Source organism: Azoarcus sp. DD4 (genome assembly GCF_006496635.1).
Lineage (GTDB): Bacteria > Pseudomonadota > Gammaproteobacteria > Burkholderiales > Rhodocyclaceae > Azoarcus.
Genome location: NZ_CP022958.1, coordinates 3,411,094 through 3,857,574, shown reverse-complemented (window position 1 = coordinate 3,857,574; position 446,481 = coordinate 3,411,094). Strand labels below are relative to the sequence as shown.

Annotated in this window: 428 protein-coding genes, 1 tRNA gene and 2 pseudogenes (2 of these 431 cut by a window edge); 228 read left to right on the top strand and 203 right to left on the bottom strand. The window is 67.2% G+C overall.

Going from position 1 to position 446,481, the window contains the following annotated elements:
* Both fba and pyk read right to left on the bottom strand, forming a co-directional pair.
* On the bottom strand, positions 1-162 hold the 5' end (the start) of the coding sequence (fba, locus tag CJ010_RS17870; protein WP_141019302.1) for a class II fructose-bisphosphate aldolase. 903 nt of this gene lie to the left of the window's left edge; only the first 162 of its 1,065 coding nucleotides appear in the window; its start codon is at positions 160-162; the stop codon falls past the left edge of the window.
* Between the two features lie 136 nt (positions 163-298).
* Positions 299-1,744, bottom strand: coding sequence for a pyruvate kinase (gene pyk, locus CJ010_RS17865; protein ID WP_141019301.1), 1,446 nt, complete (start codon positions 1,742-1,744; stop codon positions 299-301).
* Between the two features lie 177 nt (positions 1,745-1,921).
* On the opposite strand from pyk, the gene CJ010_RS17860 reads away from it, so the two are divergent.
* The gene (locus CJ010_RS17860) at positions 1,922-2,320 is read left to right on the top strand and encodes a hypothetical protein (protein WP_141019300.1); all 399 of its coding nucleotides are present in this window, start codon (positions 1,922-1,924) and stop codon (positions 2,318-2,320) included.
* Between the two features lie 26 nt (positions 2,321-2,346).
* Here CJ010_RS17860 and CJ010_RS17855 read toward each other — a convergent pair whose 3' ends face one another.
* The 8 genes from CJ010_RS17855 to CJ010_RS17820 form a co-directional block, all read right to left on the bottom strand.
* Entirely contained in the window at positions 2,347-3,000 is a 654-nt protein-coding gene (locus CJ010_RS17855; RefSeq protein WP_141019299.1) for a thiopurine S-methyltransferase, read from the bottom strand.
* Positions 3,001-3,136: 136 nt separating this feature from the next.
* Positions 3,137-4,321, bottom strand: a complete 1,185-nt coding sequence (locus CJ010_RS17850; RefSeq protein ID WP_141019298.1) for a phosphoglycerate kinase — start codon at positions 4,319-4,321, stop codon at positions 3,137-3,139.
* A 73-nt stretch (positions 4,322-4,394) separates the two neighbouring features.
* Positions 4,395-4,862, bottom strand: coding sequence for a hypothetical protein (locus CJ010_RS25190; protein WP_168224979.1), 468 nt, complete (start codon positions 4,860-4,862; stop codon positions 4,395-4,397).
* A 21-nt stretch (positions 4,863-4,883) separates the two neighbouring features.
* The gene (gap, locus tag CJ010_RS17840; RefSeq protein ID WP_141019297.1) at positions 4,884-5,900 is read right to left on the bottom strand and encodes a type I glyceraldehyde-3-phosphate dehydrogenase; all 1,017 of its coding nucleotides are present in this window, start codon (positions 5,898-5,900) and stop codon (positions 4,884-4,886) included.
* A gap of 97 nt (positions 5,901-5,997) precedes the next feature.
* Complete coding sequence (gene tkt, locus CJ010_RS17835) at positions 5,998-8,016, bottom strand: transketolase (protein WP_141019296.1); 2,019 nt, start codon at positions 8,014-8,016, stop codon at positions 5,998-6,000.
* Positions 8,017-8,187: 171 nt separating this feature from the next.
* Positions 8,188-9,063, bottom strand: coding sequence for a phosphoribulokinase (locus tag CJ010_RS17830; protein ID WP_141019295.1), 876 nt, complete (start codon positions 9,061-9,063; stop codon positions 8,188-8,190).
* 49 nt (positions 9,064-9,112) lie between these two features.
* Positions 9,113-9,385, bottom strand: coding sequence for a hypothetical protein (locus tag CJ010_RS17825; protein ID WP_141019294.1), 273 nt, complete (start codon positions 9,383-9,385; stop codon positions 9,113-9,115).
* Positions 9,386-9,455: 70 nt separating this feature from the next.
* Positions 9,456-10,265 carry an inositol monophosphatase gene (locus tag CJ010_RS17820; RefSeq protein ID WP_141019293.1) on the bottom strand — a complete coding sequence of 270 codons (810 nt, stop codon included), beginning with the start codon at positions 10,263-10,265 and terminating at the stop codon, positions 9,456-9,458.
* Between the two features lie 51 nt (positions 10,266-10,316).
* Here CJ010_RS17820 and CJ010_RS17815 point away from each other — a divergent pair, with 51 nt between their 5' ends.
* The 5 genes from CJ010_RS17815 to CJ010_RS17795 all read left to right on the top strand — a co-directional run bounded on the left by CJ010_RS17815 (position 10,317) and on the right by CJ010_RS17795 (position 16,149).
* Positions 10,317-11,048 (top strand): 16S rRNA (uracil(1498)-N(3))-methyltransferase, encoded by a 732-nt coding sequence (locus CJ010_RS17815; protein ID WP_141020759.1) that lies wholly within the window; start codon positions 10,317-10,319, stop codon positions 11,046-11,048.
* Between the two features lie 81 nt (positions 11,049-11,129).
* The gene (pap, locus tag CJ010_RS17810; protein ID WP_141019292.1) at positions 11,130-12,614 is read left to right on the top strand and encodes a polyphosphate:AMP phosphotransferase; all 1,485 of its coding nucleotides are present in this window, start codon (positions 11,130-11,132) and stop codon (positions 12,612-12,614) included.
* A 173-nt stretch (positions 12,615-12,787) separates the two neighbouring features.
* Positions 12,788-14,146, top strand: coding sequence for an amino-acid N-acetyltransferase (gene argA, locus CJ010_RS17805; RefSeq protein WP_205754811.1), 1,359 nt, complete (start codon positions 12,788-12,790; stop codon positions 14,144-14,146).
* Positions 14,143-15,873: a diguanylate cyclase domain-containing protein gene (locus tag CJ010_RS17800; RefSeq protein WP_240794399.1), complete on the top strand. Its 1,731-nt coding sequence runs from the start codon at positions 14,143-14,145 to the stop codon at positions 15,871-15,873. Before argA ends, CJ010_RS17800 begins: the two co-directional genes overlap by 4 nt.
* Positions 15,874-15,876: 3 nt before the next feature.
* Positions 15,877-16,149 (top strand): oxidative damage protection protein, encoded by a 273-nt coding sequence (locus tag CJ010_RS17795; protein ID WP_141019291.1) that lies wholly within the window; start codon positions 15,877-15,879, stop codon positions 16,147-16,149.
* A gap of 90 nt (positions 16,150-16,239) precedes the next feature.
* On the opposite strand, the gene phoU is transcribed toward CJ010_RS17795, so the two are convergent.
* The 3 genes from phoU to glp are packed head-to-tail and all read right to left on the bottom strand — an operon-like array spanning position 16,240 to position 18,944.
* Entirely contained in the window at positions 16,240-16,944 is a 705-nt protein-coding gene (phoU, locus tag CJ010_RS17790; RefSeq protein ID WP_141019290.1) for a phosphate signaling complex protein PhoU, read from the bottom strand.
* A gap of 60 nt (positions 16,945-17,004) precedes the next feature.
* A complete protein-coding gene (gene rpiA, locus CJ010_RS17785) occupies positions 17,005-17,667 on the bottom strand; it encodes a ribose-5-phosphate isomerase RpiA (RefSeq protein ID WP_141019289.1) in 663 nt (220 codons plus the stop codon).
* A 29-nt stretch (positions 17,668-17,696) separates the two neighbouring features.
* Positions 17,697-18,944: a gephyrin-like molybdotransferase Glp gene (gene glp, locus CJ010_RS17780; protein WP_141019288.1), complete on the bottom strand. Its 1,248-nt coding sequence runs from the start codon at positions 18,942-18,944 to the stop codon at positions 17,697-17,699.
* A gap of 101 nt (positions 18,945-19,045) precedes the next feature.
* On the opposite strand from glp, the gene CJ010_RS17775 reads away from it, so the two are divergent.
* Positions 19,046-19,888: a ferritin-like domain-containing protein gene (locus CJ010_RS17775; RefSeq protein ID WP_240794398.1), complete on the top strand. Its 843-nt coding sequence runs from the start codon at positions 19,046-19,048 to the stop codon at positions 19,886-19,888.
* 100 nt (positions 19,889-19,988) lie between these two features.
* Here CJ010_RS17775 and CJ010_RS17770 read toward each other — a convergent pair whose 3' ends face one another.
* Positions 19,989-20,615 (bottom strand): cytochrome c, encoded by a 627-nt coding sequence (locus CJ010_RS17770; RefSeq protein ID WP_141019287.1) that lies wholly within the window; start codon positions 20,613-20,615, stop codon positions 19,989-19,991.
* 121 nt (positions 20,616-20,736) lie between these two features.
* On the opposite strand from CJ010_RS17770, the gene yihA reads away from it, so the two are divergent.
* The 3 genes from yihA (at position 20,737) to CJ010_RS17755 (ending at position 23,193) form a co-directional block, all read left to right on the top strand.
* Positions 20,737-21,375 (top strand): ribosome biogenesis GTP-binding protein YihA/YsxC, encoded by a 639-nt coding sequence (gene yihA, locus CJ010_RS17765; protein ID WP_141020755.1) that lies wholly within the window; start codon positions 20,737-20,739, stop codon positions 21,373-21,375.
* Between the two features lie 238 nt (positions 21,376-21,613).
* The gene (gene hemB / locus CJ010_RS17760; protein ID WP_141019286.1) at positions 21,614-22,618 is read left to right on the top strand and encodes a porphobilinogen synthase; all 1,005 of its coding nucleotides are present in this window, start codon (positions 21,614-21,616) and stop codon (positions 22,616-22,618) included.
* Positions 22,619-22,701: 83 nt separating this feature from the next.
* Positions 22,702-23,193: a GNAT family N-acetyltransferase gene (locus tag CJ010_RS17755; RefSeq protein WP_240794397.1), complete on the top strand. Its 492-nt coding sequence runs from the start codon at positions 22,702-22,704 to the stop codon at positions 23,191-23,193.
* On the opposite strand, the gene CJ010_RS17750 is transcribed toward CJ010_RS17755, so the two are convergent.
* The 3 genes from CJ010_RS17750 to bioB are packed head-to-tail and all read right to left on the bottom strand — an operon-like array spanning position 23,185 to position 25,759.
* Complete coding sequence (locus CJ010_RS17750) at positions 23,185-23,832, bottom strand: pyrimidine 5'-nucleotidase (protein WP_141019285.1); 648 nt, start codon at positions 23,830-23,832, stop codon at positions 23,185-23,187. The two genes, CJ010_RS17755 and CJ010_RS17750, sit on opposite strands and share 9 nt — an antisense overlap.
* A gap of 8 nt (positions 23,833-23,840) precedes the next feature.
* Positions 23,841-24,758, bottom strand: a complete 918-nt coding sequence (locus tag CJ010_RS17745) for a methyltransferase domain-containing protein (RefSeq protein WP_371415670.1) — start codon at positions 24,756-24,758, stop codon at positions 23,841-23,843.
* 8 nt (positions 24,759-24,766) lie between these two features.
* Entirely contained in the window at positions 24,767-25,759 is a 993-nt protein-coding gene (gene bioB / locus CJ010_RS17740) for a biotin synthase BioB (protein WP_141019284.1), read from the bottom strand.
* On the opposite strand from bioB, the gene CJ010_RS17735 reads away from it, so the two are divergent.
* Both CJ010_RS17735 and CJ010_RS17730 read left to right on the top strand, forming a co-directional pair.
* Positions 25,758-26,531: a ComF family protein gene (locus CJ010_RS17735; RefSeq protein WP_141019283.1), complete on the top strand. Its 774-nt coding sequence runs from the start codon at positions 25,758-25,760 to the stop codon at positions 26,529-26,531. The genes bioB and CJ010_RS17735 overlap by 2 nt on opposite strands.
* A gap of 50 nt (positions 26,532-26,581) precedes the next feature.
* A complete protein-coding gene (locus CJ010_RS17730) occupies positions 26,582-27,076 on the top strand; it encodes a tRNA (cytidine(34)-2'-O)-methyltransferase (RefSeq protein ID WP_141019282.1) in 495 nt (164 codons plus the stop codon).
* Between the two features lie 12 nt (positions 27,077-27,088).
* Here the strand turns inward: CJ010_RS17730 and CJ010_RS17725 are convergent, their stop codons facing one another.
* From CJ010_RS17725 to CJ010_RS17700, 6 genes are all read right to left on the bottom strand, one after another.
* The gene (locus CJ010_RS17725) at positions 27,089-28,081 is read right to left on the bottom strand and encodes an NAD(P)H-dependent glycerol-3-phosphate dehydrogenase (RefSeq protein ID WP_141019281.1); all 993 of its coding nucleotides are present in this window, start codon (positions 28,079-28,081) and stop codon (positions 27,089-27,091) included.
* Positions 28,078-28,524 carry an SH3 domain-containing protein gene (locus CJ010_RS17720; RefSeq protein ID WP_141019280.1) on the bottom strand — a complete coding sequence of 149 codons (447 nt, stop codon included), beginning with the start codon at positions 28,522-28,524 and terminating at the stop codon, positions 28,078-28,080. Before CJ010_RS17720 ends, CJ010_RS17725 begins: the two co-directional genes overlap by 4 nt.
* Before the next feature lie 4 nt (positions 28,525-28,528).
* Positions 28,529-28,984 carry a protein-export chaperone SecB gene (gene secB, locus CJ010_RS17715; protein WP_141019279.1) on the bottom strand — a complete coding sequence of 152 codons (456 nt, stop codon included), beginning with the start codon at positions 28,982-28,984 and terminating at the stop codon, positions 28,529-28,531.
* 93 nt (positions 28,985-29,077) lie between these two features.
* Positions 29,078-29,353, bottom strand: coding sequence for a glutaredoxin 3 (grxC, locus tag CJ010_RS17710; protein ID WP_205754810.1), 276 nt, complete (start codon positions 29,351-29,353; stop codon positions 29,078-29,080).
* The gene (locus CJ010_RS17705; protein WP_141019278.1) at positions 29,350-29,766 is read right to left on the bottom strand and encodes a rhodanese-like domain-containing protein; all 417 of its coding nucleotides are present in this window, start codon (positions 29,764-29,766) and stop codon (positions 29,350-29,352) included. Before CJ010_RS17705 ends, grxC begins: the two co-directional genes overlap by 4 nt.
* 48 nt (positions 29,767-29,814) lie before the next feature.
* Positions 29,815-30,144 (bottom strand): helix-turn-helix transcriptional regulator, encoded by a 330-nt coding sequence (locus tag CJ010_RS17700; RefSeq protein ID WP_141019277.1) that lies wholly within the window; start codon positions 30,142-30,144, stop codon positions 29,815-29,817.
* A gap of 151 nt (positions 30,145-30,295) precedes the next feature.
* Here CJ010_RS17700 and gpmA point away from each other — a divergent pair, with 151 nt between their 5' ends.
* The 5 genes from gpmA to CJ010_RS17675 all read left to right on the top strand — a co-directional run bounded on the left by gpmA (position 30,296) and on the right by CJ010_RS17675 (position 35,136).
* On the top strand, positions 30,296-31,045 hold the full coding sequence (gene gpmA, locus CJ010_RS17695) for a 2,3-diphosphoglycerate-dependent phosphoglycerate mutase (RefSeq protein ID WP_141019276.1): 750 nt from the start codon (positions 30,296-30,298) through the stop codon (positions 31,043-31,045).
* A 28-nt stretch (positions 31,046-31,073) separates the two neighbouring features.
* Positions 31,074-32,393 (top strand): murein hydrolase activator EnvC, encoded by a 1,320-nt coding sequence (locus CJ010_RS17690; protein WP_141019275.1) that lies wholly within the window; start codon positions 31,074-31,076, stop codon positions 32,391-32,393.
* A 66-nt stretch (positions 32,394-32,459) separates the two neighbouring features.
* A complete protein-coding gene (locus CJ010_RS17685) occupies positions 32,460-33,839 on the top strand; it encodes a S41 family peptidase (protein ID WP_141019274.1) in 1,380 nt (459 codons plus the stop codon).
* A 21-nt stretch (positions 33,840-33,860) separates the two neighbouring features.
* On the top strand, positions 33,861-34,310 hold the full coding sequence (locus CJ010_RS17680) for a hypothetical protein (protein WP_141019273.1): 450 nt from the start codon (positions 33,861-33,863) through the stop codon (positions 34,308-34,310).
* Positions 34,311-34,386: 76 nt separating this feature from the next.
* Positions 34,387-35,136: a molybdopterin-synthase adenylyltransferase MoeB gene (locus CJ010_RS17675; RefSeq protein WP_141019272.1), complete on the top strand. Its 750-nt coding sequence runs from the start codon at positions 34,387-34,389 to the stop codon at positions 35,134-35,136.
* A gap of 7 nt (positions 35,137-35,143) precedes the next feature.
* On the opposite strand, the gene ribD is transcribed toward CJ010_RS17675, so the two are convergent.
* The 6 genes from ribD to CJ010_RS17645 all read right to left on the bottom strand — a co-directional run bounded on the left by ribD (position 35,144) and on the right by CJ010_RS17645 (position 41,020).
* Positions 35,144-36,235: a bifunctional diaminohydroxyphosphoribosylaminopyrimidine deaminase/5-amino-6-(5-phosphoribosylamino)uracil reductase RibD gene (gene ribD, locus CJ010_RS17670; RefSeq protein ID WP_141019271.1), complete on the bottom strand. Its 1,092-nt coding sequence runs from the start codon at positions 36,233-36,235 to the stop codon at positions 35,144-35,146.
* The gene (nrdR, locus tag CJ010_RS17665; RefSeq protein WP_141019270.1) at positions 36,216-36,731 is read right to left on the bottom strand and encodes a transcriptional regulator NrdR; all 516 of its coding nucleotides are present in this window, start codon (positions 36,729-36,731) and stop codon (positions 36,216-36,218) included. Before nrdR ends, ribD begins: the two co-directional genes overlap by 20 nt.
* A 43-nt stretch (positions 36,732-36,774) precedes the next feature.
* Positions 36,775-38,025 carry a serine hydroxymethyltransferase gene (gene glyA / locus CJ010_RS17660; protein ID WP_141019269.1) on the bottom strand — a complete coding sequence of 417 codons (1,251 nt, stop codon included), beginning with the start codon at positions 38,023-38,025 and terminating at the stop codon, positions 36,775-36,777.
* 96 nt (positions 38,026-38,121) lie between these two features.
* Positions 38,122-38,802, bottom strand: coding sequence for a response regulator (locus CJ010_RS17655; RefSeq protein ID WP_141019268.1), 681 nt, complete (start codon positions 38,800-38,802; stop codon positions 38,122-38,124).
* A 7-nt stretch (positions 38,803-38,809) separates the two neighbouring features.
* A complete protein-coding gene (locus tag CJ010_RS17650; protein ID WP_141019267.1) occupies positions 38,810-40,276 on the bottom strand; it encodes an ATP-binding protein in 1,467 nt (488 codons plus the stop codon).
* A gap of 75 nt (positions 40,277-40,351) precedes the next feature.
* Positions 40,352-41,020: a histidine phosphatase family protein gene (locus CJ010_RS17645; protein WP_141019266.1), complete on the bottom strand. Its 669-nt coding sequence runs from the start codon at positions 41,018-41,020 to the stop codon at positions 40,352-40,354.
* A gap of 128 nt (positions 41,021-41,148) precedes the next feature.
* Between CJ010_RS17645 and CJ010_RS17640 the strand changes: the two genes are divergently transcribed.
* Positions 41,149-41,742: a TRAP transporter small permease subunit gene (locus CJ010_RS17640; RefSeq protein WP_141019265.1), complete on the top strand. Its 594-nt coding sequence runs from the start codon at positions 41,149-41,151 to the stop codon at positions 41,740-41,742.
* Positions 41,739-43,394 (top strand): TRAP transporter large permease subunit, encoded by a 1,656-nt coding sequence (locus tag CJ010_RS17635; RefSeq protein ID WP_141019264.1) that lies wholly within the window; start codon positions 41,739-41,741, stop codon positions 43,392-43,394. Before CJ010_RS17640 ends, CJ010_RS17635 begins: the two co-directional genes overlap by 4 nt.
* 318 nt (positions 43,395-43,712) lie before the next feature.
* Here CJ010_RS17635 and CJ010_RS17630 read toward each other — a convergent pair whose 3' ends face one another.
* Together CJ010_RS17630 and pmbA are read right to left on the bottom strand one after the other, a co-directional pair.
* Entirely contained in the window at positions 43,713-44,864 is a 1,152-nt protein-coding gene (locus CJ010_RS17630) for a TRAP transporter substrate-binding protein (RefSeq protein WP_141019263.1), read from the bottom strand.
* A gap of 190 nt (positions 44,865-45,054) precedes the next feature.
* On the bottom strand, positions 45,055-46,395 hold the full coding sequence (gene pmbA, locus CJ010_RS17625) for a metalloprotease PmbA (protein WP_141019262.1): 1,341 nt from the start codon (positions 46,393-46,395) through the stop codon (positions 45,055-45,057).
* A gap of 65 nt (positions 46,396-46,460) precedes the next feature.
* Here pmbA and yjgA point away from each other — a divergent pair, with 65 nt between their 5' ends.
* Both yjgA and mog read left to right on the top strand, forming a co-directional pair.
* The gene (yjgA, locus tag CJ010_RS17620) at positions 46,461-47,033 is read left to right on the top strand and encodes a ribosome biogenesis factor YjgA (protein ID WP_141019261.1); all 573 of its coding nucleotides are present in this window, start codon (positions 46,461-46,463) and stop codon (positions 47,031-47,033) included.
* On the top strand, positions 47,030-47,626 hold the full coding sequence (gene mog, locus CJ010_RS17615; protein ID WP_141019260.1) for a molybdopterin adenylyltransferase: 597 nt from the start codon (positions 47,030-47,032) through the stop codon (positions 47,624-47,626). The genes yjgA and mog overlap by 4 nt, the downstream gene beginning before the upstream one ends.
* A 51-nt stretch (positions 47,627-47,677) precedes the next feature.
* Here mog and CJ010_RS17610 read toward each other — a convergent pair whose 3' ends face one another.
* From CJ010_RS17610 to CJ010_RS17600, 3 genes are all read right to left on the bottom strand, one after another.
* The gene (locus tag CJ010_RS17610) at positions 47,678-48,367 is read right to left on the bottom strand and encodes a sulfite oxidase heme-binding subunit YedZ (RefSeq protein ID WP_141020751.1); all 690 of its coding nucleotides are present in this window, start codon (positions 48,365-48,367) and stop codon (positions 47,678-47,680) included.
* Positions 48,368-48,387: 20 nt separating this feature from the next.
* Positions 48,388-49,338, bottom strand: coding sequence for a protein-methionine-sulfoxide reductase catalytic subunit MsrP (gene msrP / locus CJ010_RS17605; RefSeq protein ID WP_141019259.1), 951 nt, complete (start codon positions 49,336-49,338; stop codon positions 48,388-48,390).
* A gap of 74 nt (positions 49,339-49,412) precedes the next feature.
* Positions 49,413-50,666: a cation:proton antiporter gene (locus CJ010_RS17600; protein WP_141019258.1), complete on the bottom strand. Its 1,254-nt coding sequence runs from the start codon at positions 50,664-50,666 to the stop codon at positions 49,413-49,415.
* Positions 50,667-50,803: 137 nt separating this feature from the next.
* Between CJ010_RS17600 and aroG the strand changes: the two genes are divergently transcribed.
* From aroG to CJ010_RS17580, 4 genes are all read left to right on the top strand, one after another.
* Entirely contained in the window at positions 50,804-51,889 is a 1,086-nt protein-coding gene (gene aroG / locus CJ010_RS17595; RefSeq protein ID WP_141019257.1) for a 3-deoxy-7-phosphoheptulonate synthase AroG, read from the top strand.
* Positions 51,890-52,008: 119 nt separating this feature from the next.
* Positions 52,009-53,409, top strand: coding sequence for a DNA recombination protein RmuC (rmuC, locus tag CJ010_RS17590; protein ID WP_205754809.1), 1,401 nt, complete (start codon positions 52,009-52,011; stop codon positions 53,407-53,409).
* Positions 53,410-53,432: 23 nt separating this feature from the next.
* Positions 53,433-54,557 (top strand): DNA polymerase IV, encoded by a 1,125-nt coding sequence (gene dinB / locus CJ010_RS17585; RefSeq protein WP_240794396.1) that lies wholly within the window; start codon positions 53,433-53,435, stop codon positions 54,555-54,557.
* A complete protein-coding gene (locus tag CJ010_RS17580; RefSeq protein ID WP_141019256.1) occupies positions 54,554-56,413 on the top strand; it encodes an ABC transporter ATP-binding protein in 1,860 nt (619 codons plus the stop codon). Before dinB ends, CJ010_RS17580 begins: the two co-directional genes overlap by 4 nt.
* A gap of 31 nt (positions 56,414-56,444) precedes the next feature.
* On the opposite strand, the gene CJ010_RS17575 is transcribed toward CJ010_RS17580, so the two are convergent.
* Together CJ010_RS17575 and CJ010_RS17570 are read right to left on the bottom strand one after the other, a co-directional pair.
* Positions 56,445-57,536: an FAD-dependent oxidoreductase gene (locus tag CJ010_RS17575; protein WP_141019255.1), complete on the bottom strand. Its 1,092-nt coding sequence runs from the start codon at positions 57,534-57,536 to the stop codon at positions 56,445-56,447.
* A gap of 165 nt (positions 57,537-57,701) precedes the next feature.
* Positions 57,702-58,301, bottom strand: coding sequence for an alpha-ketoglutarate-dependent dioxygenase AlkB (locus CJ010_RS17570; protein WP_240794395.1), 600 nt, complete (start codon positions 58,299-58,301; stop codon positions 57,702-57,704).
* 98 nt (positions 58,302-58,399) lie between these two features.
* Here CJ010_RS17570 and CJ010_RS17565 point away from each other — a divergent pair, with 98 nt between their 5' ends.
* On the top strand, positions 58,400-58,777 hold the full coding sequence (locus CJ010_RS17565) for a NifB/NifX family molybdenum-iron cluster-binding protein (protein ID WP_205754808.1): 378 nt from the start codon (positions 58,400-58,402) through the stop codon (positions 58,775-58,777).
* 30 nt (positions 58,778-58,807) lie between these two features.
* Here the strand turns inward: CJ010_RS17565 and CJ010_RS17560 are convergent, their stop codons facing one another.
* Positions 58,808-59,359, bottom strand: coding sequence for a cob(I)yrinic acid a,c-diamide adenosyltransferase (locus CJ010_RS17560; protein WP_141019253.1), 552 nt, complete (start codon positions 59,357-59,359; stop codon positions 58,808-58,810).
* Positions 59,360-59,508: 149 nt separating this feature from the next.
* On the opposite strand from CJ010_RS17560, the gene alaS reads away from it, so the two are divergent.
* A complete protein-coding gene (gene alaS / locus CJ010_RS17555) occupies positions 59,509-62,130 on the top strand; it encodes an alanine--tRNA ligase (RefSeq protein WP_141019252.1) in 2,622 nt (873 codons plus the stop codon).
* A 72-nt stretch (positions 62,131-62,202) separates the two neighbouring features.
* Here alaS and CJ010_RS17550 read toward each other — a convergent pair whose 3' ends face one another.
* From CJ010_RS17550 to CJ010_RS17525, 6 genes are all read right to left on the bottom strand, one after another.
* Positions 62,203-63,063, bottom strand: a complete 861-nt coding sequence (locus CJ010_RS17550) for an HDOD domain-containing protein (protein ID WP_141019251.1) — start codon at positions 63,061-63,063, stop codon at positions 62,203-62,205.
* Positions 63,064-63,167: 104 nt separating this feature from the next.
* The gene (locus CJ010_RS17545) at positions 63,168-64,559 is read right to left on the bottom strand and encodes a phosphomannomutase/phosphoglucomutase (RefSeq protein WP_141019250.1); all 1,392 of its coding nucleotides are present in this window, start codon (positions 64,557-64,559) and stop codon (positions 63,168-63,170) included.
* Positions 64,560-64,617: 58 nt separating this feature from the next.
* On the bottom strand, positions 64,618-65,628 hold the full coding sequence (locus CJ010_RS17540; protein ID WP_240794394.1) for a hydrolase: 1,011 nt from the start codon (positions 65,626-65,628) through the stop codon (positions 64,618-64,620).
* Positions 65,629-65,644: 16 nt separating this feature from the next.
* Positions 65,645-66,076 (bottom strand): nuclear transport factor 2 family protein, encoded by a 432-nt coding sequence (locus tag CJ010_RS17535; protein WP_141019248.1) that lies wholly within the window; start codon positions 66,074-66,076, stop codon positions 65,645-65,647.
* Positions 66,077-66,149: 73 nt separating this feature from the next.
* Positions 66,150-66,350, bottom strand: coding sequence for a zinc-finger domain-containing protein (locus tag CJ010_RS17530; protein ID WP_141019247.1), 201 nt, complete (start codon positions 66,348-66,350; stop codon positions 66,150-66,152).
* A 12-nt stretch (positions 66,351-66,362) separates the two neighbouring features.
* Positions 66,363-67,283 (bottom strand): branched-chain amino acid transaminase, encoded by a 921-nt coding sequence (locus CJ010_RS17525; RefSeq protein WP_141019246.1) that lies wholly within the window; start codon positions 67,281-67,283, stop codon positions 66,363-66,365.
* Positions 67,284-67,437: 154 nt separating this feature from the next.
* On the opposite strand from CJ010_RS17525, the gene CJ010_RS17520 reads away from it, so the two are divergent.
* Genes CJ010_RS17520 through mnmA form a run of 3 tightly spaced genes read left to right on the top strand, consistent with a single transcriptional unit; the run spans position 67,438 to position 69,687 of the window.
* Entirely contained in the window at positions 67,438-67,890 is a 453-nt protein-coding gene (locus tag CJ010_RS17520; protein ID WP_141019245.1) for an NUDIX hydrolase, read from the top strand.
* Positions 67,890-68,573: a hypothetical protein gene (locus CJ010_RS17515; protein ID WP_141019244.1), complete on the top strand. Its 684-nt coding sequence runs from the start codon at positions 67,890-67,892 to the stop codon at positions 68,571-68,573. The genes CJ010_RS17520 and CJ010_RS17515 overlap by 1 nt, the downstream gene beginning before the upstream one ends.
* A gap of 16 nt (positions 68,574-68,589) precedes the next feature.
* Positions 68,590-69,687, top strand: coding sequence for a tRNA 2-thiouridine(34) synthase MnmA (gene mnmA / locus CJ010_RS17510; protein WP_141020748.1), 1,098 nt, complete (start codon positions 68,590-68,592; stop codon positions 69,685-69,687).
* Between the two features lie 14 nt (positions 69,688-69,701).
* On the opposite strand, the gene CJ010_RS17505 is transcribed toward mnmA, so the two are convergent.
* From CJ010_RS17505 to CJ010_RS17490, 4 genes are read right to left on the bottom strand one after another with little or no spacing between them, the layout of a single operon-like run.
* Positions 69,702-70,808 (bottom strand): PA0069 family radical SAM protein, encoded by a 1,107-nt coding sequence (locus CJ010_RS17505; RefSeq protein WP_141019243.1) that lies wholly within the window; start codon positions 70,806-70,808, stop codon positions 69,702-69,704.
* 31 nt (positions 70,809-70,839) lie between these two features.
* Positions 70,840-72,279 (bottom strand): sigma 54-interacting transcriptional regulator, encoded by a 1,440-nt coding sequence (locus tag CJ010_RS17500; RefSeq protein ID WP_141019242.1) that lies wholly within the window; start codon positions 72,277-72,279, stop codon positions 70,840-70,842.
* Positions 72,279-72,872, bottom strand: a complete 594-nt coding sequence (locus CJ010_RS25490; protein ID WP_141019241.1) for a hypothetical protein — start codon at positions 72,870-72,872, stop codon at positions 72,279-72,281. Before CJ010_RS25490 ends, CJ010_RS17500 begins: the two co-directional genes overlap by 1 nt.
* On the bottom strand, positions 72,865-74,352 hold the full coding sequence (locus tag CJ010_RS17490; protein ID WP_371415669.1) for an ATP-binding protein: 1,488 nt from the start codon (positions 74,350-74,352) through the stop codon (positions 72,865-72,867). The genes CJ010_RS25490 and CJ010_RS17490 overlap by 8 nt, the downstream gene beginning before the upstream one ends.
* Before the next feature lie 252 nt (positions 74,353-74,604).
* Here CJ010_RS17490 and CJ010_RS17485 point away from each other — a divergent pair, with 252 nt between their 5' ends.
* Positions 74,605-75,210, top strand: coding sequence for a polymer-forming cytoskeletal protein (locus CJ010_RS17485; protein ID WP_141019240.1), 606 nt, complete (start codon positions 74,605-74,607; stop codon positions 75,208-75,210).
* A 7-nt stretch (positions 75,211-75,217) separates the two neighbouring features.
* Here the strand turns inward: CJ010_RS17485 and CJ010_RS17480 are convergent, their stop codons facing one another.
* Together CJ010_RS17480 and CJ010_RS17475 are read right to left on the bottom strand one after the other, a co-directional pair.
* Positions 75,218-75,865 (bottom strand): lytic transglycosylase domain-containing protein, encoded by a 648-nt coding sequence (locus CJ010_RS17480; RefSeq protein WP_141019239.1) that lies wholly within the window; start codon positions 75,863-75,865, stop codon positions 75,218-75,220.
* A 38-nt stretch (positions 75,866-75,903) separates the two neighbouring features.
* Positions 75,904-77,649, bottom strand: a complete 1,746-nt coding sequence (locus CJ010_RS17475) for a proline--tRNA ligase (protein ID WP_141019238.1) — start codon at positions 77,647-77,649, stop codon at positions 75,904-75,906.
* Between the two features lie 161 nt (positions 77,650-77,810).
* Here CJ010_RS17475 and CJ010_RS17470 point away from each other — a divergent pair, with 161 nt between their 5' ends.
* The 7 genes from CJ010_RS17470 to coq7 all read left to right on the top strand — a co-directional run bounded on the left by CJ010_RS17470 (position 77,811) and on the right by coq7 (position 82,875).
* Positions 77,811-78,338, top strand: coding sequence for an RNA pyrophosphohydrolase (locus tag CJ010_RS17470; RefSeq protein WP_141019237.1), 528 nt, complete (start codon positions 77,811-77,813; stop codon positions 78,336-78,338).
* A gap of 176 nt (positions 78,339-78,514) precedes the next feature.
* A complete protein-coding gene (locus CJ010_RS17465) occupies positions 78,515-79,111 on the top strand; it encodes a CBS domain-containing protein (RefSeq protein ID WP_141019236.1) in 597 nt (198 codons plus the stop codon).
* Positions 79,112-79,275: 164 nt separating this feature from the next.
* Complete coding sequence (locus CJ010_RS17460; protein ID WP_141019235.1) at positions 79,276-79,695, top strand: rubrerythrin family protein; 420 nt, start codon at positions 79,276-79,278, stop codon at positions 79,693-79,695.
* 84 nt (positions 79,696-79,779) lie between these two features.
* Positions 79,780-81,132: a (Fe-S)-binding protein gene (locus tag CJ010_RS17455; RefSeq protein ID WP_141019234.1), complete on the top strand. Its 1,353-nt coding sequence runs from the start codon at positions 79,780-79,782 to the stop codon at positions 81,130-81,132.
* Positions 81,132-81,719, top strand: coding sequence for a DUF3501 family protein (locus CJ010_RS17450; protein WP_141019233.1), 588 nt, complete (start codon positions 81,132-81,134; stop codon positions 81,717-81,719). The genes CJ010_RS17455 and CJ010_RS17450 overlap by 1 nt, the downstream gene beginning before the upstream one ends.
* A gap of 20 nt (positions 81,720-81,739) precedes the next feature.
* Entirely contained in the window at positions 81,740-82,252 is a 513-nt protein-coding gene (locus tag CJ010_RS17445; RefSeq protein WP_141019232.1) for a CNP1-like family protein, read from the top strand.
* A 2-nt stretch (positions 82,253-82,254) separates the two neighbouring features.
* Positions 82,255-82,875 (top strand): 2-polyprenyl-3-methyl-6-methoxy-1,4-benzoquinone monooxygenase, encoded by a 621-nt coding sequence (gene coq7, locus CJ010_RS17440; protein WP_141019231.1) that lies wholly within the window; start codon positions 82,255-82,257, stop codon positions 82,873-82,875.
* Between the two features lie 27 nt (positions 82,876-82,902).
* Here the strand turns inward: coq7 and CJ010_RS17435 are convergent, their stop codons facing one another.
* Complete coding sequence (locus CJ010_RS17435) at positions 82,903-83,322, bottom strand: OsmC family protein (RefSeq protein ID WP_141019230.1); 420 nt, start codon at positions 83,320-83,322, stop codon at positions 82,903-82,905.
* A 538-nt stretch (positions 83,323-83,860) separates the two neighbouring features.
* Here CJ010_RS17435 and rplM point away from each other — a divergent pair.
* From rplM to erpA, 5 genes and pseudogenes are all read left to right on the top strand, one after another.
* The gene (gene rplM / locus CJ010_RS17430) at positions 83,861-84,289 is read left to right on the top strand and encodes a 50S ribosomal protein L13 (protein ID WP_141019229.1); all 429 of its coding nucleotides are present in this window, start codon (positions 83,861-83,863) and stop codon (positions 84,287-84,289) included.
* Between the two features lie 14 nt (positions 84,290-84,303).
* Entirely contained in the window at positions 84,304-84,696 is a 393-nt protein-coding gene (gene rpsI / locus CJ010_RS17425) for a 30S ribosomal protein S9 (protein WP_141019228.1), read from the top strand.
* Positions 84,697-84,839: 143 nt separating this feature from the next.
* Positions 84,840-85,025 carry a hypothetical protein gene (locus CJ010_RS25485; protein WP_240794393.1) on the top strand — a complete coding sequence of 62 codons (186 nt, stop codon included), beginning with the start codon at positions 84,840-84,842 and terminating at the stop codon, positions 85,023-85,025.
* Positions 84,998-85,356, top strand: a pseudogene (locus tag CJ010_RS25725) (Asd/ArgC dimerization domain-containing protein); the annotation flags it as partial. The gene CJ010_RS25485 and the pseudogene CJ010_RS25725, both read left to right, overlap by 28 nt.
* Positions 85,357-85,487: 131 nt before the next feature.
* Positions 85,488-85,838: an iron-sulfur cluster insertion protein ErpA gene (gene erpA / locus CJ010_RS17415; RefSeq protein ID WP_141019227.1), complete on the top strand. Its 351-nt coding sequence runs from the start codon at positions 85,488-85,490 to the stop codon at positions 85,836-85,838.
* Positions 85,839-85,900: 62 nt separating this feature from the next.
* Here the strand turns inward: erpA and CJ010_RS17410 are convergent, their stop codons facing one another.
* Positions 85,901-87,229, bottom strand: coding sequence for a M23 family metallopeptidase (locus tag CJ010_RS17410; protein WP_141019226.1), 1,329 nt, complete (start codon positions 87,227-87,229; stop codon positions 85,901-85,903).
* Between the two features lie 79 nt (positions 87,230-87,308).
* Here CJ010_RS17410 and tyrS point away from each other — a divergent pair, with 79 nt between their 5' ends.
* Positions 87,309-88,508 (top strand): tyrosine--tRNA ligase, encoded by a 1,200-nt coding sequence (gene tyrS, locus CJ010_RS17405; RefSeq protein ID WP_141019225.1) that lies wholly within the window; start codon positions 87,309-87,311, stop codon positions 88,506-88,508.
* 25 nt (positions 88,509-88,533) lie between these two features.
* Positions 88,534-89,355 carry a glutamate racemase gene (gene murI / locus CJ010_RS17400; RefSeq protein WP_141020746.1) on the top strand — a complete coding sequence of 274 codons (822 nt, stop codon included), beginning with the start codon at positions 88,534-88,536 and terminating at the stop codon, positions 89,353-89,355.
* Between the two features lie 22 nt (positions 89,356-89,377).
* Here murI and CJ010_RS17395 read toward each other — a convergent pair whose 3' ends face one another.
* From CJ010_RS17395 to CJ010_RS17385, 3 genes are all read right to left on the bottom strand, one after another.
* On the bottom strand, positions 89,378-90,232 hold the full coding sequence (locus CJ010_RS17395; protein WP_141019224.1) for a sulfurtransferase: 855 nt from the start codon (positions 90,230-90,232) through the stop codon (positions 89,378-89,380).
* Complete coding sequence (locus CJ010_RS17390) at positions 90,229-90,591, bottom strand: STAS/SEC14 domain-containing protein (protein WP_141019223.1); 363 nt, start codon at positions 90,589-90,591, stop codon at positions 90,229-90,231. Before CJ010_RS17390 ends, CJ010_RS17395 begins: the two co-directional genes overlap by 4 nt.
* Positions 90,592-90,688: 97 nt before the next feature.
* A complete protein-coding gene (locus CJ010_RS17385) occupies positions 90,689-91,534 on the bottom strand; it encodes a DMT family transporter (protein ID WP_141019222.1) in 846 nt (281 codons plus the stop codon).
* Between the two features lie 151 nt (positions 91,535-91,685).
* Between CJ010_RS17385 and glpK the strand changes: the two genes are divergently transcribed.
* Positions 91,686-93,176, top strand: a complete 1,491-nt coding sequence (glpK, locus tag CJ010_RS17380; protein ID WP_141019221.1) for a glycerol kinase GlpK — start codon at positions 91,686-91,688, stop codon at positions 93,174-93,176.
* On the top strand, positions 93,173-94,732 hold the full coding sequence (locus CJ010_RS17375) for a glycerol-3-phosphate dehydrogenase/oxidase (RefSeq protein WP_141019220.1): 1,560 nt from the start codon (positions 93,173-93,175) through the stop codon (positions 94,730-94,732). The genes glpK and CJ010_RS17375 overlap by 4 nt, the downstream gene beginning before the upstream one ends.
* Before the next feature lie 10 nt (positions 94,733-94,742).
* On the opposite strand, the gene CJ010_RS17370 is transcribed toward CJ010_RS17375, so the two are convergent.
* The gene (locus CJ010_RS17370) at positions 94,743-95,372 is read right to left on the bottom strand and encodes a response regulator transcription factor (RefSeq protein WP_141019219.1); all 630 of its coding nucleotides are present in this window, start codon (positions 95,370-95,372) and stop codon (positions 94,743-94,745) included.
* On the bottom strand, positions 95,366-97,453 hold the full coding sequence (locus CJ010_RS17365; RefSeq protein WP_141019218.1) for a PAS domain S-box protein: 2,088 nt from the start codon (positions 97,451-97,453) through the stop codon (positions 95,366-95,368). The genes CJ010_RS17370 and CJ010_RS17365 overlap by 7 nt, the downstream gene beginning before the upstream one ends.
* A 534-nt stretch (positions 97,454-97,987) precedes the next feature.
* Between CJ010_RS17365 and phaP the strand changes: the two genes are divergently transcribed.
* Positions 97,988-98,524, top strand: coding sequence for a TIGR01841 family phasin (gene phaP, locus CJ010_RS17360; protein WP_141019217.1), 537 nt, complete (start codon positions 97,988-97,990; stop codon positions 98,522-98,524).
* 73 nt (positions 98,525-98,597) lie between these two features.
* On the opposite strand, the gene CJ010_RS17355 is transcribed toward phaP, so the two are convergent.
* Entirely contained in the window at positions 98,598-99,911 is a 1,314-nt protein-coding gene (locus CJ010_RS17355) for an ATP-binding protein (RefSeq protein WP_141019216.1), read from the bottom strand.
* Complete coding sequence (locus CJ010_RS17350) at positions 99,908-100,669, bottom strand: response regulator (protein WP_141019215.1); 762 nt, start codon at positions 100,667-100,669, stop codon at positions 99,908-99,910. Before CJ010_RS17350 ends, CJ010_RS17355 begins: the two co-directional genes overlap by 4 nt.
* Positions 100,670-100,856: 187 nt before the next feature.
* Between CJ010_RS17350 and CJ010_RS17345 the strand changes: the two genes are divergently transcribed.
* Entirely contained in the window at positions 100,857-101,423 is a 567-nt protein-coding gene (locus CJ010_RS17345; protein WP_141019214.1) for a Spy/CpxP family protein refolding chaperone, read from the top strand.
* A gap of 70 nt (positions 101,424-101,493) precedes the next feature.
* On the opposite strand, the gene CJ010_RS17340 is transcribed toward CJ010_RS17345, so the two are convergent.
* The 3 genes from CJ010_RS17340 to flgA form a co-directional block, all read right to left on the bottom strand.
* On the bottom strand, positions 101,494-101,973 hold the full coding sequence (locus CJ010_RS17340) for a flagella synthesis protein FlgN (protein WP_141019213.1): 480 nt from the start codon (positions 101,971-101,973) through the stop codon (positions 101,494-101,496).
* A 19-nt stretch (positions 101,974-101,992) separates the two neighbouring features.
* On the bottom strand, positions 101,993-102,289 hold the full coding sequence (gene flgM, locus CJ010_RS17335; protein WP_141019212.1) for a flagellar biosynthesis anti-sigma factor FlgM: 297 nt from the start codon (positions 102,287-102,289) through the stop codon (positions 101,993-101,995).
* 93 nt (positions 102,290-102,382) lie between these two features.
* A complete protein-coding gene (gene flgA, locus CJ010_RS17330) occupies positions 102,383-103,153 on the bottom strand; it encodes a flagellar basal body P-ring formation chaperone FlgA (RefSeq protein WP_141019211.1) in 771 nt (256 codons plus the stop codon).
* A gap of 279 nt (positions 103,154-103,432) precedes the next feature.
* Between flgA and flgB the strand changes: the two genes are divergently transcribed.
* From flgB to CJ010_RS17270, 12 genes are all read left to right on the top strand, one after another.
* Positions 103,433-103,834 (top strand): flagellar basal body rod protein FlgB, encoded by a 402-nt coding sequence (gene flgB / locus CJ010_RS17325; RefSeq protein ID WP_141019210.1) that lies wholly within the window; start codon positions 103,433-103,435, stop codon positions 103,832-103,834.
* 21 nt (positions 103,835-103,855) lie between these two features.
* Positions 103,856-104,296, top strand: a complete 441-nt coding sequence (flgC, locus tag CJ010_RS17320; protein WP_141019209.1) for a flagellar basal body rod protein FlgC — start codon at positions 103,856-103,858, stop codon at positions 104,294-104,296.
* Positions 104,297-104,337: 41 nt separating this feature from the next.
* Positions 104,338-105,012, top strand: coding sequence for a flagellar hook assembly protein FlgD (locus CJ010_RS17315; RefSeq protein ID WP_141019208.1), 675 nt, complete (start codon positions 104,338-104,340; stop codon positions 105,010-105,012).
* A gap of 15 nt (positions 105,013-105,027) precedes the next feature.
* Positions 105,028-106,365 carry a flagellar hook protein FlgE gene (gene flgE / locus CJ010_RS17310; RefSeq protein ID WP_141019207.1) on the top strand — a complete coding sequence of 446 codons (1,338 nt, stop codon included), beginning with the start codon at positions 105,028-105,030 and terminating at the stop codon, positions 106,363-106,365.
* Between the two features lie 25 nt (positions 106,366-106,390).
* Positions 106,391-107,131 (top strand): flagellar basal-body rod protein FlgF, encoded by a 741-nt coding sequence (gene flgF / locus CJ010_RS17305; protein WP_141019206.1) that lies wholly within the window; start codon positions 106,391-106,393, stop codon positions 107,129-107,131.
* 138 nt (positions 107,132-107,269) lie between these two features.
* The gene (flgG, locus tag CJ010_RS17300; protein WP_141019205.1) at positions 107,270-108,052 is read left to right on the top strand and encodes a flagellar basal-body rod protein FlgG; all 783 of its coding nucleotides are present in this window, start codon (positions 107,270-107,272) and stop codon (positions 108,050-108,052) included.
* Between the two features lie 37 nt (positions 108,053-108,089).
* Positions 108,090-108,767 carry a flagellar basal body L-ring protein FlgH gene (locus CJ010_RS17295; protein WP_141019204.1) on the top strand — a complete coding sequence of 226 codons (678 nt, stop codon included), beginning with the start codon at positions 108,090-108,092 and terminating at the stop codon, positions 108,765-108,767.
* 80 nt (positions 108,768-108,847) lie between these two features.
* The gene (locus tag CJ010_RS17290; protein WP_240794632.1) at positions 108,848-109,900 is read left to right on the top strand and encodes a flagellar basal body P-ring protein FlgI; all 1,053 of its coding nucleotides are present in this window, start codon (positions 108,848-108,850) and stop codon (positions 109,898-109,900) included.
* A 1-nt stretch (position 109,901) separates the two neighbouring features.
* Positions 109,902-110,972, top strand: coding sequence for a flagellar assembly peptidoglycan hydrolase FlgJ (gene flgJ, locus CJ010_RS17285; protein ID WP_141019202.1), 1,071 nt, complete (start codon positions 109,902-109,904; stop codon positions 110,970-110,972).
* 104 nt (positions 110,973-111,076) lie between these two features.
* Positions 111,077-113,071, top strand: coding sequence for a flagellar hook-associated protein FlgK (gene flgK / locus CJ010_RS17280; RefSeq protein WP_141019201.1), 1,995 nt, complete (start codon positions 111,077-111,079; stop codon positions 113,069-113,071).
* Positions 113,072-113,083: 12 nt separating this feature from the next.
* On the top strand, positions 113,084-114,346 hold the full coding sequence (gene flgL, locus CJ010_RS17275) for a flagellar hook-associated protein FlgL (protein ID WP_141019200.1): 1,263 nt from the start codon (positions 113,084-113,086) through the stop codon (positions 114,344-114,346).
* A gap of 11 nt (positions 114,347-114,357) precedes the next feature.
* Positions 114,358-114,837 (top strand): hypothetical protein, encoded by a 480-nt coding sequence (locus CJ010_RS17270; RefSeq protein ID WP_141019199.1) that lies wholly within the window; start codon positions 114,358-114,360, stop codon positions 114,835-114,837.
* A 6-nt stretch (positions 114,838-114,843) separates the two neighbouring features.
* Here the strand turns inward: CJ010_RS17270 and fliR are convergent, their stop codons facing one another.
* From fliR to CJ010_RS17220, 10 genes are all read right to left on the bottom strand, one after another.
* Positions 114,844-115,656 carry a flagellar biosynthetic protein FliR gene (gene fliR, locus CJ010_RS17265; RefSeq protein ID WP_141019198.1) on the bottom strand — a complete coding sequence of 271 codons (813 nt, stop codon included), beginning with the start codon at positions 115,654-115,656 and terminating at the stop codon, positions 114,844-114,846.
* Between the two features lie 9 nt (positions 115,657-115,665).
* Complete coding sequence (gene fliQ, locus CJ010_RS17260) at positions 115,666-115,935, bottom strand: flagellar biosynthesis protein FliQ (protein ID WP_141019197.1); 270 nt, start codon at positions 115,933-115,935, stop codon at positions 115,666-115,668.
* Between the two features lie 13 nt (positions 115,936-115,948).
* A complete protein-coding gene (gene fliP / locus CJ010_RS17255; RefSeq protein ID WP_141019196.1) occupies positions 115,949-116,725 on the bottom strand; it encodes a flagellar type III secretion system pore protein FliP in 777 nt (258 codons plus the stop codon).
* Positions 116,715-117,143: a flagellar biosynthetic protein FliO gene (gene fliO, locus CJ010_RS17250; RefSeq protein WP_240794391.1), complete on the bottom strand. Its 429-nt coding sequence runs from the start codon at positions 117,141-117,143 to the stop codon at positions 116,715-116,717. Before fliO ends, fliP begins: the two co-directional genes overlap by 11 nt.
* 31 nt (positions 117,144-117,174) lie before the next feature.
* Complete coding sequence (gene fliN / locus CJ010_RS17245) at positions 117,175-117,651, bottom strand: flagellar motor switch protein FliN (protein ID WP_141019195.1); 477 nt, start codon at positions 117,649-117,651, stop codon at positions 117,175-117,177.
* Positions 117,644-118,654: a flagellar motor switch protein FliM gene (gene fliM / locus CJ010_RS17240; protein ID WP_141019194.1), complete on the bottom strand. Its 1,011-nt coding sequence runs from the start codon at positions 118,652-118,654 to the stop codon at positions 117,644-117,646. The genes fliN and fliM overlap by 8 nt, the downstream gene beginning before the upstream one ends.
* Before the next feature lie 14 nt (positions 118,655-118,668).
* Positions 118,669-119,244 (bottom strand): flagellar basal body-associated FliL family protein, encoded by a 576-nt coding sequence (locus CJ010_RS17235; RefSeq protein WP_141019193.1) that lies wholly within the window; start codon positions 119,242-119,244, stop codon positions 118,669-118,671.
* 91 nt (positions 119,245-119,335) lie between these two features.
* The gene (locus CJ010_RS17230) at positions 119,336-120,565 is read right to left on the bottom strand and encodes a flagellar hook-length control protein FliK (protein ID WP_141019192.1); all 1,230 of its coding nucleotides are present in this window, start codon (positions 120,563-120,565) and stop codon (positions 119,336-119,338) included.
* A 90-nt stretch (positions 120,566-120,655) separates the two neighbouring features.
* Positions 120,656-121,768 carry an alkene reductase gene (locus tag CJ010_RS17225; RefSeq protein WP_141019191.1) on the bottom strand — a complete coding sequence of 371 codons (1,113 nt, stop codon included), beginning with the start codon at positions 121,766-121,768 and terminating at the stop codon, positions 120,656-120,658.
* 31 nt (positions 121,769-121,799) lie between these two features.
* On the bottom strand, positions 121,800-122,093 hold the full coding sequence (locus CJ010_RS17220; RefSeq protein ID WP_141019190.1) for a helix-turn-helix transcriptional regulator: 294 nt from the start codon (positions 122,091-122,093) through the stop codon (positions 121,800-121,802).
* A 165-nt stretch (positions 122,094-122,258) separates the two neighbouring features.
* On the opposite strand from CJ010_RS17220, the gene CJ010_RS17215 reads away from it, so the two are divergent.
* Both CJ010_RS17215 and ypfH read left to right on the top strand, forming a co-directional pair.
* Complete coding sequence (locus CJ010_RS17215; protein ID WP_168224978.1) at positions 122,259-123,470, top strand: MFS transporter; 1,212 nt, start codon at positions 122,259-122,261, stop codon at positions 123,468-123,470.
* A gap of 120 nt (positions 123,471-123,590) precedes the next feature.
* Entirely contained in the window at positions 123,591-124,223 is a 633-nt protein-coding gene (ypfH, locus tag CJ010_RS17210) for an esterase (RefSeq protein ID WP_141019188.1), read from the top strand.
* 124 nt (positions 124,224-124,347) lie between these two features.
* On the opposite strand, the gene CJ010_RS17205 is transcribed toward ypfH, so the two are convergent.
* From CJ010_RS17205 to CJ010_RS17185, 5 genes are all read right to left on the bottom strand, one after another.
* Complete coding sequence (locus CJ010_RS17205; RefSeq protein ID WP_141019187.1) at positions 124,348-125,157, bottom strand: MetQ/NlpA family ABC transporter substrate-binding protein; 810 nt, start codon at positions 125,155-125,157, stop codon at positions 124,348-124,350.
* Between the two features lie 82 nt (positions 125,158-125,239).
* Entirely contained in the window at positions 125,240-125,905 is a 666-nt protein-coding gene (locus CJ010_RS17200; RefSeq protein WP_141019186.1) for a methionine ABC transporter permease, read from the bottom strand.
* Complete coding sequence (locus CJ010_RS17195) at positions 125,898-126,740, bottom strand: methionine ABC transporter ATP-binding protein (RefSeq protein WP_141019185.1); 843 nt, start codon at positions 126,738-126,740, stop codon at positions 125,898-125,900. Before CJ010_RS17195 ends, CJ010_RS17200 begins: the two co-directional genes overlap by 8 nt.
* 73 nt (positions 126,741-126,813) lie before the next feature.
* Positions 126,814-127,614: a class II glutamine amidotransferase gene (locus tag CJ010_RS17190; RefSeq protein WP_141019184.1), complete on the bottom strand. Its 801-nt coding sequence runs from the start codon at positions 127,612-127,614 to the stop codon at positions 126,814-126,816.
* 368 nt (positions 127,615-127,982) lie between these two features.
* The gene (locus CJ010_RS17185; protein ID WP_141019183.1) at positions 127,983-128,342 is read right to left on the bottom strand and encodes a hypothetical protein; all 360 of its coding nucleotides are present in this window, start codon (positions 128,340-128,342) and stop codon (positions 127,983-127,985) included.
* Positions 128,343-128,601: 259 nt separating this feature from the next.
* Here CJ010_RS17185 and CJ010_RS17180 point away from each other — a divergent pair, with 259 nt between their 5' ends.
* From CJ010_RS17180 to CJ010_RS17170, 3 genes are read left to right on the top strand one after another with little or no spacing between them, the layout of a single operon-like run.
* A complete protein-coding gene (locus CJ010_RS17180) occupies positions 128,602-129,156 on the top strand; it encodes a cytochrome b (protein WP_141019182.1) in 555 nt (184 codons plus the stop codon).
* Positions 129,153-129,734: a YceI family protein gene (locus CJ010_RS17175; protein ID WP_141019181.1), complete on the top strand. Its 582-nt coding sequence runs from the start codon at positions 129,153-129,155 to the stop codon at positions 129,732-129,734. The genes CJ010_RS17180 and CJ010_RS17175 overlap by 4 nt, the downstream gene beginning before the upstream one ends.
* A gap of 1 nt (position 129,735) precedes the next feature.
* Positions 129,736-130,446 (top strand): YceI family protein, encoded by a 711-nt coding sequence (locus tag CJ010_RS17170; protein WP_205754807.1) that lies wholly within the window; start codon positions 129,736-129,738, stop codon positions 130,444-130,446.
* 7 nt (positions 130,447-130,453) lie between these two features.
* On the opposite strand, the gene CJ010_RS17165 is transcribed toward CJ010_RS17170, so the two are convergent.
* A complete protein-coding gene (locus CJ010_RS17165) occupies positions 130,454-130,723 on the bottom strand; it encodes a hypothetical protein (protein ID WP_141019180.1) in 270 nt (89 codons plus the stop codon).
* Between the two features lie 277 nt (positions 130,724-131,000).
* Here CJ010_RS17165 and CJ010_RS17160 point away from each other — a divergent pair, with 277 nt between their 5' ends.
* Positions 131,001-131,660, top strand: a complete 660-nt coding sequence (locus CJ010_RS17160) for a peroxiredoxin (RefSeq protein ID WP_141019179.1) — start codon at positions 131,001-131,003, stop codon at positions 131,658-131,660.
* A 91-nt stretch (positions 131,661-131,751) separates the two neighbouring features.
* On the opposite strand, the gene CJ010_RS17155 is transcribed toward CJ010_RS17160, so the two are convergent.
* Both CJ010_RS17155 and CJ010_RS17150 read right to left on the bottom strand, forming a co-directional pair.
* Positions 131,752-133,197, bottom strand: a complete 1,446-nt coding sequence (locus tag CJ010_RS17155) for an NYN domain-containing protein (protein ID WP_141019178.1) — start codon at positions 133,195-133,197, stop codon at positions 131,752-131,754.
* Positions 133,198-133,283: 86 nt separating this feature from the next.
* Entirely contained in the window at positions 133,284-134,222 is a 939-nt protein-coding gene (locus CJ010_RS17150) for a LysR family transcriptional regulator (protein ID WP_141019177.1), read from the bottom strand.
* A 175-nt stretch (positions 134,223-134,397) separates the two neighbouring features.
* Between CJ010_RS17150 and CJ010_RS17145 the strand changes: the two genes are divergently transcribed.
* The 5 genes from CJ010_RS17145 to CJ010_RS17125 all read left to right on the top strand — a co-directional run bounded on the left by CJ010_RS17145 (position 134,398) and on the right by CJ010_RS17125 (position 139,851).
* Complete coding sequence (locus CJ010_RS17145; protein WP_141019176.1) at positions 134,398-135,261, top strand: MaoC family dehydratase N-terminal domain-containing protein; 864 nt, start codon at positions 134,398-134,400, stop codon at positions 135,259-135,261.
* A gap of 120 nt (positions 135,262-135,381) precedes the next feature.
* Positions 135,382-136,548, top strand: a complete 1,167-nt coding sequence (locus CJ010_RS17140) for an acyl-CoA dehydrogenase family protein (protein WP_141019175.1) — start codon at positions 135,382-135,384, stop codon at positions 136,546-136,548.
* A 12-nt stretch (positions 136,549-136,560) separates the two neighbouring features.
* Positions 136,561-137,754 (top strand): CaiB/BaiF CoA-transferase family protein, encoded by a 1,194-nt coding sequence (locus tag CJ010_RS17135; protein ID WP_141019174.1) that lies wholly within the window; start codon positions 136,561-136,563, stop codon positions 137,752-137,754.
* A complete protein-coding gene (locus CJ010_RS17130; RefSeq protein ID WP_141019173.1) occupies positions 137,754-138,602 on the top strand; it encodes a CoA ester lyase in 849 nt (282 codons plus the stop codon). The genes CJ010_RS17135 and CJ010_RS17130 overlap by 1 nt, the downstream gene beginning before the upstream one ends.
* Positions 138,603-138,813: 211 nt before the next feature.
* A complete protein-coding gene (locus tag CJ010_RS17125; protein ID WP_141019172.1) occupies positions 138,814-139,851 on the top strand; it encodes a TRAP transporter substrate-binding protein in 1,038 nt (345 codons plus the stop codon).
* A 152-nt stretch (positions 139,852-140,003) separates the two neighbouring features.
* Here CJ010_RS17125 and CJ010_RS17120 read toward each other — a convergent pair whose 3' ends face one another.
* From CJ010_RS17120 to CJ010_RS17090, 7 genes are all read right to left on the bottom strand, one after another.
* Entirely contained in the window at positions 140,004-140,543 is a 540-nt protein-coding gene (locus CJ010_RS17120; RefSeq protein ID WP_141019171.1) for a DnaJ domain-containing protein, read from the bottom strand.
* Between the two features lie 184 nt (positions 140,544-140,727).
* Positions 140,728-141,204: a YbhB/YbcL family Raf kinase inhibitor-like protein gene (locus tag CJ010_RS17115; protein WP_141019170.1), complete on the bottom strand. Its 477-nt coding sequence runs from the start codon at positions 141,202-141,204 to the stop codon at positions 140,728-140,730.
* A 16-nt stretch (positions 141,205-141,220) separates the two neighbouring features.
* Positions 141,221-141,691, bottom strand: coding sequence for a DM13 domain-containing protein (locus tag CJ010_RS17110; RefSeq protein WP_141019169.1), 471 nt, complete (start codon positions 141,689-141,691; stop codon positions 141,221-141,223).
* A 132-nt stretch (positions 141,692-141,823) separates the two neighbouring features.
* Positions 141,824-142,159, bottom strand: a complete 336-nt coding sequence (locus CJ010_RS17105; RefSeq protein ID WP_240794390.1) for a thioredoxin family protein — start codon at positions 142,157-142,159, stop codon at positions 141,824-141,826.
* A 28-nt stretch (positions 142,160-142,187) separates the two neighbouring features.
* Positions 142,188-142,964: a ferredoxin--NADP reductase gene (locus CJ010_RS17100; RefSeq protein ID WP_141019168.1), complete on the bottom strand. Its 777-nt coding sequence runs from the start codon at positions 142,962-142,964 to the stop codon at positions 142,188-142,190.
* Between the two features lie 90 nt (positions 142,965-143,054).
* Positions 143,055-143,387 (bottom strand): YnfA family protein, encoded by a 333-nt coding sequence (locus CJ010_RS17095; protein WP_141019167.1) that lies wholly within the window; start codon positions 143,385-143,387, stop codon positions 143,055-143,057.
* A 10-nt stretch (positions 143,388-143,397) separates the two neighbouring features.
* The gene (locus CJ010_RS17090; RefSeq protein ID WP_141019166.1) at positions 143,398-144,759 is read right to left on the bottom strand and encodes a fused MFS/spermidine synthase; all 1,362 of its coding nucleotides are present in this window, start codon (positions 144,757-144,759) and stop codon (positions 143,398-143,400) included.
* Positions 144,760-144,956: 197 nt separating this feature from the next.
* Between CJ010_RS17090 and CJ010_RS17085 the strand changes: the two genes are divergently transcribed.
* The gene (locus CJ010_RS17085) at positions 144,957-145,427 is read left to right on the top strand and encodes a VOC family protein (protein ID WP_141019165.1); all 471 of its coding nucleotides are present in this window, start codon (positions 144,957-144,959) and stop codon (positions 145,425-145,427) included.
* A 16-nt stretch (positions 145,428-145,443) separates the two neighbouring features.
* Here CJ010_RS17085 and CJ010_RS17080 read toward each other — a convergent pair whose 3' ends face one another.
* On the bottom strand, positions 145,444-146,331 hold the full coding sequence (locus CJ010_RS17080; protein WP_240794389.1) for a LysR family transcriptional regulator: 888 nt from the start codon (positions 146,329-146,331) through the stop codon (positions 145,444-145,446).
* A 199-nt stretch (positions 146,332-146,530) separates the two neighbouring features.
* On the opposite strand from CJ010_RS17080, the gene CJ010_RS17075 reads away from it, so the two are divergent.
* Positions 146,531-147,766, top strand: a complete 1,236-nt coding sequence (locus tag CJ010_RS17075) for an MFS transporter (RefSeq protein WP_141019163.1) — start codon at positions 146,531-146,533, stop codon at positions 147,764-147,766.
* Positions 147,767-147,790: 24 nt separating this feature from the next.
* On the opposite strand, the gene CJ010_RS17070 is transcribed toward CJ010_RS17075, so the two are convergent.
* From CJ010_RS17070 to CJ010_RS17020, 11 genes are all read right to left on the bottom strand, one after another.
* On the bottom strand, positions 147,791-148,483 hold the full coding sequence (locus CJ010_RS17070; RefSeq protein WP_141019162.1) for a sulfotransferase family 2 domain-containing protein: 693 nt from the start codon (positions 148,481-148,483) through the stop codon (positions 147,791-147,793).
* A 211-nt stretch (positions 148,484-148,694) separates the two neighbouring features.
* Positions 148,695-149,321, bottom strand: coding sequence for an ACP phosphodiesterase (locus CJ010_RS17065; protein WP_141019161.1), 627 nt, complete (start codon positions 149,319-149,321; stop codon positions 148,695-148,697).
* Between the two features lie 28 nt (positions 149,322-149,349).
* Positions 149,350-149,859 carry a YkgJ family cysteine cluster protein gene (locus CJ010_RS17060; protein ID WP_141019160.1) on the bottom strand — a complete coding sequence of 170 codons (510 nt, stop codon included), beginning with the start codon at positions 149,857-149,859 and terminating at the stop codon, positions 149,350-149,352.
* A gap of 109 nt (positions 149,860-149,968) precedes the next feature.
* Positions 149,969-150,553, bottom strand: a complete 585-nt coding sequence (gene sufT, locus CJ010_RS17055) for a putative Fe-S cluster assembly protein SufT (protein WP_141019159.1) — start codon at positions 150,551-150,553, stop codon at positions 149,969-149,971.
* A 25-nt stretch (positions 150,554-150,578) separates the two neighbouring features.
* The gene (sufU, locus tag CJ010_RS17050) at positions 150,579-151,046 is read right to left on the bottom strand and encodes a Fe-S cluster assembly sulfur transfer protein SufU (protein WP_141019158.1); all 468 of its coding nucleotides are present in this window, start codon (positions 151,044-151,046) and stop codon (positions 150,579-150,581) included.
* Positions 151,043-152,299 carry a cysteine desulfurase gene (locus CJ010_RS17045; protein WP_141019157.1) on the bottom strand — a complete coding sequence of 419 codons (1,257 nt, stop codon included), beginning with the start codon at positions 152,297-152,299 and terminating at the stop codon, positions 151,043-151,045. The genes sufU and CJ010_RS17045 overlap by 4 nt, the downstream gene beginning before the upstream one ends.
* Positions 152,296-153,636 (bottom strand): Fe-S cluster assembly protein SufD, encoded by a 1,341-nt coding sequence (gene sufD, locus CJ010_RS17040; RefSeq protein ID WP_141019156.1) that lies wholly within the window; start codon positions 153,634-153,636, stop codon positions 152,296-152,298. The genes CJ010_RS17045 and sufD overlap by 4 nt, the downstream gene beginning before the upstream one ends.
* On the bottom strand, positions 153,633-154,418 hold the full coding sequence (sufC, locus tag CJ010_RS17035; RefSeq protein WP_141019155.1) for a Fe-S cluster assembly ATPase SufC: 786 nt from the start codon (positions 154,416-154,418) through the stop codon (positions 153,633-153,635). The genes sufD and sufC overlap by 4 nt, the downstream gene beginning before the upstream one ends.
* A 21-nt stretch (positions 154,419-154,439) precedes the next feature.
* Positions 154,440-155,906: a Fe-S cluster assembly protein SufB gene (sufB, locus tag CJ010_RS17030; RefSeq protein WP_141019154.1), complete on the bottom strand. Its 1,467-nt coding sequence runs from the start codon at positions 155,904-155,906 to the stop codon at positions 154,440-154,442.
* On the bottom strand, positions 155,903-156,397 hold the full coding sequence (locus CJ010_RS17025; protein WP_141019153.1) for an SUF system Fe-S cluster assembly regulator: 495 nt from the start codon (positions 156,395-156,397) through the stop codon (positions 155,903-155,905). The genes sufB and CJ010_RS17025 overlap by 4 nt, the downstream gene beginning before the upstream one ends.
* 150 nt (positions 156,398-156,547) lie before the next feature.
* Entirely contained in the window at positions 156,548-157,252 is a 705-nt protein-coding gene (locus tag CJ010_RS17020; protein ID WP_141019152.1) for a VIT family protein, read from the bottom strand.
* Between the two features lie 290 nt (positions 157,253-157,542).
* On the opposite strand from CJ010_RS17020, the gene CJ010_RS17015 reads away from it, so the two are divergent.
* The 7 genes from CJ010_RS17015 to CJ010_RS16985 all read left to right on the top strand — a co-directional run bounded on the left by CJ010_RS17015 (position 157,543) and on the right by CJ010_RS16985 (position 163,318).
* A complete protein-coding gene (locus CJ010_RS17015; protein ID WP_141019151.1) occupies positions 157,543-157,863 on the top strand; it encodes a DUF2249 domain-containing protein in 321 nt (106 codons plus the stop codon).
* A gap of 170 nt (positions 157,864-158,033) precedes the next feature.
* Positions 158,034-158,312: a type II toxin-antitoxin system HicA family toxin gene (locus CJ010_RS17010; RefSeq protein WP_141019150.1), complete on the top strand. Its 279-nt coding sequence runs from the start codon at positions 158,034-158,036 to the stop codon at positions 158,310-158,312.
* A gap of 146 nt (positions 158,313-158,458) precedes the next feature.
* Positions 158,459-158,716 (top strand): hypothetical protein, encoded by a 258-nt coding sequence (locus tag CJ010_RS17005; RefSeq protein ID WP_141019149.1) that lies wholly within the window; start codon positions 158,459-158,461, stop codon positions 158,714-158,716.
* A 172-nt stretch (positions 158,717-158,888) separates the two neighbouring features.
* Positions 158,889-159,938 carry a c-type cytochrome gene (locus CJ010_RS17000; protein ID WP_141019148.1) on the top strand — a complete coding sequence of 350 codons (1,050 nt, stop codon included), beginning with the start codon at positions 158,889-158,891 and terminating at the stop codon, positions 159,936-159,938.
* Positions 159,939-160,059: 121 nt separating this feature from the next.
* Positions 160,060-160,326, top strand: coding sequence for a cupin domain-containing protein (locus CJ010_RS16995; RefSeq protein WP_141019147.1), 267 nt, complete (start codon positions 160,060-160,062; stop codon positions 160,324-160,326).
* Positions 160,327-160,384: 58 nt separating this feature from the next.
* Complete coding sequence (locus tag CJ010_RS16990; protein WP_141019146.1) at positions 160,385-161,425, top strand: DMT family transporter; 1,041 nt, start codon at positions 160,385-160,387, stop codon at positions 161,423-161,425.
* Positions 161,426-161,566: 141 nt separating this feature from the next.
* Positions 161,567-163,318: an arylsulfatase gene (locus tag CJ010_RS16985; protein WP_141019145.1), complete on the top strand. Its 1,752-nt coding sequence runs from the start codon at positions 161,567-161,569 to the stop codon at positions 163,316-163,318.
* 33 nt (positions 163,319-163,351) lie between these two features.
* On the opposite strand, the gene CJ010_RS16980 is transcribed toward CJ010_RS16985, so the two are convergent.
* Together CJ010_RS16980 and CJ010_RS16975 are read right to left on the bottom strand one after the other, a co-directional pair.
* Complete coding sequence (locus CJ010_RS16980; protein ID WP_141019144.1) at positions 163,352-164,146, bottom strand: helix-turn-helix domain-containing protein; 795 nt, start codon at positions 164,144-164,146, stop codon at positions 163,352-163,354.
* A gap of 137 nt (positions 164,147-164,283) precedes the next feature.
* Complete coding sequence (locus CJ010_RS16975; protein ID WP_141019143.1) at positions 164,284-164,790, bottom strand: isochorismatase family protein; 507 nt, start codon at positions 164,788-164,790, stop codon at positions 164,284-164,286.
* 126 nt (positions 164,791-164,916) lie between these two features.
* Here CJ010_RS16975 and CJ010_RS16970 point away from each other — a divergent pair, with 126 nt between their 5' ends.
* On the top strand, positions 164,917-165,867 hold the full coding sequence (locus CJ010_RS16970; protein ID WP_141019142.1) for a helix-turn-helix domain-containing protein: 951 nt from the start codon (positions 164,917-164,919) through the stop codon (positions 165,865-165,867).
* A gap of 14 nt (positions 165,868-165,881) precedes the next feature.
* On the opposite strand, the gene CJ010_RS16965 is transcribed toward CJ010_RS16970, so the two are convergent.
* Positions 165,882-167,996 carry a carboxy terminal-processing peptidase gene (locus CJ010_RS16965; RefSeq protein ID WP_141019141.1) on the bottom strand — a complete coding sequence of 705 codons (2,115 nt, stop codon included), beginning with the start codon at positions 167,994-167,996 and terminating at the stop codon, positions 165,882-165,884.
* Positions 167,997-168,325: 329 nt separating this feature from the next.
* Here CJ010_RS16965 and CJ010_RS16960 point away from each other — a divergent pair, with 329 nt between their 5' ends.
* The 5 genes from CJ010_RS16960 to CJ010_RS16940 all read left to right on the top strand — a co-directional run bounded on the left by CJ010_RS16960 (position 168,326) and on the right by CJ010_RS16940 (position 172,506).
* Entirely contained in the window at positions 168,326-169,663 is a 1,338-nt protein-coding gene (locus CJ010_RS16960) for an MFS transporter (RefSeq protein WP_141019140.1), read from the top strand.
* Positions 169,660-170,484, top strand: a complete 825-nt coding sequence (locus CJ010_RS16955) for a dienelactone hydrolase family protein (RefSeq protein WP_141019139.1) — start codon at positions 169,660-169,662, stop codon at positions 170,482-170,484. Before CJ010_RS16960 ends, CJ010_RS16955 begins: the two co-directional genes overlap by 4 nt.
* Positions 170,485-170,578: 94 nt before the next feature.
* The gene (locus CJ010_RS16950) at positions 170,579-171,259 is read left to right on the top strand and encodes an HAD family phosphatase (RefSeq protein WP_141019138.1); all 681 of its coding nucleotides are present in this window, start codon (positions 170,579-170,581) and stop codon (positions 171,257-171,259) included.
* A 156-nt stretch (positions 171,260-171,415) separates the two neighbouring features.
* Positions 171,416-172,042 carry a hypothetical protein gene (locus CJ010_RS16945; RefSeq protein WP_141019137.1) on the top strand — a complete coding sequence of 209 codons (627 nt, stop codon included), beginning with the start codon at positions 171,416-171,418 and terminating at the stop codon, positions 172,040-172,042.
* 89 nt (positions 172,043-172,131) lie between these two features.
* Positions 172,132-172,506 carry a hypothetical protein gene (locus CJ010_RS16940; protein WP_141019136.1) on the top strand — a complete coding sequence of 125 codons (375 nt, stop codon included), beginning with the start codon at positions 172,132-172,134 and terminating at the stop codon, positions 172,504-172,506.
* Between the two features lie 80 nt (positions 172,507-172,586).
* On the opposite strand, the gene tam is transcribed toward CJ010_RS16940, so the two are convergent.
* A complete protein-coding gene (gene tam, locus CJ010_RS16935) occupies positions 172,587-173,348 on the bottom strand; it encodes a trans-aconitate 2-methyltransferase (protein WP_141019135.1) in 762 nt (253 codons plus the stop codon).
* 146 nt (positions 173,349-173,494) lie between these two features.
* Between tam and CJ010_RS16930 the strand changes: the two genes are divergently transcribed.
* The 6 genes from CJ010_RS16930 to CJ010_RS16905 all read left to right on the top strand — a co-directional run bounded on the left by CJ010_RS16930 (position 173,495) and on the right by CJ010_RS16905 (position 180,937).
* Positions 173,495-173,956, top strand: coding sequence for a hypothetical protein (locus CJ010_RS16930; RefSeq protein ID WP_141019134.1), 462 nt, complete (start codon positions 173,495-173,497; stop codon positions 173,954-173,956).
* Between the two features lie 10 nt (positions 173,957-173,966).
* Positions 173,967-174,323: a DUF2149 domain-containing protein gene (locus tag CJ010_RS16925; RefSeq protein WP_141019133.1), complete on the top strand. Its 357-nt coding sequence runs from the start codon at positions 173,967-173,969 to the stop codon at positions 174,321-174,323.
* Entirely contained in the window at positions 174,320-178,339 is a 4,020-nt protein-coding gene (cobN, locus tag CJ010_RS16920) for a cobaltochelatase subunit CobN (protein ID WP_141019132.1), read from the top strand. The genes CJ010_RS16925 and cobN overlap by 4 nt, the downstream gene beginning before the upstream one ends.
* Before the next feature lie 436 nt (positions 178,340-178,775).
* Positions 178,776-179,363, top strand: a complete 588-nt coding sequence (locus CJ010_RS16915; protein WP_141019131.1) for a lasso peptide biosynthesis protein — start codon at positions 178,776-178,778, stop codon at positions 179,361-179,363.
* A 102-nt stretch (positions 179,364-179,465) separates the two neighbouring features.
* The gene (locus CJ010_RS16910; protein ID WP_141019130.1) at positions 179,466-180,407 is read left to right on the top strand and encodes a hypothetical protein; all 942 of its coding nucleotides are present in this window, start codon (positions 179,466-179,468) and stop codon (positions 180,405-180,407) included.
* Positions 180,407-180,937 carry a restriction endonuclease gene (locus CJ010_RS16905; RefSeq protein ID WP_141019129.1) on the top strand — a complete coding sequence of 177 codons (531 nt, stop codon included), beginning with the start codon at positions 180,407-180,409 and terminating at the stop codon, positions 180,935-180,937. The genes CJ010_RS16910 and CJ010_RS16905 overlap by 1 nt, the downstream gene beginning before the upstream one ends.
* Before the next feature lie 401 nt (positions 180,938-181,338).
* Here the strand turns inward: CJ010_RS16905 and CJ010_RS16900 are convergent, their stop codons facing one another.
* Positions 181,339-182,355: an IS110 family transposase gene (locus CJ010_RS16900; RefSeq protein ID WP_141020742.1), complete on the bottom strand. Its 1,017-nt coding sequence runs from the start codon at positions 182,353-182,355 to the stop codon at positions 181,339-181,341.
* Positions 182,356-182,488: 133 nt separating this feature from the next.
* Between CJ010_RS16900 and CJ010_RS16895 the strand changes: the two genes are divergently transcribed.
* The 6 genes from CJ010_RS16895 (at position 182,489) to CJ010_RS16870 (ending at position 186,945) form a co-directional block, all read left to right on the top strand.
* Positions 182,489-183,493: a DUF4917 family protein gene (locus tag CJ010_RS16895; protein WP_141019128.1), complete on the top strand. Its 1,005-nt coding sequence runs from the start codon at positions 182,489-182,491 to the stop codon at positions 183,491-183,493.
* A gap of 75 nt (positions 183,494-183,568) precedes the next feature.
* On the top strand, positions 183,569-183,925 hold the full coding sequence (locus tag CJ010_RS16890; protein ID WP_141018295.1) for a transposase: 357 nt from the start codon (positions 183,569-183,571) through the stop codon (positions 183,923-183,925).
* Between the two features lie 5 nt (positions 183,926-183,930).
* Positions 183,931-184,314, top strand: coding sequence for an IS3 family transposase (locus CJ010_RS16885; RefSeq protein ID WP_141019127.1), 384 nt, complete (start codon positions 183,931-183,933; stop codon positions 184,312-184,314).
* A 40-nt stretch (positions 184,315-184,354) separates the two neighbouring features.
* On the top strand, positions 184,355-185,389 hold the full coding sequence (locus CJ010_RS16880; protein ID WP_141017523.1) for an IS630 family transposase: 1,035 nt from the start codon (positions 184,355-184,357) through the stop codon (positions 185,387-185,389).
* A 36-nt stretch (positions 185,390-185,425) separates the two neighbouring features.
* Positions 185,426-185,833: an integrase core domain-containing protein gene (locus CJ010_RS16875; RefSeq protein WP_141019126.1), complete on the top strand. Its 408-nt coding sequence runs from the start codon at positions 185,426-185,428 to the stop codon at positions 185,831-185,833.
* Between the two features lie 116 nt (positions 185,834-185,949).
* On the top strand, positions 185,950-186,945 hold the full coding sequence (locus CJ010_RS16870; RefSeq protein WP_141019125.1) for a hypothetical protein: 996 nt from the start codon (positions 185,950-185,952) through the stop codon (positions 186,943-186,945).
* Here the strand turns inward: CJ010_RS16870 and CJ010_RS16865 are convergent.
* The 3 genes and pseudogenes from CJ010_RS16865 to CJ010_RS16855 all read right to left on the bottom strand — a co-directional run.
* On the bottom strand, positions 186,938-188,302 hold the full coding sequence (locus CJ010_RS16865; RefSeq protein WP_240794388.1) for an IS110 family transposase: 1,365 nt from the start codon (positions 188,300-188,302) through the stop codon (positions 186,938-186,940). The two genes, CJ010_RS16870 and CJ010_RS16865, sit on opposite strands and share 8 nt — an antisense overlap.
* A 487-nt stretch (positions 188,303-188,789) precedes the next feature.
* Positions 188,790-189,806: an IS110 family transposase gene (locus CJ010_RS16860; RefSeq protein WP_141020742.1), complete on the bottom strand. Its 1,017-nt coding sequence runs from the start codon at positions 189,804-189,806 to the stop codon at positions 188,790-188,792.
* Between the two features lie 1,087 nt (positions 189,807-190,893).
* A pseudogene (locus CJ010_RS16855) lies at positions 190,894-191,085 on the bottom strand (IS110 family transposase); the annotation flags it as partial.
* A 101-nt stretch (positions 191,086-191,186) separates the two neighbouring features.
* Here CJ010_RS16855 and CJ010_RS16850 point away from each other — a divergent pair.
* The 4 genes from CJ010_RS16850 (at position 191,187) to CJ010_RS16835 (ending at position 193,686) form a co-directional block, all read left to right on the top strand.
* Positions 191,187-191,477 carry a hypothetical protein gene (locus CJ010_RS16850; RefSeq protein ID WP_141019124.1) on the top strand — a complete coding sequence of 97 codons (291 nt, stop codon included), beginning with the start codon at positions 191,187-191,189 and terminating at the stop codon, positions 191,475-191,477.
* Positions 191,478-191,725: 248 nt separating this feature from the next.
* Positions 191,726-192,067, top strand: a complete 342-nt coding sequence (locus tag CJ010_RS16845) for a hypothetical protein (RefSeq protein ID WP_141019123.1) — start codon at positions 191,726-191,728, stop codon at positions 192,065-192,067.
* 521 nt (positions 192,068-192,588) lie between these two features.
* Entirely contained in the window at positions 192,589-193,125 is a 537-nt protein-coding gene (locus tag CJ010_RS16840; protein WP_141019122.1) for a DUF924 family protein, read from the top strand.
* A 192-nt stretch (positions 193,126-193,317) separates the two neighbouring features.
* Positions 193,318-193,686 carry a hypothetical protein gene (locus CJ010_RS16835; RefSeq protein ID WP_240794387.1) on the top strand — a complete coding sequence of 123 codons (369 nt, stop codon included), beginning with the start codon at positions 193,318-193,320 and terminating at the stop codon, positions 193,684-193,686.
* A 60-nt stretch (positions 193,687-193,746) separates the two neighbouring features.
* Here the strand turns inward: CJ010_RS16835 and CJ010_RS16830 are convergent, their stop codons facing one another.
* Positions 193,747-194,607 (bottom strand): class I SAM-dependent methyltransferase, encoded by an 861-nt coding sequence (locus tag CJ010_RS16830; protein ID WP_141019120.1) that lies wholly within the window; start codon positions 194,605-194,607, stop codon positions 193,747-193,749.
* A 71-nt stretch (positions 194,608-194,678) separates the two neighbouring features.
* Between CJ010_RS16830 and CJ010_RS16825 the strand changes: the two genes are divergently transcribed.
* The 4 genes from CJ010_RS16825 to CJ010_RS16810 are packed head-to-tail and all read left to right on the top strand — an operon-like array spanning position 194,679 to position 198,009.
* A complete protein-coding gene (locus CJ010_RS16825) occupies positions 194,679-195,128 on the top strand; it encodes a helix-turn-helix domain-containing protein (RefSeq protein ID WP_141019119.1) in 450 nt (149 codons plus the stop codon).
* Positions 195,023-196,948 (top strand): diguanylate cyclase, encoded by a 1,926-nt coding sequence (locus CJ010_RS16820; protein WP_168224977.1) that lies wholly within the window; start codon positions 195,023-195,025, stop codon positions 196,946-196,948. The genes CJ010_RS16825 and CJ010_RS16820 overlap by 106 nt, the downstream gene beginning before the upstream one ends.
* Positions 196,945-197,568 (top strand): HAD hydrolase-like protein, encoded by a 624-nt coding sequence (locus CJ010_RS16815; RefSeq protein WP_141019117.1) that lies wholly within the window; start codon positions 196,945-196,947, stop codon positions 197,566-197,568. The genes CJ010_RS16820 and CJ010_RS16815 overlap by 4 nt, the downstream gene beginning before the upstream one ends.
* A gap of 15 nt (positions 197,569-197,583) precedes the next feature.
* Positions 197,584-198,009: a VOC family protein gene (locus tag CJ010_RS16810; RefSeq protein WP_141019116.1), complete on the top strand. Its 426-nt coding sequence runs from the start codon at positions 197,584-197,586 to the stop codon at positions 198,007-198,009.
* 63 nt (positions 198,010-198,072) lie between these two features.
* On the opposite strand, the gene CJ010_RS16805 is transcribed toward CJ010_RS16810, so the two are convergent.
* The 6 genes from CJ010_RS16805 to CJ010_RS16780 all read right to left on the bottom strand — a co-directional run bounded on the left by CJ010_RS16805 (position 198,073) and on the right by CJ010_RS16780 (position 204,248).
* Positions 198,073-198,471, bottom strand: a complete 399-nt coding sequence (locus CJ010_RS16805; protein WP_141019115.1) for a response regulator transcription factor — start codon at positions 198,469-198,471, stop codon at positions 198,073-198,075.
* Positions 198,472-198,568: 97 nt separating this feature from the next.
* Positions 198,569-198,847, bottom strand: coding sequence for a XapX domain-containing protein (locus tag CJ010_RS16800; protein ID WP_141019114.1), 279 nt, complete (start codon positions 198,845-198,847; stop codon positions 198,569-198,571).
* 37 nt (positions 198,848-198,884) lie between these two features.
* Positions 198,885-200,504 (bottom strand): MFS transporter, encoded by a 1,620-nt coding sequence (locus CJ010_RS16795; protein WP_141019113.1) that lies wholly within the window; start codon positions 200,502-200,504, stop codon positions 198,885-198,887.
* 4 nt (positions 200,505-200,508) lie between these two features.
* Positions 200,509-202,395 (bottom strand): amidohydrolase, encoded by a 1,887-nt coding sequence (locus tag CJ010_RS16790; protein ID WP_141019112.1) that lies wholly within the window; start codon positions 202,393-202,395, stop codon positions 200,509-200,511.
* A 96-nt stretch (positions 202,396-202,491) separates the two neighbouring features.
* A complete protein-coding gene (locus tag CJ010_RS16785; protein ID WP_141019111.1) occupies positions 202,492-203,472 on the bottom strand; it encodes an alpha/beta fold hydrolase in 981 nt (326 codons plus the stop codon).
* Positions 203,473-203,561: 89 nt separating this feature from the next.
* Entirely contained in the window at positions 203,562-204,248 is a 687-nt protein-coding gene (locus CJ010_RS16780) for a hydrolase (protein ID WP_141019110.1), read from the bottom strand.
* 489 nt (positions 204,249-204,737) lie between these two features.
* Here CJ010_RS16780 and CJ010_RS16775 point away from each other — a divergent pair, with 489 nt between their 5' ends.
* The 9 genes from CJ010_RS16775 (at position 204,738) to CJ010_RS16735 (ending at position 218,165) form a co-directional block, all read left to right on the top strand.
* Positions 204,738-205,403, top strand: a complete 666-nt coding sequence (locus CJ010_RS16775; protein ID WP_141019109.1) for a response regulator transcription factor — start codon at positions 204,738-204,740, stop codon at positions 205,401-205,403.
* Positions 205,400-210,544 carry an ATP-binding protein gene (locus tag CJ010_RS16770; protein ID WP_141019108.1) on the top strand — a complete coding sequence of 1,715 codons (5,145 nt, stop codon included), beginning with the start codon at positions 205,400-205,402 and terminating at the stop codon, positions 210,542-210,544. Before CJ010_RS16775 ends, CJ010_RS16770 begins: the two co-directional genes overlap by 4 nt.
* Before the next feature lie 239 nt (positions 210,545-210,783).
* Positions 210,784-211,170, top strand: coding sequence for a hypothetical protein (locus CJ010_RS16765; RefSeq protein ID WP_141019107.1), 387 nt, complete (start codon positions 210,784-210,786; stop codon positions 211,168-211,170).
* A gap of 33 nt (positions 211,171-211,203) precedes the next feature.
* Complete coding sequence (locus tag CJ010_RS16760; RefSeq protein WP_141019106.1) at positions 211,204-211,710, top strand: GNAT family N-acetyltransferase; 507 nt, start codon at positions 211,204-211,206, stop codon at positions 211,708-211,710.
* Positions 211,711-211,892: 182 nt separating this feature from the next.
* Positions 211,893-212,921, top strand: a complete 1,029-nt coding sequence (locus tag CJ010_RS16755) for an acyltransferase (protein ID WP_168224976.1) — start codon at positions 211,893-211,895, stop codon at positions 212,919-212,921.
* 121 nt (positions 212,922-213,042) lie between these two features.
* The gene (locus CJ010_RS16750) at positions 213,043-213,972 is read left to right on the top strand and encodes a sensor domain-containing diguanylate cyclase (RefSeq protein WP_141019104.1); all 930 of its coding nucleotides are present in this window, start codon (positions 213,043-213,045) and stop codon (positions 213,970-213,972) included.
* 252 nt (positions 213,973-214,224) lie between these two features.
* A complete protein-coding gene (locus CJ010_RS16745) occupies positions 214,225-214,863 on the top strand; it encodes a PepSY-associated TM helix domain-containing protein (protein ID WP_141019103.1) in 639 nt (212 codons plus the stop codon).
* Positions 214,864-214,975: 112 nt separating this feature from the next.
* Positions 214,976-217,108 carry a TonB-dependent siderophore receptor gene (locus CJ010_RS16740; RefSeq protein WP_141019102.1) on the top strand — a complete coding sequence of 711 codons (2,133 nt, stop codon included), beginning with the start codon at positions 214,976-214,978 and terminating at the stop codon, positions 217,106-217,108.
* An 82-nt stretch (positions 217,109-217,190) separates the two neighbouring features.
* Positions 217,191-218,165, top strand: coding sequence for an endonuclease/exonuclease/phosphatase family protein (locus CJ010_RS16735; protein ID WP_141019101.1), 975 nt, complete (start codon positions 217,191-217,193; stop codon positions 218,163-218,165).
* Positions 218,166-218,205: 40 nt separating this feature from the next.
* Here CJ010_RS16735 and hpaR read toward each other — a convergent pair whose 3' ends face one another.
* The gene (gene hpaR, locus CJ010_RS16730) at positions 218,206-218,712 is read right to left on the bottom strand and encodes a homoprotocatechuate degradation operon regulator HpaR (protein ID WP_141019100.1); all 507 of its coding nucleotides are present in this window, start codon (positions 218,710-218,712) and stop codon (positions 218,206-218,208) included.
* 162 nt (positions 218,713-218,874) lie between these two features.
* On the opposite strand from hpaR, the gene CJ010_RS16725 reads away from it, so the two are divergent.
* From CJ010_RS16725 to CJ010_RS16675, 11 genes are all read left to right on the top strand, one after another.
* Positions 218,875-219,906, top strand: a complete 1,032-nt coding sequence (locus CJ010_RS16725) for a TRAP transporter substrate-binding protein (protein ID WP_141019099.1) — start codon at positions 218,875-218,877, stop codon at positions 219,904-219,906.
* Positions 219,907-219,916: 10 nt separating this feature from the next.
* Complete coding sequence (locus CJ010_RS16720) at positions 219,917-220,480, top strand: TRAP transporter small permease (RefSeq protein WP_141019098.1); 564 nt, start codon at positions 219,917-219,919, stop codon at positions 220,478-220,480.
* Complete coding sequence (locus tag CJ010_RS16715) at positions 220,477-221,805, top strand: TRAP transporter large permease (RefSeq protein ID WP_141019097.1); 1,329 nt, start codon at positions 220,477-220,479, stop codon at positions 221,803-221,805. Before CJ010_RS16720 ends, CJ010_RS16715 begins: the two co-directional genes overlap by 4 nt.
* Before the next feature lie 10 nt (positions 221,806-221,815).
* Positions 221,816-222,478 (top strand): fumarylacetoacetate hydrolase family protein, encoded by a 663-nt coding sequence (locus CJ010_RS16710; protein WP_141019096.1) that lies wholly within the window; start codon positions 221,816-221,818, stop codon positions 222,476-222,478.
* Positions 222,475-223,260, top strand: a complete 786-nt coding sequence (locus CJ010_RS16705) for a fumarylacetoacetate hydrolase family protein (protein ID WP_141019095.1) — start codon at positions 222,475-222,477, stop codon at positions 223,258-223,260. Before CJ010_RS16710 ends, CJ010_RS16705 begins: the two co-directional genes overlap by 4 nt.
* Positions 223,257-224,717 carry a 5-carboxymethyl-2-hydroxymuconate semialdehyde dehydrogenase gene (gene hpaE, locus CJ010_RS16700; protein WP_141019094.1) on the top strand — a complete coding sequence of 487 codons (1,461 nt, stop codon included), beginning with the start codon at positions 223,257-223,259 and terminating at the stop codon, positions 224,715-224,717. The genes CJ010_RS16705 and hpaE overlap by 4 nt, the downstream gene beginning before the upstream one ends.
* 103 nt (positions 224,718-224,820) lie before the next feature.
* Positions 224,821-225,669 carry a 3,4-dihydroxyphenylacetate 2,3-dioxygenase gene (gene hpaD, locus CJ010_RS16695; RefSeq protein ID WP_141019093.1) on the top strand — a complete coding sequence of 283 codons (849 nt, stop codon included), beginning with the start codon at positions 224,821-224,823 and terminating at the stop codon, positions 225,667-225,669.
* Positions 225,670-225,717: 48 nt separating this feature from the next.
* The gene (locus CJ010_RS16690; protein ID WP_141019092.1) at positions 225,718-226,104 is read left to right on the top strand and encodes a 5-carboxymethyl-2-hydroxymuconate Delta-isomerase; all 387 of its coding nucleotides are present in this window, start codon (positions 225,718-225,720) and stop codon (positions 226,102-226,104) included.
* Positions 226,105-226,126: 22 nt separating this feature from the next.
* Positions 226,127-226,930, top strand: coding sequence for a 2-oxo-hept-4-ene-1,7-dioate hydratase (hpaH, locus tag CJ010_RS16685; RefSeq protein WP_141019091.1), 804 nt, complete (start codon positions 226,127-226,129; stop codon positions 226,928-226,930).
* A 10-nt stretch (positions 226,931-226,940) separates the two neighbouring features.
* Positions 226,941-227,735: a 4-hydroxy-2-oxoheptanedioate aldolase gene (gene hpaI / locus CJ010_RS16680; protein ID WP_141019090.1), complete on the top strand. Its 795-nt coding sequence runs from the start codon at positions 226,941-226,943 to the stop codon at positions 227,733-227,735.
* Between the two features lie 165 nt (positions 227,736-227,900).
* A complete protein-coding gene (locus CJ010_RS16675; protein ID WP_141019089.1) occupies positions 227,901-229,355 on the top strand; it encodes an NAD-dependent succinate-semialdehyde dehydrogenase in 1,455 nt (484 codons plus the stop codon).
* A 29-nt stretch (positions 229,356-229,384) separates the two neighbouring features.
* Here CJ010_RS16675 and CJ010_RS16670 read toward each other — a convergent pair whose 3' ends face one another.
* Positions 229,385-230,074 (bottom strand): DsbA family protein, encoded by a 690-nt coding sequence (locus CJ010_RS16670; RefSeq protein ID WP_141019088.1) that lies wholly within the window; start codon positions 230,072-230,074, stop codon positions 229,385-229,387.
* A gap of 422 nt (positions 230,075-230,496) precedes the next feature.
* Between CJ010_RS16670 and CJ010_RS16665 the strand changes: the two genes are divergently transcribed.
* On the top strand, positions 230,497-231,534 hold the full coding sequence (locus CJ010_RS16665) for an AraC family transcriptional regulator (protein WP_141019087.1): 1,038 nt from the start codon (positions 230,497-230,499) through the stop codon (positions 231,532-231,534).
* On the opposite strand, the gene CJ010_RS16660 is transcribed toward CJ010_RS16665, so the two are convergent.
* Positions 231,531-232,151, bottom strand: a complete 621-nt coding sequence (locus CJ010_RS16660) for a hypothetical protein (protein WP_141019086.1) — start codon at positions 232,149-232,151, stop codon at positions 231,531-231,533. The genes CJ010_RS16665 and CJ010_RS16660 overlap by 4 nt on opposite strands.
* 207 nt (positions 232,152-232,358) lie before the next feature.
* Here CJ010_RS16660 and CJ010_RS16655 point away from each other — a divergent pair, with 207 nt between their 5' ends.
* Genes CJ010_RS16655 through CJ010_RS16645 form a run of 3 tightly spaced genes read left to right on the top strand, consistent with a single transcriptional unit; the run spans position 232,359 to position 235,225 of the window.
* Complete coding sequence (locus tag CJ010_RS16655; protein ID WP_141019085.1) at positions 232,359-233,408, top strand: TRAP transporter substrate-binding protein; 1,050 nt, start codon at positions 232,359-232,361, stop codon at positions 233,406-233,408.
* Between the two features lie 19 nt (positions 233,409-233,427).
* Positions 233,428-234,198: a class II aldolase/adducin family protein gene (locus CJ010_RS16650; protein WP_141019084.1), complete on the top strand. Its 771-nt coding sequence runs from the start codon at positions 233,428-233,430 to the stop codon at positions 234,196-234,198.
* A gap of 49 nt (positions 234,199-234,247) precedes the next feature.
* Positions 234,248-235,225, top strand: a complete 978-nt coding sequence (locus CJ010_RS16645) for a 2-dehydropantoate 2-reductase (protein WP_141019083.1) — start codon at positions 234,248-234,250, stop codon at positions 235,223-235,225.
* 7 nt (positions 235,226-235,232) lie between these two features.
* On the opposite strand, the gene CJ010_RS16640 is transcribed toward CJ010_RS16645, so the two are convergent.
* The 6 genes from CJ010_RS16640 to CJ010_RS16615 all read right to left on the bottom strand — a co-directional run bounded on the left by CJ010_RS16640 (position 235,233) and on the right by CJ010_RS16615 (position 240,150).
* Positions 235,233-235,670, bottom strand: a complete 438-nt coding sequence (locus tag CJ010_RS16640) for a DUF2721 domain-containing protein (protein WP_141019082.1) — start codon at positions 235,668-235,670, stop codon at positions 235,233-235,235.
* Positions 235,671-235,719: 49 nt separating this feature from the next.
* On the bottom strand, positions 235,720-236,673 hold the full coding sequence (locus tag CJ010_RS16635) for an alpha/beta fold hydrolase (RefSeq protein WP_141019081.1): 954 nt from the start codon (positions 236,671-236,673) through the stop codon (positions 235,720-235,722).
* 201 nt (positions 236,674-236,874) lie between these two features.
* Positions 236,875-237,714 carry a DMT family transporter gene (locus CJ010_RS16630; RefSeq protein WP_141019080.1) on the bottom strand — a complete coding sequence of 280 codons (840 nt, stop codon included), beginning with the start codon at positions 237,712-237,714 and terminating at the stop codon, positions 236,875-236,877.
* Positions 237,711-238,796, bottom strand: a complete 1,086-nt coding sequence (locus CJ010_RS16625) for a LysR substrate-binding domain-containing protein (protein ID WP_141019079.1) — start codon at positions 238,794-238,796, stop codon at positions 237,711-237,713. The genes CJ010_RS16630 and CJ010_RS16625 overlap by 4 nt, the downstream gene beginning before the upstream one ends.
* Positions 238,797-238,803: 7 nt before the next feature.
* Positions 238,804-239,256 carry an OsmC family protein gene (locus CJ010_RS16620; protein ID WP_141019078.1) on the bottom strand — a complete coding sequence of 151 codons (453 nt, stop codon included), beginning with the start codon at positions 239,254-239,256 and terminating at the stop codon, positions 238,804-238,806.
* Between the two features lie 150 nt (positions 239,257-239,406).
* Positions 239,407-240,150 (bottom strand): IclR family transcriptional regulator, encoded by a 744-nt coding sequence (locus tag CJ010_RS16615; RefSeq protein ID WP_141019077.1) that lies wholly within the window; start codon positions 240,148-240,150, stop codon positions 239,407-239,409.
* 595 nt (positions 240,151-240,745) lie between these two features.
* On the opposite strand from CJ010_RS16615, the gene CJ010_RS16610 reads away from it, so the two are divergent.
* The 13 genes from CJ010_RS16610 (at position 240,746) to CJ010_RS16550 (ending at position 254,397) form a co-directional block, all read left to right on the top strand.
* Positions 240,746-242,299 (top strand): acetolactate synthase large subunit, encoded by a 1,554-nt coding sequence (locus CJ010_RS16610; RefSeq protein ID WP_141019076.1) that lies wholly within the window; start codon positions 240,746-240,748, stop codon positions 242,297-242,299.
* A 65-nt stretch (positions 242,300-242,364) separates the two neighbouring features.
* A complete protein-coding gene (locus CJ010_RS16605) occupies positions 242,365-243,159 on the top strand; it encodes an SDR family NAD(P)-dependent oxidoreductase (protein WP_141019075.1) in 795 nt (264 codons plus the stop codon).
* 15 nt (positions 243,160-243,174) lie between these two features.
* Entirely contained in the window at positions 243,175-244,212 is a 1,038-nt protein-coding gene (locus CJ010_RS16600; protein ID WP_141019074.1) for a glycosyl hydrolase, read from the top strand.
* 14 nt (positions 244,213-244,226) lie between these two features.
* Positions 244,227-244,703, top strand: coding sequence for a VOC family protein (locus CJ010_RS16595; RefSeq protein WP_205754805.1), 477 nt, complete (start codon positions 244,227-244,229; stop codon positions 244,701-244,703).
* Positions 244,704-244,733: 30 nt separating this feature from the next.
* Positions 244,734-245,336, top strand: coding sequence for an amino acid synthesis family protein (locus tag CJ010_RS16590; protein WP_141019073.1), 603 nt, complete (start codon positions 244,734-244,736; stop codon positions 245,334-245,336).
* 7 nt (positions 245,337-245,343) lie between these two features.
* Positions 245,344-246,240, top strand: coding sequence for an alpha/beta fold hydrolase (locus CJ010_RS16585; protein WP_141019072.1), 897 nt, complete (start codon positions 245,344-245,346; stop codon positions 246,238-246,240).
* Entirely contained in the window at positions 246,237-246,533 is a 297-nt protein-coding gene (locus CJ010_RS16580) for an NIPSNAP family protein (RefSeq protein WP_141019071.1), read from the top strand. The genes CJ010_RS16585 and CJ010_RS16580 overlap by 4 nt, the downstream gene beginning before the upstream one ends.
* A 29-nt stretch (positions 246,534-246,562) precedes the next feature.
* Positions 246,563-248,245 (top strand): bifunctional 3-(3-hydroxy-phenyl)propionate/3-hydroxycinnamic acid hydroxylase, encoded by a 1,683-nt coding sequence (locus CJ010_RS16575; RefSeq protein WP_205754804.1) that lies wholly within the window; start codon positions 246,563-246,565, stop codon positions 248,243-248,245.
* A 65-nt stretch (positions 248,246-248,310) separates the two neighbouring features.
* Positions 248,311-249,285: a tripartite tricarboxylate transporter substrate binding protein gene (locus CJ010_RS16570; RefSeq protein ID WP_141019069.1), complete on the top strand. Its 975-nt coding sequence runs from the start codon at positions 248,311-248,313 to the stop codon at positions 249,283-249,285.
* A gap of 63 nt (positions 249,286-249,348) precedes the next feature.
* Positions 249,349-250,776: an NAD-dependent succinate-semialdehyde dehydrogenase gene (locus tag CJ010_RS16565; RefSeq protein ID WP_141019068.1), complete on the top strand. Its 1,428-nt coding sequence runs from the start codon at positions 249,349-249,351 to the stop codon at positions 250,774-250,776.
* A 54-nt stretch (positions 250,777-250,830) separates the two neighbouring features.
* The gene (gene gabD, locus CJ010_RS16560) at positions 250,831-252,279 is read left to right on the top strand and encodes an NADP-dependent succinate-semialdehyde dehydrogenase (RefSeq protein ID WP_141019067.1); all 1,449 of its coding nucleotides are present in this window, start codon (positions 250,831-250,833) and stop codon (positions 252,277-252,279) included.
* Between the two features lie 101 nt (positions 252,280-252,380).
* Positions 252,381-252,869: a tripartite tricarboxylate transporter TctB family protein gene (locus CJ010_RS16555; protein WP_141019066.1), complete on the top strand. Its 489-nt coding sequence runs from the start codon at positions 252,381-252,383 to the stop codon at positions 252,867-252,869.
* Positions 252,870-252,882: 13 nt separating this feature from the next.
* On the top strand, positions 252,883-254,397 hold the full coding sequence (locus tag CJ010_RS16550) for a tripartite tricarboxylate transporter permease (protein WP_141019065.1): 1,515 nt from the start codon (positions 252,883-252,885) through the stop codon (positions 254,395-254,397).
* A gap of 175 nt (positions 254,398-254,572) precedes the next feature.
* On the opposite strand, the gene CJ010_RS16545 is transcribed toward CJ010_RS16550, so the two are convergent.
* From CJ010_RS16545 to CJ010_RS16475, 15 genes are all read right to left on the bottom strand, one after another.
* On the bottom strand, positions 254,573-255,889 hold the full coding sequence (locus tag CJ010_RS16545; protein ID WP_141019064.1) for an OprD family outer membrane porin: 1,317 nt from the start codon (positions 255,887-255,889) through the stop codon (positions 254,573-254,575).
* A 227-nt stretch (positions 255,890-256,116) separates the two neighbouring features.
* Entirely contained in the window at positions 256,117-257,214 is a 1,098-nt protein-coding gene (locus tag CJ010_RS16540) for a 4-oxalomesaconate tautomerase (protein ID WP_141019063.1), read from the bottom strand.
* 108 nt (positions 257,215-257,322) lie between these two features.
* Positions 257,323-258,303: a D-2-hydroxyacid dehydrogenase family protein gene (locus CJ010_RS16535; protein WP_141019062.1), complete on the bottom strand. Its 981-nt coding sequence runs from the start codon at positions 258,301-258,303 to the stop codon at positions 257,323-257,325.
* Positions 258,300-259,664, bottom strand: coding sequence for an MFS transporter (locus tag CJ010_RS16530; RefSeq protein WP_141019061.1), 1,365 nt, complete (start codon positions 259,662-259,664; stop codon positions 258,300-258,302). The genes CJ010_RS16535 and CJ010_RS16530 overlap by 4 nt, the downstream gene beginning before the upstream one ends.
* Positions 259,661-260,821 carry a tricarballylate utilization 4Fe-4S protein TcuB gene (gene tcuB / locus CJ010_RS16525; RefSeq protein ID WP_141019060.1) on the bottom strand — a complete coding sequence of 387 codons (1,161 nt, stop codon included), beginning with the start codon at positions 260,819-260,821 and terminating at the stop codon, positions 259,661-259,663. Before tcuB ends, CJ010_RS16530 begins: the two co-directional genes overlap by 4 nt.
* The gene (gene tcuA, locus CJ010_RS16520; protein WP_141019059.1) at positions 260,808-262,235 is read right to left on the bottom strand and encodes an FAD-dependent tricarballylate dehydrogenase TcuA; all 1,428 of its coding nucleotides are present in this window, start codon (positions 262,233-262,235) and stop codon (positions 260,808-260,810) included. The genes tcuB and tcuA overlap by 14 nt, the downstream gene beginning before the upstream one ends.
* Before the next feature lie 105 nt (positions 262,236-262,340).
* The gene (locus CJ010_RS16515) at positions 262,341-263,297 is read right to left on the bottom strand and encodes a LysR family transcriptional regulator (protein ID WP_141019058.1); all 957 of its coding nucleotides are present in this window, start codon (positions 263,295-263,297) and stop codon (positions 262,341-262,343) included.
* 210 nt (positions 263,298-263,507) lie between these two features.
* Positions 263,508-264,866: an adenylosuccinate lyase family protein gene (locus CJ010_RS16510; RefSeq protein ID WP_141019057.1), complete on the bottom strand. Its 1,359-nt coding sequence runs from the start codon at positions 264,864-264,866 to the stop codon at positions 263,508-263,510.
* 54 nt (positions 264,867-264,920) lie between these two features.
* On the bottom strand, positions 264,921-265,742 hold the full coding sequence (locus CJ010_RS16505; protein ID WP_141019056.1) for a CoA ester lyase: 822 nt from the start codon (positions 265,740-265,742) through the stop codon (positions 264,921-264,923).
* 18 nt (positions 265,743-265,760) lie between these two features.
* A complete protein-coding gene (locus CJ010_RS16500) occupies positions 265,761-266,942 on the bottom strand; it encodes a CaiB/BaiF CoA-transferase family protein (RefSeq protein ID WP_141019055.1) in 1,182 nt (393 codons plus the stop codon).
* A gap of 10 nt (positions 266,943-266,952) precedes the next feature.
* Complete coding sequence (locus CJ010_RS16495) at positions 266,953-267,798, bottom strand: MaoC family dehydratase N-terminal domain-containing protein (RefSeq protein WP_141019054.1); 846 nt, start codon at positions 267,796-267,798, stop codon at positions 266,953-266,955.
* 73 nt (positions 267,799-267,871) lie between these two features.
* Positions 267,872-269,155 (bottom strand): TRAP transporter large permease, encoded by a 1,284-nt coding sequence (locus CJ010_RS16490; RefSeq protein WP_141019053.1) that lies wholly within the window; start codon positions 269,153-269,155, stop codon positions 267,872-267,874.
* Complete coding sequence (locus CJ010_RS16485; protein ID WP_141019052.1) at positions 269,152-269,832, bottom strand: TRAP transporter small permease; 681 nt, start codon at positions 269,830-269,832, stop codon at positions 269,152-269,154. Before CJ010_RS16485 ends, CJ010_RS16490 begins: the two co-directional genes overlap by 4 nt.
* Before the next feature lie 71 nt (positions 269,833-269,903).
* Positions 269,904-270,905, bottom strand: coding sequence for a DctP family TRAP transporter solute-binding subunit (locus CJ010_RS16480; RefSeq protein ID WP_141019051.1), 1,002 nt, complete (start codon positions 270,903-270,905; stop codon positions 269,904-269,906).
* Between the two features lie 51 nt (positions 270,906-270,956).
* Complete coding sequence (locus CJ010_RS16475; protein ID WP_141019050.1) at positions 270,957-272,036, bottom strand: 4-oxalomesaconate tautomerase; 1,080 nt, start codon at positions 272,034-272,036, stop codon at positions 270,957-270,959.
* A gap of 147 nt (positions 272,037-272,183) precedes the next feature.
* Here CJ010_RS16475 and CJ010_RS16470 point away from each other — a divergent pair, with 147 nt between their 5' ends.
* Both CJ010_RS16470 and CJ010_RS16465 read left to right on the top strand, forming a co-directional pair.
* Positions 272,184-273,068 carry a LysR family transcriptional regulator gene (locus CJ010_RS16470; RefSeq protein WP_141019049.1) on the top strand — a complete coding sequence of 295 codons (885 nt, stop codon included), beginning with the start codon at positions 272,184-272,186 and terminating at the stop codon, positions 273,066-273,068.
* A 239-nt stretch (positions 273,069-273,307) separates the two neighbouring features.
* Positions 273,308-273,616: a Rieske 2Fe-2S domain-containing protein gene (locus tag CJ010_RS16465; RefSeq protein WP_141019048.1), complete on the top strand. Its 309-nt coding sequence runs from the start codon at positions 273,308-273,310 to the stop codon at positions 273,614-273,616.
* A gap of 93 nt (positions 273,617-273,709) precedes the next feature.
* Here the strand turns inward: CJ010_RS16465 and CJ010_RS16460 are convergent, their stop codons facing one another.
* From CJ010_RS16460 to CJ010_RS16425, 8 genes are all read right to left on the bottom strand, one after another.
* Complete coding sequence (locus CJ010_RS16460; protein ID WP_141019047.1) at positions 273,710-275,518, bottom strand: hypothetical protein; 1,809 nt, start codon at positions 275,516-275,518, stop codon at positions 273,710-273,712.
* 100 nt (positions 275,519-275,618) lie between these two features.
* Positions 275,619-277,184, bottom strand: a complete 1,566-nt coding sequence (locus CJ010_RS16455; RefSeq protein WP_141019046.1) for a toll/interleukin-1 receptor domain-containing protein — start codon at positions 277,182-277,184, stop codon at positions 275,619-275,621.
* A 16-nt stretch (positions 277,185-277,200) separates the two neighbouring features.
* The gene (locus tag CJ010_RS16450; RefSeq protein ID WP_141019045.1) at positions 277,201-278,217 is read right to left on the bottom strand and encodes a hypothetical protein; all 1,017 of its coding nucleotides are present in this window, start codon (positions 278,215-278,217) and stop codon (positions 277,201-277,203) included.
* Between the two features lie 49 nt (positions 278,218-278,266).
* Complete coding sequence (locus CJ010_RS16445; RefSeq protein WP_141019044.1) at positions 278,267-279,733, bottom strand: hypothetical protein; 1,467 nt, start codon at positions 279,731-279,733, stop codon at positions 278,267-278,269.
* An 18-nt stretch (positions 279,734-279,751) separates the two neighbouring features.
* Complete coding sequence (locus CJ010_RS16440) at positions 279,752-281,263, bottom strand: c-type cytochrome (RefSeq protein ID WP_141019043.1); 1,512 nt, start codon at positions 281,261-281,263, stop codon at positions 279,752-279,754.
* 10 nt (positions 281,264-281,273) lie between these two features.
* Positions 281,274-283,277, bottom strand: coding sequence for a hypothetical protein (locus tag CJ010_RS16435; protein WP_141019042.1), 2,004 nt, complete (start codon positions 283,275-283,277; stop codon positions 281,274-281,276).
* Between the two features lie 306 nt (positions 283,278-283,583).
* Entirely contained in the window at positions 283,584-284,501 is a 918-nt protein-coding gene (locus CJ010_RS16430) for a hypothetical protein (protein ID WP_141019041.1), read from the bottom strand.
* A 161-nt stretch (positions 284,502-284,662) separates the two neighbouring features.
* Positions 284,663-287,254 (bottom strand): cytochrome c, encoded by a 2,592-nt coding sequence (locus tag CJ010_RS16425; RefSeq protein ID WP_141019040.1) that lies wholly within the window; start codon positions 287,252-287,254, stop codon positions 284,663-284,665.
* Between the two features lie 358 nt (positions 287,255-287,612).
* Between CJ010_RS16425 and CJ010_RS16420 the strand changes: the two genes are divergently transcribed.
* On the top strand, positions 287,613-288,830 hold the full coding sequence (locus CJ010_RS16420; RefSeq protein WP_240794386.1) for a polysaccharide pyruvyl transferase family protein: 1,218 nt from the start codon (positions 287,613-287,615) through the stop codon (positions 288,828-288,830).
* On the opposite strand, the gene hutC is transcribed toward CJ010_RS16420, so the two are convergent.
* The 5 genes from hutC to hutI are packed head-to-tail and all read right to left on the bottom strand — an operon-like array spanning position 288,827 to position 294,989.
* Positions 288,827-289,540, bottom strand: a complete 714-nt coding sequence (hutC, locus tag CJ010_RS16415; RefSeq protein WP_141019038.1) for a histidine utilization repressor — start codon at positions 289,538-289,540, stop codon at positions 288,827-288,829. The two genes, CJ010_RS16420 and hutC, sit on opposite strands and share 4 nt — an antisense overlap.
* Positions 289,541-289,567: 27 nt before the next feature.
* A complete protein-coding gene (gene hutH, locus CJ010_RS16410; RefSeq protein ID WP_141019037.1) occupies positions 289,568-291,118 on the bottom strand; it encodes a histidine ammonia-lyase in 1,551 nt (516 codons plus the stop codon).
* A gap of 1 nt (position 291,119) precedes the next feature.
* A complete protein-coding gene (hutU, locus tag CJ010_RS16405) occupies positions 291,120-292,796 on the bottom strand; it encodes a urocanate hydratase (RefSeq protein ID WP_141019036.1) in 1,677 nt (558 codons plus the stop codon).
* Between the two features lie 40 nt (positions 292,797-292,836).
* Positions 292,837-293,784, bottom strand: a complete 948-nt coding sequence (gene hutG, locus CJ010_RS16400; RefSeq protein WP_141019035.1) for a formimidoylglutamase — start codon at positions 293,782-293,784, stop codon at positions 292,837-292,839.
* On the bottom strand, positions 293,781-294,989 hold the full coding sequence (gene hutI, locus CJ010_RS16395) for an imidazolonepropionase (protein WP_141019034.1): 1,209 nt from the start codon (positions 294,987-294,989) through the stop codon (positions 293,781-293,783). The genes hutG and hutI overlap by 4 nt, the downstream gene beginning before the upstream one ends.
* 200 nt (positions 294,990-295,189) lie before the next feature.
* Between hutI and CJ010_RS16390 the strand changes: the two genes are divergently transcribed.
* The gene (locus CJ010_RS16390) at positions 295,190-298,267 is read left to right on the top strand and encodes an EAL domain-containing protein (protein WP_168224975.1); all 3,078 of its coding nucleotides are present in this window, start codon (positions 295,190-295,192) and stop codon (positions 298,265-298,267) included.
* Positions 298,268-298,269: 2 nt separating this feature from the next.
* Here the strand turns inward: CJ010_RS16390 and CJ010_RS16385 are convergent, their stop codons facing one another.
* The 5 genes from CJ010_RS16385 to CJ010_RS16365 form a co-directional block, all read right to left on the bottom strand.
* Complete coding sequence (locus tag CJ010_RS16385) at positions 298,270-300,066, bottom strand: ABC transporter transmembrane domain-containing protein (protein WP_141019032.1); 1,797 nt, start codon at positions 300,064-300,066, stop codon at positions 298,270-298,272.
* A gap of 166 nt (positions 300,067-300,232) precedes the next feature.
* A tRNA-Met gene (locus CJ010_RS16380) sits at positions 300,233-300,309 on the bottom strand.
* 111 nt (positions 300,310-300,420) lie between these two features.
* Positions 300,421-301,122: a bifunctional 2-polyprenyl-6-hydroxyphenol methylase/3-demethylubiquinol 3-O-methyltransferase UbiG gene (gene ubiG, locus CJ010_RS16375; protein ID WP_141019031.1), complete on the bottom strand. Its 702-nt coding sequence runs from the start codon at positions 301,120-301,122 to the stop codon at positions 300,421-300,423.
* 113 nt (positions 301,123-301,235) lie between these two features.
* Positions 301,236-301,949, bottom strand: a complete 714-nt coding sequence (locus tag CJ010_RS16370) for an OmpA family protein (RefSeq protein ID WP_141019030.1) — start codon at positions 301,947-301,949, stop codon at positions 301,236-301,238.
* Between the two features lie 102 nt (positions 301,950-302,051).
* Positions 302,052-303,371 (bottom strand): TRZ/ATZ family hydrolase, encoded by a 1,320-nt coding sequence (locus tag CJ010_RS16365; protein WP_141019029.1) that lies wholly within the window; start codon positions 303,369-303,371, stop codon positions 302,052-302,054.
* A gap of 187 nt (positions 303,372-303,558) precedes the next feature.
* Here CJ010_RS16365 and CJ010_RS16360 point away from each other — a divergent pair, with 187 nt between their 5' ends.
* Positions 303,559-304,923 (top strand): serine/threonine-protein kinase, encoded by a 1,365-nt coding sequence (locus tag CJ010_RS16360; protein ID WP_141019028.1) that lies wholly within the window; start codon positions 303,559-303,561, stop codon positions 304,921-304,923.
* A gap of 23 nt (positions 304,924-304,946) precedes the next feature.
* Here the strand turns inward: CJ010_RS16360 and CJ010_RS16355 are convergent, their stop codons facing one another.
* The 4 genes from CJ010_RS16355 to hrcA all read right to left on the bottom strand — a co-directional run bounded on the left by CJ010_RS16355 (position 304,947) and on the right by hrcA (position 308,605).
* A complete protein-coding gene (locus CJ010_RS16355) occupies positions 304,947-305,981 on the bottom strand; it encodes a hypothetical protein (RefSeq protein WP_141019027.1) in 1,035 nt (344 codons plus the stop codon).
* 83 nt (positions 305,982-306,064) lie between these two features.
* The gene (locus tag CJ010_RS16350) at positions 306,065-306,442 is read right to left on the bottom strand and encodes a phage holin family protein (RefSeq protein WP_141019026.1); all 378 of its coding nucleotides are present in this window, start codon (positions 306,440-306,442) and stop codon (positions 306,065-306,067) included.
* Complete coding sequence (gene hemH / locus CJ010_RS16345) at positions 306,442-307,527, bottom strand: ferrochelatase (protein WP_141019025.1); 1,086 nt, start codon at positions 307,525-307,527, stop codon at positions 306,442-306,444. Before hemH ends, CJ010_RS16350 begins: the two co-directional genes overlap by 1 nt.
* Before the next feature lie 49 nt (positions 307,528-307,576).
* Positions 307,577-308,605 carry a heat-inducible transcriptional repressor HrcA gene (gene hrcA, locus CJ010_RS16340; protein ID WP_141019024.1) on the bottom strand — a complete coding sequence of 343 codons (1,029 nt, stop codon included), beginning with the start codon at positions 308,603-308,605 and terminating at the stop codon, positions 307,577-307,579.
* Between the two features lie 102 nt (positions 308,606-308,707).
* Here hrcA and CJ010_RS16335 point away from each other — a divergent pair, with 102 nt between their 5' ends.
* Together CJ010_RS16335 and recN are read left to right on the top strand one after the other, a co-directional pair.
* Positions 308,708-309,592, top strand: a complete 885-nt coding sequence (locus tag CJ010_RS16335) for an NAD kinase (RefSeq protein WP_141019023.1) — start codon at positions 308,708-308,710, stop codon at positions 309,590-309,592.
* Between the two features lie 45 nt (positions 309,593-309,637).
* Positions 309,638-311,305, top strand: coding sequence for a DNA repair protein RecN (recN, locus tag CJ010_RS16330; RefSeq protein WP_141019022.1), 1,668 nt, complete (start codon positions 309,638-309,640; stop codon positions 311,303-311,305).
* A gap of 87 nt (positions 311,306-311,392) precedes the next feature.
* Here the strand turns inward: recN and fur are convergent, their stop codons facing one another.
* Positions 311,393-311,830 (bottom strand): ferric iron uptake transcriptional regulator, encoded by a 438-nt coding sequence (gene fur, locus CJ010_RS16325; RefSeq protein ID WP_141019021.1) that lies wholly within the window; start codon positions 311,828-311,830, stop codon positions 311,393-311,395.
* A gap of 119 nt (positions 311,831-311,949) precedes the next feature.
* Between fur and CJ010_RS16320 the strand changes: the two genes are divergently transcribed.
* From CJ010_RS16320 to CJ010_RS16305, 4 genes are read left to right on the top strand one after another with little or no spacing between them, the layout of a single operon-like run.
* Entirely contained in the window at positions 311,950-312,363 is a 414-nt protein-coding gene (locus CJ010_RS16320; protein WP_141019020.1) for an outer membrane protein assembly factor BamE, read from the top strand.
* A gap of 42 nt (positions 312,364-312,405) precedes the next feature.
* Positions 312,406-313,215, top strand: coding sequence for a 4-hydroxy-tetrahydrodipicolinate reductase (dapB, locus tag CJ010_RS16315; RefSeq protein WP_141019019.1), 810 nt, complete (start codon positions 312,406-312,408; stop codon positions 313,213-313,215).
* A gap of 8 nt (positions 313,216-313,223) precedes the next feature.
* Positions 313,224-315,740 carry a PAS domain-containing hybrid sensor histidine kinase/response regulator gene (locus CJ010_RS16310; RefSeq protein ID WP_141019018.1) on the top strand — a complete coding sequence of 839 codons (2,517 nt, stop codon included), beginning with the start codon at positions 313,224-313,226 and terminating at the stop codon, positions 315,738-315,740.
* 22 nt (positions 315,741-315,762) lie between these two features.
* Entirely contained in the window at positions 315,763-318,669 is a 2,907-nt protein-coding gene (locus tag CJ010_RS16305) for an EAL domain-containing protein (RefSeq protein ID WP_141019017.1), read from the top strand.
* Here the strand turns inward: CJ010_RS16305 and CJ010_RS16300 are convergent.
* Complete coding sequence (locus CJ010_RS16300) at positions 318,666-319,451, bottom strand: helix-turn-helix domain-containing protein (protein ID WP_141019016.1); 786 nt, start codon at positions 319,449-319,451, stop codon at positions 318,666-318,668. The two genes, CJ010_RS16305 and CJ010_RS16300, sit on opposite strands and share 4 nt — an antisense overlap.
* 91 nt (positions 319,452-319,542) lie before the next feature.
* Here CJ010_RS16300 and CJ010_RS16295 point away from each other — a divergent pair, with 91 nt between their 5' ends.
* Entirely contained in the window at positions 319,543-320,778 is a 1,236-nt protein-coding gene (locus tag CJ010_RS16295; RefSeq protein ID WP_141019015.1) for an MFS transporter, read from the top strand.
* A gap of 175 nt (positions 320,779-320,953) precedes the next feature.
* Positions 320,954-321,481, top strand: coding sequence for a DUF2867 domain-containing protein (locus CJ010_RS16290; protein WP_141019014.1), 528 nt, complete (start codon positions 320,954-320,956; stop codon positions 321,479-321,481).
* 42 nt (positions 321,482-321,523) lie between these two features.
* Here CJ010_RS16290 and CJ010_RS16285 read toward each other — a convergent pair whose 3' ends face one another.
* From CJ010_RS16285 to CJ010_RS16275, 3 genes are read right to left on the bottom strand one after another with little or no spacing between them, the layout of a single operon-like run.
* Positions 321,524-323,044 (bottom strand): efflux transporter outer membrane subunit, encoded by a 1,521-nt coding sequence (locus CJ010_RS16285; RefSeq protein ID WP_141019013.1) that lies wholly within the window; start codon positions 323,042-323,044, stop codon positions 321,524-321,526.
* Between the two features lie 16 nt (positions 323,045-323,060).
* Positions 323,061-326,252, bottom strand: a complete 3,192-nt coding sequence (locus CJ010_RS16280) for an efflux RND transporter permease subunit (RefSeq protein WP_141019012.1) — start codon at positions 326,250-326,252, stop codon at positions 323,061-323,063.
* A gap of 10 nt (positions 326,253-326,262) precedes the next feature.
* Positions 326,263-327,456 carry an efflux RND transporter periplasmic adaptor subunit gene (locus CJ010_RS16275; RefSeq protein WP_141019011.1) on the bottom strand — a complete coding sequence of 398 codons (1,194 nt, stop codon included), beginning with the start codon at positions 327,454-327,456 and terminating at the stop codon, positions 326,263-326,265.
* Positions 327,457-327,721: 265 nt separating this feature from the next.
* On the opposite strand from CJ010_RS16275, the gene CJ010_RS16270 reads away from it, so the two are divergent.
* Positions 327,722-328,729, top strand: a complete 1,008-nt coding sequence (locus tag CJ010_RS16270) for a LysR family transcriptional regulator (RefSeq protein ID WP_141019010.1) — start codon at positions 327,722-327,724, stop codon at positions 328,727-328,729.
* A gap of 48 nt (positions 328,730-328,777) precedes the next feature.
* On the opposite strand, the gene CJ010_RS16265 is transcribed toward CJ010_RS16270, so the two are convergent.
* From CJ010_RS16265 to CJ010_RS16250, 4 genes are all read right to left on the bottom strand, one after another.
* Entirely contained in the window at positions 328,778-329,596 is an 819-nt protein-coding gene (locus CJ010_RS16265; RefSeq protein WP_141019009.1) for an anti-sigma factor, read from the bottom strand.
* A complete protein-coding gene (locus tag CJ010_RS16260) occupies positions 329,593-330,093 on the bottom strand; it encodes an RNA polymerase sigma factor (RefSeq protein ID WP_141019008.1) in 501 nt (166 codons plus the stop codon). The genes CJ010_RS16265 and CJ010_RS16260 overlap by 4 nt, the downstream gene beginning before the upstream one ends.
* Positions 330,094-330,099: 6 nt before the next feature.
* Entirely contained in the window at positions 330,100-330,489 is a 390-nt protein-coding gene (locus CJ010_RS16255) for a hypothetical protein (protein ID WP_141019007.1), read from the bottom strand.
* 191 nt (positions 330,490-330,680) lie between these two features.
* Positions 330,681-331,541, bottom strand: coding sequence for a class I SAM-dependent methyltransferase (locus tag CJ010_RS16250; RefSeq protein WP_141019006.1), 861 nt, complete (start codon positions 331,539-331,541; stop codon positions 330,681-330,683).
* Positions 331,542-331,749: 208 nt separating this feature from the next.
* Here CJ010_RS16250 and CJ010_RS16245 point away from each other — a divergent pair, with 208 nt between their 5' ends.
* Positions 331,750-332,751: an AraC family transcriptional regulator gene (locus CJ010_RS16245; RefSeq protein ID WP_141019005.1), complete on the top strand. Its 1,002-nt coding sequence runs from the start codon at positions 331,750-331,752 to the stop codon at positions 332,749-332,751.
* Between the two features lie 25 nt (positions 332,752-332,776).
* On the opposite strand, the gene CJ010_RS16240 is transcribed toward CJ010_RS16245, so the two are convergent.
* Positions 332,777-333,343 carry a DUF99 family protein gene (locus CJ010_RS16240; protein WP_141019004.1) on the bottom strand — a complete coding sequence of 189 codons (567 nt, stop codon included), beginning with the start codon at positions 333,341-333,343 and terminating at the stop codon, positions 332,777-332,779.
* 37 nt (positions 333,344-333,380) lie between these two features.
* Between CJ010_RS16240 and CJ010_RS16235 the strand changes: the two genes are divergently transcribed.
* The 6 genes from CJ010_RS16235 (at position 333,381) to CJ010_RS16210 (ending at position 341,944) form a co-directional block, all read left to right on the top strand.
* Positions 333,381-333,635 carry a DUF504 domain-containing protein gene (locus CJ010_RS16235; protein ID WP_141019003.1) on the top strand — a complete coding sequence of 85 codons (255 nt, stop codon included), beginning with the start codon at positions 333,381-333,383 and terminating at the stop codon, positions 333,633-333,635.
* A 374-nt stretch (positions 333,636-334,009) separates the two neighbouring features.
* Positions 334,010-334,822, top strand: coding sequence for a sulfotransferase (locus CJ010_RS16230; RefSeq protein ID WP_141019002.1), 813 nt, complete (start codon positions 334,010-334,012; stop codon positions 334,820-334,822).
* 19 nt (positions 334,823-334,841) lie between these two features.
* Positions 334,842-335,921: a radical SAM protein gene (locus tag CJ010_RS16225; protein ID WP_141019001.1), complete on the top strand. Its 1,080-nt coding sequence runs from the start codon at positions 334,842-334,844 to the stop codon at positions 335,919-335,921.
* Between the two features lie 17 nt (positions 335,922-335,938).
* A complete protein-coding gene (locus CJ010_RS16220) occupies positions 335,939-336,454 on the top strand; it encodes a hypothetical protein (protein ID WP_141019000.1) in 516 nt (171 codons plus the stop codon).
* A 76-nt stretch (positions 336,455-336,530) separates the two neighbouring features.
* Complete coding sequence (locus tag CJ010_RS16215; protein ID WP_205754803.1) at positions 336,531-341,036, top strand: autotransporter domain-containing protein; 4,506 nt, start codon at positions 336,531-336,533, stop codon at positions 341,034-341,036.
* 71 nt (positions 341,037-341,107) lie between these two features.
* On the top strand, positions 341,108-341,944 hold the full coding sequence (locus tag CJ010_RS16210; RefSeq protein ID WP_141018998.1) for an alpha/beta fold hydrolase: 837 nt from the start codon (positions 341,108-341,110) through the stop codon (positions 341,942-341,944).
* Between the two features lie 18 nt (positions 341,945-341,962).
* Here the strand turns inward: CJ010_RS16210 and CJ010_RS16205 are convergent, their stop codons facing one another.
* Positions 341,963-342,856: a DMT family transporter gene (locus CJ010_RS16205; protein WP_141018997.1), complete on the bottom strand. Its 894-nt coding sequence runs from the start codon at positions 342,854-342,856 to the stop codon at positions 341,963-341,965.
* 463 nt (positions 342,857-343,319) lie between these two features.
* Between CJ010_RS16205 and CJ010_RS16200 the strand changes: the two genes are divergently transcribed.
* Positions 343,320-344,522: a hypothetical protein gene (locus CJ010_RS16200; RefSeq protein ID WP_141018996.1), complete on the top strand. Its 1,203-nt coding sequence runs from the start codon at positions 343,320-343,322 to the stop codon at positions 344,520-344,522.
* Positions 344,519-344,653, top strand: coding sequence for a hypothetical protein (locus tag CJ010_RS25580; RefSeq protein WP_256378929.1), 135 nt, complete (start codon positions 344,519-344,521; stop codon positions 344,651-344,653). Before CJ010_RS16200 ends, CJ010_RS25580 begins: the two co-directional genes overlap by 4 nt.
* A 9-nt stretch (positions 344,654-344,662) precedes the next feature.
* Here CJ010_RS25580 and CJ010_RS16195 read toward each other — a convergent pair whose 3' ends face one another.
* Together CJ010_RS16195 and CJ010_RS16190 are read right to left on the bottom strand one after the other, a co-directional pair.
* Positions 344,663-345,601, bottom strand: coding sequence for a carbon-nitrogen hydrolase family protein (locus CJ010_RS16195; RefSeq protein ID WP_205754802.1), 939 nt, complete (start codon positions 345,599-345,601; stop codon positions 344,663-344,665).
* Positions 345,602-345,668: 67 nt separating this feature from the next.
* A complete protein-coding gene (locus CJ010_RS16190; RefSeq protein WP_141018994.1) occupies positions 345,669-346,619 on the bottom strand; it encodes an AEC family transporter in 951 nt (316 codons plus the stop codon).
* Positions 346,620-346,777: 158 nt separating this feature from the next.
* On the opposite strand from CJ010_RS16190, the gene CJ010_RS16185 reads away from it, so the two are divergent.
* Complete coding sequence (locus CJ010_RS16185) at positions 346,778-347,683, top strand: tRNA nucleotidyltransferase (protein WP_141018993.1); 906 nt, start codon at positions 346,778-346,780, stop codon at positions 347,681-347,683.
* Between the two features lie 90 nt (positions 347,684-347,773).
* The gene (locus CJ010_RS16180) at positions 347,774-348,664 is read left to right on the top strand and encodes a Dyp-type peroxidase (RefSeq protein WP_141018992.1); all 891 of its coding nucleotides are present in this window, start codon (positions 347,774-347,776) and stop codon (positions 348,662-348,664) included.
* Positions 348,665-348,740: 76 nt separating this feature from the next.
* On the opposite strand, the gene CJ010_RS16175 is transcribed toward CJ010_RS16180, so the two are convergent.
* Complete coding sequence (locus CJ010_RS16175; RefSeq protein ID WP_141018991.1) at positions 348,741-350,393, bottom strand: methyl-accepting chemotaxis protein; 1,653 nt, start codon at positions 350,391-350,393, stop codon at positions 348,741-348,743.
* A 510-nt stretch (positions 350,394-350,903) separates the two neighbouring features.
* On the opposite strand from CJ010_RS16175, the gene CJ010_RS16170 reads away from it, so the two are divergent.
* Complete coding sequence (locus CJ010_RS16170; protein ID WP_168224974.1) at positions 350,904-352,607, top strand: arylsulfatase; 1,704 nt, start codon at positions 350,904-350,906, stop codon at positions 352,605-352,607.
* A gap of 35 nt (positions 352,608-352,642) precedes the next feature.
* Here the strand turns inward: CJ010_RS16170 and CJ010_RS16165 are convergent, their stop codons facing one another.
* Positions 352,643-353,539: a LysR substrate-binding domain-containing protein gene (locus tag CJ010_RS16165; protein ID WP_141018989.1), complete on the bottom strand. Its 897-nt coding sequence runs from the start codon at positions 353,537-353,539 to the stop codon at positions 352,643-352,645.
* A gap of 164 nt (positions 353,540-353,703) precedes the next feature.
* Here CJ010_RS16165 and CJ010_RS16160 point away from each other — a divergent pair, with 164 nt between their 5' ends.
* The 11 genes from CJ010_RS16160 to CJ010_RS16110 all read left to right on the top strand — a co-directional run bounded on the left by CJ010_RS16160 (position 353,704) and on the right by CJ010_RS16110 (position 364,783).
* Positions 353,704-354,936, top strand: coding sequence for a Bcr/CflA family efflux MFS transporter (locus tag CJ010_RS16160; protein WP_141018988.1), 1,233 nt, complete (start codon positions 353,704-353,706; stop codon positions 354,934-354,936).
* A gap of 121 nt (positions 354,937-355,057) precedes the next feature.
* Complete coding sequence (locus tag CJ010_RS16155) at positions 355,058-356,158, top strand: 4-oxalomesaconate tautomerase (RefSeq protein WP_141018987.1); 1,101 nt, start codon at positions 355,058-355,060, stop codon at positions 356,156-356,158.
* Between the two features lie 112 nt (positions 356,159-356,270).
* The gene (locus CJ010_RS16150) at positions 356,271-357,296 is read left to right on the top strand and encodes an amidohydrolase family protein (protein WP_141018986.1); all 1,026 of its coding nucleotides are present in this window, start codon (positions 356,271-356,273) and stop codon (positions 357,294-357,296) included.
* A 21-nt stretch (positions 357,297-357,317) separates the two neighbouring features.
* Positions 357,318-358,007, top strand: a complete 690-nt coding sequence (gene ligK / locus CJ010_RS16145) for a 4-carboxy-4-hydroxy-2-oxoadipate aldolase/oxaloacetate decarboxylase (protein ID WP_065340789.1) — start codon at positions 357,318-357,320, stop codon at positions 358,005-358,007.
* Between the two features lie 2 nt (positions 358,008-358,009).
* Positions 358,010-358,945 carry a DUF1932 domain-containing protein gene (locus CJ010_RS16140; RefSeq protein ID WP_141018985.1) on the top strand — a complete coding sequence of 312 codons (936 nt, stop codon included), beginning with the start codon at positions 358,010-358,012 and terminating at the stop codon, positions 358,943-358,945.
* 37 nt (positions 358,946-358,982) lie between these two features.
* Complete coding sequence (locus CJ010_RS16135) at positions 358,983-359,897, top strand: amidohydrolase family protein (protein WP_141018984.1); 915 nt, start codon at positions 358,983-358,985, stop codon at positions 359,895-359,897.
* Positions 359,898-360,380: 483 nt separating this feature from the next.
* On the top strand, positions 360,381-360,821 hold the full coding sequence (gene ligA / locus CJ010_RS16130; RefSeq protein ID WP_141018983.1) for a protocatechuate 4,5-dioxygenase subunit alpha: 441 nt from the start codon (positions 360,381-360,383) through the stop codon (positions 360,819-360,821).
* A 2-nt stretch (positions 360,822-360,823) separates the two neighbouring features.
* Positions 360,824-361,678, top strand: coding sequence for a class III extradiol dioxygenase subunit beta (locus CJ010_RS16125; RefSeq protein ID WP_141018982.1), 855 nt, complete (start codon positions 360,824-360,826; stop codon positions 361,676-361,678).
* A 1-nt stretch (position 361,679) separates the two neighbouring features.
* Positions 361,680-362,639: a Gfo/Idh/MocA family oxidoreductase gene (locus CJ010_RS16120; protein ID WP_141018981.1), complete on the top strand. Its 960-nt coding sequence runs from the start codon at positions 361,680-361,682 to the stop codon at positions 362,637-362,639.
* Between the two features lie 91 nt (positions 362,640-362,730).
* Positions 362,731-363,726 carry an aldo/keto reductase gene (locus tag CJ010_RS16115; RefSeq protein WP_141018980.1) on the top strand — a complete coding sequence of 332 codons (996 nt, stop codon included), beginning with the start codon at positions 362,731-362,733 and terminating at the stop codon, positions 363,724-363,726.
* Between the two features lie 100 nt (positions 363,727-363,826).
* Entirely contained in the window at positions 363,827-364,783 is a 957-nt protein-coding gene (locus CJ010_RS16110) for an AEC family transporter (protein ID WP_141018979.1), read from the top strand.
* A 112-nt stretch (positions 364,784-364,895) separates the two neighbouring features.
* Here CJ010_RS16110 and CJ010_RS16105 read toward each other — a convergent pair whose 3' ends face one another.
* Complete coding sequence (locus CJ010_RS16105) at positions 364,896-365,318, bottom strand: hypothetical protein (protein ID WP_141018978.1); 423 nt, start codon at positions 365,316-365,318, stop codon at positions 364,896-364,898.
* A 168-nt stretch (positions 365,319-365,486) separates the two neighbouring features.
* Here CJ010_RS16105 and CJ010_RS16100 point away from each other — a divergent pair, with 168 nt between their 5' ends.
* The gene (locus tag CJ010_RS16100; protein ID WP_141018977.1) at positions 365,487-366,191 is read left to right on the top strand and encodes a glutamine amidotransferase; all 705 of its coding nucleotides are present in this window, start codon (positions 365,487-365,489) and stop codon (positions 366,189-366,191) included.
* Positions 366,192-366,214: 23 nt separating this feature from the next.
* Here CJ010_RS16100 and CJ010_RS16095 read toward each other — a convergent pair whose 3' ends face one another.
* From CJ010_RS16095 to cydP, 6 genes are all read right to left on the bottom strand, one after another.
* Positions 366,215-367,075, bottom strand: a complete 861-nt coding sequence (locus CJ010_RS16095; RefSeq protein ID WP_141018976.1) for an MBL fold metallo-hydrolase — start codon at positions 367,073-367,075, stop codon at positions 366,215-366,217.
* 79 nt (positions 367,076-367,154) lie between these two features.
* A complete protein-coding gene (locus CJ010_RS16090) occupies positions 367,155-367,427 on the bottom strand; it encodes a cyd operon YbgE family protein (protein ID WP_205754801.1) in 273 nt (90 codons plus the stop codon).
* The gene (gene cydX, locus CJ010_RS16085) at positions 367,417-367,554 is read right to left on the bottom strand and encodes a cytochrome bd-I oxidase subunit CydX (protein ID WP_141018974.1); all 138 of its coding nucleotides are present in this window, start codon (positions 367,552-367,554) and stop codon (positions 367,417-367,419) included. Before cydX ends, CJ010_RS16090 begins: the two co-directional genes overlap by 11 nt.
* 14 nt (positions 367,555-367,568) lie before the next feature.
* Entirely contained in the window at positions 367,569-368,711 is a 1,143-nt protein-coding gene (cydB, locus tag CJ010_RS16080; RefSeq protein WP_141018973.1) for a cytochrome d ubiquinol oxidase subunit II, read from the bottom strand.
* Positions 368,712-368,725: 14 nt separating this feature from the next.
* Positions 368,726-370,294 (bottom strand): cytochrome ubiquinol oxidase subunit I, encoded by a 1,569-nt coding sequence (locus CJ010_RS16075; protein ID WP_141018972.1) that lies wholly within the window; start codon positions 370,292-370,294, stop codon positions 368,726-368,728.
* The gene (gene cydP, locus CJ010_RS16070) at positions 370,284-370,517 is read right to left on the bottom strand and encodes a cytochrome oxidase putative small subunit CydP (protein WP_141018971.1); all 234 of its coding nucleotides are present in this window, start codon (positions 370,515-370,517) and stop codon (positions 370,284-370,286) included. The genes CJ010_RS16075 and cydP overlap by 11 nt, the downstream gene beginning before the upstream one ends.
* A gap of 386 nt (positions 370,518-370,903) precedes the next feature.
* Between cydP and CJ010_RS16065 the strand changes: the two genes are divergently transcribed.
* On the top strand, positions 370,904-371,350 hold the full coding sequence (locus tag CJ010_RS16065; RefSeq protein WP_141018970.1) for a hypothetical protein: 447 nt from the start codon (positions 370,904-370,906) through the stop codon (positions 371,348-371,350).
* Complete coding sequence (locus CJ010_RS16060) at positions 371,347-371,898, top strand: hypothetical protein (protein ID WP_205754800.1); 552 nt, start codon at positions 371,347-371,349, stop codon at positions 371,896-371,898. The genes CJ010_RS16065 and CJ010_RS16060 overlap by 4 nt, the downstream gene beginning before the upstream one ends.
* Before the next feature lie 44 nt (positions 371,899-371,942).
* On the opposite strand, the gene CJ010_RS16055 is transcribed toward CJ010_RS16060, so the two are convergent.
* From CJ010_RS16055 to CJ010_RS16045, 3 genes are all read right to left on the bottom strand, one after another.
* Positions 371,943-373,217: an NAD(P)/FAD-dependent oxidoreductase gene (locus CJ010_RS16055; protein WP_240794385.1), complete on the bottom strand. Its 1,275-nt coding sequence runs from the start codon at positions 373,215-373,217 to the stop codon at positions 371,943-371,945.
* 3 nt (positions 373,218-373,220) lie between these two features.
* The gene (locus CJ010_RS16050) at positions 373,221-373,544 is read right to left on the bottom strand and encodes a 2Fe-2S iron-sulfur cluster-binding protein (RefSeq protein ID WP_141018969.1); all 324 of its coding nucleotides are present in this window, start codon (positions 373,542-373,544) and stop codon (positions 373,221-373,223) included.
* 82 nt (positions 373,545-373,626) lie between these two features.
* Positions 373,627-374,790 (bottom strand): cytochrome P450, encoded by a 1,164-nt coding sequence (locus CJ010_RS16045; protein WP_141018968.1) that lies wholly within the window; start codon positions 374,788-374,790, stop codon positions 373,627-373,629.
* 166 nt (positions 374,791-374,956) lie between these two features.
* Between CJ010_RS16045 and CJ010_RS16040 the strand changes: the two genes are divergently transcribed.
* The gene (locus CJ010_RS16040) at positions 374,957-375,895 is read left to right on the top strand and encodes a helix-turn-helix domain-containing protein (protein WP_141018967.1); all 939 of its coding nucleotides are present in this window, start codon (positions 374,957-374,959) and stop codon (positions 375,893-375,895) included.
* Positions 375,896-375,931: 36 nt separating this feature from the next.
* Here CJ010_RS16040 and CJ010_RS16035 read toward each other — a convergent pair whose 3' ends face one another.
* The 5 genes from CJ010_RS16035 to CJ010_RS16015 form a co-directional block, all read right to left on the bottom strand.
* Positions 375,932-376,954 carry a porin gene (locus tag CJ010_RS16035; RefSeq protein ID WP_141018966.1) on the bottom strand — a complete coding sequence of 341 codons (1,023 nt, stop codon included), beginning with the start codon at positions 376,952-376,954 and terminating at the stop codon, positions 375,932-375,934.
* A gap of 187 nt (positions 376,955-377,141) precedes the next feature.
* Positions 377,142-377,942 carry a glucose 1-dehydrogenase gene (locus tag CJ010_RS16030; RefSeq protein WP_141018965.1) on the bottom strand — a complete coding sequence of 267 codons (801 nt, stop codon included), beginning with the start codon at positions 377,940-377,942 and terminating at the stop codon, positions 377,142-377,144.
* Positions 377,939-378,277: an NIPSNAP family protein gene (locus tag CJ010_RS16025; protein WP_141018964.1), complete on the bottom strand. Its 339-nt coding sequence runs from the start codon at positions 378,275-378,277 to the stop codon at positions 377,939-377,941. Before CJ010_RS16025 ends, CJ010_RS16030 begins: the two co-directional genes overlap by 4 nt.
* On the bottom strand, positions 378,267-380,045 hold the full coding sequence (locus CJ010_RS16020; RefSeq protein ID WP_141018963.1) for an FAD-dependent oxidoreductase: 1,779 nt from the start codon (positions 380,043-380,045) through the stop codon (positions 378,267-378,269). The genes CJ010_RS16025 and CJ010_RS16020 overlap by 11 nt, the downstream gene beginning before the upstream one ends.
* Before the next feature lie 64 nt (positions 380,046-380,109).
* Positions 380,110-380,946 (bottom strand): glucose 1-dehydrogenase, encoded by an 837-nt coding sequence (locus CJ010_RS16015; protein WP_240794384.1) that lies wholly within the window; start codon positions 380,944-380,946, stop codon positions 380,110-380,112.
* 117 nt (positions 380,947-381,063) lie between these two features.
* Here CJ010_RS16015 and CJ010_RS16010 point away from each other — a divergent pair, with 117 nt between their 5' ends.
* Positions 381,064-381,969, top strand: a complete 906-nt coding sequence (locus tag CJ010_RS16010) for a helix-turn-helix domain-containing protein (RefSeq protein ID WP_141018961.1) — start codon at positions 381,064-381,066, stop codon at positions 381,967-381,969.
* Positions 381,970-382,079: 110 nt separating this feature from the next.
* Here the strand turns inward: CJ010_RS16010 and CJ010_RS16005 are convergent, their stop codons facing one another.
* From CJ010_RS16005 to CJ010_RS15995, 3 genes are all read right to left on the bottom strand, one after another.
* Positions 382,080-383,117 carry a TRAP transporter substrate-binding protein gene (locus tag CJ010_RS16005; protein WP_240794383.1) on the bottom strand — a complete coding sequence of 346 codons (1,038 nt, stop codon included), beginning with the start codon at positions 383,115-383,117 and terminating at the stop codon, positions 382,080-382,082.
* Between the two features lie 105 nt (positions 383,118-383,222).
* Positions 383,223-384,248, bottom strand: coding sequence for a TRAP transporter substrate-binding protein (locus tag CJ010_RS16000; protein ID WP_141018960.1), 1,026 nt, complete (start codon positions 384,246-384,248; stop codon positions 383,223-383,225).
* Between the two features lie 281 nt (positions 384,249-384,529).
* Positions 384,530-385,486 (bottom strand): LysR family transcriptional regulator, encoded by a 957-nt coding sequence (locus tag CJ010_RS15995; protein ID WP_141018959.1) that lies wholly within the window; start codon positions 385,484-385,486, stop codon positions 384,530-384,532.
* 87 nt (positions 385,487-385,573) lie between these two features.
* On the opposite strand from CJ010_RS15995, the gene CJ010_RS15990 reads away from it, so the two are divergent.
* From CJ010_RS15990 to CJ010_RS15970, 5 genes are all read left to right on the top strand, one after another.
* Complete coding sequence (locus CJ010_RS15990; protein WP_141018958.1) at positions 385,574-385,927, top strand: protocatechuate 4,5-dioxygenase subunit alpha; 354 nt, start codon at positions 385,574-385,576, stop codon at positions 385,925-385,927.
* Between the two features lie 3 nt (positions 385,928-385,930).
* Positions 385,931-386,773: a class III extradiol dioxygenase family protein gene (locus CJ010_RS15985; protein ID WP_141018957.1), complete on the top strand. Its 843-nt coding sequence runs from the start codon at positions 385,931-385,933 to the stop codon at positions 386,771-386,773.
* A 295-nt stretch (positions 386,774-387,068) separates the two neighbouring features.
* Positions 387,069-388,094 (top strand): TRAP transporter substrate-binding protein, encoded by a 1,026-nt coding sequence (locus CJ010_RS15980; RefSeq protein ID WP_141018956.1) that lies wholly within the window; start codon positions 387,069-387,071, stop codon positions 388,092-388,094.
* Between the two features lie 86 nt (positions 388,095-388,180).
* Positions 388,181-388,705: a TRAP transporter small permease gene (locus CJ010_RS15975; RefSeq protein WP_141018955.1), complete on the top strand. Its 525-nt coding sequence runs from the start codon at positions 388,181-388,183 to the stop codon at positions 388,703-388,705.
* Positions 388,702-390,027 carry a TRAP transporter large permease gene (locus tag CJ010_RS15970; protein ID WP_141018954.1) on the top strand — a complete coding sequence of 442 codons (1,326 nt, stop codon included), beginning with the start codon at positions 388,702-388,704 and terminating at the stop codon, positions 390,025-390,027. The genes CJ010_RS15975 and CJ010_RS15970 overlap by 4 nt, the downstream gene beginning before the upstream one ends.
* A gap of 65 nt (positions 390,028-390,092) precedes the next feature.
* On the opposite strand, the gene CJ010_RS15965 is transcribed toward CJ010_RS15970, so the two are convergent.
* Positions 390,093-391,034, bottom strand: coding sequence for a LysR family transcriptional regulator (locus CJ010_RS15965; protein ID WP_141018953.1), 942 nt, complete (start codon positions 391,032-391,034; stop codon positions 390,093-390,095).
* 112 nt (positions 391,035-391,146) lie between these two features.
* Here CJ010_RS15965 and CJ010_RS15960 point away from each other — a divergent pair, with 112 nt between their 5' ends.
* The 5 genes from CJ010_RS15960 to CJ010_RS15940 all read left to right on the top strand — a co-directional run bounded on the left by CJ010_RS15960 (position 391,147) and on the right by CJ010_RS15940 (position 396,897).
* A complete protein-coding gene (locus tag CJ010_RS15960) occupies positions 391,147-392,133 on the top strand; it encodes a 2Fe-2S iron-sulfur cluster-binding protein (protein ID WP_141018952.1) in 987 nt (328 codons plus the stop codon).
* 49 nt (positions 392,134-392,182) lie between these two features.
* Positions 392,183-393,511 (top strand): aromatic ring-hydroxylating dioxygenase subunit alpha, encoded by a 1,329-nt coding sequence (locus CJ010_RS15955; protein ID WP_141018951.1) that lies wholly within the window; start codon positions 392,183-392,185, stop codon positions 393,509-393,511.
* A complete protein-coding gene (locus CJ010_RS15950; RefSeq protein WP_141018950.1) occupies positions 393,508-394,011 on the top strand; it encodes an aromatic-ring-hydroxylating dioxygenase subunit beta in 504 nt (167 codons plus the stop codon). The genes CJ010_RS15955 and CJ010_RS15950 overlap by 4 nt, the downstream gene beginning before the upstream one ends.
* Positions 394,012-394,063: 52 nt before the next feature.
* Positions 394,064-394,381, top strand: coding sequence for a non-heme iron oxygenase ferredoxin subunit (locus CJ010_RS15945; RefSeq protein ID WP_141018949.1), 318 nt, complete (start codon positions 394,064-394,066; stop codon positions 394,379-394,381).
* Between the two features lie 308 nt (positions 394,382-394,689).
* The gene (locus tag CJ010_RS15940) at positions 394,690-396,897 is read left to right on the top strand and encodes a tetratricopeptide repeat protein (protein WP_168224973.1); all 2,208 of its coding nucleotides are present in this window, start codon (positions 394,690-394,692) and stop codon (positions 396,895-396,897) included.
* Positions 396,898-396,922: 25 nt separating this feature from the next.
* On the opposite strand, the gene CJ010_RS15935 is transcribed toward CJ010_RS15940, so the two are convergent.
* A complete protein-coding gene (locus tag CJ010_RS15935; RefSeq protein WP_141018947.1) occupies positions 396,923-398,545 on the bottom strand; it encodes a methyl-accepting chemotaxis protein in 1,623 nt (540 codons plus the stop codon).
* A 233-nt stretch (positions 398,546-398,778) separates the two neighbouring features.
* Here CJ010_RS15935 and CJ010_RS15930 point away from each other — a divergent pair, with 233 nt between their 5' ends.
* Complete coding sequence (locus tag CJ010_RS15930) at positions 398,779-400,689, top strand: radical SAM protein (protein WP_141018946.1); 1,911 nt, start codon at positions 398,779-398,781, stop codon at positions 400,687-400,689.
* 15 nt (positions 400,690-400,704) lie between these two features.
* Here CJ010_RS15930 and CJ010_RS15925 read toward each other — a convergent pair whose 3' ends face one another.
* The 5 genes from CJ010_RS15925 to CJ010_RS15905 all read right to left on the bottom strand — a co-directional run bounded on the left by CJ010_RS15925 (position 400,705) and on the right by CJ010_RS15905 (position 406,805).
* Positions 400,705-401,001, bottom strand: a complete 297-nt coding sequence (locus CJ010_RS15925; RefSeq protein WP_141018945.1) for a hypothetical protein — start codon at positions 400,999-401,001, stop codon at positions 400,705-400,707.
* A gap of 292 nt (positions 401,002-401,293) precedes the next feature.
* A complete protein-coding gene (locus CJ010_RS15920) occupies positions 401,294-401,536 on the bottom strand; it encodes a thioredoxin family protein (protein WP_141018944.1) in 243 nt (80 codons plus the stop codon).
* Positions 401,537-401,538: 2 nt separating this feature from the next.
* Positions 401,539-403,005, bottom strand: a complete 1,467-nt coding sequence (locus tag CJ010_RS15915; protein WP_141018943.1) for a permease — start codon at positions 403,003-403,005, stop codon at positions 401,539-401,541.
* A 122-nt stretch (positions 403,006-403,127) separates the two neighbouring features.
* A complete protein-coding gene (locus CJ010_RS15910) occupies positions 403,128-405,950 on the bottom strand; it encodes a cation-translocating P-type ATPase (RefSeq protein WP_141018942.1) in 2,823 nt (940 codons plus the stop codon).
* Positions 405,951-406,064: 114 nt separating this feature from the next.
* Entirely contained in the window at positions 406,065-406,805 is a 741-nt protein-coding gene (locus tag CJ010_RS15905; RefSeq protein ID WP_205754799.1) for a siderophore-interacting protein, read from the bottom strand.
* 64 nt (positions 406,806-406,869) lie between these two features.
* On the opposite strand from CJ010_RS15905, the gene CJ010_RS15900 reads away from it, so the two are divergent.
* The 8 genes from CJ010_RS15900 (at position 406,870) to CJ010_RS15865 (ending at position 412,796) form a co-directional block, all read left to right on the top strand.
* Positions 406,870-407,310: a MarR family winged helix-turn-helix transcriptional regulator gene (locus CJ010_RS15900; protein WP_141018941.1), complete on the top strand. Its 441-nt coding sequence runs from the start codon at positions 406,870-406,872 to the stop codon at positions 407,308-407,310.
* 88 nt (positions 407,311-407,398) lie between these two features.
* Complete coding sequence (locus tag CJ010_RS15895) at positions 407,399-407,743, top strand: helix-turn-helix transcriptional regulator (RefSeq protein ID WP_141018940.1); 345 nt, start codon at positions 407,399-407,401, stop codon at positions 407,741-407,743.
* Between the two features lie 25 nt (positions 407,744-407,768).
* Entirely contained in the window at positions 407,769-408,191 is a 423-nt protein-coding gene (locus CJ010_RS15890) for a DUF2703 domain-containing protein (RefSeq protein ID WP_141018939.1), read from the top strand.
* A gap of 49 nt (positions 408,192-408,240) precedes the next feature.
* On the top strand, positions 408,241-408,720 hold the full coding sequence (locus CJ010_RS15885; protein WP_141018938.1) for an arsenate reductase ArsC: 480 nt from the start codon (positions 408,241-408,243) through the stop codon (positions 408,718-408,720).
* Between the two features lie 59 nt (positions 408,721-408,779).
* A complete protein-coding gene (locus tag CJ010_RS15880; protein ID WP_141018937.1) occupies positions 408,780-409,289 on the top strand; it encodes an arsenate reductase ArsC in 510 nt (169 codons plus the stop codon).
* Positions 409,290-409,292: 3 nt separating this feature from the next.
* Complete coding sequence (arsB, locus tag CJ010_RS15875) at positions 409,293-410,378, top strand: ACR3 family arsenite efflux transporter (protein WP_141018936.1); 1,086 nt, start codon at positions 409,293-409,295, stop codon at positions 410,376-410,378.
* A complete protein-coding gene (arsH, locus tag CJ010_RS15870; RefSeq protein ID WP_141018935.1) occupies positions 410,375-411,097 on the top strand; it encodes an arsenical resistance protein ArsH in 723 nt (240 codons plus the stop codon). The genes arsB and arsH overlap by 4 nt, the downstream gene beginning before the upstream one ends.
* Positions 411,098-411,320: 223 nt before the next feature.
* On the top strand, positions 411,321-412,796 hold the full coding sequence (locus tag CJ010_RS15865) for an inorganic phosphate transporter (RefSeq protein ID WP_141018934.1): 1,476 nt from the start codon (positions 411,321-411,323) through the stop codon (positions 412,794-412,796).
* On the opposite strand, the gene CJ010_RS15860 is transcribed toward CJ010_RS15865, so the two are convergent.
* A complete protein-coding gene (locus CJ010_RS15860; protein ID WP_141018933.1) occupies positions 412,763-412,975 on the bottom strand; it encodes a hypothetical protein in 213 nt (70 codons plus the stop codon). The two genes, CJ010_RS15865 and CJ010_RS15860, sit on opposite strands and share 34 nt — an antisense overlap.
* A 227-nt stretch (positions 412,976-413,202) precedes the next feature.
* Between CJ010_RS15860 and CJ010_RS15855 the strand changes: the two genes are divergently transcribed.
* From CJ010_RS15855 to CJ010_RS15820, 8 genes are all read left to right on the top strand, one after another.
* On the top strand, positions 413,203-414,201 hold the full coding sequence (locus CJ010_RS15855) for a helix-turn-helix domain-containing protein (RefSeq protein WP_141018932.1): 999 nt from the start codon (positions 413,203-413,205) through the stop codon (positions 414,199-414,201).
* Positions 414,202-414,414: 213 nt separating this feature from the next.
* Positions 414,415-415,908: an NAD(P)/FAD-dependent oxidoreductase gene (locus CJ010_RS15850; protein WP_141018931.1), complete on the top strand. Its 1,494-nt coding sequence runs from the start codon at positions 414,415-414,417 to the stop codon at positions 415,906-415,908.
* A 12-nt stretch (positions 415,909-415,920) separates the two neighbouring features.
* Entirely contained in the window at positions 415,921-416,292 is a 372-nt protein-coding gene (locus tag CJ010_RS15845; protein WP_141018930.1) for a cytochrome c family protein, read from the top strand.
* 53 nt (positions 416,293-416,345) lie between these two features.
* Positions 416,346-416,798 carry a nuclear transport factor 2 family protein gene (locus tag CJ010_RS15840; RefSeq protein ID WP_240794382.1) on the top strand — a complete coding sequence of 151 codons (453 nt, stop codon included), beginning with the start codon at positions 416,346-416,348 and terminating at the stop codon, positions 416,796-416,798.
* Between the two features lie 45 nt (positions 416,799-416,843).
* Positions 416,844-418,217, top strand: coding sequence for a DUF1329 domain-containing protein (locus tag CJ010_RS15835; RefSeq protein ID WP_141018929.1), 1,374 nt, complete (start codon positions 416,844-416,846; stop codon positions 418,215-418,217).
* Positions 418,218-418,308: 91 nt separating this feature from the next.
* Positions 418,309-420,063 carry a DUF1302 domain-containing protein gene (locus CJ010_RS15830; RefSeq protein WP_141018928.1) on the top strand — a complete coding sequence of 585 codons (1,755 nt, stop codon included), beginning with the start codon at positions 418,309-418,311 and terminating at the stop codon, positions 420,061-420,063.
* Positions 420,064-420,116: 53 nt separating this feature from the next.
* Entirely contained in the window at positions 420,117-422,510 is a 2,394-nt protein-coding gene (locus CJ010_RS15825) for an RND family transporter (protein ID WP_141018927.1), read from the top strand.
* 15 nt (positions 422,511-422,525) lie between these two features.
* Positions 422,526-423,515 (top strand): YCF48-related protein, encoded by a 990-nt coding sequence (locus CJ010_RS15820; protein ID WP_205754798.1) that lies wholly within the window; start codon positions 422,526-422,528, stop codon positions 423,513-423,515.
* Positions 423,516-423,779: 264 nt separating this feature from the next.
* Here the strand turns inward: CJ010_RS15820 and CJ010_RS15815 are convergent, their stop codons facing one another.
* A complete protein-coding gene (locus tag CJ010_RS15815) occupies positions 423,780-424,703 on the bottom strand; it encodes a TetR/AcrR family transcriptional regulator (protein ID WP_141018926.1) in 924 nt (307 codons plus the stop codon).
* A gap of 472 nt (positions 424,704-425,175) precedes the next feature.
* Between CJ010_RS15815 and CJ010_RS15810 the strand changes: the two genes are divergently transcribed.
* The 15 genes from CJ010_RS15810 to CJ010_RS15740 all read left to right on the top strand — a co-directional run bounded on the left by CJ010_RS15810 (position 425,176) and on the right by CJ010_RS15740 (position 444,715).
* Positions 425,176-426,213, top strand: a complete 1,038-nt coding sequence (locus tag CJ010_RS15810; protein ID WP_141016480.1) for a branched-chain amino acid ABC transporter permease — start codon at positions 425,176-425,178, stop codon at positions 426,211-426,213.
* A 104-nt stretch (positions 426,214-426,317) separates the two neighbouring features.
* Positions 426,318-428,123, top strand: coding sequence for an ATP-binding cassette domain-containing protein (locus tag CJ010_RS15805; RefSeq protein ID WP_141020734.1), 1,806 nt, complete (start codon positions 426,318-426,320; stop codon positions 428,121-428,123).
* A 3-nt stretch (positions 428,124-428,126) separates the two neighbouring features.
* Entirely contained in the window at positions 428,127-428,888 is a 762-nt protein-coding gene (locus CJ010_RS15800) for an ABC transporter ATP-binding protein (RefSeq protein ID WP_141018925.1), read from the top strand.
* A 151-nt stretch (positions 428,889-429,039) separates the two neighbouring features.
* On the top strand, positions 429,040-430,185 hold the full coding sequence (locus CJ010_RS15795; protein ID WP_141018924.1) for an ABC transporter substrate-binding protein: 1,146 nt from the start codon (positions 429,040-429,042) through the stop codon (positions 430,183-430,185).
* Positions 430,186-430,213: 28 nt separating this feature from the next.
* The gene (locus CJ010_RS15790; protein WP_141018923.1) at positions 430,214-432,871 is read left to right on the top strand and encodes a crotonase/enoyl-CoA hydratase family protein; all 2,658 of its coding nucleotides are present in this window, start codon (positions 430,214-430,216) and stop codon (positions 432,869-432,871) included.
* Positions 432,868-434,127: a thiolase family protein gene (locus CJ010_RS15785; RefSeq protein WP_141018922.1), complete on the top strand. Its 1,260-nt coding sequence runs from the start codon at positions 432,868-432,870 to the stop codon at positions 434,125-434,127. Before CJ010_RS15790 ends, CJ010_RS15785 begins: the two co-directional genes overlap by 4 nt.
* A 169-nt stretch (positions 434,128-434,296) precedes the next feature.
* Entirely contained in the window at positions 434,297-435,064 is a 768-nt protein-coding gene (locus tag CJ010_RS15780) for a 3-hydroxyacyl-CoA dehydrogenase (RefSeq protein WP_141018921.1), read from the top strand.
* Between the two features lie 18 nt (positions 435,065-435,082).
* Positions 435,083-435,502 (top strand): thioesterase family protein, encoded by a 420-nt coding sequence (locus CJ010_RS15775; RefSeq protein ID WP_141018920.1) that lies wholly within the window; start codon positions 435,083-435,085, stop codon positions 435,500-435,502.
* Positions 435,503-435,836: 334 nt separating this feature from the next.
* The gene (locus CJ010_RS15770; protein ID WP_141018919.1) at positions 435,837-437,624 is read left to right on the top strand and encodes an acyl-CoA dehydrogenase; all 1,788 of its coding nucleotides are present in this window, start codon (positions 435,837-435,839) and stop codon (positions 437,622-437,624) included.
* The gene (locus CJ010_RS15765) at positions 437,624-438,118 is read left to right on the top strand and encodes a MaoC family dehydratase (protein WP_141018918.1); all 495 of its coding nucleotides are present in this window, start codon (positions 437,624-437,626) and stop codon (positions 438,116-438,118) included. The genes CJ010_RS15770 and CJ010_RS15765 overlap by 1 nt, the downstream gene beginning before the upstream one ends.
* Positions 438,119-438,133: 15 nt before the next feature.
* Positions 438,134-438,883 (top strand): electron transfer flavoprotein subunit beta/FixA family protein, encoded by a 750-nt coding sequence (locus CJ010_RS15760; protein ID WP_141018229.1) that lies wholly within the window; start codon positions 438,134-438,136, stop codon positions 438,881-438,883.
* Entirely contained in the window at positions 438,883-439,827 is a 945-nt protein-coding gene (locus tag CJ010_RS15755; RefSeq protein WP_141018917.1) for an electron transfer flavoprotein subunit alpha/FixB family protein, read from the top strand. Before CJ010_RS15760 ends, CJ010_RS15755 begins: the two co-directional genes overlap by 1 nt.
* A 218-nt stretch (positions 439,828-440,045) precedes the next feature.
* Positions 440,046-440,438 carry a thioredoxin family protein gene (locus tag CJ010_RS15750; protein ID WP_141018916.1) on the top strand — a complete coding sequence of 131 codons (393 nt, stop codon included), beginning with the start codon at positions 440,046-440,048 and terminating at the stop codon, positions 440,436-440,438.
* A 147-nt stretch (positions 440,439-440,585) separates the two neighbouring features.
* Positions 440,586-442,418 (top strand): SLC13 family permease, encoded by a 1,833-nt coding sequence (locus CJ010_RS15745; protein ID WP_141018915.1) that lies wholly within the window; start codon positions 440,586-440,588, stop codon positions 442,416-442,418.
* 140 nt (positions 442,419-442,558) lie between these two features.
* Positions 442,559-444,715, top strand: coding sequence for a TonB-dependent siderophore receptor (locus CJ010_RS15740; protein WP_240794381.1), 2,157 nt, complete (start codon positions 442,559-442,561; stop codon positions 444,713-444,715).
* Between the two features lie 23 nt (positions 444,716-444,738).
* On the opposite strand, the gene CJ010_RS15735 is transcribed toward CJ010_RS15740, so the two are convergent.
* Together CJ010_RS15735 and CJ010_RS15730 are read right to left on the bottom strand one after the other, a co-directional pair.
* On the bottom strand, positions 444,739-445,704 hold the full coding sequence (locus CJ010_RS15735; protein WP_141018914.1) for a PDR/VanB family oxidoreductase: 966 nt from the start codon (positions 445,702-445,704) through the stop codon (positions 444,739-444,741).
* Between the two features lie 61 nt (positions 445,705-445,765).
* Positions 445,766-446,481: the 3' portion of an aromatic ring-hydroxylating dioxygenase subunit alpha gene (locus CJ010_RS15730; RefSeq protein WP_141018913.1), read on the bottom strand. It continues 337 nt past the right edge of the window; only the last 716 of its 1,053 coding nucleotides appear in the window; its start codon lies beyond the right edge, outside the window — the gene reads right to left on this strand; its stop codon occupies positions 445,766-445,768.

The following is a 446,481-nucleotide window of genomic DNA, read 5'->3' as shown; positions in this document are numbered from 1 at the left end:
GCGGGCACCGGCGGAGGCCTGCATGATCACCGGGCTGTCGGTCTCGGCGGCCGCTTCCATGATGGCCTGAACCTGTTCCAGGTTGTTCACGTTGAACGCCGGCAGGCCGTAGCTGTATTCAGCCGCGTGGTCGAGCAGCTGGCGCATGGAAACGAGGGGCATGAGGATTCTCCGAGGTGCCGGCGCGGCCGGCTACCGATGTGGTGTTGATGAATTCGAGGCCGGCATTTTATCGCGCCCGGGGCAAAGCCCGGAACAGCAAATCACGCTTTGAGACAAACGCCACGCGCGCGTCGGCTCATTCGACGCCGGGCGCCTTGTGCTCGCCGACGCGCACGATCTTCAGCGTGTTGGTGCCGCCCGAGGCGCCGATCGGTTCGCCGATGGTAAGCACGATGAGATCGCCATACTCCACCACGCCCTGGTCCAGCAGCACCTGTTCGGCTTCCCACAGCAGCACGTCGCGGTCGAAATGGGTCTGGCTCATCAGCAGCGGATAGACCTCGCGGTAGAGCGTCATCTGGTTGCGCGCGCCGGCTTCCGGGGTGAGCGCGTAGATCGGCACGCCGCTGTTGAGCCGGCTCATCCACAGCGCGGTCGAGCCGGTCTGGGTGAGCGAGGCGATGGCCTTGACCTTGAGATGCCAGGCGGTCCAGATCGCCGCCATCGCGATCGACTGGTCGATGCGGGTGAACACGCGGTCGAGCACCTCGCGGTCGAGGCTCACTTCGGCGGACTTCTCCGCTTCGAGGCAGACCCGGCTCATGGCTTCGACGACTTCCACCGGGAACTTGCCCGAGGCGGTCTCGGCCGACAGCATCACGGCGTCGGTGCCGTCCAGCACCGCGTTGGCGACGTCGGAGACTTCAGCACGCGTCGGCACCGGACTGGTGATCATCGATTCCATCATCTGGGTGGCGGTGATGGTGAGTTTGTTGCGGTCGCGCGCGGCGCGGATCATCTTCTTCTGCAGCGCCGGCACCGCGGCGTCGCCTACTTCGACCGCGAGGTCGCCGCGCGCGACCATGATGCCGTCGGATGCGTCGAGGATCTCCTCGAGGTTGGCGACCGCCTCGGTGCGCTCGATCTTGGCGATCAGCAGCGCATCGCCACCACCCGCGGCGCGCATCAGCTGGCGGGCCATGTACATGTCGGCCGCGCTCTTGGGGAAGGAGACGGCGACGAAGTCGACGCCGATCTGCGCCGCGGTCTTGATGTCGTCCATGTCCTTGGCGGTGAGCGCGGGCGCGGTCAGGCCGCCGCCCTGGCGGTTGATGCCCTTGTTGTTGGAGAGCTCGCCGCCGACCCGCACCCGGGTGTAGATCTCGTGGCCGAGCACGCGCTCGACCTGCAGCTTGAGGCGGCCGTCGTCGAGCAGCAGCACGTCGCCGGGTTTGACGTCCTTGGGCAGATCCTTGTAGTCCAGCCCGACGCGCTGGCCGTTACCCAGCTCGCAGCGTGCATCGAGGATGAATTCGGCATCGCGGCCGAGCGCGACCTTGCCGTTCTCGAACTTGCCGACGCGGATTTTGGGGCCCTGCAGGTCGGCGAGGATGCCCACCGGCCGGCCGGCGCGTGCCGAAGCCTCGCGGATGGCGCCGGCGCGCGCGACGTGATCTTCCGCCTTGCCGTGGGAAAAGTTCATGCGCACCACGTCGATGCCGGCATGGACCATGCGTTCGAGCACTTGAGGATCGGTGGAGGCGGGGCCGAGGGTGGCAACGATCTTGGTGTGGCGGGGCATGCTGTCTCCTTTCTTGTTCCCCGGTACGGGCGGAGGCGGGGCCTCGACGCCGCGCCACGTGCGGAATTGCACGAGCAGGCCGCGATTCTAGCGCGAGCGCCCGACACAGCGGGATCGCGGCGACGAACAGGCCCCGGTGATCTATGCTGAAAGGGAAGCTGCTCGGGGAGTACGGACATGGAAGAGACCGCATTTTTCGGCCTGCTCGCCGCGAGCGTGCTGATGGGGGCACTGGTGCTGCATCGCCGCAAGGAGACGCGCGAAGAAGCACGTTTGCGGCGCGAGAAACTGGTGTTCCACGCCGTGTCCATCAAGTCGGGGAACGAGGCCTGCCAGGCTGCGCAATATCTGAAGGGCGTGCGCTTCCTCGCCCAGGAGGCCCCCGGCCTGCCCCTGCCGGGCTGTCATGCGGCCGAATGCACCTGCGTATATGTCCATTACGACGACAGGCGCTTTCACAATCGGCGCGATGTCTACATGAACAAGGTCTATCTGGCCGCCGAAGTCGAGGTCGAGCGGCGGCACGAAGCTGGGCGGCGCAAGACCGACAGGCCGTCGCTGCAGGCTGCCCATTGAGCGAGCTTGCGATCCCGGGGGAGTGGTCACGTCACCCGGCGCTTGGGCGTGAGGAAATAGACTTTTTCGTCCATCGGCACCAGATTGCCGACTTCACCCGGGATGTCCTCGGCGAGGATGCGTTCGACATGGGTCAGGGTGATGTCGAAGCCAGCCTCGTACAGCCTCGTGACCTCTTCCGCGATGGCCGGTAGCGCATCCGGCTCGTCTTCGGTGGTGAGCAGCATCATGCGGCTGGCAATCGGGAGCATGCGCCGCAGGTGGCTTGCGTAGAGTACGCGGACATCCTCGGGGAGCGCGGTCAGCGAGGCGCGGTCATAGACACAGGCGACATCTTCGAGGTCGGCCGCAGTGAGGTCGAAGAAGTCGCCGCACAGGATGTCGAGCTTGCCGCCCCGCCAGCGCGTGAACGCGCCGTGTTTCTCGCGTGTCGGCCGGATGCGGTTTTCGCGGAAGAAGGCGCGTACCGCTACCGGGCTGAGTTCGACGCCGAGTACCGAGTGGCCCTGTTCCAGCAACCAGACGATATCCAGGCTCTTGCCGCACATCGGCACGAAGATGCGGTCGTCGTGGGCGAGATGGAGATCCGCCCAGAAGTGTTGCAGATGGCGGTTGACGCTGACCTGGTGGAAGGGGATTTCGTCATCGCGCCAGCACTTGGCCCACAGCTCGTTGTCCATGATGTTCCGGGCCGCAGCGGTGGTTAATGTCGCTTAACCATACGCGCAAAGTGGGAATACGGATAGCACTATCTGCTGCGCTGCAAAAAAAGATGGCGACCCGCAGGTCGCCACCGTGCATTGCCGTGGAGCGCGCTCAGGCGGTGTAGCGTTCTTCCAGCGCCGCGATTGCCGGCAGCTTCTTGCCTTCGAGGAATTCCAGGAAGGCACCGCCGCCGGTGGAGATGTAGCCGACGTCGCGGGCGATGTCGAACTTGGCGATGGCGGCCAGGGTGTCGCCGCCGCCGGCGATCGAGAAGGCTTCGGAGTGGGCGATGGCCGAAGCCATCATCTTGGTGCCGCCAGCGAACTGGGCGTGCTCGAACACGCCCACCGGGCCATTCCAGACGATGGTGCCGGCGTGGGCGATGATGTCGGCGAGCTTGGCGGAACTCTTCGGGCCGAAGTCGAGGATGCGGTCGTGCGGGCCGACTTCGTCGACCGAGATGCGGTTGGCGCGGGCCAGCGCCGACACTTCGTCGGCCACCACCACGTCGGTCGGCAGCGGTACTTCGGCACCGCGCGCCTTCATGATGTCCATGACCTGCTGGGCTTCGCGCACCATCTCCGGTTCGGCCAGCGATTCGCCGATGCGCTTGCCGGCGGCGAGCAGGAAGGTGTTGGCGATGCCGCCGCCGACGATGAGCTGGTCGACCTTCTCGGCCAGGGTCTTGAGGATGGTCAGCTTGGTCGACACCTTGGCGCCGCCGACGATGGCTACCAGCGGGCGGGCCGGCTGGTGCAGCGCCTTGGAGAGCGCGTCGATCTCGGCGCCCATCAGCATGCCGGCGCAGGCGACCGGCGCAAAGCGGGCGATGCCGTGGGTGGTGGCTTCGGCGCGGTGGGCGGTGCCGAAGGCGTCGTTGACGTAGACGTCGCAGAGCGCGGCCATCTTCTTCGCCAGTTCTTCGTTGTCCTTCTTCTCGCCCTTGTTGCAACGGCAGTTTTCCAGCAGGACGACTTCGCCCGGCTTGACTTCGAAGCCGCCATCTACCCAGTTGGCGATGAGGCGCACCGGTTTGTGCAGCAGCTGACCGAGGCGCACAGCAACCGGCGCCAGGGTGTCGTCGGGGCCGACTTCGCCTTCGGTGGGGCGGCCGAGGTGGGAGGTGACCATCACCGCCCCGCCGTTGTCCAGGCAGTACTGGATGGACGGAATGGAGGCGCGGATGCGGGTGTCTTCGGTGATGTTGCCCGCTTCGTCCTGCGGCACGTTGAGATCGGCGCGGATGAACACCTTCTTGCCGCGAACGTCGAGGTCGGTGAGTTTCTTGACTTGCATGGGCGTAATCGGATTCCGGATGGAAAAAGGCCGGGCTGCTTGTTGAATTGCGGCCCGGCCCGATGCAGATGAATTACTGGTAGCCGTCTTCGGTGGCGTCGTGGTTGATGCCGACCAGCACGCCACGGCCGCCGGCGATGCCGCCGCCGGTATAGATCAGCGTGCCCTGGCCCTTGTAGAAGGTTTCGAAGCGGTGGCCGTCGGTACCGAAGTAGAACGGAATCCACGCCTTGCCGGTCATGTAGGCCTTCATGTCGGAAGGCCGACCGATCTTGTCTTCGACTTCCGCCTGGGACATGCCGATCTGCAGGTTGGCGAATTTGCTGTTCTTGACCGGAGTGCCCCAGATTTCCCCGTCGAAGCTGCCGTCGCGCGACTTCACGTAACGGTGGGGACGGCCATCCGCGGTGGTGGTCGTCTTGCCGGCGGTGGTCGCGGTGTCGGTGCTGCTGCTCTGGGCGGTCGGCTTGCTCTGGTTGGAGACGCAGCCGGTGGCCAGCAGTGCGCTGGCGGAGAGCAGGGCGATCAGGAGACGGTTCATCGTGGGGTCCTCGCGGTAAGTTTATTTGGCCTGGGCCAGTGCCTTGGCCGCATCCAGCATGCGGCAGGAATAACCCCACTCATTGTCATACCAGGCGAGTACTTTGACCAGATTGCCGTCCATGACGCGGGTCTGGGTAGCATCGAACACCGAGGAATGCGGGTCGTGGTTGAAGTCCATCGACACCAGCGGCGCCTCGTTCACCGCGAGCACGCCCTTGAGCGCGCCGGCCGCGGCTTCCTTCATCAGGCCGTTGATCTCTTCCTTGGAGGTGGCGCGGCTGGCGGTGAAGGTGAGGTCGACCAGCGACACGTTCATGGTCGGCACGCGCAGCGCGAAGCCGTCGAACTTGCCCTTGAGCGCCGGCAGCACCAGGCCGACGGCCTTGGCGGCGCCGGTCTTGGTCGGGATGATGTTCTGCGCGGCGGCGCGGGCGCGGCGCAGGTCCTTGTGGCGCACATCCACCAGCACCTGGTCGTTGGTGTAGGCGTGGATGGTGGTCATCAGGCCCTTCTCGATGCCGATGTTGTCCTGCAGCACCTTGGCCACCGGAGCCAGGCAGTTGGTGGTGCACGAGGCGTTGGAAACCACGGTCATCGCGGCGGTCAGCACGTCGTGGTTCACGCCATAGACGATGGTGGCATCGACGTCGTCGCCGCCCGGGGCGGAGATCAGGATCTTCTTGGCGCCCTGCTTGAGGTGCACTTCGGCCTTGGCCTTGGCGGTGTAGGCGCCGGTGCATTCGAGCAGCACGTCCACGCCGAGGTCGCCCCAGTTGATCGCCAGCGGGTCCTTGGTGGAGAAGAAGGGGATGCGGTCGCCATTGACGATCATCACGTTCTCGCCCTCGGTCTCGACCGGGAAGGCGAAGCGGCCGTGGGTGGTGTCGTACTTGGTCAGGTGGGCGTTGGTGGCCAGGTCGCCGGAGGCGTTGATCGCCACGACTTCGAACTGGTCGCGCAGGCCGAGTTCGTAGAGGGCGCGCAGCGTGCAGCGACCGATGCGGCCGTAGCCGTTGATGGCGATTTTGATGGTCATCGAGGATTCTCCCGGAGCGTGGACAACACAGGCATCAGAACAGGGCAGCGAAGCGGCGGCGGAAGGTCTGATCGGCTCCCGCCGCCACCGTTAGGGCTTACTTGACGAGCTTCTTGACCGCTTCGACCACCGCCTCGGCGGTGATGCCGAAATACTTGAAGAGCTCGCCGGCAGGTGCGGATTCACCGAAGCGGTCGAGGCCGATCACCTCGCCTTCGAGACCGACGTACTTGCGCCAGCCGTCGGTGACGCCGGCTTCGACCGCGATGCGCGGCAGGCCGGCGGGCAGGACGGCGGCCTTGTAGGCGGCGTCCTGACGGTCGAATACGTTGGTGCTGGGCATGGAGACCACGCGCACCGCGATGCCGGCCTCGGCCAGCGTCTTCTGTGCGGCCATCGCCAGCGCGACTTCGGAGCCGGTGGCGAGGATCACCGCCTGCGGCTGGCCGGCGGCTTCCGACAGCACGTAGCCGCCGCGGCGGACGGCGTCGATCTGTTCGGCGCTGCGGGCCTGGAAGGGCAGGTTCTGGCGCGAGAACAGCAGGCAGGACGGGCCGTCCTGGCGTTCGATCGCGTGCGCCCAGGCCACCGCCGATTCCAGCGTGTCGCAGGGGCGCCAGACGTCCATGTTGGGGATCAGGCGCAGGGTGGCGGTCTGCTCCACCGGCTGGTGGGTAGGGCCGTCCTCGCCGAGGCCGATGGAGTCGTGGGTGAACACGAAAAGCTGGCGCAGCTTCATCAGCGCCGCCATGCGCAGGGCATTGCGGGCGTATTCGCTGAACATGAGGAAGGTGGCGGTGTAGGGGATCAGGCCGCCGTGCAGCGCGACGCCGTTGGCGATGGCCGCCATGCCGAACTCGCGCACGCCGTAATAGACGTAGTTGCCGCCGGTTTCGCGGCTGACGCCCTTGGCGCCCGACCACAGCGTGAGGTTGGAGCCGGCAAGGTCGGCCGAGCCGCCGAGCAGTTCGGGCAGCTTGGGCGCGAAGGCTTCGATGCTGTTCTGGCTGGCCTTGCGGGTGGCGATGGTCTCGGCCTTCGCATTGACCTTGTCGAGCACCGCGGCGACGTGGGCGGACCAGTCGGCCGGCAGGGCCTGGTCCTGCACGCGGCGCTTGAACTCGGCGGCGAGCTCGGGGAAGGCGGCGGCGTAGGCGGCGAACTTGTCGTTCCAGGCCGCTTCGGCGGCGGCGCCGGCCGGGCGCGCATCCCAGGCGGCGTACACGTCGGCCGGGATTTCGAACGGCGGGTGCTTCCAGCCGATGTGGGCGCGCGCGGCTTCGATCTCGGCGGCGCCCAGCGGGGCGCCGTGCACATCGTGGCCGCCCTGCTTGTTGGGGGCGCCGGCGCCGATCACCGTCTTGCAGCAGATCAGCGTGGGCTGGCTGGTGTTGGCCCGGGCCTGCTGGATGGCGGCTTCGATTTCGGCGGCGTCGTGGCCCTGGACATCGCGGATCACCTGCCAGCCGTAGGCTTCGAAACGCTTCGGGGTGTCGTCGGTGAACCAGCCATCGACATGGCCGTCGATGGAGATGTTGTTGTCATCGTAAAAGGCGACGAGCTTGCCCAGGCCCCAGGTGCCGGCGAGCGAGCAGGCCTCGTGGCTGATGCCTTCCATCAGGCAGCCGTCGCCGAGGAACACGTAGGTGCGGTGATCGACGATCTCGTGGCCCGGGCGGTTGAATTCGGCTGCCAGCACCTTTTCAGCCAGCGCCATGCCGACCGCATTTGTGATGCCCTGGCCGAGCGGGCCGGTAGTGGTTTCCACGCCCGGGGTGTAGCCGTATTCAGGGTGGCCCGGCGTCTTGCTGTGCAGCTGGCGGAAGCGCTTGAGCTCCGCGATCGGCAGGTCGTAGCCGCTGAGGTGGAGCAGCGCGTAGATCAGCATCGAGCCATGGCCGTTGCTGAGCACGAAACGGTCGCGGTCGGCCCATTTCGGGTTGGCCGGGTTGTGCTTCAGGTGGTGCCGCCACAGCACCTCGGCGATTTCGGCCATGCCCATGGGTGCGCCCGGGTGGCCTGAGTTGGCCTGCTGCACCGCATCCATCGCGAGTGCGCGGATGGCGCCGGTGACGGGGTTGAAGACCGGGGGCTTGACGTTTCTGGACAGCGACATGGTTTCCTCGAAGCCGAGAGGCAGCCTGGAAGGCGGCCTGAAAAAACCGGCATTATCGCTGAAAACGCCCGGCTTTTGGTAGCGCCGCTTCGTTGCAGGATGTGGTAAGTGGTTGGCGTATCTTGTGAATTTTCTACCGCCGGACGCATGCCGCCGCTTGGCGGCCCTTGTTCATACCCACTGCCGGCGTCGTTCCATCAGCTTCCAGATCAGTGGGGTCAGGATCAGCTGCATGGCGAGGTCGAGCTTGCCGCCGGGGATCACGATGGTGTTCGCCCGGCTCATGAAGGCGTCATGAATCATGCGCAGCAGGTAGGGGAAGTCGACGCCACGCGGATCCTTGAAACGGATCACCACCATGGATTCGTCCAGCGTCGGCACGTCGCGTGCGATGAAGGGGTTAGAGGTATCGACCACCGGGATGCGTTGGAAGTTGATGTGGGTGCGCGAGAACTGCGGCACGATGTAATGCACGTAGTCGTGCATGCGGCGCAGGATGGTGTCCTGCACGGCGTCGGCCGAATAGCCGCGTACGCGAGTGTCGCGGTGCAGCTTCTGTATCCATTCGAGGTTGATGGTCGGCACTACGCCGATCAGCAGGTCCACGTGGCGGGCGACGTCGATGCGGTCGCACACCACGGCACCGTGCAGGCCTTCGTAGAACAGGCAGTCGGTGCCCACCGGCAGGTCTTCCCATTCGGTGAAGCTGCCCATCGGCAGGTTCCAGCGCATGGATTGCGCCTCGTTGTGGATGTAGTAGCGCCGCCGCCCGGTGGCCGATTCGCCGTAGGCGCGGAACAGGTTTTCCAGATCCTCGAACAGGTTGGCTTCCGGCCCGAAATGGCTGATGCCGCGCTGGCCGGCCTGCTCCGCTTCCTCGATCAGCGACTTCATCTCGTCGCGGGTGTAGCGGTGGAAGCTGTCGCCCTCGACGATGGCGGCATTGACATGTTCGCGGTGGAAAATCGCCTCGAAGGTGTGCTTGACCGTGGTGGTGCCGGCGCCTGAAGAGCCGGTGACGGCGATGATCGGGTGCTTCATGGACATGACGGACTCCGCGCGGGGCGTGTTCGGTGGCTGTCGTGGGCGGGGCGGTTCAGTCTGCGCCGGGGATACTGCCCGGTTCGGTGCAGACGCGCTTGGTCGCAACCACCAGCACGTGCACTTCCTCGAAGCTGAGCTCGGGATAGTGATCGCGCACCACGCGGTAGGCGAGGTGATCCAGCGTGACGTTGGCCCACTGGTTTTCAGGTGCGAAGAAAGGCGCGATCAGGGCGTGGGCCTCTTCGAAGATCTCGCGGACGTGGTGGAAGCGCCGCCGTTCGGCTTCGTCCTGGCTTTCAGAGGCGGTGGAGCTGGGTTGAACCATCGGTGATTCCTGGTTTGCAGTCTGGATTTCATCATAGCGCGCGCTTGTGCGCCGCAGCGAACCGCCTGGCTCAGGAGTGCGCGGACACCCAGGACCGCCATTCGGTGAAGAGCGAGGGGCTGGCCGCTGCAATCACGCCGCGCTTGACGGCCGGGCCGGCCATCAGCGAGCCGCCATCGAGCGCGGCCGCTTCGCCGCCCGCTTCGGCCAGGATCAGGCGACCTGCCGCGTAGTCCCACAGCATCTGACCGCCGTGCAGATAGACATCCAGGCGGCCGGCGGCGACGAAACACCATTCCAGTGCGCTCGAACCGAAATTGCGCTGTGAGTAGAAGGGTGGCCGCACCGCCAGTTCGTCGCCGAGGTGATGGCTGATGCGCTTGAAGTCCACGCCGGCCACTGCATCGCCCAGGTGCGCCGCAGCGGGGCGCAATGGCAGTTCGGTGCCGTTGAGGAAGGCACCGGCACCCTTGGCTGCGTAGAAGGATTCGTCGGTGATCGGATTGTAGACCACGCCGAAACGTGGCTCGTGATCGACCAGATAGGCGATGGAGACGGCAAAGAAAGGGATGCCGTTGGCAAAGTTGGTGGTGCCGTCTATCGGGTCGATGCACCACAGGCCGCTGCGGCCACCTGCCCACAGGCGGCCCTGCTCTTCGGCGCTCATCTCTTCGCCCAGCACGGCGCCGGGCAGGAGTTCGGGCAGCGCGGCGGAGAAGCGGCGCTGCGATTCGATGTCGGCCTCGGTGAACAGCGTCCCGTCGGCCTTGCGGCTGCGCGCGGACTTCAGGTAGCGCGGCAGGATTTCCTCGCGCGCGATGTCGCGAACGAGGGATTCGAGTGCCCGGACACGGGCGAGTCTTTGGGCTGCGGTCGGCATGGGCTGGTCCGCCAAGTGATCGAACAACGGGGCTATGCCTATAATCTTACGATGATTTCACGATTCCATTTTCCGGGCGTGCTGCCCGAGCGCGGCGAGGTGGCCTTGCCCGAGGCTGCGGCGCACCATGCTGCACGCGTACTTCGCCTGCGTGATGGTGATGCGATTGTGCTTTTTGATGGCGTGGGTGCGGAAGCCCGCGCGACGCTGTCATTGCGCGGTAAGGCAGCGTTGGCTGCGATCGAGGCGCGCAGCGAGGTCGATCGCGAGTCACCCCTGCAACTGGTGCTGGTACAGGCACTCGCCACCGGCGACAAGATGGACTGGATCGTGCAGAAGGCGGTGGAACTGGGCGCCTGCGCGCTGGTGCCGGTGCAGGCCGAGCGCTCGGTCCTGCGCCTGTCGGGCGAACGCGCGGCCAAGCGGCGCGAGCATTGGCAGCAGGTTGCGATCGGCGCATGTGAACAGAGCGGGCGCAACCGTGTGCCGGCAATCGGCGAGATCCAGTCCTTGGCGGCCTATCTGGCGCAGGCGCGGGAGGATTCCGCGGTGAGCCGCTGGGTGCTGGATCCGGCCGCAGGGGCGGGGCTGGCGGCACAGGCAAAGCCTGGCGGGCCGTTGCACCTCTTGATCGGGCCGGAAGGTGGCTGGAGCGAAGACGAACTCGCGGCCTGCCGGTCGGCGGCGTGCATTCCGGTCGGCCTGGGGCCGAGGGTGCTCCGGACCGAAACCGCCGGCCTGGCGATGCTGGCGGCGCTGCAGGCGCGCTGGGGCGATTTCTAGGTCGCCGGCACGAACAACAGGCGCTGCCATCCGTGTGGCAGCCGACAACAGGATCAACCGCAAGCGGGAGCCTCGTTTCTCATGTTCGAATCCGCCGAGCTCGGTCACAAGACCGACAAGGATGAATACGATGCCATCGAGCCGGTATTGCGCGCCGACCTGCTCGACGCCCAGTACGATCTGCTCGACCTCAAGCAGTTCGCGGTGGTGGTCTTGATCAACGGCATAGACGGTGCCGGCAAGGGCGAGACGGTCAATCTGCTCAATGAGTGGATGGACCCGCGGCACATCCAGGCCTGGGCTTTCGACGAACCGACCTCGGAAGAGGCCGAGCGGCCCTTCATGTGGCGCTTTTGGCGCGCCCTGCCGCCAAAGGGCAAGATCGGCGTGCTGTTCAATAACTGGTATGCCGGGCCGATCCGCGAGCGGGTCGAGCGCGTCTCCAAGCGCGCCGCTTTTGACCAGCGCCTCGAGGAAATCCGCCGTTTCGAGGCGATGCTGGTGCGCGAAGGCGTGCTGCTGATCAAATTCTGGTTCCATCTCTCCAAAGCCGGCCAGAAGAAGCGTCTGAAGGATCTGGAGAAGGACGAGCGCACCCGCTGGCGTGTCACCGAGCGCGACTGGCGCTTCTACGAGAGCTACGACCGCTACCACGACGTTGCCGGCCATGCGTTGCGCCAGACCAGTTCCGGCGAGGCACCGTGGATGATCGTCGATGGCAGCGATCCCCGCTTTCGCGCCGTCTTCGTCGGGAGGGCGCTGCTGACGGCCTTGCGCAAGCGGCTCGACGTGGTGCAGCGCGGCTGGGCGCCGCGCCAGACCGCCGCGCCGCTGCCGCCGGCGGTCGACCGGCTCAATCTCCTCAATACGCTGGTGCTGCGCCAGGAGATGGAGCGCAAGGCCTACGAGGATCAGCTCGAACGCTACCAAGGCAAGCTGGCGCTGCTGACGCGCGAGCCGGCGTTTCACAAGCGCTCGCTGGTACTGGTTTTCGAGGGCGCGGATGCGGCGGGCAAGGGCGGTGCGATCCGCCGTGTCAGTGCGGCGCTCGATGCGCGGCAGTATCGTATCGTGCCGATTGCGGCACCGTCGGAGGAGGAGCAGGCGCAGCCCTATCTCTGGCGCTTCTGGCGCCATCTGCCGCGCCAGGGCAAGGTGCTGGTGTTCGACCGTTCCTGGTATGGCCGTGTCCTGGTCGAGCGCGTCGAGGGATACTGTTCCGAGGCCGACTGGATGCGGGCCTACGCCGAGATCAACGATTTCGAGGATCAGCTCGTCGTCGCCGGCGCGGTGGTGGTGAAGTTCTGGCTGGCGATCAGCCAGGATGAACAGCTCGCGCGCTTCAAGGAACGCGAGGCCGAGCCGCACAAGCGCTTCAAGATCACCGAGGAAGACTGGCGCAACCGCGACAAGTGGGATGCCTATGCCCAGGCGGTATGCGACATGGTGGATCGGACCAGCACCGAGATCGCGCCGTGGACCCTGGTCGAGGCGGACAACAAGTACTACGCACGGATCAAGGTGCTGCGCACGATCTGCGAGCAGCTGACCCGCGCCCTGGCCTGATTGCGCCGCTGCGCCCGGTAATGCCGGGGGCTTACGCCGGAATCATTTGTTTCATCCCGTTGCGCTGGGCCGAGGCAACAAGCGTCGGGGCTTCGGCTAGAATCGGAGTACGACAACAGTCCGGCGCGCCCGCGGAATGGCTGCGGGTGCCGGCAACACCGACCGGTGCACGATTGAACGCCGAATCTCCCCCCGCTCAGGCCGCGCTGCCTGTTGCTGCCGACTCGACGGCGCAGTTCGTTTCCTGGGTGCGCGGCGCCGCGCCCTACATACACGCTTTCCGCGGCAAGACCTTCGTCGTCGCCTTCGGTGGCGAGGTCGCCGCCGGCGAGCGTGCGCAGAGCCTCGCCTACGACTGCAACCTGCTGGCCGCACTCGGTATTCGCCTGGTGTTGGTGCATGGTGCGCGTCCGCAGATCGATGCCGAGGTGGCGCGTCGCGGGCTGGAGGCGCGTTTCCACAACGGACTGCGCGTTACCGATGCAGCGGCGCTTGAGTGCGTGAAGTCGGCGATGGCGGTGACCCGCTTCGAGGTCGAGGCGCTGTTGTCCCAAGGATTGCCCAATACGCCCATGGCTGGCAGCTACATGCGGGTGACCGGCGGCAATTTCATCACTGCCCGGCCTTTCGGCGTGGTCGACGGGATCGACTTCCAGTTCACCGGCGCGGTGCGCCGCATCATCGCCGAGGAAATCAAGGCGGATCTCGACCAGCAGAACGTGGTGCTGATCACGCCGCTCGGCGTGTCGCCGGCGGGGGAAATCTTCAATCTGTGCATGGAGGAGGTCGCCGAGGCCGTGGCGGTGGCACTGAAGGCGGAGAAGCTGATCTATCTATGCGATGCGCCGGGCCTGCTCGATGCCGACGGCAAGCTGATCGAATCGGTCACCGCCGACGAGGCGGCGCGCAAGCTCGAGGCCCGCGAGGGCCTGACCGAAGACCTGCATCTCTACCTGCCGTGTGCGATCCGGGCGGTGCGCAAGGGGGTGGCACGCTGCCACCTGATCGACCGCGACAAGGACGGCGGCCTGCTGCTGGAGTTCTTTACTCACGCCGGGGTCGGCACCGTGGTGTCGCGCGACCCGCTGTTCCGTCTGCGCGAGGCCACGATCGACGACGTTGGCGCGCTGGTCTCCCTGATCTCGCCGATGGAGGCGGACGGCACGCTGGTGCGGCGTGGTCGTGAGCTGCTCGAACAGGAGGTCGACCGGTTTACCGTGGTCGAACACGACGGGGTGCTGGTTGGCTGTGCGGCGCTCTATCCGTTCAGCGAAGAGAATGCAGCCGAGCTGGCCTGCCTCGCGGTGATGCCCGAGTACCGTCGTGCAGGGCTGGGCGACCAGTTGCTGCGCCGGATCGAACGGCGCGCGCGGGTGCAGCGGCTGGAGCGTCTGTTCGTGCTCACCACGCGCACAGCGCACTGGTTCCGCGAACGCGGATTCAGTGAGATCGGCCCCGAGGCGTTGCCGCGCCAGAAGCGTGAGCTCTACAACTTCCAGCGTCGCTCAAAGGTATTCGTCAAGGCGCTATGAACGAACGCACCTCCTGCATGGTGGTGTCATTGCGTCCGGTCTGGCTGGCGGGGCTGGCCGGTGCGCTCGCCGTGGCGGTGATCATTGGCCTCGGCCGCTTGCTCGAGGCCGAATACGGCTGGTTCGCCTGGCTGCCCGGCATCGCGATCATCGCCGCCCTGGCGGGCGGCGCGGTGTATTGCCAGCAGCGCAAGCTCGCGAGCATCCGGCACAGCGAATCGTCGGCCATCCATTCGCGCATCGATGCATGGCATGAGGCGGGCACGCTGGTGGGCGAAACGGCGGCGTGCCCGCTCGAACGCATCGACCAGGCCGTCGGCCAGACCTTGTTCTTGCGCCAGATCGCCGAGGGTGTGCACGGTCTGGAGGCCTTGTTCGACGCCAACCGGCGACTGTTATGGGTCAGTCCCTCGGTGGAGCGCCTGACCGGATGGACTACCGCTGCCTGCATGGAGGCCTCGGATGCCATCGAGATGCTGGCGCATGAATCGGATCGGCGTTACTGCGTGCGGATGGCGATGCAGGTGCTGGCCGACGGCGTCCAGCAGGATTTCGAGATGCGGCTCGCGCACCGCGATGGCCGCTACGGCTGGGTGGCCTGCCGCTGGCGCGTGATGCTGGACGGCGAGGGTCGCCGGGTGGGCTTGCGTATGTCGGCCGAGGACATCCAGGCGCGCAAGGAGACGGAGTACAAGCTGCTCGAAACGGTGGCGGAGTTGCGGCGGGCGCAGGCGCTGCGCGAGCACTATCTGTCGCGCAGCAACGACGAGCGTCAGCGCCTGGCTGCACTGCTGAACGTCATCGGCCTCGGCATTATCTTCATCGATCACGATCACCGCGTGCTGTATTTCAATCGCACGATGCTGAAGATATGGGGATTCCAGCCGGAGGAGAATCTCATCGGTACGCGCGACGTCGTCCTGCAGCGGACCGTCGCGCCCTTGCTGGCTGATCCGGAGGCCTATTTCGCCCATATCGAGGCGGTGGTCGGCGAGCGTCAGGCGGTGAGCGAGCAGTTCGAAGTCCGGATGAAGGATGGCCGCATCGTCACCGATCTGTCTGCCGTGATCGAAAGCGGCAAGGGCGCGCGCGGCATCGGGCGGGTGTGGATTTACGAGGACGTCACCGAGCAGCGCCGCATCGCCAACCAGCTGGTCGCACTGGCGGAGCGCGATCCGCTGACCAACCTGTACAACCGTCGCCGCTTCCACGAGGAGCTCGACCGCCTGCTGGCCGAGGCGCAGCGACGGGGGCTCGAGGTCGGCCTGGTCGCGATCGACCTCGATGGCTTCAAGCCGATCAACGACCGCTATGGCCATCAGGCTGGCGACGAGGTGCTGGTAGGTATCGCCGAGGGGGTGGGGCGCATCATCCGGCGCAACGAAATGCTGTTCCGGTTGGGCGGCGACGAGTTCGCGATGCTGGTGCCGGACACGACGGAGGCGGAGTTGTCGGAACTGGCCGCGCGTCTGGTCGAGGGCGTCGACGGCTTGAGCTTCAGTTTTGGTGGTCAGTCGGTCGGTGTGACCGCCAGTATCGGGATCGCACTATTTCCGCGTCATGGTGCAGACGGCGAGGCGCTGATGGCGGCGGCCGACCAGGCGATGTACCAGTCCAAGAGCCACGGCCGCAATCGCTGGATGGTGTCGGGTGATGGCGGCAGCGAATCCGATAGAATGTCGGCCACCAATCGGAATCTTGATGAACCTCCCTTTGCAAAGGATTGAACGATGGCTCGTATGGTGAATTGCATCAAACTCGGCCGTGAGGCTGAAGGCTTGGATCTGCCGCCGGTGCCCGGCGAGCTCGGCAAGCGGATCTTCGAAAGCGTGTCCAAGGAAGCCTGGCAGCAATGGGTCAAGTACCAGACCATGCTGATCAATGAGAACCGGCTCAACCTGATGGATGCGCGGGCGCGCAAGTATCTGGCCGAGCAGATGGAGAAGCACTTTTTCGAAGGTGGCGCCGACCAGATCGGCGGCTACGTTCCGCCGGCGCAGTGAGCGCCGCGGCTGCAAGCCGGCCGCCGGACAACAAAAAAGGGATGGCTTCGGCCATCCCTTTTTTGTTGTGGGGAGCCGTTCTGCTGCGGGTCAGTTGCCTTTGGCGGCTTCCGATGCAGCGGCGGCCGATTTCGTGTAGCGCACGTCGCGGCCCTGTACCAGGAAGACGACATACTCCGACACGTTCTTGGCGTGGTCACCGATGCGCTCGATCGACTTGGCGATGAACAGCACTTCCAGACTGCTGGTGATGGTGCGGGGATCTTCCATCATGAAAGTGATCAGTTGGCGCATGATGCCCTTGAAGGAGGCGTCCACCTCGGCATCCTGGTTCTTGATGGTGTTTACCTCCGAGACGTCGGCACGCGCGAAGCTGTCGAGCGCACTGCGCAACATGTCGAGCGCCAGCCCCGCCGCATAACCGAGTTCCACCCGCGGCACGAAGGGTGCATCGCCCGAATGCAGGCGCTTGGCTGCCTTGGCGATTTTCTTGGCCTCGTCGCCGATGCGCTCCAGGTCGGCGATGGACTTGATCACCGTCATGATGAGGCGCAGGTCGACTGCCGTCGGTTGACGCTTTGCGATGATCTGGGTGCAGTCGTCGGCCAGCTCCACCTCGAGCAGGTTGATCCTGTGGTCGCCTTCGATGACTCGGTCGATGAGGCCGATATTGCCGGTCTTCAGGCCTTCGAGCGCGTTCGCCACCTGGGTCTCTACCAGCCCGCCCATCTGCAGGACGCCGGTACGGAGCGCCTCGAGTTCTGCGTCGAACTGCTTGTACGTATGTTCGGTCATTTTCGCCATTGCACTATCCAGAGGTTGGGCAGGCTAGCACGCCAAAGTTAAGTGAATGTGTCAGCTGCGTTCCAGGCGCTCGACGCCGCTGGCGCCCGCCAGCAGCAGCACGTCGGCGCCGCGCGCAGCGAAGAGCCCGTTGGTGACGACGCCGACGATGCCATTGATGCGTTGCTCCATCGCGACCGGATCGGTGATGGCCAGACGGTGCACGTCGACGATGAGGTTGCCGTTGTCGGTCACGAAGTCTTCCCGCAGCCGCGGTTCGCCTCCGAGCCTGGCCAGTTCGCGCATCACCTGGGCGCGTGCCATCGGGATCACCTCGACCGGCAGCGGAAAGCGGCCGAGGATTTCGACGCGCTTGCTCTTGTCGCAGATGCAGATGAAACGGCTGGCCACCGCAGCAACGATCTTCTCGCGGGTGAGGGCGCCGCCGCCGCCCTTGATCATGCTGAAGCCGCCGTCGATCTCGTCGGCGCCGTCGACGTAGACCGGGAGCGTATCCACGTCGTTCAGGTCGAGCAGCGGGATGCCGTAAGCGGTCAGTCGTGCCGAACTCGCTTCCGAACTCGACACGGCACCGCGGATGCGCGACTTGATGCCGGCCAGGCCGTCGATGAAGTGATTCACTGTCGAGCCGGTGCCGACGCCGACGATGATGCCGTCCTCGATGTAGTCAAGTGCGGCGAGTGCGGCGGCTTTCTTGAGTTCGTCCTGGGTCATGCTGTTTTCGTATTCCTTGTGAGTGAGGGTTAGACCAGGCCGTCGAAGGGCTGGACCAGCACCATGTCGCCTGTCTGTACGCCGGCGTTGTCCTCGGGGAGGACGATGAAACAGTTGGCTTCCGACATCGAACGCAGGACGCCCGAGCCCTGCGCGCCGGCAAGGCCTACGACAAGCCTGCCGTCGCGCTCGGCGAGTCGGCCGCGCATGAACTCGCGCCGTCCCGCCTGCTTGCGGATACTGTCGGCGCAGGGCACTTCGAAGAGCTGGACCGACGGCAGCGGCGACACGCCCATCATGCCCAGCAGGGCGTCGCGCACGAACTGGTAGTAGGTCACCAGTACTGCCACGGGATTGCCGGGAAGCCCGAAGAGAAAAGCGTTTCCGACACGGCCGAAGGCCATCGGCCGGCCGGGCTTGATCGCGAGTTTCCAGAATGCGACCTCGCCCATGCGTGTCATCATCTCGCGGATGAAGTCGGCTTCGCCGACCGACACGCCGCCACTGGTGATGATGACGTCGGCTGCCTGCGAGGCGTCGCGAAAGGCGGCTTCGAGTGCAGCGGGCTGGTCGGCGATTACGCCCATGTCCAGCACTTCGCAGCCGAGTCGGCTGAGCGCGCCGAAGAGGGTGTAGCGGTTGCTGTCGTACACTTCGCCCGGCGCAAGCGGTCGGCCGATCGAGGCGATCTCGTCGCCGGTGGAAAAGAAGGCGACACGCAGGCGCCGGCGTACGGCGACTTCGGCAATCCCGAGCGAGGCGATCAGGCCGAGTTCTGCAGGACCGCAGAGCGTGCCGGCGGCGAGCGCCACCCCACCGAGCGCGAGGTCCTCGCCTGCCCGGCGCAGGTTCTGTCCCTTGCGCTGCCCGGGAGGGATGAAGACCCGCTGTTCTTCGCGGTGGGTGACTTCCTGCACCACGATGGTGTCGGCATCCCTCGGGATTGCCGCTCCCGTCATGATGCGCACTGCCTGACCGACACCGACGACGCCCGAGAAGGGATGGCCGGCGTAGGCGGTGCCGACCACGGTGAGTGCGGTTTCGCCGTCTGCCGCGAGATCGGCCGCACGGACTGCGTAGCCGTCCATCGCCGAGTTGTCATGCGCCGGAACGTTGCAGGGGGCCACCACGTCCTCGGCCAGGACACGACCGAGCGCGCTGCGCACGGCAACGCGCTCCCAGCCTGCGACGGGGGCGATACGTTCGAAAATGGCCGCTCTGGCTTCGGCGACGGTAAGGTGGTTGCGGCGCTCGGCGCCGCCTGTTTCTATGCTCATCGGCAAAATCCGGGGCAGCCTCCGACAGGCTGCAATGGCGGCCATTATTACCCAATGTGCCGGCGGTTGCAGCGCCGATGAAGGACCATGTGTCATGGCGAATGCCGGTGCGCGGTTTTGCTAAACTGCACCCCATGATGTCTTCCGTCCACGAGGCCGCGCTGGCGGCGCTGATGCTTGACGAGCCCGGTGCCAAGTGCGCTGTAACGACCGCCTTGCTGGCGGATTGGGAGGCCGGACGCATGCTGGCCCGGCCTGCCGCCGACGATGTCTGCCCGATAGCAGTGCCCGGCAGGCCGCCACGCCCGCAACTGGTCGCGCCGCAGCTGCTCCACACCCGCAAGGTGGGTTCCCGTGCAGGCCACGCCGCCTTGCTGCACGCGATCGCGCATATCGAGTTCAATGCCATCAATCTCGCGCTGGACTGCGTGCACCGCTTCCGGAGCATGCCGCCCGACTTCCATGCCGACTGGCTGCGCGTGGCGGCGGAGGAGGCTTATCACTTTGGCCTGGTATGTGACCGCCTGGCAGCGCTCGGTCATGCCTACGGGGACTTCCCTGCGCACGACGGGCTGTGGGACATGGCCTGCAAGACGGCCGGCGACGTGTTGACGCGGATGGCGCTGGTGCCGCGCGTGCTTGAGGCGCGCGGACTGGATGCCACGCCCCCCATCATGGCCAAGCTGACGGCGATAGGCGATCGTGAAAGCGTCGGGGTGTTGGAGATCATCCTGCGCGACGAGATCGGCCACGTTGCCATTGGCGATCGCTGGTTCCGTGCGCAGTGCGCGGAACGCGGGCTGGCGCCGGAAGCAACCTACCTCGCGCTGATCGACCAATTCGATGCGCCGCGGCCGCTGCCGCCGCTGCACCGGGAAGCGCGGCTGGCGGCAGGCTTTTCGGCCGAAGAGATGGAGGCGCTGGTGGGAGCGCGCAGGCGCTGAGGCAAGGCGCTGTGCAGGCCGTCGTGGTGCGCAACCAAGGTGCGGAAATGAAAAAGGGGTGGTCAGGCCACCCCTCGATACATGACGATCCGTCGTTTGCTCAGCGCAGGCCGGCTGCGTAGTCGGCCACCGCCTTGATTTCCGGATCGGTCATCTTGATGGCGATCATGCGCATCATGCGGTTCGGGTCGTTGGCACGCACGCCGTCGCGGAAGCCCTTCAGCTGAGCTTCGGTGTATTCGGCGAACTGGCCCGACAGGCGGGGGTACTGGGCGGGCAGGCCGGCGCCGGCGGGGCCGTGACAGGCGGCACATGCGGGAACGCCCTTGGCGGGGATGCCGGCGCGCCAGATCTTCTGGCCAAGGTCGATGGTGGCGAGGTTCTTGGCCGGCTCCGACTGCTGGGTCTGCGAGCCGAAGTGCTGGGCCAGCGCCTTCATGTCGGCTTCTTCCAGACTGGCGACCATGGCGCCCATCACGGCATTGTCGCGAGCCGGCTTGTTGCCGTTCCAGCCCTTGAAGTCGTGCAGCTGCTTGTAGAGGTAATCGGGATGTTGCCCTGCGAGTTTCGGATTTGCGGGAAGCTGGCTGTTGCCGTCGGCCATGTGACAGCCAGCACAAATCGTTTCGGCGGTCTGTTTCGCCTTGGCGAGGTCCGGAGTCTGAACCTGGGCCTGGAGGCTGCCTGCGACCAGCAGCAGCGAAAGCAGCAGGGAACGCTTGATCATGATTTCCTCGGAAAGCCGTGAATGAAAGTCTCAAAACGCGCTATTCTATAACACTAACCAGGATTTGCGCGACGCGATCAGGGTTTTTCCCCGCCCATATGGGCCTCTCCCGCCTTTCTTCATGCCGCTTTTCCGCAACGCACAATTCGAGATTTCCATCGCCAAGCCCTCCGGCTTGCCGCCGCCCAATGGGGCGGAAATCGCTTTTGCCGGGCGATCCAATGCCGGAAAATCGAGCGCGATCAATACACTGGCGGGCCACGTCCGGCTTGCCTATGTGTCCAAGACGCCCGGCCGCACGCAACTGCTCAACTTCTTCCGCCTGAACTGCGGTGCGCTGCTGGTCGATCTGCCCGGCTATGGCTACGCCGCCGTGCCGGAGAAGATCCGCCGTCAGTGGGCGGGGTTGATCGAGAGCTACCTGAAGCAGCGCGAAAGCCTGATCGGCCTGGTGCTGATCATGGACACGCGCCATCCGCTGACCGAGCTTGACCGTCAGATGATCGACTGGTTCGCGCCGTCCGGAAAGCCCATCCACGTGCTGCTGACCAAGTCCGACAAGCTCACCCGCGGTCCGGCAAATGCCACGCTGCTGGCCGTGCGCAAGGAACTGAGCAGCCGCTATGGCGATCAGGTGAGCGTACAGCTGTTCTCCAGCCTGAAGAAACAGGGTGTGGAGGAAGTCGAGCGGGTGGTCGCAGGCTGGCTTGGGGCAACCGGCGCTGACGCAGCCCAGACGCGGGAGTCGTCCGCGACTTGAAAATAAAAACCCCCGGCCAAAGGGGATAAAGCCGGGGGTGAAAATGCCTTGACAGGGGGTCAAGGCACCCGCTCAGGGAGGTGAAGCGGGAGACGGCTCAGCACCATCTGCCTACTAAGAGGGGCTGGTGTTTTTGGAAGTTCCCCGCGGGCTTCGTTACCGGATGTGTCGCACCGGTGGGTGCAATGCAGGGCGGGCGAGGACCGTCGTTCAACGTCTGATCGATTCTGGAAGGCTTATGCGACCCACTGGACCTTTTCCCAATGTCCGCATGCGCAGAATGCGCCGCGACGAGTTCTCGCGCCGGCTGATGCGCGAGAACGTGTTGACGACCAATGACCTGATCTACCCGGTGTTCGTACACGAACGGGAGGGGCGCGAACCGGTGGCTTCGATGCCGGGGGTCGAGCGCCTTTCCATCGAGGAACTATTGCGGGTGGCTGAGCAGGCGCTTGAGTTGGGCGTGCCGGCACTGGATCTCTTCGGGGTACCGGATGCCGATGCCAAGACCGCCGACGGGGCGATCGCGTGGCGCGAGGACGGCATCATCCAGCGTGCGATCCGCGCCCTGAAGGCGCGCTTTCCTGAGTTGGGCGTCATCACCGATGTCGCGCTCGATCCCTACACCACGCATGGACAGGACGGCCTGATCGACGACACCGGCTACATCCTCAACGACGAGACCGTCGAGGCGCTGGTCAAGCAATCGCTTTCGCATGCGGCCGCCGGTGCCGACATCGTTTCTCCGAGCGACATGATGGACGGCCGCATCGGCACCATCCGCACTGCGCTGGAGGAGGCGGGCTTCATCAACACCCGCATTCTCGCCTACAGCGCCAAGTATGCCAGCAGCTTCTACGGCCCTTTCCGCAGCGCGGTCGGTTCGGCCGCCAATCTCGGCAAGGGCAACAAGTACGCCTACCAGATGGATCCCGCCAATTCCGACGAAGCCATCCGCGAGGTCGAACTCGACATCGAGGAAGGCGCGGACATGTTCATGGTGAAGCCGGGCATGCCCTACCTCGACATCGTGAGGCGGGTGAAGCACGAGTTGCAGGTACCGACCTATGTCTATCAGGTCAGTGGCGAGTACGCGATGATCAAGGCGGCCGTGAACAACGGCTGGCTGGTCGAAGAGGCGTGCGCGTTGGAGGCGCTGCTGGCCTTCAAGCGTGCCGGTGCGGACGGCATCCTGACCTACTATGCGCTCGATGCAGCGCGCTGGCTGAAGTCTGCGCGTTGATCCGGTCGCTTTCCGCCGCACCTGGCGGTACACCGTGCCGCATACGGCCGATTGCGACCGACGACCTGCCGGGGGTGCTCGCGGTGCAGCGGTCCGCCTATGGTGACGCGTACCAGGAGTCGGCCGCGGTACTCGGTGCCAAGTTGTCGCTCGCAGCAGGCGCCAGCTGGCTGGCAGAGGCGGGCGATGGCGTGCTGGGCTACGTGTTCGCCCACGGCTGGGTGGCGACTCCGCCGCCGCTGCATGTCGCACTCGACGCAGTCCCGGCCGGTGAGCGGGTTGGTTTCCTTCATGACCTTGCCGTCCTGCCTCAAGGGCGTGGCGGCGGCGTGGCTGCTCGTCTGTTCGAGCGGGTTGTCGCCTGGGCGCAGGCGGAGGGGCTGACGCGCCTGACGCTGGTGGCGCTTGCCGACGCGCAGGCCTACTGGCGTCGCAAGGGGTTTGTGCCGCTGGCGCCTGCGGACGGTGCCGTCCTGCCGGCAGCTTACGGCAAGGGTGCGATCTTCATGGCGTTCGACCTCGCCGCGGTCGACTCGCCGCTCGCCGCCTGCGTGTCGAACGCTGATCTAGCGTAGCAAGGGGCCTGCCGCGCGGCGCAGGTCGAGGATGCTGGCGATCTTCACGTCCACGTATGCCGGCTTCTTCAGGCCGCGATTCACCCACACGGTGCGCATGCCCAGGCGGCGGGCGGTACGCAGATTCTCTGCAGTGTCCTCGACCATCACGCAGCGTCGGGGGTTGAGCCGATAGAGGTCGATCAGGGTGCGGTAGGCCGAAATCCCCGGCTTGGGTTGAAGGCGCAGCTGCTCAATGCCCGCGACAGCGTCGAAATGCCGGCGAATGCCCATCAGCTCCAGTACGGCTTCGGCGTACGCACGCGGGGCGTTGGAAAAAACGATTTTCCGCCCCGGCAACCGCCTGAGCAGACCGCTCAGCGCATGGTCGAACACCACCATCTCGTGCAGGCGTTCGAAGCGGTGGGTTTCGCGCAGGAAATGATGCGGATCGGTGTCGTGGTGCCGCATCAGCCCGAGCAGGGTCGCGCCATAGCGTTGCCAGTAGCGCGTGCGCAGCGCGTTGGCCTCGTCGGGCGTAAGCGCGAGATGCTGCGCCAGATAGTCCGTCATGCTGCGGTTGATATGCGGAAAGATGTGCGGACTGGCGTTGTGCAGCGTGTTGTCGAGATCGAACAGCCAGGTGCTTGGTGCAGTCATGAGCGTGCTCAGCCAGGCGTATGTTGCGGCCGGGGCTGGAAGCGGACGATGCTGCGGCCATCCTCGGTGGTCCTGGGCGCAGCTTTCCAGGCATGGCCCTGGATGACCTCGAAGCTTGCCGGCAGACGGCCGTCGCTGCGCAGTCGTTCATAGGAGGCGCGTGCCGCCGCCCATCCGTGCCGGCCGGAGAGACCACGTGGGCGGGCCGTGCTGGCGTTGTTGCTGCCACTGGCGCGAAGGTCGGCGAAGAGTTCGTCCAGCCCCGTGTAGGAGAGGGTGAGCATCTCCATGTCCATGACCGGATCGGAGAACCCGGCCTTCACCAGGGCGTCGCCGATGTCGTGCATGTCGATGAAGCGGTGCACCCGCTCACCGCTGCGGCCGGACAGAGCCGCGCGCAGCTCCTTGAGCGTATCCGGCCCCAAGGTGGAGAACATCAGCATGCCGCCCACTTCGAGGACGCGGTGGGCTTCGGTGAGGGCGGGCAGCGGGTCGTCGAGGCCGGGCAGCATCAGATTGGACCACAGCATCGACACGCTGCCGCGTGCGAGCGGCAAGGCGGTGGCATCGGCGGCGATCACCGGCAAGCGGCGGCCGCCGCCGATGAGCTTGCGCAGCAGTCCGACAGGCTTGCCGGTGCGTCCGCGGGCGCGCGCGACCATGGGTTCGGCGAAGTCGATGCCGATCAGTTCGGCGTCGGGGTAGCGTTCGGCCAGGCGCGGCAGGTCGGCGCCGGTGCCGCAGCCGAGGTCGACGATGCGCGTCGGCGCGTGGCGGATGTAATCGAGGCGTTCGTCCATCCGGCGTGCAATCTCGCGTGCGAGGACGTCGGCGCCGTCGCACGTTGCCGCCGCAGCGGCGCAGCGGCGGCGCAGCAGGCGGCGATCGAGATGGAAGTCGGAGGCGGATTCGCTGGTGGCTGCCACGTGCAGCGTCACACCGACCGCAGGCCGAGTCGGGCGAACAGCACGTCGTCGCGGTCGGATTCCGGGTTGTCGGTGGTGAGCAGACGTTCGCCGTAGAAGATGGAGTTTGCGCCGGCCATGAAGCACAGGGCCTGCATCTCGTCGCTCATCTGCTGACGGCCGGCCGACAGGCGCACGTAGCTGGCCGGCATGGTGATGCGGGCGGCTGCGATGGTGCGGATGAAGTCGAGCGGGTCCAGCTTGGTGCCGTCGGCCAGCGGCGTGCCCGGGATGGCGACCAGGTTGTTGATCGGCACCGACTCCGGCGCCGGCTGCATGTTGGCCAGCTGGGCGATCAGGCCGGCGCGGCTGGTCTGGCTTTCACCCATGCCGATGATGCCGCCACAGCAGACGTTGATGCCGGCATCGCGCACCTTGTCCAGCGTGTCGAGACGATCCTGCTGGGTGTGGGTGGTGATCACCTGGCCGTAGAACTCCGGCGCTGTGTCGATGTTGTGGTTGTAGTAGTCGAGTCCGGCATCAGCCAATTGCTCGGCCTGGCCGTCCTTGAGCATGCCCAGGGTGACACAAGTTTCGAGGCCGAGCTTCTTGACCTCGCGCACCATCTCCAGCACCGGCTCCATGTCCTTGTCCTTGGGGCCGCGCCAGGCTGCACCCATGCAGAAACGCGAGGACCCCTTGGCCTTGGCCGCGCGCGCGTGGTCGAGCACTTCCTCAAGCGGCAGCAGGCGTTCGCGTTCGAGACCGGTGTCGTAGCGGGCCGATTGCGAGCAGTAGCCGCAATCCTCGGAGCAGCCGCCGGTCTTGATCGACAGCAGGGTGGAACGCTGGACTTCGTTGGCGTCGAAATTGGCGCGGTGCACCTGCTGCGCTTGGAAAAGCAGGTCGAAGAAAGGCAGGTCGAACAGGCCTTGCACCTCGGCGACCGTCCATTTTTTGCGGGCTGCTTCCGGGCTGGTGCGGGCGGTTGCGGTGGCGGGGGTGGTCAAGGTCGTTGTCATGAAACGGATTCCGGGCTGTAATGCGGTAGTCCGACATGTTCATTCATCGCTGGAAAACTTGTCAAATACCCTTAAGACCCTGCGCCGGGCGCTGGATTTCGTGATCGATGTGCTGGTCCCGCAGGATTGCTTCCTGTGCGGCGCGCCGTCGGGCGGCAGCGCAATCTGCCCGGCATGCGAAGCGCAATTGCCGGTGCAGCCCGCAGCGGTGTGCCCGGTGTGTGCGCTACCGGCATCCGGCGGCGGTGTCTGCGGCCAGTGTCAGCGCCACCCTCCGGCCTTCGACGCTACCCGGGCAGTGTTCGAGTTTGCCTTTCCGGTCGATGCGATGGTGCAGGCATTGAAATACCGCCACCGCTTGGCGCTGGCGAACTATTTCTCGGCGGCGATGAGCCAGCGTGGCCTTCCGCGAGACGTGGATCTGGTCCTGCCCATGCCCTTGCACGTGGTTCGACTGGCCGAGCGCGGCTTCAACCAAGCGGTGGAAATCGCCCGCCCGCTTGCCCGCGAGCTGGGTGTCGGGCTCGATCTCGCCGGGGTGAAGCGCCTGCGTAACACGCCAGCGCAGGCTGGTTTGACGCGCGCCGAGCGTTTGCGCAATCTGCGCGGTGCTTTCGCCAGCGAGGCGCGTTTCGATGGCTTGCGGGTGCTGGTGGTGGATGATGTGATGACGACCGGGGCGAGCCTGAACGAGTTGGCGCGTGTGCTGAAGCGGCAGGGCGCCGTTCGCGTCGAGAACCTGCTGGTCGCCCGCACGCCGGCACCGGCCTGAGCTAAAGTGCGCGCTCGCCGCCATTCGGGCGGTAAACGCCGCTGCCTGCCATGTTCCACATTGTCCTGTTCGAACCCGAAATCCCGCCTAACACCGGCAACATCATCCGTCTGGCCGCCAATACCGGCTCGCATCTGCATCTCGTGGAGCCGCTCGGTTTCGTGCTGACCGACAAGGCGCTGGCGCGAGCCGGGCTGGATTACCACGACCTTGCCCGGGTCACGGTGCATCGCGACTGGCAGGCGTGCCAGGCGTTTCTGGGCGAGCGGCGTATCTTTGCGCTTACGACTCACGCCCGGCGCCGTCATGACGACGTTGCTTTCCGTCCGGGGGATGCGCTGCTGTTCGGTCCCGAGAGCCGGGGGCTGCCGCCTGCGCTGCGCGATACCATGCCGGAGGATCAGCGCCTGCGTATTCCGATGGTGGCGAGCAATCGCAGCATGAACCTGTCGAATGCGGTTGCCGTGGTGGTGTTCGAGGCCTGGCGGCAACACGGTTTCGCCGGGGCCGGTAGCGGCCCCCAGAACCTGCCTATAGAGGTCTGAGGGACGCGCCGATCATTCGTCCTTGGGGTCGCGCGCCAGCAGGCGTTCGACTACGTCGCGTGCCGCGAGATCGTCGTGGAGGAGCGCGTTGACCGCTTCGCAGATCGGCATTTCCACCTGGTGGCGGCCGGCCAGGCGCACGACCTCCCGCGCGGTGGAGACGCCTTCGGCGACGTGGCCGAGTTCACGCAGGATGTCGGCCAGGCGTTTGCCCGAGGCGAGCGCGAGGCCGACGCGGCGGTTGCGGGAGAGGTCGCCGGTGCAGGTGAGGATCAGGTCGCCCATGCCGGCCAGCCCCATCAGTGTTTCTGGCTGGCCGCCCATTGCCTGGGCAAGGCGGGCGATCTCGGCGAGGCCGCGGGTGATGAGCGCTGCACGCGCATTAAGGCCGAAACCCATGCCGTCCGACACGCCGGCAGCAATGGCCATCACGTTCTTGATTGCACCGCCGATCTCGCAGCCGACCAGATCGGTGTTGGCGTAAAGGCGCAGGCGCGGTTGATGAAGGGCATGCACCCAATGCCGGGCGAAGTCGGCGTCCGCGGCGGCAAGGGTGATCGCTGCAGGTAGGCCCCGTGCGACTTCGGCGGCAAAGCTCGGCCCTGTCAGTACGCCGCAGGGGGCGCTGCTGCCGAGCTCTTCCCCGACGATTTCGTGTGGCAGGCGGCCAGACTGGGCTTCCAACCCTTTGCAGGCCCAGATCAACGGGGTGCCGGGCTGAAGATGGCGCAGGCTGCGGACGGTGTCGCGCAGACCGGCCAGGGGCGTCACGACCAGATGGAGATCGGCGCCAGCCGCAGCCTGGTGGATGTCGGACGTGAGTTCGAGGGCGTCATGCAGGCGAATCCCGGGGAGATAGCGGGCGTTCTCGCCGGTGGCGCGGGTGGCCTCGATGTGGTCGGCGTCCCGACCCCACAGCACCACGCCGTGACTGTCGGCGAAAGCCTGGGCCAGTGCCGTGCCCCAGGCGCCGGCCCCGAGAACGGCGATGCGCAGGCGACTCAAAGCCCCCACACCTCGGTCACACGCGCGAAGCCCGAGGCGCCATCCGCGTGCCTGACCTTGACCCAGCCGTCGGCAGGCGTTCCGGTGCTTTCGAGGATCACGTCCTTGGCGGCTTCGAACACGACTGCGGCATCCGCAGCCGGCTGCTGACGTACGGCGGCACGCGCGGCGGTCACGATAAGGGTGCGCTTGTCGGCCAGGGACTTGCGTTCTATCCAGGTGAGCGCGCCGCCCGGGTCGCGCACCTTGACCCACTTGTCGAGCGAAACTACCACCTCAACGGGGGTGCCGGCACCGATGATGTAGAGCTTGTTGCCCTTGTCGGACGGCGTGTCGTAAAGGATGGCGGGCTCAGCGACCGAGCGGTACTCGATCGCCTGCGCCAGCCCGCACAGGCTGGCGAGGGCGAGGGACAGCCCGGCGCGAATGAGAGGGGCGCGCATCCGCTTACTGGACGGCGATCTCGCCCGTGCCCTGGGCGGTCGCCTGCTGCTGATAGAGCGCCTCGAAGTTCACCGGGGCGAGCACCACGGGCTGGAAACCGGCGCGGGTGATGGCGTCGGAGACCGCTTCGCGGGCGTAGGGGAAGAGAATGTTCGGGCAGCCGATCATCATCACCGGTTCGAGATCGCTCTGGGGTACGTTGCGGATCTGGAACACGCCTGCTTGCGCAACTTCGACGAGGAAGACGGAGCGGTCTTCGCCCAGCGTGGCGGACACGGTGACCGTCAGGGTGACTTCGAACAGGCCTTCGTCGATGCCGTTACCTTCGGTGCGGAGCTGGACGTTGATCTGCGGCGTCTCGCGTTCGAGGTAGATCTTCGGCGCATTGGGGACTTCAAGCGAGAGATCCTTGACGTAGATTTTCTCGATCGAGAATACGGGTTGGGCGTTTTCGGTCATTGGAGGGCCTGATTCAAGCGATTGGGTCGAAAGGGAAGGAACGGAAACCGAACCGGCCGGCTTGCGTACGGCATGCCGGCCAGCAGGTGGGTCTCAGACGGGGCTTGCGCCGAGCAAGGGGTCCAGGCCGCCGCTGCGGTCGAGTTCGTAGAGGTCGTCGCAGCCGCCGACATGGTAGTCGCCAATGAAGATTTGCGGAACCGTGCGGCGCCCGGTGAGGTTCATCATCTCGTCGCGACGGGCCGGGTCGAGGTCGATGCGGATCTTCTCGATTTCGGCGACGCCCTTGCGGCGCAGCAGTTGTTCGGCGCGCACGCAGTACGGGCAGACCGCGGTGGCGTACATGCGGATGGGTGAATTCGTGCTCATTTCTTCTTCCGGCTGACGGGTTGGCCGGCCTTCTCCCAGTCCATGAGGCCGCCGCGCAGATTGTGCAGCTTCTCGAAGCCGGCCTTCTTGAGTTGCGCGAGCGCCGCGGCGGAACGATTGCCGCTGGCGCAGCACAGGATGATGGGGCGGTTCTTGAATTTATCAAGCTCGCCGCTGCGCCGTGCCAGATCCGACAGGGGCAGGTGACGGGCGTTGGGGATGTGGCCGCGGACGAACTCGGTTTCGTCGCGCACATCGACGACGACGGCGTCTTCGCGGTTGATCAGCATGGTGGCTTCGACCGGGGAGATCAAGGTCTTGTCCCCCTTGCTGCGGACGAAGTCGAAGAGCAGCCAGGCGCCGCTTGCGACTGCGAGGGCGGCCCAGTGCCAGTTCAGTTTCAGGAATTCCACGAGGAAGAAGCTCCGGGTTGGGGTGGGTAGAAAGGAGGGGGGCAGCAGTCAGCCGCGGGTGGGCGGAACGCCGCAGAAGACTTCGCGCATCAGTACGATGAGCTGGAGGGTGCGCTGGTCGCCGACACGGTAGTAGACGCGGTTGGCGTCCTTGCGTGTCTGCAGCACGCCCTTGTCGCGCAGGATGGCAAGATGTTGCGAGATGTTGCTCTGCGAGGTGCCGACGGCTTCGACGATATCCTGCACGCAGACCTCGCCTTCGCCGAGGACGCAGAGAATCTTCAGGCGCAGCGGATGGGCGATCGCCTTGAGGGCGCGAGCGGCGGTTTCAATGTGCTCGTGCTTGTCGATCAGCTCGAAGATGTCGTCTTTGTTCACGGTGGGTCGGGAGAGGGAAAGTCGTTAGTATAAAATATCGGGCCAGACTCATGCGCGGGCGAGGTCCTGCGGCAAGGGTTGCAGCGGATGTGCGTTTCGTGCCTCCGCGATCGGCTGTTCGTTCAAACCATCAAGACGGATTCGATGCCTCATGTACAAGATCGTTCTGCTTCGCCACGGTGAGTCCACCTGGAACAATGAAAACCGTTTCACCGGCTGGACCGACGTCGACCTCACCGAGCAGGGCGTTGCCGAGGCCCGTGCGGCGGGTCAGTTGCTCAAGCGCGAAGGTTACGCCTTCGATCTGGCCTACACCTCGGTGCTCAAGCGTGCCAACAAGACCCTCAACATGGTGCTGGAGGAACTCGAGTCCCTGTGGCTGCCGGTGGAGCATTCCTGGCGTCTCAACGAGCGTCACTACGGCGCGCTGCAAGGCCTGAACAAAGCGGAGACCGCGGCCAAGTACGGCGACGACCAGGTACTGGTGTGGCGGCGTTCCTACGATACCCCGCCGCCGCCGCTGGAAGAGGGCGACGAGCGTCTCAATTGCGACGATCCGCGCTACGCGTCCTTGCCGCGCGCAAAATTCCCCCGGACCGAATGCCTGGCCGATACCGTGGCCCGCGTCGTGCCCTACTGGGAGACCGTGATCGTGCCGCAGATCCTGTCCGGTCGCCGCATCCTGATCGCCGCTCACGGTAACAGCCTGCGCGCGCTCATCAAGTATCTCGACGGGATCTCGGACGCGGACATCGTCGGTCTCAACATTCCGACCGCGCAGCCGTTGGTATACGAACTGGATGTGAACCTCAAGCCGGTAAAGAGCTACTACCTTGCCGACGAAGATACCATTCGCGCGGCGCAGGCTGCGGTCGCCGGCCAGGGCAAGGCGAAGGGCTGAACGGGAAGGAGTCCCGGGTATCCGCTCCATGATCTGCGTGCGCGGCGCGATGGCGCTGAGCCTAATGTTGCTTGCTGCGGCAGGTGGGCTGCCGGCCGCGGCGCACGCCAACGAGCCGATACCCGATATCGCAGAGAAGCGCTCCGACCTCGACGACCTCAAGCGCCGGATCCGCGATCTGCAGAAGGAAATGAACGAGACGGAGGCCTCGCGTTCGGCGTCCGCCAGCGCGCTGGCCGAGGCCGAACGCGAGGTCTCGAGGGTGCAGCGCAGCCTGCGTCAGCTTGCCGGCAGCAAGCTCGATGCCGAACGCAAGCTTGCCCTGCTCGAAGCGGAACAGCGCGAGGTCGAAGGGCGGATTGCCTCCCGCCAGGGAGAACTCGCCGAGTGGTTGCGTCGGCACTACATGTACGGTAGTGCGGACGGTGTCGCGCCGCTGCTGTCTACGCGCGACCCCAACCAGTTCGCCCGCGATGCGCATTACCTGGAGCATCTGGGCAAGGCCCGGCTGGGACTGATCGAAACGCTGCGGCTCGACCTGCGCGAGAAGACCCAGCGTGCCGAGGAAATCGGCATGCGGCGTGCGAGGTTGCTCGAGCTCGAACGCGGCGAGCAGGCGCGGCACGCGGAACTTGCCTCGGTCGAGGAAGTGCGTCGTCAGGCCTTGGTCGCGGTCTCGGACCAGTTGAAGAATCAGCAGCGCGAAGTGAGCGCGCTGAGGCAGGACGAGCAGCGGCTTGCGCGCCTGATCGACACTCTGGTGCAGCGCGCGCGCGAGCAGGCGGCGCGGCAGGCTGCGGCGCGTCTCGCCGCCGAACGCCAGGCTGCAGCCCGGGCGGAAGCACAGGCGCGTGCGGCCGCCGCGGCGAACGGCGGAACACGAAGTCGCCGTTCCGAACCGGTGGTCGGCGAGGTCAGGCAGAGCGCTGGTCCTACGCCGACAGGGGTGCGATTCGCGCAATTGCGCGGCCAGCTGCGCTTCCCTGTTCGGGGCGAACTCATCGGCCGGTTCGGCGCTCCAAGGGCGGAAGGCGGAACAACCTGGAAAGGTGTGTTCATCCGCGCGGCCAGCGGCGCGGAAGTACGTGCAGTGGCGGCCGGCGAGGTGGTTTTTTCCGATTGGCTTCGCGGTTATGGCAATCTGCTTATACTCGATCACGGCGGTGATTACCTCTCCGTGTATGGCAATAACGATGCGCTGCTGAAGGAAGTCGGGGATGCCGTTTCCGGCGGCGACGCGCTCGCCAGCGTCGGATCGAGCGGTGGCGGGCCGGAAGCAGGGCTTTACTTCGAAATCCGCCACCAGGGGCGCCCGGTCGATCCACTGCAGTGGGTGCGTCTCAACTAGTGCTGGACAGCGTGGACAGTGAGCGGCGTGACATGCCGCGAGGCTAATTTCTCCGATGGAGTTTTCATGGGCAGCAAGCTGAAACAGTTCGGCCTCGTCATGACCGGTGTGGTGGCCGGCGTGATGATCAGTCTCAATTTCTCGGCCAATGCCGACAAGGCGGCGCTGGCGCCGCTGCCGGTCGAGGAATTGCGGGCCTTTGCCGACGTGTTCAATGCCATCAAGCAGGGCTATGTCGAGCCGGTGGAAGACAAGAAGCTCGTCACGCATGCGATCAGCGGCATGCTGAGCGGCCTTGATCCGCATTCGGCCTATCTAGATGCCGAGGCGTTCAAGGATCTGCAGGTCGGCACCCAGGGCGAATTCGGCGGGCTCGGGATCGAGGTCGGCATGGAGGACGGCTTCGTCAAGGTGGTGTCACCGATCGAGGATACGCCGGCTTTCCGCGCCGGCGTCAAGGCAGGCGACCTCATCGTCAAGCTCGACGATACGCCGGTGAAGGGCATGAATCTCAACGATGCGGTCAAGCGCATGCGTGGCAAGCCCAAGACCGACATCACGCTGACCATCATGCGCAAGGGCGAGGTGCGTCCCATCGTGCTGACCTTGACCCGAGAAGTGATCAAGGTGCAGAGCGTCAAGTCCAAGATGGTGGAGCCGGGCTATGCTTACGTGCGTGTCGTGCAGTTCCAGGAGAATACCGCCGCATCCCTGGTACAGCATCTGGACAAGCTGGCCAAGGAAGGTCAGATGAAGGGGCTGGTGCTGGACCTGCGCAATGACCCCGGTGGTCTGCTCAATGGTGCGGTCGGGGTGGCGGCAGCTTTCCTTCCGGCCGATACGCTGGTGGTATCGACGGACGGGCGTACCGACGATGCCAAGCGCCAGTACCATGCGACTCCCGAAGATTACCTGCGCGGTTCGCGCGACGATTACCTGCGTGGCTTGCCCAAGGGGATCAAGGACGTGCCGATGGTGGTTCTCGTGAACGGCGGTTCGGCGTCGGCGTCCGAGATCGTCGCCGGCGCACTGCAGGATCATAAGCGCGCGGTGGTCATGGGTACGCAGACCTTCGGCAAGGGCTCGGTACAGACCATCCTCCCGCTCAACAGCAATACCGCGATCAAGCTCACCACCGCGCGCTATTACACGCCTGGCGGACGTTCCATCCAGGCCAAGGGCATCGAGCCTGACATCGTGGTGGAAGAGGGTGCGAATGGTTCTGCGCGGCGTGTGCGCGAGGCAGACCTGCAGGGCCACCTTGGCAACGATCGTGATCCTGATGCCGAACGCAGACTGCAGAGTACCAAGCCCGGCGAGCAGAAGCCGGCAGAGGACGAGGAGGCCGCGCAGCCGAGGTTCGAAGTCGCCGGCAAGGACGACAATCAGCTGATGCAAGCCGTCAATCTCCTCAAGGGCCTGCAGATCGTCCAGAATAAGAAATGATCAATCCGGGGAGGGGGCACCATGCGCCGGGAGACTGCGTACAGGCTTGCGGGTCGGCAGCACCACCATCCGGTGGCCGGTGCCGGCATCCTCAAGACGCGGGAGATCCGCTTCAAGGCGCTGCCGCCCGGCCAGGTCGAGCATGCCTGGCGAGCCCTCGGCGACATCGAGGGTGTGCGCGTGGAGCGGACCTCGGCCGTATTGATCCTGAAGGTGCATTACTCGGTGCTGGAGCACAGCCTCGAAAGGCTGGAAACCGCGCTGCGTGATGCCGGTTTCGCGCTGGACAACGGGCTCTACGCAAAGCTGCTGCGTGCGCTGGTCTATTTCTGCGAAGAAACCCAACGCCATAACCTGTTGTCGCCGGAACGCCTGCTCAAGCAGTCGAACGAGGTGTACATCCAGGCTTGGTCTCACCACCCCCATGGCGACCACGACGATACGCCGCCGGACCTGCGGGAGTACCGCTGACCGTCGGCGGGTGCCGCACAGGGCTTGCTGGAATGTCGGGCCGCATACCGCGGCTTTTTTTGTTGGCGAGAACTTGATGAACGACGATCAACTGCTGCGTTACAGCCGTCACATCCTGCTGCCGGAAATCGGTGTAGAAGGCCAGGAAGCCATCCTGGCTGCGCGAGTGTTGGTGGTCGGCGCTGGTGGCCTGGGGTCGCCAGCGGCGATGTATCTGGCTGCCGCAGGGGTCGGCACGCTGGTGCTCGCCGACGGCGATACGGTGGACTTGACCAATCTGCAACGCCAGATCCTTCATAGTCAAGACGCGGTCGGACGACCCAAGGTGGAGTCGGGCCGCGACACGCTTGCCCGATTGAATCCGTTGGCTCGGGTGGAAGCACTGGTCGAGCGACTGGAGGGCGCTGCGCTGGACGAGCAGATCGCAGCGGCCGACGTCGTGCTCGACTGCTCGGACAACTTCGCGACCCGCCATGCCATCAACCGTGCCTGCGTCCGCCACCGCAAACCGCTGGTGTCCGGAGCGGCAATCCGCTTCGACGGTCAGGTGTCGGTGTTCGATTTGCGCAAGCCGGACAGCCCCTGCTACCACTGCCTGTTTCCCGAAGGCGACGAGGTCGAGGAGGTGCGCTGCGCGGTGATGGGCGTATTTGCCCCGCTCACCGGCATCATAGGCACGACCCAGGCAGCGGAGGCGCTGAAGCTGATCGTCGGCTGCGGCACCACGCTGGATGGCCGTCTGCTGTTGCTCGACGGATTGGCGATGGAGTGGCGCAGCGTGTCCTTGGGCCGCGATCCTGGTTGCGCGGTGTGCGCGCAAGCCTGAGCAGGGGTCAGCGGCGTGGGCGGGCGAGAATGCGGAAGTCGTCGCCGATGCGGCGCAGGTCGCGGATATCGAGCCGTATCGCTTGATCGAGGGCCGTCAGCGCGGCGAGGTTGAAGAGCCCCTGTGCTGCATCGCCGACCAGCATGGGCGCCAGATAGAGCAGCAACTCGTCGACGCAGCCTTCGCGCAGCAGCGAACCGTTGAGCTTGAAGCCGGCTTCGGCATGTACTTCGTTGATTCCGCGTTCGCCGAGTGCGTGCAGCAGCGCGGGCAAATCGACCTTGCCGGCCGGATTGGGCAGTACGACCACGTCATGGCCGTCCGCCCGCAGCGCCTCAGCACGTCCGGCATCCTCGCTGGCTGTGGCGATGAGCGCTGGAGCGTCCCGCAGGATGCGTGCGGCGAGCGGCACTTCGAGGCGCGCATCGACCACGATCCGCAGTGGCTGGCGTTCGCAGGGCACGGCGCGGACGTTCAGTTGGGGATCGTCTTCCCTGACGGTGCCGATGCCGGTGAGGACAGCGCAGGCGCGTGCACGCCAGCGATGGCCGTCGTCGCGGGCGGCGCTGCCGGTGATCCACTGGCTGACACCGTTGTCGAGGGCGGTCTTGCCATCCAGCGTACTAGCCGCCTTCAGCCGCAGCCAGGGACGCCCACGGGTCATGCGCGAGACGAAGCCGATGTTGAGTTCGCGCGCTTCATCCTCCAGCAGCCCATGGGCGGTGACGATGCCGGCCGCACGCAGGCGCGCCAGACCACTGCCGGCGACCAGCGGATTGGGGTCTTCCATTGCCGCGACCACGCGGGCTACGCCGGCCTGGATCAGTGCATCGCAGCATGGCGGCGTGCGGCCGAAGTGCGAGCAGGGTTCGAGGGTGACGTAGGCGGTGGCGCCGGCGGCCAACGATCCGGCAACCTGCAAGGCGTGCACTTCGGCATGGGCTTCGCCGGCGCGACGATGCCAGCCTTCGCCGACGATCTGGCCGTCGCGCATCAGCACGCATCCGACCCGCGGATTTGGGGTGGTAGTGTTCAGCCCTTGCGCTGCGAGTGCCAGCGCGCGGGCCATGGCGGCGTGGTCAGCTGCCGAAAAGATCATGCTCGGGATCGGGCGAGGGCGGGTTGGCAGGACGGCCGCGCTTGGGGCGCGTCTGTACTTCGCGGATGATCTCGGAGAACTCGTCGACATCGGCAAAGTTGCGATACACCGAGGCGAAGCGGATGTAGGCAACCTTGTCGAGCTTCTTGAGCTCCTTCATTACCAGTTCGCCGACCTTTTCACTGGGGACTTCGTTCTCGCCCAGCGACAGCAGCTTGGCTTCGATGCGGTCGACCGCGGCTTCGAGCGCCTCGGTGGTGACCGGTCGCTTGCGCAGTGCGAGCGACATGCTGCTTGTGAGCTTGGCGTGGTCGAATTCGCTTCGATTGCCGTTGCGCTTGACGATGTGCGGCATCTTGAGATCGATGCGCTCATAGGTGGTGAAGCGCTTGTCACACTTCAGGCACCGACGACGGCGACGAACGACGTCACCGTCCTCGTTTTCACGGGTGTCGGTGACCTGGGTGTTCGGATCGTCGCAGAAGGGGCACTTCATCGAAATGGTGTGCGGGGCCGGCTGCGGCCGGCCCGCGCCGGACTTACTTGCCGTAGACCGGATACTTCGCGCACAGCTCGGCGACCTTGCCGCGCACGCGCTCGATTACTGCTGCATCGTGCGGGGCATCCAGCACGTCGGCGATCAGGTGGGCGATCTGCTCGGCCTCGATCTCGGTGAAGCCACGGGTGGTCATCGCCGGCGAGCCGATGCGGATGCCGGAGGTGACGAAGGGCTTCTCCGGGTCCTTCGGGATCGCGTTCTTGTTCACCGTGATGTGGGCGCTGCCGAGCACCGCTTCGGCTTCCTTGCCGGTGATGTTCTTCGAGCGCAGGTCGACCAGGAAGACGTGGGATTCGGTGCGGCCGGAGACGATGCGCAGGCCGCGCTCTTCGCCGAGCACGCGCGCCATCACGCGGGCGTTGGCGATGACCTGCTCCTGGTAGTCGCGGAAAGCCGGGGTGGCGGCTTCCTTGAAGGCGACTGCCTTGGCGGCGATCACGTGCTCGAGCGGGCCGCCCTGCAGGCCGGGGAAGATCGCGGAGTTGATCGCCTTCTCGTGCTCGGCCTTCATCAGGATGATGCCGCCGCGCGGGCCGCGCAGGGTCTTGTGGGTGGTGGAGGTGACGACGTCGGCGTGCGGCACCGGGTTGGGGTAGTAGCCGGCGGCGACGAGGCCGGCATAGTGGGCCATGTCCACCCAGAAGATGGCGCCAACTTCCTTGGCGATCTTGGCGAAGCGCTCGAAGTCGATGCGCAGCGAGTAGGCCGAGGCGCCGGCGATGATGATCTTGGGCTTGTGCTCGCGGGCGAGCGCTTCCATCGCCGCGTAGTCGATCTCTTCCTTGGCGTCGAGGCCGTAGGCGACGACGTTGAACCACTTGCCCGACATGTTGAGCGGCATGCCGTGGGTGAGGTGGCCGCCTTCGGCCAGGCTCATGCCCATGATGGTGTCGCCCGGCTTGGCGAAGGCCATCAGCACGGCCTGATTGGCCTGCGAACCGGAGTTCGGCTGCACGTTGGCGGCATCGGCGCCGAACAGCTTCTTCAGCCGGTCGATGGCGAGCTGCTCGACCACGTCCACATGTTCGCAACCGCCGTAGTAACGCTTGCCCGGGTAGCCTTCGGCGTACTTGTTGGTGAGCTGGGAGCCCTGGGCTTCCATCACCGCGTGGGAGACGTAGTTTTCGGAGGCGATCAGCTCGATGTGATCTTCCTGGCGGCGGTTCTCCGCCTGGATGGCGGACCAGAGTTCGGGATCGACCTTGGCGAGAGTATCTTGCGAGGAGAACATGGGACGCGGGCTCGGTAACGAGTGGTTTTTAAAAGCGGATGTTACCACGCAGTCCGCTGGAAGAACGCGCCCGGGCCTGCCGGTCGATGCATGGATTCAGGGCTCGAAACGGTAGCCGACTCCCGTTTCGGTGAGGAAATGTACCGGCTGGGCAGGGTCGCCCTCCAGCTTCTGGCGCAGGCGGCCGACGTAGATGCGCAGATAGTGATTGCTGTCCACATAGGCCGGCCCCCATACCTCGCGCATCAAGTGGTTGTGGGTCAGGACCTTGCCGGCGTTGGCGGCGAGGACAGTGAGCAGGCGGTACTCGATCTTGGTCAGATGCACGGTTTCGCCGTTGCGGCTGACGGTGCGGCGCACGAAATCGGCTTCGACCTCGCCGAAGGCGAGGCGGCCGGAGCTGTCCTCGTGCTTGACGTGGCGGCGCACCAGCGCGCGCACGCGGGCGAGCAGCTCGCCCATGCCGAAGGGTTTGGCGAGGTAGTCGTCGGCGCCTTCGTCGAGCGCGCGGATCTTGTCGTCCTCCTCGCCACGGGCGGACAGGATCAGCACCGGCACATGGCTCCAGGCGCGAATGCCGCGCAGCACTTCCATGCCGTCGATGTCGGGCAGGCCGAGGTCAAGCACGATGAGGTCGGCCTTGCGGATCCCGGCTTCGATCAGGCTGCGCTTGCCGCTGTCGACCGTGAACACGCGGTAGTTCTCGCCTTCGAGCGCGTTGCGCACCAGGCGGCGGATCTGGGGTTCGTCCTCGACGACCAGTACGGTGATGTCCATGGTCTGCCTATTCTTCGTTGATGACCGGTGGGGTGCCGAGCGGCAGCCGCAACTGCACGCAGGCGCCGATGTCGCGGTTGTGCACCGCGATGTTGCCGCCGTGCGCGGCCATGATGCGGTGGCAGATGCTGAGGCCCAGGCCCATGCCCGGGACCGCGGATTCGGCATTGCCGCGTTCGAACAGCTCGAACAGACGGTCGATGTTGCCCGGTGGGAAGCCTTCACCCTGGTCGCAGACCTCGATGCAGGCTTCGTTGGCCTGGAGGTCGGCAAAAGCGGTGATCTCGATCGGCGAACCGGCGGGTGAATACTTGGCGGCATTGTCGATCAGGTTGCAGACCACGCGTTCGAGCAGGGTGGCGTCGAATTCGACCAGCGGCAGGTCGGGCTCCAGCCGGACCCGGATGGGATGGTCCGACAGTTGGGGTTTGAGCAGGCGCAGGCTGGCGGCGATGACATCGTCGAGCAGGTGCCATTCGCGCCGCGGGCGGATGTTGCCGCTATGCAGCCGCGCCATGTCGAGCACGTTGTTGAGGATGCCGCCGAGCGCGCGTGATTGCCGCAGCAGCGTAAGCGCGGTTTCCTGAGCGGGGGGCGGCAGCGGTTCGCGCGACATCACCAGGCTGTCGGCGAGGCCGATCAGCACTGTCATCGGCGTGCGCAGGTCGTGCGAAAGCGCCGCCAGTACCGAGGTGCGCAGACGCTCCGAGGAAATGGCGATGGCGTTGCTTTCGGCGAGTTCGACGTAATGGACCCGCTCGATCGCGGTGGTGAGCAGCGAGGCGATGGTGCGATAGCGCTCGCTTTCGTGGGCCGGCAACCCGGTCTCGTGCCCGTACACCTGCACGAAGAGCTGGCCGCGCGCCGATTCCGAGCTTCGCAGCGGAAACACCGTTGCGCCGTCCGCAGCCGGTGGCGGTTCGCCGCCGGACAACTCGAGGTGAACATGCCTTTCCTGGTGGACGAGATACCCGTCGAGCGCCAGTCGAATCTGTCCCAGGGTGATGCAGCCGGCCAGTTCGTGGGCAAGCTCGTACAGCGCATAAGTATCGCGTTCATGCAGCGCACTCAGCCGGGCTTGCTGGCCGAGGCCGGTGCTGAGTTGCGCGGTGACGAGGCCGACCGTGAGCATGACGACCAATGTCACCAAGTACTGCAGGTCGGTCGGAATGAAGGCGAAGTGCGGCGGGACGACGACGAAATCGAGCAGGGCAGTGTTGGTGACGGCAGCGACTATCGCCGGTCCGCGCCCCAGCCGTAGCGCGATCAGGAAACCCACCAGCAGGAACAGCATGGCGATGTTGGCCGGGTCGAGCACATGGCGCAGCGGTGCCGCGCACAGACTGACCAGCAGGCTGGCCGCCACCGCCAGCAGATAGGGGCGGGCACGTTGCAGGGCGGTCTGGTCCAGTCTGGCGGAAATCACTTCAGGCGGCGAGGTGAGCGAGGGTAGGGCGAACAATAGCCGAGCCATTCGCGGACGCCGTAAAAAAGCTGTTAATTCCCGGGCGGTGCGCGCCCGGTCGAGCACGGGGCGCACCGTCTTGCCTCAGGCGTTGGGCAGTTCGTCGCGGGCGCTTTCGAGATGATGCTGTTCGGCCCAGGCGAGCAGATGCCAATCCTCGCCATCGTAGTCGAGCCAGTTGAGCGCGGCATTCAGGATGGGGAAGTCGCGCGGCGCTTCCAGCGGCAGCCTGCTGGCCAGCCGGTGGGCGATGTCCAGCACACCGCCGTGGGTGACCACCAGGATCTGCTCGCCGCGATGCCGGCCGGCGAGATCGGTGAGGACACTGCCGATGCGGGCGGCGAACACCAGCAGGCTTTCACCGCCCCCGGGGAAGGAGAATTCCGGCTCGCGCGCCTTGAAGCGGTGGTAGGCGTCGGGGTAGCGATCGGCTGCTTCGGCATAGGTCAGCCCCTGGAAGGCACCGTAGTGGCGTTCGCGCAGCGCCGGGGTGGGCCTTGCTTCCAGCCGGCAGGCGCGGGCGGTCGGCGCCGCCGTCTGCAGCGCGCGGGTGAGGTCGCTGGCGTAGATCGCGGCGAAGCGGTGTTCGGCCAGGCTACGTGCAGTGGCCTCGGCCTGCACAAGGCCGACTTCGTTGAGCGGGACGTCCAGGTGTCCCTGCAGGCGGCGTTCCGCGTTCCACAGCGTTTCGCCGTGGCGGACCAGACAAATCCTGCAGTGGTGCGGGTTTTGAGCTTGTTTGCGTGTGTCCATCGATACGTGAATACCCTAGCTTTAAGGCCTAGGCCTCTCAGTGGAATAATCCGGCCACCGCAAAGGCAGGTGTGCGCACAAGCCTGCCAGGCGTCCGGGTATGTTGTCCCCTCCAAAGGAGTAATGAAGTGTCCTTCCTGCTCAACCTGTCGAAGTTGATCGATTGGATCAACGAACGGGTCGGGCGCAGCGTGATGTGGCTGGTACTGATCGCAGTCGTGATCAGTGCAGGCAACGCGCTCGTCCGCAAACTGTTTAACACAAGTTCCAACGCGCTCCTGGAAATTCAATGGTATCTGTTTGCTGCGATTTTCCTGCTTGCGGCCGGCTATACCTTCCTGCGTAACGAGCATGTCCGCATCGACGTGATCACCGGCCGCCTCTCGCCCAAGGGGCAGAACGTGGTCGACATCATCGGCATCCTGTTCTTCATGCTACCTATGGCGGCGATGATCGTCTGGATGTCCTGGCCCATCGTCATGCTCTCGCTTCATTCAGGCGAGATGTCCGCCAATCCGGGCGGCCTGATCCGCTGGCCGGTGAAGATCCTGCTGCCGCTGGGCTTCGCCCTGCTGATCCTGCAGGCGGTGTCCGAATTGATCAAGCGCGTCGCGTTCATCACGGGGCAGGGCCCCAATCCGCTGGAAAAACAGGGCGCTCCGTCGGCCGAAGAAGAACTTGCCGCCGCCATCAAGCAACAGTCTGCGGGAGGCGCGCAATGACCCAGTTCCTGATCGACAACATGGCACCGCTGATGTTTGCGGCGCTGGTGTTCTTCCTGCTGTTCGGCTTCCCCGTCGCCTTCGCGCTGGCGGCCAACGGCATTTTCTTCGGCCTCGTCGGCATCGAACTCGGTCTGCTCAGCCCGGCTCTGTTCCAGGCGCTGCCCGAGCGCATCTTCGGCATCATGGCCAACGACACGCTGCTGGCCATTCCCTTCTTCACCTTCATGGGTCTGATTCTCGAGCGTTCCGGCATGGCCGAGGATCTGCTCGACACCATCGGCCAGCTGTTCGGTCCGATCCGCGGCGGCCTGGCCTATGCAGTGATCTTCGTCGGCGCGCTGCTGGCGGCGACTACCGGCGTGGTGGCGGCTTCGGTGATCTCGATGGGTCTGATCTCGCTGCCCATCATGATGCGCTATGGCTACGACCACCGTCTGGCCGCCGGCGTGATCGCTGCGTCCGGTACGCTGGCGCAGATCATCCCGCCCTCGTTGGTGCTGATCATCATGGCCGACCAGCTCGGCCGTTCGGTGGGCGACATGTACCAGGGCGCGCTGCTGCCTGGCCTGGTGCTGACCGCACTCTACGTCGGCTACGTGTTCCTGGTTACCGTGTTCAGGCCGAAGTTCGCACCGGCCATGCCGGTCGAGGCACGTACCATTCGCGAGGCGGACGGCACTTCCGGCCTGCGTTCGCTGGGCCTGCTGTTCGTGCTGTCGGTGGGGGCTGCCTATGCCTTCGCCCAGTACTACGGCGAAGGCAAGCCGCGCGACGAAGTCATCGTGGTGTCCTCGCTCGTCGCGATCGGCTTCGCCTTCGCGGCTTCGGTGGTCAACAAGCTGCTCAAGCTCGGCCTGCTGTCGAAGATGGCGGAACGTGTGACCTTCGTGCTGATCCCGCCGCTCGGTCTGATCTTCCTGGTCCTCGGCACCATCTTCATCGGCGTTGCGACGCCGACCGAAGGCGGTGCGATGGGTGCGGTCGGCGCGATCGTGATGGCAATGTCGCGCGGACGCCTGTCGCTGAAGCTCACCAAGCAGGCGATGGACGTGACCACCAAGCTGTCCTGCTTCGTGGTCTTCATCCTGATCGGCTCCACCGTGTTCGGCCTGACCTTCCGCGGCGTCAATGGCGACCTGTGGGTGGAGCACCTGCTGACCTCGCTGCCCGGCGGCCAGACCGGCTTCCTGATCGCGGTGAACATCCTGGTCTTCCTGCTGGCCTTCTTCCTCGATTTCTTCGAGCTCGCCTTCATCATCGTGCCGCTGCTGGCACCGGTGGCCGACAAGCTCGGGATCGACCTGATCTGGTTCGGTGTGCTGCTGGCGGTGAACATGCAGACTTCCTTCATGCACCCGCCCTTCGGTTTCGCGCTGTTCTACCTGCGTTCGGTGGCGCCGCCGAAGATCAAGACCTCGGAAATATACTGGGGGTCGGTGCCCTTCGTCTGCATCCAGATCATCATGGTGGCGCTGATCATCATCTTCCCCAACCTCGTTTCTTACGATCACGGCAAGGCGCAGACGGCACCGACCGAACTGCAACTGCAGCTGCCCGGGGCCGAGGGCTCTGGCGGGAGCGGCAGCAGCGAATCCGGTGCTCCTCAACTCGACTTGCTGCAGCAGCTGCAGCAGGGCGGAAACCGCTGATCGCTTTCGGCCGCCAAATAGAAAGGGCCCTTAGGGGCCCTTTCTATTTGGCGGCGCGCAGGCCGTTGCGGTGCTGTCCTGGAACGGGCGGTGGTGGTGCGCGGAACTGTCACCATGGGTCGCCCTGTCATGGGCCGTCATGGCGTTCGGCACAAGATCTCCGGTCGTCGACGTACAGAGTGAGGCGCAAGCCCTGCCAGCGTGTCCAACGGCGTTCGCGGGCAGGCCCTGAAACAGGCAGACGGCAGTCGCGACGGCGGTAGGCGTAAAAAAGCCCGCAGCGCGCTGCGGGCTTGATCCTGGGGTAGGGCTGCGGGTTTAGCGCGCCGATTGCAGGAAGCGGTCGATGGTCGCTTCGGCGACGCTGAACCAGGCGTTCTGCGACTTACGGTACTTATCCCATTCGGTGAAGATCTTCTTCCAGGCGGGATTCTTGCCGGCTTCTTCGTTGTACAGCTCGAAGGCAGCCTTGTATGCACCCTTCATGATCTCGTCCGAATAGGCTTCCAGCTTGACGCCGTTCGACAGCAGGCGGGCTAGCGCTTGCGGGTTCTTGTCGTCGTAGGAGGCCATCATCGTGACGTTGGCTTCGTGGGCGGCGGCGCGGAAGGCGTCCTGATAGAACTTTGGCAGCTTCGCCCACGCGTCCTTGTTGATGAAGAAGTGGACCACCGGACCCGGCTCCCACCAGCCCGGATAGTAGTAGTGCGGGGCAACCTTGTAGAAGCCCAGCTTTTCGTCGTCGTAGGGACCGACCCACTCGGCCGCGTCGATGGTGCCCTTTTCCAGCGACGGGTAGATGTCGCCGCCGGCGATCTGCTGGGGGATGGCGCCGAGACGCGAGAACACTTCGCCGCCCAGGCCCGCGATACGGATCTTCAGGCCCTGCACGTCGGCCAGGGTCTTGACCTGTTTGCGATACCAGCCGCCCATCTGCGTGCCGGTGTTGCCGCCGGCGAAGGACAGGACGTTGTAATTGGCGTAGAACTCGTCGAGCAGCTGCTGGCCGCCGCCGAACATGATCCAGGCGTTCATCTGGCGGGCGTTCATGCCGAACGGGACCGAAGTGCCGAAGCCGAAGGTCTTGTCCTTGCCGACGTAGTAGTACGAGCAGGTGTGGCAGATTTCGACGGTACCTTGCTGCACGGCGTCCAGCGCCTGCAGGCCGGGGACGATTTCACCGCCCGGGAAGACGCGGATGTCGAACTTGCCGTCGGTCATCGCGCGCAGGCGGTTGGCCATGACTTCCGCGCCGCCGTAGATGGTGTCCAGGCTCTTGGGGAAGCTGGAGGTCAGACGCCACTTGATTTCGGGCAGGCCCGTCTGGACGGCCGGTGCGCCGGCCGGCGCGCCCGCAGGAGCAGCGGCCGGTGCGGCTGCTTCTTCCTTCTTGCCGCAGGCCGCGAGGCCGACGGCGGCACCGGCAACCAGGCCGGCACCCGCTTTCTGCAGGAATGAACGACGTTCCACGATCTCTCCTCTTTGTCTGTGAACGAATATTTTTGCGACGCCGCCGATTATAGGCGTTGGCTGTTTGGCCAAAACGGCGGAAAACCCTAATCGGCGTGGCTTTGCGGCCGATTCGAGTGGGTCGCGGATGGCGCTGGCGATGCCCCTGCGGCGGTATGCGCCATTCCGTCGGCAAAGAGAAGAAGCGGGGTCAGCGGCCGGCGATCTTCATGCATTCGATCAGCACCGAGCCGCAGTGCTTGGCGCCGCGCGGCAGGGCGTCGTTGCCGATGGCGACAATGTTGCGGAACATGTCGCGCAGGTTGCCGGCGATGGTGACTTCCTCCACCGCGTGCTTGATCTTGCCTTTTTCCACCCAGAAGCCGGCGGCGCCGCGCGAGTAGTCGCCGGTGACGTAGTTGACGCCGTGGCCGAGGAGTTCGGTGACCACCAGGCCTTTGTCCATCTGGCGGATGAGGCCGGCCAGATCCTCGCTGCCCGGCTTGACGGCGAGGTTGTGCGAGCCGCCGGCGTTGCCGGTGGTCTGCATGCCGAGCTTGCGCGCGGAATAGGTGGACAGGAAATAGCCCTGCAGCACGCCGTCGATGACCACCTCGCGATCCCGGGTGGCGACGCCGTCGCTGTCGAACCAGCTCGAGCCGAAGGCCTTCTTCAGGTGGGGACGTTCGGCGATGCTCACCACCGGCGAGAACACCTGCTGGCCGAGGCTGTCGAGCAGGAAGCTGGACTTGCGGTAGAGCGAACCGCCGCTCACCGCCTGTACGAAGTTGCCGAGCAGGGTGACGGCCAGCGGGGCTTCGAAGATCACCGGCATTTCGCAGGTGCGGATCTTCTTGGCGCCCAGTCGAGCAATGGCCCGCTCGCCGGCTAGGCGGCCGACGTCTTCCGCAGCGATCAGGTCGGCGGCATCGCGCCGCGAGTCGTACCAGTACTCGCGTTGCATGCCGTCGCCTTCGCCGGCGATCACCGAGCACGACAGGCCGTGGCGGGTGGTGGCGTAGCCGCCGATGAAGCCGAGGCTGTTGGCGGAGACGAACTGCGACTGCTGGATGGAGACGTTGGCGCCTTCGGAATTGGTGATCTTCGGGCCGACGGCGAAGGCTGCATCCTCGCAACGGCGCGCCAGCTCGATGGCTTCATCCACCGAGATGTCCCACGGGTGGAAGAGGTCGAGGTCGGGCATGTCCTTGGCCATCAGCGCGGCGTCGGCCAGCCCGGCGCAGGGGTCGGGCGCGGTGAAGCCGGCGATCGAAACCGCCGCATCCACCGTGGCCTTGAGCGCGGCCTTGGAGAAATCCGAGGTGCTGGCGTAGCCGCGCTGCTGGCCGAGATAGACGGTGACGCCGATGCCCTTGTCGCGGTTGTACTCGATGGTATCGACCTCGCCCTTGCGCACCGCCACCGACTGGCCGAAGCCTTCGGAGACGTCGGTTTCGCAGGCCGAGGCACCGCGCTTCTTCGCGTACTTCAGGATGTCGGTGGCGATTTCGCGCAGATGGGCCTGGGAGAAGGAGAAGCCTTGAGCGGACATGGGCGGAAGACCAGTGGGCAAAGGCTATAATCTTAACCCGATCCCCGCCCGACGCTTGAGCCACGATGGTTTCCCGTTCAGATTTCCACGACTATTCCGATGACGACATGCTCGAGCCGCCGAGCAAGAGCAGCCGCAAGCGGGCGATGCACGCGCTACAGGATCTCGGCCAGCAACTGGTCGAATTGTCGGTCGAGCGCCTGCGCAAGGTGCCGATGCCCGAAGAGCTGTTCGACGCGGTACGCGACGCGCAGCGTTTCACTTCGCACGAGGCCCGTCGTCGCCAGATGCAGTACATCGGCAAATTGATGCGCAACATCGACCCCGAGCCCATCCAGGCCCAGCTAGACGTATTCAATGGTGTTTCGGCCGCCGAGGTGGCGAAGCAGCACAGGCTGGAGAAGCTGCGTGTCGATTTCATCGACGACGAAAAGGTGCTGGAGAAGATCGCCTCCACCTGGCCGCATGCCGACCTGCAGCACCTGCGCACGCTGCGGCGCAATGCGATCAAGGAACGCGAGCACAACAAGCCGCCGAAGTCCTTCCGCGAGATCTTCCGGGTCCTGCGCGAACTGGAAGAGGGCACTGTCGCGGCCGAGGACGAATCCACCGATTACGACAATCCGGAGCAAGCATGAGCGACAGCATCACCATCGGCCTGGTCTCGATCAGCGACCGTGCCTCGGACGGCACCTACGAAGACCAGGGCATCCCTTCGCTGAAGGACTGGCTCGGCAAGGCGCTGACCTCGCCGTGGACGGCGGTCACGCGGCTCATCCCCGACGAGCAGCCGGTGATCGAGCGCACGCTGATCGAGCTGGCCGACACCGTTGGCTGCTCGCTGATCCTCACCACCGGCGGCACCGGCCCGGCACCGCGCGACGTCACCCCGGAGGCGACGCTGGCGGTGGGCGACAAGGTGATGCCGGGTTTCGGCGAGGAGATGCGCCGCATCAGCCTCAACTTCGTGCCGACCGCCATCCTGTCGCGCCAGGTCGCGGTGATCCGTGGCCAGAGCCTGATCGTGAACCTGCCGGGCCAGCCGAAGTCCATCCGCGAAACCCTGGAAGGGCTGCGCGCTGCCGACGGCAGCGTCGACCACGTCGGCATCTTCGCGGCAATACCCTACTGCATCGACCTCATCGGCGGCCCTTATGTGGAAACCGACGAGGCGGTGATCAAGGCCTGGCGGCCCAAGCACGCCATCCGCCAGAAGCCGGCAGCGGTCTGAAGCCACAACGCCCCGGCCCTGCATCTGTCGGGCGGGGCTCTCCGTGCCAGGTCACTTCGGGACGATGGGTATCACCTTCCCCTTGAAGGCCGGCGCGGGCGGCATCCGTGGTGCGCTTGCCAACTGGCGGCGACGTTCCTGTTCGCGCCACCAGGCGCGCAGGCCGAGCAGGGCCGCGAGCAGCAGCGCATAGATCGCCGGCTCCAGCACGTCGGCCTTCACCAGCCACCAGTAGTGCAGCACGCCGAGGATGGCGATGGCGTACACCGCCCGGTGCAGGGCCTGCCACTTGCGGCCCCCCATGCGGCGGATGGCGAAGGCGTTGGAGGTGGCGGCCAGCGGTGTCATCAGCACCAGCGCGGCGAAGCCGACGGTGATGAAGGGGCGCTTGAGGATGTCGTGCGCGATTGCCGTCCAGTCGAAGAACTGGTCCAGCCACAGGTAGGTGAGAAAGTGGGCGACGCCGTAGGCAAAGGCGAACAGCCCGAGCATGCGGCGCAGGCGCAGCAGCCAGTGCAGGCCGGTCAAGCGGCGCAACGGCGTCACCGCCAGCGTGATCAGCAGGAAGCGCAGCGTCCATTCGCCGCTGGCGTGGGTGATGGCTTCGATCGGGTTGGCACCTAGCGTGTCGGCCTGCACGCCGAGCGCCAGTTGCAGCGCCGGCACCAGGCAGAGCAGGAAGAGCGCAGTCTTGATGGCGCCGATCTGCAGCGGCGAGGGGACGAAAATCCTGTTCTTCATCGCGATGGGCAAGCTGTTTCCTAGTAATTGCGCTGCAGGTCTATGCCCTGGTAAAGGCTGGCGACCTGATCGGCGTAGCCGTTGAACATCAGCGTCGGCCGCTTGCGGAATTCGCCGATGCGGCGCTCGGTGGCCTGGCTCCAGCGCGGATGCGACACCTCGGGATTCACGTTGGAGTAGAAGCCGTATTCCTGCGGCGCCGAGCGGTTCCAGGCAGTGGCGGGCTGTTTTTCGACCAGGCGGATGGTGACGATGGATTTTGCGCTCTTGAAGCCGTACTTCCACGGTACGACCAGGCGCACCGGTGCGCCGTTCTGGTTGGGCAGCACTTCGCCGTAGAGGCCGACCGCCAGGATGGTGAGTGGATGCATGGCTTCGTCCAGGCGCAGGCCTTCGGCATAGGGCCAGTCCAGCACCGGTCGGCGCATCATGATCTTTTCGTCATAGTGGCTGACGAACTCCACGTACTTCGCACTGCCCAGCGGTTCGACCTGCTTGAGCAGCGCGGCCAGCGGGAAGCCGACCCAGGGGATGACCATGGACCAGGCCTCGACGCAGCGCAGGCGGTAGATGCGTTCTTCCAGCGGGGCGATGCGCAGCAGCTCGTCGATGTCGAAGCTGCGCGGCTTGCCGGCCAAGCCTTCGACGCGCACGGTCCATGGCCGTACGGCCATCTTGCCGGCGTTCTCGGCCGGGTCGCCCTTGTCGGTACCGAACTCGTAGAAGTTGTTGTAGGTGGTGACGGACTTGTAGGCCGTCTTCTCTTCCGACGTGCTCAAGGGCGAGCTGGCGAGCGGGGCGAGTCTGGCGCCTGTTGCCGCGGCCGCAAGGACTTTGCCCGGCCAGGCCTGACCGAACGCGGCAGCGGTCAGCGTGGCGCCGGCGGCGAGGATGAAACGGCGACGGTCCTCGAACAGCGCGCGCGGCGTGATCTCGGATGGTGCGATGTCGCTCGGGGTCTTGATCAACATGTCGTGCTCCTGCGGGGGGACACCGTATTAGTCGTGCACCGCAGAGACAACTTACACCCCGTGCCGTTCGACTTTCATTGGCTGCTGCGACTGTAGCCGGGCGAGAGCACCTCGACCTGCCGTCGCCGCAGGCACAGCCGGAACAGCGGGCCGGTGATCGTGGTGGACAACACCGCCAGCGTGACCAGGGCCGCGTAGGCGTGCTCGGAGAGCAAACCCTGGTCGCGCAGGATGGTGGCGGCGACGATCTCCATCAGGCCCTTGCACTGCAGCAGCGCGCCGACAGCCAGTGCTTCACGGCGCGACAGCGTGGACGAGGGCGGGTAGGCAAGCACGGCCGCCAGCTTGGACAGCACCGACAGGGTCAGCAGGGCCAGTGAGGCCGCGAGCGAGGTCCAGGTCAGCGCGTCGCCGTCGATGCGCAGGCCGCTGTGGCCGAAGAACAGCGGCGCGAGGCCGAACAGCGCGATCAGGCCGATGCGCTCGACCGGCAGGCGGGCCGCCCAGTTGGGCGCCATCACCGCACCGGCGAAATAAGCACCGAGCAACGCGTGGAGGCCGAGCTTCGAACTCGCCCAGGCACCGGCGGCAAGATAGGCAGCGCCAACCAGCCAGATCGCCGCCTGCGAAGGCAACTGCTTGCGCCGCGTCGCCGAGGCGCCGAGCACGGCGAGCAGGGCCAGCACGCCGACAGCGATGATTTCGGTGCCGTCCCAGCCATCGAGGCCATTGCCCCCGTTGGCCGCGAGCAGCAGCAGGGCGAGCCCGATCCACAGCACGGCATCGTCGATCACCGCGACGCCGAGCGCGATCTGGCCGAGTGGTCGTTGATGCGGGCGCAGCTCGCGGACGAGGCCGATCAGCACCGGCAGCGCGCTTACCGCCACGCACAGGCCGACCGCCAGCGCACCCAGCCAGCCGTTGCCGCGCGGTGCGCTCCAGCCCGGCAGGTCGAGGAAGTGGTAGCGCGCAGCGAGCGTGCCGACGATGAAGGGCAGGGCAAGCGCGGCCGCCGCGCTGGTGGCGAGGCGGGAGACCGACAGCCGCTGCTGCGGCAGGGCGTGGACGGTTTCGGATGCATCCGGCGTCTGGCGCATCTCCAGCCCGGCGGTAAAGGCCAGCACCAGAACACCGATCAGGCCGATCTTGTCACCGTAGGACGAGGGGACGCCGAGTTCGGCGAAGGGGAGGCCGGATGCGGCAAGGCCGAGACCGACCAGGATGGGCAGCACGGCGAGCGGAATCGAGCGTCCGAGCGCCCGCCACACCAGCCAGGGCAGCAGGATGAAGGCCAGCGCATCAGCACCGACGGCAAGCAAAGGGGGCATGACCTACTCCCCGGTTCCGTTGGATGGAAGGCCACCTTACCGCCAACTTTTTTGCGACGCAACAAGCGGTGCTGCTTCGGTCGCCGCGAAAGTTCGCTAGAATCGAACGCTTTCCCGCGTGTTCGCTAGGTTTCGTCATGTCCGCCTCAATCAAGATCCATATCGACGACGTCCGCATCAAGGAGATCAAGGAGCTGGTGCCGCCCGCGCACGTGCTGCGCGAGTTCCCGGCCACCGCCAGGGCGGCCGAGACGGCGTACGAGGCGCGCCAGGCGATCCACCGCATCCTTTACGGCGCCGACGACCGCCTGCTGGTGGTGATCGGGCCGTGTTCCATCCACGATGCCGCTGCGGCGCTGGAATACGCCCGTCGCCTCAAGGTCGAGGCGGACAGGCTCAAGGACGATCTGCTGGTGGTGATGCGTGTGTATTTCGAGAAGCCGCGTACCACGGTGGGCTGGAAGGGACTGATCAACGATCCGCACCTCGACAACAGCTTCGCCATCAACGAAGGCGTGCGCCTGGCGCGCAAGCTGTTGTGGGAAATCAACGAACTCGGCCTGCCCGCCGGCACCGAGTTTCTCGACATGATTACCCCGCAGTACATCGCCGACCTCATCAGCTGGGGCGCGATCGGCGCCCGCACGACCGAGAGCCAGGTGCACCGTGAGCTTGCCTCCGGCCTGTCCTGCCCGGTGGGTTTCAAGAACGGCACGGACGGCAACGTGCGCATCGCGGTTGATGCGATCAAGGCGGCGCAGTCGCCGCACCATTTCCTCAGCGTCACCAAGGCCGGGCACTCGGCCATCGTGTCGACCCGCGGCAACGAGGACTGCCACGCCATCCTGCGCGGCGGCAAGAGCACCAACTACGACGCCGCCAGCGTCGACGCGGCCTGCAAGGAACTGGCTGCGTCGGGCGTGCCGGGCAAGGTCATGGTCGATTTCTCGCACGCCAACAGCCGCAAGCAGCATCGCCTGCAGATCGAGGTGGCGCACGACGTCGGCGCCCAGCTGGCCCGCGGCGAGGACCGCATCATCGGCGTGATGATCGAATCCCACCTCAAGGAAGGCCGGCAGGATCTCAAGCCGGGCTGCGAGCTGGAGTACGGCAAGAGCATCACCGATGCCTGCATCGGCTGGGAAGACAGCGTGAGCGTGCTCGAAACCCTGGCCGCCGCGGTGCGTGAGCGCCGCGTGGAGCGTGCCTCCGAGACGGAGTAAGTCCTCGTCTTGCCCCGATTCGCATCCGTGCGTGAAGACGCCCGCCGACAGCGATGCCGGCGGGCGTCGTCGTTTCCGCCGTGGCCCAGCGCACTGCCTCATGGAGTATCGATAGCACCATGGACATTTCCGTCCAGATGATCGCCGCCGCCGCTGCGGGCCTTGTGGTCGGTGGCGTGCTGGCTGCCGCGCTGCTGCGCGGGCGGATCGCGCTTGCGGCCGAGCGGGCCAGGATGGAGGCCGAGGCGGGGCTGGCCCCGCTGACCGAGCGCGCCCGTCTGCTGGAGGAGGAACGCCAGTCCTTGCGCGCGGCCAACGTCGAACTCGCTGCGCGTGCGGAAGGCTGGCGCGAGGCGCTGGAGAAGACGCGCGCGGAGCGCTCGGTGCTGGTCGAGCGCCTCGGTGCCGAGCGCAGACAGGCGCAGGACAAGATCGACCTGCTGCAGCAGGCGCGCGAGGCCCTGTCCGACCAGTTCAAGTCGCTTGCCGCCGAGATCCTCGAGGACAAGTCGAAGCGCTTCACCGAGCAGAACCAGGCCAACATCGGTGCGCTGCTCGATCCGTTGCGCCTGCGCCTGCAGGAATTCCAGGGCAAGGTCGAGGAAGTCTATGTGCAGGAGGGCAAGGACCGCAGCGCGCTGGCCGAGCAGGTGCGCCAGCTGATGGAGCTCAACCGTGCGCTCGGCCAGGACGCGAAGAACCTGACCCGCGCGCTGAAAGGTTCGGTCAAGGCGCAGGGCAACTGGGGCGAACTGGTGCTGGAGCGCGTGCTGGAGGCCTCCGGCCTGCGCCGGGGCATGGAATACGACACCCAGGAAAGCCACACCCGCGAGGATGGCAGTCGTGCCCAGCCCGACGTGGTGATCCACCTGCCGGAAGACCGCCACCTGGTGGTGGACGCCAAGGTCTCGCTCACCGCTTACGAGGGCTATGTGATCGCCGAAGACGATGCCGGGCGTCAGCTCGCCGTCCGCCGCCATCTCGATTCGGTGCGCGCCCACATCAAGGGGCTGGCCGAGCGTAACTACCAGGCGCTGTACGGCCTGGGATCGCTCGATTTCGTGCTGATGTTCGTGCCTATCGAGCCCGCCTTCATGCTGGCGGTGACGCACGACGACACGCTCTTCATGGATGCCTGGCAGAAGAACGTGCTGCTGGTGAGTCCCTCGACCCTGCTCTTCGTGGTGCGCACCGTCGCCCACCTGTGGCGCCAGGAGGCGCAGAACCGCAATGCGCAGGACATCGCGCGCCGCGGCGCCGAGCTATACGACAAGCTGGCCGGCTTCGTGGACGATCTCGACACGCTCGGCAACCGGCTCGGTCAGGCGCAGAAGTCCTTCGACGCCGCCTATGGCAAGTTCACCCGCGGCCGCGGCAATCTCATCCGCCAGGCGGAAATGCTGCGCGAACTCGGCGTGAAACCGACCAAGTCGCTTGCAGCCGGGCTGGTGGAGCAGGCTGCCGAGGACGACGAGCCAACCGCGCCGGCGCTTCGGCCCGCCGGCAGCGACGCGGCCTGAGCGGGCGGGCAAGGAGCGCTGCGGTGCGCAAGATCATCCACTGCGATTGCGACTGCTTCTACGCGTCGGTGGAGGTGCGCGACAACCCGGCGCTCGCCGGCAAGCCGCTGGCGGTCGGCGGGCGCGCCGAGACGCGCGGCGTGATCGCCACCTGCAGCTACGAGGCGCGCGCCTTCGGCGTGCATTCGGCGATGTCCACTGCGCGTGCGCTGCAGCTGTGCCCGCAGCTCATCCTGCTGCCGCCGGATTTCGAGCGCTACCGTGCGGCGTCGCGCCAGATCCTCGACATCTATCGCGACTACACGCCGCTGGTCGAGCCCTTGTCGCTCGACGAGGCCTATCTGGACGTCAGCGGCGTGGACCGCTGCCAGGGTTCGGCAACGTTGATGGCGCAGGAAATCCGCGCCCGCATCCGCGCGGAAGTGGGCATCACCGCCTCGGCCGGCATCGCGCCCAACAAGTTCCTCGCCAAGGTGGCCAGCGACTGGAACAAGCCCGATGGCCAGTTCGTCGTGCGGCCGCAGGATATCGACGCTTTCGTCGCCGCGTTGCCGGTGAAGAAGATCTTCGGTGTCGGCAAGGTCACCGCAGCGAAGCTCAACCGGCTCGGGGTTCAGACCTGCGTCGACCTGCGCAGCTGGAGCCTGGCCGATCTCACCCGCGAGTTCGGCAGCTTCGGCGCCGGCTTGTACCGGCTGTGCCGCGGTATCGACCACCGCGAGGTCAAGCCCGACCGCATCCGCAAGTCGCTGTCGGTGGAGACCACCTACGTGACCGATCTGCCGGACCTGGCCGCCTGCCAGGCGGCGCTGCCGGCGCTGATCGAGGAGTTCCAGCGTCGTTTCGCCCGCGCGCGCGAGGCCAGGCCGGTACACAAGGCGGTGGTCAAGATCAAGTTCGCCGACTTCTCGCAGACCACTGTCGAATGTGTCGCGAGCGCTCCGACGGCCGCGATCTGGCAGGGGCTGCTGACCGAGGGCCACGCGCGCCGCGGCTTGCCGGTGCGCCTGCTGGGCGTCGGCGTGCGCTTTGCCGAGCAGGGCGAACCTGCCTCAGATGACGCCCAGATAGATCTCTTTGACGACGGGGGCGCGGCCTCCGGTCCTCAGCTGCCATCCCGTCCCGATTTGCGAGACACCCCGACATGAGCGATCCGCAGTCCGTCGCACTCGAATCACCCGAACCTACAGTGACGGACGCGCACGACCGTCCGGTCAGTCTGCCGGCGCTCTACCGCGCGCTCTGGCGCCACGCCGCCGGGGTGCGCCACCTCATCCTTTGGGGCTTCGCGCTGCTGCTCGCCTCGCAACTCTTCAAGCTCGCGGTGCCCTGGCTGGCGGGGAATGCGATCAATGCAATCCAGCACGGCGGGCTGGATTCGCTGCCGGCGGCGGGGCGCTGGCTGGCTCTGGTGTTCGCGGCGATTGCGGCGAGCTGGCTGCTGCACGGACCCGGCCGCATCCTCGAGCGCAACGTCGCGCTCAAAGTGCGCGAGCGGCTCTCCGCCTTGCTGGTCGGCCGATTGGTGGCAGCGCCGCTCGCCTGGCATGAGCGCCATCACTCGGGCGAGACCACGCACCGGGTGCAGCAGAGCACGCACGCGCTCTACGACTTTGCCCAGAGCCAGTTCATCTACCTGCAGAACACGGTGCGGCTGGTGGGGCCTATCGTCGCCCTGTGGCTGATCTCGCCACTGGTGGGCACGGTGGCGGTGGTCGGCTACGGTCTCATCGGCCTGCTCATCACCCGCTTCGACCGCTACATGATGCAGCTGGCGGTGGAAGAGAATCGCGCCGAGCGACGCTATACCGCGACGCTGGTCGATGTGCTCGGCAACGTGTTCTCGGTGCTGGCGTTGCGCCGCGGCGAGGGCGTGGCGCGCTTGATTGCCGACCGTCTGGCGGACGCCTTCGGGCCGCTCAGGCGCAGCATCGTGCTCAACGAGGCCAAGTGGTGCTCGGTCGATCTGCTCGCCAGTATGCTGTGGTGCGTGCTGGTGGCGGTGTATGCGGCCGAAGCGGGCGGACTGTTCGGTGGCGCGGTGGGCGCTGCCGCGGGCGGCGTCGCGCTCGGCAAGGTGTTCATGGTCTACGAGTACGCCCAGCAGGCCGGCGGCGTGATCACCGCCATTGCCGCGCATTTCCAGTCGCTGTCGCGCCAGCGCGCCGACTACGCGGCGGCCCGGCCCTTGATCGAGGCACCGCAGACCGCCATGCCGACGGCGCCGGGGGACGGCGACTGGCACAGGCTGACGCTGGCCGAACTGCGGTTTGCCCATGCCGCGGCCCGTGGCGGCGCTGCACTGGCGATCGACCGGCTGGAACTGGTGCGTGGCCGTCGCTACGCCCTGATCGGACCGAGCGGTGCAGGCAAGACCACGCTGCTGCGTCTGCTCGCCGGGCTGGACCAGCCCGAGGCTGCGCGTCTTACGCTCGACGACGACGAGGTGTGCGATCCGGCCGAGCGCCTGCGCACGCTGGCGACGCTGATCCCGCAGCAGGCGGAAATGTTCGACGGCAGTCTGGCGGAAAACCTCGCGCTGGGAGCGGATTCCGGCGTGCGGCGGATCGATGCGGCGCTGCATGCGGCCGGAGCGGATGCGCTGGTCGCTGGCTTGCCCGAGGGGCTCGCGAGCCGTGTGTCCGAAGGGGGCGCCAACTGGTCGGGCGGGCAGCGCCAGCGCCTTGCCCTCGCCCGTGGCGTGCTGGCGGCGGAAGGCAGCGGGCTGGTGCTGCTGGACGAACCCACCAGCAGCCTCGATCCGGAGTCGGAATCCCGCGTCTATCAGCGCCTCTTCGAGCACTTCGCCGACGCGGCGCTGGTGTCCTCGGTGCATAGGCTGCACCTGCTGGACCGTTTCGACGAAGTGATCCTGATGTGTGCCGGTCGCATCGAGGCGGCCGGCAGCGCTTGGACGCTGGCGCAGTCATCGACCCTGTTCCGCGAGCTGCTGGCGGCGCAGGGAAAGGATGCGGCGGAGCGGGCGGCGCCGCTGTCGCGCTGACGCGCGCGGCCCGCTCCGGCCGGATGCCGGCTCAGGCGGCCTGCACCCACTCCATCGCCAGATCGCGATGGATGCGGCCGGCGGCTTCCAGCGCGCCCTCCATGTAGCCTGCGCCGTAGGCAGCGGTTTCGGTGCCGCCGAAGTAGAGCTTGTCCTGCCAGTGCGCCAGGCGCAGGTCGCGGTTGGCGTAGTCGGGGTGGAACAGCGGCGGTGTGCGGTCCAGCGTGCTGCAGGTGTGCAGTTCCTGCGCCCAGTCCTGGTACAGGCTGTCGCCACCTTGGGCGGCCATGCCGAAGAGCTGGCCGAGGTGGCTGGCGGTCAGCATGGGCAGGCCACCGGCAAAGGACTCGCGCAGCGGCGCGGGCAGGGCGACAAAGGCGCCGATGACGGCCGCGGTCTCGTCGTTGCCGGCGTCCCAGGTTTCCGCCAGTACCGCGCCGTGGTAGCGGGTGAAGGCGGTGCCCGACAATCCCTGTTCGCGCCAGAAGGCCTTGGCGTAGCGGGTGACGAGCTTGGCCTGCGCCGCCATCCAGGTCGGCGCGTCGCGCATGGCTTGCCTTACGCGCGGCGCCAGCGGCGGATCGAAGGTGACATGTTCTTCGAGCAGGCGGGGCGGCAGCGCAAGCACCACCTGGCGCGCCGACACGAAGCGCTCGCCGTCCGGTTCGCTGAAGTGCAGCTCGACGTGCGAGCCGCGGTTGCGCACCGCGGTCAGGGCGTGGCTGAGGTGGATGCGGTCGCGCGGCAGGCGTTCGCCGAGCGCGGCGATCAGGCTGCCCATGCCGCCGGCGAGACGACGGGCGCCGCCATGCACGTCGGTCTGGTCGAGCGGACTGGGCTTGCCGCCGGCTTCGTCCTGCAGCAGGTGGGTGCCGTCTTCCCGCTGCGGAATGCTGGCCAGGCCGAGATCGGCGGCAAGCCGGGAGATGCGCGGCTGGGTGTCGGGCCAGAACCAGGTCGGCCCGAGATCGACCGCGTTGCCGGCGGTGTCCGTCCGGCTGAGGATGCGGCCGCCGAGGCGGTCGCGTGCCTCGAATACCGCGAACGAGCGGTTCGCGCGCTGCAGGGTGTTGGCGAGTGCGAGTCCGCACAGGCCGCCGCCGACGATTGCAGTTTCCAGCATGGTGTCACCTCGCATTGAATACGACCGGAATGCGGGGTGTGCTGCAAGCTTCGTTCCAGCCGCCGGGTGCCGGCCGCGACGGCTTGCGGCAAGGGGGCGGAGGCTACCGATCGGTCGCCGGCGCGTCGTGTTGCCCTCAGTCGGACGCCCGATGTGCGCTTTGCTTCAGGCGCGTGCCTGGCCTTGGGGGCGGACCAGCCGGAAGGTGAGGTTGAGCCGTGCGCCGGTGATCTCCGGCTCGGCGAGCACGGCGTGTTCCCAGGCTTGCTGGAAGGGGGCGCGCATCAGCAGCAGGGTGCCGGCCGGCAAGGGCAGCGAATCTGCCGTGCCGCCGGTTCCGGCCTTGGGCCGCCAGTGGAAGCGCCGCGTTGCCCCCAGGCTGAGAGACGCGATGTGCGGGGCCGGGCCGAGGTCGTCCTCGTCGTCGGCATGCCAGCCGACGGCGTCGTCGCCGTCGCGGTAGAGGTTGGCGAGTACCGCGTTGAAACGCTCGCCGGTGTGCGCTTCGACGGTATCGCGCAGCGCGGCGAGTTCGGGCGTCCAGGGGTGCGAGTTGAGCAGGTTCTGGGCGTAGCGGTACTCGATGCCGGGATCGGAGAACCAGCATTGCAGGCGAGGCAGACGAAAGCGCCGGCCGGCGGCGCTGAAGCCGCCGTCGTTCCAGGGGATGTCGGCACACAGGCGCTCGAACAGGCGCTGCGCTTCCGCCGGCGTCTGCAATGTGCAGCAGGCAAGCAGGGGCTGGCTGGGGTGGGGCGTCATCATCGGTGCATGCTCGGCGATTCGTGTCGGCAGGGCGGTTCCCGCGGGTGCGCGTCTTGCTTCGGTCGATGGCTCAAGCATACAGAGTCGCGGAGGGCATCGTGCAGAAGTCAGCGAGAGTGGCGGTGGCCACCAAGGACGGCCTTGCGGTCAGCGAACACTTCGGCCACGCCAAGCTGTTCCATGTGTACGACGTGGATGCGGACGGCCACCGTCTGGTCGAAAAACGCGAGGTGGCGCACTACTGCCTCGGTGGCAGTTCCGACCAGGGGGCCTTGGCCGGCATCCTCGCCGCAGTGGCCGATTGCGAGGCGGTGCTGGTGGCCAAGATCGGCGACGGGCCGACAGAGAAACTGAAGGTGAAGGGCATCGTTGGTCTGGGCGATTACGCCTGGGAAGCGATAGGCGAGGCGCTGGCTCACTATCACGCCGGGCGCGACGCACACCTCGCCGCGCTCGCCGAGGATCCGGCGGCATGATGCCGGCCCGAGCTCGGGCCGGCACAGGGCTCAGGCGTTCTTGCGCTTCTGCCACAGCACGTCGCCGCGGCCGCCGGCGCGGTTGAGCACGCGGCCGAGCACGAAGAGCAGATCCGACAGGCGGTTGAGATACTGCCGTGGGCCGTCGTTCACCGCTTCTTCCAGCGCCAGCGCCACCAGGGAGCGCTCGGCACGCCGGCACACCGTGCGGGCCTGGTGAGCCAGCGCCGCGGCGCGGGTGCCGCCGGGGAGGATGAAATCCTTGAGTGGTTCCAGCGGCTCGTTGAGGCGGTCGAGTTCGGCTTCGAGATGATCCACCTGCTTGCCGGTGATCATGCTCATGCCGGGAATGCAGACCTCGCCGCCGAGATCGAAGAGGTCGTGCTGCACGTTGGTGAGCAGGGCACGCACGTCTTCCGGCAACTCTTCGCACAGCAGCACGCCGATGATGGCATTGACCTCGTCGACCTCGCCGAGGCTGTGGATGCGCAGGCTGTTCTTGGACACCCGCTTGCCGTCGCCGAGGCCGGTAGTGCCGGCGTCGCCGGTGCGGGTGTAGATCTTGGAAAGGCGGTGTCCCATGCGTGTCTCTCGTGTTGTGTTGACGTGCACGTCAATTATACGGGCGGGAGAGGTGCTGCCGCGTGCGTCCGGAAGCGCTTGATGCTCATGATAAACTCGCGCATTCGCCCGCAGCCCGGGCTCCACGTCCTGTTCGAACGCAAACATCCATGAAATCTGCCGAAATTCGCGACAAGTTTCTCAAGTTCTTCGAGTCCAAGGGCCACCAGATCGTCGCCTCCAGTTCGCTGGTGCCGCACGAAGATCCGACGCTGCTGTTCACCAATGCCGGCATGAACCAGTTCAAGGACGTGTTTCTCGGCTTCGACAAGCGCGCTTACAGCCGCGCCACCACCTCGCAGAAATGCGTGCGCGCCGGCGGCAAGCACAACGACCTCGAAAACGTCGGCTACACCGCGCGCCATCACACCTTCTTCGAGATGCTGGGCAATTTCAGCTTCGGCGATTACTTCAAGCGCGATGCCATCACCTACGCCTGGGAACTGCTGACCGACGTCTTCAAGCTGCCCAAGGACAAGCTCTGGGTCACCGTGTATGCGGAAGACGACGAAGCCTACGACATCTGGACCAAGGAAGTCGGCGTGCCGTCTGATCGCGTCATCCGCATCGGCGACAACAAGGGCGCGCGCTACGCCTCCGACAACTTCTGGATGATGGGCGATACAGGCCCCTGCGGCCCCTGCACCGAGATCTTCTACGATCACGGTCCGCACATCTGGGGTGGCCCCCCGGGATCGCCGGAGGAAGACGGCGACCGCTACATCGAGATCTGGAACAACGTCTTCATGCAGTTCAACCGCGACGAGCAGGGCGTGATGCATCCGCTGCCCAAGCCCAGCGTGGACACCGGCATGGGCCTGGAGCGGGTTTCGGCGGTGCTGCAGGGCGTGCACGCCAACTACGAAATCGACCTGTTCCAGCGCCTCATCCAGGCGGCGGCGCGCGAGACTTCCGGTGCCGACATGGAGTCGCCCTCGCTGAAGGTGCTGGCCGACCACATCCGCGCCTGTTCCTTCCTGATCGCCGACGGTGTGATCCCGGGCAACGAAGGCCGCGGCTACGTGCTTCGCCGCATCATCCGCCGCGCCATCCGTCACGGCTACAAGCTCGGTGCGCGCGCCGCCTTCTTCCACAAGATGGTGCCCGACCTCGTTGCCGAGATGGGTGAGGCCTATCCGGAACTCAAGACCGGCGAGCGCCGCGTGATGGACGTGCTGCGCCAGGAGGAAGAGCGCTTCTTCGCCACCATCGAGAACGGCATGGCGATTGTTGAGGCCGAACTTGCGGCGATGGCGGCGGCCGGCAATACCGTGTTCAATGGCGATACCGCTTTCAAGCTGCACGACACCTACGGCTTCCCGCTCGACCTCACCGCCGACATCTGCCGCGAACGCGAAGTGACGGTGGATGCCGCGGCCTTCGACGCCGCGATGGCGCGCCAGAAGGAGCAGGCGCGCGCCGCCGGCAAGTTCAAGATGGCGGCCAACCTCGACTACGACGGCCCGGCCACTACCTTCCACGGCTACGAGCAACTCGAAGCCAAGGGCAACATCCTGGCGCTGTACAAGGACGGCGTGGCGGTCAATGAGCTGGTCGAGGGCGACCTTGGCGTGGTGGTGCTGGATCACACGCCCTTCTACGCCGAATCCGGCGGCCAGGTCGGCGACCGCGGCGAACTCAAGGGCTCGGCCGGCATCTTCGGCGTCGAGGACACGCTCAAGATCCAGGCTGCCGTGTTCGGCCACCACGGCGTCGTCAAGACCGGCAAGCTCGCGGTCGGCCAAGGCGTCGCGGCGCGGGTCGATACCGCGGCGCGTGCCGCCACCGCGCGCAACCACTCGGTCACCCACTTGATGCACAAGGCCCTGCGCGAGGTGCTCGGACCGCACGTGCAGCAGAAGGGCTCGCTGGTTGATCCGGACAAGACCCGCTTCGACTTCGCCCATACTGCACCGATGACGCCGGAGGAGGTGCGTGAGGTCGAGGAGATCGTGAACCGCGAGATCCTTGCCAATGCAGCGACCGAAGCTGCGGTGATGGCGATCGACGACGCACAGAAGTCGGGAGCCTTGATGCTGTTCGGCGAGAAGTACGGCGACGAGGTGCGGGTCTTGAGCATCGGTTCGTCCAAGGAGCTGTGCGGCGGCACCCACGTGGCCCGCACGGGCGATATCGGTCTGTTCAAGATCGTGGTCGAAGGTGGCGTGGCGGCCGGCGTGCGCCGCGTCGAGGCGGTGACCGGCGAGAACGCGCTGCGCTATGCGCAGGAGCAGGAACGCCGGGTGCAGGGCGTTTCCGCGCTGCTCAAGGTGCAGCCGGACGAAGTGGCCGAACGCGTTGCCGGCATGCTGGACAACGTACGCGCGCTCGAAAAGGAGCTGGCACGGCTGAAGTCCAGACTGGCGGCCAGCCAGGGCGACGACCTGGTAGCGCAGGCGGTGGATGTCGACGGCATCAAGGTGCTGGCCGCCACGCTGGACGGCGCCGACGTGCCGACGCTGCGCGAGACCATGGACAAGCTCAAGGACAAGCTCAAGTCGGCGGCGATCGTGCTGGCGTCGGTGGCCGACGGCAGGGTGAGCCTGATTGCCGGCGTCACCGCCGACCTGACCGCCAAAGTGAAGGCCGGCGAGCTGGTGAATTTCGTCGCCCAGCAGGTTGGCGGCAAGGGCGGTGGCCGGCCGGACATGGCCCAGGCCGGTGGTACCGAGCCGGACAAGCTGCCCGCGGCGCTGGCTGGCGTGAAGGCCTGGGTGGAAAGCAAGCGCTGAGCTCCACGTCTGCGCCAAAAAATGAACGGCCCGCATGATGCGGGCCGTTCTCTTTTGTGCCTATGGCTGGCGTCAGTGGTCGCGATTGCGGCGGCTGTCGAGTTGGTAGAGCATGTCCTCCGCCAGGTCGTCGAGGTCGGCCACCGACATGCCGAAGTAGGCCGCAACCCGTGCCGAGGCCTTGACCCATTCCATGTCCTCGCGCACGCGTAACAGATGGCTGACGATGCGTTCGGCCAGTACGTTGATGGCGATCAGGGTACGTGATTCGATGCTGAGCCCGGCCGGGTCTTCCAGCAGGTCGTACTCGTGGTGGCAGAGGATGCCCTGTGCCACGGTGTCGGTCAGGCCCCACGAGCGGGAGAGGAAGTAGCCGACGACGGCATGGTTGGTCGACAGCGCCTCGTCTTCGATGGCGGTGAAGACCCTGTCATTGCTTTCGTTGGCGCGGCCGAGCACCTTCTTGTAGTCGGGGAAGCGTTGCACCAGCAGCGGGATGCCGCAATCCCGGAACAGACCGAAGGTGTAGGCCGTCTCGCGCGAGCTGCCGCCAAGCCGGGCGGCGAGTTCGGCGCTGACCGCGGCGGTGTGCACCGAACTGTCCCAGAAGCGCTCGAGCGAGGCGTCCTGGGTGCCGATGGCGCTACGCAGCAGTCCTTCGCAGACGAGATTGGACACACTGGCGAAGCCGAGCAGCTTGATCGCGTCCGCCACCGAGCCGATTTGCCGGCTGTTGCCGAACAAGGGCGAATTGGCGGACTTGACCACCATCGCGGCCAGGCCGACATCCTGGCTGATGAGTTGCGCGACACGTTTGCCGTTGGCCTGGGGTTTGCGCAGCTCTCCGAGCAGTTCGGTGAGTACCGCCGGACAGGAGGGAATGCTGACTCCCTTGAGGGCTTCTTCTAGTTTGGATTCGTCGATCTTCCGCATGCGTCCGGCGAGAGTGAGTGATTAAGAAATGAAAAGGGGATCCGTGCGAGGCTAGCACGAATCCCCCCATCTCGGCGTCGCCTCGCGGCGACGTTTGACTATCGTCAGAAAGGCAGGGTGACGCCTGGCCACACCGCGCTGATCTCGTTGCGGAAGGCGGCCTGGATGCGGGCGAGGGCCGCGGCGTCGTTGGCCTCGAAGCGCAGCACCACCACCGGTGTGGTGTTGGACGGCCGCGCCAGACCGAAGCCGTCGGCGTATTCCACGCGCACGCCGTCGAGGGTGATGCGTTCGACGGCACCTTCGAAGCTGGCCTGCTCCTTGAGGCGCTTGACCAGCTCGAAGGGCTCGCCCTCATTCATCTTGATGTTGAGTTCCGGCGTGCTCACCGCGTCGGGCAGGCCCTTCAGCACCGCGTTGGCGTCGGCCGAGCGCGACAGAATCTCGAGCAGGCGGGCGCCGGCGTAGAGACCGTCGTCGAAGCCGTACCAGCGCTCCTTGAAGAACATGTGGCCGCTCATCTCGCCGGCCAGCGGAGCACCGGTTTCTTTCAGCTTGGCCTTGACCAGCGCGTGGCCGGTGTTCCACATGGTCGCCTTGCCGCCGCGGTCCTTGATCCAGCCGGCGAGGTTACGGGTGCATTTGACGTCGTAGATGATCTCGCCGCCGGGCACGCGCGACAGCACGTCTTCGGCGAACAGCATCAGCTGGCGGTCGGGGAAGATGATCTCGCCGTCCTTGGTGACCACGCCGAGGCGGTCGCCGTCGCCGTCGAAGGCCAGCCCGAGTTCGGCGTCGGTTTCCTTCAGCGCGCGTACCACGTCTTCCAGGTTTTCCGGCTTGGACGGATCCGGGTGGTGGTTGGGGAAGTTGCCGTCGACTTCGCAGAAGAGCTCGACCAGCTCGCAACCCAGCTTCCGGAACAGCGCAGGCGCAATCGCACCGGCGACGCCGTTGCCGCAGTCCATGACGATCTTCATCGGGCGGGCGAGCTTGACGTCGGAAGTCACCCGGTCGAGGTAGGCGGCGTTTACGTCGGCTGTACGCAGTTCGCCGGCGCCTTCGGCCAGGTCGCCCTCGATCAGGCGGCGGCGCAGGTCGAGGATCTGCTCGCCGTACAGGGTCTGGCCGCCGAGGACCATCTTGAGACCGTTGTAGTCGGGCGGATTGTGGCTGCCGGTGACCGAGACGCAGGAGTCGGTGCCGAGGTGATAGGCGGCGAAGTAGGTCAGCGGAGTCGGCACGCAACCGATATCGACGACATCGACGCCGGCGGCGCGGATGCCGTCGGCCAGCGCACCGGCGAGTGCCGGGCCGGACAGGCGGCCGTCGCGGCCGACGGCGATGGCCTTCTGGCCACGGGTGCGGGCCTCGGAGCCGAGCGCCTGGCCGATGGCGCGCACGGCTTCGACGGTCAGGGTTTTGTCGACGATGCCGCGGATGTCATAGGCCTTGAAGATTTCGGGGGCGGGAACGAAGGTCTTGGGCTGGGTCATGGAGGCTTCCGGTGCGGACGGGATGAATTGCGCTAAAGAATAGTATGTCAGAGGCGTGCTAGATGTTTGCGAATGCAAGCCGGCGCGCTGGCGTGGTGTCGCGGAAGTACATCAGCAGGCGCTGCGGCAACCAGCCGAGTTCGCCGGGCCAGGGTGTGGCGACAAAGCCGACATGACCGCCGCTGGCCGGGCATTCGAACCGCACGGCGGGCGACAGGTCCGTCGCTGCGGGCAGGGCAGCATCGGGCACGAAGGGGTCGTTGGCGGCGCACAGCAGCAGGGTCGGTCGGCGGATGTGGCGCAGCCACGGCTTGCTCGAGGCCCGCCGCCAGTAGTCGGCCGCGCCGTCGAAACCGTGGGCCGGTCCGGTATAGGCATCGTCGAACTCGTAAAGGTTGCGTGCCGAGCGTATGCGCTGCGGGTCGCACAGACCGGGGTGGCGCCTTTGCTTTTCCAGCGCCTTGCACTTGAGCGTGGCGAGGAAGTGCAGGGTATAGACGCGGTTGAAGCCGTTGGCGAGGGCGTGACCGGACAGTGCGAGATCGAGCGGCGGACAGATGGCCGCGGCGGCGTCGACCACCGACGCGCTGCCGTCGCCGTGCTCGCCCAGCCATTTCAGCAGCGCGTTGCCGCCGAGCGACACCCCCGCAGCGAACAGCGGGCGAGGTCCGAGTTGCCGGCGCAGGCGCAACAGGATCCAGTCGATCTCCTCGCTGTCGCCGGAGTGATAGGCGCGCGCGAGGCGGTTCGGCTCGCCCGAGCAGCCCCGAAAATGAGGGACCACGCCCAGCCAGCCGACGGCGCTTACCGCGCGCATCAGCGCTCGGGCGTAGTGCGACTGGCTGGAGCCTTCGAGACCGTGGAAAAGAACGACCAGTGGTGCGATCTCGTCGGCGGTTTCCGGCGGGCGGGTCCAGTCGAGGTCGATGAAGTCGCCGTCCGGGGTCTCCCAGCGTACACGGTGATAGCGCTGCGCCGGGCCCTTGCGGGTCAGTGGCCAGATGGTCTGCAGATGGGCACCGGGCAGCCACCACGGGGCGCGATAGTTGCACGCTGCGGAAGAACTCACCGGGGCTTGGGCGAAATCAGTGAACGACGCGTGGCGTGCCGTGGCTGGCGAGTTCGGCCATGTCGGGCGTCGGCGAGGCGTGGTGCATGACCATCCGCCAACCTGTGGCGCCGCGCGCATAGACATTGGTGGCGACGATGGGCGGGCCGAGCTGGTCGTCGTCTTCCGCCGCGATGTGCTCGAACACGTTGTGCACCGTCTGCATCATGTTGGCGCAGACCACCTGCTGGGTGATACGTATCACCAGACGGGCGCCGCCGGCGAACATCTGCCGCCAGGTTTCGCGCACGCCGGCGAGTCCCACGATGCGCGGCCCGCCCGGATGAATGCAGACGACATCCTCGTCTTCCGACCAGACGGTCATCATCGCTTCGAGGTCGGAGCGGGCGAGGGCGTCGTAGAACGCCGCTTCGGCTTCGGCTGCAGAGGTGTAGATCGGTTTGCTCACGACGGCTGGATGCGCAGTGTGTGTCGTCCGTGCTGCGCGTGCACCACGGACGACGAGGTGCCTGGTCCGGGGGTCAGTGGTGACCCTTGGGCGCTTCACCGGTGAATTCGTACTGCGCGCTGCAGTACGGACAGACAGCCTTGCCTTCGGTCAGGACATCGAGGAAGACGCGCGGATGGCGCGCCCACAAGGGCGCATCCGGCTGCGGGCAATACAGCGGCAGATCCTTCGCAGTGACGGCGATGGCTTGCGACTTGTCTTTGTTTTCGGACATCTCGACAGCTCCTCAGACCAGGGTCAGCCAGTTTTCGTACTCGGGCGCGCGGCCGTTGACGATGTCGAAGAAGCGCGCCTGCACCTTGGCGGTGATGGGGCCGCGGCGGCCTTCGCCGATGGTACGGTTGTCGAGTTCGCGGATAGGCGTGACTTCGGCCGCGGTGCCGGTGAAGAAGGCTTCGTCGGCGATGTAGATGTCGTCGCGGGTCATGCGGCGCGACTGCACTTCGTAGCCGAGTTCGCGGGCGACGCGGATCACCGAGTCGCGGGTGATGCCTGTCAGCGCCGAGGCGATCTCGGGTTCGTAGATCACGCCGTCCTTGATCACGAAGAGGTTCTCGCCCGAGCCTTCGGCGACGAAGCCCTGGGTGTCGAGCAGCAGCGCCTCGTCGTAGCCGTCCTGGGTGGCTTCGAGGTTGGCCAGGATGGAGTTGGTGTAGGCGCCGGCCAGCTTGGCACGCGGCATCGTCACATTGACGTGGTGGCGGGCGAAGGACGAAGTCTTGACGCGGATGCCTTTCTCGAGACCGTCCTCACCGAGGTAGGCACCCCAAGGCCAGGCGGCGACGGCAACGTGCACCGTCGCGCCACGGGTGGAGATGCCCATCTTTTCCGAACCGTAGAAGGCGATCGGGCGCAGGTAGCAGGATTCGAGCTTGTTGGCGCGTACGACTTCCCGGTGCGCCTCCATCAGGACTTCCTTGGAATAGGGGATGTCCATCATGTAGATCTTGCCGGAGTTGAGCAGACGCTGGGTGTGCTCGGCGAGGCGGAAGATCGCGGTGCCCTTGGCGGTACGGTAGGCGCGCACACCTTCGAAAACCGACAGCCCGTAGTGCAGGGAGTGGGTCAGGACGTGGGTGGTTGCGTCGCGCCACGGTACGAGTTTGCCGTCGTACCAGATGAAACCGTCGCGGTCAGCCATGGACATGGTAGGGATCTCCAGCGGAAAGAAGTTTGGACCTGCCCGTTGCGCCGGGCTTAACTGGCGAATTCTAGCGCAAAGGCGGCGTGCGGCGCTCGGGGTGCCGAACGATTCCCGGTGTCCGGGGTAAAATGGCGGACTTTTGCATGCCGGATCGAACATGGAGCTGCGCTGGAAACCGAATGTCACCGTCGCTGCGGTGATCGAGCGCGACGGGCGCTTTCTTCTCGTCGAAGAGGAAACACCCGAGGGGCTGCGCTTCAACCAGCCGGCGGGCCACCTCGATGAGGGTGAATCCCTGCTCGCAGCGGCGGTGCGCGAGACGCTGGAGGAAACCGCCCACCGTTTCACCCCGGAATTTCTCGTCGGCATTTACCAGTGGCCGCGGCCGCAGGGCGACATCACCTATCTGCGCTTCGCCTTCGGTGGCAGCGTGGCGGCCGGGATCGAGGACCGGGCGCTCGACAGCGGCATCGTCCGGGCGGTCTGGATGACGCCGGCAGAGCTGCAGGCCACGCGTGACAGGCATCGCAGCCCCCTCATCCTCCAATGCGTGGAAGACTGGCTTGCCGGCCGACGCTTCGGGCTCGACCTGATCCGGCATTACGATTGATGCGGCGCCTGCTTGTCCCGCTGATGCTCGTCGGCACGCTGGGCCTCCCGGCGGCCGAAGCCAGGTCGCAGGATGCCTGGGTGAACATCTGTCACGGTTATGGCTGCGCGGTCGAATCGCCGGTGCACTACGAGGCGGGCAGCCTGGATGCGCTGCGGGCGCGGCTGTTGGTCGCCGCAGATGCCGAGGCCGAACGTGCCGTGCTCGCCAGCGTGGTCGGTGCGATGTACCGCGTCGCCGGCGCGCAGTCCCTGGTCGCCGCCGATCGTGGTGGCAACCTCGCCGACGAGGAGGCGGATGGACGCATGGATTGCATCGACCACTCCACGTCGACCACGCGCCTGCTACGCTTGCTCGAATCGCGCGGCGCGCTGCGCTTTCATCGCGTGAGCGAGCCGGAGCGTCGTGTGCGGGTGCTGTTCCAGCACTATTCGGCCGTGATCGAGGAGGTCGGCTTCCAGCCGCCATTCGCAGCGCCCGAGGTGCCGGATTACCTGCCGGTGATGCTGGCCCGGTGCGATTGCGCCGAAGTGCTCGAGGATATTCCGCCCCCGCCTGCGGCCGCGGCTGCCGCGCCGGGGGCACGCTACGTGGTCGACAGCTGGTTTGTCGACAATGGCGAGCCGGCAGTGGTGCTGCCGCTCGCGGACTGGCTCGATGGAGAAGGACCGAATGTCCAGTAAGCAAGACCCGCAAGGGATGAAGGTCGTCGTCGGCATGTCGGGCGGCGTGGATTCGTCGGTGACCGCGCTGCTGTTGAAGCAGCAGGGTTATGAAGTGACCGGCCTGTTCATGAAAAACTGGGAGGACGACGACGACGACGAGTACTGCTCGACGCGGCAGGATCTGGTCGACGTTGCCTCGGTGTGCGACGTGATCGGCATCGACCTCGAAGTGGTGAACTTCAGCGCCGAGTACAAGGACCGCGTGTTCGCCGACTTCCTGCGCGAATACGAGGCCGGCCGCACACCCAATCCGGACATCCTGTGTAACTCCGAGATCAAGTTCCGCTGCTTCCTCGACCACGCCATGCATCTCGGCGCCGAGCGCATCGCCACCGGCCACTACGCCCAGGTGCGCGAATGGGTCAATGACGGCCGCAGCGAATTCCAGTTGCTCAAGGCCGAGGACGGTACCAAGGACCAGAGCTATTTCCTCTACCGCCTCAACCAGGCCCAACTGGCGAAAACCTTGTTCCCGCTCGGAGGCCTGTACAAGCGCGAAGTCCGCAAGATCGCCGAGGCCGCCGGTCTGCACGTCGCCGCCAAGAAGGATTCCACCGGCATCTGCTTCATCGGCGAGCGTCCCTTCCGCGAATTCCTGATGCGCTACCTGCCTACCAAACCGGGCGAAATCCGCTGCCTGGACGACGACCGTGTGCTCGGTGAGCACCAGGGGCTGATGTACCACACCATAGGCCAGCGCAAAGGCTTGCACATCGGCGGCATCAAGGGCAACCAGGACGAGGCCGGTGAGCACGAGGCCTGGTACGTGGCGAAGAAGGACGTCCACGCCAACGTGCTCTACGTGGTGCAGGGGCACGATCATCCGGCGCTGTTGAAGGAGCGCCTGGTGGCTGCTGACCTCAACTGGATCGCCGGCCACGATCCGCGCACCCACTGGGTGTACACCGCCAAGCCGCGTTATCGCACGCCCGACATGCCCTGTGAAATCGACACCATTGCCGATGGCCGGGCCGAGATCGCATTCGCCCAGCCGCAGTGGGCATTGACGCCGGGTCAGAGCGTGGTCGTCTATGAGTCCAAGGTTTGTCTCGGCGGCGGCGTGATCGTCTGACCGGAGCGGCCGGGTCAGAAAAGCACTAGCTGACCGGCCTGTGCCGAAGGCGGGCGGAAGGCGTCGCAGTTGAGCTTCCGCCGCTCGGACGTCATTCCCAGCCTGGCACGCAGACGACGCAGGCGCTGGCTGTAGAGGTCGGCCAGCACGCCGGTGCCGCGCATGCGGTGGCCGAAGCGGCTGTCGTTGGCGTTGCCGCCACGCAGTTGCGCGATGAGACTCATGATGTGGCTGGCGCGCCCCGGCTGATGGCGCGCCAGCCAGTCGGTGAACAACCCCTCGAGTTCCCGCGCCAGGCGCAGCACCACGTAGCCCGCGGTATCGGCGCCGGCCGCATGGGCCGCGGTGATGACGGCTTCCAGTTCGTGGTCGTTCAGGGCCGGTATCAATGGTGCGCACAGCACGCCCACCGGCACGCCCGCTTCATGCAGGCGGGCGATGGTTTCCAGCCGCCGCCCAGGGCGGGCCGCACGCGGCTCCATCGTTCGGGCCAGCTCGTCGTCCAGGGTCGTGACCGAAACCATGGTGTCGACAAGATTGTCGCGGGCCAGTGCGGCGAGCAGGTCGATGTCGCGTTCGATCAGCGCCGACTTGGTGATCAGGCTTACCGGGTGACGTGCCTCCAGCAGCACTTCGAGGATCTGGCGGGTGATGCCGGTGTGACGTTCCACCGGTTGCCAGGCATCGGTATTGACGCCCAGGCCGATAGGGGCGCAGCGGTAGCCGGGACGGCCAAGTTCGCGCCGCAGCAGCTGTGCGGCATAGGGTTTCCAGAACAGCTTGGTCTCGAAATCCAGGCCGGGCGAGAGATCCAGCCAGGCGTGGCTGGGCCGGGCATAGCAATAGACGCAGCCGTGTTCGCAGCCGCGGTAGGGGTTGACCGAACGATCGAAAGGGATATCCGGCGACTGGTTGTAAGTGATCACCGTCCTGGCGGTATCGATGCGCAATTCGGTGCGCAGCGGCGCCTCGTCCGCGCAAGCGTCTGCTGCCCAGCCATCGTCGTAGGCTTCGCGTTGCCAATCCAGGAAGCGGCCGTCCGGACGCGTGGCGCTGCCGCGACCACGGGGGGCAGGGTAGGCCAGCGGTGTTGGTGAGAAGCTGTTTCTATATACAGTCATGCAGTCAGTTTCGACCGCAGGATTGCTTGCGTCAAGGGTGATCGTCGTCTTGCGGCGGCGAGGCATCAGGGGCCGTGGTGGTGGGCGGGTGGCTGCGAAACAGCACCGGGTCCAGGCCGTGCCGCTGCAGCAGGCGGTAGAACTCGGTGCGGTTACGCTCGGCCAGGCGGGCCGCATCTGCCACCCGGCCTTCGGTGAGCTTGAGTAGCTGGACGAGGTAGTTGCGCTCGAAGCGCAGCTTGGCTTCGGCGTATCCGAGTGCCGCTGGCGGCGTGGCGCGCAGGGCGCGTTCGACCAGTGTGAGCGGGATCAGCGGCGTGGTGGTCAGCGCGCAGGTCTGCTCTACCACGTTCTGCAGTTGCCGCAGATTGCCGGGCCAGGCTGCGGTAGCGAGCGCTTCCAGCGCCGCAGGCGCGAAACCGCGCAGGGGCTTGTCGTAGCGTTCGGCCTGCTGCCGCAGGAAATGCTCGGCCAGCAGCGGGATGTCCTCGCGCCGTTCGGCCAGTGTCGGCAGGCTGAGGGTGACGACATTGATCCGGTAATAGAGATCCTCGCGGAAGCGGCCGGCGGCGAGTTCGGCATCGAGATCGCGATGGGTCGCGGACAGGATGCGGACGTCGATCGGCTGGCTGCGGGTGGCGCCGACCGGACGCACGGCGCGTTCCTGCAGCACACGCAACAGCTTCACCTGCAGTGGCAGCGGCATGTCGCCGATCTCGTCGAGGAAGAGCGTGCCGCCGTTGGCTGCCTGGAACAGGCCGCTGCGATTGGCGATCGCACCGGTGAAGGCGCCGCGGACGTGGCCGAAGAGTTCGGATTCGAGCAGGTTTTCCGGGATCGCGCCGCAATTGACCGCGATGAAGGGCGCCGCCGCGCGGGCGCTGCTGCGGTGGATGGCTCGCGCCAGCAATTCCTTGCCGGTACCGCTTTCACCACGGATCAGGACGCTGGCGTCCGAAGCCGCAACCAGCCTGGTCTCGTCGAACAGTGCATGCATCCGGCTGCTGCGGCTCAGCATGCCTTCGAAGGCATAGGGTTCGGTACCACCGCTGACGGCAGGAGCGTTGTCTGTGGCTCGCGTTTGCGGCGCCGCGAGTTGCAGCGCGCGCTTGACGCGATCGAGCAGGTCGTGGCTGTCGAAGGGCTTGGTGAGATAGCCTGCGACACCGCGCGAGGTGGCATCGACCGCATCGGGAATGGTGCCATGCGCGGTGAGCAGGATGACCGGCAGCGCCGGATAGTGGCGGCGGATGTCTTCGAACAGGGCAAGGCCGTCGCGATCGGGCAGGCGTACATCGCTCAGCACCAGGTCGACGCGCTCGACCGCGAGGCGCGCCAGGGCCGCTTCGGCTGAAGCGGCAGTGCTGACGCGGTAGCCGTTGGCCTGGAGCCTCATCGACAGCAGGCGCAACAGGTCGGCGTCATCGTCGACGACGAGCAGGTGGCGGGCGGAGAAGAGGGCGGCTGGCATCAAGGAGCACTCCGTTCGACTGCCGGGGCGGGCTGCGTGCTCGTTGCAGGACGCGCGGGCAGGCTGCGTTCGATCTCGGCGAGAGCGTCGAGCTTGCCCTGCAGTTCGACGTTCAGCTGCTGCGCGTCCTTCAGCTGCTGGCTGCCACGCTCCAGTTGCTGGCCCAGACGCTGGGCGGCGGCATCGAGCCGCTGGCGTTCGCCGATCTGCTCCAGCAGCAGCTGGGCAAACGGGTGCAGTGCGCGCGCCTCCGCACCTTGATTGGCGAGCAGGTTCTCCAGCAGGGAGCGGGCCCGCGGCAGATTGTTGGCCTGGGGGTGAGCGGCGAGCAGTGCCTGGCGCAGCTGCACTTCGGCACTGCTGGCCTTGTCGGCATATTGTCTGCGGACCTTGGCGAGTTCTGTGGCGTCGAGCTCGCGCATGCCCTGGTACCAGTCGAGCACGCGCATCGCTCCGGCACGTTCGTCGGAACTCGGTGGCGGGCGTTGTGGCTCCGGCGGCGTCTCGCCGGACGTGGCGCAGCCGTGCAGCGCGAGCGCCAGCAGCATCGCCGATGGCAGGCGCCGGCGCAGACCGAACATCGCCTCAGCCATGGGGCAACTCGATGCGGAAGTGGGCGCCGTGCGAAGCGGGCAGTACCGCGACGCGTCCGCCATGGGCGCGCACGAATTCGCGCACGATGGCCAGGCCCAGCCCGCTGCCCTTGCCATGGCGCTCGGCCGCCGGGCCACGTACGAAAGGCTCGAAGATGCGTTCGGCATCGTCCGGCGCTACTCCCGGGCCCTGGTCCATGCAGTCTATGGTGCTGATCCCGGCGCCGGCGGTGAGGACGAGGCGTATCTCGCCACCGGGCGGGCTGTAGGCAATCGCGTTGTTCACCAGGTTGGACAGCACGATGCGCATCTTTTCGGCGTCGAGCGCGAATGTCGTCGCATCGCCTTCGAGTCGCAGATGCACGTCCTTGCCCTGCGCGGGCAGGCGCAGTTCGGTGAGCACTCCGGCGGCGAGTTCGTGCAGTGCGGTGGGCTGCAACGCAAGCTTGGCGGCGTCGAACTGGCTGGCGTTGTAGTCGAGCAGTTGTTCGATCCGTTCCTGCAGGGTGCGTGTGTTACCGGCAAGGATGTCGGTGACTTCCCGCTGCGCCGGTTTGAGCGGGCCCGGGACCTGGTCGGCGAGCAGGGCCACGCCTTCGCGCAAGGAGGCCAGCGGCGTTTTCAGCTCGTGCGATACGTGACGCAGGACGCGGTTGCGGTTGGCTTCGAGATCCGCCAGCCGCAGACGCAGCCAGTCCAGGCGCTCGCCCAACTGACGCAGGTCGGCGGGGCCGTGTACGGCGATCGGCTGCTGCAGACGATTTTCCCCGAGTGCGGTGATCGCCCCGGCGAGCTGGCGCAAGGGGCGCAGGATCCACCAGGCGATCAGCAGGCCGAGTGCGCTGGTCAGCGCAACACCGCTCAGCAGTAGGGCCGCCAGCTGTTCGCGCTTGTGGTCGAGCGCGTCGAGCTGGCTGGCGTTGGCACGATCCAGGGATGCCGCGACCCGGCGGGTCAGTGTCTCGTTCAGTTCGGTGAGACGCCGTAGCTTGTCGGCCACCAGCGCGGGCGCAGGCTGGGCATCTTCCGGCACGATGCCGAGGCTGGACAGGTCGCGCCATTCGGCAATCAGCGGCGCGCTGCCGGGCAACAGGTGCTCGATGCGGGTGAGGGCCTCGATAGCGCTATGGCGGGCATCGACAAAGCGCCTCTGCAATGCCGCGTCGCGCAGTACCAGGAACTGGCGGGCGCTTCGTTCCATGTCGACAGTGCGTTCCCCGAGTTGCTGGAGCGCCGTGGTGAGGCCGATGGCGTCGTGAGCGATGCGTCGGCCACGGTTGGCGAAATCCGCGAGGCTCATCCATCCGCTCGCCGCCACGGCGCCCAGCAGGCCGGCAACGAGCAGAAAGCTGGCGAGCAGGATGAAGCGGAAGGACGGGCTCGGCATCGCGCGTGTTTCGGTAGGTAGCAGGGCCATGCGGCCGGAGAGCGATCCCGCAGTGTAGGTGTGCGTGGCGTTGGCCAAGGTAAGCAAGTGCAAGCCTGGTTTGCTTCGTCGCCTTTCGGCGACATGAAAAAACAAAATGAAAACAGATGCTTGATGTTCGTGTTCGAGCTACTTGTCGGGCAGCGGCGACAGATCGTGGGCAGCGGTGGCTCAAATTCAAGCCATTTTCTGCAAAATGTTCTTTAGGTGATTGAATAAAAAATGAAAAGTCATGGTTGGCACGGTGCTTGCCATCGACTCACGCGGGCCAGATCCAGCGGCCCGGCTCACATTCAAGGAGAAGATATGTTCAACAAGCCCGCCCTGTTCCCCAAGAACGCCGATACCCTGCAGTCCCGCACCGTTCGCCCGGTTGGGTCGGGTGTGACCGCCAACGGCAACGGTAGCCCGCAAACGCCCACCACGCCTGCGCTGTCGCCGCAGAAGGACAGTCCCCCGGTCACGGCGCCCCTCGCCCAGGCGGAGGCCGCCACGCCGCTGCAGGAAGAGGCGAGCAGCCGCGGCAGCAGCCTGATCGTCGGGCCGGACGTCAAGCTCAAGGGGGCGGAGATTCTCGACTGCGATACGCTGGTGGTCGAAGGTCGCGTCGAGGCCACGATGGACAGCCGTGTCATCAAAATCGCCGAGAACGGGGCATTTTCCGGCACGGTATGTATCGACGTTGCCGAGATCCACGGCAATTTCGACGGCGAGCTGACCGCGCGCGAGCAGCTCATCATTCACGCCACCGGGCGGGTGAGCGGCAAGATCCGCTACGGCAAGATCCTGATCGAAGCCGGCGGCGAGGTTTCCGGCGACGTGCAGTCGTTCTCGGCGAAGAAGGGCGGTCTGGTGCGTGAGGAAAAGCCGGCGCTCGGCGAACCCAAGCCGCTGGCTGCGGTTGCCGGCTGAATACCGGCTAGTTTGCTGCGTTGCGGACCGGTGCGGCAGCCAGCCGCTCCGGCTTCCACGACCAGTCGCGCTCCCAGGCGGTGCGTACCAGGTTGGGGTATTCCGGTTTGCCCAGGCTGCCGTTGTAGCGTCCAAGCGCGCGGAAGAGGTCGCCGCGCTCGATGTCGAGATAGTGGCGCAGGATGGTGCAGCCGTAGCGCAGGTTGGTACGCAGGTGGAAGAGGTTGTCGTCTTCGCGGCCGATCACCTTTATCCAGAACGGCATCACCTGCATGAAGCCGCGGGCCCCGGCACTGGAAATCGCGTACTTGCGGAAGTTGCTTTCTACCTGAACGAGCCCGAGTACCAGTTGCGGATCCAGCCCGGCGCGGGTGGCTTCGTAATGGATGCTGGTGAGCAGTTCGATGCGGTAGTGCTCGTCCGGAATGCGTCGCTGCAGGCGGCGCGACATTTCAGCCAGCCAGCGGACGCGTTCGCCCGCGTCGGTAATCGGCAGGTCGGGTGCGCGTGCGTCGCTGACCGCCGCATGCAGCGCTGCGCGGACGCTGGCCGCCAGCGGTTCGTATTGCTGGGCGCCGCTCCATGCGACGCCGCTCGCCAGCGCGAACAGGCTGGCGAGCGCGAGACGACAGTACGTCGCACGGGAGCGGGGCATGGTCTGCAGGCGCATGCCCGGTTTATACCCGATCCGGATCAGCCGCGCAGGCGCGAAATTACATGCTGTGCGGTTTCTGCCACAGCCAGGCGGATTGCTTCGGCGTCGCGCCGGCCCTGGTACTCGATCACGCCTTCCTTCAGGCCACGGTCGCCGATGGTGACGCGGTGCGGCACGCCGATCAGCTCCCAGTCGGCGAACATCACGCCCGGGCGCTCGTCACGGTCGTCGAGGATGGCATCGATACCGGCTGCGATCAGGGTGTCGTAAAGCTTTTGCGCTTCGTCGCGCACCGCGTCCGACTTGCCCCAGCCCACCGGGCAGATCACCACTTCGAACGGGGCGATCGAGGCCGGCCAGAGGATGCCGCGCTCGTCGTGGTTCTGTTCGATGGCAGCGCCGAGGATGCGGGTGACGCCGATGCCGTAGCAGCCCATCTCGAAGTGCTTGGGCTTGCCGTCGACGTCCAGGAAGGTCGCGTTCATTGCCTTGGAGTACTTGGTGCCGAGGTAGAACACGTGGCCGACCTCGATGCCGCGCTGGATGGCGAGCGTGCCCTTGCCGTCGGGGCTGGGGTCGCCCTCGACCACGTTGCGGATGTCGGCAACGAGATCGGGTTCGGGCAGGTCGCGGCCCCAGTTCGCGCCGGTGTAATGGAAGTCCTCGGCATTTGCGCCGCAGATGAAGTCGGCTATGTTGGCAACGGTGCGGTCGGCGATGACCTTGACCGGCTGCTTGAGGCCGATCGGGCCGAGGTAACCAGGCTTGCAGCCGAAGTGGGCGACGATCTCGTCTTCGGTGGCGAAGCGGAAGCCGGCTTTGAGCCCCTCGATCTTGCCGGCCTTGACCTCGTTGAGCTCGTGGTCGCCACGTACCAGCAGCAGCCAGATGCTGCTCTTCACCACCTTGCCGGCTTCGTCGACGTCGTCGGTGGCCAGCACCAGCGATTTCACCGTGGTGGCGAGCGGCACGCCGAGCAGGGCGGCGACGTCCTCGCAGGTGGACTTGCCCGGGGTCGGCGTCTTCACTAGAGGGGCACTGGCGGCGGCACGGTCGCTCAACAGCGACAGCGCTTCGGCCAGTTCGATGTTGGCGGCGTAGCTGGAGCCGGGGCAGTAGACGATGGCGTCCTCGCCGGTGTCGGCGATGACCTGGAATTCGTGCGAGCGGTCGCCGCCGATGGCGCCGGTGTCGGCCGCCACCGCGCGGTAGGTGAGGCCGAGGCGGTCGAAGATGCGGCTGTAGGCGGCATACATCGCGTCATAGCTCTCACCGGCGGCTTCGGGGCTGCGGTCGAAGGAGTAGGCGTCCTTCATGGTGAATTCGCGGCCGCGCATCACACCGAAGCGCGGGCGGCGCTCGTCGCGGAACTTGGTCTGGATCTGGTAGAAGTTCTTCGGCAGCTGACGGTAGCTCTTCAGTTCCTGGCGGGCGATGTCGGTGACGACCTCTTCGGAGGTCGGCTGCAGCGCGAAGTCGCGTTCGTGGCGATCCTTGAAGCGCAGCATCTCGGGACCCATCTTGTCCCAGCGGCCGGTTTCCTGCCACAGCTCGGATGGCTGCACCAGCGGCATGATCAGTTCGAGCGCACCGGCGCGGTTCATCTCTTCGCGGATGATGTTCTCCACCTTGCGGATGCTGCGCAGGCCCATCGGCAGGTAGTTGTAGATGCCGGCGGCGACCTTGCGGATCATGCCTGCACGCAGCATCAGCTTCTGGCTGATGACTTCCGCATCGGAGGGAGCTTCCTTGAGAGTGGAAATGAAGAACTGGCGGGCGCGCATGCTGGTCTGGACCGTCGGGGAAAAGAGAGAACGCGCGATTCTAGCGCACCGCACCGGCCTCATGCGGCGAGCGAAGCGAGGAACCGGCGGAGGGGCAAGCTTTCCAACCACCGGCAAGTGTGAAAAAATCCGACACAGTTAAAGAAATTTGAAGGTTCATCATGCTCGACCGTGAAGGCTATCGCCCGAACGTCGGCATCATCCTGGTGAACGCGCGCAATGAGGTGTTCTGGGGCAAACGGATCCGCGAACATTCCTGGCAGTTTCCGCAAGGCGGCATCAAGCACGGCGAGTCGCCGGAGCAGGCCATGTATCGGGAACTGTACGAAGAGGTCGGATTACGCCCGGAGCACGTGAAGATCCTCGGTCGCACGCGTGGCTGGTTGAGGTACGACGTTCCCAAGCACTGGATCAGGCGGGAATGGCGCAACACCTATCGCGGGCAGAAGCAGATCTGGTATCTGCTCCGCCTGGTTGGTCGCGATACGGATGTGTGCCTGCGTGCGAGCAATCACCCGGAATTCGATGCCTGGCGCTGGAGTGAGTACTGGGTGCCGCTCGAAGCGGTGATCGAGTTCAAGCGCCAGGTGTATCAACAAGCGCTGACCGAGTTGTCCCGCGTGCTGTTCCGCGCGAAGCCCTGCGAGTTGCCGGAAGGCTATCGGCAGGGCGCACCGTCGCAAGCCTGATTCCGGCGTTCCGTCGATTTTCGCCCCCGTAGCCGCCGGTTACCGGGGCGAACTCCTTTCTGGCTTCCTTGTCTTTCGTCTCGAGCCGGGTGTGTCGGCTTTGTGCCCTTGCATGCGGCTGCGGCTGTCCGGCGATGACCGGACGGTCTTCTCATACAGCAGACGGGAGACTCATCATGCTCAGGGAACGTTTTGCGCCGCTGCCCCAGGTCGATCTGGCCGGGTTTCATTGCGAGCTTGCCGAGGTGGCGCATGAACGGCGCGTGCGCATCGATTCGGCGGCCATGGATGTGATGACGGACCTGAGTCTTATCCCGGCGGCGAGCATCGATGTCGCCACCGCGGCCGACGAGGCGCACCGGGCGATGCAGCTTCGCGGCGTGCGCTTGCTGCTGGTGACTGATTCTTTGCGCGGCGTGGTCGGCGTGGTCACGGCTGCTGACTTTCTCGGCGAGCGCCCGCTGCGGGTGGCGAATGGACGCGGCATCCGGTTCGCCGAGATCAGCGTCGGACAGGTGATGACGGCAATGGACGAAATGGAAGCGATGCGACTGGACGACGTGTTGCGCGCCGAGGTCGGCCACGTGGTTGCGACCTTGCGGCGCTCGGGGCGGCAACATGCGCTGGTGGTCGAGCCGATGGCGGGCGGCCGGCTGCGCATCCGCGGCATCTTTTCCCTGACCCAGATCAGTCGTCAGCTTGGCGAGCCGGTGCCGGCAAGCACCGAGGTCGCGCGCAACTTTGCCGAAATCGAAGCGGCGATCGCGGTCTGACGGGCAGATAGCGCTGGCCCATCGGACGCATAGCCGATCTCAATTTTGGCTAATCCCGGCCGGTTGACTACGCTCAGGACGTGACCACCGCCAACGGTGGCGCGTGTGTCTGGCAGCGGGTTCTTGCTCGCTGGGCCGACCCATAGGACAACAAGGAGAGAGACATGCAACTCAAGGGATCCAAGACCGAGGACAACCTCAAGGCCGCATTTGCCGGCGAGTCCCAGGCCAACCGACGCTATCTCTACTTCGCCGCCAAGGCCGACGTCGAAGGTCAGAACGATGTGGCAGCGGTGTTCCGCTCCACCGCGGAAGGCGAAACCGGTCACGCCCACGGTCACCTCGAATACCTCGAAGCCTGTGGCGATCCGGCCACCGGTCTGCCCATCGGTGCGACGCGGCTGAACCTCGGGGCTGCCATCGCGGGTGAGACCCACGAATACACCGATATGTACCCCGGCATGGCCAAGGTGGCCCGCGACGAAGGCTTCGAGGAGATCTCGGATTGGTTCGAAACGCTGGCCAAGGCCGAGCGCTCCCACGCCAACCGCTTCCAGAAGGCGCTGGACGCCCTGGTCGACTGAAGCCTGGCGACACGGGCGGCAAAGCCGCCCGTCTTCCGTCCGTTGAAGGGGCCGTATCGCGGTCGCGGCAAGGGAGGGCGTGGCATGAACAAGCGTGAAGGCAGTCTGGAGGCGCCGACGCGCCATCCGGTGCGTTGGCAGGACGAGGCCTACTATGATGAAGGCGCCGTCTTCGGCGAACTGGAGCGGGTGTTCGACATCTGCCACGGTTGTCGGCGCTGCGTGAATCTGTGCAACGCCTTCCCGACCCTGTTCGATCTGGTCGATGAGAGTGCCTCGGGCGAGGTGGATGGCGTCGCCAAGCGGGATTACTGGAAGGTGGTGGACCAGTGCTACCTGTGCGATGTCTGCTTCATGACCAAGTGTCCCTACGTGCCGCCGCACGAATGGAACGTCGACTTCCCGCATCTGATGTTGCGGGCCAAGGCCGTCAAGTTCCGCAAGGGCGAGGTCCGGCTGCGCGACCGCATCCTTACCAGTACCGATGCGCTCGGCAAGCTGGCGGCGATTCCGGTGGTAGCCCAGACCGTCAATGCCGCCAACCGCAACGGCACCGCGCGCGGCGTGCTGCAATCGGTGCTGGGGGTGGACAGGCGCCGTGAGCTGCCACCCTACTCGCCGGTCCGCTTTCGTTCCCGGGCGAAGGTCGGCGGCGAATGGCCGGTACGCGATGGCGAGCGCACGCCCGGCAAGGTCGCGATCTTCTCGACCTGCTACGTCAATTTCAACGAGCCGGGCATCGGCCACGACCTTGCCGCGGTGCTGGCGCACAACGAGATCCCGACCGTGCTTGCCGCGCAGGAGTCCTGTTGCGGCATGCCCAAGCTCGAACTGGGCGATCTGGAAGGGGTCGATCGCCTGAAGCGACGCAATATCCCGCAACTCCTCGAGTTGGCGCGCAAAGGGTACGCGATACTCGCGCCGGTGCCGTCCTGCGCGCTGATGTTCAAGCAGGAGTTGCCGCTGATGTATCCCGACGATGCCGATGTGGCCGCCGTGGCTGAGGCGATGTTCGATCCCTTCGAGTACTTCATGCTGCGTCACCGCGATGGCCTGCTCAAGACCGATTTCAAGCGTTCGCTGGGCAAGGTCGCGTATCACATACCTTGCCATGGCCGTGTTCAGAACATCGGACAGAAGACGCGAGAGACCTTGCAGATGGTGCCGGGCACCCAGGTCGCCACGATAGAGCGTTGCGCGGGACACGACGGAACCTGGGGGGTGAAGAAGGAGTATTTCGAGCAGTCGATGAGGATAGGCAAGCCGGTTTTCCGGCAGGCGGTGCAGGCCGAACCGGACTTCATCAGCTCCGACTGCCCGATCGCGGGGCGCCACATCGTGCAAGGCATCCGCGATGGCGGAATGCAGGTGAGCGCGGAGAAGGCGCATCCGCTAACCTTGCTGCGCCTGGCCTACGGACTGGAGGAGCAAGGGTGATGGCGGCGATTACGCGTGAGAGCCTGATGAGCCTGGAAGTCTACGCACGCGAGCGACCGGCCTTTCGCCAGCGGGTGATTGCCCACAAGAAGGCCCGCACCGTGCATCTGGGCGATCACATCACCTTGCTGTTCGAAGACGAACTGACGGTACGCTACCAGATCCAGGAAATGCTGCGCATCGAGCGCACGTTCGAGGAAGAGGGCATTCTCGACGAACTGCATGCCTACAATCCGCTGGTGCCGGACGGACTCAATCTCAAGGCGACCATGCTGATCGAGTTTCCCGACGAGCTCGAGCGGCGCCAGTGGCTGGCGCGTCTGATCGGCGTCGAAGATGCAGTATGGCTGCGCGTCGCCGGCTTCGAGCCGGTGTTCGCCATTGCGGACGAGGACATGCCGCGGGAGAATGCGGAAAAGACGTCTTCGGTCCATTTCCTGCGTTTCGAGCTCGGCGCCGAGCGGGGTCGCGCGCTGATGGGTGGTGCCATGCTCGCGGTCGGCGTATCGCATGATGCCTGCACGGCAGCGCTGGATCCGGTTCCGGAGGCGATACGTTCATCGCTTTGCGGAGATTTGCGCGTTTGAATCAATCATTGCGTTCGCTCATGTCCGGGGGCCTGTTGGCCCTCGTCTGTTTTTCTGCACCCGCTTTCGCGGAGGGCCTGCTGCTCGATGCCGACCCGGAGTGGAAGGAGGGCGAGTACGCGCTGCCGGCGCCGCCGCGCGAGGCTGCGCTCAAGTCCTTTTTTGTCAGCAGCACTTCGCCCAACCGTTTCATGATCGACATCGACACCCTCACCGTCGGCGCAGATGGCGTCATCCGCTACGTGTTGGTGGTGCGGACGCCGGGCGGTGCCGAGAACGTCACCTTCGAGGGCATCCGCTGCACGACCCAGGAGCGGCGCATCTATGCCAGCGCACGCAAGGGCGGTGAGTGGTCGCCGATGAAGCGCAGCGAGTGGGAGCCCATCGTGGACAACACCTACAATCGCCCCCGTGCGGCACTGGCCAAGGAGTACTTCTGCGACGGTCCGGCGCCTGCGCGTGATCGTGCCGAAGTGCTGCGCCGCCTGGAAGGGCAGCTGGATTACACCGATCCGCAGAAGCGAGGAGTCTGATCATGTTGGACAAAGCCATCATCGAGTTCGACAAGGCCCTGCGAACGGTTTTCGCGACCGCGCGCAGTGTACGTCCGGTGCCGGGCGACGAATTGCCCGATGCTCCGCTCGACGACGCGGAGAAGCGCCATGCCGCGGCACTGATGCGGGTCAACCACGTAGGTGAAATCTGCGCCCAGGCCTTGTATCAGGGGCAGGCGATGATGTCGCGCGACCACGGGATCCGTCAGGCGCTACAGCAGGCGTCGCACGAGGAAACCGAGCACCTGGCCTGGACCGAACAACGGATTTCGGAGCTTGGCGGGCGCAAGAGTCTGCTCAATCCGCTGTGGTATGGCGGTGCGCTCGCCATAGGCCTGGTGGCAGGCCGGTTCGGCGATCGCTGGAATCTCGGCTTCCTGGCCGAGACCGAGCGTCAGGTCGAAGCCCACCTCAAGAGTCACCTCGATCGCTTGCCGACGGAAGACCGGAAGTCGCGCGCCATCGTCGATCAGATGAAGGCCGACGAGATCGAGCATGCCGAGACGGCGGTGCGGCTGGGGGGGCGCGAACTCCCCGCGCCGGTGCGGGGCATGATGAAGCTGGCTTCCCGGGTCATGACGACGACCGCCTACCGGATCTGAACGCCGCGCAGGGTACGCCCGGGGGGGTCATTCGGCCTCGACGATCTCCCATTCGTGGGTGATTTCGGCCGTCTTGCCCAGCATGATGGATGCCGAGCAATACTTTTCGGCGGAGAGGTGGATTGCCCGCTCGACTGTTTCAGGCTTCAGGTTCTTGCCGGTGACGGTGTAGTGGAAGCGGATGCGTGTGAACACCTTGGGGTCGGTTTCGGCGCGCTCGGCGTCGAGCCGGACCGTGCAATCCCGCACATCCTGACGGCTGCGCTTGAGGATCAGCACGGTGTCGAACGCGGTGCAGCCGCCCGTGCCGGCAAGCAGCAGTTCCATCGGACGAGGTGCGAGGTTGCGCCCGCCGGCTTCAGGGGCGCCATCCATCGTGAGCAGATGACCGGTGCCGGTTTCGGCCATGAAGGTCATGCCGTCGACCCACTTGACAGTACATTCCATGAACAATTTTCTCCTGATAGGCCGGTCCGTGCTTGGGCGGCGATAAGCGGCGGGATTCTACCGGAGCGCTGCCGCAGGTGGCAGTTGGTGCTGGCTTCGGTTGAATCGAAGTTGGACGCAGCGCAAAACGATGGTGTCGCACGCATGTGTATTTGGCATGTACCATGATGGCCATAGGGATGAGATGTACATGGATATTTAAATAAAAACAACAGCTTAGTAATTGATAAGTCAATTTTATTGGTTCATCAAAACATTTATAGTGCAACGCACAAAAAATCCTTGCCCGGCTCTATCGCTTTCGAGATAATTGTTCTCAGTCGGATCGCAAACGCGCCGCGAAAGCGGCGGATGGTCCAAACGGTGTCTCCTCCACCCTCCTCCTTTGGTGTGGATTTAACGCAGTCCTCAACGGACTGCGTTTTTTTTTCTGAAGTACGTTACTCGCGAGAATTGACACGCGAGTAGTCTCCCATTACTATTTCCAGCTTTCCGTTTGGTGGCCGGCTAGCCAGGCCTGACAAAGATCGAGGTTCGAATGAAGACGTTTTCTGCCAAGCCGCATGAAGTTCAGCGCGACTGGTTCGTTGTCGACGGCACGGACAAAGTGCTTGGCCGGCTTGCCGCCGAAGTTGCCCGCCGTCTGCGTGGCAAGCACAAAGCTATCTACACGCCGCACGTCGACACCGGTGACTACATCGTGGTCGTCAACGTCGAGAAGCTGCGTGTGACCGGTAACAAGGCGCTGGACAAGAAGTACTACCGTCACTCCGGTTACCCGGGCGGTATCTACGAGACCAACTTCACCAAGCTGCAGCAACGCTTCCCCGAGCGGGTGCTCGAGAAAGCCGTGAAGGGCATGCTGCCGAAGGGTCCGCTGGGTTACGCCATGCTGAAGAAGCTGAAGTGCTATGCGGGTGCCGAACATCCGCACGCCGCCCAGCAGCCGAAAGTTCTCGAGATCTGACAGGAGCCGATCAAATGGCTGTGACTTACAACTACGGTACTGGCCGCCGCAAGACTGCGGTTGCCCGTGTGTTCATCAAGCCGGGCTCCGGCAACATCGTCGTCAATGGCAAGCCCGTCGATGAGTTCTTCTCCCGTGAAACCGGCCGCATGATCGTGCGTCAGCCGCTGGTCCTCACTGGCAACGAAGGTCGCTTCGACATCATGGTAAACGTCGTTGGCGGCGGCGAATCCGGCCAGGCGGGTGCCGTGCGTCACGGTATCACCCGTGCCCTGATCGATTACAACGCGGAACTCAAGCCTGATCTGCGTGCCGCCGGTTTCGTGACGCGCGATGCGCGTGAAGTCGAGCGTAAGAAGGTCGGTCTGCGCAAGGCACGTCGCGCCAAGCAGTTCTCGAAGCGCTGATCGCTCTCAAGCTGTATCGAAAGCCGCCCTTCGGGGCGGCTTTTTGCATTGTTGCGGGGCGATTGTCGTAGAGCCGATGTCTGCTGAGCGCGGCACGCCGCGGGGTGACATAATTCGTCGGCCTCGTGGCTCAAGGGGAGGAAATGATCACGGTAGGAGTTGTCGGTGGGACTGGATACACTGGCGTCGAGCTGCTGCGGCCGCTGTCGCGCCATCCGGAAGTCCAGCTGACCGCCATCACCTCGCGTGGCGAGGCTGGTTCGCCAGTTGCCGACATGTATCCCAGTCTCCGTGGGCGTGTGTCGGCCTCACCTTCGTGCCTCACTTGACGCCGATGATCCGGGGTATTCATGCGGTGCTGTATGGCTGCCTAGCCAAGGATGTCGATCTGCAGGCGCTGTACGAGGCCCGCTTTGCCGGCGAACCCTTCGTCGATGTGATGCCGGCCGGCAGTCATCCCGAAACGCGTTCCGTGCGAGCGTCCAATATGTCCCGGATTGCCGTGCGCCGTCAGCAGGGCGGCGGCGTGGTAGGGTAGTAGTGCTGTCGGTTATCGACAACTTGGTGAAGGGTTCGGCCGGTCAGGCCGTCCATAACCTCAACATTATGTTCGGTTTCGAGGAAACGCTGGGTCTGGACATCGTTCCGGTCAGCCCTTGAACTGCTGCTTTCCTTTCTGGCGGGTAATTGGTGCACGCCAAGGGAACTTGCAGCCAGTGGAATGATCCGATTTTGACGTGGCAAGGTGGTTGGCGCATCATCCGCTCATGCCCCCTGACAGAGGAGAGAATATGAACGCAGCAGTTGAAACCCCTGACATCCTGGTCTTTACCGACAACGCGGCCAACAAAGTCCGCGAACTGATCGACGAGGAAGGCAATCCCGCGCTGAAGCTTCGCGTATTCGTTACGGGCGGCGGTTGCTCGGGTTTCCAGTACGGCTTCACGTTTGACGAGGAGGTGAGCGAGGACGACACTGCCTTCGAGAAGAATGGCGTGACCTTGTTGATCGATCCGATGAGCTACCAGTATCTGCTGGGAGCGGAAATCGATTACACCGAAGGGCTGGAAGGCTCGCAGTTCGTCATCCGCAATCCGAATGCGACCAGCACCTGCGGGTGCGGTTCGTCGTTCTCGGTCTGAGAGCGGGAAGTCAAAACGACAAGGGGCGCCTCGGCGCCCCTTGTCGTTTCTGCTGTCTGCCGTCAGCGTGATGCGATGGCGACGGCGGAGTTGTTGAGCAAGGCGAGTCGCTGAAGCAGCGGCTGGGTTGTCGTCTTGAATCTGGCGATTTCCTGCGGGCCGAGCGGATCGGCGGTAGGCAGCGCGATCTTCATCGGGTCTTGCGGAACGTCGTTGACCCGGACCTCGTAATGAAGGTGAGGACCGGTTGCCCAGCCGGTCGAGCCTACGTAGCCGATGATGTCGCCCTGGTCGACCGACATGCCTTTGCGTAGCTTGCCGGCGAAACCATTCAGGTGGGCGTACGCGGTGGCGTACTTGCCACGGTGTCGGAGGACGACGACGTTGCCGTAGCCGCGCTGGGTGCCGACGAAATCGATGACGCCGTCTGAGGTGGCTTTGACCGGTGTGCCGGTCGGAGCGCCGAAATCCACGCCATTATGGCTGCGCCAGCTCTTATGGATGGGATGCAGGCGTTTGCCGAAGTTGGAGGTGACCCGGGAGAATTCCAGCGGCGAGCGCAGGAAGGCCTGCCGCAGGCTGCGGCCGTCCGCCGTGTAGTACTGTTCCTTGCCGTTTGCGCCGGGATAGAGCACCACGACATGGCGTTTCCCTTGGTTGATGAATTCGGCTGCGAGCACTCGACCGGTACGCACCGGGGCGCCTTGGTCGTAGACCATCTCGTACACGACGCTGAACTGGTCGCCCTTGCGTAGATCGGTGTGGAAGTCGATCTCGGTGCCGAAGAGGTCCGCAAGCTTGGTGGCAATGCTGTCCGGCAGGCCGATGGCGTCGGTGGTGCCGAACAGCGAGTGGCGTATGGTGCCCGACCGCATTTCGACGATGGTGGCGAGTGCTTCCGTTTGCTCGGCGCGTACCCGGATGCCCTCGTCGGCGCGTTCAATGGTGAGCCGTTCATTGCCCTGCGCAACAGGCAGGCTGAGCGAGGCGAGCCTGCCGTCCGTGCCTACCAGCGCAGTAACGGAGCGGCCTGCGCGGAGCTGGCGCAAGGCGTTCTTGCCTTCGCTGGATTCGAGCAGGAAGGCGAGGGCTTCGTCGTCACGGATGCCGAGACGGCGAAAGATCGAATGCACCGTATCGCCCGGCTGGATCCGGTCATCATGAACGAAGGGGAGCTCCGCCGCAGTGGCGACGCTGACGTCCGGCGCAGGCAGGTTCTCGATCACCGACCGTGTCGGCACCGGGCCAGCCTCGTAATCAGGCACGACGGCAGTTGCCGCGACCACGCCGAGTAGGGAAGAACCGAGGACGCCGGCAAGCAGCCAGGGCCGCTTGCGGGAGAGGAGCTGGGCCGGTAGATCGGCTAGAATCCTGCTTTTGCTGACCTGCATTGGCTTATTCGGACAAAAAACTTCCGCGAGTCTAACAAAAATTCCCGGGAGCTTCGCGAGTGATTTTGGAGAGATTTTGATGACTGATGTTCAGGCCGCGATCGAGCTGATCAAGCGCGGTGCCGACGAGCTTTTGATCGAATCCGAGCTGGTCGAAAAGCTCAAGTCGGGGCGGCCGCTCAAGGTCAAGGCGGGTTTTGATCCGACCGCGCCCGACCTGCATCTCGGGCACACGGTGCTCATCAACAAGCTGCGGCATTTCCAGGAACTCGGTCACCAGGTGATGTTCCTGATCGGCGATTTCACCGGCATGATCGGTGATCCCAGCGGCAAGAATGCCACCCGTCCGCCGCTGTCGCGGGAGCAGATCATGGAGAACGCCAAGACATACCAGGATCAGGTGTTCAAGATCCTCGACCCGGCCAGGACGGAGATCTGCTTCAACTCCGCCTGGATGGAAGGGATCGGTTCGGCGGGCATGATCCGTCTCGCCGCCCAGCAGACGGTCGCGCGCATGCTGGAGCGTGACGATTTCTCCAAGCGCTACGCCAACAACCAATCCATCGCGATCCACGAATTCCTCTATCCGCTGTGTCAGGGTTACGACTCGGTGGCGATGAAGGCCGACGTCGAGCTGGGCGGCACTGACCAGCGCTTCAACCTGCTGATGGGCCGCGAGCTGCAGAAGCATTACGGCCAGACGCCGCAGTGCGTCCTGATGATGCCGCTGCTCGAAGGGCTGGACGGTGTCAACAAGATGTCCAAGTCCCTCGGCAACTACATCGGCATCGCCGAGCCGGCGAAGGAAATCTTCGGCAAGACGATGTCGGTGTCCGACGATCTGATGTGGCGCTACTACGAGCTGCTGTCCTTCCGCTCGAGCAGCGAGATCGCCCAGCTCCGGCAGGATGTCGAGGGCGGGCGCAATCCGCGCGACGTCAAGGTGATGCTTGCGCTCGAACTCGTTGCCCGTTTCCACGGCCAGACCGCTGCCGATGAGGCGCTGGCCGATTTCGAGGCGCGTTTCCAGCGCAACGCCATCCCGGACGACATGCCGGAGGTACGCGTGAGCGTTGGCGCCGAGGGTCTGCCGGTGTTCCAGGTCGTCAAGCAGGCGGGGCTTACCGGCACCACGTCCGAGGCGATCCGGATGATCGACCAGGGCGCTGTCAGGCTCAACGGCGATCGTGTCGAGGATAAGGGACTGGTGCTTGCCGCCGGCGAGAAGGTGGTGCTGCAGGTCGGCAAGCGAAAGTTTGCTGCGGTCGTGCTGGAATGAGCCCTTGTCTGCCAGTCGGTCGTCGATGAACGTGCAAGCCGGGACTGACGTCTCCCGCCCCATCGGGGTGTTCGATTCGGGCGTGGGCGGCCTGACCGTCGTGAGGGCCCTGATGGAGCGCTTGCCGTTCGAGAACATCGTGTATTTCGGCGACACCGCTCGCGTGCCCTATGGCGTGAAGTCGGTTGCGACCATCGAGCACTTCACCGCGCAGATCACCGATTTCCTGCTGCAGCAGGACGTGAAGATGCTCATCATTGCCTGCAACACCATGGCAGCGGTGGCAGCGCACGTGGTGGCGGCGCGGGCGCGGGGGCTGCCGGTGCTCGATGTGATCGAGGCTGGTGCGCAGGCCGCGGTGGAGGCGTCGCCGGGCGGGCGGATCGGCGTGATCGGTACGCCGACCACCATCAACAGCAATGCTTACGCCCGGCGCATGCATGAACTCGACTCGGGCGTGCGAGTGTACTCGCAGGCCTGTCCGCTCTTCGTGCCCCTGGTCGAGGAGGGCTGGCTGGATCATCCGGTAACGCGGATGACGGCGCAGGAGTACCTGCGCCCGGTGCTGGCGGAGGAGGTCGGCAGCCTGGTGCTGGGATGCACCCACTACCCCCTGCTGAAACCGCTGCTACGCGATGTTGCCGGCCCAGGTGTGAGGTTGATCGATTCGGCCGTCACCACGGCCGAGCTGGCAGCGGAGCGCCTGCGCGAAAGCGGACTGGCCCATGGCGGCAGCCAGCCGGCGAGCTATCGCTATTTCGTTACCGACGTGCCACTGCGCTTCCAGACCATAGGCGAACGTTTTCTGGGCCGTTCGCTCGGTCGGGTGGAGAGAGTCGACTGGTGATGATGCTGCCCTGACGCCGGCTTCAGCCGGCACCGGTGGCTATGGGGCGCGACGGATCGGAACACCATTCGCTCCACGATCCGGCATAAAGCTGGGCTCCCGGCAGTCCGGCAGCCTCCATCGCCAGCAGGTTGTGGCAGGCGGTGACGCCGGAACCGCACTGCAGGACAACCTTATGCGGATCATGCCCCTTGAGCAGGGTTCCGTACTCCTCCCGCAACACCGATGCCTGCTTGAAGCAGCCGTCCGGCCCGAGGTTGTCGCGAAAGAATCGGTTGATGGCGCCCGGTATGTGGCCGCCGACCGGGTCCAGTGTTTCGTTCTCGCCGCGAAAGCGATCGGGGCTGCGCGCATCGATCAGCATCATGTCCGGCTTGCCGAGATGCGCACGGACGTAGTCGGCATCCACGCGGCAGGGGCGTAGTGCCAACATGTAGGTTGCCGCATGGCTCTCCGGGACTTCGGTGGTCAGCGCCTGGGCAGCCCGGCACCAGGCCTGCATACCGCCGTCGAGGACAGCGACGCGGTGGTGACCCAACCAGCGCAACAGCCACCATAGACGGGCGGCGAACATACCGCCGGCGTCGTCGTAGGCGACTACCTGGGTGTGGTTGCCGACGCCACAGGCAGCCAGACGGGCTGCGAGCCGCGCCGGGTCGGGTAGGGGATGGCGGCCGTTGGTCCCGGTTTTCGGCCCAGAAAGGTCTTCGTCCAGATCCAGATAGAAGGCCTTGGGCAGGTGCTCACGGCTATAGGCCTCGAAGCCGAAATCCGGATTGGCCAGGTCGAAGCGGCAGTCGAAGATCACCCAGTCGGGGTCGTGCAGATGTTGAGCGAGCTCCAGGGCGCCGATCAGCGTGGCGTAGGAGGCATTCACTGCGTCGCCTCCGCAACACCGGCCAGCCAACTGCGCGCGTCGTCCTCACCGGAAAACACCTGCACTTCCGCATCGACGAAGAGTTGCGAGATCCACGCGCTCCAGGTCAGCCACTGGTCGTCGGTCAGCACGGCGATGCGGCGGAAGTCGTGCGCGTGCTGGCGCGAGAACTTGATCTCTTCCCACGCCACATCGAGCGTGAAACCGACCATTTCACGCAGATCGAAGAGTAGATCCACCTGCCCCTGGAACTGGACCTTGTAATTGACCAGCTCCTCGAACTCCTTGTAGTCGGCCAGCGTGAACTCGCCGAAAACGGTGACGGCGACGAGCTTGTCGCTGTGGTCGGTACTGATCATGATGGCCTCCACACGCGGATGGGTTGTGGCATCTACTATAGCCCTCGCCACGATACGGCTCAATTGCCCCGGCCGGCGTGGGGATAATGACGTGGGTTTAGGATGAGCGCCGCGCAGTGGCCAGCGAAACGAGGATGCCGCTGGCGACGATCAGCGCGATCGCTCCCCAGGCGGCGAGCGGCAGCACTTCGCCCCACAGGGCGACCCCGAACAGGCTGGAGAAGACCACTGTCGAATAGCTCAGGTTGGCCGACACCACCGTTCGTCCGTAGCGGTAGGAGCGCGTCATGGCCAGCTGGGCGGCTCCGCCGAAGACGCCGACCCCGAGCAGGATGAGCGTGTCGTGCAGGTCGATGGCGTGAAGGCCGGCAATCAATGCCCAGGGCAGTGCCAGCGTGGCGGTGATGGTCGAGAACCAGAACACGGTGCGCACCTCGGGTTCGCCGGCGCGGCCGAGTTCGCGCACGCTCACGTAGGCCAGGCTGGCCAGCAGCCCGCCACCCAGCCCGGCAAGCGCGCCAGGCCACTGGTCCGGCTGCAGGGTCGGGCGCAGCAGCAGCGCGATGCCGACCAGGCCGATCAGGACGCAGGCGAAGACACGGCGGCGGACGCGTTCGCCGAACCAGAACACCAGCAACAGGGCGACGAAGATCGGCGAGGTGTAGCTGAGGGTGACGGCGGTCGCGAGCGGCAGGATGCCGAGGGCGAAGAAGTAGCACATCAACGCGAACGAGCCGGAAAGGCCGCGCGACAACTGCAGGCGCCAGTGCGGGGTGGCGAGGGTGGTGCCGCGCAGGCGCGCGACCGCGGCCATCATCACCACGCCGATCAGGCCGCGGTAGAGCACCAGTTCGCCGGTGGAGAAGGTGTCGGCGCCCAGCTTCACGCATACGCCCATGCAGGCGAACAGGAGGCTGGCGACGATCATCCAGAGCGAAGGCATGGCGGCGGTGCGGACGGAACGGGAAGGCGGCATTGAACCACAAGGCATGACCGGCGGTGTAATGGCCATGCCGCTCAGATGTCGCAGCTGTGCTGGTCAGACGATGCCGGTGGCGGTAGGCTTCGCTCCACCGCCGGTTTGGGAGCCGTGCATGTCCTACCTTCTGGCCCTGGATCAGGGCACGACCAGTTCGCGGGCGATGGTGTTCGATGCCGATGGCCGGGTGCGCAGCGTTGCCCGCCGCGATTTCGCCCAGCACTTCCCGCAGCCGGGCTGGGTGGAGCATGACCCGGCGGAGATCCTGCGCAGCCAGTTCTCCTGCGCCCGCGCGGCACTGGCCGACGCCGGGCTGCGCGCCGGCGAGCTGGCCGCCATCGGTCTCACCAACCAGCGCGAAACGACCGTGCTGTGGGACCGTGCGACCGGTCGTGCGCTGGCACCCGCCATCGTCTGGCAGGACCGCCGCACAGCGGGCGCCTGCGAAGCGCTGCGCGCCGAAGGCTGGGCCGACATGCTGCGCGCGCGCACCGGCCTCGAACTCGATCCGTATTTCTCCGCGACCAAGCTGGCCTGGCTGCTGGATCATCTGCCGGGCGCGCGGGCTCGCGCGGAGGCGGGCGAGCTCGCTTTCGGCACCATCGACAGCTGGCTGGTGTGGCACCTCACCGGCGGTCGTCTGCATGTCACCGACCACAGCAATGCCGCGCGCACGCTGCTGCTCGACATCCGTCGCCGCGACTGGGATTCCGATCTGCTCGAGCGTTTCCGCATTCCGCCGGCGGTGCTGCCGCGCCTGGTCGACAGCATCGGCGTGTGTGGCGAGACCGAGCCGGCGGTGCTGGGCGCCGCGGTGCCGATCGCTGGCATCGCCGGCGACCAGCAGGCGGCTACCTTCGGCCAGGTCTGCCTCGCGCCGGGCATGGCCAAGAACACGTACGGCACTGGCTGCTTTCTGTTGATGAACACCGGCGCCACGCCGGTCGCCTCGGCGCAGCGCCTGCTCACCACCATAGGCTGGACGCGTGCCGGGCAGGTCACCTATGCGCTGGAGGGGAGCGTCTTCATGGGTGGGGCGGTGGTGCAGTGGCTGCGCGACGCGCTTGGCCTGATCCGCAGCGCTGCCGAGGTCGAAGCGCTGGCGGCCAGCGTTGCCGACAGCGAAGGTGTGGTGCTGGTGCCCGCCTTCACCGGGCTGGGCGCGCCACATTGGGATCCGCACGCGCGCGGCACGCTGCTGGGGCTGACCCGTGGCACTGGCGCCGGCCATATCGCGCGCGCTGCGCTCGATGCGATCGCATTGCAGACCGCCGACCTGGTCGAGGCGATGAAGCGTGATGGTGCCGGGCCGCTCACCGAACTCCGGGTGGACGGCGGCGCTGCGGCCAACGACCTGCTGATGCAGTTGCAGGCCGACGTGCTCGGTGTGCCGGTCCTGAGGCCGCGCATGCTGGAAACCACCGCGCTGGGGGCGGCCTATCTCGCCGGCCTGGGCGCGGGCGTGTGGCCGGATACCGGGGCCTTGTCGGCACACTGGCAGATGGATCGCGTGTTCGAGCCGGGGTGGTCCGCCGACCGCCGCGAGGCGGTGCTGGCGCGCTGGAAACGTGCCGTGGAGCGCGCCAAGGCGTGGTCGGAAGCGTGAACGGACGAGGCGCAAGGGCGCCGACGCGCGCTGCGGTGCTGGAGCGTATCCGCGGCACCGCGAGCTGGGATGTCGTCGTGATCGGCGGCGGCGCTACCGGCCTCGGTTGTGCGGTCGATGCGGCGGCGCGTGGCCATTCGGTGCTGTTGGTGGAAGCACAGGATTTCGCCAAGGGCACCAGCTCGCGCGCAACCAAGCTGATCCACGGCGGCGTGCGCTATCTCGCCCAGGGCAATCTGGCCTTGGTGCGCGAGTCCCTGGGCGAGCGCACCCGCCTGCTCGCCAATGCACCGCATCTGGTGCGTCCGCTGCGCTTCGTCGTGCCCGCCTACCGCTGGCAGGACAAGCCGATGCTGGGCGCCGGCCTTCGCCTCTACGATCTGCTGGCCGGCAGCCACGGCATCGGCCGCAGCCGTGGGCTCGATCCCGCGCATGCGCTGGCTGCGCTACCGACGCTGCGCTCCACCGGCTTGCGCGGCGGCATCGCCTACTGGGATGCGCAGTTCGACGACGCACGGCTGGCACTGTCGCTGGCGCGCACGGTGTTCGATCTCGGTGGCGTTGCCCTCAATTACTGCGCGGCCGAAGGGCTGGCGCTCGATGCGCAAGGCAGGCGGCTGACGGGTGTGGTGCTGCACGATGCGGAAAGCGGCGAACGCCTGCAGGTGGCGGCCCGGGTGGTGATCAACGCGGCGGGGGTCTGGAGCGACGCTGTGCGCCGGCTTGCACGCCCGGGCGCCGCGGCGCTGTTGCGGCCCAGCCAGGGCGTGCATCTGGTTGTGGCGCGCGACTTCCTGCCGGGCGACGACGCCTTGCTGGTGCCGCGCACCGACGATGGCCGGGTGTTGTTCATGATTCCCTGGCAGGGCAGCGTGCTGATCGGCACCACCGACACGCCGCGGCCCGACCTGCCGCTCGAGCCGGCGCCGCTGCCGGGCGAGGTCGATTTCATCCTGGCCACGGCGGCCTGCTACCTGACGCGGGCGCCGACCCGGGCCGACGTGCGCAGTGTCTTCGTCGGCCTGCGGCCGCTGCTCGGAGCCGGCGACGCCGCGCTCACCCGCCAGCTGTCGCGCGAGCATCTGGTCGAAGTGTCGCCCGAGGGACTGGTGAGCGTGCTGGGTGGCAAGTGGACCACGTATCGCCTGATGGCGGCCGATGCGGTGGATGCTGCCGAATCGGTCGGCAGGTTGCCGCGGCACGCGTCGCCCACCGCGAACCTGCCGCTGCACGGCGCGGCACCGGGCGTGGTCACGGATGGCTACGGCAGCGACCGCGCCGAACTCGACAGCTTGCCGGGAGCCGGCCGCCCTCTGGTCGATGGCCTCGATCTCACCGAGGCGCAGGTCCGCTACGCAGCGCGCGCCGAATTCGCCCGCCATGTCGAGGATGTGCTCGCCCGGCGTCATCGCGCACTGTTTGTCGACGCCGCGCTGGCCGCGGCGGCCGCGCCGGCGGTGGCCGGCATCCTGGCGCAGGAGCTTGGCCGCGATGCCGCCTGGGAGGCGGCGGAGATCGCGTCCTTCGCCGCGCTGGCACGGGCCTACCGGGTCTGATCCCGCCGCTTCAGCCCAGCTTGTGCTGCAGCACGTAGCGGGTGATTTCGGCGTTGGAGTGCATGTCCAGTTTTTCCAGGATGCGGGCGCGGTAGGTGCTGATGGTCTTCACACTGAGGTGCAGCTGGTCGGCGATCTGGGTCAGCGGCACGCCCTTGCTCAATAGCAGCAGGACGGCCATTTCGCGCTGCGAGAGTGCCTCGTGTGGCAGGCGCTTGCCGGCGTTGACGGTGCCGGCGAGCAGGCGTTCGGCCAGCGTCGGGCTGACGTAGCGTGCGCCGCCGATCACGGTGCGCAGCGCAGCCAGGATCTGATTGGGCGGGCTGTCCTTGTTGAGGTAGCCGGAGGCGCCGGCGTTGAGCGCAGGCAGCGCGAATTCGTCTTCCGAGAACATGCTGAAGATCAGCACCGGCAGCGTCGGCTTGACTTGCTTGATCCGCTTCAGCACCTCGAGCCCGTTGAGGTCGGGCAGGGTGATGTCGAGCAGCACCACCTCGCAGCCGCTCGAACGAACCATGTCGAGCGCCTCCTGGCCGGTCGCCGCCTCGGCGACGATGTCGAAGTCCTCGGTGGACGCGAGGAATTGCCGCAGGCCGCCGCGTACGACGGCATGGTCGTCGGCGATGAGTATCTTCACCATGTGGCCGATCCTCCGGTCGATGGCGGCGCGTCGCTGTCGAGCGGGATGCGCAGGATGAGCTGGGTGCCGGCGTCCGGCGCCGTGTTCAGGCGCAGGCGGCCGCCGAGGTGCTGGGCGCGTTCGTGCATGCCGATGATGCCGTAGGAGTCGTGCTTGCGCAGGCTGCCTTCGCTCAGGCCGCTGCCGTCGTCGATCAGGCGGACGACGAGTTCGTCGCGCTGCTTGCGCAGGGTGAGCGACACCCGGGTGGCGTTGGCGTGCTTGGCGACGTTGGTGAGGCCTTCCTGGATGATGCGGAATACCGCGGTATTGGCCGCCGCGGAGAGCCGCACGTATTCGGGCATCTGCAGGTCGACATCGATGCCGGTCATGCTGGAGAACTGGCGGGTGTACCAGTCTATGGTGGCGATGAGGCCGAGGGTGTCCAGCATCGCGGGTCGCAGGCTGGCGGAAATGCGTTTCACCGTCTGCAGCGCGCTGTCGACCTGGCCGAGCATGTTGCGGAAGTGCTGTTGCAGCACCGGCGGCGTGGACGGCGCGTCGGCGGTGGTGGCCAGGCCGAGCTTGAGCATGGTCAGGGTGCCGCCGAGTTCGTCGTGCACTTCGCGGGCGATCTTGGTGTTCTGCTCTTCGCGCACCGATTCAAGGTGGGCCGCCAGGCGCTTCAGGCGGGCCGCGTTGTCGCGCTGTTCTTCGAGCAGCAGCTTGCGCTCGGTGATGTCGTCGTGCTTGACCAGCAGGCGTATCTGGCCGTCACCGGGGAAGAGGCTGATGCTCACCGCGAACCAGCGCTGCCGGACCGGGGAGTGGATTTCGTACTCCAGGCCGAAGCGCTGACGCTCTCCGGCAAGGATGGCTCGGATGGCGTTGCCCACCTCGGCCGCGTCGGCGGCTGAGATCTGGGTGGCGGCTTCGCAGATCGCCAGGTAGCTGGCGCCTTCGCCCATGTCGGGCGGATGGCCGCCGTTGGTGGCGGCAAAGTCCCGCCAGCGCTGGTTCACCGCCACGATGCGTCCGCTGCCGTCGAGCACGCAGAGCGCGGAGGGCAGGGCGTCGACGATGGTGCGCGAGAAGCGCTCGGATTCGGCCAGCGCCCGGGCGCGTGCTTCCGCCTCGGCGGTGCGGGCCGCGACCTGTTCCTCCAGTGTGTTCTTGAGTCGCAGCAGGGCTGCTTCGGCGTCCTTGCGATGAGTGATGTCGCGCGAGAAACCGACGGTGCCGAGCAGGCCGCCGTGTTCGTCGAATACCGGCGCCTTGTAGGTCTCGAACCAGCGTTGCACGCCCTGGTAGACGATGTGCTCTTCGATGTTGAGCTGGCGGCGCGAGGTCAGCACTTCGATGTCGCCGGCGCGATAGCCCTCGGCCAGTGCGGTGGCGGTGATGTCGAAATCGGTCTTGCCGACCAGTGCGTCGGTGTCGGTATAGCCGAAAGCCTGTGCCAGTGTGGCATTTACTGCAAGGAAGCAGCCGCGGGTGTCCTTCAGCCAGACGAGGAAGGGGAAGTTGTCGAGCAGGGCACGCTGGTAGCGCTCCCGCTGCGTCAGCGCATCCTCGGCCTGGCGGCGCGCAGTGATATCCACGCAGTAGCCGATGTAGCCGAGAAAGGCCCCCCGGCTGTCGTAGCGCGGTCCGGCGGTGTCGAGCAGCCAGCGATAGACGCCGTCGCGACGGCGCAGGCGGTATTCGACCCAGAAGGGCTCGCGTGCGGCGAAGGCGCGATCGTGCGCACTGGTGCAGCGCGCCAAGTCGTCCGGGTGCACGCTCACCGTCCAGCCGTCGTCACGCTCTTCGTCCAGTGTCCGGCCGGTGAACTGCTGCCATGCCTTGTTGATGAAGGCGCATTGGCCGTCGGCCTCCGTCATCCACAGCATCAGGGGTGCTGCGTCGGCCATGGCGCGAAAGCGCTCCTCGCTTTCGGCGCATGCGCTCAGGGCCAGGCGCAGCGCTTCGTCGCGCTCGGCGAGTTGGGCCCTGCACTGGTCGAGTTGACGTTGCAGGTCCGCGAGAGCGTCCGCGTCGTCCGCAGAGCGGCTCGAGGACGGAACGGCGGCCGGGATGCCGTGGTCGCGGTGCTTGCGCAAGGCGGCTCCTTTTGTGCAATTGGCATGCGGCAGCGCACAGTGCACCGCCGGATCGCACCATATTTACATCACTTGCGGCCTTGTGGATGTAGGAAAAATCCTACTTTATGTGGCCTGAATTCCTACTGACTCATGGTGTGAGACCGACAGACCGGGCCTGACACAGGCCACACAATACCAACAGGGAGAAGGAGGGCCGACGAGGAGACCGTCGGAGGAGACACAGTCGCCACGTGAGCGACCGACGTCCGGACGGCGCTGTTCCGATTCTTGCACTGCAACAGCGGGCAGAGAGGTGGAGGCGGAAGGCGGCATGCCGCAATCCGTTTCAGGCGCCGTCGGGCGGACGTACGACGAAGAGGCGATCCATTCGTCCACAGTCGCATCACCAGAACAATAAGCAATAACGCGGGAAGCACTGGGTCGAGGGCTGTCGCCCGGCGTCACGTCGGCAGTGCGCTCGGCCGCTTCCCGGCCAAGGGTGTTTTTGTCGGTTGCAGCAATTCAATCACGTTCCAAGGAGGATAGCCCAAGATGACTTCATTCAATGCGCTGGACAAGATCACGGAAGTCGCCACTGCCAATGGCAATGCGCTCAAGTCTGCCGTCGAGATCGGCCTGAATGCCACCGAACAGCTCTTCGCGTTGCAGCTGAACACCTTCCGTTCCCTGTCGGCCGGTAGCGCACCGGCGACCGGCGGCAATCCCTTCGAGCAGATGGCGGCCCAGTTCAAGGTGCCGACCCAGGCACTGGAGCAGACGACCGACTACTTCCGTGGCGTCAGCGAGATCCTGGTGCGGACCCAGGCCGAGTTCGCCCGCCTGCATGGCGAGCGCTTCAACGAGACGATCGAGTCCTTCAAGCAGATGCTCGACGGCATCGCCAAGTCCGGTCCGAGCGGCAGCGCCGAAATCGTCAGCCAGATGAAGACGGCGCTCAGCAGCGTGACCGAGGCCTACGAGAACATCATCCGCACGACGCAGGAAGCGACCGAGACCCAACTCGCCGCGGCGAGCAGCGCGCTGCAGCCCATCGGTGCGCGCAGCAAGGTGACGAAGAAAGCCGCCTGACCCACGTCATCGCTCGCGCGCTGATGCAGGCCCCCGCTTCGCCGGGGGCCTTTTGTTGTGTGGCGTCCGCGGCCTAGGGTTTGGGCAGCGTGACCAGCGCTTCCAGGCCACCGTCGGTACGGTTGCTCAGGCGGATTTCGCCGCGCTGCGCGCGCAGCAGGTTGCGCGCGATCGCCAGGCCGAGTCCGGTGCCGCCCGTTTCGCGATTGCGCGAGGCTTCGGTACGGTAGAAGGGTTCGAAGACCTTCTCCAGTTCCTCCGCCGGCAGGCCGGGGCCGTGATCGTGGATGCGGATCTCGTGGCGGTCGGCATGCTCGGCCAGGTTCAGCTCCACCCGCTCGCCAAATTTCACGCCGTTCTCGATCAGGTTCCACAGCGCGCGGCGCAGGGCGGTCGGCCGGCCGATGGAGGGCGTGCCGGCATGGCCGCTCAGGCTGACCGACCAGCCGAGGTCGGCGGCGTCGTCGCGCAGGGCTTCGGCGAGACCGTTGAGGTCTATCGGCTGCGGCGGGACCGAGGCGTCCATGCTGCGTGCGTAGGCGAGGCCTTCCTTCACCAGTGCCTGCATGGCGTCGAGATCGGACTGGATGCGGCTGCGCAGGTTCTCGTCGTCGACCAGCTCGGCGCGCAGCCGCAGCCGGGTCACCGGCGTCTGCAGATCGTGCGAGATGGCCGCCAGGATGCGGGTGCGCTCGGTCACGTGTTCGCGGATGCGCTGCTGCATCTGGTTGAAGGCTGCTGCTGCCTGGGCCACCTCGGTGGGGCCGCGGGTGTCCATCGGCGGCCGTTCCGGATCCTCGCCGAGGGCGCGCGCGGCCGAGGCCATGCGCGACAGTGGCCGGGTGGCCAGCCGGACGGCGATCCAGGTGAGCAGTGTGATACCGATGACCAGCGCGCTCAGCGCCGCCAGCAGGCGACCAAGTGGCGGTGGTGGCAGCTGCGGAGCGGGAGGCAGGCCGGGCAGGCGCACCGTCAGCGGCGTGTTGTCGGCCAGTTGGACGACGGTGAGCAGAACCGCATGCGGGCCGTCGCGGCGATTGTGCAGGTAAAGCGCGATCCCGCGTTCCGGCATTGCCTTCCGCAGTGCCGCCAGCAAGGGATGGTCCTGCGGCAGTTGGCGGACGTTCTCCGGCAGCGGCCGGAAGCTCGGACGCAGGCGGCGCCGGCCGAACTGGTCTACCCAGCGTTCGCGTTCGTCGGCCGAGAGGTGGTCGAGCACATCCACCGCAGCGGCGATTTCCTGCGCGACGCCCTCGAACAGCGCATCGCGGCCAAGGCGCTCGCGTTCGCCGACGAAGAGCATGAAGCTGACCGCCAGCACGGCGGCGATGCCGACCAGCCAGATCAGCATCAGGCGGGCGAACAGGCTCCGCGGCAGCAGCTTCATCGTGCGCCGCCCTGGGGGTCGCCGGGCGTGACTTCGGCACTCAGCACGTAGCCCTCGTTGCGTACCGTCTTGATGATGGCCGGTTCGCGCGCGTTGTCGCCCAGGCGCTGGCGCAGGCGGCTCACCAGCAGGTCTATCGAACGGTCGAAGACATCGGCTTCGCGCCCCTGGGTCAGCTCCATCAGCTGGTCGCGCGACAGCACCCGCTGCGGATGGGCGAGGAACACGCCAAGCATGCGGTATTCGGCGCCGGACAGCGGGACCACGGTGCCGGCGGGGTCGATCAGGTGGCGATTGACGGTGTCCAGCCGCCAGTGGGCGAAGCGCAGTTCGCGCGCCTGGGCCAGCGGCTGCGCATCCAGATTCGGCGGCAGCGCGCGGGCGCGGCGCAGGATGGCGCGGATGCGGGCGTAGAGTTCGCGCGGGACGAAGGGTTTGGGCAGGTAGTCGTCGGCGCCCATCTCCAGGCCGATGATGCGGTCCATGTCCTCGCCGCGGGCGGTGAGCATCAGGATCGGGGTGTTGGCATGGGTACCGCTCGCGCGCAGGTTGCGGCATAGCGTGAGGCCGTCCTCGCCGGGCAGCATCAGGTCGAGCACGATCAGGTCGACACGGTGGCGTTCGAGGGCGGCTTTCATTTCGCGACCATCGGCGGCGGCGGTGCAGCGCAAGCCCTGTTTTTCCAGGTAGTCGGCAAGCAGGTTGCGGATGTCGCGATCGTCATCGACGATGAGGATGTGGTCTTGCTGGGTGCTCATGTTCCGTTCTCCGTTGGCTGCATCTTAAGGGCAGCATGTGGCGCGGATGTATCGCAGCGTATCAAACGGCTGCGGGGCGACATGGCCATGCAATTCGGCCTTTCCCCGACAAATCAGGCTTACATCCGGCTGTTCAAATGGCTCCGTCGCCCGAACCGACGGGCACATGACCACAAGGAGCAGGAACATGAAAACCTCGATCAAGACAGCCGTCGCCGCCACCGTCATTGCGTTGGGCGCGCTCGGTTCGGGTTATGCACTGGCCCGCGGCGGGGACCATTGCGAAGGCGGCATGCGCGGCGATCGCGCCGGCTGGCACCAGATGTCGCCGGAGCGGATCAAGGACAAGGCCGACCTCGGCCTTGCCCGCCTGGAACTGGCGCTGGCGATCAAGCCGGAGCAGAAGGGCGCCTGGGACCAGTTCAAGGCGGCGATGCTCGAGCGCGCTGGCAAGCATGCGGCGCTGTTCGAAGCGCGTGCCAAGGACGCGCCGCCCAAGACCGCGCTGGAACGCATGGATCGCATGGAAACCTTCAGCAAGGAGCGACTGGCCGAACTTGCCGATACCCGGCGCGACGTCGAGGCCCTGTACGGCAAGCTGAGCGATGCGCAGAAGAAAGTGTTCGACGCGGAGTTCCGCGAGGGCGGCTTCGGTGGGCACGGTCACCGGGGCATGAAGGGCGTTCGCCACGGTGCCGGCCTCGACCAGGGGCCGCGCATGCCGCAAGGCCAGGGGCCTGTCGGCCGCGGCTGATCGCCAGTCGGTAGCATCAACAGAACGGGCCCGGCGCGCAAACGCCGGGCCCGTTCTGTTTCTGGTGTTCTCAGGCGCTGCCGAGGATGCGGCCGCCCCCGGTGGGGCGGGTCTGGCCGGCGGCATCGTAGAGCTGCGGATGGTTGGCGGCCGACAGCAGGATGGAGAGCGCCGCCTGGTTGTGCTGCATGCGCTCGGTGATCAGCTTGCCATTGAGCGCATTGCGCTCCTTGGCGTTGCGGGCCAGTTCCAGCACTTCGTCCCAGCGTGCGAGTACCCGTGGCAGGCCGGCGCACAGTTCGCGGATGGCGGCGTCGGCATTGTTGCGGCCGAGGCGGCCGAGCAGCAGCGCCTTGTCGTCGTGCAGGCGCTGGAGCTGCCGATAGCGATCGGTCTTGTCCTGGGTCAGCGTCAGCAGGCCGTCGGTGTCTCCGGCCACGAGCAAGGCCTCCTCGCGTTCGAGCAAGGCGACGAACTCGCGCAGCTGGATGGCCTCCGCTTCGATCAGCAGGGCAAGGCGTTGCAGGTCGGCGGGACTGGGGGCGCGCATCGGGTTCCGTCGTCAGTGGTCAGCTCTGGTCGCCCAGCATCTGCCGCACGCTGTTGATCAGGCCGTCGGCGATCTTGCTGGAGTCGACCTTGAAGCGGCCTTCGGCGATGGCCTGGCGGATCTCGGCGACGCGCGCGGAATCGACCGTCGGCGTGTTCTCGATGGCCGCTTCGGCCTTTTGCAGCGTGGAAGACAGCGACGACAGTTCGACCTTGTCGCCGCCGGTGGGGGTCTCGGCCTTGGGCGTATTGACGCGGCTGCGGTTTTCACCGACAGACACGCCGCCGAGGGGCTTGCCCGGGCTTTCGATCTTCATGGCAGTGCTCCCAATAAAGCTTCTCTAGCCGGTATTTCGGCACGGCCGCGAAAAACTTTAGCGATTAAATCATATCGGTCGCCGGCCAGCACGTCAGGGCGCAATTTCGACTACACCGCCGGGCCGCGCGGTGCCGGCGACGACCTGGCCGCCACCCATCCGTACCCGCACCGCTTCCCCCGGTGCCGCATTGTTGAGCGCCACCCCCTCGCTGGCGACGCGAAAGCCGGCGCCCACCGTCACGACCTGGACGGCCTGGCCCTGTTTGACCGCCGGCGGGATGCGCAGCATATCGGCGCGTAGCGGGCTGCCTTGAGCGATGGCGAAGCGGGTGTGCTGGCCGCTGGCCTGGGCGACGTCGGTGAGCGTGCTGTCGGGCAGGGCGGCGAGGTCGCCTTCGCGGCGCACGATGTCGGCCGGACCGAGGATCTGGCCGGCACGCAGCGGCTGGGCGGCGACCAGGTAATCACCGATCACCGCCACCCGCGCCTGCAGATAGGCCGTCCATTCCACCGGGGAGTCGCAGCGCACGCCGACGCTGATCTGCCCCCACGCGCGAGTTCCGGCCGGCAGGAAGGGGGCGAGGCTGACGCAGGCGGGGAGCTGGTTGCGGGCGTCCAGCGGCGATACGGTGATCTGGACACGGCCCGGCAGGCCGCGGGTTTCGTTCTCGAGGAAGCGGCTGACGGCAGCCTGTACCGGTGCCGGGGCCTGCTGTGCGAGCGCCGTGGCGGCGAGACCGCAGCCGAGCACGCAGAGCAGGGTCGCCCCGCGTGCGCGCGTGGCGGCGGTGCGGAGTCGGCACACCAGGGCAGGGTGGGTGGCGCGCTGGTCGTGCGCGGAGGCTTGGGATGAGCGATTCATGGCCGGATTGCATCATGCCGGCCGGTCGCAGGCAACCGCTGCCGCTGCCGGCAAGGGCTGCAGACAGCGGCAATTCTTGCCTCCGGGCGGCAATCGTATCGCATGCGTCGGGGTGTCCCTTGGGTCGAAGCGGCGAAATTGACCGGGCTTTACCGGTCTTATCGCGCCTCGGCCGGATCGGGGCGATGGCTAAGATGCGTGGCATGAAAGCTGCGATGGATCCCGTACCCGCTGTACCGCCCCGGTAACACAGCAGGCCGGAGAACCCGAGGTGACGCCATGAAGACCCTGCTCGACCAACAACTGCAGTTCCACCAGACGGCGCTGAATGTCCAGGCGCACCGGCAGCAACTGCTGGCGTCCAATATCGCCAACGCCGATACGCCGCACTACAAGGCGCGCGACATCGATTTCCGCGAGGCGCTGCAGGGGGCGCTCGGCAACCGCAGCGAGCTGGGCCTCAACACCACACAGAGCCGCCACATCGACGGGGCCGGCAGCAATCTGCTCGACGCCGCCACCAAGTACCGCACCGAGCTGCAGTCGGCGGTGGACGGCAACACGGTGAACATGGACGTGGAGCGCGCGGCCTTCGCCGAGAACGCCATCCACTACGAAGCCAGCATTACCTTCATCAACGGCCTGCTGCGCGGCATGCAGACCGCGATCACCGGTCAGTAATACATCCGGGAGTAGGCGGCCATGAGCATGCTCAACGTTTTCCAGATCGCCGGTTCGGCGCTCAACGCGCAGTCGCTGCGGCTCAACACCACTGCGTCCAACCTCGCCAATGCGGACAGCGTCATCGCCGAGGACGGCCAGCCTTACCGCGCCAAGCAGGTAGTGTTCGCCGCCAAGGCGGTCGGGGCGACGCCTCCGGTCGGCGGCGTGCGCGGCAATGGCGAGTCGGCCTCGGTCGGCGTGCAGGTGACCCAGGTGGTCGAAAGCGCTGCGCCGATGCGGTTGGTCTACGAGCCGAACAACCCGGCAGCCAATGCCGACGGTTATGTCGAGATGCCCAACGTGAATGTCGTGGAAGAGATGGTGAACATGATTTCGGCATCGCGCTCCTACCAGAACAACGCCGAAGTGATGAACACGGCACAGACCTTGCTGCAGCGGACCTTGCAGATCGGTCAATAAGCACGACCGGCAACCGTTGCCGCCGCCGGCAGGAGAAAAAAATGAGCACCGTCACATCCGCAACGCAGACCGCGCAGGACATCCTCGCCAGTCTGGCGCGCAAGGACACCACCACCACCAGTACCACACAGCAGAGCAAGAACCAGTTCCTGACCCTGCTCACGACCCAGCTGCGGAACCAGGACCCGATGAATCCGATGGAGAACGCCGAGCTGACCTCCCAGCTTGCTCAGCTCTCCACCGTCGAGGGCATCGAGAAGCTCAATTCGATGATGAGCCAGTTGCTCGACTCCCAGGCCTCGGCAGAAGGACTGCAGGCCGCGGCGCTGGTGGGGCGTGGCGTGCTGGTCGAAGGCAAGGGTCTCACGCTGACCGATGCCGGCGCCATCGGCGGTTTCGAACTCGACGGCCCGGCGGACGAGGTGGTGTTGTCGATCAAGGACGCGTCGGGCATCGAAGTGGCATCGATGAAGCTGTCCGACGTCGAGGCCGGCAGCCAGAACTACATGTGGGACGGCACCACCACGGACGGCAGCAAGGCTGCCAACGGCAGCTATAGCGTGTCGGTGACCGCAACCCAGGGCGACAAGACCGTGGTGTCGCGGCCGCTGCAGTTCGCCGCCGTCACCAGCGTGATCCGTGGCGCCAGCAGCACCGACCTGCAGGTCGGCGATCTGGGCATCTTCAAAATGAGCGACATCAAGCAGATTCTCTGATCCGGAGCAGCGATCATGGCTTTCCAGCAAGGTTTGAGCGGGCTGAATTCCTCGTCGAAGGCACTCGACGTCATTTCCAACAACGTCGCCAATGCCAGTACGGTCGGCTTCAAGTCCAGCAACACTATCTTTGCCGACATGTATGCCTCGGCCATGGCGGGCGGGACGTCCTCGCTGCAGGTCGGCATCGGCGCCAAGGTCGCGGCGGTGGCACAGTCCTTCACCCAGGGAAACCTCACCGCCACCAACAATCCGCTCGACCTGGCGATCAACGGCAACGGCTTCTTCCGCGTGCAGCGCAGCGACGGCACCGTCGCCTACTCGCGCAACGGCCAGTTCGACATCGACCGCAACGGCAACATCGTCAATGCCGGCGGCGATAAACTCACCGGCTTCCAGGCGGTGGACAACTCGGTGACGCCGACGGTGTTCTCGGGCGAAGCCTCAGCGCTCTATATCGACACCACCAACATCAACCCGCGCGAGACCGGCGAGGCCTCGCTGGGCGTGAACCTCGATTCGAGCGTGAAGAACCCGCTCGACCAGGACCCGGTGGGCAGCGACATCAACAATTTCCTGAACAACACTTCGATCCCGGTCGAGAGCTACAACTACACCACCTCGATGACGGTGTACGACAGCTTGGGCAACGCCTCGCTGATGAACCTCTACTTGGTCCGCGACCCGGACGTCGCCGGCGTGTCGCCCAACACCTGGTCGGTGTACGGACGGCTCTCCAACGACGTGGTGCCGGATCCGACCGATCCCTCGATCTCCACCGGCGTACCGCTGGAGAATCTTGGCACCATCAGCTTTACTTCGTTCGGCGTGCCCGACACCAGCATCGCCAATAACGGCATCTTTTCGGTGACGCGCACCGCCGCCGAGCTCGGTACCGGTGCCGACGACCTCACCTTTTCGCTGGACCTTACCAAGTCCACCCAGTGGAACACCGATTCCGGCGTGACCACCTCGCCGCGCCAGGACGGCTACACCACCGGTCGGCTCACCGGCGTATCGGTCAGCTCCACCGGCGTGGTGCAGGGCACCTTCTCCAATGGCCAGGTCAAGGACATCGGGCTGCTGGCGCTGGCCAACTTCTCCAGCCCGCAGGGGCTGACCTCGCTCGGCGACAACCTGTGGGCGGAATCCTTCGAATCCGGCCAGCCGACCGTCGGCGCGCCCGGCACTGGCGTGCTCGGTACCGTGACCGCCGGCCAGATCGAGGAATCCAACGTCGATCTCACCCAGGAACTGGTGGCGATGATCGTGCAGCAGCGTAACTACCAGGCCAATGCGCAGTCGATCCGCACGCAGGACCAGATCCTGCAGACGCTGGTGAACCTGCGCTAAGCGCTGAAACCGGAAGGAGAGCGACATGGATCGCCTGATCTACACCGCGATGACCGGGGCCAAGGGCACGCTGGACCAGCAGGCCGCCGTATCCCACAACCTCGCCAACGCCACCTCCACCGGCTTTCGCACCGAAATGCACAAGCTACGCGCGGTCGAGGTCCAGACCCAGGCGCTGCACACCCGCGCGTTCACGGTGGATGCCAGCGTCGCCACCGACTACAGCGCCGGCCCGCTGCAATTCACCGGCCGTCAGTACGACGTCGCGGTGGAGGGCAAGGGCTGGCTGACGGTGCAGATGCCCGACGGCACCGAGGCCTATACCCGCGACGGCAGCCTGGAGGTGAGCGCCAACGGCGTGCTGCAGACCCGCAGCGGCCTGCCGGTGCTCGGTGCCAGCGGCGGCCCGGTGACGCTGCCGCCGGATACCGAGATCGTGGTCGGCGCCGACGGCACCATCTCGTCGCTGCAGGCGGGCCAGCAGAACGTGGTGAACGTGGTCGACCGGCTCAAGCTCGTCAATCCGCCGGAAGCCTCGCTGGTGCGCGGCGAGGACGGCCTGTTCCGCAGCACGGACGGCGCGGCACAGCCTGCCGACGAGGCGGTAAAAGTTGCCGGCGGCTACCTCGAGGGCAGCAATGTGAACGTGGTCGACCAGATGGTCACCATGATCTCGCTCGCGCGCCAGTTCGAGATGCAAACCCGCATGCTGCAGACCGCCGAGCAGAACGACCGCGCCGCCGCCCAGGTGCTGTCGCTGAGCTGATCCCCGCCGCGGATTAGCATGGTTTTTGCCTAGTTAATCGCAGGATGGCCGGCAGCCTTGCCGGCCTAGACTGGCAACCAGGCTACCCGACCACCGCGCGACGATCTCCGCCGCCGGCCAAGCAAAGAAGGAATCATCATGATCCGCTCCCTGTGGACCGCCCGTACCGGGCTGGATGCCCAGCAAACATCGCTGGACGTGATCTCCAACAACCTCGCCAACGTCTCGACCAACGGCTTCAAGCGTCAGCGTGCGGTGTTCGAGGATCTGCTCTACCAGACCATGCGGCAGCCGGGTGCGCAGTCCACCCAGCAGACCCAGGTCGGCTCCGGCCTGCAGATCGGTACCGGCGTGCGGCCGGTCGCCACCGAGCGCATCTTCACCCAGGGCAACCTGCAGCAGACCGGCGGCTCGCTCGACATCGCCATCCAGGGCAACGGCTTCTTCCAGATCGCGTTGCCCGACGGCACCACCGCCTACACCCGTGACGGCGCTTTCCAGCTCGACAACCAGGGCAACGTGGTCACCGCCAGCGGCTACCCGCTGGCCGACAACCTCAATGTCCCGGCCGACACGCTCACCGTCACCATCGCCAAGGACGGCACCGTCAGCGTGCTGCAGGCGGGGCAGACTACGCCGACCCAGATCGGCGCGATCCAGCTCGCCACCTTCGTCAATCCGGGCGGCCTGCAGAGCGCCGGCGAAAACCTGTTCCTGGAAAGCGCCTCCAGCGGCGTCGCCACGCCCAACCAGCCGGGTACCAACGGCACCGGCGTGCTCAACCAGGGCTATGTCGAAACTTCCAACGTGAACGTCGCGGAGGAACTGGTGAACATGATCGTCACCCAGCGCGCCTACGAGATGAATTCGCGCGCCATCCAGACCTCCGACTCGATGCTCGGCCGTCTGACGCAACTGTAAGCAGTCCGCCGTGATGGTCCGTACCGAGAGGCCCGCCATGAAAGCCATCGCCATCCTCGCCGCAGTGGTGCTGAGCGGCTGCGCGTCGGTGTATTCGACGCCGCCCACCGCCATCCACCAGCCCTCCAGCATGCGGCCGGAAATGCGGCCGCAGGCGGTCCCGGCGACCGGCAGCATCTATCAGCAGGCGCAGGTACGGCCGCTGTTCGAGGATCGTCGCGCGCGCAACGTCGGCGACATCATCACCATCAACCTGGTCGAACGGAATACCGCGCAGAAGAGCGCCAACGCCTCGGCCACGCGCGGTTCCAACGTCAGCGGCGGCATCAGCCTGACCGCGCCCAACATCGCCTCGATCGCCAACGCCAAGCTCAACGGCCTGCAGGCCGACGTCGGCATGGATTCCGATTTCGCCGGCGAGGGCGCCGCGGCGGCCAACAACGTCTTCAACGGCACGATCTCGGTGACGGTGATCGACGTCTATCCCAACGGCAACCTGCTGGTGTCGGGCGAGAAGATGGTGGCGATCAACCAGGGCAACGAATTCATCCGCTTTTCCGGCGTGATCAATCCGACCACGGTGACCGCCGCCAACACGGTGCAATCCACCCAGGTGGCCGACGCCCGCATCGAATACCGCGGCAGCGGCTTCATCGACGAATCCAACACCATGGGCTGGCTGCAGCGCTTCTTCGTCGCCATCGCGCCGTTCTGAACCGCAACACGGAGTCCCGCATGAAACGCCCGGCCCACTTCCTCTTCGCCCTGCTCGCTGCCGCCGGTGTGGCGCTGGCGATGCCCGCGAGCGCCGAGCGCATCAAGGATCTCGCCTCGGTCGCCGGCGTGCGCGACAACCAGCTCGTCGGTTACGGCCTGGTGGTCGGCCTGGACGGCAGCGGCGACCAGACCACGCAGACGCCCTTCACCGTGCAGAGCGTCATCAACATGCTCGGCAACATGGGCGTGACCCTGCCGCCCGGCACCAACCTGCAGCTGAAGAACGTCGCCGCGGTGATGGTGACCGCCACCTTGCCGCCCTTTGCGCGGCCGGGGCAGGGGCTGGACGTCACCGTGTCGTCGATGGGCAATGCCAAGAGCCTGCGCGGCGGCACCCTGGTGATGACGCCGCTGAAAGGCGCCGACGGCCAGATCTACGCCATCGCCCAGGGCAACATGGTGGTGGGCGGCGCCGGTGCGTCGGGCGGCGGCGCCTCGCAGACCATCAACCACCTGTCGGCCGGCCGCATTCCCGGCGGCGCCACCGTGGAACGCGCGGTGCCGACCATGCTGGGGCAGGGCGATCACGTGCTGTTCGAGCTCAACGACACCGACTTCGGCACCGCCCGCCGGGTGGTCGATGCGATCAACCAGTCGGCCGGCTACGGCACGGCGGAAGCGCTCGACGGCCGCAGCATCAAGGTGAGGGCGCCGGCGGATTCCTCCGCCCGCGTCGCCTTCCTCGGCCAGCTCGAAAATCTCGAAGTGACGCCGGTGCAGCAGGCAGCCAAGGTCATCGTCAATTCGCGAACCGGCTCGGTGGTGATGAACCAGCGCGTCACCGTGCAGAACTGCGCGGTCGCCCACGGCAACCTCACGGTGACGGTCAATACCGATACCCGCGTCAGCCAGCCGGCGCCCTTGTCCGGCGGGCAGACGGTGGTGACGCAGAGCGGCCAGGTGAACATCGACCAGGGCGCCGGCACGCTGTTCAACGTCAAGGCCGGCGCCAATCTCGCCGACGTGGTGAAGGCGCTCAACACACTCGGCGCCAAGCCCATGGATCTCGTCAGCATCCTGCAGGCGATGAAGGCCGCCGGCGCGCTGCGCGCGGAGCTGGAGGTGATCTGAAATGGCCGCAGCGAACACCGGCTTCCAGCTCAACGCGCTCGATCCGAATTCGCTCGGCGATCTCAAGCGGCTTGCGCGCAACAGCCCGGATTCACCGGAAACCCTGCGCGCCGCTTCCAAGCAGTTCGAGGCGCTGTTCCTGCAGATGGCGCTCAAGGCGATGCGCCAGGCGACGCCAGGCTCCAGCCTTTTCGACAACGAGCAGACCAAGAGCTACCAGTCGCTGCTCGACCAGCAGCTCGCGCTCAACATGGCGCACAGCCGCAATAACGGCATGAGCGAGGCACTGTTCCGCCAGTTGGGCGGCATCAACGGCAAGGGCGCCGAGCCGTCCGCGACGGGCGAGGCGTTCGCGCTGGCGAACGGCGGCGAAGCCAAGGGCTTCGACATTTCCAACGTCGTCCGCCAGGCGGCAAATCCTGCCGCGCTGATGCGCCAGGCGCAGGCCATCGCTGCCGCTGCCGGCACGGCCGAGGATGGCGGCGACAGCATCGGCGCGCTCATCACCCGGCTGGAAAGCGCGGTGCGTGCGGCACGCAACACCAGTACGGCGGCGACGGCGGCCGAAGCCGGTGCGGCGGCGGCAGACGGCAAGGTGGCCGACGATGTGCGCGAGTTCGTCAACGCGGTGTGGCCGCATGCGCAGGCCGCCAGCCGCCAGACCGGCATTCCGGCCCAGTTCATGGTGGCGCAGGCGGCGCTCGAAACCGGCTGGGGCGACAAGGTGCTGCGCCATGCCGACGGCCGTTCGAGCTACAACCTCTTCAACATCAAGGCCGGCTCCAGCTGGAGCGGCGACACGGTGACGCGCAAGGTCACGGAGTACAGCGGCGGCAACGCCTACACCGAGCAGGCGCGCTTCCGCAGCTACGGCTCCTATGCCGAGGCCTTCCAAGACTACGCCCGGCTGCTGTCGACCAGCGCGCGCTATTCCGACGTGATGGGCCAGACCAGCGCCACCGGCTTCGCCCGCGGCCTGCAGCAGGCTGGCTACGCCACCGATCCGATGTACGCCGACAAGCTCACCCGCATCATCGCCGGCAATACCCTGCGCAGCGCGCTGTCGGGCTGAGGCCGCTCCGCGCGGGCTGCCGGCAGGCGGCCGATTTTGCCGGTTTTGACCTGGCAAGCATCTTGCAGTGTCAGGTTGGAACGTAGCGAATCAGGGGATACATCATGGCGGGCTTGCTGAACATCGGACTCACCGGTCTGAATGCCGCCCAGGCACAACTGCTCACCACCGGCCACAACATCACCAACGCCGGGGTCGAGGGCTATCACCGCCAGACGGTCATCCAGAGCAGCAACACGCCGCAATTCACCGGCGTCGGCTTCTTCGGCCAGGGCACACAGGTTGCCTCGGTCACCCGTTCGTACAGCCAGTACCTCGAAAACCAGGTGCTCACCAGCAGCGCCCGGCTGTCCGAATTCACCGCCTACAACGACCAGATCAGCCAGATCAACAACCTGCTGGCCGATTCCACCTCCGGCCTTTCGCCGGTGCTGGAAGACTTCTTTGCCGGCGTGCAGGAGATGGCCTCCAATCCGACCAGCGTGGCGGCGCGCCAGGCGCTGATCTCGTCGGCCGAAGCGATGGTGTCCCGCTTCCAGACCATGGACGCCCGGCTGTCGGAGATCCGCGAAGGCACGGAAGGCGAGATCGTCTCCACCGTGTCGCAGATCAACATGTACGCCAGCGCGATCGCCGAGATGAACCAGCGCATCGCCCAGGCGCAGGTGGCCGGCCCCAGCGTTGCCGCCAACGACCTGCTCGACCAGCGCGAGCAACTCGTCGCCGAGCTCAACAAGCTGGTCAAGGTCAGCACGGTGACCGAGACCGACGGTTCGATGAGCGTCTTCGTCGGCTCCGGCCAGGGGCTGGTGGTGGGCGGCACGGTGAACCAGCTGGCTGCGGTGCAGGACGCCAACGACCCGCAGCGCCACGCCATCGCCATCATCTCCGAGAGCGGTGTGGCCAGCGTGCTGCCGGAAAGCCTGGTGAGCGGCGGCACGCTCGGCGGCCTGCTCGCCTTCCGCAGCGAATCGCTGGACGTGGCGCAGAACACGCTCGGCCTGATCGCCGTCGGCATCGCCGAGGCCTTCAACGCCCAGCACAATCTCGGTGTCGATCTCGACGGCGTGCTCGGCGGCGACTTCTTCAGCATTCCCGACCCCGCGCTGAAGCCGGCGATCAGCTCGGCCACCGCCACCATCGAGGACTTCTCCCAGCTCACTTCCAGCGACTACCTGCTGGAATGGGACGGCGCCGCCTACACCATGAAGGCGGTCGGCGGCAGCGCCATCCCGCTGACGCAGCAGCTCGACGGCAGCTATTCCGGCGGCGGCATCAACATCGACATCCCGACTCCGCCGCCGGCGGATTTTCCGACCACCGGCCTGCTGATCCAGCCGACCCGCTACGCTGCCAACAGCATCGACGTCGCCATCTCAGACCCGCGCAAGATCGCCGCGGGCGACCCGGTGAGCGTTGCACCGGGCGTCTATACCGGCGTGGTGACCGACCGCATCCAGGACGTCAAGACGATGTCCATCGGCGGCATCGACGCCAATGCCGACGGCTCCGCCGACTTCTCGCCGATCACGCTGAGCTTCGCCGGCAACACCTTCACCGCTTCGTCCGGCACCATCGAGCGCTACGACGCGGCCACCGGCACCTGGGTCGCAGGCGGCAGCTACGATCCGGCGAGCGACAGCACCGGGGTGCGCTTCCGCATCACCAACGGTGTCGCCCCCAACGACTATTCCTTCGAGTTCAAGGCGGTCGGCGCCTGGGAGGATGGCGAGTCGATGAGCTTTTCCCCGACCGCCGCCGGCGTGGCCGACAACCGCAACGCGGTGGCGCTCGGTGCGCTGCAGACGTCCAAGCAGATGCTGGCCGGCAGCAGCGGCACCGCGACCGCCACCTTCCAGTCGGTCTACGCGCAGATGGTCACCCAGGTCGGCAACAAGACCCGCGAAGTCCAGGTGAACCAGACCGCGCAGGAATCGCTCCTCACTCAGGCCACCGATGCGCGCGATGCGCTGTCGGGCGTGAATCTGGACGAAGAGGCCGCCAACCTGGTGCGTTACCAGATGGCCTACCAGAGCGCTGCCAAGGTCATGAACGTCGCCCAGACCCTGTTCAACGAAGTGCTGTCGATCGGCCGTTAAGGAGTAAGGATCATGCGTATCTCGACCAACATGATCTACGACAAGGGTGTCGGTTCCATGCAGAAGCAATGGACCAGCCTGCTGCACACCCAGCAACAGCTGTCCACCGGCCGCCGCGTGCTGACCCCGGCGGACGATCCGATCGCTTCGGCGCGGGCGCTGGAAATCGGCCAGTCCAAGGGTGTGAACAGCCAGTTCATGACCAATACCGGCTACGCCGAGGACCGCCTCAACCTGCTCGAAAACAAGCTCACCGGCGTCGGCGACACCCTGCAATACATCCGCGAGAAGACGGTGTCGGCCGGCAACGCCGGCTACAGCGAGGAAGACCTCGGCTATCTCGCCACCGACCTGCGTGCCCAGTTCGAAGGCTTGCTGGCGCTGTCCAACAGTCAGGACGGCAGCGGCGATTACCTCTTCTCCGGCTATCGCGCCAACGAGCAGCCCTTCAGCGGCGGCCTGGCCGGGGTGGATTACCAGGGCGATTACGGCACCCAGACCATCCAGGTGTCGGCCTCGCGCTACATGCCGGTCAGCCTGCCGGGTACGGACGTTTTTGCCGCCACCCGGCAGATCGACGATAGCCTGGTGCAGGCCTCCACCGGCAGCCATGTGGACGGCTCGGCCAACACCGGCGGTACCACGCTGTCCGGCACGCTGGCGCCGCTCGCCAGCGGCGCGGTGGACATGGACACGCTCGGCCGCCGTTACGAGATCACCTACAACGCCGCCACCGGCTACGACGTCTACGAGTACGTGCCGGGCAACCCGACCAAGGTGGCCATCGCCACCGGCCTGGCCGACCTCAGCAGCCTGGGCGATCCGGCTTCGGCCAACTATATCGGCGTCGATCTGCAAATGAACGACGCCAGCGGCAACCCGGCCACGCCGGCCGACGGCGACCGCTTCGAGCTGTTCATGGCTTCGAACAACATGTTCGACAACCTCGGCGTGCTGATCGACGCGATGGAGCGGCCGGGCCCGTCCGGCATGGCCGGCGGCGCGGTGGCTTTCGGCCTCACCAACCTCGATGGCGCCATCGAGAACGTGCTCAAGGTGCGTTCCCAGATCGGCTCGCAGCTCACCGAGACCGAAAGCCTCAAGAGCATCGGCAGCGATCTCGACGTGCAGTACGCCGAGACCGTTTCCAACCTGATGGACGTCGATTACGTCGAGGCCATCTCCAATCTCACCCAGCAGCAGACCTACCTGCAGGCGGCGCAGCAGTCCTTCATGAAGGTCACCGGCCTGTCGCTGTTCAACTTCCTGAACTGACGGGGCGACCCATGCGCAAGACCCTGCTCGCGATGCTCACCCTGCTGGCAGCGGGGTGTTCGACCATGGACGAGTACCGGCCGCAGGTGGTGGCCCATGGCGGCACCGCCGCCGGCCTGGCCGGCAGTGCGCTGCTCACCATGAAGACGATGAAGGAGATCGGCATCTCCAACCCGGTCTTCCTCAGTGGCGCGCTGGTGGCCTACGGCATCTACGATCCGTTGGCGCCCACCTGGGAATTGGATGCCAGTCTCGCCGGCGAGGAAGTGTGGCGGCTGGACCTGCGGATGAAGCGCTTCGTCACAGGTGGCGAAGGCGAGGCGCGCCAGATCTTCATGCGCAACGCCCGTCGCGTGGCGGAAGAGGGCGGCTATGCCGGCTTCGACGTGCTGCGCTACGAGGAAGGCATCAACAGCGAACGGCCGTTCGCGCGGCGGACGGCCAGCGGCGAGATCCGCCTGGTGAAGTCGCGCCAGTTCCCCGCGCTGTAGCGCAGGCTAGCGCGGCGGCGCGGCGGCGGGCGCCTGCGGCGCCAGCGCTTCGAGCATCATGGTGGTGGCTTCGAATCCGTGTTCGAACAGGCTCTGCACCACCGGGCCGAAGTTGGTCATGATCAGCACCAGCGCGATGAAGCCCATCGCCAGCGTGACCGGGAAGCCAATCGCGAAAAGGTTCAGCTGCGGCGCGGCGCGGGTGAGGATGCCGAGCGCGATGTTGGCGACCAGCAGCACCGCCACCACCGGCAGTGACAGCAGCAGGCCGGTGGCGAAGACGGTGCCGCCGGCGCGTGCGATCTGTGCCCAGCCGCTGGCGCTGACCACGTTCACCCCGACCGGCAGCCATTCGAAACTGCGGATCAGCACCTCGATCAGCATCAGGTGGCCGTTGATGGCGAGAAAGAGCAGGGTGGCGACGAGGCCGAGGAAGTCGGACAATACCGCGGTCTGGCCGCCGGCGTCCGGATCGAAGAATACCGCGAAGGACAGGCCCATCTGCATGCCGATCAGCGAACCGGCCATGTCGATGGCGGCGAACACCAGCCGCATCATGAAACCGATGGCGATGCCGATGAACATCTGCTGCACCATGATCAACAGGCCGATGCCGCCGCCGGGCGGAATGGGCGGCATGGGCGGCAGCGTCGGCAGCAGCGCCATGGCGATGCCCAGGCCGATCGCCAGCCGCACCCGTACCGGCACCGCGCGGTTGGAGAAGATGGGTGCGCTGGCGAACAGCCCGAGCAGGCGGGCCACCGGGAACATGAAGGCGGCCAGCCAGGCGTCGAGCTGGGCCGAGGTGACGCTGATCATGCGGCCGCGCTAGCCGATCATGGTCGGGATGGATTCGAACAGGCGGCGCATGAAATCGGTGAGCGTGGTGATCATCCACGGCCCGGCCAGCACCAGGGTGACGAACATCACCACGATCTTGGGCACGAAGGAGAGCGTCATCTCGTTGATCTGGGTGGCGGCCTGGAAGATGCTGATGATGAGGCCGGTGACCAGCGCGGCGAGGAACAGCGGCGCCGACACCAGCAGCGTGACTTCGATGGCCTGACGGCCGAGATCGACGACGGCGGTGGGGGTCATGGCGGTGGGTCTCCTAGACGGCGAAGCTCTGCACCAGCGAGCCGATGAGCAGCGTCCAGCCATCGACCAGCACGAACAGCATGATCTTGAAGGGCAGCGCGACGATGACCGGCGACATCATCATCATCCCCATCGACATCAGCACCGAGGCCACCACCATGTCGATGATGATGAAGGGGATGAAGACGATGAAGCCGATCTGGAAGGCCGTCTTCAGTTCGGAGGTGACGAAGGCCGGCACCACCACCCGCATCGGCAGGTCTTCGGCCTTGTCCACCGGCGGCACCTTGGCCAGCCCGGCGAACAGGGTGAGGTCGGGTTCGCGTACCTGTTTCAGCATGAAGGCCTTGACCGGGACGGAGGCGCGCTCCAGCGCCTGGTCCAGGCCGATCCTGCCTTCGGACATCGGCACGTAGGCATCGACATACACCTTGTCGGCTACCGGCGCCATGATGAAAAAGGTAAGAAACAGCGCCAGCCCGAGCAGCACCTGGTTGGGCGGCGAGGTCTGGGTGCCGATGGCCTGCCGCAGCAGCGAGAACACGATGATGATGCGGGTGAAGCTGGTCATCATCAGCACCATCGCCGGGATGAAGCTGAGCAGCGTCAGCAGCGCCAGCGTCTGCACGGTGAGGCTGTAGGTGGTGCTGCCGCCCGGCCCCGGCGTGCTGCTGAGCGCGGGCAGGGCCTGGGCCGCCGCCGTCAGCGGCAGCGCGGTCAGGACGGCGGGCAGCAGCAGGCGGGCGGCCGTGGCGGCGATGGCGCGGACGCTGCGGGAATTACGGTGCATCCTTGCGACGCTCCAGGGAGTGCTTGAGCCAGGCGGAGAAATCCTTGCCGGCGAGGATGGACGGGGCGCCGCCGGCGGCGGCATCGGCCGGCAGGCTGGCGGCGGGGATGATGTGCAGGGTGCGGACGTTGCCGGGGGCGACGCCCAGCACCAGCACCTCGCTGCCGACTTCGACCAGCACCACCCGTTCGCGCGGGCCGACCGGCGCGGCGCCAAGTACCTTCAAGGCCGAGGCCGCACCGCGCGGCGCGGCCAGCCGCTTGAGCAGCCACAGGCAGCCGAGCAGCAGCGCGATCACTACCGCCAGGCCGAACAGCATCTGGCCGACGTTGCCGGCAAGGTCGGGGGCGGGCTCCGCCGCCCGGGCGGCGGGGGCGAGCGCGCAGAGTGCGAGGGCGGTGAGGGCGATCAGGCGCACGCGGATTCCGGTGGCGAAGGCTGGCGCGGGCTCAGTGACGGATCTTCCGCATGCGCTCGGCCGGGGTGATGATGTCGGTGAGGCGGATGCCGAACTTGTCGTTCACCACCACCACCTCGCCCTGCGCGATCAGGGTGCCGTTTACCAGCACATCCATCGGTTCGCCGGCGAGGCCGTCGAGTTCCACCACCGAGCCGTGGGCGAGCTGCAGCAGGTTGCGGATCGACAGCTTGGTGCGGCCGAGTTCGACGGTAAGCTGGACGGGGATGTCCAGGATCATGTCGAAGTCGTTGAGCGCACCCGGCTTGGTGCCGGTCGAACCGAAATCCTCGAACAGCTGGCTGGCCGGCTTGGCCTGGTAGGGCGATTCGTCGAAGGCCGCGGCCGCGGCAAGGTCGGCGGCCACGCGGGCGGCTTCGGCATCCATGCCGGCCTCGGTGCTGGCCTGTTCCTGCATGGCCGCAGCCCAGTCGTCTTCGGTGATCTGGTTGTCGTCGTTGTCAGCCATTTGTGGCTCCAGGAATCTTGGGGGCGTCGGACTCGTCGGGTCCGAAGAAGCGCTCCACCTTGAAAGCATACTGGCCGTTCTGGGTGCCGTAGCGGCCTTCCAGTACCGGCACGCCGTCTACCGCGGCCTGCAGCAGTTCGGGGATCTGCAGCGGGATCACGTCGCCGACCCGCATGTTCACGATGTCGCGCAGGGTCACGCGGGTGGTGCCGAGATTGCAGGTCAGCTCCACTTCGGCGGTCTGCAGCTGGCGCGACAGCAGGGTGATCCAGCGACGGTCCTGGGTCAGGTGGTCGCTCTGCATCGTCGAGTAGAGCAGGTCGCGGATCGGCTCCACCATCGAGTAGGGGAAGCAGATGTGCATTTCCGCCTGGGCGCCGCCCAGTTCCAGCGAAAAGCTGGTCGACACCACGATTTCCGACGGGGTGGCGATGTTGGCGAACTGCGAGTTCATTTCCGAGCGGACGTATTCGAGCTCGAGCTTGAACACCGGCGCCCAGGCCTTGGCGTACTCGGTGAACACCACGTTGAGCATGCCCTGGATGATGCGCTGCTCGGTCGGCGTGAAGTCGCGCCCTTCCACCCGGGTGTGGAAGCGGCCGTCGCCGCCGAACATGTTGTCCACCACCAGGAACACCAGGTTGGGGTCGAACACCACCAGGCCGGTGCCGCGCAGCGGCTTGCCGAGCACCAGGTTGAGGTTGGTGGGCACAACAAGGTTGCGCACGAATTCCGCGTACTTCTGCACCTTGATCGGCCCCACCGAGACTTCGGCGTTGCGGTGCATGTAGTTGAACAGGCCGATGCGCAGGTAGCGGGCGAAGCGCTCGTTGATCAGCTCCATCGTGGGCATGCGCCCACGGACGATGCGTTCCTGGGTGGCGAGGTTGTAGGGGCGCACGCCGCCCTGTTCGGCCTCGTCGCCGCCGCCGTCGTCGGCCTCCCCGTTGACGCCGCGCAGCAGGGCGTCAACTTCTTCCTGGGAGAGAAAATCCGAAGACATGGCGGGATGTCCGATTACTGGATGATGAAGGAGTTGAACAGCACCGCCTGGATCGGCCCGGTGGGCGCGGCGCGGCGGCTGGCTTCGCGCGGCGGCGGGAAGCCGAGCGCGTCGTTGGACTGGTCCACGATCTCGATCGCCAGCGTTTCGCGGCCGTCGATGGAGGAGAGTTCGGAGGGCAGCTTGCTCGACAGCAACAGGTTCACGCGGTGGCGGATCTCCGGCATGAAACCCTTGAGGCTTTCGGCGGTCTTGGCGTCGGCCACGCGCAGCACGATGACTGCCTGCAGGTAGTGGTCGCCCTCGTCGCGCTGCAGGTTGACCGTGAAGGGCTCCAGCGTCACGAAGGACGGCGGCTTGGACAGATCGACCGCGGCCGGAGGCGGCGGGGGAGCGGGCGCATGGGCGGCCTCGCTGCCGTGGGCGTCGTTGCCGCCCTTGCTCTTCATCATGACCACGACGCCGACGGCCGCGGCGACGACGATCAGGACCAGCACCAGCAGGATGAGGATGATGAGCAACAGCTTGCCGCTCTTTCTCGGGGCGGCGGGTTCAGCGGCGGCTTCCGGTTTGGCTGGCGCCTTGGCCATGCGATTCTCCTTGGTTCACGATGCCATTATCAGGGATCGTCGCACGCAGCCAAGCGCGGAAAAGTGGGGCAGAGCCGCCCCAATTCCGCTTTCAGGCGAAGGTGTCGACCATCCCTTCGGATTGTCTGATCCATCTCGAGGCTCCCACGCCGTCGGCACCGTCCACGCCACTGCTGCCGTTCGTGCCGTGGCCACGCCGGCCGCCTTCATCCTGCGCGGCCTGCTGGTCGCCCGAGGTGCCGACGCTGGTCTGGCCCAGGCTGATGCCCGACTGCTGCAGGATTTCCCGCAGGCGCGGCATCGCCTGCTCCAGCGCGTCGCGCGCCGCCTGCGAGGAGGCGACGAACTGGGCGGTGGTCTGGTCGCCGCTGAGGTTGATCGACACCTCGACCTTGCCCAGCGTCGGCGGCGTCAGGACCAGTTCGGCCTTGCTTTCGGCACGGCCCAGCATCCACATCACGCGGTCGCCGACATCGTCGGCGAAGGCGCTCTGGCCGGCCGGCGTATTGACCGGCAGTTGCGGTACGGCCGGCTGGCTGGCGGTCTGGTGACGCGCGCCGGCAATGGCCGCCGCGGCCACCTGCAGGCCGCCCGGCACTTCTCCGCCGCGGGCCGCCTGGCCGATCGCATTGGCATCCGCGCCTTCGACGGCGGCTTCCGGTTTGGCTTGCAGTTGTGCCGCGAGTTGTGCTGCCCGGCCCGCGGCGCCGTTCTCGGTTGCGAAACGGGTGAGATCCCCGGCCGGATTCTGCAGCGATTCCGCGAGCGTGTCACCCGCGCCGTCGCTCGGCAGCAGCCCGCTGCCAGCCGTTGCGGCAGCGTCGCCGGCGGGCGAGGTGCCGGCAAGGAGGGCGGCAATCGCTGCCGGCAGGCCGGCAAGCGCCGCCGTTTCTGCCGGCGTGGGCGTTGCCGGCTGGGGCGCTTGCTGGGCGGGCTCGACGGCCGTGGCAGCGTTCTGCTGTGCATTGGCGTCGGCGGGAGGCTGGGTGCTGTCGGCGCTTGCGTCCTGGGGCCGGCAGCCGTCCGTGCCACGTTCGGCATCGTTGGCGGCGGTCCTGTCGGTTGCCTGGCTGCGTTCCGGTGTGCGTGCGGTGTCGCGCTGCGGCTCGCGCACGCGCTGGCGTTCGGTGCTGCGCGCTGCGGTCTCGCTGTCGCGGGCGTAATCGGTGCGGTGGGCCTGCTGGTTGGCGCGGGCGCTCATCTGGCCCTGCAACATCTGGGCGAAACCCTGGCCGCTACTGCTGCGGCTGCCGTCGGCGGCAGTCGCGGAGGCGGGGAGAAAGGAGAACAGCGAGTTGGGCTGATTGACGGAGGCGGGCATGATCGCTGACCTTTTTGCTGAGTGTCTCGCAGCCCTATCAGCAAACCGCGTGCCACCGCGAAGGCGGCACGCGGGCAGGTCCTGCGGGGTTCAGCCCAGGGTGGGATAGTCGAGGTAGCCCTTCTCGCTGCCGCCGTAGAAGCTGGAGGTATCCCAGGCATTGAGCGGCGCCTTTTCGCGCAGGCGCAGCACCAGGTCGGGGTTGGCGATGAAGGCCTTGCCGAAGGCGACGATGTCGGCACGGCCTTCGGCGACAGCGGCTTCGGCAAGTTCGCGGTCGTAGCCGTTGTTCACCATCCACGCGGCCTTGCCGCCGGCCCTGGCGTAGGCGGCGCGCAGCGCGGCATAGTCGAAGGGCGCGTCGCCCTGCTGGAAGTCGCGCGCGCCACCGGTGGCGCCCTCCACCACGTGCACATAGGCGAGCGGCCAGCGCGCCAGCTGCTCGACCACGTAGGTGAAGAGCGGCTGCGGATTCGGGTCGGATGCGTCGTTGGCCGGGGTGACCGGCGAGATGCGGATGGCAGTGCGGCCGGCGCCGATCTCGGCGGTGATTGCTTCCATGACTTCCACCAGCAGGCGGGCGCGGTTTTCGATGCTGCCGCCGTAGGCGTCGTTGCGATGGTTGCTGCCGGCACGCAGGAACTGGTCGATCAGGTAGCCGTTGGCGGCGTGCACCTCGATGCCGTCGAAGCCGGCTTCGATCGCGGCACGGGCGGCACGGCGATAGTCCTCGACGATGCCGGGCAGTTCTGCGATGTCGAGCGCGCGCGGCGCCGAGGTCGGCACGAATTCACCGCTGCCGTCGGCGTGGATCAGGTAGGTCTTGGTCCTGGCGGTGATCGCCGATGGCGCCACCGGTGCGCCGCCGTCCGGCTGCAGCGAATTGTGCGAGACGCGGCCGACGTGCCACAGCTGGGTGACGATCTTGCCGCCGGCGGCGTGCACCGCCTCGGTGACGCGCTTCCAGCCTTCGATCTGCTCCGGCGCATAGAGGCCGGGCACGTTGGCGTAGCCCTGGCCCTGGTGGCTGATGGCGGTGGCCTCGGTGATCAGCAGGCCGGCCGTGGCGCGCTGGGCGTAATAGGTGGCGGTCATCGGTGCCGGTACCGCGTCCGGTGCGCGGTTGCGGGTGAGCGGCGCCATGGCGATGCGGTTGGCAAGGCGGATGTCGCCGGCGGTGATCGGGTCGAACAAGGTGGTCATGCGAGGGCTCCGTATCGGTGGAGGAGGGAGGTCAGAGTTCCTGGCCCATCTGGCGCAGGAATTCGGCGATGGCTTCGTCGTTGCGTTTGTAGAACACCCACTGGCCGATGCGGCGGGTGGTCACCAGCCCGGCGCGCTGCAGGATGGCCAGGTGGGTGGAGACCGTCGATTGCGACAGGCCGCAGCGCTCGAACTTGCCGGCACAGACACCGACTTCGAGCGGGTGCTCCTGGTCGGCGAAGTGCTTTTCCGGCTCTTTCAGCCACTGCAGGATTTCGCGGCGCACCGGGTGGGCGAGGGCTTTGATGACTTCGTCGAGGTCCATGGCGGTCGGTTTTCGGCAGGGTACGTATCGGAACGGATCGAATTAAGAATCGGGTTTTATCGAATTATGTATCGATTTTTTTAGAAGTATATATCGTAGTTTTACGAATTATGAATCGAAAAAAATAGATATACAATGCGGACTACCCTCGCCCGGAGTTGCCCTGTGTCCTCAGCCGAACCACCCGATTCCTGGTCTCCCTTCGCCTGGGCTGCCGCTGCGCTGTGCGCCGGGACCATGGGCACCGCGCTGGCCAGTCCCCTGTATCCGCTCTACCAGGCGGCCTGGGGCTTTCCGGCGAGCACGATCACGCTGATCTACGTCACCTACATGTTCGGCGTGCTGGCGACGCTGCTATTCCTCGGACGCCTGCCCGACCATCTCGGACCCATGCGGGTGCTCAAGGTGGGGCTCGTCGGCATCGCGGTCGGGCTGGGCATCTCGGCCTTCGCGCCCGACGTGGGCTGGCTGCTGGTCGGGCGGGCGGTCATCGGCGTGGCTTCGGGGCTGACCACCACGGCGGGCACCGCCGCGCTGGTCGAACTCGAACCGGCCGGCCCCAGGCGCCGCGCCATGATGATCGCCTCGACCATCTGCGCGGTGGGCTTCGGACTCGGACCGCTCGCTGCCGGCGTCATTGCGCAGTTGTTCCCGGCGCCGCTGATCACGTGCTACCTGGTGGTGATCGCGCTGGTGGCGGTGGTGCTCGTCGCGCTCGGCAGGGGTGGGCAGCGGAGCGTGGCGGCCGCGGCCCAGGCGCCACAGGGGCGGTTGACGCTGCACCCGGATTTCGTGCTGCCCGAGCGGGCGGCGTGGCCCGCCTTTGCCGTCGCCGGGGCGGCCGCCTTCCTCGCCTTCGCCCTCTACAGCCTCTATGCGTCGCTGGCGCCGTCCTTCATCGGCGACATGCTCCCCTGGCACGGCACCGCGGTGAGCGGGTTCGCGATCGCGCTGGTGCTGTGCATTTCGGCCGCGACGCAGGTCGTCCTGCGCGGCATGCCGGAGCGGCGCGGCATGCTGCTCGGGCTCGGCATCCTGATCGCGAGCGTGGGGTTGCTGGCGGTGGCGCTGCGCGGACGCTCGGCGTTGCTGTTCGGGGTCAGCGACCTGATCGCAGGCATCGGTCACGGCATCGCCTTCATGAGCGCGATGGGCATCGTCAACCGCGTCACGCCCGTGGGCAAGCGCGCGGGCCTGCTGTCGTCCTTCTTCACCGTCGGCTATCTCGGCACCATCGTTCCGGTGCTGGGCGTCGGCGTGCTGGCGGACCACATCGGCATTCCACTTGCAGTGACGGCCTTCTGCGCCGTGTTCGGCGTGGCCGCGCTGGGCCTGCTGCTCGCCAGCCGGCGGGTCTTGCGTCCGGCGGCCGTCTGAGCATCACGCGGCGATTGTTGTGGAAACGGCAACAGTGGTTTCCGGCCAGGCCTGTTTATCCCGTCGCCCTCGCCTTCTAGACTAGGGCTTTCCTTACCGACAGACTCAGCGGGAGACTCAATGAACAAGGCCGCCATCGTCATCCAGCAAGCCGGTGTCGCCACCGACGGTCTGGTGTTGCTGTTCCACGGCGTGGGTGCGCTGCCGGCGAGCATGGTTCCGGTCGGTCAGCGCCTGGCGCAGGCCATGCCCAGGGCCCTGGTGGTGGCGGTGCCGTCGCCCTTTGCTTCGGACATCTCGGCCGGACTGCAGTGGTTTTCGGTGCGTGGCGTCACCGAGGATAACCGACCGGCGCGTGTCGATGCGGTGATGCCGCTGTTTTGCGACACGGTGCGTCACTGGCAGGCCGAGGCTGCCGTCGACGAGGAGGCGACCACGCTGGTCGGCTTTTCGCAGGGCGGCATCATGGCGCTGGAGTCCACCCGCCTGGCGCGGCCGCCGGCGGCCACCGTCGTCTCCTTTGCCGGTCGGTTTGCAGTGCCGCCGGACAAGGCCTCCGCGGCCCGCATCCATCTGCTCCACGGCGAGCAGGATGGCGTGATGCCGGTAGAGCTTGCGCGCGCCGCTGCCGAACGCCTGGGCCAGCTCGGGACGAGCGTGAGCCTGGACACGCTGCCGGGCATCGGCCACGAGCCGCATCCCGCGCTGGTCGACCGTGCCATCGCCCGCTTGCGCGAGGACGCCACGGTCTGAGCGGACGCCGTCCTTGCGCCGGCGCGGGTCGCGAGGCGGCGTTCAAGGAAAAAGCCCAGAGCCTTGCGGCACGGGGCTTTTTCGTCTGGTGGCGGCCGACAGCGGGGACGGCGCGCCGTGCAGTTCAGCGCAGGTAGTCAGGCAGGGCGTATCCCTTGTAGTGCTCGCGGATCACCGCCTTGTATTCGGGCGACTGGAAGGCGGCGACCAGATCGCGGGTGAGCTGGCTGTCCTTGTCCGCCCCGCGCACCGCCAGCACCAGCAGGTAGTGGTCCGGCGTCTTCTCGAGGGCGATCGCTTCGGTCAGCTTGAGGCCGGAGGCGATCGCGAAGTTGCCGTTCACCACCGCGAAGGCGGCGTCGTCCAGCGTGCGCGGCAGTTGCGCCGCTTCGATCGGGACGAGCTTGAGCTTGCGCGGATTCTCGGCGACGTCCTTCTCGGTGACCTTGAGCGGATCGATGCCCGGCTTGACCTTGATGAGGCCGTTGGCTTCGAGCATCAGCAGCGCGCGGGCGAGGTTGCTCGGGTCGTTGGCCAGCGTGATGCGGTCGCCTTCGCGCACTTCGGCGAGGCTCTTGCGGCTCTTGGAGTAGAGGCCGAGCGGCGCGATCGGCGCCTTGATCGCCTCGACCAGGTCGAGACCCTTGTCGGCGGCGAACTTGCGCAGGTAAGCCTGGTGCTGGAACAGGTTGGCGTCGAGCGAGCCCTGCGCCAGCGCGAGGTTGGGCTGGACGTAATCGTTGAATTCGACCAGCTTCACCGTGTAGCCCTTCTTTTCCAGCACCGGCTTGATGCCGAGCTTGAGCTGGTCGAAGTTGGGGCCGGCGGTGGCGCCGAGCGTGGCGGTCTTCTTGTCCTGGGCGATGGCGCCGGGCTGGACGGCAGCCAGGCCGAGCGCGAGGCCGGCGGCGAAGAGGGTGCGCAGCAGTTTCATGAGGAAATCCTTGTGCGGATAAGGAGCGGGAGCGTAAGCGCCGGCGGCGCGCGCCGGCTACAAGAAAATCAGCAAAGCTTATTCAGCGCTTGTCCATGCGGCGGGCGAGCCACTGGCCGAAGAACTGGATGAGCTGCACCATCACCACCAGCAGCACGATGGTGGTCACCATGATGTCGGTCTGGAAGCGGTAGTAGCCGTAGCGGATGGCGAGGTCGCCGATACCGCCGCCGCCGACCACCCCGGCCACCGCCGAGTAGGACAGGAAGCTCACCGCCAGCACCGTCAGCGCCAGGATGAGGCCCGACCGCGCTTCCACCAGCAGCACCTGGCGCACGATCTGCATCGGCGTGGCGCCCATCGCTTCGGCGGCCTCGATGACGCCGCGCGGCACGTCACGCAGGGTCTGCTCGATCAGACGGGCGAAATAGAAGATCGCCGCCAGCGACAACGGCACGCTCGCCGCCAGCGGGCCGATCGAGGTGCCGACGATATGGCGGGTGAAGGGCGACACCGCCACCAGCAGGATGATGAAGGGGAAGGAGCGCACCACGTTGATGACGCCGTTGGCTACCAGATTGGTGCGGCGGTAGCGTCCCAGCACCTGGCCCTTGCTGCTGAGGAAGACGAAGATGCCGAGCGCGCCGCCGATGATGACCGCGGTGGTGAGGCAGATCGCCATCATCAACAGGGTTTCGCCGATGGCCTTGAGGATGTCGGGCAGCAGTTCGATGATGCCGTCAAACATGGCTGGACTCCCGTTGCAGCGCGTCGTGGGCGGTGGGGTCGGGCGTGCCGTTGCCGGCGCCGCCTTCCATGTCGCCGAATTCGGCCAGCCACTGCGCCAGCCGCGAGCCGGCGGGGATGTGGCCCTTGTCGATGGCGACGCGCTCGATCACGCGGCCGCGTTCCATCACCGAGACGCGATGGCACAGGCGCCGGATCACGCTCATCTCGTGGCTCACCATCAGGATGGTGACGCCGAAGCGGCGGTTGACGTCGGCCAGCACGTCGAGCAGTTGCAGGGTGGTGCGCGGGTCGAGCGCCGAGGTCGGCTCGTCGGCGAGGAGCACGTGCGGTTCGGGCGCCAGCGCGCGGGCGATGGCGACGCGCTGTTTCTGGCCGCCGGACAGCTGCGCCGGGTAGGCACCGGCCTTGTCCGAGAGGCCGACGAAGGCGAGGCAGGCTTCCACCCGTTCGCGGATGCGCGCCGGCGATTCGCCGGCGATGCGCAGCGGAAAGGCGACGTTGTCCGCCACCGTGCGGTTATGCAGCAGGTTGAAGTGCTGGAAGATCATGCCGATGCGGCGACGGGCGGTGCGCAGGCCGTCGGGCGACAGCGTGGTGAGATCCTCGCCATGCACGATCACCTGGCCGGCGTCGGGGCGTTCGAGCAGGTTCACCAGGCGCAGCAGGGTGGATTTGCCGGCGCCGGAGAAGCCGATGATGCCGTGGATTTCACCGGGTGCGACGTCGAGGTCGGTCGCTTCGACGCCGACTTCGTTACCGTCGGCGTCGCGAAAGCGGCGGGTCACGCCGCGCAACTGGATCGCGGCGCTGGAGGAAGACGCTGGGGCCGTCATGGCTGGTCTTTCAGGGATGCAGAGCCGCGGAATTATACAGATGCCGGTGCGGCGGCCCTATCCGTATCCTCACTCACACGGCGAGCTGCAAGGATTCGGTCGCGTCTTGCTGTCCGCTGACGCGGCCGTCGACGAACAGCGTGAGCGACCCCGCGGCGAGCCGCTGCCAGGGTTCGTCGGCGGTCAGCGGCCGGGTGGTGATGACCGCCATGCGGTCGTCGAGATGATTGTGGCGGGCGAAGTCGATCGCGCGGTCGCAATCGAGCAGCCGCGCCGAACGGAAGGGGTAGGCGCGCACCACGTAGTGGAGTTCGGTGCTGCAGTGGGCGAACAGCCCGTCACCGCAGGACAGCAGGTAATTGAAGGTGCCGTGGCGGGCGATCCAGGCGGACAGTTCCTGCAGTTCTTCGAGCAGGTTGGCAGTGGCGGGCGGCGTGTCGCCGAAGCGCTGCACCAGCCGGGTCAGCATGAAGTGGAAGGCGCGTTCGCTGTCGGTGCCGCCGACGGGTTGCCGCGTCCGGCACAGCTCGGGATGGAAATCCTCGAGATTGCCGTTGTGGGCGAACAGCCAGTCGCGCCCCCACAGGCGGGCGTGAAAGGGGTGGCAGTTCTCCAGCCGGATCTCGCCCTGGGTGGCTTTGCGGATGTGGGCAATGATGTTGCGCGAGCGGAAGGCCTGGCCGCAATGCCGGCAGGCGGGGGAGGTGGCAGCCGGGCTGGCGTCGCGCACTACGCGCGCGCCGTCGCCGTCGAAATAGCCGATGCCCCAGCCGTCGCGGTGCTCGTCCGTCGCTCCGCCGCGCTGCACAAAACCCTCCAGCGAGAACTGGAGGGTGGCGGGCTTGTTGCAGTTCATTCCGAGCAGCTGGCACATGGCTCTATCGTCTGGTGCACTGCACACATCATGCGCAAGCTTAACCGCTGTGCCAACGAGGAATTTGTGAATTACTTCAAAGATGTGACGAAAGTGTTGCGGGCAAGCCACGCCGCGGCGGTGGTCTGCCGCTGAGGTGCCCGGTGGGGTGACGTCGTTCCGCCTGTGGCCCACCGCCGGGCAAACCGCGACCGGGGGCTGTCGGCGGACCGTCCCGCAGTCGACTGGACGGAGCTGCCCGTCGCTGTGGCGGCGTCGGGCAGCTCCGCGCCATGTCCGCAGGCTCGCTACGCCGCGTGCCCTGCGGCTACGCAGCGGTCGGTGGCCCGGTCGTGAATCCGCTGTGGTGACAGAAAGTCGCAATGGCTTCAGTAACCCGGCCGGGAATCGGGGCGGGCACCCGGCCCCATGCCGCCACCGTAACCCCTGCCGCCGCCCGGGCCCATCATGGCTCCGCCGCGTGCCGGCGGTTCGTCCGGCAGCGTGACGCCGCGTTCCTTGGCACGTTCCACCATCCGCTTGTGATGCTCGCTGCGGACCTGCTCGCGCTCTTCGAGGGTCTTGGCGGCGCGCATCTTGTCGCGATGCTCGATGCGCTCCTGCTGCGTCATCATCTGCGAACCGAAGATTGGTTCCTCGGCGGCCGCCGGCGGTGTTCCGCCTTGTGCCAGCACGCCGCCGGACAGCATGGCGGCAAAGAGCGTGGCGATGAGGGTGTGCTTTCTCATGATCGTCTCCTGATTGAAACAAGCTTGTCTGGATATGCCCGTCTGATTTGTTTATAGACCCGGCGGGCTGGAAGGAACGCCGTCATATCCACAATTTTGTAGTGGGTATGTAACGAAGTTGGCGGCCCGGTATGGCTGCGTTCGAGGCGGCTGGGCCAATGCAGGCCTGCCGGGTTCGGCAACGGAAGAGGCGGGTTAAGATGAGCGCCGGCTGCCGCCCATCGGGGGGCAAGGGTCTTTCGATGCAGGAAAGGGCGGGATGCTCCGCAATACGGTTGATTCCTGGGGAACGCTGGCGAAGCTGCTGCACTGGCTGATTGCGCTGCTGGTGTTCGGCCAGCTCGCGCTCGGCTGGGCGGCCGTATTGTGGCGGCTGTCGCCGCTCAAGCTCGACCTCTTCGTGCTGCACAAATCCTTCGGTCTGGTGGTGCTGGTGTTGATGCTGCCGCGGCTGCTGTGGCGCCTGCTCAATCCCACGCCGGTGCTGCCGGCAGCCATGCCGCGCTGGCAGCGGCAGGCGGCCCGTGCCAGCCACGGACTGCTCTACCTGTTGCTGCTGTTGTTGCCCTTGAGCGGCTGGGTGCTGAGTTCGGCGGCGGATATCCCGTTCCGGATGTTCTGGCTGTGGCCCCTGCCGGCGCTGGTGGCGCCCGACGAGGCGGTTGAGGATGCCGCGGCCACGCTGCACCTTGTGTTGGTCGTGCTGCTGGGGCTGGTGCTGAGTGCCCACGTCGGCGCGGCCTTGTGGCATCACTACCGTCTGCGCGACGAGGTGCTCGTGCGCATGTTGCCCGGGAGAACGCGAAAACGATGAATGTCAGGCTCCTGCTCGCCGCACTGTGCTGCGCTGGCGCAAGCCCGCTTGCCGCCGCGGCCGATTGGCGCATGGACGCGGCTGCGAGCAAGCTGGAGTTCGTCGCCAGCTTCGAGCGCGCGCCGGCGCCCGGCGTGTTCCGCGAGTTCCAGGCGCAGGTGCGGCTGGATCCGGCCGACCTTGCGGCCAGCCGCATCGAGGTCGATATCGCGGTGACGAGCGCCGACATGGGCCATGCCGACGTCAACCGGGCGATCCGCGGGCCGGAGTGGTTCGATTTCGCCCGTTTCCCGCAGGCAGCCTTTCGTTCGGCCGAACTGCGCCCGGTGCCGATGACGGCAGCCGACGGCGGTGCCAGCCGCTATCTGGCGCGCGGCACGCTGGATCTCAAGGGGGTGCAGCAGGCGGTGGAGGTGCCTTTCACCTGGCGCGAGACCGCCGACGCGGCCACCATGGAGGGCGAGCTGACCCTGCAGCGCGGCAGCTTCGGCATCGGCCTGGGCGAATGGGCGGCAACGCGGGTGATCGGCCCTGAGGTGCGGGTGAAGTTCAAGCTGCGGCTGAACAAGGCGTCCTGATATGCATGTGCGTCGCTTCCTGGCCGCGGTGGCCACCGGTTTGTTCGCCGTGCTCATGCAGGCATGTGCGCCGCTGGCGCCGCCGCCCGGGGTCGTCGCCCCGGCGCCACCCGGTTTTCCGGACGAGGATTACCGTCGTGCCGCGGCGGCCGGCGAGGCGGTTTTCCACATCGATGCGGCGCGTTCGCTGGCATTGGTCGAGGTGCGGCGGGGCGGATCGCTGGCCTTTCTCGGCCACGACCACGTGGTCGCCAGCCACGGCCTGCAGGGCTATGTGCTGCCGGCCGCCGGACGGGCCGATCTCTATCTGCGGCTGGACGAACTGGCGGTGGACGAGGCCGAGCTGCGCGCCGCGGCCGGTTTCGACACCAGCCCCACGGCCGAGGACATTGCCGCGACCCGCAGCAACATGCTCGACAAGGTGCTGCATGCCGGAACCCATCCGCATCTGTGGCTCAGGGTCGAGCGTGTTCGCGCCGTGGCGGAGGGCGTGGTGCTCGATACCATCATCACGCTCAACGGCGTCACCAGGCGGTTGGAGGTGCCTGCCCGCCTGGACGGCACGGCCGATGTCATCCGCATCAGCGGTCGTTTCACGCTGTCTCAGCGCGACTTCGGCATCGAACCCTTTTCCGTGTTCGGCGGTGCGCTGCAGGTCCAGGACGCGCTGGCGCTGCAGTTCCGTATCGAGGCGCGACAGCTGGCACCCTAGCAGCGCTTCAGGGCTTGTCGAGGCGACGGGCGATGCGGCCTATGCGCTCCAGATGGCGGCGTGCGACCTTGCCCGCGCGATCGGCACGGGCGTCCAGCGCCTTCTGCACCAGTGCGCTGAAGGCGACGGGATCCTGCCGCGGATAGGCTTCGAGCACGCCGCAGTCGGCGAAATAGGCGGTGATCCAGCGCGCGTCGAGATCGACGCGCCCGGTATCGCGCAGGTATTCCGCGGCCGCGAGTTCGACGAAATCGCTCAGCTTGGGCGAAGCGGGCATGGGCCTGTCCCCGGATGTTGAACGCAGGTTGGAGCGTTGGCCGGCGCGCTGGTTCGATAACGGGTGCGCGGCTTGGCAAGGCCGACGGGGACGCCTATACACAAAGCGGGAAGCGTCGCCCGGCAGCGCGGCGACACTTCGCTCCCCAACCCGCCGCAAGCGACGCGGTGGCGAGTCTCGCGGAGGTATCGGCACGATTCCGGCGGCAGCGATTGCTGCGCCGGAAGATGGTTGTCTTTCGCATCGCCTGCACGCCGCCATTCGAGGAGATCCGATCATGTCTCTGCGCATCAACGATATTGCTCCCGATTTCACCGCCGAAACCACCCAGGGCACGATCCGCTTCCACGACTGGATAGGCGACAGCTGGGCGATCCTGTTCTCGCATCCGAAGGACTTCACGCCGGTGTGCACCACCGAGCTCGGCTACATGGCCAAGATCGAGCCGGAATTCGCCCGTCGCAACTGCAAGATCATCGGCCTGAGCGTCGATCCGGTCGGTAGTCACGCCGCGTGGGCGAAGGACATCGAGGAAACCCAGGGCTATCTGCCCGCTTACCCGATGATAGGCGACCCCGAGCTGCTGGTGGCCAAGCTCTACAACATGCTGCCGGCCGACGAACCGGGCACTTCGGAGGGGCGCACCCCGGCGAACAACGCCACGGTGCGGTCGGTGTTCGTGATCGGCCCGGACAAACGCATCAAGCTGATGCTGACCTATCCGATGACTACCGGCCGCAACTTCGACGAGATCCTGCGGGCGCTCGATTCGATGCAGCTCACTGCTGCGCACAAGGTGGCGACGCCGGTGAACTGGAAGCGCGGCGAGGATGTCATCATCGCCGGCTCGGTATCGGACGAGGACGCCAAGACGCTCTTCCCGCAGGGCTGGAAGGCGCCCAAGCCTTATCTGCGCATCGTCAAGCACCCGGCCTGAGCCGCCGGTCGTAAAACGCGATCGCCCGCGCCGGGGAGACGAAGGTGTCTCCCCGGCGCGGGCGATCTCTTGCGGCTCCGGTTACGCGCTGTCAGGCGGCGTCGGGCGGGGTTTCCTGCTTGCGCGGACGGCGGCTGCGCGGCGCGGACTTGCGGGCCGGCGTGGCTACGGCTTCTTCGGCGGCGGGGGCGGGTGCCGCCTCCGCCGCAGCGGCAACGGCCACCGGGGCGGCTACCGGAGCGTCCTGGCGTGCCGCCGGCTTGCGCTGGCTGCTACCACGACGACGGCTGCCGCTGCGGGCTTCGGCCGGTTCGGCAGGCGGGGCTTCGACTGTCGCTGCCGGGGCCGGCGCCACGGCGGCCTCCACCGTCGCGGGGGCGCTTGCAGCGCGCTGGGCGGACTGGCGGGCGTTTTTCTGGCGGCGGCCCGGCTGTGCCGGGCTTTCCTTGGCGGGTTCCTGCGCGACTTCCTGGGTCGCTTCCCTGGCCGTTTCGGTCTCGGGTCGGGTGGGTAGCTGCGCGGCTTCGGTCTGCTTGGCGGACTTCTTCGCAGCGCGTGCATCGCCCTGGCGCGGTCGCCTGCCGGCGGGGCGCTCCGCGGCCGGTGCTGGCGCGGCCGCTTCGTCCGCCGCATGCGTTGCGCCAGCAGGCATGGCGGCAAGCTTCACCCCATCCGCGGGGTGCTCGGCGGCGGGGTGAACGGCCGGCGTTGGGCCTGCATTACTGCGATACACATAGGCACCGGACTTTTCGTCGCGGCCGAATTCCAGCAGGCCGCGCGCCTGCGCTTCTTCCAGCAGGTTGCCGAAGGCGCGGAAGCCGTAGTAGGTCTCGTTGAAGCCGGGCTTGCGGCGCTTGATCGCCTCTTTCAGCATCGACGCCCAGATCTTGCCGCTGTCGCCGCGTTCGGCCAGCAAGGCTTCGAAGGTCTCAACCGCGAACTCGATGGCCTGGCTCTTACGGGCAGCGAGTTCTTCCTTGCGGCGTTTCTCCTCTTCCGGCGAGCGGCGTGCAGCCGGCTGGGTTTCGTTGGCCTCGCGCTTGGCGGCGGCCTGCGGCGCTTCGCGCACCAGGTCGTCGTAGAAGATGAATTCGTCGCAGTTGGCGATCAGCAGGTCGGAGGTCGATTGCTTGACGCCGACGCCGATCACCTGCTTGGCGTTCTCGCGCAGCTTGGACACCAGCGGCGAGAAGTCGGAATCGCCCGAGATGATGACGAAGGTATTGACGTGGGCCTTGGTGTAGCAGAGGTCGAGCGCGTCGACCACCAGACGGATGTCGGCGGAATTCTTGCCGGACTGGCGCACGTGGGGGATTTCGATCAGCTCGAAGTTGGCCTCGTGCATTGCCGCCTTGAAGCCCTTGTAGCGCTCCCAGTCGCAATACGCCTTCTTGACCACGATGCTGCCCTTGAGCAGCAGGCGTTCGAGCACGCGCTTGATGTCGAACTTGTCGTACTTCGCATCCCGCACGCCCAGCGCGACGTTCTCGAAGTCGCAGAACAGCGCCATGCTGATGTTATCCGGGGATGAAGCCATGTTGTTCTCCGTTGTTCAGGCCACCCGCAATGCCTGCGGGGGCAGGGGCGTCATGATAGCCGGTTCGGCCGGCGCAGCCCGCGTCCTCATTTGCTGCGGACTGCCTTGCGGGCCGGCTGGGCACGGTTCGCGGCATGGCCCGGGTGCGCCATGATGCAGGCGATCAGCGCCTGGGTGTAGCCCGGCAGCGAATCGCCGCGCCGGGTGAGGATGTAGCGCTTGCGTTCGGCCCAGTCCTCGTCGAGCTGCTTGACCGCGATCTTCATCGTCTTGCGGTGGCGTTCGGCGGCCGATTCCGGCACCACGCCGATGCCCACGCCGGCCTCCACCATGCGGCACACCGATTCGAAGTTGCTCACCTGCACGCGGATATGCAGGCGGTGGCGGGCGTTCTGCAGCAGGGTGTTGATGAAGCTCTGCAGCGTGCTGCCCTCGTGCAGGCCGATGTAGTCGTAGCCCATGACGTCGGCGAAGCGCACCGCGCCGCCGGCCGCCAGCGGATGGTCGGGGCGCACCACCAGGATCAGGCGGTCGGTGCTGAAGTGGTGCTTCTCCAGCCCGTCGGCCTCGATCGGCCCCGAGGTGATGCCGAGGTCGGTGGTGCCGTCGAGCACGCCGCGGATGATTTCGCCGGTGAGGCGTTCCTGCAGGTCCACGTCCACCTGCGGATGGTCGGCGAGGAAGGTGGCCAGCACCTCGGGCATGAACTCGGTGACCGCGGTGGTGTTGGCGAACACGCGGATGTGGCCCTGCACGCCTTCGCCGAAGCGCTGCAGGTCGCTCTTCATGTGCTCGATCTGGCCGAGGATGATGCGCGCATGCTGGAGCAGGCTCTGGCCGGCGGGCGTCAGCGCCACCCCGCGCGGCGCGCGGTAGAGCAGCCGCACGCCGGCCTGGGCTTCGAGTTCCTTCATCCGTGCGCTCACTGCCGGCAGCGACAGGTGGCTGCGCTCGGCGCCGCGGGTGAGGCTCTTGCTTTCGGCGACGTGGATGAAGAGGCGCAGGTCGCGCAGGTCGATATGCATCTGGTCTCCGCTGTGTTCTTGTCGTGTCGGCGCAAGTGTGGCTGTCCGATGGTGCACCGCGATTCGGCGGTGCTGAAGCCAGGCTACCGAAATGCTGAATTGTCGCTGCCGCGTGTGCTCTCCATTATCGCCCCACACAAGCCGCGTCGCCATGCGGCAAGCTGGAGGAGACACCATGAACGATCGCAGCGAAGGCGTCGCACCCGGGCTTTCGGCCTGGATAGGCCGCGAGGAAACGCGCACCGACCGCATCGACACCCGCACCGCCCATGCACTGGCCGCCACACTGGATTACGACGCCGACGCGGTGTTCGCCGCCGGCGAGCTGCCCCCGCTGTGGCACTGGGTGTATTTCACGCCGAATGCCCGCCGCTCCGAACTCGGCCGTGATGGCCACCCGAAGCGCGGTGGTTTCCTGCCGCCGGTGGAACTGCCCAACCGGATGTGGGCGGGCGGGCGCTTCGTGTTCGAGCGGCCGCTGCGCATCGGCGAGGACGTCACCCGGCGCTCGCGCATCGTCCGCTGCGAGCAGAAGAGCGGACGCAGTGGCGATCTCGTCTTCGTCACCGTGCAGCACACGATTTCCGGCGCGGCCGGCGTCGCGCTCACCGAGGAGCACGACATCGTCTATCGCGAGCCGGCGCCGCGCGGCGGCCCGCTTGCCGGCGAGCCGGTCAGTGCCACCGCCGATTACCGCCAGACGGTGCATCCCGACGCGGTGCTGCTGTTCCGCTACTCGGCGCTCACCTTCAACGGCCACCGCATCCACTACGACCATCCCTACGTCACCGGTGAGGAAGGCTATCCCGGGCTGGTGGTGCATGGGCCGCTGACCGCGACGCTGCTGCTCGACACGTTCCGCAACGCGCACCCGGACAAGCGCATCGAGCGCTTCGACTTCCGCGCGGTCGGCCCGCTCTATGACAACGCCGATTTCGACGTCTGCGGCCGCATCACCGGCCCCGGCACGGCCGAGTTGTGGACCGACTGCGCCGGCCGGCTGACGATGAAGGCCACGGTCGGCTTCAGCCCGGCCTGATCCCGCGCGCCGCGGCGCGCATTCCCCCGCTTCCCCCAGCCCGACCGGCCCGCGCCGGGCGGTCGGGCACGGCCGCCCCGAGAGCGGCCCGGACAACACGAGCACGAACAGGAGACAACGATGAGCATCCTTGCCGCCCCCGACGAACACCAGGAAATCCGCGACGCTGTCCGCGCGCTGTTCGCCGACTTCCCCGACGAGTATTTCCGCCGCATCGACGAACAGCGCGCCTACCCGGAAGCCTTCGTCGATGCGCTGATCGGCGCCGGCTGGCTGTCGGCGATGATCCCGGAGGAATACGGCGGTTCCGGCCTCGGCCTGACCGCCGCCTCGGTGATCATGGAAGAGATCAACCGCAACGGCGGCAACGCCGGCGCGGTGCACGGCCAGATGTACAACATGGGCACGCTGCTGCGTAACGGCAGCGCGGCGCAGAAGGAGAAGTACCTGCCCGGCATCGCCGCGGGCAAGCTGCGCATCCAGTCGATGGCGGTGACCGAGCCGACCACCGGCACCGACACCACCAAAATCAAGACGGTGGCGGTGAAGAAGGACGGCCGTTACGAGGTCAGCGGCCAGAAGGTGTGGATCTCGCGGGTGCAGCACTCCGACCTGATGATCCTGCTCGCCCGCACCACGCCGCTCGCCGAGGTGAAGAAGAAGTCCGAAGGCATGTCGGTCTTCATCGTCGAATTGAAGGACGCGATCGGCAAGGGGCTGGACGTGCGGCCGATCGCCAACATGGTCAATCACGAGACCAACGAACTCTTCTTCGACAAGCTGGAGATCCCGGAAGAGAACCTGATCGGCGAGGAGGGCAAGGGCTTCCGCTACATCCTCGACGGGCTCAATGCCGAGCGCACGCTGATCGCCGCCGAGTGCATCGGCGACGGCTACTGGTTCATCGACCGCGCGGTGAAATACGCCAAGGACCGCGTGGTGTTCGACCGCCCCATCGGCCAGAACCAGGGCGTGCAGTTCCCCATCGCCGACGCCTACATCGAGATCGAGGCCGCCAACCTGATGCGCTTCAAGGCCTGCGCGCTGTTCGACGCCCATCAGCCCTGCGGCGCCCAGGCCAACATGGCCAAGTACCTGGCCGCCAAGGCCTCGTGGGAGGCGGCCAACGTCTGCCTGCAGACCCACGGCGGTTTCGGCTTCGCCAACGAATACGACGTCGAGCGCAAGTTCCGCGAAACGCGCCTGTACCAGGTGGCGCCGATCTCCACCAACCTCATCTATTCGTATGTGGCCGAGCATCTGCTCGGGCTGCCGCGGTCGTTCTGAGGGCTTGTCACCATGACCACTTTCCCCAACGTACTGCCCCTCGAAGGCGTGACCGTGGTGTCGCTGGAGCACGCGATCGCCGCGCCGCTCGCCACCCGCCACCTCGCCGACCTCGGCGCCCGCGTCATCAAGATCGAGCGCCCCGGCGTCGGCGACTTCGCCCGCGCCTACGACCACCGCGTCGATGGTCTGGCCTCCCATTTCGTCTGGGTGAACCGCTCCAAGGAAAGCCTCTGCCTCGACCTCAAGCAGCCGGCGGCGCAGGAAGTGCTGCTCGCGCTGCTGGAGAAGGCCGACGTGCTGGTGCAGAACCTCGCGCCGGGCGCGGCGGACCGCCTCGGCCTCGGCTTCGAGGCGCTATCGGCGAAGAACCCGCGGCTGATCGTGTGCGACATCTCCGGCTACGGCGAGGGCGGCCCCTACACCGAGAAGAAGGCCTACGACCTGCTGATCCAGAGCGAATCCGGCTTCCTGTCGGTGACCGGCACGCCGGACGAGGCGGTGAAGTCGGGCATCTCGATCGCCGACATCGCCGCCGGCATGTACGCCTACAGCGGCATCCTCGGCGCGCTGATCGAGCGCGGCCGCAGCGGCCGCGGCCGCCGCGTCGAGATCGCGATGATCGACGCGATGGTGGAATGGATGGGCTTTCCGCTTTACTACGCCTATCAGGGCCAGGAGCCGCCGCGGCGCAGCGGTGCCTCGCACGCCACCATCTACCCCTACGGCGCCTTCCGCGCCGGCGACGGCCGCACGGTGATGCTGGGTCTGCAGAACGAGCGCGAGTGGGCCACCTTCTGCGCCAGGGTGCTGGACCAGCCGGCACTTGCCGGCGACGCGCGCTTCGCCAGCAACGCCCAGCGCCACACCAACCGCGAGGCACTGAAGGCGCTGATCGAGGAGACCTTCGCCGGCCTCAGCGCCGAACAGGTCATCGAGCGGCTGGATGCCGCGGACATCGCCAACGCCCACGTCAGCACCATGGCCGACATCTGGACCCATCCGCAGCTGCAGGCGCGGCGGCGGTGGACCACGGTGGATTCGCCCGCCGGCCTGCTGCCCGCCTTGCAGCCGCCGGGCATGGGGCCGGAGCGGCCGGCGCGGATGGACCCGATTCCGGCGCTCGGTGCGCACACCGAGGCCATCCTCGCAGAACTCGGCTTCGGCGAGCGCAGCGCCGCGCTGCGCGCGCAAGGGGCGATCTGATGAACGCCGCCCAGCTCCATCTCGGCCGCGCCCGCAGCTTCCTGTTCGTGCCCGCCACCCGGCCGGAGCGCATCGCCAAGGCGGTGGCCAGCGGCACCGACGTGGTCATCGTCGACCTGGAAGACGCGGTCGGCCCGGCCGACAAGCCGGCGGCGCGCAGCGCGCTGCTCGCCTGGCTGGACGATAACCCCGGCCAGCCGGTGGTAGTGCGCATCAATGCCGCAGGCACCGAATGGCACGAGGTCGACCTCGCGGCCTGCCGCCATCCCGGCGTCGCTGGCGTGATGCTGCCCAAGGCCGAGACCGCCGCCGCGATGGCGCACGCCCATGCCGCCAGCACCAGGCCGCTGCTGCCCATCGTCGAAACTGCCGCCGGGCTGGCCGCGCTGCCGCGGATCGCCACCGCGCTTGGCTGCTGCCGGCTGGTGTTCGGCAAGCTCGACCTCGCTGTCGAACTCGACCTGATGCCGGACGAGGCCGACGCGGAGGAGCTGGTGTTCCTGCCCTACCGCGCCCAGCTGGTGATCGCGAGCCGGCTGGCCGACCTGCCGCCACCGGTCGATGGCGTGTTCACCGCCATCGGTGCCGCCGAGGCACTGGCCGCCTACGCCCGCCGCGCGCGCCGCCATGGTTTCGGCGGCCAGTTGCTGATCCACCCCAGTCAGGTCGAGGCGGTGACCGCCGCCTTCACCCCGGCCGCGGCCGAAGTCGACTGGGCGCGCGCCGTGCTGGCGGCCACCGATGCCGCCGGTGGCTGGGTGGTGGTGGTCGAGGGCCGCATGGTCGACGCTCCGGTCATCGCCCGCGCCCGCCGCGTGCTGGCCGCCGCCGCGCTCGCCGCCGACTGATTCCGCTTTCTTGCCGCCGGGCCGCCCCAAGGCAAGAAGCGCCCCCTTGGGGGGCAGCGACCCGCAGCGCGGGGAGCGTAGGGGCATTTTGCCGCCGGCTCGCCCCAAGGCAAGACGTGCCCCCTTGGGGGGCAGCGACCCGCTGCGCGGGGAGCGTGGGGGCATTTTTTTGCACGACCCGCAGCACCCACATAAAACTGGAGGAGACACCATGAAGACCCAATCCGGCACCAGCCGCATCCGCCGCCTCGTGCTCGGCAGCGCCATCGCTGCCGCCCTGCTTCCGCTCGCCGGCGGCAGCTTCGCCGCCGAGCTCATCGTCATCAAGTTCAGCCACGTGGTGGCGGCCGACACGCCCAAGGGCAAGGGCGCGGAAAAATTCCGCGAGCTGGCGGAGAAGTACAGCGCCGGCGCGGTGAAGGTGGAGGTGTATCCGAACAGCACGCTGTACAAGGACAAGGAGGAGATGGAGGCGCTGCAGCTCGGCTCGGTCCAGATGCTGGCGCCCTCGCTGTCGAAATTCGGCCCGCTCGGCGTGCGCGAGTTCGAACTGTTCGACCTGCCCTACATCGTCGACAGCTACGACGATCTGCACAAGCTCACCAGCGGCCCGGTCGGCCAGCAGCTGCTGGCCAGGCTGGAGCCGCGCGGCATCAAGGGCCTGGCTTACTGGGACAACGGCTTCAAGGTGATGTCGGCCAACGCGCCCATCCGCACGCCGGAAGACCTCAAGGGCAAGAAGATGCGCATCCAGTCCTCCAAGGTGCTGGAAGAGCAGTTCCGCGAGGTCAAGGCGCTGCCGCAGGTGCTGGCCTTCTCCGAGGTGTACCAGGCGCTGCAGACCGGCGTGGTGGACGGCACCGAGAACACCATTTCCAACTACTACACCCAGAAGGTGCACGAGGTGCAGAAGCACATCACGGTGTCCGACCACGGCTACATCGGCTATGCGCTGATCACCAACCGGAAGTTCTGGGACGGCCTGCCCGCCAATGTGCGCAGCCAGCTCGAGCGCGCGGTGAAGGAATCCAGCGAGTACGCCAACCGCATCGCCAAGGAAGAAAACGATGCCGCGCTCGAAGCGGTGAGAAAGAGCGGCAAGTCGGAGATCTACATGCCGACCGAAGCCGAACGCCTGGCCTTCAAGAAGGCCTTCGTGCCCATGCACCGGAAGATGGAGGCGCGCATCGGGGCCGAGACCATACAGGCGGTGTACCGGGAAACCGGCTTCGATCCGGACAGGATGTAAGCCGGCCACATCCGGTGGCCCCGGACCAGGCCCGCGCCTCCGGCCCGGAGCGCGGGCCTGGTCGTGCCCGGCGCGGCGGGTTTCAGCGACCGCTACGCAACGGGGTAACAGGGGGCAGACCGCGGGGGGCAGGCCGGCCGCTCGCCCTTTGGTCACGAAATGGTTTCGAGCAAGACTTCGCGGGCTTTCGTGATGCGTACGAACTGTTCGTGACTGCCCCCGACGTCGGGATGCGCTTTCTGGGCGAGCCGCCGGAATGCGGCATTGACCTGGCGTCGCTCGAGCTTTCCGTTGGCCGGCAGGCCCAGTACTTCGCGATGTTGTCGTTCGTCCACGGCTCGGCGCGTGTCGTCGTGTCTGCCTTGCCGGCCCGAGAAGCGCGCAAATTCCTCGTTCATGCGCTGCTGGGCGGCGCGGCGCAGGTGCAGCGACTCGCGCCGCAATGCCACCTGGTCGTCCTGCCAACGCTGGCGTGACATGACGATACAGGCGGCAAAGGCGATGCGGCCGTGGGTCTCGAGTTCGTCAAGGCTGAACGGACCCACCATGTCGAAGGGCTCCTCCAGCCATGCGTGTCGCCCACCGGGGCCGACCTCGACGTGGCCTAGCGTTGCCGTGGTCACCAGACCATGATCACCATTCCAGATGACCCATTCTTCCTCGCTGGCAGCGGCGTAGCTTTTGTCATGCATGCCCTGCCTCCGGGGCGGGGCATGCACGCTTTGTGGGATGGATTGAAGGAAACACGACAAGAATCGCCCATCTGAACGCTGGTTCCCATGGGGTTGCAAATTGCGCACCAGGCATCGCCTGCGCCGACAGCAGTTGCCGGGAGCGCATGCGAAGCGCCTTCCGAGTCGCCCTGGGCGGTGGGCTTCAGCGCTGCCGCTGGTAGTGGCCGACGAGTTCGGCCTTTTCCAGCACGTGACCGTCCATCGCCTTCTCCAGCGCGGCCTTGGTCGGCTGGTGGAGGTCGCCCAGCTTGACGTCCAGTGCGTACAGCTTGTGGAAGTAGCGGTGTTTGCCGACGGGCGGGCAGGGGCCGCCGTAACGGCAGTGCTTCCAGTCGTTGACGCCGGCCTGGGTGCCCTGCGGCAGGTCGTCTTCGATCACCCCGGCGGGCAAGTTGCCGGCGGTGGGCGGCAGGTCGTAGAGCAGCCAGTGCACCCAGGTCGTCTTCGGTGCCGCCGGATCGGGCGCGTCGGGGTCGTCCACGATCAGCACCAGGCTGTGGGTGCCGTCGGGCGGATCGGTCCAGGCGAGCGGCGGCGACAGGTCGCTGCCGTCACAGGTGTAGAGGGCCGGAATGTCTGCGTTGTGGGCGAAGGCGGGCGAACCCAGGGTCATCGGCATGGTGCTCTCCTCTTGGCTAGCGGTAGCGGGCCGCGGTGATGAACTGGCTGAAGGATTCGCACCACACGATGACCGTGGTGTAGCGCGCAACGTCCACGGTGGCGGGCACCGGGACGATGAAGTTGTCGAAGGTCCTGACCTCGCCCACCCGCTGCATCTGCGGCTTGAGACGCATGAAGTCGGCCTCGGTTTCGACGAACTCGGGCGACAGGTAGAGCTTGTAGTCCGGCCCGGGCGCGATCCTGCCGGTGAGCACGATGTTGTGCGCGCTGACTGCGATGCGGCCTTCGCCCCAGTGCAGCGGGTCGCTGTCCTTGAGGTCGCGGCGGAACTCGCCGCTGTAGGTGGCCTGCCCGGCGAGCGTGGCGAGCTCCACCTGGCTGGGTGCGGGCGGCGCGGTGAGGATGGGCAGCAGATAGACGCCGAGCCCGAAACCGGCGAGCGCGGCGAAAACGTGGCTGGCAGTCAGGAACAGGCGCTTGGGCATCGGGGCGCATCCGTCGAGGCGCATCCATTGGGGCCGGGCGGCCGGGGATGGCGCCCGGTGCGTCACGCTCTGTTCATAGTCCAGCCCGCCGGCCTTTGCCAGCGTGGGGGGCGCGGGTGGCCTGCCGGCTCGTCAGGGCTGGGGGTCGATCTGCGCGAAGGCGGCGGCGATCTCGGCGGCGTCGGACGGCCGCACCAGGCGGGCGAGTTCCTGGCCGTCGCGCATGAAGATCAGCGTCGGCCACAGCTTGACGCCGAAGCTGCGTCCCAGCCGGCGGCCCGGCCCGTCCTCGATCTTGAAGTGGCGTACTTTCGGATGACCGGCATAGGCTTCGGCGAGCGGCGCCTGCGCGGCGCGGCAGTAGCCGCACCAGTTGGTGCCGAACTCGATCAGCGCCGGCCCGGCGACATGGTCGATCGTTGCGCGGGTGGGCGCGTCCGCCGAATAGGTGGTGAGCATCATCTTCATCGGCTGCCTCCCGTCGCCCCGGCCCGGATCACTTCTCGACGAAGGCGTGCTCGATCACGTAATCGCCCGGATCGCCGATGCGCTTGGACATGCGGAAGCCGCGGCGGTCGAGCAGTTCGCGCGAGCTCTTCAGCATCGCCGCGCTGCCGCAGATCATGACGCGGTCGACCGCCGGGTCCAGCGGCGGCAGGCCGATGTCCTCGAACAGCTTGCCGCTTTCGATCAGGTCGGTGAAGCGGCCCTGATTGCGGAAGGGTTCGCGGGTGACGGTGGGGTAGTAGATCAGCTTCTCGCTCACCATCTCGCCGAGGAATTCGTGGTGCGGCAGCTCGTGGGTGATGTAGTGCTCGTAGGCCACTTCGCTGACGGTGCGCACGCCGTGGATCAGCACGATCTTCTCGAAGCGGTCGTAGACGTCGAGGTCGCGGATCACGCTCATGAAGGGTGCCAGGCCGGTGCCGGTGGAGAACAGGTAAAGGTGCTTGCCCGGCAGCAGATCGGACAGCACCAGGGTGCCGGTGGGCTTGCGCGAGACCAGCAGTTCGTCGCCGGGCTGCAGGTGCTGCAGGCGGGAAGTGAGCGGGCCGTCGGGCACCTTGATGCTGAAGAACTCCAGGTGCTCTTCGTAGTTGGGGCTGGCGATGCTGTAGGCGCGGGTCAGCGGGCGGCCGTTGACCTCCAGACCTATCATCACGAACTGGCCGTTCTCGAAACGCAGCGCGCGGTCGCGCGAGGTGGTGAACGAGAACAGCGTGTCGTTCCAGTGATGCACGCTGAGGACTTTCTCGGTGATGTAGGCTGCCATGGCTGCGTCTTGCCTGTGTGCTCGGATTGGGGGAGCGACATTCTACTGCTGCGCTGCCGCACCAGAAATGAGATCGATCAAGTCGAAGGTTCAGCCGTTGCGCGGCGCGAACATGATTACCGCCATGCCGCCGAGCGCGATCAGCGAGCCGGCGATGTCCCAGGTGGTCGGCCGGACGCCGTCCACTGCCCACAGCCACAGCACCGCGACGAACACGTACACCCCGCCGTAAGCCGCGTAGATGCGACCGGAGGCGGCCGGATGCAGGGTCAGCAGCCAGGCGAACAGCGCCAGGCTGGCCGCGGCCGGCAGCAGCAGCCAGGCGCTGCCGTCCTCGCGCAGCCAGCGGTAGGGCAGGTAGCAGCCCACGATCTCGGCGACAGCGGTGGCGAGGAAGAGCAGCAGGGTCTTGAGTTCGGTCATGGCGGGCGGTTCAGCGCGACTGCAGCAGGTCGAGGTCGGCACGGTTGCGTTCGTCGGTGTAGGGCACGGCGGCCGGCGCGGGGCCGGCGAAGCACTGTACCAGCACGTTGCCCTGCGGCCGGTCGCGGAACAGGATTTCCACCGCGCAGGCGCCATACACCGACTGTATGGTGGCGAGCAGGTTGCGCGCGTAGGGCGTGGCGAGGCGATCGTCGAGGATGAGGTTGGCGAACAGCACGCCGTCGGGGGCCAGCACCCGGCGGGTGTCCTGCCAGAATTCGCGGGTGACGAGGTGGGCCGGCACGCTGGTGAGCGCACTGTAGGCGTCGACCACCACCGCATCGAAGCGCTCCCCGGTGTCGGCGACGAAGCGGCGCGCGTCGCCGGCGACGAAACGGCCGACGATGGGCCCGCCGAGGAATTCGCGCTCGGCGAGTTCGCGCACCGCCGGATCGATGTCCACGTACAGGTAGTGGTTGTGCGGCTCGCGGTGCGACAGGGTGAAGCCGCCGGCACCCAGCACCAGGATGCGCTTGTCGCGCAGCCGCATCTCGTCGAGCAGGATGCTGCGCAGGCGGGTGATGTAGCGCGCGTAGCGCGGCGGTTCGCTGCCGTCGATCAGCGAGGCGGCGGAGTTGTTGATCCAGAACACGCGCGGGTCCTGCATGCCGGCGAGCTGCACTGCTTCCACCCGGTAGCTGGCGTAGGCCGTCTCGATCTGCTGCGGCAGCCACAGGTTGCAGGCCACGGCGGCAGCGGCCACCGCGAGCGGGGCCGCCTGCCGGCGCACCTTGCCCGACAGCAGCGACACCGGCACCAGCAGCAGGAGCGCGCTGGCGAATACTGCGGCGGATACCCCCAGCCACTGCATCACCAGCAGCGAAAGCGACAGCGAACCGAGGAAGGAGCCGAGCGTGGACCAGTACAGCGCTGCGCCGCTGCGCGCGCCGGCGCGCTCGTGCCGCAGCAGGTTGGTGAGCACCGGCACGGTCTGGCCGAGCAGCCAGGCGACGGGGCACAGCACCACGCCGACGAAGAGCAGGTAGGCGAGCGGCGCCGGGCGCACGTGGGCGAACAGCGCATCCACCACCGGGCCGGCCAGGCCGATCGCGATCAGCGTCGCGGCGACGAGGAAGTTGCGCCGTACGCGGATGAGAAAGTCGCGCTCCACGCGGCCGCCCGCCTGGTAGCCGAGCGCGAGCGCGAGCAGGAAGAAGCCGATGGTAGGGGCCGTCACCGTGATCGCGCTGCCCAGGTGCGGCACCAGCCGGCGCAATGCGACGATCTCGGCGCCGAGCGAGGAAAAGCCTTCGACGAAAACCATGCCGTAGAGCAGGGCGGCGGCGGGGAGGGCGGTGGGGCGGGTCGTCATGCGGCGCGGCGGTGTCCTGGCTGGCGGGGCGCCTGCGCCGGTGGTCCGGTGCAAGGCCGCGCGGGGGCGGAAGGCCGGATTATCGCGGCCCCGGCTGCAGCCCGCCAGCTTGGTCGGACTGTCGCCGGAGCCGGCGCTGGACTATCACATAGTGGGGCCACCCGGATGGTGTCGGCCCGCGCGCAAGGAGCACGGCCATGGCAGTCCAACCTGTACCCGAAGCTTATCGCCGCGTCACGCCCTATCTCTGCGTCGACGGCGCCGCTGCCGCGATCGATTTCTACAAGCGTGCGTTCGCTGCGGAAGAACTGTTCCGCCTGGCCATGCCCGACGGCCGGGTGGGGCATGCCGAGCTGCGCATCGGCGACACCCCGGTGATGCTGGCCGACGCCTGCGAGGAAGGCCCGTCGCGCAACCCGCGCGCGCTGGGCGGCACGAGCGTCGGCCTGCATCTGTACGTGGAGGATGTGGATGCCGTGTTCCAGCGTACGGTCGAGGCCGGGGCCAGGGTGATCCGCCCGCTGCAGGACCAGTTCTACGGCGACCGTACCGGCACGGTGGAAGACCCCTACGGCCATGTGTGGTTTCTAGCCAGCCACCGCGAAGACCTGCTCCCCGCCGAGATCGAAAAGCGGGCCGCGGCGCTCATGAGCGGCGGCAAGGCCTGATGCCGGCTCCGCCCGGTCAGCCGGCGATCACGCCCGCCATGGATGCCTTCATGACATCGATGAAGCAGCGCAGCCGCGCCGGGTAGAAGGCGGCGTACGGATACACCAGGTTCACCGGCAGCGGTGCCGCCTGCCACTGCGGAGCGAGGTGCAGCAGGCGGCCGGCGGCAAGGTCGTCCGCCAGCAGCCAGGCCGAGCCGATGCAGGCGCCCAGACCCTGCAGCGCAGCGCTCCGGAGTGCATAGAGGCTGTCGGTGCTGACGCGCGGCGCGATGGCGATGCGGCGCACTTCGCCGCTCTCGACATGGGTGAGCGTGATCTCGTTGCGGTAGTAGGTGCGCAGCGCCAGCCAGGGCAGCGCTGCCAGCTCGACCGCCTGTTGCGGAACCTGCCGGTCCGTCAGGATGGACGGCGCCGCCACCGCGATGCGCGGCACTTCGGCGAGTTTGATGGCCACCAGCGCCGAGTCCGTCACCTCGCCGACCTGGATCGCGCAGTCGATACCGGCGGCGATGAAGTCCTGCACCGCGCTGTCGTCGTGCAACAGCCACTCGACCCGCATCTGCGGATAGCGCCAGAGGTAGTCCGCCAGCGGCCCGACCAGCCGCTCCTGGCCGAAGGCGTGCGGTGCCACCACGCGCAGCACGCCTTCCGGCGCTTCGTCCGCCCCGCGCAGTTCGGATTCGAATGCGGCCCAGCTCGCAAGCAGTGCCTTGGCCCGTTCGTAGCAGCGTTCGCCGTCCATGGTCAGCCGCATGCTGTGGGTGGAACGCTGCAGCAGGCGCACGCCCAGGGTGCGTTCCAGCGTCTGCAGGCGGCGGCTGGTCGTCGGCTGGGTCGTGCCCAGCTGCGCGGCCGCCGCGGAAAGGCTGCCCGCCTCGACGATGCGGACGAAGGTCTGCATCAGCTCGAGGCGATCGCCTACCCCTGGCGACGCCGGCGGCGGGGTCTTGTCCGCGGGCGCCTTCGCAGGCCTGGCAGGCGGTCTGATGACGGGTTGTTTCATACGTTGAATGTATAGCAAATCTGCGCGCCGGGTGGCTACCCATATGCAGTTCATGCTCGCAAACTGCGCTCCGTCTGGAATTCTTGAGGAGTACAACATGTCGTCCATCGACGAAACGTATGACCAGCGCGGCGTAGTCCAGCCAGCGATACCGCATGCCGCCACCCACCAGCCGGCGCCGGCCCTGGTGATGCTGCTGGCCGCCGGCGCCGGGCTTGCCGCCGCCTCGCTCTACTACAGCCAGCCCATGCTCGGCATGCTCGCCGGCGAGATCGGCGCCAGCGAGCGTGCCGTCGGTTTCGTGCCCACCCTGACGCAGCTCGGCTACGCCCTCGGCATCCTCCTGCTCGCTCCGCTGGGGGACCGCCACGACCGTCGCCGCATCATCCTCGTCAAGGCGGCGCTGTTGGTTCTGGCCCTGCTGGCCGGCGGATTCGCGCCGTCGCTGGGCGTGCTGCTGGCCGCCAGCCTGGCCATCGGGCTCACCGCCACGCTGGCCCAGGACATCGTGCCCGCGGCCGCCACGCTGGCGCACGAATCGCGGCGCGGCAAGGTGGTCGGCACGGTGATGACGGGCTTGCTGCTGGGCATCCTGCTGTCGCGCGTGATCAGCGGCCTGGTGGCGGAGCATTTCGGCTGGCGGACGATGTTCGTGGCGGCGGCGGTGAGCGTGGCCTTGGTCGGGTTCGCCGCCTGGCGCGGCCTGCCACGCTTCACGCCGACCACCGCGCTGCCGTATCGCGCGCTGCTGGGAACGCTGCTGACGCTGACGCGGCAGCATGCCGCCCTGCGCAATGCGACGCTCGCCCAGGGCCTGCTGTCGGTGGGCTTCAGCGCCTTCTGGTCGACGCTTGCAGTGATGCTGCACGGTGCGCCTTTCCACCTGGGCAGCGCGGCGGCTGGCGCCTTTGGCCTGGCCGGTGCGGTCGGGGCGCTGGCCGCGCCGCTGGCTGGCCATCTCGCCGACCGTTACGGGCCGGCGCGGGTCACCCGCCTTGGCGCCGGGCTGACCGCGCTGTCGTTCGCGGCGATGAGCTTCGGTTCCTGGCTGCCGCCCACCGCCCAGCTGTGCCTGCTCGCAGTCGGTGCGGTCCTGTTCGACCTCGGCGTGCAGGCAGCGCTGATCGCCCATCAGACCATCGTCTACGGTATCGACCCGGGCGCGCGCAGCCGGCTCAACGCGGTACTGATCGTCGGCATGTTCATCGGCATGGCGGCAGGCTCGGCGCTCGGCAGCGTGCTGCTGGCGCAGTGGGGATGGGGCGCGGTGACGGGCATGGCCACGCTGGCCTCGCTGGCCGCGCTCGCCATCCGCTTCCGGCGGAACGCCTGAAAGGGGCGCCGCCGGCGGGGCCGGTCAGCAGTAGCCGAACAGATCGAGATCCCGCTCGTAGATGCGTTCGAGCCGGCGCCGGCTGTCCGGCGACAGATCGTGCCCGTCCTGCTGCGCCGACGCGTTGCGGTGCGCCAGCGTCGCATCCAGGGCCAGACGGTCGCAGACCAGGGAGAAATCCCTTTCCAGGTTCTCGTAGCGCCCGACAAAATCCATCCGCAGATCGCCGTACTTGTCGCACAGGAAGGACCACTGCGGGCAGAAATGGATCTGGAGCCAGATGTTCTCGGAACACAGCCAGTTCCTGACGAAGGCGTCGAAGGACGGGTAGCGGTTCAGCACCGCTGCAAAGCGGGAATCGCGCGAGTGCGCCGCCGTCTTGCGCAGATATCGGTAGGCCGAGCAGGCGCGGTCGATCGGGTTGCGGACAAAGCTGAACTTGAACGCGCCGTCCACGAAGGCTTCCGACGCGTGCTCGTAGTGCCAGAGCGGCAGGTGTCCGGTAACGCGCCCGCCGAAGAGGGCATGCTGCAGGCTGCTGCCGGCGGCTTTCGGAATGTGGATGAAGAGGCTGTTGGTCTTCAGGAATTCAGGCGGGATACCGCTCTTGCCCGACAGGATCTTGTCGATCGACTGCCGGTCCGAGATCCTGAGGCGATTGATGATCGCCTCGCGCGTTTGCCGGGAAAGCATTTTCCACATCAGTCGATCGAGCATGATCCTTGTTCCTTTGAAGCCGGCCGGGAGGACCGGAACAGGGCGCCTCCCGGTGCAGATGCCGAAGTATCGGGCGGGCCCTGTCGGGCAGTGGATTTATACCCAATCGCCGGCCGCGCGGGATCGTCCTTAACAGGAATTTGCACGGCTTAACGCCTGTTAATGCTTGACTTTTTTGCGTGGCGCCACGACTCGGGGCGGCCCGCCGGGGTCACGCTGCCGGTGTGCTGCGCAGTCGCCGGACCGACTCGGCGAAGCTCAGCGCGTCGGGCAGGAAGGCGAAGAAGTCGGCTTCGAAGCCGGCGTAATCGTCCAGCAATTCCTGGCCCGAGCCGGCCAGCGGATTGGGACGGCGCAGGCGGAACTCGGCCATGCGGTCCAGCGCCAGTGCGACCGTGGCGGCATCGCGGTAGCTCGCCAGCCAGTCGTGCGTAGCCATCCGCTCGAATACCGCGAGGAAGGCCGGCGGCAGGGCGTCGGGATGGCTCCCGATCAGCCGGTAGGTGTGGGTGGTGAAGGCCGCAAGCGAGCTTTCGACCGCAAGCGGCGCGCTGACGCGTTCCCAGTGCAGGGCGAGGAAATGGTCGTAGAACAGGTCGACCATGATGCCGCTCACTCGTCGCCGCTCCGCGCTGACCCGGGCCCGGCTGCGACGGAAGGCGGGGTGCGTTTCGGCAAAGCTGTCGATGCGCCGGTGCAGCATCACGCCGGCGGCAAGGTCGGCGCTCATGCCCGGCGGCAGCGGGTCGAGCGGCCCCTTGACGAAGTCGCCGATCACGCCGCCGACGCGGTCGGCGGCGAGCGGTCCGGCCAGCAGGGCGTGGGCGAGGTAGTTCATGTCGGCTGGTGCCTGTTCCGGGGCGGCGCTAACCCGCGGCGGGGGCGTACCACTGCGCGAACCACGCGGTCAGGGGGCGGCTTTCGCCCAGCCCGCCGAGCTGCCGGTCGATGACGTCGTGGTTGCCCCAGACCACGTCCGCCAGTTCGCCCTCCGCTACGCGTGCTTCGATGTCGCCGCAGTACAGGCCCAGCTCGCGCTGCACGTAGAAGCCGTAGCTGCGGCAGGCCACCGGACGCTGTGCATAGACCAGGCAGGCGCTGCTGGCCTGGTCCAGCATGGGGCAGACCACCGGGCGGGAAGCCCGCGCGGCCAATGCGGCGATGTCGCCGGCGATGCGGGTGAGTTGCTCCGGCGGCAGCGCGGTCAGCCCGGTGCGCAGCAGCGCCCATTCGGCCGCGGTGAGGCGGGGGATGTCGGCGAGCTGGCGGCAGCAGCTCGCACAGCCCTTGCAGCAAAGCCAGTCGGGGTGGCCGTCGCGGATGGCCTTTACACGGTTGTCGATGTCGTCGTGCAGTCGGGTGAGCGGGTGGTTCATCGGCAGGCGCTTGCGGTTTCGATGGGCGGGTGGGGTGCGGGCTGCATCGCCGTGTCGGGTGGCGTGCGGCGTCATTGTACGGCGCGCCGCATCCGCGTCCGGCAGCCGCCTAGAGTAGTCCGGTTTCCAGGCGCGCGGCCTCGCTCATCATCTCGCGGTTCCAGCGCGGCTCCCATACCAGTTCCACTTCGGCCTCGTCCACGCCGGGTATGGCCAGCAGCTTGTCGTTGACCTCGTTGGCGAGCACGTCGCCCATGCCGCAGCCGGGGGCGGTGAGCGTCATGCGCACGGCGACGCGGTAGTGGCCGTTGTCCAGTGGCGTGGCAGTGCAGGCGTAGACCAGGCCGAGTTCGACGATGTCGATCGGGATCTCGGGGTCGTAGCAGCTGCCCATCTGCGCCCAGGCGGCGGCTTCGACCGCCTCGGCGCTGTAGTTGCCGTTTTCCGCGGCGGGAGGGACGGCGGCCTGGCTGCGGGGGTCGAGGCCGAGCGCATCCGCGTCCGCTTCGGCGATGCGATAGAGATTGCCGTCGCAGAGCACGGTGATGGCCCCGCCCAGGCGCTGGGTGACGGTGGCGAGGCTGCCGGCGGCCAGCGTCTCGGCCCGGCCCCAGGGCACGCTGAGGGCGGCGCAGTCGCGGCCGAGCAGACGCACTTCGCCTTTCGTTCCGGTGTTGTCGTGCGCTGCGCCCATGGCTTTCGTGCTCCCCGTATCGGCTCTATTCGGTGCAGGCCGCTTCGCCGGCGTCGACCAGCGCGTTGTGCAGGGTGTGCCAGGCGAGCGTGGCGCATTTCACCCGCAGCGGAAACTCGCGCACGCCGGCCAGGGCCTCGAGCTTGCCGAAATCGCGGCGCGCGCGGGCGGGTGCGGGGTCGGCCGCGGTCAGCAGGGTCTGGAAGTCGCGGAACAGTGCATCGGCCTCGGCTACCGCTCGCCCCTTAACCGCCTCGGTCATCAGCGAGGCCGATGCGGTGGAGATGGCACAGCCGTGGCCGACGAAGCTGGCGTCTTCGACGATGCCGTCCCTGACCCGCAGGTAGACCTTGAGCTGGTCGCCGCACAGCGGGTTGTCGCCCTCGGCGACGTGGTCGGCGTCGGCCATGGCGTGGAAATTACGCGGCTGGCGGTTGTGATCGAAGATCACCTCTTGGTAGAGCTCGCGCAGATTGGCCTGCATGTCGTTCATCGCGTCCTCCTGCTGCCGAACATGTCCTGGGCTTTCTCGATGGCGGCGGCGAGCGCGGCGATGTCGGCGTCGATGTTGTAGAGGCCGAACGAGGCGCGCGCGGTGCCGGGGATGCCGAAGCGCGTCATCAAGGGCATGGCGCAGTGGTGGCCGGCGCGTATGGCCACGCCCTCGGTGTCGAGGATGGTGCCGAGATCGTGCGGGTGGATGCCGTCGACCACGAAGGACAGGATGCCCGCCTTGTGCGCCGCGGTGCCTATCGGCCGCAGGCCGGGAATGGCGGCGAGCGTGGCGGTGCCGCGCGCGAGCAGGGCGTGCTCGTGCTCGGCGATGCGGTCTAGGCCGACGGCAGTCAGGTAGTCGATGGCCGCGCCCAGCACCACCGCGCCGGCGATGTTGGGCGTGCCCGCCTCGAAGCGCTCCGGCGGCGGTGCGAAGCTGCTGCGCTCGAAGCTCACCGTGCGGATCATGCCGCCGCCGGTCTGCCACGGCGGCATCGCTGCCAGCAGCTCGGCGCGGCCGTAGAGCGCGCCGATGCCGGTGGGGCCGTAGAGCTTGTGGCCGGAGAAGACGTAGAAGTCGCAGCCCAGCGCCTGCACATCTACCCGCTGATGGGCCACCGCCTGCGCGCCGTCGACCAGCACCAGCGCGCCGGCGGCGTGGGCGCGTTCGACGAGTTGCGGCAGCGGATTCACCGTGCCGAGCGCGTTCGACACATGGGCCACGGCGAAGAGCCGGGTGCGCGCGCCCAGCAGGGCCTCGAAGGCCTCGAGTTCCAGTTCGCCGGCGTCGTTCACCGGCACCACCTTCAGCACCGCGCCGCTGCGCTCGCACAACTGCTGCCAGGGCAGGATGTTGGAGTGGTGCTCCATCGTGGTGAGCAATATCTCGTCACCGGCGCGGATGTTGGCGGCGCCCCAGCACTGCGCGACCAGGTTGATCGCCTCGGTGGTGCCGCGGGTGAACACGATTTCCGCCGGCTCGCGGGCATTGAGCAGGGCCTGGACCTTGCGGCGCGCGCCCTCGTAGGCGTCGGTGGCCTGTTGCGACAGCCAATGCACGCCGCGGTGGATGTTGGCGTTGGTCTCGCGGTAGAAGCGCGCCTCCGCCTCGATCACCGCGGCCGGTTTCTGGGTGGTGGCGGCGTTGTCGAGATAGACGAGACGATGGCCGTGAACCGGCCGCGCCAGGATGGGAAAGTCGCCGGCGAGATCGAGCCGGAGGCCGACGGAAGGGGCGCTGGGCGCATTCATGGCGTGGCTCCCACAGGCGTGTCGAGCAGTTCGCCCAGCGTGTCGGCGCCGGGCAGGCGGGCGAGCAGGGCGGCGGTGGCGAGCCGCTGCAAGGCCGGCCGCGCGATGCGGGCGATGGCTTCGGCGGCGAAGGCGTAGGTCAGCAGGCGGCGCGCGTGGGCTTCGTCCAGCCCGCGGGTGCGCAGGTAGAACAGGCTGGCCTCGTCGATCTGGCCGACGGTGGCGCCGTGCGCGCACTTGACGTCGTCGGCGTAGATCTCCAGTTCCGGGCGGGCATCGGCCTCGGCCTGGCGCGACAGCAGCAGGTTGTCGCAGCGCTGCATCGCGTCGCTCTTCTGGGCGTCGGCAGCGACCACGATGCGGCCGCAGAACACGCCGCGCGCGCTGCCGTCGAGCAGGCCGCGGTAGTACTCGCGGCTGGTGCCGCGCGGGCAGGCGTGGTCGATGCGGGTGTGATGATCGACGTGGCGGCGGCCGTCTGCGTGGTAGAGGCCGTTCAGCAGGGTTTCGCAGCCTTCACCGTCGAAGCGGGTGTGGATGTCGTTGCGCGCCAGGCGCGCGCCGAAGGACAGCGAATGCGAGGCGAACACCGAACCGCGCGCCTGCTCGACGGCAATGCCGGCGAGGTGGATGGCCTGGCCGTTCTCCTGCTGCAGCTTCAGATGGGTGATGCGGGCGTCCGCACCGGCCTGGATGCGGGTGAGCACGGTGGTGAGCGTGGCGGCGTCGCCGCCGTCCGGGTAGTGCTCGATGAGGGTGGCTTCGGCACCGGCCTCGGCGATCACCAGGTTGCGCAGGTGGCGCTGGCCGCCGTCGCCGCCGCCGAGAAAGACGAGGTGGATCGCGCCTTCCACCGCGACGCCGCGGCCGAGGCGGATGAAGGCGCCGTCGCTCGCCAACGCGGTGTTGAGCGCGGTCGGGCTGTCACCTTCGGCGGCACGGCCGAAAACGTTTTCGACGGTCTCGGCGTGGGTGGCAAAGGCCTCGGTGAGGGGGACGATCTCGGCGCCCGTCGGCAGTGCGCCGATGGCGGACAAGCCCGGCGCGTAACGGCCACCGACGAAGACCAGCCAGTGCCCCGGCTCAGCGGCCGCGGCACGCAGGCGGGCGAGCGTGTGCGCCGGCTCCGCCGCTGCGGCCGGCGCGGCGAATTCCTGCTGTTCCAGGAAGGCGAGCGAGGTGTGGCGCCAGTCTTCCAGGCGCGTGGTGGGCCAGCCCTCGTCGGCGAAGCGTTCGATCGCACGCCGGCGCAGGCCGGCGAGCCAGGGCAGTTCGACGCCGGGCAGGTGGTCGACGCGGGCGTGGAAGTCCGTCAGCCAGGTGTCGATGCCGCTCATGAGCCGTCTCCTGCTGCCGGCGGCGCCTTGGGCACCTCGCCGGCGTCGCCTATCCAGCCGTAGCCGTGCGCTTCCAGTTCGAGTGCGAGTTCGCGCCCGCCGGAACGCACGATGCGGCCCTTGGACAGCACATGCACGCGGTCGGGCACGATGTAGTCGAGCAGGCGCTGGTAGTGGGTGATGACGATGAGCGTGCGGTCCGGTGCGCGCAGGCGGTTGATGCCGTCGGCCACCACCTTGAGCGCGTCGATGTCCAGCCCGGAATCGGTCTCGTCGAGGATGGCCAGGCGCGGTTCGAGCAGCGCCATCTGCAGCACTTCGTTGCGCTTCTTCTCGCCGCCCGAAAAGCCCTCGTTCACCGAGCGGTAGAGGAATTCTTCGCTCATGCCCACGGCCTTCATCTCGGCCTTGATCCGGGCGAGGAAGTCCATCGCATCCAGTTCCGGCAGGTCGCGGTGGCGGCGCACCGCGTTGACCGCCGCCTTGAGGAAGTAGGCGTTGGACACGCCGGGAATTTCCACCGGGTACTGGAAGGCGAGGAAAAGCCCGGCGCGGGCGCGCTCCTCGGCTGGCATGGCGAGCAGGTCGCGGCCGTCCCACAGCGCGCTGCCGGCGGTCACCTCGAAGCTGTCGCGCCCGGCCAGCACCTGGGCGAGCGTGCTCTTGCCCGAACCGTTGGGGCCCATGATGGCGTGCACCTCGCCGTCAGGCACGGTGAGATCCACCCCGCGCAGGATGGGTTTGCCTTCGACGGCCGCTTGCAGGTTGCGGATTTCAAGCATGGCTCGGCTCCTTCGTGGGAATTACCCCACACTCCCCTCCAGACTCACCCCCAACAGCTTCTGCGCTTCCACCGCGAACTCCATCGGCAGCTCCTTGAACACCTCGCGGCAGAAGCCATTGACGATCATCGACACCGCATCCTCGGCGGTCAGGCCGCGCTGCATCGCGTAGAACAGCTGATCCTCGCCGATGCGCGAGGTAGTCGCCTCGTGTTCGACGCGTGCCGACGGATGCCGCACCTCGATGGTCGGGAAGGTGTGCGCGGCGCAGCGGTCGCCGATCAGCAGCGAATCGCACTGGGTGTAGTTGCGCGCGTTTTCCGCCCGCGGCGTGACCCGCACCAGGCCGCGGAAGGTGTTGCTGCCGCGGCCGGCGGAGATGCCTTTGGAGAGCACGGTGCTGCGGGTGTTGCGGCCCATGTGGATCATCTTGGTGCCGGTGTCGGCCTGCTGGCGGTGGTTGGTGAGCGCCACCGAATGGAAGTCGCCCACCGAATCGTCGCCGCGCAGGATCACGCTCGGGTATTTCCAGGTGATCGCCGAGCCGGTCTCCACCTGGGTCCACGAAATGTGCGAACGCGCGCCGCGGCAGTCGCCGCGCTTGGTGACGAAGTTGTAGATGCCGCCCTTGCCGTCCTTGTCGCCGGGGTACCAGTTCTGCACCGTCGAGTACTTGATGCTGGCGTCGTCGAGGGCGATCAGCTCCACCACCGCCGCGTGCAGCTGGTTCTCGTCGCGCATCGGCGCGGTGCAGCCTTCGAGGTAGCTCACCGAGGCACCTTCCTCGGCGATGATGAGCGTGCGCTCGAACTGGCCGGTGTCGCGCGCGTTGATGCGGAAATAGGTCGACAGCTCCATCGGGCAGCGCACGCCCTTGGGCACGAAGACGAAGGAGCCGTCGGAGAACACCGCCGAATTGAGGGCAGCGTAGAAGTTGTCGCCCGGCGGCACCACGGTGCCGAGGTACTGGCGCACCAGCTCGGGGTGGTTCTTGACCGCCTCGGAGAAGGAGCAGAACACGATTCCGAGCTGGCCGAGTTCCTTCTGGAAGGTGGTGGCCACCGACACCGAGTCGAACACCGCATCCACCGCCACCCCGGCCAGCCGCGCGCGCTCGTGCAGCGGCACGCCGAGCTTCTCGAAGGTGCGCAGCAGTTCGGGATCGACCTCGTCCAGGCTCTGCGGGCCGTCGCCCTCATTGGCCCCCACTCGGCGCGGCGCCGAGTAATAAATGATGTCCTGGAAGTCGATGGCCGGAAAGCTCACCTGCGCCCAGCGCGGCGGCGTCATCGTCAGCCAGTGGCGATAGGCCGCCAGCCGCCATTCGAGCATGAAGTCCGGCTCGCCCTTGCGCGCCGAGATCGTGCGGATGATGTCTTCCGACAGGCCCTTGGGCACTGCGTCGGCGTCCAGCGTGGTGACGAAGCCGGCGGGGTAGTCCTTGTCGAGGAAGGCGCCGAGGGCGTCCTGTTTGGTCGGGGCGTTCATCTGTCTGTCTCCTGCGCATGCGGTGCGCCGGCCGGCATGCGGACCAGCGGCACCGCTGCGGGATGGCGGGGCGTGTCGGCAGCGGACAGCGGCGGTGCCATGCTGGTCAGGCGCACGTCTTCCAGCGCATGCCGCACGACCGCGTTGATGCGCAGCCAGTTCGCCCGCACCCGGCAATCGGCCTCGATGCCGCACAGCCCGGCGACCGCGCTGCATTCGGTGAGGCCGAAGGGCTGTTCTTCCAGCGCGTCGATGATGCTGGCGAGCGCGATGTCGGCCGGCGGCCGGGCCAGCGCATAACCGCCGCGGGCGCCGCGCACGCTCTTCACCAGCGCATGGCGGGCGAGCGACTTGAGCACCTTGCTGACCGTGGGCGGGGCGAGTCCGAGCGTGTCGGCAAGGCCGGCGGCGCTGAACACATGGTCCGGCGCACTCGCCATCTGGGCCATGACCAGGGTGCCGTAATCGGTGAGCTTGCTGATGCGCAGCATGATCCGCTCCTGCCCACCGGTGCGGCGGTGCCGACGATAGCCGGTGGCGAGACCGCTGCAGGCCAGCGGCTACTCGTTAGTCTTTATAGGACTGTTTTGGTTCTGATTCAAACCGCGCATGCCGGCGGCGCATCGGCCGCTGCGCCGCCCTCAGACAATGGTGCCGAAGAGCTTGCCGACCGCGGCGGTCAGACCCATCGCCAGCGCGCCCCAGAACGCCACCCGCGCCGAAGCCTTGAGCACCGGCGCCTGGCCGGCGCGGGCCGACAGGGCGCCGAGCGCGGTCAGGCAGATCAGCGAGCTGATCGCCACCACCGGCGCAACGTGGGAATTCGGCGTCACCACGGCGGCCAACAGCGGCAGCGCGGCGCCGGCCGAGAAGGTGGCGGCCGAGGTCAGCGCGGCCTGTACCGGCCGTGCGGCCAGTTCCGCCGAAATGCCCAGTTCGTCGCGCGCATGGGCGCCGAGCGCATCGTGCGCCATCAACTGGCGTGCGACTTCCCTGGCGAGCTCCGGCGTCAGCCCGCGGTTCACATAGATCGCCGCCAGCTCGCGGTGTTCGGCTTCGGACTGGGTGGCCAGCTCCGCGCGTTCGCGGGCGAGGTCGGCCTGCTCGGTGTCGGATTGCGAGCTGACCGACACGTATTCACCGGCCGCCATCGACATCGCCCCCGCCACCAGCGCGGCGACGCCGGCCGTCAGCAACTGGGCGCGGTCGGCGCTGGCCGCGGCCACGCCGACCATCAGGCTGGCGGTCGACACGATGCCGTCGTTGGCGCCCAGGACCGCGGCGCGCAGCCAGCCGATGCGTTCGGTGCGGTGCAGTTCGGGGTGTCGGTGGTGGTGGCGGGACATTGCCGGAATCTCCAGAAAGAGGGCGTTGGCGGGCGTATGCGTGGTTTGGCCCCGATGCTACCGCGGCGCGGCGGCGACGGTGAGCATGCCGGAGGGATGGCTGCATGAAAATTGCGCGGATTGCGGCGTGGCCGGATGGCGTCCGCGGCGGCAGTTCGCCCGCCGACAGCCCGCGATTCTTGTTCTGCCTCAAGGAAGTGGCCGCCGCAGCTGCCTACGATGCCGACGCTGCGAACCCGGCCGCAGCGCAAAGCCGGGACTGTTTCCGACCCATTCCAGGAGAGCCCACGATGTTCGACAACTCGGTTTACCCCTTCGATGCGCGCGGCGTCGCCAAGCGCTTTCGCCATGCCGCCATTTTCGGCGCGCTCGAATCGCTGGATGACGGCGAGACCATGCGCTTCGTGAACGACCACGATCCGCTGCCGCTGCTCGGCCAGATCCAGCAGCGCTACGGCAGCCAGGTGGGCATCGCCTACGTGGCGCGCGAGCCAGGCAACATCGTCATCGACTTCACCGTGCAGCTCGGCGCCCAGCAGGAGGCCGGCGGTGGCACGGCGGCGACGGGCAGTTGCGGCGGCGGCAACGGTTGCGGCTGCTCGGGCGGTTGAGGGCCAGGCGGACCCTGCGTCGGCGACACCACAGCGGCATCTGCTTTTCCAGTCCGCCGGGCGCCGTGCCGCGCGGCGACGGCGGTGCGCGGCATCCTTCCGGGCATATGACAATCCCGGCGCTGCGCACTACGCTGTAAGGAACCCGGTTGCCGATACGAGGCCACGCCATGAGCCACAAGCATCGCAGCGTCCTGCAGGCCATCTTCCACGATCCGGTCAGCAGCAACATCCAGTGGCGCGAAGTCGAGTCGCTGCTCAACCACCTCGGCGCGTCCATCGAGCCCAGCCACGGTGCGCGCTTCCGGGTGCTGCTGAACCGGCACGAGTTCTTCGTTCATCATCCGCATCACGGCAACGAGATTCCGAAGGCGGAGATCAAGCACCTGCGCGAATGCCTGGCCAGCGCAGGGGTGACGCCTTCGCTCTACGACGAGCAGGGCGGCTGAACCTGCCACCTGCCGGCTCGCACCGCGGGCTGTCATGCCGCGCCTGTGGCGACTAAGCTGCGTCCATATGCAGGACGAGGTAGCCGGCCCGGGCGCGCCGGCGCCTTGCCTTCGGCCCTGGCGTCCGCAAGCGTATGGAGGAAGGCATGAACATGAAGATCGTACGTCTCTCGGCGGTGGCCCTGATTGCCGGCCTGGTCCTCGCGGTGTCGGTGGCGCCGGCGGCGCGATCGCAGGTGGACGTGTCGCCCAGTTATCTGCCGATCGGCGTGGCGGCCAGTGGCAACACCAGCACGGTGTGGTTTCACGAACCTTCCTCGCGCCAGACATTGGCTTGCCAGACGGTGGTGACGGCAGGCAAGGGCCTGACCGGCATCCAGTGCGTCGCCGCCAAGCTCCCCTGAGCGCAAGTCCTCCCGCGCAACGCCGATGCGGGCTGCCGGTGGCGCATCGCCGCGAGCCCGCCAGGGGATCGGTGTGTTCGCGTTCAAATAATAAGAAGTTGGTGATATTCTAAAAATGGATGTCATCAGATGAAAGGCCCGGAGCCACCGGGCGATGCGTGGGAGCGATGCAATGAAACATACCAAGCCAACTTCAGTGCTGGCGCTGGCGATGATGCTGGCGCTGGGTTCGAATGCCTACGGCCAGGCGGCCGCCGAGGCGCCGGCTGCGATCGTGGCGGGCAAGGTCAGCCTGTTCGACCGGCCCCAGCCCGATGTCGCCAGCCTGCCCGGTGACGAATACGGCAAGCTCGCACGTTACGGCCACGAACTGGCGACCCGTACCTTCGCCCATATCGGCCCCGAGGTGAAGAACAGGAAGATGCGCTATACCGGCAACAACCTCGCCTGTACCTCCTGTCACCAGGAGTCGGCGACCAAGCCGTACGCGATTCCCTGGGTCGGCGTCACCTCCACCTTTCCGCAGTACCGCGGCCGTGAGGATGCGCTCAGCACGGTCGAGGAGCGGGTCAATGGCTGCATGGAGCGCAGCATGAACGGCAAGCCGCTGCCGCTGGACTCGCTGGAGATGAAGGCCTTCACCACCTACATCCACTTCCTGTCGCGCGGCATTCCGGTCGGCGCCGAGGTCGAGGGCGCCGCCACCAAGGCTTCGAAGGCGCCCAACCGCCGCGCCGACCTCGTCGCCGGCGAGGCGGTGTTCAAGGCGCAGTGCCAGGTCTGCCACGGCGAGAACGGCGAGGGCCGGCGCAACGGCGTGGCGGGCGATGCCCAGGGTTACCTGTTCCCGCCGCTGTGGGGCAAGGACACCTTCAACAACGGCGCCGGCATGAACCGCATCCTCACGGCGATGCGCTTCATCAAGCACAACATGCCGCAGGGCGTGAATCACCAGACCGCGGTGCTTTCCGACGAGGAGGCCTTCGACGTCGCCGGCTACATCCTGTCCAAGCCGCGGCCGGTCAAGGCCAATCTGGAGAAAGACTTCCCGGCGCGCTGGAACAAGCCGATCGACGCGGCCTTTCCGCCCTACGTGGATGGCGCGCCGGCCGACCAGCACAAATACGGCCCCTTCCCGCCGCTGGCCGAAAAGGCACGCGAGATGGCGGCGAAGCATGCCGAGGAAGTGAAGGCGCAGCAGGCCGCAGCGGCCGGCAAGTAAGTCCGGCGCGCGTTCGCAGGGGCCGTCCGCCAGTGCGGGCGGCCTTTTCATGTGAGCCTTGTCGCCGCTGCGGGCAGCGGCGCTTGCTATCCTCACGGAGGATGGATAGCGGGGAAGGCAGATGAAAGAGGACGATTTCGCGGCCGCGCTGAGGCAGGACGGTTTCACCGAGTTCGTGACGGTGGAGCGTCCGGCCGGCGAAGCGCTCGGCGAACACACCCATCCCTTTGAAGCGCGTGCGCTCATCCTGGCGGGGGACATCACCGTCGTCGCCGCGGACGGCGCGCGGCGCTACGGCGTCGGCGAGGTGTTCCACCTGCGTGCCGATCAGCCGCATTCGGAAAGCTACGGACCGGCCGGGGTGAAATACCTGGTCGGACGAAAGTGACACCGCGCCGGACGCTGCTTGCGAATCGGCACGGCCACCGGGGCCGGGAGCCGAACCCGTGAACGCCGGCGTGCTCCACGCCCTGGCTGCCGCAGCGCTGTTCGGCGCCAGCACGCCCTTCGCCAAGTTGCTGATCGGCGGGATTTCGCCTGTGCTGCTTGCCGGCCTGCTCTACCTCGGCAGCGGCCTCGGCCTGGTGTGCGCACGCCTGCTGCGCGACCGTGGCTGGCGCGCTTCCGGACTGTCGGCCAGCGAGTGGCCGTGGCTGATGGGCAGCATTGCCGCCGGTGGCGTCGCGGCGCCGGTCGCGCTGATGGCCGGGCTTGCGCGCACGGACGCCGCGTCGGCCTCCTTGCTGCTCAACCTGGAAGCGGTGCTGACCGCGCTGATCGCGTGGCTGGTGTTCCGCGAAAATGCCGACCGCCGCATCGTCGCCGGCATGCTCGCCATCGTTGCGGGTGGCGCGGTGCTATCGTGGCCGGCGGCAGGTGCGACGGCGCAGGCGAGCGCCGGGCCGCTGCTGGTTGCGGCGGCCTGCCTGGGCTGGGCGGTGGACAACAACCTCACCCGCAAGGTGTCGGCGGCCGATGCGCTTTTCATCGCCGGCAGCAAGGGCCTGATCGCCGGCATGATGAATACGGTGCTCGCGCTGTCGCTGGGCGCGACGCTGCCGGCCGCCGCCACCCTGGCGGCGGCGATGGCGGTGGGCGTGCTCGGTTACGGTGTCAGCCTGGTGCTCTTCGTGCTGGCATTGCGCGATCTCGGTACCGCGCGCACCGGCGCGTATTTTTCCACGGCGCCCTTCATGGGGGCGGCCCTGGCCATCGTCCTTTTCGGCGAGGCGATCGGGCCGGCGTTCTGGCTGGCGGCCATCCTGATGGCCGTCGGCGTCTGGCTGCACCTCACCGAGCGCCATGAACACCGCCACGCGCATGCCGCCATGGCGCATCGCCATCCGCATGTGCACGACGAACATCATCAGCACGTCCACGACTTTCCCTGGGATGGCAGCGAGCCTCACGATCATCGCCATGAGCATGCTCCGCTGGTGCATGCACATCCCCACTTCCCGGACATTCACCACCGCCATCCGCATTAGCCGGACGCAGCATCCGGTAGCAGGATGGCCGTGTTCCACCAGGCGGAACAGCATCAGCGCAATGCCAAAGTCTCGAGATTGAGTGGAAAAATCGGCACTCCCGCTGCGACGGGACAAACGACAAGACCGAGGAGACAGAACATGAAACGCATATCGCGCAGGTGGGCGGCACTGTGCATGACCGGACTGGCGCTGGCCGGCTGGCAGGCGGGGGCGGTGGCCGCCGATGCTGCCCGCCGCCCCAACATCCTGCTGATCGTCGCCGACGATCTCGGCTACACCGACATCGGTGCCTTCGGCGCCGAGATTGCCACGCCGACCCTGGACAAGCTGGCCGAGACCGGGGTGAAAATGACCGATTTCCACGTCTCGCCCTTCTGTTCGCCGACACGGGCGATGCTGATGTCCGGTAGCGACAACCACCTGGTCGGTTTCGGCGACATGGCCGAGCTCATGACCCCGGAGCAGCGCGGCAAGCCGGGCTACGAGGGCTATCTCAACGAGCGCGTGGTGCCGATGGCGCAGGTGCTCAGGGATGCCGGTTACCGCACCGCGATGGCGGGCAAGTGGCATCTGGGGGTGACCGAGGAGAGCGGCCCGGCGAGGCGCGGCTTCGAGCACAGCTACGCGATGGTGATGGGCGGCGCCAGCCACTGGGGCGATCAGTCCGGCATCGTCGCGACGGACCCGAACAAGGCACCGAAGGCGATCTACCGCGAGAACGGCCGGTCGATCGACATCCCGCGCGACGGCTTCTACTCGTCCGAAGCCTTCGCCGACAAGCTGATCGATTACCTCAAGCGCGACGAAGCCAGCGGCAAACCCTTTTTCGGCTACCTCGCCTTCACCGCGCCGCACTGGCCGCTGCATGCGCCGGAGGCCGACATCCGCAAGTACGAGGGGCGGTACAAGGCCGGCTACGACGCCCTGCGCAAGGAGCGGGTGGTGCGCATGAAGCAGCTCGGCATCATCCCGGCCGACACGCCGGTGTATGAAGGCCACGCCTATTGGCCGAAGTGGGAAAGCCTGTCGAAGGCCGAGCAGGAGGCCGAAGCGCGCCGCATGACGGTGTATGCCGCCATGGTGGAGAACATGGACCGCCAGATCGGCCGGGTGCTCGACTACCTCAAGGCGCGCGGCGAACTCGACAACACCTTCGTGTTCTTCATGTCGGACAACGGCGCCGACGGCAATTCGGTGTACGACGTGGGCCGCACCCGCGAGTGGATCCAGAAGGACATGGACAACAGCACCGCCAATACCGGCAAGCCGGGTTCCTTCATCGAATACGGGCCAGGCTGGGCGCAGGTGGGGATGGCGCCGTTCAAGCTCTACAAGTCCTTCATGTACGAGGGCGGCATCTCGGCGCCGGCGATTGCCTGGGGACCGGGCGTGGGTGGCGGCATCAAGCGTGCCTTCGCCCATGTGACCGACGTCGCACCGACCATCTATGAACTGGCCGGCACCCGCCATCCGGGCACCGAATACCAGGGCCGCAGCGTGTTGCCGCTGCGTGGCAAATCCATGCTCGCCTATCTCCGGGGCAAGGCCGACAAGGTGCGCGGCGATCGGGACGTGGTCGGCTGGGAACTGGGCGGGCGCAAGGCGCTGCGCAAGGGCGACTGGAAGATCGTCTATGCCAACCAGCCCTGGGGCAGTGGCGAATGGGAGCTCTACAACATCGCCCGCGACCGTACGGAAAGCGAGGATCTCGCCAAGCGCGATCCGGCCCGGCTGCAGGAATTGCTCGCCGACTGGAAGCAGTACGTGGCCGAGACCGGCACGCTGGAGATCGAAGGCTTGGCCAGCCGGCCGGGCTACAGCAACGCCGGCAAGTACTACCAGGATCTGGCCCACGAGGCGGCGCTGCCGCCGCGCGCCACCGGCCATTGAGCGGCTGATGGGGCGGCGCGCCGCCGCGGGCGCTCAGCCGGGGATGCTCTCGGCGATCGCGCGCGCGGTGGCGCGCATGTCTTCGAGGTGGGCTTCCACCACCTTGGCGCGCAGGCCGTAGCGGCGCGGCCACACCAGGTTGATGCAGCCCGGCACCCGGGCGCCGGCGAGGATGGGGACGGCAATCGCGTCGAAGCCGTCGTCGAACACCGCGATGTCGTCCTCCGAGCCGCCGAAGCGGGCGTCGCGTACCGCGTAGCCCCGGGTGCGCGTTTCCGTCAGGATGAGGTCGATCTCGTGCGCCAGCACCGCGCGGCCGCGTGCATTGGCCGGCGGGTGGGCGTGGTAATGGCGCAGCGCATCGGCACGCTCTTCCTCGGCGCAGAAGGCCAGCCAGGCGCGGCCGGGGGCGGACAGCAGCAGGTCCACCCGGTAGCCTAGGCTGTAGCGCGGGTTCATCGACAGGCCGGAGAGGCGCCGTGTGCTCTCCGCCAGCTCCATCCGGTAGTCGTTGTAGATCAGCAGGTCGGACGGCCACAGCGCCTTGCGCTGCAGGGCGGCGAGATGGGGCGCGGCGAGTTCGGCCAGGCGCAGGAAGCGCTCCGGCGGGCGCACGCCCAGCGTCAGCATCACGCTGCAGCGCCACTGGCCGTCGTAGATTGCGCGCCAGGCCAGGCCGCCGGCTTCCAGCGTGTGCAGGATGCGCAGCAGGGTCGGCTTGGGCAGCGCAGACGCTTCATGCAGCTGCTGCAAGGAGCGGCCCTCGTGCTGGCGCAGCAGATGCAGCACTTCGAGCCCGCGTTCGAGGGCGCGTATCGGTTTGGTCATGTGTGCTCCGTGCGCGCCGGCCCTGCGGCCGGTCGCGGCGGATCTCCTCCGGGCACATCATCTTAGCAGGCGCCCCGACGGCCCTTGCACGGCCGCTCAGGGAAACGCTGGGCCGGACACAGCCCGGCCCTGGGGGCTCAGAACGCGGTTTCCCAGCTCACTACCGGCGTGCGCGGCGCGATTGCGCTGAGCGCGAACTTATGCAGGATTTCACTCACGGTGGTGCAGCAGTCGCCGAGCAGCTTTACCGCGTACTTGTCGGCCGTGCGCGACAGCGCGGTGTGGGTGACGCAGTTCTGGGTCATCATCCCGCACAGCAGGATCTCCTCGATGCCCAGTTGCGCCAGCGTCGCTTCCAGCGTGGTGCCGAGGAAGCTGTCGGCGTGCGATTTCACCACTACCGGCGCGTCGGGCGCCGCGGCGCGGATGCGCGGATGCAGTTCTGCGCCGTGGCTGTCCTTGACGAAGAGCGGCGAAGGGCCGGCGGCGATGTGCTGGACGAGGATCACCGGGATGCCGGCGGCCCGGGCGCGGCCGATGGCCGCCACCGTCCGCTCCAGCACCGCATCGGCGTTCCACAGCGGGAAGGCGCCGTCGGCGAAGTAGTCGTTCTGCAGGTCGATCACGATCAGGGCGCGTTTCATTTTCGGGGCTCCTTGTTGGCTTGGGTGGAGCGATTATTGGCCTGCCGCGCCGGCGCCACGAGTGGCCCGAAAGACAAAAACCGATAACATCGGGCCAAGTCCATTTCTGCCTTCAGGTGTGCGCCCATGGCCAAACCGGTGATCGCGGTGGTCGCCTTCGACCGCATCAGCCCCTTCCACCTGTCCGTGCCCTGCGTGGTGTTCGGCGATCCGCATCCCGGCACGCCGTCATTCGAGCTGCGGGTGTGCGCGGCCGAAGCCGGGCCGCTGGCCACCACCGCCGGCTTTGCCGTGAGCACGGCCCACGGGCTGGATGCATTGGGCGATGCCGATACCGTCATCGTGCCCAGCTGGCGCGATCCGGCCGAACGGCCGCCGCAGGCGCTGCTCGACCGACTGCGTGCCGCCCACGAGCGCGGGGCGCAGGTCGTGGGCCTGTGCCTGGGTGCCTACGTGCTGGCCGAGAGCGGCCTGCTCGACGGCCGTCGCGCCACCACCCACTGGGCCTATGCGGAGGATTTTGCGCAGCGCTACCCCGCTGTCCGGCTCGATGCCGACGTGCTCTACGTCGACGACGGCAACATCACCACGTCGGCCGGTACCGCGGCCGGCATCGACTGCTGCCTGCACATGCTGCGCGGCCGCTACGGGGTGGAGTCGGCCAACCGGGTGGCGCGGCGCCTGGTGATGCCGCCGCACCGGCAGGGCGGGCAGGCGCAATTCATCGAGCAGCCGCTGCCGGGCAGCGCGCGCGATTCCCGCCTCGGCGAACTGATCGACTGGGTGCGGGCCAACCTGGCGCTGCCGCACGATCTCGATAGCCTGGCGGCGCGGGCGCTGATGAGCCGGCGCAGCTTCACCCGCCATTTCCGCCAGCTGACCGGCGGCGCCGTCGGCGAATGGCTGCTGCGCGAACGGCTCGCCTTCAGCCAGCGCCTGCTGGAGAGCACCGACCAGCCGGTCGAGCGCATCGCGCTGCTCGCCGGCTTCGGCTCGGTGGTGTCGCTGCGGCATCATTTCCGTGCCGCCTTCGGCGTGTCGCCGCTGGCCTGGCGGCAGGCCTTCCGCGGCGACTGATAGCGCGTGGCGGCCTAGTTGAGCTTGCCGGCCGCCGGGCGGCGTTCACGGGCGGCGATGCCGCTATCCGACTGCTGCAGCACCGCGAGGTCGCCGACGATGGCGGCGGCCTCGCCCAGCAGCACGTCGGGCGCCTTCTTGCGCGACTGCTCGGCGGCCAGTTCGGCCCCCAGGCTGCGTTCGTCGGCCTGCAGGCCATCGTCGCGCGCTTCGCTGTCGGCCTGGGCCTGCGCGCGGCTTTGCAGCTTGCGCTCCTGCGCTTCGCGCTCACGGCGCCGCTCGGATTCGTTGAGCGAGATGTCCAGCTTCTTGCGCAGGGCGGCAAGTTCCTGCACGTCGGCCTGCAGTTCGCGGAACTCGGCGCTGCCGGCGATGCGGGCGTCGTGGCGTTGCTTCAGCGCCGGCACCAGCTCGGCGAGGCGGCCGGCCGGCATGTAAGGGGCCGGCGCGATCCGTGTCCAGGGCAGGGCGTTGTCGAAGCCGGATTCGCCGAAGCGTTCCGCATCCAGCAAGGAGGGCAGCCGGATGTCGGGGGTGACGCCGTGCAGCTGGGTGCTGTCGCCGGTGACGCGGTAGAACTGGGCGATGGTCATCTTCAGCTCGCCGTAGATGGGCTTCTGGCTGCGGGCCATCTCGTCGAGGTCGAGCATGGTCTGCACCGTGCCCTTGCCGAAGCTCTGTTCGCCGATCACCACGCCGCGGCCGTAGTCCTGGATCGCACCGGCGAAGATTTCCGAGGCCGAGGCCGAGGCGCGGTTGATCAGCACGCCGAGCGGGCCGTCCCAGGCCTGGCCGGCCACGGTGTCGCGCTCGACGCGGATCTGGCCCTGGGCGCTGCGCTGCTGCACCACCGGGCCGCTGTCGATGAACAGGCCGGTGAGCTTGATCGCCTCGTCGAGCGAGCCGCCGCCGTTGTTGCGCAGGTCGATCAGCAGGGCGTCGACCTTGTCGGTCTTCAGTTCGGCGATCAGCCTGGCGACGTCGCGGGTGGCGCTGCGGAATTCGCCGCCGCTGCTGCGGGCGGCCACGTCCTGGTAGAACGCCGGCAGGGTGATGACGCCGACCCGCCGCGGCGCGCCGTTGCCGGCGGTCTCGATCACCGATTTCGATGCGGCCTGCTTGTCGAGGTTGATGGTGTCGCGCACCAGCCGCACGCGCTTGTGGGCGCCGTCGGGGCCGGCGTCGGCGGGCAGGATGTCCAGCACCACCGGGGTGTCCTTGGTGCCGCGGATGAGGGTGACGACGTCGTCCACCCGCCAGCCGAGCACGTCGGCCGGCGCTGCGTCGCCCTGGGCGACGCCGACGATGCGGTCGCCGATCGCCAGCTGCTGCGAGCGTGCCGCCGGGCCGCCGGGCACCAGTTCGCGGATCACGATGTAGTCGTCGCGTTCCTGCAGCACCGCGCCTATGCCCACCAGCGACAGCCGCATCGAGATCTCGAAGTCTTCCGAGGCGCGCGGGCCGAGGTAGTTGGTGTGCGGTTCGATGGAGGTGGCGTAGGCGTTCATGAAGAGCTGGAACACGTCCTCGCTCTTGGTGCGGGCGGCGCGGGTCAGCGCGCTGTCGTAGCGCTTGGTCAGCGTCTCGCGGATGGCCTTGTCGTCCTTGCCGGCGAGCTTGAGCCGCAGCCAGTCGTTCTTGACGCGCTTGCGCCAGAGTTCGCGCATCTCGTCCTCGGACGCCGGCCAGGGCTCGTCGGTACGCACGAAGCGGTAGCTTTCGACGCGGTCGAAATCGAAGCCGCGGGCAAGCAGTTCGCGCGTGCCGGCCAGGCGTTCGCGCACGCGGTCCTGGTACTGGGCGAAGATCGCGAAGGGGACGCTCAGATCCTGCTTCTGGATGGCGTCGTCGAGCGCGTTGCGGTAGGCGGCGAAGCGGTCGATGTCGGCCTGCACGAAGTAAAGCCGCTCCGGGTCCAGCGCCTTCAGATAGCGGTCGAGGATCTTCGCCGACAAGGCGTCGTCCAGCGCGGTGGCCTGGTAATGGAAGCGCGACAACAGTTTGGCGCTGATGGCCGCGGTTTCCGCCTGCGTCGGTACCGGCTGCAGCGGTGCACGCGCCGCGCCCGGGTCGGCCGCCTGCAGCGAGGCGGCGAACAGCAGCAGGATCCAGGGCAGTCTTCGATTCATCGGTAAGGCTCCGGCGCATTGGGGCGAGAGGGTGGTCGGCGGCAGCGTAAACCGTTGCCGGCACTGGCGCCAGCATCTGCCGGCCCGATCCGCTTCGGACCTGCTCAGCCGCTGAATGGTTCGATGTTGCCCTTGGACAGGCGACGCTTCCGCCGGATCGGCAAGCGCCGCTCGCCGCGTGGGCAGCGCCGATGGCATCATGCCGGCCTCGCCGATCACGAGTCGGCGTGCATCCGGTCGCTGCCGGCTATCCGGCGGGCGACGAACGTTTTCCTGGAGACATGCATGGAGTCTGGCCTGCTGGCCGGTGGCCGCGACGGGGCGTCGACATGAGCGGCGCATCGCGTCTGGAAGTACTGAAGGAGCGGGATTTCCTGCTCTTCCTGTCGGCCAAGCTGCTGGCCACGCTGGCCGGGCAGATGGTGGGCGTGGCGGTGGGCTGGCAGGTGTATGCGCTCACCGGCGACGTGCTGGCGCTCGGCCTGGTGGGGCTGGCGCAGTTCGCGCCCTTCATCGTGCTCATCCTGCCGGCGGGGCAGGTCGCCGACCGCAGCCAGCGCAGCCGCATCATCGGCTGGTGCTACACGGTACAGGCGGTGGCGGCGTCGCTGCTGCTGGCGATCACGCTGGCGGAGCTGCGCACGGTGGGGCTGATCTACGCGGTGCTGGTGCTGCTCGGTTGCGCCCGCGCCTTCATGATGCCGGCCAGCCAGGCGGTGCTGATCAACCTCGTGTCCCGGCCGCGTTTCGCGCAGGCGGTGGCGCTGCATTCGTCTTCCTTCCACGTCGCGGTGATTGTCGGGCCGCTGCTTGGCGGCGTGGTTTACCTGGCCGGTGCGCACGCCGTGTATCTCTCGGCCGCCTTGCTGTTCGGCTGTGCCATGGTGCTGATGCGCATGGTGCGCGGCGGCCGCAGCGCGCCACCCGCGGCCACGGCGGCCGGCAGCGGCGCGCTGTTCGAAGGGCTGCGTTTCGTGTTTTCGCGCCCGGTGGTACTGGGCGCGATCTCGCTCGACCTGTTCGCGGTGCTGTTCGGCGGCGCCGTGGCCCTGCTGCCGGCGATCGCGCGCGACGTGCTGCATGTGGATACGGTGGGCATGGGCGTGCTGCGCGCGGCGCCCGCCATCGGCGCGGCGCTGGCTTCCGCCTTCCTCGTGTGGCGGCCGCTGCGCCGCCATGTGGGGCTGTGGATGTTCGGCGGCGTGGCGGTGTTCGGTCTGGCCACCGTGGTGTTCGGGCTGTCGACCAGCCTGCCGCTTTCGGTGGCGGCGCTGGCGCTGACCGGTGCCGGCGACATGGTCAGCGTGTATGTGCGCCATATCCTGGTCCAACACGAGACGCCGGACGAGATCCGCGGCCGCGTCAGCGCGGTGAACTCGGTGTTCATCGGCGCTTCCAACGAACTGGGCGAGTTCGAATCCGGCGTGACCGCGCGCTGGTTCGGGCTGGTGCCGGCGGTGGTGGTCGGCGGCATGGCCACGCTCGCGGTGACGGCCGGCTGGATGCGGCTGTTTCCCACACTAACCCGCATGGACGCCTTTCCCCACCAGGCCGCGGAGGCCGGCGCAGCGAATCACGCGCGCCGGCAGCCCGCGGCCGATTCATCGACAACGCGAGCCCAGCGGCCTGCGGCCGGGGTCGCCACCTGCGAGGACGAAACGACATGACCCAGCACCCGACCGAGGCCAGCGCCTTTGCCACCGCGGTCCAACCCATCGTCGCCGACACCCTGATCGTGACCGACGACGCCGGCCTGGTGGCCGGCGAGGTCGCCGTGCCGGTGCCCGGCGGCAGCCTGCCGGCCTACCGCGCCGCCCCGGCGGGCGAGGGCCCGCATCCGGTGATCCTGGTGGTGCAGGAGATCTTCGGCGTGCACGAGCATATCCGCGACATCGCCCGCCGCCTGGCCAAGCTCGGTTACCTGGCGGTGGCGCCCGAGCTCTATTTCCGCCTCGGCGACCCGTCCAAGGCCGAGAGCATCGATGCCCTGCGTGCGAATTTCGTTTCGAAGGCGGACGACGCCCAGGTGGCAGCGGACCTCGACGCCTGCGTGGCCTGGGCCGCGGCCAACGGCGGCGACCTCGACCGGCTCGGCATCACCGGCTTCTGCTGGGGCGGCCGCACGACCTGGCTGTACGCCGCCCACCAGCCGCGGCTGAAGGCCGGCGTGGCCTGGTACGGCCGGCTGACTGGCGCGCGCACCGCCTTGTCGCCGGCCAACCCGGTGGATCTGGCGGACAGTCTCAAGGCGCCGGTGCTCGGCCTCTACGGCGGGCAGGACCAGGGCATTCCGCTGGAGGCGGTGGACGAGTTGCGCGCCGCGCTCGAAAGCGCGCTTGACGGCGCCGGCCGCGAGTCGCTGATCCATGTCTATCCGGATGCACCGCACGCCTTCTACGCCGACTACCGGCCGAGCTATCGCGCGCTCGAAGCGGCCGACGGCTGGCAGCGCATGCTCGACTGGTTCGCGCGCCACGGCGTCGCCTGAGCGAACCTCGACCGACCGCCGGTTGGTGAGGCCGGTGGCGTCGTGTATGTTGCAGTGCACATGGCCGCGCCGGTGGCCGACGGAGTAGGGAAGAATGTTCCAAGCGGTGATTTTCGACATGGACGGGCTGCTGCTCGATTCCGAGCGGCCGATACGCGATGCCTGGATCGAGGTCGGTCGCGAGATCGGCGTGATGCTGGATGCGCCCACCTACCAGCGCGTGATCGGGCGCAACATGACCGACGTGCACGCCATCCTCGGCGAGGTGTTCGGCGTGGAGGTCTATCAGCGCGCCTCGGCGCGTGTCGCCGACCTGCTGGAGGAACGCCACGCCCTGCAGGGCTACGCGGCCAAGGCCGGAGCCGGCGAACTGCTCGCCTGGCTGGGCGAGCGCGGCGTGAACTGCGGCCTGGCGTCGTCCAGCTACCGCGCCAAGATCCTGCGCCGCCTGGGGCAGGCTGCGCTGCTCGACCACTTCGCGGCCATCGCCGGCGGCGACGAGGTGGCGCGCGGCAAACCCTCGCCCGACGTCTATCTGCTGGCGGCCGAGCGCCTGGGTGTCGACCCCGCCGCCTGCCTTGCCTTCGAGGACAGCGACAACGGCGCCCGCGCCGCGCTGCAGGCCGGCATGAAGGTGGTGATCGTGCCCGACCTGATCCAGCCGCATCCCGAGGTGGCCGCTCAATGCACGCTGCTGGCGTCGTTGGAGGCGGCACGGGCGCTGTGCGAAGCCTGGTTCGGCGCCGCGCCGGCTGTGCCTTCGCGCCCGCGCTGAAATCCCCGGAAATCCGCATGGATTATGTTTTAGGTATCTTTTAGTTTGACGATGGCATCGCGCTGACGTAATTTCGCGGGCTCGCGCTCTCCGGTCGGGCCCTTTCGTGCGGCCGGGACGCGAATCTGTCCAACCCGCTGGAATTCCATCGTCGTCATGCCTTCAACCTCAATTGTCTTCGCCGGCGACCAGGTCGCGCTCATCGTGCGCGGCAAGAACTCCCACCGCCACGACCCCGGAGTACTCGAACAGCATGCCGACTGCGTGCTTTCCAACGGCGCGCCCGTCGGCTTCTTCGGCAAGGGCAACGCCGGCAGCAGCGGCAATGCCTCGTCCGGCATCGGCGGCTCCAGCCGCTGGAGCGCCGGTTCGTCCAACTCGTCCGGCGTCGGCATGACCGGCGTGGTCTACGACTTCGCCGGCCTGTCGCGCGCCCGCGGCAACTATGTGGATGCCCGCATCGCGCGCGGTACCGGCACCGTCTCCACGGTGCTGCTGGTGCAGGTGTCGGCGGCCGAGGCGGCCGCCTTCGACAAGGCCTGGGCCGACATGATGGCCGACCCCGGCATGTTCAACATCGTCGGCTGGAACTGCGCCACCCACGCGTCGCAGGCCTTCCGCAAGGCGGGTATCCTGTCGGCGGGCATTCCCGGCCTGGATACGCCGGACAATCTCTACAAGCAGATCTGCATCGAAAAGGCCGGCAAGGTGTCGGCCGCCTACGGCTACGTCGGCTTCTCGGCTTTCGGTGCCGGTTACATGATGACGGTGGAGGACGTGTGAGCCTGCGCAAGAAGTCGGTCGTGGCACTGTGTGCCGCCCTGTCCCTGCTCGCCGTTCCGCCTGCTGCAATCTCCGGAGGTTTCTTACCGATGTCTGCTCAAACCGTCGAATTCAAGTGGGAATGGCCGGCCGGCCGTCCGGTCGGTACCCGCATCCTGGTCAAGGTAGGCAAGGTGGCCAAGGCGTCCAAGGGCTTCTTCGGCATCGGCGCCTCGCCGTCGCTGGCCGACGCGCTGCCCGACGCGACCGACGTTACCGCCACGGTGCTCGCCGGCCCGGCGGCGCTGGTCGGCAAGTCGGTGTTGCTGCGCCTGCCCGGCATGGAGGCGGCCAAACTCAAGGCCGGCGAGCTGGCCGGCTTCGGCCTGATCGAGGACGGCGGGCTGTGCATCTGCGTGGCCGCCGCGCCCAGCCAGGATGCGGCTGCCGCGGGCAACTGGCTGGCCGGCTGGACCTGCCAGTAGCTTTGCTGATCCCATTGCAAGGCCCGCGCGCCAGCCAGGTGCGCGGGCCTTTGTCTTTCTGCCGTCGGGCGTGACGCCGCTCAGCGGGTGACGATCATGAACAGCCGCGGAAACGGGAACAGCCGCCGGCCGTCGCTGCGCACCGGATAGGCGTCGTCAATGGCGGCAAGGTAAGCGGCGAGATAGGCGTCCCGCTCGTCCTCGTGCAGGGCCTCGAGGTAGGGCCGCAGGCCGGTGCCGCGCACCCACTCGACGATGGCTTGCGCGTCGGCGAGCACGTGCTGGTAGGTGGTCTGCCACAGGTCGATGCGGCCGGCGTGCGGCGCCAGCAGGTCGTAGTACCAGGCGGGGCCGGCCACCGGCGCGATCGCGCGCGCCCCGGCGACGCGTTCCGCCCACGGCCCCGGTGTTTCGCGCATCAGGCGATGGCTGGGTTCGTCGAAGTTGCACGGCATCTGGATCGCCAGCACGCCACCGTGACGGACCTGCTGCAGCAAGGCCGGCAGCAGGCGGGCGTGGTCCGGCAGCCACTGCATCACCGCGTTGGCGAACAGCAGATCCACCGGCGCTTGCGGCCGCCAGGTTCGCAAGTCGGCTTCCACCCATTCCAGCTGCGGCAGGTCGCGGCGGGCGGTGCGCAGCATCTCGGCCGAGCTGTCCACCCCGACGATGCGCGCCTGCGGCCAGCGCTCCGCCAGCAGCGCGGTGGAATTGCCCGGCCCGCAGCCGAGGTCGACGATGTGCTGCGCCGCGTCCAGCGGCACGCGGGCAAGCAGGTCGCGCGCGGCGCGGGTGCGTTCGTCGGCAAACTTGAGGTACTGCTGGTCGTCCCAGGTGGGCATGGCGATCCCCGGTCTATGGCGTGCAGGGGAATCTTAGCCGCAGCGGCGCCGGCAGCGACATTCCCATGACGCGCTTCGGGTTTCCGCATCGGGCGGCGGCGGGTATCCTCTGCGCCGCTTTGAACGGTGTGGAAAGGACTTCCCCGATGTGGCTCGAGAGTGGTTTCGCGCAGATTGCGCAATTGTTGCTGTGGCCGGTGCTGCTGCTGGTGGGCGCCGGCTTCGTCTATTCGCTATGGCTGCTCGGCGGGCTGGGCATGGAGGCCCTCCAGCGCAGCCGCGGCTTCGTGCAGCTGCATAACGACGTCAAGTTCAGCATGGACGAGATCGAGCTGCAGGTGATGCGCCGGCTGGAGCCGACCCGGCTGCTGTCGCGCATCAGCCCGCTGCTTGGCCTGATCGCCACCATGGTGCCGCTCGGCCCCGCGCTGCAGAGCGTGGCCGCGGGCGAGGGCCAGCAGGCGCTGGCGGTGTTCAGCGGCGCCTTTGCCGGCGTGGTGCTGGCGCTAGCCGCGGCAGCGATCGGCCTGGTGGTGTATTCGGTGCGCCGGCGCTGGCTGCTGACCGAACTCGTCGCCCTGCGCCGCGCACGCGGGCTGCTGTCGTGAAGGTGCTCAGATGACGCACAAGCACCTCTCCATCCTCGGCGAGGACGACGACGACCCGATGCTGTCGGCGGTGAATCTGGTCGACGTCTTCCTGGTGCTGGTGGTGGCGCTGCTTACCGCGGTGGCGCTGCAGAAGCAGAAGGAGGCCGACGAGGACGTCACCATCATCCGCAACGCCGGCAAGCCGGACATGGAGATCGTGGTGCGCAAGGACGGCCACGAGGTCAAATACCGCGGCAACGGCGGCAGCAGCGACGGGCAGGGCGTGCGCGCCGGCGTCGCCTACAAGATGAAGGACGGCAGCATCATCTACGTGCCGGAGGCCGAAGCCTCCGCCGCCACCGCCCCGGCGGAAGCCGACCAATGACGCGCCTCGCCCGCCTGTGGCGCGCCGCGCTGGCGTGCGCGCTGCTGTGCCTGTGCGGCCTTGCCCAGGCGCGGCCGACGCTGCTGTGGATCAACGCCGACATCACCCCGGCGGCGCGGGTGGCGCTGGTCGCGCGCGAAGCCGGGGCGGCGGACTTCAACTTCCGCAAGCTGGAGTACCGGCTGCAGGGCGGGCCGCTGTCGGCCGCGCAGCAGGCCGAACTGGAACAGGCGCTGGCCGGCGCGCAGCGGGTGTGGATCGACGCGCCGCACGCCACCGCCGAAGCGCGCCTGCGCCCTCTGCTGGCCGAACCGCTCGGCCGCCATGCCGCGCGGCTGGGCGAAGCCGGCGTGCTGTGGATCACCGCCGGCGAGCCCGCCGCGGGGGACAGCAGCCTGCGCGCCTACCTCCAGGCCGGCGGCCCGGCCAATACCCGCAACGCCTTCGCGCTGGCGCGCGCGCAACTGGCCGGCACCGCCGCGCCCGCGGTGCCGCCGCCGGCACTGGTGCCGCAGGGCGGCATCCATCACCCGGATGCGCCGGCGCTGTTCGCCAACGCCCAGGCCTTCGCCGGCTGGGCAGCCGCCAGCAAACCGGCGCGGCCGGCGGTGGCGCTGTTGCTGCATCGCTATCACTTCGTCCAGGGTAACACCGCCTGGCTGGACGACTGGCTGCGCCGCTTCGAGCGCCAGGGCATCACCGCCTACGCGGTGTTCAGTTCCCACCTCAGCGACAAGCCGCTCGCCGACCTGCTCGAAGTGCCCGGCGCCGACGGCGCGCGCACGCTGCATCCGCGCCTCATCGTCACCCACACCCTGCTGCCGCAGGGCGCCACGCTGCAGCCGGTGTTCGAGCGCTGGGGCGTGCCGGTGCTCGCCACCCAGCCCTACCGCCAGGGCGACACCGCCGCCTGGGAGGCCAGCCCCACCGGCCTCGGCCAGGGCGACGTCGCCTACTACTTCGCCCAGCCGGAAGCGGCCGGCACCATCGACCCGGTGCTGGTCGTGGCTCATCCGCCGGGCGGCGCCGAGCCGCAGCTGATCGCCCGCCAGGCCGATGCGGTGGTGGCGAAGGCGGCGCGGCTGATCCGCCTGCGAACCACGCCCGCCGCCGCCAAGCGACTGGTGGCGATGGTCTACAACTACCCGCCGGGCGGCGGCAACTTCGGCGCCTCCTTCCTCAACGTGCCGCGCAGCCTCGAAAACGTCAGCGGCGAACTGCAACGCGCCGGTTACGCGGTCACGCCGCTGCCCGAGGCCGACTGGATCCGCCGCCTGCAGCCGCTGATCGGCGCCTACTACCCCAACGCCGACCTGCGCGCGCTGCTCGCCAGCGACCAGGCCGCCGCGCTGCCGCTGGCCGACTACCAGGCTTGGTTCGACCGGCTGCCGCAGGACCTGCGCCGGATGATTTCCGCGCGCTGGGGCGAACCCGCCGAAAGCCGCTACCTCGTCGAATGGCAGGGCCGGCGGGTGTTCGTGATTCCGCGGGTGCGGGCCGGCGCGCTCGACGTGCTGCCGCAGCCGCCGCGCGAAGAGACCCTGCGCCAGGGGCAGGACCCCTTCATGCACAAGAGCAAGACGCCGATCTCGCACCACTACCTCGCCACCTACCTGTGGGCGCAGCAAGCCGACGCGCTGATCCACTTCGGCACCCACGGCACCCAGGAATGGGCGCCGGGCAAGCTGCGCGGGCTGGATGTGCACGACCAGGCTTGGCTACCGCTGGGCGACCTGCCGGTGATCTACCCCTACATCGTCGACAACCTCGGCGAAGCCACCACCGCCAAGCGCCGCGGGCGCGCGCTGATGATCAGCCACCGCACGCCGGGCTTCTCGCCGGCCGGCTTCAACAAACGCATGGGCCACATGCACGAGCTGATGCACGAATGGGAAACCGCCGACGTCGGCCCCACTCGCAGCGCGCTCGAACAGCAGCTGATCGCGGTCTTCGTCGAGCAGCAACTGCACCGGGACCTCGGCTGGACGGCCGAACGCATCGCCGCCGACTTCGCCGGCTTCCTCGAACTGCTGCACCCCTACCTCGACCGCCTCGCGCAAAGCTCGCAGCCCAAGGGCCTAGCGGTGTTCGGCCGCGTGCCGGATGCCGCCGACCGCCACCAGACCATCCTGCAGATGCTGCGCGAACCGCTGATCGAAGCGCTCGGCGAGGACATCGACGAAGCCTTCCTGATCGACCACGAAGGCGTCGCCCGCTCGCGCCCCTCGCGCTGGCTGGAGGTGGCGCTGCAGGATACAGATGCCGCCAGCCGGCTAGACCTGCGCCCGCCCGAGCCCGAAGGCCCGGTGCCCAACCGCGCCGCGCGCAAGGCCATCGACAGCGATGCCCTGCGCGGACTCGCGCTGCGCGCGCAGGAGATGGAGCGCCGGCTCGCCATCGAAGGCGAAATCCCCGGCCTGCTCGCCGCGCTCGATGGCCGCTTCGTGCCCGCGGCCTACGGCGGCGATCCGCTGCGCAACCCGGACAGCGTGCCCACCGGCCGCAATCTCACCGGCCTGGACCCGAGCCGCCTGCCGACGCGGCAGGCCTACGACGTCGCCCGCAAGCTGTTTGCCGCCTGGTACGCCGAACAGGCCGCCGCCGGCCGCGCGCCGCAGCGCTTTGCCTTGTCGCTGTGGGCGGGCGAAACCCTGCGCCACCAGGGCGTGATGGAAGCGCAGGCGCTGGTGGCGCTCGGCGTCGAGCCGGTGTGGGACGCCAACGGCCGCCCCAACGGCGTGCGCGTGCTGCCGCAAGCCGAACTCGGCCGCCCGCGTGTCGACGTGCTGCTGAGCATCACCGGCTCCTACCGCGACCAGTTCCCGGCGCTGATGAACCTGATCGACCAGGGTGTTGCCGCCGCGGCCAGCGCCGAGCCGGACAACGCCGTCGCCCGTAACACCCGCACGGTGCAGGCGGAACTGCGCAAGGCCGGTATCGGCGATGCCGACGCCGCCGCGCTGGCGCAGGCCCGCGTCTTCGGCAATGCCGCCGGCGACTACGGCACCGGCGTGGCCGACGCGGTGCAGAGCAACGGCCTCAAGGCCGGCGACGAGCGCCTCGGCGAACTCTTCCTGCAGCGCATGAGCCAGCCCTATGTGAATGGCGAACCGATGGCGCTGTCCCGCCCGGACGCCGCGGCCGAGGCGCTCGGCGCCCACCTGCGCCACACCGACGCCGCGCTGATGTCGCGCACCTCGCACCTCTACGCGATGGTCAGCTCCGACGACCCCTTCCAGTACCTCGGCGGCCTCGCTGCCGCCGCCCGCAGCGCCGGCAAGCGCGAGGCGCTGGAACTGCACGTCAGCCAACTGCAGGACGGCGCCCAGGCCTTCACCGAAACCGCCTCGCGCAGCATCGCGCTGGAAATGCAGAGCCGCTACCTCCACCCCGGCTGGCTGAAAGCCCAGCGGGAGGAAGGCTGGGCCGGCACGCTGCAGGTGCTGAAGGCGGTGCAATACAGCTTCGGCTGGCAGAACACCGCGCCCGACACTGTGCGGCCGGATCACTGGCAGAGCTTCCACGACGTACTGGTGCGCGACCGCCACCAACTCGGCCTGCCCGAATGGCTGCGCCAGAACCCGCAGGCCTACGCCCAGGCGCTGGAACGCCTGATCCAGGCCGACCGCCTCGGCTACTGGAAGCCGGACGCGGAAACGCGCAAGGAACTCGCCGGGCTTTACCGCGAATTGAGCCGCGAAGCGCCGCTAGGCAATGAACTGGCGGCGGTGCGGCAATGGGCGGCGGATCAATTGCCGCAGCCGGTGGTGCAGCAGGCGAGGGCAGCGCAATCGCAACCGGCACCGCCGGTGCAGTCCGAGCAGAAACCGGCGGCGGTTGAGCCGGCGCCGATGCAGCGCGGGGTGAAGCTGGAGGCGGTGCCGGAGGCACCGAAGCCGGTGAAGGCGGCGCCGTCGAATCCGCTCGGCATGACGCTGGCGGTACTGGCGATGACACTTGTGCTCGCGGCGGGTGCCGTCTCGCAGGGCAGGGCGGGGCGGACTGCCGCGACCTGATCGAAGCATTTCCTCGGGGGCGGCGTCGCCGCCCCATCCATCATCAGTCCGGGGCTGCTGTGGGCAGCCTCCGGCCTTGAATCTGGCTGGTGAGCCTCCCCTCTACGCCTCACTGGGCCCCGCGTGCAGTCATCCTCCCTGCATACGGAAACATCCTGAAATACATATTGCCGTTCGGCCATCAAGCTGTAATGCTTATGCCGATGCAGTTTTTCGTGCTGCTCGCTCGGCCTGTGGATCGAAGGAGGCTGCGATGGCGGAGATGCGGGTGCGCTCGGTGCGGGGTTTGTCGGGTCGTTTATACGGGTTCATGAGCCGGTGACTTGATGAAAGATCAGATAAGTCAATTGCTTAATGCTGCGGGGTTCGGCCGGATATACCGCAGCCTTCAGAACGAGTCCGCAGAATTGCGGGCTAAAACACGTTAGAGAACAACATGCTCCTCCGTTCATGGCTATCGAAAGCTCAGCAATTAACGCCCAACTCTCAAAGTGGAAAGGCCGTTACGAATGTATTCAGCGCAGCGTTGAAATGGATTTACACGAACGAATACAGAGGTGGGTGTCACGATACTTCTGCGGCAATCTATATTTTGCTATCTGAGTGTGGCCTAGCTCCCGTACTGTGCATCGGCGAAGTCAAATATGCCCCGTACTATTTCGATCACTCCTGGATTGAGGTAGGCAATAAGATTTACGACGCCGCAGTTTGTATGCCAAATACGTCCGGGGTTCCAAGTGCCCCTGTGTTTGCATCAATTGATCTGGAAACCGGCGACAGAACCGAACTCATTTACGGCTTAGCATCACCGAACGGATATGACGAAGAAGCCAAAATGGTCTCATTAATGACTCTCGGTGAGTATTCCCTCTTCCATTCTGACGATCCCAATAAGGTTTGGAATCTCACAAAAATTCTAGGTAAAGAGGCAGGGATGAAAGTCAATGTGGCAAAGATTCGGGAAAAATACTCCCACGTTCGTAGGCTTGAACGGCATGACGCAGGTCACGACGCTGTTCTCTAACCCTGCGTTCGAGGCGACCTGCGCGAAAAGCCGCGCAGGCGCCTCAACTCCACGTTATGCCTTTCGCCCACTCCCTCCCGCACACGTTCTGGAATCTAGCAAATGAAGAGAATTGGTCTGCTTACTGATCACTGGGGATCGAGCTCGGTTCGGGGAGCTCTGGAAAGCATTGGACGGATGGATGGATACCGTCTTGAAACCATCGAGGACTTCCGTAGCGTCGAATCCATTGCCCAAGCAGTTTGGGGATTACTGAACTTAGTGGATGTGGTCGTTGCATACATCACAAAGGATTCGCGGAATATCTACTACGAGATTGGGTTGGCACATGGTCTAGGAAAGCCAGTAATCGTCTTGGTTGAAGGCGCCACATCGTTGTCCGGAGACTTAATCGGTCAGCGGGTAATTTCCGTCGACTCGAATAAGTACTCTTCCGAAAACCTTGCCTTCCGGATCAAAGAGGCCATAGACGAAACTGAGCGTAGAGGTCGCGCATTCACGGGGTATCGGGGGCCACGCGAGGATACAGGGCACTACCCCCCATCTGGATTTGATGCATCTTCTATAGCCGATTTCAGGTCACTTTTTTCGTTCGAGGGGGCTGCGAGAGGTGTTCGCTTTGAACGATGGCTCTCAGATGTTGCACGCGCTGTGCCGGGATGGGAAGTAATCGAATCTGAGAGATCGCGCGGGCGCGACCAAGGATTCGACTTGGTGATCTGGAATTCTCGTGATGACTTCGAGCTAAATGCATTGGGCAACCCCATCGCAATCGAATTGAAGTCAATTCGGGCGATGAGTGCGTCAATGCTCGGCGATTTTCTTAATCGTGCTCGGAAGAGCGGGTTGAAAGCCGTAGTACTTGCTACCACTGGAATCAATGACGCGCGAACACAAAAGATGCTCAGCCGCCTCCGCAAGGAAGAGGGCATCAATGCAATCGCCTTGGATCGCGACGACCTAATTCAGGTGAGTCGTCCAGAAGATCTCCTGATGCTATTTAAGCAGAAGGTGCGTGAACTCCTCTACGAAGGGGAGTTCTGATGTTCGATCCTGTACAGCTCGCCGCGCATATTGCTAGCGTAGATGCGGCCACAACAAATCAAGCAAAAGGTGCAAGCTTCGAAACTCTAGCGATGTACCTATTTGAACATCTCGATGGAGTCGAGGTTACTGAGCACGATATCCGTATGCCTTCGGAAGAGATCGATATCGTGCTGTGGAACGCACAAAGGGAGGAAGTTCTCCGTCCTTGGGAAGCTGTGATACTCGTTGAGTGTAAGAACTGGAGTGCAAACGTCGGAGCGCCACAGCTTGATAGTTTCATTGGCAAACTCAGAAGGCGAAGTCTAAAAACCGGAATATTTGTTGCGGCCATGGGGGTTGCCGGAGGATTTGTCCAAGGCGATGCTAACGAACCGGGAGCGGCAGGGATAATACGTAGCGCTCTTCAAGAGGGTATCCGCGTAATCGTAATCACACTGGCGGATATCCGCACGCTCACGTCTCTTGACGACATCCGCGATCTGATTAAGAAGCGATACTGCGGCTTATATGTCCACAAGGTGCTATAGGCATAACCTGGCAGTCGAGCGGACCTGCGCAAAAAGCCGCGCAGGCCGCTCACTTCTACTACAAGGGCTTCCCCATTAGTCAAGCAATAGCGCCCCCCTGCCCACGTAGCGGGCATTGATCCTCGTCTTTCGATACGACAGCACCGGGCAAGCAGCAAAGTGCGCAGAAACAACAAGGTGCGGACTGGCTAAACTACAAACGGTCATCGTTGCAGCCGTCGTTTGGCTGCGGACCCTGATGAAGGACGCACGCGGGGGACCCATTCGTTAGCCGGCACTCGTATGGCTGCCCTTGAATTAATCGGTCACTCCCCGCGCAGGTCCAGACCTGTTGTCATCAACGCTTGCCGTCACGCGGCGGTCAAATCGGTTCGTTCTGGTCGATGGGCTGCCGGGAGGGTTCAAGTCGGCAGTGCAAAGGCTTCGCCTCGTCGCAATACCGCCCACGCCATGCGCGCGTTCTTCGCGGCAATGGCGACCACCGCTTTCCAGTAGCCGCGTCGCTGCTCTACGGCCAGGGCCCAGCGGCTCAAGCCGTCCGTCTTGTTGCGGGCTGCGGCCAGCACGGCTCGGGCGCCCATGACGAGCAGGCTGCGCAGGTAGGCGTCGCCCGCCTTGGTGATGCGCCCGAGGCGGGCCTTGCCGCCAGAGCTGTACTGACCGGGGACCAGGCCGAGCCAAGCGGCGAACTGGCGGCCGCACTCGAAGTCGTGACCGTTGCCGATCAAGGCGACCAGGCAGGTGGCGGTGGTCTCGCCCACGCCGCTCAGCCGGGTCAGGCGCTGCGCCCGGATGTCCTGGCGGGCGATCTGGCGGATATGGCGGTCGTACTGCGCGATACGTTCATCGAGCCGATCGACTTCACCGAGTAGATCCCCGATGACCATGTTGGCCCAGCCGGGCAGATCTTCCAGGCACTGGCCGGCACGTCGACGGACGGTGGCCGCCTTGAGCGGCAGCACGATACCCAACTCGGCCAGCAGGCCGCGGATGCGGTTTATGGTGGCCGTGCGCTGCTCGACGAACCCCTGGCGGGCACGGTGCACCATCAGCTGAGATTGCTGGTCGAGCGTTTTGATTGGCACAAAGCGCATGTGCGGTCGTTGCACGGCCTCGCAGATCGCTGCGGCATCGGCCGCGTCGTTCTTGCTGCGCCGCCCGCTCATCCGGTAAGGCGTGACGAACTTCGGTGCGATCAGGCGCACCGTATGCCCTGCTGCCTGAAATAGCCGGGCCCAATGATGCGCGCCCGAGCATGCTTCCATGCCGATCACGCATGGCGGCAGCGTTGCGATGAGTTCATGCAGCTTCTCGCGCGGCACCGCCGGGCGCACCAATTCGGCGCGGCCAGCCTCATCCACGCCATGCACAGCGAATACACTCTTGGCGAGATCGATCCCAACGGTCAGAATGCTCATGGACTTTCCCCTCTCGGACAGATTGATGAGATTTCGCACTTCCCATCGTGGCACTCGCGTGCCAAGGGCCGCAATGCGGCAAGACCGGGACGGGGAAGTCCCTTTCATTCGTTAGGCCTCAGAGGAATACATAGTGCCTGATCACCAACTTGATCCCCATTTGTTGCCGTGGGAAGAGATTCACGGCGAAGCATGGAAATCTCTTCTGTTAGGTAATGGGTTCAGTATCAATATCTGGCAGAAGTTTGGGTACACAAGCTTGTTTGATGTAGCCAAGAGTGCGGACATTGAGCCGTCGCTTGATGCAAAAAGCATTGCCCTTTTTACAAAGCTCGGCTCTAGCAACTTCGAGGACGTGCTGCGAGTGCTTTATCATGCACGCCTCGTGGATGAGCAGCTGGGGTCACCGCAACAGGCTTCCATTGAGGCCCTCTACAACAACACGAAGAATGCGCTTGCCGCTGCAGTCAATTTCTCGCATGTTCCTCATGGATTTGGTGGATTGCCCGCGATAAATTCTGCACTGCGTGGTTTTGGTAATGTATTTACCACAAACTATGACTTGATTCCCTACTGGGCAATCATGCAAGAAGAAGTTTGGCGATTCAAAGACTTATTTTGGGGTGCCGAAAATACATTTGATCCCGGCAATACGGCGGTCAACGCGGATCGATGCGTGATATCCTATTTGCACGGCGCAATTCATTTGGTTGAGTTGCCCAACGGGAAAACGAAAAAATTGGTCGCAAATGCCGCCAATTCTCTTTCTGAGCTTTTCGATTTGGCGCATCCAGAATATTTTCCGCTATTTATATCTGAAGGCTCATCCGAGAGGAAGTTAAGCCGAATTAAGCGGAATGACTATTTAAGGTTCGCCTTCGAAAAATTCCAGTCGATGGATGGCAACCTTGTTGTACTGGGGCATTCACTGCACAAGGACTACGACCAACATTTGATAGACGCGCTACGCGATGGCGATCTGAATTCAATTGCCATTGGGGTTTGGCCACATCAGAGCCCGGAGCAAATTCTTCTTTTCAAATCTCGCATCCTCGCGGACATAATGGATAAGAAGGTCTACTTCTTTGACAGCACGACCCATCCACTAGGCAGCGTGGAGTTGCGGCATGAGGCCTAACCGGTCGCTCGACCCGACGTGATAGTTCCTACGGTTTTGTGGACACTCTGAACCAACCATTCAGGAGTGTTTGCGATGGGAAAGCCAGGTCCGAGAACGGTCTATCGATATAGTGCGAATTTCAAGGCAACCGCTGTGCGGCTAAGTCGGTTGCCTGGGGTGATGGTGAGTGACGTTGCTGCGTCGTTGTGCATTCATCCGTTTATGCTGTCGAAGTGGCGTAAGCAAGCGCGCGAGGGGCTTATCCTGACCAAGGAGATCGACATCGATAAGGATGTGGCGGCCGAGCTCAAGGAATTGCGTAAGCTCAAGAAGGATTTCGAGCGTCTGAAGCTGGAGCATGAACTTTTAAAAAAAGCCATCGCGTTCACTTCCGCTCGAAAGGGGACGTCTTCGCCTTCATCGAGCACTGCCAGGAAACGTTCCCGGTGAGAATCATGTGCCGCATCCTGAACGTCAGCCCATCTGGCTACTACGCATGGCGTCAGCGCCCGCTCAGTGCCCGAGCGGCAGAGGACGCTCGCCTGCTTGAACAGATCGAATCGGCCCATCGGGCGAGTCGGGAAACCTATGGCAGCCCGCGGGTGCATGCCGCCTTGAAAGCTCAAGGTGAAGCAGTCGGCAAGCGACGCGTCGAGCGCTTGATGCGTGAGCACGGTGTGCGGGCTTGTTCTGCCAAGCTCTATCGACGTATGCCTGGTCTTACCCAGTTCTTCGATAGCGTCGAGAGCAAAGCACATCAGGTCAAGGAGGAACGTCCAGATCAGGTCTGGGTCGGCGATGTGACTTACCTGAAGGTCAAGGATCAGTGGCGTTACTAACATTCTCGTAAGTATTGTCACAGCATGAGACAATACGCGCATGAAATGCAAACGGAACTCGGACGGTCGGGCCATCGACCATCACTCGCTTCAGGTCATGCGCCAACAGGCCATCAAGGCGGTTCGCGAAGGGCAGACAGCACAAAGCGTAGCGGCCGCCTTCGGCGTGAACGTGCGCAGTGTCTTTCGGTGGCTGGCCGACTTTGCGAGCGGCGGACAGAACGCGCTGCTTGCCAAGCCGATTCCGGGGCGCCCCTCGAAGGTGAGCGCCGAGGAGATGCGCTGGCTCGCTCAGGCAGTGCGGGAGAACACGCCGCTGCAGTACAAGTTCGAGTTCGGGCTGTGGACGCTGTCGCTGATTCGCGCGCTGATCAAGCGGCAGTTCGGCAAGGAGCTGTCGATCGCCACGGTCAGCCGGCTCATGAAGATGCTCGGATTCAGCGCCCAGAAGCCGCTCTACCAAGCATGGCAGCAGGATGCCGCGCTGGTGCGCCAATGGGAGTCGGAAACCTATCCGGCGATTCGTGCCAAAGCGCGTGCGGCGGGCGCGACGATCTACTTTGCCGACGAATCGGGGATTCGCTCCGACTACCACACCGGCACCACGTGGGCCCCGCGTGGGCAGACGCCGGTCGTCGAGGTCACCGGCCGGCGCTTCTCGCTGAACATGATTTCGGCGGTGAGCCCGCAAGGCGAGTTTCGCTTCATGCTTCACGAAGGCTCGGTCACCGCTACGGTATTCCGGGAGTTCCTCAAGCGACTGATGATCGGCGCCACCAAGCCCGTCTTCGTCATTGTCGATGGACACCCCATTCACAAGGCGAAGCTGGTTCGCGCCTACGTCGAGAGCCTGAAGGGGCAGCTCGAGCTCTTCTACCTGCCGCCGTACTCGCCCCAACTGAACCCCGACGAACAGGTCTGGGCGCACGTGAAGCGCCAGGTCTCGAAGCGCCTGGTGCAGGACAAGGACGAAATGAAGCGGCTGGCGCTGGGCGCGCTGCGCCGGATTCAACGCCTGCCGAACCTGGTCAAATCGTTCTTCCGCCAGCCGGAGTGTCAATATGCCCTTGCCTGACATTACTTTTTAGAAAGTTAGTATCTGGCCACCGTGATGGATCGCCATTCCCGCCGCCTGATCGGCTGGTCACTCGGTTCAGAGAAGACTGCAGCGCTGACCCGGAGAGCACTGGCGTCCGCGGTGCGGACGCGCAGGCCGCAACCGGGCGTTCTTTTCCATAGCGATCGCGGTGTCGAATTTCTGGCAGCCGATTTCAAGCGCTGTCTGCAGCGTGCGGGTATCGATCAATCCGTTAATCGGCCCCGGCGCATGACGGACAATGCGCACATGGAGTCTTGGAACAAGACCATGAAATCCGATATGTATCACCGCTACCGTTTCAATTCCGACTACGAACTGCAGCGCGCCATTCGCGATTACGTGGATTTCTACAATCATCGGCGACTACACTCAGCACTCGGCTATCGGTCGCCTGCAGATTTCGAGCGTCAATTCACATGACTAGCGGGTGTCCACTTTTTCGCAGGAACTCTCCGTCTCTCGGCAAGCCTCGGTCCGCGGGCCAGCTTCAACGTTAGCGCTACCAAGCCCCTGCCATTCACCAAAGGAGAGTTCATATGCCAGCGAAGATTCCCCCGAAACAGGTCATCGATATGCTCGCCTCTCGCAGGCATCGTTTGCGTCATTTTCTGTGGCATGCCATTAGGGGCGCTTGGAACGATCCTGAATTAACAGCCGAAACAAAGGCGTTGATTCGCGCCAAGGGGTGGGCACCACCGAATGACCGCGCTCCATTCGATACAAACGGGAAGCTGATACTCGACAACTATTCTGGCGAGGACTTCCTGTATATGCACAGGCAAATGATTTCGGAGGTTAACGATCTGCTCGCAAGAATTGCGGACCCGAATTACCAAAGAATCACTCCATGGGCATCAATTCCTGATGTTTCAGATTCGGGCTTCCCTGTGCCGCCAGCCTGGGAATACCTGGATCCAACCATGCCTCCGGATCAACAGCAAGGAATGACAGCAAGGCTCCAAATGCTGAAAGGAGATCAATTCCTTAAAGGCACTATGAAGACATGGGAAGCTTTCTACACGGATCGGATAAATCTGCGACGGCTATCTCTTGGAGCACTAGGCAATATGCTTGAGATGACCATTCACAACAACCTTCACATGCGTTGGGCAGCAGAGCCGGTTGGCTACATGCCCAGCCCAAACCTTGACGATACCCGCGACATCGATCCGAAGTGGGACGACCCGAGCTATGACTATCTGGGTGACACATACTCTAGCCATGTGAACCCACATTTTTGGTATTTACACGGTTGGGTTGATGCCTGCATTGATCGTTGGCAAGAAGCCAATAACCTACCAAGTATTCAGTGGACGGGAACTTGGGCGGGCAAGCTAGAGGATGGGTGGGACGGGAAGCCCGCATTTCTGGGCTTAAAGAAGACGTTCGAAACAACAATGCAACCTATGCATGGTCATGGGCATGATCACGGGCACGGCGACGCTGACATTAAAGACATGGAGGAAATTGTTCGCGCTCTTGGCTCATGCAAAGTTATTCGCAATTTCTATGACGTACTCCGGTTCAAGTAGCGCTAACAATTCGTCTATGGACTCCCCCGTAAATCAAGATAGACCGTGTTTCTGACTTTCCGGGTTGAATCACTTGCAGTCGTATATCCGGCATCTGTGGTGGGCTCTGAATGACCGGTGCCGACATGGAATCTGCCCGCGAAGCGCCAATCGGTACAAGCGGCTGCTGGAGAGCCGGAAGTGTTATCGGCGTTCTGTCGCGTGGGTGTGACCCGGTTTGCCATGATGAGCGATCAGTCTCGGCGCAAGGGTGAGGAGAAGGGATGAATCGATCAGGCGGCGATGGCGAAGGCGGTGCGTTCGAGCTTCTTGTCCGGACGAGGCTGCGGATTGCCGTAGGCAGCGTGGTCGCGCAGGACCGCGTAGCAGATGCGGGCAACTTGTTGGCCAGCGCGCAGGCGGCCTTGTTGTGATTGGTGCGGCGCTGCACCTCGGTCGCCCAGGTGCGCAGGCCGTCCAGCGGGCGGCTCGCGTCGCGGGCCAGGGCCGCGGCCCGCAGCACCGCGCGGGCGCCATGGGTGAGCAGCATCCTCAAATAGCGATCTCCCCGCTTCGAGATGCGGCCGAGCTTGCGGGTGCTGCCCGAGGAATATTCCTTCGGCGTCAGCCCGAACCAGCTCGCGAAATGGCGGGCATCCCTGAAGTGCGTCACGTCGCCGCCGGTGGCGGCCACCATCGCGGTTGCGGTCAAGAGGCCAATGCCCGGCACCGACATCAACTGGGTGCAAGCGGCACTGTGTCGCGCCAGCGCGGTGAATTCCCGTTCCAGTTGCGCGACACGTTGTTCGAGCAGGCGGATCTCCTCGATCAGCAATCGCATGGTTTCGCGAATGAGCGCTGGAACCGGCGAGCGCGGATCCGCCAACACCCGGCTGATCGCCTCCACGCCGGTGCGCGCACCCTGCGGAATGCTCAGGCCAAACTCCCGGCAGAAGCCGCGCAGCGCATTGATGCGCGAAGTGCGGGTACTCATCCACAGCGAGCGAATCCGGTGCAGGCCCTGCAGCGCTTGCTGTTCGACCGACTTCACGCGCACCGGGTCGATGTCGGCCGCGCGGGCCGCGTCGAGCAAGGCGCGGGCGTCGGCGGCATCGGTCTTGTTACGCCGGACATAGGCGCGGATATAGGCCGCCGGGAGCAGCCGCACCTCGATGCCAAACGAATTGAGCCAGCGCGCCCAGTGATGCGCCGAACCGCAGGCCTCCATGATGACGAGCGAGACAGTGCGATTGGCGAACCAGCGCTCGAACTGGATTCGGGTGAGTCGGTGATTCTCGATCACGCGCCAGGACGAATCGGCGACGGCGAGTTGAAAGACGCTCTTGGCCAGGTCGACGGCAACGGTAGTAGCATCCATGACGGACTCCTCCTTCTGAAGACCGATCCCCATCCCCATGAGCACCGGTGGCGCCAATTGGGCGCCGAAAAGGAGGGGGAGTCCATCCCATCAGTCAAGCGGACCGTCAGCCAGCTGCGCTGGCTGCCGTCCGCTTACCTCGCACTACAAGGGCTTCCCCATTAGTCAAGCAATAGCGCCCCCCTGCCCACGTAGCGGGCATTGATCCTCGTCTTTCGATACGACAGCACCGGGCAAGCAGCAAAGTGCGCAGAAACAACAAGGTGCGGACTGGCTAAACTACAAACGGTCATCGTTGCAGCCGTCGTTTGGCTGCGGACCCTGATGAAGGACGCACGCGGGGGACCCATTCGTTAGCCGGCACTCGTATGGCTGCCCTTGAATTAATCGGTCACTCCCCGCGCAGGTCCAGACCTGTTGTCATCAACGCTTGCCGTCACGCGGCGGTCAAATCGGTTCGTTCTGGTCGATGGGCTGCCGGGAGGGTTCAAGTCGGCAGTGCAAAGGCTTCGCCTCGTCGCAATACCGCCCACGCCATGCGCGCGTTCTTCGCGGCAATGGCGACCACCGCTTTCCAGTAGCCGCGTCGCTGCTCTACGGCCAGGGCCCAGCGGCTCAAGCCGTCCGTCTTGTTGCGGGCTGCGGCCAGCACGGCTCGGGCGCCCATGACGAGCAGGCTGCGCAGGTAGGCGTCGCCCGCCTTGGTGATGCGCCCGAGGCGGGCCTTGCCGCCAGAGCTGTACTGACCGGGGACCAGGCCGAGCCAAGCGGCGAACTGGCGGCCGCACTCGAAGTCGTGACCGTTGCCGATCAAGGCGACCAGGCAGGTGGCGGTGGTCTCGCCCACGCCGCTCAGCCGGGTCAGGCGCTGCGCCCGGATGTCCTGGCGGGCGATCTGGCGGATATGGCGGTCGTACTGCGCGATACGTTCATCGAGCCGATCGACTTCACCGAGTAGATCCCCGATGACCATGTTGGCCCAGCCGGGCAGATCTTCCAGGCACTGGCCGGCACGTCGACGGACGGTGGCCGCCTTGAGCGGCAGCACGATACCCAACTCGGCCAGCAGGCCGCGGATGCGGTTTATGGTGGCCGTGCGCTGCTCGACGAACCCCTGGCGGGCACGGTGCACCATCAGCTGAGATTGCTGGTCGAGCGTTTTGATTGGCACAAAGCGCATGTGCGGTCGTTGCACGGCCTCGCAGATCGCTGCGGCATCGGCCGCGTCGTTCTTGCTGCGCCGCCCGCTCATCCGGTAAGGCGTGACGAACTTCGGTGCGATCAGGCGCACCGTATGCCCTGCTGCCTGAAATAGCCGGGCCCAATGATGCGCGCCCGAGCATGCTTCCATGCCGATCACGCATGGCGGCAGCGTTGCGATGAGTTCATGCAGCTTCTCGCGCGGCACCGCCGGGCGCACCAATTCGGCGCGGCCAGCCTCATCCACGCCATGCACAGCGAATACACTCTTGGCGAGATCGATCCCAACGGTCAGAATGCTCATGGACTTTCCCCTCTCGGACAGATTGATGAGATTTCGCACTTCCCATCGTGGCACTCGCGTGCCAAGGGCCGCAATGCGGCAAGACCGGGACGGGGAAGTCCCTTTCATTCGTTAGGCATATGCTCACCCTGGTATTTCGCCAAATGCTGATCGCATCGATTGCGGTAGTCACACTCAGCGCGGCGACTTATGGAGCCGACGGAAGAGTATGCAATTTCTCGCAACCTAGCTCTTTATATGAGCAGAACCCTGACTTCGTACGGGTGCTTAATCAATTCGCTAATGTCTTAGATCTTGTAGGAAAAGAAGTCGAAGACTTGAGCAAGAGCCTTGTGCACGTAACGGATGTCCCGGCCCCATATCTTTACTACGATCCCTATATTTCACGACGGTATCACTCCGGGTACATCTGTGAACGTCAAGGCCTATCCTCGCTTACTTATGAACCAGGTGATCGATATCCTTCAGATTATTCCTTTTGCTTTATTACAAAAGATGGCACCTTGGACGAAGGCGAGATTTATGTGGAGACGAACCTATTCTTACCACGAAAGAAATGGGTTAATTACTTGGACTTCCCCAATCGGGATGGATCATATGGAACGTTCCTAAGAACAACACGCCTTGGCGCACGGATACGTTTCACAGGAGTCTCAGGTCACTATTACCTGAAGAATGGGGACCGGTACTTTAGTGTGCGCCTTTCTATCGTTGCCAAAAACGATAAGACAACCGTACGTGTTGGTGTATCTGATTCCACTAAATTTGTCAGAAAACAAATTGATTGTGAAAACAAGTAGCAAATTCGTGCAAGGGCCTAACACTGCGTATATGGACTCCCCCGTAAATCAAGGCTGATCGTGTTTCTGACTTTCCGGGATGAATCACCTGCAGTCGTATATCCGGCATCTGTGGTGGGCTCTGAATGGCCCGTGCCGACATGGAATCTGCCCGCGAAGCGCCAATCGTTACAAGCGGCTGCTGGAGAGCCGGCAGTGTTATCGGCGTTCTGTCGCGTGGGAGTGACCCGGTTTGCCATGATGAGCGATCAGTCTCGGCGCAAGGGTGAGGGAAAAGGGTGAATCGATCAGGCGGCGATGGCGAAGGCGGTGCGTTGGAGCTTCTTGTCCGGGCGCGGCTGCGGATTGCCGTAGGCAGCGTGGTCGCGCAGGACCGCGTAGCAGATGCGGGCAAGCTTGTTGGCCAGCGCGCAGGCGGCCTTGTTGTGGTAGGTGCGCTGCTGCACCGCGGTGGCCCAGGCGCGCAGGCCGTCCAGGGGCTTGATGAGATTTCGCAATTCCCATCGTTACACTCGCGTGCCAAGGGCCGCAATGCGGCAAGACCGGGACGGGGAAGTCCTTTTCATTCGTTAGGCACCTCATGAATCTCATCGTCGCGTTCCTCTGCATTTTTGCGCTCTCCTACGCGAATGGTGCATGGATGCTGCGTCATCTAAAAACGGTACATCCCGAGATTTGGTCACAGCTTGGACGCCCTTCGCTCACGCAGAGCAATCTCGGCACGTCTAGGCTGTCGCTGATGAAATTTATTTGGTCGCTGAAGTTCCGGTCGCTTAACGACACTGCGCTTTCAAGCTCATGCTCGGCTGCTATCGCCTTTGAATGCGCTCTGGCAATCATCTTCGTTGCATTCGTCGTAGGGGCAGCATGAGCACAGTGCCTAACATCACATATATGGACTCCCCCGTAAATCAAGGCTGATCGTGTTTCTGACTTTCCGGGATGAATCACCTGCAGTCGTATATCCGGCATCTGTGGTGGGCTCTGAATGGCCCGTGCCGACATGGAATCTGCCCGCGAAGCGACAATCGTTACAAGCGGCTGCTGGAGAGCCGGAAGTGTTATCGGCGTCGTGTCGCGTGGGTGTGACCCGGTTTGCCATGATGGGGTTCATCCGCTATGTCTGATTCGAAGTTAAAGAAGTTGGTCAAGCTTGGCTCCTTGTGCCTGCTCGGTGTTGTAGCCATGGAGGCACTTATTGGATTCATCGCCAAGCAAGACAGCGTCTTGCCTGGAGTAGAAGAATTCGTGCGGTCTGCTCCCGAGGTGTATGCCGCAGTTGGCGATATCAAGAGCGTCTCGTTGGAAAAAAGTGTGTATTACGCTGGTGTCCCGGGAAAAGAGAATCCATATCGTAAGTACTCCTTCTCCGTGAGTGGAACAAGATCTCAGGCTCTTGTTATTATTCAGGCGGAGAAACAGGGCGAAGAGTACGAAAATCGTATCGTGCTGATTGAGTAGTATGGTACTTGGATGTTGTGATTCTCCCGGTTTTTCCGGCTTCTCTCAGTGGTACGGCCCGACGTTAGAGGCATGCTTTTAGATGTGAAAAACAGAGGGGCGGCCTAATGTCGCGCTGCAACTATTCGGTCCAGGATTGTACGATCTGAAGCCTGCGGGGAATCGATATGGAGTGGGTCAATTGGATCTAGAGCAGACCGTCGGGCCCGCAGCAAAGCCCCTTAAACTCGGCGTGGCTGCGTTTGTCATTGGCTGTTGTGGCGTGCTGATTGGCTTTGTAATTGATTATGGGCCGCACAATCCGGTTTCCTTCATTGCGTTCTGTGTGGTTGCCTTATCAGTTTTAACGGGCTTCTTCGCATTGGCTTGGACTTGGCTAGTCCTAGCCCGGTCCGCCAAGAACAGGCGATCTAAGGAGGGCGGGCACGACTATGCCGACGGTGGATGAATCTGTTTCGTACGGGACAAGGCTTATAGTGCAGCTCATATCTCTGCCACCCTAACGACAGAACGGAGTTCGAATGCCCACCGAAATCCTCACCTTCTGGTTCTCCGAAATCACGCCCAAGGCCTGGTGGTCCGCCGACCCCGCCTTTGACGCGCTGCTCCGCCAGCGCTTCGGCCCGTTGCTCGACAGTGCCGCACACGGCGAACTCTTCTCGTGGCGCGCGGATGCCAAAGGCCGTCTCGCCGAAATCATCGTCCTCGACCAGTTCTCTCGGAACATCCATCGCGACACACCGCGCGCCTTCGCGCAGGACGCTGCGGCGCTGGTGCTCGCGCAGGAGGCTGTCGCGGCGGGGGCGCTGACGGCCTTGGAGCCGGTGGAGCGCGCTTTCCTGTTGATGCCCTACATGCACAGCGAGTCGCGCCTGATCCATGTGCAGGCAGAGGCGCTGTTTCGGGAGTTTGCGCCGGCGGACAACTACGACTTCGAGTTGCGGCACAAGGCCATCGTCGACCGCTTCGGGCGCTATCCGCACCGCAATGCGATTCTCGGCCGCGAGAGCACCGCGGAAGAGCTTGAGTTTCTGAAGCAGCCGGGATCGCGCTTCTGATCTGGTGATCCGCACGTGCCGGGCAGGGCGGGGCGCGAGGCCCGCAACGCTCCGCCCGTCGCGCTTTTCCGGCCGGCCGGCGTGTCGCGGGTTGGCTTGCCGACGGCATGGCCGCTAGGATCGCGGCCTGAACGCGGAGCCGGCAGCCAGCCGGTTCTTCACTGTCGTGTGCGGAGTCCCATGAGTAGTCAAATGCAAGCGCGCCTCGCGGCGCTGGTCGCGGTCGTCTATGTCCTGCTGGTGCTCGGCGGTTCGCTGGTGCGGATCGCGCTGACCGGCGATTTCTTCAGCCTCCGCCTGAACTTCGTGCAGCCGGTGACCTGGCTGGTGTGCATCCTCGGGCTGCTGATCGCCTGGGGGATCTGGCGCTGCTATGCGTGGGCGTGGTGGCTCGGCCTCGGAGCGGTGTGCTTCCAGTTGTACCGATTCGGCAGCTGGGTGGTGGCCAACTACAGCCTGTCGCACCTGCCGGGCCCGAACGTGCTGTTGGCCTTGTTCCTGCTGCTGACCTTTCTGCTCCTGCTGCTGTTGCCGGGCACGCGGGCGGCTTGCAGCCGGTAGTCCGCCAGCCGGCGTCGTTTCCGTCGCCGGCCGGTAGCACTTTCTCTCCCGGTGGTGGGTTCAGCCCGGAACGGCGTGCGCGCTCACGTCCCAGCACGCGGCGGTGAAGCGGACTTCGTCGCCGTGGAGGAAGGGCGCGAAGGCCGGTTGCAGCGCGGCGATCACCTTGTTTCGCGTGGCGGCGTCCGCGCCTTCCAGTGCTCGGCCCACCGGGCCCATCCGGCTCAGGTAGGTGGGCAGTTCGGTCGCCGGAAATGTGCATTCGATGTCGGCCGCGCGTAACGTCACGTCCTTCCAGCCGGCGGCGGCGAGGATGTCCGCCACCCGCCCGCGGTCGGCGAAGCCGAACTGGCCGGGTTCGTCGGGCCGGCGTTGGGGAAGCTGCGGCAGCAGGGGCCTTGCCGCGCGTTCGGCGGCGGTCTGGAAGGCGTTGTCGGCCTGGCTGCGCCAGGCGATGAAGCGCAGCCGGCCGTGGTCGCGGGTGGCGTGGCGCAGGCGGGCGAAGGCGGCCACCGGATCGTCGAAGAACATCACGCCGAAGCGCGACAGCACGAGGTCGAAACGCGCGGGGCCGAAGTCGTGGCGCTGCGCGTCGGCGCAGACGAATTCCGCCGCGGGCGCTTCGCGGGCGGCGCGTTCGCGGGCCGCGGCGATCATCGGCGCGGAGATGTCGATGCCGGTGCAGCGGCCCTGCGCGCCCAGCCGGCCCGCGATGGCGACCGTGGTGGCGCCGGCGCCGCAGCCGACGTCCAGCACCGCGGCGTTTGGCACATGGGCGAGGGATTCGAGCAGCAGGTCTTTGATCGGCCGGAACATGGTGTCCATCAGCGCCTGGCTGTCGACCCAGGCGCGTCCGGCGCTGCCGTTCCAGAGCGCGGCCTGGGTTTTGTCATCGTTCTGGTCGTCGTATGCGTCGTTCATGATGCAGTTCCTGTCGTCGGAAGGGGGGTGCTGCTATCTTGCTAGTTCAAGTCGACTTGAGGTCAAGCGCCATGTCGCTCGATATTGCGGAGGTCGCCCGGCAGTCCGGCGTGCCCGCCTCCACGCTGCGTTACTACGAGGAAAAGGGCCTGATCGCCGCGCTCGGCCGGCAGGGCTTGCGCCGGGTGTTCGACGAGCGCGTGCTGGAGCGTCTGGCACTGATCGCGCTGGGCCGTGCGTCCGGCTTTTCGCTCGACGAGATCGCGGCGATGTTCGCTGCCGACGGTGGCTTGCAGATCGACCGCGATCTGCTGCGCGCGCGGGCCGATGAACTCGACCGCAAGATCCGCCAGCTGACGGCGATGCGCGACGGCCTGCGCCACGCGGCGGAATGCTCCGCCCCCAGCCATCTCGAATGCCCCACCTTCCGCCGCATTTTGCGCGCGGCGGCGAGCGGCGCGATCGGGCCGCGGCCGAAGGCGGCGCCGCGGCGCAGGCAGGTTCGGGCGGCTGCGGATTGAACGCCGGCGTGGTGGGCAGGGTGAGCGATGGCCTGCAGCCGCGAGTCTGCGGCGCCGCTGCTGCGCGCGGGTGGGGGCAATGGGCGGTGCTGCACCTGGTGCTGCTGGGCGCGCTGCTCTGCGGCCTGGTGCGGCCGGTCGGTGCCGAAGGTTTCGACGTGGCGCGCAGCGCGCTCGACGGCGACTATCTCGCCAGTCGCACGGCGATGCTGGCCGATCCGCGTGGCGAGTTCGACCTGGCCGCGGTGAGCGCGCCGGCGATGGCGGGCCGTTACACGCCAGTGGCGAGCGAGTCGCAGGCGCTCGGCTGGCCGAAGGGGGCGATCTGGCTGCGGCTGCCGGTATCGAACAGCGGCGGGAACGACATCGACTGGGTGCTGGAGCTGGCCGACGCCTATGCCGGCCGGGTGCAGCTCTATCTGGCGGATGCCGGCGGCGGCCGGCTGCTGCAGGAGGCCGGCGCCGCGCTGCCCTACGCGGCGCGCACGGTGGATTTCCAGCACCCCGCCTTCGTGCTGCGCGAGGCCGCGGGCGGGCGGCAGACCTACTACCTGCGCGTGAGTTCGGAAAACCGGCTGATCCTGCCGCTGCGCGCCTGGCAGCCGTCGCGCTTTACCGGCAACGTCGCCACCAACAACCTGCTGATCGGCCTGCACTTCGGCATTCTGCTGGGGCTGCTGGCCTATAACCTCTTCCTGTACTTCAGCACGCGCGAACGCAGTTTTCTGTACTACGTGCTCTACCTGTCCGCCTACCTGGGCGCGCAGATCACCCTGTTCGGCATCGGCCAGCGTTACCTGTGGCCGGACTGGCCGTGGCTGAACACCCATGTGCTGCACCTCTTCGCCGACCTCGGCCTGATCGGCGGCCTGTCCTTCAGCCGTCACTTCCTCGACACCCGCGCCACGCTGCCGCGCATCGACGTGGTGCTGCGGCTGCTGATCGCGCTGTGCGTGCTCAAGCTGCTCGCCACGCCGTGGCTGCCGCTGGACGTGGTCGGGCGGGCCACCAATCTGCTGTTCGCCACCACGCCGGTGCTGGTGGTGGCCGGTGCGCTGCGCTGGCACGCGGGTTTCCGGCCGGCGCGCTACTTCACGCTGGCCTGGCTGTTCCTGGTCGGCGGGCTACTGGTGCATAGCCTCACCAGCGCCGGGGTGCTCACGCCCAGCCACTTCACCCACTGGGCGACCTCGGTGGGCGCCAGCGTCGAGGCCATCCTGCTGTCGCTCGCGCTCGGCTACCGCATCCAGGTGCTGGAAGAGGAAAAGCGGCAGGCCGAGCGGCTGGCGCATACCGACCCGCTGTCCGGGCTGTACAACCGGCGCGGGCTGGCGGAACGCGCGGTGCTGGAGCTGCAGCACAGCCGCCGCAGCGGCGAGCCGCTGGCGCTGATGATGTGCGACCTCGACCACTTCAAGCGCATCAACGACACCCACGGCCACGACGCCGGCGACGCCGCCATCGCGCACATGGCCCGCGTGCTGCGCGACCGCGTGCGCGAGTGCGACACCATCGCCCGCATCGGCGGCGAGGAGTTCGTGGTGCTGATGCCGTCGGCCGCCCGCGCGGGCGCTGCGGCGCTGGCCGAGCGGGTGCGCGAGCACCTGCAGGCGCGGCCGCTGGCGTGGCAGGGGCAGGAGATTGCGATGAGCGTCAGCATCGGCGTCGCGCAGTTCGCGGTCGAGGCCGGGGAAACGCTGGACATGGCGCTGTCGCGCGCGGACGCGGCGCTGTACCGCGCCAAGGCCGAGGGCCGCAACCGCGTGGTTGCCGTCGGGGCGGAGGGCGACATGCTCGGCAGCCGATCGGGAGCGTCATGAGATACCGCCTGGCGATCTTCGATTTCGACGGCACGCTGGCGGATTCCTTTCCGTTCTTCCTGCGGGTGTTCAACCAGGTTGCCGAACAGCACCGCTTCCGCACCATCCAGCCGGAGGAAGTGCCCGCGCTGCGCCATCTCGGCGCGCGCGAGATGATGAGCCACGTCGGCCTGCCGGCGTGGAAGCTGCCGGCGGTGGCGCGCAGCTTTACCCGGCTGATGCAGGCCAACGCGGAGGAGATCGCGCTGTTCGACGGTGTCGGCGAAGTGCTGCGCCGGCTGGACGAGGCGGGCGTTGCGCTCGCGGTGGTGTCGTCCAACGCGGCGGACAACGTGCGGCGCATCCTCGGCGCCGGGAATGTCGCCCGCATCGGCCAGTTCGAATGCGGGATGTCGATCTTCGGCAAGGCCGAGCGCATCCGCAAGGTGGTGCGGCGTGCCGGGCTGGGCGCGGGCGATGCGATCTACATCGGCGACCAGGTCACCGACCTGGAAGCGGCGCGCAAGGAGCGTGTGGCCTTCGGCGCGGTCGCCTGGGGCTATGGCACGCTGGCCTCGCTCGCCGCACATCGGCCGGAACAGATGTTCGAGCGCGTCGAGGACATCGCGCGCATCGCTTGACTATGGAGGGCGAGCATGGAGCTGCTGATCAACATCGACGTCGACGATCTTGCCCTCGCCACCGATTTCTACCAGCGCGCTTTCGGCCTGCGCCGCGGGCGCCGGCTGGGCGACGGGGTGCAGGAGCTGGTGGGGGCGTCCTCGCCGATCTACCTGCTGCAGAAGGCTGCCGGCACCGCTGCGGCAGCGGGGGCGAACGCGCTCGCCACCCGCGACTACCGTCGCCACTGGACGCCGGTGCACATCGATCTCGTCGTGGCCGATGTCGAGCTGGCGGCGGAGCGCGCGCTGGCCGCCGGCGCCCAGGCGGAGGGCGGGGTGGAGGATTTCGCCTGGGGCCGGCTGGCGCGTTTCGCCGATCCCTTCGGGCACGGCTTCTGTCTCGTCCAGTTCATCCGCCACGGTTATGACGAGATCGCCGACGGCCGGCCGGACGCTTGAGGGCGACTGCCCGATGCGGTTCCAGCGTCTGGCCGGCCTTCATTCCCCCGGCCGGCGCCCACGCTAGCCGGGTGTCCGGCGGACGTTTTGCGCGGGCGGCGACAGGGCGCATTCGATGCAGTGGATGAGTTCGTGATCCTGGAAGGGCTTGCTGAGGAAGGCGGTTGCGCCGATGGCGCGGGCGCGCTGCTGGTCGCCTTCCTGCGAGAAGGCCGTCATGAAGATGACGGGCGTGGCCAGCTCGCGTGCGCGCAGCGCTTCGCACAGATCGAAGCCGTTCATGCCGGGCATCTGCACGTCGGTGATGACGCAGGCCAGCCCCTCCAGCGAGGGGGCCTGCAGGAGCTCGGCCCCGCTGCCGAACAGTGCCACGGCGAAATCGAAAGACCGCAGGAGCTGCCCCATGGCCTGCCTGACCGAAGCGTCATCGTCGACGATGGCAATCACGGGCGCGGTATTCACGCGGGCTCCTTGATCGGTGGCAGGCGACGAGACGAGGCTTGTCCGGGCAAGCCGCTATCGCGTCATCCGGGTATGGGTGAGGCTGAGGGTGCTTCCATCATGCGGAGGTCTGGTCCTGGGCGCGGCGGGGGGCGGCGTCGGCCATGGGCGGCGTCGCGCCGGTGATCTTCGGCAGGCATTCGCTGTGGAACCAGGCCGCCGTCACCGGCTCGCCGGCCAGCATGCGCTTGACCGGCGGCACCACCTGTTCGCCGATCAGCATGCCCAGCAGGCCGATCAGGGCGACGACGGGCGGCGCCGGCGAGCGCACCTGCAGCAGCGCGTAGATGATGCCGACCAGGATGCCGACGGCGAGGGAGACGAGATAGAGCTTCATGGGAGACCTCGGGGCAGGGAGGGAAGGCGGTGCGGCGCTAGGCCGGCGGCAGGCCGACGCCGAGCAGGTGGCGCACCTGGGGAGCTTCGGCGCCGGTGTGGAAGCGCGCGAGTTCGCGCTGCAGGTCGGCATCGGCGTTCGGCACCCGTTGGTGCTGGCGCAGGTGCTCGGCCCAGGATTCCACCAGGAACCATTCGGTCAGCCGCAGCGGGTCGGCGGCGTCTTCCATCACGCCCCAGCTGAAGGCGCCATCGCGCAGGCGTTCTTCCGACAGCGCGTGGACCGTGCGCAGGAAGGCGTCGCGGTCGGCGGGCTGGATGCGGTATTCGATCAGGATCATCACCGGGCCGCGGTCATGCTCGATCGCGCCCGCCAGCTGGGGTTCCGGCCAGTGGCGCGCGGGCCCGAGATCCTCCTCGCCGCGCGGCAGGCGCAGGCGGTGCAGGGCGAGTGCGGCCAGCACCAGGCCGCCGGCTGCGATCAGCAGGGTGTGCGGGGTGCCGACTGCCTGGGCGACGAAGCCCCACAGCAGGCTGCCGCCCGCCAGCGCACCGTTGAACACCATCTGGTACACCGCCAGCGCGCGGCCGCGCACCCAGTTGGGCAGGATGGCCTGGGCGGTGCCGCTCATCGTGGTCAGCGCCAGGATCCAGGCCGCACCCAGCAGCAACAGCAGCGGCAGCGCCAGCCACACCGGCGGCGCCGCGGACAGCGCCGCCATCACCAGCGCCGTCGCCAGCGCAGAAGCCAGCACCAGCCCGTCGGCGTCGAGCCGGCGCTGCAGCCGCGGCATCGCCAGCGCGCCGAGGATGGCGCCGGCGCCGACCGCACCGAGCAGCACGCCGTAGAGCCCGGCGCCGCCCTGCAGCAGCTGCTTGGCGACCAGCGGCAACAGCGCCCAGATGCTGCTGCCGAAGGCGAAGTGCACCGCCGCGCGGATCAGCACCACATGCAGCTTGCTGTGCGCGCGGGTGAAGCGCAGCCCGGCGCGCAGCGCACCGAAGAAGTGTTCGCGCAGCGGGTTGTCCGCTTGCGCGGGGCGTTGCCACCACAGCAGCGCGCCGATCACGAACAGGTAGCTGACGAGGTCGGCGCCGTAGGTGACGGCCGCGCCGAAGGCCGCCAGCAGCAGGCCGCCGCCTGCGGGGCCGATGGCGCGGGCGATGTTCACGCCGAGCGAGTTGAGCGCCACCGCGCGGCGCAGCATGTCCTGCGACACCAGCTCCGGCACGATGGATTGCCAGCTCGGCCCCATCATGGCCGCGCCGACGCCGCCGAGGAAGGTCATCGCGATCAGGATCTCGATGCTCAGGGCCTGGCGCCAGGCCAGCAGCGCCAGCGTGCCGCTGACCAGTGCCAGCCCGACCTGGACGGCGATCAGGAAGCGACGCCGGTCGAGGATGTCGGACAGCACGCCGGCGGGGATGGCGAGCAGGAAAACCGGCAGGGTCGCGGCGGCCTGGATCATCGCCACCGCGGCCGGCGAGGACGACAGGTCGGTCGCCAGCCAGGCGCTGGCCACGTCGCGCATGAAGCTGCCGATGTTGCCCAGCACGGTGGCCACCCACAGCACCGCGAAGGTGGGGCGGGCGAGCGGGGCGAAGGCGCCGCCTGTGGCTGGCGCGGCCGGGGCACCGGCAGTGGGCGTGGCGGCCATGGCGTCAGAACGCCCAGCAGGCGCAGCCGAGCGCGCCCCAGAAGCTGCGCGCGTCGCCGGCCGGCACCTGCGTTGCCCAGGCCTGGGCATGGGCGTGGCCGTGCACGCCGCAGGCACTGGCGCAGCCGCAGGCGGCATCCGGCTGCAGGCGGGCCTTGTTGTAACCCTGGGCGCTCTGGATGGCGCGCGGGCGGTAGCCGCCGTCGTTGCGCACCGGCGACCAGTCCGGCATCGGCGGCGGCAGTTGCGGCGCCAGCGGGCCGAATTCCTGGTCGCCGTGCACGACTTCGCCGCCCAGCAGGGTCAGCACCGAGGTGATGTCCTGGATCTCGTCGCCGGGCACGCTGAAGTAGTCGGCCGACAGCACCGCCAGGTCGGCGAGCTGGCCGGCCTTGATCTGCCCCTTCTTGCCCACTTCGGAGGAGAACCAGGTGTTGGCCTCGGTCCACAGCCGTAGCGCGGTGTCGCGGTCGAGCAGGTTGGCCTGGGGATAGAGGCCGAGGCCGCCCACCGTCTTGCCGGTGGTGAGCCAGGACAGCGATACCCAGGGGTTGTAGGAGGCGACCCGGGTGGCGTCGGTGCCGGCGCCCACCTTCACGCCGCGCTCCAGCATCTTCTTCACCGGCGGCGTGGCTTCGGCGGCGCGGGCGCCGTAGCGCTCGACGAAGTACTCGCCCTGGTAGGCCATGCGGTGCTGCACGGCGATGCCGCCGCCGAGTGCGGCGATGCGGTCGATGTTGCGCTCCGAGATGGTCTCGGCGTGGTCGAAGAACCAGTTGAGGCCGTCGAAGGGCACGTCGCGGGCGACTTTCTCGTACACGTCCAGCGCGCGCGAGATGGTTTCGTCGTAGGTGGCGTGCAGCCGCCACGGCCAGCGCTTTTCGGCGAGCAGGCGGATCACCGGTTCCAGGTCGGCTTCCATCGACGGCGGCATGTCCGGGCGTTCGACGCGGAAATCCTCGAAGTCGGCGGCGGTATAGACCAGCATCTCGCCGGCGCCGTTGTGGCGGTAGAGGTCGTCGCCCTGGCCGGGCTGCACCTGGGCGCTCCAGCTCTTGAAGTCGGCCAGTTCCTCCTTCGGTTTCTGGGTGAACAGGTTGTAGGCCAGGCGCACGGTGAGCTGGCCCTCGCGGTGCAGCTCCTCGATGATCCGGTAGTCGTCCGGGTAGTTCTGGAAGCCGCCGCCGGCATCGATGACGCCGGTGACGCCGAGGCGGTTCACCTCGCGCATGAAGTGGCGGGTGGAGTTCTTCTGGTACTCCGGCGGCAGCTTGGGGCCCTTGGCCAGGGTGGCGTAGAGGATGGTGGCGTTGGGCTGGGCCAGCAGCAGGCCGGTGGGGTTGCCGTGGGCGTCGCGCACGATTTCGCCGCCGGGCGGGTTGGGCGTGTCCCTGGTGTAGCCGACCGCACGCAGGGCGGCGCCGTTGAGCAGGGCGCGGTCGTAGAGGTGGAGGATGAACACCGGCGTGTCCGGCGCGGCGGCGTTGAGTTCTTCCAGCGTGGGCAGGCGTTTTTCGGCGAACTGGTGTTCGGTGAAGCCGCCCACCACCCGGACCCACTGTGGTGCCGGCGTGCGCGCGGCTTGTTCCTTCAGCATGCGCATGGCTTCGGCCAGCGAACGCACGCCGTCCCAGCGCAGCTCCATGTTGTAGTTGAGGCCGCCGCGGATGATGTGCATGTGGCTGTCGATCAGGCCGGGGATGGCGCGCCGGCCGTTGAGGTCGACGAGCTTCGTCTGCGGCCCGGCCAGCTTCATGACGTCCTGGCGGCTGCCGACGGCGAGGAAGCGGCCGTCGTGGATGGCGACGGCATCAGCTTGCGGGTTGGCCTTGTCGAGGGTGGCGAACCGGCCGTTGACGAGGATGAGGTCGGGGGTGGGAGTGGGTGACATGGCTGGCCCTCGGTCGGTGCCGCCGTCGCGGGGGGCGGCGGTCTGGTGTCGGGAAGATCCGGCCGCCGCTGCCGCGGGGCACGGGGCGCGGAGGAATCAGGCGGTCAGGAAGGCCAGCAGGTCGGCGTTGACCTTGTCGGCATCGACCACGCACATGCCGTGCGAGGCGCCCGGATAGACCTTGAGGGTGGCATTCTTCACCAGCTTGGCGGCCAGCTTCGCCGAGTTGTCGATAGGCACGATCTGGTCGTCGTCGCCGTGCAGGAAGAGCGTGGGTACGTCGATCTTTTTCAGGTCGGCGGTGTAATCCACCTCGGAGAATTCCTTGATGCAGGCGTACTGGCCGAGGATGCCGCCGGTCATGCCCTGCGCCCAGAAGGCGTCGATGGTGCCCTGCGCGACCTTGGCGCCGGGGCGGTTGAAGCCGAAGAAGGGGACCGCGAGATCCCTGTAGAACTGGGAGCGGTTCTCCGCCACACCCTTGCGGATGCCGTCGAACACGTCCATGGCCAGGCCGCCGGGGTAGGCCGCGGTTTTCAGCATGATGGGCGGCACCGCGCCGATCAGTACCGCGCGGGCGACGCGCTTGCTGCCGTGGCGACCGAGGTAGTGGGCCACCTCGCCACCGCCGGTGGAGTGGCCGACCAGGGTCGCGTCCTTGAGGTCGAGCGCGTCGAGCACGGCGGCGAGGTCGTCGGCATAGGTGTCCATGTCGTTGCCCTGCGCTGGCTGGTCGGAACGACCGTGGCCGCGGCGGTCGTGGGCGATGACGCGGAAGCCCTTCTGTGCCAGGAACAGCATCTGTGCATCCCAGGCATCCGAGTTGAGCGGCCAGCCGTGGGAGAACACCACCGGGCGGCCGCTGCCCCAGTCCTTGTAGAAGATGCGTGTGCCGTCCCGGGTTCCGACGTAGTGGCCGCGCCCGGCCGCCGCCTTTGGCTGGCTGGCCGCAGTGGCGTTGGTGGCGGTGAGTGCGGTGGCCGAGGTCACCGAAGCGGCGGCCGCGGCGGTGGCGCTGCCGATCAGCAGCTTGCGGCGGGAGGCGTCGGGCGTCTGGCTGGCTTGTCGTGTGCTCATGATCGGATCTGTCCGTTGGGGAGGGGGAGAGGAATTTGTCGTTTTGGGCCCCGCGGTACGCCGCCGCGGCGCGGCGGCGGGCGATGCGTTCAGCGCGCCGGTACGGCGGGAATCGCCTTGTGCGGCGTGGTGGTGCGCTGCTCCGCCTTGTGCACCATGGTGTAGGCGTAGTCCACGCCCATGCCGTAGGCGCCGGAGTGTTCCTTCACCAGCTTCATCACCGCGTCGTAGCTGTCGCGGTGCGCCCAGTCGCGCTGCCATTCGAGCAGCACCTGCTGCCAGGTCATCGGCACCACGCCGGCCTGCACCATGCGCTGCATCGCGTAGTCGTGGGCATCCTTGCTGGTGCCGCCGGAGGCGTCGGCCACCATGTAGATCTCGTAGCCGCCTTCCAGCATCGCGCACAGGGCGAAGGTGGTGTTGCAGACCTCGGTCCACAGGCCGGACACGATCACCTTCTTGCGGCCGTTCGCGGCCAGCGCGTCGCGCACCTTCTGGTCGTCCCAGGAGTTCATCGAGCTGCGTTCGAGCAGCGGGTGGTCGGGGAAGACGTCGAGCAGCTCGGGGTAGGTGTAGCCGGAGAAGGCTTCGGTTTCCACCGTGGTGATGGTGGTCGGGATGTTGAAGATCTTCGCCGCCTTGGCCAGGCCGACGACGTTGTTCTTCAGCGTCTGGCGGTCGATGGACTGCACGCCGAAGGCCATCTGCGGCTGGTGGTCGATGAAGATGAGCTGGCTGTTCTGCGGGGTCAGGACTTCGAGCTTGGGGTTGGACATCGTCTGCTCCTGATTCGAAGGCGTTACGGCCGCGGCATGTGCCTGTCGCGTCCGCAGCGCCCGGGGTGGGGTTGGATTCGGCCGCGACCGGCGCCTGCGACCTGTACCCAGCGTAGAACCCGGCGCGGCCGTCGGCCATCGTCCTTTCGTATGGGTCGGCCTGTGCCCGGGGCCGGGGGCAGCCGAAGCAGGCGGCCGGCGGCGGCGCGTGGCGGAGGCCAGACCGGCCTGCGGCGCGGCTTGCAGCGCGGCAGCCGCAGCACGCCGCGAGCTTGGCCCGCGCCGCCGACGCGGGGCGGCGGGGCCAACACCAAGGTATGGGTTCTCAGGCGCGCTGCGCTGTGCTGAAATCGGCCCCAAAGCCGGCGGCCCGGGATGGGTGGCGCATGTCCGCGGGGACGACCGGCACCGGACGGGGCGTACTCGCGCGCCGTCCGGGAGCGGGCCGGCGAAGCCTGCTTGAGGACGTACCCCGACGGAGAAGCGACAGTGACATCCAGCAGTCCGCAGCCCGCGGGCGTCGACCCTGACGCCGGCGAAGAAGCCCTGGTCCTGATCGTCGATGACGATGCGTCGTTGCGCGGCGCCTTGGGCAGCCTGTTCCGCTCGGTCGGCCTGAAGGTGGCGCTCTTTGCCTCGGCGGCGGAAGTGCTGGAGTTCGCGCTGCCGGACCTGCCCTGCTGCATGGTGCTGGACGTGCGGCTGCGCGGCGCGAGCGGGCTGGACCTGCAGTCCCGGCTGGGGCGGATGGGCGTGCAGATTCCCATCATCTTCATGACCGGCCACGGCGACATCCCGATGACGGTGGCGGCGATGAAGGCCGGGGCGGAGGATTTCATGGCCAAGCCCTTGCGCGACCAGGATCTGCTCGACGCGGTGACGGCCGCGCTGGAAAAGGACAGGTTGCGCCGCGAGGGCGTGCGCCAGGCCGACGAGATCCGCGCCAACTTTCAGAACCTGACGCCGCGCGAGGCCGAGGTCATGCGGCTGGCCGTCGCCGGCCTGCTCAACAAGCAGATCGCCGGGGACATCGGCATCAGCGAGGTGACGGTGAAGATGCATCGCGGCCAGGCGATGCGCAAGATGAAGGCGCGCAGCTTTGCCGACCTGGTGCTGATGGCGCAGCAGCTCGGCATCCGCAAGGCGCTGCCATGACGCTCCCTCGGTCCGCGCCGGTGTTCGACTACGCGTGGCTGGCGCGGGCAGAGCAGGTCGAGCTCTACACGATGGACGGGGTGAGCTGCCATCGGCTGTTCGACCCGCTCACGCGGACGTGGTGGTTTGCCCGCAGCGCCTGCCTGGTGGATTCGGCAGGTTGCGAGCAGCTGCAGCACGAGGCCCGGCTCGCACCGCGCCTGCAGGTGGCCTGGGCGGCGGTGCCGGTGGCGACGATCTGGACACCGGATCGCATGGTGATGGTGCTGCCTGCCGACGCAACCACGCAGATCGGCTGCGACCTGCTGGGCCAGGCCGTGCCCATCGGAGAATTCCTCGAACTGGCTATCGGTGCGGCGCAAGCGCTGGCCGAATTGCATGCGCAGGGCCTGCTGCATGGCGATGTCCGGCCGCACAACCTGCTGATCGACGCCGACCACGCGGTGCGCCTGACCGGCTTCGGCTATGCCGTGCCGCTTGAACCGGAGCCGCGCCTGTTGCGCCCGGGCGCCGCGGCATTGCCCTATCTCGCGCCCGAGCTCGGCCGCGATGAGGCGCTGGGGGCCGACACCCGGACGGATCTCTATGCGCTGGGGATTTCACTCTATGCGTTCCTGACCGGCAGCCTGCCCTACGGCGCCGAATCGCCGGCTGCCTGGCTGCATGCCCATGTCGCGGTCGAGCCGCCGGCACCACGGCAGCGGCGACCGGAGGTGCCGGCCATCCTTGGCGAACTCGTGCTGAAGCTGATGGCCAAGGATCCGGGGGCGCGCTACGTCTCGGCCGGTTCGGCGCTGGCCGACCTCGGCCGCTGCCTGACCGAGTGGACGGAGCAGGGCCGCATTGCGCCTTTCCTGCTCGATGCGGCTGGTGCCGCCAGTGCGCTCGCCATGCCGGGGCAGCTTTTTGGCCGCGTCAGGGAGATGACGGTGCTGAACGACGCGCTGGCGCGCGTGCGCAAGCACGGCAGGTCCGAGCTGGTGCTGCTCGCCGGTGCGGCCGGCATGGGAAAGTCGGCCCTGGTGGAATGGCTGGAGCGCGAAGCCGAACGGCAGGGGGCGCGGGTGGCGGTGGGCAAGAGCGACCAGTTGCAGCCCGATATGCCCTATGCGCCGGTGGCGCAGGCCATCCGCATGCTGACGATGGGACTGCTGGGCGAGGACGAGGCCACGCTCGCCGACCTGCGGCAACGCTGGCTGGATGGGCTGGCCGGCCAGGGCAGGGCCGTGGTCGAACTCGTACCGGAGGTCGAGCATGTGTTCGGCCGCACCGTGCCGCTGTCCAACGTGCCGGCCCCGCAGGCGCAGGCGCGGCTGGAAAACGCCGTCCTGCAGACGCTGGCCGCCTTTACCGCAGGCGGTCGGCCGCTGCTGCTGTTCTTCGATGACCTGCAATGGGGGGATGCTTCCACCATCGCCCTGCTGGAAGCCTTCGTCGGGCAGCCGCCGGCCGGCGTGCTCCTGATTTGTGCCTACCGCGACAAGGACGCCGCCCTGGCGCGGCAGCTGGCCTGGCTGTTGCACGCCGGCCGTGTCCATGCGATCCCGGTAACCCGCCTCGCACTCAAGCCGCTCGGCCCGCAGGATCTGACCGGATTGATCGCGGCCACGCTGGACCAAACGCCGGTGCAGGTCGAGGCGCTCGCGCATGCCGTGCATCGCCGGACCGGCGGCAATCCCTTCTTTGCCACCCAGTTGCTGCGCGCGCTGGTGGACGAGGGCGTGCTGGCCCGCAGCAGAGAGGGGGGCAACTGGCACTGGGACGGGGCCGAGCTCGCCCGGCGCCGCTATGCCGACGACGTGATCGACCTGATGATCCGGCGCTTCTCCCGGCTGCCGCGGGCCGCGCTGGCGCTGCTGCAGCAACTCGCCTGCGTCGGCATCCGCTGCGACGAGGACCTGCTTGCCCGCATCGCCGGCATCAGCCCGCTGCAACTGCGCCAGCGGCTGCGGCCCTGCGTCGACGCCAGGCTGCTGATCCGTGATGCTGCCGGCTACGCATTCCAGCACGACCGCGTGCTGGAATCCGCCTACTCGCAGATTCCGGTGGAGGCGCGTGTGTGCACGCACGCCCGCATCGCCGGGATCATGATCGCCTACTGGGGCGAGCAACTCGCCGAGCATGCTTTCGAGATCGGCAACCAGATCGAGCGCGCGGTGGCGCACGACCTGTCGGCGGCCGAGCGCGTCGCCTTCGTGCAGGCGCTGATCGTGGCCGGGCGCTGCGCCAAGCGCAGCGCGGCCATCGGCCAGGCCACCCGCTACGTCGAGGTGGCGCTGAGCCTGATGGCGCCCTCGTGGTGGACCTCGCACTACGCGCTTGCCTACGGTGTCGATCTGCTCAAGTGCGAATGCCTGCTGGCCGAGGCCAACCTGGCGCAGGCATCGGACGAGATCGACCGGCTGCTGACGCGGGATCTCGGCGCGCTCGACCGCGCCGCGGTGCACCGCCTCAAGGCCAGCCTGCAGACCGTGCGCTCCGACTACGAGGGCGCGATCAACGCGGCGTTGTCCGGTCTGGCGCTGCTCGGCGTCCATCTGCGGCGCGGGCCGGGCAAGGACGAAATGCGGGCGAGCTACGAGGCGGTGAAGGCAGCGCTGGGCAGCCGTCCGATCGCCAGCCTCGGCAGTCTGCCGGCGACGGCGGACCCGCGCATCCAGACCGTCATGGGGCTGCTGTCGACGCTGATCTCCTCGCTTTTCGTCACCGACGGCATCAGCTTCCTGCATGTCGCCAAGATGGTGGAGCTGACATTGGCTCACGGCGCCACGCCCGAATCGCCCTACGGTCTGTCCTGGTTCGGCGTGTTCATCGCCAGCCTCTACGACGAATACGAGGATGGGCTGGCCTACGGCCTGGCGGCGATGGCGCTGATCGATCGCCACGGCTACGAAGCCGAGCGCATTGCCACCCTGGTCGCGGTCGACCAGGTCAGCCCCTGGACCCGTCCGCTCGCCTACGCGCTCGGCCACGCGCAGCGGGCCGTCACGCAGGGCCAGGCTTCGGGCGACATCGGCATGGCCTGCTATGCGCGCAACCACATCGCCTCCGACCTGCTGGCGATGGGCGAACACCTGCGGCTGGTGGAAGAGGAAATCGAGCGCGGCCTTGCGCTCACCCGCCTGATCCGCTACCGCGACATCGAGCTCATCCTCAATGCGCAGAAGGATTTCGTGCTGCGACTGGGAGGCGGTGCGGCGCTCGATGCGAGCGCGCAGGGCGAGGTGGACGTCGCGCGCGTGGCGGCGCGGCTGGCGGAAAGCAATTCGCAGCCGACGCGGTTCTGGATCTGGCTATACGATGGCATGGCCAGTGCCTTTCGCGGCGACTGGGCACAGGCGCTGCACAGCCTGACGCAGGCGCGGGCCCTGACCTGGTCGGCGCCGGCCCACATCAACGTGGCCGACTGCCATCTCTTCCTTGCGCTCGCCACCGCGCATGCCGACCCGGTGCCGACCGGCGCCGCGGCGCTCGCCGAGCACCATGAGCGCTTCGTGCGCTGGGCAGTGCTCAACCCGGCGACCTTCCAGAGCAAACGCCTGCTGGTCGAGGCGGAGTGCGCACGGTTGCGCGGCGACGCGCTGCAGGCGCTGGTCTGCTACGAACAGTCGGCGCATGCGGCGGCCGCGGCCGGCTTCGTGCACGAACAGGCGCTGGCCCACGAGCTGGCCGGACTGCTGTGCGAGGCGCAAGGCCTGCACACCGCTGGCCGCCAGCATCTGAGCCAGGCGCATGCCGGCTACCGGCGCTGGGGGGCTGACCACAAGGCGGCGCGCCTGGCGGCGGCCCTGCCGCACCTGGCGCTGGATGCCGGCGAGGGGGCTGCCGCCGCGGTGGCAGTCCAGGGCCGGCCGGACTGGGCGCTGGGCATCCGTGCGGCGCAGGCGATGTCCGGCGAGCTGGTCATGGACAGGCTGGTCGAGACCCTGATGACCGACATCGTCGTCCATGCCGGCGCGCAGTACGGCTTGTTGCTGCTGATGCGTGACTGCAAGCCGGTGATCGAGGCTTCCGGCCGGGTGGTCGGCGGCCGGGTGGTCGTCACCCTCGGCGCCGTGGCGCCGACCGACGAGGCGCTGCCCCTGGCGGTGCTGAACAGCGTGCTACGGACGCGCGAGCCGCTCGTGCTGGCGGATGCGGCGGTCGATGCGCCCTCGATCCGCCAGCGCACGGCGGGCGGTGCCCGGCTGCGCTCGGTGCTGTGCCTGCCGCTGCTCAGGGGCGGGGTGCTGATCGGCATCGTCTACCTCGAGAACAACCTGGCGCCCGGGGTGTTCGATTCCGGGCGCATCGCACAGCTCGCGGTGCTGGCGCCGCAGGTCGCGATCTCGCTGGAAACGGCACGCCTCTACGAGCAGTTCATCGACGAGAGCAACCGGCGCCTGAGCGCCGAGCTGAGCTTGCAGACGGCCCGCGCCGAGCTTGCCCGCACTTCGCACCTGACCGTGATGGGCAGCCTGGCCGCGTCGATCGCGCATGAGGTGAACCAACCGTTAACGGCCATCGTGGCGTCCGCGGACGCGAGCCTGCGCTGGCTGAAGCGGGCGACGCCCGATATCGTCGAAGCGCTGGACGGCCTGGCCCACATCAAGCAGGACAGCCTGCGCGCGGCCGACATCATCCGCGCGCTGCGGTCGCTCGCCAAGCAGGCGCCCGCGGTGCTGGTGCCGCTGGCACCCGACGATGTGCTGCGCGACGTGCTCGGCATGCTGCGCATCGAGATCGACCAGCGGAACGTGAAGGTGCTCACCCGGCTGGAGGCCGGCACTGCCGCGGTCGAGGCCGACCGGGTCCAGCTCCAGCAGGTGGTGCTGAACCTCGTCACCAATGCGCTCGACGCGATGGCGCAGACGCCGGACGAGGCGAGGGAACTTGCCATCAGCTCGTCGCGCGAGCGGGAACACGTCGTCGTCAGCATCGAAGACAACGGTGCCGGCATTCCGGACGAGGCCGTGGCCCGCATCTTCGATCCCTTCTTCACCACCAAGGCGGGCGGCATGGGCATGGGGCTGGCGATCTGTCGCTCCATCATCGAAGCGCATGGCGGCTCGCTGGCAGCCCGCCCGCGCGACGGCGGTGGAAGCGTGTTCGTGTTCCGTCTGCCGCTTCCACAAGGGGGGCCGGCTTTCGTTCCGCCTTAGCGGGGCCGGGATCGTCTTCGGGACGGCCGCCGGGCGACCGGACTGTCCATGCACATGGTCGTGATCCCGCCGGGCGCGCAATGACCGGCCATGCCATGGCGTCCGGTACGATGACGTTTGATTTGTTCCGGACGCTGGTGAGAAGATTGCGGCCTTCCTGAAACAGGGCCCGCACGCCGCGCCGGTGGTGGCGGGATTGCTGTGGATCGACCGACTCTTTTCTGCATCCCGATGACGACATGAGCACCGAACACCGCTTCGCCAGACGCGTATTCACCCTTGCGGGCATCTACGGCCTGCTGGTCCTGCTGCCGCAGTACTTCATGGAAGAACGGCTGGGCATCGATTACCCGCCGCCGGTCACGCACCCGGAGCATTTTTACGGCTTCATCGGCGTGGCGCTGGCGTGGCAGTTCGCGTTTCTGCTGATCGCCCGCGATCCGCAGCGCTATCGCCTGTTCATGCTGCCGGCGGTGCTGGAAAAGCTGTCGTTTGCGGTGCCGGTGTTCGTGCTGTTCGCACAGGAGCGGGTGACGGGGCCGCTGGTGGGTTTCGCCGCGCTGGATGTCGTGCTGGGGGCGCTCTTCCTGCTGGCCTTTCGCCAGTGTCGGCCGTCCGCCGCGTAATGCGGCGTGGCGGAAGCTCGCGAGGACATGCACATGACCCTGCTGATACGCCCGGAAACGCCGGAAGACGTTGCCGCGATCGATGCGCTTACCGTCGCCGCATTCCGTTTGGCGCCGCATACCAGCCACACCGAGCAGTTCATCGTCCGGGCCCTGCGCGCTGCCGGCGCGCTGACGATGTCGCTGGTGGCCGAACTGGACGGCGCGGTGATCGGTCACGTGGCGGTGTCGCCGGTCGCGATTCCGGAGGGCACGCCGGGCTGGTTCGGCCTGGGGCCACTCTCGGTTGATCCGGATCACCAGCGGCAGGGTGTGGGGACACGCTTGATGCGCGCAGCGCTCCGCCAACTGGAGACCACCGGCGCCGCAGGTTGCGTGGTGCTCGGCGAGCCGGCTTACTACGGCCGCTTCGGCTTCAAGGCGGACTCGGGCCTGGTGTTGCCGGAAGTGCCGACCGCGTATTTCCAGGCGCTCGCGTTCGGCGATGACGTACCGCGCGGGGTGGTTGCCTACCACGACGCCTTCAACGCGCAGGCTTGAAGGGCGCCACTGCGGCACCGCTTTCCGGGGTCGGGCAGCGCCCGGAAAATGTCAGGTGACAATTCCGTTTTCATGAATCGTGCCGATTGCGGCTATAACTGAACAGCATGGGTGGGGCGGATGCGGGCAGTGCGCCCACCGCTACCGGACGTTCAGGCGGGCGCGATCATGGAGGCGCGGGAATGAAATCGAGATTGCTGGAGCTCGACGCAATACGCGGGCTGGCCGCGGTGGTCGTGGTGCTCTACCACTACTTCTACCGGTACCACGAAATCTACGGCCATGCCGGTCTGCCCTACCAGTGGGCACAGGCCGGGCAGTACGGGGTGCAGCTCTTCTTCATGGTCAGCGGCTTCGTCATCTTCTGGACGCTGGCGCGCATCGAAAAGCCGGCCGATTTCATCGTCTCGCGCTTCTCGCGCCTCTATCCCGCCTACTGGGCTTCGGTCACGCTCACCTTCTTCGCGGTCGGCTACGTGGGCCTGCCGGGGCGGGAGGTGCACTGGCTGCAGGCGGTAGGCAACGGCCTGATGTTCCACGAATACCTGCGCATCCCGCATGTCGATGGCGTGTACTGGACGCTGACGGTCGAGCTGACCTTCTACTTCTGGATCTTCCTGCTCTACCTGCTCGGCTTGCTCAAGCGTGTGGAGTATTGCCTGTTGCCGGTCGTGGCGCTGACCGCGCTACAGGGGCTGGGCCTGGTGAGTCTGCCGTCGGCGATCAACAAACTGTTGCTGGTGCAGCAGCTGCCCTTCTTCCTTGCCGGCATCGGCTTCTACAAGCTGGTGCATGGCGAACGCAGCGCTGTCGTGCTGTTTGCCATCGGGTTCTCGTGGCTGGCGGCGCTTGCCGATTTTTCCGTCCAGCGGCTGGCAGCGTATTCGCTTTGCTACCTGCTCTTCTATCTCGCAGTGTCGGGCCGGCTGGCACTGCTGGCGACACGGCCGCTGATCTTTCTCGGCGGTATTTCGTACGCGCTTTACCTGCTGCACCAGAATATCGGCTACCTGGTCATCCAGGCCTTCTACGCCGGCGGATTGCCGCCGCTGGCCGGCATCGGGCTCGCGCTGGCGATCTCGCTGCTGCTGGCGACGCTGCTGACCCACTGCGTGGAGCGGCCGGCGATCCGCTGGATACGCGAGCTTTACGCCAACAGCGCAGCGCTGCAGCGGCTGGCCGGCCGCCTGCGGCCCGCCGGCGGCGCCTGACCGGCGGCCGGCGTCGGCGCTGCCACGGTTTCGGCTAGACTCCTCGCCCCGTGCGCACTTGATGCGCTTCCCGGCGGAACATGCGGGGCGACGGAACAGGACAGCTTCTCGAGGGCGTTCGATGATCGATATCTCAGACAACGATTTCCGGCAGGCGAGCAGCGCGGTGATCGCCTACCTGCACAAGCGTTTCGGCTTCCAGCTGTGGATGGTCACGCGCACCGAGGGCGAAGACTGGATCGTGCTGCAGGTCGAGGACGGCGGCTACGGGGTGTCGCCCGGCACGGTGCTGCGCTGGGCCGATCCCTTCTGCGCCGAGATGGTGAAGGGCAACGGCCCGCGGATTGCGCCTGATTCGGACGCGGTGCCGGCCTATGCGGCCGCACCCATCGGGCAGCAACTGCCGATCAAGGCCTACATCGGCGTGCCGCTGACGCATGCCGACGGCAGCCTGTTCGGTACCCTGTGCGCCATCGACCCGGCCCGTCAGCCCGATGTGATCGCCCAGGATCTCGATCTGGTGGAACTGCTGGCGCGCTTGCTGAGCCTGATCCTGCAGGCCGAGCTGAAGGCAGCGGCCGAGGTGCGCCGCAGCGAGCGGCTGCAGATGGAGGCCCAGACCGATCCCATGACCGGCCTCGCCAACCGCCGCGCCTGGGATCGGCTGCTGGCAAAGGAAGAAGAACGCTGCCAACGCTACGGTCATCCGGCGGCCGTGCTGGTGGTGGATCTCGACCGTCTCAAGGCGGTGAACGACAGCGCCGGCCATGCCGCGGGCGATGCCCTGATCGGCCGCGCGGCCAGCGCGCTGCGGCAGTCTGCGCGCGAGGCCGACGTGGTGGCCCGGCTGGGGGGCGACGAGTTCGGCATTCTGGCGGTGGAATGCGACGAAGCCGGTGCCGAGGCGCTGGTGGCGCGCGCCCGTTCCGCGCTCGCGGCGGGCGGCATCGCGGCCTCGATCGGCGTGGCGATGCGCCGTCCGCAGCAGGGGCTGACAGGCGCCTGGGGCAGTGCGGACCGTTCGATGTACCTGCAGAAGCGGAGCCGCTGAGGCGGGTCGGCACGGCCGCTCCCGCCATGTCGGGAGCTGTGCGGCTGTTCTTTATCGAGATTGATTCGCATTTGTACATTGGAATACAATCCGCCCACGCCAGCCCGCCGCATGCCGGTCAGCCAGCCAACCAGCCGACCCGAATTGCCCGAACATGCGCGCCGCCCACCCGATTTACATCCGCTGTCCCGCTGATCCAATAAGGTTTTCTACCGCCCGTCACGGCTGTTCCGGCCTGGGGGAGAAGCGTCGATGAGGTTTCCTGCGCCGACCGCGGGCGGACGGATCAACCCGCAGAAGTGGCTGCGCAAGCTGCACGCCTGGACGGGGCTGGCCCTGGCCACGGTGGTGTTGTTGTTCGCCGTCACCGGCTTCCTGCTGAATCACCGGGATGTGATGAAGATCCCGGCGCTGCAGCGCCAGGAAGTGCGCGAACTGGTGAGCCTGGCGGACATGCCGGCCACGCCGCAGGCCCTGCTGGTGCAACTGGCGCTGCCGCTCGATCCGGAACTCGGCAAGCTGCGCACTACCGTGGAAGCCGCCCGCGAAATGGAGTGGGAGGGGCGGCGCGTGCGCCAGCCGGAACGCTGGCGCATCAGCCACGACACGCCGTCGCTGTCCACCCGCGTCGAGTACTGGGTCGGCAGCAGCCAGGCCGAGGTCGTGCGCACCAAGCCCAATCTTTGGCTGCATCTGGCCCGCCTGCACATGGCGATTGGCACCGGTCCCGGCTGGATCCTGCTGGCCGATGCGGTGGCGATTGCGCTGGCCGCGCTCAGCCTGTCCGGCTTCTGGCTGTGGGGGCGGCTGCACGGCTCGGCCCTGCGGCTGGGCGTGCTCGCCTTGGGCGGCGGTGCACTGGTGGTGACGCTGGCCTTGCTCGCCGGCTGACCGGCTCCGCGCCGGCGGCGCCGGCGCCTCGAATTCGGCTTTTCCTTTTCAGCCAGCCCGCCGCGCAGCCTTGCCGGCCAGCCAGCCAGCAACCCCCTCCGGGCATCGATTCATGCAATTCAAAACAATACTGAGCCTTTCCATTGCGGCGGCCTTTCCCCTGCTGTCCCACGCCGCCGATTCCGTCCTGCCGGCGGTGACGGTGAGTGCCGATGCGGCCGCCAACGAGACCAGCTACAACCCGCTGGTGTCGTCGTCCGCCACCAAGGGCACCGCCGCGCTGCGTGACATCCCGCAGACGGTAAACGTGGTCGGCCCCGAGCTGATCGAAGACCAGGGCGCGCGCTCGCTGACCGATGCGCTGCGCAACGTGCCGGGCGTGACGCTCAACATGGGCGACGGCCAGCGCGACCAGGTGGCGATCCGCGGCTTCACCGCGATCGGCGACACCTTCCTCGACGGCGTGCGCGACGATGCGCTCTATTACCGCGACCTCTCCAACACCGAACGCATCGAGGTCATCAAGGGCCCGGCGGCGGTGCTTTACGGCCGCGGCTCGTCGGGCGGCATCATCAACCGCGTCAGCAAGCTGCCGACGACGCAGACGTTGCGCGAGATCACCCTGCAGCTCGATAGCGAAGGCGAGCGCCGCACCAGCGTGGACTTCGCCGGCGCGCTGGGCGACGGTGGCCACAGCTACCGCCTGACCGGTGCCTTCGAGGATTCCGAGGGCTTCCGCGACGAGTCCTACCTCAAGCGCGAGGCGATCGCGCCCTCGGTGGATTTCAGGCTCGGCGAGGACACCCGGCTGCTGCTGCAGCTCACCCACAACCGCGACCGCCGCCCCACCGACTTCGGCATCCCGGACAACAACGGCCATCCGCTCGATGTCGATCACGACACCTATTACGGTTCCGGCGACGCCGAAGACGACGACATGACGGCGGCGACGATGAACACCGCCACCGCCACGCTCACCCACCGCATCAACGAGCAGTGGTCGCTGCGCAACGTGCTGCGCTACTACGACTTCAAGCTCGACCGCGAGAACACCCTGTACCGCTCCGGCAGCGCCTACACCCGGGTCGGCGGCCAACTGCGCATGCAGCGCACCCACGGCCATGTGCAGCGCGACGAGGAGGGCTGGTTCAACCAGTTGGAACTCACCCAGCAACTCGCGCTCGGCGGCGTCAAGCACACGCTGCTCTACGGCATCGAGGCCGGCAGCCAGCGCAAGCGCCTGGACATCGACAACTGGATCGGCATCGACACCGTGCCGCTCTACAACCCGGGCGGCGCGATTCCGCCCTATGCCGGCGTCGTGCCGACTTCGCGCACCATCGACAGCGTCACCACCCAGGACAGCCTGGCCTTCTACCTGCAGGACCAGATCGCGTTGGGCGAGCACTGGAAGGCGCTGCTCGGCGTGCGCTACGACGACTTCCGCCAGAAGACCACCGAGTTCAACAAGGCCGACCTCGACCGCAGCGACCGCGAGTGGAGCCCGCGCGCCGGCCTCGTCTGGCAGCCGGACGCGGTGCAGTCCTACTACCTGTCGGTGTCGCGCTCCTTCCAGCCCTCGGCCGAGCAGTTCCAGCTGTCCACCTCCAACGTCGATGCCGATCCGGAGATCTCCACCAACTACGAGCTCGGCGCCAAGTGGGACTTCTTCGGCGGCGCGCTGTCGGCCGGCGCCTCGGTCTTCCACCTGGTGCGCACCGACATGAAGATCACCGACCCGATCACGCGCGCCACCATCAACGCCGGCGAGCAGCGCACCGACGGGCTGGAGCTGTCGCTGTCGGGCCGTCCGGCGCCGGGCTGGCAGGTGTATGCCGGCTACGCCTTCCTCGACACCGAGATCGTGAAGTCCACCGCCACCGGCACCGCCAACTGGGGCACCACCGTGGTCCGCGCCGCCTACGAAGGCAACAGCGCCGCGCTCACCCCGCGCCACAGCGCCACCCTGTGGGTGACGCGCGAGCTGGGGCAGGGCTGGAGCCTGGGCGGCGGCGTGCAGGCGCAGGCTGCGCAGTACGCCGCGCCGGACAACCTGGTGAAGCTGCCGGGCTATGCGGTGTTCGACGCCGCGCTGCTCTACCGCAGCAAGGCCTACGACCTCTCCTTCAACCTCAAGAACGTGTTCGACCGCGAGTACTGGGCCTCCGCCCACGGCAGCGTGAACGGGCTCAACCAGCCGGGCGCACCGCGCACCCTGCAGGCCACCGCCAGCTACCGCTTCTGAGCGTCGCCATCCGCCTCGCCTTGCCGCTGCCGCATCGCTGGTCTGTAATGACAGCGGAAAGCAGCGCAAGGGGAGGCCGGACATGCAGCATGGCGATGTCGCACCCGCGCTGGCGCGCGGCCTGCTGAAGCTCAAGGACCGCATCGACGCGGCCGGCATTCCCTCGTCGCGCATCGACGAAACCATCAACATCGCCACCTGGAACATCCGCGAATTCGGCAGGAAGCGGCGGTCCGAGGCGGCGATCCACTATCTTGCCGAAATCCTCGGCCAGTTCGATCTGGTCTCCATCGTCGAGCTGCGCGAGAACGTCAGCGACCTCAAACGGGTGCTGGCCATCCTCGGCCCCGAGTGGCGCGCGGTGTATTCCGGCGCGGTGCCGGACGACGGCGGCAACGGCGAGCGCATCGGCTTCATCTTCGACCGCCGCGCAATCGGCTTCGAAGGCATGGCGGCGGTGGCGGTGCCGCCGCGGGTGAAGGTGGACGGCGAATACCTGATCCAGGACCGCTTCTGGTGGCGGCTGCCCTACATGGCCTCGTTTCGCGCCGGCAGCTTCGAATTCATCCTGATCGCCGCGCACATCCGCTGGGGCAGCGGCGAGACCGACCGCCTTGCCGAGATCGAGCTGCTGGCGCAGTGGATAGACGCTTTCCGCAAGTCGGAGCAGGCCACCACGCGCGACCTCATCGTGGTCGGCGACTTCAACATCCCGAGCCGGCGCAGCGCGCTGTTCAAGGCCATCACCCGCTACGGCCTGCACGTACCCAAGGCGCTGCTGGCCGACAGCTTCGGCAGCAACCTGGCGCGCAACAAGCGCTACGACCAGATCCTGCAATACCCGTCGGAAGCGTATCCCGACAGCTTCGCCGACAAGGGCGGGGTGCTGGATTTCCATGTTTCCGACGCGCACATGGCCGAGCTCTTTCCGCCGGAGCAGTTTCCGGCGATGACGATGGAGAAATACACCTACCAGCTCTCCGACCACCTGCCGCTGTGGATACAGGTGAGGACGGATGACGCAAGGGCGAAGCTGGAGGCGATGGCGGCGGGGTAAGGGGTGGGGATGGGGCAAACGGGCCCGGTCAGCAAGAAACCTATTCCGTCGTCACCGCCGCCGGCTCGTACGGCGGCAGCGCTATCGTCGGGATCGCCTCGATGTCCTGGCTCAACAGCCTGTCCATCAGCGTGTAGATCTCGCCTATCAGCTCCGGCCCGAGGTGCGCTTCCACCACCTTGTACTGCGCCTCGATCAAGGGTGCGATCCGCAGCGCGATGTCCTCGCTCTTCGGCGTCAGCCGCACCAATACCCGGCGCTGGTCGTCGGCCATGCGCTCGCGCTTCACCAGTCCCAGTTCCTCCATGCGCGCCAGCACCCCGGTGAGGCTGGGGCTGAGGATCTGGCAGGCCTCGCAGATCAGCCGCGGCTCCATCTCCTTGTGTTCCGAAAGCGCCCGTATCACCCGCCATTGCTGCTCGGTCAGGCCGAAGTGGGAAATGATGGGGCGAAAGCGCGCCAGCAGCGCCTCGCGCGCCTTCAGCAGCAAGAGCGGCAGGTTGCGGTGGGCGATGCGGGAGGCGGTGGCGGTATCGGTGGCGGGCATGAGGTTCTCCGGTTGAAGGAATTCTAACGCTTGACTCACTACGATGTTAGTAGTTTAATCGCTAACATATTAATCAATAACATCGTCGTGAATAAGCCGGGCACCGGCTCACAGGCGAATCCGCCGCGTCGCGAGGCCGGCCTATCGAGGAGGAGAAACCCGATGAAGATGTCCCGCATCCTGTCCGTGCCCGCCCTGGCCGTCGCGCTGGGCGGTGCCGCACTGCCTGCCGCAGCGCAGGAATTCACGCTCAAGATCGCCCACTTCCTGCCCTCGGTGGCGCCGGCGCAGCAGAAGGTGATGCAGCCCTGGTGCGACGCGCTGGCCAGGGATTCCGGTGGCCGCATCGCCTGCCAGTTCTTCCCGGCCATGCAGCTGGGCGGCACCCCGGCCCAGCTCGCCGACCAGGTCAGGAACGGCGTCGCCGACGTGGTGTGGACCGCGCCGGGTTACTCCGCCGGCCGCTTTCCGCTGATCGAGGCGATGGAGCTGCCCTTCGTGGTGTCCGACGCCACTTCCGGCAGCCGTGCCGCCTGGGCCTATTACGAGCAGTACGCCAAGGGCGAATTCGACGCCTACAAGGTGCTCGCCATCCACGTCGATGGCGGCGTCGCGCTGCACACCGCCAAGCGGCCGATCAACGGCGGCGCCGACATCGCCGGCCTCAAGCTGCGCGCCCCCACCCGCATGGCCTCGAAGACGCTGGCTGCGCTCGGCGGCCAGCCGGTGGCGATGCCGCCGGCGCAGGTCACCGAGGCCATCGCCAAGGGCGTGGTCGACGGCGCGATGGGCGCCTGGGAAGTGGTGCTGCCGACCAAGCTCGACGAGGTCGCCAAATTCCACGCCGAACCCGCGGCCGGCCGCCCGTATCCCTCGACCACCGTGCTGGCGATGCTGATGAACAAGCAGAAGTACGAGGCGCTGCCGGCCGACCTCAAGGCCGTCATCGACAAGCACAGCGGCGCGCCGCTGGTGGCGAACTTCGGCAAGGTGTGGGACGAAGTCGCCGCTTCCACCCGGCAGAAGGTGCAGGCCGCCGGCAACAAGGTGGTGCAACTGTCGGACGCCGAGCTCGCGGCGATGAAGAAGACCGCCCAGCCGGTGGAAGACGAATGGCTGAAGCAGGTGGCGGAAAAGGGCGTCGATGGCCGCAAGCTGGCCGACGCCGCGCGCAGCCTGGCTGCCCAGCACTGAGGACGCCGCCATGCACGATCCCATGGGTCTGCCGCACGAACTGCGGCGGCACGATGCGGCCGAGGCGGTGCTGATCGCCGTCGCGCGCGCGCTGGCGATGGCCGGCGGCGCGCTCTTTCTCGGCCTCATCGGCATGTCGCTGGTGTCCATCGTCGGCCGCAAGCTCGGCTTCGGCTCGGTCAATGGCGACATCGAACTGATGCAGGCTGGCACCGCGGTCGCCGCGGCGGCCTTCCTGCCGTATTGCACGCTGCTCGGCGAACACCTCAAGGTGGATTTCTTCACCGAGAACATGCGCGCAGGGCTCAAGCGCAAGGTGGATGGCGTGGCCGACCTGCTGATCGCGCTGGTCGCCGGGCTGCTGGCGTGGCGCACCGGGCTGTCGGCGATCTCCATCCATGAAGCCGGCGAAGTCACCGCGCTGGTGTCGCTGCCGGTGTGGATTCCGGTGGCCGCGCTGGTGCCCAGCCTCGCGCTGATGTCGCTGTGCGCGGCCTACCGCGCGGTGGTCGCCTTCGCCTCCGGCGGAGCGCGTGCGGATGCCACGGTGGCGGACCTGGAGGTGGCCAAATGAGCGGCACCGCGGTCGGCCTCCTCGGCTTCGGCGCGCTGCTGGCGATGCTGTCGCTGCGGGTGCATATCACCATCGCGATGTTCGTCGCCGGCGCCGGCATCTACCTGGTGATCAACAGCGGCATGGCCGACGGCCTGCTGTACACGCTCAACAACCTGGTCTATGCGCGCCTTTCCAACTACGACCTGGCGGTGATCCCGCTGTTCATCCTGATGGGCCAGTTCGCCACCCACGGCGGCCTGTCCAAGGCGCTGTTCCGTGCCGCCGGCACGCTGATCGGCCACTGGAAGGGCGGCATGGCGATGGCTTCCACCGCCGCCTGCGCCGCCTTCGGTGCCATCTGCGGCTCGTCGCTGGCCACCGCCGCCACCATGGGCCAGGTGGCGCTGCCGGAGCTGCGCGAGCGCGGCTACTCCGGCAAGCTCGCCACCGCCACGCTGGCCGCCAGCGGCACGCTGGGCATCCTGATTCCGCCCTCGGTGCCGCTGGTGATCTACGCGGTGCTGACGCAGGAATCCATCGGCAAGCTCTTCGTTGCCGCGGTCATCCCCGGCATCATCGCCGCGCTGGGCTACATCCTCGTCATCCGCATCATCGTCAGCCGCAACCCGGAAGCCGGTCCGGCCGGGGAGAAGGCCAGCGTCGCCGAGATGATCAAGGCGCAGGTCGGCATCATCCCGGTGCTGCTGGTGTTCCTGGTCGTCATCGTCGGCATCTACGGCGGCTGGGCCAACCCCACCGAGGCAGCCTCGATCGGCGCGGCGGCCTGCGGCGTGCTCGCGGTCGCCACCGGCGGCATGCGCTGGAAGGGGCTGTCGGACAGCATTCTCGGCACCGCCCACGCCACCGCGATGATCTTCATGGTGCTGATCGGCGCCGACCTGCTGAACTCCGCGCTGGCGCTGTCGCAGATGCCCACCGAGCTCGCCGCCTGGGCGCGCGATTCCGGCATGCCGCCGCTGATGATCCTGTTCGCGGTGCTGGCGATCTACGTGCTGCTCGGCTGCGTGATGGATTCGCTGGCGATGATCCTGCTGACCATCCCCATCTTCTACCCGATGATCATGGGCCTGGATTTCTTCGGCATGAGCGAGGCGGACAAGTCCATCTGGTTCGGCATCCTGGCGCTGATGGTGGTGGAGATCGGCCTGGTGCATCCGCCGGTGGGGATGAACCTGTACGTCATCAACAAGCTGGCGCGCGACGTGCCGATGAAGGACACCGCCTGGGGGGTGATGCCCTTCCTCGCATCGGACTTCCTGCGCATCATCGTGCTGGTGTTCGTGCCCGGCATCACGCTGTGGCTGGTGCACACGCTGGGGTAAGGAGACAAGAATGACTGTTGCAAGCCTGCCGGTCGCCGGCACGGTATACGGCGTGGTGATGAACGACCGCGTGTCGGTGGAACGCCTCGGCGCGGCCGCGGCCGAAGCGCCCTACAAGGGCGCGCCCAAGGCGCCGGTGCTCTACATCAAGCCGGCCAACACGCTGGTGGGCGAGGGCGCCGCGGTGCGCCTGCCCGCCGGAGAAGCGCGGGTGGAAGTGGCGGCCACTGTGGGCATTGTCATCGGTGCGCCAGCGGCGCGCCGCACGCCGGCCGATGCGCTGGAGACGGTGGCCGGCTACCTGCTGGTGGCCGATCTCAGCCTGCCGCACGCCAGCTACTACCGCCCGGCGATCCGCGAAAAGTGCTTCGACAGCGCCTGCCCGGTCGCCGCCCGGGTGGTGCCGGCGGCCGAAGCCGGCAGCCTCGCCCGGCTCACGCTGCGCACCGCCTTCGACGGCCTGCCGGTGGCCGAGCGCACGTTGGCCGACCTGCTGCGCGATGTGCCGCAGCTGATCGCCGATGTCAGCGAATTCATGACGCTGCAAACCGGCGACGTGCTGCTGGTCGGCGTGGAGTACCAGTCGCCGCAGGCCGCCCCCGGCACGCAGGTGCACATAGCCGGCGGCGCGCTGGGCGCGCTGACATTCAGCATTGCGGAGGAAACCCGATGAAGCGCGCACGCATCGCCTGGCAGGGCGGCATCCACGAGGCGCGGCCTCACGGCGCGGACCAGCTGCGGTTGGCCGACGGCCGCATCGTCAGTCAGGCGGAAGTTTCCTGGCTGCCGCCGGTGCAGCCGCGCACCGTGTTCGCCCTCGGCCTCAACTACGCGGACCACGCCAAGGAGCTGGCCTTCAAAGCGCCGGAAGCGCCGCTGGTCTTCCTCAAGGGGCCGAACGCCTTCACCGGCCACCGCAGCCTCAGCCGCCGCCCGGCGGACGCCACCTACATGCACTACGAGTGCGAGCTGGCGGTGGTCGTCGGCAAGGCCGGCTACCGGATTTCCAAGGCGGACGCCTACGAGCACGTTGCCGGCTACACCGTCGCCAACGACTACGCCATCCGCGACTACCTGGAGAACTGGTACCGCCCCAACCTGCGGGTGAAGAACCGCGACGCCTGCACGCCGCTCGGCCCCTGGCTGGTGGACCGCGCCGACGTGCCGGACCCGATGGCGCTGCGCCTCACCACCCGGGTGAACGGCGTCACCACCCAGGAAGGCAGCACCGCCGACATGATCTTCGACGTGCCGACGCTGATCGAATACCTGTCCTCCTTCATGACGCTCTCGCCCGGCGACCTCATCCTCACTGGCACGCCGGAGGGGCTGGCCGACGTCAAGGCCGGCGACGTGGTCGATACCGAGATCGAGGGCATAGGCTGCCTCACCAACACCATCGTGGACGACGCCGGCTGGTTCGGCGCCGCCGGCCAGGGAGTACACACGCAATGACGACCATCCAACACCTCATCGGCGGCCGCGAAGTCGGCAGCGCCGAGACCTTCGACACCCTCAACCCCGCCACCGGCGAAGTGCTCGCCCGCGTCGCCAGCGGCGGCCAGGACGAAGTGAACGCCGCGGTGGCCGCCGCCAAGGCCGCCTTCCCCGGCTGGGCCGCCACCCCGGTGAAGGAGCGCGCCCGCCTGCTGCGCCGCCTGGGCGACCTCATCGCCGCCCATGTGCCGGAGCTGGCCGAGCTGGAGACGCGCGACTGCGGCCAGGTCATCGGCCAGACCAAGAAGGCGCTGATCCCGCGCGCGGCGGACAACTTCTACTACTTCGCCGAACTCATCCAGCACCAGCACGGCGAAACCTACGATTCCGACACCGGCCACCTCAACTACACCCTGTGGCAGCCGGTGGGCGTGGTGGCGCTGATCTCGCCGTGGAACGTGCCCTTCATGACGGCCACCTGGAAGACCGCGCCCTGCCTGGCCTTCGGCAACACCGCGGTGATGAAGATGTCCGAACTCTCGCCGCTCACCGCCACGCGCCTCGCGCAACTGGTGCTGGAGGCCGGCATTCCGCCGGGCGTGTTCAACCTAGTGCACGGCTACGGCCACACCGCCGGCGAGGCGCTGGTCAGCCACCCGGACGTGCGCGCCATCTCCTTCACCGGCTCCACCGTCACCGGCAACCGCATCGTCAAGTCCGCCGGGCTGAAGAAGTTCTCGATGGAGCTGGGCGGCAAGTCGCCCTTCGTCATCTTCGACGATGCCGACTACGAGCGCGCGCTGGACGCCGCGCTGTTCATGATCTTCTCCAACAACGGCGAGCGCTGCACCGCCGGCAGCCGCATCATCGTCCAGCACAGCATCTACGAGCGCTTCGTCGCCGACTTCGTCGCCCGCGCCGGCCGGCTGACGGTGGGCGACCCGCTGGACCCGGACACCATCATCGGCCCGATGATCAGCCGCGGCCATTGGGAGAAGGTGACGCGCTACATCGAGATCGGCCAGGAAGAGGGCGCCCGCCTGGTGCTGGGCGGCGGCAAGCCGGAAGTGCCGGCGCATCTGGCCGGCGGCAACTGGGTGCAGCCCACCGTGTTCGCCGATGTGGACAACCGCATGAAGATCGCCCAGGACGAGATCTTCGGCCCGGTGCCCTGCCTGATCCCGTTCAAGACCGAGGAAGACGCGGTGCGCATCGCCAACGACACCCCCTACGGCCTCTCCTCCTATCTGTGGACGGAGAACACCGGCCGCGTGCTGCGCATGGCCAAGGCCATCGAGGCCGGCATGACCTTCGTCAACAGCCAGAACGTGCGCGACCTGCGCCAGCCCTTCGGCGGCACCAAGGCTTCCGGCACCGGGCGCGAGGGCAACCACTACAGCTACGAAGTGTTCTGCGAAGCCAAGAACGTGGCGATCTCGTATGGCAATCACCCGATCCCGAAGTGGGGCGTGTGAGCAAGCACCGATGGCGGCAGGGCCCGCGCAGAACGCGGTCCGCCGCCTGCTCCGGCAGAGAGAAATCCGGAGTCATGAACAGGAAGAGAAAGAGGAGAACACCATGGGCAAACTCGCCCTCGCCGCCAAGATCACCCATGTGCCGTCGATGTATCTGTCCGAACTCGACGGGCCGCACAAGGGCTGCCGCCAGCCCGCCATCGACGGCCACATCGAGATCGGCCGCCGCTGCCGCGAACTCGGCGTGGACACCATCGTCGTCTTCGACACCCACTGGCTGGTGAACAGCGGCTACCACGTGAACTGCGCGCCGCATTTCGAAGGCGTCTATACCAGCAACGAGCTGCCGCACTTCATCAAGAACATGCCTTACGCCTACCCGGGCAACCCGGCGCTGGGCAAGCTGCTGGCCGAGGTATGCACCGCCGGTGGCGTGCACACCCGCGCCCACGATGCCACCACGCTGGCGCTGGAGTACGGCACCCTGGTGCCGATGCGCTACATGAACGCCGACCAGCATTTCAAGGTGGTGTCGGTATCGGCGCTGTGCACCGTGCATAACCTGGCAGACTCGGTACGCCTGGGCGCGGCCATGCGCAAGGCGGTGGAAGCCCACTACGACGGCAAGGTCGCCTTCTTCGCCAGCGGCTCGCTGTCGCACCGCTTCGCCCAGAACGGCGTGGCCGAGGAGTTCATGCACAAGATGTGGAGCCCCTTCCTGGAAACCATGGACCACGCGGTGGTGGAAATGTGGCAGCGCGGCGACTGGAAAACCTTCTGCGCGATGCTTCCCGAATACGCCGACAAGTGCCACGGCGAGGGCTTCATGCACGACACCGCGATGCTGCTCGGCGCGCTCGGCTGGGATGAATACCGCGGCAAGGTCGAGGTGGTCACCCCCTTCTTCGGCAGCTCCGGCACCGGCCAGATCAACGCCGTCTTCCCGGTCTGATCCTGACCACTGCCCCGACAGAGACCCAATAACAAGGAGCCCGCCGCGATGGCGCACCTCATCTTCGAATACACCGCCAACCTGCGCGCCGAAGGCGACATCCCCGGCCTGGTCCGGAAAGCCAACCAGGTGATGATCGCCCAGGAAGTCTTTCCGGTCGGCGGCATCCGCTCGCGCGCGATCGAACTCGCCGACTACTGCGTCGCCGACGGCAGCGCGGACGACGCCTTCGTGCACGCCACCGTCAAGATCGGCGCTGGCCGCAGCCCGGAGGCGCGCCAGAAAACCGGCGACGAGCTGTTCGAGATGATGAAGGCCCACTTCGCCGCGCTCTACGACAAGCGCTACCTGGCGCTGTCGCTGGAGCTGGTCGAGTTCTCCGAGGCCGGCACCTGGAAGCACAACAACATCCACGCCCGTTACCGCAAGGGCTGAACCCAGCTCAGGACACCTCGCCATGCTTTCCCCCGACACCATCGCCGCCATCGCGCTGCGCCTGCACCAAGCGGAAAAGACCCGCGAACAGGTGCGCGCGCCCTCGCTCGACCACCCGGAAATCACCATCGCCGACGCCTACGCGGTGCAGCGCGAAGGCATCCGACTCAAGCTCGCCGAGGGCCGCAGCATCAAGGGCCACAAGATCGGCCTGACCTCGCGGGCGATGCAGATGTCCTCGCAGATCGACGAGCCCGACTACGGCACGCTGCTCGACGACATGTTCTACAACGAAGGTGCGGACATCCCGCTGTCGCGCTTCATCCTGCCGATGGTGGAGGTGGAACTGGCCTTCATCCTCAAGGACAGGCTGGAAGGACCGGACGTCAGCGTGTTCGACGTGCTGTCGGCCACCGACTACGTGATCCCGGCGATCGAGATCATCGACGCGCGCTGCCATCGCGTCGATCCGGAAACCAAGCGGCCGCGCCGCGTCATGGACACCATCTCCGACAACGCCGCCAACGCCGGGCTGGTGATGGGCGGGCGCGCGGTGAAGCCGATGGATGTGGATCTGCGCTGGGTGGCGGCGCTGCTCTACCGCAATGGGGTGATCGAGGAAACCGGCGTCGCCGCCGGCGTGCTCAACCACCCGGCCAACGGCATCGCCTGGCTGGCGAAGAAGTTCGCGCCGCACGGCGTGGCGCTGGAGCCGGGGCAGGTCATCCTCGCCGGCTCCTTCACCCGGCCGGTGGCGGCGAGGGCGGGCGATACCTTCCATGTGGATTACGGTCCGCTCGGCTGCATCGCCTGCCGATTCAACTAAGGAGTCCACAATGAAAACCCCGCACAACGCCTTCAAGCGCGCGCTCGCCGCCGGCGAGACGCAGATCGGCCTCTTCCTCGGCCTGTGCGACCCTTACTGCGCCGAAGTGGTCGCCGGCGCCGGCTTCGACTGGCTGATGATAGACGCCGAACACGGCCCCAACGACCTGCGCACGGTGCTGGCCCAGCTGCAGGCGCTCGCCGCGTATCCGGTCAAGCCGGTGGTGCGCGCGGTCGACCACGATCCGGCGCGCATCAAGCAGTGGCTGGACATCGGCGTGCAGACCCTGCTGGTGCCGATGGTGGAATCCGGCGCCGAGGCGCGCGCGCTGGTGCGCGCCACCCGCTACCCGCCGGCCGGCATCCGCGGTGTCGGCACAGCGCTGGCGCGCGCCGCGCGCTGGAACGGCGTGGACGACTACTTCGAGCGCGCCGACGCCGAGATGTGCCTGATCCTGCAGGTGGAGTCGCTGGCCGGGCTGGCCGCGCTCGACGACATCCTGGCGGTGGAGGGCGTGGACGCGGTCTTCATCGGCCCCTCCGACCTCGCCGCCTCGATGGGCTACCTCGGCAAGCCCGGCCACCCGGAAGTCAAGACTGCGGTGGAAGGCGCCATCGCCCGCATCGTCGCCAGCGGCAAGGCCGCCGGCGTGTTCGCCTCCGATCCGGCAATGGCCCAGGCCTACCGCGAATTCGGGGCGAGCTTTGTCGCCGTCGGCGTGGATGCGCTGCTGCTGCGCAATGCGGCGGTGGCGCTGGCGGGGCGGTTCAAGGGTGAGGTTGGCAAGGCGGGGGCGGGGTACTGATTGTTTTCTCCCTCCCCTTCAAGGGGAGGGCTGGGGTGGGGATGGGGTTAAACGCGCGCGGAAAACCCCATCCCCCTCCTAACCTCCCCCTTGAAGGGGGAGGGACAAAGTCCACGAGGTCACCATGCGACGTTGCGCGTCCGTCGCCCCCTTTCAGGAAAAGACATGCTCCATCTCAACAACCCGTCCCTCCTCAAAACCACCTGCTACATCGCCGGCGTCTGGACCCCCGCCGACAACGGCGAAACCTTCCCCATCACCGACCCCGCCACCGGCGAAGTCATCGCCACCGTCCCCCGCTGCGGCGCGGCCGAAACCCGCCGCGCCATCGACGCCGCGGAGCGCGCCTTCCAGGCCTGGCGCCGCAGCACCGCGGCCGAGCGCGCCAGGGTCGTGCGCCGCTGGTTCGAGCTGATGATGGCCAACCAGGACGACCTCGCCCGCATCATGACCGCCGAGCAGGGCAAGCCGCTGGCCGAGGCGCGCGGCGAGATCGCCTATGCCGCCGCCTACCTCGAATGGTTCGCCGAGGAGGCCCGGCGCGCCTATGGCGACGTGGTGCCGTCGCCCTTCGCCGACCGCCGCCTCGTGGTGACGAAGGAGCCGGTGGGCGTGTGCGCGGCGATCACGCCGTGGAACTTCCCCTCGGCGATGATCACCCGCAAGGCCGGGCCGGCGCTCGCCGCCGGCTGCGCGATGGTGCTGAAGCCGGCCGAGCAGACGCCGCTGTCGGCGCTGGCGCTGGCCGCGCTGGCTGAAGAGGCCGGCGTGCCGCCGGGCCTCTTCAGCGTGGTCACCGGCAAGGCGAGCGCGATCGGCGGCGAACTCACCGCCAACCCCATCGTGCGCAAGCTCACCTTCACCGGCTCCACCGGCGTCGGCCGGCTGCTGATGCAGCAATGCGCGCCGACCATCAAGAAGCTGTCGCTGGAACTCGGCGGCAACGCGCCCTTCATCGTGTTCGACGATGCCGACCTCGACGCCGCGGTGGCGGGCGCCATCGCCTCCAAGTACCGCAACGCCGGCCAGACCTGCGTGTGCAGCAACCGCTTCCTGGTGCAGGACGGTGTCTATGAGGCCTTCGCCGAAAAGCTCACCGCCGCGGTGGCGGCGCTGAAGGTGGGCAAGGGCACCGACGAAGGCGTCACCCAGGGCCCGCTTATCGACGAGCCCGCCGCCGCCAAGGTCGAATCGCTGGTGGCCGACGCGGTGGGCAAGGGCGCCCGGGTGCTGGCCGGCGGCAAACGCCACGCGCTCGGCGGCACCTGGTTCGAGCCGACGGTGCTGGCCGACGTGACGCCGGCGATGGCGGTGGCGAAGGAAGAGATCTTCGGCCCGGTGGCACCGCTGTTCCGCTTCTCGACCGAGGACGAGGCGGTGGCGATGGCCAACGACACCGAGTTCGGGCTGGCGGCCTACTTCTACGCCCGCGATCTCGGCCGCGTGTGGCGGGTGTCGGAGCGGCTGGAGTACGGCATGGTCGGCATCAACACCGGGCTGATCTCCACCGAGGTCGCGCCCTTCGGCGGCATCAAGCAGTCCGGGCTGGGCCGCGAGGGCGGCCGGCACGGGCTGGACGAGTATCTGGAGACCAAGTATCTGGCGATGGGCGGGTTGTAAGCCGGAGCGTCTGGCGCCGGCCCGCGCCCTCAGGGCGTGCAGCCGTCCGGCGTGCAGAAGGGCGCGTCGCCGCCGTTGGCTGCGGCCGGCGCCAGCCCGGCGAGATGCGCCCGCCAGGCCTCCGGTTTGCCCAGCCAGGGGCCGATGTCGAGCACCTGCAGCGCACCGTCGCGCTCCAGCACGAAGGTGGGAAAACCCTGACCGCCGACGCGGGCGAGCAGGCGGCGCGAATCCGAGATATGCGCCTCGGTCGCGGCGCCTTCGAGGCGGGCGTAAGCGCTGTCGAAGGCCGCGGCGTCCAGCCCGAGTTCGACGGCGATGCGCTGCAGCACCGCGGCGTCGGCGATGCGCAGGCCATCGACGTAATGCGCGGTCTGCAGCCGGTGCAGCATGTCGAGTCCGCGTCCGGCGACCGCTTCGGCGGCGAGGATGGCGGTGGTCGGCGGCGCGGAGTCCATCATCGCACCGGTATCGCGCAGCAGGCCGTCGAAGTAGGCGTCGCCGAAGGGCTGGCCGGTGAGCTGGGCGATGCGGCGGTCGTGCGGCAGCACGTAGTCGCGCCATTCCGGGGTGATCGGGCGGCGATAGCGGCCGGTCATCATGCCGCCGCCATGGAAGGCGACGGTCAGGCCGGGCAGCTCGCGCGCGGCCCGGACCAGCGGTGCGGCGGCGTAGCACCAGCCGCAGAGCGGATCGAAGAGGTAGTGCAGGGTGGTCATGGTGTGGCTACCGGTGTGGCGGAATGGCGGGAATGTTAGGGGTTGCCGGGGCGGGGAAAAAGGCGGGGGCGGACAACAGCGTGTTTCGGGGAATGGGCGAATCGCGGACGCCCCCTTACCTATAGGCTCTTTGAGTGGCCTGATTTGCTCCCTACCCTTCAAGGGGAGGGGAAAGACACCTCAGCCGGCCCTGCTGTTACGGACCTCACGCGGCAAGCAGGCGTTCCAAGCTCACAGTCGGGGCCCATCGAAGGAAGGAGGAAATCCACCCGCCCGAACTCCGCAGCCGTCACCGCTTCGTAAGCAGCTTTTCCATGGGGCACCGACAACCTCACCCGGCCCGCAGGTTCTTGCTACCCTTCGTCACCCAAGGCCGACGACCGCGCTGACATGGCGCACCATCGCCCCTGCAGGAGTGCCCCATGCCGCAGTCCCCAGCCAGTTCCACCACCGACACCGCCGTCCTCGCCCGCGCGGCGAAAGCCCTCTTCGCCGCCGGCGAACCGGTGCGCCAGCGCGCGATCCACAGCCGCGATCCAGAGGAGGCCTCGGCCTGCCTGCGCGACGTCTACAGCCGCCATAGCCTGCACCTGCATGGCCGCCGCGAGGCCTTCGACATGCGGCTGCGGATCGCCGCGGTCGGGCAGCTGGAGATGGCGCGGCTGGGTTTCGGCGCCGAGGTCGAGCTCGACCAGCAGGCGCCGCAGCGCTTCACGCTGGTGACCACCCAGCTGCGTGGACAGTCGGAGATAGTCTCCGGCGGCAATACGCATCGTGGCGGCGCGGGTATGGTGGTGCTCGACTCGGCTGGCACGCCGGTGGTGAAGCGCTTCTCGCGCGACAGTTGCCGGCTCAACCTGCGCATCGACCAGGCACTGCTGGAATCGCGCTGCCAGGCGCTGCTCGGCCGCGAGGTAAAGGCGCCGCTGGTGTTCCAGCCTGCGCTGGCGGCGGGTTCGCCGGTACAGGCGCGCTGGCTGGCGCTGCTGCGGATGATGCTGGCCTGCACCGGCGAGCACGGCCTGCCGGCCAGCCCGCTGCTGCTGCGCCAGCTGGAGGAAACCGCAGCGCTGTTCCTGCTCACCGAGGTGCCGCACAGCCGCAGCGCATTGCTGCAGGGCGAAGCGCCGGCGATCGCGCCGCGCCATGTGCGGCGCGCCGAGGACTACATCCGCGCCCATGTCGCCGAGCCGCTGACCCTGACCGACATCGCCGCCGCGGCTGGCGTCAGCGTGCGCGCGCTCAACGAGGGTTTCCGCAAGGTCCGCCAGACCACGCCGATGGCCTGTCTGCGCGAGCAACGCCTGATCGCGGTGCGCGAGGCGCTGCTGCGCGCCGGGCCGCAGGACACCGTGGCGGCAATCGCCAGCGACTGGGGCTTCGGCAACCTCGGCCGCTTCGCCGGCGACTACCGCCGCCGCTTCGGCGAAACACCGTCGCAGACCTTGCGCCGCGGCTAGGCCAACGGCCGCAGCACGAACACCACCTCGCCCGTCACCCCGCCGTCAGCGCGGCGGAAATCCAGCCAGCGGCAGTCCTCCGGGTTGCGGTCCACCGGATCGCTGCGTTCCATGCTTCCGCCGCGCTCGTCCAGCCAGTAGGTCTGCGTCACCAGCGCGCGGTGGCCGTCGGCGACCAGCCGCCAGTGCAGGTGGCGGCGACGGTTGCCGTAGTGGCCGGGCACGATGCTGGTGAAGGCGAAGCGGCCCTCCGCATCGGCCACCACCTGGCCGCGCAGGTTGATCTCGTCCGGCCGGTAGGCGGAGATGTCGCCATTGTCCTCCGGGTGGTAGCGGCCCTCGGCGTCGGCGTGCCAGAGCTCGATGCGGGCGCCGGCGAGCGCGCTGTCGCCGTTGCGCCCGCCGAGCACGCGGCCGGATACCCGTAGCGGCGTGCCTGCCGCGCGCAGCAGGTTGATCTCCATCGTCGAGGGCGAGTTGGCCACATAGAAGGGGCCGGCGGTGGCGCTGCCGGTGGGGCCGCAGTTCAGCGCTGCGCTGCGGGCCAGCGCCCGGGCGGGAAGGCCGCCGAGCAAGAGGCCGGCGCCGGCGGCGAGCAAGGTGCGTCTGTCGGTCATGGCGGGGCTCCTGCGTGGAAGGGGGTGATGTCGTCTTGGGTTGTCCGATCCGCCACAGGTTCCGGTTGGTGATCCGGTTTCGGCGCGATTTCCGCCAGCCGTGTACAGCCGGCGCCGGATGCGGATAGGCGGGAGCGGGGCGCCTGCCTAGCATCTTCTGCCAGCCGCGCATCCGTTCGCGGCCCGCAACGACAACGAGGAGACAACATGAGGTTTCGCCGCTCCCGGACGCTGCCGGTGTCCGCGCTGACCGCCATCGTCCTGGTCCTGTCCGCCGCGCCCGCCGCCGCGCAGGAAGTGACGCTGAAGATCGCCCACTTCCTGCCCGGCGTCGCGCTCGCCCAGCGCGCGGTGCTGGAGCCCTGGTGCGAGGACCTCGGCCGTCAGTCGGCCGGCCGCATCAAGTGCCAGTTCTTCCCCGCAATGCAGTTGGGCGGCACGCCGGCCCAGCTCTCCGACCAGGCGAAGAACGGCGTGGCCGACATCGTGTGGACCGCGCCCGGTTATTCCACCGGCCGCTTTCCGCGCACCGAGGCGCTGGAGCTGGGCGGGGTGATGCCGCTCGGTGGGCTGGCCCAGGGCCGCGTCGCGTGGACCTTCTACGAACGCCACCTGCAGCAGGAGTACGCCGGCTACAAGGTGCTCGCCCTGCATGGCGACGGCGGCATGAACATCCATACCGCCAGGAAGGCGGTGAAATCGATCGACGACCTGCAGGGCCTCAAGCTGCGCGCGCCCAACCGCATGATCGCCAAGACCCTGACTGCCTTCGGCGCGATGCCGGTGGCGATGCCGCCGGCGCAGATGACCGAGGCGATTGCCAAGGGCGTGGTCGACGGCGCCTCGGCGGTGTGGGAGGTGATCGTGCCGACCAAGCTCGACGAGGTGACCCGCTTCCACATGGAAACGCCGGCCGACCAGGCCGCACTGGGCGCGACCGTGCTCGCCGTGCTAATGAACAAGGAGAAGTACGCCGCGCTGCCCGCCGACCTGCGCGAGATCCTCGACCGCAACAGCGGCGCCGCCCTGGTCGAACGCTTCGGCCGCGCCTGGGACGGCGCCATCGCCGCCGCAAGGGACAAGGTGAAGGCAGCGGGCCACGTCGTTACGCTGGTGTCCGGTCCGGACTACGAGACGATGCGGCAGCGCAGCGCGGCGGTAGAGCAGGAGCGGATCGCGGATGCCCGCGGCAAGGGTTTCGACGGTGCGGCGCTGGTTGCCGCAGCCCGCGAAATCACCCGTCAGGCCCAGCCCTGACCATCTGGAGGAGACCGACATGAGCCATACCAACCGCTACTACGAACACCCCGCCCGCTATACCGAGGCCGAATGGCAGGCGCGCGTGCAGCTCGCCGCGATGTATCGCATCTTCGCCTACCTGAAGTGGGACGAAGCGATCTACAACCACATCTCGCTGCGGGTGCCGGGCGATCCCGGCCACTACCTGATGAACCCCTTCGGCCTGCATTACTCCGAGGTGTGCGCGTCCAATCTGGTGAAGGTGAATCTGGACGGCCGCATCGTCGATCACTCCGACTGGCCGATCAACCCGGCCGGCGTCACCTTCCACGGTGCCATCCACGGTCATGTGCCGCAGGGCCACTGCGTGATGCACGTACACACCACCGCGACCCAGGCGGTGTGCTGCCTCAAGGACGGCCTGTCGTTCAGCAATTTCTATGCGGCCCAGCTCTACGGCAAGATCGCCTACCACGACTTCGAGGGCATCACCGTGCATGCCGATGAGGGTGAGCGCATCCTCGCCAGCGCCGGCGACAAACCGGTGCTGCTGTTGCGCAACCACGGCCCGGTGGTGATCGGCGCCACGCTGGCGCAGGCCTTTTCGCTGATGTGGCTGGTCAATCGTGCCTGCGAGATACAGCTCGCCTCGCAATCGATGGGCCCGGTGATCGAGCTGCCGGCCGCGGTGCTGGAAAGGTGCGTGACGGATTCGCTCAGCCTCGACCCGAAGTACGGCGCCGGCGAGGACGTGTTCGCCGCCTTCACCCGGCTGGTCGACAAGGTCGATCCGGGTTACCGTCACTGAGCATGCCGCTGGCGTGAAGCCGGCGGCAAACCGAGTGGAGGAATTGCGAGTGAAGATCTGCCTTTACGGCGTCGGCGCGGTGGGCGGCCTGATCGGTGCCCGCCTGGCCGCGGCCGGCCACGCCCTCAACGCGGTGGCGCGCGGTGCCACGCTGGAAGCGCTGCAGCGCGACGGCCTCGGCCTGGAGACGGCGGAAGGCCGCCGCCATTTTCCGATCAGCGCGGTGGCCGACCCGGCCGTGCTCGGCGAGCAGGATCTCGTCATCGTCGCGGTCAAGCAGCCGGCGCTGGCCGCGGTGGCGGCGGCCATCGGCCCGCTGATCGGCCCGCACACGCGGGTGCTGGTGGCGATGAACGGGGTACCGTGGTGGTTCTTCGACGGCCTGCCCGGGCCGCTCGCCGGCGCCACGCTGCACAGCGTCGATCCGGCCGGCGACCTGCGCAGCCGCATTCCCACCGCCCAGGTCATCGGCTGCGTGGTGCACATCGCCTGCAACACGCCGGCGCCGGGCGTGTGCCGGCTCGGCTTCGGCAACGGCCTCATCCTTGGCGACGCGCTCGGCGGCCCGCCCAGCGCGGCCACCCGCGCGGCGGCGGAACTGCTCGCCGGCGCCGGGCTGGACGTCAGGCTGTCGGACGGCATCCAGCGCGACATCTGGTACAAGCTGTGGGGCAACATGACCATGAACCCGGTGTCGGCGATCACCGGCGCCACCTCCGACCGCATCCTCGACGACCCGCTGGTCAACGCCTTCTGCGTGGCGGTGATGGAAGAGGCCGCCGCGGTCGGCGAGCGCATCGGCTGCCCGGTGGCTCAGACCCCGCAGGCGCGCAACGCGGTCACCCGCGAACTCGGCGCGATGCGCACCTCCATGCTGCAGGACGTCGAAGCCGGCCGCGCGCTGGAAATCGACGCGCTGCTCGGCGTGGTGGTGGAGATCGCCGGCAAGGCCGGCGTGGCGGTGCCGAACGCCTCGGCGCTGCTGGGGCTGGTGAGGCTGTTCGGGCGGGTGCGGGGTCTGTACTGAGCGGCCCTTACCGCCAGCGCTGGCTTCGCGCTTTCACCACCAGGAAGACCTCGCGCAGGAAGAGCGCCAGCGACACGATCATCGACAGCATGGCGAAGATGAACAGCGCGGCCACGCTCTTTGCCACCGAAAAGGCCACCATCGCGCCGAGGAAGGCGACCGCCACCACGATGCACACCAGCAGCGCGGCCAGCACGGCGAAGAACATCGCGTGGTAGATCAGCCGGCCGCGGCTGTCGATCAGGGCCAGTTCTTCAAGGTCGTCGGCAACCGGCTCGGTCGGGGAGCCGGCGGCGAGCCGGCCGTTGAGCACCCGGCGGCGGTCCACGATGCGCGACAGCCGGCCGCTCAGCACGTTGATCAGCGTGGCGATGGCGGTCAGCAGGAAGACCGGGGCGACCGCCAGCTGGATGGCATGAGTGATGTCGGAAATCTGGGTCGGCATGGCGCATGCGTCCGGTAGTGGGGCGTGGGCCGGACTCTACCCCATCCTCTCAGCGGCTGCGACCGGGCGGCAGCACCTCGCCGGGCGCGTCCGGCGGCAGGCGCCCGTGGCGCAGCCACTCCAGCGGGATCTTCCACAGGCTGTGCTCGAAGCGGCTGTGGAAGAAGGCAAAGTGGCCGACCGCCGCCTGGCCCACGTCCGCCGGCCGGATGTGCAGGTGGGTGGTGGCGCTGTTGCGGTAGTAACGCAACAGGCGCTGGATGGCGGGGACCGTGCCGAACTCGTCGTCGGCCAGACTCACCGCCAGCGTGGCGCCGCGCAGCGCGGCGAAGCGCGCCACCAACTCGGTGCGTTCGGCGTCCGACAGGCGCAGCGGGCCGCGCTTCCAGTTGTCTTCGAAGCGAGGATGCGGCGCGATCCAGTCGCGCACCACGCCGCGCGGGGTGTCTTCCAGCCAGCCCAGCCGGCCGCCGGGAAAGTAGCCGAACAGGCGGGTCAGCGCCGGCATCGCCACATGCCACTTCAGCAACAGGCCCAGCCGGCGGTCGCGCGCGTAGTCCTTCCAGTAGGCGTACTGCGCGCCCATGGTGAACACGCGGCTGATGCGGTGGCTGGATGCCGCCAGCCCGATCAGGAAGCCGCCCACGCTGTGCGCCACCACCTGCACCGGCTGGCCGGGGAATTCGGCGGCGACGTATTGCAGCGCAGCCTCGAAATCCAGCCGGCCCCAGTCTATCCAGCCCGCCTCGAAGCCCTTCAGCGAAGGCGGGCGCGACGCGCCGATGCCGCGGTAGTCGTAGCTCAGCACGTCGAAGCCGTGGCCGTTGAGCCAGGCGGCGAAGCGCGCGTAGTAGCCGGCGCGCACCGAGGTCGCCGGGTTGATGATCACCACCGGGCGCGGCGGCGTGGCGGCCTGCGGATGGCGCCAGACCGTGCCCGTGAGCACATAGCCGTCGGCTGCGGCAAAGCGCACCGGCGCCGGCAGCTTGAGCGCGGCGTTCATGCGGCCTCCGTGCGGCGTTGCCGCCGGGTGGCCGTAGCCGTAGCTGCGTGCTTGCGTGTGGCGTGCGTCGTGCGCATCTGCATGTCGTCCCCTCCTTTTGCTGCTGCCTACTTTACGAAGCGTGCGCTTTGCCCACAAACGAGATTTGCGCGTCGGATGCATGCGCGTGGAGCATGCATCCGGCGGTGCTGCGCTGCCGCGTCAGCGGCCGCGTCCGGCAATGACGAGCGCGATACCGCCCAGCACCGCGACCGATGCCAGCAGCAGGCGCAGGGTGATGGCTTCGCCAAGGAAGAGCGCCGCGCCCAGTGCGGCGATCACCGGCACGCTCAGCTGCACGGTGGCGGCGTTGGTGGCGCGCAGGCCGGGCAGGGCGGTGTACCAGATCGCATAGCCCAGGCCGGAGGCGAGCGCGCCCGAAGCCACCGCGTAGCCGGCGCCGGCCGCGTCCACGCTGGTGCGCGCGGCCATCACCAGGCTGAGTGCGGCGGCAAAGGGCAGCGCACGCACGAAGTTGCCGGCGGTGCTCGCGGTCGGATTGCCGCCGCCGCGACCGCGCAGCGAGTACACGCCCCAGGCGACGCCGGCGGCGATCATCAGCAGCGAGCCTGCCAGCGGCGGCGCCGACAGGCCGGGCAGCATCAGGCCGACGAAACCGCCCAGTGCGAGCAGCAGCCCCACCGTCTGCCGGCCGTGGAAGCGTTCGCCGTGGGCGAGGCCGTAGCCGATCATCGTCGCCTGCACCGCGCCGAACAGCAGCAGCGCGCCCACCGCCGCCGGCAGCGTGAGGTAGGCATAGGAGAAGGCGGCGGCGTAGGCGAAGAGTGCGAAGGCGGACAGCCAGCTGCCGTTGCCGGCGATGCCGCCGCCGCGCAGCCGGACGATGGCCCACAGCACCAGTGCGCCCGAGGCGAGGCGGATGCCGGTGAAGCTCGCCGCGTCGATGGCGGTTTCGCGCAGCGCGAGGCGGCACAGCAGGGAATTGGCGGCGAAGGCGACCATCGCCAGGGCGGTGAGCAGCAGCACGCGGGCCCTGCTCATCGGGCGGTCTCCGCCGGAGGGCGTGTGCTTGCATCGGCGGTCGCGGCCTTGGCCGGGGCGATCTGCTCGCGACCGATTTCTTCCTGCAGCCAGTCGCAAAAGGCCGCGACGATGGGGCGCTCGAGCGCAGCCGGCGGGCAGACCAGGTGGTAGGCGAGCGGGGCCCGCAGCATCCGGTCGAACACCGCGATCAGCTTGCCGGCGTCCAGTTCGGCCCGTACCAGCACCGGGCTGGCGAGCAGCACGCCCTGGCCGGCCAGCGCGGCTTCCAGGGCCAGCAGGCCGTTGCCGAAGCATAGCTCGCGCGGTGGGGAGGTCGTCCGGACGCCGGCCAGGCGCAGCCATTCCATCCAGCCGAAGCGCTCCGCCGTGCGCTGGTGGGTGGCGTCGCTCAGCAGCGGCAGTCGCAGGATGTCCCGTGGCGCGTGTAGCGCTTGCGCGAGTGCCGGCGCACATAGCGGCTGCAGGGCGAGTTCGAACAGGGCGATGGTGTGGAGGTCGGCATGATTGCCGTAGCCGAGCCGGACCGAGAGGTCGATGCCGGCGCGCCGGAAGCTCGCTGCGGAAACCGGGCCGCCGTGCGCGCTATCGACCGAACTGAGGCTGGCTTGCAGCCGCAGCTCGGCCTGCGGGCAGCGGGCATAGAAGCGGTGCAGGCGCGGCACCAGCCACTTGGTGGCGAACAGCGGTTCGGCGCAGACGGTGACCACCCACTGATCTTCGCCCTGGGCGCGCAACTGGTCCACCGCCTCGGCGAGCGCGGCAAAGCCTTCCTGCAGGCGCGGCAGCGCGGCCTCGGCGGCGCGGGTCAGCACCACCTTGCGGTGATGGCGCACGAAGAGCGTCACGCCGAGGTGTTCCTCCAGCGCCTTCACCTGGTGGCTGACCGCCGCCGGCGACACATGCAGCAGCCGCGCCGCGGTGGCGAAGCTGCCGCTGCGGGCGGCCGCCTCGAAGTAGGACAGCGCGATCAGCGGCGGCATGCGGCGGGCGACGGCGGCGGATTGCCGTTCGTCGATCCGGCCGCCTTCCGCCGCGTCGTCGGCGCAGCGCGCGCCGCGGGTGTCGTCCGCCGGGGGCATGGCAGGCTCAGGCCGAGGGCTGCACCGTCACCGCGGCGCTGATGGTATTGGCGATGAAGCAGTTGCGATGCGCACTGGCGTGCAGCTTGGCGAGCGCCGCCTCGTCCGGCTGCTTGTCGCCGGAAAAGCGCACCGCCGGCGACAGCTCGATGCGGGTGATCGCCATGCGGCCCTGGGCGTTCTTCTCCAGATGGCCGACCGGGGTGTCGCGGTAGTGTTCCACCGTGTAGCCCTGGATCTCGGCAATGGCCAGGAAGGTGAACATGTGGCAGCTGCCAAGCGCGCTCAGCAGCAACTGTTCCGGGTCGGCGCAGTCGGCATCGCCCTTGAAATCGACACCGGCGGACACCTTCACCGTCTGGCCGCCGTTGAGCAGGGCGTGGTGATTGCGGGAATAGGTCTGCGCGTCGGCGGCGTTGGGTGCACGCTGCCATTCGATGGCGGCTTGATGTACGGACATGAGGGCTCCTGGCAGTGGCTGGGTCTGGGAGCGGCCGGCAGGGCCGCATGCAGCCTAATGCTAGAGCCGGGGTGGGGCGAGGTAAAGCGAGGTTTTCGAGCGGCCAGGCTTAGAAAAATTGATGCAAGCCGGCACGCCTGAATGGCGCGCTCACTTCGGCTGCGAGATGCGTTCGGTGATCTCCGCCGCAGCGCCGGTGATGAGATTGGCGAGGTAGCTCTCGTTGAAAGCCTCGAAGCGCTCGGTGCTCCCCACCAGCGTGATGCTGCCGAGCACGCGCTTCTTCTCGTCGAAGATCGGCGCCGCCAGACCGGTTTTGTCGGGGTCCAGCTCGCCCTTGCTGATGCAGTAACCCTGCTTGCGCACCTGCAACATCGATTTGGAGAAGGTTTTCCAGTCCGGCCCCAGCCGCTTCAGGTCGGACTCGTCGGCATGCTCTTCGTACAGGCGCTTGAGCTGGCGCGGCAGCAGGTAGGCCAGGATCACCCGCGAGGTTGCACTGCGGAACAGCGCCATCGGTCGCCCGCGGCCGAAGTTCAACGGCGTGGACTCCCGGCCCGGCGTCTGGTGCACGCTGATGACGGTCGAGCCGTAGAGCTCGCTGAGCAGCACGTTCAAGCCGGTCTTTTCGGCGAGGTCGGCGATCAGCTCGCGGCTTTCCACCAGGACGGGGTTGTGCTCGGTCATCTGGCGGTCCAGCTCGATGATGCGCGGGCCCAGCGTATAGCCGCGGGGGATGCGGACCAGCAGGCCCACGTCGCTCAGTTCGCGGACGTAGCGGTAGGCACTGGCGGGTGCGTAGTTGAGCTTTTCGCAGATGTATTCGACATCGATGGCGGGCTGTTCGGGTGTGAACAGATCGAGGATGTCGAGCATGCGTCGCAGGCTATTCATGTGGCAGGTTCTGATTGGTTTTTGTGGCTGAACCGGTCGGCGCGGGCGGCCGGCGGGCAGGGCCGGCATATTCTGACATGCCATCCTGCTTCCGCGGCCACCGCTGCCGAGGCCGGGGGCAGGTGGGGCAACGCGCATTCCTGACGCCTTTCTCGCCGCAGCTCGCCTCCGCTGCTGCTGCGCAGCATGCGGCGCAGCAGCCGTCCGTGCGCCGCGGGCACTTCGCTGTGCTCGCCCAGGTGCTCCCGCCGCAGTTTTCGATGCCGGTCCGCCTCTGTCCTGCCGGCACTGCCGGTGCATCCCGGCGCACGCCGCTTTCGCTCCATCCCCGCCCCAATCCTGTGCCTGCCTGCCGCCGTTCCCATGCCGAAGGGATGCTCCGAGCTGCCCGGATGTCGGCGTGGCGGGGGCTCTGCAGCGCCGTGCGAGCCTGCACCGTTTGTGGGATCGGATGCCCTGTTGCGGTGCATTAAAAGTTGCGAAAATTTCTAATGGAGAAAAATACGCAATAAAGAATTTGATAAAAATCAAAAAAACTTGCAAAAATTCAGCTAAACGATAATCTTGCAAAAAACATCACAACAGAGAGAACGCCATGACGGGTGCTGAAGTCATGCTCGCAACCCTGCGAGCAAACGGTGTGTCGGTTTGCTTTGCGAACCCCGGTACCACCGAGCTGGACGTAGTGAGGGCTTTCGATGCCGCCGGGGATCTGCGCTGCGTCGTCGGTCTGCAGGAGAACGTGTGCACCGGTGCGGCCGACGGCTACGGCCGGATGACGGGCCGGCCGGCGGCGACGCTGCTGCACCTCGGCCCCGGCTTTGCCAACGGCATCGCCAACCTGCACAACGCGCGGCGTGCCCGCACGCCCATCGTCAACATCATTGGCGACCATACGAGCTGGCATCTGCCCTACGACGCGCCGCTCGCGTCCGATATCGAATCGCTGGCGCGGCCGGTGTCGGGCTGGGTGCATCGCATCGCCAGCGTGGAGACGGTGGCGGCGGCCACCGCCGAGGCGGTGGTGCAGGCCGGTCGCAAGGGCGGTCAGGGCGCGACCCTGATCTTTCCGGCGGATTTCCAGGCGGCCGACTGCGAGGCGGCCGCTGCAAGGCCGGTGGCGGCAGCCCCGGATGCGACGGCTTCGTCCTTCGATCTGCAGCAGTGCGTGCAGCGCCTGTTGCGCAGCCGGCGCACCGTCTTCCTGCTTGGCGGCGGTGGCGAGCTCAGCGGCCTGGGCGAACGCGCCCAGCGTGCGGTGGCGCGTATCTGCGCCGTGCTCGGCAGTGCCGCGAGCGCCTATGCCGAAACCTTCCCGGCACGTTCCGAACGCGGGAAGGGGTTGCCGGCCTTCGACCGCTTGCCCTACTTCCCGGAGCCGGCGCGCGAGGTGCTCGACCCGGCCGAACTGGTGGTGCTGGCCGGTGCGTTGCCGCCGGTGACCTACTTCGGCTATGCCGGCCATCCCAGCCTGCTGGTGCGGGCCGAGCGCCTGCTGACCTTGTCGCTCCCCGGCGAGGCGGCCGCCGACAGGCTGGAAGCGCTGGCCGATGCGCTGCAGGCGCCGCAGTACCACGCACCGGCCGCCGAACTGCCGACGCTGGCCGAAGGCGAGCTGACGCCGGCCAAGGTCGCCAGCGTGCTGGCCCGCAGCCTGCCGGCCGGCGCCATCGTGTCGGTCGAAGGCGGCACCTGCGGCTATCCCTTCTACGCCGCGTCGGCCGCGGCCCAGCCGCATACCACGCTGACCAATACCGGCGGCGCCATCGGCCAGGGCCTGCCGGTGGCCATGGGTGCCGCGATTGCCTGCCCCGACCGCAAGGTCGTCGCCCTGCTGTCGGACGGCAGCACCCAATACACCATCCAGACCCTGTGGTCGCTGGCGCATGAAGGCCTGGACGTGGTGGTGCTGATCGCCGCCAACCACCAGTACGCGATTCTGCGCAACGAGTTGCGGCGCGGCGGTGCGGCGCTGAGCGAACGCGCCGCGGCCATGACCAGCCTGGATCAGCCGCGCATCGACTGGGTGGGTCTGGCGCAGAGCTACGGCGTGCGCGCGGTGCGTGCCGCCACCGCCGAGCAGCTTGCCGCCCAGCTCGACAGCGCCTTCGCCCGCAAGGGCCCGATGTTGATCGAGATGGCGCTGTAAGCGCGCCTTCGACCCCATGCCGACCGCGGCTACGCGGGGCACTCATCTCTATTGAAGGAGCAAACGTGGATCTGAAACTGAAGGGCAAGGTCGCCGTGGTCACCGGCGGCAGTCTGGGCATAGGCCGTGCGGTCACCGAGGCGCTGGCTGCCGAGGGCGTGCGCGTCGCCATCGTCGCCCGCAACAAGGCCGCGCTGGAGGATGCGGCGCGCGAAATCAGCGCGAAGACCGGTGTCGAGATCCTGGCCGCGCCGGCCGACGTCAGCAGCACCGAACAGGTGGAGGCGATGATGGACAAGGTGGCGAATCACTTCGGCCGCATCGACATCCTGGTGAACGGCGCCGCGCATCCGGGCGGCCTGGTCCGTACCGAGATCGAACACGCCAATCCCGAAGGCCTGCTCGAAGACATCAACATCAAGGTGGTGGGCTACATGCGCTGCGCCAAGGCGGCCTCCGCCTACATGAGGAAGAACGGCTATGGCCGCATCGTCAACATCGGCGGCCTCACCGGGCGCGGCAGCAAGCAGCTCTCCGGCATGCGCAACGTTGCCATCTGCCACTTCACCAAGACCTTGTCCGACCAGCTCGGCCCGCACGGCATCACGGTGAACGTGATCCATCCCGGCGTGGTCGAGACGCCCCACATCCACGAGCTGTACGCCAAGGAAGCCCAGCTGCAGGGCCTGACGCCCGAGCAGGTGGAGGCCAACTACGCCAAGGTCACGCCCATCCGCCGCGTGCTGCAGCCCGAGGAAATCGCCGACACCGTGGTGTTCCTGGCCTCCGAGCGGGCAGGGGCGATCACCGGCGAATCGATCGCGGTCGATGGCGGCATCACCCGCGGCATCTTCATCTGAACCGGGAGTACTGACATGAAAGGAACCATACTGGTCGGCACCGCCGGCCAGGGCATCCTGCGCAGCGTGGACGACGGCGCGACCTGGCACCGCCTGGGGCTGAAGGAGGCGATCGAATTCGACGGCGTGGTGCGCGCCATCGCGGTCGATCCTTCCGATCCGGCCCGCATCCTCGCCGGCGCCGATGCCGGCATGTGCCTCAGCACCGACGGCGGCGCCCACTTCAGCCGCGTCGACTCGCCGATGAACGGCCTCACCGTGTGGGCCATCGCCTTCGATCCCGCCAATCCGAAGAACGTGTATGCCGGCACCGGCGCACCGTCGCGGGCGAGGATGTTCCGCTCCACCGACGGCGGCCTGTCGTGGCAGACGCTGAACGTGGAGCTGCCGGAATTCTGCAAGGGCGTGAACCGCCCCCGCATCCTCAGCGTCTGCGTCAGCCCGGTCGATGGCCGCGAAGTCTGGTTCGGTGTGGAAGAGGGCGGTGCCTGGCGCAGCCTGGACGGCGGCGACAGCTGGGAGCGCATGGATACACCGGAGAGCGGCATCAGCAATTCCGACATCCATGCCATCGCCGTGCTGCCGCCCCACGACGGCGCGCCGGTCAAGCGCGTGGTGCTGACGGTGAACTCGGTGTACGAGAGCAGCGACGACTGCGCGACCTGGTCGGGCAAGGCCTCGAAGGAACGCTTCGACGCCATGTACTACACCCGCACCGTCCAGGTGGCGGACGCCGCCGGCACCCGGCTGCTGCTCGCCATCGGCGACGGCACCCCCGGCACGCGCACCGCCATCTACCGCTCGGACGACCGCGGCGCCAGCTGGGAGCGCGCATTGCTGCATACCGCGCCCAACTCCACGGTGTGGGCCTTCGGCGCGCACCCGTCCGATCCGTCGTTGCTGTTCGCCGGCACCAAGTACGGCCACCTGCTGCGCTCGATGGACGGCGGCCGCAGCTGGTTCAAGGAGTGGCGCGATTTCAGCGAGATCACCTCGGTGGCGTGGACGCCCTTCGTCGCGCCGGTGACGGCCCACCCGCAATCCATCAACTGAGCAGGGACTCCATCATGGAAACGAGCGACATCAAGCCGCGCGTGCGCCGCACCCACCTCGCGCTGTTCGTGAAGAACCCGTTCGAAAGTGCCGGCTGGTACGAAGACGTGCTGGGCATGAAGGTGACCGGCCGCGGCGAGCAGTGGGTCTTTCTCTCCTTCGGCAAGAAGCATCACGACATCGCACTGATCCAGGCCGACGCGCCGGCCGGCGGCGAGCCCGGCCGCGGCGAAATCAACATGCAGCACTACGGCCTCGAGATCGAAGGCGGCATGGACGAGCTGCGCCGGCTGTACGGAATGCTGCTGAAGAAGGGCGTGCCCATCGTCAAGACCACCGACCACGCGGTCGGCATCGGCCTCTATTTCACCGACCCGGACGGGCACCGTTTCGAGTTCTTCCATGAGGTCATCGAGGACGACGCGGAAGCCTTCCGCATCTTCGAAGAGCTGGGCGCCCCCAGCAAGCCCATCGACCTCCAGCCCCTCTGATACCCACGACCAAGAGAGATGAGTACCGCCATGAAAGCCCCCAATTTCGGCATCTTCCACATCCGCAAGTGGTTCCTCCAGGTCGAGGACACGCTCGCCGGCGAAACCGGTGCCCCGGCCGACGGCGCGCCGCTACGCCGGATCGTGATCGCCGCCTGCATCCACAACCCCTACGCCGGCCGCTACGTCGAAGACCTCGGTGCCTGGATCGAAGCCTCGCCCGAACTCGGCCGCGAGTTCGGCCGCCGCATCCAGGAAGCCGCCGGTGGTGCGGCGATCGAAAGCTACGGCAAGGCCATCCTGGTCGGCCTCGACGGCGAGTACGAGCACGGCAATGCGCTGCTCACCAACCCGGCGGCCAACCCGATCCGGGATGCGCTCGGCGGCGGCAAGTCCTGGGTGCCTTCGAGCGGCAAGCGCGGCGTGCCCGGCACCATCCTCGACATTCCGCTCGCCCACAAGGACGCGCTCTACGTGCGCTCGCACTACGACACGGTGAGCGCCGCCTTCAACGACGCGCCCAACCGCGACGAAGTGCTGGTGTGCTGGGCCTTCGCCACCCGCGGCCGGCTGAACGCACGCCTCGGCGGCCTGAAGGCGTCCGAGATCAAGGGCCTGGACGGACTGAACTGAGGCTGGCATGGAACGCCGCGATTACACCCTTCCGCACGCCGGCCTCAACCTCCACGTCACCGAGTGGGGGCCGGCCGACGGCCGCCCGGTCGTGATGCTGCACGGCATCCGCGGCTACGGCGAGACCTTTGCCGGCGTCGCTGCGGCCTTGCAGCCGGCGTTCCGTGTCATCGCCTTCGACCAGCGCGGGCGCGGCCGGAGCGATTGGGACCCGCACCGCAACTACTACACCGACACCTATGTCGGCGACCTGCTGGCGGTGGCCGATACGCTGGACCTGGCGCGTTTCGACCTGCTCGGGCACTCGATGGGCGGCATCAACGCCATCGTATTCGCATCGCAATACCCGGAGCGGGTCGGCCGGCTGGTGATCGAGGACGCCGGCCCCGGCGCCTTCGATACCAGCCCCGGCGCCACCCGCATCCGCGGCGAACTGGTCAGTACGCCGGCGCATTTCGACAGCTGGGAGGCGGCCGGCGACTTCATGCGCGGCCTGCGGCCCAGCGTCACCGAAGCGGCGCGCCAGCAACGCCTGGCCAGCATGCTCAAGCCGGCAGACGGCGGCGGCTACACCTGGCGCTACGACCACGCCGGCATCGCCGCGACCCGGCTCAACCCGGAACTGTCGCGCCTGGTGGATCTGCGTCCGCATGTGGCCGCGCTGCAGTGCGACACCCTGGTGCTGCGCGGCAGCCGCACCGACTACCTGCAGCCGGCGATGCTGGCCGAGATGCAGCGGCTCAACCCGCGCATCGCCGATATCGAGATCGCCGGCGCCGGCCACTACATCCACGACGACCAGCCGGAGGCCTTCAACCGCGCGGTGCGCGCCTTCCTGCTGCCGTCCGCGCCGGCTGCCGCCGCGCGCATCCCCGACCCCGACGAGAGAACGACAAGACCATGATCTGCGAACTCAGGACCTACACCCTGGTGCCGGGCGGCGTCCGCGACTACCTGCGCATCTACAACGAGATCGGACGCGAGGTGCAGGTCGGCATCCTCGGCGACCTCGTCGCCTTTCTCCAGCCCGAGAGCGGCGACCTCAACCAGCTCGTCTTCCTGTGGCGTTTCGACAGCTTCGAAGAACGCCGCACGCGTCGACGGCAACTGCTCGAGGACGCCCGCTTCACCGAATTCCGCAAGGCGGTGCGCCATCTCCTGGTCCGTCAGGAAAGCCAGCTGTTGTCCGCCGTTTGACCATCGTTTCCCCCTGCAGAGGGATGAACATGAATCCACAGACTTCCGTCCCCGTTCTCGTCGTCGGCGCCGGCCCGGTCGGCGTCTCGATTGCAAACCTCCTCGGCGCCTACGGCATCGAGACCGTGGTGATCGAACGCAGCCCCGAGATCCTCAACTTTCCGCGTGCCGTCGGCCTGGACGACGAGGCGCTGCGCACCTTCCAGTCCTTCGGGCTGGCCGAGGCCATGCTGCGCGACATGATCCAGAACGTGCCGATGCGGATGTACACCGCCGGCAAGCGCTGCTTCGCCGAAATATTGCCGAGCACCCGCGAATACGGCTGGTTCCGCCGCAACCTGTTCTCGCAGCCGCTGGGCGAGGAGACTCTGCGCAAGGGGCTGGAACGCTATCCCCATGTGCAGTTGCGGCTGGGTCACGAATTGCTGGCGATCGCCCAGGACGCGGAAGGTGTCACCGCCACCGTGCGCGACGCCGAAGGTGCGGAGCACGCCATCCGCGCCCAGTACCTGGTCGGTGCCGACGGCGCCCGCAGCACCGTGCGCGAACTGCTCCGGGTGCCCTACGAAGGGCTGACCCACCCGCACAAATGGGCGGTGATCGAATGCGAGGGCGATCCGCTCGACGCGCCCTACACCGCGCTGCACTGCGAACCCTCCCGCCCCTATGTCTGCCTGCGCCTGCCCTACGGCCTGCGCCGCTGGGAGTTCATGATGTTCCCGGGCGAGGACGACGACCAGATGCTGGCGCCCGCCAAGGTGCGCGAGCTGCTCAGCACGCACGTGTCGAATCCGGAAGCCCTGAACGTGATCCGGGCGCGGGTCTACACCCACAACTCGCGCGTGGCGGCTTCCTTCGTTGCCGGCCGCGTCTGCCTGGCCGGCGACACTGCGCACATCACCCCGCCATGGATAGGCCAGGGCCTGAATGCCGGCCTGCGCGACGCCTTCAACCTGGCCTGGAAGCTCGCCTGGATCGTCCAGGGGCGGATGAAGCCCGAACTGCTGCAGAGCTACCACGACGAGCGCCATGCCCATGCCAAGGCCATGATCGATCTCGCCGACCTGTTCGGCGCGGTGCTGTCGATGCGCAACCCGCTGGTGGCCTGGCTGCGCGACCGCTTCTTCCTTTCCATCCAGAGCATTCCCCGCATCCGCGACTATGTGCTGCAGATGAAATTCAAGCCGATGCCGCGCTTCTCCACCGGCGTGGTGCTCAACAGCGGCGTGGCCGCGCGCGACGAACTGGTCGGACGCATGTTCATCCAGCCCACGGTCGAGGTCGAGCAGGGCCGGCCGCAAAAGCTGGACGACATCGTTGGTGGCCGTTTCGCGCTGGTGAGCTGGCGTTGCGATCCGCTGGCCAAGGCAGCGCCGGCCTTGCTCGACAAGCTCGCGCGCCTCGGTTGCGACCGCTACGTTGGCGTGCGCGCCCGCACCAGCGGCGCCGAACCGGGCGCACCCGGGACGGACTGTGCCGCCACGGTGATCGAGGACGTCGAGAACGCGCTGCATTTCTGGTTCCAGGGCAAGGGCGTCGACTGGGTGCTGATCCGGCCCGACCGCTTCGTTGCCGCCGCCGGTGGCAGCGCCGAAGCGGCGGCGCAGCTCGGTCGCTTCTGCGACACGGTGTTGCCGCCGCCGACCACCGCCGCCACGCCGACGGTCACCCAAGCCCTTGCCCGGCCACAAGCCTTGTCCCCGGCGCACTGAGCGCGCCGGCAATTCCGCTTTCACCCCCGCCCACCCCGCATCACCTCAACAGAGAGGACAACGACATGATCTCCTTCAAATCGAAGTGCCTTGCAGCCTGCGTCGTACTTTTGGCCAGTTGGGGCGCGCATGCCCAGAGTTGGCCGCCGGCCACGGTACGCATCGTCGTGCCTTATCCGCCGGGCACCGAGCCCGACGTGCTGGCGCGCGACCTCGGCGTCGAGCTGGGCAAGCTGACCGGCAAATCCTTCGTGGTCGAGAACAAGCCGGGTGCCAACTCCATCGTCGGTACCGGCGCGGTGGTCAAGGGCGAGGCGGACGGCAGCACGCTGCTGATGGTGGACCGGCTGGCGGTCGTCACCAACCCGATGCTGTATGACAACGTGCCCTACAAATGGGAGAAGGATCTCAAGCCGGTGTCCGACCTGGCAGGGGTCAATCTCTTCATCGGCGTGCGCTCGGCGCTGCCCTTCAAGACCTTCGCCGAGTTCGAGGCCTATGCCAGGGCCAACCCGAAGAAGCTCAATGTCGGCACCGGCGGCATCGGCCATGTGAGTCACATCGGCATGGAGATGCTGTCGCAGGCGGACGGCCTCTCCTTCACCTATGCGCCGTACAAGGGCTTGGCGCCGGCCATCATGGGTCTGCTGACCGACGAGGTGGATGTGGTGATGGCAGGTGGCCTGCCGCTGGTACCGCACGTGCAGACCGGCAAGGTCCGCGTGCTGACCGTCGGCGCCGACAAGCGCGCGAGCTTCCTGCCCGACGTGCCGACGCTGGTCGAGGCCGGTGGCAAGCCGGGCTCCATCCCGGCAACGGTGTTCGCCCTGTTCGCGCCGGGCAGCGTGCCCGACACCGTGGTGGCGCAGATCAACACGGCGGTGGTGAAGGCGATGGACAACCCGCAGATCAAGGAGAGCTACGCCAAGCGCGGGCTCGAAGTGGGTACCGCCAGGCCCGACGCCATGCTGGCGACGATGAAGGCCGACACCGTCAAGTACGACAGGATCATCAAGGAAGCGGGCATCAAGGCCCACTAATCCCGCCGGCCCCCCGGCCGTACCCGGGGCCGCGCGCGGCCCCGCCCTGCAGAGGACCAATCGATGTATCCGCAACTCTTCAACTATATCGACGGCCGGTTCATCGGCGGCGAGGGCGGGGCCGGCCAGGCGATCCACGACCCGGCCACCGGCGAGCGTATCGGCTGGCTGCCGTGGGCCGATGGCGCACAGCTCGACGCCGCGCTGGCGGCGGCCGACCGCGCCTTCCAGCACTGGCGCATCAGTTCGCCGCTGGACCGTTCGGCGGTGCTGCGCAAGGTCGCCGAGCTGGCGCGCGAACGCGCCGCGGCGATCGGCCGCGCGATCACGCTGGACAACGGCAAGCCGGTGGCCGAGGCGATTGCCGAGGTGCTCAACAGTGCCGAGCACGCCGAATGGAATGCCGAGGAATGCCGCCGCATCTACGGCCGCGTGGTGCCGCCGCGCAATCCGGCGGTGCGCCAGCTGGTGGTGCGCGAACCGGTGGGCGTGTGCGCAGCCTTCAGCCCGTGGAACTTCCCCTTCAGCCAGGCGATGAAGAAGGTCGCCGCCGCCGTCGGTGCGGGCTGCACCGTGGTGCTCAAGGGGCCGGAGGAATCGCCCAGCGCCATCGTCGAGATCGCGCGGCTGTTCCACGACGCCGGACTGCCGCCGGGCGTGCTCAACATCGTCTGGGGCGTGCCGGCCGAGGTGTCGCGCCACCTGATCGAATCGCCCATCGTGCGCAAGCTGTCCTTCACCGGCTCGGTGCCGGTCGGCAAGCGGCTCGCTGCGCTCGCCGGCGCCCACATGAAGCGCATCAGCATGGAACTGGGCGGCCATTCGCCGGTGATCGTGTTCGACGACGCCGATGTCGATGAGGCCGCCACCGCGCTGGCGCGCTACAAGATGCGCAATGCCGGCCAGGTCTGCGTATCGCCGACCCGCTTCTACGTGCAGCGCGGCATCTACGAGCGCTTCGTCGCCCGTTTCGCCCAGGTGGTGAGCGAGATCAGGATCGGCCACGGCCTGGAGGACGGCACCCAGATGGGCCCGCTGATCCACGGCCGCCGGCTGGCGGCGGTGCACGAGCTGGTGAGCGACGCGGCGGAGCAGGGCGGCGAGATCGTCACCGGCGGCGCCCGCATCGGCGAGCGCGGCCATTTCTATGCGCCCACGGTGATTGCCGGGGTGCCCGACCACGCCCGGGTGATGCGCGAGGAACCCTTCGGCCCGGTTGCGTCCATCACCCGCTTCGACGATGTCGAGGACGTCATCCGCCGCGCCAACAGCCTGCCGTTTGGGCTGGCCTCCTTCGTGTTCACCCATTCGATCAAGACCTCGACCCGCGTTGCCAATGCGTTGGAGGTCGGCATGGTGAACATCAACCACTTCGGCATGGCGCCGGCCGAGCTGCCTTTCGGCGGCGTCAAGGACAGCGGCGTCGGCTGCGAGGGCGGCAGCGAGACCTTCGACGGCTACCTCGTAACCAAGATGATCACGCAGATCTGAGCGCCGGCCGCGGCCGAGCCTTCGACTCCCACGACAACGATATCCCTTCCCGACATGACACCCCTCAACGACCCCACATTGCTGCGACAGCAGTGTCTGATCGACGGCTGCTGGATTTCCGGCGACCGTCGCATCGAAGTGCTCAATCCGGCCACCGGCGCGCTGGTGGCCAGCGTGCCGCGCCTGGGCGAGGCCGAGACGCGTGCGGCGATCGCCGCCGCCGAAGCCGCCTTGCCGGCCTGGCGCGCGCGTACCGCCAAGGAGCGCGCGGCGGTGCTGCGGCGCTGGTTCGAACTCATCCTGATCAACCAGGACGACCTCGCCCGCATCATGACCGCGGAGCAGGGCAAGCCGCTGGCCGAGGCGCGCGGCGAGATCACCTATGCGGCGTCCTTCGTCGAGTGGTTCGCCGAAGAAGCCAAGCGCATCTACGGCGACATCATTCCGGCGCCGGTGGCGGGCCAGCGCATTGTCGTCACCAGGGAGCCGATCGGCGTCTGTGCGGCGATCACGCCGTGGAACTTCCCGGCGGCGATGATCACCCGCAAGGCCGGCCCGGCGCTGGCGGCCGGCTGCACCATGGTGCTCAAGCCCGCCTCGCAGACGCCGCTGACCGCACTGGCGCTGGCGGCGCTGGCCGAGCGTGCCGGCGTGCCGGCGGGCGTGCTGTCGGTGGTGACCGGCGCGGCCGGTGAAATCGGCACCGTGCTGGCGACCGATCCGCGGGTGCGCAAGCTCAGCTTCACCGGTTCCACCGAGGTCGGCCGCCTGCTGATGGCGCAGAGCGCGGCCACGGTGAAGAAGGTGTCGATGGAGCTGGGCGGCAACGCGCCCTTCATCGTTTTCGACGACGCCGACCTGGATGCGGCGGTCGAGGGCGCGATGCTCTCCAAGTACCGCAACGCCGGGCAGACCTGCGTCTGCGCCAACCGGCTGTTCGTGCACGACAAGGTGTACGACGCCTTCGCCGCGAAGCTGGTACGCGCGGTCGAGGCGCTGCAGGTGGGCGATGGCGCGGCGGCCGGCGTGCATGTCGGCCCGCTGATCGACGGCAAGGCGGTGGCCAAGGTGGAGGAACACATTGCCGACGCGGTGGGCAAGGGTGCCCGGGTGCTGACCGGGGGCCGGCGCCACGCGCTGGGCCAGTCCTTCTTCGAACCGACCGTGCTGGCCGATGTCACCCCGGCGATGGCGGTGGCGCGCGAGGAAACCTTCGGTCCGCTGGCGCCGCTGTTCCGCTTCCACACCGAGGACGAGGTGGTGGCGATGGCCAACGACACCGAATTCGGCCTCGCCAGCTACTTCTATGCGCGCGACCTCGGTCGCGTCTGGCGTGTCGCCGAGCGGCTCGAATACGGCATGGTCGGCGTCAATACCGGCCTCATCTCCAACGAGGTCGCACCCTTCGGCGGGGTCAAGCAGTCCGGCGTCGGCCGCGAGGGTTCGCGCTACGGCATCGAGGACTACCTCGTGGTCAAGTACATCAACATGGCGGGGGTGTGACATGGCATGCGTTTCTGTGTGCCGTCACGGCATCCGCTCCCCCCGGGTCGGCCACGCAGGGCCGGCGCGATCCGTCCGTTCCGCCGCCTGAGGAGGCCGCCATGTTGTGGATCAATCATCAGAAGGACTTCGCCTCGGGCCTGCTGCTCGCGGTGCTGGGCGCCGGCTTCGCCCTGGGCGCGGCGGATTATCCGATGGGCACGACGGCCTCGATGGGGCCGGGTTTCTTCCCGCGGGCGCTCGGCATCCTGCTGGCGGGCCTGGGCGTGCTGCTGGCGATCAAGTCGGTTGGCGGCCGTCAGCACCGGCACGGCGACATCGGCCGCTGGGATCTGCGTCCGCTGTTCTTCGTCATCGGCGCCAACTTCGTGTTCGGGGTCCTGCTGACCGGCTTGCCGTTCGTCGGCCTGCCGCCGATGGGCCTGCTGGTATCGGTCTTCGTGCTGGTGCTGCTGGCCTCGGCCGGCGGGCTGGAATTCACGCTGCGCGGGGCGCTGGTGCTGGCGGTCGTCCTGTCGGCCTTCGCCTGCGTCCTGCTGACCGTGGTGCTCGGCCTGCCGCTGCGGGTGCTGCCGGCTTTCCTGGGTTGAGGAGCAGAGCAACATGGAAGATCTGATCCAGCATCTGGCGCTCGGCTTCGGTGTCGCCTTTTCCCTGCAGAACCTCGCCTATGCCTTCTTCGGCTGCCTGCTGGGCACGATGATAGGCGTGCTGCCCGGCCTCGGCCCGCTGACCGCGATCGCGATGCTGCTGCCGGCCACCTACGCGCTGCCGCCGGTGGCGGCGCTGATCATGCTCGCGGGCATCTACTACGGCGCCCAGTACGGCGGTTCCACCACCGCCATCCTGGTGAACCTGCCCGGCGAGGTGTCCTCCATCGTCACCGCGCTCGACGGCTACCAGATCGCGCGCAAGGGGCGGGCGGGGCATGCGCTGGCGGCGGCCGCCATCGGCTCCTTCTTCGCCGGCTGTATCGGCACCCTGGTGCTGGCGGCCTTCGCCGCGCCGCTGACCAAGCTCGCTTTCCTGTTCGGCCCGTCGGAGTACTTCGCGCTGATGGTGTTCGGCCTCATCGGCGCGGTGGTGCTGGCTTCCGGCTCGCTGCTGAAGGCGATCGCGATGATCGTGCTCGGCCTGCTGATCGGCATCGTCGGCACCGACGCGATTTCCGGCTCCACGCGCTATACCTTCGATCTGCCCGAACTGGCCGACGGCATCAGCTTCATCGCCATCGCCATGGGCTTCTTCGGCTACGGCGAGATCATCCAGAACCTGTCGCGCCACGAGGAAAAGCGCGAGTTGCTGACGAGGAAGGTCAGCGGGCTCTTCCCCGGCTGGGGCGAGATCAAGCGCATGTTCCCGGCGGTCTGCCGCGGCACCACGCTGGGCTCCATTCTCGGCATCCTGCCGGGCGGCGGCGCGGTGCTGTCGTCCTTCGCCTCCTACTCGATCGAGAAGAAGATCAAGCTGCGGCCGGACGAGGTGCCACTGGGGCAGGGCAACATCCGCGGCGTGGCGGCGCCGGAATCGGCCAACAACGCCGGCTCGCAGTCGTCCTTCATCCCGATGCTGACTCTGGGCATCCCGGCCAATCCGGTGATGGCGCTGATGGTGGGCGCGATGATGATCCACAACATCCAGCCCGGCCCGCAGGTGATGACCGGCAACCCCGAACTGTTCTGGGGCCTGATCGCCTCGATGTGGATAGGCAACGCGATGCTGCTGGTGCTCAACCTGCCGCTGGTGGGGGTGTGGGTGAAACTGCTCACCGTGCCCTACCGCTGGCTGTTCCCGGCCATCGTGCTGTTCTGCGCCATCGGCGTGTATGCCACCTCCAACAGCGTGTGGGACGTGTGGATGATCGGGCTGTTCGGCATCCTCGGCTACGTCTTCATCAAGCTCGGGGCAGAGACCGCGCCGCTTATGCTGGGCCTCATCCTCGGCCCGATGATGGAAGAGAACCTGCGCCGCGCGCTGCTGCTGTCGCGCGGCGACTGGGGCATCTTCGCGCAAAGGCCGATCTCCGCCGGCCTGCTGATCGCCGCCGCGCTGCTGCTGGTGATCGTGCTGGCGCCGGGTTTCCGCAAGCGCCGCGAAGAGGCTTTCGCCGAAGACTGACCTCCCGGCGCGGCGGCTGTGTCCGCCGCGCCGCCGTCCGGGTGCAGTAGCTGCTCGCCCGCCTCGGTGGGGGGACGCTGCGTACGGTGCGCGTCAGCCGGCGCAAGCGTGATCGGTATTTGTGCGCGACTTGCGGCGCCGCGCACAAGCACGGGTTACACGTGGAAGAGCACCTTCAGAAGAATTTATAGGTGTAATCGAGATAGACGCGATGGTCGGTGTTGTCCTGCAGGACACCGTCCACCCGACCGGTTTTGTCGGAATTGTATTCAAGGTACCGGTAACGCAGGTTCAGGCCCTTGACTATCGGGATCTGGTAGCGCACGTCAACTTCGAGTTCGCTTTCGTCGGCCTCGCCCCGCCAGGACACGTGGCTGTTCTTTGCCCCTGTGCCCTGCTTGTACTTCACCGTCGTCTTGAGGCCCTTGACGTAATCCTTCCAGTCGTAGCCGGCGCGCACCATCCAGACGGTCTCGTCGTTGTTCGTCATGTCAGCCAGCACGCCGCCGGTAGGGAAGGGGTTGGTTCCGTGGTCGCCGGTGAAATTGTCCTCGATCCACGCGCCATCAAACCTGGCGACTGCGGCCCCGAGCGACACATTGCCGATCGACCAGTCCACGTCGATATACATGCCCTTGCCATCATTGTCGCTTCGAGTAACTCCGGCGACGGAACCCGGAACGTCCTCATCATCGAGCTCCGACCCCTCCGCTCCGGTAACGAACAGGTGGCCGGCATCTCGTGAAGTGTGAAGGCCTGCGGTGAGCTTGACCTTGTTTGCCTTGGCCAGATCGAAGGTGTACGAACCCACCAATCCCAACTTGGACAAGAAGTCCTTCGAGTTGAGATACTCCAGTTGAACGCTTGCCGGGCCTTGCGTGTAGTTCAGGCCCAGGACCGCAACGAAATCGATATCGCCTTCGTCGGAACGATCGGTGGCGAATTTTTCGAAACCGTCATCGGCGCGGCGCGACCACGCGTCGTAGTACGCCCCGTAGATAGCGAGTCCCTTTGCCGGCCTGAATTCACCGCTAGCGCCGGAATAGGTGTTGGGCACGGCGCGGCTCGTCGAGCTGCCCAGCAGCAGGCTGTCATGCAGTTGGCGACCCAACTTCATGTCCGCGGCCTCGCCGAATTTCAACTTGACGAACGCTTGCGCGATCTTGCCGAACGAGTCGTGAAAGTCTCCGTTGTTGTCAGCCTTCAGAACGTCGGAACGTACCGCTCCGCTGGCGTCCAGCTTCGTCACGCTGTAGCCCGACAACCCGATCCCGATCATGTCGGCGAAGAATGGGGATTCGTAGTTGAGCTGCAGGCCGAGTGCAGATTGTGAGCGATCATCTGCCGAGTTTTCGAACTCGCGGTCGAAGTAGATTCCACGTGCTTTCAACTCGAGCTTGTGCCCTTGCGCGCTGTCCGCCGCCGACACGCACGGCACGAAGGCGGCGGCGCACAAGCCCGACAGGACGCCGATTGTCAGTCTCTTCTTCATTGTTTCCTCCTTGGTTGGTTCGCTTTCGCCCTCGCAGAGCAATGCGGATTGACGTTGCGACGAGACCCCTTCTTCCTGGGGGTGAGCTTCGGTAGTCGTCGAACGCAGGCGAAGTATGGGATTCCCGTTTAATTGCGGGAAATGCAGAACTGAACGAGATAATTGCTGTTCAGGCATGAATAGGGGCGAGTCCCGCCGCGCCGTCCATGTGACGTTGGGGAACGCCTTTACGCGGCCTGTCCGGGCTCGCCTAACGGAACGTGAACCTTCCCCCTGAACAACGGACGCGCGGTGCGAATCAGGCCCGCGGAGACGATGTCGGGAATCGTGTCCCCCGGATCCCCGGAAACTTGCAGACGTATTTCGAGCGTTCCGGCGGGCTGCTCAATGCAGACAAGCAACGGATCGTGGGGCTTTGGGCGGGCCAACTTCTGCACCACGGTGCCCGGGATGATGGTCGTTGCAGCAAGGCACAGCGCCCCCGTTACGGCATACGCGGAATGGCAGTTCCAAGGGGTGAAGTAGCGGGATGCGATCACCCCTCGACCTTGCGGGGACGCTACCAGGGCGATTTTCGGCAGCACCTTGTCGCGTACGTCGCCGAGCCCGGCCAGCAGGGCGATCTGGCGCCGTATCGACTCCAGGCGGTTCTTCAGCTTGCTGTCGGCATCGAGCTCGGCCTTCGTCTCATGACCGGTCTTGCCCATCGCCAGGGCAGGGACGAAAACCAGTGGCGTCGAGAAATCGATGCAGGACACCTCTACGCCATCGATGACATCGACGAGCCTTCCCGTCGGCAGCAGCCTGCCTGTCTTGGCGCCGGCTGCGTCGCGGAAATTGAGCTGGATCGGCGCTCCACTGCCAGGGACTCCGTCGATCCGCGCGAGACCGTCATAGGTCACCGTCCCGCCGGGTGTCTGGATGACGGCCTCGACAACCTTGCCGGTATTGACGTTGAAGATGTTCAGGGTTGTGACGGGGGCCGTCGCAGCAACCAGTCCGTTCTCAATTGCGAACGGCCCGACGCCGGCGAGCATGTTGCCGCAGTTGGGCGTCGTATCCACGGTCTCCGTTTCCACCGACACCTGGGCGAAAAGGTACTCGATGTCGATGCCGGGGCGGCTAGACGGACTGACGATCACGACCTTGCTTGTCAGCGTGTCGCCGCCGCCGATGCCGTCGATCTGGCGTGCGTGGGGCGACCCCATTGCCGCAAGCAGTACCCGGTCACGCTCGGCCGGATCGGAGGGAAGATCCGCGGCATGGAAATATGGCCCCTTCGACGTACCTCCGCGCATGAGCGTGCAGGGAATACTCAACAGCATGGCGATGCTCCTCCGTCTCAACGATGGGACCATTGTGGGGTTGGGACGGTGAGCCGTGAAATGCAATAATCGAGTCAATTAGTGCCAGAATGGCATTATTAAGACGGATCAGGTCGCGGTTCGGCCCCCTGGCTGCAAGCTTTCGGCGAACCGCCGTACGTGAGTGAACGCCTCGCCGAAGTAGGCCTCATAGGTGTCCTGTTCGACGAAGCCGAGATGCGGCGTGCAAAGGATGGCCGGGTGGTTGAGGTAAGGCGAAGCGCCATCCGGTTCCTCTTCGAAGACGTCAAGTGCTGCCGCGCCCGGGCGCCCCCGGGCAAGTGCTTCGAGCAAGGCGCCGGGGGCCAGAAGCTCTGCGCGGCTGGTGTTAACGAGCAATGCATCGGGCCGCATCGTCATCAGGTCCGCGACGCCGATCATGTGTTTCGTCTCGGGGCCAAGCCTCAGGTGCAGGGTCAGAACGTCGAGTTGGGTGAGGAACTGACGGCGGTCGGCAATGAACTCGTAGCCCGCTTCGAGCGCCGCCGCGCGCGACGAGGCCCGGCCGTGCACGACGACGCGCATCCCGAAAGCGCGCCCGATGGCGGCAACGCGGTTGCCTATCTTGCCGAGGGACCAGATGCCCAGCGTCCGGCCATGCAAGGTCCTTCCGAGTCCCTCGTCCTCGAGTTGCGAGCGCGTCCGCTGCCAGATTCCTTGGGCAAGGTGTTCGGCGTAAGGTACCAGTCGGCGCGACGCGCCAAGGATCAGGGCCCATGCAAGTTCGGCAGGTGCGACGGGATTTCCTGTGCCATCCCGCACTTCGATGTTCCTCCGCCTGCATGCGTCGAGATCGATGCAACCCGAAAGGCGTCCCGTCTGGACGATCAGCCTCAGCCGCGGCAAGGCTTCGACGATGCGCGCCGTGATCTGCGTCCGCTCCCGGATCAGGACCAGGCAATCGGTTTCCCGCAGGGCCTCGATCAGGGCGTCTTCGTCCGCGATCCGCTCCGTCAGCGTGTGCAGGATCACCGAAATGCCATCGAGTTCCTTCGTCGCTTCTAGGCGCGGGACGACGCCTTGGTAATCGTCGAGCACGGTCACCCTCATGGTGGCTCTCCTGTCAATGTCGTATTGCGGTTATCGGCGGACGAGCGCCCAATCGTCCCGACGGCGTGCCGAATGCCGAGTGACGCGTAGATCGGGCGCAGATGCATGCGCAGGAATTCGAGTTTCATCCGGAAATGAAGGCCCACGATCAGCAGCGCGAACCCCGCCGCGAGCTCGGCGAATTCGGGGGCGAGAGACTCGGCCCACCACCCGGCGACCAGGCTTCCCACTGCGGCGGCGCCAAGGTTGGCTGCTGTATAAAGCGCAAGAACGCGGCCGCGCAGGGCGACGGGGAGGATAGTCTGCAGCACGGTATTGGTCGATGCGTTGCCACTGATCAGCCCGAAACCGACAAGGAAGAGCATCGCCGCCCCGAGCCAGAGCGTTTCACTCAGCGCGAAGCCGATCAGTGCGAGCGCGGCGAGCAGGTTGGCGGACGCTATGACGCCGGTCAGTCCGCGTACCGACGGTCGCATGACAAGGTACACAGATGCTCCCAGCGCTCCTGCGCCCGCGCTGCCCAGGAGGATTCCAAGCGTGTGCGGGCCACCGTCGAACACATCACGCGCGAAAACGGGCATCAGCGGAACGTAGCTCGCGGCGAAAAAGTTGAGAAGAGCCACCTGCTTGAGCAATTTGCCTGTGGGAAAGCTGCGTCGCACGAACTGCCGCCCCTCCAGCATCGCAGCGAGGAATGGCGTCGCGGCGGTCGGGTGATGCGGAATGCGGATCCTTAGCAGCGCGACGACAACCGCGAGAAACGACAAGGCGTTCAATGCGAAGCAAGCCGCCTCCGAAGTCATCACGAGCACGATGCCGGCCACCGGAGGACCGACGAAACGGGCGACGTTGAAGATCAGCGAGTTCAGGGCGATAGCGTTTGGGAGATCGTCCTTGTCGGGGACCAGGGGGGCTGCCAGTGCGTGCCGTAGGGGGGCGTCCAGACTATTGAGCAGGCCGAGAAAGGCTGACGCAATCACGATCTGGAGCGGCGAGATCCATTCGCCGACGGTCGCAAGCGCGAGAAAGCTCGCCTGCGCCAGCATGAGCAGTTGCACCGCCAGCATCAGCCGCCTGGGGTCCGAGCGGTCGATGAGGATGCCGGCGAACGGCGCGGCGATGAGCTGCGGGGCCTGCGCAAGAAACGCGATGACCCCGAGCAAGGCCGCGGAACCGCTGAGACGGTAGGCGAGCCAGCCGAGCGCCACCTGCTGAATCCAGCTACCCAGCAGCGATACGGACTGGCCGCAGAAAAAGAGGCGATAGCTGCGGTGGCGAAGCGCGCGCCAGGGCCGGACGGACATCCGCGAGCTAATCGCCGCGGTGCCTTCAGCACTCCGGAGCGGCTCCTCCAGACTCATTCGCTGCCAACGCCTACCGGGTTCGGCATCCGCTTTTCTATCGCCCACTTCAGCAGTGCGGCGGTGCGATAGATGCCGTGGGCGAACTTGCCGTAGGGCATGGTCAGGAACAGCGCCATCACTGCGCCAAGATGCGCGGCAAGGAGCAGTGCCATCGCCGAAGTATCGCGTCCGGCAAGCAGCGCCAGGCCTGTCGCGCTGGTCAGCAGAAGCAGTGCGATGAATCCTCTGTCCATCGGCTTCTGTGCGGCGTCCCCATGCTGCGAATTGCGCCGCACATTCAACCAAAGCAGTCCTGCCGGGCCGATGAGCAGGCCGATACCGCCCACGGTGCCGAGCAACACGGGCAGGCTCGTAAGCGCATACGGCGCCTCCCACCCAAAGACGTAATGGTAGATGGTCGCCACCCCCGTCGCAGCGAAGCACAGCATGAAGCCGTAGAAGGTCAGGTGGTGGAAGCGCCGCCGCGCAAGGGTGCTTGCATCGTCTTCATTCGGGCAACCCTGGCCGTGGCCACCATCGAGATACTTGAGCTTGAGCACGTCATGCGCCGTCTCCGCGATCGCCACGGCGCTGGGCTCTCCTGCCGAGATCCCGCGCCAGAACTTCGCCACGCCCAAACCCAGCGCGACCGCGACAAACAGGAACACCGGCCCGAACATCGACACCAGCAGGTTGTGTGGGAAGATCGCGTAGAAGTTGCCGGCGAGCGGGGCATGGAACAGCGTGCCATTTTCCGCCAGGGCCATCGCCAGGAAGAGCGCGAGGCCGACTGCAAGCGCCAGCGCGACCGTTAGACCGTTGTTGCGGTAGAGCGTCCCGAGACTGCTCGGCCACGCGAAATCCGAGTAAGTCTGCCCGCGGACCCTGGCCATCGCCTGCGGGATGTTGACCGCGAACTCATGTGGTGGTGCGTATTGGCACGCGTGCAGACAGGCGCCGCAGTTGTGACAGAGATTCGCGAGGTAATGGACGTCGGCCTGATTGAATTCGAGTCGGCGCGTCATCGCCGGGAAAACCGCGCAGAAACCTTCGCAGTAGCGGCACGCATTGCATATCTTCATCACGCGTTCGACTTCGGCTTCGGCGGCGCTGGGCACGACGATGCCCGCGGCGAGATCGCTCGCTTCGCGGAGCAGGGCTTCAAGCTGCTGCATGTTCGACTCCTTCGTTCCTGGCTGCCGCCGCCGCAGAAGCGCCGGCGATACGTCCGAATACCGTGCCGATCGTCATGCCGACGCCGGCCGTGTAACCCTGTCCGAGCACATTGCCTGCCATCATTTCGCCGGCAACAAACAGATTGCGGCTGGGCTCACCCGTGAAGTGCGCGGCGGCCCGTTCATCGACCTTCAGGCCGAGGTAGGTAAAGGTGATGCCGGGCTTGAGCGCATAGCCGTAGAAGGGGGCGGTATCGAGCGGCAGCGCCCAGTGGGTCTTCGCCGGCGTCACGCCCTTCGTATGGCAGTCGTCGAGCACCGTGTGGTCAAAGGTGCCGACGCGACACGCAGCGTTGTAGTCGCGCACCGTGCGTACGAAGGCCTGTTCGTCGAGGCCGAGCTGATGGGCGAGTCCTTCGAGGGTGTCGGCCTTCGCGCCGGGGAACACAGGGGGCATGAAGCGACCAACGGCTTTCGAATCGATGACCGAGAATCCGATCTGGCCGGGTTGCTGGGCGACGAGCCGTCCCCAGATTGCATAGCGCTTGGGCCAGAAGTCCTCGCCCTCGTCGTAGAAGCGCTGCGCGTGCTGGTTGACGACGATGCCGAGGGAGACGCAGTCGATGCGCGTGCAGATCCCGCCGTCGTAGAGCGGCGCACGGGCGTCGACCGCGACGCAGTGCGATTGCGAGGGGTCGCCGATCGTGTCGGCGCCCGAATCCATCATCGCTTTCAGCAGCACCCCGCGATTGAAACGCGTGCCGCGGATCGCAAAGTTGTCCGCCGGCCACTCGCCGTCGGCGTTCTGGCCCCAGGCTTCGCGCAGCCATTCCCGATTGGATTCGAAGCCGCCGGAGGCGAGCACGCAGGCACGCGCCGCGATGCGTTCCTCACCGACCCACGCGGCGCGGAACTCGCCGTCGACCACTTCGAGGCGATCGACCGGCGCCTCGTAGCGGATGCGCACGCCGAGCGCTTCGGCGCTGCGGTAATAGGCGTTCACAAGCGCCTTTCCGCCCCCCATGAAGAAGGCGTTGGTGCGCGACAGATGCAGCGTGCCCGATAGCGAGGGCTGGAAATGCACGCCGTGTTTGCGCATCCAGTCGCGGCAGCGCGAGGACTCGCGGATCGCCAGCCGCGCGAGCCGCTCGTTGGTCCGGCCGCCAGTCACCTTTTTGAGATCCTGCCAGAACTCTTCTTCAGGGTAGGCCTCGGTGAGGACGTCCTGCGGGGCGTCGTGCATGCAACGCAGGTTGCGCGTGTGGCTCGAGTTGCCGCCGCGCCATTCGCGCGGCGCGGCTTCCAGCAGCAGCACGGAAGCGCCCGCCTCGCGGGCGGTCAGCGCCGCGCACAATGCCGCATTGCCGCCGCCGATGACGAGCACGTCGGGGGTGCTCGAGGTATCTTGTTTCATGTCCTGAACTCCATTCGGGGCTGGTTCCTCGTCGTGCGCTCACCGCAGTCTGCAGTTCCCCCGCACGTCGACGGCTTCACTATTGCGCCTGGCGCACTGCTTGCCCTAAGCCGCTCCGATATCGCCCCATCTCGAATCGAGATGGCCGGTCGCGACGCCGCGCCAGCGACCCTCGTCGATGAGCTGACGCACGACATGGGTCACCATGCCTCGCGTCGCCAGCGCGGCCGGCGACAGCTCGTCGTCGGAGAGACTGCACAAGAGATTCCGGCGGGAAGTCCCGTCGTCCGTGATCTCGCTCCAACTCAGCCGTGACACCGCATCGGACTGGCGCGCGAGTGCTGCCCAGGGTTGCAGCGTTGCCGCCATGCCGCGCGCCACCATGTCCATCAGCACGTAGAGCGAATCGACTTCGGCGATGACCGAGGGACGCACACCGAGCGCACTGAACCCGGCGTCGATGACCCGCCGCAGGCCGTGACGTGGTGTCGGCAGCACAAGCGGTATATCGACGATGTTTGCGAGGCGGTTCGGCAAGGCGGAAGGGCGTGCGTCGATACCGCAGATGAAGAACAGACGCTCTTCCAGCAGGGACTGAACGCTGCACCGGCTCGCCGGCCCGGTGTCGAACAGGACGGCGAGATCGAGCTCGCGGCCGTTCAACATCTGGCCAAGGTGGCCGGACATGCCCTCGACGAGGTGGATGCGGATGTCCGGGTAGTGCTCACGCATCGCCTCGATCAGAGGCAAGCCCAGCACGCCGGAGGTCGATGGCGCAAGGCCGATGCTGACGATGCCCGACAGGCGCGATTGCTGCGCGGCCGTCGCGGCCTCCCTGGCATGGCGCAGGGCAAGCTGCGCGTGGGCGAGGAAGGCGATGCCGGCATCAGTCGGCATCACCCCGGTCGCCGTCCGCTGCAGCAGTCGGGTTGCGAGCTCGCCTTCAAGGCGCTGGATCTGCAGGCTCACGGCGGATTGTGCGATTCCGAGGTCAAGCGCGGCCTGGCTGATGCTGCCGAGCTCGATCGTGCGCACCAGATAGCGCAGCTGTCTGAGTTCCATGCCGTAACCCTCCTTTCGCGACTTCTCTCCCGACGCTGGTCGCCGCCTGCTAGTTCGTACTCAACACCGCTACCGCTGCGAGTTCGTCGGTGATCTCGCAGCGGTCCGGAGCGAGTGGGCCTGCCGGGGGCGGCTGGTGGGCGGGTGGGGGCCTACCGCGAAGCGGTTCCGCCTTCTGTTCGGGCATCCCCGTCGTCCGCGTTGCGTCGCTCATCGCACCGCTCCCGCCGCCCGCTGCAGCACCTTGTCCACCATTACTCCGGCCTGCCCGAGGTAGTTCGCCGGGTCGCAGAGGCGCGCGAGGGCGTCACGGTCGAGGTGGACGTTGATCTCGGGATGCGCGGCAAGGATGTCGAGCAGTGGCCGGTTGGTGCGGATCGCCTCGCGGCACAGGTCATAGACCAGGTCGTGCGCGTATTCGCGGCCGATGTAAGGCCCGAGGCCCATCATCACCGCCTCGGACATCACGAGTCCGTTGGTGATGTCGATGTTCGAGCGCATCCTGGCTGCGTCGACCTCGAGGCCCTCGAGCACGAAGCGTGTCTGCTTGAGCGCACCGGCAAGGAGGCAGAAAGCCTCAGGCAACGCGATCCACTCGATTTCCCACGGTCCGGTCGAGCGCTCGTGGTCGGCGATCATCGCGTCCATCAGCGCAGCAGCGTGCTGGCGTACAACCGACACCGCTGCATGGATGTAGCAGCTCGAGATGGGGTTGCGCTTCTGCGGCATCGTGCTGCTTGATCCGCGGCCAGGGTGGAAAGGCTCATACACCTCGGCCACCTCGTGCTGCATCATCAGCTTGACGTCCATCGCGATCTTGCCGAGCGAACCGCCGACAAGGCCGAGGAAGGCGCCCACCTCGGCAATCGTGTCGCGCACCGTGTGCCACGCAATGTCAGGCTGCGCCAAGCCAAGCTCGGCCATCAGTCCCGCCTGGGTCTCCATCGCACCGTGCTCGATCGACGCGAGCGTGCCGCAGGCGCCGCCGAACTCGCCCATCAGCACCCGCGGCTTGAGCTGCGCGAGGCGCTCGCGGTGGCGTTCGATGCCTGCCAGGATCGCGGCAGTCTTGAAGCCGAAGGTCACGGGAATCGCCTGCTGCAGGTTGCTGCGGCCGATCACCGGCGTGTCGCGATGGCGGCGGGAGATTTCCACGAGGGCCGCCGAGATGCCCTGCAGGTCGGCGTCAACAAGTTCCAGAGCCTCGCGAATCTGCAGCACGGTCGCCGTATCGGTGATGTCCTGCGTCGTCGCGCCCCAGTGGCAATATTCGCCGAGCTTGTCGCGGCACAGCGCGTTGAGCTGCGAGACGACGCCGAGCACCGGATAGCCGATGCGCTCGGTCTGAGCACGCAGCTTGTCCATGTCGATCTTGTCTATGTCGCAGTTCTCTACGATCTCGTCGGCGGCTTCCTGCGGAATGATGCCGAGCCGCCCCTGCACGACGGCGAGGGCGCGCTCGATCTCGAGGTATTTGGCGGTACGGTTACGGTCGGACCAGACCTGACGCATCGCGTCGGTGCTGAAGATATTGCCGAAGATGCTTGAATCGATGATGGTCGCGCCCATGGGACGTTCTCCTGAAATGCGTGAAAGTTGAAAAATGGGGATCTGGTCGGCGTGCTAGGCGTGGCTGGAGAGACTGCGGGAAACGATCGCCTGGGCCTTGAGCACCACCGGACGGTCGATCATCCGGCCGTCGAGCTGCACGGCGCCCTCGGAGGTTTGCGCTGCCACAAGCACGCGTTCGGCCCACGCCAACTCCTCGGCGGACGGGCGGCACGCTTCGTGGATGACAGCGACCTGCCTGGGGTGAATGCACAGCTTCGCGCCGAAACCGAAGGCACGCGCGGAGGCGAAGTCCGCGCGGATACGCGGCTCGTCGTCGATCGCGGGCGTCACGCCTGCGACCGGGGAGGCGAGTTCGGCGCAGCGCGAAGCGATCGCGATCCGGGCCGACGCGTAGGCGAGGCCGGCCTCGTCGCCCGACAGATCGAGGTCGACCGCATAGTCCAACGTACCGAACGCGAGCCGCAGCACGCCCTCGGTCGCCGCGATATCGTCCACGTTGCGCACGCCGCGCGCCGTCTCGATCAGCGGCAACACCGCGACCGTCGGCGACACGGCGTCGACGACCTGGCGAACCTGCTCGCGCCATTCGGTCTTCGGCAGCATGATCTGGCGGACTCCGATGGCTTTGAGCAGCGCGAGGTCGTCCGCGAAGCAGGGTGACTGCGCGTCGTTGATGCGCACGACGATGCGTGAGGCATCGTCCGCGCGCCCCGGGAACCAGTCCGCGATCGCATCGCGTGCAAGGGATTTCTCGGTGGCGGCGACGGCATCTTCCAGGTCCAGGACGATTGCCCCGGCTCCGGCAGCCAGCGCCTTGTCGAAACGCTCCGGCCGGTTGCCCGGCACGAAGAGATAGGTGATCGGCATCTGCATGGTCTGAACTCCCGCCGCTCAGATCACGCCGTCACGGCGCAGGGCCGCGATTCGGTCGGCCTCGTAGCCCAGTCCCGCCAGGATCGCCTCGCTGTGCTCGCCGAGAGCAGGCACGGGGTCCATGCGCGGCTCGCCTTCCTCCCAGGAGCCCGGCGGCAGCAAGGCCGGCACGACGCCGGCCGCAGTGCCGACCTCGCGCCAGCGCCCGCGCGCCTTGAGCTGCGGGTGCGCCCACACCGCGTGCATGTCGTTCACGTGGGCATTGGCGATCTGGGCGTCTTCCAGGCGGGCAATCACCTGCTCGGCGGTCAGTGCGGCAAACGCGTCGAGGATGATCGCGCGCAACTCATCACGTGCGGCGCTGCGCCGCGAGTTGGAGGAAAAACGTTCCTCCCGCGCGAGGCCTGGCTGCAGCAGCACCTTCTCGCAGAATGCGCCCCATTCGCGCTCGTTCTGCAGTCCGAGCATGACGACCTTGCCATCGCCGGCCGGAAACGGGCCATAGGGATAGATCGTCGCGTGCGAGGCGCCGGTGCGGCGCGGCGGCGAGGCGCCGTCGAACGCGTAGTAGAGCGGATAGTTCATCCACTCGACGAGGCTCTCCAGCATCGAAATGTCGAGGTGCTGGCCGCGGCCGGTCTTCTGCCGCTGCAGCAACGCGGCGAGGATGTTGCTGTAGGCGTACATGCCGGCCGAGATGTCGGCGATCGACGGCCCCGCCTTCGACGGCTCGGCTTCCGTGCCGGTCACCGAGAGGAAACCCGACTCGCTCTGGATCAGCAGGTCGTAGGCCTTCTTGTCGCGATACGGACCGTCGCTGCCGTAACCCGAGATATCGCACACGATGATCTCCGGCTTGAGCGCGGAAAGCGCCGCATACGACAGCCCCAGGCGCGCGGCGGCACCGGGCGCGAGGTTCTGCACGACGATGTCGGCCTCCTCGACGATCAGGCGCTTGAGGATTGCCTGCGCCTCGGGATGCTTGACGTCGAGCGTCAGGCTCTCCTTCGAGCGGTTGGTCCATACAAAATGCGACGCCAGGCCGCGCACGCGCTCGTCGTAGCCGCGGGCAAAGTCGCCGACGCCGGGGCGTTCGACCTTGATGACCCGCGCGCCGAGGTCGGCGAGCTGGCGTGTCGCGAAGGGCGCGGCGATCGCGTGTTCAAGGGTGATGACGGTAATGCCTTCCAGGGGTCTCATTGCAGCTTCCTCACTTGATCACCGCGGTGGCTTCCATCGTCAGCCAGCCTTCGTGGTCCTTCGCCCACAGGCGGATCGTCTTGCCGTCCGCCTGCGGTTCGCCGCAGACAAAGAAGTGGTTGATGTCGAACACGGGGCGGATCGCGCGGAACTCGTAACGCAGGACCTCGGCGTCGGGCATCTGGTGACGCAGCAGGTCCAGCAACAGCGTCGCGATCATCGGGCCATGGACGATCAGGCCCGGATAGCCCTCGACCTCGGTCACATACTTGCGGTCGTAGTGGATGCGATGACCGTTGAAGGTCAGTGCCGAGTAGCGGAACAGCAGCACGTCGTCCGGTACCCACTTCTTCTCCCAGGCCGAGCTCGCGGGGGCGGCCTTCGGCGGCGGGGCCACATCGTCGGGTTTCGGCGCCTCGCGATAGACGATGTCGTGGAACTCGGTGAGCGCGACGTCCGATTCGCCGCCACGGCGGATCTCGTGGCGCACCTTCACGAACACCAGCGGGCCGGTACGTCCGCTCTTCTCGGTGACGTCGTGGATGGTCGAGGTGCGCGTCATCGCATCCCCGATGCGCAGCGGCTTGTGGAACTCGAACTGACTGCCGGCCCACATGCGACGCGGCAGCGGCACGGGCGGCAGGAAGCCACCGCGCTTGGCGTGGCCGTCGGGGCCGATTTCCGATTGCTTGTGCAGCGGCAGGAAGTACAGCCAGTGCCACAGCGCGGGCAGGGCGGTGCCCACCGGGGGCCGCACCGCTTCGCGGTCGAAGGTCGCCGACAATGCGGCATAGGGGGCGGCCGTCGCGATGTCGGAGACTTCCTCCGCGCGGCCGATCCATTCTTTGAGGTTCATGTTGGGTACTCCGTGGGGTATGACGAGGATCGCTCATTCCCCCGACGGCCCGGCCGGGGCCGTCGGGCCTGCATCACATCATTCCGAGGGTCTTGGGCAGCCACAGCGTGAGCGGCGGCCAGTAGGTGACGATCGCAAGGAACACCAGCATCGTCAGCAGCCAGGGACCGACGGCCTTGCTCATGTCCGTCAGGCCGAGCTTGCTGATGCCGCTCGCGACGTAGAGGTTCAGGCCGACCGGGGGCGTGATCATCCCGATCTCCATGTTCACCGTGATCATGATTCCGAAATGCACCGGATCGATGCCGAGGCTCATCGCGATCGGGAACAGGATCGGCGCGAAGATCAGGATGATCGACGCCGGTTCCATGAAATTGCCCGCGATCAGCAGGATGATGTTCGCCATCAGCAGGAAGCCGATCACCCCCAGCCCGCTCGCGACGATCCACTCGGACATCGCCTGAGGGATCTGCTCATTGGTAAGCAGGAAGGAGAACATCACGGCATTGGTGATGATGTAGAGCAGCATTGCCGAGAGGTTCGCCGACGAGATCAGCACTTTCTTCAGGTCGGACAGGCGCAGATCCTTGTAGACGAAGGTGGCGATCACGAACGCATAGACTGCACTCATCGCCGCCGCCTCGGTCGCGGTGAAGATGCCGGTGTAGATCCCGCCCATGACGACGACGATCAGCAGCAAACCCCAGATCGACTCGCGGAACGCCCTGGCGCGCTCTGTCCATGTGGCGCGGGCGGCGCGGGGGTAGTTGTTCTTGCGCGCGATCCACCACGTCGTGAACATCAGCATTCCGGCGAGCACGAGGCCCGGGATGACGCCCGCCATGAACAGTGCGCCGATCGAACTGTTGGTGGACACCGCGTACATCACCATCGCGATCGAGGGCGGAATCAGGATCCCCAGCCCGCCGGCGGAGGCAACGACACCTGCGCCGAACTTGTTCGGATAGCCCGCCTTGACCATTGCCGGCAGCAGGATCGAACCGATCGCGACGACCGTTGCCGGACTCGAACCGGACACCGCGGCAAACAGCGAGCACGCAACCACCGCACTCAACCCGAGACCGCCGGGCATGTGTCCGACCATGGACGTCGCAAATGCGATCATCCGTTTCGCCACCCCGCCATGCGTCAGGAAGTTGCCCGCCAGGATGAAGAACGGCACCGCCATGATTTCGAACTTCTCGATACCGGTGAACAGCTTCAGTGCAACGCTCTCGATTGGCACCTGGGTCATGAAGAACAGGAAGCTCAGAACCGTCAGGCCCAGCGAGATTGAAATCGGCATGCCGGTGATCATCAGACCCAGCAGGAGTACGAAAATGACAGCGGCGCTCATCGCACACCTCCGTTCTTGTTCTGGTTGTCCTTGGGGAGTTCGCGCGGATAGACGTCACTCGGGTCGGGCATGTCGCTGCCTATGTCGACCTGCTCGTCCATCCCGTCCACATGTCCGTGGTCGTGGTGAGGCAGTTCGCCAGTACGGAGGAACGATGCGCACACCTGCAGGAAACGGAAACACATGAGGGCGCTGCCCAGCGGGATTGCCGAATAGACAATCCACGTCGGCCATTCGAGATCAACCGTGGTGGGCCCCTCCAGTGCGTCCCCGATGTCGAGCCCAAGGGTGCTGAAGATGGCGTAGTGGGCACCGTTCTCCCACACGAAATGTCCGCCCAGCGCGGCGATGATGCCGGTGAAGAGTGCACCCGCGAGCAGACCGAAAACGATGAATTTGGCGCGCGTGCGATCGGGCAGCCGGTTGATCAGCACGTCGACACCGACGTGGATGCCGGTGCGCACGCCGTAGGCGGCGCCAAACTTGGCCATCCACACGAACATGATGATCGTGAGCTCCTGCGCCCAACTCATGTTGATCGAGATGAGCCAGTTCTGCACGACGGGAATTGGCAGGCCAGCGCCGTAGCGATGGACCACTGCCGCGAAGGTGATGAGCGTCGCCGCGCCGATCAGGAACGTGACGAGCCATTCCTCCAGAGCATCGAGGAATTTCATGGGGGGCTCCTTGCGGAGTTAGGGGGAGCGGCAGACGGACGATTTCATCCCGGCTGCCGCGGGAGAGAGGTTTACCGCTGGGTGACGGCCGCGGTTTCCTTGCGGATCGCGTCGATCAGGTCGCGTCCGACACGCGAGGCCATCTCTTCCTGAACCGGCATCATGGCCTTCATCCAGGCGTCCTTCTCGTCCGCAGTCGGCTCATGCACCTCGGTTTTGCCGGAAGCCTTGATCGCAGCGAGCGATTTTGCGTCGTCCTCGAGGGCAACCTTGCGGTTGAACTCAGTCGCCTCCTTCACCGCGCCCTCCAACTCCGCGCGGACATCGGCCGGTAGCCGGTCCCAGAAGGGCTTGTTGGCGACGACGACATAGCCGCTATATGTATGGTTGGTCAGGGTGAGGTGCTTCTGAACTTCGTATTGCTTCTGCGTGTACAGGTTGGAGAGGTTGCCATCCGCACCATCCACCACGCCGGTCTGCAGCGCCTGATAGACCTCGGAGAACGCCATCGTCTGCGGCAGCGCACCTATCGACCGCATGATCGACTGATTCACCTTCGACGAATTGATGCGGATCTTCTGTCCCTTGGCCTGGTCAGGCGTGCGGATTGGCTTGTTCGAACTCAGAACGCGGAAACCTGCATCCCAGTACGAGAGGCCGATGAAGCCGCGCGGCTCGAGTTTCTTCAGCAGTGAAGCGCCGATCGGCCCCTGGGTAACGCGGTGCAGCGCAGCGTCATTCGGGAAGATGTACGGGAGGTCGAAGACCTCGAATTCCTTCACGCCTGCAGGCCCGAACTTGCCCGCAACGGGTGCCAGCATATGCACCGACCCCATCTGAAGCGCTTCGAGCTCCTCCTTGTCCTTGTACAAGGTGCTGTTCGCGTAGATCTCCACCTTTACACGGCCCTTCGTGCGCTCTTCGGCTACTTTCTTGAAGTACTCGGCAGCGCGCCCCTTGGGGGTGTCAGCGGCGGCCACGTGTGCGAACTTGATGACGATCGGGTCCTGTGCCAACGCGCCGCCGGCAAAGGCGATACCGATGGCGGCGGTCAGGGCATATATGTTTTTCATGATTTGTCTCCTTGGTGTGAGCGTGAAACTTTTGTCGTTACGGGTGATGAATCAGGCCGCCGTCCGCACGTAGACCTCGCCACTGAGCAGCGGCCTGGCCGACGTCACGATCGAGGCGGAGTCGATGACCGGCACGGTGTGCATCGTTTGTGGCGCAATGTGCAGGTCACAGGCCATCTGGCCGCTCGGGTGCTCGATGACGATGCGGTACGGTGCGTTTTCGTCGATCTCGGCGAGTTCTTCAGCGACGGTATCTGGCGTGTGACATGCCGCAGCCAGCGCCAACGCGCCCGTGGCGGCATGTACCGGGTGGCAGCTTGAGGGAACGAAATAGCGCGATGCGACACTGCCGCCGTGACGCGGAGGAGCGATCATTGCGATCTTCGGCACCCCGCGGTCGGGTGAGACCTCCAGTCCCATGAGTGCTGCAGCAGCGACGCGAATCGACTCCAGGCGCTGCAGAAAGTCGTCATCGCCGTCCAGTTCTGCCTTCGACTCGTGCCCCGTCTTGCCGAGAGAGGAGGCTTTCACGAAAACGATGGGAATCGCGAAATCCATGCAGGTAACGGAAAGCCCGTCGATCACATCCTGGGCGTTGCCGGTCGGGAGCAGGCGCCCGGTTCGGGTTCCCGCCGGGTCCAGAAAATTGAGCGTGACGGGGGCACTCGTGCCCGGCACGCCGTCGAGATGAAAGCTGCCGCTGTAGGTCACTGTTCCGCCCGGCGTCTGTACGATCGCCTCGACCTGTTTGCCGCTATTGATGTTCAGAATGCGAACACGCGTGACCGGACTGGAGGCCCTGACCAGGCCGCGTTCGAGTGCAAACGGCCCCACCGCCGCGAGCATGTTGCCGCTGTTGGGCAACACATCGACCAGATCCCGGGCCACCGAAACCTGGGCAAAGAGATATTCCACATCGAGATCGGGCCGGTGCGATGGCGCCACGATCACGACCTTGCTGCTTAGATCGTTGCCACCACCCATACCATCGATCTGCCGAAGATCGGGTGATCCCATCGCCGCGAGCAGGAGGCGGTCGCGGGCGGCCGTGTCGTCAGGCAGATTCTCCGCAAGGAAGAACAACCCCTTCGACGATCCGCCCCGCATCAGCACACACGGAATGTGATCCACTTGCCTGTCTCCTTATTGCACGTTCTGCTGTTTTGTGAGGCAATGTTAGTCACAAGGTGGTAATTACTTAAATGCAACGAATGTCGTTTTTATTGCGATTTCAGCATAGCCCATGCGAGCTGCCCGCCTTGGTTGCGAGGAGACGAGATGAAGATCGATTTCGACGGCATTCAGGCGTTCGTGGTAATCGCCGAGCTGGGCGGATTCAGCAAGGCAGCGGAGCACCTCCACGTCACGCAGACGGCGCTCACACGCCGTGTGCAGAAACTCGAGGGCTACTTGGGATTGCGGCTCCTTGACCGCACAACGCGCTATGTCGAGCTGACGGCTGTCGGGCGCGAGTTCCTGCCCCAGGCCAAAGCCATCGTCGGGGAAATGACGCTTGCGGTTGGTCGACTGAAGGACATGTCGAAGAATGCCCGCGGGAGTTTCACCCTCGCCTGCGTGCCGACCATGGCATCACACGTCCTGCCCGCGGCGATCCGGCGCTACAGACAATCCCATCCCGGCAATCGGGTGCGCTTGATCGACACGACCGCTTTCGAGGTTCGTGACGCCGTGCTCCACGGCCAAGCCGAGCTCGGTATCGGAATTCCAACCGAGCGCCACCCTGAGATTCTTGAAACGCCTCTCCTGGAAGATCCGCTGATGTTCTTCTGCCGTGAGGAGCATCCCCTCAGCAAGCGAGAGTCCGTTACCTGGTCAGACATGCGCGAGACCGAGCTTGTCGTCGTCAGTAGCATGACGGCCACGCGGGTCTTCATGGACTACCAACTGGCGAAGCGCGGAATAAGCCTCAGTGGGGCCTATGAAGTTCAACACCACGCCACAGCCATCAGTCTCGTCGCCGCCGGCGTCGGGACTGCCATTCTCCCTGCATCAACGCTCGAAGACGGTGCCAGGCCGGGCGTGTGCCGGATTCCATTGGTCAGCCCGGTCGTAAAGAGAAAGATCACCCTGCTTCGCCGCAAGAACAGCACCCTGTCGCCTGCAGCGAACGCGTTCTTCGAGTTGCTGAAGAGCGGCACCTAGCGAGTGTGGGCTTGACTTTCACTCGATGCCTGCCGTCCGTGTGAGCGGCCCCGATGCTTCGGACCACGAATTACTTGAGAACAACGACATAGTGAACAAAGCGGGCCTCGCTTTTGCTTGATCGTCGGGTACCAGCGCGTGTTTATCCGCCTCGCCGCAGCGCGGGCCGGCAAACACGCGCAGAGCCGGGTCTTCGATGTCCGGTGTCAGCTGTCCCAACCCCGACGGAGCTTCGAAAAATGGCCTACATCCCCCTCTGCAAACTCAGAAACCTCATGGAAGGCGAAGCCGCGCCTTTCAATGTCGATGGCCGCGAGATCATGGTCCTGTGGCCGGAAGGCGGCGAGTTGAAGGCCTACGACGGCTTGTGTCCGCACCAGAAGATTCCCTTCTCGCGCGGCGTGTTCAACGGCCGCTACCTCACCTGTACGGCACACGACTGGGTGTTCGACGGGCGCAACGGCGAATGCCGCCAGGGGCAGGACTGTACGCTCACAACCTATCCATTGCGGGTGGTGGAGGGCATGGTCGAGATCGAGCTGGCCTGAGGGTGATGCGCCCTGTCCGATGCCGAGAGCAGGGCCGCGGCACTTTCGCTGTCAGCGGGCAACAGCAGAACGGTCTACCGCGGCCAGCCTGCCCTACAGCCGTTCCAGCGCAGGCCCCGTCTTCGGCCCGAACCACGCCTTCGCGAACGCTTTTTCCGTTGCCGCCTGCGAGTCCTTGCGGCCCTGCTGGCGATAGACCTCCGCCAGTCCGGCCAGCGCCCAGCCGTTGTTCCTGACCCGTCCGAGCGAATCGCGGAAGGCCTTTTCCGCCTCGTCCAGCTTGCCCTGGCGCAGCTTCAGCGCGCCGAGCGACTGGCGCACCGGGTAGTACCAGTAGGGCGGTTCCATGTAGGAGAGGGCGTCTTCGATGGCGATGGCAGCCTCGAAGGCCCGCGCCGCCGCGTCGAGGTCGCCGCGCGCTTCGGCCAGGCGGGCGCTGGCGACCTGGCGCGCGGTCTGTACGATCTCTTTGGCCGGTACCTGCCACGCCGCATAGGGCTTGAAGTCGGCGCCGGCTTCGATCTTCGCCAGCGCGTCGATCTCCTGCTGCGCGCCGGCGGTGTCCTTGTTCGCGGCGAAGGCGATGGCGCGGGCGTAGTGGTGCATCGCGCCCACCAGCGTCAGGCCGTCGGCCGGCGCGGGCAGCGCGAGGATGGTGTCCGGCGGGCTGAACATCGCATGGGTGCTGTAGAGCGCGCCCTTGATCGGCTCCAGCGAGGGGAACTGCTTGACCGCCTCGTTCGGCATCACCGCATCCAGCTTGGCCGCGGCTTCCAGCGCGGTGGCGCCGTCGCCGCCCATCTGCGCCGATACCAGCACGAAGTGGATGTTGTGCGGGTAGTAGCCCATCTTGTACATCGGGTCGGACGGCGAGGTGGTGAAGTAGCGTTCGTCGATCGCGATCGCCTGTTTGTTGGCGGCGAGCGATTCGCGGAACATGCCGACGCGGTAGTAGATGTGGGCCGGCATATGCACGATGTGGCCGGCGCCGGGCATCAGCGCCGCCAGCCGCCGGGCGAAGGGGAGCGCGCGCTCAGGCCGGTCCGAGGCTTCCACCGCGTGGATGTAGAGGTGGATGGCGCCGGGGTGGGCGGGATTGCGCTTGAGCACGGCCTCCAGCGCGGGGACGAAATCCGCGGCGCGGGCCTTCGGCCGGGTGCCGCCGGCTTCCCAGTAGTCCCACGGTTGGGTGTCCATTGCGGCTTCGGCGTAGAGCGCCTGGAGGGTGTCGTCCTTGGGGAAGCGCCGCGCCACCTGTCGCATGGCGTCGGCATAGGCGGCGTCGAGCGTGGCGCGTTCGGCCTTGGGGTCGTCCGAATAGCGTCTGGCCAGCGCCTCGATCAGGGCGCGTTCCTTCGGCGCGGCGCGATCGGACAGCGCCTTGGCCTTCGCCAGCGCAGCCAGCGCCGGCGGGTTGGCCTCGGGCGGCATCGGTGCGTTGATGTTGGGGCCGAGCACCAGGGCTTCGCCCCAGTAGCACATCGCGCACTCGGGATCGAGCTGTTGCGCCGCCTGGAAGGCGCGCTGCGCCTCGGCGTGGTTGAAGCCGAAGGCCAGCCGCAGGCCCTGGTCGAAATAGGCCTGGGCGCGGGCGTTGCGCGTGCCGACCTTGAAGCCGAGCTGGCCGAGATCCTTGTAGAGCGGCACCTCGCCGCCGGTCGCTGCCTGCATCGTGGCGGTCTGGAAGGGCGCGTTCTCGGACTTGGCGGCAACCTGCACCAGGGTGCGCAGCATCGCACCCTTGGCGAAGGGACTGCCGCAGACGCTGCCGGGATCGGCGAACAGCGGATCGAAGCCGGGCTGCGCGGCGCGCGAATCGGCGGTGCCGCCGGGCAGCAGCAGGGCGGCGGTGAAGAGGGCGAGGGCGGTGGGCAGCAGACGCCGGCGGGGGAAGGGCGACATGGTGCTTCTCCATATCTGGTGGCGCTACCTTGTTATAGACGTCGTCCGCGGGGGCGGTGGGTCGGAAGGCTCGTTCCTTTCGAGGGGACGGCGCTGATCGTCAGACCTCGTCGCCTTCTGCGCCGTCCACCGTCGGCCGCAGCGCGGCCGCCAGCCGGGCGACGTCTTCCTGCAGCCGCGTCATCGAAATCTGCAGCGCGCTGTGTTCCAGCAGTCCGGCGATGTCCGCCGGCAGCGCGTCGGCGCGCGGCAGCGGCGCGTCGCGCACCAGCACCGGCACGATCTCCAGCCGATGGGTGATGGCCTGCACGATCTCGTGGCGTACCACGTCCTTGGGGTCGTCAAGGCGGCGCTGGTTGTCGCGGCGGGCATCGAGCCAGCCTGGGCCGATCACGACCACCATCGCACGGCAGCCGGCGATGATGTCGGTGATGCGCTGCAGGAAGCGGTCGCCGGGGCGGATGTCCTCCAGGTCGATGAAGACGCGGTCGCGGCCGAGCTGTTCGGCCAGGCCTTTGGCGATGAGGGTGGCGTCGGCAATGCTGTCGTCGCGCCGGTAGCTGATGAAGATTTCGGCCTTGCGCGCAGCCTGGCGGCGGCGCAGCGCGCGGTAGAGCGGCAGGCCGGCGCCGAGCGCCAGCACTAGGTCGGCGCCCGCCACCGCGGCCACCAGCGGGGCCTCGTTGCGCAGGCGTGTGCCCAGCGGCGGGTTGATCGCAGTCTGGTCGCGCACCACCCAGGCGCGGCCGGCCAGCGCGGTGGCCAGACCGTCCGGCGTGACCGCCAGCCGGGTGAGCGAGAGTGCCGGCGTGGCCGGGCCGCGGTCGCAGTCGCCGGCGGTCATGGTTGCGGCACCACGCCAGTAGGGGCCGCGCGGCGGGGCCGAACAGGCGAGCAGGCGCAGGCTGCCGTCGGCGGCGATCACGCCGGCGCCGCGCACCATCAGCGCCTCGCGGCCTTCGCCGGCGCCGAAGCCGAAGCCGAAGCGGCCCGCCGGCTCGTCCTCGCCGCTGGCGGCGGCGATCGCCACCTGCATGCGCAGGCTGTGGCCGTCGGCCACCTGGATGTCGAGCGGCAAGGCCGCCGGCAGCGTCCAGCTCTGGCCGGCGGCAGTCAGCCGGCGGGTGCTGGCTTGCGCCGCGAACGGATCGGCGTCGGCGGCAGCCATGGCGAGCTGCAGTGCGGTGCCGCGGGCACGCAGTTCGAAATAGGGCAGGCGGCGATCCGCCTCGGGTAGCTGGAAGAGTTCGATACGGGCAAGGCCGGCGCCCGGCGCCAGGGTGCTGACCGACAGAAAGGTACGGGCGCCGTCGCCGGCATCGCCCAGCCATTCCAGCGGTGTGTCCTCGCTTGGCGGGTCCAGCCCGGCGCTGCGCAGCAGGGCGAGCGTGGCGAGCGACAGGCGGGCGCGTTCGAAGCGCACGTTCACGGTGGCGCCGGCTTCGCCGCGGTAGCGGATCAGCGGCTCGGCGGGGCCGGGCAGGAGCAGCAGCAGGCGTTCGCCGGGGGCGGCCTGCAGTGGCGGCGCAGTGGTCGCATCGAGCGGAAAGGGCAACCGCGCCAGCCACACATGCCCGATCAGTGCGCCGACGACGAGCACGCCCCACACCGCCCGCACAAGGTAGCGCCCGGCCCAGGGCGAGGGAGCGGCGGCGTCCTGCGCCATGGTCCGCGGCCCCGCTTCAGGGCCGCACCTCGACCGCGCGCGGCGACCAGGCGATCACCCAGTCGCCGGGTTCGGGCGCCCAGGCGCGCACGTAGAGCAGGTGGCTGCCGCGCGAGCCAGCGCCGCGCTCGTCCTGGCCGTTCCAGTAGAGCGGCGGTTCGCGGCCCACCCAGCTGTCGCGCGCCACCGACTGCTGCACGGTTTCGCTGCGCACACGCTGCAGTCGGGCGTTGCCGGCCTTGCCTTCGATGCGGGCGATGTCGACGCCGGCGCGGTTGAAATCCGACTTGGAGTGAAAGCCGTAGTAGGCGCGCTCGCCGCCGGTCAGCCGCAGGGTGGGCGGTTCGAACACCACCTCGTCGATGGCCACCGAGCCTATCGCCAGCGGGCCGGCGCCCAGGCCGTAGATGCGCAGCACCGGCGCGCTGCCGTCGCCCAGGCTGCTTACATGCACGCTGACGTGGCCGAGCTTGAGGCTGTCGCCCAGGCTTTCCGGCAGGGTCATGGTGACGAGCACGCGGCCGCGGAAGGGGCCGAAGGCGGGCGGCGCCGGCAGGCGGTAACGCTGCGGCGGGGCGTCGGGCACGGCGAATTCGAGCTCCACCACCGCATCCGGCGCAATGTCGTAGGCCATCACCGCCGGCCACTTGCCGCGCAGCACCGCCGGGAAGCTGAGGGTGGCGAAGCTGTAGGCCTCGGGCAGGCGCGGGCCGCCGCGCGCGAGTTCGGCGACGTCGGGCGGCGTGCGCTGGGTGAGCGCACGGAAGATCTGGCCGAGGTCGAGCTGGATGCCGACACCGCCGCCACCGCCCCCGCCACCGCCGGTGTCGGGCCGCGTGGGCGACTGGCCGTCCGGCTGCGGCGGGCCGTCGCGGGTGCCGGGGCTGAGGATGCGGGCACCTTCGCGCGGCGCGATCTGGGTGTCGGACGGCGGTGCGATCACCGCGCTGTCCGGCATGCGGCTCTGCGCGGCGCACAGCGGGGCCGCCGCCAGCAGCAGGGCGGCGAGCCCGGTACGCAGACCTGTGTTCATGGCGCCTCCCCGTGTCGCTGTCCGGCCGCCTTGTGCGAGCGAGCGCCGCTCAGAGCGTCTTCAGGTACTCCAGCAGCGCCGCCTTGTCGGCGTCCGGCAGGCCGGTGCCGAAATCGTGGCCCTGGTTGCCGCCGCCCTTGAGCGTGGTGTCGTGGCGGGTGCCGATGCGCTCGGCCTCCGGCCCGGCGGTGACGAAGCCCACCCTGATCGGATCGTAGACGTCGTAACCGCGCCAGAACACCGTCGGCCGCTGCGCCGGCGGCGTGAGCAGGTCGGCGAGCGTCGGCACCGAGCCGTTGTGCAGGTAGGGCGCGCGCAGCCAGATGCCGTCGAGGAAGGCGGCGATGTAGCCGGTGAGTGGCGCTTCGACCAGGCCGGGGCGTTCGATGCCCATGTCGCGCACCACCTTGTTGGATTCGACCGCCGCCTTCTCGCTCCAGCTGTCGATGCGGTCGCGGCTGGTGCCGATCTCGGCCAGCGGCACCACCGTGCCGGTGCGCGGCGAGGCGTGGCAGGCGGCGCAGGTGGCGTCGAATACCGCCTTGCCCTGCGCGGCGAGCGCCGCGTCGATGGGGAAGGGCCAGGCCGGCGCGCGCTTGGCGCCGAGGTAGTCCTGCAGCCAGCGCACGTGGCCGAGGAATTCCTCGTTGCTCTTGGGCGCGGCACCGAGCACGCCGAGCGCCGAGTCGATGATGACCGAGTAGGGGTCGTGGCTGTCGCCGGCGAAGTTGAGCCGCATGCCCTGTTCCGGCTTGTACTTGTTGATGTTCCACAGCGAGGGCATGTCGGTGGGCCCCAGGCTGTCGTCCATCGGCCAGCGGATCAGGAAGTACTTGGTGAGGTTCATCGAGTCGTCGCGGCCGCGCCCCCAGGGCGGGAAGTCCGGCCGGTAAAGCCAGGCGAACTGCGCCTCGCGCTCCATCAGCGTCTTCTTCGTGATCGGGATGACGAGGTAGCGGTAGATCAGCCGGTCGATCAGCGGCATGTCGGTGACCAGCCGGATCTCGGCCATCAGGTTGTCGGCGTTGAAGCGCGGGTCCTTGGCGCAATCGACCAGGAAGCGGAAGAAGGCCCACAGGTTGAGGGTGTGGTTGGGCGCGGTCGGCACGATCACCGGGGCGGAATCGGCTCGGGTCCGGTAGCTGCCGGTATGGCAGGCGGCGCAGGTGTTGGCCACGCGCGGAAAGCCGACCACCTTCTTCGAGAAGCCCACCGGCAGTTCCTGGCCTTCCTCCCACACCACGCCGAGCGAGGCGTAGCCGCCGGGGCCGGGCAGCTTGTCGGGGAAGATGCGCGGCAGCACGTAGAAGATCCAGTAGGGGATGCCGGCGCTGCGCTCGCCGCCGATCGAGCCATACTTGAAGCGCATGTCGGGATCTGCGGTGATCCACTCCGGCTGGGGCTCCTCGCGGAAGAACTTGTACCAGCCGAAGGCGGCGCCGGCCGCGCCCAGCACCAGCAGGATGACGAGCACGAGCACCAGGCTGCGGCCGTGCTTGCGGCGGTGGATGGACATGGTGCTCTCCTCGCGGCGTCAGAAGGTTTTCAGGTACTCGACCAGCGCGTCCTTGTCGGCGGCCGGCAGTTCGGTGCCGTAGGCGGGGCCCTCATGGCCCTGGTTGCCGTTGCCGGGCACGCGGGTGTCGTAGCGGAAGAGCGGTGGGCTGCCGGGCGCGGCGGGCGGCGGTTCGGCGACGAAGCCGACCCGCACCGGGTCGTAGATGTCGCTGCCGCGCATGAAGGTGGCCGGCCGCGCGCTGGCGGGTTCCAGCAGGTCGCGCAGGGTCGGGACCGAGCCGTTGTGCAGGTAGGGCGCACGCAGCCAGACGCCGTCCAGCGGCATGTTGGCGTAGCCCCAGGTCTTGCGGAAATGCTGGAAGCGGTGCGGATAGCCGGCGTAGAGCGTGGCCTGGTTCACCGCCAGCTCGCGGGTGTAGGAATCGAGCCGGGCGCGGTCGGTGGCGATTTCGGCGATCGGCGTCACATGGCCGACCTTCGCCCCCTTGAAGTCCTGCCCGCTGGCGCCGTGGCAGGCGGCGCAGTACTGCGCATAGAGCGGCGCGCCGCGGGCGGCCAGCGCCTGGTCGATGGGGTAGGGCCAGGCGGGCGGCGCGAGGTCGAGCAGCCAGTCCTCCACCCGGCCGATGGCGGCAAGGTCTATGGTGGGCGGCGTGGTGCCGGTGCCGAAGGCGGCGCTCTTGTTGCGTTCCTCGGTATGGGTGTTGTTGCCGTCCCAGTGCAGTTCCATGCGCTCGCCGTCGTCGCGCGTCATGCGCTTCCTCTGGTGCCAGATCGATGGGAAGTCGGACGCGCCGAGCAGTTCCTGCGGCGGCAGCTGCCTCATCGGGAAGTTGAACAGCACCTTGGCGGAATTGAAGGTGTCGACCCGGCCCGGGCCCCATGCCGGCTGCTCGAAAACGAAGTCGAAGCGGCCGCGCAGCATCAGCAGGCGCTCGCGCATCAGCGCGATGGCGACCGGATACACCAGGTAGCGGTCGATCGGGCTGAGCTTGCCGGCGAGGCGGTCGATCTCCGGCACGATGAACTCGCGCGAGAACTTCGGCCCGGCGGCGCAGTTGAAGAAGAAGGTCTCGAAGGCGCGGATGTCGAAACGGTGCGCCGGCATGCCGACGACGATGCGCGGCGGCGCGTCGGCCGCATCGCGCACGGTGCTGGTGTGGCACACGGCGCAGTTGAGGAAGACGCGGTCCAGGCCGAGGTTGCGCCGCTTGGAAACGCCTACCGGCAGGTCGCGGCCGGGCTCGAACAGCATGCCGAGCGAGGCGTAGCCGGGGCCGGGCAGGTGTTCGGCGCAGACCTGCGGCAGCGCCTGCCAGATCCAGTAGGGAAAGCCGGATTCGCGCTCGCCGCCGGTGGAGCCGTACTTGAAGTGCTGCAGCGGGTCGGTGTAGGTCACCGGCCGGTCGGGCAGGAAGCGGGCGGCGGCGTAGATGCCGCCGAACACGATGGCGAGCCAGGGCAGCAGCGCGAGCAGGCGCCACAGCCAGCGCAGCCGGGGTTTGTGCGGGGTGGGGCTGGCGGTCACGGCGGTCTCCTCAATGCGGCCGGGCCGGGGCGCAGGGTGCCAGGCTGGCGTAGGGACGGTCGGGCAGGGTGGCGGGCAGCGGATGGCCGGACAGCGCCGCCAGCGTGGCCTGCATCGCGCGCAGGTCGGCGGATTCGGCGAAGCCGGCGGCGTGGGCTGCGGCCGGCGGCGGCATTGGCACTTTGGGGCGCGCCGCCGGCGGCAGCGCGTTCATCGCCAGCCGGTAGGCGATGCGCGGTGCGCAGGCGGCGAGGCTGGCGCGCACGGTGGCATCGCCGCCGCGCAGGAAGGCGGGCGGGAAGGCGGTATCGGCGGCGTGGCACTGGCCGCACTGGCGGACGAAGGCCTGCAGCTCGGCCGGCCAGGGGGTGCTGCGGGCCGCGGGCGGGACGGCAAGCACCGGCATCGCTGGCGGCGCGGGTCGGTGCGGCGGCTTGATGCCGAGTCCGGCGAGCAGCGGCGGCAGCACGGCGTCGCGGCGCAGCGGCAGCGCGTCGAGCGCGTCGCTGCGGCCGGCGAGGGTGGCGCGGGCGAGTTCGTCCACCGCGGCATCGAGCGGCGCAAGGTCGGCGGCGAGTTCCAGCCGGGCGGTCGCGGTGGTGGCGGCAGCATCGGGCGGGACGAGCACGAGCTTGCGGATCGCCTCGCCGCTGGCGCTGCGCAGGGCGAGCGTGCCGCGCTGCAGGTGGAAGTGCTGCGTCTTGCCGTCCGTGCCGGGCGGCGCGAGCGCCACCGCGCCGACATCCTGGCCGGCGAGCACGAGGCGATCGATGCTGCCACCGCGGTAGCGCGCACCCGCTCTGTCGAGGCGGGCGAGCAGGCGGCTGCCGTCGGTCGCGGCGCAGTCGAGGTCGAGCCGGCTGCCGTCGGCGCTGGGGCGGGTGGTGCAGGTGAGATCCAGCGTCCGGCCGGCGACGGCGCGGCCGGCGAGCTGGTGGTCGAGCAGGCGGATGTCGGCTTGCGAGAAGAACTGCGACAGCAGGTGCAGGTAGCGCCTTGCGTCGGCGTGGTCGCGCCCGCGCCAGTGTTCGAGCGGTGCGCGCAGCGCGAGCGGATCGAAGGCGGCAGGCACGTCGGCGAGCCGGTGCGGATCGTCGCCGGCGTGGGTTACGTCGGCAAAGGGCTGGCGGTTGGGCAGCGTCGGGTCGGCGATGGCGATGCCCGCCGGCCAGCGTTGCCGCCAGTTGGCCAGCAGGTGATCGATGAAGCCGCGTTCGCCGTCGAGCATGATCGGCCGCTCGCCCGCCAGCCGGTAGCGCAGCGCCAGGCGCAGGCTGGCGGCGCGGCAGGCGATGCCGGCTTCGCCCTCGCCGCAAGCTTGCTGCCACAGCCGTTGCGCGACCAGGAAGAGGTTGGCGCGCGCGGTGGCGTTGTCGATGGCGTCCGGCACATCGACGCCGTGGCGCCAGGGCAGGCCGTAGAAATCCTGTCCGGCCGCGGCCAGGCGTGCGGCCACCGGCGGGCTGGCGCTGGTTTCGTCCCACGACTGGCGCGAGAAGATGGGGGCGGCGTTGTGGTGGCAGGCGAGGCAGAGTGCGCGGTCGGCGTAGCCCACCTGTGGCCGTCCGCCGGCACGGTAGTCGCGCACCAGCTGGAATTCGAAGCGGCCGGCGCGTTCGTTGTAGCTGATGACCTCCAGCGCGGTGCTCTTCTCGTGGTAGGCGATGTAGAGGCGGTCCTTCAGGTAGAGGTGGCCGGCGCCGGCCTGCGCGGGCGGCTCGCCGGTGACGGCGGCGACCACCCGCGGGTAGCGGAAGGCCTCGACGTCGCCGGCGGCGTGGCGCTGCAGCGAACGGCCGAGCGGGATCAGCACGATGGACAATCCTCCGTTGGCCTGGCGGGCGTCGAGCTGGCGGGCGATGTGTTGCAGCAGCGCGGTGATGGGGAAGGGCACGGTGGGCTCGCCGGCGAGCACATGGTCGAAGAGCGAGGCGCCGGCGGGGGGGAGGTTGTCGCCGGGGGGCTCGATGACGGTGGTGGGTGGTGCTGCCGCCAGGGTGGTGGCGCAGACCATGATTAAGCTTGCGATTGAATGGGTGGCGGTTCGTCTGGAGCAGGTTTGTTCCTCCCCCTTCAAGGGGGGCGTAGCAGGGGTTTCGGCGAGCACTGCTCGCCGCCTGCGTAGCGGCGAGGCGAAGCCGAGACTACTGGTTAGGAGGGGGATGGGGTTGTTGGGCGCCGGTTTAACCCCATCCCCACCCCAGCCCGGGAGCCTCCGCCTTGCTCCGTCGTTCAGCAGGCGGCGAGCAGTGCTCGCCGAAACCCCTGCCTCACCCCCTTGAAGGGGAGGGAGTGGAGTAATCCCGCGCATGGGCGGTCCTCAATTGCTGCGAATCGCCGCAACCCGCTGTTGCGTGCCCGGCCAGCAGTCTTCCTGCACCTTGCCGGTCTTCATGAATTCCTCTTTGGCGCGCTCGGCGATGTCCTTGTTGTAGAGCACGAAATTCACCACGAAGCTGCGGTCCATGTAGGCGCGGCCAAGGTAGAAGCCGGGATAGACCATGCGGATCTCGTCGCGGATGGCGAAGCCGTCGCGGCCGGCCAGCAGGTCGGGCATGCGGCGGTAGCCGGGCAGTTCGTCGGTGAAGGCGTAGTCGATGATGATGGATTCGCGCCGGCCGTCGAGCAGGCTCTGGCCGCAGTAGAGCTTGGCGGGGAACAGCAGCCACTGGTCCTTGCCGGCGATCTTCTCGGTGGCGAGCGGGTTGGCGTCGTTTTCCTCGACCAGACCGAGCTTCTTCAGCGCCGACAGATCCTCGATGCGATTGCGCAGCAGGCGCTCGCCGCGGTAGAAGACCTTGCCCTTCCACAGCGTTTCGCCGACCAGGTCGAGCTTGGCGCCGGCCACGTTCACCACCAGGCCTTTGAGCCCGCCGCCGGCGATTTCCGACAGCCGCAGCTTGCCGCTGCCGCCGCGCGGGAAGAACAGGTCGCCCTCGAACGGCCCGTCCGGGATGGGGCCGGCCGACAGCCGGGCATAGATCTGGTCGACCTGCTCCTGGTCGAGGAAGCTGAGGTTCTTGGGCGTGATCTTGTAGAGATCGTCGGGCGACAGCGGATGCTGGTATTCGAGCCGGGCGAAGTCGGGCTTGCCGGCGTAGCCTTCGGTGTAGGGCATGAAGGCGATCTCTGGCGCAGCCTTGTCCTTGCTGTCGAAGAAGTCGCAGCCCGCCAGTCCCAGGACCAGCAGGGCGGCAGCGGTGGCCGCGACGCGGCGGGGCGAACGGTGGGTCCTCATTGCGTCCCCCTGTGCTTAGAACGTGTGAATAAATCTACTGCGCGGGTCGATTGCTGCGTTGCTCACTCGCTCACTCCTCGCCTATCCATCTGATATGTCTTGTCGTTCGCGAATTCGCGCCTTGCACTCGACCCTGCTCGCTACGATTTCTTCACACGTTCTCAGAGCGTGGCGAGGAAGGCGGTCAGCGCGTTCTTGTCGCTGTCGGGCAGGTCCTCGCCGAAGCGGTGGCCTTCGTTCTCGATCTCGGCGGTGCAGCTGCTGTACACCTGCTTCACCAGGTAGGGCCGGGTCCTGAGCGCCTCGACCAGGGCGTTGGGCTTGCCGACCAGTTCCTCGGTGATGGCCTTGAGGTCGCCGAGCACCTTGGCGCCGGTTTCCTGGCCCAGGCGCTGCATGAGCGCGGCCTCCAGTTCCTTGGGTGCGGTCTTGCTGCGCACCAGGTCGGCGATGAAGGCCTTGTGCTGGAAGTTGCCCAGCGTGCCGGCGGTGACGCCGCGGCCGTCGATCTCGCTCGGGATGGTCAGCGCGAAGCCGAGCAGGGTCTCCTTGTCGGTGCCGTCCCACAGCCGCGGGCCGATGCGCAGGGTCACGTCCTCGTTGAGCAGCGTGACCTTGGGAATGCGTTGGGCCGGGTTGAGCAGGTCGGCCATCGACAGCTTGAAGAGCTGGTAGCGGCCTTCCACGCTCGGGTCGTAGGCGAGGCAGGCCGGCTGCTGCGCCGGCGGCAGCAGCTTGATGAGGCTGCCGTCCACGTAGCGCGGGCGCTGGGCGTAGAAGTCGTTGGCGGCGACGGCGGGCTTGCCGCACAGCTCCGGACCGAGGGCGTTGTTGTGCAGGAAGGGGGCGTGCGCCCACAGGTTGAGCAGCGAGATGTTGCGGTAGTGGCCGCGGCCGCCGTCGCCCGGCTCCTTGACGTTGGGGTCGGGCGGCTGGGCACGCAGGGTCTCGGAGCCGTATTCCTGCCACACATGGCCGGCCATGTGGTTGGAGTGCAGCGCACGGCAGCGGAAGGTGCCGACTTCCGATGCCGGCGTCGGCTTGTCGTTGCCCAGCCAGTCCTGGCGCAGGCCGCTCTTCAGGTCGAGTTTGTGGAAATCGAGCGCGGCGAACTGGCCGGCGGCGGCTTCCGGCTGGCTGGAGTGGCAGCGCGCGCAACTGTTGGCAAAGACCTCCCGGCCGCGCGCCACCGCGCCTTTGCCGAATTCGCGTTCGAGGTCGGCGATCAGGTCCTGATCGGTGTAGCGGGCGGCGGGCGACGCGACCCGCAAGACGTTCTCGCGCGCGGCGCGCAGGTCGGTGGCGGCGGCTTCGGCCGACATGAAGAAGTCGAGGATGTTGCCGAGACGGTCCTCGATGGCGCGGAAGTTGGGGCAGTCGCGCCGGCACTGGCCGATGTCGAACGGCGTCTGGCCGAAGCCGCGCTGCTGCGGATCGACCTGGCGCAGATCGGACAGGTGATTCACCCAGCACTGCTCGGAACAGGAGCCGATGTTGAAATACACCCGCTGGATGGCCTCGAGTGCGCCGATGGAGTCCTCGCCGCCCTTGAGGATGTGATGCACGGTGTCCTGCTGCAGCGACTTCTTCCAGCACTTGCCGTTGCGGCCGGGTTCGCACCAGCAGCGGGTTTCGTCCTTTTCGGCTTCGCAACTGGCGACCTTGCGCCATTTCAGCACCGACTCGTTGGCGAACACCGGCCGCTGCGGGATGTTGATGAGCGCGTTGATGGTGCCGGGGTTGTTCACCTGGTCGGTGGGGATGGCCGAGGTGTCGCTGGTGCCCGGCCGGGCGTGGGCGAACATCTGCCATTCCAGGGTGTTGGAGGCCATGCCCGAGACCATGATCTCGGAGATGCGGGTGTACTGGTTGCCGATCAGGCCCTTGATGTTCTCCCACTTCGGATTGGCGGGGTCGGCCGGCGGATTGAGCGGATCGAAGGCGATGTGGCAGGAGCCGCAGGAGGTGCCGATCAGGAAGGGCGGCTCGATGGCGCCGTCCTGCAGGTGGGAGCGCGCCGCTTCGCCGCGTCCGCCGGCGGCGGCGATCGGCCGGTTGTAGCCTTCCCAGCTGCCGAGGCCGCCGTTCAGCTTCTGCCAGGCGGCCTTGTCGAAGCGCGGATTGGGGAACTTGCGGATGCCGAGCGCGCCGGTGGAGGTGCCGAACTTGAGGTCGCAGGCCGACTGGCGCTGGTCGGCCGGGCCGTGGACCTCGCCTTCGGCCAGCGGCGCATCGGCGAAGTCGCAGGCGGGGTCGCGGTAGCCGTCGCGGCCGACATGGCGCAGCAGTTCCTCGTCGCCCGGGCACCAGTCCATGCCATAGGTTTCGTCCAGGCTCTTGGCCGGGCAGTTGTCGCTGCCCGGCACGCAACAGGCGGGGTCGTTGATGATGCCCCAGGCGCGGAAACGGTCGTCGCGCTGGTCGGCGCGCAGCACGCGGAACCAGTCGATCAGCACGCCGACGCGCTGCTGGAAGACGTAGGTGTGGAAGCGGTCGTTGCCGGCCGTGGCCTTGAACCAGATCAGCCGCCCGGCGCACTGCGAGGCGTCGAGCCCTTCGCGCGCACAGGCCTCGTAATAGGGCGCGTCCTGTTCGTGGACCACGCGGGTGCCGCCGGGCGGGGGCGCCACCGCGGCTGGCGTTCCGCTTGCCGGGGCGGCCGGGGGCGACTGGGCGATCAGGGGGCGTGCGGCGAAGTAGGCGAGGGCGGCGAAGGCGATCGAAAGGACTGCGAGCAGCTTGCGCGTCGTCATGATGCGTCCTCCTGCGGGCTGCGGATGCACACAACCGGGGGTGGTCGTACCGGACGCACGCCGGGCGAGGCGTTGCATGACGCAGGCACGTCCGGCCATGCGCCACGAATGCCCGCGATATGCATCGGTGCGACGAATCTCTCTGCCGGCTTGGGGTTGCGCGGTGCTGCCGCAGTGCGGCAAGCCTTCTCGATGACCGGCTACAGGTTAGTTAATTGGTAGCAGGAAATACCCTGTTTGCAAGAAGCGTTGCAAAGCCGCGGTGACCGCCGGCCGGGCCTTGCGGTCCGGGGGGCGTGCTTGCCAGACTGGCAGCGAGGCCGGCCGCAGCAGGCCGACGATGCGAGGAGGGGACGAAATGCCCGAGGCGATGCCGACCATCCTGTTCGGTGCTTTCGACCGCCACAACCTCGGCGATCTGCTGTTCCCGCATCTGCTGGCTGCTTTGCTGCCGCCGGGCGCGCGCCTGATCCATGCCGGCCTGGCCGAGCGCGACCTGCGCCGCCATGGCGGCCACAGGGTCCATGCGCTGGCGAGGCTGGCATGCGAGTGGGGCGGGCGGCCGCTGCGGCTGATCCACGTCGGCGGTGAACTGCTGACCTGCGATGCTTGGCAGGCGGCGGTGATGCTGCAGACGCCGGCTGCGGCACGCGCGGTGATCGCCCGTCTCGACCGCCGGCCGGCCGAACGGCAGGTGTGGGCGGCGCACGAACTGGGGCTGTCGTCGCAGGCGCCCTATGTGGTGCCGCGGACGCTGTTCCCCGGTGCGGTATGCGTGCTCTACAACGCGGTCGGCGGCGTCGGGCTGGTGGACAGCCCGCCGGCGCTGCGTGCCGAGGTGCTCGCCCGGCTTGCCGAAGCCGACGCGGTGGGCGTGCGCGACCGGCAGACGCTGGCCTATGTCGCCGCGGCGGGCATCGCCGCGCAGCTGATGCCCGATCCGGCGGCGATGACGGCGGCGCTGCTCGGTGCGCGCATCCGGCGTCGCGGCCGGACGGGCGAGGTGGCGGCGCTGGGCGCGGCGTTTCCGCAAGGCTATCTGGCGGTGCAGTTCAGCGCCGATTTCGGCGACGACGACACGCTTGCGGCCATCGCCGCCGGACTGGATCGCGCCGCGGCCGATGCCGCGTGCGCCGTGGTGCTGTTCCGCGCCGGGGCGGCGCCCTGGCATGACGAGCTCGGCTGCCTGCAGCGGCTGGCGGCGCGGATGCACGCGCCGGTGCACGTGTTCAATTCTCTCCACGTTCTCGATATCTGCGCGCTGATCGCCGCCAGCCGCGGCTACTGCGGCAGCAGCCTGCACGGCCGCATCGTGGCGATGGCCTGCGCCCGGCCGCGCATTAACCTGCTGCATCCGTCGGCGGCGGCGCGCAGCGGCAAGCAGATGGCCTATGTCGAAACCTGGGAGCCGGCCAGCGTGCCGGCGGCGGTCGGCGTGGATGGAATCGCCGGCGGCGTGGCGGCGGCGCTGGCGGTCGATCGGCAGCTTCTGGCAGAGACGGCCGAGGGCTTGGTCCTCACCGGCCGGCAGCGCTTTGCCGCGTTGCTCGACCGCTGCCCGGTGGCCCCCCGCTAGCGCAGGTTGCGCATCGACGAGCGCAGCTTGTAGCGCTCGCCGGGGTGGATCAGCCGGGCGTAGCTGACGAGGTGCTCGTTCGACCAGGTGCGGCGGGTCATCCGCAGGCAGGGCGCGCCGGGTGTCGTCTCCAGCCAGGTGGCGGTCTGCGGATCGAGCGGCACTGCCTCGACCACGTGCTCGACGTCGGAGATGGGGCAGGCGGCCACCAGCACCTCGTTGGGGGTGTGGCGCGAAAAATCGGTATCGAGGTAGTCCGGCGCCCATTTCGGATTGACGTAGCGTTCCTCCAGCTGGATGGGCACCTCGTTCTCGCGATGGACGATGAGGGTGTGGAACACCCGGCTGCCCAGGCGCACGCCGAGGCGCAGCGCGACCTCGTCGTCGGCCTCGATTTCCTCGCGGCAGAGCACCTCGTTGCGGTAGGCATTGCCGCGGCCGCGTACCTCGGCAGCGATGTTGAGCACCTCGTCCAGCACGGATTCGGCCTTGCGCTCGGTGACGAAGGTGCCCAGCCCGGGCTGGCGGACGAGGTAGCCCTGCCGCACCAGGTTCTGGATGGCCTTGTTGGCGGTCATGCGGCTGACGCCGAAGTCGCGCGCGAGCTGTTCCTCGGGTGGAATCCGGTGGTGCAGCGGGTAGGCGCCGCGGTGGATCCTGTCGAGCAGGAAGGTCTCGATCTGGCGGTAGCGGGGCGCGGGGCTGGCCATGGGCGGTCTGTCGCGGGTGCGGCGCGTTCAGCCCTGCGAGGGCAGCAGGCCGGGCGGCATCAGTGCCGACAGGCAGCGGCTGTGCAGCAGCGCGGTGGCGGCGGCGATGTCGGGGGCGAAGTAGCGGTCTTCGCGGTAGAAGGGCACGCGTTCGCGCAGCAGGGCGCGGGCGGCCTCCAGCGGCGGCGAGCTCTTCAGTCCGGCGCGAAAGTCCAGCCCCTGGCAGGCGGCCAGCCATTCGATGGCGAGGATGCCGCGCAGGTTGTCGGCCATCGCCCACAGCCGGCGGCCGGCGTTGGGCGCCATCGACACGTGGTCTTCCTGGTTGGCCGAGGTCGGCAGGCTGTCCACGCTGGCGGGATGGGCGAGCGCCTTGTTGTCGCTGGCGAGCGCAGCGGCGGTGACCTGGGCGATCATGAAGCCGGAGTTGAGCCCGCTGTGGGCGACGAGGAAGGGCGGCAGGCGCGACAGGCCGGCGTCGATCAGCAGTGCGATGCGGCGCTCGGAAAGTGCGCCGATCTCGGCGAAGGCAAGCGCGAGGTTGTCGGCCGCCATCGCCACCGGCTCGGCGTGGAAGTTGCCGCCGGAGAGAATGTCGCCGCCCCCGTCGGCATCGGCGAACACCAGCGGGTTGTCGGAAACGGCGTCCGCCTCGGCGGCGAGCACCTCCGCCGCCTGGCGGATCTGGGTGAGACAGGCGCCCATCACCTGCGGCTGGCAGCGCAGCGAGTACGGGTCCTGCACCTTGCCGCAGGCGACGTGGGACTGCGCGATTTCACTGCTCGCTTCGAGCAGGTGGCGGTAGGCGGCGGCCGCGTCGATCTGGCCGCGCTGGCCGCGCGCGGCGTGGATGCGCGCATCGAAGGGCACGCGCGAGGCGAGCGCCGCTTCCACCGTCAGGCTGCCGCACACCAGCGCTGCGGCGAACAGGTCTTCCGCATCGAAGAGGCCGCGCAGCGCGTAGGCGGCGGACACCTGGGTGCCGTTCACCAGCGCCAGGCCTTCCTTGGCGGCGAGCGTGAGCGGTGCCAGCCCTGCCGCCGCGAGCGCCTCGCGCGCCGGCAGCCAGCAGCCGCGGTGGCGGGCGCGGCCTTCGCCGAGCAGCACCAGCGCCATGTGGGCGAGCGGCGCGAGGTCGCCGGAGGCGCCGACCGAACCCTTGGCCGGGATCTCCGGATAGACCCCGGCATTCACCAATGCGACCAGCGCGTCGATTACGTCGCGGCGCACGCCCGAGCAGCCGCGCGCAAGGCTGTTCACCTTGAGCAGCAGGATCAGCCGCACGGTGTCGTCGTCCAGCGCCTCGCCGACGCCGCAGGCGTGCGACAGCACCAGCGCGCGCTGCAGCTGTTCGAGTTCGTCGCGGGCGATGTGGGTCTGGGCGAGCTGGCCGAAGCCGGTGTTGATGCCGTAGGCGACGCGGTCCTCGTCGACCACGCGGCGTACGCAGGCGAGGCTACGCGCGATGGCGTCGTCGGCACCGGCGGCGAGTCGCAGCTGCAGCGGGCCGTGGTAGGCCTGCCGCAGCTGGGCCAGCGTGAGGCTGCCCGGTACCAGCTCGATCTCGCTTCCGCCCATTTCATGCCTCCCGGCCGGCGTCCAGCATCGGCAGGTCGAGACCGTTGTCGCGGGCGCAGCGGCGGGCTGCTTCGTAGCCGGCATCGGCGTGGCGCATCACCCCGCTGCCCGGGTCGTTGCGCAACACACGGCCGAGGCGCACGTGCGCTTCCGGCGTGCCGTCGGCCACGATCACCACGCCGGCATGCTGCGAGTAGCCCATGCCGACGCCGCCGCCGTGGTGCAGCGATACCCAGGTGGCGCCGCTGGCGGTGTTGAGCAGCGCGTTCAGCAGCGGCCAGTCGGACACCGCGTCCGAGCCGTCCAGCATGCGCTCGGTCTCGCGGTTGGGGCTGGCGACCGAGCCGGAATCGAGGTGGTCGCGGCCGATGACGATGGGCGCCTTCAGCTCGCCGCTGGCGACCATGGCGTTGAAGGCCTGGCCGAGGCGGGCACGGTCGGCCAGGCCGACCCAGCAGATCCGCGCCGGCAGGCCCTGGAAGGCGATGCGCTCGCCCGCCATGTCCAGCCAGCGGTGCAGCTGCGGGGCGTCCGGGATCAGTTCCTTGACCTTGGCGTCGGTCCGGTGGATGTCTTCCGGGTCGCCGGACAGCGCCACCCAGCGGAAGGGGCCGACGCCCTGGCAGAACAGCGGGCGGATGTAGGCGGGCACGAAGCCGGGGAAGTCGAAGGCGTTGGCGACGCCTTCTTCCAGGGCCATCTGGCGGATGTTGTTGCCGTAGTCGAAGGTGGGCACGCCCATCTGCTGGAAGTCCAGCATCGCGCGCACATGTACCGCCATCGAGCGCCGGGCGGCGGCGACCACCACGTCGGGTTCGGTCTGCGCGCGGGCGACGTATTCGTCCCAACTCCAGCCGATCGGCAGGTAGCCGTGCAGCGGGTCGTGGGCGCTGGTCTGGTCGGTCACCATGTCCGGACGCACGCCGCGGCGCGCCAGTTCGGGCAGTATTTCGGCGGCGTTGCCGCACAGCCCGATCGAGACCGCCGCGCCGCGCTCGACGTAGCGCTGGATGCGGGCGAGTGCGTCGTCGAGGTCGGTGGCCTGTTCGTCGAGGTAGCGGGTGCGCAGCCGGAAGTCGATGCGCGACTGCCGGCATTCGACGACCAGCGCGCAGGCGCCGGCCATCGTCGCGGCCAGCGGCTGGGCGCCGCCCATGCCGCCGAGGCCGGCGCTGAGCACCCAGCGCCCGGCAAGGTTGCCGCGGTAGTGCTGACGGCCGGCCTCGGCGAAGGTTTCAAAGGTGCCCTGCACGATGCCCTGCGAGCCGATGTAGATCCACGAGCCGGCCGTCATCTGGCCGTACATCATCAGGCCCTTGCGGTCGAGCTCGTTGAAATGTTCCCAGGTGGCCCAGTGCGGCACCAGGTTGGAATTGGCCAGCAGCACGCGCGGTGCATCGCGGTGGGTCTCGAACACGCCGACCGGCTTGCCCGACTGGATCAGCAGGGTTTCGGTGTCACCGAGCCGGCGCAGCACCTCGACGATGCGGTCGTAGCACTCCCAGTCGCGCGCGGCGCGGCCGATGCCGCCATAGACCACCAGCGCCTTCGGATTCTCGGCCACCTCGGGGTCGAGGTTGTTCATCAGCATGCGTAGCGGCGCTTCTGTCAGCCAGCTCCGGGCGCTGAGGGTGGTGCCGCGCGGGGCGCGGATTTCGGTGTCGCGGAACGTGCTCATGGCGATGCTCCTGGTCGGTTCCGGCGGGGGCGCCCTGGCGTCAGCCGTCCAGGGTGAGCAGGTGGATCAGCCGCGCCGCAACGCGGGCGCTGCGGTTGTCGATGTCGAACTCGGGGTTGAGTTCGGCGAGTTCGGCGAGCCGCAGCCTGCCGCTGTCGCGCACACGCTCGACGAGCGGTTCGAGCAGGGCCAGCGGCACGCCGCGGGCGGCCGGCGCGCTGACGCCGGGCGCTTCGCAGGCGGGCAGCACGTCGAGATCGATGCTGAGGTGGACGTGGTCGCAGGCGGTGACGAAGGCATCGAGTTCGGCACCGATGGCGGCGATGCCGGACGGCGTGATGTCGCGGTCTTCGCGCACCAGCACGTCGAGTTCGGCGGCGCGACGGTAGAGCGCGCGGGTGTTGGCGGCGCGGCTCACGCCCAGGCAGGCGTAGCGGAAGGGCCAGCCGCGTGTGGCGCAGGCCTCGGCGATCTGCGCGAAGGGTGTGCCGGAGGAATGGGCGTGGGCCGGATCGCGCAGGTCGAAATGGGCGTCGAGATTGACGATGCCGATGCGTGGCGCTTGCGTCCCGCGGCCGGCGAGGTGCCGCGCCAGGCCCTGCCAGCTGCCGAAGGCGAGTTCGTGGCCGCCACCGAGCACCACCGGCAGGTGACCGGCGTCGAGCAGCGCGGCGACCCCGGCCGCGAGCCGCAGCTGGGCGGCGTCGAGGTCGCCGTCGGCACAGGCGACGTCGCCGGCGTCGAAGGCCGGCCCGTCGCGATGCCAGGCCAGCCCCGCCAGCGCCCGGCGGATTGCTGCCGGCCCGGCGGCTGCGCCCGTGCGGCCGAGATTGCGGCGCACGCCCTCGTCGCAGCAGAAACCGAGCAGCGCGACGCCGGGGGCATCCGCCGCGGCCAGTGGACGGACCACCTGGTGCCAGCGCAGGCTGTCCGGCTCCGGGTCGATGCGTCCGCGCCAGGCGGTGACGCTGTCGGGCGGGTCGTTCATGGCTGGGGGATGCCGTTGAAGATGCGCTGGCGCAGGCGACCGGCCTGCACCGCGTAGGCCAGCTCGACCGGCCGGGCAACGTCCCACAGGCAGAGGTCGGCCCGCCAGCCTTCGGCGATGCGGCCGGTGTCCGGCAGGCCGAGCGCGCGCGCGCCGTGCGCAGTCATGCCGGCCAGCGCTTCGCGCGGCGTGAGCCGGAACAGCGTGCAGGCGAGGTTGAGCATCAGCGTCGGCATGAAGAATGGCGAGCTGCCGGGATTGGCATCGGTAGCGACGGCCATCGGAACGCCATGGCGGCGCAGCGCTTCGACCGGCGGCAGGCGCGCTTCGCGCAGGGTGAGGAAGGCGCCGGGCAGCAGGGTGGCGACGGTGCCGGCCGCGGCCATCGCGGCGATGCCGGCTTCGTCGAGGTATTCCAGGTGATCGGCTGAGAGCGCGTGATGACGGGCGGCAAGCGCGGCGCCGCCGAGCCGGGAGAGCTGTTCGGCGTGGGCCTTGACCGCCAGGCCGTGACGGGCGGCCGCTTCGAACACCTGTTCGCACTGCTCCGGGCTGAAGGCGATGTCCTCGCAGAACACGTCCACTGCGTCGGCCAAGCCTTCGGCCGCGGCAGCGGGGATCATCTCCTCGCACACCAGGCGGATGTAGCCGTCGGCATCGCCGTCGAATTCGGGCGGCAGCGCGTGGGCGCCGAGCAGGGTGGTGCGCACCCGCAGCGGCAGCGTCTCACCGAGGCGGCGGGCCACGCGCAGCATCTTCAGCTCGTCGGCCACGCTGAGTCCGTAGCCGGACTTGATCTCCACCGTGGTGACGCCGTCGGCGAGCAGCGCCGACAGGCGGGGGAGGGCGGCGGCGAAAAGCGCGTCCTCGCTGGCGTTGCGGGTGGCATACACGGTGGAAAGGATGCCGCCGCCGGCGTGGGCGATGTCGGCATAGCTCGCGCCCTCCAGCCGCAAGGCGAATTCGCCGGCCCGGTTGCCGCCGAATACCAGGTGGGTGTGGCAATCGACCAGGCCCGGCGTCATCACGCCGCCGCATGCCATTTCGGTGGCGCCGGCGACATCTGCCGCGGTCAGCGCGGCCGAAGGGCACAGCCGCGCGATGCGGTCGTTGGCCACGACCACCGCCATCGGTGCAGGCAGTTCGCGTTCGCCGTCGAAGATGGTGATGTCCCGCCACAGCAGGCGGGTGGGTTTGCCGGACATGGATGGGCCTCTGCCTGATTTCTTGTATAGACAATATGAAGCGCGGCGGTACGCGTCAAGCCATCCCGCCCCCGCCATCAGCGCCGGCGCAGTGTTAGCGCGGATTTGTCTATACATGGTGATGCCCGTCCCTGAGCTGCGGGAATCTTATGTGGCCGGCAGCGTTCCAATTGATGGTCGCGTGTCGGTCGGGGGGTACCGTGACAAAGATCGTCCAGGCGAGCTGGCTGGCCCGTCCAAGGAACAATACGCAGGTCAAGACCGCGTGGGAGCGATTCCTTGGTGGCGAAGCGTATGCGGCAGGCGTCGGCCTGCGGCGCGCCATTGACGATTCATGGCGGCGCTGCCTGGTCGGCCGGGTCGATCCGGTGCGTGGCGAAGCGCTGCCGCGGGTCGGCCGGGATGGTCTCGAAGCGCTGCGCAAACGGCATGAACGCCTGATCTCCGCGAGTGCGCCCTTCATGGTCCAGTCGCGCGGCCTGCTGGCCCAGACCGGCACGGTGATGGTCCTTACCGATCCGGAAGGGACGGTGCTGGACGTCGAGGGCGACCCGCGCATCCGCGACGCCATGGCGGCGGCCGGCATGGTGCCGGGCAACAACTGGCAGGAGTCCAGCATCGGCACCAATGCCATCGGCACCGCGCTGGCGCTGGGGCAACATATCCAGGTCCACGGTGCCGAGCATTTCTGTGAGCCCATCCAGAAGTGGACGTGCTCCGCCGCGGTCATCCGCGACCCGGTGGATGCAAGCATCGTCGGCGTGCTTGATGTTTCCGGCCTGCGTCGCGACTACACCCCGCACAGTCTGCCGCTGGTGGCCACCACCGCCAACAGCATCGAGAACCGGCTGGCGCAGATGGAGCTTGAGCGGCGTTTTCAGCTGCTCGAAGCGGGCGTGCAACGCCTGTCCGCCGCCGACGGCGTGATGCTGTTCGACAGCCGCGGGCGCCTGGTCAAGGCGAACGACAGGGCTGCGGCAGCGCTCGCGGCATGGGGCGTGGCGCTGGGCCCCGAAACCGTCATTCCGGTGGGCGAAGGCGCGGCATCCAGGGCAGGGACGCCGCCGCTGCAGTTGCCGGACTGGTTGCTTGCGAATCGTATCGAACCCGTCTTCCGTGGCGGGGCGCTGCTCGGCTTTGTCGTCTCGGTGCCGCTGCCGGTGACGGCTTCGCCGTTCGCGTCGATGGCCCGTGGCGAGCCGGCGGCGCCGGATGGCCGGCAGACCTTGCTGGCGACGATGGTCGACCAGTCCGAGTCGGTCGTCTCGCTCAAGGATCTGGACGGTCACTATGCCTTTGTGAACCGCCGCTTCGAGGAAGTGTTCGGGGTGAAGTCCGCCGACGTGCTCGGGCGGACCGATGCCCAGCTTTTCGAGGCGGAGCCTGCGCGCCGGTTGCGGGCGCGCGATCTGGAAGCGATGCAGCGCACGCAGCGCAGCGAATCGGTGGACGAGATCCCGCTCGGGCGGCGGCTCGTCCGCCTGGTAACGGTGCGGTTTCCGATTTTCGACGAAGCCGGCCATGTGCAGGCGATCTGCACGCAGGCGACCGAACGGGGGCCGGACGGGGCGCAGGGCGCCGCCGCGAACGCCGTCCAAGGGCTGGCCGGTAGCGATGAAGGGGTGATGGTGACCGATGCGCGCGGCGTCATCCTCACCGTCAATCCCGCTTTCACGCGCATCACTGGGTACGCGCTGGAGGACATCGCCGGCAAGCGCCCCAGCGTCCTCCAGTCCGGCCTGCATTCGAAGGCGTTCTACGAAGGCATGTGGCGCAAGCTGGCCGAACAGGGCCGCTGGCAGGGGGAGATCCAGAACCGGCGCAAGAACGGCGAGATCTATCCGGAGTGGCTTACCATTTACGCGGTGAGAGGCGGCGAGGGGGCAGTGCAGGGCTACATCGCGATCTTCGGCGACAGCAGCGCGCAGAAGGACTCGCAGCAGCGCATCCGCTTCATGAGCAAGCACGATGAGCTCACCGGGCTGCCCAACCGCGCGCTGTTGATGGAGCGTCTTTCCGATTGCGTCGCCGAGGCGCGGCGCGCCCGCGAGGCGTTTGCCGTGATGCTGGTCGACCTCGACGACTTCCAGGGCATCAACGACGCGCTCGGCCACGATGTCGGCGACGCACTGCTGCAACAGGTTGCCGAACGCCTGCGTCGCTGCCTGTGCGACGCCCATACCGTGGCACGGGTCGGCGGCGACGAGTTCGCGGTGATCCTGCGTGGCTGTCCTGCCGACACGCTGAGCGCCATTGCCGCCCGCGCCCTGGAATACCTGTCCATCTCTTTCGGCGTTCGCGGCCAGGAGCTGTTCGCCACCGCGAGCATCGGCATCAGCGTGTTCCCGGCCGACAGCGATACCGCCGCCGGCCTGCTGCGCGACGCCGATACCGCGCTCCACGATGCCAAGGCGCAGGGGCGCAACCACGTCCGCTTCTTTGCCGCCGAGATGCAGGCGCAGGTGCAGCAGCGGATGAGTCTGGAGACCGGCCTGCGTGCCGCGCTCGACAACGACCGCTTCGAGGTCGTCTATCAACCGCAGACAGCGCTTGCCGACGGGGCGCTGGTCGGTGCCGAAGCACTGCTGCGCTGGAAGGACCCCGTTCTCGGCAATGTGCCTGCAGGGCGCTTCATTCCCGCCGCGGAAGCAGCCGGGCTCATCGTCACGCTGAGCGAGCATGTGCTCGTCGTCGTGCTCGCCCAGATCGCCCTGTGGCGCCGCCACGGCCTCGTTCCACCGCGCATTTCGGTCAACATCGCAGCCCAGCAGCTGCGTGAGCCGCATTTCGTCGAGAACCTGTGGCGCTTGCTCGAACGCCACGGGGTGCCGCCGGAAGCCATCTGCCTCGAACTGACCGAAGGAACCCTGATGGAAGACCTCGACGGTGCCCGCCAGATGCTGCTGCAACTCACCGAGCACGGCATCGCCGTCAGCATCGACGACTTCGGCACCGGCTATTCCTCGCTGGCTTATCTCGGGCGTTTGCCCATCCAGGAGCTCAAGGTCGACCAGAGCTTCGTCCGCGGTATCGCCGACGAGGCCGGCAAGCGCTCCATCATCACCGCCATCATCGATATGGCCCACGCCCTGGGCATGCACGTGCTGGCCGAAGGGATAGAAACCGAGGATCAGCTGGTCTTCCTGAAGGAACACCACTGCGAGATGGGGCAGGGTTACCTCTTCCATCACCCGCTCAGCCCCGACGCCTTCGAGCACCTGTTCGCACCGGCCGGCGAAGCCGATGGCGAGGGCGGTGAGGCGGTCGCTATCGCCTGACTTCAGAGGTCGAGCTGCAGCGCGGCCAGCCGCGAGTAGAGCCCGCCCTGTTTGCGCAGATCTTCGGGCGTGCCGATCTCGACGATGCGCCCCCGCTCCATGACCACGATGCGGTCGGCCTTCTGCACCGTGGCCAGTCGATGGGCGATGATCAGCGTGGTGCGTCCCTGCATGGCCGCGCTGAGCCCCTTCTGTACGAGGATCTCGGATTCCGCATCGAGGGCGCTGGTAGCCTCGTCGAGCAGCAGCAGGCGTGCGCCTTTCAGGACTGCCCGGGCAATCGCGATGCGCTGGCGCTGACCGCCGGACAAGCGGGTGCCGCGCTCGCCGAGGAAGGTCTGGTAGCGCTCGGGCAGACGCTCGATGAAGTCGTCGGCGACCGCCGCCCTGGCTGCCGCCACCACCTCTTCATCGCTCGCCTCCGGCCGGCCATAGCGGATGTTCTCCAACGCGCTGGCGGAAAAGATCACCGGATCCTGGGGCACGATCGCGATGTCCCTGCGCAGATCGTGCAGGCTCAGCTGGCGGATGTCCTGGCCGTTGATCCGGATGCAGCCGCCGGACACCTCGTAGTAGCGCAGCAGCAACTGGAACAGACTCGTCTTGCCGGCGCCGGAGGGACCGACCAGCGCAACGCATTCGCCGGGGGCGATGTCCAGGCAGACATCGTCGACGGCGCGGATCTCCGGCCGGGCGGGGTAGGCGAACACGACATGCTCGAAGCGGATCGCGGCCTGGGCGGAAACCAGCGGGGCTTGGGCGCCCGGCGCTTCGCGAATGGTGGGCTCGGCGTGCAGCAGGTCGAGCAGGCGCTCGGCGGCGCCGGCCGCACGCATCACGTCGCCCCATACCTCCGCCATGGTGCCGACGCCACCGGCCACCAGCGCCGCGTACAGGACGAAGGAAGCCAGCTGGCCGGTGGTCATGGTGCCGTCATGCACCTGGCGCGCCCCGACCCAGAGCACGAAGATGATGGTGCCCATGACGGCGGTGATGATGAGTGCCGTCAATGCGGCACGCACCCGCGTACGCCGGATCGCCGTCAGAAAGCTCGCTTCGGTTCGCTGTGCGAAGCGGCGGACCTCCTGCGCTTCCTGGGTGTATGCCTGCACGGTCGGCATGGCGTTGAGGATCTCGCCGGCCAGGGCCGATGCATCGGCGATCCTGTCCTGCGATTCGCGGGAGAGTCGCTTGACCTTGCGACCGATGGCGATGATGGGCAAGGTCAGCAGCGCCATCAGGCCGAGATTCAGCGAAAAGAGATAGGCGCTGGTGACCGCCAGCATGATCATGCCGCCGACGAACTGGAACAGGCTGCGCAAGCCCATCGAAACCGAGCTGCCGACCACGGTCTGGATCAGGGTCGTGTCTCCGGTCAGACGGGACAAGACCTCACCGGTCTGCAAGGTTTCGAAGAACTGCGGCGACTGGGACAACACCCGGGCGTAGACCGCGCTGCGCAAATCCGCCGTCGCCCGCTCGCCTATCCACGAAACGGTGTAGTAGCGCGCCGCCACCGTCACCGCCCAGAAGCTTGCCAAGCCGAACAGCGCGATGAAGTGGCCGTTGAGGCTGAAGGCGCCAAGGACGCCACCCCTCGTTTGCGTGCCGCTGCCGAAGCCGAAATCGACGAGGTCGCGAAAGGCGAGCGGCACCAGGAGTATGGTCACGGACCCCAGGCATAGCAGCACGAAGGCCAATGCGATTCGGGGTCGGTACGGACGCAGAAACGGCCACAGGCCTTTCAAGGCGGACAGCTTGCGGCCGGCCGCTGGGGAGTTCTGGAGATCGCTGGACATCCGCGATTATTGTTCATCACGCGCGCGTCTTGTCCATCAGGCGACGAAAATGCCGCGAAGCGCAAAGTACGGCGCGAGAGCCGGGCTGCACGGTCATGCCGAACAGAAAGGCTCTTGGAAAGCAAAACAGGCCGATCAGCTTTCGCTGTCGGCCTGTTTCTTTTTTTGGTTGCGGGGGCAGGATTTGAACCTGCGACCTTCGGGTTATGAGCCCGACGAGCTGCCAGACTGCTCCACCCCGCGTCGGAGAAGGCATAACTATATACAGCGGAAAACAATGAGTCAAGTATTTTGTGAATAATTTGCTGCGTCGATACCTTTGGCGGGTTTCAGGGCGCCGAACGCGACCCCTGTTCAGGCGATACGCCGCGCGTGGACGAGGTAATTGACGTCGGTATCAGCGCCCAGCGAATACACCTTGCTGATCGGGCTGTAGCTCATTCCGGTCAGGTTCGACACTTCCAGCTCGGCGTCGCGGCAGTAGCGGGCGAGCTCCGACGGTTTGATGAACTTCGAATACTCGTGGGTTCCGCGTGGCAGGAGGTTCAGGACGTACTCTGCACCAATGATGGCCAGCAGATAGGACTTGAATTTGCGGTTGAGGGTCGAGAAGAAGATGTCACCGCCGGGTTTGACCAGCTGGGCGCAGGCCCTGACGGTGCTGGCGGGATCGGGCACGTGTTCCAGCATCTCCATGCAGGTGACCACGTCGAAGGACGCAGGATGCCTGTCGGCGTGGGCTTCCGCGCTGGTGAGCTGGTAATCGATCTCGAGGCCGCTTTCGTACAGGTGAAGGCGGGCGACGCCAAGCGCCTTGTCGGAGAGATCGATACCGGAAACCCTGGCGCCGCGCTGCGCCATGCCTTCGGATAGCAACCCGCCGCCGCAGCCGACGTCGAGCACCTGCTTGCCTGCAAGACTGCAGCGCGCATCTATCCAGTCGAGGCGAAGCGGATTGATCTCGTGTAAGGGCTTGAACTCCGAGGCCGGATCCCACCAGCGGTGGGCGAGATCGCTGAATTTCTGGACTTCGGCGGGATCGGAATTGGTATTCATCAGGTTTGCCTTTGTGTGACCACGCTGCTCAGACTGGAACCACGCAATTGCGTTCGTGCTTCATAAATGAAAAAGCCCTGCCGAAGCAGGGCTTTTCGCGATGATGCGGCGTATTACTTGGAGCCGATCACTTCCACTTCGACGCGGCGATCCGGCTGCAGGCACTCGATCAGAGCCTTGCGGTTCTTGACGGTATCGCACTTGGTGCCGGTCACGGGCTGCTTTTCGCCCTTGCCTTCGGTGTAGACGCGGTTGGCTTCGACGCCCTTGCTGACCAGGTAGGTCTTCACGGCGGCAGCGCGGCGCTCGGACAGCTTCTGGTTGTAGGAGTCGGAGCCGAGGCGGTCGGTGTGGCCGACGGCCAGGATCACTTCGAGCTTGACGCTCTTGGACTTGGCGGCGAGATCGTCGAGCTTGGCCTTGCCTTCCGGCTTCAGGACAGCCTTGTCGAAGTCGAACAGGGCGTCGGCAGACAGCTTGATCTTGTCGGCGGTCGGCTTCGGACCGGGGGCCGGGGCGGCAGCCGGAGCAGAGGCGACAGCGGGGGTACACTTTTCTTTCGGAACGATGTCGCCATCGCATTCGCAGCCGGCGGGGAACTGACCAGCCATGGCGGTGGATGCGGCGGCCGGGCTCCAGTAGCCGGTGCGCCAGCACAGGCCGGTACCACTGCGGGCAACCACGTTGCGGGCATCGATCACGTAGGGGACTTCACCCTTGCCATCAACGACAACGTCCTTCGCTTGAGCGAAGGCGCTGGAAGCGGACAAGCCGATCGAGGCGATCGCGGCCAGCATGAGCATCTGTTTCTTGGTGTGTTTGATCATGGTTTCCTCATTGAAGGGCAAAGACTGGAAAGCCGCTGCATTAAGCAGGAATACAGCCTCAACATAGCCGAATTCTTGTCGTATCGAACAGGTTTATCCAGTTCAATTAACAAGTTTAGTTTGCCACAGCGCTGCGAGCCTGAGCAATTCTTTGTCTCTTATTTGCAACAGCGGAACGCCTTGATCCATGCGGGATTCGCCGTCGGTCCACACGTGAGTGACCTGTTCCCGCCCAGCCACGTAAACCAGGTGCGAGGCCGGATCGAAACAGGGACGGGTCAGGACGGAATTGAGGGCGACGGCGCACAGATCGGCCTGCTTGCCGACGGAAATCGAGCCGATGATGCGATCCAGCCCCAGTGCGCGCGCGCCGTCGAGTGTCGCCATGCGCAGGACTTCATGGGCTGACAGCGTTGTGGCGTCCCCGGTGCTGACCTTGGCAAGCAGTGCCGCTTGGCGCATTTCCTGAAGGACATCCAGCCGGTTGTTGCTTGCTGCGCCGTCGGTACCCAGGGCGACATTCACGCCGGCCCCGCGCAGGCGGGACACCGGCGAGATGCCGCTGGCGAGCTTCATGTTCGACGTCGGGCAATGCACGGTGCTGCAAGCGTGGTGGGCGAGGTGTTCGATGTCGGCATCGTCGAGATGGACGGCATGGACGCCGATGAGGTTCTCTCCGAGGAGTCCGAGCTTGCGCAGTCGGGCAATCGGCCGGAGGCCGTGGGAGGCGAGCGACTCCCTGATCTCGTCGGCCGTCTCGTGGATGTGGATGTGCACTGGCAGGTCGAGTTCGGCGGCAAGGCTGGCGACGCGTTCGAAACTGGCGTCGGAGACGGTGTAGGGTGCATGGGGGGCGATCGAGAAGCCAATGCGCGAATGTCCGCGCCAGCGGTCGCGGACCGCAAGTCCCTTGCGCAGGTAGTCGTCGGCGTCGGCGGCGTAAGGCGTGGGGAAGTCCAGTACGACCAGGCCGAGCACTGCCCTCATCCCGGCAAGGTCGAAGGCCTCGGCTGCCGCCTCCGGGTGAAAATACATGTCGTTGCAGGTGGTGATGCCGCCGCGCAGCATTTCAGTCGCGGCCAGCAGGGTGCCGTCGCGGACGAAGTCGGCGCTGACATGCTTGCCTTCGATTGGCCAGATGGCGTCCTGCAGCCAGCGCATCAACGGCAGGTCGTCGGCGATGCCGCGCATGAGGTTCATCGCGGCGTGTGCGTGGGCGTTGACCAGGCCGGGAATCAGGACATGCTCGGGGAGGTCGACGGTGCGTGCGGCAAGGTAGTGCGCGGCGGCCTCGGTCTGCGGCAGCAGGTCGACGATCTTGCCGCTGCAGATCGCCACTGAGTGGTTCTCGAGCACTACGCCGGCGGGCTCGATCGGGACGATCCAGCGGGCATTGATGAGTAGATCGATGGCAGTATTCACCGGAGTGTTCCGACCAATGAGAATCGCCGTCGGCGAAACGGGTTGTCGAGTGGGGTGAGCGGTCTGGAGTGTAACCGGACCAGACGAGCCCCGGTGGTGGCTTGCGGCCGTAACGCGTTTTGCGGTCTTCGTGCCAAAATGGACACATAAAGCAAAGCGATTGGGCAGTGCAAGGCCCGGGGACGAGATGGGGCAGCTTCCGGAAAAGATCGGCAAGTACAAGATCGTGCGCGAGGTGGGCCGCGGCGCGACCGCGACCGTCTACCTTGCCGAGAATCCGCATTACCCCGAGCCGGTGGCGGTCAAGCACGTCCGCTTCGACGACAAGGTCAAGGACGAGGCCAAGTGGAACCGGCGCCTGCTCAAGCTGCTCAAGGCGGAGAAGGCGGTTGCGAGCCGCCTGGATCATCCCAACATCATCCGTATCTTCGATGCGGTGATCGAGAAGGATGAGGCCTATGTGGTGATGGAGTACTTCCCGGGCGAATCGCTCGAACGCTACGCCAGCTTCGAACGCCTGCTGCCCCTGCATCGCACCATCGGCATCGTCTTCAAGTGCTGCATGGCACTTGATTACGCCTTCCGCCAGGGCATCGTGCATCGCGACATCAAGCCGGCGAACATCCTGGTCGACGAGCACGACAACGTGAAGATCACCGATTTCGGTCTGGCACTGAACATCGGCAAGAAGGTCGAGACCGACTCGACCTTCATCATGGGGGTCGGCTCGCCCGCCTACATGAGCCCGGAGCAGATCAAGGGCTACCCGCTCAACCAGAAGACCGATCTCTACTCGCTCGGCGTGGTGCTGTTTCACCTGCTGACGGGCCGGCTGCCATTTCGTGCGGCCAATCCTGCGCAACTGGTGTACAAGATCATCAATGCCGATCCGCCTTCCGTGTCGCAGCTCAATCCGGATGTGCCGGAACAGATGGACGCGGTGATCCGCAAGGCGCTGGAGAAGGACTTGTACTCCCGCTACAAGAACGGAGCCGAGTTTGCGAAGGATCTGTCGGCGGTGCGCTACAAGATCCTCGACGACACCGCCGTTCCAGTCGATACCACCCGTTTCAAGATCCTGCGCAAGCTCCCGTTCTTCACCGAGTTCGACGACATCGAGTTGTGGGAGGTCTTGCGCCTGTGTGCCTGGCGCAAGGTGGATGAGCGCGTCACGCTGGTGCAAGAACGCGATCCGGATCAGCGCTTCGGCGTCGTGCTCGATGGCAAGGTCGAAGTCTCCATCGAAGGGCGCCAGGTGCTCGAACTCGGTGTCGGCGAGGTCTTCGGCGAGGACGGTTGGCTGGACGACCGGACCCACCGCCGCATGGTCACTGTGGTGTCGCTGACGCCTTTGACCTATCTCGAAATCAATCCGGCCGCGCTGGCGCTTGCGACCGAAGAAGTCCAGGACAACTTCCGCAAGGAGGTGACCACCGTGCTGGTGCGGCGCTTTGCCGAGCTGGCGCGGCAGGTTTCGCAAGCGCGCGGATCGGCCACCAAGGGTGATTACACCGCCACCGGCGGGCTCGACCTGCAGTTGGTCGACGACTGAGGCTTGTTGCTGCCGGGCGCGCCTCAGACGCTCAGGTCGATCTGGCTGACTGTGCCGGCGCTGCCATCCTCGCGCAGATAGAAGCTGCTTGAGCGCATCACGCCCAGCGTTTCGTTGGCGGCGTTGTTCAGGCTGAAAGGCGTGGCCACGCGGCCAAGGTGGAAGGCGCCGATGCCGGCCTCGGCGAGCGTCGCGAGTTGCCCGGCGCCGTTTGCATCGGGCTGCCACAGGCGCAGCTGGGCGAAGGCGGGATCGTTTTCGTCCAGCCAGCCGTTGCGGTCTGCATCCAGGGCAGCGAGTTCGGCGAAGCCGTCGCCGGTGGTCGGGCCGAACAGCTCGCGGCCGTCGTCTATCTTGCCGTTGCCGTTGCGATCGAAGGCCAGCATGCCGCTGCCGCCGGCAAGCGGCACGTCTTCCTTGGTGCCGTCGGCATCTAGATCGAAACTGAAGCGCAGGTCGGACAGCGCGGCCGACGGGCCAGCGAAGTCGAGTACCAGCGGATCCTTCAATACGGCGTCGCCGGCGCGGAAGCTTTCCGAGATGGTCTCGCTGTAGCTGCGGGCCATGCTGAATCCGAGCGAGAAGGAAATTTCCCTGCCGTCGGCGGTACGTACCGTGCCGGTCGCGGAGAATTCAGTCTGTTCCGATTCGCTGTAGGTCGCCTGGTAGTCGTAGGCGATGCCGAAGCCGGCGCGCGGGTTGGCGCTTGCATTGTTCGACGGGCCCGTGCCTTGTGCAGCCGACGACGGATCGCTCAGGTCGTCGAGGCGCATCAGCTTCACCGGCTTGCCGGTGAGGAATTCGATCATGCGGATCAGCACCGACAGGCGCGGATCGGACTCCGCGGCGTCGTCCGCAGCCGCCAGCGGATCGGCTTCCTGGGCCGCGCGTGCCTTGTCGGAAAGCTGTACCTGGTCACCGGCGAGGTCGACGCCGTTGCGGCCGGCATTGCCGCGGGTGCGATCGCCGACCCACATGTCGAGGCGTTCGGAGACGGCGAGCTGTCGCGTCTCGATGTGGGACGACTGGAGTTCGATGCTGGCAGATGCGATTTTCATGGCCGACCTTCCGGTTGAAGCAACCCGAAGGTGTTAACGGCCGGTCCGCCGGAAAATTGAGCCGCCGGCGCGCGGCGAGTCGTTCAGCGGCGCAGGCGGGGATGGTGGTCGCCGCTGTCGTCGCCTAGCGCGATGCTCACCAGCCAGGTTAGCAGGCTGTACAGCAGGGCGCTCCAGAACGCCGTCCAGAAACCGTCGACGTGCACGCCGCCGACCAGCCCCGCCACCGCCCAGAACAGGAATGCGTTGATCACCAGCGTGAACAGGCCGAGGCTGAGCAGCGTGATCGGCAGGGTGACGAGAATCAACAGTGGGCGGATCAGCGCATTGATCAGGCCCAGCAGCAGGGCGCCGATCAGTGCAGCGGCGTAGCTGTCGACCCGCAGGCCGGCGATCAGCTCGGGCAGCAGCAGTAGCGCGACCGCATTGAGCGCCCAGCGCAGGATGAGCCGTAGGTTCATCAGTGCGCCGCGCCGAGTGCTGTCGCCCTGCGCTGGCTGGCGGCGAGCGCTTCGTCCGACGGTGCCGGCCGGTCCAGCCAGTGGCCGAGCTGGCGACGGGTCAGGTCCGCCAGGGCGGCGATCCAGTCTTCGCGCTCGTTGAGGCAGGGCAGGTAGTGGAAGGCCTTGCCGCCCGCGCCGAGGAAGGCGGCACGGCACTCCATCGCGATCTCCTCCAGGGTTTCGAGGCAGTCGGCGACGAAGCCGGGACACATCACGTCCACTCGCCCGACGCCGTCGCGGGCAAGTGCTTCGAGCGTGGGCTGGGTGTAGGGCTGCAGCCATTCCGCCTTGCCGAAACGGGACTGAAAGGTGACGAGCAGGCGCTCGGCGGGCAGTTCGAGCGCCTCGCCCACCAGCCGGGCCGTCTTGCGGCATTCGCAATGGTAGGGGTCGCCGAGATCCAGCGTGCGGCGCGGCGTGCCGTGGAAACTCATCACCAGCCGGTCGGGCTGGCCGTGTGTTGCCCAGTGCTCACGCACGCTACGGGCGAGCGCGGCGATGTAGCCGGGATCATCGTGAAAGCTGCGGACGAAGCGGAGTTCGGGCAGGTTGCGCCAGCGGGAAAGGCAGTGCGCCACTTCATCCATGACGCTGGCGGTGGTGCTGGCCGAGAACTGCGGATACATCGGCACGACCAGGATGCGGTCGCAGCCGGCGGCGCGCATCCCGTTCAGCTGGTCGGGTATCGACGGTGCGCCGTAACGCATCGCCCAGGAGACTTCGAGCCCGTCCCCGAGCCTGGCAGCCAGCAGCCGGCTCTGGCGCTGGGTGTGGACCTTGAGTGGCGAGCCCTCGTCCATCCAGATGCTGGCGTACTTGGCCGCGGATTTCGCCGGGCGGGTATTGAGGATGATGCCGTTGAGGATGGGCCACCATACCACGCGGGGAATTTCCACCACGCGCGGGTCGGACAGGAACTGCTTGAGATAGGGGCGCAGCGCGGCGGCCGAGGGTGCCTCCGGCGTGCCGAGGTTGGCCAGCAGCACGCCGATGCGGGGCGGCGTGCCGTGCTTGTGCTGCGGTTCGGTCCAGAAGCGGGCCATGAAGATCCTTTGCGCAGCGATGCGCGGCGCCGGCCGGGATGGCCGGTCGTCAGTGATTCGATGAAAGGGCGTTCGACAGCAGGCGCGCGGTGATATCCACGATGGGAATCACGCGGTCGTAGGCCATGCGGGTGGGACCGATGACGCCGACCGAGCCGACCACCTCGCCGTCCACCTCGTAGGCGGCGGTGATCACGCTGCAGCCATCGAGGGGGGCAAGGCCGGATTCGCCGCCGATGAAAATCTGCACGCCCTGCGCCCGGTTGGACAGGTCCAGCAGCTGCATCAGGCCGGTCTTCTGCTCGAAGAGCTTGAAGAGCTCGCGCAGCCGCGACATGTTGGACGACAGGTCCTCGACGTCGAGCAGGTTCGTCTCGCCGGAAATGACGTAGTTGCTCTCGGTTTCCGCCACCGCCTCGGTGCCGGCCTCCACCGTGGCCGTCATCAGCTCGCTCATGTCGCTGTGCAACTGTTTGAGCTCGTCCTGGATGCGTTCGCGGATTTCGTCGAAGGACAGGCCGGCGAAGTGCTCGTTCAGGTAGATTGCCGCGCCGCTCAGTTCGGACGCGGAGTAGGCCCGCCGGGTGAGCAGGATGCGGTTCTGCACGTCGCCCGCGGTGGTGACGATGATGAGCAGGATGCGGGTTTCGGACAGGCTGATGAATTCGATCTGGCGGATGCGCACCGCCTCTTTGCGCGGGGCCACCACCACGCCGGCGAACTGGGTGAGGTCGGACAGCAGGTGCGAGGCCGAGCTGATCAGGCGCTGCGGCTGGTCGGGCATCAGCTGGCCCTTGAGGGCCTGGACCCGCGCGCGCTCCATCGGATGCACCGTGAGCAGCGCATCGACGAAGAAGCGGTAGCCCAGCGCGGTCGGCACGCGACCCGCCGAGGTGTGCGGGCTGGCGATGAAGCCCATCTCTTCGAGGTCGCTCATCACGTTGCGCACGGTCGCCGGCGACAGCTCCAGGCCGGAATAGCGGGAAAGCGCACGCGAGCCGACCGGCTGCCCCTCGGCGATATAGCGTTCGATCAGCGTCTTGAGCAGGATCTGGGAGCGGGCGTCGAGCGGGTTCATGGCGGTTCGCAAGGATGATGCCGGATTCTAGGGAAGAGGGCGGCCCGCTGCCAAGCGCGCGGTACGCCATGCTGTTACACGAATGTGGTTTAATCCGCGCCCATGAGTGCGCATTTCCGTAGCATCGCCCTGATCGGCAAGTACCAGAGTCCCGACGTCGCGGAGTCGGTATTCGCCATCGCCAACTATCTGCGGCAGCGCGGTCTTGTCGTGTGGATCGAGCAGGGCACGGCAAGTTCCGTCGGCGGCGCGGGTGATTTCGCCGTGGCCACCTACGAGGAAATCGGCGCCCAGGCCGAACTTGCGGTGGTCGTCGGCGGCGATGGCACCATGCTGAATTCCGCCCGCCGGCTGGCCGAGCACGAGGTGCCGCTGGTCGGCGTCAATCTGGGCCGGCTCGGCTTCCTGACCGACGTCGCCCGCAGCGAAGCGCTCGAACGGCTCGGCGAAATCGTCGATGGCCGCTACCGCGAGGAGTCGCGTTTCATGCTCGACACCGAGGTGTTGCGCAGCGGCCAGCGGGTGTTCCATACACCGGCGCTCAACGACGTGGTGGTGAACAAGGGCGATCTCGGCCGGATGATCGAGTTCGATCTGCTGATCGACGGCGAATTCGTCTACACCCAGCGTTCCGACGGCATGATCATCTCCACGCCGACCGGGTCCACCGCCTACGCGCTGTCGTCCAACGGCCCCATCCTGCATCCGGGGGTGGACGGCATTGCGCTGGTGCCGCTCTGTCCCCACGCGCTGACCGCACGCCCCGTCACGCTGCCCGATTCCTGCCGCATCGAGATCGTGCTGTTGCCGCCGCACGATGCCCGCATCCACTTCGACGGTCAGGCGCGTTTCGACGCCCGCGCCGGCGACTGCGTCAAGATCACCCGTTCGCCGCTGGCGGTGCGCCTGCTCCATCCCGAAGGCTACAGCTACTACGCGATGCTGCGCGAGAAGCTGCACTGGAGCGCGACGCCCCGTCACAACTGAAGCCCGTCAGCGCGCCTGACGGCATTTTCCCGATCCCAGACCATCATGCTGCGCCGCCTGACCATCCGCGACTTCGTCATCGTCGACCGCCTCGAACTCGAATTCGGCGCCGGCTTCGGCGCGCTCACCGGCGAGACCGGCGCCGGCAAATCCATCCTGCTCGATGCGCTCGGGCTCGCCCTGGGCGGGCGGGCCGAAAGCGCGGTGGTCCGGCGCGGACGCGACAAGGCGGACATCGCCGCCGAGTTCGATCCGCCGTCCGATCCGTCGGTGACGGCGGCCTTCGGCGCCTGGATGGGGGAACACGAACTTTCGATCGACGATGGCGTGCTGATCCTGCGCCGCGTGGTCGATACCAATGGCCGCAGCCGCGCCTGGATCAACGGCACGCCGGTCACGCTGGCGCAACTGCGCGAAGCCGGTGAATGGCTGGCCGACATTCACGGCCAGCATGCCCATCATGCGCTGCTGCGCGGGGACGCGCAGCGTCAGCTGCTCGATGCCCACGCCGGGGCGGGCACGCTGGCGGCGGAAGTGCTTGCCTGTCATCGCGAGTGGCAGCGCATCGCCACCCTGCGCCGCAACGCCGAGCAGGATTCGGCGGCGTCGGCGCGCGAGCGCGAACTGCTGGGCTGGCAGCTCGCCGAGCTCGACGAACTCGCCTTCGATCCGGCCGAGTGGGGCGACATCAATGCCGAACACGGTCGCCTTGCCCACGCGGCCAGCCTGATGGAGGGGGCGGACGAAACCCTCACGGCGCTGGGCGAGGGCGATTACGCGGTGTGCGCGGTGTTGCGCCATCTCGATGGCCGCATCGCCGAACTGGCCGATGTCGACGCCGGGCTGGCCGACGTGCGCGAGCTGTTGTCCTCGGCGGCGATCCAGGCCGACGAGGCGCTGCACGCCCTGCGCCGCTACCGGGAGAGGCTGGATCTCGATCCGCAGCGCCTCGGCGAAGTGGAGCGGCGCATCGCGGCGGTCATGGATGTGGCGCGCAAGTATCGCGTTGCGCCGGAAGAGCTGCCCGCGCTTGCCGGCCAGTGGCGTGAGCGCAGCGAGATGCTGGAAGCCCAGGCCGATCCGGTGCGGCTGGCCGGGGCAGAGGCAGAGGCGCGTGTGGCTTTCGATGCGGCGGCGGCGCGCCTGTCGGCCGCACGGCGGCCTGCAGCCGAAGCGCTGTCGCGAGAGATCAGCGAGGCGATGCAGACGCTGGCGATGGAAGGCGGCCGCTTCCAGGTGGCGCTGGAGGCTTGCGAGCCGGGTGCGCACGGGGTCGAGCAGGTGGAGTTCCGCGTGGCCGCCAATGCCGGTCAGGATCTGCGCAGCCTCGCCAAGGTGGCGTCCGGTGGCGAGCTGGCGCGCATCGGACTGGCCATCCAGGTCATGACCAGCCGCGATTCGGCGACGCCGACGCTGATCTTCGACGAGGTCGACGTCGGCATCGGCGGGCGCGTGGCCGAGATCGTCGGCAAGCTGCTGCACCGCCTCGGGCGCGAGCGCCAGGTGCTGTGCGTCACCCATCTGCCCCAGGTTGCCGCCTGCGCCGACTGGCAATGGCGCATCGCCAAGGCCGAGCGCGAGGGCGAAACCCTGAGTGAGGTGCGGCCGCTCGACAGCGAGGCGCGCATCGAGGAAATTGCGCGCATGCTCGGCGGCGTGAACATCACCGCCACCACCCGTCAGCATGCAGCGGAGATGCTCGGCCTGGCCTGAGCGGCGGGCAGAATCGAATCCCGCCGGCCCAGGGTCGCCCCTTCGCTGGTATGGGAGAACCCGCCACGGCGCGGCGCGCCGTAGCGTTCAGTGCTCGCCGTGGCGGTTGGGGCAGTCCTTGCGCAGGCAGTCGGCGTAGAGATAGAGGGCGTGTTCCTTGACCGCGAAGCCGCGTTCTTCGGCAATCGCGTTCTGGCGCTTTTCGATTTCCGGATCGAAGAATTCCTCGACCTTGCCGCACTGCAGGCAGACGAGGTGGTCGTGATGGCCGCCCTGGTTGAGCTCGAAAACCGCCTTGCCGGATTCGAAGTAGTGCCGTTCGAGCAGGCCGGCCTGTTCGAACTGGGTGAGGACGCGGTAGACGGTGGCGAGGCCGATGTCCATGCCTTCCCCCATCAGCAGGCGATAGACGTCCTCGGCGGTGAGGTGGCGCTGATCGGAGGTCTGGAAAAGGTCGAGAATCTTCAGGCGCGGATACGTGGCCTTCAGACCGATACTCTTGAGGTTCTTGGAGTTCTCGGACATGGTCGTCCTGTGGGGGGAAAATAAGCAGGGCGGTGTCGCCGTACCTCGCTATGTTATATTTTTTGCCCTTTACTGAGAACCAGCGTCGGTCTGTACGGCGCCCAACCGCGAAATCCCACATGCGTTCATCGCTCATCACGGCGCTCGCCGCCGCCAGTCTGCTCACCGCTTGCTCCTTTGGCACGATCGCGCAGAAGGTCGACCCCTACCGGATCGACATCCGCCAGGGCAACTACGTCGACCAGGCCATGGTGGCCCAGCTCAAGCGCGGCATGACCCGCGAGCAGGTGCGCTTCGTGCTCGGTTCCCCGCTGGTCGTGGACATCTTCCGCACCAATCGCTGGGACTACGTCTACCGCTTCAAGCCGGGCAGCGGCGAACCGGAGCAGCGGGTGTTCTCGGTGTTCTTCGTCGACGACAAGCTCGACCACGTGGAAGGCGACATCCAGGCGGGCGATGCGCAGAATGCCGCCGCCCAGCAGCAGAGCAGCCGCACCCGCGTGGTGGAAGTGCCGGCCGACGGCAAGCAATAATCGCGGCGGCCGGATGTCGCCGCCCAGCATCCAGGAAAGAACATGACCACACCTGTACGTGTCGCAATTGCAGGGGCTTCCGGCCGCATGGGCCGCATGCTGATCGAGGCTGCGCTGAAGGACGAAGAGATCGCGCTTGCGGCCGCCTTCGACCGCGCCGGCAGCACCTTCATCGGCCGCGATGCCGGCGAGTTCGTCGGCGTGGCGAGCGGCGTCGCGATCACGGACGACGTGCGCGCGGCCATCGCCGCCGCCGATTGCGTGATCGACTTCACCCGGCCGGAGGGCACGCTGGCGCACCTCGCCATCGCCCGCGAGTTCGGCAAGGCGATGGTGATCGGCACCACCGGCTTCGACGCCGCCGGCAAGGCCGCGATCGCCAGGGCGGCCGAGGCGATCCCGGTAGTCTTCGCGCCCAACATGGCGGTTGGCGTGAATGCGGTGTTCCGCCTGCTCGAAGTGGCGGCGCGCATCCTCGACGAAGGCTACGACGTCGAAGTGATCGAGGCGCACCATCGCTTCAAGGTCGATGCCCCGTCGGGCACGGCGCTGCGCATGGGCGAAGTCGTTGCCCGCGAGCTGGGGCGCGATCTGGAAAACTGCGCGATCTACGGCCGCGAAGGTGTCACCGGCGAGCGCAAGGCCGAGACCATCGGTTTCTCCACCATCCGCGGCGGCGATGTGGTCGGCGATCACACCGTGCTTTTCGCCGGCATCGGCGAGCGCATCGAGATCACCCACAAGTCGGGCAGCCGCATGCCGTATGCGCTCGGCTCGCTGCGGGCGGCGCGCTTCCTCGCGGGGCGCCGCTCCGGTCTGTTCGACATGCAGGACGTGCTCGGTTTGCGCTGAGCCCGGCAATGAGCGCCCGGTCCGCGGAGCCCGATCAGGACGACGGCGGCGAGGCGCCGCAGGACGAGGCATCGCGTCTGCGCGCGGAGCGCGATGCCGCGCTGCATGATCTCGCTGTGGCCCAGGAGCGCCTGCAGCTCGCCACCATGGGCGCCGGCGCCGGACTGTGGGACTGGGATTGCGAACACGGCGAACTCAACGTCGACGCGCAGGGCTGGGCCTGGCTCGGCTACGACCCGGGGAGCATCGGCGGCCGCCTGGAAGACTGGCTTCCGCTGGTGCGTGGCGAAGACCGGGAGATGTTGCGCGACGAGTTCGTCGCCCATCTGCGCGACGGCGAGTCGCGCTTCGAATGCGAGTTCCGCGTGCTCGGTGCCGACGATGCCTGGCGCTGGGTGCTGGTCCGCGGCCAGGCCAAGGAGCGTGGCGGCGACGGACGTTGGCGCCGTGTCGTCGGCATCTATCGCGATGTCACCAGCCACCGCCTGCGCGAGCTCGAATTGCTGCAGGCCAAGGAAGCGGCCGAGGCGGCCAGTCGCGCCAAGGGCGACTTCCTCGCCAACATGAGCCACGAGATCCGCACGCCGATGAACGGCATCCTCGGCATGACCGAGCTGCTGCTCGATTCGGCGCTGGCGCCGGAGCAGCGCGACTACCTGCAGACGGTGAAGTCTTCGGCCGAGGCGCTGCTCACCATCATCAACGACATCCTCGATTTCTCCCGCATCGAGGCCGGCCGCCTCAGCCTGGAAGAAATCGACTTCTCGATCACCTCGGTGGTGGCCGAAACGGTGCGCACGCTCGCCCTGCGTGCCCACCAGAAAGGCGTCGAACTCTTCTTCGATATCGCGCCGGAGGTGCCGGCGGTGCTGCGCGGCGATCCGGTGCGTCTGCGCCAGGTGCTGACCAACCTGATCGGCAATGCCATCAAGTTCACCGAGCGAGGCGAGATCGAGATCGCCGTGAGCGTGCGGGAGCGGGCGGAACGTTCGCTGACACTGGAGATCGCGGTGCGCGACACCGGCATCGGCATCCCCGCCGACAAGCTCGACAGCATCTTCGGCGCCTTCGCCCAGGCCGACAGCTCCACCACCCGCAAGTACGGCGGCACCGGCCTGGGCCTGGCCATCTGCGAGCACCTGGTGTCGCTGATGGGCGGCGACATCGGTGTCACCAGCACGCCTGGCGAAGGCAGCGTGTTCCGCTTCAGCGCGCGGCTGGTGGAGGTGGCGGCGGCCATGCCGCCGCGGGTCGATGCGCTGGAGGGGGCCCGGGTGCTGATCGTCGCGGTCAACGCCGCTTTCGCGGCGCGGCTGTCGACACTGCTGGGTCAACGCGGCATGAAGCCGGTGGTGGCGGCCGACGGCGCGACTGCGCTGGGTGCGCTTGCCGCAGCACACGCGAGCAACAAGCCCTTCGATTTCGTGCTGACCGATGCCGACATGCCGGCGCCGGGCGGATTCGCGCTGGCGGAGCGTTACCTGGAGGCGGCGCCGATGCTCGATCGCATCGTGCTGATGCTGTCCAGCCATTCGCAGCGCAACGATCTGGTGCGCTGCCAGCAGCTCGGTTTGCAGTCGCGCCTGTCCAAGCCTTTCTCGGCCGAAGACCTGTGCGACGCCCTGCGCATCGCCCGGCTGGGCAGCAGTGGCAATGACGAGGATGCGCTGCTGGCCTTCGATCCGGAACGCTCGCTGACCGACATCCTGCGCGAGGAGGTGACGCCGCCGCGCAAGCTCAAGATCCTGCTGGTCGAGGACAATCCGGTGAACCAGACCGTCGCCTCGCGCATGCTGGAGCGCATCGGCCACATGGTTTCCATCGCCAACAATGGTGCCGAAGCGATCGAAGCCTTCGATGCCGACCACTTCGACCTGGTGCTGATGGACCTGCAGATGCCGGTGATGGGCGGGATCGAGGCGACGCAGGCGATACGCGCCCGCGAGGCGAGGCGCAGCTGGGCGATGCAGGGCGGCTGGCACGCCACGCCCATCGTCGCAATGACCGCGCACGCCATGGAGGGCGACCGCGCGCGCTGCCTGGAGGCCGGCATGGACGATTACGTCGCCAAGCCTATCCGCCCGGCCGATCTGCTCGCGGCCATCCACAGGGTGTGTTCGCCGGAAGACGGTGCCGACGAGGTCGGCGACGACAGCCTGCTCGATGTCGATGGCGCCGCCGGTGGGGAGGTTGCCAATCTCGACGAGGCGCGGGCGATGTTCGACGGTGACGAGGACATCGTGCAGCAGTTGCTGAGCGTCTTCTTCCGCGATCTCGGCGGCACCCTGGCCGAGCTGCGCAAGGCCGGCAGCGCCAACGACCTGAAGCGCCTGGGCGAGATCGCCCACTCGATCAAGGGCTCGGTCGGCTTGTTCGGCGCACAGCGCGCGATGGCGGCCGCGCGTGAGGTCGAGCAGGCCGCACGCGCCGGCGATCCGGCCGCAAGCGGCGCTCAGCTCGAGACCCTGCTGCGCGAGATGAACGCCGTGGCAAGCGCGTTGCGCAAGTTGCAGCGCAAACACTAAGACTCATGTCGAGACCGACGCCATGGTACTGACCCCCGGTTTCCGCCTGCCGATGAAACTCTACGTCCCCGCTTCTTCCGTGCAGACGCCCCTGGTCGGCCCCGCCCAGCTGGCGGGCCTGCTGGTCACCATCGTGGCGCTGCACCTGTGCGCCCGCTACAGCTTCCTGCTGTTTCACACGCTGGTCGAGTCGATCCGCATCTTCGTGCTCGGCGGCATGTTCGTGCTCGCCTGGCATTCGCGCCGCTGGTCGGGCAATGCCTTCCTGTCGGTAATTGGCATCGCGGCCGTCTTCATCGCCGGGCTGGAGCTGCTGCACACGCTCGGCTACAAGGGCGTGGGCATCCTCAAGGGCTACGACGCCAATCTGCCAACCCAGTTGTGGATCGCCTTCCGCTATCTCGAAAGCCTGTCCTTCCTGCTGGCCGCCGGGGTGGCGCACCGCAGGGTGAATGGCCGCGTGCTGATCGGCGGATACGCGGCGATCACGGCGGCACTGATCGCCGCGGTGCTGACCGGGGTGTTTCCCGACTGCTACGTGGAAGAGCAGGGGCTCACTGCCTTCAAGATCGGCAGCGAATACGTCATCGCCGGCATCTTCGTCGCCAGCCTGCTGGTGCTCTACCGGCAGCGTCGCCACTTCGACAACGCGGTCCTCGCGACCATCATGGCCTCCATCGTGCTCGGCATCCTCGCCGAGCTGGCCTTCACCCAGTACGTCAGCGTGTTCGGCGCGGCCAACGAGTACGGCCACTACCTGCTGCTGGCCTCGGCCTATTTCCTGTACCGCGCCGTCCTCGTGACCGGCATCGTCGCGCCCTACGACCTGCTGTTCCGCAACCTCAAGCAGAAGGAGGCGGAACTGGAAAGCAAGGTCATCGAGCGCACTGCCGCACTGCGCAAGAGCCAGGCCCTGTCCACCGCCTTTGCCGAGAACTCGCCGTCGGCGATCTACATGACCGACCGCGATTTCCGCTACACCCTGGTCAATACGGCCTTCGAACGCCTGGCCGGCCGGCCGCGGGCGGGCATCATCGGGCGCAATGCCTTCGAGGTGTTCCCGGCACAGTACGCGCGCCGCATCGACGACGACAACCAGCAGGTCATCCGCGAGCGGACGGTGGTGATGGGCACCGACAAGCTCCGCGTCGGCGACGACGAGCGCGTATTCGAGGCGGTGCGCTTTCCGATTGTGGACGATCACGGCGAGCTGGTCGGGGTTGGCGGCGTGGCCACCGACGTCACCGACTTCCGCATGGCGGAGGAACGCTATGGCACCATCATCCGCGCCTCGATGGACGCCTTCGTCATCCTCGACTGGGCGGGCCGTTTCACCGAGGTGAATGACGCAGCCTGCGAGCTCAGCGGCTACAGCCGGGGGCAGATGCTGGAAATGGGCGTGGGCGCGCTGGAAGCGGCGCTGGATGCTGCGGCCATCGGTGCACGCCTCGAGGCAGTGGCCGCGGCGGGCGCCGGCCGCTTCGACAGCCGCTGGCGGCGGCAGGACGGCAGCTTCTGCGACATCGAGGTCAGCATCAACTACATCGATGGCGCGATGGGCGCGCGCTTCTTCGCCTTCGTGCGCGACATCACCGAGCGCAAGGCGGCGGTGGCGCGCATCGAGTTCCTCGCCCATCACGACGTGCTCACCGGCCTGCCGAACAAGCTGCTGTTCCAGGAGCGCTTCCTGCAGGTCGCCGCCTATGCCGAACGCGAAGGCCGCCGCTGTGCGCTGCTCTATCTCGATCTCGACAACTTCAAGGTCATCAACGATTCGCTCGGACACGTTGCCGGCGACGCGCTGCTCAAGCGCACCGCCGGCCGGCTCACCGCCTGCATGCGCGAGACCGACGCGGTGTGCCGTGTGGGCGGCGACGAATTCCTGGTGCTGCTGGCCGATGCCGGTGATACCGGCACCATCACTGCCGTCATCGGCAAGGTGCTGCAGCAGTTGGCTGCGCCGATGGAGATCGATCACCACGAACTGGTGACCACGGTGTCGCTCGGTGCGGCGGTGTTTCCGGAGGACGGCCGCGATTTCGAGACCCTGTTCAAGAAGGCCGACACGGCGATGTTCCAGGCCAAGGCGGCGGGGCGCAACGCCCATCGCTTCTTCGACGAGGGGATGAACGCCAACGCGCTCGAACGTCTGGCCCTGCTCGGCCGCCTGCGTGGTGCCGTCGAGCGCAAGGAACTGGTGCTGCATTACCAGCCCCAGATCGACCTTGTCAGCGGCGAGGTGACCGGCGCCGAGGCCCTGATCCGCTGGCGCCATCCGGAACAGGGCGAGATCTCGCCGGCGCGCTTCATCCCGCTGGCCGAAGACAGCGGCCTCATCGTGCAGATCGGCGCCTGGGTGCTGGAGGAGGCCTGCCGGCAGGCAGCGCGCTGGCAGCAGGCCGGTCTGCCGGAGATCGTTGTGGCGGTCAATCTCTCGGCCGTGCAGTTCCGCAGTCCCGAGCTCTACCAGACGGTGGCGGACGCGCTCGCCGCCGCCGGGCTGGACGCCGAGTATCTGGAGCTGGAACTGACCGAGTCCATCCTGCTCGGCGACGTCGATTCGGTGCTCGAAAGCGTGCAACGCTTCAAGCGCCTGGGGCTGCGGTTGTCCATCGACGATTTCGGCACCGGCTATTCCAGCCTGTCCTACCTCAAGCGCTTCGCGGTGGACAAGCTGAAGATCGACCAGTCCTTCGTGCGCGAGATGGACAAGAACCCGGACGATGCCGCGCTGGTGCAGGCCATCATCCAGATGGCGCGCAGCCTGGGGCTCAAGACCATCGCCGAGGGCGTCGAGCACGAACACCTGGTCGAGCGCCTGCGCAGCTACGCTTGCGACGAGGCGCAGGGCTACCACTTCGGCCGGCCGATGCCGGCCGACGCCTTCGCTGCCTACATGGCGGAACATTCGGCGAGGACCACCGCCTAGCCGGCCGCCGGCTGCGCCGCGTAGAACTGGCGCGGCGAACAGCCGAAAGCACGGCGGAACATTGCCGAGAACGCGCTCGGGCTGGCGTAGCCGAGTTCCGCAGCAATCTCGGCATAGGGCCGGCCTTGGGCGACCAGCACCGTGGCGTGGGTCAGCCGTACCTGCTGGCGCCACAGGCCGAAGCTCATGCCCATCTCGCTTTGGAACAGGCGCGCCAGCGTGCGACTGCTGGCGCCGACCCGACGCGCCCATTCCGTGAGCGGGGCATTGTCGGCCGGATCCGCCATCAGCGCTTCGCACAGGGCGCACAGGCGGCGATCCACCGGCTGCGGCAGGCGCAGGTCCAGCGTGCGTGCCTGGCCCAGCTCGGTCAGCAGCAGCGCCTGGATCTGCGTGCGGCGCTCGCTTTGCGGTGGGCGGGGGAGCAGCGCTTCGATCAGTTCGCGCATCAGCGGGGTGATCTCCAGCACCGCGCACTGCGACGGCGGCAGTGCGGCACAATCGCCGGAGACATGGACCACGCGCAGGCGCACATGGCCGAGCATGCTCTGCTGGTGTTCGACGCCTGGCGGCACCCATACCGCGCGGAAGGGCGGCACCAGCCAGCGGCTGCCGGGGACGTCCATGCAGACTGCGCCGCTCACCGGATAGGCGAGTTGACCCCAGGGGTGGCTGTGCCAGGGAATGATGGAATCCGGCGGCGGCTCGCGCATCAGCACCGAGATCGGATCCTCGGCGGTGGGCTGTGGACGGGGCGGGAGTTCGAAAATCGGACGTGGCATGTTCTCGATAGTAGTTGTCCCGCTTGCGATCATGTGCCAAGTGGTGAGCGGATTATCATCGGTCGGCAGCCTTTTGTCGCAGGAGCCGCTCATGACCCAAGCTCAAACCCATGTCCGCCACGATGCCGGCGTGATCGCCGTGGTGGCTTTCGCGCACGGCACCTCGCACTTCTTCCAGCTGGTGCTGCCGTCGCTGTTTCCCTGGTTGATGCAGGCCTTCGAGCTCGATTTCACCCGTGTCGGTCTGGCGATGACCGCCTTCTACGTGGTGTCCGCCTTCGGCCAGGCCGCCGCCGGATTCGCGGTGGACCGCTTCGGCGCCTATCGCGTGCTGAGCGCCGGGGTCTCGCTGCTCGGCATCGCCGCGCTGCTGGTGTCGATGGCGCAGGGGCTGGGCGGGCTGGTGCTGGCAGCGGTGATCGCCGGCTGCGGCAATGCGGTCTTCCACCCGGCCGACTTCAGCCTGCTCAACCGCAAGGTGTCGGAAGCACGGCTGGGTCACGCCTTCTCGGCGCATGGCCTGTCGGGCAACCTCGGCTGGGCGCTGGCGCCGGTGTTCATGGTTGGCCTGGCCACGTTCGCCGGCTGGCGGATGGCGGCGGTCGGCGCCGCGGTGCTTGCTTTCGTCAGCGTCGCCTGCCTGTTCTTCGCCCGCCACTGGCTGGCCGACGGCGCCGAGCGCAGCGAGGCGCGCAAGCAGCAGAGCAGCGCAAGCTCGCTCGACTTCATCCGCGTGCCGGCGGTGTGGCTGTGCTTCCTGTTCTTCTTCTTCACCACCATGGCTTTCGGCGCCTTCCAGAACTACGGCACGCCGCTGCTGCAGTCGCTCTACGGCCTGAGCCTGGCCTCGGCGGCGAGCGGCATCACCGCCTTCCTGCTGGCGGCGGCCGGCGGCGTCTTCGTCGGCGGCTTCATTGCCAGCAAGGTCGCGGCGCACGACCGCCTGGTCGCCGTCTTCCTCGCGGCCGCCGCGGCGATGGCGCTGGTGCTTGCCGCTGGCGTGCTGCCCGGCTGGGTGGCGGTGCCGGCGCTGGCCTTCATCGGCTTCTGCACCGGCGTGGCCGGGCCGTCGCGCGACATCCTGGTGCGGCGTTCGGCGGTGTCGCGCTTCGGCGCCAGCGCCTACGGCCGCATCTACGGTCTGGTCTATTCCGGCATCGATAGTGGCATGGCGCTGGCGCCGCTGGCCTTCGGTCCGCTGATGGACGGCCGCCATTTCTCGATGGTGATGGCCGGCGTGGCGGTGCTGCAGATCGGCGCGGTGGTGTCGGCGCTGGCGGCGGCGCGGCGGGCGGAAGCGCCGGCGGCAGCGGTGGCGTCGGCCTGAGCCGGCAACTTCCTTGCGGGCCGCGGCTAGCTGAGATTGCCGGCTGCGGCCCCGCCTCGTATGCTGCCGGACTGTCAATTGCCGAGCATGCCGGAATGCGCGAAGCCGGAAGCCCCTACCCTGAAAACTCGCTGGCGCGTCTGATCGTCGGCCCCTGCCATACAGAAGGCGGACGATGAATGCGGCGTCGCCACGGCAGGCCGCGGTGCCGGCCGGCAGCCGGATCGCCACGCGTACCGCGGGTGCGCACTTCCACGACGCCTGGGTTGTACGCGCCGGCGAGCCGGACCTGTCGGCGCTCGGCCAGTTCATCAAGGCCTTCGGCCGCACGCCGCACTGGGTGGATGCCTGCATGCGGCTGCGCAATCGTGTCGTCCGTCTGGCCGGACTTAAGGATCTCGGCGCCATGGCCGCCATCGATCCCGCCCGCCCGGAAGGCGATTACCGGCCGGGCGATCGTCTGGGCATTTTCACGCTGTACGAGATCGGCCACGACGAAGTGCTGCTCGGCGACTGCGACCGCCATCTCGACGTGGTGCTGTCACTGCACTGCGCGCGCGGCGATCGGGGCGAAACGTTGGTCACGGTGTCGACGGTCGTCCACGTCCATAACCTGCTGGGCCGGCTTTACATGCTGCCGGTCGCGCCGATGCATCGGGTGATCGCCCCCGCGGTGCTGCGGACGGTATCGCAGCCGGGCTAGGACACCGCGCCGGGCGCTGACCCGACGCGGGGGCGAGGCCGCTCAGCGTGGGTTCGCGGCCAGCGCAGTGGTTCTAGCCGGTGCGGCGTCTGCCGTGGCCGATGCCTCCCAGCCGCCACCCAGCGCGCGGATCAGCGCCACCGTGGACCGCGCCCGTTCCCCATCCAGCTGCAGCGCCACCCGGCGCTGCTGCAGCACGCTGCGGTCGGCGTCGATCACCTCGAAATAGCTGGTGGCGCCTTCGCGGTACTGCAGCTGCGACAGCCGCGCGGCGCGCTCGGACGCGGCCACCGCTTCGTCCTGGGCCTGGGTCTGCCTGCCGAGGATGCGCAGGTTGGCGAGCCCGTCCTCCACCTCGCGGAAGGCACCGAGCACGGTCTGGCGGTAGCGCGCCACGTCTTCCTCGTACACCGCGCGGGCGCGGTCTAGGTCGGCCTGGCGGCGGCCGCCGTCGAAGATCGGCATCGACAGCACGCCGCCCACCAGCGGGCCGAGCAGGAAGGTGCGGCTGGACCACTGGAAGAGGTCGCCGAGTTCGGCGGATTCGTAGCCGAACGCGCCGGTCAGGCTGAGGCGCGGGAAGAAGGCTGCACGCGCCACGCCGATGCGGGCGTTGGCTGCGGCCATCGCGCGTTCGGCGGCGGCGATGTCGGGCCGGCGTTCGAGCAGCGCCGACGGCAGCCCGGCCGGCACGCCGACTGTGATGCGGGCGAGCGGCTGGGCAGCGAAGCTGAACTCCGCCGGCGGCTTGCCGAGCAGGATGGCGAGGGCGTGTTCGGCGGCGGCACGGCGACGGGCGATGCCGTGCGCTTCCGACTGGGCGCTGGCGAGTTCGGTGCGGGCACGGGCCACGTCCAGCTCGCCGATGTCGCCGGCCTCGAAGCGGCGCTGCACCAGCTTCAGCGCCTCGCCGCGCAGGTCGACGGTGGCACGGAACAGCGCCTGCTCGGCGTCGAGTTCGCGCAACAGGAAGTAGGCCTGGGCCACATCCGCCTGCAGCGCGAGCTGCACCGAGCGCAGCAGCGCCTCGCGCTGCTGGGTGTCGGCGCCGGCGGCGTCCACGCTGGAGGCGACGCGGCCGAACAGGTCCACTTCATAGCCGATGCCCGCCTGCGCCCGCCACAGCGTGCTGGGCGACACCGAGGCGTCCTCGTCCAGCCCTTGGGACGCGGGCGAGGGGCGCTGGCGGGTGGGGCCGAAGCTGGCGTCGATCTGCGGCATGCGCTCGGAGCGGGCGCTGCCTTCCAGCGCGCGCGCCTGGGCGAGGCGGGCGGCGGCGGCCTTGAGGTCCTGGTTGGCGGCCAGCGCCTCGGCTTCGAGCGCGTTCAGCGTGTCGTCGCCGAAGATGCGCCACCATTCGCCGCGGTGCTGGTCCTCGGCGGGCGCGGCGGTTTTCCACTTCGCGGCGGCGGCTTCGAGCGCCGGATCGGCCTCCTTGAAGGCGGCCGGGGTCGCGACCTCGGGGCGCTCATACACCGGCGCCAGCGAGCAGCCGGCCAGCGTCAGCAGGGTGGCGAGCAGCAGCGGGATGCGCCGGGTGAATCTTGATGCGTTGTCGTTCATGTCGTCGGCTCCGGGCTCAGGAGACAAGATGGGGCGCGGGAATCGGCGCGGCATGGGGATTGGCAGTGTGCAGCTTGCTGCCTCTGCCGAGGCTGCGCAGCAGCACGTAGAACACGGGGGTCAGGAACAGGCCGAACAGCGTGACCCCGAGCATGCCGAAGAACACCGCGACACCCATCGCGTGGCGCATTTCCGAACCGGCGCCGGACGACAGCACCAGCGGCACCACGCCCATGATGAAAGCGATGGAAGTCATCAGGATCGGGCGCAGGCGCAGCCGGCTGGCTTCGATCGCGGCCTCCTTCGGCGTGCTGCCCTGCAGTTCCAGCTCGCGGGCGAACTCGACGATCAGGATGGCGTTCTTCGCCGACAGCCCCACCAGCACCATCAGGCCGATCTGGGTGAAGAGGTTGTTGTCGCCGGCGGTCAGCCACACCCCGGTGAGGGCGGCGAGGATGCTCATCGGCACGATCATGATCACCGCCAGCGGCAGCGTCAGGCTTTCGTACTGCGCGGCCAGCACCAGGAACACCAGCAGCACCGACAGCGGGAAGATCCACACGCCGGCATTGCCCGCCAGGATCTTCTGGTAGGTGAGGTCCGTCCATTCGAACTTGATGCCGGGCGGCAGGGTTTCGGCGGCGATGCGCTCGGCCGCGGCTTCGGCCTGGTCGGAGGAATAGCCGGGCGCGGGGCCGCCGTTGATGTCGGCGGCGGTGTAGCCGTTGTAGCGCACCACCATCTCCGGGCCGAAGCTGTTATGCACGCGCACCATCGACGACAGCGGCACCATCTCGCCGGCGGCGTTGCGCGTCTTTAGCTGGCCGATGTCTTCCGGCCGGGCGCGGAAGGGCGCGTCGGCCTGGGCGCGCACCTGGTAGACGCGGCCGAAGCGGTTGAAGTCGTTCACGTACAGCGAGCCGAGGTAGATCTGCATGGTGTCGAACACGTCGGTGACCGACACTCCGAGCTGCTTGGCCTTGACGCGGTCCAGATCGACGTCGAGCTGCGGCACGTTGATCTGGTAGCTGGTGAAGCTGGGGCCGAGTTCCGGCGCCTTCTGCGCGGCGGCGATGAAGGCCTTGGCGGCGGCGTCGAGTTCGGCGTAGCCGAGCGCGCCGCGGTCCTCGATCTGCAGCTTGAAGCCGCCCAGCGTGCCCAGGCCCATCACCGGCGGCGGCGGGAAGACCGCGATGAAGGAATCCTTGATCGCGGCGTACTTGCCGTTGAGCGCGGCGGTGATCGCGCCGGCGGAAAGTTCCGGCGCGCGGCGTTCGTCGAAGGGCTTGAGGGTGACGAACACGATGCCGGCCGACGAGCTGTTGGTGAAGCCGTTGATCGACAGCCCGGGGAAGGCGATCGCGCTCTGCACGCCGGGCTGTTCCAGCGCGATCTGGCTCATGCGGCGGATGACATCTTCGGTGCGGTCGAGCGAGGCGCCGTTGGGCAGCTGGGCGAAGCTGATCAAATACTGCTTGTCCTGCGCCGGCACGAATCCACCGGGCACCACGTAGGAGACGCCCGCGGTCAGCGCCAGCAGCGCCGCGTACACGGCCATCACCTTGCTCTTGCGCCCGATCACGCCGGTAACGCCGCGGCCATAGTTCTCCGAGGCGCGGCCGAAGGCGTGGTTGAAGCGGGCGAAGAAGCCGCCGAACACACGGTTCATGACGCGTGTCAGCCAGTCGGGGTCGTGGTCGTGGTGGGGTTTGAGCAGCAGCGCGGCGAGCGCGGGCGACAGGGTCAGCGAATTGAACGCCGAGATCACCGTGGAGATGGCGATGGTCATCGCGAACTGCTTGTAGAACTGGCCGGTGAGACCGGTCATGAAGGCGAGCGGCACGAACACCGCGACCAGCGTGAGCGCGATCGCGATGATCGGCCCGCTCACTTCCTGCATCGCGCGGTAGGTGGCGTCGCGCGGGCTGAGGCCGGCGGCGATGTTGCGCTCCACGTTCTCGACCACGACGATGGCGTCATCGACCACGATGCCGATCGCCAGCACCATGCCGAACAGCGACAGCGCGTTGATCGAATAGCCGAAGGCCAGCATCAGCCCGAAGGTGCCGACGATGGACACCGGCACCGCCAGCAGCGGGATGATGGAAGCGCGCCAGGTCTGCAGGAAGAGGATGACCACCAGCACCACCAGCGCCACCGCTTCGAGCAGGGTCACCACCACTGCCTTGATGCTGGCGCGGACGAACTGGGTGGGGTCGTACTCGATGCGGTAATCGACCGAGCTGGGGAAGTCCTGCTTGAGTTCGGCCATGGCGTCGCGCACCGCGGCGGAGACGGCGAGCGCGTTGGCGCCCGGCGCCTGCATGATGCCCATGCCGATCGCCGGCTTGTTGTCGAGCAGCGAGCGCAGGCCGTACTCGGCCGCGTCCAACTCGACGCGGGCGACATCGCCCAGGCGGGTGACGCCGCCGTCGGCCGAGGTCTTCAGCACGATGTCGCGGAACTCGACCTCGGTCTTCAGCCGGCCCTGGGCATTCACCGAGAACTGCAGCGGCACGTCCGGCAGGGTGGGCGAGGCGCCGATCACGCCGGCAGCCACCTGCACGTTCTGTTCGCGGATCGCGCGTACCACATCGCTGGCGGTGAGGCCGCGCTGGGCGACCTTGTTCGGGTCCAGCCACACCCGCATCGCGTAGTTGCCGGCGCCCCAGATCGACACTTCGCCGACGCCCTGGATGCGCGCGAGGCGATCCTTGACGTTGAGCACCGCGTAGTTGCGCAGGTAGGTGGCGTCGTAACGGTCGTCGGGCGAGAGGAGGTGCACCACCAGCGTCAGCGTCGGCGAGCTTTTCACCGTGGTCACGCCGAGCCGTTGCACGTCTTCCGGCAGCCGCGGCAGCGCCTGCGAGACGCGGTTCTGCACCAGCTGCTGGGCCTTGTCCGGGTCCATGCCGAGGCGGAAATGCACGGTCAGCGCGAGGTTGCCGTCGCTGTTGGCCTGGGACTGCATGTAGAGCATGTCCTCGACGCCGTTGATCGATTCCTCCAGCGGCGAGGCGACGGTTTCGGCGATGACCTTGGGGTTGGCGCCGGGGTACTGGGCGCGCACCACCACCGAGGGCGGCACCACTTCCGGGTACTCCGAGATCGGCAGCTGGAACATCGCCAGCATGCCGCCGAGCAGGATCAGCACCGACAGCACACCGGCGAAGATCGGCCGGTCGATGAAGAATTTCGAGATGTTCATGGGGGCGGGCTCAGCTGTTGTCGGCGGTGGCGGCGCGGGCGGTGGGCGCGGGCGGGGCCGCCGCGCCCGACATCAGCACCAGGTTGGGATTGACGATCTGGCCGGGGCGGGCGCGCTGCAGGCCATTGACCACGATGCGCTCGCCCTCCTGCAGGCCGCTTTCCACCACCCTCATCGCGCCTTGCGCGGCGCCGAGGGTGACTTCGCGGTAGGCGGTGCGGTTGGCGTCGTCCACCACCAGCACGAAGCGCTTGTCCTGGTCGGTGCCGATTGCCTTTTCGTCGATCAGCAGGGCCTGGCGCGGGGTTGCGCTGCCCAGCCGGATGCGGGCGTAGAGACCAGGCAGCAGGCTGGCGTCCGGGTTGTCGAACACTGCGCGTACCCGGATCGTGCCGCTGGAGGTGTCCATGCGGTTGTCGACAGAGCTGACCGTGCCGCTGCGTGGGTAGTCGTCCTCGTTGGCCAGGCCCAGATGCACTGGTACCGCAGCGCCCTGCTTGCCGTTGATCGAGGCGAGGAAGCTTTGCTCGTCCACGTCGAAGGCGGCGTACATGCGCGACACCGATACCAGGGTGGTGAGCGGCGGGGTGCCCGGACCGGAGGCGACCACATTGCCCACGGTCACCTCGGCGCGCGAGACCTTGCCGGCCACCGGAGCTGTGATGCGGGTGTATTCGAGGTTGAGGCGGGCGGATTCCACCTCGGCGCGCGCGGCCAGCCGGTTGGCCTCGGCTTCGCGCGCGGCGTTCTGCTTTTCCTCGTAGTCGCGGCGGGCGATGGCGTTGTCGGCGATCAGCCGTTCGCCGCGGGCGAGGTCGCCGGCGGTGTAGGCGGCGCGGGCCTCGGCGGCGGCGAGCCGGGCGCGGGCGTGCTCCAGTGCGGCGGCGTAGGGGCGGGGGTCTATGGTGAACAAGGCGTCGCCCTTCTTTACCAGCGCGCCGTCCTGGAAATGGACTTCGGTGATGGTGCCGGACACCAGCGGGCGGATCTCCACCCTGTCGACAGCTTCCAGCCGGCCGGAGTAACTTTGCCAGTCGGTGATCTGCTGGCTGGTGACGGCGGCTACGTCCACCGGGCTGGCCGGGGGCGGCGCGGCGGTGGCGCGGGCGTCGGTCTGGACGGTGAGCGCGGCGAGGCCGCCGCTGATGGCGAGCAGTACCGCAACCGTGGTGGCGAGGGCGTAAGGTTTGCGCAAAAGGGACATCGTGATGCTCCTGTCGGGATCGCTGCACCGGCCGACCGGGCTGCGATGGTGCTTTTGGGGCCGCCCTTCGCTTGTGGCAAGGGGTTGGCGAGTTATGGTTTGAAGCGCTTGCGGCGGTTGTCGGTAATGCCGCGGTGCATCAATATTGGGTATTGTTTCCCTTCGGATAAATGTCTTAAATCCGGAAACACTATTCGAGCAGTGCGAATAATCACGCCGACACTTGGCGGATAATTCATGCACCGACAGATACGTGGGGTAGGGGATGGATCGCTTTCAGGCCATGCAGGTGTTCACGCGCGTGGTGGACGCCAACAGCTTTTCGCGCGCGGCCGACAGCCTCGGCCTGCCGCGCGCCACCGTCACCAACATCATCCAGAACCTGGAGCGCCTGCTGCAGGTGCGGCTGCTCAACCGCAGCACGCGGCGGCTGAGTCTTACCGAGGACGGCGCGGCCTATTACGAGCGCTGTGTTGCCATCCTCGCCGATGTCGAGGAGACCGAGGCTTCGTTCCGCGCCGCCGCGAGCCGGCCGCGCGGCCGGCTGCGCATCGACGTGCCGGCCTCGCTCGGGCGGCTGGTGCTGATCCCGCGCCTGTGTGAATTCCACAGCCGCTACCCGGAGCTGGAGCTGGCCATCGGCATGGGCGACCGTCCGGTGGATCTGGTGCGCGAGGCGGTCGATTGCGCGCTGCGCGTCGGCAACCTGCCCGACTCGTCGCTGGTCGCGCGCCGGGTTGGCACCTTCTTCGGCGTGACCTGCGCGGCGCCGTCCTACTTCGAGCGCCACGGCGAACCGCAGACCATCGCCGAACTCGCCGATCATCGCGCGGTGAACTACTTCTCCAGCCTCACCGGCCGCACAATAGACTGGGATTTCGTCGTCGACGGTGAGGTCGTCGAGGTCAAGATGAACGGGGTGGTGTCGGTGAACGACAGCGACGCTTATCTCGCCTGCGCGCTGCAGGGTTTCGGCCTGGTGCAGATGCCGCGCTTCATGGCGCTGCCTCATCTGGAATCGGGGGCGCTGCGCGAGGTGCTGCCGCAATGGGCGCCGTCGCCGATGCCGATGTCGGTGGTCTATCCGGCCAACCGCCACCTGTCGCCCAAGGTGCGCGCCTTCGTCGATTGGGTGAGCGAGCTGTTCGCCGAGTGCCCGCTGATGGGCGGCCGCAGCGCGGTGGATTACTGCTGCAGTTACAAGGGCCAGCCTGGCGGTAACACCCTGCGGTCGCTGGTGGATCAGCAGAACCTCGCCGAAAGCGTGCTTTGAGCGCCGACCCGCCCGCCGTCCGAGCGCGGTGAAGGCGGGCGTTCAGGGTTATGGTTTGCGTGCCGTGCCCTCGAGCTGGTCGTATACCGCAGTGGCGATGCGGGCGAGTTCGGCCTTGGCAATCGCGGCCGACAGCGCGTAGCCGAACCTGCCGTCTATCCAGTAGAAGACCTTGAGGCCGCCTTCCTCGGCAAAGCGGAAGCCGGTGTCGCCGTAGGTGGCGTTCTCGGTGGAGACATAGAGTGTCAGGCGCTGGCCGCCCGCGTCCTGGTACATGAACTGCGCGACCGGGCCGCTGCTGCCGGGGAGCAGGCGGCCGCCGATCAGTTCGAAACCGAGCGCCGCCAGCCGTGGCGGATGCACCGGCGTGCCCAGCCGCTTCGACAGCCAGGCGACGAGCTGCTCCTCGTGTGCCGCGTCCACTTCCACCGGGCGGCGCACGTCGGGGCTGAATACCGCATGCGCCACCGCCGCCTGGCGGGACAGGTTGGGCAGCGCATGCGCGAGCGTGGCTTGCGGCCGATAGCGCTCGTGGGCCAGCCAGCCGGCAGCGCCGCCGAGGAGGGTGAGCAGCACCGCCGCCGCGGCGCGCAACAGCGGCAGACGCCAGCGGACGCTCGCGGTGGCTGCCGCGGGGCCGCGGCCAGGGCCGGCCGCCGCACGGCACAGGGATTCGGGAATCGCTTCGTCCTGCAGCGGGGCAAAGCGGGCGCGCAGGGCCTGGTTCTGCGCCCGGTAGGCGTGCACTCGTTCCGCTGCCTGCGGATTCGTCGCCAGGTAGTCGTCGACATCCGCCTGCCGCGCCGCGGGTAACTGGCCGTCGGCAAAGGCGTGGAGATCGGCTTCGGTGACAGGGGCTTTGCTCATCGCACGATTCTCAGTCTGGTGCCGGCCTGCCCGCCGTCCATGATGGTCCGCAGCCGCTCGCGGCCGCGCGACAGCCGCGACATCACCGTGCCGAGCGGGATGCCCAGGGTCGCGGCGACCTCGTCGTAGCGCATCTCTTCCAGTGCGACCAGCAGCAGCACCGCGCGCTGTTCCTCGGGCAGGCGGGCCAGCGCCGCGTCGAGGTCGCCGACTTCGAGCGCGTCGGCCTGCGTCGGCCGGGTGGGCAGGTCGAGATCGCCGTCTTCCAGCGATCGCGTCGACAGGCCGGGGCGGCGCAGCTGGTCCATCCTCAGGTTGTGCATGATGCCGAACAGCCAGGCGCGCAGCTCGCCGTCCGGTCGCCATTGCGCCGCGCGCGCCCAGGCGCGCTCCAGCGTGTCCTGCACCAGATCGTCGGCGGCGGCGCGCTCGCCCACCAGCGCCCGCGCGTAGCGGCGCAGGCGCGGCAGTTCGGCGAGGAGCGCGCGGCTGTCCATGCCGGCTCAGGGCTTGGCGATGTGCCAGACATTGTTGACGCCGTCGCCGGTCTTGTCGCCGGGCTTCTGGTCCTTGATCCAGAAGTAGAGCGGCTTGCCCTTGGCGGCCCACTGCTTCTTGCCGTCGTCGCGGGTGACGATGCTGTAGTCGCCGCTCGCCATTTCGCCTTCCTTGACCATCAGCGGCGGCCAGTTGGTGGCGCAGGCGTCGTTGCACACGCTCTTGCCGCTGCCGGCGGTGTCCTTGTCGAAGGTGTAGAGGGTCATGCCGTTGCTGCCGGTCAGCATGCCGTCGGCCACCTTGATCGAGGCGGGCATCATCGCGTCGGCGGACCAGGCGGGGAAGGCGGCGAAGGCGAGCAGGCCGATGGCGAGGGCGCTTGCATGCAGTTTCATGATGGATCTCCGTTGCGGTTGTCGGGGCTTGCAAGGGGGTATACGGAAACCGGCGTCGGTTTATTCCATCAAGCCGATGCGGCCAGGGTGGCCGGATCGCGCGGCAGCCCATGCGGACAGCTTAGTCGCGCGGCGCTGTGGGCGCCCGGCGGCGTGCGGTCCGGATGCCGCGCGCCGCAAGGAAGCCCCGTTCAGTGCCGGGTGATCACCACTTCGAGGTATTCGCCGGGCACCACCAGCGAGTCCGCGCCGCCGGTATTGCGCGCTTCGAGTAGCTGCATCAGGTCGGCGTGCAGGCGGGCCTGGCCGTCGCCGTCGAGTGCCGCGAAGGCCTTGTGGGTGGGGCCGTAGTAGCTGCGGAAGATGTCTATCCAGTGGGCGGGCGAGCGGTAGCGGAAGTTGAAGGCGCGGCGCACGCAGCGGATGTCGGCGGCGTGGCGGCCGAAGAGTTCGACCAGGTAGGGTTCGTCGCCCCAGCGCAGGGGCGAGCGGAGACCCGCCGGCGGCGGCACGTGCTTGCCGACCACGCGGAACAGCTCGCCGATGAAGCCTTCCGGCGTCCACGTGGCCAGGCCGATGCGTCCGCCGCGGCGGACCACGCGCAGCAATTCGCCGGCGCAGCGGTCGTGGTCGGGCGTGAACATCGCGCCGAAGGTCGACAGGACCACGTCGAAGCTGCTGTCGGCAAAGGGCAGGGCTTCGGCGTCGGCAACGCGGAAGTCCACCGCCAGGCCCTCGGCCCGGGCGCGCGCCTCCCCCTTGTCGAGCAGCTGCGGCACGTAGTCTGTCGAGGTGACATCGGCAAAGCGGCGGGCTGCGGCCAACGTGGCATTGCCGTTGCCTGCGGCGACGTCGAGCACTCGCTCGCCGGCGCGCAGGTCCGCCGCCTCGGCCAGCGATTCGCCGACGATCTGCAGCGTGGTGCCGATGACGGCGAAATCGCCGCTGGCCCAGGTCGCCTGCTGGCGGGCCTTGATCGCCTCGAGGTCGGGGGCCGGCGTTACCGGTGTGGTGGCCGGGCCGGACGGGCACAGTTCGATGGGTGCATTCATGATCGGTCTCCTGTCGATGGGAAGGCCGGGTCTCTGCGGACCCGGGTCGGGTTGCTTTCATCACTTGCCGACGAGTCCATTCTTCCGCTGGCGGCAGATCGGTGCTTCACTGAGAGTCGGGGAAACTTGCTCGTGCGTCCGCCGTTGCAGCGCGACCCGGCCCGGCGCCGTGAGTCGGCCACCCGGCTTTGCCGACAGGAGCGCGACCATGAATGGAGATCCGCTATCCGACCTGCTGCGTACCGTCCGCTTGCGCGGTGCGGTGTTCTACTACGTCAGCTGTTGGGAGGACTGGGCCGCCGAAGCGCCGCCCGCGTGCGAGATCGCCCCGGCGGTGCTGCCTGGCGCCGAGCACGTCATGGAGTTCCATATGGTCGCCCGCGGGAGCGGCTGGGCGGCCGTCAGCGGCCTGGCGCCGGTGCGGCTCGAAGCCGGCGACATCGTCATGTTTCCGCACGGCGACGCCCATGTGATGTCGAGCGCGCCGCACGTGGAGCCCCAGCGCATCGAGGCCGACTGGGTGTTCGCCACCCGTCACGACCCCAAGCCGATGCCCGTCGCCTATCACCGTGGTGTACGGGAACCGGGCGCGCCGGCGCCGGTGTCGGATGCCGAGACCATCCTGGTGTGCGGCTTTCTCGGCTGCGACCTGCGTCCCTTCAACCCGCTGGTAGCGGCGCTGCCGCGCCTGTTGCACCTGCCGGCAGCACGCGCAGGCGGCTGGGTGGCACGCGTCATCGACCAGGCGGCGCAGGAATCGACCGATCCGCGCCCCGGCGGCGATGCGGTGCTCGAACGGCTGGCGGAGATGATGTTCGTGGATACCGCGCGGCGTTATCTCGACAGCCTGCCGGAGGGCGCCACCGGCTGGCTGGCCGGCCTGCGCGACCGCTACGTCGGCCGGGCGCTGGCGTTGCTGCACCAGTACCCGGAACGTCCGTGGACAATGGACGAGCTCGGTCGCGAGGTCGGCCTGTCGCGTTCGGCCCTGCATGAGCGCTTCATGCAGTTCATCGCCGAACCGCCGATGCACTACCTCGCCAACTGGCGCATCCAGCTCGGCTCGCGCCTGCTGCGCGAGAGCAAGCGCACCGTGGCGTCGATCGCGCTGGACGTCGGCTACGAGTCGGAAGCGGCGTTCTCGAGGGCGTTCAAACGTCTGGTCGGGCTGCCGCCGGCGACCTGGCGGCGGACTGCTGCGGCCGGGTGAGGGGCCGCCGGGAATGGCGATGGCGTCACGCCCGGCCGCTGCTCTGGCCGCGTATCACCCCGCCCGCGATCAGGTGGGCGACGCGCAGCGGCTCGGGCACCAGGCTGTGCTGGCGCAGGCCCTGCAGAAGCGAAGTCGCGTCCGCCAGCGTGATGCCGGCGCGTTGCACGAACAGCGGGCCGACGGCCTCGACCGGGCCGGCCGCTTCTATCAATCGCCACTTGCGCGCACCGCCGCGCACGTGGGCAAGCAGCGCCCGCCGGATCGAATCGAAGTCGGGAGGGCGGCGCAGCACGACAATGATCGGCACGCCGAGCGCGGCGTTCAGGGTCGGCAGATCGACGACGTTGAAACCGGCGAAGGTGATGCCCTGCAGCAGCACGGCGTGGATCTGCGGGAAGAAGCGCGAGCGCCGCACGATGCCGTCGATGACGCGCGTGGCGTTTGCTCCGTCGCGGCGCAGCTTGCCCGACAGCACGCCGTCGAGCCGCTTGCCGGCGAACACCGTACCGACGACGAGCACATCGCCCCGGTGACTGCGGTCGAAGGGTGCGTCGTCGAACGCGATGATGTGGCTGATCCGGCGGGACATCGTGGCGTGCGTGTGAAGATGGAAGGAGAAGACCGTCGTGACGCCCCTGCATGAATTGCTGAGCCGTATCCGCTGGGACGCCGAATTCGGTGCCGCACGCTTTGTACTCGGCTACTACGACCGCGTCGCCGGCCGCATTGTTCGCATCGACCTGCGCGAAGTCACGCGTGACGCCGCAAACCACTCGATGCTCGACCTGATCGATGAGGACGGCCACGCACGCAGTATTCCGCTGCACCGGGTCAAGGAAGTGTTGCGCAACGGCAAGCTGATCTGGCGGCGGGCGCATTGAGCAGGCGCGGACGCGGCTTGCGAGGATTTCCGCCGGCAAGGGAAGTGCTGGCCGCAGATGCCGCGCCATGCCGCGTCGGGCACGTCCCCGGCGTGGCGTGCGCGGCTTTCGGTCAGGCGTGAAGTAGTTGCGGTTTGCGAGCAGAAAATGGCAGCTTTGGTCGTGTGCTGCCGGTATTCGAAGGCCCCACATATTGATTACACTCTCGACGCCTCGATGTCATGCCCGCCGCGTGCTGTTTCGACGTCGGCATATCGGTGTGGCGGCGACGCTGTATTGATGTGCTGACGATGGCATGATCGTCGGGCTTGCCGCCGCAGTGGCGGCTGACCGTGCCGACGCTTCGAATACTTGCCACTAGACGTTTGCCACCCGTGCCTGCCATCCATTTCATCTCCGGTTTGCCGCGCTCGGGCTCGACCCTGCTGGCGGCCCTGTTGCGGCAGAACCCGCGCGTCCATGCCGGCATGAGCGGGCCGGTCGGCGGTCTGGTGAGCAGCCTGCTGCACGAGATGAGTGCGCGCAACGAGTACGCCGTGTTCATCAACGATGCGCAGCGGCAACGCATCCTGCGTGGTGTGTTCGAGCAGTATTACGGGCCCGAATTTCCGCACGAGGTGATCTTCGACACCAACCGGGTGTGGTGCGCGCGCATGTCGCTGCTGCACACGCTGTTTCCGCAGGGCAAGGTCATCGCATGCGTTCGGGACATGCCGTGGATCGTCGATAGCGTCGAGCGCCTGATCCAGCGCAATGCCTTGTCGCCGTCGTCGATCTTCAACTACCAGACCGGCGGCACCGTCTATTCGCGCGCCGATGGCATCGCCAACGGTGAAGGCCTGGTGGGCTACGCCTACAACGCCCTGAAGGAGGCCTTCTTCGGCGAGCATGCGGCCAGGCTGATGCTCGTCCAGTACGAAACGCTGGTCGCGCAACCGCAGCGGGTGCTGGACGCCGTCTACGATTTCATCGGCGAACCGTCGTTCAGCCACGATTTCGAGAACATCCGCTTCGATGCCGACGAGTTCGATACCCGCGCCGGCACGCCCGGCCTGCATGCGATCCGGCCGCGGGTGTCGGCCGATCCGCGCATGAGTGTGCTGCCGCCCGACATCTTCCGCCGCTTCGAGAACGACGCCTTCTGGCGCAACCCGGACGTCAATCTGCGCCAGGTGCGGGTCGTATGACGGTTTTCGGGGGATGCCGATGATCGCGCTCGAGTCAACCGTGGCGGACTCCGCGCCGTCGGAGGCCGATCTGGCCTTCTGGCGCTCGCTGCGGGACCGGGTGCTGCCGCTGCGCCCGAGCCAGTACGACCTGACCTCGACCTGCAATCTCCAGTGTGAAGGTTGCCTGTTCTTTTCCGGCAGCGATTACCTGGGGCACACCGACGTCCACGAACTGGCGACCGTCGACACCTTCTTCGCCGCCGAGGCTGCCCGTGGCGTGCGCTATGGCTATTTCGGCGGCGCCGAGCCTTCGTTGGTGCAGGAAAAGCTGGTGATCGCGGCCCGGCATCTGCCCTATGGCGTGGTCTTCACCAACGGCACGCAGCGCATTTCCGACGAAGTGCCCTTCCGCATTCATGTGTCGGTGTGGGGGCGGACGGCGACGAGCAGGGCGCTGCGCGGCGCCGACGTTCAGCAGAAGCAGGTACGGAACTACCGCGGCGACAAGCGCGCGGTCTTCGTCATGACGCTGAATGCCCGGAATATCGACGAGGTCGGCGCGGTCGCCGCGATGTGCGCCGACAACGATCTCGCCCTGAGCTTCAACCATTACAGCCCCACGCAGCGCTACACGCGTTTCATCCAGGGCGATGCGCCGGCGGACCGCTACCATGCGAGCAGTTCGCAGACCGACAACCTGATGCTTCGGCCCGCACACCTCGCCCGTGCGCGCGAGCTGATCGCGCGGCTGATGGACGACGCCGCGTGCCGGATCATCTACAGCCGCGAATTCAACGACATCATCCACGACCCCGCCGGCCTCTACCCGGAACTGCAGCCGGGCACCGATCTGGCGGCCGATTGCGGCGTCCGGCTGACCGCTTCGCTTCGTCACTACAACACCGATTTCAGCGCCAGTTCCGGCAAGTGCTGTACGCCGAATGTGGATTGCCGGTCGTGCCGGCTCTATGCCCAAAGCTATGCGACGGTGCTGGCACGTGCCACCCGTTCGCTGCGTCAGCCGCAGGCGCTGGCGCGGGCGATCCGCATGTGGCGGGTGTGGTGCGCGCTCTTTCTCAACGACGACGGCCTCGCCGCCGTTGCCTCTGCTTCATGACCGGAGACCCTTCCCGCATGCGTCTTACCGATTCCGCGCGCAGGCTGCGCACGTTTCGCGGCTACGACATCGCCTGGCTGTTCGGTGCCGGGAACTCGGCGGAAACGCGTGCCGCGCTGGTCCGCTTCTGGGCCGACCACGGCGCCATCGACGACCCGTTCGCGGCCTGGCGGCGCACCTTCGAGGTGGGCGCGGTGGCGCTCGACGGACAGGGCGACATCGCCGGCGTGTCGTCCTTCTACCCGGACATCCTGCCCGCCGACGGCCGGCCCTACTGGTTCTACCGCACCTTCGTGCGGCCCGACAGCCGCGTCGTGGGCCTGGCGCCGCAGTTGTTCGACTGCACTTTCGCGACCCTGGCCGTCGACTATGGCGGGGAGCCGGGGGCGCCGGAGGGCGTGGTCACGATCATGGAAAACCCGAAGCTCGACACGCCCGCCGGGCTGCGGGTGATCCGCCAGAGCGGCCTGACCCTGCTTGGCACCGACGTTCATGGCCGCAGCGTGTGGCGCCGCCGCTTTGCAGACACCTGACTACGCCGCAAGCCCTGCTTCCAGCACCCTGTGCAAGACGAAATAACCCAGCAATAACAAGACCAAGGAGTTCCACTTGAACAAGCTTGCCTACCGCCTTGTCCGCAATCGCCGCCACGGCGTCCTCCAGGCCGTCCCCGAATCCGCGCGCGCCTGCTCGGGTGGCACGCCGAAGTCGAGGTCGGTGTTCGCGGGCATCGTCGCCCGGTCCGCGGCCAGCCCGATGTTGAAGCCGGTATGCCGGGCACTGTCGTTGAGCTTGCTGGCACTTGGCGCCCAGGTGGCGACGGCCGCCACCTATACCGTCACCAACAGCAACGACAGCGGCGCCGGCTCGCTGCGCCAGGCCATCACCGACGCCAATGCCGACCCGGGCAGCACGATCAGCACGAGCGGGGCGCTCGCGCTGACGCCGGGCAGCGCCTTGCCAACCATCACCGCGACCACGACCATCGACAACGGCAGTACCGCCACGATTGCGGGGCAGTCGATCGATGCCGGCAGCAGCAACCTGACGCTGTCGGGCGCCGGTAGTTGGGCGATCGGGAATGGCACCGCCGGAGTGGCGGGAACGAGCGGTATGTCGCCAACGTCAGGAACCGCGGGCGGGGCGGGCGCTGCGGCGTTTACCGGCACCGGCTTCACGCTGACCAATTCGACGTCGGTGACCGGCGGGAGTGGCGGTGCCGGCGGGGCGGGTGGCAACTACACCGGCGGGTGTTGCTGGTGGGGCGGTAATGGCGGTGCTGGCGGCGCCGGTGCCGCCGGGGTGACTGGCGCGGGTTTCACCTTGATCAATAGTGGAAGCTTGAGCGGTGGCGCCGGTGGTGCCGGCGGTGCCGCTGGTGCCGGCAGCCCTGGGAAATATGGCACGTCAGGTACGACGGGTACAGGCGGTGCGGGGGTCGTTTCCACCGGCAATTCCACGATCACCAACAGCGGCACCATCAGCGGTGGGTTGAACGGCACCGGCAGCGTCCGGGCCAACGCGGTGTCGCTGTCCGGTGGCGGCAACGAACTGGTCATCCTTTCCGGTGGGGCCTTCGTCGGCAACGTCGTCAGCACCAGCGGCAGCACCAACGGCGGCGACACGCTCACGCTGGGCGGCAGCACCGATGCCAGCTTCGACGTTTCCAAGATCGGCGCCGCCGCCCAGTTCCAGGGTTTCCTGAACTACACCAAGACGGGGACCAGCACCTGGACCTTGACCAATACCACCACGGCAGCGACGCCGTGGACCATCCTCCAGGGCACCCTGAGCATCGGTGCCGACGGCGCCCTGGGCAGCGCCGCCAGCGCGCTCACCCTGAACGGCGGTACCTTGCTGACGACGGCCGATATCGCCACTTCACGTGCGGTCGTGCTGGGTGCCGGCGGCGGCACCATCGACAATGGCGGCAACGACGACAGCTTTTCCGGCGTCTTTTCCGGCAGCGGCAACCTGACGCTCGCCGGGGCCGGGACGGTGACCTTCACCGCCACCAACACCTACAGCGGCACGACCACGATCAGTAACGGGACTACGCTGCAAGTCGGCAACGGCGGCACCGCCGGCACGCTGGGCAGCGGCGCGGTGACCAACGACGGCACGCTCAGCTTCAACCGTTCGGATGCGACGACCGTGGCCAACGCCATCGGCGGCAGCGGTGCGCTGGTGGCCGCGGGCAGCGGCACGCTGACGCTGACCGGCACCAACACCTACAGCGGCACGACGACCATCGACAGCGGCGCTGCGCTGAAGGTCGGTAACGGCGGCACCGCCGGCACGCTGGGCAGCGGCGCGGTGACCAACGACGGCACGCTCAGCTTCAACCGTTCCGATGCGACGACCGTGGCCAACCTGATCGGCGGCAGCGGTGCGCTGGTGGCTGCGGGCAGCGGCACGCTGACGCTGACCGGCGCCAACACCTACAGCGGCACGACGACCATCGACAGCGGTGCTGCGCTGCAGGTCGGTAACGGCGGCACCGCCGGCACGCTGGGCAGTGGCGCGGTGACCAACGACGGCACGCTCAGCTTCAACCGTTCCGACGCGCAGACCGTAGCGAATGACATCGGCGGCAGCGGTGCGCTGGTGGCTGCGGGCAGCGGCACGCTGACGCTGACCGGCGCCAACACCTACAGCGGCACGACGACCATCGACAGCGGTGCTGCGCTGCAGGTCGGTAACGGCGGCACCGCCGGCACGCTGGGCAGCGGCGCGGTGACCAACGACGGCACGCTCAGCTTCAACCGTTCGGATGCGACGATCGTGGCCAACGCCATCGGCGGCAGCGGTAGCGTGACGGTTGCCGGCAGTGGCCCGGTGACGATGACCGGCGTCAACACCTACAGCGGCACGACGACCATCGACAGCGGCGCTGCGCTGCAGGTCGGTAACGGCGGCACCGCCGGCACGCTGGGCAGCGGCGCGGTGACCAACGACGGTACGCTCAGCTTCAACCGTTCGGATGCGACGACCGTGGCCAACGCCATCGGCGGCAGCGGTAGCGTGACGGTTGCCGGCAGTGGCCCGGTGACGCTGACCGGCGTCAACACATACAGCGGCACGACGACCATCGACAGCGGCGCTGCGCTGCAGGTCGGCAACGGCGGCACCGCCGGCACGCTGGGCAGCGGCGCGGTGACCAACGACGGCACGCTCAGCTTCAACCGTTCCGACGCGCAGACCGTAGCGAATGACATCGGCGGCAGCGGTGCGCTGGTGGCCGCGGGCAGCGGCACGCTGACGCTGACTGGCGCCAACACCTACAGCGGCACGACGACCATCGACAGCGGTGCTGCGCTGCAGGTCGGTAACGGCGGCACCGCCGGCACGCTGGGCAGCGGCGCGGTGACCAACGACGGTACGCTCAGCTTCAACCGTTCGGATGCGACGACCGTGGCCAACGCCATCGGCGGCAGCGGTAGCGTGACGGTTGCCGGCAGTGGCCCGGTGACGATGACCGCCAGCAACACCTATACCGGTGCAAGCACCGTGAATGGCGGCGCAACCCTCAATCTGGCCGATGGTGCCGGCCTGGCCGGCGCGGTGGCGGTGTTGTCGGGCGGTAGCCTCGGCGGCGGAAATGCCTCCATCGGCGGTAACCTTGGTAACGCCGGCACGGTCTCGGTGGCGGCGGGCAAAACGCTGACGGTGGGCGGTTCGTTCTCTTCCAGCGGCGCGCTGAGCGTGACCGTGGCGAGCATGGGCAGCTACGGCAGGATCGATGCGACCGGTGCGGCCAGCCTCGGTGGCAGCCTTGCCGTCGATGCGGCGGCGGCGGTCGGCCTGACCGACGGCTCGCTGGCTTCGGTGATCCATGCCGGCGGCGGGGTGAACGGCAGCTTTGCCAGCGTGACCGACAATAGTCTGTTGTTCGATTTTGCCGCCAGTTACGGCGCCAACGACGTGAACCTGATCGTCACCGCGGCCGACACTGGCGGCGGGGGTGGTGGCGATGGTGGCGATGGTGGTTCGGGTGGAGGCGATACGGTGCTGAACAGCGTCACGTCGCTGGGCAATACGCCGGCAGCCGGAGCGGCGCGTGTGCTTGATGCCGTGATCGCCGCCGATCCGACCAGCCCCCTTGCCTTGCTGTTCGTGCCGCTGACGACGCAGCAGGAGGTCTCCCAGGCCGCCAGCCAGTCCCTGCCGCTGCTGACCGGCGGCTCGAGCACCGTGGCGCAGAACGTGATGGGCGGGATCAATCGCGTGGTCCAGACGCGGATCGGCAGCCGGGGCGGACTGTCGTCCGGCGACGAGTTCCTCGGTGACAAGCACCTCTGGCTGAAGCCCTTCGGATCCTGGGCCGACCAGGACGATCGCCATGCGGTGACGGGATACAAGGCCGATACCTATGGCTTTGCCCTCGGCGTGGATGGCGAAGTGTCTTCCGCGTTGCGCCTCGGTGCGGCATTCGCCTACGCGAAGAGCGACGTGGACGGAAATTCGAGCGCGGCCCCGCAGAGCGCCGAAGTCGACGTCTACCAGCTGGTCGGCTACGGCAGCTATAGCCTGGACGACAGGACCGAGGTCGACTTCCAGGCCGGCATCGGCCGCAACCGCAACGAGGGCCGCCGCAAGATCACCTTTGCTGCCCGCGTGGCGGAATCCGACTTCGACAGTGAAACCGCGCACATCGGCGTCGGCATCGGGCGCAGTTATGCGATCGGTGGCCGGACCAGCCTGACGCCCTCGATCCGGGCCGACTACACCTGGATCAAGGACCAGTCCTACACCGAGAAAGGGGCGGGAGCGCTGAACCTGCATATCGACAGCCGCAGTACAGAGGCACTGGTCGTCGGTATCGACGCCAAACTGGAGCACCAGGTGAGCGAGCAGTCCTCGCTGGTCGGCAATCTTGGCGTCGGCTACGACACCATCAACGAGCGTGCGTCGGTGACTGCCGCATTTGCGGGGGCGCCCGGTGCGGCCTTTGTGACTTCCGGCATCAAACCCGAACCGTGGCTTGTGCGCGGCGGGCTGGGCGCTGTCTTCAAGACCGGCGGCGGCGTCGAGATCAGCGGCCGCTACGATGCGGAGTATCGCGAGAGCTTCATCAACCAGACTGCGTCGGTCAAGGCGCGCTGGATGTTCTGATCTGCGCTGAGCGCAAGGGAACGAGCCGGGGCAGGTCCCCGGCTTTTTCCGTTTTTGGGGAGATGACGCCGATGAGGATGCTGGCATGGGTGTGCAGCCTCGTCCTCGTCGGCTGCGCGACGATCCCGACACCGGCGGAGCGCCGCGCGCAGGCCGACTCGCTCGCTGCTGAGCAGGCCTGGGGGGCGACCGTGCTGCCGGCGGGGCATTTCGATCTGCTTGCCTACCTTCCGCATCGTCCGACGCGCGCTGAACGGCTGACCATCTACATCGAGGGCGACGGCCTGGCTTGGCTAGGCGTGTCGCAACCGTCGCCCGACCCGACGCCGCGCGATCCGCTCGCGCTGCGTCTGGCGCTCGCGCAGCCCGAGGGCGCCGCAGCCTATCTCGGACGTCCCTGCCAGTATGTCGGCGACGGGGCAAGACATTGCGCCAGTCGGTATTGGGCCGATGCGCGCTTCGCACCGGAGGTGATCGCTGCGAGCAACGAGGCGGTCGATGCCCTGAAGGCGCGCTTCGGTGCGAACCGCCTCACGCTGGTCGGCTATTCGGGGGGCGGGGCGGTTGCCGCGCTGCTCGCTGCCCGGCGCGACGACGTCGACGCCCTGGTGACGGTCGCCGGCAACCTCGACCTGACGGCGTGGACGCGTTTGCACCGCGTCCGGCAACTGGACGGATCGATGGATCCGGCCGGCGAGATCGACCGCCTCGAACGCGTGCCCCAACTCCACTTCGTCGGCGAACGGGACGACAACGTCCGGCCGGAGCTGGTGCAGGGTTTTGCCGACCGCTTTCGCCCGGGCGCGCGTCCGGTCGTGCGCGTGGTGCCGGACTTCGATCATCGCTGCTGCTGGGCCGCGCAGTGGCCGGTGCTGTGGCGGGAGATCGGGCGTCGCCCGCCGCCGTGACGGCGGCCGGCACAGGACTCAGCCGCGGATACGGGCCGGCAGCAGCGCAGCGATGGTCCGCCACTGGTGTATCGCCAGCCCGAGGCTGATCAGCGCCGCGCCGAGCCAGACCCGGGCTTCGATGACTTCGTTGTTGAGCATGTTGCCCATCAGCAGTGCCAGCACGGGGGTGATCAGGGTGATGAGCGCGACCTTGCCTGCCTCCATGTGCTTGATCAGGTAGTAGTAGAGCGCGAAGCCGAGCACTGAACCGAACACGCCGAGGTAGGCGATGGCGAGCCAGGCCTGGGCCGGGACGGCGGCGGGGGGCGCACCATCGGCCAGCAGCCAGGCGAATGCGAACAGCGGCATGGCGACGAGGAGCGTGCCGGCGGTGGTGGCGAGCGGCGGGCTGTCGTCGCCGATGCGCTTCACCCACACCAGGCTGGCGGAGTAGATCAGCACGGCGAGCAGCAGGGCGACGAGGCCGGGCAGGGCCTTGCCGGAGCCGGCCTGGTCGCCGGTGGCGAAGATCAGCGCGAGCCCGGCGATGCCGAGCAGCAGGCCGGCGATCTTGCCCGGTTGCAGCGCCTTTTCGCCCAGCCAAAGGGTGGCGAGCACGCCGGTCATCAGCGGGGTGAGGCCGAACAGTACCGAGATCAGCCCGGAATGGATGTATTGCGCGCCCCAGTAAGTGCAGAGCATGGCGCCGAAGGTGCCAAGGCCGCCGGCCAGGTAGCTGCGGCGGGCACGCGCGTGCAGCGGCAGGCCGATGCGCCAGACGGCGATGAGCGCCAGCGAAAGCGCAAGTCCGATCAGCATGCGCGCCATGACGGCGAAGGTGAATCCGCCGCCGATCGAGCTCCAGCGGATGGCGAGCGGCGTGGTGGACCAGATCAGGATGACGATGGTGTAGGCAAGGGCGAGGGGCATGGCGATGTCCTGCGGTTCAAGGCAAGGGCGGCGGCGATGGCGGTTGCGCGCCGGGGGCGGTGTTCCAGCCTGCGTAGCGGGGGAGAGCGGTAGCGGCGGCGGTGGTGACGTATCGGCGTTGCATGACGATTTCCTGATGAATGACAAATGAAAAGGCCGCGGTCCTTGCGGATTCGCGGCCCGGCGGTGTGCGTGCGGTGAAGTTTCAGCTGATCATCGCAACGGCATGCTCCCGAACCCGAATCCATGGCCGAGACGCCATACACGCAGGGCGTGGCGGCGCATGGCGCTAATCGTTCGGGATAGGGTGGCGATGGGCATGCCGGAAGTGTAGGAGGCGGCCGGCGCGACGGTCAAGCCCGATTCCGCCGGGCCGCGCGGGCGGACGCGATGGCAATGCTGCAGCGCTGGGCTATGGTGAGACTGTGCTGCCAGGCGGGGAGGCGTGGGCGCGGTGAGACCGATGACGATCCTCAAGCTGATACTCGGCTTTGCGCTGGCGGTGGCCTTGCTGCTGGTGTTCTCGGTGGCGGCCTACCGACCGCCGGCGCAGACGGTCCATCGGCCGGCTGCGCAGATGGACTATGCCGTCCGCCACGATGCCGAGGCGGGCGACGCGGCCGGCACTGCGCGGTCGTCGTATTCGATGGCTTTCGTCGAACTCGACGACGACGGCCTGCTCGCCGAGCCGGCGCAGGTCGAGCGCCTGCTGGCCGATCTCGGCCAGAAGCTGGCCCAGGCCGACACCACCATCCTGCTCTACGTGCATGGCTGGAACCACAATGCCGCCCTCGACGACGACAACGTGTTGTGTTTCGGCGAACTGGCGCGGGCGGCGGCCCTGATGCAGGCGGGCTACCGTTCGCGCAACGGCGCGCCGCGTGCGGTGTATGCGATCTACGTCGGCTGGCCGGGCGTGGTGTATCGCCGCGAGGCGTTCAACAAGGCCTTCACCTTCTTCGGCCGCCAGGCCGCGGCCGACCGCATCGGCGAGCGCGGCGATCTGCTCCACCTGTTCAGCCGGATCGCCCGGCTGCGGGATCAGCACCAGTCCGGCGGTGCCGGCGCGAAGTTCGTGATCGTGTCGCACAGCCTGGGCGCGCGCCTTACCTACAAGGCGCTGCGGCCGGTGATGCAAAGCTCGGTGAGCGACGGCGAGGATCGCCGCTATGCCTTGCTCGCCGACGTGGCGGTGCTGGTGAATCCGGCGCTGTCGGCCGACGAGCATGCCGTACTGGCCAAGCTGGTCGGCCGTGCGCCGGTGGCGGGCGAGGCGCGGCGGGCGCCGCGTTTCGTGATCGCCACCTCGGAGCGGGACGAGGTGCTGGGGGGATCTATCCCTGGTCGCAGCGCATCGCCAGCTTCGTGCGCGGCGATTTCGCCTTCCGCGACACGGCGCGCCTGGTGCCGGTGGGCCTGTTCGACGATTTCGTCACCCACGTGCTGGTGCTCGACCCGCCGGGCGCCTATCGCAACCCGCCCGGCCGCAGCGGCACCTGTCCGACGCTGCGCTACGACGAGCTGGAGATCGTCCGCGGCAAGGGCCGCGTGCAGCGGGCGGCCGAGCTCTACGACTTCGACACCGTGCGTCACTATGCCGACGACGGCAAGCTGCTGTACACCAGCCGCCTGCACAGGCAACCGGGGCGGGCGGAGTCCGACGTGATGATCGTGCGCGTGTCGGGCGAGATCATCCCCAATCACAACGACATCTTCACCTCGCCCTTCGTCGACTTCATCTCGCGCGTCATCAACGCCGGCCTCTTCCCGGACCAGTGGGCGGCGGCGACGCGCTGAGCGGGTGCCTCAGCCGTGATGGAAGTCCACCGGCCGCTGAACCTCACCGTTCACATGCAGCTGGAAGACGTCCGGCCGCGCATAGTGGCCGGCGACGTCGAGGCTGCGGCGGGCGATGCCGACCAGGGCCGGATCGAGATCGGCGTACAGGATGCCGAACTCCTGGTGCAGCGGCCCGGCGGCGATGCGCCCGCCGGGGGCGACCACCACCGCGTCGCCGCTATTGATCCATTCCGCCGGGTCCGGGTACATCGCCGCCTTGCCCGGCAGGTCGTCGGGCAGGTCTGCGGCGCGGCAGGCCCAGCCGCTGGCCAGCACCCAGCAGCCGCCCTCGCGGCCGATGTGCTGCATGCTGGCCAGCCAGCGCTCGCCACAGTCGTAGCTGAGCGCCACGTAGATCTCCACGCCCTGGGCGTACATCGCATAGCGTGCCAGCGGCATGTAGTTCTCCCAGCAGATCAGCACGCCGAGCCGGCCCACGGACGTGTCCACCACCCGTAGCGTGGAGCCGTCGCCGAAGCCCCATACCATGCGTTCCGGATTGGTCGGCATCAGTTTGCGATGGCGGTGCAGCAGCGCACCGTCGGGGCCGATCACCACCGCGGCGTTGTAGAGCGTGCTGCGGCTGTAACGGCCGTCGCGCTCGTCGATGCCGCAGACCACCGTGACCGCGTGCTCGCGTGCGGCGGCGCACAAGGGCGCAAGGTCGTCGGCCGACAGGTCGACCGCGTTGGCCAGCAGGCGGGCATGCAGCTGGTCGGCGAGCGCCATGTCGGCACCCGGTCGCAGCCGCCAGATCCAGGTCGGGTAGCCGGGGACGAATACTTCGGAAAAGACGACGAGTTCGGCGCCGCCGGCAGCGGCTTCGGCGACCAGGGTGCAGGCCAGCGTCAGCGTGGCGGCGCGGTCGAGCAGGCGAGGGGGATGCTGGACGAGGGCAATGCGCATGATGCGCCTCCGCAGGGGACGGCCGGTCCTTTCATCCTAGTCCGCCGGCCCCGTCCGGCAAGCGCGGCTACATCAACTGCAGGCTCCGGAGTGCGGTGATGCCGACGCTGGTGGAGATCAGCGAAGCGAGCGTGGTGAGCGCGATGATGTTGGCCGCCAGCGCCGAATTGCCGCCCATGGCCCGCACCATGACGTAGCTGGCCGCAGCGGTCGGCGCCGAAGCCAGCAGCATCAGCACGCCGAGATCGACGCCGCGAAAACCGAGCGCGATGCCGCCCAGGGTGAACAACAGCGGCACCGCGACCTGTTTGCCGATCACCGCTATCAGCGTATTGCCGAGCGCTTCGCGCAGGCTGCGGAAGTTGAGCGAGGCGCCGGTGCACAGCAGGGCGAGCGGCAGGGTGAGGTCGGCCAGGTACTGGCCTGACTGCGTCACCAGCTTGGGCAGCGCGATGCCGGACGCCGACACCGGCAGTGCCAGCACGATGCCGATGATGAGCGGATTGGTGACGATGCCCTTGAGCATGCGCGCCGGGCTGCTGCTCTTGTGCAGCGAGCGGCTGAGCGTGATCACGGCGAGGATGTTGAAGACGATGGTGACCAGGCCCACATAGAGCGACGCCGCGGCGAGGCCGGCCGGCCCGTAGGCGTTCACGCAGTAGGCCAGGCCGATGATGCCCATGTTGGAGCGGAAGGCGCCCTGCACGACCACACCGCGGTCTTCCGCCGGCTGGACGGCGCGCGTGGCGATCCATTCCAGCACCAGCCAGGACAGCACGGTGGCGGCAATGCCGAAGGCGATCAGGCCGAAGTTCGCAGTGTGTTCGATGCGCGTCCTAGCGATGCTGAGAAAGAGCAGCGCTGGCAGCGCGAAGTTGAACACAACGCGCGAGCCGGCCTCGATGAAGGCGTCGTTCACCATGCCGATGCGCAGCAGCCAGATGCCCAGTGCCAGGATCACGAAGATCGGCCCGGTGACGGAGAAGGAAAACGCGAGGACATCGAGAAAGTCAGACATGGCGCCGCCGTGATCTGCCGCTGCGGGAGGGGGCGCCACTCTACGCCCCGACCGGGCGGGCGACAATCCGCAGGGGCCGCAGTCATGCGGCAGTGCATCACAGTGCGTCAATCACGCGTTACCATCATGGTCTTTAAGTCATCCTCGCCGAGCATGCCATGAGTTCCGACCTTTCCCGCGGTGCCTTCGGGGCCGTCCTGGGCGACGTGCTCGCCAGCCCCGCCCTCAATATCCTGCGTATCGCTGCGATGGCCGCCGGCCACGACGGCGAACTCGACGGCGAGACCGTCGGCATGATGCGCGATCAGGTCGCAGCCGGCGTGCTCGCACGGCTGGAACCGGCGGCTGCGTGGGGCGAGCTCGAGCGCGGCCTGCTGGCGCAGGCGCCGTCGCGCATGCTGCGTGCGCTGCGCGATTGCGGCGCGCTGGCGGTGCTGCTGCCCGAAGTCGATGCGCTGTTCGGCGTGCCGCAGAGCGCCGATGAGCCGGCCGAGGTCGACATCGGCGAGCACCTGCTGCGGGTGCTGGACGAAACCGCGCGCTGCCGCGCCTCGCTGGCGGTGCGTGTCGCCGCGCTGGTGTTCAACGTCGGCAAGTCGGATTCGCCGCGCGAGCATCTACCTTCGCACTACAAGCACATCGAACGCGGCCGGCCGCGCATCGAGGCGATCTGCGCACGCTTCCGCCTGCCGGCCGACTTCCTCGACCTCGGGCTGCTCGCCATCGCCGAATGCGAGCGGGTCCATCGCGCGGCCGAAATGCGTGCCGGCTCCATTGCGGCCATGCTGGAGCGGGTGGATGCCTTCGGCAATCCGGTGCGTTTCGAGCAGCTGCTGACCTTGTGTACCTGCGACTTCCGCGCCTTCCCCGGCCGGGCCTCGCTGACCTACCCCAAGGCGGCGATGCTGCGGGTGGCGCTTGCGGCCTGCCTGGGCGTGGATGAAGCCGCGATCGCGGCCGAATTCGAGGACGACGCTGCCGACGCGGCGACCGCCTTGCTGGAGGCGCGTGCGTTCGCGGTGGCCGCTGCATTGCGTTCGGAGCGCTGGGCCGATCCCGCCTGAAACCTGCACGCTGCGGAGCCCTGTGCTGCGCAATGCTGCCGGCAAGGCCGCTCCGCCGCTAAAATCGGACTTTTCCTATAGGGGACCGCGATGAGTCACTTCCAGTCGGGCATTCTTGCCCCGGTGCCGCCGCTGGCGCGCCACCTCTTTTTCGCCATCGAATCGGTCGATGCACTCGGCCAACTTCCGGCCGTGCTGACGGCCTTGCTGCCGCTGGTCGATGGCGACGCCACCGTGGTGGGCCTGGGCGAATCGCTGGTGCATGCGCTCGACGGCAAGCTGGCCGGGCTGCGCGCCTTTCCGGCGCTGTCCGGTGCCGGCGTGGACGTGCCTTCCACGCAGCATGCGCTGTGGGTGTGGCTGCGCGGCGATGACCGCGGCGAGCTGCTGCATCGCGCGCGCGCTATCGAGGCGGCGCTGGCGCCGGCATTGAAGCTGGTGCAGTCCACCGACAGTTTTCGCTACAAGACGGGTCACGACCTCACCGGCTACGAGGACGGCACCGAGAATCCGGAAGGCGAGGCGGCGATCGCGGCAGCCTTCGTCGGCGACGGTGCTGCCGGCGAGGCGGGCGGCAGTTTCGTCGCCGTCCAGCACTGGGCGCACAACCTCGACCACTTCGCGGCGATGCCGCAGGACGAACAGGACAAGATCATCGGCAGGCGCAAGACCGACAACGCGGAGCTCGAAGACGCGCCGGAATCGGCCCATGTGAAACGCACCGCGCAGGAGAGCTTCGAGCCGGAAGCCTTCGTGCTGCGGCGCTCGATGCCGTGGGCGGAAGGCGGCGCGGCCGGCCTGCTGTTCGTTGCCTTCGGCTGCACGCTCGATGCCTTCGAGGTGCAGCTGCGGCGCATGGCAGGGCTGGAGGACGGCATCGCCGATGCGCTGTTCCGCTTCAGCCGGCCGCTTACCGGCGGCTACTACTGGTGTCCGCCGCTGCGCGACGGCCGCCTCGACCTGCGCGCCATCGGCTGCTGATCCGCCGGCAGCAAGGCACACGGCCCCCGCTGCGCACGATGCGCGGCGGGGGCCGTGGCGTTTCTGGCGGGCGCGCTCAGCCGTTGAGGCGGAAGCGGCGCACGGTTTCGCGCAACTGCATCGACAGGCTGGCGAGCTGGCGGGTGGCGTCGGCCACGCCGCGCGCCGAATCGTTGTTGCGGCCGCTCATCTGGGCGATGTCCTCGATGCCGCGGGCGATTTCGGTGCTGGTGGTCGATTGCTCGGCCAGCGCCGAGGAAACATCCGACACGGTGGACACCACCTGCTCCGACGAGGTCTTGATGCGCGCGATCGCCTCGCCGGCCTCGGCGGCCAGGGCGACGCTGGCCTGCACGCCGCTCACCTGCTCGTTCATCGCCTTGACGGCGGAATCGGTGCCCGAGGTGATGAGGCCGACGATGCGGGCAATGTCCTCGGTCGAGGCGGCGGTGCGCTCGGCGAGCTTCCTCACTTCATCGGCGACCACCGCGAAGCCGCGCCCCTGCTCGCCGGCACGTGCGGCTTCGATGGCGGCGTTGAGCGCGAGCAGGTTGGTCTGGTCGGCCACTTCCTTGATGACGGTGACCACCGAGGCGATTTCCTTGGAATGCTTGCCCAGCGCGCGGATGGCCTCCGACGACTGATCCACCGACTGCGCCACCCGTTCGATGTCGCGCACCACGCGCTGGATGACGTCGGCGCCGGTGCGCGAGGTGTTGCCGGATTCGGCGGCGATCAGCTTGGCGTCGGCGGTGAAGGCGGAGACGTGGCTGATCGAGGTCGTCATCTCCTCGATCGCGGCCGCGATCGATTCAGCCGCGCTCGACTGCTGCTGGGTGGCGTTGGAAATTTCGTCGGTGCTGGCGGCGAGGTTGCCGCTGGCCGAGGCGATCTGTTCGGCGTTGTTCTGGATCAGCTGCACCATGTTGCGCAGCTCTTCCTGCATCTTCTGCAGGGCGGCGGCGAGACTGCCGATCTCGTCGTCGCGATGCACCCGGATCTGGGTGGCGAGGTTGCCGGAGGCGATGTCGTTGGCGAAGCGGCGGGCATCCTCCAGCGGACGCATCAGGAAGTTGCGGGCGAAGACGAAGCCGCCGAAGCCCGACAGCGCGGCCGCGCCGACGATGAAGGCGATCATGATCATCACCGCCTGGCGGGAGGCGGCCTGTTCGCGCTCGTAGTCCTGGCGGGCGAGATCGAGCTGCAGCTCGATCAGCTCGCGGATCGCGTCGGAGATCGGATCCATGGTGGGGTAGAGCAGGCGTTCGGCAGTGGCGTGGATCTCGCTCAGCGCGCCGAGCTTGAGGCGCTCGACCATGGTGCCGATCAGCTCGTTGCCCTTGGCCATCAGCGGCTCGGCGGCGGCGACCAACTCGCGTTCGCGCGGCGACAGCTGGCCGCCGACATAGGCCTTCCACTTTTCGCCGATCAGCGTCTGCGCACGCTCCATCGCCTTGGCGCCGTCCTCCGGCGTGACGGTGCCGTCGCGCACCTTCTGGGTGGCGTTGACGACCGCCACCGCGTATTCGTCGGAGATGACCTTGAGGTCGCGCAGCGGAATGACGCGGTGGTTGTAGACGCCGTCCAGGCCGTCCAGGGTGGAATACATGCCCCTGATGCCGACGATGCCGAGCACCAGCGCCAGCACGATCTGCATGGCGATGGCGAAGTAAAGCAGGGTGCGAACCGAAAGATTGCCGCCGGCGGCGGACGTGTGTGTGCGTGCCATCTGGTCTCCTCCGTCCGCCTCGACGGGCGGCGGTTTATTGTGGTTTTCAAGCGGTGTCGGCGCGCGGGCTGGCGCGGACGACACGACGCCGGTTTTTACCACAGAGTTTTCCGCCGCGGGCGGCGGCGACACACCCTTAGCGGCCGTCCTTCACGATTTCTTTAGGGCGATTTCGTCGGAGCGCCGGGCGCCCCCTCCCGGCGCGCACCCGCACGAGCCATAGCAGATACGCCTGACCAGCTGCATAAATGGGTCTGGATATAGCAATGTGAGATAGCTGATAGTCGAAGAAGACGATGTTGCACCAAAGATGTGCGACGCCATACTGAGCTTGCGCATCCCCCGCCCGCCGTGCCCCCGGCCGGGTGCAATCACAACAACCCACAACATGCCGGCGCCGGCCGCGCGCGTTCTCGATGCGCGCAGGCCGCGTCCGGCCCACCGCCCCATGCGCAGTCCCATCCCCCAGAGAGCGGGAAGGGCGGTGGTCGAGCAAGAGGAGACAGCATCGTGAAGAAACGCCTTTCCCGGTACGTGCTGGCGTGCGCCGCACTGGCCGCCGGCCTCGCCATCACTGCATGTTCGACCCCGGGCTCCGCGCCCCAGGCGAGCAGCGCCAAGCGTCCCAACGTCCTGCTGATTGTGGCCGACGACCTTGGTTTCAACGACCTCGGCATCACCGGCGGCGAGATCCGCACGCCCAACCTCGACGCGCTGGCGCAGACCAGCGTGTTCATGACCGACTTCCACTCCGCGCCGACCTGCTCGCCGACGCGCTCCATGCTGATGACCGGCGTCGACAACCACCAGGCTGGCCTCGGCGAGATGGCCGAGCGCAAGAAGGCGCCCAACCAGGCCGACCAGCCGGGCTACGCCGGCCACCTCGACGCGCGCCTGATGACCATCGCCGAGCAGATGCAGGACCGCGGCTACAACACTTACATGGCGGGCAAGTGGCACCTCGGTAAGGGCGAAGGCCGCGAGCCGGCGAGCAAGGGCTTCGACGATTCCTTCGTGCTGCTGCAGGGCGGCGGCAGCCATTTCGCCAACATGCTCGGCTACCAGCCGATCGAGCCGGTGGCCGACTGGCGCGACAACGGCAAGGCGGTGACCCGACTGCCGGACGATTTCTTCTCCTCGACCGCGGTCACCGATCGCATGCTCGGCGCCATCGAGCGCAACCGCGGCAACGGCAAGCCCTTCTTCGGCTATCTTGCCTACACCGCGCCACACTGGCCGCTGCAGGTGCCGGACGCTTGGCTGGACCGCTACAAGGGCCGCTACGACGCCGGCTACGAAGCGCTATGGCGCGAGCGCCACGCCCGCCTGCAGCGCCTTGGCCTGGTCGCCGCCGACGCGCCGCTGCCGCCCTTCCCGTCGCATCTCAAGAAATGGAACGAGCTCACGCCCGAGCAGCGCCGCATCGAGGCGCGCACCATGGAGCTCTACGCCGCGATGGTCGAGCACATGGACGAGCAGATCGGTCGCCTCTTCGCGCGCCTGAAGGCGATCGGCGAGTACGACAACACGCTGATCGTGTTCATGTCCGACAACGGCGCCGATGCGGACAACGTGCGCGGCATCTGGGCGCGCTACGGGGAGGACAAGGCCAAGGCCTTCGAGCAGAAGTTCGACTTCAGCTACGGCAACATGGGTCGGCCCGGCTCCTTCGTGGTGATGACGCCGGGCTGGACGCCGGCGCGCGCGATGCCGGCGCGCCTGCACAAGGGCTTCACCAGCGAGGGTGGCATCCGCGTGCCGGCGATGATCAAGTATCCGGGGAAGGACGGGCGCACCGGCCGCGACGGCGCCTTCGCCTCGGTGCTGGACCTGCCGGCGACCTTCCTCGCGGTGGCGGGCGAGCCCCAGCGCCAGGTCGAGCGGCCGGGCCGGATCGTGCCGCAGCCGCTGGGCAAGTCCATGTTGCCCTTCCTGCAGCGGCACACGGCGACGGTGCACGATGCCGACTACGTGATGGGCTGGGAACTGGCGCAGCACAAGGCGGTGCGCAAGGGCGACTGGAAGCTGCTGAGGCTGGATGCGCCGTTCAAGACTGCCGACTGGCAGCTCTTCGACTTGGCGAAGGATCCGGGCGAAACCCGCGACCTCGCCGCCGAGCAGCCGGAAAAACTGCGCGAGATGATCGCCGCCTACCAGCAGTACGCCGCGCGCGTCGGCGTCATCGACCCGGTCTGGCCGCCGGCCGGCAAGTGAGCGTTGGCCGCCCGTGCCGTGGTGGAACGGGCGGCTCAGGCGTGCTCGATCAGCTTCGTGGTGGTTTCCTGCAGCAGTTCGAGCATGGCCTGCTGGGTGCCGGTGGTCGGACGGCGCGAGCTGACCGCCATCGACAGCTTCGAATGCAGGCCGGGCTCGGTGATCGGGCGGACGACGAACTGCGCCGCCTTGGCCGAGGTGACGACCGCGTTCATCGACAGCACCGCGCTGCCCATGCCGTCGGCGACCAGGCCGAGGATGGCGGCGACGCCGTCGATCTCCAGTGCGATGCGCGGCCGGCAGCCGAGGTTGGCGAGTTCGGTTTCGACCAGCATGCGCAGCGCGTTCGGCCGGCTCGGGATCACCAGCGGGTGCTGGGCGATCTCGCGCAGCGGAATCGGGTCGGCCGCGGCCTGGTCGGCGCGCTGGACGAAGAACAGCGGTTCGTCGAGCAGCGGGAACAGGTCGATGTCGGTGGACGGCACCGCGTTGTAGAGCAGGGCGATGTCGAGCCGGCCGTTCATCAGCGATTCGCGCATCGTCACCGACAGGCCTTCGGTGATGGACAGCGTGGCGTCGGGCATGCGGGCGCGGAATTCGCGGGTGATCGGCACGGTGAGCACCCGCGACAGGCTGGGCGGCAGGCCGACGGCGACGCGGCCGGAAGGCGCGCCGCGCACGCGCGAGAGTTCCTCGCGGATGCGCTCGATCTGGTGCAGCACGCCGCGGCTGTGTTCGAGCAGCACCTTGCCGGCTTCGGTCACGGTGACGCCGCGGCCGTTACGCACCAACAGGTTCTGGCGCAGTTCGACTTCGAGCAGCCGCACCTGGCGCGAGAGGGCGGGCTGGGCGATGTCGAGCGCGATCGAAGCGCGGGTGAAGCTGCCGAGTTCGGCCACCCGCACGAAGTATTCGAGTTGCTTCAGGTCCATGGAGGCAGTTTAAGCCAAAGCTGCGATGGCAGATCCGTGGGTATCGCAGATTTCGATAACTGCCGGCGAACCCGGTTCGCCATGACTAACAACATGGCATCATCGATGCCCCGCCCGCCATGCCCGACAAGGCCCGGCGTGCCTTATCCCGCATAGCGTCCCCCATGAATCCCGCCCTCATCGTCCTGTTCCTGTCCCTGCTGCTCGGCGTCCAGCCGATCACGACCGACCTCTATCTGCCGGCCCTGCCGGTGATTACCGAGACCTTCGGTGCCGAGATGAACCAGGCCCAGCTCACGCTGTCGGCCCTGCTGCTCGCCTTTGGCGCCTCGCAACTGGTGTGGGGGCCGCTGTCCGACCGCTACGGCCGCCGGCCGATCCTGCTGGCGGGGCTGGCGGCCTATACCCTGGCCTCGGTGGCAAGCGCCTTTTCCGGCTCGATGACTGCGCTCATCGTCTGGCGGGTGCTGCAGGGGGCGGCGATGGGGGCGGCGGTGATGTGCGCGCGGGCGCTGGTGCGCGATCTGTATTCTCCCGAAGTCGGGCCGCGCGTCATGAGCAAGGGCCTGTCCGGCCTGGGCGTGATCGCCTGCCTGTCGGCGCCGGTCGGCAGCCTGATCGCCGAGTTCCTCGGCTGGCGGCCGGCGCTGCTGACGCTGGCGCTGTTCGGCGCCGCGGCGCTCGCGCTGGTGGCGCTGCGCTTTCAGGAAACCGTCAGCACGCCGAATCCGCGCGCGCTGCAGCCGGCCGTGCTGTACCGGACCTGGGCGACGATCCTGCGCCACCCCGCCTTCCGCGCCTTCGCCTTGCTGGCGACGGTGTCCTATGCCGGCCTCTTCACCTTCCTGGTGAGTTCGTCCTTCGTCTTCATCAAGGTGCTCGGCCTGTCCAAGGCGGCTTACGGCGGGGTGATGCTGTCGACCTCCATCGCCTACCTGTCCGGCACCGTGCTGTGCCGACGCCTGCTGGTGCGCATCGGCCTGCGTCGCACGGTCGCGGTGGGCGGGGCGCTCAGCCTCGTCGGTGGCTGTCTGGTCGGCGGCATTGCCGCGGTCGGGCTGCATCATCCGATGGCGATTCTCCTGCCCTTCCTGATCTTCATGGTCGGCCACGGCATCCATCAGCCCTGTGGCCAGAGCGGCGCCGTCGGCCCCTTCCCGCAGGCAGCCGGTGCGGCCTCGGCGCTATCCGGCTTCATGATGATGCTGGCGACCTTCGGCATGGGCGCCTGGCTGGGCCGCAGCATGGACGGTACCGTGTTGCCGTTGACGTACGGCGTCTGGTTCTGGAGCGGGATGATCGCCTTCGTGGCCTGGGTGCTGGTGCAGCGCGCAGTGCCGGCCGTCGGCGCGCCGGCGGCGTCGCGGCCGGTGACGGAATCCTCCGGCGGCGGCTGAGCGGCCGGCGGGCAATACGTCCGAACGTGAATAGCTCGCTACGACCTATCGCAAAACGAGATAGCTGCTAGAGCGTTTGCATTCTATTGTGGGTTAGGTATGCAGGTACAGAATGCGCCTCATGCAAACGCCTATTCCTACCCTCTTCATGCGCGGCGGCACCTCCCGCGGTCCGTTCTTCAAGGAATCGGACCTGCCTGCCGATGTGCCGACGCGCGATCGTGTCCTGCTCGCGGTGATGGGGTCGCCAGACCGGCGCCAGATCGACGGCATGGGCGGCGCCAACCCGCTGACCAGCAAGGTCGGCATCGTGCGCCCGGGCAGCAAGCCGGGCGTCGATCTCGACTTCCTGTTCGCCCAGCTGCAGCCGGACAAGGACACGGTCGATACCACGCCCAACTGCGGCAACATGCTGGCGGCGGTGGTGCCCTTCGCGCTGGAAACCGGCATGGTGAAGGCGCAGGGCGAGACCTCGACCTTCCGCGTGCTGACGCTCAACACCGACATGCAGTGCGACATCACCGTGCAGACCCCCGGTGGCGTGGTGAGCTACGCGGGCGAAGCGAAGATCGACGGCGTGCCGGGTGCGTCGGCGCCGATCAAGATCAACTTCCTCGACACCGCCGGCTCGGTCTGCTCGGGCCTGTTGCCCACCGGCAAGGTGCGCGACGTGATCGACGGCATCGAAGTCACCTGCATCGACAACGGCATGCCGCTGGTGATCTTCAAGGCAGCCGACGTCGGGCGGTCCGGCTACGAGTCGGTGGCCGAGATGAACGCCGACACCGAACTCAAGGCGCGCATCGAGCGCCTGCGCATCGCCTGCGGCCATGCCATGGGCCTGGGCGACGTCACCGCCAGGAACTACCCCAAGATGACGCTGATCGCGCCACCCCAACACGGCGGCAGCCTCACCACCCGCAGCTTCATCCCCCACGTCTGCCACGACGCTATCGGCGTGCTCGCGGCGGTCACTGTCGGCACCGCCTGCGTGCTCGACGGCTCGATCACCGAGGGGATCGCGGTGGTGCCGGAAGGCAATCTCAAGACCGTGTCGGTGGAACACCCCACCGGCGAGTTCTCGGTCGAGCTGGAGGTCGATCCAGCCAATCCGCAGAACGTCACCCGCGCAGCGCTGTTGCGCACCGCGCGGCTGATCATGCGCGGCGAAGTCATGGTGCCGGCCGCGATCTGGAAGGGCGCCCGCGCATCGACCGCCTGATAACGCATTCGGCATGCCGCCCGCGGGCGGCATGCGGCCCGGTGCCGGCGAGGGGACGAGGCAGCGCCGGATATTTCGACCACACCACAGGTTCCAGGTAGAGGACAACAACATGATCATCGATTGCCATGGCCATTACACCACCGCGCCCAAGGCGCTGGAAGAATGGCGCAACAAGCAGATCGCCGGCATCAAGGATCCGGCCGTGATGCCCAAGGTGTCGGACCTGAAGATTTCCGACGACGAACTGCGCGAGACCATCGAGACCAACCAGCTGCGCCTGATGAAGGAACGCGGTTCGGACCTCACCATCTTCTCGCCGCGCGCGAGCTTCATGGCGCACCACATCGGCGACTTCAACATCAGCTCGACCTGGGCGGCGATCTGCAACGAGCTGTGCTATCGCGTCAGCGAGCTGTTCCCTGACAACTTCATCGGCGCGGCCATGCTGCCGCAGTCGCCCGGCGTCGATCCGGCGACCTGCATCCCCGAACTGGAGAAGTGCATCAAGGAGTTCGGCTTCGTCGGCATCAACCTCAACCCGGACCCGTCCGGCGGCCACTGGACCAGCCCGGCGCTGTCCGACCGCCAGTGGTACCCGATCTACGAAAAGATGGTCGAGTACGACATCCCGGCGATGGTGCACGTGTCGACCAGCTGCAACGGCTGCTTCCACACCACCGGCGCGCACTACCTGAACGCGGACACCACCGCCTTCATGCAGTGCCTGACCTCCGACCTGTTCAAGGACTTCCCGACGCTGAAGTTCGTGATCCCGCACGGCGGCGGCGCGGTGCCCTACCACTGGGGTCGTTTCCGCGGGCTGGCGCAGGAGCTGAAGAAGCCGCTGCTGAAGGATCACCTGCTCAACAACATCTTCTTCGACACCTGCGTGTACCACCAGCCGGGCATCGACCTGCTGACCAAGGTGATCCCGGTGGAGAACGTGCTGTTCGCCTCCGAGATGATCGGCGCGGTGCGCGGCATCGACCCGGAGACCGGCCACTACTACGACGACACCAAGCGCTACATCGAGGCTGCCGCGGTGAGCGCCGAAGACCGCTACAAGATCTACGAAGGCAATGCCCGCCGCGTCTATCCGCGCCTGGATGCCGCCCTCAAGGCCAAGGGCCTGTAAACCGAACCGGAGAGCCCCACCATGTCCGTGAACAACCTCGGCATCGTCAAGCGCAACATCGAACGCACCGACAAGGCCACCGTCGAGCGCCTGTCCAAGTTCGGCGTCGCCACCATCCATGAGGCGATGGGCCGCGCCGGCCTGATGAAGCCCTACATCCGCCCGATCTACCAGGGCGCCTACGTCTGCGGCACCGCCGTCACCATCCTCGCCCAGCCGGGCGACAACTGGATGCTGCACGTCGCCGCCGAGCAGCTGCAGGACGGCGACGTGGCGGTGGTGGCCTGCACCGCCGACAGCACCGACGGCATGTTCGGCGACCTGCTCGCCACCTCCTACCGTGCCCGCGGCGCCCGCGGCCTGATCTCCGACGCCGGCGTGCGCGACGTCAAGGACCTCACCGCGATGCAGTTCCCGGTGTTCTCGCGCGCCATCAGCGCCAAGGGCTGCGTGCGCGCCACCCTGGGTTCGGTGAATGTGCCGGTGGTGTGCGCCGGCGCGGTGGTCAATCCGGGCGACGTGGTGGTGGCCGACGACGACGGCGTGGTGGTGGTGCCGCGCGAAGTCGCCGCCAAGGTGGCCGATGCCGCCGAGGCGCGCGAAGCCAACGAGGCCGCCAAGCGCGCCCGCTTCGCCGCCGGCGAGCTGGGCCTGGACATGTACTCGCTGCGCGAGCCGCTGGCCAAGGCCGGCCTCAAGTACATCGACTGATCATGGCCGCGCCCGCCAACCCCTTGCTGTGGCGCATCGGCCTCGTCGGTTACGGCGAGGTCGGCCGCATCCTCGCCGAGGATCTGCGCGATCAGGGGCTGCGGGTGCTCGCCTGCGACGTCAAGCTGGGCGGGGCGCAGGAGGCGCCGTTGCGCGAGCATGCGGCGCAGCTCGGCGTGACCCTGGTCGCCTCGCATGCGGAGCTTGCCGCCGACGCCGATCTCATCGTCTCGGCGGTGACTGCCAGCCAGGCGGTCGCGGTGGCGCAGGCCTGTGCGCCGGCAATGCGCCAGGGCAGCTTCTTCCTCGATTTCAACTCGGCTTCGCCGGGCGCCAAGATCCGTGCGGCCGGCTTGATCGACGGGGCAGGGGGGCACTATGTCGAAGGCGCGGTGATGACTTCGGTGCCGCCTTACCGCATCCGCGTGCCGCTGCTGCTCGGCGGCCCGAGTGCGGTGGCGCTGGCGCCGGCGCTGAACGAGCTGGGCTTTGCTGTCCGTGTGGCGTCGGAGCGGCTGGGCGTGGCTTCGGCCACCAAGATGTGCCGCAGCGTGATGATCAAGGGCCTGGAAGCGATGGTGATCGAGAGCTTCACCGCGGCCCGCGCCTACGGCGTGGAGGACGCGGTGCTGGCTTCGCTGCACGAGACCTTTCCCGGCATCGACTGGGAGAAGCAGGCGAGCTACTTCTTCCAGCGCGTGATCGAGCATGGCCGCCGCCGTGCCGAGGAAGTGCGTGAAGTGGCGCAGACGGTGCGCGAGGCCGGGCTCACGCCGTGGTCCGCCGACGGCACCGCCGGGCGCCAGGCCTGGATGGCCGACCTCGCCGACGCCGGCGTTTTCGGCGAGCGCGGTGGCAAGGGCTTTGCCCGCAGCGCCGACTGGCGTACCGAGGCGGACCGCATCCTGGCCCACGTCGGATCCAACAACAAGGCGTAGCCCACGGGCACACGCCATCCACACCTCAAGGACAGAAATGGAATTTCAAAAGACGCCTGGCTGGCTCGACTGGTATGCCGGCCCCTCCAAGCCCCGTTTCCAGTTGCCGGCCGGCGCGGTGGACGCGCACTGCCATGTGTTCGGCCCGGGCGCCGAGTTCCCCTTCGCGCCGGAGCGCAAGTACACGCCCTGCGACGCGAGCAAGGCGCAGCTGTTCGCGCTGCGCGACCACCTCGGCTTCGCCCGCAACGTGGTGGTGCAGGCGACTTGCCACGGCGCCGACAACCGCGCCATGGTCGATGCCTGCAAGGCCTCGGGTGGCAAGGCGCGCGGCGTGGCGACGGTGCGCCGCACGATTACCGACCAGGAGCTGCAGGACCTGCATGCCGCCGGCGTGCGCGGGGTGCGCTTCAACTTCGTCAAGCGGCTGGTGGATTTCACCCCCAAAGACGAGCTGCTGGAAATCGCCAACCGCATCGCGCCGCTGGGCTGGCATGTGGTGATCTATTTCGAGGCGGTGGATCTGCCCGAGCTGTGGGACTTCTTCACCGCGCTGCCGACGACGGTGGTGGTGGATCACATGGGTCGCCCGGATGTGTCCAAGCCGGTCGATGGGCCGGAGTTCGAGCTGTTCGTGAAGTTCATGCGCGACAATCCCAACGTCTGGTCCAAGGTGAGCTGCCCGGAGCGTCTGTCGGTGACCGGGCCGAAAGCGCTGGACGGCGAACAGGCCGCCTACCGTGATGTGGTGCCGTTCGCGCGTCGCATCGTCGAGGAATTCCCGGATCGCGTGCTGTGGGGCACCGACTGGCCGCACCCGAACCTGAAGGACCACATGCCGGACGACGGCCTGCTGGTGGATTTCATTCCCCACATCGCACCGACGGCTGAGCTGCAGCAGAAGCTGCTGGTGGATAACCCGATGCGGCTTTACTGGCCGGAAGAGGTTTGATGTTGTTGTCTGGCTGTTGGGGCGCTTGATCGGCTCGGGGGCGAGCCGCGCCGCCTGGGGTATTCCTTCCTCGGCTGGGAACTCGCTCGCGGTGCTCGCTCAGACAGTCCTCGCCGTTCCAGGAATACCCCAGTCGTCACGGCTCTGAGTGCCACGCCGGGCGTTTGATGGGGCGGGGTGGTTTGCTCCCTCCCCTTCAAGGGGAGGGCTGGGGTGGGGATGGGGTCGGCGCAGTGCTAAAACGAAACCCCATCCCCCTCCTAGCCTCCCCCTTGAAGGGGGAGGAAGAAGGCGGGCCACACACGCCAAGCGGCGAACGGGGTGTTTGTGGAGCAGGCGAGGACTGTCTGAGTGAGCGTAGCGAGCGAGTTCCGCAGCCAGCGGAACAAACACCTCGCTTGCCGCGATCAGTCGCACAAACCGTTGAGCACAGCCGGTTCCAACACGAACCAGCCCTCAACGCAGAAAAGGAGGAGAACCGACATGGCTCTCGATAAACCGTACCAAAACATCCCCGGCACGATCATTTTCGATGCCGAGCAGTCCCGCAAGGGCTACTGGCTCAACCAGTTCTGCATGTCGCTGATGAAAGCCGAGAACCGCGAACGCTTCAAGGCGGACGAGCGCGCCTATCTCGACGAATGGCCGATGACCGAGGAACAGAAGCAGGCTGTGCTCGCCCGCGACCTCAACTGGTGCATGCGCACCGGCGGCAACATCTACTTCCTCGCCAAGATCGGCGCCACCGACGGCCTGAGCTTCCAGCAGATGGCGGGCAGCATGACCGGCATGACCGAAGCCGAATACCGCGACATGATGATCAAGGGCGGCCGCTCCGCCGAAGGCAACCGCTACCTCGGCGAGGACGGCGACGCACAGCCGCAGCACCAGCCCCAGGGCGCCGCCGGCAAGAACAAGGACTGACCATGGCCAAGATCACCGCATCCGTCTATACCTCGCACGTGCCGGCCATCGGCGCCGCGATCGACCTCAAGAAGACCGGCGAGGCCTACTGGCAACCGCTGTTCGCCGGCTACGAATATTCCAAGCAGTGGCTGAAGGAGAACACGCCCGACGTGATCTTCCTGGTCTTCAACGACCACGCCACCGCCTTCAGCCTGGAGATGATCCCGACCTTCGCCATCGGCTGCGCGGCCGAATTCACCCCCGCCGACGAAGGCTGGGGCCCGCGCCCGGTGCCCAAGGTCATCGGCCATCCGGAACTCGCCTCGCACATCGCACAGAGCGTGATCCAGCAGGACTTCGACCTCACCATCGTCAACAAGATGGACGTCGACCACGGCCTCACCGTGCCGCTGTCGCTGATGTGCGGCGAGCCGCAGGCCTGGCCCTGCCCGGTGATCCCGTTCGCGGTGAATGTGGTGCAGTACCCGGTGCCATCCGGCCGCCGCTGCTTCCAGCTCGGCCAGGCCATCCGCCGCGCGGTGGAAAGCTACGACCAGGACCTCAAGATCCAGATCTGGGGCACCGGCGGCATGAGCCACCAGCTGCAGGGCGCGCGCGCCGGCCTCATCAACCGCGAATGGGACAACGCCTTCCTCGACCGCCTGATCGCCGATCCGGCCGAACTGTCGCAGATGCCGCACATCGACTACGTGCGCGAAGCCGGCTCGGAAGGCATCGAACTGGTGATGTGGCTGATCGCCCGCGGCGCCATGAGCGACGTCGCCGGCGGCTCCGCGCCCACCGTCAAACACCGTTTCTACCATGTGCCTGCGTCCAACACCGCCGTGGGTCACCTCATTCTGGAGAACAACTGACATGAGCAAGACGATCAAGGTCGCGCTGGCCGGCGCCGGCGCCTTCGGCATCAAGCATCTGGACGGCATCAAGAACATCGACGGCGTGGAAGTCGTGTCGCTGATCAGCCGCGATCTGGAAAAGACCCGCGAAGTGGCCGACAAGTACGGCATCGCCCACGTCACCACCGACCTCGCCGACAGCCTGGCGCTGCCGGAAGTCGACGCGGTGATCCTGTGCACCCCGACCCAGATGCACGCCGCGCAGGCCATCGCCTGCCTCAAGGCGGGCAAGCACGTGCAGGTCGAGATCCCGCTGTGCGACAAGCTCGCCGACGGCGAGGAAGTCGTCCGCCTGCAGAAGGAAACCGGGCTGGTGGCGATGGTCGGCCACACCCGCCGCTTCAACCCCAGCCACCAGTGGGTGCACAAGAAGATCGAGGCCGGCGAGTTCAACGTCCAGCAGATGGACGTGCAGACCTACTTCTTCCGCCGCACCAACATGAACGCGCTCGGCCAGCCGCGCAGCTGGACCGACCACCTGCTGTGGCACCACGCCGCCCACACGGTGGACCTGTTCGCCTACCAGGCCGGCAGCCCGATCGTGAAGGCCAACGCCATCCAGGGTCCGATCCACCCGGCGCTCGGCATCGCGATGGACATGAGCATCCAGCTGAAGGCCGCCAACGGCGCGATCTGCACGCTGTCGCTGTCCTTCAACAACGACGGCCCGCTCGGCACCTTCTTCCGCTACATCGGCGACACCGGCACCTACATCGCGCGCTACGACGATCTGGTCAATGGCAAGGAAGAGAAGATCGACGTCAGCCAGGTCGACGTGTCGATGAACGGCATCGAGCTGCAGGACCGCGAATTCTTCGCCGCCATCCGCGAAGGCCGCGAGCCGAACTCCAGCGTGGCCTCGGTGTTCGCCTGCTACCAGGTGCTGCACGACCTGGAGCAGCAGCTGAACGCCGCCTGAGCGTAGCCGGCAGCGCCGCCTTCCCCCTCCCCTCGGGGCGGCGCTGCCTGGCCTGCGTCCGCCAGGCCCAGGAATGCCCACAGGAGCCCCCATGCAACAACGCAATCTCGGCCCGTTCCAGGTCAGCGCCATCGGCCTGGGCTGCATGAACCTCTCCCACGCCTACGGCGTGCCGCCGTCGCCGGAACAGGCGGAGGCGGTGCTGCTGCGCGCGCTCGATCTCGGCGTCACCCATTTCGACACCGCCGCGCTGTATGGCTTCGGTGCCAACGAGACGCTGGTCGGCCGGGTGCTGTCGCCGCACCGTTCCCGCTTCACGCTGGCGAGCAAGTGCGGCATGACCGGGGTGGATGGCAAGCGCGTCATCGACGGCCGGCCGGAAACGCTCAAGCGCACCTGCGAGGACGCGCTCGCCCGCCTGCGCACCGAGGTCATCGACCTCTATTACCTGCACCGCTGGGACAAGCAGGTGCCGATCGAGGACAGCGTCGGCGCGCTCGCCGAGCTGGTGCGCGAAGGCAAAATCCGCGCGATCGGCCTCTCGGAAGTGTCGGCCGACACGCTGCGCCGCGCTCATGCCGTGCATCCGGTGGCGGCGGTGCAGACCGAATATTCGCTGTGGACCCGCAATGCCGAGATCGCGGTGCTGGATGCCTGCCGCGAACTGGGCGTGGCCTTCGTCGCGTTCAGCCCGGTGGCGCGCGGCTTTCTCGCCGGCGCGCTGTCGTCGCCGGCCGATGTCGCCGGCTTCGACGCCAAGGACATTCGTCGCGCGATGCCGCGTTTCCAGGGCGACAACTTCGTCGCCAACCTGCGCCTGCTCGAGGGCTACAAGGCGCTGGCGGCCGAGGCGGGCTGTACGCCGGCGCAGCTCGCGCTGGCCTGGCTGCTGGCTCAGGGCGAGCACATCCTGCCCATACCCGGCACCACCCGCGTCGCCCACCTCGAAGAAGATCTTGCTGCGGCCGATGTCGTGTTGGGCGCGGACGTGCTCGCGCGGGTCGAGGCGCTGATCAATCAGACCACCGTCACAGGTCCGCGCTATAACGCCGCGACACAGACCGAGATCGACACCGAGGAATTCTGAGTTTCATCCCCGCGGCGGTCCTGCGTAGCGCGCAGGCTGCCGTTTCCGGGCCGCGCCGCGCTTTCGGGCGGGCTGCGGCCCGTTTTTCGAGGAGCGGTCCTTGCTCGACATCCTGGCCATCACCGGTCCCATCTTCATCGTCATCGCCATTGGTTTCGCGGCGGTGCGCTCCGGGCTGTTCGCCAAGGCCGATACCCGTGCGCTCGGTGCCTTCGTCATCAACATCGCGCTGCCGGCGGTGCTGTTCAAGGCGCTGTCGCAGCGCAGCTTCGGCGAAGTGCTCAACCTCACCTATCTCGCGGCCTACGCGGCCGGTTCGCTGGCGGTCTTCGCTGCCGGTGTGGCGGCGATGCGCGGTCTGCGCCGGCAGCCCGTGCCGAAGGCCGCGCTGGTGGGCATGGGCATGGCGATGTCCAACAGCGCCTTCATCGGCTTCCCGGTGGTCCTCCAACTCTTCGGCCAGGTGGCAGCGGTGGCGCTGGCGCTGGCGATGATCGTCGAGAACCTCATTTTGCTGCCGCTGGTGATCGCGTTCGCCGAAAGTGCCGGCGGCAGCGGCGCCAGGCTCGGCCGGGTGGTGACGCAGACTTTCCGCCGCCTGCTGAAGAATCCCATCGTGCTGGCCATCCTCGCCGGCTTCGGCGCCGCCATCCTCGGCCTGCATCCGCCCGCGGCCGTCGCCAAGGCGATCGACATGCTGGCGATGGCCTCGGCCTCGGTGGCGCTGTTCGTGATCGGTGGAACGCTGGTCGGCCAGAAGGTGGGCGGCATGCTGGGCGAGCTCGGCGTGATCGCGCTCGGCAAGCTGGTGCTGCATCCGCTGGCGGTGCTGGCGATGTTCTGGCTGCTGCCGCCGGTCGATCCGGTGCTGCAGATGGCGGCCGTGCTCTTCGCCAGCGCGCCGATGCTGACCATCTATCCGATCTTCGGCCAGAAGTACGGCGAGGAAGGCATGTGCGCCGCGGCGCTGGTGGTGACCACCATCGCGTCCTTCGTCACGCTCAGCGTTGTCGTCGGCGTGCTGACGGCCAGCGGGGCCGCGGTCGGCGCGGGTTAGCCGAGCAGTTGCAGGGCCCGCCGCGGGATCGAGTTGGCCTGGGTGATCATCGCCATGCCGGCGTTCTGCAGCGTGGCCGGGCGTGCCACGCCGGCTTCACCGCCGCCGGATGCTATTCGCGCATGCCGGTTTCGAGATCGCCGGCGCGGCGTTCGCGCACCCGCCATTCCTCCGCCAGCTTCACGATCCGGGCGCGCAGGACCGGGCCCATGCCGGTGTCGGCGCTGTGGCTCAGGCCTTCCAGGCAGCGGGCGATGTGGCGGGCGTCGGTATGCGAGGTGGCGATTGCCTGGCGCGACAGCAGCGCCAGCAGATCCGCCAGCGCCGGCTGGTGTTCGATGTTGCCGCCGCCGCAGGCCGCGCTGCGGCCGGCGCCGTCGAGCAACATGCCGAGCCGGTCGAGTGCGCGGCGGCCGTTGTCGGCCGAGCGCGGGCTGCCGGTGGCGAGGTGGTGGGCGATGCTGGTGCGCACGGTGTCGAGCAGCGCGTCGAGCTCGCGCGGCGAGGGCGGGGTGTCGTCGGTCGGCGGGGTCATGGCAGTGGATATGAAGAGGGCGTCGATGGCTGGCAGTGTCGGCGACAAGCGAATGCCGGGTCAATTTTCCCGGTGGCCGGGCTGTCCCGGCGGCGAAGCCAATGGCATGATCGCAAGCTGTCGTCGCAGCCGCGGCCGGCCGTCTTTCATTTCCAGGAGAAGCGTACCGTGAAGAACTGTCTTGCCCTGCGCCACGTCGCGTTCGAAGACCTCGGTGTGTTCGCGCCGGTGCTGCAGCAGGCCGGTTACCGGATCGACTACCGCCAGGCCGGTATCGATGCGCTGTCGTCCGACGAGGTGCGTGCCGCCGATCTCTTCGTCATTCTCGGCGGCCCGATCGGCGTATATGAAACCGATGCCTATCCTTTCGTCGCCGACGAGATCGCGCTGGTGCGCGAGCGTCTTGCCGCCGGCCGGCCGATGTTGGGCATCTGCCTCGGCGCACAGCTGATTGCCGCCGCGGCCGGCGCGCGCGTCTATCCAGGCCCGGCCAAGGAAATAGGCTGGAGTCCGGTGACGCTGAGCGAGGCGGGACGCGCCTCCGCCCTGGCGCCACTGGGCGGCAAGGGCGTGGCGGTGTTGCACTGGCATGGCGACACCTTCGACCTGCCGCCGGATGCGACCTTGCTGGCTTCCACCGCGCTGACGCCGAACCAGGCTTTTCAGCTGGGTGAAGCGGTGCTCGCCCTGCAGTTCCACGCGGAGGCCGACCCGGCCGGCATCGAGCGCTGGCTGATCGGCCATGCCTGCGAGCTTGCCCACGCCAAGGTGTCGCCGCCGGCATTGCGCGACGATACCCGCCGCCACGGTGCGGCCTGTGCCGCGGCGGCGAAGGCCTTGCTGGAAGGCTGGCTGGCGCGCTTGCCCGCTTGAGTGGAGGGCGGCCGGTCGCCGCTTCAGAGCAGATCGACCGGCAGCTTGAGGTAGCGCACGCCGTTGCTTTCGGGCGGCGGCAGGTGTCCGGCCCGTACATTCACCTGCACCGCGGGCAGCATCAGCACCGGCATCGCCAGCTGGCGGTCGCGGGCGGTACGCAGCGCGACGAAGCCGGCCTCGGTCGTGCCGTCGCGCACATGGACGTTGGCGGCGCGCTGTTCGGCCACGGTGCAGACCCACACCGGGGCGCGGTCGTCGGGCGGATAGTCGTGGCAGAGGTGGAGCCGGGTGTGCGGCGGCAATGAGAGCAGGCGTCCGATCGAACGATAGAGCGTGGCGGCGTCGCCGCCGGGGAAGTCGCAGCGCGCGGTGCCGTAGTCGGGCATGAAGAGCGTGTCGCCGACGAAGACGTCGTCGCCGACCGCATAGCTGACGCAGGCCGGGGTGTGGCCCGGCGTGTGCATCACCCGCACGGTCAGTTCGCCGACAGCGAACTGGTCGCCGTCTTCGAACAGATGGTCGAATTCGCGGCCGTCGGTGCCGAGGTCTTCGGCATTGAAAACGCGCTTGAAGACGGATTGCACCTCGCGGATGTGGCTGCCGATGGCGGTCTTGCCACCGAGTTGCTGCTGCAGGTAGGGCGCGGCGCTGAGATGGTCGGCGTGCGCATGGGTTTCGAGCAGCCAATCGACAGTCAGGCCCTTGCTGCGCACATGTTCGACCACCCGGTCGGCGCTGCTGCGGTGGCTGCGCCCCGACTTGGGGTCGAAGTCGAGCACGCTGTCGATCACCGCCGCACGGCGCGTCTGCGGACAGGCAAGCACGTGGGTGACGGTGCTGGTTTCCGGGTCGAAGAAGGACTGGATGTCGGGCGTCGGCATGGTTCGATCGTTTTTATTAATAAACGCTAATATTCTAGCCGACGATCCGGTGGATGTAAGCGTGGGCTCGTCTGCCAAGCTAGGCCCACAGCCGCAGCATTGCAAGGCCGATGCCCAGCAGGCAGGCGCTGCCGGAGAACAGCAGCCGCCATGGCCGGGCGTGCGGGCGGAAGCCGACGCCGGTGACGAAGCCGGCGCTCATTGCCCAGAACAGTGCGGTCGCCGCCCAGTGGTCGGCGCCGCCGGCCGCGCTGGCGAGCAACTGCGGCCGCAGCGTTACCGCCACCATGATGGCGACGGCCGCGGCCAGCGGCAGCGGGCGCAAGCCCGGTGTGGCGCGGTCAGGATGCATCGCCGTCGGACCTGCGCCGGGTCGGAAGGGACGCATGGCGCGCTTCCTCGTTCTCGCCCCACATCGCGTTGAGGATGGCGAGCAGGACGGCGAAGCCGATGCCGAGTACCCAGGTGAAATACCACATGCGCGTGTCTCCTTTCAGTAAGCGGAATGCTCGTTTTCGCGGATGTAGGCGGCGGTGACCTTGCCGGCCATCACCTTGTAGGCCCACGCGGTGTAGGCAAGGATGATGGGCATGAAGATCAGCGTGGCCCACAGCATGATGCCCAGCGTGCGCTGGCTGGAGACGCTGTCCCACACGGTGAGGCTGGCGTCGGCGACCGTCGACGAGGGCATCACGAAGGGGAACATCGACACCCCGGCCGTGCCGATGACGCCGACGATGGCGACGGAAGAGGCGACGAAGGCCGCCAGCGTACGCCCCCGCGCCACCAGCAGCAGCGCGGCCAGTCCGCCGACATAGGCAAGGGCGGGGACGACGAGCGTGGCCGGCGCTGCCGCGTAGTTCGCCAGCCAGGCGCCGGGCTGGCGCAGCACCGACTTGGCCAAGGGGTTGGGCAATGCAGCGGGATCGACGACGGAAGTGATCGCGTAGCCGAAGTCGCCCAGGGCGATCCACGCACCGGCGGCGCTGAAGGCGGCCAGCATCAGCGCGCCGAAGGCGAGCGCGGCAGTCCGTGCGCGGCGGGCGATGTCGCCTTCGGTGCGGTGGGCGAGGTAGATCGCGCCGTGGAAGGTCAGCATGGCGCTGGCGACCACGCCGGCGAGCAGCGCGAAAGGATTGAGCAGCGCCCAGAACGATCCGGTGTAGTAGGGAACCAGGTTGTCGTCGAAGTGGAAGGGCACCCCCTGCAGCAGGTTGCCGAAGGCTACGCCGAAGATCAGCGGCGGCACCGCTCCGCCGACGAACAGGCCCCAGTCCCAGGTCTTGCGCCAGGTGGCATTGTGGATCTTGCTGCGGTAGTCGAAACCCACCGGACGGAAGAACAGCGCCCACAGCACGGCCAGCATCGCCCAGTAGAAGCCGGAAAAGGCGGTGGCATAGACCAGGGGCCAGGCGGCGAAGATGGCGCCGCCGCCGGTGATGAACCAGACCTGGTTGCCGTCCCAGTGCGGGCCCACGGTGTTGATGACGATGCGGCGCTCCTCGTCGTTGCGGCCGACGAAGGGCAGCAGGGTGCCCACGCCCATGTCGTGGCCGTCCATGACGGCAAAACCGACGAGCAGCACGCCCACCAGCAGCCACCAGATGAGTTTGAGGGTCGGGTAGTCGAAGATCATGGCTGTGCGTCCTCTCAGGCGTGTGCGGTTTCGCCGCGTTGTTCGTTCTCGTAGCGGCCGGTGCCCAGGCTGCCCGGACCCTGGCGGGCGAACTTCACCATCAGGTACATCTCCACGACCAGCAGCAGGGTGTAGAAGCCGACGAAGCCGGCGAGCGAGCCGTACAGGCTGTCCACCGACAGCGTGGATACCGACAGGTGGGTGGGCAGCACGCCGTAGATGGTCCAGGGCTGGCGGCCGTACTCGGCCACGAACCAGCCCATCTCGGAGGCGATCCACGGCAGCGGCAAACTCCACAGCGCGACCCGCAGCAACATCGGCCGGCTGGCGAAGTCGCCCTTGAGCGAATGCCATAGCGCCAGCCCGAACACCAGCAGCATGAAGAAGCCGAGCGCCACCATCAGGCGGAAGGTCCAGAACAGCGGCGTGACGCGCGGTAGCGTGTCGCGTGCGGCGCGGTCGATCAGCTCGGCGGTGACCTCGTCCATCGATGCGACGTACTTGCGCAGCAGCAGGCCGAAGCCAAGATCGGCGCGAACCTGCTCGAAGGCCACCCTGGCATCGGTGTCGGCCGGGTTCTTGCGCAGGCGTTCGAGCAGTTTCACCGCCTCGATGCCGGTGACAACGCGCTCACGGTTGCGGGCGAGGATGTCGCGCAGGCCGGGGATTTCCTTGTCGAGCGAGCGAGTGCCGATGAGGCCCATCACCCAGGGAATGTGCAGGGAGAAGTCGTTCTTCATCTCGACCTCGTTCGGCACGGCGACGACGTTGAAGCCGGCCGGCGCGGGTTCGGTCTCCCACATGGCTTCGATCGCCGCGAGCTTGGTCTGCTGCGCTTCGCCTACCGCGTAGCCCGATTCGTCGCCGAGCACGATCACCGAGCAGGCCGACGCAAAGCCGAAGGCGGCGGCAATGCGGAAGGAGCGTTTGGCGAACTCCGTGTCGCGACCGCGCAGCAGGTAGAAGGACGAGATCGACAGCACGAACATCGCGCCGGTCACGTAGCCGGCCGACACCGTATGCACGAACTTGGCCTGGGCGTCGGGGTTGAACAGGACGGCCCAGAAGTCCACCAGCTCCATGCGCATGGTCTCGTAGCTGAACTCGGCGCCCACCGGGTTCTGCATCCAGCCGTTGGCGATCAGGATCCACAGCGCCGACAGGTTGGTGCCGACAGCCATCAGCAGGGTCACCAGCAGGTGCTGGCGGCGCGACAGGCGGTCCCAGCCGAAAAAGAACAGGCCGATGAAGGTCGATTCCAGGAAGAAGGCCATCAGCCCCTCGATCGCCAGCGGCGCGCCGAAGATGTCGCCGACGTAGTGCGAGTAGTAGGCCCAGTTGGTGCCGAACTGGAACTCGAGCGTGATGCCGGTGGTGACGCCGAGTGCGAAGTTGATGCCGAAGAGCTTGCCCCAGAAGCGGGTCATGTCCTTGTACACCGTCTTGCCTGTCATCACATAGACGCTTTCCATGATGACGAGCAGCCACACCATGCCGAGCGTCAGCGGGACGAAGAGAAAGTGGTACATCGCGGTTGCGGCGAATTGCAGCCGCGAGAGATCGACCAGTTGTTCACTGACCATTGCGTGCTCCATCGGGGACAGGATCTTGTTGTGCGGATTGCGCCGGGAGGGCGGGTGGCGCGACCAGTTGCGTCGCCATCTCGCCCTGGCTCACCGGCACCCTGGCCTCGCGCACGAAACCCCACCACAGCGCGCCGAGCAGGGCGAGCTTGACGAGGACGACGACGAGGATTTCGCGGACGAGGCGGCGGTCGGTCGCCCGCGGGGCGGATAGATGCGGCATGGCTTAGCCATATCAACATCCGTGCCCGTCGGGTCATGACGAAATAGACGATTGAAATCAGTTGCTTGGGGTGTTTGGGATGAGGGCTTGGCAGTGCAGGCTGCCGGAATGGCAGTCTTGAGTCTGAAATGCTGGCATTAATGGCGGAAATTGGCAGGTCGAGTCAGGGTAGCGGTGGTGCTGGCCGATTTCCGCTTCTTCATCGAGACCCAGCCCGAGCGCGCCAAGCCGGCCCGGGTGCCGGTTCCGGGCGCCGCCGTTGACCTCCGTCAAACCGGCGCGAAGCTTTTCTCCACGTTGCCTGCAAATGTGCAAGATATGTCTTCCGACATAGGTCGGAGCCGGTCGGATTGCCGGTCGGCGATTCGGTGCAGGAGGGGGAAATAATGAAGCGAATGCTCAAGATACTGCTACTGCTGGTGGCCGGGATGCTGGCCGCGGCGCTGTCCGGCTGTGCGGTCAATCGGGCAACCGCCACGGTGGACCCGAGTGCCGATCTGGCTGCGATGAAGACCATGCACGTGCAGCGGCTGGAGGAAGACGGTTACAACGTCAATGTGCTGATCGCCGACAAGCTGCGCGGCATGGGTTATGAGGTGAGTACCGGCACCGAGAAGCGTACCGATGTCGATGCGCTGGTGACCTACTGGGACAAGTGGATGTGGGACATCACCATGTATCTGCTCGAACTCACCATCACCATCCGCGACCCCAGGACCGACTATCCGCTGGCCACCGGCACCTCGCTGCATACCTCGCTCACGCGCAAGTCGGCGCAGGGCATGGTGGACGAGGTGATCGGCAACATCTTCAAGGGAGGGGAGAAGGAATGAGTGCGAAGACGGGACGTTCCGCTGTCGCCGGCTGGCTCGCGGTCGCGTTGCTGGCGGCGGCGATGCTCGGCGGCTGCGCCTCGCCGGCCAGCCGGGAGGGTATGGCGGTGCAGGAGGTGAAGCTGGTCAAGCACCATCCCCACAGCGTCGGGGTCGGGGTGCAGGGGGGGAGCGAGACCGGCGCGTTCGACAGTTCCAACATCGACAATGCCGAGTTCAAGGCCGCGCTGGAAGCCTCCATCAAGGCCTCGAAGCTGTTCTCCGCGGTGGTTCAGGGCAAGGGCGGGGACTACGAGCTGAACGTGGTCATCACCCGCATCGACAAGCCGCTGTTCGGCGGCAGCTTCACCGTGGAGATGGATGCCGGCTGGTCGCTGGTCAAAGCCGCCGACGGCTCGGTGGTGATGCGCAAGGCGATCAGATCGACCTACACCGCCACCATGGGTGATGCCTTCGTCGGCGTCACCCGCTTGCGGCTGGCGGTGGAAGGCGCGGCGCGCGACAACATCGACCGCGGCCTGCGGGCGATCGCCGAGCTGGATCTCTGAGGGGGCGCCGCGGCCGTCGCGCTGGCGGACGGCCGCGGCGACGATCACACCGCTGCGGTGGCGAGATCGAAGGCCGGATCGGCGGCCTGCGCCGGGCTCAGGCTGTTGCCCTTGTCGAGCAGCTTGCGGCCCGTCATGTGCACCTGCGGCTGGTTGATCGAGTCGATCGCGATCAGCCGCTCGTCCCGGAAGTAGAACACCGAGAAGCGGTGATCCTCGGCTGCGCCCCGGCTGACGACGGTATCGTAGCCGGCTGACAGCCCCACCATCTGCAGCTTGACCTCGTACTGGTCGGACCAGAACCAGGGCGCGGCGGTGAAGGGGCGGTCTGTTCCCAGTAGCGCGGCGGCGGCCGACTTGCCCTGCTCGACCGCGTTCTGCACCGATTCCAGCCGCAGCAGGCTGCCGTCGGCCAGGCGGCGCGCTGTGCAGTCGCCGCTGGCGACGATGCGCGGATCGGACGTGCGCGAGCAGGCATCGACCACGATGCCGCGCTCGCAGGCCAGCCCGGCCGCTTCGGCCAGCTCGCTGTTGGGCAGGATGCCGATGCCGACGATCACCAGGTCGGCGGCGAACTCGCGGCCGTCGGTGGTGCGTACCGCCGCGACGACATCCTGTTGCTCGCCGGCCTTGCCGACCAGGGCCGACACCTGGGCGCCGAGTTCGATGGCGACGCCGTGGCTGCCGTGCAGTCCGGCGTAGAAGTCCGATACCGGCGGCGCCACCACGCGCGCCATCAGCCGTTCGGCGGCTTCGAGCACGGTCACCGTCTTGCCCTGCTTGGCGGCGACGGCGGCGAATTCCAGGCCGATGAAGCCGCCGCCGATCACCACCACCCGCTGCGCGGTTTCGAGTGCGGCGGCGATGCGGCGGGTATCGGCCAGCGTGCGCAGCGCGAATACGTTGGCGAGCCCGGCGCCGGGCACCGGCAGCGGCCGTGCGCGCGAGCCGGTGGCGAGCGCGAGGCCGGCATAGGCGAGCTTGCGGCCGTCGCCGAGGGTCAGCAGGGTATTGGCGCGGTCTATGGATTGCACGCCGACGCCGGCGATTAGCTCGATCCGCTTCTTCGTCAGCGCTTCCGGCGCGCGGATGGTGAGCTGCGCTTCGCTGGCCTCGCCGGCGAGATAGGCCTTGGACAGCGGCGGACGATGGTAGGGCGGGCAGGGTTCGTCGCCCACCATCAGGATCTGCCCGGCATAGCCCTCGCTGCGCAGGGACTCCGCCACCTGCAGCCCGGATTGCCCCGCACCGACAATGACGATGGGGCCCTCGCCCGGCTGCATGACGCTCGCAGATCCAGCAATGCGCGACGTATCCATGTCTCAGCTCTGGCTGGTGGGCAGGCGCACGACGATGCCGTCGAGATCGGCCGTGGCCTTGATCTGGCAGGACAGGCGGCTGGTCGGGCGGCGCTCGGCGGCGACGTTGTCCAGCATCGCCAGTTCGTTCTCGGCTGCTGCGGGTACGCGCGCGGCCCAGGCTTCGTCCACATAGCAGTGGCAGGTGGCGCAGGCGCAGGAGCCGCCGCATTCGGCTTCGATGCCGTCGACGCCGTTCGACATGGCGGCCTGCATCAGGCTCCAGCCTTCGGGGACGTCGATGTTCTGTTCGCTGCCATTGGGTTCGATATAGGTGACCATGACCATGGTTCGTCTCCTCTTGCGGGATGTTATGGGGTGGGTGGCGGCGCGGCGGCATCCCTGCCGCCGCGCCGCATGTACGCGTGCTTCAGGCGCGGGCGAGTTCCAGCCGCAGCGGGCTGCGGAAGGTGGAGGAGGGCATCCACGGCAGGTGTTCCTGCACGCGCACGTAGTCCGGCACCACCTGGTGGAAGGCTTCCATCGCGGCCTTCACCGAGATGCGGGCGATGGTGGTGCCGAGACAGGCATGCACGGCACCGCCGAAACCGAGGTGGCCCTTGGGCTTGCGGGCGATGTCATAGACGTCGGGGTTGGGGAACTGGCGCTCGTCGCGGTTACCGGAACCGTAAGCGAGACAGACGAAGTCGCCTTCGCGCATGGTCTGGCCGTGCAGGGTGTGGTCGCGCGTCAGGCAGCGGCGGAAGCGCTGTGCCGAGGTGTTGAAGCGCAGCGATTCCTCCACCGCGTCGACCAGCAGCTCGGGGTTGGCCACGCATTGGCGGCGGGCGTCGGCATGGTCGGCCATGTTGAGCGCGAACATGCCCATGAAGCCGCCGAGCGATTCGATGCCGGCCATGATCAGCGTGGTGACGGTGAGCAGCACCTCGCGTTCGTCCAGCCGGTCGCCGTCGATCTCGGCCATCGAGAAGTGGGAGATCAGGTCGTGCTGCGGGTTCTTGCGGCGCTCGGCGATGACCTTGCTGGCGTAGTCCTGCATCCAGTTGTAGGCGGCGATATGCTCCGGGCCTTTCTGCCGGGTGGCGGCGTCGGACTGCACCATGGTCACGGCCTTTTCGCGCACCTGGGCCTCGTCGCCCAGCGGCAGGCCGAGCGCGGCGAAAAGAACGCGCACGGTGAACTTCGACGAGAAGTCCTCGATGAAGTCGAACTGCCTGAGGTCGGCCAGCGGCGCCGCGGTTTCGCGCGCGATCTGGCGGATCGGCTCGACTAGGCTCTCGAGGTTGCGCTTCATGAAGGCGTGCTGGACCAGGCCGCGCAGGCGGTCGTGGCGCGGGGGATCGGTGGTGCCCAGGGTGGCCCCGGCGCGGTTGGGCAGCTCGGTCATCAGGTTGCCCTTGGCCGAGGAGAAGGTCTGCCAGTCGTTGAGCGCGGTGACGATGTCGGCATAGCGCGACAGCACCCACATGTTCGCTTCCTTGCTCCAGAAGCAGGGGTGCTCGTCGCGCAGCGTCTTGTAAAAAGGAAACGGATCCGCATCCACAGCGGGGGAGTACGGGTCGAAACTGAACATCGCGTGTCTCCGATCGTTATTGGTAGATTCCGCATGAAATCGCTGATTTAAGGCGATTGCGTGGATACACTATAGGTCAGCATGGTTATTCGAGTCAGTGCAATAAACTTGGTAGTGATTGCACTTTTCGATCAAATCTATCTTTCCATTCACGGTGCGCCGCAGCATGACGACCCTGCCGACCTTCCCCCCATCGCCACGTGTGCCGGCTGCCCGCCAACGCGCCATTCCCGCATTTGCGCTGTACGGTGAAACCGCCACGCCGACGCTGGAGTTGATGCATATCGAGGCCATCGAGCTGCGCAGCAGCCTGTATGAGTGGGAGATCGAACCGCATGTGCACCGCGGCCTTTACCAGCTGGTCTGGGTGGGCGAGGGTGCGGCGCAGGTGGCGCTGGATGAATGTCAGGAAGACGTTGCCGGGCCGGCGGCCATCGTGATCCCGCCCGGCGCGGTGCACGGCTTCCGCTTCGCGCCCGGCACCCAGGGCATGGTGCTGACGCTCGACGGCCGTTTCCTGGTCGAAGGCGATCTGCAGACGGCGGGCGAATCGCTGCGCCAGCTCTTCGCCGCCCCGCGCGTGTTGCAGTTGGAGAGTGACGAGGACGCCGCCGCGCGCCGGCTTGACGGCCTCTTCCGCCAGCTCGCCGAGGAATTCGCCGCGCCCGACGCCACCGATGCGCCAGTGGTGCGCTGGCTGGCGCAGGCGGTGGTGTGGCGGTTGGCGCAGGGCTGCGCGCGCAGCGTGTCCGCCGCCGCGGCGGGGAGGCGGGCGCGCCATCACCAGGCCTTGCTGACCCGCTTCGTGCTGCTGGTGGAAGAGCATTTCCTGGCGCACTGGCCGCTGTCGCGCTACGCGGCCCAGCTCGGCCTCAGCACGCCCAGCCTCAACCGCCTGACCCGTGCGGCCAGCGGCCGCGCCGCGCTCGAATACATCCACGAGCGCCTGACCCGCGAGGCCAGCCGGCGCCTGGTGTATACCGCGGCGCCGGTGACGCGCATCGCAAGCGATCTCGGCTTCGAGGATCCGGCCTATTTCTGCCGCTTCTTCAAGCGCCGCACCGGCCTCAGCCCAAGCACCTACCGCGGGCGGCAGGGCAGCTGAGGCCGGGCACAGGCTGGCCCCGGGGGGGATGGGCACTCAGAAGCGGTGGCGGATGCCGATGTTCACCGAGCGGTCGGCACCTGCAACGATCGCGGCGTTCTGCGCGTTGCCCAGGCTGATCGCCGGGTTGTTGTCGGCCACCATGTGGGCATAGACGCCATAGAGGTCGGTGCGCTTCGATAGCGTGTGCACATAGCCCACCGCCCACATGTCGGCGTCGCGGTCGGCGGCGTCCTTGTCGTCCTCGCGCACCCACGAGGCGAGCAGCTTGCCGTTGCGGCCGAGCGGCGCGGTGAGGCCGAGCAGGTACTGGTTTGACTGGGCGCCGCGGGTGGGGGTGGCGCCGTCGACGTCGCGGTCGGCCTGGGCCATCGCATACACCTTGGCCGGGCCGAAGTCGTAGCTGGCGCCGAGCTGGTACTTGCGCCCGGTGACGGTGTCGGCGAGGTTGCGCATCTGCTCGAAGGAGAAGCCCACATCCAGCGGGCCGTGGCCGTAGTCCACCGAACCCGCCAGATAACGCCCGGCGCGCATCGAGCCGGCGACTTCGCCGAAGCCGTACACCAGCGTGCCGGTGAAGCCGGCGAGCTTGGGGCTGACGTATTTCACCGAGTTGTCGGCGCGGATCGCCATCGACTTCATGATGTTGGCCGCGTTGCCGCCACTGCCGTGCTCGAAGGGGTCGAACCGGGCGTTGACGCCGTCTTCCGGTGCGTACTGGCGGCCGAAGCCGACGGTGCCGAAATCGCCCGCCAGCGCCAGGTAGCTCTGGCGACCCCAGAAATTGTTGGGGTGCTGCGGCTTGCCGGTGTCGTACAGGATGCCGGCCTCGATCACCCACAGCGCCTTGAGGCCGTTGCCGAGGTCTTCGCTGCCGCGAAAGCCCAGCCGGCTCGAGCTGAGCATGCCGCTCTGGATGGCCTTGGCGTCCTGGCCGCTGCGGCTGTTGCGCTCGTAGGCGAAGCCGGTGTCGACCAGACCGTAGATGGTGACGTTGGACTGGGCGTGGGCGCCGCTGCAGGCGAGTGCGGCGAGGGTGGTGCAGAACGTCTTCTTCATGGTTCCTCCTTGGTGCTGTCTCTTCTTGGCTTTGTCGTTGTGGCGGGTGTGGGCACCCGTCGCTTGTCGTGGTGGATGCGGATGTCGGTTCGGCGGCTTCTCCTTCGTGGTGGTGACGCAGGCAAGCCGGGGCCCTCCGGCGGCAGGGCCGGATGAGGACGTTTGCGGTGCGTGGGAGGCGGCAGGGTCAGCCGGGCGGGTTGTGGTGTGGCGGCAGCACGCTGTCGGGTGCGGCAAAGGCCAGCCAGCCGCCGTCGGCGGCGAGCGTGGTGCCGGTGACGAAGCTAGCCCGCGGCGAGGCGAGGAAGGCGATGGCCTCGGCGATCTCTGCCGGCGCGGCCATGCGGCCGAGCGGCGTACGGGCGTGGATGGCGGCAGTGTCGAGCGTGCCGTTGCGCGCAAGTTCGTCCACCAGCGCGGTACGCGCATAGCCGGGCGCGACCGCATTCACCCGGATGCCGCGGCGCGCCCATTCGCAGGCCATTGAGCGCGTCATCGCCGCAATGCCGGCCTTGGCGGCACCGTAGGCGTTGCGCTCGGGGATGCCGCCCAGCCCGGCGATGGAGGCGATGTTCACGATGCTGCCGCTGCCTTGGTCCAGCATCGCCCGGCCGGCCTCCCGGCTCGCCAGGAAGCTGCCGCGCAGATGCACGCCGAGCACGCGGTCGAAGGCGTCGACGCGCTGTTCGACGGTGGGCAGCGACTTTTCGGCGACGCCGGCGTTGTTGACCAGCACGTCGATGCGGCCGTAGCGCTGCAGCACGGCGGCGACCATCGCCACCACGTCGGCTTCGACCGCGACGTTCGCCGCGCAGCCCCAGTGCGCCGGGCCGAGCGCGTCGGCGCGCGCCATGGCGCGGTCGGCGTGCAGGTCGGCGATCACCACATGCTCGACCTCCAGCGCCAGCCGCTGCGCGGTGGCCCAGCCGATGCCGTCGGCGCCGCCAGTGACGATGGCGACGCTGCCGGGTGGATAGGATGACGTCATGCGCCGCGTCCCGTCATTGCCGGCATGTCCACCGCGCGGATCAACCGGGTTTCCTGTGCCACGATCAGGTGTTCGGAGGCAGCCAGGTAGGCCGGGAAATCCGGATGGCTGTCGCGCGCCCGGCAGCGCCGCTCGTAGTCGGCGAGATCCTCGTAGGCCCACAGGTGCACGAACTGGTTGAGCGGCCCGACCTGGCTGGTGTAGAAGCCGACCGGGTGCCCGAGGGTGTCGAGCAGGATGGGCATCGCCAGCCGGTTGAAGACCTCGACGAACTCGTTCATCTTGCGCAGCCGTATCGTGTAGATGCGGTGGTCGATCAGTGGCTTAGGCGACATGGCGGGCCTCCTCGCAGGCAGCCTCGCGCACGTCATCTACCGGCGGAATCGCCCAGGCCTGGTCGACGCCGGCGATGTGGCGGCCGGTGATGTAGCCGAAGGTCATGATCGGCCCCAGCGTGATGCCGGCGCCCGGGTAGTTGCCGCCCATGATGCTGGCGCGGTCGTTGCCCACCGCGTAGAGGCCGGCGATCGGCCGGCCGCTGTCGGCCAGCACCTGGCCGACGACGTTGGTACGGATGCCGTCGAAGGTGCCGAGGTCGCCCATGACGACCTTGACCGCGTAGTAAGGGCCCTTGCCGATGGGGGCGACGCAGGGATTGGGCTGGTTCTCGGGGTCGGCCAGGTAGCGGTTGAAGGCGGTGCTACCGCGGCCGAACCGGCGGTCTTCGCCGTGGATGGCGCCGGCGTTGTAGTCCTTCACCGTGCGCTCCAGCGCGGCGGCGTCGATGCCGGCCTTCGCCGCCAGCTCGGTCAGGGTGTTGCCCTTGAGCAGGTAACCGTTCTTCAGGAATCTGCCGATGGGCATCGGCGCCGGCTTGACGTAGCCGAGACCGTATTTCGCCAACGTGGCCTGGTCGCACAGCAGCCACATCGCGGTCTCGCGCTCGCCTTCGCAGGCGCGGATCATCGCCGCGCCGACGTCGTGGTAGGACTCCGACTCGTTGCAGAAGCGCGCGCCCTTGCGGGTGACGCCGATGATGCCCGGCTTGTAGCGGTCGAGCAGGTGGGGGAAGACGCCGAAGCGGCCGTCGCCCAGCGGCACGCGCGACACCGGCATCCAGGCGGCGCTGTCGTGGTAGCGGATATCGACCCGGCTACCCACGCTCTCGGCCATGCGCAGGCCGTCGCCGGTGTTACCGGCCGGGACCGGCGACAGGTGTTCGCCGCCGCGCTGCAGGTGCGGATAGGCCCGCTTGATGCGGGCAAGGTCGTGCGAAAAGCCGCCGCAGGCCAGCACCACGCCGCGCCGGGCAGCGATGCGGATGTCGCCGTCCTTGCCGGTCACCACGGCGCCGCTCACTTCGCCGTTGGCATGCAGCAATTCGCGCGCGCCGCAGCCGGTGTGGATGGGAATGCCGAGGTCGAAGCAGGATTTCGCCAGCCGCGCGGCCAGCGCGTTGCCACTGGTGACGTTGATGCCGCGGCGATAGAGCGCGAGTTCCTTCAGATGGGTGGCCAGGCGCCTGGCCACATAGACGAAGGACTTGAGCGACTTGGTGGCGTTGAAGAAGTGCTTGAGGTCGGCGTTGGACGAATTGAACATCATGCCGATGAAGGTGATCGTCTCCAGCGGCGGACGCAGGCGCGGCATGTTGTTGCCCAGCCTGCGGATGTCGTAGGGCGCGGCGAGGATGCTGCGGCCGATGTCGACGCCGCCCGCCACCGTCGGGTGGTAATCAGGGTAGAGCGTGGGGATGAAGCTGACCTCGGTCTCGCGCTCGAAGAATTCCACCATTTCCGGCGCGGCGTCGAGAAAGGCCTCGATGGCGGCATCGTCGTAGAAGGCGCCGGCTTCGTTCTTCAGGTATTCGCGCGCGGCGTCGCGGCTGTCGGCAATGCCGTTCTTCTTCGCATGCGGGTTGCCGGGTATCCACAGCACGCCGCCGGAAAACGCTGTGGTGCCGCCGAAGTGCTCGGCTTTCTCGATCACGATCACGTCCAGTCCGTGCTTCTTCGCGGTGATCGCGGTAGATAGGCCGCCGGCGCCGGAGCCGATGACGAGCAGGTCGCATTCGAGCGAAGGCTGCGAGGATCTCGCGTCCATGTGTGTCTCCTTGTTGGGGGCGACCGATGCGTGCCGGTCGCGCAGGTGTCGGGCTTGGGGGCTGTCAGCGGGAGAGGGCTTGACGACCGGGGGCGTCGGCGTCGTTGAAGCCGGGGCGCGGCACCAGGTCCATCAACATGCTGTTCATGCCGCCGTCGACCACGATCTCGGCGCCGTTGACATAGGCGGCGCGCTCGCTGGCCAGAAAGGCGGCGACGTTGGCGATGTCGGTCGGTTCGCCGATGCGGCGGCTGGCGGTGACGGCAGCGCGGCGCTGCTCGAAGCCGGGTTGTTCGTAGAACTTCGCCGACAGCGGGGTGCGGATCATGCCGGGGCAGATGGCATTGCTGCGTATGCCCGCCGGACCCCACTCGGCCGCCATCTGGCGCGACAGCAGCAGCACGCCGGCCTTGCTCGCGCTGTAGGCGCCGCTGCCGGTCTGCGGAAAGAGCGAGGCGATCGAGGCCACGTGCACCAGGCTGCCGCGGCCGAGTTCGCGCATCTGCGCGGCGAAGCTGCGGGCGCACAGCAGGTAGCCGGTGAGATTGACCGCCAGCACCGCGTTCCATTCGGCCACGCTGACCGCGTCGAGCGCGCCGGGGCGCAGCATGCCGGCATTGTTCACCAGCGCGGCACAGGGGCCGAGGGTGTCGCGTACCCGTGCGGCGGCGGCCTGCACCGCCGATTCGCTGGCGATGTCGCATTCCACCGCGACTGCGCTGCCGCCGCGTTCGCGCAGTGTGTCGGCCATGCGCTCGGCGCCGACGCCGTCGCGGTCCAGCAGCGCGACCTGCGCACCCGCCTCCGCAAGGGCTTCCGCCACCGCGGCGCCGATGCCGCTGGCGGCGCCGGTGACCACGCAGACCTGTCCTTCCAGACCCAACCACGATGTGCTGCTCACTGCCGTCTCCTGTCCTTGGTGTGAGGCCATGGTAGGGAGGTGGCGCGCTCGGCAAAATCGACAAATGCAACGATGAATAGGATAATTCGTGCATTCACGCAGCCAGGGGACGCAAGCATGACGACGCTGCCGAAGTACGATCTTTACGGCTCCGAGGCAAAACCCTCATGGCTGGATTCATTCAATTTCGAGTGGATTCCGCAGCGCTCGCGTCCCTTCAACTGGGAGATCGAGCCCCACATCCACGACGGGCTGATCCAGATCCTCTATGTGCGCAGCGGCGCCGGCGAGGTCTTCATCGACGGTACCAAGTGGGCTATCGAACCACCCTGCCTGATCGTGATCCCGGCGCGCGCGGTGCATGGTTTCCATTTCACGCCCGAGGTCGACGGGCCGGTGGTGACCGCGCCGCAGCGGCCGCTCGAAGCCCTGGCCGGGGTGGCGCGGCCGGAATTGCTGGCTTTCATCCGCAGGCCGACGGTGCTGCCGGTCGAGGCCGGATCGCGTCACGACCAGAACCTGATGCCGTTGTTCGAGGCGCTGGCGCGCGAGGCGAGCGCCTACGAACCGGGCCAGATCGCCGCCGGCTCGGCGCTGCTGCTGGCGGTGTTCGTGCTGGTCGAGCGCGTCGGCCTGGGCATGCAGGCCTCCCCGGTGGTGGAGCGTTCGCGCGGCACGGCGAAGGTGGAGAAATTCCGTGCCTTGGTCGAGCAGCACTACAAGGCGCATCTGCCGATGGAGCGCTATGCCGGCGAGCTCGGCGTGTCGCCCGGCCAGCTCGCGCGCCTGTGCCGCGATTGCATCGGCATGTCGCCGCTGGACGTGATCAACGCGCGGCTGATCCACGAGGCGCAGCGCGAACTGGTCTATTCGCAGCTGAGCGTCAAGCAGATTGCGGCGGCGCTGGGCTTCGAGGACGAGGCCTACTTCGGCCGCTTCTTCAAGAAGAAGGCGGGCTCCACGCCGCTGGCCTTCCGCGACATGGCGCGGGCGCAGCTGGCGCGCGCCAGCGAGGCTGAATAGCGCGGTGCGCCAAAAAGAATGCGGCAGCGACACCGGGCAGGATGCCGCTGCCGCGATGGCCTGCCGTCGGGCAGGCGGAGGGACAACGATGGCTCGGGCGTGCGTCGCGCTCAGTGGGTGTACTGCTGCACCAGCGCGGCGGCGGCATCGTGCAGCTGGCGGCCGTCGTAGCCGGCGGCGTTCATCTCCTTGATCCACTCGTCGGCGATGCCTTTGGTCGCCGCCTGCCAGCGCGCCACCTCGGCCGCCGGCAGGGTATGGACGGTGTTGCCATTGGCGATGGTGGCATCGCGGCCGACCTTGGCCTGCGCGTCGAGCGCAGTGGCGGCCTGGGCGGAGAATTCTCGCCCGCTGTTGTCGTCGATCACCTTCTTCAGCTCGGCGGGCAGACTGTCGTAGCGCTTCTGGTTCATCACGATGATGGTGGTCGCAGCCGACATCCGGTAGCCGGCATTGGCATCGAAGCTGTACTTCGTCAGTTCGTGCAGCTTGGCCGAGGGCACCGACTCCCAGGGATAGAGCGCGCCGTCGATCACGCCCTTGGAAATCCCTTCCGACATCTGCGGCGCCGGCATGCCGACCGGGGTGGCGCCGAGCGCGGCGAGCAGCTTGTTGCCCAGCCGCGAGGGCGTGCGCACCTTCTGGCCCCTCAGGTCTTCCAGCGTCTTCACTTCCTTCTTGCTCATGTGGAAGGCGTAGGCGCCCGGCGTCCAGGTCGCGAGCGGCTTCATGCCGGCGAACTCGCGGCCGGCGTGCCGGGTGGTGAAGTCCCACAGCGCGCGGGCGGTGGCTTCCGGCGTGGTGGTGAAGAAGGGCAGTTCGAACACCTCGGTGATCGGGAAGCGGCCGGCGTTGTAGCCCGGCATGGTCCAGATCACGTCGGCCACGCCGTCGCGCACCTGGCTCAGCAGTTGCGGCGCGGTGCCGCCGAGCTGGCTGGCCGGGTAGATTTGGCACTTCATGCGGCCGGCGGATTGCGCGGCGATGCGCTCGCACCAGGGCACGATCACGTGCTGGTGGTAGGGGTTGGTCTGCGGCATGAAGTGGGCGAACTTCAGCGTCACTTCCTGGGCGCGGGCGAGGCCGGGCAGCAGGGCGGCGGTCAGCGCGCTGGCGGCCAGCAGCGCGGTGGGTCTGAGAAATTTCACGGGAGGTCTCCGTCGGCGTCGGGGTGGCGTCCGGGCGCGCGCAGCCGGCGCCCGCCCGGGATGGGCGGCGCATCGTCCGCGGCGCTCCGGTACGGTGGGGCGAACTCAGTGGCTGTACTGCTTGACCAGCGCAACGGCCTCGTCGTGCAGCTTCTTGCCATCCACGCCCTTGGCCGAGACTTCCTTGATCCATTCCTCGGCCACCGCGCTGCTGGCGGTGCGCCAGCGTTCGGTTTCGGCCGCGGGGATGGCATACACCGTGTTGCCGCGCGCCACCGTCTGGTCGCGCGCGATCTTGCCGGCGGCGTCGAGCTGGGCGCCGGCAAAGCCGGAGACCTCGCGGCCGCGGTTGTTGTCGATGACCTTCTTCAGTTCGGCCGGCAGGCTGTCGTACTTCGCCTTGTTCATCACGAAGATGGTGGTGGCGGTGCTGAGCGCGTACTGGCCGCCGGCTTCGGCGTGGAACTTCGTCAGCTCGTGCGTCTTGGTCGGCGGCACCGCTTCCCACGGCAGCAGTGCGCCGTCGATCACGCCCTTGGACAAGCCTTCGGCCATCTGCGGTGCCGGCATGCCGACCGGGGTGGCGCCGAGCGCGGCGAGCAGCTTGTTGCCCAGCCGTGACGGCGTGCGCAGCTTGAGGCCCTTCATGTCTTCCAGCGACTTCACCTGCTTGTCGCGGAAGTGCAGCGCGTAGGGGCCGGCGGTCCAGGTCGCGATCGGCAGCATGCCGGCGAATTCGCGCGCGGCATGCTTCTCGGTGTAGTCCCACAGCGCGCGCGACGAGGCTTCGTAGGTGGTGGTGAAGAAGGGCAGCTCGAAGACTTCCGTCAGCGGGAAGCGGCCCGGTGTGTAGCCGGGCAGGGTCCACACGATGTCGGCGACGCCGTCGCGCACCTGGTTGAGCAGCTGCGGCGGCGTGCCGCCGAGCTGGTTGGCGGGGTAGATCTGGCACTTGAGCCTGCCCTGCGATTCGGCCGCGATCCGGTCGCACCAGGGCACGATGAACTGGGTGTGGGCGGGCGTGGTCGGCGTCAGGAAGTGCGCGACCTTGAGCACGATCTCTTCGGCGTGGGCGGCGGCGGGGAACAGGGTGGCGGCGCCGATGGCGAGCGCGAGGCGGCGGAACTTCATGTTTTGTCTCCAAGTTTTTGATCGAACGATCCTTGACTGGTCGTGCGCCAGTTCTGCCGCTGCCGGCCGCCGTGCCGGGCTGCCCGGACGGGGGATCGCGCCCGGCGGTCTGGCCTGCCGGAAGCTTCGTTTGCCGGTCGGGAGCGAATCCCGAAGCCGCGTCGCTATGGTAGGGAGGCGGGCGACCGCACAAAATCGACAAAACGCTCGGTGAGTAGGACAAAACGTGCGTGGCGCCTGTGCGCCTGTCGTGACAGCCCTGCGGTGGCGACCTGGCCTTGTCAGCCCGCCGCCGCGCCGTCGAAGGCCTGGCGCGCCTCGGCCACGACCGCATCGAGTTCGGCGCGCAGCCAGCTATGCACCGGGTCGTGGCGGTCGCGCAGGTGCCAGATCGCGTACATCGGCAGTGGCGGCGCGGCCAGCGGCAGCGCGCAGCTGGCGAAGTCGCGCATCAGGCTGCCGCGCAGCAGGCCCGGTACGGTGGCGACCAGCGCGCTGCCGCGCAGGAAGGAGGGTATGCCGGCAAAGCCGGGCACCGTGGCGGCGAAGCGCCGCTCCACGCCGCGCGCGGCCAGGGCCTGGTCGAAATCGAGCGCGCGGCGCGGCTCGTAGACCACGGTGACGTGCTCGGCGGCGAGGTAGCCGTCCAGCGAGGCCGGTGCGTCACGCTTGGCCGGGTCGTAGAACACGCGGTAGCTGTCTTCGAACAGGCGCTTGTGCAGGATGTCGCCGGCGTCCGGCGGACGCGGCGAGATCGCCAGGTGGCAGTGGGCGTCGCGCAGCATCTCCGGCGTCGGGATGTCGGACGGAATCACCCTCAGCGCCACGCCGGGCGCGGCGGCGCGCAAGCGGCCGAGCAGGCGCGGCAGCAGCAGGTCGCGCTGGAAATCGTTGGCGGCGATGGTGAAGGTGGTGCGCAACTGTGCCGGGTCGAAGGCCGGGGCGGTGGCGAAACGGCGCAGGTCTTCCAGCAGCACCCGCGCCTGCACCGCCAGCGTCTCGGCCCGCACGGTGGCGACGATGCCGCGGCCGGACTTCACGAACAGCGGATCGCCGACGATGCCGCGCAGCTTCACCAGCAGGTGCGACACCGCAGATTGCGTCACCCCCAGGCGTTCGGCGGCGCGGGTGATCGAGCCTTCTTCCACCACCGCGATCAGCAGCGCGAGCAGGTGCCCGTCCAGGCTGGTGTGGTCGAGCGCTGCGGGGCCGGCGCTTGATCGATCGATTCTGCTCATGATTAACATGAGTTTCCCCGTGTTTATCCGGGATGTCCAGTCGCCAATACTGATAACCCCTACAACGACAAGGACGAGGAGAACCGCATGGCCAGCACCAGGCAGAAGCGGGCAATACCCGGCACGGCCATTTTCGATGGCGACATGGCGCAGAAGGGTTACGCGCTCAACAAGATGTGCTTTTCGTTCAACAGCGCCGACAACCGCGCCGAGTTCCAGCGCGACGAGGCGGCCTACTGCCGCAAGTTCGGCCTGAACGAAGAGCAGGAATCCGCCATCCGCACGCGCAACGTGCTCGGCCTGCTGGCCGCCGGCGGCAACGTCTACTACCTGGCGAAGTTCGCCGGCATTCTCGGACTCGATGTGCAGGACCTGGGCGCCGCCCAGACCGGCATGACCAAGGAAGCGTTCAAGGCCATGCTCGTGGCCGCGGGGAAATAAACCATGGCAAAGATCGTAGGCGGCATCACCACTTCGCACGTCCCGGCCATCGGCCGCGCCATCGCCGGCAAGCTGCAGGACGACCCGTACTGGAAGCCTTTCTTCGACGGCTTTCCGCCTGTCCATGCCTGGCTCGACAAGGTCAAGCCGGATGTCGCGGTCGTCATCTACAACGACCACGGCCTCAACTTCTTCCTCGACAAGATGCCGACCTTCGCCGTCGGCGCCGCCGGGCAGTACCACAACGCCGACGAAGGCTGGGGGATCCCGACGCTGCCGCCGTACAAGGGCGATACGGCGCTTTCCTGGCACATCATCAACGAGCTGGTGGAGAAGGAGTTCGATCTCACCACCTGTCAGGAGATGCTGGTCGACCACGCCTTTTCGCTGCCGCTCAAGCTCCTGTGGCCCAACGATGAAAGCTGCCCGGTGCGCACCGTGCCGGTATGCATCAACACCGTGCAGTACCCACTGCCCTCGGCCCGGCGCTGCTTCAAGCTGGGCAAGGCGCTGGGAGAGGCGATCGCCTCCTGGGACGACGACCTGCGCGTCGTGATCATCGGCACCGGCGGCCTGTCGCACCAGCTCGACGGCGAGCGCGCCGGCTTCGTGAACAAGGAATTCGACCTGGCCTTCATGGAAAGCCTGATCGCCGATCCGGAATGGGCGACCCAGTTCTCGATGGAAGAAATCGTGGAGAAGACAGGTACCCAGGGCGTGGAACTACTGATGTGGCTGGCTACTCGCGCCGCGCTGCCCGGCGCGGTGCGCAAGGTGCATGCGAACTACCACATCCCCATCTCCAACACCGCTGCCGGGCTGATGGTGATGGAGCCCATCGCCTGATTCCGTAGCGACGCCGCTGGTGGCGGCATTGAGGACGCCGGGTTGCTCCTGCAAAGGGGCGCCCGGCGTTGCGCATTTGCGGCGGCCTATCCGCAAAGCAATAGCCGTGGCCTTTTCTGACTCGCTAAACCACAATAGCAACGGGACTCCTATCGCAGCTTGTTATAGCTGATAGTGTGTCCATGGTCTTTTACATCACCTGGCGGGGCGTCAGACTGCCTCCGTGTGTGAAACCATGTTCGAGAATCCGGCATCACGACCGGCCCGAACCGTGTCAGTCAAAGAGGAGACACTGATGAAAGTTCGCAGTCTGGCTTTCGGCATCGCCGCCGCCGCACTCATGCCCGCCGCCGCCCAGGCGCAGGAAGTCGTCCTGAAAGTGGCGCACTTCCTGCCGCCGGTGTCGCCGGCGCATACCAAATTCATCGTGCCCTGGTGCGACAAGATCGCCGCCGAATCGCAGGGCAAGCTCAAGTGCCAGATCTACCCGGCCATGCAGCTGGGCGGTACGCCGCCGCAACTGCTCAACCAGGTGCGCGACGGCGTGGCCGACATCGTGTGGACCCTGCCGGGCTACACCCCGGGCCGTTTCCCGACCTCCGAAGTGTTCGAACTGCCCTTCATCACCACCACGCACGAGGCCTCCTCGCGCGCGATGTGGGACTTCGTGCAGAAGTACTCGATGAACGAGTTTGCCGGCATGAAGCCGCTCGCCACCTGGGTGAACGGCCCCAACGTGCTGCACTTCCGCGACAAGCAGGTCAAGACGCTGGACGACATCAAGGGCATGAAGGTGCGCGCGCCTTCGCGGCTGGGCAACAAGCTGCTGGCGGCGCTGGGCGCCACCCCGGTCGGCATGCCGGTGCCGCAGATGGCGGAGAGCCTGTCCAAGGGCGTGATCGACGGCGCGCTGGTGCCGTGGGAAGTGGTGCCGGCCACCAAGACGCATGAACTGACCAAGTTCCATGCCGAGTCGGGCGTCGAGCATGCGATGACGACGGCGACCATGATCTACGTGATGAACCAGAAGAAGTACGACAGCCTGTCGCCCGAGCTGAAGAAGGTCATCGACAACAACAGCGGTCGCGAAACTTCGGCCTGGGTGTCGGCACAGTTCAAGGCGGCCGACGCGGGCGGCCGCGAGATGACGGTGGCGCGTGGCAATACCGTGTACCAGCTGTCCGCCGAGGAAATGGCGAAGTGGAAGGCGGCGACCCAGCAGGTCGACGACGAGTGGATCAAGGAGATCTCCGCCAAGGGCGTGGACGGCAAGAAGCTGTACGACGATGCCGCCGCGCTGGTGAAGCAGTACTCGAAGTAAGGCGCAGCGCGTCTGCCTTCAGCCCCGTGCGACGCGTGCGTTAGCCGTCGCACGGCGCCTTCCCCAATCCCAATCTGGAGTTCTTCATGGCGGAGTCCCTGGAACAGCCCCTGGTCGTAGCGACCGGGCCTGTCGGCAAGACCGTCGAGGTGGCCTGCGCCACGCTCGCAGTGCTCGGCGGCGCGATCTTCATCATCGAGTCGATCATGTCGGTGGTGAGCGTGATCGGCCGTGCGCTCTTCAACCTGCCCGTGCCGGGCGACTACGAACTGGTGCAGATGATGTCCGCGATGGGCATCGCGATGTGCCTGCCCTACTGCCAGCTGCGCAAGGGCCACGTGTTCGTCGATTTCTTCACCCTGTGGGCGCCGGCCGCGCTCAAGCGCGGGCTCGATGCGATCGCTGCGTTGCTGCTGTCGGCCTCGTCCTTCTTCCTCGCCTGGCGGGTGTGGGACGGCATGCTCGAGATGCGCGAATACGGCGAAACGTCGATGGTGATCGCGCTGCCGGTGTGGTGGGGCTACATCCCGGTGGCGCCGTCCTTCGCACTGCTGGGCATCGCCGCGCTGCAGACCTTCATTCTTGAAATCACCGGAGAGAGCCAATCATGACCGGGACCACGATAGGCCTGACCATGGGCGTGGTGATGATGGGCATGCTGGCGCTGCGGGTGCAGATCGGCATCGCCATGTTCCTCACCGGCGCCGTCGGCTACGTGTGGGTGTCGGGCTGGGACCCGCTGCTCGCCTACCTCAAGAACGCGCCCTACGGCCGCTTCTCGCTCTACGACCTGTCGGTCGTACCGCTCTTCCTGCTGATGGGCCAGTTCGCCACCCACGGCGGGCTGTCGCGCGCGCTGTTCCGCGCCGGCAACGCCTTCATCGGCCACTGGAAGGGTGGCATGGCGATGGCGGGCGTCGGTGCCTGCGCCGGCTTCGGCGCGATCTGCGGCTCCTCGCTGGCGACCGCGGCCACCATGAGCCATGTGGTGATGCCCGAGCTCAAGCGCCACCAGTACAAGCCCAGCCTGGCCGGCGGGGCGCTGGCCGCGGGCGGCACGCTCGGCATCCTGATTCCGCCCTCGGTGCCGCTGGTGATCTACGCGATCCTGGCCGAGCAGAACATCGCCAAGCTCTTCGTCGCCGCCTTCGTGCCCGGCGTGCTGGCGGCGATCGGCTACATGCTGGTGATCGCCATCGTCACCCGCGTCGATCCGGCCGCGGGCGGTCCCGGCAGCCCCAAGCACACCTGGGCCGAACGGCTGACCACGGTGATCGACACCTGGCCGGTGATGCTGATCTTCCTGGTGGTGATCGGCGGCATCTACGGCGGCCTCTTCACCCCGACCGAAGCGGCCGCGGTAGGCGTGATCGCCACCGGCATCACCGCGTGGAAGTCCGGCGGCCTCAAGGGCGAGGGCCTGATGCAGTGCATCTACGGCACCGCCACCGGCACCGGCATGATGTTCCTGATCCTGCTCGGCGCCGACATGCTCAACTCCTTCATGGCGGTCAGCCAGATGCCGGTCGAAGCGGCCGCGTGGGTCGAGAGCATGGGCTTCGGGCCCTTCACCGTGCTGATCGCCATCATCGTCATCTACCTGCTGCTCGGCTGCGTGATGGACAGCCTGTCGATGATCCTGCTCACCGTGCCCATCTTCCTGCCCATCATCCTGGGTATGGACTACTGGGGCCTCGGTATCGAGGAGAAGGCGATCTGGTTCGGCATGATCGCGCTGGTGGTCATGGAGGTTGGCCTGATCACCCCGCCGGTCGGGATGAACGTCTACATCATCAGCTCGATGGCCAAGGATATCCCGATGGCCACCATCTTCCGCGGCGTCCTCCCCTTCCTCGCCTCCGACATCCTGCGCATCGTCATCCTGGTGCTCTTCCCCAGCATCTCGCTGTTCGTGCTGCGCTGGATCGCGTAGCGATACGCGACGGCCACGGCCTGACGACGAAGGGCGGCTCCTGCGGGGGCCGCCCTTTTTTGTTTTCAGCCTGCGGCGGGCTCGATGGCTTGTTCCGGCACGGACGACTCGCCGAACAGCTCGAACACCAACTGTCGCAGCCAGCGGTTGGCCGGGTCGCGGTGGTAGCGGCCGTGCCAGAAGAGGTTGATCGCGATGTCCGGCAGCTTTGCCGGATGCGGCACCGACACCAGGCCGAAGGGCTCCACGCAGCGGGCGGCGAAGCGTTCCGGCACGGTGGCGATCATGTCGGTGCTCTGCAGGATGTGGCCGACCGCGATGAAGTGCGGCACCGTCAGCCGCACCCGGCGCTGGATGCCGGCGCGCTCCAGCATCGCGTCCACCTGGCTGTGGCCAGTGCCGCCGGACACCACCACCACGTGGTCCAGCGCCGAGAAGTTCTCCAGCGTCAGCGGCAGGCTTACCGCCGGGTGCTGTTTGCGGAACATGCAGACATAACGCTGGTGAAACAGCCGGCGCTGGTAGAAACCCGCCTGCAGGTTGGGCAGAAGGCCGATGGCGAGATCCACCGTGCCGGCCTCCATCTCGTCGCGCAGGTTGGCCCCGGTGTTGCGCACGGTGCTGATGCGCACCCGCGGTGCGATCTCGGCGAGTGCGTCCATCAGCACCGGCAGGAAGTAGATCTCGCCGATGTCGGTGACCGCCAGGGTGAAGCTGCGTTGGCTGGTGGCGGGGTCGAATCGGGCCTGCTGGTTGAGCGCGCCGTGCAGGGTGCCGAGCGCGTAGGCCACCGGTTCGGCGAGTTGCAGGGCGAACGGCGTCGGCTCCATGCCGCGGCCGGTGCGCACGAAGAGCTCGTCGCCGAGCATCGCGCGCAGGCGCTTGAGCGCATTGCTCACCGCCGGCTGGGTGAGGCCGAGGGTGTCGGCGACCCCGGACACCCGGCGCTCGGTCAGCAGCTGATTGAAGACCACCAGCAGGTTGAGGTCGATGTCGCGCAGTTCCATGTTTCGCATTATTCAGGCTGGTGATGTGACGTATTCAATCCATTTTATGGATGTATAACACGCCTCGATCCATGATGGCGCCCATCGAACGTTTCACCACCGGGGGCCAGCAATGGAACTGCATGTACAGCCGATCGACCGCAAGCTGAATTTCGAGATCGGCGCCAACCTGCTGGAGGTGCTGCGCAACGCCGAGGTGCCGATCTCCTACAGCTGCATGTCCGGCCGCTGCGGCACCTGCCGCTGCGAGGTGCGCGCCGGCGAGGTGCTGGACGCCGGCCCGGCAGCCGGGCGCAGCGGGCGCAACGGCCAGCGCGGCGTGCTCGCCTGCCAGACGGTGCTCACCAGCGATTGCGTGATCGAAATCCCCGAGCCGGACGAGGTGGTGGTGCACCCGGCGCGCATCGTCAAGGCTACCGTTGCCGCGATCGAGGCGCCCACCCACGACATCCGCCGCCTGCGCCTGAAGCTCGCCAAGCCGCTGGATTTCTCGCCCGGCCAGTACGCCAGCCTGCAATTCACGCCGGAGCACATCCGGCCCTATTCGATGGCCGGGCTGGCGGGCGACGACGAGCAGGAGTTCCAGGTACGGCTGGTCGAAGGCGGCCGCGTCAGCGCTTACATCTTCGACCAGTTGAAGGTGGGCGACGCGCTGCGGGTGTCCGGCCCGCTCGGCACCGCCTATCTGCGCCGCAAGCACCAGGGGCCGATGCTGTGCGTGGGCGGCGGCACCGGGCTGGCGCCAGTGCTGTCGATCGTGCGCGGTGCGCTCGAATCCGGCATGGCCAACCCCATCCACCTCTACTTCGGCGTGCGCAGCCCGCGCGACCTCTACGACGCCGACCGGCTGCAGGCACTCGCCGACCAATACGACAACCTGACGGCGCACATCGTGGTCGCCACCGGCAACGTGGATTCTTCGCTGCGCAGCGGGCTGGTGACCGACGCCATCGCCGCCGATCACCGCAATCTTGCCGGCTGGCGCGCCTACCTGTGCGGCGCGCCGGCGATGGTGGAGGCGGTGGGTTTGCTGGCGAACCGGCTGGGGATCGAGCCGGGCCATGTGCATGCGGATGCGTTTTATCCGGCGGCGTGGTGAGCAGGTCACGACACAGAACACGAAACAAGACAACGAGGAGGAGACGAGCATGAGCGAAGCATCGACCGTGTTTCCCGACGGCGTCAGCTGGGAGACCGAGGGCACCAGCCGCATTCCGTTCAAGGTCTATACCGACGACGAGGTGCACAAGCGGGAACTCGAACGCTTCTTCTACAAGGGCCACTGGTCCTACGTCGGCCTGGAGGCAGAGATCCCCGAGCCGGGCGACTTCAAGCGCACGGTGGTGGGCGAGCGTTCGGTAATCATGGTGCGCGACGCCGAAGGCGGCATCAGCGTGGTGGAGAACGTCTGCGCCCACCGCGGCATGCGCTTCTGCCGCGAGCGCCACGGCAAGCGCAAGGAGTTCGTCTGCCCTTATCACCAGTGGAACTACACGCTGAAGGGCGAGCTGCAGGGCGTGCCTTTCCGGCGCGGCGTGAAGCAGGACGGCAAGGTGAACGGCGGGATGCCGGCGGACTTCAAGGTGGAGGATCACGGCCTCACCAAGCTCAAGGTCGCCACTCGCGGCGGCGTGGTGTTCGCCTCCTTCGACCACGAGGTCGAGCCACTGGAGGACTACATCGGCCCGACCATCCTCCAGTACTTCGACCGCCTCTTCAACGGCCGCAAGCTGCGCATCCTCGGCTACAACCGGCAGCGCATTCCGGGCAACTGGAAGCTGATGCAGGAGAACATCAAGGACCCGTACCACCCCGGCCTGCTGCACACCTGGTTCGTCACCTTCGGGCTCTGGCGTGCCGACAACAAGTCCGAACTGAAGATGGACGCGCACGGCCGCCACGCGGCGATGATCTCGACGCGCGGGCAGGGCGGCAAGGCGGCGCAGGTGACCCAGGTGTCGAGCTTCAAGGAGAGCATGCAGTTGAACGACCCGCGCTTCCTCGACATCGTGCCCGAGCCCTGGTGGAACGGCCCCACAGCGGTGATGACCACGCTGTTCCCCAGCGTGATCCTGCAGCAGCAGGTCAACAGCGTCTCCACCCGCCACATCCAGCCGGACGGCCACGGCTCCTTCGACTTCGTGTGGACCCACTTCGCCTTCGAGGACGATGACGACGAGATGCTGCAGCGCCGCCTGCGCCAGGCCAATCTGTTCGGCCCGGCCGGCTTCGTCTCCGCCGACGACGGCGAGGTGATCGAGTTCTCGCAGGAAGGTTTCGAGCAGAAGCCCTTCCACCGCGCGGTGGCCGAGCTCGGCGGCCGCGAGGTCGACCTCCACACCGACCACATGGTCACCGAAACGCTGATCCGCGGCATGTACGGCTATTGGCGCCGGGTGATGGAGGAGGGCGCAGGGCCGGGCGGTGGCGCCGGGGGAAGCGCCCCACAGGCTGGCGGTATGGAGGTGTCCAAATGAGCAGCAGCGCAATCGAGATGAACTTCGCCGACTGGTTCGAACTGACCAATCTCTACGCCGATTACGCCGCCGCGGTCGATTCCGGCGACTGGGACCTGTGGCCGGAATTCTTCACCGAGGACTGCCTCTACCGCCTGGTGCCGCGCGAGAACCACGAACGCGGCTTTCCGCTGGCAACGCTGTCCTTCGACAGCAAGGGCATGCTCAAGGACCGCGTCTACGGCATCCGCGAGACCCTGTTCCACGACCCCTACTACCAGCGCCACGTCACCGGCGCGCCGGTGGTGCGCAAGGTGGAGACGGTGGCCGGCGGCGTGCGCTGGCACTGCGAAGCCAATTACGCGGTGTTCCGCACCAAGCTGTCCGAGGTGAGCACGGTGTTCAACGTCGGCCGCTATCTCGACGTCGTGGTGCGCACGCCGCAGGGGCTTAAGTTCGCCCAGCGCATCTGTGTGTACGACAGCGAGATGATCCCCAACTCCATCATCTACCCCATCTGAACGAAGGCCGACGCCGGCGGCTCGCGGGCTGCCGGCACACTGAGGAGACGACATGAGCAACATCGAATGGATTGCCGCCGCCGAAGTCGACGCGGTGCCGCAGGACGACGTGATCGGCGTCGAGATCGGCGGGCGCGACATCGCGCTCTACAGCGTCGATGGCGAGATCTACGCCAGCGACAATATCTGCAGCCACGGCCACGCCCGCCTGTGCGACGGCTTTCTCGACGGCTACGAGATCGAATGCCCGCTGCATCAGGGCAAGTTCGACGTGCGCACGGGCAAGGCGCTGTGCGCGCCGCTCACCGAGGACATCCGCAGCTACCCGGTGAAGATCGAGGACGGCCGCGTCTTCCTCGCGCTCGCCTGAGCGGAGCGCAGGCGACGTCGAAATGATTTCGTGCCCTGCACCATAGCGGTGCAGAATCGGTGGTCGGGCCGGGGGGCGGTTCGACAGGGACGTGGAACGGAATCGATTCGATGAAGCACAAGGCAGCGAAGGCGGCGGGGAAGGGCGGCAGGCAAGGCGGAAAGGGGGCGGCACAGCCTGCCGTCGGGCCTTCGCGTCCGGGGTGGTGGCTGCTCACGGGCGCTCTTCTGCTCGCTTTGGTGTTCGCACTCTGGCGGTACTTTGTCGCCGCAGACCCCGTATCGCCCGTGCAATCTGCCGCGCCGCGGATGGCCGCGGCCAGCCATGTCGGCGCCACCGCCTGCGCCGAATGCCATCAGGCCGAAGCCGCCGCGTGGACGGGCTCGCACCACGCCAAGGCGATGCAGCACGCCGATGCGCAGACTGTGCTCGGCGATTTCGACGACGCCCGCTTCAGCTACGCCGGCACGGTGTCGCGCTTCTTCCGCCGCGACGGCCGCCATTTCGTCGAGACCGACGGCGCCGACGGCAAGCTCGCCGGGTTCGAGATCAAATACACCTTCGGCGTGTATCCGCTGCAGCAATACCTGATCGAACAGCCCGGCGGCCGGCTGCAGGCGCTGTCCATCGTCTGGGATGCGCGGCCCAAGGAAGCAGGCGGTCAGCGCTGGTACCACCTCTACCCCGGCCAGAACGTGAAGGCCGGCGATCCGCTGCACTGGACGGCGCGCAGCCAGAACTGGAACCACATGTGCGCCGCCTGCCATTCCACCGAAGTGAGCAAGGGATTCGACCTTGCCGCCAACCGCTTCGACACGCGCTGGCGGGAGATCAACGTCGCCTGCGAGGCCTGCCATGGGCCGGGCTCGGCCCACGTCGCCTGGGCGCGCACGGCGGCGGACGGCAAGCCGGCGGCGGACGAGGGCAAGGGTTTCGCGCGCCCGCTGCGGGCGGACAAGGGCGGCCACTGGCAGTTCGTCGGCGACCACCCGATCGCGCGCTGGGCGGGCGCCGCGCCGCCGCGCCAGGAGGCCGACGCCTGCTTCGCCTGCCATGCGCGCCGGCGCCAGATCGTCGAACCGGTGCCGCACGACAGTGCTTTCCTCGACAGCCATGCGCCGACGCTGCTCGAACCCGGCGCCTATCACGCCGACGGCCGCATCGACGGCGAGGTGTTCGAGTACGGCTCCTTCGTGCAGAGCCGCATGCACCGTGCCGGAGTGACCTGCAGCAATTGCCACGATCCGCATACGCTGAAGCTCAAGGCGCCGGACAACGCGCTGTGCGGCCAGTGCCACCGTGCCGACGTGTTCGACACGCCGGAGCACCACCACCACGCCAGCGCTGCGCCCGGCGGACGCTGCGTCGACTGCCACATGCCGCCCACGACCTACATGGGCGTGGATGTGCGGCGCGACCACGGCTTCAGCATCCCGAATCCGCAGCAGACCGTGCGTCATGGCACGCCCAATGCCTGCAACCAGTGCCACGACAGGCGCGCCCCGGAATGGGCGGCGCAGGCAGTGAAGCGCTGGTATGGCAAGGCGCGCGAGCCGACCGCGCTGGTGCAGGCGCTCGATGCCGCACGCAAGGGCAGGGCCGAGGCCGGCGGCTTGCTGGCGGCCCTGGCGCACGATGCGGAGGCGACGCCGATGGCGCGGGCAACGGCACTCGCGCTGTTGCCGTCCTATCCGGGCGCGGCCGCACGCGACAGCCTGTACCATGGCCTTGCCGCGCAGGATGCGCTGGTCCGTGCGGCGGCGGCCCGCGCGGCGCAGATGCTGGAGGCGCGCGCGCGGGCCGAACGGCTGGTGCCGCTGCTCGACGACCCGGTGCGTCTGGTGCGGATCGACGCCGCCCGCAGCCTGGCCGACGTGCCGGAGGCGTTGCTCTCCGGTGCGGCGCTCGCCGCACGGCGGCGTGCGTTCGAGGAGCTGGTCGCTTCCGAGCTCGCCGCCGCCGAACTGCCCGAAAGCCATCTCAACCTCGGCACCCTGCATGCACGCAGCGGCGATGCCGCAGCGGCAGAAGCCGCTTTCCGCCAGGCATTGACGCTGGATCCGCGCTCGGTGCCGGCGCGGGTGAATCTCGCCGATCTCTATCGCCAGACCGGGCGCGATGCCGAGGCCGAACAGATATTGCAGGACGCGATCAAGGCCGATCCGCTCGCCGCCGAACCGGTGCACGCGCTCGGCTTGCTCAAGGTGCGCCAGGGCCGGCGCGACGAAGCCCTGGCCTTGCTCGCCCGCGCAGCAAGCCTTGCGCCGGCTTCGGTGCGCTACGGCTACGTATACGCGGTGGCGCTGCACGACGGCGGTCAGGTGGTGGAGGCGATCGCCGTGCTGCAGCGCCTGCACCGGCGCGCGCCGGCGGAGCGCACCGTGCTGCAGGCATTGGCCAGCTACGAATACCAGCGCGGCGAGCGCGCGCACGCCCTGGGCTACGCCGACAAGCTGGTGGCGCTCGATCCGGCCGACGCCGCGCTGCAGCGCTTCCGCGAGCAGCTGGCGCGCTGAGGGCGCGGCCGGCGGCGGCGCGCGCTCAGCGACCGCGCAGGCTGAAGCGCTGCAGGCTGGTGTGCAGCACTTCGGCCAGCGATTTCATGCCGGAAGAGGCGTCCGACATGGAGTGCGCCGCAGCCGAGGTCTCTTCCGCCATCTGCACGATGCGCTCGACCCGCGCGGCGATGTCGCGGCCGGCTGCGGACTGCTCCTGCAGCGCGGTCGATACGTCGTCGATGGCGCGCCGGACCGCCCGGGCGTCGGCGTCGATCTCGTGCACCACCGTACCGGCGCTGCGCGCCTGCGCCAGCCCGTCCTGCACCGCGGACACCGCGGCCGACAGCCGGCTGCTCATCTGCTGGGTACCGGACTGGATGGAGCCGACCATGGCGCTGATCTCCTGGGTGGAGTGCGTGGTCTTCTCCGCCAGCTTCCTTACCTCGTCGGCCACCACCGCGAAACCGCGGCCCTGTTCGCCCGCCCGCGCCGCCTCGATCGCGGCATTGAGCGCCAGCAGGTTGGTCTGGTCGGCAACTTCCTTGATGACCGTGACGATGGAGGAGATGCGCTCCGATTCGCTGCCCAGCAGCTGCGCGGTTTCGGCGCTGCGATTGATCGTTTCCGCCACGGCGTCGATGCGCTCGGTCATCTGGCGGATGCTCTGCGCACTGGTGTTGGCCTTGGCGCTTGCCACGGTGGATGCCTGGCGGGCCTCCTCGGAGATCGCGGCGATGTGATCGACGCTGGTGGACATTTCCTCCAGCGCGGCGGCCATGGCGCTGGAGAATTCCGACTGGGTCTCGATGTTGCGGAACACCGTCCGCGAGTCGCTTTCGAGCTGGCGGGCGGCGCCGTCCACCTGCTTTGCTCCGGTATTGAGCTGGCCCAGGGTCTGGTTGAGGGCGTCTGCCATGCGGCCGAAGGCGTTCTGCAGCTGGCCGATTTCGTCGCGCGAGGTGGCTTCGGTACGCACCCGCAGGTTGCCGGCGGCGAGTTGGTCGGCGACGCGCACCAGCTCGCCTATCGGCCGGGTGATGGAGCGGGTGACGAGGACCGCACAGATGGCGGCCGCAACGCTGGCGATCGCGAAGGCGGCCGCCATCAGCACCAGACCGGCGCGGGCGTCGGCCTTCATCGCCTGCATCACCTCGTGCGAGCGGCTGCGCACCGCGTCGATCAGTTTGTTGCTGTCGTCCTGGATGGCGTTGATCAGGTGGCGGCTCTTGCCCATGCCCTCCAGGATGCCGGCGCGGTCGCCGCCGGCGGCGGCGCTGACGATGTCGGCGACGTGGGGCTTGAGGGCGTCGAGCGAACCGGCGATCGCGCGGCCGGTGTCGGCGATGTCGGCTTCACCTGCAGCGAGGAAGGGTTCGACGTCGCCGCGCAGGCCGTCGAGTGTGTCGAGCTGCTGGCGGGCGATGCGCGCGATCTCGGGGCTGTCGACCTTGCCGAGCATGTCGCGCATGTCGATGCGGTAGCGCATCACCCGGTAGAGCAGGTCGGTAGCCTGGCGCGAGCGTTCGAGGCCGTCGCGTTCGACCAGCAGCGCCTGCTCCTCGATGCGCAGCGCCTTCAGCCCGATGAAGGCCGCCGCGGTGCCGAACAGCACCAGCACCAGCCCGAAGGCCAGCAGCAGGCGCATGCCGATCATCATGTCGTTCATCCTGGATATCCTCGTGTAACAGGGCGGGGGCGATGCGCCCGGACCGCCCGGCCGGGAATTGTCGTTGTCATGACGCCGGCGCCGAAAGCCGGAAATGGCAGGATCGGCGCCGCGCCGTGGCCGATTCCTGCAATTTCGGACGCGGCGCTGCGAGCGCCCGCGACGCCGGCCGCTCGCGGTATCCTTCGCGCCTGAACACCCCGCAGCAGCCGGCTCGGCCGGCCCCGTACCCGATGCAGACCACCCCGATGCGCGTGCTGTCGGTCATCCCGCCGATGACGCAGCTCAATACGCCTTACCCGTCCACCGCCTATCTCACCGGCTTCCTGCGCTCGCGCGGCCTGCCCGCGGTGCAGGAGGATCTTGCGCTGGCGCTGGTGCTGCGGCTCCTGTCGCGCGACGGCCTGAAGGCCATCCGCGCGGCGATCGAGGCGATCCCGGCGAAGAAGCGCACGCCGCTGGCGGCCGGTTTTCTCGAACACTTCGACCGCTACCTGTTCACCATCGCCCCGGTGATCGCCTTCCTGCAGGGACGCGACTCCACCGTGGCGCACCGCATCTGCTCGCGCACCTTCCTGCCGGAAGGGCCGCGCTTCGACGCACTCGACGTCTATTACGACCCGGACGGCGGCGATCCGCTGGCCTGGGCCTTCGGCTCGCTCGGCCTGCAGGACCGCGCCCGCCATCTCGCCACGCTCTACCTCAACGATCTTGCCGACGTGCTGCGCGAGTCGGTCGATCCGCGCTTCGAGTTCGTCCGCTACGCTGAATCGCTGGCGCGCAGCCAGCCCGGCTTCGAACCCCTGGCGCAGGCCCTGGCGGCGCCGCCTACCCTGGTCGACGCGCTGCTGCGGGAGCTGACGCTGGAAGCCATCGCGCGCCACCGCCCGCAACTGGTGCTGCTGTCGGTGCCTTTCCCCGGCTCGGTGTATGGCGCCTTCCGCATTGCGCAGGCGATCAAGGCGCACGACCCGTCCATCGCGGTCGCGCTCGGCGGCGGCTTTGTGAACACCGAACTGCGCAAGCTGAAGGAGCCTCGCGTGTTCGACTACTTCGATTACGTCACGCTGGACGACGGCGAGCGCCCCATCCTCGCGCTGATCGATCACCTGCAGGGCGGGCGCCCGGCCGGGCGCCTGGTGCGCACCTTCCGGCGCGAAGCCGGCAGCGGCGAGGTGCGCTACGAGCATTTCCCCGAGCCCGACATCGCCTTCGCCGACGTCGGCACGCCCACCTGGGACGGCCTGCCGCTGGATCGCTACCTGTCCATCCTCGACATGCTCAACCCGATGCACCGGCTGTGGTCGGACGGGCGCTGGAACAAGCTCACCGTGGCGCACGGCTGCTACTGGAAGAAGTGCAGCTTCTGCGACATCAGCCTGGACTACATCTCGCGCTACGAGGGTGCCGCAGCCAGCGTGCTGGTAGACCGCATCGAGGCCATCGTCGCCGAGACCGGCCAGACCGGTTTCCACTTCGTCGACGAGGCGGCGCCGCCCAAGGCGCTGCGTGCGCTCGCCGAAGAACTGCTACGCCGCGGGGTGGCGATCTCGTGGTGGGGCAACATCCGCTTCGAGAAGTCCTTCACCCCGGAGCTGTGCCAGCTGCTTGCCGACAGCGGCTGCATCGCGATCTCCGGCGGGCTGGAGGTGGCCTCCGACCGCCTGCTCAAGCTGATGAAGAAGGGCGTGTCGGTGGACCAGGTGGCGCGCGTCACCCACGCCTTTGCCGAGGCCGGCGTGCTGGTGCATGCCTACCTGATGTACGGCTTTCCGACGCAGACGGTGCACGACACGGTGGATGCGCTGGAATACGTGCGCCAGCTGTTCGAGGCCGGCTGCATCCAGTCAGGTTTCTTCCACCGCTTCGCCTGCACGGTGCATTCACCGGTGGGCAAGCAGCCGGACGAATACGGCGTGCGCCTGGTGCCGCTGCCGCCGATCAGCTTCGCCACCAACGACGTCGAGTTCATCGACCCGACCGGCGTGGACCATGACGCGCTCGGCACCGCGCTCAACAAGGCGCTCTACAACTACATGCACGGCATCGGGCTTGATACCGACGTGCGCAGCTGGTTTGCGGAAAAAGTGCCGCGCCCGCGCGTGGCGCGGCAGTTCATCGCACGGGCGCTGACGCAGGCCTGAGCCGCGCCCGCGCCTTCAGGCGCGGGTGTTGCGCGCCGGGTTGAGCGGATACAGCGGTGCCGCGTCGGCCGGCGCGCGCTCGGGCGGCTCTTTCGCGTCTTCGCTGCGGGGACGGGCGTTCAGCGATCGCTGCAGCGCGCTGTTGATCTCCATTTCAAGGCGCGCCGCCCGCTCGGCGTACATCTTGGCCAGCGCCGCGTGGTGTTCCGCGGCGACCTGATGCTCCAGACGGGCGAGGTTGGCTTCGTTCAGGTAGTCCTGGGCCTTGCGGATGTGAGCGTCGATACGGGGTTCGAAGAGATTGAATCTCATCACGCGTCTCCGTTGCGGCGGCCAGCGGAGGCTGGCCATCCTTGTCCGGCCGGTTTGGCTGCGGATGCCCCTGCCGCGCCGACCCTGCTTCAGTCTTGTTGGGCGGCAGCGTGCTCGCAAACGGAATATGCGGGCCAGCGTGGCAAAGTAGGCACTCAGCCGGCAACGCGCACGGGCGCAGGGTCGCCGCGCTCTGCCACGAACTGGGGCACGGGCAAAAAAGCCTTTGCCGTCGGCCGTTTAGCCGACTTGCTCCAGCGCTTATCCACAGAAAATGTGGACAAGCGGCACACTAGCCGGCGGCGCGCAGCCACTCCGCCACCGAGGCCGGCGTCGGGATGCGGCCGGAGGACACCAGCTTTTCGTTGATCACCAGGCCCGGCGTCTTCAGCACGTCGTAGGCGATGATCTGCTGCATGTCGGTGACCTTGGTGATCTCCGCCTCCACGCCGAGCGAGGCGACCGCCTCGCGCGCGACTTCCTCGAGCTTCCTGCAGTTGGCGCAGCCGGGGCCGAGAACCTTGATGTTGAGCATGATCAGACTCCTTTGAGGGAAGTGCGGCCGTGGCGTCCGGCGAGCACGAGCAGGGCGGCGAGCACCGCGATGAAACCGGCCAGCCAGAGCGCGAGCACCAGCAGCGAGCTGCCGTCCACCCAGGCGCCGTAGGTAAGGCCGGCGATGGTGCTGAAGAGTGCCACCAGCGCCACGTAGGTCGCCGTCTTGCGGCGGCCGATGATGGCCGCGATGATGAGGATGCTCTGCAGCGACAGCTCCGGGTCGGCCATCAGGTAGGCGAGCAGCGGGCCGCGGTGCATGCCGAGATCGAGGAACATCCGGGCGATCGGCACTTCCACCAGCGTCGGGAAGTACATGAAGACGCCGAAGGCGACGCCGGCGAGGTTGCCGGTGAGCGTGTTGGCTCCGGCCAGCAGCTCTATCCATTCCGGGCGGATCAGGACGCGGATCATGCCGACGACGAAGACGCCGGCGACCAGCAGCGGGAATATCTGCTTCACGAAGCGCCAGGATTCCCACAGCCAGTCGCGCACTTCGTCCGCCGACAGCTGGCGGCGCGCGATCGCGTACAGCACGGCAAGGCTGAGGGCAACGCCGAAGAACTTGCCGGTGAGGCCGATGCGCAGGCCTTCCGGCACCGCCTGCACCGACAGCGCGGCGGCCAGCAGGGTCGCGGCGATCAGCGCCAGGCTGAGGTGCGTCCACAGATTGGCGCCGTCCTGGATGTTCTCGAGCCCGCGCCAGGCGCTGATGCCGATGCCCGCCAGCAGCACGATCAGCAGCGCGCCCTGCAGCGACACGCCTTCTTCGCCCTTGGCCGCGTCGTAGGGCACCAGCTGGTCGAGCACGCCCTGCCAGTGCCGGGCATCGTGCAGGGGCAGGTCGATGTGGAGATAGCTGCCGGTGAGCACGCCGAGCTTGAGCGTGCCGGCCAGCAGCAGCGCCACCCACACGAACAGGAAGACCAGCGGCGCGCGGCCCATGCCTTCGCCGCGCGCGGCGAAGGGGCTGTCGGTCGCCAGGTCGTGCGCGACGTCGTCGGCACGGAAGAGCAGCGCCATGATGAGACCGATGCCGATGCCGAAGGTGAGCGAGAGCAGCAGGCGGGCGATGGCGAGATCGGGGCCGATGATGCCGCCGGTGTAGACCAGCGCCAGGATGTTGGCCGCCGGCGCGAAGAACAGGAAGGTGATCGCCGGCCCCAGGCCCGCGCCCTTTTTGTAGATGCCGGCGAAGAGCGGCACGATGGTGCAGGAGCACACCGCCAGCAGCGACCCGGCGGCGGCCGCGGCGGGGTAGGACACCATCTTGCTGGAGTTGCGGCCGAGGAAGCGGGTGACCGTCTCCTTCGGGATCAGCGCCGCCATCGCGCCCGCGATGAAGAAGGCGGGCAGCAGGCAGAGCAGGACGTGGGCGGCGAGATAGGCAGCGAGATTGCCGAGGCCGCCCCGCAGCACCGGCAATCCCCAGGAAAGCAGTCCGTCCATGGCACGGCTCCTCGCAGGTGATGCGTGCAGCGCATCTTCAACGCCAAATTAGCGGTACGGCCGACCGCAAACAAGCATCTATGTCAACAAAGCTGCTCGTTGCCCGCTGAGGACAGCTGCATTCAGCCCTCGCGCACGCGCGCTTGCCCGAGGCCGGGACGGTGCAGGGCGCGCAACAGCAGCTTGCGCAGTTCGCTGGCCCACAACACCGCGCTGCTCATCGTCGCGCACAGCAGCCACTGCGCCGGCATCAGCGGCACGGTGCCGAAGGCCCGGTTGAGAATGTCCAGGTGCACCACCGCCACCTGCAGGACGACGGAGAAGCCTACCGCCGCCCACAGCCAGCGATTGACGAAGGGGCGGTGGAAGGCGCTGGCGGTGGCGGAGCGGGCGTTGAAGCAGTTGAAGAGCTGGGCGAACACCAGCACGGTGAAGCCGGCGGTGCGCGCGGTGTCTAGGGAGTGCCCGCCCTCGATGAGTCCGCCGGGCAGGAAGAGGTCTATGCTCAGCAGCGTTGTCAGCGCCATCGCCAGCCCGGTCTGCACGACGTCGGCCCACATCCGGGCATCGATCAGGCGGGCCGACCGGCGCCGGGGCGGTCGCGCCATCACGTCCTCGGTCTGCGGGTCCACGCCCATCGCCATGGCCGGCCAGGCGTCGGTGAGCAGGTTGATCCACAGGATCTGGGTCGCGAGCAGGGGCAGCGCCACCACGTGGCCGTCGGCGCCGGCGAGTCCGATGACGCCCGCGCCGATCACGCCGAGAAAGATGGTGAGCACCTCGCCCATGTTGGACGACAGCAGGTAGCGCAGGAACTTGGCGATGTTGTCGAAGATGCCGCGGCCCTCGCGCACCGCCTCGACGATGGTGGCGAAGTTGTCGTCGGCGAGGATCATCTTCGCCGCCTGCTTGGTGACTTCGGTGCCGGTGCCGCCCATCGCCACGCCGATGTCGGCCGACTTGAGGGCGGGCGCGTCGTTGACGCCGTCGCCGGTCATGGCGACGACCTGGCCGTCGGCCTGCAGCGCGTCGACGATGCGCAGCTTGTGCGCCGGGCTGACGCGGGCGAACACAGAGGTGTCGCGCACCGCGGCGACAAGCGCGGCATCGTCCAGCGCGTCGAGCCCGATGCCGGTCAGCGCGGCGGCGCCGGGCGCCACGATGCCGAGGTCGGCGGCGATGCGCGCGGCGGTACGCGGGTGGTCGCCGGTGATCATGATGATCCGGATGCCGGCGCGGCGAGCCTCGGCGATGGCCTGTTTCACCTCGGCGCGCGGCGGATCGATGATGCCCACCGTGCCGACGAAGATCAGGTCGCGTTCCTGCGTGGCGTCGGCATCCTCGCCCGCGGCGAGCGGGCGATAGGCCACCGCCAGCGTGCGCAGCGCGGCGTCGCTGAGTTCATCCACCTCGGCCAGGATCTGCGCACGCCGGGCGGTGTCGAGCGCCACCACTTCCATCCCCACGCGCACCCGGGTGCAGCGTTCGAGCAGCACGTCGGGCGCGCCCTTGGCGATCAGTACGACCGCGTCGTCGTGCTCATGGTCGAGCGCGATCACCGACATCATCTTGCGTTCCGAGCTGAACGGGACTTCGCCGATGCGTTCGAAGCGGCGCTGCCGGCGTTCATGCAGGCCGAGCTTGCGTTCGGCCACGAGAAAGGCCGCTTCGGTCGGGTCGCCCTGGATCTCCCACAGTCCGCCGTCGGCACGCCGCAGGTCGGCATTGCCCGCCAGGCTGCCGCCGCTCAGTACCACCACGTGCTCGGCATGCAGCGGACCGCCGGTGAGCGGCTTGCCCTCATGTTCGACTTCGCCCTCGGGTGCGTAGCCGACGCCGCTCACCCGGCTGGTGCCGGACGCGGTGACGATGCGCTCTATGGTCATTTCGGAGCGTGTGAGCGTGCCGGTCTTGTCCGAGCAGATCACCGAGGCCGAGCCCAGGGTCTCGACCGAAGACAGCCGTTTGACGATGGCATTGCGGCTGGCCATGCGCAGCACGCCGAGCGCCAGCACCACCGACAGGATGGCCGGGAGGCCCTCGGGCACCGCGGCCACCGCGAGCGATACGCCGAGCAGCAGCACGGCGATGAGTTCCTTCGTGCCATGGACGTCGGCGCCGATCAGGACCGTGGCGACCACGATGGCAGCGATGACGATCACGGCCGCGCCCAGCATGCGGCCGATCCGGCTCACTTCCCGCTGCAGCGGGGTCGGATCCTCGCGGGTGCGTTCTAGCAGGGTGGCGATCGCGCCCATCTGGGTGGACATGCCGGTGGCGGTGACGAGCGCCACGCCGTTGCCTTGCGCGACCGAGGTGCCGCTGAAGACCATGTCGAGCTGGTCGGCAGTCGCCGCGGCTTGGGCGAGGGTGGCCGGATGCTTGCGCACCGCCTCGCTCTCGCCGGTGAGCGAGGCCTCCCGGATGCGCAGGTCGGCCGCTTTGACCAGGCGCGCATCGGCGCCCACCGCGTCGCCTTCCGCCAGCACCAGCACATCGCCGCACACCAACTCCTCGCTCGGTATGCGCTGCGGCGCGCCGTCGCGCAGCACCGTGGAGGTGGCCGCGGTCAGCCGCGCCAGCGCGGCGGCGGCGTTCTCCGCCCTGGCTTCCTGTACGTAGCCGAGGATGGCGTTGAGCACGACGATCACTACGATCACGATCGCGTCGTAGGGCCAGTCCTTGCCGCCGTCGATGATCCACGCCGCGAGCGTGACGACGACCGCGGCGAGCAGCAGGTAGATCAGCGGATCGTGGAGCTGGCGCAGGAGGCGCCGCCAGGAGGGGAGTGGCGGGGCGGTGCGCAGCGTGTTGCGGCCGTCCTCGGCCAGCCTGCGCCGGGCCTCGGCCGCGCTCAGGCCGCGTTCCGGATCGGTGTCGAGGGCGCGCGCGACCTCGGCCACTTCGAGAATGGCGGGGTCGCGCAGTCTGGCTTCCTTCGTCATGTCCACATCATGGCACGAAGCCCGGCGATCTTGCGCCGACGCGGCGGCATCGCGCTGCGCGCGGCTACGGACGACCCGCCGGCGAGCGTTCCGGCGGCCGGGACGCGCAGGCGCTCACGGGTTCAGCTCTTCGTGGAAGTTCGAGGTGCCGTGCCGCCAGTACGCTGCAACCCGCATGGCTTCCTTGGGCTGCGCATGTTCGGTGACGAGGACCTCGCGCAGGCGCGCCATCGTCGATGCTTCGCCCGCGCACCAGGCGAAGCCCTCTCCGTCCGGCAAAGCCAGGCCGCGGACGGCGGCGATCAGTTCATCCGGCGTGGCGACCCAGCGGACATCCGGTTGCGCGGCGCTGTTGAATTCGCGCCGGTCGGACGCATCGGCCGTCTGCACCACGACGATGGCGCGGGCCGCGGCCGGCAGTTCTTCCAGCCGCCGGTGGATGGCCGGCAGCGCGGCGGCGTCGCCCGCCAGCAGATGCCAGTCGTAGTCCATGGGAATGATCATCGAGCCGCGCGGCCCGGCAAGCGTCGCGCGCTGCCCGGCCGCGGCCTGCCGTGCCCAGTCCGAGGCCGGGCCGTTTTCGTGCAGCGCGAACTCCAGCGTCAGGGTCCGCTGCTGCCGGTCGAAGCGTCGCGGGGTGTAGTCGCGGCGCAGGACTTCGCCGGCGGGCGTGGAAAAGATGAACTTCAGGTGATCGTCGAAGGAGGCCGAGACGAAGTCGGCGAGCGCGTCGCCGGCGAAGGTCACGGCGATGAAGTTGGCACTCGGCTGCGCGATGCCGACGACTTCGACATCGCGGAGGTGGATCTCGTGGCGGACGCGCTGGACGCGGCGGGTGGTTTGAGAAATGTTCACGGTTGGCCTTAATCGTTGATAATGTCCACTATGATTCCGTTAACAAGTTGATACTGTCAACCAAATGGTCGCACTTTCTTCCGACGACGTGCTCGACGCCGTCCATGCCGTCATGCATCTCTACCGTTCGCTGCAGCACCGCGCACTGCGCGAGGGGCCGCACGACCTGACCCACATGGAGTTCAAGGCGCTCGGCTATTTCGCCCGCCATCCGGGCGCGACGCTCAGCGATCTGGTTGCCCACTCGGGACGTGACAAGGCGCAGATCGCCCGCCTGATCGGCGAACTGAAACGCCGTGGCCTGCTGGCCGCGCGGGCCGACGAGGCGGACCGCCGCAGCAGCCGGCTGGAACTGACGGCGGACGGGCGGGAGGTCCATGGCAGCTTGCAGCGTCACAGCCAGCAGCTGGCCGATGTCGCGGTGACCGGCCTGGCGCAGGCGGAGCGCGAGCAGCTTCTTGCCCTGTTGCGCAGGATGCGGCGCAATCTCGAAACAGCGGCGTGAGCGGCGGCGTCCCGTCCGGACCGCCACGGGTGGCGGCTGCGGCGTGATTTTCATATTGATGATTCAATAAATGTTGTATAGTCAGAGCATGGAAAAGAACACGGCCCTCGCGGTTTTCGAATCGCTCTCGTCCGGCGTGCGCCTGGACGTCTTCCGCCTGCTGGTCCGCAAGGGGCCGGCCGGCATGGTGGCGGGCGAGATCTCGTCCGCGCTCGACGTGCCGCCGACCAACATGTCCTTCCACCTCAAGGCGCTGACCCACGCCGGGCTGGTGTCGGTCGAGCAGGAAGGGCGCTTCCAGCGCTACCGGGCGAACATGGCGCTGATGCGCGACCTGATCGGCTATCTGACCGAAGAATGCTGCGCCGGCGTGCCGGAACAGTGCGCCGAGGTCGGCGAGGCGGTGGGCTGCGTCAGCGGGCTGGGGTGTTGAGTCACCACAACCGAAGGAGGCCGGCATGAAAACCCTGAACATCCTCTGGCAACGTCTGCTGGACGACTCGGGCAACACCTGCCCGCGTTGCGACGCCACCCAGCAGGCGGTGGAAGGGGCTGTCGAGAAACTGCGGCATGCGCTCGCCCCGCTGGGTATCGAACCGCAACTGGAGCGCCGCGTCATCGACCCTGCGCAGTTCGCCGCCCGGCCGCTGGAATCCAACCGCATCTGGATCGCCGGCCAGCCGCTGGAAAGCTGGCTGCAGGCGAACGCCGGTGCCAGCCGCTGTTGCGCCAGCTGCGGCGACGCCGACTGCCGCACGGTCGAAGTCGACGGTACGACCTACGAAGCGATACCCGAAGACCTGCTGATCCGCGCCGCCCTCGTGGCCGCCAGCCGGATGATGGATGCCGGCCGGCAGACGCCGGCGGCAGGCCGGCCCTGATGGCATTTCCTTTCCCTTTCGACCACACGAAACCCGCTCACCAGGCCTCATGAACATCCTTTTCCTGTGCACCGGCAACTCCTGCCGATCCATTCTCGCGGAAGCGACCTTCAACCACCTGGCGCCAGCCGGCTTCCAGGCGATGAGCGCGGGCAGCAAGCCGACCGGCTACGTGCATCCGCGCTCGCTCGCCTTGCTGGCGCGCGAGGGCATCGCCACCGAGGGCTATCGCAGCAAGTCCTGGGACGACCTGCCGGTGACGCCCGACATCGTCGTCACCGTGTGCGCCAGCGCCGCCGGCGAAACCTGCCCGGTCTATCTTGGCCCGGTGCTGCGCACCCACTGGGGGGTGGAGGACCCGGCGCACGCCACGGGTACCGATGCCGAGATCGACGCCGCCTTCATGGCCGCCTACCGCATCCTGCGTGCCCGCATCGAAGCCTTCCTCGCACTGCCGCTCGCCGAACTGGCGCAGGACCGTGCCGCGCTCAAGCGCGAGCTCGACCGTGTCGGCGCGCTTTTGCCTTGAGCCATATTTCAACTTTCCATCGATTATCGAAACGCGACGACGCATCCAGGGAGTGTCGAATGTCTGCAAGAGTCTTCAACGTGCTGTTCCTGTGTACCGGGAATTCCGCACGCAGCATCATCGCCGAGGTCGTGCTCAACGAACTCGGCAAGGGGCGCTTCAAGGCCTATAGCGCCGGCAGCCATCCGCGTGGCGAGGTCCATCCGATGACGCTCGAGGTCTTGAGCGCGCAGGGTTACGAGGTGGGCACGCTGCACAGCAAGGGGTGGGATGTCTTCGCCCGGCCGGATGCGCCGGTGATGGACTTCGTGTTCACCGTGTGCGACCAGGCCGCCGGCGAGGTCTGTCCGGTGTGGCCCGGCCAGCCCATCACCGCGCATTGGGGCTTCGCCGATCCGGCAGCGGTCGTCGGCGACCGCGCGCACCAGCTCAAGGCCTTCAGCCAGGCCCAGAACGAAATCGTGACCCGCATCCGGCTGTTCCTTAGCCTGCCGGTGGAAAAACTCGACCGCCTCGCACTCAAGCGCGAAGTCGATCAACTCGGGCGCAGCCCGGTGACGGGGGACTGAAGCATGAACATGCAATGCGAAGCCGCCATCCAGCCGGCGGTAGCAGCACCGATGAGCGTGTTCGAGCGCTATCTCACCGTCTGGGTCTTCCTCTGCATCGTCACCGGCATCGCACTGGGCCAGTGGCTGCCCGGCGTGTTCCAGGCGGTCGGGCGGATGGAAGTGGCGCAGGTCAACCTGCCGGTGGGCCTGCTGATCTGGGTGATGATCATCCCGATGCTGGTCAAGGTGGATTTCGGCGCGCTGCACGAGGTGCGCCAGCACGTGCGCGGCATCGGCGTCACGCTGTTCGTGAACTGGCTGGTGAAGCCCTTCTCGATGGCCTTGCTCGGCTGGCTCTTCATCCGCCAGCTGTTCGCCCCGATGCTGCCGGCCGAGCAGCTCGACAGCTACGTCGCCGGGCTCATCCTGCTGGCGGCCGCGCCTTGCACCGCGATGGTCTTCGTGTGGAGCCGGCTCACTGGCGGCGATCCGCTGTTCACCCTGTCGCAGGTCGCGCTCAACGACAGCATCATGGTGATCGCGTTCGCGCCGCTGGTCGGCCTGCTGCTGGGCATCTCGGCCATCACCGTGCCGTGGGACACGCTGCTGACCTCGGTGGTGCTCTACATCGTCATCCCGGTGGCGCTCGCCCAGCTCTGGCGCCGCGCACTGCTGAAGAAGGGGCAGGCAGCCTTCGATGCGGCCATGGAGAAGATCGGCCCCTGGTCCATCGCCGCCTTGCTCGCCACCCTGGTGCTGCTGTTCGCCTTCCAGGGCGAGGCCATCCTGCGCCAGCCGCTGGTGATCGCGCTGCTGGCGGTGCCCATCCTCATCCAGGTGCTGTTCAACTCGGCGCTGGCCTACTGGCTCAACCGCAAGCTGGGCGAAAAGCACAGCGTGGCCTGCCCGTCGGCGCTGATCGGCGCGTCCAACTTCTTCGAACTGGCGGTGGCCGCGGCGATCAGTCTGTTCGGCTTCGAATCCGGCGCCGCGCTGGCGACCGTGGTCGGCGTGTTGATCGAAGTGCCGGTGATGCTGCTGGTGGTGCGGGTGGTGAACCGTTCGCGCGACTGGTACGAAAGCGCCGCAACAGGAGCGCGGGCATGAGCGGGCTTTCCAGCGAACTCCCCAACATCCGGGAAGATCTTTTCCGCGTGCCGGATGCGGCACAACTGCAGCCGGCGGCACGGGCCACGCATCCGCCGCGCATCCTGCTGCTCTACGGCTCGCTGCGGCAGCGCTCCTTCAGCCGCCTGTTGGCGGAGGAGGCGGCGCGTCTGCTGTGGGCGATGGGGGCCGAGGCGCGCATCTTCAACCCGAGCGGCCTGCCGCTGCCGGACGACGCGCCCGAGACCCATCCCAAGGTCGCCGAACTGCGCGAACTCACGCTGTGGGCCGAAGGCATGGTGTGGTGTTCGCCCGAACGCCACGGCGCCATGACCGGCATCATGAAGGCGCAGATCGACTGGATTCCGCTGACGGCCGGCGCCATCCGTCCCACCCAGGGCAAAACGCTGGCGGTGATGCAGGTGTGTGGCGGCTCGCAATCCTTCAACGCGGTGAACCAGATGCGCGTGCTGGGGCGCTGGATGCGGATGCTGACCATCCCCAACCAGTCGTCGGTGGCCAAGGCCTTCCTCGAGTTCGACGAGCACGACAGGATGAAGCCCTCGTCCTATTACGATCGGGTGGTCGACGTGATGGAGGAACTGGTCAAGTTCACCCTGCTGACGCGCGACATCGGGCCTTATCTGGTGGATCGCTACAGCGAGCGCAAGGAGAGTGCGGAGGAGCTTTCCAAGCGGGTGAACCAGAAGTCGATCTGAAGGCGCTCGCCATCCGTCCGGAGCCACCCGCCGGCGGGCGGTGGCAGTGTTCGTCTAATGCCTTAGTCGTAGTCACGGAATTGAAATATTCTGGAGTGGCGGCCGCACAATCTGAGAGAATCCGCGGTCGCCATTTTTGGAAGCCCGGTGGTGCCGCCCGCAGCCAGCGTTCCTGAAGCCCAGGTTACACGCAGGGGCATGCGGTGACGGCCGCGCCGTCCTCATGATTCAACTCTTCACCAGCTACGACCCCTGGCTGATCGTCAGCCTCGTCCTCGCACTCGCCTTCGTCCTCGCCTTCGAGTTCATCAACGGCTTTCACGATACCGCCAATGCGGTGGCCACCGTGATCTACACCCGGGCGATGCCGCCCTATCTGGCGGTGATCGCCTCCGGCATCTTCAACTTCCTCGGCGTGCTGCTCGGCGGCGTCGGCGTGGCCTATGCCATCGTCCACCTGCTGCCGGTCGAGCTGCTGATCGACGTCGACACCGGCCGCGGCCTGGCGATGGTGTTTTCGCTGCTCGCTGCCGCCATCGCCTGGAACCTCGGCACCTGGTACTTCGGCATCCCGGCCTCCAGTTCGCACACGCTGATAGGCTCCATCCTCGGCGTCGGCCTCGCCAACGCGGTGATCACCGACATCGCGTTGGCGGAAGGGGTGAACTGGCAGAAGGCGATCGACATCGCGCTGTCGCTGATCGCCTCGCCGCTGGCGGGATTCCTGGTCGCCGGGCTGATCCTGATCGCGCTCCGCTGGTGGAAGCCGCATTCCTCCATGCACCGCACGCCGGAGTTCCGCATGGGCGAGGTCGGCAAGAAGCATCCGCCGTTCTGGAACCGCCTGGTGCTGGTGCTTTCGGCCATGGGCGTGAGCTTCGTGCATGGCTCCAACGACGGCCAGAAGGGTATCGGCCTCATCATGCTGGTGCTGATCGGCATCGTGCCGGCGCAGTTCGTGCTCAATCTCAACAGCACCACCTACGACATCAGCCGCACGCGCGACGCCGCGGTGCATCTGGGCGAGTTCTACCAGCGCAACGCCCAGACGCTGTCCGACTACCTGGCGCTCGGCAAGCCCAACGGCAGCGATCTGCCGGCCAGGTTCCGCTGCGACCCGCAGCAGACCGAGATCACCATCGCGGCGCTGCGGCGCGGGCTGGAGGGCGTGAGCAACTACGAGGACATGCAGGAGCAGGCGCGCGTCGACATGCGCCGCTACCTGCTGTGCCTGGACGACACCGCCCGCCGGGTGTCCAAGCTCGCCTACCTGCCGGCAGCCGAGAAGCAGGATCTCGCCCGTCTGCGCAAGGATCTCACCTCGACTACCGAGTACGCACCGTTCTGGGTGGTGATCGCAGTGGCGCTGGCGCTGGGCATCGGCACCATGATCGGCTGGAAGCGGGTGGTGCTCACGGTCGGCGAGAAGATCGGCAAGCAGGGCATGACCTACGCCCAGGGCATGAGCGCGCAGGTGACGGCCGCCGCCGCCATCGGCATGGCGAATGTGTTCTCGCTGCCGGTGTCGACCACCCACGTGCTGTCGTCCGGCGTGGCCGGCACCATGGTCGCCAACCGCAGCGGCCTGCAGGGCCAGACGGTGACCAACATCCTGCTGGCCTGGGTGCTGACCCTGCCGATTTCGATGGCGCTGTCCGCCGGCCTTTACTGGGCCGCCTGGCGCATCTTCATCGCCTGACGAAGGGGCGGCCGCGTCGGGACCTCGACAAGCTCGCGGAACACATCCTCGCAGGATTCGCGGTAGCGCTGGATCTTGGCGAGCAGCTCCTGGTTGCCGGTGGCGGGATAGACCCCGCTCGTGCTACCGGATACCCAGGTCATGCCGCTCGATGCGGCGACGGTGATGGGGATTTTCACGGCCCATCACCGCGCGAAGCCGCTTTCTTGCCGAGATCCGCTGAGGGCGGATCGGGGGTGGGCGCCGGATGTACGACCTCGCGGATGACCCACCGGACCGCGCGGGGATACACTTGGCCTCGCATTCCCGACCGACGACGAGGAGCGGCTGCGCCTGATCTCCATGGGTGCAAACACTGTCGCCAGCCCGATGCGGTCGGTACCGAAACTAGAGTGTGGTTGCCGCAATGGGTACTGAACAGCAAGCCGGGGCTGTAGAGCGTTCGCAGACTGGGTTACGCCAGGAACTGATCCAGGACATCACCGATTTCGGCAGGGAGCTGGAGGCGTGGCATGCGATCTACGAGCAGATGACGCCTGGTCCCTTCGAGGGCTACATCCGCGAGCTGTGGATCGGCGAGGGGCTGGAGATCCTTTGGGAGAAGGGTAGCCAATCCATCTTCACGACTGGAAGAAATGCTGCAGGGATGCTCACGCTCGGGGTACCGATCGTGGGGGGGCGGAGCGGCACCTATTGCGGGATGGCCCTCGACGGGAATGCGATCGGATATCTGCCGGGCGCCACCGATTTCGAGATATTTTCCCGCGAAGAACTCGACATGGTCTCGGCGACGTTTTCCGAGGAATTGCTCGATGCCTTCGCAGCGGAGCGTGGCGAAGCGCTCCGCTGCGAGATCCATCGACAACCGATGGTGCTCGCGCGCAAGCGCGAGGCGGAGCTGTTGCGACGGATGTTGCTCGAGATCGTGCGCGCGGTCGAAGCCATGCCCGAACTGCTCGACATCGATGCTAGCCGACGGGCGATGCGCAACTGTGTCCTGTCACTGGCAGCGGACATGCTGGGCAAGGATACCGGGCGCAACACGTGGGATCTGCATCCCGGCATCAAGGGGTGGTTGGTGCGCAGCGTCCGCGATTACGTGCTTGACCAACCGCAGGCTCCCCTCACCGTGGTCGATCTGTGCAAGCAGTTCGGCGTGTCGCGCCGCGCTCTGCAATACGCGTTCCAGGAGCAGACGGGGCTCAACATCGTCCTCTTCCTGCGCAATGCCCGTCTGAACGCGGTGCGGCGCGAAATCCGCCGTAGCGGAGGCTCCACTGCGGAATCGACAGCCGATGTCGCCGCACGCTGGGGCTTCTGGCATCAGTCGCGTTTCTCCGAATACTATCGCGCGCTCTTCGGCGAACTGCCCTCGGAAACCCGGCGACGCGCCGCGAGCCGGTAAACGGCCACCGCCTGTCCGTCGGAGAGGAGGGCCTCCATCGGCGGCCGTTTCGGTACCGCAATGTTGCGTCGCAGCGTCACTTTCTTGCCAAAAGCGGATAACCCGCTTCGAGACCGTCCTTTTAGTCTTCGTTGCACGCCGGCTTGAACGGCGGCTTCCCAAAACAAGCGCTGTCGCACACGTATGCGGCGGAATGCACGGAGACAAATCAGCATGGCCAAGCTACCCCCGGGCGACCAGGAGGTCGGTACCCGTTCCGCGTCACATCCCGATCCACAGCACCCGGCGGCGGAAACGGGCGCATGGTCCCGACGCGATTTTTTCAAGCTGGCCTCGGCCGCAACCGCAGGAGCAGTCCTCCCGGCGCAGGCAGCGGGCAAGACAGCCGGACGCGGGGACACGGACTACGACGTGGTCGTCGTCGGCGGGGGCTTCGCCGGTGTGACGGCCGCCCGGGAGCTGTCGCGGCGCGGGGCCAGGGTGCTTTTGCTGGAAGCCCGCAACCGCCTGGGCGGGAGGACCTTCTACAGCAGTTTCGGCGACAGGAAGGTCGAACTGGGCGGCACCTGGGTCCATTACACCCAGCCGCACGTGTGGGCGGAGGTGATGCGCTACGGCATGGAGATCGTCGAGACGCCGGGTGTCGCGCATCCCGAGCGGGTCATGTGGCTGTCGGAAGGCAAGGTGCTCGAGCTGCCGGTGCAGGAAAACTGGAACCTGCTCAAGGACGCGCTCGACCGCTTCCACGAGCAGACGCCCGAGGTGTTCGATCGCCCCTTCGTTCCCCGCATGAAGGAGGCCGGCAACCGGCTCGATCACCTGTCCATCGCCGACCGGATGGCACAGATGAAGATGTCGCCGGCCCAGCGCGACCTGATGAACGCGATGATGGCCACCAACTGCCACGGGCATGTGAGCACCGCCGCCTATACCGAGATGTTGCGCTGGTGGTCGCTGGTCGATGGCGATGCGGTGCGCCTGGTCTATAGCTGCGCGCGCTACAAGCTGAAGGCGGGCACGTCGGCATTGATCGATCGCATGACGGCCGACGGCAAGTTCGAGGTACGGCTTTCCTCGGTCGTCGCCGAACTGCACCAGGATGCGAGCCGTGCCGCCCTCGTGACGGAACAAGGCGAACGCATTTCCTCGCGCTTTGTGGTGATGGCGGTGCCGGTAAACACCACCGGCCTGATCGACTTCCAGCCGCCGCTGCGGGCTGGCAAGCAGGCGATGGCGCGCGAGCATCACGCCGGCAAGGGCCACAAGGTCTACATCAAGGTCAAGGGCAAGCTCGATTCCCTGCTGTTCTTCGCCCCCGAGACCGAACTCTTCACGATGGTATTCACTGAGCAGGCCGGCGCCGACGGCGGCGTGCTGGTCGCGTTCGGGCCGCCGACCGACGGCAAGGTCGACATCAACAATCCGAAGGCCGTCGAGCCCTTCATCCGCAAGTTCCTGCCGGACTTGAGCGTCGAGCAGGTGCTGACCTACGACTGGCATCTGGATCCCTACTCGCTGGGAACATGGTGCACCTACCGGCCCAACCAGTTCAGCCGCCATGTCGACGATCTGCGCGCGCGCGAAGGGCGGGTGTTCTTCGCCGGGGCGGACATCGCCACCGGCTGGCGCGGCTTCATCGACGGTGCCATCGAGTCGGGCCTGCAGGTGGGTCAGCAGGTTGCGGTGGCGCTCGGCGCCAACAGCTGACCCGGGGGCGACATGCACAACACCACACGCGCCAGCCAGCTCGTGGCTGCGGTCGTGCTCGCCGCCAGCCCGCCGGCGAATGCGGCAGGGCCGGCCGAAGCGGCATTCATCCAGTGTGCCGCCTGCCATCAGGCCGAGAAGGGCGCCGCCCACGGCGTCGGCCCCAACCTGTTCGGCGTATTCGGCAGGGAAAAGGCCGCTGCGCCGGATTACGTGTTCTCGCGGACGCTGCGCAAGCAGGGCGGCGTCTGGACGGAAGCCGAACTGCACCGCTGGCTCGAGAACCCGCAGGCGTATGCGCCCGGTACCAAGATGGCATATGGCGGACTCAAGGACGAGGCCGCCCGCCAGGCCGTCATCGATTTCCTCAAGACCTTGCGCTGAGCTGCGCACCCAAGCCCCGCTGCATCCAGCAGATTCAACCCAGGAGAGAAACCGTGAAGTTCAGATTCATCGCGACGATGGCCGCCACCGTGGCCGTTTCGGGTAGTGCGTTTGCCGCTGCTTCGACCGAATTCGACAAGGCGGTCACCGAACGCTACCGCGCGGTGGAAGCCGCGATCGAGGCCCGCGACGGCAACCGCTGGTTCGACGTGCTCTACAGCAAGGACATCGTGCTGACGGGTGAAGGCACCAAGGAGGTGATCCGCGGCCGCGACGCGTTGCTCCCGGTGATCGCCGGGATCGTGAAGGGAACCGCGAGCTGCAAGCTCATTCCCGACGGTGCGCGGCGGTCGTCCGGCGACATCGGCTATTCCTTCGTGACCTACGACTGCAAGCCGGCCGATGCGACGGCGGCCAATTACCAGGTGCGTGCGCTGTTCGTCTGGCAGCGCGAGAAGGCCGGCTGGCGGGTGGTGGCCGAGAGCTACACGATGGGCGGGATGTAGTCGCCCGGCGCCCCACACCAAAACGATAAAGAGAGGAGACAGAAAATGAAGCGCTACACCATGACTGTTGTGGCCGCGGCGATCGTGCTGGCGGCACAGCCCGCCGCCGCGGCGGAAGATGTGGAGCGGCTCGGACGCGACCTGACGCCGCTGGGCGGCGAGCGGGCCGGCAACAAGGACGGGACGATTCCGGCCTGGCAGGACCGGAGCGTGCTCAACCCGGGCTGGAGCTACGGTAAGCCGCGCGGCGATTTCTTCCGTTTCAAGGACGACAAGCCCCTGTTCGTCATCGATGCGGCGAACGCGGACAAGTACGCCGACACGCTCACCGAGGGGCAGAAGGCGCTGCTCAAGACCTTCAGGAACTACAAGCTGGAGGTCTATCCCACCCATCGCCATTGTTCTGCGCCGGATTTCGTCCAGCAGAACACCAAGGCCAACGTCGGCAGCGCCAGGATCGGGCCGGACGGTTGGAGTCTCGCCGATGCCACTGTGCCGGGCATCCCGTTCCCGCAGCCGAAGAGCGGGATCGAGGTGCTGTGGAACGCCAAGATGAAGTACGCGGGCGTGGGCCTCCTGATGCCTACGGTATGGGTGATGCTGTCGCCGCGGGCCAGTGGTGGCGACTGGATCGAAGCCAAGGCCAGCCAGGCCTACCACTACCCCTGGGGCAAGAAGGGGTCTGCGAGACTGAGCGAGCAGGCGCCAGTCGAGTACTACACCTACTTCAACTACGCGTCGCCCACCGCGCTTGCCGGCCAGGCACTGATCCTCACCTCCTATCTCAATCAGCCCAGCGAGACCTTCTACTACTTCCCCGGACAGCGCCGGGTGCGGCGCATGCCCAGCTACGCCTACGACGCGCCGCAGGTGGGCTTCGAAAACCAGTACACGGTCGACGAGCCGCGCGTGTTCAACGGCACGCCCGACCGCTACGACTGGAAGCTGGTGGGCCGGAAGGAGATGTACATCGGCTACAACGGCTTCGGCATGTACGACCCCGGCGCAGACCGCCGCAAGGTGATCTCCCCCGATGGTGTCGATCCGAAGGCCGCCCGCTACGAGCTGCATCGGGTGTGGGTGGTGGAGGCGACGGTGAAGGACGGTGTGCGCCATGTCGCCCCCAAGCGCCGGTTCTACGTCGATGAGGATTCCTGGTCCCTGGTGGGGGCGGAGGACTATGACGCGCAGGGCAAGCTGTGGAAGGTGCGCGAGAGCTTCGTGATTCCGGTGGCGGAGACCGGGGCCTGTGACAACCCGGCGTTCGTGCAGTACGACCTGAGTTCGGGGAGGGTGCTCTACGACCAGGCGAGCCTCGGTGCCGGGCAGGATCTGAAGTGGCTGACCGAGCCCGACGATCCGAAGCTGAAGGAGAGCTTCTACACCGCCGACAACCTGCGCACCATAAGCGATCGCTGAACCAGGGAATTCCTCTTCAGCCAGTCACCGCTATCCGCTCCGCCGCGCGTGGGAAGTGTCCCACGCGGCGGTTTCACCAAGGGATCACGACATGTACGCACACCTGAAGAAGCAGGTGTTGGGCTTCGCTTTGGCCGGCGTTCTTGCGCCAGCGGCCCACGCTTTCCAGTTCGAAAACGAGTGGTTCAACGGTTCGCTCGACTCCACCCTGACGCTGGGCTTCGGCCAGCGGGTAGAGGGCCAGCGTTGCAGCCATATCGGCGACGTCTCCGGCTCATGTGGCGGTAATGCCAACACGCCGGTGTGGGGAAATGCCGACGACGGCAACCTCAACTACGACAAGGGCGATTTCTTCACCGCCCATCTGAAGGGCTCCCATGAGCTGCTGCTCAATTTCCCCGACGAATGGAAGTTCATGGGGCGCGTGGGTTGGTTGTATGACTTCGCTGCGCACGAGACGGCGCGCACCGATCTCGACAGCGAGGCCAGGCGCGAGGTGGGGCGGTATGTGCGGCTTTACGACCTGTGGGTCAGCAAGGCTTTTGATATCGGCGATCAGCGCGGCCGGGTGCGTCTGGGTAACCAGGTCATAAGCTGGGGCGAGAGTCTGTTCATGATCGGTGGCATCAACGCCAACGTCGCGATGGATCTCCAGCGGCTGTCGTCGCCCGGGGTGCAGCTCAAGGAGGCCTTCCTGCCGTCGCCGATGGTGAGTGTTGCTGCCGGGCTTGGCGGCGGAGTCAATCTGGAGGCGTACTACCAGTTTCAATGGAAGCCATATGCCTTCCCGCCCTCGGGGACCTATTTCTCGATCGGCGACACCTTCGACAAGGGGCGCGACCACCTGCTCTATTTCACCCCCGATGCGGCGAGCAGGATCCGCACGGCGGGGGATCCGCTCTATGGCATGAGCCTGCCTGCGGCGCGTGCCGCCATGCTGGCCGCGGGCGAGGCGCTTCCGGTGGGGCGCGACGACAAACCGCGCGATGAAGGCCAGTTCGGCGTTTCCCTCAAGTTCCGCGCCGAGGCGCTCGACGCCGACATCGGTCTCTACTACCAGCGCTATCACGACAAGACGCCAAACTTCCAGTACTGGAACGCAGGGGCCACACGGACCAGCGTCTATTACAAGGAGGACCGCGAACTCTACGGCATCAGCGCCAACACCTCGCTCGGCAGTTGGGCCGTGGGGGCGGAACTTTCCTACCGGCCCAAGGACGCGGTGTCTTTGAGTGCCTGTTCCGATATGGACGGCAGCGGCGCCGTCTTTGGCGTCGCATGCAACGGCTCGGTCGACGAGGAGCGCTATCAGCTCCACCTCACCGGGATACTCAGCCTGACGCCAAGCGACCATGGCTGGTTCCTCGACCTCGTCGGCGCCCAAACCGGGACCTTCCTCGGCGAGGCGGTCGCCATCGCCTATCCCGGCGTCAGCCGGAACAAGGTCTACACCCGGACCACCAACGGTGTTACCTATCAGCAACTGGTCGCCTCCGGCGCATGGACCCACCTCGACGCCAACGGCAACCTGGTCGGCAAGGGCGACGAATTGTCGTGGGGCTACATGTTCGACTTCAGCCTCACTTACGACGGCACGCTGATACCGGGCTGGCAGGTCATTCCCGGCGTGTTCGTCTCGCACTCGGTCAAGGGCAACACGCCCAACTTCATGGCGAACTGGGCGGAAGGCGCGAAGTCGGCCAACTTCTACGTGCTGTTCAACCGCAATCCCGCCAGCTGGCAGGCCGGCATCAACTACACGAAGTTCTGGGGTGGCGAGTCTTCGGTCAGTGCGCCGCTCCGCGATCGCGACTTCATCGGCGGCTTCGTCTCCAGAAACTTTTGATGCGGGGTCCCCGCCGGTGGCGGGGGCTGCAATGCACTCTCCCGGGTAAGACCATGCTCAATCCGTTCAAGGTCGACGACGTCGACGCGTTCCTGACCAGCACGCTCAAGCGGCTGGAGGACATCTGCTTCCGGCGACGTGGTGCGATTCTCGTCGCGTTTGCCCTGTTCACCGTGGCAATGGGCTATTTCGCCCACCAGCTGCGCATGGATGCGGGGTTCGAGAAACAGATGCCGGTCGGGCACGAATACATCCAGACGTTCAACCAGTACCGCGAGGAGGTTCTCGGCGCCAATCGTCTCAATGTCGTGGTGAAGGCGCGCGAGGGTTCCATCTGGACGGCGCCGGCGCTCGGCCGGCTGTACGAGGTGACGCAGGCGGTGAGCTTCCTGCCGAGCGTGGACCGCCTCGGCGTCCAGTCCCTGTGGACGCCGAACTCCTTTGTCAATGAAATCACCGAGGAAGGCTTCCGCGCCGACCCCTTGATCGCCGGCACGATCTCGCCGCGCGATCTCGATGACAGGGCTATTGCCGACATCCAGCGCGCGGCGAGCCAGGGCGGCTTCGTCGGAACCCTGGTCTCGCGCGACCAGACCAGTGCGATGATCGTCGCCGAATTGCTCGAACGCGACCGCGACGGCCATGCCCTCGACTACGTCGCCTACAACCGGCTGCTGGAAGAATTGCGCAGCCGCTACGAGGACGACAGGTTCGAGATCCAGATCATCGGTTTCGCCAAGCAGATCGGCGACATCGCCGACGGAGCGTCGGCGGTGCTGGAGTTCTGCGCCATTGCCCTGGTGCTGACCGCGCTGGCGGTGTTCTGGTATTGCCGCTCGGTGCGCTTCACGCTGCTGCCCATCGCGTGCTCCTTCACCTCGCTGGTGTGGCAGTTCGGCACCTTGAAGCTCCTGGGCTTCGGTCTCGATCCCTTGGCGGTGCTCGTGCCCTTTCTGGTGTTTGCGATCGGCGTCTCCCACGGCGTGCAGCAGATCAATTTCATCGTGCGCGAGCTATCGCACGGCAAGACGTCCGAGGAGGCGGCGCGTGCCAGTTTCACCGCATTGCTGATCCCGGGCACGCTGGCGCTGATCACCGCCTTCGTGTCCTTCGTCACGCTGATCCTGATTCCCATCCCGATGGTGCGCGAGCTGGCCATCACCGCGTCGCTCGGTGTCGGCTACAAGATCGCCACCAACCTGGTCATGCTGCCCCTGGCGGCCTCGCTGTTCCGCTTCGACCGGGCCTACGCCGACAAGGCGGTGCTCAGGCGCGAGAGGCGCGCCGGCGGGCTGCGATTGCTCGCGCGCGTGGCCGAGCCGCGCAATGCCGCAATCACCATCGTCATCACGCTGGCGATCTTCGCCGTCTCGGTGTGGCAAAGCGCCGACCGGGTGGTGGGCACGGTGCAGCCGGGCGCTCCCGAATTGCGGGCCGATGCCCGCTTCAACCGGGACACGGTTTCCATTGCGGCCGGCTACGACACCGGGCTGGACTGGCTGACGGTGATCTTCGAGGCGCCGCCCGAATCCTGCGAGCGGGTCGAGGTCGGGCTTTATCAGGACCGCTTCGTCGCTGCCATGCGGCATGTGCCCGGCGTGCTGTCGGCGCTGTCGTTCAGCGGCCAGTTGCGGACCTATAACGAGGGCTACAACGAGGGCAATCCCAAGATGTCGGTCGTTCCGCTCGACCCCGCCAACTATGCCGCGCTCGCCGCCGAGATCGGACGGGTACGCGGTTTCATGAACAAGGATTGCAGCATGACCGCCGTCCATCTTTTCCTGACCGATCACAAGGCGAGCACGATCAACGCCGTCATCCGCGAGGTGAAGGCCTTTCGCGAGCGCGACCGGGTCGAGGGCGTGAGGGTGCGGCTGGCCTCGGGCAATGCGGGCGTGCAGGCGGCGGTGAACGAGGAGGTGCACAAGTCGGAGATGCCGATGCTGCTTTACGTGTACGCCGCCATCGTGGTCCTGGTCGCCATGGTCTACCGCGACTTCCGCGCGGTGATCGCATGTTGCCTGCCGCTGACCGTCGGCACCTTTATCGGCTACTGGTTCATGAAGGAACTGGAGATCGGGCTGACGGTGGCGACCTTGCCGGTAATGGTGCTGGCCGTCGGCATCGGCGTCGATTACGCGTTCTACATCTACAACCGGCTGCAACTGCACCTGGCTTACGGACAGAGCATCGTCAAGGCGCTGGAACACTCCATTCTCGAAGTCGGCATGGCCACCATCTTCACTGCGATCACGCTGGCCATCGGCGTCGCGACCTGGATGTTCTCCGAGCTCAAGTTCCAGGCGGACATGGGGAAGCTGCTTGCCTTCATGTTCATGGTGAACATGGTCATGGCGATGACCGCCTTGCCCGCTTTCGCCGTGTGGCTGGAGCGCATCTTTCCCCGCAGGACGCCGGTGCGGGCCCCCGGCATCCTGGCTCACTGAACGGGAGCGACACTGATGAACATGAATTCGGCCAACACTTCCCGGCTGGGCGTCTTGCTCGCTGCGCTCCTGTTTCCCGTCGTCGTCCATGCCGATGCCGGGCTGGCGTCCCCTGCGGCCTTGAGCCCGCGTGCAGCCGAACGCACCGCGAACGCTGCCAGGGCGATGATGCTCGACGCCGAACGGGCGGGTGACCGCCTGGTGGCCGTTGGCGACAGGGGGGTGATCCTGTTGTCGGACGATCACGGAAGAGCTTGGCGCCAGGCAGCACGGGTGCCGCTGGACGCTACGCTGACTGCGGTGTCTTTCGTCGATGACCGGTATGGCTGGGCTGTCGGCCATTGGGGAGCCATCCTGCATACGGAGGATGGCGGCGACACCTGGACCACGCAGCGGATCGACACCGACGAGGACAGGCCGCTGTTCTCGGTCCGCTTCCTCGACCGCCAGCGCGGGGTGGCCGTGGGGCTGTGGTCGCTGATGCTGCGCACGGTCGATGGCGGCAGGACGTGGACCGAAGTGAGCTTGCCCTCACCCGAGGGCAGGCGGGCCGACGCCAACCTGATGCACATCTTTTCCGACCGCAGCGGCGCGCTGTATGCCGTGGGCGAACGGGGTTCGGTCTTCCGCTCGCGCGACGGCGGCGACAGCTGGACCGCTCATGCCACTGGTTATCGCGGAACCTTCTGGAGCGGAACAGCGCTCGACGACGGCGCGCTGATCGTTGCCGGCATGCGCGGCAGCCTGTACCGGAGTGTCGACCAAGGCGCGCACTGGATGGCCATTTCCACCGGGTCCGGCAGCTCGATTACGGATGTCGTGCAAATCGGCGGCAAGGTGTTCGCTGTTGCGCTTGACGGCGTCACGCTTGAGAGTAGCGATGACGGACTGCACTTCACGTTACGCCAGCGCGCTGATCGCCTGTCGATGACGGCCGCGGTGGCGACCGGCCGCGAGCAGCTGACGATCTTCTCGCGGACCGGCGTACTCGCCGATCGTCCATGAGCGCGATGTGCCGATCGTGAGGTGCGCTTCGGGGGCGCCGGGCCGGAGGGTACGACTGGCACGAATGCATCGTGATCCGCGCCGTGGGGGATGACGCGCAACCTCCCCGAGCCGTCTCCAATTCATGGTGAGCCTTCCGGCGGGAGGCGGCTCCTTCGGCCCGCTTTGGGCCAGCCGCTCGGCATGCGTCGAGCGGCCACTTTTCTCTTTCACCTGCTGGCATCGAGCGGCAGAGCCGCTGCCTTTTCGATCGTCGATCCGGCTCTAGCCCCCGGGCTCGACCCCCCTCCGCACCATGTCCACCATGGCGTCGGCGATGTCCTTGGGGCTGCGGCGGCCCTCGCGATACCACAGATAGATCCAGTTCATTCCGCCCAGCAGGAAGAGCCGCAGCAGCGAGCGATCGGTGCCTGCGGCCACCGGCAGGGCCTTGATCAGCTCGCGGAACACTTCCTCGTAGGATTCGCGGTAGGGCTGGATCTTGGCGAGCAGTTCCTGGTTGCCGGTGAAGGACAGGCTGTGGCCGGTGATGCGGTCGACCGGCGAACCTTCGACGATCCCGCTCACGTGCACCTCGCAGGCCAGCCGCAGGCGATCCCAGGGGTCGCTGCCTGTCTCCGCCGCCGCCCGTACCCGTGCCAGCACGCGCTGGAAACCTTCGCGATGCACCGCGAGGTAGAGCTCGTCCTTGGACGGAAAATAGTGATACACCGAGCCGGGTAGCAGGCCGACCTTGCGCGCGATGTCGCGGATAGAGCTGCGGTCGTAACCCTGTTCGGAAAAGAGTTCGGCCGCCGCGTTCAGGATCAGTTGCCTGCGTTCCAGCGGTTCGCCGCCGCTGTCGCTGGCGGCTTCCTTGCCGCCGGCGTCGTTCGCCGTCTCGCCGCGGGCCAGCCGCGCGCTCAGTTCGCCGCGCTCCAGCAGGCGGCGCTGGCTTTCGGTCAGTACCTCCACGCCCTCGCTCGCCTGCTCGGCCAGCGCCTGCAGGCGTTTCACCGCCGTCTCCAGCCCGTGCTTCTGCCAGATGTAGCGCACGCCGGAGGCGGAGATCTGCAGCCCGGCCAGGCGCAGGCGTTCGGCGACCGCGGCCTGGCCGAGTTCGGGTTCGCGGAGGGCGAGGGCGAGGATCTCGCTTTCGACGTCGCGGCTGTCTGTATGGGCTTCCGCCCTGGGTAGAGCCTGGTTCATCGCTGTGCTTTCTTTGCGTTTGCAGAGGTGGGGCCGCATCTGGGTGCTGCATCCAGGCGCCGGTCGGCCGGCGTGAATCATAGCGATCGCATCGCCTTCCTGCAGCGTCGGCTTACCCGTAACATAGAACTAACTAATCAATTGAACAAGTGTTTGACAAGCTAGTTTTTGGTCGCTACATTGCACACATACCGGTTACACCACCGGACCGATCGCCAAGAGCGGCACAAGCCGCCGAGTACAGGTCGGGACGCTACGAGACGTCGAATCAGGAGGAGTCACTGATGTTGCATCTTCACAGCCCCGCCGGCGCGCCCCGCGCCATGTCCACGGTCACACAACTGCGACCCGCAGCCACGCCCTGCGCGGCGGACGCACGCGCGCTCCGCCGCTCTTCGCTGGCTGGCTGAAGCCAGTCCCCCTCAATTCCTACTAGCTTCCTGGCTGCGTGCCGGGAGGGTCGGGGTTCGCCATGGATTTTCAGATAGCGCTGTTGCTGGGACAGGACGGCATCACCAACGGAGCGATCTACGCGCTGCTGGCACTGGCCTTGGTGCTGGTGTTTGCGGTCACGCGGGTGATCTTCATCCCGCAAGGGGAATTTGTCGCGTACGGCGCGTTGACGCTGGCGATGATGCAGGCGGGCGGGGTGCCGGCGACGGTGTGGCTGCTGGTGGCGCTGGGGGTGATCGCAGCGCTGCTCGACGGGCGCGCGGCGCTGCAGTCGGGCCAGACGAAGAAGCTCGGCGGCATCGTCGGCTGGAATCTGGCCTATCCGCTGGTGCTCGCGGGGCTGCTGATGGCGCTGCCGCTCAAGACGCTGCCGCTGGCCGCGCAGGTGCTGCTCGCGCTCGCGGTGGTGGTGCCGATGGGGCCCTTCATGTACCGCGTGGTGTACCAGCCGATCGCCTCGGCGCCGGTGCTCATCCTGCTGATCGTCTCGGTCGCGGTGCATGTGGGCATGGTCGGCCTGGGGCTCTTGTTCTTCGGTGCCGAAGGCCAGCGCACGCCGCCCTTCAGTGAAGCCCGCTTCGAAGTCGGCCCGCTGCTGGTGTCGGGGCAAACCATCTGGGTGATCGTAGCCTCCCTCGCGCTGATCGCCGCGCTCTACCAGTTCTTCGAGCGCACCCTCTACGGCAAGGCGCTGCGCGCCACCGCGATCAACCGCGTCGGCGCCCAGCTGATGGGGATTTCGCCCGCGCTCGCCGGCAAGCTCACCTTCGTGCTGGCCGCCTTCATCGGCGCGCTGTCGGGCGTGCTGATCGCACCGATCACCACCATCTACTACGACACCGGCTTCCTGATCGGGTTGAAGGGCTTCGTCGCCGCCATCATCGGCGGGCTGGGCAGCTACCCGCTGGCCGCCGTCGGCGCGGTGCTGGTCGGCCTGCTCGAAGCCTTCTCGTCCTTCTGGGCCAGCGCCTACAAGGAAGTCATCGTCTTCACCCTGATCATCCCGGTGCTGCTGTGGCGCTCGCTCACCAGCCACCACCTGGAGGAAGAAGAATGAGCGCGCCGCTGCCCGAATCCCGCGTGAGCCCGCCCGCGGCGAAGTCCGCCGCCCGGCCGCCCCTCACCGTGGTGCCTGCCCAACAACCGACCACCGGGTCCGCCATGTTCTCTCCCCGCGTCATCCTCGGCGTCTTCCTCGCGCTGCTCGCGGTGGCCCCGCTGGTGCTGCCGCCCTTCTACGTCACGCTGCTCAACTACATCGGCCTCTACGCCATGGTGGCGCTCGGCCTGGTGCTCTTGACCGGTGTCGGCGGCCTCACCAGCTTCGGCCAGGCCGCCTTCGTGGGGCTGGGCGCCTACACCACCGCGCTCTTGTGCACCGCCACCGATCTGCCCGCCTGGCTCGCCTGGGCCGGCGGTTCGCCCTGGCTGGCGCTGGGGGTGGGCCTGGTCTTCACCGCGGTGGTCGCGGTGGTGCTCGGTTCCCTCACCCTCAAGCTCTCCGGCCACTACCTGCCGCTGGGCACCATCGCCTGGGGGATTTCGCTGTACTTCCTGTTCGGCACCATGGAAAGCCTGGGCGGCCACACCGGCCTCACCGGCATTCCGCCGATCTCGATCTTCGGCTGGGTGCTCGACCAGGGTGAAGAGATCTTCTACCTCATCTGGGTCTTCCTGCTCGCCGCGGTCTTCACCACCCAGAACCTGCTCGATTCGCGCGAAGGCCGTGCCATCCGCGCCTTGAAGGGCGGCATGGTGATGGCCGAAGCGATGGGCGTCGATACTTCGCGTTCGCGCATGATCATCTTCGTGATCGCCGCGCTGCACGCCTGCGCCTCGGGCTGGCTCTACGCCCACATGCAGCGCTTCGTCAATCCGACCCCGTTCGGCCTGCACATCGGCATCGAGTACCTCTTCATGGCGGTGGTCGGCGGTGCCGGCCACGTCTGGGGTGCGCTGGTCGGCGCCGGCGTCATCACCGTGCTCAAGCAGTGGCTGCAGGACCTGCTGCCCAAACTCTTCGGCCAGTCGGGCAACTTCGAAGTCATCGTCTTCGGCCTGATGATGGTGGTGGTGCTGCAACGCGCCCGCGACGGCCTGTGGCCCATCCTCACCAAGCTCGTCCCGCGTAGTTTGGTTGCGGGGGCGAAGCGGAAGACGTTGGACGCCGCCGCCAAGGAGCTGCCGCGCCGCGAACTGCCCAAGAAGGGCGAGCTCATCCTCGAAGCCAAGAACGTCACCCGCAAGTTCGGCGGCCTGGTCGCCAACAACAACATGAGCCTCGAAGTGCGCGCGGGCGAGATCCTCGCGCTGATCGGCCCCAACGGCGCCGGCAAGAGCACCATGTTCAACCAGATCTCGGGGGTCGACACCCCGACCTCGGGCGAGGTGCTGTTCCGCGGCAAGCCGGTGGCCGGTCACGACTCGCGCGAGATCGCACGGATGGGCATGAGCCGCAGCTTCCAGCACGTGAAGTTGCTTCCGACCATGAGCGTGCTCGAGAACGTCGCCATCGGCGGCCACCTGCGCGGCGACAAGGGCGTGATCAGCTCGGCCTGGCGCATGGACCGCGAAGAAGAGTCGCGCCTCCTGGCAGAAGCGGCCCGCCAGATCGAGCGCGTGGGCCTCGCGGAACACATGTTCGACGAAGCCGGCAGCCTCGCGCTCGGCCAGCAGCGCATCCTCGAGATCGCCCGGGCGCTCTGTTCCGACCCCTGCCTGCTGCTGCTCGATGAGCCCGCCGCGGGTCTGCGCTTCAAGGAGAAGGAAGCGCTGGGCGAGTTGCTCAGGAAACTCAAGGCCGAAGGCATGGCCATCCTCTTGGTCGAACACGACATGGACTTCGTCATGGGCCTGGTCGATCGGGTGGTGGTGATGGAGTTCGGCGAGAAGATCTCCGAGGGCCTGCCGGAAGACGTGCAGAAGGATCCGAAGGTGCTCGAAGCCTACCTGGGCGGGGTGGAGTAAATCATGGCGAACGAAACCAAGAACAAGGTGCTGGAGATCCAGGACCTGTGCGTGGCCTACGGCAAGGTGGAAGCGCTCACCAACGCCAACCTGACGGTGGGCGAAGGCCAGATCGTCACCGTGATCGGCCCCAACGGCGCGGGCAAGACCACGATGCTCTCCGCGATCATGGGCGTGCTCAACTCCAAGGGCAAAGTCCAGTTCGACGGCAGCATCGAAGCGGTGCCGGAAGTCGAACGCATGGTGGCGCGCGGCATGAACCTCGTCCCCGAGAAGCGCGAACTCTTCGGCGAGATGACGGTGGAGGACAACCTCACGCTGGGCGCCTTCCAGCGCTACCGCATGGGCAAGCGCGACCACGGCCAGACCATGGAGGAGGTGTATCACCTCTTCCCGCGCTTGAAGGAAAGACGCAGCCAGCTTGCCGGCACGCTCTCCGGCGGCGAGCGCCAGATGCTGGCGGTGGGCCGCGCGCTGATGGCCAAACCGAAGCTCCTGATGCTGGACGAACCGAGCCTGGGCCTGGCGCCGCTGATCGTGCGCGAGATCTTCCGGATCATCTCGGAGCTCAGACGGCGCGGGGTGTCGATCCTGCTGGTCGAGCAGAACGCGCGCGCGGCGCTGCAGGTGGCGGACTACGCCTACGTGCTGGAGACCGGCCAGATCGCGATGGAAGGGCCGGCCTCGCAGCTGAAGGACGATCCGCGGGTGATCGAGGCTTACCTGGGGCTGGGGGGCAAGCATCAGGAGATGTTGGCGACTTGAGTCGGAAAGAAAGAAACCGGGGCGGGGAAAACCCGGGCAGGACAGTAGAAGGAAGCAGCGGCAACACCACACAAGAGCGGCACATCGATGCCGCCGGCAACAGTAGCGAAGCAGCAGGCCCACGGGCCGGCATCCATTCCTAGGAGGAAACATGAAACTCAACAAACTCGCAGTGGCAGTCTCGGTGGCATCCCTGTTCTCCATGCCGGCCTGGGCCGACATCAACGTGGGGATCACCGTGTCGGCGACCGGCCCGGCGTCCGCGCTCGGCGCCCCGCAGAAGAACACCGTTGCCCTGCTGCCGGCCACCATCGCCGGTGAGAAGGTGAACTGGATCGTCCTCGACGACGCCACCGACCCGACCCAGGCCTCCAAGAACGCCAAGAAGCTGGCCGAGGAAGACAAGGTCGACGTCATCATCGGTTCCTCCACGGTGTCCAACACCATCGCCGTGACCGAGATCGCGGTCGAGTCCAAGACCCCGCTGCTGGCCCTGGGCCCGGTGGCGACGCTGCCGGCGGAGAAGGATCACTGGGTGTTCCGCATGCCCCAGCACAACGCCATCATGGCCGGCGCCATCGCCGAGGACATGGTCGCCAACGGCGTCAAGAGCATCGGCGTGATCGGCTTTGCCGACCCCTACGGCGAAAGCTTCATGGCCGAGATGAAGAAGGCCGCCGAAGCCAAGGGCATTCCGCTGACGGTGACCGAGAAGTTCAACCGCGCCGACACCTCGGTGATGGGCCAGGCGATGAAGCTGATCGCCGCCAAGCCGGACGCCGTCCTCATCGTCTCCTCCGGCACACCCTCGGCGCTGCCGCACTCCACCCTGGTCGAGCGCGGTTACAAGGGCCGCATCTACCAGACCCACGGCGCCATCGGCCGTGACGTGCTGCGCGTCGGCGGCAAGGCCCTCGAAGGCGGCATCTTCGTCACCGGTCCCATCGTCGTTGCCGACCAGCTGCCCGACAGCAACCCGATGAAGTCCGTCATCAACAGCTACGTCAAGAGCTACGAGGCCAAGTACGGCGCCGGCACCGTCGGTCCGCAGGGCGCCCACCTGTGGGATGCCTACCTGATCCTCAACAACGCCGTCCCCACCGCCAAGGCCAAGGCCAAGCCGGGCACGCCAGAGTTCCGCGCCGCGCTGCGCGACGCGATCGAGGGCACCAAGAACGTGGTGGGCGTGCATGGTGTGTACAACATCAGCCCGACCGACCACTTCGGCCACGACGCCCGTGCGCGAGTGCTGGTGAAGGTGGAAAACGGCGCCTACAAGCTGATGCGCGCCGAGTAAGACGACAGGCAAGGGAACGGGGAATCCTATGGAAACGGTAATTCGTGACGTTGGCCGGATGTTTGCCAAGCCGGTCGTCAATGTCGAAACGCGCGGCGATGGTTCGCGCATCCTGCGGTCCGGGATTCCGCTTCCCGACGCCTATGCCCGCTGCGTCGGCGAATGGGTGGAGAAGTGGGGCAAGGAAACGCCCGACCAGCTCTTCCTCGCCGAACGCGACGCGACCACGGGCGAGTGGCGCAAGATCACCTGGGGCGAGACCCGCCGCCGGGTGGTCGGCATCGCTACCTGGCTGCTCAATCAGAACCTGTCGGTCGAGCGGCCGGTGGTGATCCTGTCGGACAACTCGATCGAGCACGCGCTGCTGATGCTGGCGGCGATGCACGTCGGCGTGCCGGTGAGCTCGATCTCGCCGGGCAACTCGCTGATGTCCAAGGACCACGCCAAGCTCAAGGGCAACATCGAGCTGCTGCGTCCGGGCGTAATCTTCGCCGACCCGGTAGAGAAGTTCGGCCCGGCGCTGGCGGCGATCCGCGAGCTGCACGACGGCGTGGTGATCGCCGGCCGCAACAGCCAGCCCACCGAAGGGACCGTGCCCTTCGCCGAAATCGAAGTGGCGCCGGACGAAGCGGCGGTGATGGCGGCGTTCAACGCGATCACCCCCGACACCATCGCCAAGTTCCTGTTCACCTCCGGCTCGGTCGGCGTGCCCAAGGCGGTGATCAACACCCAGCGCATGATGTGCTCCAACCAGCTCGCCAAGGAGTTGGTGTGGCCCTTCCTCAAGGAAAACCGGCCGGTGCTGGTGGAATGGCTGCCGTGGAGCCACACCTTCGGCAGCAACCACAACCTCAACATGATCCTGCGCTGGGGCGGCACCATCTGGATCGACGATGGCAAGCCGACCCCGGCCGGGCTGGACAAGACCGTGAAGAATCTCAAGGAGATCTCGCCCACGGTGTATTTCAACGTGCCACGTGCCTACGACATGCTGGTGCCGCTGCTGCGCGAGGACAAGCAGCTGCGCGAAACCTTCTTCGCACGCCTCAACCTGATCTTCTACGCCGGTGCCGCGCTGCCGCACCACCTGTGGGAAGGCCTGGAGGATCTCTCCGAGCAGACCACCGGCCACAAGGTGACCATGGTGTCGTCGTGGGGCTCGACCGAGACCGCGCCGATGTGCACCGACTGCCACTTCGAGGCCGAGCGCCCGGGCGTGATCGGCGTGCCGGTGCCGGGTACCGCGCTGAAGCTGGTGCCCTCGGCCGACAAGCTGGAAGTGCGGGTGAAAGGCCCGAACATCTTCCCCGGCTACTGGAAGCAGCCCGACATCACCGCCAAGTCCTTCGACGACGAAGGCTATTACCTGATCGGCGACGCCGTGGAGTTCGTCGATGAAGCCTGCCCGGAGAAGGGCCTGCTGTTCGACGGCCGTGTCGGCGAGGACTTCAAGCTGCTCACCGGCACCTGGGTGCACGTCGGCTCGCTGCGCGTGGCCGGCATCGACGCGATGAAGCCGGTGGCGCAGGACATCGTGGTGACTGGCCACGACCGCGACGAGATCGGCTTCCTGGTGTTCCCCAACATTCCGGAATGCCGGACGCTGTGCCCGGACCTGCCGCCCGACGCCGACATCATCGACCTGCTGATGAACCCGGCGGTGCGTCAGCGCGTGCGCCAGGGCATGGCGCTGATGAAGCAGATCGGCGGCGGCTCCTCCACCTATCCCTCGCGCGCGCTGCTGATGGCCGAACCGCCGTCGGTCGAGGCGGGCGAGATCACCGACAAGGGTTACATCAACCAGCGCCTGGTGCTCAACCGCCGTGCAGACCTGGTCGAGTACCTGTACCAGGACGTGGTGGACAAGACGGTGATCACCGTCCATTTCCCCTCTGAGCCCCCGAGGAAAATGAGAATGAGCGAACAACTGGTCAAGACTTCGGTCGAGGACAGCATTTACACCATCACCCTGGCGCGCCCGGAGAAGCGTAACGCGGTGAGCGACCGCCTGCTGGCCGCGCTCGAAGCCGCGCTGATCGCCACGCCGGAAGGCACCCGCGCGATCATCCTGGCGGGCGAGGGCGAGCACTTCTGCGCCGGGCTGGATCTGTCCGAACACCAGCACCGCGAACCCTTCGGCGTGATGCTGCATTCGCGCGGCTGGCACCGCATCTTCGACCGCATCCAGAACGGCGGTATCCCGGTGATCGCCGCGATGCAGGGCGCGGTGATCGGCGGCGGGCTGGAGCTGGCCACCGCCACCCATGTGCGCGTCTCCGAACCCAACACCATCTACCAGCTGCCCGAAGGCCGCCACGGCATCTTCGTCGGCGGCGGCGCCTCGGTGCGGGTGGCCAAGATCATCGGCCCCGGCCGCATGTGCGAAATGATGCTGACCGGCCGCATCCTCGACGCCGACGAAGGCCTGCGCCTTGGCCTCGCCCACTACCTGGTCGGCCCCGGCGAAGCGCTGGCGAAGGCGCAGCAACTTGCCCGCCGCATTGCCGAGAACGCGCCGATGGCTAACTGGGCGATGGTGTCCGCCATCTCCCGCATCGACAACATGGCCACCGACGACGGCTTCTTCGTCGAATCGCTGACCGCCGCACTGACCCAGACCAGCCCCGAAGTCGCCGAGCGCATCGGCCACTTCCTCACCCGCAAAGGCAAGGGACCGCAAAAATGAGCAATCCGTACTCCGCATCCGAAGCCGCCGCGCTGACGACTTCCTACGACGACATCTGGCTGGTGGCCGGCCAGCGCACGCCCTTCGCCGACTACAACGGCGTGCTGCGCGACGTTTCGCCCACCGACCTCGCCATCTACGCCGCGCGCGCGCTGTTCGAGAAGAGCGGCATTCCGGCCTCGGCCATCCAGGCCATCATCGCCGGCAACATGGCGCAGGCGAGCTTCGACGCCTACTTCATGCCGCGCCAGATCGGCCTGTATTCGGGCGTCAATCCCAACGTGCCGGCGGTGCTGGTGCAGCGCCTGTGCGGCACCGGTTTCGAGGCCATCCTCACCGCCGCCGACCAGATCAAGCTCGGCAAGGCCAAGGTGGCGCTTGCGGTCGGCACCGAGTCGATGTCGCGCAACCCGGTGGCCGCCTACACCCACCGTGCCGGCTTCCGCATGGGCCAGGTCGATTTCCGCGACTTCCTATGGGAAGCGACCAAGGACACGTCCTTCGGCGGCAGCATGGGCGACACCGCCGAGAACCTCGCCAAGCGCTACGGCATCAGCCGCGAGGAAGTCGACCGCTTTGCCGAGCTGAGCTTCGCGCGCGCGGTGGCGGGCTGGGAGTCCGGCTACTTCGACGGCGAAGTGAGCGCGGTGGTGAACAGCAAGTGGGATCTGGAAGGCTACAACAGCCGCGGCCTCAAGCTCGCCGACCGTGCCGAGCGCTGCGAGCGCGACGGCCATGTGCGTGCCACCTCCTTCGAGACCCTGCAGAAGCTCAAACCCGCCTTCGGCGGCGTGCAGACCGGCGGCAACAGCTCGGCCATCGTCGACGGCGCGGCCGCGGTGATCGTGGCCCACGGCGACTGGGTGCGGGCAAACGGCATCAAGCCGTTGGCGCGCATCGTCGCCGGCGCCGCTGTGGCGGTGCCGCCGGAAATCATGGGCATCGGCCCGGCCCCGGCGATCCGTGCCGCGGCCAAGACCGCCGGCCTGACCGTCGGCGATCTCGGCCGCATCGAGATCAACGAAGCCTTCGGCGCCCAGTACCTCGCCTGCCAGCGCGAACTCGGTTTCGACACCGAGCGCGGCAACGTGCATGGCGGCGCCATCGCCATCGGGCATCCGCTGGGGGCCTCGGGCGTGCGTCTGACGACGACCGTGGCGCGCGAGCTGAAGGAAGCGGGGGTGCAGTACGGCGTGTCGTCGGCCTGCGCCGGCGGCGGGCAGGGCGTGGCGATCGTGGTGGAGAACGCGGGCTGACTGCTCCCTCCCCTTCAAGGGGAGGGTTGGGGTGGGGATGGGGTCAGATAGGCGCCGAAGAACCCCATCCCCCTCCTAGCCTCCCCCTTGAAGGGGGAGGAACAAGACCCTACGGAACAAACCCTCACGTATTTGATTGCCAGCCTGATGAGCGGGCAGGGGAGTACATATGAAATTCGACAACAACACCTTCATCGTCACCGGCGGTGCCTCCGGCCTCGGCGAAGCCACCGTGCGTGCCTTCCACGCCCAGGGCGCCAAGGTCGTGATCGCCGATCTCAACGTCGAGCAAGGCGAAAAGCTCGCCGCCGAGCTCGGTAGCCGCGCCGTCTTCTGCCGCACCAACGTCGCCGACGAGGCCGATGCCAAGGCGGCGGTCGACACCGCGCTGAGCCGCTTCGGCGGCCTGCAGGGGCTGGTGAACTGCGCTGGTGTCGGCACCGCCGGCAAGGTGCTGCCCAAGGATGGCGTGATGCCGCTGGGCGACTTCGCGCGCTGCATCCAGATCAACCTGATCGGCACCTTCAACATGATCCGGCTGGCGTCGGAAGCCATGAGCAAGGGCGAGCCGCAGGCCGACGGCGAGCGCGGCGTCATCATCAACACCGCCTCGGTCGCCGCCTACGACGGCCAGATCGGCCAGGCGGCGTACTCGGCGTCGAAGGGCGGCATCGTCTCGATGACGCTGCCGATCGCGCGCGAGCTGGCGCGCTTCGGCATCCGCGTGATGACCATCGCCCCCGGCCTCTTCATCACCCCGATGATGCGCGGCCTGCCGCCGGAAGTGCAGAAGTCGCTCGGCGAGGCCACGCCCTTCCCGCAGCGCCTCGGCGAACCGGACGAATTCGCCAAGCTCGCCGTCAGCATCGTCGACAACGTCATGCTCAACGGCGAAACCATCCGCCTCGACGGCGCCGTGCGCCTCGCGCCCCGCTAACCCACACACGACACGACCATGGCCCGCAGCAACATCTACCGCATGCGCATCGCCTTCTCCGATTGCGACCCGGCGGAAATCGTCTTCTTCGCCAACTACTTCAAGTGGTTCGACACCGCCAGCCGCGAGTTCTTCACCGCATGCGGCGTGCCCAGCTGGCGCGACACCAAGGCCCAGCGCGGCATCATCGGCACGCCGCTGGTGGACGTGCAGGGCAAGTTCATGAATTCCGCCACCTACGGCGAGGACATCGAGATCGAGTCCTCGGTGGAGACCTGGAACAACAAGAGCTTCGTGATGCGCCACGTCGCCCGCCGCGGTGACACGGTGTTGTGTGAGGGGCGGGAGGTGCGGGTGTTCGCCATCCAGGACCCGGAGAACCCGCTGCGCATCAAGGCGGTGCCGATTCCGGAGGATATTCGGGCAGCGTGTGAGTAGGGGAGTTTGCTCCCTCCCCTTCGAGGGGGTGAGGACGGGGTTTCGGCGAGCACTGCTCGCCGCCGGCCGAACGACGGTGCCTCCTGGCACCGGCTACCGGGTTGGGGTGGGGATGGGGTTGGCGCGGCGCTAACTCCAAACCCATCTCCCTCCTAGCCAGTAGTCTCGGCTTCGCCTCGCCGCTCCGCCGGCGGCAAGCAGTGCTTGCCGAAACCCCGGCTACGCCCCCCTTGAAAGGGGAGGGACAAACCCTGCAGCGCTCACGCACCTCCGCGACAAGACAGCCCAAGCACCACCTGAATACCCAAAAAAGCACCACAAGGAGACTCCCACCATGTTCGACTACACCGCCCCCCTGCGGGACATGCAGTTCATCCTGACGGAGCTCGCCGGGCTTGACGCAGTCGGCGCGTTGCCCGGCTGCGAGGAAGCCTCGCCCGATCTGGTCGCCGCCATCCTCGAAGAAGCCGGCAAGTTCGCCGCCGGTGTGCTGGCGCCGATCAACCGTCAGGGCGACGAGCAGGGGTGCCGGCTGGAAGACGGCAAGGTGATTGCGCCGGACGGCTGGCAGGAGGCCTACACCCAGTTCAGCGAATCCGGCTGGATCGGGCTGTCGCTGCCCACCGAGTTCGGCGGCCAGGGTTTGCCCAAGCTGGTGTCCACGCCGGTGTGGGAGATGTGGTTCTCCACCAACATGGCCTTCACCATGCTGCCGCAGTTGAACGTCGGCCAGGCCGAGGCGCTGCTGATCGCTGCCACCGAGGAGCAGAAGCAGACCTGGCTGCACAAGGTGGTGAGCGGCGAGTGGGGCAGCACGATGAACCTCACCGAACCGCAGGCCGGCTCCGACCTCGCCGCCACCCGCGCGCGCGCCGAACCCGCGGCCGACGGCAGCTATCGCCTGTTCGGCCAGAAGATCTTCATCTCCTACGGCGAACACGAACTCACCCCCAACATCGTGCATCTGGTGCTGGCCCGCCTGCCGGACGCACCGGCCGGGGTGAAGGGGCTGTCGCTGTTCATCGTGCCCAAGTACCTGGTGAATGCCGACGGCAGCCTGGGCGACAGGAACGATGTGCGCTGCATCTCCATCGAGCACAAGATGGGCATCCACGGCAGCCCCACCTGCACCATGAGTTACGGCGACAACGGCGGGGCGGTCGGCTACCTGGTGGGGCAGCCCAACCGCGGGCTCGAGACCATGTTCATCATGATGAACGAGGCCCGCTTCGGCGTCGGCGTGCAGGGCGCCGGCCTGGCCGAGCGCGCCTACCAGTTCGCCCTCGGTTATGCCCGCGACCGGGTGCAGGGCCGCGACGCGGTGACCGGCGAGGCCGGCAAGCCGATCATCCACCACCCCGACGTCAAGCGCATGCTGCTGGGCATGCGCGCGCGGGTGATGGCGATGCGCGCGCTGCTGTACACCGCCGCCGGCTGGTTCGACTTCGCCCACCACAGCCCGGACAAGGCGGTGGCCGACAAGTACAAGCGCTTTGTGGACCTGCTGATGCCGGTGGCCAAGGGCTGGTGCACCGAGCTCGGCAACGACGTCTGCGACGAGGCCATCCAGGTCTTCGGCGGCATGGGCTTCGTAGAGGAGACCGGCATCGCCCAGTTCTTCCGCGACGCCCGCATCATCACCATCTACGAAGGCACCACCGGCATCCAGGCCAACGACCTGATCGGCCGCAAGATCCTGCGCGAGAACGGCGCCACCTTGCGCGAGCTGATCGCCGATCTGAGCGCCACCGTGCTGGCGCTGCGCGAGGATGACCAACTGGCCGACATCGCCGATGCCTTCGCCGAGACCATCGACGCGCTCGAAACCGCCGCCGACTGGGTGCTCGCCAACGGCAAGGACCGGCTGGCCGACGTGCTGGCGGGCGCGGTGCCCTTCCTCTACCTGCTCGGCACCGTGGTCGGCGGCTGGCAGCTGGCGCGCGCCGCGCAGGCGGCGCGCCGCCGCATCGTGGCGGGCGAAGGCGACGCCGCCTATCACGCCAGCCTGATCGAACTCGCCCGCTTCTACCTGGCGACGGTCGGCCCGCAGGCGGCGGCCAACGCCGCCACCGTGTGCGAGGCGGGCGGGGCGTTGATCCGTTTCGACGACAGCGCCTTCTGATGGACGTCCTGGAACCCGGCCTGCAGACCGCGCACTTCGCCTCGCTGGCCGAACTCGCCGCGGCGGTAGGGCACGAGGTCGCGGTCGGCCGCTGGCTGACGCTGGATCAGCCTTGCATCGCCGGTTTCGCCGACGTTACCGGCGACCACCAGTGGATTCATGTGGATGTCGAGCGGGCAAAGACCGAATCGCCCTTCGGCGGCACCATCGCCCACGGCTTCCTGGTGATCTCCGCCGCCGCGGCATCGATGCTGGAGGCGGTCAGGGTCGACGGTGCCGGCATGGCGATGATCTACGGTCTCGACCGGGTGCGCTTCGTGTCGCCGACGCCGGCCGGCGGCCGGGTGCGGGCGCGGATCGCGCTCAAGCAATGGACGCCGCGCCCCGACGGCGGCCAGGCCGACTGGGCGGTGACGGTGGAAGGCGAGGGCGGGGACAAGCCGGCCGCGGTGTTCGACCTGATCGTCCGCTACCTGACCGACAAGACAGACTGAAACGAGAAGAGAACGATGAAGATCCTGGTGCCTGTGAAGCGCGTGGTCGACTACAACGTGAAGGTCCGTGTGAAGGCGGACGGCAGCGGTGTCGACCTGGCCAATGTGAAGATGAGCATGAACCCGTTCGACGAGATCGCGGTTGAAGAAGCGGTGCGTCTGAAGGAAGCGGGCGTGGCCACCGAGGTGGTCGCGGTGAGCTGCGGCGTGGCGGCCTGCCAGGAGACGCTGCGCGCAGCGATGGCGATCGGCGCGGACCGCGGCATCCTGGTGGAAACGGACGTCGAACTGCAGCCGCTCGCGGTGGCGAAACTGCTCAAGGCCTTGTGCGACAAGGAAGCGCCGACGCTGGTGATCTGCGGCAAGCAGGCGATCGACGACGACGCCAACCAGACCGGCCAGATGCTGGCTGCCTTGAAGGGCTGGCCGCAGGCGACCTTCGCTTCGAAGCTCACGCTCGCCGACGGCAAAGCGACGGTGACCCGCGAAATCGACGGCGGTCTCGAAACCGTGGCGATCAGCTTGCCGGCGGTGGTGACCACCGACCTGCGCCTGAACGAGCCGCGCTACGCGACGCTCCCCAACATCATGAAGGCGAAGAAGAAGCCGCTCGACACGGTGAAGCCGGCCGACCTGGGCGTCGATGTCGCGCCGCGGTTGACCACGCTGAAAGTGAGCGAGCCGCCCAAGCGCAGCGCCGGGGTGCGGGTGGCCGATGTGGCCCAGCTGGTCGACAAACTCAAGAACGAAGCGAAGGTGCTCTGATGGCCATACTCGTACTCGCCGAACACGACAACCAAACGATCAAGGCCGCCACGCTCAACACGGTGACGGCTGCCGCCAAGATTGGCGGAATGTTGGCAACCGAGATCCACGTGCTGGTCGCCGGCAGCAACTGCGCCGCCGCGGCCGAAGCCGCAGCCAAGCTCGCCGGCGTGGCCAAGGTGCTGGTGGCCGACGCCCCGCAGCTGGACGCCCAGCTTGCCGAGAACGTGTCGACGCTGCTGAAGAACCTCGCCAGCGACTACAGCCACGTGCTGGCCCCGGCCACCTCGGCCGGCAAGAACACGCTGCCGCGCGTGGCTGCGCTGCTCGACGTCGCGCAGATCAGCGACATCGTCGGCATCGAATCCCCAGACACCTTCGTGCGCCCGATCTACGCCGGCAACGCGCTGGCCACCGTCAAGAGCGCCGATGCGCTCAAGGTCATCACCGTGCGCACCACCGCCTTCGAAGCCGCAGCGGCGGAAGGCGGCGCGGCCGCGATCGAAGCGGTCGCCACCGCCGCCGATGCGGGCCAATCGAGCCTGGTCGGCCGCGAGATCACCAAGAGCGCGCGTCCCGAACTCGGCGCCGCGAAGATCATCGTCTCCGGCGGCCGCGGCCTGGGCAGCGGCGAGAACTACACCAGGCTGCTCGAACCGCTCGCCGACAAGCTCGGCGCCGCGCTCGGCGCTTCCCGCGCCGCGGTCGATGCGGGCTACGTCCCCAACGACTACCAGGTCGGCCAGACCGGCAAGATCGTCGCGCCGCAGCTCTACATCGCGGTCGGCATCTCGGGTGCCATCCAGCACCTGGCCGGCATGAAGGAATCCAAGGTGATCGTGGCGATCAACAAGGACCCGGAGGCGCCCATCTTCCAGGTAGCGGATTACGGCCTGGTGGGCGATCTGTTCGAGGTGGTGCCGGAACTGACCGGCGCGCTCTGAGCGGCCCTGCCGCACGCTTCCCCCGGCGGGCGAGTCTCCTCTTTCTCTTGCGCCTGCTGGTTCCATGCCCACCCGACTGCCTTGTACATCGGGTGGGCATTTTTTTCGTCGTACCGACATAGATCCGAAAACCCTATGGAAAGTACGGGTTCGGGGTAGGCGAGTGCGGCGTTTTGGTCCAAAGTACGCGCCTTCCCGTCATCTTGTGCGCAGCCGCAATGTCCGCCGTCGTTCCAGTCAGCCAACTTGCCGAGCACCTGCAGGCCACGCCGGCCTCCGCCCTGGTGGTCGTATCCTTCTGTGCCGCCTGGTGCGGCACCTGCCGCGAGTTCCGCCCCCTGCTAGATGCGCTCGCCGCCGAGCGGCCGCAGACGGTGTTTGCCTGGGCGGACATCGAGGACGATGCCGATCTCGCCGGCGATGTGGACGTCGAGAACTTCCCGACGCTGGCCATCTTCCGCGACGGTGAAGCGCTTTATTACGGCGTGACCCTGCCGCAGGCGCATGTCGTGGTGCAACTGCTGCGTGCGAGCGAAGGCGCGCGCGCACCGCTGGCCGAGATTCCCGAGGAGGTGCAGGCCTTCGCCGACGAGGTGCTGCGCGCGGGCTGATTTCCGCGTGCCGCCGTGCGCGCATCGCGCCCATCGATGCCGCGCCCTGTGCCGGCGCATCTCGCATATGCTTGCGGCCTGAACCCGCCTCCCTGACGACCCGCTTGGCGAACGCATGCCGGCGGTTATTCCTGGCTCCCGTGGAATATGAATCCTGAAATGCTCGGCGTCTTCGGGCTGCTGGCGCTGTGCGTCGGCTGCTTCATCGCCAACCGTCCGCGCATGGACGTGGTGGCGCTCGCCGCCTTGCTGGCGCTGGTGCTCGGCGGCACGCTGACCGTGGACGAGGCGCTGGCCGGCTTCAGCGAGCCCAGCGTGATCCTGATCGCTGCCTTCTTCGTCATCGGTGAGGGGCTGGTGCGCACCGGTGTGGCCTACCGGGTGGGCGACTGGCTGGTGGCGCGTGCCGGCAGCAGCGAAACCCGCCTGCTCGTCCTGTTGATGCTGGCGGTGGCCGGCCTCGGTTCGGTGATGAGTTCGACCGGCGTGGTTGCCATCTTCATCCCGGTCGCGGTAAGCATCGCCGCGCGCATCGGGTCTGCGCCGCGACGGCTGATGATGCCGCTGGCTTTCGCCGCGCTGATGAGCGGCATGCTCACCCTGGTCGGCACGCCGCCCAATCTGGTGGTGAATGCCGAGCTGCACCGCTACGGCCATGCCGGCTTCGGCTTCTTCGATTTCACCCCGGCCGGGCTGACCATCCTCGCGCTCGGCATCGCTTACATGCTGGTGGCGCGGCACTGGCTGGGCGGCAGGCCCGAGGTGCAGCCGGAGGCGAAGCGCCGCCGGCGGCGGTTGCGCGAGCTGGCCGAGGAATACAGCCTCTTCAACCGCACCCGCCGCATGATGGTGGCCAGCGGCTCGCCGATGATAGGCCACACCCTGGGCGAACTGCAGCTGCGTGCGCACTACGGCGCCAACATCGTCGCCATCGAGCGTCAGCGCCAGTTCGGCCGGGTGATGCTGACCACTGCCGCCAACCGCGAAATCTGCGCCGGCGACGTCATGCTGATCGACTTTGCCCACGGCGAGGAGGGCATCGCGCGCTTTGCCGGCGAGATGAAGCTGCAGGACCGCGCTTTCCGCGACGACTACTTTTCCGATCTCTCGCGCGAACTTGGCCTGGCCGAAGTGCTGATCCCGCCCGACTCCACCTTGATCGGCAAGTCCATCCTCGAACTGCGCATGCGCTCGCAGCGCGGCATCAACGTCATGGGTCTGCGCCGCCACGGCCACCCGCTGGTGGAGGATCTGCTGCACGAGAAGCTGAAGATGGGCGACACCCTGCTGATTGCCGGCACCTGGAAGTCGATCCGCCTGCTGCACACTCAGGCACACGACTTCCTGGTGCTGACCTTGCCGGCCGAGATGGACGAGGCGGCGCCGGCCGCGCGTCGCGTGCCGCACGCGCTGGCCTGCCTGGCGATCACCGTCGTGCTGATGATAGGCGGCGTGGTGCCCAACGTGATCGCGGCGCTGATCGGCTGCCTGCTGATGGGCGCCTTGCGCTGCATCGACATGGACAGCGCCTACCGCAGCATCCACTGGCAGAGCCTCATCCTCATCGTCGGCATGCTGCCCTTCGCCACCGCGCTGCAGAAGACCGGCGGCATCGACTACCTGGTGGGCGGGCTGCTCTCGCTCACCGGCGAGGCCTCGCCGCGCGGGGTGATGGCGGCGCTGTTCGCGCTCACGGCGGTGGTCGGGCTCTTCATCTCCAATACCGCCACCGCGGTGCTGATGGCGCCGATAGGCATCGGCCTGGCCAGCCAGCTCGGCGTGTCGCCCTATCCCTTCGCCATGACGGTGGCGCTGGCGGCCTCGGCCGCCTTCATGACGCCGGTGTCCTCGCCGGTGAATACCCTGGTGCTCGGGCCGGGCAACTACCGCTTCGGCGATTTCGTCCGCCTCGGCGTGCCCTTCACCGTGGTGGTGATGCTGGTCTGCGTCGGCTTGCTGCCGGTGCTGTTTCCGTTCTGAGGCAGGGAGGGCAGTAGAAACCGAGGTGCCGGCGCGACGAGCCTGAATTTATAATGCGAATTGTTCGCATTATAATATCGGCCGATATACGGTCCGGGCCAGCGGTCCCCCACCGCGTTTCAATCCGGCACATCCTCCCCATGCATCACTTCCCCTCGACGAAGTTCCCCCGGTTTTCCGGGCGCCTGCGCCCGCTGGCACTTCACATCGCCTTGCTGTCGGCGGCGATGCCGCAGGCTGCCACGGTGTGCGCCCAGCAGCGCGAGGACGCGGACGCTCGGCAACTGCAGGCGGTAACGATCACCGGCGTGCGCGCCGACGGTTTGAAGCCGGAGACGGTGGAAGCGGGCACCTTCCGCGGCGCCGACATCATGGACGTGCCCTCCACCGTCAATGTGGTGACGCGCGAGGCGCTGGAGCTGCAGGCCGTCAGCGGCTTGTACGACGCGCTGCGCAACACCGCCGGCGTCACCCGCCAGCAGAACGGTGGCGAAACCTGGGACCAGCTGGTGATCCGCGGCATCGGTGTGGAGAACCGTACCAACTACCGCATCAACGGCTCGCTGCCCTACCTCAACTTCTCCCAGGTGGCGATGGAGAACAAGGAGCGGGTGGAAGTGCTGAAGGGTGCCTCGGCCTTGTATTACGGTTTCACCTCGCCGGCGGGGGTGGTCAACCTGGTGACCGAGCGCGCCACTGCCGAGCCGGTGACCTCGCTGGGCCTGGTGGTCGATTCACACGGTACCGTGCTGGGCAGCGCCGACGTCGGCCGCCGCTTCGGCGACGAGCAGCAGTACGGCCTGCGGGTCAATGCGGCGGGCGGTTCGCTCGGTTCCTATCTCGACGGCGTGGACAACGGCGAGCGCCGCTTCTTCTCTACTGCCTTCGACTGGCGGGTGAACGACAGCCTGACGATCAAGGCTGACGTCGAGTACGACCGGCGCGAAGTCACCGAGCAGGCCGGGGTGCAGCTGCCGACCGCGGTCAACGGCGTCATCACCCTGCCGCACTCAGTGGATCCGACCGAACTGGTGGGGCCCGACTGGTCCACCTTCCGCGCCGAGAGCACGCACGCCTTGCTGCGCGCCGACTACGCGCTGTCCGACAACTGGGCGCTGACGCTGGAGGCCGGCCACGCCGAGGTGGAACGCAAGCGCCAGCTCGCCATCTTCCGCTTCACCAACGCCGCCGCGGTGGCGACCGGTGCCGGCAACATCCGCGGCAATTCGCAGGAGATGACGCTGGTGTCCGACATGGCCCGCGCCGAACTGTTCGGCAGCTTCGACACCGGCTTCCTGCGCCACGAGCTGACCGTCGGCGCCAGCTACACCAGCAAGGACCAGGAACCGATCTACCAGCAGAACTACAGCGTCGCCTCGCAGAACCTCTACCACCCGCGCGACATTTCCGGCAGCGTTACCTGGAGCGCGATGCCGACATCGCCGACAACCGCCGCCTACGAGACCCGCGACGTCGGCTACTACGCTATCGACCGCATCACCCTGAGCCCGCAATGGCAGCTTATCGGCGGCCTGCGCCATGCCCGCTACGACAGTAATCAGGGCGGGGTTTCGTACAGCCCGAACGAGACCACGCCGCTGGCAGCGGTGGTCTATCGGCCGCTACCCGAGGTTTCGGTTTACGCCTCCTACTCGGAAGGGCTGGAAGAAGGCGAGACCGCACCCACCGGCACTGCCAACGTCGGTACCCGGATGTCGCCGGGGGTGAGCAAGCAGAAGGAGCTGGGGGCGCGCTGGCAGGCGCCTTTCGGCACCCTGGTGTCGGCGGCGCTGTTCGACATCGAGCGCCCGGGCTATTACACCAATGCCGACAACATCTACACCGCCGACGGCGAACAGCACTACCGCGGCGTGGAAATCGCCGCCCAGGGCCGGCTCACCCGCCGGCTCGGCTGGCAAGCCTCGGCGCTGTGGCTGGACCCGGAGTTCCGCGACATAGGCCCGGCCTACGACGGCAAGCTGCCCGAGAACGCCGCCCGCCGCACCGGCAGCCTGTTCCTCAGCTACGACGTCGCCGCGGTGCCCGGCCTGTCGGTGAATGCCGGCGCGTACTACACCGGCCGCCGCCCGGTGAACGACCTCAACCAGGCCTGGCTGGACGAGGTCACCCTGTACGGGGCCGGGGTGCGCTACGCCAGCACCGTGTTCGGCAAACGGACGGTGTGGCAGCTCAACGTCGAGAACCTGGCCGACAAGGAATACTGGGCCGCCGGCGGCACCCGGCTGGCGGCAGGCGCGCCGCGCACGGTCAAGGCCGCGCTGAAGATCGATCTGTAAGCTGGCCGTCGGCGCGCGGCATATCAGAGATCCAGCACCAGCAGCGGCGATTTCGCACGCGAACAGCAGGGCAGGAACTGGTCGTTGGCGGCCTGCTCTTCGGGCGTGAGGTAGGCGTCGCGATGGTCCGGCGTACCTGCGAGCACGCGGGTGAGGCAGGTGCCGCACACGCCTTGCTCGCAGGAGGTCTGGATCTCCACGCCGGCGGCGGCGAGCGCCGCCACCACGCTCTGGCCGGGTGCCACGCCGACGCGCCGGCCAGAGCTGGCGACCTGGACCTCGAAGGCGGTGTCGTGTTCGGCGCCGGGCAGGTCGGCGGCGAAGAATTCGTAATGCAGTTGCGCTTCCGGCCAGCCCTTGGCGCGGGCGCCGTCCAGCACCGCGTTCATGAAGCCCTTGGGCCCACAGACGTAAAGATGCACGCCGTCTTCCGGTTGGCCGACCGCCGCATCGAGGTCGAAGCGCTGCCCGGCGGCGCCGTCGTCGTGGTGGAAGCTCACCCGGTCGGCGAAGGATGAGCCAGCAATGCGCTGGCGGAAGGCGGTGCGGTCGGGCGAGCGGGTGCAGTAGTGCATGTCGAATCCGGCGCCGATCGCGGCCAGGCGTTCGGCCATGCACAGGATGGGCGTCACGCCGATGCCGCCGGCCAGCAGCAGGCTGCGGCGGGCTTCGTGGGCGAGCGGAAAATGGTTCTTCGGCGGGCTGATCTGCAGCAGGTCGCCTTCGTGCACCGTGTCGTGCATCGCCTGCGACCCGCCGCGCGAGGCCGGGTCGCGCAGCACGCCGATCAGATAGCGATGGGATTCGCCCGGATCGTTGCACAGCGAGTATTGACGAGTGATGCCGTTCGGCAGATGCACGTCGATATGGGCGCCGGCGGCGAAGGGCGGGAGCGGTGCGCCGCTCGCCTCGACCAGTTCGAAGGTGGCGATGTCGGTCGCCTCCATTGCCTTGCGGGCGACGCGGACGCTGAGGGTGGCTGGATTCATGGTCGTGTTTGCCGGCCGCGGCAGGGGTACCGCGGGCCGGTTCTCCGTTACGGTTGCCGGGTCAGGCGAGGGCGGTGGCCGGGCTGCCGGCGCGTTCGGCGGCGATATGCCGGTCGATGACGCGCCGCGCCTGGACGCCGCCGGCGTCGATGTTGAGCTTGAGCAGGCCGCGTTCCGGCCATTGCAGCAGATTGGCCTGCTGGCGCTCGAGCATTTCCAGGTCTTCGGCGAAGATCCTGCCCTGGCCTTCGCGGATGGTGGCGGTGAGTTCGGCATCGTCCGGCCGGAAGTTGCGCGCCATGCCCCAGAAGTACCAGATCGAGGTCTCGCTCTCCGGCGTGATGTAGTCCACCACGATGCTCGACGCCTTGAATTCCGCCGGTGCGTCGTAGCCGCCCTTGCCCGCGAGTGCCACGCCGACCTCGATCATGACGTGGCTGGGCGGGGTGAAGCGGCAGATCTGCCAGCGGTCCACCGGCTGATCGTCGGGCAGGCCGTTGGCGCGCAGCGCCGCCTGCCAGAACGGCGGCGGGATGATGCCGTTCATGAAGCGGCTGGTGATCACCGTGTCGCCCTCGCTGCGGGTGTTGCAGGGCGTCTCGTCGATCTCCTTCTGGCCGATGCTGGTGGAATGGACGTAGGTCTCGTGGGTGAGGTCCATCAGGTTGTCTATCATCAGCCGGTAGTCGCAGCGGATGTGATAAAGGCCGCCGCCATAGGCCCAGGCCGGGTTGTCCGCCCAGAAGGGCTGGTGGATGCCGGCGGGGTCGGCCAGCT

Bases quoted from the DNA above. Each gene is read 5' to 3' on its own strand.
- pyk (WP_141019301.1), bottom strand. From the start codon at position 1,744: ATGCCCCGCCACACCAAGATCGTTGCCACCCTCGGCCCCGCCTCCACC.
- CJ010_RS17860 (WP_141019300.1), top strand. From the start codon at position 1,922: ATGGAAGAGACCGCATTTTTCGGCCTGCTCGCCGCGAGCGTGCTGATG.
- CJ010_RS17855 (WP_141019299.1), bottom strand. From the start codon at position 3,000: ATGGACAACGAGCTGTGGGCCAAGTGCTGGCGCGATGACGAAATCCCC.
- CJ010_RS17850 (WP_141019298.1), bottom strand. From the start codon at position 4,321: ATGCAAGTCAAGAAACTCACCGACCTCGACGTTCGCGGCAAGAAGGTG.
- CJ010_RS25190 (WP_168224979.1), bottom strand. From the start codon at position 4,862: ATGAACCGTCTCCTGATCGCCCTGCTCTCCGCCAGCGCACTGCTGGCC.
- gap (WP_141019297.1), bottom strand. From the start codon at position 5,900: ATGACCATCAAAATCGCCATCAACGGCTACGGCCGCATCGGTCGCTGC.
- tkt (WP_141019296.1), bottom strand. From the start codon at position 8,016: ATGTCGCTGTCCAGAAACGTCAAGCCCCCGGTCTTCAACCCCGTCACC.
- CJ010_RS17830 (WP_141019295.1), bottom strand. From the start codon at position 9,063: ATGTCCATGAAGCACCCGATCATCGCCGTCACCGGCTCTTCAGGCGCC.
- CJ010_RS17825 (WP_141019294.1), bottom strand. From the start codon at position 9,385: ATGGTTCAACCCAGCTCCACCGCCTCTGAAAGCCAGGACGAAGCCGAA.
- CJ010_RS17820 (WP_141019293.1), bottom strand. From the start codon at position 10,265: ATGCCGACCGCAGCCCAAAGACTCGCCCGTGTCCGGGCACTCGAATCC.
- CJ010_RS17815 (WP_141020759.1), top strand. From the start codon at position 10,317: ATGATTTCACGATTCCATTTTCCGGGCGTGCTGCCCGAGCGCGGCGAG.
- pap (WP_141019292.1), top strand. From the start codon at position 11,130: ATGTTCGAATCCGCCGAGCTCGGTCACAAGACCGACAAGGATGAATAC.
- CJ010_RS17800 (WP_240794399.1), top strand. From the start codon at position 14,143: ATGAACGAACGCACCTCCTGCATGGTGGTGTCATTGCGTCCGGTCTGG.
- CJ010_RS17795 (WP_141019291.1), top strand. From the start codon at position 15,877: ATGGCTCGTATGGTGAATTGCATCAAACTCGGCCGTGAGGCTGAAGGC.
- phoU (WP_141019290.1), bottom strand. From the start codon at position 16,944: ATGACCGAACATACGTACAAGCAGTTCGACGCAGAACTCGAGGCGCTC.
- rpiA (WP_141019289.1), bottom strand. From the start codon at position 17,667: ATGACCCAGGACGAACTCAAGAAAGCCGCCGCACTCGCCGCACTTGAC.
- glp (WP_141019288.1), bottom strand. From the start codon at position 18,944: ATGAGCATAGAAACAGGCGGCGCCGAGCGCCGCAACCACCTTACCGTC.
- CJ010_RS17775 (WP_240794398.1), top strand. From the start codon at position 19,046: ATGCCGGTGCGCGGTTTTGCTAAACTGCACCCCATGATGTCTTCCGTC.
- CJ010_RS17770 (WP_141019287.1), bottom strand. From the start codon at position 20,615: ATGATCAAGCGTTCCCTGCTGCTTTCGCTGCTGCTGGTCGCAGGCAGC.
- yihA (WP_141020755.1), top strand. From the start codon at position 20,737: ATGCCGCTTTTCCGCAACGCACAATTCGAGATTTCCATCGCCAAGCCC.
- hemB (WP_141019286.1), top strand. From the start codon at position 21,614: ATGCGACCCACTGGACCTTTTCCCAATGTCCGCATGCGCAGAATGCGC.
- CJ010_RS17750 (WP_141019285.1), bottom strand. From the start codon at position 23,832: ATGACTGCACCAAGCACCTGGCTGTTCGATCTCGACAACACGCTGCAC.
- CJ010_RS17735 (WP_141019283.1), top strand. From the start codon at position 25,758: ATGAAACGGATTCCGGGCTGTAATGCGGTAGTCCGACATGTTCATTCA.
- bioB (WP_141019284.1), bottom strand. From the start codon at position 25,759: ATGACAACGACCTTGACCACCCCCGCCACCGCAACCGCCCGCACCAGC.
- CJ010_RS17730 (WP_141019282.1), top strand. From the start codon at position 26,582: ATGTTCCACATTGTCCTGTTCGAACCCGAAATCCCGCCTAACACCGGC.
- CJ010_RS17720 (WP_141019280.1), bottom strand. From the start codon at position 28,524: ATGCGCGCCCCTCTCATTCGCGCCGGGCTGTCCCTCGCCCTCGCCAGC.
- secB (WP_141019279.1), bottom strand. From the start codon at position 28,984: ATGACCGAAAACGCCCAACCCGTATTCTCGATCGAGAAAATCTACGTC.
- grxC (WP_205754810.1), bottom strand. From the start codon at position 29,353: ATGAGCACGAATTCACCCATCCGCATGTACGCCACCGCGGTCTGCCCG.
- gpmA (WP_141019276.1), top strand. From the start codon at position 30,296: ATGTACAAGATCGTTCTGCTTCGCCACGGTGAGTCCACCTGGAACAAT.
- CJ010_RS17690 (WP_141019275.1), top strand. From the start codon at position 31,074: ATGATCTGCGTGCGCGGCGCGATGGCGCTGAGCCTAATGTTGCTTGCT.
- CJ010_RS17685 (WP_141019274.1), top strand. From the start codon at position 32,460: ATGGGCAGCAAGCTGAAACAGTTCGGCCTCGTCATGACCGGTGTGGTG.
- CJ010_RS17680 (WP_141019273.1), top strand. From the start codon at position 33,861: ATGCGCCGGGAGACTGCGTACAGGCTTGCGGGTCGGCAGCACCACCAT.
- CJ010_RS17675 (WP_141019272.1), top strand. From the start codon at position 34,387: ATGAACGACGATCAACTGCTGCGTTACAGCCGTCACATCCTGCTGCCG.
- ribD (WP_141019271.1), bottom strand. From the start codon at position 36,235: ATGATCTTTTCGGCAGCTGACCACGCCGCCATGGCCCGCGCGCTGGCA.
- nrdR (WP_141019270.1), bottom strand. From the start codon at position 36,731: ATGAAGTGCCCCTTCTGCGACGATCCGAACACCCAGGTCACCGACACC.
- glyA (WP_141019269.1), bottom strand. From the start codon at position 38,025: ATGTTCTCCTCGCAAGATACTCTCGCCAAGGTCGATCCCGAACTCTGG.
- CJ010_RS17655 (WP_141019268.1), bottom strand. From the start codon at position 38,802: ATGGACATCACCGTACTGGTCGTCGAGGACGAACCCCAGATCCGCCGC.
- CJ010_RS17650 (WP_141019267.1), bottom strand. From the start codon at position 40,276: ATGGCTCGGCTATTGTTCGCCCTACCCTCGCTCACCTCGCCGCCTGAA.
- CJ010_RS17645 (WP_141019266.1), bottom strand. From the start codon at position 41,020: ATGGACACACGCAAACAAGCTCAAAACCCGCACCACTGCAGGATTTGT.
- CJ010_RS17635 (WP_141019264.1), top strand. From the start codon at position 41,739: ATGACCCAGTTCCTGATCGACAACATGGCACCGCTGATGTTTGCGGCG.
- pmbA (WP_141019262.1), bottom strand. From the start codon at position 46,395: ATGTCCGCTCAAGGCTTCTCCTTCTCCCAGGCCCATCTGCGCGAAATC.
- yjgA (WP_141019261.1), top strand. From the start codon at position 46,461: ATGGTTTCCCGTTCAGATTTCCACGACTATTCCGATGACGACATGCTC.
- mog (WP_141019260.1), top strand. From the start codon at position 47,030: ATGAGCGACAGCATCACCATCGGCCTGGTCTCGATCAGCGACCGTGCC.
- CJ010_RS17610 (WP_141020751.1), bottom strand. From the start codon at position 48,367: ATGAAGAACAGGATTTTCGTCCCCTCGCCGCTGCAGATCGGCGCCATC.
- msrP (WP_141019259.1), bottom strand. From the start codon at position 49,338: ATGTTGATCAAGACCCCGAGCGACATCGCACCATCCGAGATCACGCCG.
- CJ010_RS17600 (WP_141019258.1), bottom strand. From the start codon at position 50,666: ATGCCCCCTTTGCTTGCCGTCGGTGCTGATGCGCTGGCCTTCATCCTG.
- aroG (WP_141019257.1), top strand. From the start codon at position 50,804: ATGTCCGCCTCAATCAAGATCCATATCGACGACGTCCGCATCAAGGAG.
- rmuC (WP_205754809.1), top strand. From the start codon at position 52,009: ATGGACATTTCCGTCCAGATGATCGCCGCCGCCGCTGCGGGCCTTGTG.
- CJ010_RS17580 (WP_141019256.1), top strand. From the start codon at position 54,554: ATGAGCGATCCGCAGTCCGTCGCACTCGAATCACCCGAACCTACAGTG.
- CJ010_RS17575 (WP_141019255.1), bottom strand. From the start codon at position 57,536: ATGCTGGAAACTGCAATCGTCGGCGGCGGCCTGTGCGGACTCGCACTC.
- CJ010_RS17570 (WP_240794395.1), bottom strand. From the start codon at position 58,301: ATGATGACGCCCCACCCCAGCCAGCCCCTGCTTGCCTGCTGCACATTG.
- CJ010_RS17560 (WP_141019253.1), bottom strand. From the start codon at position 59,359: ATGGGACACCGCCTTTCCAAGATCTACACCCGCACCGGCGACGCCGGC.
- alaS (WP_141019252.1), top strand. From the start codon at position 59,509: ATGAAATCTGCCGAAATTCGCGACAAGTTTCTCAAGTTCTTCGAGTCC.
- CJ010_RS17550 (WP_141019251.1), bottom strand. From the start codon at position 63,063: ATGCGGAAGATCGACGAATCCAAACTAGAAGAAGCCCTCAAGGGAGTC.
- CJ010_RS17545 (WP_141019250.1), bottom strand. From the start codon at position 64,559: ATGACCCAGCCCAAGACCTTCGTTCCCGCCCCCGAAATCTTCAAGGCC.
- CJ010_RS17530 (WP_141019247.1), bottom strand. From the start codon at position 66,350: ATGTCCGAAAACAAAGACAAGTCGCAAGCCATCGCCGTCACTGCGAAG.
- CJ010_RS17525 (WP_141019246.1), bottom strand. From the start codon at position 67,283: ATGTCCATGGCTGACCGCGACGGTTTCATCTGGTACGACGGCAAACTC.
- CJ010_RS17520 (WP_141019245.1), top strand. From the start codon at position 67,438: ATGGAGCTGCGCTGGAAACCGAATGTCACCGTCGCTGCGGTGATCGAG.
- CJ010_RS17515 (WP_141019244.1), top strand. From the start codon at position 67,890: ATGCGGCGCCTGCTTGTCCCGCTGATGCTCGTCGGCACGCTGGGCCTC.
- mnmA (WP_141020748.1), top strand. From the start codon at position 68,590: ATGAAGGTCGTCGTCGGCATGTCGGGCGGCGTGGATTCGTCGGTGACC.
- CJ010_RS17505 (WP_141019243.1), bottom strand. From the start codon at position 70,808: ATGACTGTATATAGAAACAGCTTCTCACCAACACCGCTGGCCTACCCT.
- CJ010_RS17500 (WP_141019242.1), bottom strand. From the start codon at position 72,279: ATGCCAGCCGCCCTCTTCTCCGCCCGCCACCTGCTCGTCGTCGACGAT.
- CJ010_RS25490 (WP_141019241.1), bottom strand. From the start codon at position 72,872: ATGGCTGAGGCGATGTTCGGTCTGCGCCGGCGCCTGCCATCGGCGATG.
- CJ010_RS17485 (WP_141019240.1), top strand. From the start codon at position 74,605: ATGTTCAACAAGCCCGCCCTGTTCCCCAAGAACGCCGATACCCTGCAG.
- CJ010_RS17480 (WP_141019239.1), bottom strand. From the start codon at position 75,865: ATGCCCCGCTCCCGTGCGACGTACTGTCGTCTCGCGCTCGCCAGCCTG.
- CJ010_RS17475 (WP_141019238.1), bottom strand. From the start codon at position 77,649: ATGCGCGCCCGCCAGTTCTTCATTTCCACTCTCAAGGAAGCTCCCTCC.
- CJ010_RS17470 (WP_141019237.1), top strand. From the start codon at position 77,811: ATGCTCGACCGTGAAGGCTATCGCCCGAACGTCGGCATCATCCTGGTG.
- CJ010_RS17465 (WP_141019236.1), top strand. From the start codon at position 78,515: ATGCTCAGGGAACGTTTTGCGCCGCTGCCCCAGGTCGATCTGGCCGGG.
- CJ010_RS17460 (WP_141019235.1), top strand. From the start codon at position 79,276: ATGCAACTCAAGGGATCCAAGACCGAGGACAACCTCAAGGCCGCATTT.
- CJ010_RS17455 (WP_141019234.1), top strand. From the start codon at position 79,780: ATGAACAAGCGTGAAGGCAGTCTGGAGGCGCCGACGCGCCATCCGGTG.
- CJ010_RS17450 (WP_141019233.1), top strand. From the start codon at position 81,132: ATGGCGGCGATTACGCGTGAGAGCCTGATGAGCCTGGAAGTCTACGCA.
- CJ010_RS17445 (WP_141019232.1), top strand. From the start codon at position 81,740: ATGTCCGGGGGCCTGTTGGCCCTCGTCTGTTTTTCTGCACCCGCTTTC.
- coq7 (WP_141019231.1), top strand. From the start codon at position 82,255: ATGTTGGACAAAGCCATCATCGAGTTCGACAAGGCCCTGCGAACGGTT.
- CJ010_RS17435 (WP_141019230.1), bottom strand. From the start codon at position 83,322: ATGGAATGTACTGTCAAGTGGGTCGACGGCATGACCTTCATGGCCGAA.
- rplM (WP_141019229.1), top strand. From the start codon at position 83,861: ATGAAGACGTTTTCTGCCAAGCCGCATGAAGTTCAGCGCGACTGGTTC.
- rpsI (WP_141019228.1), top strand. From the start codon at position 84,304: ATGGCTGTGACTTACAACTACGGTACTGGCCGCCGCAAGACTGCGGTT.
- CJ010_RS25485 (WP_240794393.1), top strand. From the start codon at position 84,840: ATGATCACGGTAGGAGTTGTCGGTGGGACTGGATACACTGGCGTCGAG.
- erpA (WP_141019227.1), top strand. From the start codon at position 85,488: ATGAACGCAGCAGTTGAAACCCCTGACATCCTGGTCTTTACCGACAAC.
- CJ010_RS17410 (WP_141019226.1), bottom strand. From the start codon at position 87,229: ATGCAGGTCAGCAAAAGCAGGATTCTAGCCGATCTACCGGCCCAGCTC.
- tyrS (WP_141019225.1), top strand. From the start codon at position 87,309: ATGACTGATGTTCAGGCCGCGATCGAGCTGATCAAGCGCGGTGCCGAC.
- murI (WP_141020746.1), top strand. From the start codon at position 88,534: ATGAACGTGCAAGCCGGGACTGACGTCTCCCGCCCCATCGGGGTGTTC.
- CJ010_RS17390 (WP_141019223.1), bottom strand. From the start codon at position 90,591: ATGATCAGTACCGACCACAGCGACAAGCTCGTCGCCGTCACCGTTTTC.
- CJ010_RS17385 (WP_141019222.1), bottom strand. From the start codon at position 91,534: ATGCCTTCGCTCTGGATGATCGTCGCCAGCCTCCTGTTCGCCTGCATG.
- glpK (WP_141019221.1), top strand. From the start codon at position 91,686: ATGTCCTACCTTCTGGCCCTGGATCAGGGCACGACCAGTTCGCGGGCG.
- CJ010_RS17370 (WP_141019219.1), bottom strand. From the start codon at position 95,372: ATGGTGAAGATACTCATCGCCGACGACCATGCCGTCGTACGCGGCGGC.
- phaP (WP_141019217.1), top strand. From the start codon at position 97,988: ATGACTTCATTCAATGCGCTGGACAAGATCACGGAAGTCGCCACTGCC.
- CJ010_RS17355 (WP_141019216.1), bottom strand. From the start codon at position 99,911: ATGAAGCTGCTGCCGCGGAGCCTGTTCGCCCGCCTGATGCTGATCTGG.
- CJ010_RS17350 (WP_141019215.1), bottom strand. From the start codon at position 100,669: ATGAGCACCCAGCAAGACCACATCCTCATCGTCGATGACGATCGCGAC.
- CJ010_RS17345 (WP_141019214.1), top strand. From the start codon at position 100,857: ATGAAAACCTCGATCAAGACAGCCGTCGCCGCCACCGTCATTGCGTTG.
- CJ010_RS17340 (WP_141019213.1), bottom strand. From the start codon at position 101,973: ATGCGCGCCCCCAGTCCCGCCGACCTGCAACGCCTTGCCCTGCTGATC.
- flgM (WP_141019212.1), bottom strand. From the start codon at position 102,289: ATGAAGATCGAAAGCCCGGGCAAGCCCCTCGGCGGCGTGTCTGTCGGT.
- flgA (WP_141019211.1), bottom strand. From the start codon at position 103,153: ATGAATCGCTCATCCCAAGCCTCCGCGCACGACCAGCGCGCCACCCAC.
- flgB (WP_141019210.1), top strand. From the start codon at position 103,433: ATGAAGACCCTGCTCGACCAACAACTGCAGTTCCACCAGACGGCGCTG.
- flgC (WP_141019209.1), top strand. From the start codon at position 103,856: ATGAGCATGCTCAACGTTTTCCAGATCGCCGGTTCGGCGCTCAACGCG.
- CJ010_RS17315 (WP_141019208.1), top strand. From the start codon at position 104,338: ATGAGCACCGTCACATCCGCAACGCAGACCGCGCAGGACATCCTCGCC.
- flgE (WP_141019207.1), top strand. From the start codon at position 105,028: ATGGCTTTCCAGCAAGGTTTGAGCGGGCTGAATTCCTCGTCGAAGGCA.
- flgF (WP_141019206.1), top strand. From the start codon at position 106,391: ATGGATCGCCTGATCTACACCGCGATGACCGGGGCCAAGGGCACGCTG.
- flgG (WP_141019205.1), top strand. From the start codon at position 107,270: ATGATCCGCTCCCTGTGGACCGCCCGTACCGGGCTGGATGCCCAGCAA.
- CJ010_RS17295 (WP_141019204.1), top strand. From the start codon at position 108,090: ATGAAAGCCATCGCCATCCTCGCCGCAGTGGTGCTGAGCGGCTGCGCG.
- CJ010_RS17290 (WP_240794632.1), top strand. From the start codon at position 108,848: ATGCCCGCGAGCGCCGAGCGCATCAAGGATCTCGCCTCGGTCGCCGGC.
- flgJ (WP_141019202.1), top strand. From the start codon at position 109,902: ATGGCCGCAGCGAACACCGGCTTCCAGCTCAACGCGCTCGATCCGAAT.
- flgK (WP_141019201.1), top strand. From the start codon at position 111,077: ATGGCGGGCTTGCTGAACATCGGACTCACCGGTCTGAATGCCGCCCAG.
- flgL (WP_141019200.1), top strand. From the start codon at position 113,084: ATGCGTATCTCGACCAACATGATCTACGACAAGGGTGTCGGTTCCATG.
- CJ010_RS17270 (WP_141019199.1), top strand. From the start codon at position 114,358: ATGCGCAAGACCCTGCTCGCGATGCTCACCCTGCTGGCAGCGGGGTGT.
- fliR (WP_141019198.1), bottom strand. From the start codon at position 115,656: ATGATCAGCGTCACCTCGGCCCAGCTCGACGCCTGGCTGGCCGCCTTC.
- fliQ (WP_141019197.1), bottom strand. From the start codon at position 115,935: ATGACCCCCACCGCCGTCGTCGATCTCGGCCGTCAGGCCATCGAAGTC.
- fliP (WP_141019196.1), bottom strand. From the start codon at position 116,725: ATGCACCGTAATTCCCGCAGCGTCCGCGCCATCGCCGCCACGGCCGCC.
- fliN (WP_141019195.1), bottom strand. From the start codon at position 117,651: ATGGCTGACAACGACGACAACCAGATCACCGAAGACGACTGGGCTGCG.
- fliM (WP_141019194.1), bottom strand. From the start codon at position 118,654: ATGTCTTCGGATTTTCTCTCCCAGGAAGAAGTTGACGCCCTGCTGCGC.
- CJ010_RS17235 (WP_141019193.1), bottom strand. From the start codon at position 119,244: ATGGCCAAGGCGCCAGCCAAACCGGAAGCCGCCGCTGAACCCGCCGCC.
- CJ010_RS17230 (WP_141019192.1), bottom strand. From the start codon at position 120,565: ATGCCCGCCTCCGTCAATCAGCCCAACTCGCTGTTCTCCTTTCTCCCC.
- CJ010_RS17225 (WP_141019191.1), bottom strand. From the start codon at position 121,768: ATGACCACCTTGTTCGACCCGATCACCGCCGGCGACATCCGCCTTGCC.
- CJ010_RS17220 (WP_141019190.1), bottom strand. From the start codon at position 122,093: ATGGACCTCGACGAAGTCATCAAAGCCCTCGCCCACCCGGTGCGCCGC.
- ypfH (WP_141019188.1), top strand. From the start codon at position 123,591: ATGAACAAGGCCGCCATCGTCATCCAGCAAGCCGGTGTCGCCACCGAC.
- CJ010_RS17205 (WP_141019187.1), bottom strand. From the start codon at position 125,157: ATGAAACTGCTGCGCACCCTCTTCGCCGCCGGCCTCGCGCTCGGCCTG.
- CJ010_RS17200 (WP_141019186.1), bottom strand. From the start codon at position 125,905: ATGTTTGACGGCATCATCGAACTGCTGCCCGACATCCTCAAGGCCATC.
- CJ010_RS17195 (WP_141019185.1), bottom strand. From the start codon at position 126,740: ATGACGGCCCCAGCGTCTTCCTCCAGCGCCGCGATCCAGTTGCGCGGC.
- CJ010_RS17190 (WP_141019184.1), bottom strand. From the start codon at position 127,614: ATGTGCCAGCTGCTCGGAATGAACTGCAACAAGCCCGCCACCCTCCAG.
- CJ010_RS17185 (WP_141019183.1), bottom strand. From the start codon at position 128,342: ATGAGAAAGCACACCCTCATCGCCACGCTCTTTGCCGCCATGCTGTCC.
- CJ010_RS17180 (WP_141019182.1), top strand. From the start codon at position 128,602: ATGCTCCGCAATACGGTTGATTCCTGGGGAACGCTGGCGAAGCTGCTG.
- CJ010_RS17175 (WP_141019181.1), top strand. From the start codon at position 129,153: ATGAATGTCAGGCTCCTGCTCGCCGCACTGTGCTGCGCTGGCGCAAGC.
- CJ010_RS17170 (WP_205754807.1), top strand. From the start codon at position 129,736: ATGCATGTGCGTCGCTTCCTGGCCGCGGTGGCCACCGGTTTGTTCGCC.
- CJ010_RS17165 (WP_141019180.1), bottom strand. From the start codon at position 130,723: ATGCCCGCTTCGCCCAAGCTGAGCGATTTCGTCGAACTCGCGGCCGCG.
- CJ010_RS17160 (WP_141019179.1), top strand. From the start codon at position 131,001: ATGTCTCTGCGCATCAACGATATTGCTCCCGATTTCACCGCCGAAACC.
- CJ010_RS17155 (WP_141019178.1), bottom strand. From the start codon at position 133,197: ATGGCTTCATCCCCGGATAACATCAGCATGGCGCTGTTCTGCGACTTC.
- CJ010_RS17150 (WP_141019177.1), bottom strand. From the start codon at position 134,222: ATGCATATCGACCTGCGCGACCTGCGCCTCTTCATCCACGTCGCCGAA.
- CJ010_RS17145 (WP_141019176.1), top strand. From the start codon at position 134,398: ATGAACGATCGCAGCGAAGGCGTCGCACCCGGGCTTTCGGCCTGGATA.
- CJ010_RS17140 (WP_141019175.1), top strand. From the start codon at position 135,382: ATGAGCATCCTTGCCGCCCCCGACGAACACCAGGAAATCCGCGACGCT.
- CJ010_RS17135 (WP_141019174.1), top strand. From the start codon at position 136,561: ATGACCACTTTCCCCAACGTACTGCCCCTCGAAGGCGTGACCGTGGTG.
- CJ010_RS17130 (WP_141019173.1), top strand. From the start codon at position 137,754: ATGAACGCCGCCCAGCTCCATCTCGGCCGCGCCCGCAGCTTCCTGTTC.
- CJ010_RS17125 (WP_141019172.1), top strand. From the start codon at position 138,814: ATGAAGACCCAATCCGGCACCAGCCGCATCCGCCGCCTCGTGCTCGGC.
- CJ010_RS17120 (WP_141019171.1), bottom strand. From the start codon at position 140,543: ATGCATGACAAAAGCTACGCCGCTGCCAGCGAGGAAGAATGGGTCATC.
- CJ010_RS17115 (WP_141019170.1), bottom strand. From the start codon at position 141,204: ATGCCGATGACCCTGGGTTCGCCCGCCTTCGCCCACAACGCAGACATT.
- CJ010_RS17110 (WP_141019169.1), bottom strand. From the start codon at position 141,691: ATGCCCAAGCGCCTGTTCCTGACTGCCAGCCACGTTTTCGCCGCGCTC.
- CJ010_RS17105 (WP_240794390.1), bottom strand. From the start codon at position 142,159: ATGAAGATGATGCTCACCACCTATTCGGCGGACGCGCCCACCCGCGCA.
- CJ010_RS17100 (WP_141019168.1), bottom strand. From the start codon at position 142,964: ATGGCAGCCTACATCACCGAGAAAGTCCTCAGCGTGCATCACTGGAAC.
- CJ010_RS17095 (WP_141019167.1), bottom strand. From the start codon at position 143,387: ATGACCGAACTCAAGACCCTGCTGCTCTTCCTCGCCACCGCTGTCGCC.
- CJ010_RS17090 (WP_141019166.1), bottom strand. From the start codon at position 144,759: ATGACGACCCGCCCCACCGCCCTCCCCGCCGCCGCCCTGCTCTACGGC.
- CJ010_RS17085 (WP_141019165.1), top strand. From the start codon at position 144,957: ATGGCAGTCCAACCTGTACCCGAAGCTTATCGCCGCGTCACGCCCTAT.
- CJ010_RS17080 (WP_240794389.1), bottom strand. From the start codon at position 146,331: ATGCAGACCTTCGTCCGCATCGTCGAGGCGGGCAGCCTTTCCGCGGCG.
- CJ010_RS17075 (WP_141019163.1), top strand. From the start codon at position 146,531: ATGTCGTCCATCGACGAAACGTATGACCAGCGCGGCGTAGTCCAGCCA.
- CJ010_RS17070 (WP_141019162.1), bottom strand. From the start codon at position 148,483: ATGCTCGATCGACTGATGTGGAAAATGCTTTCCCGGCAAACGCGCGAG.
- CJ010_RS17065 (WP_141019161.1), bottom strand. From the start codon at position 149,321: ATGAACTACCTCGCCCACGCCCTGCTGGCCGGACCGCTCGCCGCCGAC.
- CJ010_RS17060 (WP_141019160.1), bottom strand. From the start codon at position 149,859: ATGAACCACCCGCTCACCCGACTGCACGACGACATCGACAACCGTGTA.
- sufT (WP_141019159.1), bottom strand. From the start codon at position 150,553: ATGGGCGCAGCGCACGACAACACCGGAACGAAAGGCGAAGTGCGTCTG.
- sufU (WP_141019158.1), bottom strand. From the start codon at position 151,046: ATGAACGACATGCAGGCCAATCTGCGCGAGCTCTACCAAGAGGTGATC.
- CJ010_RS17045 (WP_141019157.1), bottom strand. From the start codon at position 152,299: ATGAATGCGCCCAGCGCCCCTTCCGTCGGCCTCCGGCTCGATCTCGCC.
- sufD (WP_141019156.1), bottom strand. From the start codon at position 153,636: ATGAGCGGCATCGACACCTGGCTGACGGACTTCCACGCCCGCGTCGAC.
- sufC (WP_141019155.1), bottom strand. From the start codon at position 154,418: ATGCTTGAAATCCGCAACCTGCAAGCGGCCGTCGAAGGCAAACCCATC.
- sufB (WP_141019154.1), bottom strand. From the start codon at position 155,906: ATGAACGCCCCGACCAAACAGGACGCCCTCGGCGCCTTCCTCGACAAG.
- CJ010_RS17025 (WP_141019153.1), bottom strand. From the start codon at position 156,397: ATGCTGCGCATCAGCAAGCTCACCGATTACGGCACCCTGGTCATGGCC.
- CJ010_RS17020 (WP_141019152.1), bottom strand. From the start codon at position 157,252: ATGTCCCGCCACCACCACCGACACCCCGAACTGCACCGCACCGAACGC.
- CJ010_RS17015 (WP_141019151.1), top strand. From the start codon at position 157,543: ATGTTCGACAACTCGGTTTACCCCTTCGATGCGCGCGGCGTCGCCAAG.
- CJ010_RS17010 (WP_141019150.1), top strand. From the start codon at position 158,034: ATGAGCCACAAGCATCGCAGCGTCCTGCAGGCCATCTTCCACGATCCG.
- CJ010_RS17005 (WP_141019149.1), top strand. From the start codon at position 158,459: ATGAACATGAAGATCGTACGTCTCTCGGCGGTGGCCCTGATTGCCGGC.
- CJ010_RS17000 (WP_141019148.1), top strand. From the start codon at position 158,889: ATGAAACATACCAAGCCAACTTCAGTGCTGGCGCTGGCGATGATGCTG.
- CJ010_RS16995 (WP_141019147.1), top strand. From the start codon at position 160,060: ATGAAAGAGGACGATTTCGCGGCCGCGCTGAGGCAGGACGGTTTCACC.
- CJ010_RS16985 (WP_141019145.1), top strand. From the start codon at position 161,567: ATGAAACGCATATCGCGCAGGTGGGCGGCACTGTGCATGACCGGACTG.
- CJ010_RS16980 (WP_141019144.1), bottom strand. From the start codon at position 164,146: ATGACCAAACCGATACGCGCCCTCGAACGCGGGCTCGAAGTGCTGCAT.
- CJ010_RS16975 (WP_141019143.1), bottom strand. From the start codon at position 164,790: ATGAAACGCGCCCTGATCGTGATCGACCTGCAGAACGACTACTTCGCC.
- CJ010_RS16970 (WP_141019142.1), top strand. From the start codon at position 164,917: ATGGCCAAACCGGTGATCGCGGTGGTCGCCTTCGACCGCATCAGCCCC.
- CJ010_RS16965 (WP_141019141.1), bottom strand. From the start codon at position 167,996: ATGAATCGAAGACTGCCCTGGATCCTGCTGCTGTTCGCCGCCTCGCTG.
- CJ010_RS16960 (WP_141019140.1), top strand. From the start codon at position 168,326: ATGAGCGGCGCATCGCGTCTGGAAGTACTGAAGGAGCGGGATTTCCTG.
- CJ010_RS16955 (WP_141019139.1), top strand. From the start codon at position 169,660: ATGACCCAGCACCCGACCGAGGCCAGCGCCTTTGCCACCGCGGTCCAA.
- CJ010_RS16950 (WP_141019138.1), top strand. From the start codon at position 170,579: ATGTTCCAAGCGGTGATTTTCGACATGGACGGGCTGCTGCTCGATTCC.
- CJ010_RS16945 (WP_141019137.1), top strand. From the start codon at position 171,416: ATGCCTTCAACCTCAATTGTCTTCGCCGGCGACCAGGTCGCGCTCATC.
- CJ010_RS16940 (WP_141019136.1), top strand. From the start codon at position 172,132: ATGTCTGCTCAAACCGTCGAATTCAAGTGGGAATGGCCGGCCGGCCGT.
- tam (WP_141019135.1), bottom strand. From the start codon at position 173,348: ATGCCCACCTGGGACGACCAGCAGTACCTCAAGTTTGCCGACGAACGC.
- CJ010_RS16930 (WP_141019134.1), top strand. From the start codon at position 173,495: ATGTGGCTCGAGAGTGGTTTCGCGCAGATTGCGCAATTGTTGCTGTGG.
- CJ010_RS16925 (WP_141019133.1), top strand. From the start codon at position 173,967: ATGACGCACAAGCACCTCTCCATCCTCGGCGAGGACGACGACGACCCG.
- cobN (WP_141019132.1), top strand. From the start codon at position 174,320: ATGACGCGCCTCGCCCGCCTGTGGCGCGCCGCGCTGGCGTGCGCGCTG.
- CJ010_RS16915 (WP_141019131.1), top strand. From the start codon at position 178,776: ATGCTCCTCCGTTCATGGCTATCGAAAGCTCAGCAATTAACGCCCAAC.
- CJ010_RS16910 (WP_141019130.1), top strand. From the start codon at position 179,466: ATGAAGAGAATTGGTCTGCTTACTGATCACTGGGGATCGAGCTCGGTT.
- CJ010_RS16905 (WP_141019129.1), top strand. From the start codon at position 180,407: ATGTTCGATCCTGTACAGCTCGCCGCGCATATTGCTAGCGTAGATGCG.
- CJ010_RS16900 (WP_141020742.1), bottom strand. From the start codon at position 182,355: ATGAGCATTCTGACCGTTGGGATCGATCTCGCCAAGAGTGTATTCGCT.
- CJ010_RS16890 (WP_141018295.1), top strand. From the start codon at position 183,569: ATGGGAAAGCCAGGTCCGAGAACGGTCTATCGATATAGTGCGAATTTC.
- CJ010_RS16885 (WP_141019127.1), top strand. From the start codon at position 183,931: ATGTGCCGCATCCTGAACGTCAGCCCATCTGGCTACTACGCATGGCGT.
- CJ010_RS16880 (WP_141017523.1), top strand. From the start codon at position 184,355: ATGAAATGCAAACGGAACTCGGACGGTCGGGCCATCGACCATCACTCG.
- CJ010_RS16875 (WP_141019126.1), top strand. From the start codon at position 185,426: ATGGATCGCCATTCCCGCCGCCTGATCGGCTGGTCACTCGGTTCAGAG.
- CJ010_RS16870 (WP_141019125.1), top strand. From the start codon at position 185,950: ATGCCAGCGAAGATTCCCCCGAAACAGGTCATCGATATGCTCGCCTCT.
- CJ010_RS16865 (WP_240794388.1), bottom strand. From the start codon at position 188,302: ATGGATGCTACTACCGTTGCCGTCGACCTGGCCAAGAGCGTCTTTCAA.
- CJ010_RS16860 (WP_141020742.1), bottom strand. From the start codon at position 189,806: ATGAGCATTCTGACCGTTGGGATCGATCTCGCCAAGAGTGTATTCGCT.
- CJ010_RS16850 (WP_141019124.1), top strand. From the start codon at position 191,187: ATGAATCTCATCGTCGCGTTCCTCTGCATTTTTGCGCTCTCCTACGCG.
- CJ010_RS16845 (WP_141019123.1), top strand. From the start codon at position 191,726: ATGTCTGATTCGAAGTTAAAGAAGTTGGTCAAGCTTGGCTCCTTGTGC.
- CJ010_RS16840 (WP_141019122.1), top strand. From the start codon at position 192,589: ATGCCCACCGAAATCCTCACCTTCTGGTTCTCCGAAATCACGCCCAAG.
- CJ010_RS16835 (WP_240794387.1), top strand. From the start codon at position 193,318: ATGCAAGCGCGCCTCGCGGCGCTGGTCGCGGTCGTCTATGTCCTGCTG.
- CJ010_RS16830 (WP_141019120.1), bottom strand. From the start codon at position 194,607: ATGAACGACGCATACGACGACCAGAACGATGACAAAACCCAGGCCGCG.
- CJ010_RS16825 (WP_141019119.1), top strand. From the start codon at position 194,679: ATGTCGCTCGATATTGCGGAGGTCGCCCGGCAGTCCGGCGTGCCCGCC.
- CJ010_RS16820 (WP_168224977.1), top strand. From the start codon at position 195,023: ATGCCCCACCTTCCGCCGCATTTTGCGCGCGGCGGCGAGCGGCGCGAT.
- CJ010_RS16815 (WP_141019117.1), top strand. From the start codon at position 196,945: ATGAGATACCGCCTGGCGATCTTCGATTTCGACGGCACGCTGGCGGAT.
- CJ010_RS16810 (WP_141019116.1), top strand. From the start codon at position 197,584: ATGGAGCTGCTGATCAACATCGACGTCGACGATCTTGCCCTCGCCACC.
- CJ010_RS16800 (WP_141019114.1), bottom strand. From the start codon at position 198,847: ATGAAGCTCTATCTCGTCTCCCTCGCCGTCGGCATCCTGGTCGGCATC.
- CJ010_RS16795 (WP_141019113.1), bottom strand. From the start codon at position 200,504: ATGGCCGCCACGCCCACTGCCGGTGCCCCGGCCGCGCCAGCCACAGGC.
- CJ010_RS16790 (WP_141019112.1), bottom strand. From the start codon at position 202,395: ATGTCACCCACTCCCACCCCCGACCTCATCCTCGTCAACGGCCGGTTC.
- CJ010_RS16785 (WP_141019111.1), bottom strand. From the start codon at position 203,472: ATGAGCACACGACAAGCCAGCCAGACGCCCGACGCCTCCCGCCGCAAG.
- CJ010_RS16780 (WP_141019110.1), bottom strand. From the start codon at position 204,248: ATGTCCAACCCCAAGCTCGAAGTCCTGACCCCGCAGAACAGCCAGCTC.
- CJ010_RS16770 (WP_141019108.1), top strand. From the start codon at position 205,400: ATGACGCTCCCTCGGTCCGCGCCGGTGTTCGACTACGCGTGGCTGGCG.
- CJ010_RS16765 (WP_141019107.1), top strand. From the start codon at position 210,784: ATGAGCACCGAACACCGCTTCGCCAGACGCGTATTCACCCTTGCGGGC.
- CJ010_RS16760 (WP_141019106.1), top strand. From the start codon at position 211,204: ATGACCCTGCTGATACGCCCGGAAACGCCGGAAGACGTTGCCGCGATC.
- CJ010_RS16755 (WP_168224976.1), top strand. From the start codon at position 211,893: ATGAAATCGAGATTGCTGGAGCTCGACGCAATACGCGGGCTGGCCGCG.
- CJ010_RS16750 (WP_141019104.1), top strand. From the start codon at position 213,043: ATGATCGATATCTCAGACAACGATTTCCGGCAGGCGAGCAGCGCGGTG.
- CJ010_RS16745 (WP_141019103.1), top strand. From the start codon at position 214,225: ATGAGGTTTCCTGCGCCGACCGCGGGCGGACGGATCAACCCGCAGAAG.
- CJ010_RS16740 (WP_141019102.1), top strand. From the start codon at position 214,976: ATGCAATTCAAAACAATACTGAGCCTTTCCATTGCGGCGGCCTTTCCC.
- CJ010_RS16735 (WP_141019101.1), top strand. From the start codon at position 217,191: ATGCAGCATGGCGATGTCGCACCCGCGCTGGCGCGCGGCCTGCTGAAG.
- hpaR (WP_141019100.1), bottom strand. From the start codon at position 218,712: ATGCCCGCCACCGATACCGCCACCGCCTCCCGCATCGCCCACCGCAAC.
- CJ010_RS16725 (WP_141019099.1), top strand. From the start codon at position 218,875: ATGAAGATGTCCCGCATCCTGTCCGTGCCCGCCCTGGCCGTCGCGCTG.
- CJ010_RS16720 (WP_141019098.1), top strand. From the start codon at position 219,917: ATGCACGATCCCATGGGTCTGCCGCACGAACTGCGGCGGCACGATGCG.
- CJ010_RS16715 (WP_141019097.1), top strand. From the start codon at position 220,477: ATGAGCGGCACCGCGGTCGGCCTCCTCGGCTTCGGCGCGCTGCTGGCG.
- CJ010_RS16710 (WP_141019096.1), top strand. From the start codon at position 221,816: ATGACTGTTGCAAGCCTGCCGGTCGCCGGCACGGTATACGGCGTGGTG.
- CJ010_RS16705 (WP_141019095.1), top strand. From the start codon at position 222,475: ATGAAGCGCGCACGCATCGCCTGGCAGGGCGGCATCCACGAGGCGCGG.
- hpaE (WP_141019094.1), top strand. From the start codon at position 223,257: ATGACGACCATCCAACACCTCATCGGCGGCCGCGAAGTCGGCAGCGCC.
- hpaD (WP_141019093.1), top strand. From the start codon at position 224,821: ATGGGCAAACTCGCCCTCGCCGCCAAGATCACCCATGTGCCGTCGATG.
- CJ010_RS16690 (WP_141019092.1), top strand. From the start codon at position 225,718: ATGGCGCACCTCATCTTCGAATACACCGCCAACCTGCGCGCCGAAGGC.
- hpaH (WP_141019091.1), top strand. From the start codon at position 226,127: ATGCTTTCCCCCGACACCATCGCCGCCATCGCGCTGCGCCTGCACCAA.
- hpaI (WP_141019090.1), top strand. From the start codon at position 226,941: ATGAAAACCCCGCACAACGCCTTCAAGCGCGCGCTCGCCGCCGGCGAG.
- CJ010_RS16675 (WP_141019089.1), top strand. From the start codon at position 227,901: ATGCTCCATCTCAACAACCCGTCCCTCCTCAAAACCACCTGCTACATC.
- CJ010_RS16670 (WP_141019088.1), bottom strand. From the start codon at position 230,074: ATGACCACCCTGCACTACCTCTTCGATCCGCTCTGCGGCTGGTGCTAC.
- CJ010_RS16665 (WP_141019087.1), top strand. From the start codon at position 230,497: ATGCCGCAGTCCCCAGCCAGTTCCACCACCGACACCGCCGTCCTCGCC.
- CJ010_RS16660 (WP_141019086.1), bottom strand. From the start codon at position 232,151: ATGACCGACAGACGCACCTTGCTCGCCGCCGGCGCCGGCCTCTTGCTC.
- CJ010_RS16655 (WP_141019085.1), top strand. From the start codon at position 232,359: ATGAGGTTTCGCCGCTCCCGGACGCTGCCGGTGTCCGCGCTGACCGCC.
- CJ010_RS16650 (WP_141019084.1), top strand. From the start codon at position 233,428: ATGAGCCATACCAACCGCTACTACGAACACCCCGCCCGCTATACCGAG.
- CJ010_RS16640 (WP_141019082.1), bottom strand. From the start codon at position 235,670: ATGCCGACCCAGATTTCCGACATCACTCATGCCATCCAGCTGGCGGTC.
- CJ010_RS16635 (WP_141019081.1), bottom strand. From the start codon at position 236,673: ATGAACGCCGCGCTCAAGCTGCCGGCGCCGGTGCGCTTTGCCGCAGCC.
- CJ010_RS16630 (WP_141019080.1), bottom strand. From the start codon at position 237,714: ATGAGCAGGGCCCGCGTGCTGCTGCTCACCGCCCTGGCGATGGTCGCC.
- CJ010_RS16625 (WP_141019079.1), bottom strand. From the start codon at position 238,796: ATGCCCCCGGCGGACGACACCCGCGGCGCGCGCTGCGCCGACGACGCG.
- CJ010_RS16620 (WP_141019078.1), bottom strand. From the start codon at position 239,256: ATGTCCGTACATCAAGCCGCCATCGAATGGCAGCGTGCACCCAACGCC.
- CJ010_RS16615 (WP_141019077.1), bottom strand. From the start codon at position 240,150: ATGAATAGCCTGCGACGCATGCTCGACATCCTCGATCTGTTCACACCC.
- CJ010_RS16610 (WP_141019076.1), top strand. From the start codon at position 240,746: ATGACGGGTGCTGAAGTCATGCTCGCAACCCTGCGAGCAAACGGTGTG.
- CJ010_RS16600 (WP_141019074.1), top strand. From the start codon at position 243,175: ATGAAAGGAACCATACTGGTCGGCACCGCCGGCCAGGGCATCCTGCGC.
- CJ010_RS16595 (WP_205754805.1), top strand. From the start codon at position 244,227: ATGGAAACGAGCGACATCAAGCCGCGCGTGCGCCGCACCCACCTCGCG.
- CJ010_RS16590 (WP_141019073.1), top strand. From the start codon at position 244,734: ATGAAAGCCCCCAATTTCGGCATCTTCCACATCCGCAAGTGGTTCCTC.
- CJ010_RS16585 (WP_141019072.1), top strand. From the start codon at position 245,344: ATGGAACGCCGCGATTACACCCTTCCGCACGCCGGCCTCAACCTCCAC.
- CJ010_RS16580 (WP_141019071.1), top strand. From the start codon at position 246,237: ATGATCTGCGAACTCAGGACCTACACCCTGGTGCCGGGCGGCGTCCGC.
- CJ010_RS16575 (WP_205754804.1), top strand. From the start codon at position 246,563: ATGAATCCACAGACTTCCGTCCCCGTTCTCGTCGTCGGCGCCGGCCCG.
- CJ010_RS16570 (WP_141019069.1), top strand. From the start codon at position 248,311: ATGATCTCCTTCAAATCGAAGTGCCTTGCAGCCTGCGTCGTACTTTTG.
- CJ010_RS16565 (WP_141019068.1), top strand. From the start codon at position 249,349: ATGTATCCGCAACTCTTCAACTATATCGACGGCCGGTTCATCGGCGGC.
- gabD (WP_141019067.1), top strand. From the start codon at position 250,831: ATGACACCCCTCAACGACCCCACATTGCTGCGACAGCAGTGTCTGATC.
- CJ010_RS16555 (WP_141019066.1), top strand. From the start codon at position 252,381: ATGTTGTGGATCAATCATCAGAAGGACTTCGCCTCGGGCCTGCTGCTC.
- CJ010_RS16550 (WP_141019065.1), top strand. From the start codon at position 252,883: ATGGAAGATCTGATCCAGCATCTGGCGCTCGGCTTCGGTGTCGCCTTT.
- CJ010_RS16545 (WP_141019064.1), bottom strand. From the start codon at position 255,889: ATGAAGAAGAGACTGACAATCGGCGTCCTGTCGGGCTTGTGCGCCGCC.
- CJ010_RS16540 (WP_141019063.1), bottom strand. From the start codon at position 257,214: ATGCTGTTGAGTATTCCCTGCACGCTCATGCGCGGAGGTACGTCGAAG.
- CJ010_RS16535 (WP_141019062.1), bottom strand. From the start codon at position 258,303: ATGAGGGTGACCGTGCTCGACGATTACCAAGGCGTCGTCCCGCGCCTA.
- CJ010_RS16530 (WP_141019061.1), bottom strand. From the start codon at position 259,664: ATGAGTCTGGAGGAGCCGCTCCGGAGTGCTGAAGGCACCGCGGCGATT.
- tcuB (WP_141019060.1), bottom strand. From the start codon at position 260,821: ATGCAGCAGCTTGAAGCCCTGCTCCGCGAAGCGAGCGATCTCGCCGCG.
- tcuA (WP_141019059.1), bottom strand. From the start codon at position 262,235: ATGAAACAAGATACCTCGAGCACCCCCGACGTGCTCGTCATCGGCGGC.
- CJ010_RS16515 (WP_141019058.1), bottom strand. From the start codon at position 263,297: ATGGAACTCAGACAGCTGCGCTATCTGGTGCGCACGATCGAGCTCGGC.
- CJ010_RS16510 (WP_141019057.1), bottom strand. From the start codon at position 264,866: ATGGGCGCGACCATCATCGATTCAAGCATCTTCGGCAATATCTTCAGC.
- CJ010_RS16505 (WP_141019056.1), bottom strand. From the start codon at position 265,742: ATGCAGATGCCGATCACCTATCTCTTCGTGCCGGGCAACCGGCCGGAG.
- CJ010_RS16500 (WP_141019055.1), bottom strand. From the start codon at position 266,942: ATGAGACCCCTGGAAGGCATTACCGTCATCACCCTTGAACACGCGATC.
- CJ010_RS16495 (WP_141019054.1), bottom strand. From the start codon at position 267,798: ATGAACCTCAAAGAATGGATCGGCCGCGCGGAGGAAGTCTCCGACATC.
- CJ010_RS16490 (WP_141019053.1), bottom strand. From the start codon at position 269,155: ATGAGCGCCGCTGTCATTTTCGTACTCCTGCTGGGTCTGATGATCACC.
- CJ010_RS16485 (WP_141019052.1), bottom strand. From the start codon at position 269,832: ATGAAATTCCTCGATGCTCTGGAGGAATGGCTCGTCACGTTCCTGATC.
- CJ010_RS16480 (WP_141019051.1), bottom strand. From the start codon at position 270,905: ATGAAAAACATATATGCCCTGACCGCCGCCATCGGTATCGCCTTTGCC.
- CJ010_RS16470 (WP_141019049.1), top strand. From the start codon at position 272,184: ATGAAGATCGATTTCGACGGCATTCAGGCGTTCGTGGTAATCGCCGAG.
- CJ010_RS16465 (WP_141019048.1), top strand. From the start codon at position 273,308: ATGGCCTACATCCCCCTCTGCAAACTCAGAAACCTCATGGAAGGCGAA.
- CJ010_RS16460 (WP_141019047.1), bottom strand. From the start codon at position 275,518: ATGTCGCCCTTCCCCCGCCGGCGTCTGCTGCCCACCGCCCTCGCCCTC.
- CJ010_RS16455 (WP_141019046.1), bottom strand. From the start codon at position 277,184: ATGGCGCAGGACGCCGCCGCTCCCTCGCCCTGGGCCGGGCGCTACCTT.
- CJ010_RS16450 (WP_141019045.1), bottom strand. From the start codon at position 278,217: ATGAACACAGGTCTGCGTACCGGGCTCGCCGCCCTGCTGCTGGCGGCG.
- CJ010_RS16445 (WP_141019044.1), bottom strand. From the start codon at position 279,733: ATGTCCATCCACCGCCGCAAGCACGGCCGCAGCCTGGTGCTCGTGCTC.
- CJ010_RS16435 (WP_141019042.1), bottom strand. From the start codon at position 283,277: ATGGTCTGCGCCACCACCCTGGCGGCAGCACCACCCACCACCGTCATC.
- CJ010_RS16430 (WP_141019041.1), bottom strand. From the start codon at position 284,501: ATGAGGACCCACCGTTCGCCCCGCCGCGTCGCGGCCACCGCTGCCGCC.
- CJ010_RS16425 (WP_141019040.1), bottom strand. From the start codon at position 287,254: ATGACGACGCGCAAGCTGCTCGCAGTCCTTTCGATCGCCTTCGCCGCC.
- CJ010_RS16420 (WP_240794386.1), top strand. From the start codon at position 287,613: ATGCCCGAGGCGATGCCGACCATCCTGTTCGGTGCTTTCGACCGCCAC.
- hutC (WP_141019038.1), bottom strand. From the start codon at position 289,540: ATGGCCAGCCCCGCGCCCCGCTACCGCCAGATCGAGACCTTCCTGCTC.
- hutH (WP_141019037.1), bottom strand. From the start codon at position 291,118: ATGGGCGGAAGCGAGATCGAGCTGGTACCGGGCAGCCTCACGCTGGCC.
- hutU (WP_141019036.1), bottom strand. From the start codon at position 292,796: ATGAGCACGTTCCGCGACACCGAAATCCGCGCCCCGCGCGGCACCACC.
- hutG (WP_141019035.1), bottom strand. From the start codon at position 293,784: ATGAACGACCCGCCCGACAGCGTCACCGCCTGGCGCGGACGCATCGAC.
- hutI (WP_141019034.1), bottom strand. From the start codon at position 294,989: ATGTCCGGCAAACCCACCCGCCTGCTGTGGCGGGACATCACCATCTTC.
- CJ010_RS16385 (WP_141019032.1), bottom strand. From the start codon at position 300,066: ATGTCCAGCGATCTCCAGAACTCCCCAGCGGCCGGCCGCAAGCTGTCC.
- ubiG (WP_141019031.1), bottom strand. From the start codon at position 301,122: ATGAATACCAATTCCGATCCCGCCGAAGTCCAGAAATTCAGCGATCTC.
- CJ010_RS16370 (WP_141019030.1), bottom strand. From the start codon at position 301,949: ATGATCAAACACACCAAGAAACAGATGCTCATGCTGGCCGCGATCGCC.
- CJ010_RS16360 (WP_141019028.1), top strand. From the start codon at position 303,559: ATGGGGCAGCTTCCGGAAAAGATCGGCAAGTACAAGATCGTGCGCGAG.
- CJ010_RS16355 (WP_141019027.1), bottom strand. From the start codon at position 305,981: ATGAAAATCGCATCTGCCAGCATCGAACTCCAGTCGTCCCACATCGAG.
- CJ010_RS16350 (WP_141019026.1), bottom strand. From the start codon at position 306,442: ATGAACCTACGGCTCATCCTGCGCTGGGCGCTCAATGCGGTCGCGCTA.
- hemH (WP_141019025.1), bottom strand. From the start codon at position 307,527: ATGGCCCGCTTCTGGACCGAACCGCAGCACAAGCACGGCACGCCGCCC.
- hrcA (WP_141019024.1), bottom strand. From the start codon at position 308,605: ATGAACCCGCTCGACGCCCGCTCCCAGATCCTGCTCAAGACGCTGATC.
- CJ010_RS16335 (WP_141019023.1), top strand. From the start codon at position 308,708: ATGAGTGCGCATTTCCGTAGCATCGCCCTGATCGGCAAGTACCAGAGT.
- recN (WP_141019022.1), top strand. From the start codon at position 309,638: ATGCTGCGCCGCCTGACCATCCGCGACTTCGTCATCGTCGACCGCCTC.
- fur (WP_141019021.1), bottom strand. From the start codon at position 311,830: ATGTCCGAGAACTCCAAGAACCTCAAGAGTATCGGTCTGAAGGCCACG.
- CJ010_RS16320 (WP_141019020.1), top strand. From the start codon at position 311,950: ATGCGTTCATCGCTCATCACGGCGCTCGCCGCCGCCAGTCTGCTCACC.
- dapB (WP_141019019.1), top strand. From the start codon at position 312,406: ATGACCACACCTGTACGTGTCGCAATTGCAGGGGCTTCCGGCCGCATG.
- CJ010_RS16310 (WP_141019018.1), top strand. From the start codon at position 313,224: ATGAGCGCCCGGTCCGCGGAGCCCGATCAGGACGACGGCGGCGAGGCG.
- CJ010_RS16305 (WP_141019017.1), top strand. From the start codon at position 315,763: ATGGTACTGACCCCCGGTTTCCGCCTGCCGATGAAACTCTACGTCCCC.
- CJ010_RS16300 (WP_141019016.1), bottom strand. From the start codon at position 319,451: ATGCCACGTCCGATTTTCGAACTCCCGCCCCGTCCACAGCCCACCGCC.
- CJ010_RS16295 (WP_141019015.1), top strand. From the start codon at position 319,543: ATGACCCAAGCTCAAACCCATGTCCGCCACGATGCCGGCGTGATCGCC.
- CJ010_RS16290 (WP_141019014.1), top strand. From the start codon at position 320,954: ATGAATGCGGCGTCGCCACGGCAGGCCGCGGTGCCGGCCGGCAGCCGG.
- CJ010_RS16285 (WP_141019013.1), bottom strand. From the start codon at position 323,044: ATGAACGACAACGCATCAAGATTCACCCGGCGCATCCCGCTGCTGCTC.
- CJ010_RS16280 (WP_141019012.1), bottom strand. From the start codon at position 326,252: ATGAACATCTCGAAATTCTTCATCGACCGGCCGATCTTCGCCGGTGTG.
- CJ010_RS16275 (WP_141019011.1), bottom strand. From the start codon at position 327,456: ATGTCCCTTTTGCGCAAACCTTACGCCCTCGCCACCACGGTTGCGGTA.
- CJ010_RS16270 (WP_141019010.1), top strand. From the start codon at position 327,722: ATGGATCGCTTTCAGGCCATGCAGGTGTTCACGCGCGTGGTGGACGCC.
- CJ010_RS16265 (WP_141019009.1), bottom strand. From the start codon at position 329,596: ATGAGCAAAGCCCCTGTCACCGAAGCCGATCTCCACGCCTTTGCCGAC.
- CJ010_RS16260 (WP_141019008.1), bottom strand. From the start codon at position 330,093: ATGGACAGCCGCGCGCTCCTCGCCGAACTGCCGCGCCTGCGCCGCTAC.
- CJ010_RS16255 (WP_141019007.1), bottom strand. From the start codon at position 330,489: ATGAAACTGCATGCAAGCGCCCTCGCCATCGGCCTGCTCGCCTTCGCC.
- CJ010_RS16250 (WP_141019006.1), bottom strand. From the start codon at position 331,541: ATGAATGCACCCATCGAACTGTGCCCGTCCGGCCCGGCCACCACACCG.
- CJ010_RS16245 (WP_141019005.1), top strand. From the start codon at position 331,750: ATGAATGGAGATCCGCTATCCGACCTGCTGCGTACCGTCCGCTTGCGC.
- CJ010_RS16240 (WP_141019004.1), bottom strand. From the start codon at position 333,343: ATGTCCCGCCGGATCAGCCACATCATCGCGTTCGACGACGCACCCTTC.
- CJ010_RS16225 (WP_141019001.1), top strand. From the start codon at position 334,842: ATGATCGCGCTCGAGTCAACCGTGGCGGACTCCGCGCCGTCGGAGGCC.
- CJ010_RS16220 (WP_141019000.1), top strand. From the start codon at position 335,939: ATGCGTCTTACCGATTCCGCGCGCAGGCTGCGCACGTTTCGCGGCTAC.
- CJ010_RS16210 (WP_141018998.1), top strand. From the start codon at position 341,108: ATGAGGATGCTGGCATGGGTGTGCAGCCTCGTCCTCGTCGGCTGCGCG.
- CJ010_RS16205 (WP_141018997.1), bottom strand. From the start codon at position 342,856: ATGCCCCTCGCCCTTGCCTACACCATCGTCATCCTGATCTGGTCCACC.
- CJ010_RS16200 (WP_141018996.1), top strand. From the start codon at position 343,320: ATGACGATCCTCAAGCTGATACTCGGCTTTGCGCTGGCGGTGGCCTTG.
- CJ010_RS16195 (WP_205754802.1), bottom strand. From the start codon at position 345,601: ATGCGCATTGCCCTCGTCCAGCATCCCCCTCGCCTGCTCGACCGCGCC.
- CJ010_RS16190 (WP_141018994.1), bottom strand. From the start codon at position 346,619: ATGTCTGACTTTCTCGATGTCCTCGCGTTTTCCTTCTCCGTCACCGGG.
- CJ010_RS16185 (WP_141018993.1), top strand. From the start codon at position 346,778: ATGAGTTCCGACCTTTCCCGCGGTGCCTTCGGGGCCGTCCTGGGCGAC.
- CJ010_RS16180 (WP_141018992.1), top strand. From the start codon at position 347,774: ATGAGTCACTTCCAGTCGGGCATTCTTGCCCCGGTGCCGCCGCTGGCG.
- CJ010_RS16175 (WP_141018991.1), bottom strand. From the start codon at position 350,393: ATGGCACGCACACACACGTCCGCCGCCGGCGGCAATCTTTCGGTTCGC.
- CJ010_RS16165 (WP_141018989.1), bottom strand. From the start codon at position 353,539: ATGGACCTGAAGCAACTCGAATACTTCGTGCGGGTGGCCGAACTCGGC.
- CJ010_RS16160 (WP_141018988.1), top strand. From the start codon at position 353,704: ATGAATCCCGCCCTCATCGTCCTGTTCCTGTCCCTGCTGCTCGGCGTC.
- CJ010_RS16155 (WP_141018987.1), top strand. From the start codon at position 355,058: ATGCAAACGCCTATTCCTACCCTCTTCATGCGCGGCGGCACCTCCCGC.
- CJ010_RS16150 (WP_141018986.1), top strand. From the start codon at position 356,271: ATGATCATCGATTGCCATGGCCATTACACCACCGCGCCCAAGGCGCTG.
- ligK (WP_065340789.1), top strand. From the start codon at position 357,318: ATGTCCGTGAACAACCTCGGCATCGTCAAGCGCAACATCGAACGCACC.
- CJ010_RS16140 (WP_141018985.1), top strand. From the start codon at position 358,010: ATGGCCGCGCCCGCCAACCCCTTGCTGTGGCGCATCGGCCTCGTCGGT.
- CJ010_RS16135 (WP_141018984.1), top strand. From the start codon at position 358,983: ATGGAATTTCAAAAGACGCCTGGCTGGCTCGACTGGTATGCCGGCCCC.
- ligA (WP_141018983.1), top strand. From the start codon at position 360,381: ATGGCTCTCGATAAACCGTACCAAAACATCCCCGGCACGATCATTTTC.
- CJ010_RS16125 (WP_141018982.1), top strand. From the start codon at position 360,824: ATGGCCAAGATCACCGCATCCGTCTATACCTCGCACGTGCCGGCCATC.
- CJ010_RS16120 (WP_141018981.1), top strand. From the start codon at position 361,680: ATGAGCAAGACGATCAAGGTCGCGCTGGCCGGCGCCGGCGCCTTCGGC.
- CJ010_RS16115 (WP_141018980.1), top strand. From the start codon at position 362,731: ATGCAACAACGCAATCTCGGCCCGTTCCAGGTCAGCGCCATCGGCCTG.
- CJ010_RS16105 (WP_141018978.1), bottom strand. From the start codon at position 365,318: ATGACCCCGCCGACCGACGACACCCCGCCCTCGCCGCGCGAGCTCGAC.
- CJ010_RS16095 (WP_141018976.1), bottom strand. From the start codon at position 367,075: ATGCCGACGCCCGACATCCAGTCCTTCTTCGACCCGGAAACCAGCACC.
- CJ010_RS16090 (WP_205754801.1), bottom strand. From the start codon at position 367,427: ATGCATCCTGACCGCGCCACACCGGGCTTGCGCCCGCTGCCGCTGGCC.
- cydX (WP_141018974.1), bottom strand. From the start codon at position 367,554: ATGTGGTATTTCACCTGGGTACTCGGCATCGGCTTCGCCGTCCTGCTC.
- cydB (WP_141018973.1), bottom strand. From the start codon at position 368,711: ATGATCTTCGACTACCCGACCCTCAAACTCATCTGGTGGCTGCTGGTG.
- CJ010_RS16075 (WP_141018972.1), bottom strand. From the start codon at position 370,294: ATGGTCAGTGAACAACTGGTCGATCTCTCGCGGCTGCAATTCGCCGCA.
- cydP (WP_141018971.1), bottom strand. From the start codon at position 370,517: ATGCCGCATCTATCCGCCCCGCGGGCGACCGACCGCCGCCTCGTCCGC.
- CJ010_RS16065 (WP_141018970.1), top strand. From the start codon at position 370,904: ATGAAGCGAATGCTCAAGATACTGCTACTGCTGGTGGCCGGGATGCTG.
- CJ010_RS16060 (WP_205754800.1), top strand. From the start codon at position 371,347: ATGAGTGCGAAGACGGGACGTTCCGCTGTCGCCGGCTGGCTCGCGGTC.
- CJ010_RS16055 (WP_240794385.1), bottom strand. From the start codon at position 373,217: ATGGATACGTCGCGCATTGCTGGATCTGCGAGCGTCATGCAGCCGGGC.
- CJ010_RS16050 (WP_141018969.1), bottom strand. From the start codon at position 373,544: ATGGTCATGGTCACCTATATCGAACCCAATGGCAGCGAACAGAACATC.
- CJ010_RS16045 (WP_141018968.1), bottom strand. From the start codon at position 374,790: ATGTTCAGTTTCGACCCGTACTCCCCCGCTGTGGATGCGGATCCGTTT.
- CJ010_RS16040 (WP_141018967.1), top strand. From the start codon at position 374,957: ATGACGACCCTGCCGACCTTCCCCCCATCGCCACGTGTGCCGGCTGCC.
- CJ010_RS16035 (WP_141018966.1), bottom strand. From the start codon at position 376,954: ATGAAGAAGACGTTCTGCACCACCCTCGCCGCACTCGCCTGCAGCGGC.
- CJ010_RS16030 (WP_141018965.1), bottom strand. From the start codon at position 377,942: ATGACGTCATCCTATCCACCCGGCAGCGTCGCCATCGTCACTGGCGGC.
- CJ010_RS16025 (WP_141018964.1), bottom strand. From the start codon at position 378,277: ATGTCGCCTAAGCCACTGATCGACCACCGCATCTACACGATACGGCTG.
- CJ010_RS16020 (WP_141018963.1), bottom strand. From the start codon at position 380,045: ATGGACGCGAGATCCTCGCAGCCTTCGCTCGAATGCGACCTGCTCGTC.
- CJ010_RS16010 (WP_141018961.1), top strand. From the start codon at position 381,064: ATGACGACGCTGCCGAAGTACGATCTTTACGGCTCCGAGGCAAAACCC.
- CJ010_RS16000 (WP_141018960.1), bottom strand. From the start codon at position 384,248: ATGAAGTTCCGCCGCCTCGCGCTCGCCATCGGCGCCGCCACCCTGTTC.
- CJ010_RS15995 (WP_141018959.1), bottom strand. From the start codon at position 385,486: ATGAGCAGAATCGATCGATCAAGCGCCGGCCCCGCAGCGCTCGACCAC.
- CJ010_RS15990 (WP_141018958.1), top strand. From the start codon at position 385,574: ATGGCCAGCACCAGGCAGAAGCGGGCAATACCCGGCACGGCCATTTTC.
- CJ010_RS15985 (WP_141018957.1), top strand. From the start codon at position 385,931: ATGGCAAAGATCGTAGGCGGCATCACCACTTCGCACGTCCCGGCCATC.
- CJ010_RS15980 (WP_141018956.1), top strand. From the start codon at position 387,069: ATGAAAGTTCGCAGTCTGGCTTTCGGCATCGCCGCCGCCGCACTCATG.
- CJ010_RS15975 (WP_141018955.1), top strand. From the start codon at position 388,181: ATGGCGGAGTCCCTGGAACAGCCCCTGGTCGTAGCGACCGGGCCTGTC.
- CJ010_RS15970 (WP_141018954.1), top strand. From the start codon at position 388,702: ATGACCGGGACCACGATAGGCCTGACCATGGGCGTGGTGATGATGGGC.
- CJ010_RS15965 (WP_141018953.1), bottom strand. From the start codon at position 391,034: ATGGAACTGCGCGACATCGACCTCAACCTGCTGGTGGTCTTCAATCAG.
- CJ010_RS15960 (WP_141018952.1), top strand. From the start codon at position 391,147: ATGGAACTGCATGTACAGCCGATCGACCGCAAGCTGAATTTCGAGATC.
- CJ010_RS15955 (WP_141018951.1), top strand. From the start codon at position 392,183: ATGAGCGAAGCATCGACCGTGTTTCCCGACGGCGTCAGCTGGGAGACC.
- CJ010_RS15950 (WP_141018950.1), top strand. From the start codon at position 393,508: ATGAGCAGCAGCGCAATCGAGATGAACTTCGCCGACTGGTTCGAACTG.
- CJ010_RS15945 (WP_141018949.1), top strand. From the start codon at position 394,064: ATGAGCAACATCGAATGGATTGCCGCCGCCGAAGTCGACGCGGTGCCG.
- CJ010_RS15940 (WP_168224973.1), top strand. From the start codon at position 394,690: ATGGCCGCGGCCAGCCATGTCGGCGCCACCGCCTGCGCCGAATGCCAT.
- CJ010_RS15935 (WP_141018947.1), bottom strand. From the start codon at position 398,545: ATGAACGACATGATGATCGGCATGCGCCTGCTGCTGGCCTTCGGGCTG.
- CJ010_RS15930 (WP_141018946.1), top strand. From the start codon at position 398,779: ATGCAGACCACCCCGATGCGCGTGCTGTCGGTCATCCCGCCGATGACG.
- CJ010_RS15925 (WP_141018945.1), bottom strand. From the start codon at position 401,001: ATGAGATTCAATCTCTTCGAACCCCGTATCGACGCTCACATCCGCAAG.
- CJ010_RS15920 (WP_141018944.1), bottom strand. From the start codon at position 401,536: ATGCTCAACATCAAGGTTCTCGGCCCCGGCTGCGCCAACTGCAGGAAG.
- CJ010_RS15915 (WP_141018943.1), bottom strand. From the start codon at position 403,005: ATGGACGGACTGCTTTCCTGGGGATTGCCGGTGCTGCGGGGCGGCCTC.
- CJ010_RS15910 (WP_141018942.1), bottom strand. From the start codon at position 405,950: ATGACGAAGGAAGCCAGACTGCGCGACCCCGCCATTCTCGAAGTGGCC.
- CJ010_RS15900 (WP_141018941.1), top strand. From the start codon at position 406,870: ATGGTCGCACTTTCTTCCGACGACGTGCTCGACGCCGTCCATGCCGTC.
- CJ010_RS15895 (WP_141018940.1), top strand. From the start codon at position 407,399: ATGGAAAAGAACACGGCCCTCGCGGTTTTCGAATCGCTCTCGTCCGGC.
- CJ010_RS15890 (WP_141018939.1), top strand. From the start codon at position 407,769: ATGAAAACCCTGAACATCCTCTGGCAACGTCTGCTGGACGACTCGGGC.
- CJ010_RS15885 (WP_141018938.1), top strand. From the start codon at position 408,241: ATGAACATCCTTTTCCTGTGCACCGGCAACTCCTGCCGATCCATTCTC.
- CJ010_RS15880 (WP_141018937.1), top strand. From the start codon at position 408,780: ATGTCTGCAAGAGTCTTCAACGTGCTGTTCCTGTGTACCGGGAATTCC.
- arsB (WP_141018936.1), top strand. From the start codon at position 409,293: ATGAACATGCAATGCGAAGCCGCCATCCAGCCGGCGGTAGCAGCACCG.
- arsH (WP_141018935.1), top strand. From the start codon at position 410,375: ATGAGCGGGCTTTCCAGCGAACTCCCCAACATCCGGGAAGATCTTTTC.
- CJ010_RS15865 (WP_141018934.1), top strand. From the start codon at position 411,321: ATGATTCAACTCTTCACCAGCTACGACCCCTGGCTGATCGTCAGCCTC.
- CJ010_RS15855 (WP_141018932.1), top strand. From the start codon at position 413,203: ATGGGTACTGAACAGCAAGCCGGGGCTGTAGAGCGTTCGCAGACTGGG.
- CJ010_RS15850 (WP_141018931.1), top strand. From the start codon at position 414,415: ATGGCCAAGCTACCCCCGGGCGACCAGGAGGTCGGTACCCGTTCCGCG.
- CJ010_RS15845 (WP_141018930.1), top strand. From the start codon at position 415,921: ATGCACAACACCACACGCGCCAGCCAGCTCGTGGCTGCGGTCGTGCTC.
- CJ010_RS15835 (WP_141018929.1), top strand. From the start codon at position 416,844: ATGAAGCGCTACACCATGACTGTTGTGGCCGCGGCGATCGTGCTGGCG.
- CJ010_RS15830 (WP_141018928.1), top strand. From the start codon at position 418,309: ATGTACGCACACCTGAAGAAGCAGGTGTTGGGCTTCGCTTTGGCCGGC.
- CJ010_RS15825 (WP_141018927.1), top strand. From the start codon at position 420,117: ATGCTCAATCCGTTCAAGGTCGACGACGTCGACGCGTTCCTGACCAGC.
- CJ010_RS15820 (WP_205754798.1), top strand. From the start codon at position 422,526: ATGAACATGAATTCGGCCAACACTTCCCGGCTGGGCGTCTTGCTCGCT.
- CJ010_RS15815 (WP_141018926.1), bottom strand. From the start codon at position 424,703: ATGAACCAGGCTCTACCCAGGGCGGAAGCCCATACAGACAGCCGCGAC.
- CJ010_RS15810 (WP_141016480.1), top strand. From the start codon at position 425,176: ATGGATTTTCAGATAGCGCTGTTGCTGGGACAGGACGGCATCACCAAC.
- CJ010_RS15805 (WP_141020734.1), top strand. From the start codon at position 426,318: ATGTTCTCTCCCCGCGTCATCCTCGGCGTCTTCCTCGCGCTGCTCGCG.
- CJ010_RS15800 (WP_141018925.1), top strand. From the start codon at position 428,127: ATGGCGAACGAAACCAAGAACAAGGTGCTGGAGATCCAGGACCTGTGC.
- CJ010_RS15795 (WP_141018924.1), top strand. From the start codon at position 429,040: ATGAAACTCAACAAACTCGCAGTGGCAGTCTCGGTGGCATCCCTGTTC.
- CJ010_RS15790 (WP_141018923.1), top strand. From the start codon at position 430,214: ATGGAAACGGTAATTCGTGACGTTGGCCGGATGTTTGCCAAGCCGGTC.
- CJ010_RS15785 (WP_141018922.1), top strand. From the start codon at position 432,868: ATGAGCAATCCGTACTCCGCATCCGAAGCCGCCGCGCTGACGACTTCC.
- CJ010_RS15780 (WP_141018921.1), top strand. From the start codon at position 434,297: ATGAAATTCGACAACAACACCTTCATCGTCACCGGCGGTGCCTCCGGC.
- CJ010_RS15775 (WP_141018920.1), top strand. From the start codon at position 435,083: ATGGCCCGCAGCAACATCTACCGCATGCGCATCGCCTTCTCCGATTGC.
- CJ010_RS15770 (WP_141018919.1), top strand. From the start codon at position 435,837: ATGTTCGACTACACCGCCCCCCTGCGGGACATGCAGTTCATCCTGACG.
- CJ010_RS15765 (WP_141018918.1), top strand. From the start codon at position 437,624: ATGGACGTCCTGGAACCCGGCCTGCAGACCGCGCACTTCGCCTCGCTG.
- CJ010_RS15760 (WP_141018229.1), top strand. From the start codon at position 438,134: ATGAAGATCCTGGTGCCTGTGAAGCGCGTGGTCGACTACAACGTGAAG.
- CJ010_RS15755 (WP_141018917.1), top strand. From the start codon at position 438,883: ATGGCCATACTCGTACTCGCCGAACACGACAACCAAACGATCAAGGCC.
- CJ010_RS15750 (WP_141018916.1), top strand. From the start codon at position 440,046: ATGTCCGCCGTCGTTCCAGTCAGCCAACTTGCCGAGCACCTGCAGGCC.
- CJ010_RS15745 (WP_141018915.1), top strand. From the start codon at position 440,586: ATGAATCCTGAAATGCTCGGCGTCTTCGGGCTGCTGGCGCTGTGCGTC.
- CJ010_RS15740 (WP_240794381.1), top strand. From the start codon at position 442,559: ATGCATCACTTCCCCTCGACGAAGTTCCCCCGGTTTTCCGGGCGCCTG.
- CJ010_RS15735 (WP_141018914.1), bottom strand. From the start codon at position 445,704: ATGAATCCAGCCACCCTCAGCGTCCGCGTCGCCCGCAAGGCAATGGAG.